This window comes from Pseudaminobacter soli (ex Li et al. 2025) (genome assembly GCF_029892515.1).
In the GTDB taxonomy this organism is placed as follows: Bacteria; Pseudomonadota; Alphaproteobacteria; order Rhizobiales; family Rhizobiaceae; genus Pseudaminobacter; species Pseudaminobacter soli_A.
In genome coordinates, this window is the sequence record NZ_JARXVF010000003.1 from 171,120 (window position 1) to 622,244 (window position 451,125).

The window sequence follows — 451,125 nt, forward strand, 5'->3', positions numbered from 1 at the left end:
TACCTACAAGACCAAGCACGAAGCCGAGGAAAAGCTCGTTGCGGTGCGCAAGATCGAGCAGCAGATCCGCTTCGAAGAGGATTCGATCGACCTGCTCAAGGCCGACTGGAGCCTGCTGACCCAGCCGGCGCGGCTGCAGAAGCTGGCCGAAACCTATCAGAACGAGTTGCAGCTGGCCCCGGTCGAGGCGCGGCAGATCGTCGGCCTCGACGACCTGCCGACAAAGCCCGTCGACGTGCAGGATACGTCCACCAAGCGGCTTGGCGGCGTGGCCGACATCGGCGGCACGGACAAGGTGGTGACGGGGGCAGTCGTAAGATGATGAAGCTTTGGCGCAAGCGCATTTCCAAGGCCGAGGCTTCCACCGCGTCCATCGTGGTTGACGGCGCCCGCAAGGCGACCGGCGGCCGCACGAAGAACCGCGTGGTCATGACCATGGCGGTCTTCTTCGGCATCTATGCCACGATCACCGGCCGTCTCATTTATCTCGGCATGCTTGAGCCCGACGAGAGCGGTGGCCCGGCTTCGCGCATAACCGCCTCGCGCCCGGACATCGTCGACCGCAACGGCGAGGTATTGGCGACCGACATCAAGACCTCGTCGCTCTATGCCGAGCCGCGCCGGATCGTCGACGCCGATGAGGTAATCGAGAAGCTGTCGACGGTCCTGCCGGACATCGATGTCGAGCAGACCTACAAGCGGCTCAAGGGCGGCGCCGGCTTCGTATGGCTGAAGCGCCAGCTGACCCCCAAGCAGCAGGCCGACATCATGCAGCTCGGCCTGCCAGGCATCGGCTTTCGCACTGAAAAGCGGCGCTTTTATCCCGGCGGTCCCACCGCCGCGCACATCCTCGGCCTGACCAATATCGACAATCAGGGCATTGCCGGGATGGAGAAATACATCGACGACCAGGGGCTTGCCGATCTGCAGGCTTCGGGTTTGGCCGATGCCAAGGACCTTAGGCCGGTGCGGCTGTCGATCGATCTCCGCGTCCAGCACATCGTGCGCGACGAGGTGGCCAAGGCGCTGGACAAATATCAGGCGATCGCCGCCGGCGCCGTGGTGCTCAACGTCAAGACCGGCGAAGTGCTGGCGATGGCGTCCGTGCCCGATTTCGACCCGAACAATCCGTATAACGCGCTCGATAAGGATCACCTGAACCGCATGTCGGCGGGCGTCTACGAGATGGGCTCGACCATCAAGAGCTTCACCACGGCGATGGCGCTCGATTCCGGCAAGGTGACGCTCAACAGCACCTTCGACGCCACGCGGCCGATCACCATCGGCCGCCAGACCATCCGCGACTTCCACGGCAAGGGCAGGGTGCTGAGCGTGCCGGAGGTGTTCATCTATTCCTCCAACATCGGCTCCGCTCGCGAGGCGGATGTGGTGGGCATCGAAGGACACCGCGATTTCCTTAAGCGCATCGGTCTGCTCGACCGCCTGCAGACCGAGCTGCCGGAAGTGGCGCGGCCGACCGAGCCCAAGGTTTGGAAGAAGGTGCACTCCATCACCATCTCCTTCGGCCACGGCATGTCGACCACCCCCCTGCAGACGGCGGTGGGCGCGGCCGCGCTGATGAATGGCGGCTATCTGATGAACCCGACCTTCCTGCCGCGTACGGAGGAGGATGCAATGGCCTCCGCCAAGCAGGTCGTCAGGGAAAAAACCAGCCAGGACATGCGCTATCTCTATCTGCTCAACGCCGAAAAGGGCTCGGGCAAGCGCGCCGAGGTGCCTGGCTACCGCGTCGGCGGCAAGACGGGTACGGCCGAGAAGGTGGTCAACGGTCGTTATGCGACGAATGTTCGCTTCAACGCCTTCCTGGCGGCTTTCCCGATGGACGATCCGCAATATGTGGTGCTCAGCATTGTCGACGAACCCAAGCCGGAGAAACCGGGCATGCCAGCCACCGCGGGCCTCAATGCGGCGCCGGTCGTCGCCAATATCATCAGGCGCTCTGCTTCATTTCTTGGCGTGAAGCCAGAATTCGGCCATGAAAGTGAAGCTACGGTGGCCTCTTCCTACGATTGATTCTCAAGGCGCGCTGGTAAAGCGCGCCATTTTGTTTGTGACGAATGGACTTCGATGAAACTTGAAAATCTCGCCGGTATCCTGCCTCTGGACGGGACTGTCCCCGGAAATCTGGAGACGGGCGGAGTGTCTTCGGATTCACGCCGCATCAAGCCGGGCGACATCTTCGTCGCAGTTCACGGCACCAAGGCCGATGGCGCTTCCTATGCCGCCGACGCAGTAGCGCGCGGCGCGGCTGCCATCGTCGCTGCGAAGGGCGCCGCCATCGGCTCCCATGCCGTCCCTGTCATTTCGGTGGATGATCCGCGCCACGCGCTTGCGATGATCGCCGCACAGTTTGCCGGGCGCCAGCCCGAAACCATGGTTGCGGTGACCGGCACCAGCGGCAAGACCTCGGTCGCCGCCTTCACGCGCCAGATCTGGGAGCAAGCCGGCTTTGCCGCCGCTAGCATCGGCACTACCGGCGTGGTTGCGCCCGGCCGCAATGAATATGGCTCGCTGACGACGCCCGATCCGGTCGAACTGCATCGCCTGCTGGCCGAGCTTGCCGACGCGGGCGTGACGCATGCGTCCATGGAGGCGTCCAGCCACGGCCTCGACCAGCGTCGCCTCGACGGCGTGCGTCTTGCCGCCGGTGCCTTCACCAATCTCGGCCGCGACCACATGGATTACCATCCAACGGTCGAGGAATATCACCGCGCGAAGCTGCGGCTCTTCGATACGCTTCTGCCCAACGGCGCTCCTGCGGTCGTCTTTGCCGACGACGAATGGTCGGAGCCGACCGTGAAAGCCGCCCGAGCCGCCGGCCTGAACGCCCTGACGGTCGGCCGTCACGGCGATTTCCTGCAGCTCAAGCGCGTCGAGCATGAGCGTTTCCGGCAGCGCGCCGAAATCGAGGTGGGTGGCGTCATCTACGAGATCGACCTGCCGCTAGCCGGTGATTTCCAGATCTACAATGCGCTGGTTGCTGCCGGCCTTGCCATCGCGACGGGCACGCCCGCCGACAAGGCGCTGCCGGCGCTCGAAAAGCTGAAGGGCGCGCCCGGCCGCCTCGATCTGGTGGGTACCACCCATGAAGGCGCGCCGGTCTATGTCGACTATGCCCACAAGCCCGACGCGCTGGAGAACGTTCTGGCCTCGGTGCGGCCGTTCACGACCGGCCGCGTGATCGTGGTGTTCGGCTGCGGCGGCGATCGAGATCGCGGCAAGCGCCCGATCATGGGCGAGATCGCAACGCGGCTGGCCGATGTCGCCATCGTCACCGACGACAACCCGCGCTCTGAGGTTCCCGAGACGATCCGCGCCGCGATCATGGCCGCCGCACCCGGAGCCATCGAGATTGGCGACCGACGCCAGGCCATTCACGAGGCTGTGGCCATGATGCACGCCGGCGACACGCTGATCGTTGCCGGCAAGGGGCATGAGGAGGGCCAGACGGTCGGCTCCCAAACCCTTCCGTTCTCGGATCACGAGGAGGTACGTCGCGCCTTGAAGGAGCATGCCGGATGAGCTTGCTGTGGACCTCCGAGGCTCTTGTCGATGCCATGGGCGGTCGCCCGCTCGGACAGATGCCGGCGGGCATTACCGGTATTTCCATCGACAGCCGCACGCTGAAGCCCGGTGAGGCCTTCTTCGCCATCAAGGGCGAGGCCATGGACGGCCACGACTTCGCGACCGCGGCAGTGAAGGCCGGCGCCGGCGTGCTGGTGGTTGCCGAAGGCAAGCTGCCCGCTCTCGGCCGACTGACGGCGCCGATGATCGTCGTGCCGGATGTCCTGGCCGCGCTCGAGAAGCTCGGCATCGCCGCCCGCGCGCGCAGCAACGCCAGGATCATCGCGGTCACGGGGTCCGTCGGCAAGACCAGCACCAAGGAGGCGCTGCGCCACAGCCTCTCGGCGGTCGGCAAGGTCCATGCCTCGGCAATGTCCTTCAATAATCACTGGGGCGTGCCGCTGACGCTCGCCCGCATGCCCGCCGATTGCGACTATGCCGTCTTCGAGATCGGCATGAACCATGAGAACGAGATCCGCCCGCTGGTGAAGATGGTTCGCCCGCATGTGGCGATCGTCACCTCGATTGCGCCGGCCCATCTCGGCCATTTCAGCAGCATGGACGACATCGCGCGGGCAAAGGCTGAAATATTCGAAGGCCTGGAGCCGGGCGGCACCGCGCTGCTCAATCGCGACGATCCCCGCTTCGAGCTGCTTGCAAAGCTGGCGCGCGATGTCGGTGTCGAAAACATCGTCGGTTATGGCGAAGACGCACGCGCCGATGTCCGGCTCACCAATTTTGTGCTACACGCCGACCACTCGATCATGACCGCCAATGTCGCGGGCGAGGAAGTCGCCGCCGAGATCGGCGCACCCGGCCGCCACATCGTGCAAAACGTGCTGGCGGTGCTGGGTGCTGCGAAGCTTGTTGGCGCCAACCTTGCCGAGGTGGCACTGGCAATGACCGGCCTTATCCCCGAGCGCGGTCGCGGGCGGCGGCATACGCTGCGCCATCCGAACGGCACCTTCACGCTGATCGACGAAAGCTACAACGCCAATCCCGCCTCGATGCGTGCGGCGATGGCACTGCTGGAAACGACGCCCGTGGCGTCCGGCGGGCGGCGCATCGCGGTGCTGGGCGATATGCTGGAGCTCGGCGAGCATTCGGAACGGCTGCACAAGGAGCTGGCCGGGCTGATTAGCGGCGCGAGCGCAGACCTCGTGTTCCTCGCCGGGGCAGAAATGCGGGCCCTCGCCGAAATTCTGCCAGATGACTTCAATACGGAGCATCGGGCAAATGGCGACGAGCTGAAGCTTGTCCTCATGCACGCTATCCGGCCGGGCGATGTCGTCATGGTCAAGTCGTCCAAGAGCATCGGCTTCTCCAAGCTGGTCGACGCGCTGATAGAACGGTTTCCGGAGGCCTCCGGAAACGCCAAAGAAACCTGACGATGGTCCTGGAACGAATTTAGATGCTCACTCTGCTCGTCAACTTTTCCGACCATCTCACGGTCTTCAACGTCTTCCGCTACATCACCTTCCGCACCGGCGGGGCGTTGATCACTGCTGCACTGATCGTCTTCATCTTTGGGCCGATGATCATCGACTCTCTGCGCCTCCGGCAGGGCAAGGGCCAGCCGATCCGCGCCGACGGGCCGCAGACCCACTTCAAGAAGGCCGGCACACCGACTATGGGCGGCCTGATGATCCTGTGCGGTATCGTCGGCTCGTCGCTGCTGTGGGCGAACATCACCAGCATCTACGTCTGGGTCGTTCTGCTGGTCACGCTCGGCTTCGGCGCCATCGGCTTCTATGACGACTATCTCAAGGTCACCAAGCAGTCGCATCTCGGCTTCTCTGGCAAGGCGCGCCTTGGCCTCGAGTTCCTCATCGCAGCCGTTGCCGGCTGGGCGATCATGCATGCCGGCCAGGCGCCATTCTCGTCGTCGCTGACCTTTCCCTTCATCAAGGACTTCCTGATCAACCTCGGCTGGTTCTTCATTCCTTTCTCCTGCTTCGTTATCGTCGGCGCGGGCAATGCGGTGAACCTGACCGACGGTCTGGATGGCCTTGCCATCGTGCCGATCATGATCGCCGCGGCGTCCTTCGGCGTCATCGCCTACCTGTCGGGTAACGCGGTGTTCGCCGAATACCTGCAAATTCACTTCGTGCCCGGCACGGGCGAACTGGCCGTCATCCTCGGCGCCGTCATTGGCGCCGGTCTCGGCTTCCTTTGGTTCAACGCGCCCCCGGCCGCCATCTTCATGGGCGACACCGGCTCGCTGGCGCTCGGCGGCCTCATCGGCACCGTTGCCGTCGCCACCAAGCACGAGATCGTGCTCGCCATCATCGGTGGCCTGTTCGTCATGGAAGCGCTGTCGGTCATCATCCAGGTCGGCTTCTTCAAGATGACCGGCCGGCGCGTGTTCCTGATGGCGCCGATCCACCATCACTTCGAAAAGCTCGGCTGGACGGAAAGCCAGGTGGTGATCCGCTTCTGGATCATCGCGGTCATCCTGGCGCTCATCGGCCTGTCGACCCTCAAGCTGCGGTAAACCTATATGATACCAGCGCGCTCTTTCGCCGGCCGTCGCGTAGCACTCTTCGGGCTCGGCGGTTCGGGCATCGCGACCGCGCGCGCCCTGATCGAGGGCGGCGCTGAAGTGCTTGCCTGGGACGACAATCCAGAAAGCGTTGCCAAGGCGACTGCCGAAGGCATCGGAACGGGCGACCTGCGACAGGCCGAGTGGGGCGGCTTTGCCTCCTTCGTGCTCTCGCCCGGCGTGCCGCTCACCCATCCGAAGCCGCACTGGTCGGTGGAACTGGCGCGCGGCGCCGGCGTCGAGGTGATCGGCGATATCGAGCTTTTCGCGCGCGAGCGCACGGCGAGCGCGCCCGATGCCCCGTTCATCGCCATCACCGGCACCAACGGCAAGTCGACGACCACGGCGCTGACTGCGCATATCATCAAGGCTTCCGGTCGCGATGCGCAGATGGGCGGCAATATCGGCCGCGCCGTCATGACGCTCGACCAGCCGCGCAGCGACCGCCACTACGTGGTCGAGTGCTCGTCCTACCAGATCGACCTCGCGCCCTCGATCAATCCGACGGCCGGCGTGCTGCTCAACCTGACGCCGGACCATCTCGACCGCCACGGCACCATGCAGCACTACGCATCGATCAAGGAACGCCTGGTAGCCGGCAGTGAAACCGCCATCATCGGCATCGACGACATCTATTGCGCCCAGATCGCCGACCGCCTCGAAAAGGCGGGCAAGGATGTCGTGCGCATTTCCAAGCGCCTGCCGCTTACCGACGGCTACTTCGCCGACGGCACGAACCTGATGGAAGCCGTGCATGGCCGCTACAGCCGCATCGGCTTCCTAGAGGGCATCGGCTCGTTGCGCGGCCAGCACAATGCGCAGAATGCGCTTGCAGCCGTCGTGGCCTGCCTCAAGGTCGGCCTCGATCTCGGCGAGATCCAGTCGGGGCTTGAGAGCTTCCCGGGCCTGGCGCACCGCATGGAGCAGGTCGGGCGCAAGGATCACGTGCTCTTCGTCAACGACTCCAAGGCCACCAATGCCGACGCCTCCGCGCCGGCACTGTCGAGCTTCCCGCGGATCTATTGGATCGCGGGCGGCCTGCCCAAGGAGGGCGGCATCGAGCCGCTGCGCAGCTTCTTCCCCCGTATTGCCAAGGCCTATCTGATCGGCGAAGCTGCGCCTGCCTTTTCGGCGACGCTCGGCGAGGCCGTGCCTTACGAGATTTCGGGCACGCTGGCTGCCGCCGTCGAACATGCCGCGCATGATGCGGCGCTTGATGACGCCGGCGAAGCGGTTGTGTTGCTTTCGCCTGCCTGTGCGAGTTTCGATCAGTTCAAGAATTTCGAGGTTCGCGGCGACGCCTTCCGTACGGCGGTTGCTGCGATCGACAAGGTTAAGCCGATCGGAGGGACACGATAATGGCAAGCCGTCTCGATAGAAGCCCCGTCGCCATCTGGTGGCGGACGATCGACCGTTGGTTTCTGGCCGCCTTCATGACGTTGATGGGGCTGGGCATCGTGCTCTCCTTCGCCGCCAGCCCGGCCGTTGCCGAGCGCATCGGTCTCGACAGCTTCCATTTCGCGACGCGCCAGATCTTCTTCACCCTTCCTGCGCTGGCGGTGATGCTCGCCGTCTCCTTCCTGGAAGCGCGAGAGGTGCGGCGCATGGCGCTGATCATGCTCTGCATCGCGCTGGTGCTGATGGTGGCGGTCCTCTATGTCGGCGTCGAGGTCAAGGGCGCCAGGCGCTGGGTGTCCTTTGCCGGTGTCTCGGTCCAGCCCTCCGAATTCCTCAAGCCGGCTTTCGTCATCGTTTGTGCCTGGCTCTTCGCCGAGCATCAGCGCCAGCCCGATATCCCCGGCAACTTCATGGCCATGGGACTGCTTGGTGTCGTCCTGGCGCTTCTGGTGGCGCAGCCCGACCTTGGCCAGACCATGCTGTCCCTCGGCACCTGGGGCGTGATGTTCTTCATGGCCGGCATGCCCTGGCTGTGGATCATCGTGCTGGGAGGGCTGGGCGTTGGCGGCGCGCTGGCTGCCTATACCGTCTTTCCGCACGTGGCAGGCCGTATCGACCGCTTCCTGACTGGCGAAGGCGATACCTTCCAGGTGGATATGGGTCGCGAAGCCGTCATCAATGGCGGCTGGTTCGGCGTCGGGCCGGGTGAGGGCACCGTCAAGCGCGTCATCCCCGACAGCCACGCCGACTTCGTGTTCGCTGTGGCGGGCGAGGAGTTCGGCATCATCATGTGCTTCCTCATCATGTTCCTGTTCGCCTTCATCGTGCTGCGCGGCCTGAACATCGCGCTGAAGGAACATGACGACTTCACCCGCTATGCGGTGGCGGGGCTGGTCGTGGTCTTCGGCTTGCAGTCGGTCATCAATATGGGCGTCAATCTCCAGCTTCTGCCAGCCAAGGGCATGACGCTGCCCTTCATCTCCTATGGTGGCTCCTCGCAGATCGCGATCGCCATCTCGATGGGCATGGTCCTGGCATTGACGCGCAAGCGGCCTGAACGGCGCAAGTCGCCGGGCTATCCGCTTACCAAGCACGCATTGGCGGCCGAGTGACATGACCAAGGGGACAGTTCTTCTTGCCGCCGGCGGTACCGGCGGCCACCTCTTTCCTGCCGAGGCGCTGGCGCATGAGCTGGCTGATCGCGGCTGGGAGGTTCATCTGGCGACTGACGATCGCGCCGGTCGCTTTGCCGGCAATTTTCCTGCAAAGGCCATCCACCCGATCGCTTCCGCCACATTCGGCTCGCGCAATCCCTTGAAGATGGCCGGCGCCTTCTGGACGATCTGGCAGGGTGTGCGTCAATCGTCCGGACTGATCCGCCAGATCAAGCCCGCCGCTGTGGTTGGCTTCGGCGGTTACCCGACTCTGCCGCCGCTCTACGCGGCGACACGCCGGGGTGTGCCGACGCTCATCCATGAACAGAACGCGGTGATGGGGCGTGCCAACAAAGCGCTTGCCGGACGCGTGACCGCGATCGCCGGCGGCTTTCTGGACGGAAAGTCGAGCTCCTACGGCAGCAAGATCATCGTGACCGGCAACCCGGTGCGGCCGGCGGTTCTGGAAGCCGCACGCATTCCTTATGTCGCATCCGGTCCCGGTGAGCCGTTCCGGCTTCTGGTGTTCGGCGGCAGCCAGGGCGCGCAGTTCTTCTCCGATGCGGTTCCGCCCGCGGTCGCTGCCTTGCCCGAACCCTTGCGCAGGCGGCTGAGCGTCGTGCAGCAGGCGCGCGCCGAGGATATCGATCGCGTGACGGCAGCCTATGCCGAACTCGGCATCGAGGCGCATGTGCAGCCCTTCTTCAAGGACATGGCCGCGCGGATCGCCGCCGCCCATCTCGTCATCGCGCGCTCAGGCGCGTCCACGGTCTCGGAACTCGCCGTGATTGGCAGGCCCGCGCTTTTGGTGCCGTACCCCTATGCGCTCGACCATGACCAGGCGGCCAATGCCATCACCCTTGCCGAATTGGGCGGGGCGGAAGTGCACCCTCAGGGAACGCTGTCTGTCGAGAGCCTGTCGGCGCTGATCGGCAGGTGCCTGATGGATCCCGATCGGCTGGCAACCATGGCCGAAGCCGCCAAGGCGGCGGGAAAGCCCGACGCCGTGCGGTTGCTTGCTGACATGACAGAGGCTATTGCGGCGCGGAAACCTATAAAGACAATGAAGGAAGGGATGCGGCCATGAAGATGCGGCAGACGATCGGCCTTGTGCATTTCATCGGTATTGGCGGCATCGGCATGAGCGGTATCGCCGAAGTCCTGCACAATCTCGGCTACAAGGTGCAGGGTTCTGACCAGGCCGATGGCGCCAATGTGCAGCGCCTGCGCGACAAGGGCATCGAATGCTTCGTCGGCCACCGTGCCGAGAACCTTGGCGATGCCGAAGTCGTCGTGGTGTCGACCGCGATCAAGAAGTCGAACCCCGAACTGATCGCCGCGCGTGAAAAACTGCTGCCGGTCGTGCGGCGCGCCGAAATGCTGGCCGAGCTGATGCGCTTCCGCCAGGCCATCGCCATCGGCGGCACGCATGGCAAGACCACCACGACCTCGATGGTCGCGACGCTGCTGGAGGCCGGCGGGCTCGACCCCACCGTCATCAATGGCGGCATCATTAACGCCTACGGCACCAATGCGCGCATGGGCGAGGGCGAGTGGATGGTGGTGGAGGCCGACGAGAGCGACGGCACCTTCCTGAAGCTGCCGGCCGACATTGCGGTCATCACCAATATCGACCCCGAGCATCTCGACCACTACGGCTCCTTCGATAAGGTGCGCGAGGCGTTCCGCCAGTTCGTCGAGAACGTGCCATTCTATGGTTTTGGCGTGATGTGCACGGATCATCCGGAAGTGCAGACGCTGGTGTCGCGCATCGAGGACCGTCGCGTCATCACCTATGGCGAGAACGCGCAGGCCGACTTCCGCTTCACCCGCCATCGCATGGATGGCGCTGCCTCCCTGTTCGACGTGGTCGTCCGCAACCGCAAGACGGGCGGGCAGACAGTGATTTCCGACTTGCGGCTTCCGATGCCCGGCCGCCACAACGTGTCGAACGCGACTGCGGCCATTGCCGTGGCGCATGAGCTTGGCCTGTCGGCCGACGCCATCAAGAAGGGCCTTTCCTCGTTCGGCGGGGTCAAGCGCCGCTTCACGCCCACCGGAAGCTGGAACGGCGTCAGCGTGTTCGACGACTACGGCCACCACCCCGTCGAGATCAAGGCAGTGCTCAGGGCCGCGCGCGACGCATGCCAGGGGCGTGTGATCGCAATTGCCCAGCCGCACCGTTACACGCGTCTGCACGACCTGTTCGGCGATTTCTCCGCCTGCTTCAACGATGCCGACACGGTGATGATCGCGCCCGTCTATGCGGCGGGCGAGGATCCCATAGACGGCGTCAGCTCCGAGGCGTTGGTGTCGCGCATCCGCGCCGGCGGCCATCGCGATGCGCGCTACATCGAAGGGCCGGCTGCGATCGCCCCGATCGTGCGCGAGCTTGCCAAACCGGGCGATTTTGTCGTCTTCTTGGGTGCGGGCAACATCACGCAGTGGGCCTATGCTTTGCCGAAGGAGCTGGCCGGGGAGGCGGCATGACGAAGGGAGAGGCGCTTATCGCCAAGCTAGGCGACAAGCTTTCCGGGTTGCGGGGTCGCATCACGCCGGATGCCGAGATGGAAAAGATCACCTGGTTCCGCGCCGGCGGCACGGCCGATGCGCTGTTCCAGCCAGCGGATGAGGAGGACCTTGCGGCCTTCCTGCGCGCGGTGCCCGAAGAGATACCGCTGACGATCGTCGGCATCGGCTCGAACCTGCTCGTTCGCGAGGGCGGCCTTCGTGGCTTCGTCATCAGGCTGTCGGCCAAGGGGTTCGGCGAGGCCGAGGTCGTGTCGTCGACCCAGATCAGGGCGGGCGCAGCCACCCCCGACAAGCGCGTCGCGGCCGTGGCGCTGGAAGCCGGCATTGGCGGATTCCACTTCTATCATGGCATTCCGGGCGGCATCGGCGGGGCGCTGCGCATGAATGCGGGCGCCAATGGCGTCGAAACCCGCGACCGGGTCGTCGAGGTGCGCGCGCTGGACCGGCAGGGCAATCTGCATGTCCTTTCGAATGCCGACATGGGCTATTCCTATCGCCATTCCTCGGTGCCAGCAGGCCTCATCTTCACCTCCGCTCTTTTCGAGGGCTATCCGGAGGATCGCGAGAAGATCCGGGCGGAGATGGATGCGGTTCAGCACCATCGAGAGACGGTTCAGCCGATCCGCGAAAAGACCGGCGGCTCCACCTTCAAGAACCCGGACGGCACTTCCGCCTGGAAGGAGATCGACAAGGCCGGATGTCGCGGATTGATGATCGGCGGCGCGCAGATGTCGCCGATGCACTGCAATTTCATGATCAATACCGGCAACGCGACCGGCTACGATCTCGAACATCTCGGCGAGACGGTTCGGGCAAGGGTGCTGGAAAATTCCGGCATCAAGCTGCACTGGGAAATCAAGCGCATCGGCGATTTCAGGCCGGGGCGTGAGGTGCATGAATTTCTGGGCCAGCTGCTCTAGGCTCTAATGCCGTCGTCCGTTTAGCCGGCAACAAAACCATCGATCACAGATTGTTTGTCACCCGTCACTTTTGTGGCGGGTGACTCCGCCGTCCCACGTTTGCCGGGCGGTCGGCGCGATTTCGATAAAATTTGAATCATATTGAATCCTAAGGGCTTGCCACAGAATCAACTCTCTGATTCTTTGGGGAAAAGCGTTTCCTGATTTGAGTCGTTCGAGCGCGGCTGACGCGTTTTCCGTCTGGAGGGGTGCCTGCCGGAAGACTCGGACTCATTTCAGAAATGCCCTGGTTTGAAGCCCGGTCGAAGGGACTGTGGGGATATGACTTTAAAGCATGTGGCCGTGTTGATGGGTGGGTTTTCCTCCGAGCGGCCTGTGTCTCTTTCGTCGGGTAATGCCTGCGCCGATGCACTCGAAGAGGTCGGCTACCGCGTTACGCGCGTCGACGTGAGGCGCGATATTGCCGCTGTCCTTTCCGAGCTCAATCCGGATGTCGCATTTAACGCATTGCATGGTCCGTACGGCGAGGACGGCACCATCCAGGGCATCCTCGAATATCTCCAGATTCCCTACACCCATTCCGGCGTTCTCGCATCGGCTCTGGCGATGAACAAGGAGAAGGCCAAGAAGGTCGTGGAGGCCGTTGGCGTGCCGGTTGCGCAGGCGCGCGTGATGAGTCGCTTCGATGTTGGCAATAAGCACCCGATGAAGCCGCCCTATGTCGTCAAGCCGGTCAATGAGGGTTCGAGCTTCGGCGTGGTGATGGTGAAGGAGGATCAGTCGCATCCGCCCCAGATCATCGGTTCGTCGGAGTGGCGCTATGGCGACGCCGTCATGGTGGAGCGCTACATCCATGGTCGCGAGCTGACCTGCGCGGTCATGGGCGATGTGGCGCTCGGGGTCTGCGAGATCATCCCGACCGGTCACGCCTTCTACGATTACGATTCAAAATACGTTCCGGGCGGATCAAAACACGAATGCCCGGCGAAAGTTTCACCAAATATTTACCAAAAAATACAGACACTGGCGCTCAAGGCTCATCAAGCAATTGGGTGTCGGGGCGTCTCCCGGTCGGACTTCCGCTACGACGATCGCTATTCCGAAAATGGCGAGATCATCTGGCTCGAAGTGAACACCCAGCCGGGTATGACGCCGACGTCTCTGGTGCCGGAAATTGCTGCGCAGGCAGGACATTCCTTTGGTGAACTTTTGAGTTGGATGGTGGAGGACGCTTCGTGCTTGCGTTGAGGTCTGATCGGAGAAGAAGGATGGGAGCGGGCCGGCGCGGTCCGCTCGGCGCATTCTTTTTGGCCGACGGCTTCGTGCTGCCGCGCTCGCTGCGCAAGCCGGTGCGCGTCCTTGCGCGCCTGTTCAAGGGCGACTTCACCGCGCCCCGTTATGCGTCCACGGTCGCCTCGGCGGCTTTCCTTGCTGCGAGCGTGATCTACGGCGCCTATGAAGGTGGCCATATGCCCACCGTCGTGCAGGCCATCACTGCGCGCAGCGGCTTTGCTGTGGATCAGATCAAGGTGGTCGGCCATCGCGAAACCTCCGAGATCGATGTCCTCGACAAGCTGGAACTCGACGGCTGGACCTCGCTGATCGGCTTCGATGCCGAGAAGGCGCGCGAGCGCATCACCGAGCTGCCCTGGGTGCAGGTTGCTTCGGTTCGCAAGGTCTATCCCAATACGCTGGAAGTGAAGATCGAAGAGCGCAAGCCCTTCGCCATCTGGCAGCATGGCAACGACCTGTCCGTTGTCGAGGAGGATGGCCGGGTCATCGCTCCGTTCGTCGGCGGTCGGCAGATCGCGCTGCCGCTGGTCGTCGGCTACGGCGCTGCGCAGGGAGCTTCGGGCTTCCTCGCCAAGGTTCGGCAGTATCCCGAGCTGGCTTCGCGGGTGAAGGGTTACATTCGGGTTTCCGAACGGCGCTGGGATCTCTGGATGGAGAATGGCGTCACCGTCAAACTGCCCGAGGACGGGGTGGAAGCGGCGCTCGCCGATCTGGTCAAGATGGATCACGACATGGGGCTGCTGTCGCGCGATATCGCGGCGGTCGACATGCGTATCAACGACCGCCTTGTCGTTCAGCTGACGCAGGAAGCGGTGCAACGCCGCGAGGCGGCGCTGAAGGACGCCAAGGGCAACAAGAAGAAGCCGGAGACAAGAATATGAGTCTGCTCGGCGGTCGAAAGGATAACTCGTCACGTCGCTCCGGCATCATCACGGTTCTCGATGTCGGCTCGAGCAAGGTTTGCTGCATCGTCGCAAAGCTGAAGCCTGCGGCCGAAAGCCAGCTGCTCAAGGGTCGCACGCACCAGGCCAAGGTGATCGGCATCGGTCATCAGAAGTCCCAGGGCGTGAAGTCCGGCGTGGTCGTCGATCTCGATCGTGCCGAGCACGCCGTTCGGCTTGCGGTCGACGCCGCTGAGCGCATGGCCGGCCTGACCGTGGATTCGCTGATCGTCAACCTGACGGCCGGCCGGCTGAAGAGCCAGGTTTTCTCCGCCACCATCAATCTCGGTGGCCACGAAGCTTCTTCCAGCGATATCCGGCGCGTCCTGGCTGCCGGCGCCAAGCAGGCACTGCGCGCCGAGCGCGAGGTTGTGCATGCGCTGCCCGTTGCCTTCTCGCTGGACGCCGAGCGCGGCGTGCGCGATCCGAGCGGCATGGTTGGCGAGACGCTCGGCGTCGACATGCATGTGCTGACCGGCGATGCCGCGCCGTTGCGCAACCTCGAACTCTGCATCAATCGTTCGCACCTGTCGGTCGAACGGATGGTCGCCACGCCTTACGCTGCCGGCCTCGCGGCGCTGGTCGACGACGAACTCGAAATGGGCGCCGCCTGCATCGATATGGGTGGCGGCACGACGACGATTTCCGTGTTTGCCGACGGCAAGTTCGTCCATGCCGATGCCATTCCGGTCGGCGGCAACCACGTCACCATGGATTTGGCCAAGGGCCTTTCGACCCGGCTGGAAGATGCCGAGCGACTCAAGGTGATGCACGGCTCGGCTCTGCCGGGCAGCTTCGACGATCGCGACCTGGTCACCATCCAGCCGATCGGCGCCGACGAAACGGACGTTCCGCTCCAGGTGCCCCGCTCGGTGATGACGCGGATCATCCGTGCCCGCATCGAGGAGACGCTCGAGATCCTGCGCGATCGCCTGAACAAGTCGGGCTACGGCGCGGCTGTCGGCAAGCGAGTCGTGCTGACGGGCGGCGCAAGCCAGCTTGCCGGTTTGCCGGAAGCGGCGCGGCGCATTCTGGGGCGCAATGTACGTATCGGCCGTCCGCTGGGTGTGGCGGGCTTGCCGGAAGCAGCCAAGGGACCCGCTTTTGCGGCGGCGGTCGGTCTGCTGATTTATCCGCAAGTCGCAAGCTTCGAGATAAGTCCGGCGAATAGTATCGCTGGGATTCGCATGACCGGAACGGGCGGGAGACTGCATCGCATGAGTCAGTGGTTGAGAGACAGTTTCTAAAATTTGACGGGGGCAACCCCATGGATATTGGCGGCCGCAGCGGCGCAGCGGTGGGAAAGGCAAAAGGACGAGGACTATGACGATCAATCTGCAGAAGCCGGACATCACCGAGCTCAAGCCCCGCATCACCGTGTTCGGTGTCGGTGGCGGTGGCGGCAATGCCGTCAACAACATGATCACCGCAGGTCTTCGCGGCGTCGAATTCGTCGTGGCGAACACCGATGCGCAGGCGCTTGCCATGACCAAGGCCAGCCGCCTGATCCAGCTCGGTGCGCACATCACCGAGGGTCTGGGCGCCGGCTCGCAGCCCGAGGTCGGTCGCGCCGCCGCCGAGGAGTGCATCGACGAGATTATGGATCATCTGTCGAACACCCACATGTGCTTCGTCACCGCCGGCATGGGCGGCGGCACGGGCACGGGTGCCGCTCCCGTTGTCGCCCGCGCCGCCCGCGAAAAGGGCATCCTCACGGTTGGCGTCGTCACCAAGCCGTTCCACTTCGAAGGCCAGCGCCGCATGAAGACGGCTGACCTGGGCATCGAAGAGCTGCAGAAGTGCGTCGACACCCTGATCGTCATCCCGAACCAGAATCTCTTCCGCCTTGCCAACGACAAGACCACCTTCGCTGACGCCTTCGCGATGGCCGACCAGGTGCTCTACTCGGGCGTCGCCTGCATCACCGACCTGATGGTCAAGGAAGGCCTGATCAACCTCGACTTCGCCGACGTCCGCTCGGTCATGCGCGAGATGGGCAAGGCCATGATGGGCACGGGCGAAGCTTCGGGCGAGGGCCGCGCCATGGCTGCCGCCGAAGCCGCGATCGCCAACCCGCTGCTCGACGAGACCTCGATGAAGGGCGCCAAGGGCCTGCTGATCTCCATCACCGGCGGTCGCGACCTGACCCTGTTCGAAGTCGACGAAGCGGCTACCCGCATTCGCGAGGAAGTCGATCCGGATGCGAACATCATCCTGGGCGCGACCTTCGATGAGGAACTGGAGGGCGTCATCCGCGTGTCGGTTGTTGCCACCGGCATCGACAAGGCGTCGGCCGACATTTCCACCACGCCGATCGCCATCCGCGCGCCCGTGAAGCCGGCTGCCCGTCCTGCCGGCATCCCGGAAGCCCGTCCGGCCGCCATGGCTCCGGTTCAGGAAGCTCCGCGCATGGAAGCGCGCGCTGCCGATCCGATTGCCGATGCGATCCGCATGGCCGAGGCAAGTGCTGCGGCTCCTGCCATGGCCGCGCCGCGTCCGGCTCCGGTCGCCGAAGACTTCCGCCCGCAGAGCAAGCTTTTCCAGGCTCAGCCCCAGCAGATGCAGCCGCATCCGGTCATGCAGCAGCCGCAGCATCAGCCGGTGATGGCTCCGATGCCCGCACCCGCTCCGCGTGAGATGCCGCAGCCTGTTGCCAGCGCGCCGCGCATGCCGCGCGTCGAGGACTTCCCGCCGATGGTTCAGGCCGAGGTAGAAGCCAAGGCCCGTCCGGCTGCCCAGCAGCACCATGAGGAGCGTGGTCCGATGGGTCTGCTCAAGCGCCTGACCAATGGTCTGACCCGTCGTGAGGAAGAGCCCGCCCGTCTGCAGCCGGCTCAGCCGCGCGAGCCGAAGCTGCGTCAGCAGGCGCCGGAACTGCGCCGTGCAGCCAGCCAGGACCCGTCGCTCTACGCGCCGCGCCGCGGCCAGCTCGACGATCACGGCCGCCTGGCGCCTCAGGCCCGTGCTCAGCACGAGGACGATCAGCTGGAAATCCCGGCGTTCCTGCGCCGCCAGGCAAACTGATCCGTTAACGAGATGTAACGAACCCAAACAGGCGAGCATTCCGATGCTCGCCTGTTTGTTTTTGAAAGTTCAATAAAAACAGCAGGTTGGATAGCAGGTGCAATATTGCGCCGGCGTTACACAGAGTAAGAATCCGTGATTTGGACTCTCCTGTCTGGGCTACTATTTTCCGGCCATCGTGAGGTCGGCGGTCCAGAATCGGTGGGGACGGATTCTTAGCCGGCAATGACAGCAGATGCCGCGCCCGGAGGGGTGGCGGACATGGGCTAACGGGCACATGGGGATTCACTTGTACGACTACCAGACGACGCTGAAGTCGCGCGTAACGCTCTCGGGCGTTGGTGTCCATAGCGGCAAACCGGTTTCCCTGACTTTCCTCCCCGCAGATGCCGACACTGGCATCGTTTTTCATTTGATGGGCGCGGGCGGTCGCGAACTGCGCGCCCTGGCATCCGAAGTCGGTTCCACTGATCTGTGCACGCTTCTCGGCGATCCGGCCGGCGCGCATATCGGTACGATCGAGCACGTCATGGGTGCATTGATCGGAACGGGCGTCGACAACGTGGTCATCGAAGTGGACGGCAATGAAGTGCCGATTCTCGATGGCAGCGCCATCCAGTTCGTCGAAGCCATCGAGCAGGCAGGCATCGAGACGCTTGGCGCCAAGCGCCGCTATATCCGCGTCCTCAAGCCCGTGCGCGTCGAATCAGGCGCATCCTGGGCGGAGTTCCGCCCCCATGGCGGCACCCGTTTCGAGGTCGAGATCGATTTCGCGAGCGCGGCGATCGGGCGTCAGTCCCTGGCCGTCGACCTTACTTCGGAAACGTTCCGCAACGAGATCGCGCGTGCGCGCACCTTCGGCTTCATGAAGGATGTGGAGCCGCTCTGGGCCGCTGGCTATGCGCTTGGTTCCTCGCTCGAGAATTCCGTGGTGATCGGCGATGACGGACGCGTCATCAACATGGAAGGCCTGCGATACCCCAACGAATTCGTGCGTCACAAGATGCTGGATGCCATGGGCGATCTCGCACTTGCCGGCGCCCGCTTCATCGGTTGCTTCCGCTCCTATCGCGGCGGCCATCGTCTCAATGCGACGGCGCTGCGGCGCCTGCTGACGGATCAAACGGCCTTCGAAATCGTCGAGGCGACTCGCCGCGAGCGTGGCCGGTCGGCGGAGATGATTGCCGTCAACGCGCCGGTCTACGCGCCCTGGGTGCTCTGAAGCGACCTGAGGTGTGGCGCGAATGCGTCACCAGGACGTCTTCGCGATGCGCTTCGGAGGTTGAATGCGACCTAGCCGTGGACATGCCACAAAAATGCACGAATAGCGGGCGATAGCGTTGCCGTTCGGGGGCAGTTGTGATCTATGACTGCGCGGGCCATTGAGTATAATTACGCCGAGAGGGCAGAATCTGATCATGGTTTTTGAGCGAGCTGCACAGTCGACCAGGTCGGCGCGCACTGCCTTTTTGGCGCTTTCGGTGCTTTCTGCCCCAATTTTCCTTTCGGCCTGCACGTCTTCCGGGAAGGATCTCGACCTGTCCACCTATGTGGAGCAGACCGAGCCTGCGGATGTGCTTTACAACCAGGCCCTGGCAAACATGAATTCCGGCCGCCTGAAGGAGGCCAGCGCCAAGTTCGACGCCATCGATCGCCAGCATCCCTATTCGGAATTTGCGCGCAAGGCGCTGGTGATGGGCGCCTTCGCCAACTACCGGCAGGGCAACTATGACGACTCAATCAATTCGGCCAAGCGCTACCTGGCGCTCTATCCGTCGACGCCCGATGCGGCCTATGCGCAGTACATCGTCGGCCTTTGCTATTTCCGCCAGATTCGCGATGTGACGCAGGACCAGAAGGAATCGCGCCGCGCCATCGAGGCGATGCAGGAAGTGGTCACCCGCTGGCCCGATTCCGAATATGTCGACGACGCCAAGACGAAGATCCGCATGGCGCGCGACCAGCTCGCCGGCAAGGAAATGCAGGTCGGCCGCTACTATCTCGAGCGGCGCGAATACATCGCCGCCGTCAAGCGCTTCCGCTACGTGGTCGAGAACTATTCCAACACGCGCCACATCGAGGAGGCGCTCGCTCGCCTGACCGAGTCGTACTACGCGATGGGCCTCACCTCCGAGGCGCAGACCGCGGCCGCCGTGCTGGGGCAGAATTACCCCGATAGCCAGTGGTACAAGGACTCCTACAAGCTTCTGCAGTCCGGCGGGTTGGAGCCGCGTGAGAACGCGGGCTCCTGGATATCCAAGGCCGGAAAGTTAATAACCGGCTAACCGAAGCGGGCGTCGATGCTATCGAGGCTGTCGATCCGCGATATCGTTCTCATCGAGAAGCTGGACATCGATTTTGCGTCCGGCCTCTCGGTGCTTACCGGTGAGACCGGTGCGGGCAAGTCCATTCTGCTTGATTCACTTTCGCTTGCGCTGGGCGCGCGAGGCGACGCCTCGCTTGTGCGCCATGGTGCGACGCAAGGGCAGGTGACGGCCGTCTTCGACGTGCCGCGCAACCATCCGGCCCGCCAGATCCTCACGGACAATGCGCTCGACGACGATGGCGACATCATCCTGAGGCGCGTCCAGACGGCTGACGGACGCACGCGCGTCTTCGTCAACGACCAGCCCTCCAGCGTCACGCTGATGCGTGACATCGGCCGTGCCCTGGTCGAAATCCATGGCCAGCATGACGACCGCGCTTTGGTCGATGCCGGCGCTCATCGCGATGTGCTCGATTCCTTCGGCGCCCATCTCGGCGAGGTACGGGCCTGCGCGGAAGCCTGGCGACGCTGGCGCGATAGCGAACAGGAATTGTCGCGCCACCGGGCGCGCGTCGAGGCCGCCGCCCGTGAAGCCGACTACCTGCGCGCCGCCGTGGCTGAGCTTTCGCAGCTCGATCCGCAGCCGGGCGAGGAGGCGGAACTGGCCGAGGTGCGCACCGCAATGATGCGCGCCGAAAAGATCGCTAGCGAGATCCAGGATGCGCAGGACGTGCTTTCCGGGCCCAACTCGCCCTTGCCGCAGCTTTCCAGCCTGCTGAGACGCCTGCAGCGCAAGGCGGCCGAGGTGCCGGGCCTGCTCGACGATGTGGTGACCTCGCTCGACGAGGCGATGCTGTCGCTCGATGCCGCGCAGTCGGGCGTCGATGTGGCGCTGCGCGCTACCGAATACGATCCGAAGCGGCTGGAAAAGGCCGAGGAGCGGCTGTTCGCGCTGCGCGCGGCCTCGCGGAAGCACAATGTACAGGTCGACGACCTCGCGCGTCTGCGTGACACGATGGCTGCCGACCTCACCGATCTCGACGCGGGTGAAGAACGGTTGCAGGTGCTGGTCAAGCAGGCGGCCGCGACGCGCGATGCCTATGACAGCGTTGCGGCGCATCTTTCGGAGCTGCGCAAGGCGACCGCCGTCAGCCTGCGCAATGCGGTGATGGCCGAACTGCCGGCCCTCAAGCTCGAGCGGGCCGAGTTCATCGTCGAGATGGGCACCGAGCCGGACAACCGGCAGCAAGAGGGCATCGACCTCATCGAATTCTGGGTGCGCACCAACCCAGGCACGAAGCCCGGCCCGATGATGAAGATCGCCTCGGGCGGCGAGCTTTCGCGCTTCCTGCTCGCGCTCAAGGTTGCGCTGGCCGATAAGGGCTCCGCGCCGACGCTCGTGTTCGACGAGATCGACACCGGCGTGGGCGGAGCTGTGGCCGACGCCATCGGCCAGAGGCTGTCGCGCCTTTCCAACAAGGTGCAGGTACTGTCGGTGACGCATGCGCCGCAGGTGGCAGCGCGCGCGAGCACGCATTTCCTCATCGCCAAATCCGGCGGGACCGAGCAGGTTTCGACCAGCATCCGCGAGATGGATCGCACCTCGCGCCAGGAAGAAATCGCCCGCATGCTGGCCGGCGCGACCATCACCGAGGAAGCACGCGCGGCGGCCGAGCGCCTGTTGCGCGAGAATGCAGAGGCCGTCGTCTCCTGATCGCGTACTGGGCGCGACTTGTCAGGACGCTTTCGGGTTCCAATCTCTTTTCGCCGAATGCCTGCTGCCCTGACATTGCATGTTGGGGTAGTGTAGCGGCCTTTCAGCCAGCCGGATTCGCGTATTATGTCCGAGATCGTCAGACCCGTCGAAGAATTGACTCAAGCGGAGGCCGCCGCCGAGCTTGCGCGGCTTGCCCTGACAATCGCCGAGAATGACCGGCTTTATCACCTTGAGGATGCGCCGAAGATTTCGGACGCCGAATACGACGCGATGCGCCTGCGCAATGCAGCGATCGAGACGCGCTTTCCGGAGCTGGTTCGCTCGGATTCGCCATCGCTCAAGGTGGGCGCGGCTCCCTCCGCCGCCTTCACCCAGGTCGTCCATTCGGTGCCGATGCTGTCGCTCGACAACGTATTCACCGACGAGGATGTGGTCGATTTCATTGCCAGCGTGCGGCGCTTTCTGGCGTGGCCCGCTGATCGAGAGATCATCTTCACCGCCGAACCCAAGATCGACGGCCTGTCGATGTCGCTGCGATACGAAAACCGGCGGCTGGTGACGGCGGCTACGCGCGGCGACGGCACCACGGGCGAGAATGTCACCGCCAACATCCGCACCATCAAGGAAATTCCGCAGCATCTGCCCAAGGATGCGCCCGATGTGGTTGAGGTGCGCGGCGAGGTCTATATGCGCCGCGACGACTTTTTCGCGCTCAACCAGCGCATGGCCGAGACCGGCCAGGTTTTCGCCAATCCACGCAATTCGGCGGCCGGCAGCCTTCGCCAGAAGGACCCGGAAGTCACCCGTTCGCGCCCGCTGAAATTCTTTGCCTATGCCTGGGGCGAGACGAGCGAGCCGCTGGGCGAGACGCAATATGACGTCGTGCAGCGCTTCGGCGATTGGGGCTTCCAGATCAACAAGCTGATGGATCGCTGCCATTCGGTCGAGGATATTCTGGCGCATTACCGCGCCATTGAGGCGCAACGCTCCGAACTGCCCTACGACATCGACGGCGTCGTCTACAAGGTCGACCGGCTCGACCTGCAAGCGCGGCTTGGCTTCCGCTCGCGCAGCCCGCGCTGGGCGACCGCGCACAAGTTCGCCGCCGAGAAGGCTACCACCGTTCTGACCGGCATCGACATTCAGGTCGGCCGCACGGGTGCGCTGACGCCGGTGGCGCGGCTGCATCCGGTCACCGTGGGCGGGGTGGTGGTGACCAACGCCACGCTCCACAACGAAGATTACATCCGCGGCATCGGCAACAACGGCCAGCCCATCCGCGACGGTCGCGATATCCGCGTCGGCGACACGGTGATCGTCCAGCGCGCAGGCGACGTCATCCCGCAGATCATCGACGTGGTCCTGGAAAAGCGTCCTGCCGATGCCGTGCGTTACGTGTTCCCCGACCGCTGCCCGGCCTGCGGCAGCCACGCCGTGCGCGAGGAAGGGGAGGCGGTGCGCCGCTGCACCGGTGGCCTGATCTGCCCGGCGCAGGCGGTCGAACGGCTGCGCCATTTCGTGTCGCGCAATGCCTTGGACATCGAAGGGCTCGGCGAAAAGCAGATCGAGTTCTTCTTCAACGCCGAGGACCCGGCGCTACGCGTCCGCGCGCCCGCAGACATCTTCACGCTGAAGGCGCGGCAGGAGAAATCACTGACCAAGCTGGAGAATATCGAAGGTTTTGGCGCAGTGTCGGTGCGAAAGCTCTTCGCAGCCATCGACGACCGGCGGCAGGTGGAGTTCTCGCGCTTCCTGTTTGGACTGGGTATCCGGCATATCGGCGAAACCAACGCCAAGCGGCTGGCGCGACATTTCCTGAGTTTTTCAGCCTTGCGCGCGGCTGCCGAAAGCGCCGTCATACCGCAGGGCAAGGGCGATCCCGGCAACGCCGCCTGGCAGGAGATCAACGGCATCAACGGCATCGGTGACGTGGTTGCCGAGGGGGTGGTCGAGTTCTTCGCCGAAGACCACAACCGGGAAGCCGTGGACGCGCTGCTGCAAGAGGTGACGCCGCTAGACGAGCAGCCGGTCGGCGAGGTGTCGTCGCCGGTGGCCGGCAAGACGGTCGTCTTCACCGGCTCGCTCGAAAAGATGTCGCGCGACGAGGCCAAGGCCATGGCCGAGAAGCTCGGTGCTAAGGTGGCCGGCTCGGTGTCGAAGAAGACCGATCTCGTCGTGGCAGGTCCCGGCGCAGGCTCCAAGCTGAAGCAGGCCACCGATCTCGGCATCGAGGTGATCGACGAGGACGCCTGGTTCGTGCGCGTGGGGAAGGTGTGAGCCCGGTTCAGTTTCACTGATGTTTGGCTCAACCATTTTCATATGACAGATCTACCCCGGCTACATAGATAAGGGGCTTCTCGAGGAATGGCCCCTATGTCGATAGAAACAGTTACGCGAAGGCCCGGATCTAGCGCGTTCTGGCGCGGTGCCCGGCTCAGCCTGCCCGTGATCATCGCGTCCGGCCCTTTTTCGATGCTTTTCGGGGCGATTGCGGTCGATAACGGCTTTTCGGTTTTCGACGCGTTTTTCATGAGTGCCACCGTCTATGGCGGCGCGAGCCAGATGGTGGGCATCGAACTGTTCGGCCACCAGGTAGCGCCGTGGCTGATCGTACTGTCGATCTTCGCGGTGAATTTCCGCCACGTGCTCTATTCGGCCGCGGTTGGCCGTCATCTCGCCCATTGGCCGTTGCTGCAGCAGGCGGCGGCCTATTTCCTGCTCACTGATCCGCAATATGCGCTGACCGAAAGCGCGGGGCAGAAGGGCAAGGTGTCCTTCACCTGGTATATGGGCGCTGCGCTGAGCGTCTATGTGTCGTGGGTTATCCTGACGGCGGTCGGGGCGCTATTCGGCAAGCTCATTCCCGATACCAAGGCGCTTGGGATCGACTTCCTGCTGCCGATCTATTTCCTCGGCCTGGTGATGGATTTCCGCAAGCGTCCGCTCTGGCTGCCCATCGTGGCCGTCAGCGCGGTGGCCTCCATCCTCGCCTACAAGTTCGTCGGCTCGCCCTGGCATGTTTCGCTGGGCGCTTTGGCGGGCGTCGCGCTCGCCGTCATCCTGCCGCCGCACCATAGCGGCGTCGTTCCGATCGAAGACGAAACGGAGATCGAGAAGCTGCCATGAGCACCACGTTCTGGATCACCATCGCCGCGGCGATCGCCACCTATCTCACCCGCGTCGGCGGGCACCTGGTGATTTCCCGTTTCGAACGCATTCATCCGCGCGTGGAAGCGGGACTAAACGCCGTGCCGGCTGCGGTGCTGACCACGCTGGTCGCGCCTGCCGTGCTCAGCGCGGGACCGGCGGAATGGGCTGCGCTGGTCGTCGCCGCGCTTGTTGCCTTGCGCGGCGGGCTGCTTTCCATGTTCCTGGCCGGGGCGGCGGTGCTCATCGTCGCCCGGCAGTTCATCGCCTGAGTAAGCCGCTTTAACCGATCGGCGCGGTGGCGTTTTCCAGCCAGCTGAGCGTTTCGCCGTCGACCATCGGGCCGATCTCCGACAGCACCCGCTCGTGATAGGCGTTGAGCCATTCGAGCTCTACGGGCGAAAGCAGGTCGGCATCCACCAGCCGCCGGTCGATAGGCGCTAGCGTCAGCGTTTCGAAGCCATGCACGGGCAGGTCGCCGCCCTCGATGGATTCGGCGGGCGTGACGAGGATCAGGTTCTCGATCCGGATGCCGTAGTGGCCTTCCTTGTAGTAGCCGGGCTCGTTGGACAGGATCATGCCTTCCCGCAGCTTCTCGATGCCGGTCTTGGCGATGCGCTGGGGGCCTTCATGTACTGCCAAGTAAGAGCCGACGCCGTGGCCGGTGCCATGGGCGAAATCCAGTCCGCGCTGCCACAGCGCGATGCGCGCGAAAGCGTCGATGTCGCAGCCGCGCGTGCCGACCGGGAAATGCAGCATGGAAATCGAGATCATTCCCTTGAGGACGAGCGTGAAGCGCTCGCGCATCTCGTCGCTCGGCCGGCCGACGGCGACGGTGCGGGTGATGTCGGTGGTGCCGTCCTGATATTGCGCGCCGGAATCGAGCAGGAACAGCTCGCCCTCGCGCAGCGGCCGGTTGGTGGCGCGCGAGACGCGGTAGTGCATGATGGCGCCGTTGGGGCCTGCACCCGAGATCGTGTCGAAGGAGACATCGCGCAGCGGCATCTGCGTCTCTTCGCCGACGAGCCGGCGGCATTCTTCGAGCTGGGTCACCACCTTGATCTCGTCGAGCGTGCCCGGCTTCTGGGCGTCGAGCCAGCACAGCAGCTTGGCCACGGCCGCGCCGTCGCGGCGATGGGCGGCGCGTGAACCCTGGATTTCGGCCTGGTTCTTCATGGCGCGGGGCAGGCGGGCCGGATCAGGCTCCAGCACGACCGTACCGCCATTCTCCTCGACCAGCGCGCGCAGCCTGTCGGCGGCGAGTGCAGGGTCGAGCGCGATGCGTCCGCCGACGCGGGCAAGCTCGATCAGGTCGGTTTCAAGCGCCGAGGGATCGCGAAGATCGGCCAACTGCGTCAGATAGGCCTCGACCTTGCGGTTGAGCTTGCGCTTGTCGATGAACAGCAGATGCCGGCCATTGGCCGACAGGATCGCAAAGCCGAGCGCCAACGGCGTGTGTGGCACGTCGGCGCCGCGAATGTTGAACGCCCAGGCGATCGACGACGGATCGGTCAGCACGCAATGCGACGCGCCTTCCTTGGTGATGGCGGCGGCAAGGCGAGAGAGCTTGTCCTTGGCGAGCTCGCCTGCAAAGGCGATGGGGTGGATTTCGACCACTGCCGCCGGTGGGGCAGGCTGGTCGGTCCAGATCTCGTCGATTGGGTTGTCCGCGAGCGGTATCAGCGTTGCGCCGCTCTTGTCGGCCGCCTTCTTCAGCGCGTTCACTTCGCTGATCGTGTGCAGCCACGGGTCGAAACCGATGCGGGCACCCTTGCCGAGGTTTTCACGGATCCAGGCGGGCGGCGGATTGTCGATCAGGCTTTCGATGCTGAAGATGCGCAGGTCCACCTGCTCGCGCACCTGCAACTGGTAGCGTCCGTCGACGAAGACGAAGGCGCGGTCCATCAGAATGAGCGCGACGCCGGCCGACCCGCTGAAACCGGTTAGCCAGCGCAGGCGCTCGGAGCCGGGGGCGACATACTCGCCCTGGTGCTCGTCGGAACGTGGAACCAGGAAGCCGTCGAGTTCGCGCGCGGCGAGCCATTCGCGCAGTTTTGCGACGCGCTCCGCGGCGGTGGTCGGATCGCTTGCCGAATCGAATGTCTGGAACATGGAGACGTGCCTTCCGGTTACGGGTGCTTCGGTCGGCAAACTAGAGCATCGGTCCGGAAAGTGGAATCCGCTTTCGCGGCCAATCCGATGCTCCAGCCATGCGGCTCGCAGCCGCTATTTGCCGCCTCAGCGCTTGAGGTGCAGCGTCGCCCAGCCTTCGAGATGGATCGTGCGGACATGGGCAAAACCCTGGGCGACATAGGCCGCCAGCACCGCGTCGGCCTGCCGGTCAAGAATGCCCGAGAGCACCACGGAACCGCCGGACGCCAGGTGTCGCGCAACGTCGGGGGCAAGCTCCATCAGCGGCCCGGCCAGAATGTTGGCGATGATCAGCTCGAACGGGCCACGCGCGGCAAAGACGGGGTGGTCGAAGCCGGTCGCGGTCTCCGTCTCGACATGGTCGGACACGCCGTTGAGGCGCACATTGTCGGCCGCAACCTCGGTGGCGACCGGGTCGATGTCGGTCGCCAGCACAGGAATATGCGCAAGCTTGGCCACCGCGATGGCCAGCACCGCACTGCCGGTGCCGAGATCGAGAGCATTGCGCGGCTGCTTGGTGCGGACGACCTCTTCCAGCATTTCGAGGCAGCCCGAGGTGGTGCCGTGATGGCCGGTGCCGAAGGCCAGTCCGGCTTCTATTTCGATGGCCAGTTCGCCCTCGCGAGCCTCGTCGCGGTCGTGCGAGCCGTGCACGATGAAACCGCCGGCGCGGACGGGTTTCAGGCCTTCGAGCGATTTTGCCACCCAATCGATCTCGGGCAGCTTCTCGCGCCCGATTTCCTTGTCCAGCGAAAGCGCGGCCAGCACGTCGCGCACGCGGCGCTCGGCGTCGTCCACGTCGTCTTCGGCATAGAGCGACACTTCCTGGATGTCGCGCTCCTCGTCCACTTCCAGCACGGCGATCGGAAGGCCGTCCTCCTCGAATTCTGCTTCGAGGGCGTCAAAGATGCGGGTCGCATCGGCGCGGCTGGCCGTCAGGTAAAGGCGTGTCTGGCTCATTTTGCCTCGCGATCGGAAAAAGCTGTTGCCGGCTTTTGAACGTTTCAGCCCTTGGCTGCAAGACGTTTCAGCTTGGCAAGCGCCGTATCTCCGCTTTCGCCATAGGCGATGGTGCCGAAGAAGTCGCCCTTCTTGTCGAGCAGCAGCACCGAGGCGGTGTGGTCCATCGTGTAGTCACCGCCATCGAGTTGCACCTTGCGGGCGTAGATGCCGAAGGATTTGGCCATGGCCGCCACCTTGTCGGGCTCGCCGGTGATGCCGGTGATGCGGTTCGAAACGTTGGTGACGTAGGTGTTCATGGCCTCGGGCGTGTCGCGCTCGGGATCGATCGAGACGAAGTAGGCATTGATGTCCTTGCCTTCGTCGCCAAGCTTCTTCAGCCAGCCGTCAAGCTCGTAGAGGGTGGTCGGGCACACCTCGGGGCAGTGGGTGAAGCCGAAGAACACCGCCGAAGGATGGCCGCGGAAGGCCTGTTCGGTGATCGGCTGGCCCTGCTGGTCGATCAGCGCGAAGGGATTGCCGAAGGGCTCGCCGCTGTGGCGCGACTGATACCAGTCGAGGGTCAGCCAGCCGACGCCGGCGGCCATGAGAACCAGGATGCCGACGAGAATGGAGCGCATCATGATATCGGTTTTCCCTATTGCGGACGCGGTGTTGGCTGATTGTACGCCGCAAACATAGTCGTCGGAATGCGGCTGAAAAAGGGGCCATGTTGCCGCTGTGCGCTGTCCTTGCTTGCAACCTTGCCGCCTAGCGCCCAACTTGTTGCCGACGACATCTCACAACTCTTCAGGAGGTCTTCATGCGTCGGGCGCTTTTGGGTGCGGCTTTGCTGCTCGGTGCGGTTGCACCAGCTGTGGCCGAGGAGGTGGGGCGCGTCGGCGTCGACTGGCTCGGCAACGACATCGTCGTCGAGGCGCTGAAGGACCCGAAAGTCGATGGCGTGACCTGCCATTTCTCCTATTTCGACCGGGGAATCGTCGATCGGCTACAGAAGGGCAACTGGTTCGAGAACCCGTCCAACTCTGCCATTTCCTGCCAGCAGACCGGACCGATCACCATCGGCAAGATCGATATGGGCGAAGGCGGCGAGGAGGTTTTCAAGCAGGGCATCAGCCTGTTCTGGAAGAAGCAGGTCATCAAGCGCATCTACGACAAGAAGAACGATACGCTGATCTATCTGTCCCATTCCCGCCAGGTGCAGAACGGCTCGGCCAAGATGGGCATCAGCACCGTGCCGCTCTACGGCCAGAACATCGTCTGGACCGACGGCAAGCCGAAATAGCGGGGGCGCTTGCGGGGCGGGGCAGGGCAGCGTAAAGCGCGAACATGGACCCCGCACTTCGCTTCAAGGACTCCGAGCCGCGCATTCATCCGACGGCTGAGCTGAAATCCTGCCGCCTCGGCCGCTATGCCATCGTCGGCGAGCGGGTGATCCTGCGCGAGGTGACGGTCGGCGATTTTTCCTATTTCGAACGGCACGCCGAGGCGATCTACACAACCATCGGCAAGTTCTGCTCGATCGCAGCCAATACGCGCATCAACGCACTCGAACATCCGATCGAGCGCCTGACCACGCATAAGCTGACCTATCGCCCCAACGAATATTTCCGCTATCTCGGCGTCAACCAGGAATTCAAGGCTCGTCGCAAGGCCAAGCCCGTCACGATTGGCAACGACGTCTGGATCGGCCATGGCGCGGTGATCATGCCGGGCGTGACCATCGGCAACGGCGCGGTGGTGGGCGCGAATGCGGTGGTGACTCGCGACGTCGCGCCCTATGAGATCGTCGCCGGTGTGCCGGCGCGTAATAAACGGCTGCGCTTTGCGCCCGAAATCATCGTGCGCATCGAGGCGCTGGCCTGGTGGGACTGGCAGCTAGACAGGCTGGCCGACGCCATTCCGGATATGCAGGCCATGCCTATCGAAGCTTTTCTCGACCGCTGGGAAAACCGCGCGGACTGAAGTCCGCCTTTCCTTTCGGGTTCGCCAGGGCAGGGTGCGCTGTCCGATTACGAAAAACCCCCTCCGCCTGCGGGGGAACAAGGCGGAAGGGGTCGTAACCGCTGGGAAGCGGGGGGCAGACTTTCGCCTGCACGAGGAAGTTACTTTAGGAACTTATAAATACTCGTAAAAGTGGTATTCTATTTGTAGCTGCATCGGGTTGTTCGCGGCGGAGGGCGCAGATGGCGCGCCTGTTAGCCTGAATTACGGACCCGCTTCCGCCGCATTTCCCAAAAAGCATGACCGTCTTGCTTGACGCGCGAAACGCGCGGCGCGATTTTCTTGTCGCTAGGAGATGCGATGACCGACTGGCTCGAAATCCTGCGCAAGCAGACGGAAACCTGCTCCGCAATGCGCAAGGAAGTGCCCAAGATGCTCGCCAATCCCGACATCGTCGAGGACCAGGTGAAGGCCCTGTACATGGCGCTGGAGGAGCAGGTCCAGTTCGTCGAGCAGCTGGCGCGCACGCTCGAGGACAACGACTATGATTTCGACGTGGTCAAGGCCGCGGAGGAGCTGGAGGAGTATTACGCCGACCTCGCCGCAGTGGCTGCCGAAAAGCTGAAGCGCCTCATGGGCTGACCCGTTTTCCGGTTGGAATCAGCCCATGTCGTGTCGGTTGGGGCACCTCAGCGGAGAGGCGTTACTTGCGCCCCGCGTCCAGCTCGCGAAAGCGATCAATCTCCGGCCGATCGCCGAAATCCTCCAGTTCGAATATGCGTCGGATTTCGATCTCGCCGTCTCCCACATGCGGATTGGGGAAGCGGCTCGCCCATTCGCGCGCTTCCTCTTCGGACTTCACGTTGATGATGGTGTAGCCGGCGATCAGTTCCTTGGTTTCGGTGAATGGGCCGTCGACCACGGTTTTCCTGCCGTCCGACCATTTTATGCGCCAGCCCTTCGAGCTGGGCTGCAGGCCGCTGGCATCCACCAGAACGCCGGCCTGGGCAAGCTGCTCGTGATAACCCGCCATGGCCGACAACAACTCTTCGCCGGGCATCACGCCGGCTTCCGAATCCTTGCTGGCCTTCACCACGATCATGTAACGCATTCTCATACTCCTTCCGTTCGCGCATCAACCATTCGGCGCGCCATGCCCGCATGACGAACGATAGGGGCTTGAGCCGACATTCGGGAAACGAAACTCTCCCGCACCCTCACGCCGCCGTCACGAAACTATCGATCACCCGCTTTTGTCCGGCCTTGTCGAAATCGATGGTCAGCTTGTTGCCGTCGATGCTCGCCACATTACCGTTGCCAAACTTCTGGTGGAACACACGGTCGCCGACCTTGAAGGGCGAGGGGGTATCGGCCACCGATTTGGCGACGAGTTCGCCCTCTATGGTCCGGCCCTTCACCGAGCCGCGACCGGCGCCGTAGCCGGAATCGGTCTCGCCATAGCCAACGCGCTCGACATGGTGGCCGGAGCGCGAGCCCCAGTTGCGGTCGGTCGCCTCGTTGCGGTTTTGCTGCGCGCGCTGCCAGCCGGGGGTGGCATAGGTGTTGGAGAAGGACTTTTGGTCCGAGCCGATGCTGTCGAAGCGCGAGGCGCCGTAAGGGTTCTGGCGGCCGCCATAGCCACCACCATATCCGCCAAAGCTGTCGCTGGCCTCGGCCACCTCCACATGCGCTTCCGGCAGCTCGTCCAGGAAGCGCGAGGGAATCGTCGACTGCCACAGGCCGTGGATGCGGCGGTTGGAGACGAACCAGATGTGCAGGTTCTTCTTCGCCCGGGTGAGGCCGACATAGGCAAGCCGCCGCTCTTCCTCGAGCCCGGAGCGGCCACCTTCATCCAGTGAGCGCTGGTGCGGGAACAGGCCTTCCTCCCAGCCCGGCAGGAACACGGTCTCGAATTCGAGGCCCTTGGCCGAGTGCAGCGTCATGATGGTGACGGCATCGAGCTCTTCGTTCTGCTCGCTGTCCATGACCAGCGCGACATGCTCCAGGAACGAGCGCAGCGACTCGTAATCCTCCATGGAGCGGATGAGCTCCTTCAGGTTTTCGAGCCGGCCCGGCGCTTCGGCCGAGCGGTCGTTCTTCCACATGTCGGTGTAGCCGCTCTCTTCAAGAATGGTCTCGGCAAGCTCGGTGTGCGACGTGTTGTCGAGCGCCTTTTGCCAGCGCTCGAAATTGGCGGCCACCTCGCGCAGGGCCGCGCGCGGCTTGGGCTTCAGCTCGTCGCTTTCGGCAAGCTTTGCCGCGGCTTCCAGCATGGGAATGCGCAGGGCGCGCGCCGTGTCGTGGATCTGGCGGATGGCTGCTTCGCCAAGCCCCCGCTTGGGCACATTGACGATGCGCTCGAAGGCGAGGTCGTCGGCCGGCTGCGCGACGACGCGGAAATAGGCCATGGCGTCGCGGATTTCCTGGCGCTCGTAGAAGCGCGGGCCGCCGACGACGCGGTAGTTGAGACCGAGCGTGACGAAACGGTCTTCGAACTCGCGCATCTGGAACGAGGCGCGCACGAGGATGGCCATGTCGTTGAGCGCATGGCCCTTGCGCTGCAGCTGCTCGATCTCCTCGCCAACGGCACGGGCTTCCTCTTCCGAATCCCAGGCGGCGTGGACGTTTACCTTGGCGTCGTCCGGATTGGCGATGTCGGTGAACAGCGTCTTGCCGAGCCGGCCTTCATTGTTGGCAATGAGATGCGAGGCGGCGCCGAGGATATGGGCGGTGGAGCGGTAGTTGCGCTCCAGCCGGATGACGACGGCGCCGGGAAAATCCTTGTCGAAGCGGAGGATGTTGTCTACCTCCGCACCGCGCCAGCCATAGATCGACTGGTCGTCGTCGCCCACGCAGCAGACGTTCTTCTGGCCCGGGCCGCCGGTTTCCTGCGCGAGCAGACGCAGCCACATATATTGCGCGGTGTTGGTGTCCTGATACTCGTCGACGAGGATGTATTTGAACCGGCGGTGATATTCCTTCAGCACATCGGGGTGCGCACGGAAGATGCGGATCGGGTGGCAGAGCAGGTCGCCGAAGTCGCAGGCGTTCAGCGTCTGCAGCCGGTCCTGATAGGCCTTGTAGAGCTCGCGGCCCTTGCCGTTGGCGAAGGCGCGGGCGTCGCCCTCCGGGATGTCGGCGGGGCCGAGGCCCTTGTTTTTCCACGCGTCGATCATCATGGCGAACTGGCGCGGCGGCCAGCGCTTGTCGTCCAGCCCCTCGGCCTGGATGAGCTGCTTGATGAGACGGATGACGTCGTCGGTGTCGAGGATCGTGAAGTCCGAACGCAGGCCGGCAAGCTCGGCATGGCGGCGAAGCATCTTGACGCCGATGGAGTGGAAGGTGCCGAGCCAGGGCATGCCCTCGACGGCTTCGCCCACCAGCAGGCCGATGCGCTGCTTCATCTCGCGCGCGGCCTTGTTGGTGAAGGTCACGGCCAGGATCTGGCTCGGGAAAGCGCGGCCGAGGCTAAGGATATGCGCGATGCGGGTGGTCAGCACGCGCGTCTTGCCGGTGCCGGCGCCGGCAAGCACCAAAACTGGGCCTTCGGTGGTTTCGACCGCAAGCCGCTGCTCGTCATTGAGGCCCTTCAGATAGTCGGGCGCGGAGGACTTGCGCGCGGCCATGGCGCGGGCTGCGATGCCGCCGGGCTGAGGCGCGCCTGCAGGGCGCGGAGCGGACGCACCGGGCTCGTCGAAGAAGGGGATGTCGTCGGGAGAATCTGACATTTCCACCGAATGTAGTGATTCGGGGCCGAAAGGCCAGCTATGTTGCCGTTTTGTGCCCATGCTTCGGCCACCCGAGGGCGGTTGCGCCCTTGATTGCCGAAGGGTTGGCTGTAGCGATACAGTCGCAAGATCAGTTTTGCCAGGGGGAGGCACACGGTGCGGACGGTCGACACGATCTTCGGGATTCTGCTGCTGATTGGCGCCATCCTGCACAGCTACGGCACCTTTATCGGCTATGCGCCGGGCTCGGAGATATTTGTCTGGTCGCTCGCGGGCTCGCTGGCGGCTGCGCTCATCGCGGTGCTTAATCTCCTCCGCAGTCGGCGGCCCGCCGATCGGCCGCTCGCCTGGATATGCCTGGTTTCAAGCCTGTGCTGGGTGGGAGTGGCGCTGGCCTTCGGTCGGGCGATCGGCAATATAGCCGACCCCCGCGTGCTGTGGCATGCCGTTGCAGCGCTGGTTCTGGCCGGCTTTAGCCTGCGAACGCTTATGGGACGAGCATAGGCGCCCCCAGCGCAGGGCGCCGGGCGGCGCGGGCAACATTTCACACGCAACTGAAGGCCGCGTCGCTAGTGGTTCAGCCCGAGTTGGCCCTTCAACCCGGGCACGGCGTCCACGATTTCCTTGATCGCGTCCGGGCCGGCGGCGATTTTCGCCTGTTGCAGCAGGGTTTCGGTTGCCTGTTTGATCTGGTCGGGCTCGAGACCGCTGGCGCGAAGCTGTGCGATGCCGTTGACCAGCGCGCTGGCCTTCTCGCCCAGGAGCCCGCCGAGGGCGGAACTGATCGAGCCGAGAAGGCCGCCGCCGCCATTGGCGCCCTGGGCCATCACATCGTAGCTGTGGGCGAGATCTTCCGCCCCCGGTACGCTGTTGAACAACCCCGCGATCCGACTATCACCCGCCTCGTATTCGAGCACGGATAGGATGGTGCCAACTGCCATTTCCGTCTTGGTCGGATCGAGGCCCGTTTTGGCCGAAACCGTGTTTATGATGTCCTGTGCGTTCATGGACATGCCGCTCATTGCGTCTTCTGGGTCTTCAGGCGCACGTCGCAGGCCTTCCAATAATCTCGCCATCCTTGGCCGGACTGGACCTTGCCGGCCGCCTTGTCGGCCTTCCACTCGGCCTTGCATTCATGCACGCGCTGCCGGAAGCCCATTTCACGCGGGTGCTTCATCGGTGCGCCGCCGGGGGTAGCCGTGTTGGTTTCGGCCGCATACTGAAACCGGGCTTCAGGGTAGCCGGTGGCCATGGCCTGCTTCTCGGTCGATTGCGGCGCGGCAGGCGCCGGGGCGGAAGAGGGCGACTTGCTTGGCGCCGGCGCCTTGGACGGTGCGGTGTTGGTGCCCTTCATGGACACGCTGCAGCTGTGAAGGAATTGCGGCCAGGTCTGACCGTGCAAGGTGTTGGCCTTCTTGGCTGCTTCATATTTCGCGCTGCACGCCTTGGTGACTGTCTGCGCGGCGCCCGTGTTGGCGGCAAAGCCGTGGGAGGGGAGGGCCAGGAATGCTGCACCGAGCGAAAGGGCGCTCACTGATATCAAGGTCTTGAAGGTCATGGGATTTACTCCTCCTTCGTTGACGTTGTCTCGTCTTGCGGGCGCAGGCAGTCCGCGCCGGCACGGGACGCGCCTGTGGAGGCATCGGAATGCGCCAGTGGTCGCCGATCGAGCGCGGCAAACTCGCTGCCGGCAAGGCGAAGCCTGCGTCTAAAGGCTGTTCCTGACTTGTGGCGCCATGCGCTGGCGAACAGGCCTTGACGAAAATTTGATGCTCCGAGCGGTTGCATCTCCTGCGTGCAGACGGGGACACTGTTGGCAACTTTCACCCGGGCTGTACTGGACCCTTCCGGCCATGCACTTATCTTGCCCTCTGGGAAAGAGAGGAAGGAGGACGACGATGAACAGACCGCCCGTTACTCAGGCGATGATCGACGCCTATGACGAATACACGCATCTGACGCTCGACCGCCGCGCGTTCATGGAGAAGTTGACCAAACTGGCCGGTTCTGGCGCCGCCGCGGCTGCCATCACGCCGCTTCTGGCGGCCAATTCCGCGCAGGCCGCGATCGTAGCCGAGGACGACCCGCGGGTGAAGGGCGGGGACATCACTTATCCGGGCCCGAAGGGCGAGATGAAGGGGTATCTGGTGCGCCCTGCCGAGGCGAACGGCAAGCTTGGTACGGTCATCGTCGTTCACGAGAACCGCGGCCTCAACCCGCATATCCGCGACGTGGCGCGGCGCATCGCGCTGGAGGGGTTCATCGTGCTGGCGCCGGACTTTCTGTCGCCGCTCGGCGGCACGCCCCACGATGAGGACAAGGCGCGCGAAATGTTCACCCAGCTTTCGTCGGAGCAGACCATCGCCGATGGGCTGGCGACGGTGGCCTATCTCAAGAAGCTCGACGGTGGCAACGGCAAGGTCGGCGTGGTGGGCTTCTGCTGGGGCGGCGGCGTGGTCAACGATCTGGCGGTGAACGCGCCCGACCTCGATGCCGCCGTTGCCTATTACGGGCGCCAGCCGAAAAGCGAGGATGTGGCGAAGATCAAGGCGCCGCTCTTACTGCATTATGCCGGCAAGGACGAGCGTATCGATGCAGGCATTGATGCTTACAAGGCGGCGCTGGAGGCGGGCGGCAAGAGTTTTACCATCTATGTCTATGAAGGCGTCCAGCACGCCTTCAACAATGACACTTCTGCCGCGCGTTACGACAAGGCGGCGGCTGACCTCGCCTGGGGACGCACCATTGCCTTTCTCAAGCAAGACCTAGCGGGCTGAGGCGCTTGCCGCGCCAAACAGCGTTAACGGTCGAGAGTGTTGCTTGGTTAATTCGAGGCAGCTGGGAAAACTGTGATTCCGGCCGCCGGAACATGCTTCTGCGGGTCATTTCGGGCCTGCCGAGGCAGCGCAGGAGTCGTTCTGGTCTCGTGCTCCGGAAAGACAAAGTTCAGTATTAGTCAGAGTGCCGCAAGCTTCTTGCCGATTTTATAATCGCGCGTGCGTAGATCATCCTCATCGGAATGGGAATGCGATGGCGTTCCATGCGGTATAGTTCGTTGTTTATTGTCTTCAGGGCGCGCCAGAAGTCGTAATCGCTTATCGTCTGGTCGGATGCCAGGCGGCTCGACATCTTGGTAACGTCAATCTTCATGCCAGTCCTCCGAACGGCGCCCCCGCCACCGTTCCGGTATTTGAGTCGAATCTAATGGGATTGTGCCCGCCAAGCCGGTGGGATCAATCCGCCCCCATCGCTCTAACTGTGCAAAAACCCTTAAGGTTAACGTTTAGCTGACCGTTACAATTTTAACGATTGGCGCCGATTTACGACGCTATCCCGGTGTAAACGAGATCTTCGGCAGGCGTGCGAATGACGCCTGCCGGTACATGCGTCGCCTAAGAGGCTACGCGGTATTCGCGGTGGAGCTTTTTACCCGTCAGCCGTTCTTGCGCTTGATGCCGATGGAGCGGCCAGCGCGCTCGGGCACCGGCAGGCCGGCATGGGCCGCAGCCATGGCGTCGACCTTGGCCTGGATGTCCTCGGGGAAGGCGGCAACCTTTGGGCCCGACATGTCGATATGCAGCGACAGCGTCTCGGAAGTGGCGGCCAGCCAGCCGTCGACATGGTGGATTTCCTGATAGGCGCGCAGGCGCTTCTCGTCATGGTCGATGAGCTGGAAGCTGACCTTGACCTTGTCGCCCAGGTGCAGTTCGCGAACGTAGCAAAGGTGCAGCTCGGCGGTGTAGATCGTCAGCTTGCGGTCGCGCGCATAGTCGGCGCCCATGCCCAGAAGATCGAACGCCCCATCCGAGCAGCGGTCGAAGATCACGTTGTAATAGGCCATGTTGAGGTGGCCATTATAGTCGATCCAGTCTTTCTCCACCTCCATGACATGGGAGACGAAGGGGGCGGGGATGGTCATTGACAGTTTCCTCTTTTGGGCGCTTGCAAAGGGCTCCCATCCATAGACACTTCTCGCGGACTCACATGGTCCAATAGCGGAGGAAATAATGGCTCTTAGCGACGTCCCGGCGGTTGAACGCAACGAGGAAGGCATTGCCGCGGTGCTCGGCATCCTCAAGCAGCGTTTTGGCGAGCGATTCCAGACCGGAACGTCCATGCGCGAGCAGCATGCGCATACCACGACCTATATCCCGACTCAGGCGCCGGACGGCGTGGCGTTTCCCGAAACCACCGAGGAGGTGCAGGAGATCGTGCGGGTCTGCGCGGCGCATCGCGTGCCGGTTATCGCCTTCGGCACCGGCACCTCGCTCGAGGGCCATGTGAATGCGCCCGGCGGCGGCATCTCGCTCGACACTTCGCGCATGAACCGCATTCTCGCCGTCCATGCCGAGGATCTCGACTGCGTGGTCGAGCCCGGCGTGACGCGTGAGGCGCTGAACACGCATCTGCGCGACACCGGCCTGTTCTTCCCCATCGATCCGGGTGCGAATGCAAGCCTCGGCGGCATGGCCTCGACGCGCGCTTCCGGCACCAATGCGGTGCGCTATGGCACCATGCGCGAGAACGTGCTGGCGCTGACGGCCGTCATGGCCGACGGTAGCGCGATCACCACGGCGAGCCGCGCCAAGAAAAGCTCGGCCGGCTACGACCTGACCCGGCTTCTGGTCGGTTCGGAAGGCACGCTCGGCATCATCACCTCGCTGACCCTGAAGCTTTACGGCATTCCGCAGGCGATCTCGGGTGGCGTCTGCCCGTTCCCGTCGGTCGACGCGGCCTGCAATGCGGTCATCTCGACCATCCAGATGGGCATTCCGGTGGCGCGCATCGAACTGGTCAACGCGCTGCAGATGCGGGCGATGAAGCAGCATTCGCATCTCGACTACCCCGAAAGCCCGTGCCTGTTCGTGGAATTCCACGGCACCGAGTCGGGCGTCGCGGAGCAGGCCGAAAGCTTTGGCGAGATCGCAGCCGAATATGGTGGCGGGCCGTTCCTGTGGACCGGCGTGGCCGAGGAACGCGCCAAACTCTGGAAAGCGCGGCACGAGGCCTATTGGGCGTCACTGACGCTGCGGCCAGGCGCCAAGGGTCTGTCGACCGATGTCTGCGTGCCGATCTCGAGGCTTGCCGAGTGCATCGCCGAGACCGAGGAGGATATTGCCCGTATGGGGCTGATTGCGCCGATCGTCGGCCATGTCGGCGACGGCAATTTCCATACGCTCGTGCTGATGGACATGAACGATCCGAAGGAGGTGGCGCTGGCCGAGGAGTTCGTCGGGCGGCTCAACATGCGTGCGATCGCCATGGGCGGCACCTGCACCGGCGAGCATGGCGTCGGCCAGGGCAAGATGGGCTTCCTGCGCCACGAACTGGGTGGCGCTGTGGACGTGATGCGTTCAATCAAGGCCGCGCTCGATCCGCAGAATATTCTCAACCCAGGGAAAGTCCTGCCGCTCTGAGGCGTCGCCCAAGGGCGCGCTGCGACAAGCTTCGTGCCCCTTACCCCTTGACCCATCCGGCATCGCGCCAAACATTTTCCTGCTCAGCCCCCGAATTCTACAACGCGCCGCGGGCGCAATGGAGAGGAGCAGGCAAGATGGCGATTTCACGCAAGGAAGAGGCGAGGGCGCTCAACGCGGACGAGCGCGAGCTGGTGGAGAAATCCCACCACCCGGCCGTGCAGGAGGTTTCCGACGCGGAGCTGCATGAGCTGGTGAAGCTGATGCGCGACAGGCGCGACAAGGCGCAGACCGATGTGTTTCGCCGCCGCCGCGAAATCCGCGGCAAGGGCGTGCCGAAAGGCGCGAAACCTGTGACCGGCGATGCGGGCTCCCGCACCAAGCTTGCCGTTCTGGCAATGGCGATGCGTCGCCTGAACACCGAGGTCGAACGTCGCCAGCAGCTTGCCGCCAGCATGGAGCAGATCGAGAACGCGCGCCGGGCGCTGGCGATGAAAAAGAAGGCACAGGCGAAGGCGCCCGACTTCAACACACGCCATGCACATAGCGGCATGCGCACTGTCGAAAGCCGCAAACCCAAGAACCTGATCCGGCCGATGGAACTGGGGCGCCAGCGCCAGGCGGCCAAGGTGGCGCAGGCCAAGAAGGACGCGCGCGGCCAGCAGCATCCCTAAGCGACCGGCGAGGCTGATCGCATTCTGGTCGGGGGACATCTGCGCCCTCGGCCAAGATGCCTCTTTATCGACACGCTCATCCGGGTAGAGTGCAGGCTCGATTGAGCGCGATTTCCCGGAGTGACATGCTGGCCCGGATTTTTGTTTTTGTGGGCGGACTGATCGTGCTGGCGCTCACGGCAGCGCTGGTGGCTCCGTACTTCATCGACTGGACGTCCTATCGCGCCGATTTCGAGCGGGAAGCCAGCGTCATCCTCGGCCGCAAGGTCACCGTCGAGGGTTCGGCTACGGCGCGCCTTCTGCCTTTCCCGTCGGTCACGTTTTCCGACGTTTCCGTCGGCGCCTCTGCCGGCGGCGCACCCGCCATGACGGTCGAGAAATTCTCGATGGACGCCGAGCTTGCGCCCTTCGTGCGCGGCGAGCTTCTGATCTTCGATATGCGGTTGGTGCGGCCCAAGGCCGTGATCGATATTGCCGGCGACGGCACGGTGGATTGGGCGGTGCGGCCGTCCTCACCGGTTGATCCCAGGCGCATCGCGCTTGAAAAGCTGACCATCAGCGATGGCCAGATCGTCGTCCGCCATGCCGCCAGCGGACACGAGCATCGCCTTTCGGAAATCAACACGGAAATCTCGGCCAAGTCTCTGGCGGGACCGTGGCGCGCCAATGGCTCGATGCTGGTCGACGGCATGCGCACGGCGATCTCCGCCACGACCGGTTCGCTGGAGGAGAATGGCCAGCTGCGTATCAAGGTGAAGGCCGATCCCGAACTCTATCCGGTCGCCATCGAGGCTGATGGCAATGCCCGCATCGAAAAGGGTGCGGCCCTCTATTCGGGCCAGTTCCGCATCGCTGGCCGCGAGCGCGCACCCGAGAAGCTGCGCGGCGCCAATGGCGAGTTGGTGAAGGCGCCCGGCCTGAAGCCCGAGCCCGGCTTTCGGCTGAACGGCGATTTCGCGCTCGACCACAAGAAGCTCAGCATCGACAGTTTCCGTTTCGAGACCGGACCGCTCGACAATCCCTATACAGCGGATGGCACCGCCTTGATCGATCTCGGCACCCAACCGCGCTTTTCGATCGAGGCCAAGGGCGCGCAGGTGCGCTTCGACGAGGCCGTCGCCGGCAGCGAGGCAGGCGCTGGGCTGACGCTGGCCGAGCGCATTTCGGCGCTTGAGAAGACACTTGCGGATCTGCCCAAGCCGACGATCCCGGGCAGCGTGGAGGTGAACCTTCCCGCCATCGTGGCCGGCGACACCACGGTGCGCGACGTGCGCCTGTCGGCCGAGCCTGCCGAGGGCGGCTGGGCCGTGAAATCGCTGGCCGCGATGCTGCCCGGCCGCACTACGCTGGAGGCCGACGGCTTCCTGCGCACGGGGCACGATTTCGGCTTCAAGGGTTCGCTGCTGCTCGCGGTCAGCCAGCCGTCCGGCTTTGCCGCCTGGGTCGCCTCCGATGTGGACGAGGCCATCCGCCGCCTGCCGGCCGCCGGCTTCAAGTCGAAGGTTGACATGACTGAGCAGCGCCAGAGTTTTGACGATCTCGAACTGGTGCTTGGCAAGGCAAAGTTCCGCGGCAACATCGACAGCCGGCAGCCGGCCGACATGCGGCCTTCCGTGGCGCTCAAGCTTGAGGGCGATGCGCTGGATGTTGACGGGCTTTCGGCCTTCGCCTCGCTGTTCGTCAGCGACAAGGGCGCCAACCGCTTCGCCGACCGCGACCTCGATTTCGACATCAAGGCGGGGCCGGTGTCTGCGGGCAGTCTGACTGCCGACAGGGTCGATACGGCGCTCAGGCTACGAAGCGGTCTTCTGGAGATCGACCGGCTGTCGGTCGAGGGGCTGGCCGGCGCTTCGCTGAGCGCCACCGGCCGGATCAAGGACTTTCCGAAGAGCCCGACCGGAAATCTCGATGCCTCGATCGTTGCGGTCGATCTTGCGCCGCTGATCCGGCTCGCGGCCGAGCACTATCCCGACAATCGCCTGCTTGGCGCACTCGACGCCCGCGCGGGCTCGCATCAGGGTCTGTTCGAGGACGCGCGCATCGATTTCACTGCCAGCGCCGCCGCCAATGACGATGGCAGCACCGGCATGACGGTGAGCCTGCAGGGCAATGCCGGCGGCTCGGCGCTCTCGGCGTCGCTGGACGGCAAGGGCCATCTGGACACGATCTCCGAAGCGCCGCTGTCCCTTTCGGCGTCGGCGAAAAACAGCGATGCCACCGCGCTGCTGGCGCTGACAGGCCTGCCCACGCTTCCGCTGGGACTGACCGGGGCAGGCGAGCTGTCGCTCAACGCCAGAGGCACGCTGGCGGGCGGCCTCGAAACCGCCTTCAGCCTGAGCGGCGAAGGGTTTTCGGCCAAGTTCGACGGCACGACGAGCTTTGCCGACGAACGCATGCGGGCCAAGGGCAAGGCCAGTATCGAAGCCGAGGACATCGAGCCCTGGCTGATCACCACGGGCTTCGGCCTGCCCGGCATGGGCATGGGGACGCAAGCCGCACTCGCCGCCGATGCGGATTATGAGGATGGCCTTCTGGTGCTCGACAATCTCGATGGCGCCGTCAATGAAGGCTCGGTATCGGGCGGGATCAATGTCCAGCTGAAGAACGGCGTGCCGCAGCTTACGGGCGCGCTGGCGCTCGACGAGTTGAACCTCGAGCCCGTGATCGCCACAGTGCTCGGCGCACAGTCTGTCGCGCCGACCGGCAAGAAGTGGTCGTCGGTGCCGTTCCAGTCGAAGCCGCTGGCGCCCTTTGCCGCTAATCTCGACATGACGGTTGGCTCCGTGTCGACCATTGGTGAGGCGACCGCCCGCGATGCCAAGATGACGCTGAAGCTCGACGGCGAGGGCCTGCACCTTTCCGACGTTCGCGCCGGCTTGTTCGGCGGCCAGCTGGACGGCCTGTTCGAGCTCAGGAACGACGGCGGCACCGGCTTGTTTTCCGGCCAGATGAAGCTCGACGGCGCCGATCTTGCGGCGGCGCTGCCAGAGAGCGGGCTTGCCGGCCACGCCGACATCGCTTCCTCGCTGACGGCGAGCGGCAAGTCGGTCGACGGGCTCGTGGCCTCGCTGTCGGGCTCAGGTACGGCCACGCTGAAGGACCTCGTCGTCCCGGCGGTCAATCCGAATGCGCTGCCCGCACTGATCGCCAAGGCCGACGAGATCGGCCGCGACATCAATGCTGCGCGGACCGCGGGTTTTGCACCGGAGATCGTGTCGGCGGGCGGCTTCAAGGCCAACGAGACCGATATTGCCTTTTCGGTGGCAGGTGGCGTGCTGCGCGCGCCCCCGTTCAGCTTCGAGACGCCGGCGGTAAAACTCTCCACCGATCTGCGCGCCGACCTAAATGCCGGAACGATCGCGGCCGACGGCCAGATCGCCTATGCGCCCGGCGACGAGGCGCTTGTGGGCTCCGAGCCGAGTCTGCGCTTCAGCCTGTCGGGCAGGCCGTCCGCGCCTGAGCGCAAGCTGGACAGCGATCCGCTGGCTCAGTTCCTGACGCAGCGCGCCCTCGAGCGCGAACAGGCGCGCGTCGAGGCCATGCAGGCTGCCGTGCTGGAAAAGCAGCGCCTGCGGCGCGAGGCTCGCTACTACACCGTGCTGCAGCAGGAGCGCGAACGCGCGGCCGAAGAGCTGCGGCGCCAGCAGGAGGAGGCGCGTCGGAAAGCCGAAGCCGAGGCCAAGGCGCGCGCCGAAGCGGAAGCCAGCGCCAAGGCAGAGGCGGAAGCAGAGGCTAAAGCCAAGGCGGAGGCGGAAGCCAAGGCTGCCGAAGAAGCGCGCCGCGCAGCCGAACAGGCCGCCGCCGCAAAGCGGGCGGAAGAAGCCCGGCAGAAGGCCGAAGCGGAAGCCAAGGCTCGCGCCGAAGCCGAGGCGGCTGCCAGCGCCAAGGCAGAAAAGGAAAAGGCGGAAGAGGCCGAAAAGAACGCCGAACCGGCCCCGATGATCGAGCGGGCGCCTTTGCCGCCTGCTCGGCCGAATGTACCGCCGACGGGTTCAAAAGCCTTCGATCCGGATTCGATCGAGAATCTTCTGCGCACGCTGGACAATGGCGGCTAGGGCACGCGTGTTCGGCCCCAAAAAAGTTCATTGACGCGATGTCGGGACGCGCGCTCCTTCCGCGTCCTAGGGCCGTCAACCGACCAGCCATGGGAGAATACGAATGACTACTGAAGCCGCCTCGACCGCCGATCGCGAACTGGTTCTGACCCGCATCATCGATGCGCCGCGTGAAAAGCTGTTTCGCGCATGGACCAAGCCGGACCTGCTCGTCCAATGGTTCGCGCCACTGCCCTGGACCACCGCCTCCGCAAAGCTCGATGTACGGCCGGGCGGCGCGAGCGTCATCGTCATGCGCGACCCGGAAGGCAATGAATTTCCGAGCAGCGGCGTCTATCTGGAAGTGGTCGAGAACGAGAAGATCGTCTTCACCGACGCCTACACCGCGGCCTGGGAGCCGTCACAAAAGCCCTTCTTCACCGGCATCCTGACGTTCGAGGATCTTGGTGGCGGCAAGACCAGATACACCGCTCGCGCCCGCCACTGGACAGTGGAAGACCGCGACGCGCACGAGAAGATGGGTTTTCATCAGGGCTGGGGCCGGTGCACGGACCAACTGGCCGCACTGGTGGCGAAGCTGTAGTCCATCGAGACGGGCCGTCAAAACGTTACGGGCGAAGCCAGACGCGCAATCGCCCGATCGTTTCGAAACCGGCTTGCAAGGCCGTCGCCAGCTCAATCCCGCGCTCATAGCCCACGAGCGGAAGTCCGGGAAACTGCGCGGCGGCCTGGTCGATCAGTCCGCCCCACAAGGTCTCTGCGGACATACCGCATGAGAAGACATTTGAAAGGCCCACAACGCCTGCAGCGCGGTTCAGTATGCCGCCTCCGAGGACTTTGTCCCCATCGAGAGCCAGCAGAAATCGGACGTCCGGATTGGAGAGCAGGGCGGGCAGAAACGTGCGGGAGGATTCGTCGGTCTGGTCGTTGCCTGACCAGGAGGCCTCCCATCGCTCCAAATCGTCGCTGCTTTTTGCCAGTTGCCAGAGACTGTCATTGCCACTCGATGATCGGGTAGGGGCGGGCACTGCGATCCAACTGGCATCGAACAGCACTTCAAAGCCGAATCGGGCAAGTTCCAGCGTGTAAAAACTGTCCTTCACGGCGATGCCGTTTGGCCGTTGCCGGCTGAGATCGGTGATGCATCGCTCTTGCTGATTGCTTTGATCGGCAGTCAGAGTCACCGCATCGGGATAGTAGGGCGGCGCGCCGTGGCGCTGGACCCATATGTGGTCCAGAAAATCTCCCGGCTTGTGCCGTGCCGCGCAAACGGCATCGCACCACGCAGCGTTGTTGAATGCTGCTTTCGCCCACAAATCGTCCGACATTGTACCCCGGCTGTTCAACTCGTGATCACCACGGGCGTGGTGACGGTGCGGTTGTCGAAGCCGGCGATCAGCGGCCGGGCCTTGGCGATGGTGGCCTGCACCTGAGGCAGCGTCAGCGAGCCCCTGTGGCTGGCCTCGTCGTCCCAGACCTCGGTGATCCAGATCGCATCGTCGTCGGCCGGATCGAGGGCGATCACGTAGCTGATGCAGCCGGGCATTTTCGCGGTGCCGCCCTGCATGATGGCGATGAGTTCGTTACGCTTGCCGGGCTGCGCAATCATCCTGCCAATCAGTCCGTACATGATTGCCTCCTGCCTTTCGCCGGCGTCAGCTCTGCAGCGCGCCGCGCTTTGCCCATTCCAGCACGTGAAGCCGCAGTGCGGAAGACAGGTTGGCTTCGCGCGGGCGCGTCGAGTCGATTTCGGCCACGAGCGCCGAAAGCGGCACGCCGCGCTCGGCGGCGATGATGACGAGATCGTCGTAGAAGGGTTTTTCGAGCGAATAGCTGGTGCGGTGGCCGCGTATGGTCACCGAGCGTTTTTGCACCAGGCTCACCTGTTGCCGTCTCCGGGCGGTGTTTCGTCCTTGGCACGCTCGCGACGGTGCCCGTCGATGAAGCGGACCGCCTGTTCGGTTGCCAGGCGGTCGCGTTCCTTTTCAGCCTTGCTGCGGCCGTGCAGGGCGCGGTTCTGTTCGGCTGTGCGCTCTTTTTCGGCGCGCGCTTTCTGCTTGCGGTGCTGGCGAAGGTTGACGATGTCCGCCAAAGCCCCTGCCTTTACTTCTTGCGGAAGGCGTCAAGCGAAACGACGTCCGCACCCTTGTTGCCGGACGAATCGTCCGCCTCGACCTCTTCGACCTGCTTGGCCTTCTTGCGGCCTTCGGCCTTTGCCGGCTGGATCTTGGCCGGGGCTTCTTCCGGCTCTTCCTCGACAACGTCCTGGATCACGTCGTCGGCTTTGACGTCGAACTCGAGCTCGAAATTGACCGACGGGTCATAGAAGCCGCGCACGGCGGAGAAGGGGATCTCCAGCTTCTCGGGAATATCCGAGAAGGACAGGCCGATTTCGAAGCCGGTTTCGGAAACCTTGAGGTCCCAGTACTGGAACTGGATGACGATCGTCATCTGCTCCGGGTAACGCTCGCGCAGGCGGCTGGAGATGCGCACGCCCGGCGCCCCGGTCAGGAATGTGATGAAGAAATGATGGTTGCCCGGCAGGCCGGTGCGCGCGACTTCTGCCAGCACCTTGCGCATGACGCCGCGCAGGGCTTCCTGAGCCAGGATATCGTAGCGGATGTGATCTTCGGCCATGTGCGGATGCGTTTCCGGTGAGTCGACTTTCTGCGTAGCTGTAATCAAGCTCGCCTTTATCGTAAACCGCATATAGTGCGTGAGTGCAACATGGATAGAGCGTGTTGCAGCAACGCAAAGTTAGCGCAAGGTTAGCTTTGGTCAGGCTGTAGCAGAGGCCGGTTTCGCCGTCTCGACGCGAGGGCGATATGCGCGCAGGAAGGTGCGCACGGCATTGCGCGCCGAGGTTTCCCTTGCCGCCTCAGTCGGGGTTTCGCCAAGCAAAAGAGCAACTTGCAGGTCGGCGTTGATGAGCGCCAGGAATTGCCGGGCGGCAAGATCGGGGTCGTCGACGTCCAGAAGGCCGGCATGCGCCAGCCGGGCAAAGCGGGCGGCCAGCGCCGACCAGGTCTTCAGCGGTCCTTCGTTGCGCCAGGTTGCGAACAGCTCCGGATAGCGCTCACCCTCGGTCTGGATCAGCTTGCGCAAAAATTTTCCATCGCGATTGCAGATGCAGTTCTGGTTGAGGCGAATGGCGAAGGCGACCAGTTCGGCCTCGAGGTCCTTCGGATGGTCCGGGAAGGTGGCAAGCGTTGCGAACAGGCCGGCATTCGTGCGGTCCGTTATGTCCTTCACCACGGCAAGGAACAGATTGTCCTTGTCGCCATGGTGATTGTAGACGGTCTGGCGCGAGACGCCCGCTTCCGCGGCGATCAGGTCGATATTTGCGCCTCCGAACCCCTCCTGACAGAACACGTGCGCAGCCGCCTCGAGGATCGAGGCGCGCTTGGCGGAATGGCTGCGCGGGGCAGCGAAATGGGGGAACGGGTTTTCCTTCATTTGAAAAAATAAGATAGGTGTGGTTGACGAATTAGACAAGCGTGTCTAATTTTCTGGACATAGATCGTCAATCCAGCCTGGGGAGGGAGGGGGACTGACGGCGTTTTGCATGCAGACATTGCCTGACCTGCCGGATTTCGTTGCCGGCGTCATATTCCCGAAAGCAGCAACATGACACCGAAATTCCTCCGTCTTGCGCTCTTGCTCGGCCTTCTTTCGGCCATCGGCCCCTTCGCCATCGACATGTATCTGCCGGCGCTGCCCTCAATCGGCGCCGACCTTAATGCTGGCACCGGCGCGGTGCAGATGAGCCTTTTGGTCTTCTTCATCGCAACCGGCGTTGGCCAGGTGGTTGTCGGGCCGATCTCGGACATGGTCGGCCGCAAGTCGCCGTTGTTCTTCGGCTTGGTGATCTTCGCGATCGGCGGTGTCGGCGCGGCGCTGGCGCCCGATATCGAATGGCTGGTGTTCTTCCGCTTTGTGCAGGGGATCGGCGCCTGCGCCGGCATGGTGGTGCCGCGCGCCATCGTGCGCGACCTGCATACGGGCACGGAAGCCGCAAAGCTGATGTCTTTGCTGATGCTGGTGTTCAGCGTCTCGCCCATCCTGGCGCCTCTCACCGGCAGCTTCATCATCGAAAGTGCTGGCTGGCGGGCCGTGTTCTGGGTGGTGACGGCGGCGGCGCTGATTGCGCTCGGCATGGTGATGGTGCTGAAGGAAACGCGGCCTGCCGAGCAGCGCGTCGGCAGCAGCCTCGGCAGTGCGTTGCGAGGCTACCGGCAACTTCTGGGCGACCGCCATTTCCTTGGCCTCACCTTCATAGGCGCGTTCGGGATTTCGAGCTTCTTCGTCTATCTGTCGAGCTCGTCCTTCATCCTGATCGAGCACTATGGCTTGTCGCCGTCGCTCTACAGCGTGTTCTTCTCGATCAATGCGGTGGCCTTCATCGGCATGTCGCAGCTCACCGGCTTGCTGTCGCAGCGTTTTGGCCTGCGTCGCGTGGTGCGTACGGCGGTCTGCGGCTATGCGGGCTTCATGGTGCTGCTTCTGGTGGTGACGAGCTTCGGCATCGACCGGCTCGATGTGCTGGCGACGCTTCTCTTCATCGGCTACGGCTTCCTCGGCCTCGTCATTCCCTCGACTGCGGTGTTGGCGCTGGAGGATCACGGCGAGATCGCCGGCACGGCCTCTGCGCTCATGGGCACGCTTCAGCTGGCAACCGGCGCGGTGGCCATGGCGGTGGTGGGGCTGTTCTTCAACGGCACCTCGCTGCCGATGGTGGCGGGCATTGCCGGCTGTGCCGTGATCGCCTTCGCATTTGCGCAGCTGACGCTCGGGCGCCGCCATCAGGCGACGGCGCAAGCCGAAATGCCGGCGGAATGACCACCGCTTGGGGCAACTGAGAAAAGGGCTGGGATTTTCCCGGCCCTTTTCGTTTCAGGCTTGTTTGGCGGCGGAGCTTTCTTGGATCTGCCCTAGAACGAAAGTCAGCCGATCTTCGACGGGCGCGCGCGGCACCTCGACCAGCCGGTAGCCGCAGGCTGTGTGGGTTTCGACCATCGCCTCATAGGTGCGCTCAGCCTCCGCCAGATCCTGCCGGCGCTCGCTGTCCTGCCGGAAGATTTCCGGCCATGGCGGCAGAATGAAAACCGTGCGGTTGTAGCGGAAGCTTTTGGCGGCCTCTTCCGCATGAGGCGGCACGGGCAGGCCGGTCAGCCTGAGATAGCCGATCACGTCGGGCACGCCGCGGTCGAAGAAGACGGGGCCGGTTTCGTCCCGTGCCGCCTCGTGCGAACGCATTTCCCAGACCAGCATCAGTTCGCCGAAGAGAGCCGGGTCCTTCCAGGGCAAGGCAGGGCCGGAGATCGCCATCTGATGGCGGATGATGCCGCGCCCGGCCTCCGGCGCCACGGCGTGGCCGGCGGCGCTGAGTGCTTCGAGAAGCGTCGTCTTGCCGGAGCCGGGACCTCCGGTCAGCACGAAATAGCGGTCTGTCAGGACCTGTGTCATGAGACCTCGCGTGAAAGGATCACTTGTCGAAAGGGGAAAATCGCCAGGTCGATCCCGAGCGCGCGCAAAGACGCGCCGCATAGAGGCTGGCGAAAGAAAAAAGGGAGGGGGAGGAGAGAAGTGGAGGTTTCTGTTGCCAGGTACCTCCGAACCCCGCCTAGAAGTGCGAACCTCTAGGGCTTGATTTGAAGCTATCGCACCGCATTACGCAGCGAGACGTGCTTCCGCATAGTTGTCGTTGGCAACTATAAGTTTAGCCCGATAACGGTGGTACAATGCCGAGCAAAAGTACGATCTTTACGCCTTCGTCGATCCTATTTCGCCCCCATCAAAAGCCGCTCCTCAAAGCGGTTTTTGGTGGAGGCGCCGGGTACCGCCCCCGGGTCCGAACGGTTTATTCCATCGCCCATTTATTGCCATAGTCAGACAAGCTGACACGGCGAATATAGGCAGCCGTGGCGCAAAATGAAAGCCCGCAATCGCAGCTATCCACTTCCTGCTACGCGCTTGACAGGGGCGGGGCCAGAAAGGAAGCTCGCGGGTGGTGAGGCACACGCGGGGAAACGCAAAAGTTGTGGCTCCTCGGGGACTTCATCGAGCAACGTCCTGTTTTCCGACGAGGGAATTTACATGACTGACCATCTTGCAGACGTGAAGAAGTACGATGCCGGCGCCAGCGCCGAAGCGGTCGACAAGATCGTAAAACATCTTGGCATTGCACTGCACAGCCGCGATGCGTCGCTGGTTTCGTGCACCGATCCCAAGGAGCTTGCGCGCGTAAAGGAGAGCTGGATCGGCAAGAAGCTCGGCGTGACGGACGATGCAAAGGCCGAGGCCGTGGTGGAAAAGGTCTGCAAGACGATGGCGGCCGATCACGCTAAGCACCGCGTGACGTTCTACTACCTGGCGGCGAAGGAACTGGGCAAACTCGGCGCCCTCTGACAGGTCATTTGTACCCACCCAGCCGGTCTCCGCCGCGGCTTTGGGCCGTCGCGGCGGCCGGTATTGGGGATGAGCCCCGGTTATGCGTGGCGCGGACCGGGGCTTGCGCTATGATTGGCGGAACTCCCGAATCAAGCGAATCCCATGCGCCAGTATCTCGACCTCCTCAGACATGTGCTCGAAACGGGCGTCGACCGCGGCGACCGCACCGGCACCGGCACGCGCTCGGTGTTCGGCTACCAGATGCGCTTCGACCTTGCCGAAGGTTTCCCGGTGACAACCACCAAGAAGCTGCACCTGAAGTCGATCATCCACGAGCTGCTTTGGTTCCTGAAGGGCGACACCAACATCAAGTACCTGCAGGACCACGGCGTCACCATTTGGGACGAGTGGGCCGACGAGAATGGCGATCTCGGACCCGTCTATGGCGCGCAGTGGCGTTCCTGGCCGGCGCCGGGGGGCGGGCACATCGACCAGATCGCCAATCTGCTCACGCAACTGCGCACCAATCCCAATTCGCGCCGGTTGATCGTCTCGGCCTGGAACCCGGCGGAAGTAGACGAGATGGCGCTGCCGCCCTGCCACTGCCTGTTCCAGTTCTACGTCTCGGAAGGCAGGCTTTCGTGCCAGCTCTACCAGCGTTCGGCTGACATCTTCCTCGGCGTGCCATTCAACATCGCATCCTATGCGCTGCTGACGATGATGGTTGCGCAGGTGGCCGGGCTGAAGCCGGGCGACTTCATCCACACGTTGGGCGACGCACATCTCTATTCGAACCATTTCGAGCAGGCGCGCGAACAGCTTTCGCGCACGCCGAAAGCGCTGCCGACGATGTGGATCAACCCGGAGGTGAAGGACCTCTTCGCCTTCCGCTTCGAGGACTTCCGGCTCGAGAATTACGAGGCCGATCCCTCTATCCGCGCACCGATCGCGGTGTAAACGAAAAAAGCGCTGCCTCGGGCAGCGCTTTTTTTTGGGCGGTGTCAGTCAAGCTGCACGGAGACGCTCAAGCCCTAGCGTCATAACGTTTCTAACGATTTCGACCAACGTATCGGGCGACGAAGGGCGTTCGTCGGGGTCGAATGCGAGCCCGATGACGGCCCCCGAGCCCACGGCCGTTGCGACAGGCCAAAAGTCGAAGCGCGAGGTCACAGCCGGGTAGATTCCGGCGCGCGCGACAGTTTCGGTCGCCAAAGACGACAGCGCCATCTCGAATTCAGCCTCCTGCGGTTCTGCGCTACTGACTGCCTTTTTGACGGAGACCACTTTTCCCTCCGCGACAAGCATCACGACAACAGGAACTTGGAAGAGCGCGGCCAGAGCCTCGGAAGTGAGTGAGACGATCATCTCGGTGTCGTCGGCCGCCACGACATCGCGGCTATAGCATTGCAGCACAGTCCCCTGCCGTCTCAGCAGCGCCACGTCAGTCGCCCTCCGCCTGGAAGTGTAGGCAACGCCGCTTACGATAAGCCCAATGATAAAGAGCAGTGCAACCGCCCAGATGTTTGCCGGGTCCTTGACCATGAGTGAGTAGCGAGGGTCAGTCAGGAAGAAATTGTAGGCGAGAGCGCCAAGTATGGCCGCGCAGAGTGAGGGCCCCAAGCCGAAAGCAACGCCTGCTATGACCACCGGCACGACAAATAAGAGGGAGAGGTTCGGGACATTTGCCTCGATGTCGACACTGACAGCCAAAACCGTCGCGATGGCCGTCATCGCAAAGGCAACAAGATAGCCCACTACGGCCGAGGGACTTGATGGCGCCGCGCTCGAAAGCGGATCGGGAGGCGAGGTCGGTGCGATGTCCTGTCGAAGCTTCGATTTGGCATCGGTCATTGGCTCAACTCCTGCCCAGCAACATGCCGTCGCGGCATAATGCTGAATTGAGTATACACCTCTTCCGATCGTGCGTGACAGTTGCTGGCCGCGGCTCGCCCGGTGGTAGTCGATGCGTGCGCCTCGCCCGTCAGGGAGCGAGGCGCTTAGTCGCGCCGTCGCTTACGCGAAGAGCCGGACCGCCATGTAGCACAGCGCCGAGATGGCGGCTGCGATGGGCAGGGTGATGACCCAGGCGACCACGATATTCCCCGCAATGCCCCAGCGCACGGCCGTGACGCGCCGCGCAGCGCCCACGCCGATGATGGCACCGGTGATGGTGTGGGTGGTGGAGACCGGGATGCCGAGCCAGGTCGCCAGGAACAGGGTCAGCGCGCCGCCGGTCTCGGCGCAAAAGCCCTGCATAGGGTTCAGCCGGGTGATCTTGGAGCCCATCGTGTGGACGATGCGCCAGCCGCCGAACAGCGTGCCCAGCGCCATGGCGCTCTGGCAAGCGATGACCACCCAGAACGGCACGTAGAACTCGCTGCCGAGCTTGCCCTGCGAGAACAAGAGCACGGCGATGATGCCCATGGTCTTCTGCGCGTCGTTGCCGCCATGGCCGAGCGAATACATCGAGGCCGAGACGAACTGCATGATGCGGAAGGTGCGATCCACCGCAAAGGGCGTCTGGCGCACAAACAGCCACGACACGAACAGGACCAGCAATAGGGCAAGCAGGAAGCCGATGAGCGGCGACAGGACGATGGCCGACGTGGTCTTCAAGAGGCCGCCCCAGACCACGGCGCCGCCGCCGGCCTTGGCCACGCCCGCGCCGACCATGCCGCCGATGAGCGCATGCGAGCTGCTCGACGGAATGCCGAAGATCCAGGTGATGATGTTCCAGCTTATCGCGCCCATCAGGGCTGCGAAAATCACCTGTGGGTCGACGATGCTGGCGTCGATGATGCCGGTGCCCAGCGTCTGCGCGACATGCAGCCCGAAGAACAGGAAGGCGATGAAGTTGAAGAACGCCGCCCAGGCAACTGCGTATTGCGGCCGCAGCACGCGGGTCGACACGATGGTCGCGATGGAATTGGCGGCGTCGTGCAGGCCGTTGAGGAAGTCGAAGAACAGCGCGACTGCGATCAGGCCGACCAGCAGCGGAAAGGCGAGCGAGGCGTCCATCAGCGATTACACGTTCTCGATCACGATGCCGCTGATCTCGTCGGCGACGTCCTCGAAGCGATCGACCACCTTCTCGAGCTCGGCATAGATTTCCCGGCCGATGAGATAGGCCATTGGGTCGCTGTTGCCGTGGCGGCGGAAGAGATCCTTCAGGCCCTGGTCGTGCAACTCGTCCGAGCGACCCTCTATGCGGGTGACCTCCGAGGCGATCGCGCTCAGCCGTGTGGCGTTGGGGCCGATCTTGTTGAGAAGGGGAATGGCCTCGTCGATCAGACGGGCCGCCGACACGATGGTCGTGCCCATTTCCCGCATCAGCGGGTCAAAACTCTTCTGCTCGTAGAGGATGACGGTCTTCACCGTCTTGCGCATCATGTCGATGGCGTCGTCCATCGACTGGATCAGGTCCTGGATGTCGCTGCGGTCGAACGGGGTGATGAAGCTCTTGCGCACCGCCAGCATCACCTCGTGGGTGATGGCGTCCGCCTGGTTCTCCAGCTCCATGATCTGCCGGCCATATTTCTCGACATCCTCGCCGCCCGCCAGCAACTTCTCGAGAGTTTCAGCGGCCGTCACCACGATGCGCGAATGCTTGGCAAACAGATCGAAGAAGCGGTCCTCCCGCGGCATCAAAGCCCGAAACCAGCCCAGCATTCCAAAATCCTTCTGTGCAGTCCTGTCGAAACCGGGCGCCGGCGGCAGTGCCGAAAGCGTCCTGGCAGCGGCCGAAGATTAGACGGCCAACTGAATTCCGGTTTCGTCTATTTCACGATGGACCGTCTCGCTAGTGCAGAAATGCCAAGATCAACGACGAAATCGCGTGAAAAAGCGCGTCGTGTGACCGCAGGCGGCCGATTTGGCCGGCCCCGGGCAGCCTGGATAGGCCATTACGTTGGGGAAGTCAGAGCGCCAGCTTGTAACCGATGTGGCCCGCGGTGAAGCCTAGCTGCTCGTAGAAGCGGTGCGCATCCAGACGGTCGCGGTCCGTCGTAAGCTGGACCAGATTGCAGCCGCGCTCGCGGCATTGCGCGATCGCCCATTGAAACATTTGCCGGCCAAGCCCGCTGCCGCGACGGTGGCCTGCGATGCGCACCGCCTCTATCTGGCCGCGCCACGCACCCTTGCGGGAAAGGCCGGGGATGAAGGTAAGCTGGAGCGTGCCGACGACGACTGCGTCTTCCGTGACCACGGCGAGGAACTGGTTGGGGTCGGCGTCGAGCGCGTTGAAGGCGCTTCTATAGCACTCGGCCAGCGGATGGCTCGTGTCCTCGCGCTGCCGGCCCAGCTCGTCGTCGGCAAGCATGGCGACGATTGAGGGGAGGTCCGTCTCGCGGGCCCGGCGGAAGCTGATCTGAGTCATGACGCAAGCTTAGACGGGCAGGCAGGCGAGAGGCAATGCATGGACGGGGGCCGGATTTGCTTTGCTCGCTGTCCCGCAAGCGGGTTACATGCGGCACATGCCTCGCTGACTCGAACCTGACGCCACGACAGCCGACATCCACTGCGAGGGGATGGACGCCGGACCGCTGGGGATTTCACATGCTTCGACGCCTGTTGCTTGCCTTGATGTTCACCGCTGCCGCTGCACCGGCGCTGGCTAACGATTCCATCGCCGAGCTCGGCACCGGCGGGCTGGTCCTGTCGCGCAGCGACGTCGTGGCGATGGAAAAGGAAGACCTTTTCATCTCGCGCGACAAGGTCACGGTCGATTACGTCTTCCGCAACAGCTCCGATCAGGATGTCTCGACCATCGTGGCCTTTCCGATGCCGGACATCGAAGGCAATCCCTACGAGATGCCGTCCATCCCGCGGATGGACGAAGACAATTTCCTCGGCTTCGAGGTGTCGGTCGATGGCCAGCCGGTCAAGCCGGAGCTGGAGCATCGGGCCATTGCCGTCGGCATCGACATTTCCGACGAGCTGAAGGCCAACAATGTGCCGTTCTATCCTTTTGGCGACGGGACGACGAAGGCGCTGGAAGCGCTGCCGCAGCAGGTGGCCGATGACTGGCTGAACCGCGGCATCATGATCATCGACGAATATGATGACGGCTCCGGCATGAAGAAGGTGCGCACGCCCTTCTGGCAGCTCCGCTCGACCTATTGGTGGCGCATGGTCTTTCCGGCCGGCAAGTCGGTGAAGGTCGCGCACAGCTACCAACCGAGTGTCGGCGGCACGGTCGGCCTGACCTTCCTCGACGACGGCAAGTTCCAGGGCGCGACCTATGATGATTACAAGCGGCGCTATTGCATGGATTCGAGCTTCGAGAGCGCGGTGCTGAAGGAGGTCGGGAAGACTGCCGACGGCTCGCCGACATTCTATGAAAACCGCATTGCCTATATTTTGAGGACGGGCGGCAACTGGGCGTCCGGCAATATCGGCGACTTCACGCTAACCATCGACAAGGGCGATCCGGACAGCCTTCTCACCTTCTGCGGCAAGAATGTCGAGAAGATCGGCCCGACCACGTTCCGCATGAAGGCGTCCGACTTCTACCCCGACACCGATCTCGACATTCTGATCCTCACCCGACCGGGTAACGCAACCGAAGGCGGCAATTGATGAAGCTTGGAATCTATGTGGCGATCGCAGAAAACGGCGTCATCGGACGCGAGGGCGATCTGCCGTGGCGGCTTTCCACCGATCTCAAGCGCTTCAAGGCCGATACCATGGGCAAGCCCATCGTGGTCGGGCGCAAGACGTGGGAGAGCTTTCCGCGTCGTCCGCTGCCCGGTCGCCTGAACATCGTGGTGACGCGCGACAAGATGTTCCAGGCGGAAGGCGCCGAAGTGGTCGGCTCGCTCACCGACGCCATCGCGCTTGCCACAGCGCGCGCCCGCTGCATGTCCGGCGTGGACGAAATCTGCGTGGTGGGTGGCGGCGAGATCTATCGCGAAGCGTTGCCGCTGGCCGACCGGCTCCATGTGACCCATGTTCTGGCCGAGGTTGACGGAGATACGCGCTTTCCCGAGATCGATCCCGAAATCTGGCAGGTCGTCAGCTCGCTCGACGTGCCTGCCGGCGAAAAGGACAGCCATGCGACACGCTACACCGTTTACGAAAGGCGTAGGGATGTGCATTGAAATGGCATTTGGGATCGTTTCGTAACCAAAACGGCCGCTTCGAGCCGCGGTTACGTTGAAAGCACGTATTGGCGTCCCTATAGAAGGAAAGCACTGATATCGCGCCCGGCGGGCTGGTGCGAAGAATTTGAACCGAAAGGACATTCATGCCCTGGAACAATCAGAGCGGTGGCGGCGGCGGCGGCCCATGGGGTGGCGGCGGCGGCAATAGTGGGGGACCATGGGGGCAGGGCCCTCGGGGACCCAGCGGTCCGCAAGGAACACCGCCCGATCTGGAAGACATCATCCGGCGCGGCCAGGACAGGCTGAAGAATGTGCTTCCCGGTGGTGGCGGCGGCAGCCCGCTGCTGCTCGGTCTCATCGCGCTCGCGCTCCTCGTGTTCTGGGCGTTCCAGGCCGTCTACACCGTCCAGCCGGACGAGATGGCGGTGGAGCTGCGCTTCGGTAAGCCGAAGAACGAGCTGGCCGGCCCGGGCCTGCACTTCCACTGGTGGCCGATCGAGACGGTCGAGAAGGCCAACACCGCCGAAAAGCTCATCAACATTGGCGGCGGCTCGGACCGCTCCCACTCGGGATTGATGCTTTCCGGCGACCAGAACATCGTGAATGTCCAGTTCTCGGTTGCCTATCAGGTCTCCGATCCCAAGGCCTATCTCTTCAACGTCTCCGATCCCGACGGCATGCTGCGGCAGGTTTCCGAAAGCGCCATGCGCGAGGTGGTGGGCCGTCGTCCCGCACAGGACATCTTCCGTGACGACCGCCAGGGCATCGCCGATGGCGTGCGCAGCATCGTTCAGACCACTCTGGATGGTTACGGCGCAGGTCTCACGGTGAATGCGGTCTCGATCGAGGATGCAGCGCCGCCGCGTGAAGTGGCCGATGCGTTCGACGAGGTGCAGCGCGCCGAACAGGACGAGGACCGCTTCGTCGAGGAAGCCAACCAGTACTCCAACCAGAAGCTCGGCCAGGCACGCGGCCAGGCGGCACAGATCCGCGAAGATGCGGCTGCCTACAAGAACCGCGTGACGCAGGAGGCCGAAGGTGAGGCTCAGCGCTTCATCTCGGTCTACGACGAGTATGTGAAGGCACCGGATGTGACGCGCCAGCGTCTCTATCTCGAAACCATGGAATCGCTGTTGAAGGGCACCAGCAAGGTCATCGTCGACGAGGGTAAGAGCCAGGGCGTGGTTCCCTATCTGCCATTGCCCGAACTGCAGAAACGTACGCCGTCCGCGGCTCCCGCCGAAGGAGGCAAGTGATGTCTAATCGTCTCCCCATCATCGGCATTATCGTCGCGATCCTGCTTGTTCTGCTCTATTCCTCGATCTACGTCGTGAATGCGCGCCAGCAGGCGATCGTTATGCGCTTCGGCCAGATCGTTGATGTGAAGAGCGAGCCCGGTATCTACTTCAAGATGCCGTTCTCCATGTTCGACGCGGACACCGTGCAGTTCGTGGATGACCGTATCCTGCGCTTCGACCTCGACGACATCCGCGTCCAGGTCTCGGGCGGCAAGTTCTACGAAGTCGATGCCTTCGTGGCCTACCGCATCAAGGATCCGCGCGTTTTCCGCCAGGCCGTGTCGGGCAGCATCCCGCTTGCCGAACAGCGCCTGAAGACGCGTCTCGATGCGGCCCTGCGCCGTGTCTACGGCGTGCGCGGCTTCGAGGCGGCACTCTCCGAAGAGCGTGCCTCCATGATGCGTGACGTCCGCGACCAGCTGCGCGCCGACGCCAATTCGCTCGGCCTCGAGATCGAGGACGTGCGTATCCGTCGTACCGACCTGACGGCCGAGGTCTCGCAGCAGACCTACGACCGCATGAAGGCAGAGCGCCTGGCCGAGGCCGAAAGGCTCCGCGCCCGCGGCCGCGAGGCGGCGCAGCGCATCCGCGCCCGTGCCGACCGCGAGGTCGTCGAAACCGTGGCCGAAGCGCAGAAGGAAGGCGAAATCCTGCGCGGTGAGGGCGATGCCACCCGCAGCGCGACCTTCGCCAACGCGTATCAGCGTGATCCGGAGTTCTTCGAGTTCTATCGCTCGTTGAACGCCTATGGCGCGTCGATCAACAACGCCGACACGACCATGGTGCTGTCGCCGGAGTCGGATTTCTTCCGTTACTTCCGCAACCCGTCCGGCAAGACCGATGGAACCCCTCCTGCGGCTCCTGCCAAGCCCGCTGCGCCGACTGCCAATCCTGCGCCGGCGCCGCAACGGCCTACTACCGGCGCCAGCCAGTAAACCGCGCCGGTGTCTGATCTGATTGCCGCCATGGGTCTGGTCCTCGTCATCGAGGGCCTGATCTATGGCGGCTTTCCCAATCTCGCCAAAAGGCTGGCGGCCGAAGTGCTGTCGATGCCAGAGAATGCGCTGAGGGCCGTCGGGCTCGCCTCGATCGCCATCGGAGTCGGCCTGGTCTGGCTGGCGCGCGCATAGCATCCGTGCCGGGCCGGCACGATGGTTGCGCAATAACGACCGGCGCTCGTTAAGCAATCTCGATATATTGACTGGCTAACCTCACAAGCCAGTATGCAAAGTCGCAAACACGCCTTATTTTTTGCGAACATGGTGATGCAGCCCATGGGCTGCACCGCTTTTTCTGTGTCTGACTCCGGAGACATCTTCCACATGACAGCCAAATTCATCCTGCCTCGACTGCGTAACGGCTTCGCCGCCGCGACGGCAGCGCTTCTGGTGGGCGCGATCGCCATGCCGCACGCCGTCGTCGCACCGGCGATGGCCCAGGAGACACAGCAAAAGCCTGCTATTCATCCGCAGGGGCCGGCCTCGGTCGCCGATCTCGCGGAAGGTCTGCTCGGCGCAGTCGTCAACATCTCGACCTCGCAGACCGTGAAGGGCGGCGGCGAGGGACCGGGCGCAGTGCCGATGCCCCAGCTTCCGGAAGGCTCGCCCTTCCAGGACTTCTTCGACGATTTCTTCAAGAACCGCCGCGGCGACAAGGGCGGCGGTGACGAAGGTGAGGGCGGTGGCGATGCCCGGCCGCAGAAAGTGCAGTCGCTCGGCTCGGGCTTCGTGGTGGATGCCGACAAGGGCATAATCGTCACCAACAACCACGTGATCGCCGATGCCGACGAGATCATGGTCAATTTCTCCGACGGCATGAAGCTCAAGGCCACGCTGGTCGGCACCGACACCAAGACCGACATCGCCGTGCTCAAGGTCGATCCCAAGGGCAAGAAGCTGACGGCGGTCAAGTTCGGCGATTCCAACAAGATGCGCATCGGCGACTGGGTGATGGCGGTGGGCAATCCGTTCGGCCTGGGCGGCACCGTTACCGTCGGCATCGTTTCGGCGCGCAACCGCGACATCAATTCCGGCCCGTATGACGACTTCATCCAGACGGATGCGGCGATCAATCGCGGCAATTCGGGTGGCCCGCTGTTCAACATGGAAGGCGAGGTCGTCGGCATCAACACCGCAATCATCTCGCCCTCGGGCGGCTCGATCGGCATCGGCTTCTCGATCCCGTCCGAACTCGCGGCCGGCGTCGTGCAGCAGCTGTCCGAATATGGCGAGACGCGCCGCGGCTGGCTCGGCGTTCGCATCCAGCCCGTTACCGACGAGATCGCCGAAAGCCTCGGCATGAAGGCGGCGCAAGGTGCTCTGGTCGCCGGCGTCATCAAGGGCGGTCCGGTCGACAACGGCAGCATTCAGCCGGGCGACGTAATCACCAAGTTCGACGGCAAGGACGTGCACGAGATGCGCGACCTGCCGCGCGTCGTCGCTGAAAGCCCGGTCGGCAAGGACGTCGACGTCGTGCTCGTGCGCAAGGGCGCAGAGCAGACCGTCAAGGTCAAGCTCGGGCGTCTCGAAGACGGCGAGAAGCTTGCCAAGGGCGAAGAGGCGAAGAAGACGCCGGACAAGGCCCCGGCCACGACCTCCGTGCTCGGCATGACCATCGGCGATCTCGACGACGGTGCGCGCAGCAAGTTCGGCATCGGCGCGGAAGTGGCGGGCGTGGTCATCACCGACGTGTCGCCCAACTCGCCGGCCGCCGACCGCGGCATTGCGCCGGGCGAGGTCATCACCGAGATCGCGCAGGAGTCGGTTTCCTCGCCGAAGGACGTCACTGACAAGATCAAGGCGCTGAAGGACCAGGGCCGCAAGAACGCGCTGCTGATGCTGGCCTCGAAGACCGGCGAGCTGCGCTTCGTGACCGTGCGGATAGACTGAAGCCGGAAACCCGGCGAGTCATCGATCAAAAAGAAAGGGCGGCTAGTTAGCCGCCCTTTTTCTTGCCTCCCAGTCCTCCCGCGTCACGCGATAGAAGACGTGGCGCTTCAGATGCGGCTGCGTGTCCGGTATCTCTGGGTGGTCGAAGTCGAGCAACGGGTCGCGGCGCATTCCGAGCCGCTCCATCACCGCCCTCGAGCGCTTGTTGTTGGTGACGGCAAAGGAGACGACCTCCGGCTTGCCGAGCTTGTCGAAGCCGAAATCCAGCAAGGCAGTTGCCGCTTCGGTCACGTAGCCATGACCCCAGAACTCCGGCGCAAGCCGCCAGCCGATCTCGATGGAACCTGCCGGCGCGACCGGCTCGATCTCCACATCGTGCAGGCCGAAAAAGCCGATGCACTGGCCGGTCGCTGCGATTTCGACCGCCGTCCAGCCGTAGCCCTGCGCGGCGATCTCGGCGCTTATCTGATCCATCTTCGCATCCGCCTGCGCTCTGTCGCGCCGGAAGGGGAAGAACTCCATCACCGCCGGCTCGGAGTTGATGCGATGGAACAGCTCGCGGTCGCGCTCTTCCCAGTTGCGCAGGATGAGGCGTTCGGTGCGAATGACGGTCATGCGGCAAACTCCGTCTGGCTGTAACCCTGAAGATAGAGAAGGGCCGTGAGGTCGGCATGGTCGATGCGGACCTTGGCCTCGGCGGCCACCGCCGGCTTGGCGTGCAGCGCCACGCCCGTGCCGGCGAGCTTGATCATGTCGAGATCGTTCGCGCCGTCGCCCACGGCGATGGCGTCCTCCGGCGAGAGGCCGAGGCGGCCAGAGATGTCGAGCAGCGCTTCGGCCTTTGCGGCGCGGCCCAGAATGGGGTCGGTGACTTCGCCGGTGAGCTGGCCATCGCTCTCGATCAGATGGTTGGCGCGGTTCTCGTCGAAGCCGAGCATGGCGGCGATGCGCGAGGTGAACACGTCGAAACCGCCCGACACCAACGCCGTGTAGGCACCGTTGGCACGCATGGTGGCCACCAGCGCGCGGCCGCCGGATGCCAGCGTAAGGCGGCCGGTGATGATGCGGTCGATGACGGCGGCATCGAGCCCCTTGAGTAGGGCGACGCGTTCGCGCAGCGCCGGTTCGAAGGCGATCTCGCCATTCATCGAGCGCGCGGTGATTGCGGCGACATGTGCCTTGATGCCGACCTCGTCGGCGAGTTCGTCGATGCATTCCTGGTCGATCATGGTCGAGTCCATGTCGGCCAGCAGGATCTTTTTCCGGCGCGTCTCGGCTTCCTGGACCACCACGTCGATGGGCTCGGACGACAGTGCCGCGCGCAGGGCGGCTCGCGTCTCCTCGGCCGAAGTTCCGCCCGGCAAAGACAAGTCTGCGGCGATATCCTCGGCCAACCAGCGAACGGAGCTTGCGCCGACCGCCTGCGAGGCCATATTCGCGAGCGACTGCGAAAGACGGCGCTGGGCCGGATGGGAAATGAGGGTGGCGACGAGCGGCATGGGATATTCCGGCACAGATGAAGGCGGCGAGCGCGTGAAGAACGCAATCCTGATAGCCGGGCCGACCGCCAGCGGCAAGTCGGCGCTGGCGCTGCAGCTTGCCACAAGCAGGGGCGGGGTCATCGTCAATGCCGATTCGATGCAGGTCTATTCGGTACTCGATGTCTTGAGCGCGCGCCCGAGCGCGGACGATCTCAGTCGTGCGCCGCACCATCTCTACGGCCATGTTTCGCCGGCGATCGCCTATTCGTCAGGCGCCTGGCTGCGCGACGTGACGCAGCTGATCGAGCAGGGGACGCTTGCCGGCCGCATCCCGATCTTCGTGGGCGGCACAGGTCTCTACTTCCGCGCACTGACGGAAGGAATATCGAAAATGCCCGATATTCCGGCTTCGGTGCGGGAGCATTGGCGCAGCCGGTCGCTCGAAGAGGGCTCGGAGCAGTTGCATCGCATCCTGGCAGAGCGCGACCCGGAAATGGCGCAACGGCTGAAACCCGGCGATACACAGCGCATCGTGCGGGCGCTCGAAGTGCTGGAGGCGTCCGGCCGTTCGATCCTTGCGTGGCAGGGTGCAAGCGGGAATGCGCTGATCGACCGCGAAAGCGCGAGCTTCTTCGTCCTGGAACCCGAGCGTGCGACGCTGGTGCGCCGGATCGACGAGCGTTTTGACCGCATGCTCGAAGCCGGCGCGCTGGAGGAGGTTCGGGCACTGGCAGCAATGCAGCTCGATCCGGCCCTGCCGGCCATGAAAGCCATCGGCGTGCGCGAATTGCAGGCAGCCGATGCCGGAGAGATTGAATTTCCCGAGGCGATTACGCGCGCAAAAATTGCAACGCGCCAATATGCCAAGCGTCAGACGACATGGTTCCGCAACCAGTTCGGAATGGAGTGGAAACGCCTTAAGAGCACAGAATCAATAAGGTAATTGATGTATCTGGACACTTATGTTCGATACTTTGATTAAAATAAATTCGCGCTTTGGTTGATCGGATTAACGGACCGTAAGGCCTCGCTATGGCATAAGGAAATAGCGGCCGTGATACCCGCTTTCACGGTTCGGGGGGCTCGCCAGCGGAAGGTTCATGCGTTTCCATCAGTCGGAATCGGCACTCTTTGTCCTGATCACTGTCATCCTGCTTGCCGGCATGGTGACCGTGCATGCCTATGTCGTGCTCCATTTCGACGAGATGCCGCACCATTTCGAACACGCCGAGAATGTCGGCTATCTCGCCACGTTGCTTTTCGTGATCGGCGTGCTTCTGGCGACGGCCTTGTTCTTCAGCATCTTCTTCATCTATCCGCAGATCCGGAGCCAGGCGAAGGAGCACGGCCAACTGCAGGAGATGACAGCCACGCTCAGCGCGCGCTCCGAAACGCTGGAGCAGGCGGCGCTGACCGACAGCCTCACTGGCGTGCAGAACCGGCGCTATTTCGATGAGGCGCTGAAGGAATATCTCTCCGAATTCGCCCGCATCGAGAAACCGGTCGGGCTGATGATCCTCGACCTCGACCATTTCAAGCAGGTCAACGACACCTATGGCCACGACATGGGCGACAAGGTGCTCCGCACTGTCGCCGGCTGCCTGCGGGACATGACGCGCTATCACGATATCGTCGCGCGCCTTGGCGGCGAGGAATTTGCGGTGGTGGCGCCGAACATGGACGCGGACACGCTATTCCGATTCGCCGAGCGGATACGCAAGGCCATCTCCAACACGGCGATCTCGTCAGGCAATGCCAGGCTGAAAGTCACCACAAGCGTCGGTCTTGCCGTGTGGGACCACAAGGAAGGTGCCGAGGACTTTTTCCGGCGCGCCGACAAGCAGCTCTATCACGCCAAGCGAGAAGGCCGTAACCGCGTCTGCGCCTGAGAGCCAGGGCGGTTTTCTGGTCTTCAACTCCGGTCGAAGCCGACATGAAAAAGCCGAGGCTTTTGGCCTCGGCTCGAATTCTTTTTGATCATCAGGCAGCTTGGGGGCGACCCCGTCAGTCCGAGCGTGATCGGCCGAAGGTCGTCGGCTTCAGGCCGAAGCTGACGTCGAGATCTTCGGGTATCGGCGCCGCGGGCTCGACCGGGCGGCGATAGCCGGGGTCGCCTGCCTGCCGCTGTCCGTCGGTCACTTCGGCAAAGCCGACCGCCTGCTGCGGACGCGGCACGTTGCGCAGCCGCTCCACGATGCCGGCCAGATCGACGTCGCTACCATCGCCGGATGTTTGCGCGGCCTGGCGCTTGCTTGAACCCGGAATCAGGCTCGTCGGGATCTTTTCGAATTTGAGGCGCATGGTTGTGGCCACGCCCTCGCCGAAGGCGATCGCCTCGCGCTGGCCCATGGATGACAGGAAGGAGAGCGTCGAGGCCGAGGAATCGGCAATCGCCGAGCGGATGATCTTCTGGTCCTGGTCGTTGGCAAGCCGCATGGCAAAGACGGTCGAGCACTGCGACAGGATCGTCGGATCGAGTTCGCCTGGCCGCTGGGTCACCACGCCGAGATAGCAGCCATATTTGCGGCCTTCCTTGGCGATGCGCGACAGTGCGTGGCGCGTCGGCGCAAAACCGAGGCGCGCGTCGGCCGGCATGTAGCGGTGCGCTTCCTCGCAAAGCACCAGCAGCCGCAGCTTGCCCTCGCTCCAGAGAGCAAGGTCGAAGGCGAGGCGCGCCAGCACCGAACAGACGGAGTTCACCACTTCCGATGGCAGGCCCGCCATTTCGAAGCAGGTGATCGGCCGTCCGCCATGGGGGATGCGGAAGATGTTGCCGATGGTCTGATGGATCGTGTCTTCGATCAGCCGCGAATTGAACATGAAGCGGTAGCGCGGATCGGCGATGGCCGATTCGATGCGCGTCTTCAGCGAGCGATAGACGGGCCTGTCATTCTTGCTTTCGAGCAAGCCCATGCGCTCGTCGAGTTGCTTGATCAGGTCGGCCATGCGGTAGGGCACCGGCGTGTCGGCCGTCAGCGAATCCGCACCGCGACGCAGGAAGGTGCCCGAATGCGGATTGCGGTAGAGGTTCTTGGCTTGCGGAATGATGTCGCGCAGCACGTCGATCTCGTCGGGCTCGATCTCGCGCCCGCGGAACAGCACTTCGGCGAACTCCTCCAGCCGGAAAAGCCAGAAGGGCAGGTCGAGCGTGGCTGTGTCGACCTTGACGCTGTGGTCGGGCAGGGCGGCCGAGAATTCGTTGTGCGGGTCGAGGATCAGCACGCGCAGGTCGGGCTGCGCCTCGATGGTCTTGCGCAGGAGAAGCGACACGGCGGTCGACTTGCCGACGCCGGTGGTGCCCACGACTGCAAAGTGCCGCGCCAGCGTGTCTTCGATGGCGATGCAGGCACTGATCGATTCGTCCTGCGAAAGGCTGCCGATGGTCACCGACTGGCGGCCCGCAAGGTCATAGACGGCCTGCAGGTCGCGCGTGCGGATACGGTGGGCAATGGCGCCGATATGCGGATAGACGGTGATGCCGCGATCGAAGACGGGGACCGCCCCGGCTGCGCCGTCGCGCACCTCACCGACTAGCTCGACGCTGACTTCGATCGGGTTGCGCCCGTTTTCGTCCCAAACGCGGTCGGGCCGGCCGATCGCATAAACCAGGCCGACCGTGCGCGTAACGCCGAGATTGATGGAGATCATTCGCCCGACGGTCCAGAGCCCGGCCAACGTGCCTTCGTCGCCGTCGGCAAAGGCCGCGATTGTTGCGCGGGCGCCGTCGCAATGCACGACATGGCCCAGCACGCGCGCATCAGGCTGCGCCTCCTCGCGCCGCTCTTGCGACGTGATCTCTCCGCCGAATTTTTCCCGATCAACAAACATGCTGTGGTTCTGCCCCGCGAAAACAGTGGCATCACCCTAGTCGATCCGGGTTAAGCGGCAATGAGACGGTATGGTGGAGAAGGCCTTAACGAACAGGCTCGATATCGAGGTATCGGCGGAAAGCCGCAAGCAGCCAGAGCCGAACCGTCTCCTCGGCCTGGTCGAGGCTGGTACCTGAGGGCGCAGTCAGATAGTGGCCGGTTCCACTGCGGAGCGCGTAGTCCGACAATGGCAGCAGAGCCCTTTCGCGCAAGGCCGCGTCCGCCAGCGGACGCGAGCCCAGGAGAACGCCCGCCCCATGCACCGCCGCTTCTAGTGCTGTCACGAAGGTGTCGAACTTGTGGGACGCTTCGGCGGGTGGCGTGACGCCTGCGGCGGAAAACCATTCGCCCCACATGCCGCGGGCGCCGAATACCGTCAGCAGAGGCAGGCGCGGCCAGCCCGGATCGCCGGCCAGCCAAGGCGCGGCCATGGGCTGGAGCGCCTCGGACGTCAGTTGATCGGCACGGCGGCCAGCGAAGGCGCCGTTGCCGAAGCGGATGTCGAGCCCGTTCCAGGCGTCGCCATAATCCGCCGGCTTATGGATGGTCTCGATCTGGAGCCGGATGAAAGGATGGCTTTTGGACAGTTGCGGCAGCAACGGGGCCAGCATGAGCGTTGCAAAGGAAATCGGCGATCGAATGGTGACCGTTTGGGTGGCCCGGGGCTCGAAGAGTTCCGTCGTGCTGTTCCCAATCGTGGCAAAGGCCGACTGGATGTGGGGGAGGTACGCCGCGCCTTCCGGAGTAAGGTCTATGCCGCGGGCTCTGCGGATGAACAGGCGCGTCTTGAGATGTTCTTCAAGCGAGCGGATGTGCTGGCTGATTGCAGCCTGCGTAAGTCCGAGTTCGGTGGCCGCGCCTGTAAAGTTCGACAGCCTCGCTGCGGCTTCGAAGCTGCGCAGCCAACCAAGGGGCGGCATGGTCCGCGGGTGGTTTGCTGGCATAAGTAAAATCGGGCCATTGAGCAAAAAATGATAATTTGAGTTATATCGAGCGGCCGATCAATGTGCAACCGCCATGAATGGAGGTGCACCTTGCTCAAGAATGTCTCGGTTACAGATGACGGACGAACAGTGGAACTGGTCTGGAACGATGATCGTCGCGCCAGATTCCACGCGGTTTGGCTGCGCGACAACGCGCTGGACGACAAGACGCGCAGCCCCGGCAACGGCCAGCGCCTGATAACCATCCTGGATATCCCGGCGAACACGACGATAGCTCAGGCGGCTGTCGTGAATGGCAATCTCTCGGTTCGTTTCGCGCCGGAAAACAAAAGCGTCAGCTTCCCGTCTGACTGGCTGCTCGCCAACCTCTATGATCGTGCCCGCACCACTGTACTTGGCTGGGTGGCCGACGGAACGGTAACCTGGGACAGGCAGACGATGCAGAATTCCGTGCCACGGAATTCCTATGCGGCAGCAGCGCACGATCCGGCTGACCTTCAACGATGGCTGGCCGCCGTCAAGGCCTATGGCTTCGCCGTGATGGATGGCCTGCCGACGGATTCGGGCAGCCTATGCAAGATAGTGGATCTCTTCGGCTATGTGCGAGAGACGAACTATGGTCGCTGGTTCGAAGTGAGGGCGGAGGTCAATCCGAACAATCTCGCTTTCACCAATCTCGGGCTGCAGGCTCATACCGACAACCCCTATCGCGATCCGGTGCCGACGCTGCAGATACTTGCCTGCCTGGAGAACACCGTGGAAGGGGGAGAGTCGTCGGTAGTGGATGGATTTGCGGTCGCCAAGGCGCTCCAACAGGAGGACCCGGAAGCGTTTCGCCTGCTCAGGTCCTGGCCGGCGCGTTTTGAATATGCCGGCACGTCCGACGTGCGTTTGCGCTCCAAGCGCCCGATGATCGAGCTGGGGCCGGATGGGCAGATGCTGGCGATCCGCTTCAACAACAGGTCGCTCGCGCCTGCAGTCGACATCCCGTTCGAAGACATGCCCGCTTATTATGCGGCCTATCGGCGATTTGCCGAACTGATCGAGGATCCGCGCTTCGAAGTGACCTTCAAGCTGGAGCCCGGCGAGGCCTTCATAGTCGACAACACGCGTGTAATGCATGCGCGCAAGGAATTCTCCGGCACGGGAAAGCGTTGGCTGCAAGGGTGCTACACCGACAAGGACGGCCTGTTGTCCACGCTTGCCGCAATCGAGGCTACCCGCAAGGAGGCTGCGGAATGAGCGAAAATCGGTTGAACTCAGGCAATATCGTCGAATTCATTGCCGACATATTCGAACGCCGCGGCGCCGAATCTTATCTTGGCGAACAGGTGACGATGTCCGAACACATGCTTCAGGGAGCGTGGCTGGCGGAGCAGGAAGACGCTCCGGAGGCGCTGGTTGCCGCCGCGCTGCTTCATGACATCGGGCACTACACCAGTGAATTTGGCGCTTACTCGCCCGATGATGTGGAAGACAATCATCATGACGAGGCAGGCGGGCGGGTGCTTGAGCCATTCTTCCCGTCGGTGATCGTGGAATGCGTGCGGCTGCATGTGGCCGCCAAGCGCTATCTGTGCGCCACCGACCCTACCTACTTCGGAAAACTGTCTCAGGCTTCCGTTCACACGCTGTCGCTGCAGGGTGGTCCAATGGATGCGGACGAAGTGGCCGAATTTCGCCAAAATCCCTACCATGAAGAGGCAGTCCGGGTTCGGATCTGGGACGAGGGCGGCAAGGTCCCAGCCATGAAAACCAAGACTTTTCGCGACTACGTGCCTCTTCTGGAGCGGGTCGTGAAGCAGTTTGCCGAGACAAGGACGCTTGCCTAGCGATATGGATGCCTGTCGATTGGGGCGGCATCGATTGCCGCCCCTTTGCTTGCTCCGGCGATATCGCCGCGAGACGTGTTCACTCCATGTTTTGTGATGCGCGATTCCCCATTGACGGGTTTTTGCGTGACCACTAAGGTTCGCCCCCATGAAGATCGAACTCATTCTCGTAGGAAGGCGCGTGGGCAAGGCGGTGTGACCGCCGGGCGAAGTCCTCCCATGCGCAAACACACAGGCTCCCTCGGGGGCCTTTTTTATTGGCAAAAATACCGATACGACCAGCAAACGCGAACGCGGAAGAAACGGAAGCAGGACCGATGAGCAACGGACAGAACGAGACCGGACGGCGCGAAATGACAGGTGCCGAAATGGTGGTGCAGGCGCTGAAGGATAACGGCGTCAAGCATCTCTTCGGATATCCGGGCGGCGCGGTACTTCCGATCTATGACGAGATCTTCCAACAGGACGATGTCGAGCACATCCTGGTCCGCCACGAGCAGGGTGCCGGCCATGCGGCCGAAGGCTATGCCCGCTCCACCGGCAAGGCCGGCGTCATGCTGGTGACCTCGGGGCCGGGCGCGACCAACGCGGTGACGCCGCTGCAGGACGCGCTGATGGATTCCATTCCGCTCGTCTGCATCACCGGGCAGGTTCCGACGACGCTCATCGGTTCGGACGCCTTCCAGGAATGCGACACGGTCGGAATCACGCGCCCCTGCACCAAGCACAACTGGCTGGTGAAGGACGTCAACGAGCTCGCCAAGACGCTGCATGAGGCCTTCCATGTCGCCACGACCGGCCGTCCTGGCCCGGTGGTGGTCGACATCCCCAAGGATGTGCAGTTCGCCCGCGGCATCTACACGCCGCCGCAGACCGCGCCGCGCACCAGCTATCACCCGCAGGTTCAGGGCGATCTCGATCGCATCAAGGAAGCAGTGGCGCTCCTGGCCAACGCCAAGCGGCCGATCATCTATTCGGGTGGCGGCGTCATCAATTCCGGGCTGGAAGCCAGCCAGCTGCTGCGCGAACTGGTCGAGCTCAGCGGCTTCCCGATCACTTCGACGCTGATGGGCCTGGGCGCCTATCCGGCTTCGGGCAAGAACTGGCTGGGCATGCTGGGCATGCATGGCACTTACGAAGCCAACATGGCCATGCATGATTGCGACGTGATGCTGTGCATCGGCGCGCGCTTCGACGACCGCATCACCGGCCGCCTCGACGCCTTTTCGCCCGGCTCGAAGAAGATCCACATCGACATCGACCCGTCCTCGATCAACAAGAACGTCCGCGTCGACATTCCCATCATCGGCGATGTCGCCCATGTGCTGGAGGATCTGGTGCGGCTGTGGCGGGCAACCGTCAAGGCCGACAAGAAGGCGCTCTATCCGTGGTGGGAGCAGATCGCCAAGTGGCGCGCCCGCGATTCGCTCGCGTTCAAGACGAACGACGAGGTGATCATGCCGCAATATGCGATCGAGCGGCTCTACGAGCTGACCAAGCATCGCGACCCCTACATCACCACCGAAGTGGGCCAGCACCAGATGTGGGCCGCGCAGCATTTCCACTTTGAAAAGCCCCACCACTGGATGACCTCGGGCGGCCTCGGCACCATGGGCTACGGCCTGCCGGCCGCACTCGGCGTGCAGATCGCGCATCCCGACGCGCTGGTCATCGACATTGCGGGCGATGCCTCGATCCAGATGTGCATCCAGGAGATGTCGGCCGCGGTGCAGTTCGACGCACCGATCAAGATCTTCATCCTGAACAACCAGTACATGGGCATGGTAAGGCAGTGGCAGCAGCTGCTGCACGGCAACCGCCTGTCGCACTCCTACACCGAGGCGATGCCGGACTTCGTCAAGCTCGCCGAGGCCTATGGCGCCCACGGCATCCGCTGCGACAAGCCGGCCGATCTCGACGATGCGATCAACGAGATGATCTCGGTGAAGAAGCCGGTGATCTTCGACTGCCGCGTGGCCACCTTGGCCAACTGCTTCCCGATGATCCCGTCCGGCAAGGCGCATAACGAGATGCTGCTGCCCGACGAGGCCACCGACGAGGCGGTCGCCAACGCCATCGACGCCAAGGGCCGCGAGCTGGTCTGATCTTTTCCGATTGTCGCGCGGCCAATGAGGTCGAGCGAAAACAATGCATTGAGCGACACGCTTGAACACGGGATCCCTATGAACGCACAGCTACAGGCGACCGGCTCCGCCTACTTCATCTCCAAGGAGACGCAACGGCCGGAAATTCACACTCTATCGGTTCTGGTCGACAACGAACCGGGCGTGCTTGCCCGCGTCATCGGCTTGTTCTCCGGCCGCGGCTACAACATCGAAAGCCTGACGGTTTCGGAAACCGAGCACGAAAAGCACCTTTCGCGCATCACCATCGTGACCAGCGGCACGCCGCATGTGCTGGAGCAGATCAAGCATCAGCTCGAGCGCATCGTGCCGGTGCACCGGGTGGTGGATCTGGCCGTGCGCGCGGCCGAACTCGGCCAGGACCGGCCGCTGGAGCGCGAACTGGCGCTGGTGAAGGTGGCAGGCACCGGCGACGCACGCGTCGAGGCGCTGCGGCTGGCAGATGCCTTCCGCGCAAAGGTAATCGACGCCAACACCGAGCACTTCATCTTCGAAATCACCGGCAAGGTGTCGAAGATCGAGCAGTTCATCGCCATCATGAAGCCGCTGGGGCTGGTGGAAATCTGCCGCACTGGCGTGGCGGCGATGAACCGCGGCCCGCAGGGCATGTGATCCAAATGAAAACGCCCACGCGTGACAGGCACGGCGTGGGCGTGGAAAGCGCTGTGTCCGGGCGGAAAACCGCCCGGCGGATCAGAAGCCGACGTTCTCGTTGATGTAGAAGGTGTTGAGCAGCGTTACGCGCGGCTGCTCGATGGGCGTGTGGATCTTCGGGCGACCGTGCCAGCTCATCTTTAACAGCGAGTGATAAGCCTTCAGCACCACGAAGGCATAACCGACATTGGGCAGGAACGGCAGCGTCTTGACCGGCTCCAGCCCATAGGAGTCGACATGCATGAGGCCCTTCAGGGAGGCTTGGTAGAGCGTGGTGCCCAGTTCCCGCTGGCGTTCGTCGGCGGGGCAATAGATTTGCATGGTCACGACCTTCTTGCGGGCGTCGGGATGCGGCTTGATCTGGTATCCATCCTTGTCGCTGTAGAGGACGGGCTTGGCCACCAGCTTCAAGTCGTCGGGACCCGCGACCTTGTCGCCGCGCGCGCGGATTTCCAGCCCCTCGTGAAGCTGGCGCCGAATGGCGTCTTCAACCTCGCGGGAGGTGAACATCGCCGAGACGGCGGCCCACATATCGCGCATGTCGGCATCGACCTTGTTGACGTTGTCGCCGTAGAGCCTGAGCGCCATGCGCGTGCCGTCACCCTTGATCGGATCGTAGCCTTCGGTCGGGATCGACTTGATCATTTCGGCATAAAAGTCTTTCGGGAAGAAATCGCGAAAGAAGATGTGCGGGAAGGGCAAAGAAAACCGGTCAGACGCCCCGATGCTCGCCACGGCGTGGTCAATGAGTTCACGGGTCAGGCTGCTGGTTTCGACTTTGGCAATTGCGGGCATTTTTCACCTGAATTTGTCGGAACTGCTGAAATCAAATTTCATAAGGCACGTCTTCTAGGCAAGTCGTGCACACAGTCGAATGATAAGATGCGCCGAATATATCGGTTTCCGTTCTCCGTTCAATCCTGCGCGCGACGGGCGCGGCCAGTACTCGAGAGGCACACCAGGGCCTTTCGTCTGCGGCCCGGCCGAGTTTCGCCGCATTTCCGACAGGTTCACCCATGACAGCCGATACCTTCTTCGCCCTTCTGGTCTATGCCTTCGTGACCTCGATCACGCCGGGACCGAACAATTTCATGCTGCTGGCATCGGGCGTGAATTTCGGTTTCGTGCGCACAATTCCGCACATGCTGGGCATCGCGGTGGGGTTCCTCTCGCTACTGCTGGGCGTCGGCTTCGGGCTGGGCGCGGTGCTGAAGGCATTTCCGGCGCTGCACACCACGCTCAAGATCGCGGGCGGCGCCTATCTCGTCTATCTCGCCTGGCGCATCGCCATGTCGCGCTCCATGGGCAAGGACGGCGACGCCCAGACGCGGCCGATGACCTTCCTGGAGGCCGCCGCCTTCCAGTGGGTCAACCCGAAGGCCTGGGTGATGGCGCTGACGGCGATGGCCGTCTACACCAGCCCGGAATCGCCGTTCCTCTCGGTGCTGCTGATCTCGTTCGCCTTCGCGCTGGTCAACCTGCCGAGCGTCTCGTCCTGGGCAGGCTTCGGCATGGCGCTGCGCGGCTTCCTGTCCGATCCGGTGCGGCTGAAATGGTTCAACATCTGCATGGGCCTGCTGCTTGCGGCAACGCTCTGGCCGATGCTGCGTTAGAACAAGTGGATCGAGGGCCTCGTCAGCATTAGCCAAAGGATGAGGATGACGCAGAAGAACGCTGGAAAGCCCAAGGCGAACCAGATCCGGTAAAGCCGGAAATATTCGGCAGGCAAGGGCAGGCCGTCGCTGGCGGCTGCTCTCGCAAGGTTGCGCAGACGGATCTGGATTGCGACCACCGGCAGCCAGAACAGGCCGGTGAGCACGTAGAGCGCCAGTGACAGGACGATCCAGCCCTCCGTCAATGGCCAGCCGATTTCGTGGGCCAGCCAGGCACCGGTCAGAGGCTGCAGGATCACGGCGGTTGCTGTGAAAAGCGTGTCGGCGATGACGACCGTTGCCGCGACATGGGCCACGACGCGTGCATCGCGCGTGCTGTGGGCCATGGCCATGAAGAAGGCGATGCCCATGCCCGTCCCGAACAGGACGGTTGCACCGAGGACGTGGGCCAGCCGGAGGAAGTCTACCATCGCTCAGCGCTCGTCGAGTATGGCGAGCGCCACGAGCGCCAGCACGATTGACGGTAGGACCTTGACCAGCGGGCCAAGCGGTTCGGTCCACAGGCATGGTGACAACAGGGTTGCCGCCGCAAGATAGGCAATCGACAGGGCGATCATTCCCTTGAGCGCCGTAGATGCATAATAACGGCTCACGATGACACCGATGCCCAGGGCGATGTCCGCGAGGCTCGTGAGCGTGGTGAGCACCGCGGCGGCGGTGGCGGCAAGCCCTGCATCGACCAGATGGGCCGCCGACGCATCGAAGCGCAGCAGCGCGATAATTCCCGAGAGAAGCCAGAACAGGCTGAGCGTGCCGAAGATGACCGGCTTCAGCAGATACAGCCTGGCAAACCAAAGATCCTGCACGCCTGCCGGCGCATCGCGCAAAGCTTCATCGAGCGTCTTGAGGCTCTGTCCCGACCATTCCAAGGACGCCGGCGCGGTGATGCCGCCGGCAGCGGCGGCCATCGCAGTCGAGCGCAGGGGCGACCGCCAGCCGAGATAGCCGAGCAGGTCGGCCGCGCGCGAGACCAGCACGGCGATGATCTGCGGTACTGCGATCGGCGTGCGCGAGGGAACCCCGAGCCACCGGCGGTGCCGGTCGACAGTCTGCGCGAGCGTCAGCACGTCCGGCGCGGCGATGTCCAGGTCGGTGCCGGCGGGAAGGCGGCCATCGAGAGCGCGGCAAACGCATTCGGCGACATCGCCCAGCGCGACGAACTGCAGCGGTGTGTCGCCATGCAGCAGTGGCGTTGCGAATGGAACAGCGGCGAGGGCACGCAACAGTGCCGAACCGCCATGCGCGTTGCGGCTGATGACGATGGCCGGCCGAAGGATAACGAAGGGCACGCCGGATTCCTTGAGCGCGGCATCGGCGCTGCTCTTGCTGGCAAGGAAGAGCGTGTCGGCGGCGCTGCCGTCCGTGCGCGCCGAGATCTGGACGATGAGCCTGATCTGCGATCCCGAAGCCGCCCGGTAAAGCGCACGCATGGCGACATCCTGCACCGCTGCGACGTCGTCACGAGCGCCGTCCTGCAGGCGCCCGCGCAATTCACCACCGCATCAATTCCTGCGATCAGTGGCAGCCAGTGATCGGGCGTGCGGAGCGTGGCTATGTCCGCCTGGCACCAGGCAAGTCCAGGCATACGCCGGGCAGCAACCGTGCTGTCACGCGCAAGCGCGGTAACTGCATGCCCGCAATCGGCGAGGGTGCACGCGACGCCCGACCCGATGAAACCGTTGCCGCCCAGAATCAAAACCCGCATGGAAAGACCATAGCGGTGCCCGTTCTGCGCGCAAATCGATCCGCAGGTCCAAGAGGCGACGCTTGCGTGCGAGCCTCCCGGGGCATAGCTTTCCCGCATGTCGCACGATCATGACCACGACGACCACCATCACGACAACGAACTCGACCCGATGGCCGCGCGGGTGCGCGCGCTCGAGACGATCCTGACGCAGAAGGGGCTGATAGACCCCGCCGCGATCGACGTCATCGTCGACACCTATGAAACCAAGGTCGGTCCGCGCAACGGCGCGAGTGTGGTGGCCAAGGCCTGGACCGACCCGGAATTCGCCGACTGGCTGAAGCGTGATGCCACTGCGGCAATCGCTTCGCTCGGCTTTACCGGGCGACAGGGCGAGCACATGCAGGCCGTGTTCAACACGACTGACCAGCACAACATGGTCGTCTGCACCCTATGCTCCTGCTACCCGTGGTCGGTGCTCGGCCTGCCGCCGGTCTGGTACAAGTCGCCGCCCTACCGCTCGCGCGCGGTGATCGATCCGCGCGGCGTGCTGGCCGAATTCGGCGTGACGCTGCCGTCCGAGACGAAAATCCGCGTCTGGGATTCGACTGCCGAACTGCGCTATCTCGTCGTGCCGATGCGTCCCGCCGGCACCGAGGGCTGGAGCGAGGAAGACCTTGCCGATCTGGTGACCCGGGATTCCATGATCGGCACCGGCCTTGCAAAGGAAGCCCCATGAACGGCCCGCAGGATCTTGGCGGCCAGATGGGGTTCGGGCCCATCGGGCCCGAAAAGGACGAGCCCTATTTCCACGCCGAGTGGGAAAAGCGCGCGCTGGGCGTGACGCTGTGCGCCGGTGCCATGGGGCACTGGAACATCGACGAAAGCCGCCATGCGCGCGAAAGCCTGCATCCGGCCGACTACTATTCCTCCAGCTATTACGAAATCTGGACCAAGGCGCTTGAGACGCTTCTCAAGCGCCACGGTTTCGTCACGCAGGACGAACTCTTGGTCGGCAAGTCATTGGTCGGCAATACCCGGCCCAAACGCGTGCTGCAGGCGGAGGATGTGCCGGCCGTGCTGGCGCGTGGAGGCTCATGCAACCGCCCGGTCAACACTGCGGCGCGCTTCAAGGCCGGCGACCGCGTGCGCACGAAGAATTTCAACCCCGAAGGCCATACGCGGCTGCCGCGCTATGCGCGCGACAAGATCGGCGTGATCGATGCGGTGCGCGAAGGCTTTGTCTTCCCCGACACAAACGCTCATGGCCGTGGTGAGCATCCCCAGTGGGTCTATACGGTCGTCTTCGACAGTCGCGAGATCTGGGGCGAGGAAGCCGATCCGACGCTCACTGTCAGCATCGACGCCTGGGAGAGCTATCTTGAGCCGGCATGAAAAGGGACGCCCGCTGCCGCCCGGCATCGATGAGCCGGTCTTTTCCGAGCCGTGGCAGGCCGAAGCTTTTGCGCTGACTGTGGCTTTGCACGAGAAGGGGCTGTTTTCCTGGCGCGAGTGGGCCGAAACGCTGTCCGCCGAAGTGAAGGCGCCGGGCGTGGCCGAGGACGGCAGCGATTATTACGATTGCTGGCTGCGCGCGCTGGAAAAGCTGCTGGCCGCCAAGGGCGTCGCGCCGCAACACGACGTCGACCAACTCGCCGCCGCCTGGCAGCGCGCCGCGCATGCCACGCCGCACGGCAAGCCGATCCTGCTGGAAAACGATCCGCAGCGCACCCGCTAGAAGCTGCCGCTGCCCTCTGCCGTCACGCCAGCGGCTTCAACTCGCCCAGTATCGTGGGGATGAGCTCCGACACTGTCGGATGGATGTGCACTGCCCGCTGGATCGTCGTGTAGGGCGCCTTGGCGTACATGACGTCCAGAATGCAATGGATCGCCTCGTCGCCACCGGTGCCGAGGATCGAGGCGCCGAGGATTTCCTTGCTGTCGGCGTCGACCAACGCCTTCATGAACCCTTGCGTCTCGCCTTTTTCGACGGCGCGGCTCACCCGTGTCATCGGCCTTTCGCCGACCAGCACGCGCCGGCCCGACTTGCGGGCATCGGCTTCCGTCATGCCGACCCGGCCGAGCGGCGGGTCGATATAGAGCGCATAGGCGACGATACGGTCGCTCACCTTGCGCGGATCGTTGTCGAGCAGGTTGGCTGCGACGATCTCGAAATCGTTGTATGAGGTGTGAGTGAAGGCGCCGCGGCCGTTGCAGTCGCCAAGCGCCCAGATGCCCGGCACATTGGTGCGCAATTGATCGTCGACGGTGATGTAGCCGCGCTTGTCTGTCGCCACGCCCGCCGCCTCAAGGCCGAGATCGTCGGTGTTGGGGTGCCGGCCGACGGCCAGCAGCACATGCGAGCCGATGATCTCGGGCTCGCCCTCGAGACAGTCGACGCCGACGGCGATGTCCTCGCCGCGCGGCGCAAAGCTGATGCATTCGGCCTTGCAGCGAATGGCGATGCCTTCGTTCTCGAGAATGTCGCGAATGGCGTCGGAAACATCCTCGTCCTCGCGATGGACGAGCCGCTCGCTCATTTCGACCACGGTGACCTCGCTGCCGAAGCGGCGATACATCTGCGCGAATTCCAGCCCGACATAGCTGCCGCCGATGACGACGAGATGGCGGGGCAGGATGTCGAGATCGAGGATCGTGGTGTTGGTGAGATGCTTCACCTGGTTTACGCCGGGCATGTCCGGCACGTTCGCCCTGCCGCCGACATTGATGAAGATGCGATCCGACACCAGCGTCTCGTCGCCCACCCGGACCTCATGTGGCGAAATGAACGTCGCATGGTCTTCGTAGACCGTGCAGCGCTCCATGCCCTTCAGCCAGTTCTCCAGGCCGCGGCGCGCATTTCCCGACACGGCATCCTTGCGCGCCTTGACCGCCTTCATGTCGACCCCGACCGGGTCGCCCAATGTCACGCCATAATCGGCGGCGCGGCGGGCCAGATGGGCGGCATAGGCGCTGGCGACGAGCGTCTTGGTCGGAGTGCATCCGGTGTTGACGCAAGTGCCGCCGATCAGTTTTCGTTCAATGATGGCAACGCTCATGCCCGCCGCGGTGAGACGGCCGGCAAGCGGCGGCCCCGCCTGGCCGGTACCGATGATGATGGCGTCGAAGCGCGTGCTCATAGCGCCGTCCGGACAATCAGATAGGCGCCGACGATGGCGACGGCGTCTTCGAGGATCGCGATCGGCGTGTCATTGCCGCCGATGGCCGCGACAAGCCGCTTCCTCGCCTGATGGCCGCCGAGCGTGCCGATCACCGCGCCGACTGCGCCCGCGATCAGCCCGCCGAGTGGCTTGCCGCCGGCAGTGCCGAGGACCGCCCCGCAAAACGCCCCGCTGACGATCCGTGCGCTGAACTGCTGCGGCACGGTCCGGCTTGGCGTACTGGGCAGCTGGTCGGCGATGAGTTCGATGACCGCGAAGATGCTGAAGATATAGGGCGTGAAGCGATAGCCCATGAAGGCTGCCCAGCTGCCTTGTACGGGCAGCCAACCAAGAAAGGCGGCCCAGCTGACGGCAGCCGGCGCCATCATCGTCCGCAATCCGGCAATGATGCCGATGAAAAGTGCAAAGAGATAAATCGACATGCTGTTTCCCGCTTGAAGGCCTCGATGGGGCGACGGTTTTGAACGGCGGCAGTCGGTTTTCGGTGAGATTTGTAAGCTTCTGCGATAATGACTAGATCGGCGTCTACTCGGCTCCTTGTCAAGTGTAGTGTAGGGCAGCAAAAAGGCCACGATTTCGCGCGGACCGACCTGGGCTGAGCGAGCGTAACGCGCAAATGCCTTGCCCTTCGGGCGCGAATCCTGTCTGTCGAAGCCATGGAATTCTCTCCTCAACAGGATGCCGCCTTGCAGGCGGTGGCGAAATGGCTGAAGGGCGGCCGGCCGCAGGTTTTTCGGCTGTTCGGCTATGCCGGCACGGGCAAGACGACGCTGGCGCGCTATTTCGCCGAGCATGTCGACGGGCAGGTGCAGTTTGCCGCCTTCACCGGCAAGGCAGCTCAGGTGCTGCGCTCCAAGGGCGCCACCAACGCCCGCACCATCCACTCACTGATCTACCGCCCGCGCGGCGAGGAAGCGGTGGAGGACGAGACGACCGGCAAGACCTCGATGTCGCCGACCTTCTCGCTCAATCGCCAGAGCCCGATTGCCAAGGCGGCGCTGGTCGTCATCGACGAATGCTCGATGGTGGACGAGGAATTGGGGCGCGACCTCTTATCCTTCGGCACACCGATCCTGGTGCTGGGCGATCCCGGCCAGCTGCCGCCGATTTCGGGTGGCGGCTTCTTCACCGAGCACGAGCCGGATTTCCTGCTGACCGAAATCCACCGCCAGGCGCGCGACAACCCGATCATCAATCTGGCGCTCGACGTTCGCGAAGGGCGCGAGTTCATGCGCGGCGATTACGGCACCGCGCAGGTCATCGGCAAGGAGCAGGTCACGCAGGATCTGGTGCTGTCGGCTGACCAGGTGCTGGTCGGCACCAATCGGACGCGCAAGCGCTACAATGGGCGCCTGCGCGAACTCAAAGGCTTTACAGCGAGCTACCCGCAGGCCGGCGACAAGCTGGTTTGCCTGCGCAACGATCCGGCCAAGGGCCTGCTCAACGGCTCGCTGTGGAAGGTCATGACGTCGTCGCGAGAGACGGTGAAGCCTGGCATCAATCTGCTGGTTTCGCCCGAAGAAGACGATCCCGACCGCGGCGTTGCCAAGATCAAGCTGCTCAAGGCAGCATTCGAGAGCCCGGACGAAGAGATTCCCTGGCAGCAGAAGAAACGCTACGACGATTTCGACTACGGCTATGCGCTGACCGTGCACAAGGCACAGGGTTCGCAGTGGAACAACGTCGTCCTGTTCGACGAGAGCTTTGCGTTCAAGGACACGCGCCAGCGCTGGCTTTACACGGCAATCACCCGCGCGGCCGAGCGTCTGACGATCGTCCGTTAGCCACGTTGCCGGCTGCTGCGAGGCTAGCCGCCTACCGTCGTCTTACTCGATGATTTCGAAAAGCAGCGCGGTCGCGTCGTCGCTCATCTTGAAGCGCGGATATTTCACGCCGTCGGGATCCTCGACCCGTTCGATCCGACGCAGCTCGTCGAGCAGCGTCGAAAGGCCATTTTCGCGCGCGGCGGCAACGAGTTCCTGCGGGCTGTAGCGCAGATACTGGTCGGCAAGGGCGGCAAAGCCGTCGCTGCACAGAAGACCGGTTGCGGGCAAAGCGGGGTTGAGCATCTCGCTGGCCAGATGGTTGCCGGCCTCGGGCTCGACGCCAAGCGTCCACACACCTGAAGCGGGGCTGTTGTAAGCGGCGCGGCGGCGGCGCAGTTCGTCGCGCACCGTAGGCTCATCGGCCAATGCCTGATAGGCGGAAAAGCCGCCGGCATGGGCAAGCGCCAGCCGCGCGCCCTCGCGTTCGGCCTGTGCTGCGCCCTTGAGCGCGCTGGTTTCGATGACCTTGCCGTCGGCGCCGATGAGAAACAGCCGGCAGTCGCCGAGCCCATGGGTGACGAGCTCTTCGTCCTCGATCCGCACGATCTGGAAACTCGCGACCGGCAGGTTCCACGGCTCGATCGGCAGGGCGTGGGCCGCTTCATGCACGACATTGGCGGCGCAGGCGTTGAACTCCTGCACGATCTCGGCCATTTCCCGGCCGGGCCGCACCATCTGCTCGAAGGAGCTCTGGGCGAACTGGGCCAGCCAGGCGGCGTCCGAGCCGTGCAGGCCGACGATGCTCTTGCCGCCGAGGCCGGTGGCGCCGTCTATGACGAATGCGCAAGTGGCATTGCCGCCCGCAGCGTCCTCATTGGGGCGCGAGGCCGACCCAGCGTCTGAGATCGAATCGATGATGCGTATGTTTGGCATGGTGGATGCGGTGTCGCGTGGGGCCGTGACGGCAATGTGACCGCAGGCCCTGGCGACTGCAATGCTATTCGTCATCCACAGGAAGCGCGTCGATCCACGACCAGGCCTTTTCCTCTTCCTCGGAGGCGAAGTGCCGGATCTCCACCGTGGTGGCGATCACAAGCAGGGCCCTGGCATAGATCGTCCAGTTGGGTTCACCGACGGCGGCGCAGCGGCGCACATGCACCAGCGCATGTTGGCGGCCTTCGCTGCGCGTTTTCCTGGCAACATCCAGCCATTCGGCCCCGTCGTAATCGACGATGCGGATCAGCAGGTCGATCCTGTCGTGAAGCTCGTATGCACCCTCCAGTAGGCCGTAGAGGTTTTCGATGTCGGCCGCCGTGATGCGTCCCGTAAGTTCAAAGGCATAGGCATCAGGGCGGTTCGTCTCGATACGGCGAACGGCTGGGACAAAGTCGGCCATGCCCATCGAAAGCACCTCCTTTTGGATGCGGATGGTCACAAAGCTGGAACACACAAAGCCGCTGTCTGTTCCCGCAGGACGCGCTATAGAAGTCGAGGGCCAGCACCATATTAATAGGTATTGGCTCCAGCCGAAAAACAGGTCGCAGACATGCCCGCAAAACTTTCCGTCAATCTGAATGCCGTCGCCTTGCTCCGTAACCGCCGCGACCTGCCGTGGCCCAGCGTGACGGGGCTGGGACGTGCCGCCCTGACTGCCTGCGCGCACGGATTGACCGTGCATCCGCGCCCCGACGAGCGCCATACGCGCTTTTCAGACCTGCCAGAATTGCGGGCGCTGATCGACGACGAGTTCCCCAAGGCCGAGTTCAACGTCGAGGGCTATCCGACCGAGGACTTCCTGCAGTTGGTGGAAAAGCACCAGCCGGACCAGGTCACGCTGGTGCCTGATGATCCGTCGCAGCCCACGTCCGACCACGGCTGGAACTTCGTCGAACAGCAGGCGTTTTTGACCTCGATTGTCAAAAGATTGAAGAAAAGCGGGTTCCGCGTGTCGCTGTTTTCCGATGCCGACCCGTCCCAGGTTTCCGCTGCCCGCGACACCGGCGCCGATCGCATCGAGCTTTACACGGGGCCCTATGGCGGTTGCCATTCCGATCCCGAAAGGGCTGCCAGGGAATTGGAAAAGGTCGGGAAAACGGCAGATGCGGCAATGGCTGCGGGGCTTGCGGTCAATGCCGGGCACGACCTTGTCGTGGCCAACCTGCCGGCGTTGATCAAGCGCATACCTGACCTGGCCGAAGTTTCGATCGGCCATGGACTCACGGCAGATGCATTGGAATACGGCATGGCCGAGACGACCCGGCGTTTTTTGAGGGCGTGTGGCTGGTAAAGGTGTAAGGATGACATACGGCGCCGCTCGCCCGATCGGGCGAGCAAAGGACGCTGTAACACTTTGAAACTACGCATAATCCTTTCCAGAAATCGATTCCGATTTCGGGGGTTATGCGGTAGCCTGCGGCGAGCTGACGCAACGAGGCAGTTGCTATTCTCGCTCAGCAGGAGTAGAGGACCCGCCGCCTCATCGGAGTGTCATAAATGGCCCATACCAACCTTGGTACTGAGGCGGAACAAATCCAACATACGACGCCTGCGACCCTTGAAGCGCAAAATACCAAGCTGCTTATGCTTGGCGCGCTGGGCGTCGTTTATGGCGATATCGGAACGAGCCCGATTTATGCTTTTCGCGAAGCGCTGGTTGCTTCGTCGGGCGGTGGATCGGTGGCGTCCGAGGAGTCCGTTTACGGCGTCCTTTCGCTCATCATCTGGGCGCTGACCCTCATCGTCACGATCAAATATGTGATCTTCGTGCTCCGGGCCGACAACCATGGAGAGGGTGGTACGCTGTCGTTGATGGCGCTCGCCAGGACGGCTTTGCACAAGCGCTCAACCCTGATCCTGGGCGCCGGTATTGTCGGGGCGGCGCTGTTCTTCGGCGACTCCTTGATCACGCCCGCGATCTCGGTTCTGTCGGCGGTCGAAGGCATGGAAGTCGTGACGCCGACTTTCAAACCCTATGTCGTGCCGCTCACCCTGGTGGTCCTGGCCATTCTGTTCGCCGTCCAGCGCGTTGGCACGGACCGTGTCGCGTCGGTGTTCGGGCCGATTATGCTGCTCTGGTTCCTGTTCATCGGTCTGTCGGGGCTAAGGCACATCGTCGACGCACCGTCGGTCCTGATGGCGCTCAACCCGACCTATATCGTCTATCTCCTGTCGGACTCTCCGGGCGTTGCCTTCGTCACCGTGGGCGCGATCTTCCTGGCGGTGACCGGCGCTGAAGCACTTTACGCCGATCTCGGCCACTTTGGCCGCCGACCCATCGTGCTGGCGTGGCTGGCGATCGTCTTTCCTTGCCTGCTGCTCAACTATTTCGGCCAGGGCGCCTATGTGCTGGCCAATGGCGGCAAGGTCAGTCGTCCTTTCTTCGAGATGAACGAGGGCTGGGCCCTGTTGCCGATGGTGCTCTTTGCGACGGTCGCCACCGTGATCGCGAGCCAGGCGGTCATTTCCGGCGCCTATTCGCTGACCCGCCAGGCGGTGCAGCTCAACCTGTTGCCGCGGCTCGTGATCATGCACACGTCGGAAACGCAGCTCGGGCAGATTTACATGCCGCGCGTCAATTTCCTGTTGGCGGTCGGCGTGATGCTTTTGGTCGTCGGCTTCCAGCAGTCGAGCAACCTGGCCTCGGCCTATGGTATTTCCGTCACCGGCAACATGGTGGTGACCACCGCCTTGATGTTCGTGGTCATGCGGCGCCTGTGGAAGTGGCCGCTGTGGGTGGTGGCTGGCCTGACGCTGCTGTTCGGCGTGGTCGATTTTGGCTTCTTCGCCTCCAACATCGTCAAGGTGCGGGAAGGCGGCTGGGTCTCGCTGGTGGTGGCGGCAATCGTCATTACCGTGATGTGGACCTGGGTGCGCGGCAGCCGGCTGCTGTTCGAAAAAACCCGCAAGAACGAAGTGCCGCTCGACTTCCTGGCCGAGAATCTCGGCAGGAAGCCGCCGCAGGTCGTGCCCGGCACGGCCGTCTTCCTCACCAGCGACCCGTCCAGCGCCCCCACGGCCCTGATGCACAGCCTCAAGCACTATAAGGTGCTGCACGAGAACAATGTGATCCTGTCGGTCGTTACCGCTTCGTCACCCTATGTTCCGCCCAGCGAGCGGGTGAAGATGGAGAAAATAAACGACCTCTTCATGCGCGTGTCACTGACCTTCGGCTATATGGAACACCCGAATATCCCGAAGGCGCTGGCCATATGCCGCAAGCTGGGCTGGAAGTTCGACATCATGGACACGTCGTTCTTCCTGTCGCGGCGCTCGCTGAAACCTTCGCCCAATTCCGGCATGCCTGGCTGGCAGGATCGGCTGTTCATCGGGCTGGCCCGCACCGCATCCGACGCCACGGAATATTTCCAGATTCCGACCGGGCGCGTGGTTGAGATCGGCACCCAGGTCACCGTCTAGGGAGCTTTCCGCCTCGACTGGCTTTTCAGATACGGCCTGGCGCTACCTGCGTCAGGCCGTTCGCGTATATTGGCTCCGTGTATACTGGCGTTTAAGCCCAACAAAGGCGCTTGCCAAAGAGCGGCTGCTTCGTCATAACAAAGCAGAACCGTAACGTACGGTACGGCACATGCCGTATCGATGACCAGTGCCTTTCGACAGGCGAACGAGGCGATGCAATCAGCGCTCGAAATCAGCGGCGATGAAGAGCTGACGGAACGTCAGAAGGACGTTCTGAACGCCGTCCTGCGCCTGCTGGTGGAGGAGGGCGACCGGCTGACCATGACCGCCGTGGCGCGGCGGGCGAGCTGCTCCAAGGAGACGCTCTACAAATGGTTCGGCGACCGTGACGGGCTGTTGACCGCGACTGTGCAGTGGCAAGCCTCCAAGGTGCGCGTCGCTCAGGTCGACCGCTCGCGGCTCGACAAGGTTTCGCTGAGCGCAAGCCTCGAGCGTTATGCTTGGGACTGGCTGCATGTGATTTCCAGCGATACCTCGATTGCGCTGAACCGTGTGGCGATCGCACATGCGGGCGAGGAGAAACGTAATCTCGGTGCTATCGTTCTAGAGAACGGCCGCTTCGCCATGGGGCGGCGACTGAAGCCGGTTCTGCTGGCCGGGCGCGACGCCGGGCTGCTGGAATTCGACGACGCCGAACAGGCGTTCAGGACCTTTTTCGGGCTCGTGGCCCGGGATGTGCAGATCCGGTTGCTGCTCGGCGACCGGCTGAAACCGACTGACGAGGAGATCGGCCAGGACGCGGCCGATGCGACACGGCAGTTTCTCGCTCTTTACGGAGCACGAACCGGGGCGGCGAAGTCCGGCCTCTGAAACACCGCAAGGGAAGGAAGACCAAATGCGCGTTTATTACGATCGTGACGCCGATCTCAATCTGATCAAGGGCAAGAAGGTTGCCATCATCGGCTACGGCAGCCAGGGCCGTGCGCATGCGCTGAACCTGAAGGATTCGGGCGCCAAGGAAATCGCCATCGGTCTCAAGGCCGGTTCGGCGACCGCCAAGAAGGTCGAGGCCGACGGCCTCAAGGTCATGACGGTTGCTGAAGCCGCCAAGTGGGCCGACCTGATGATGATGGCGACCCCGGACGAACTGCAGGCCGACATCTACAAGAGCGAGATCGCCCCGAACATCCGCGACGGCGCTGCCATCGCCTTCGCCCACGGCCTCAACGTGCATTTCGGCCTGATCGAGCCGAAGGCCACCGTTGACGTCATCATGATCGCGCCGAAGGGCCCGGGCCACACCGTGCGCGGCGAATACCAGAAGGGCGGCGGCGTGCCGTGCCTGGTGGCCGTGCATCAGGACGCTTCGGGCAACGCGCTCGACCTCGCGCTCTCCTATGCTTGCGGCGTCGGCGGCGGCCGTTCGGGCATCATCGAGACCAATTTCCGCGAAGAGTGCGAAACCGACCTGTTCGGTGAGCAGGTCGTGCTCTGCGGCGGTCTGGTCGAGCTGATCCGCGCTGGCTTCGAGACGCTGGTGGAAGCCGGCTACGCTCCGGAAATGGCCTATTTCGAGTGCCTGCACGAAGTGAAGCTGATCGTCGACCTGATCTATGAAGGCGGCATCGCCAACATGAACTACTCGATCTCGAACACCGCCGAGTGGGGCGAGTATGTCTCGGGTCCGCGCATCATCACTGCCGAGACCAAGGCCGAGATGAAGCGTGTCCTCAACGACATCCAGACCGGCAAGTTCACCTCCGAGTGGATGCAGGAGTACCGTTCGGGTGCGGCCCGCTTCAAGGCTACCCGTCGCCTCAATGACGAGCATCCGATCGAGCAGGTCGGCGAGAAGCTGCGCGGCATGATGCCGTGGATCTCGAAGAACAAGCTGGTCGACAAGGCCAAGAACTAAGCAGCCTCCCGAGGCTTCCCCCTCGCGCGTTCCGGCCAGACCGGGGTGCGCGGGGCTGTGGAGCGAAAAGGATGTTGCGAGGACTTTTAGTCCTCTGACACGACAAAGCCGGCGCCATTGGTCGCCGGCTTTTTTTTGTTATGTGCGGCTTTGACGTTCAGCCGTAGTGCCAGCTCGGCTTGGGCTTGGTGCCGGTGAACTGCACGCCGATGCGGTCTTCCTTGCGCCAGCGCACCACCGCTTCATAGGCGATGCCGTCGACAGGCACATAAAGCAGGAATTCGGGCGGTATGCGCGAATCGATGGAGACCTTCAGCTCCGCGCCATCCTTGTGCATGTTGCGGATGACGCACTTGATCTCGGAGTTGGTGACGCCGGTAAGGATCGAAGCGCCCTTGAACACGCGTTGGCGATGCAGGCGCCGGCCTTCGGGGGCATCGGATTCCGTCACGCAAAATGCTCCGTCATGCGTTCGACAGGGGGGCGAGGGCCGTTCTACTAACCATGGTTCAATAAAGGTTTAAGACAAAACGGCGCCGCAAGGGCGCCGTTCTCTCAATTGATTTAGCCGTCAGAGCTGAGCTCAAATAGGCGAGATGCACAGCCGACGCGGCCCATAAGCGGGCTGGAACGTATTGTCGGCTGCGCGATACGTCCGATAGTGGGCGAAGCACCAGGCGACATGGGAATCCGTGACCGGCGTCGCATAGTAGTTGTAGTACGGGGAGTAGCTATAGTCGGTAAACAGCGGCAGGCCGAAGCCGAAGAAGGCGCCGTTGTCCCAGTCCCATCCATCGCCGTCGCCCCAGAAGTTGGCGCGCCAGTAGTTGCCACGCCAGCCATTGCCAATGCCGTGCCACCCGCCACGCCAGTAGTTGCCGCCGCGCCAGTAGTTACCGCGCCAGCCATTGCCGCCGATGCCGTGCCATCCGCCGCGCCAGTCGTTGCCACGCCATCCACCTCCACCGACGCCGTGCCAGCCACCGCCATGCCAGCCGCCATTCCAGCCTCCCACGCCACGGAAGCCGCCGCCGCCGAAGCCGTGGAAGCCGCCACCGCCAAAACCGTGGAAGCCGCCGCCACCGTGCGGGAAGAATCCGCCGCCGCCGAAGCCACCACCGTGGCCACCACCGCGGACAAGCTGCAGACCGCTGTCGGCATCACCGGGCTTGCGGAACAAGACAGCCGACTGCAAGCCGTTTTGGCCGCAACTTGCAGCGGTGCATGTAGGGTTTAAGAGGGTGCCATCCGTAGTATCCTGCGCCGGAAGCGTGTGGAACGCCTGGCCGGCCGCGTCGATTGTCGGAGCAATATCAGGAATTGAGGCGGAGTCGGCCATAGCCAACGCTGAAAACCCCGACAGCGTCCCAATGGTCAGCAACCCCGAACATGCGAGTGTCAGATAGCGTCTCATTGTCATCTCCAAAGGAAAAAAGTCCGTAAGGGCGCACTCCGAGAAAACGACCTGCGGAGGTGATATGCGCGGTTAGGACTCGCAGTAACAACGGGTTACGAGTTGGTGGAGTTCCGTGATCGAGGGAAGCCGGTTGTAACGTTCGTGTGACGTACTACCTTGCCTTTCACGGCGCTTAGGAGCAAAGCTCACCGCCATGTCGCTGCGCCTGGCCACCTTCAATGTCGAGAACCTGATGAACAGGTTCGATTTCTCCGGCTATCGCAATCAGCTCAATCAGGACCGGACCCTGTCCCTGTTCGAGATCAAGGACGAGGCCGAGTACAAGCTTTTGGAGCAGGCGCGCGCCGTTGCCCATGCCGACGACATGCGCCAGTTGACGGCTCTCGCCATCGCCGAGACGCGCGCCGACATCATCTGCATGCAGGAGGTCGACAACATCGAGGCGCTGCGCGCCTTCGAATACGGCTATCTGTTCAAGATGGTGGGGCAGGGCTATCGGCAGAAATACACGACCGCGGGCAACGACAGCCGCGGCATCGACGTGGCCGTCATGATGCGCACCGAGACCGCCGATGGCGAGCCGATCGAATTCGTGCGCATGACCAGCCACGCCCACGTCACCTTCGAGGAATTCGGCCTGCACACGCCTGCTCTGGCGGCGCTCGGCATCCAGCCATTCGAACGCATATTCCGGCGCGACTGCCTGGAGATCGACGTCAGGATCGGCGGCCAGCCTTTCACCATCTATTCCGTGCACTTCAAATCGATGACGGGTTATCGCAACGGCCTGACCGGGCGCGAGGCGTCCATGCCGATCCGCGTCGCCGAGGCGAGTGCGGTGCGCCGCATCATCGAGAACCGTTTCGGCAAGGATCACGCCGACTCCAAGCGCTGGGCGATCTGCGGCGACTTCAACGACTATCGACAGCGCGTGCTGATCGGCGGCCAAGCCCATTCGGGCTATGAGTTCCAGGTGGCGAACGAGGCCGATTCCAGCCTCGACGTCTTTCTTGACGATGGGTTTGCGGTGAATGTCGTCGAGCGGCGGCCGGAGCTCGACCGCTGGACGCTCTATCACACGCGCGGGCCCGAAGAACGCCATCTTTGCCAGCTCGACTACATCCTGTTGTCGCCGGTGGTGGCGCGCGAGAACGAGGGGGCCGTGCCCGACATCGTCCGCCGCGGCCAGCCGTGGCGAACCATTTTTCCGCCCGGGCAGGAGGTGGAACGCTATCCGCGCGCCGGCTGGGACCGGCCGAAAGCCTCCGACCACTGCCCGGTCGCGGTGTCGCTCAGCATCAGGTAGATCATGGCCTTCGACATTCCGCGCAACGTCATCCTGCCGGTCGATGGCGTGGATGTGCGCCTCGATCCGGGCCCGCATCCGTTCGAAAGCGGCAATGCGGAGGCGATCGAGCGCAACTGGCTCGCGGAAAAGACCGCAAACCCGGCTCTCTTCGACGGCACCGTGATGTTGCTGTCGCGGCTCGTCTATACCGGCGGCCGGCTGGAAGGGCGCTGCCATGCCATCCGCTTCGCCACCTTCATGCTGTGGCGCAAGAGCCAGCCCGTGCCGTCGGCCGAGCACGCCTTCGCCCATGCCATGCTGGTCTCCCGCGACAATGCGCTGATCGCCATCCGCATGGCGGGGCACACGGTCAATGCCGGCAGCGTCTATTTCGCCGCTGGTTCCTTCGAGCCCTGCGACTTCGTGGACGGCGTTGCCGACGTCGACTTCAACATGATCCGCGAAGTGGGCGAGGAGACGGGCCTCGACCTCAACACCGCCCGGCGCGGGGCACGCTACTACGCGCTTTCGGCCGAACGCGGCACGGTGATCTTCCGCCGCTATTTCCTGGACGCCGACGCCGACCAGATCGCCGCCGGTATCCGCAGCTTCGTCGCGGCCGATCCGGAGCCGGAAATCGAAGGCCCGGTGATTATCCGCAACCGCGCCGACCGCCCCGAAGGCCTCAAGCCGCACATGCCGCCGCTCATCGACTGGCATTTTTCGGGCGCGGAGTAGCGATCTTCACCAGCGTTCAAAGGATGCTGGTCGCGAAGCGGTCGAGCTTTGTGCCTTCTCGATAAGAAAACCGGACGATCATCGCAGCAATGATGCCCGTGAGCGCTCCGCCGACAATGTCCGAGACATAATGCGTGCCCACATAGACGCGCGACAAGCAGACGAAAATCGCCAGAACGAACAAGACGAGTGACCGGCGCGGCAATCGCTGCATGGCGAAGGCTGCCGCGACCGCCATCGAGGCCGTTGCATGATCGGATGGGAACGACCAGTCCCCACTAGGGGAAATCAGCAAATGTGTGAGCCCGGCATCGTAAGGCCGTGCCCGATGAACGAAGAGCAGGACGAGCTGGTTGATCGCTAACCCCAGCAGGAATGACAAGCCGGCGGCCACCGCTGCGTGTCGAACATGGCTGCGGTCACCGTTTCGCGCCCACCAATGCAATGCCACGATGAGAACGATCAGCGGTACGCCGAACTGCGTTACAGCAATCATCACCGAATCCAGCGTGGGGTTACCCGCCGCTGCATTGATCCAGCTCGTCAGTTCAGCATCCATCGCTTCCAGTCCCCTCATGATTCCGCGAGATGGTTAGAGTGACGGGTTGTTGAAACCATGGCGATGGGTTTGGGAATTTTCCACCGTAGAGTGATGCCAGAGGTGACCCATCAACGAGAGGGCAATGGGTCACTCGTGCCGCAGCGCGTCGATCGGGTCGAGGCGGGCGCCACGCAGCGCCGGGAAGAAGCCGAACACCATGCCGATCAGCGCCGAGAAGCCGACCGCAATCAGGATGATCGGGATGCTCGGCGCGAACGGAATGGAGAGCGTCAGCGAGGCAAGGCCTGCCAGTGACAGGCCGAGCGCAATGCCGATAAGCCCGCCCAGCAGTGAAAGCACCGTTGCCTCCACCAGGAACTGGATCAGGATGTGCTTTTCATGCGCGCCGATGGCGAGGCGGATGCCGATCTCGCGCGTGCGCTCGGTGACCGACACCAGCATGATGTTCATGATGCCGATGCCGCCCACCAGCAGGCTGACGGCGGCGACCGCGCCCAGCATGCCGGTCATGGTGGTGGTGGCGCTCGCCATGGCGTCGGCGATCTGGGTCATGTCGCGCACCTCGAAATTATTGTCGGCATCGGGGGCGATGCGCCGCGTGTCGCGAAGGATCGCCTCGATGCTGTCCTGCACGTCGGAGGTGGCGACGCCGTCCTGCGCGGCCACATAAATCGTGTCGATGTTGCGGTTGCCGGAAATGCGGCGCTGGAAGGAGCCAAGCGGCATCATCACCACATTGTCCTGGTCCTGCCCGAAGCCGGACGTACCCTTGCTCTCTAGTACGCCGATGATCTTGCAACTGGTGCGGTTGACGCGGATCGCGATGCCTTCGGGGTCGCCGGCGCCGAAGAACTGCTGGCGCACCGTCTGGCCGACGAGGCAGACATTGGCGCCGCCGCGCACCTCGGATTCGGTGAAGATGCGGCCAGACGAGACATTCCAGTCGCGCGCGGTGAAGAATTCGATATCGGTGCCAGTGACGCTGGCGGCGATGTTCTCGGCGCCGTAGACGACGCGCACTGTGCTTTGCGAGGCTGCGGAGACGGCCTTTGCGCTCGTGAGGCCTTTGCGCAGGCCCAAAAGATCCTTTTCCTCCAACTGGCGCGGCGTAAACGAGGCGAGGCCGCCGCGCTCGGGCCGGGCTGCGCGCACCACCAACAGATTGCTGCCCAGCTTGGAGATATCGCCCTTCACCTTTTCGGTGGTGCCCGAGCCGATGGTGATCATGGCGATGACCGCAGCGACGCCGATGACGATGCCCAGCAGCGTCAGGAAGGAGCGCAGCACGTTGCGGCGGATGGAGCGGAGGGCGAGGCGAACGGTTTCCCAGATCATCAGGCCGCCTCGCGGTTCAGCATGTCGGATGCGATGTGGCCGTCCAGGAAGCCGATGGTGCGCTTGGCATAGCCGGCAATGTCGGACTCATGCGTGACCATGACGATGGTCAGGCCGAAATCGTCGTTCAGCCGGGTCATCAGCTCCATGATCTCGTGGCTGCGGGCGGTGTCGAGATTGCCCGTAGGTTCGTCCGCCACCAAAAGCGTCGGCGTGGTGACGATGGCGCGCGCAATCGCCACGCGCTGCTGCTGGCCGCCCGAAAGCTCGGCCGGCGTATGGTTCTGCCGGCCCGAGAGGCCGACCTGGTCGAGCGCCTCCAGCGCCCGCTTGCGCCGCTCGGCATGCGGCACGCCGCGATAGATCAGCGGCAGCTCGACATTCTCCAGCGCCGTCGTACGCGGCAGCAGATTGTAGCCCTGGAAGACGAAGCCGATGTAGAGATTGCGCAGCACCGCGCGCCGGTTGCGGTCCAGCCGCCCGGCATCGACGCCCATGAAGCCATAGCGGCCTGAGGTCGGCGTATCGAGGCAGCCGATGATGTTCATCGCGGTCGATTTGCCCGAACCCGAAGGGCCCATGATGGCCACGAATTCGCCGCGCCGGATCGAAAGGTCGACGCCGGCCAGCGCATTCACCTGCGCTTCGCCCTCGCCATAGCTCTTGCGCACCTTGTCGAAGGCGATCAGTGGCTTTTCGGCCATCGGCTCAGTTCCGCGCCTGCGAGCCGGTGACGACGAGATCGCCCGCCGCAATACCGGACAGGATTTCCGTGTCCTCGCCATCGGTCGAACCGGTCTTCACCTGCACAGGCTGCGGCGCGCCGTCCTTCAGCACATAGAGCGTGCGCGTGCCGTCCGGCGCCACCTTGCGCTGCCGGTCGCCGCCGGGGCGGCCCATGCGCGGCGGCATGAACAGGTTCTGCAGGCTCCAGCCGCTGCGCGTCTGCGTTGCCGGCGGGCGATAGCGGAAGGCGGCGCTCGGCACCGTGACCACGTTCTTGGCTTCGCGAGTAACCACGGCGACGGTCGCCGTCATGCCGGGGCGAAGCAGCAGTTCGGCATTGTCGACGTCGAAGCGGGCATTGTAGGTGACCACGCCTTCGGTGGTGACGGAGGCATAGGCGATGTCGCGAATCTCAGCATCGAAGCGGCGTTCGGGAAAGGCATCGACTGTGAAGCGGGCTTTTTGGCCGGGCGCGACCTTGCCGATGTCGGCCTCGTCGATAGCTGCCTTCAGCTCCATCTGCCTGAGGTCGGCGGCGATCACGAACAGCACCGGCGCCTGCAGCGAGGAAGCAACGGTCTGGCCCGGATCGACCGAGCGGGTGAGCACAATGCCGTCGATCGGCGCATAGATCGTGCTCTTGTCGAGATCTGCCTGCTGCAGCTTCAGCTCTGCGACGGCGATGGCCAGATTGGCTTCCGCGCTCGCCACCGCGCTGTCGGCGCGGTCGCGGGCGGCCTGTGCGCTTTCCAGCGCCTGTTCGGCCACCATGCCGCGCTGGGCAAGCTGCTTGGATCGGGTCAGCGTCTGTTCGCTCTCCTTCAGCGTCGTCTGGGCGTCGGTCACCTTCGCCTCAGCCGCCTTCACCGAGGCCTCCGCGCGCTCGATCTGGGCGACCAGGCGCATGGTGTCGAGCTCGGCCAGCACGTCGCCCTTATGCACCTGCTGGTTCTCCTGGACGGCGACCGAGCGCACGACGCCGGAAAGCTCGCTGGAAATGTCGACCTGCGTCAGCGGCTGCAGCGTGCCGGTCGCGGAGACCTCGACGGTGAGATTGCCGACCGCGACTGGCACGGTCGTGTAGCTGACCTTGGACGAAGCCGGCGCGGACGAGAAATATGCCGTTGCTGCGCCCACGAGCACGAGGGCGCCAAGCGCATAGAACCAGCGGCGACGGCGCCTGCGGCCGCCGGCCTTGCCGCCGAGCCCCAGCGCGGCTTCGATATTGTCCGGAGTTTCCGTCATCGGCCGATTGACAATCTGGTCCATGGCGGCCCCCTATGAATGATAATGTCCCAGTCGTGACAACTCACGGCTGCGGGCGGAGATTACAAGTTAAATTTCGCTCATGTTCGCGGACGGGCGGAGGAAGAAGGCGATGAAGGGCAGAAAGTATTTCGTCTACGACGTGTTCACTGAGGAGCGGCTGGCCGGCAATCCGCTGGCCGTGGTGCTCGATGCGGAAGGGCTGGACATCGAGGCGATGCAGCGCATCGCCCGCGAGTTCAACTATTCGGAAACCACCTTCGTGACGCCGCCGCAGGACCCCAAGCACAAGGCCAGGGTGCGGATTTTCACGCCCGTATTCGAGATGCCCTTTGCCGGCCACCCGACGGTCGGCACGGCGATCGCGCTGGCGGAACAGGGCGGCCAGGATGGGGTCGACCAGATTCTCGTGCTGGAAGAGAATATCGGGCTGCTGCGTTGCGCGATTTCACGCAGCGGGGAGGGAACCTTCGCCGAATTCGACCTGCCCGAATTGCCGCGCCAACTGGAGCTGCCGGTCGAGCCGGAAATGGTGGGCGCAGCACTAGGGCTCGGGCCGCATGAGATCGGCTTCGAGAATCACCGCGTGGGCCTCTGGACCGCAGGCGTGCCCTACATCACCGTTCCCGTTGCCAATCTCGACGTGATCGGCCGCGCCAAGCTCGACAATCCGGCCTGGATGGACCTGTCGCCGCAGCGCGGCGACGGCAAGAGGGCCAGCGCTTATGTCTATACGCGCGACACGGTGCACCACGACAGCGCCTTCCATGCGCGCATGTTCGTGCCAGGCACGCCATCTTACGAGGATCCGGCGACGGGTTCGGCGGCCGCGGCCTTCTCGGGAGTCATCTCGCGATTCGACGAATTGGCCGAGGGACCGACTCGATTCTGGATCGAACAGGGCATCGAAATGGGTCGGCCGTCCCGAATTCGACTCGAAATCGACGTCGACGGTGGAAAAATGATTGCCGCCCGGATCGGCGGAAATGCCGTGAAAGTGGCGGAAGGCCTGCTTTTCGCGTGAGTGGCCGGTGGATGATCTGAAACTTTTGCAAAAAATCTCGAATTTGAGGGGTGGACAGCCCGGAAAGGCTTGGCTATATCGCCCCCATCACCGGCGGCGCCGGGGATAAGTGGGTGTGTAGCTCAGTTGGTAGAGCAGCTGACTCTTAATCAGCGGGTCCACAGTTCGATCCTGTGCACACCCACCATTATCTTCCTGAATTCATTCGGTTTCCCGCTGCTTGGCCAATGCCAGGAAGGCGAGGCGGCTTGAGCCGCTGGATGGCCGACGAGGCCTTCACTTTCTTCCTCACAGATCGGAAAGCGCGGTTTCAGCTGGGCTGTTAAACGCAACGAACTCCGACACCGGAAGGAGGCGCGGAGGCGAAGGCGGCGTAGCCCGATCACATCGGCGAGAACGCGGTCACGGGACGCAACAACTCTGCAATCGCCACCTTATTTATGCTGAATGACCAACTCATTTGCGTGGGTGCAGCGATGAAGAATGTGGCTATCGTTGGTGCTCTGTTGGCTGCGTTTGCCTTGCCAATATCTCCGGCTGGCGCCGTAGGGTGCATAACAGGCGGCATCGCCGGGGGTGTAGCCGGACACTATGCCGGGCATCATGGATTCCTGGGTGCCATGGGCGGCTGTATTGCCGGTCATGCACTTCACAAGAAGCAGCAGGCGGAGCGCAGGCTAAGACAGCAGCAGGAGGCGTACCCGGCACAACCGTCGCCGGCCGGCCCTGCGCAGCAACCGTAAAGTCCCGAGCGAACACCTGAGGCCCCGGCAAGGGGGCAATCCGCATCTTTTGTCCGATTCGGCCCGCGCGAAATCCTAGAACAGGAATTCGAACGTCTCAGGATTGGGACCGGTGCGACCGTCTGCCGAATCCATTCCACGAATCATTTGCATGTCGTCCGGGTCCAGTTCGAATTCGAAGACATCGATATTGGCCGCGATGCGGTCCTTGTGGACGGATTTGGGAATCACGACCAGATTTTCCTGCAGGTGCCAGCGGATGATCGTCTGCGCGACCGACTTGCCGTGCTTGCGGGCGATTTTCTCCAGCGTGGGGTCCTGAAGCAGCTTGCCGCTGCCGAGCGGGCTCCAGCTTTCGATCTGGATGTCGTGCCGGGCGTGATATTCGCGCTTGTCGCGCTGCTGGAAGCGCGGATGCAAATCGATCTGGTTAACGGCCGGCGTCACGCCGGTTTCCCCTATGATTCTTTCCAGGTGGTCCTGATTGAAGTTTGAAACGCCGATCGATTTGATGCGGCCCTGGTCGCGCAGTTCGATCAGCGTCTTCCACGCCTCGACATATTCGTTCTGCTTGGGCAGCGGCCAGTGGATGAGAAACAGGTCGAGCTGATCCAGGCCGAGGTTCTTCATCGTCTGGTCAAAGGCTTTTAGCGCCTTGTCGCGCTCGTGGGCGGCGTTGCGCAACTTCGAGGTGATGAAGAGCGCGTTTCTCGAAACGCTGGTCTCGCGAAGAGCCTGCCCGACGCCCTGTTCGTTCTGATAGCCTTCCGCGGTATCGATCGAGCGGTAACCGGCTTCGATGCCGTCCAGCACCACCTTGTCAGTTATTCCGGGATCGACCTGCCACACACCGAGCCCGAGTTGCGGAATGCTCGCGCCGCTGTTCAGCTTGATTTGCGGTACCATGCCAAGTCCTTTCGGTTCGATTTGCGAGCCGGGGCTCTCTGTTGCCGGGGGACGCCGAGGCGGGCCTTTTCAGCCAGCCAGCGCCTGCGAAAGATCGGCGATCAGGTCGTCGCTATCCTCGATGCCGGCGGAAATGCGCACCAGCGAATCGGAGATGCCGAGTGCGGCGCGCTGTTCGGCCGGAATGCTGCCATGGGTCATCAGGGCAGGGTGCTCGATCAGGCTTTCGACGCCGCCCAGGCTCTCGGCGAGTGCGAACAGGTGGGTGCGTTCGAGGAAGCGCTTGGTCGAAGCAAGATCGCGGTCGAACTCGACGGTGATCATACCGCCGAAGGCGTGCATCTGCCTTTTGGCGATCTCATGTTGCGGGTGGCTCTCGAGGCCCGGATAGATGACGCGCCGCACATCCGGCCGGTCTTCCAGCCATTCAGCGATCTTGAGCCCGTTCTGCGAGTGCCGTTCGACGCGTAGCGCCAGCGTCTTGAGCCCGCGCAGCGCAAGGAAGCTGTCGAACGGTCCGGAAATGGCGCCGACCGCGTTCTGCAGGAATTTCAGCCGGTCGGAAATCTCCTTGTTGTCGCCAACCACGGCGCAGCCGCCGACCATGTCGGAGTGGCCGTTCAGATATTTGGTCGTGGAGTGGACCACGATGTCGATGCCGAGTTCCAGCGGCCGCTGGATGTAGGGGCTGGCAAAGGTGTTGTCGGCAACCGTGATCAGCCCCCTGCCGCGGGCAAGCGCGGCGACGGCTTCGAGATCGACGATGCGGAGCAGCGGGTTGGTGGGCGTTTCGACCCAGAGCATCTTCGTCTCGGGCCGGATTGCCGCCTCGACGGAGGCGAGGTCGGTGAAATCGGCGAAGCTGATGTCGAGATTGGCGCTGCGCCGCCGCACCCGTTCCAGAAGCCGGAAGGTGCCGCCATAGATGTCGTCGGTGGCGACGATATGCGCGCCCGCATCGAGCAGCTCGAGAACCGTGGCAATCGCCGCCAGCCCCGAAGCGAAGGCAAAGCCCGCGCTGCCGCTTTCGAGGTCGGTTATGGCGCGCTCGAAGGCGAAGCGCGTCGGGTTCTGGCTGCGCGCATATTCAAAACCCTTGTGCACGCCCGGGCTCTGCTGGGCGTAGGTTGAGGTGGCGTAGATCGGCACCATCACCGCGCCGGTGGTCGGGTCGTGGCTCTGCCCGCCATGGATGGAGCGGGTGGCAAAGGCCAGGCGGTTCTTCTGCGGAATTGTCATCTTGCGCGCCTCAGATGGTTGATCAGGTCGATGCGGGTGATGAGGCCGACGAATTCGTCACCGTCGAAGATGATCGCGACCTCGTTGCGGTCGAAGACCGGCAGCAGCGCGTCCAGCGTCTGGTTGGCCTGCAGCGTGTGAAGCTGGGAGGTCATGGCCGAACTGACCGGTGCGTTGAAGCGGTCCCAGCGGCCCTCATAGGGGCCGTCGACCTTGGCCAAAATGTCGCTTTCGTCGATGATGCCGACCAGCTTGCCATTATCGATCACCGGCAGCTGCGAAACATCGGCCCGCCGCATGCGGCCATAGGCGGTCAGCAGCGAGTCGTCCGGGCCGGCGAGCACGGTGCCGCCCTCGCGATGCGAGCGGGCCACGAGGTCGCTGAGGTCGCCATGCTGCTTACGCTCCGACAGCCCCTGTTCGGCCAGCCAGAAATCGTCGAACACCTTGGAGAGATATTTGTTGCCGCTGTCGCAGACGAAGGTCACCACCCGCTTGGGGCTCTTTTGTTCGCGGCAATAGCGCAGCGCGGCCGAAAGCAGGGTGCCCGAGGAGGAGCCGGCAAGGATACCCTCACGCGAAAGCAGATCGCGTACCGCAAGCATGCTCGCCTTGTCGGACACCGAATAGGCTTTCGAGACCAGCGAGAGGTCGGCGTTGGGCGGAACAAAGTCTTCGCCGATGCCTTCCACCGTCCAGCTTCCGGCCTCTTCCATGTGGCCGGTATTGATGAGCGGCGCCAGCACCGAGCCGATCGGGTCGGCCAGAACCATCTCGGTTTTTGGCGAAACCCGCTTGAAGAAGCGCCCGAGCCCGGTCAGCGTGCCACCCGAGCCGACGCCCACGACCACCGCGTCGACATCCTCTTGCAGCTGTTTCCAGATTTCCGGCCCGGTCGTGGCCTCATGCGCCAGCGGGTTGGCCGGATTGGCGAACTGGTTGACGTAGAACGCGCCGGGCGTCTCGGCCGCGATCCTCTCGGCCATGTCCTGATAGTATTCGGGGTGGCCCTTGCCGACATCCGAGCGCGTCAGCCGCACCTCGGCGCCCAGCGCCCGCAGATGCTGCACCTTTTCGCGCGACATCTTGTCGGGCACGACGAGCACGATGCGGTAGCCCTTGGGAATGCCGACCTGCGCAAGGCCGAGCCCGGTATTGCCGGCGGTCGCCTCGATGATGGTGCCGCCAGGCGCCAGCCGGCCGTAGCGCTCGGCGTCCGCAATCATCGACAGCGCGATGCGGTCCTTGATCGAGCCGCCGGGGTTCTGGCTCTCCAGCTTGATGAACAGCCGGCAGTGCCCCGTGTCGAACTTGGTCAGCTCGACCATGGGCGTTTCGCCGATCAGGTCCAGGACCGAAGGATAGGGCGGGCGCAGGCGTGACATTCTCTTCCTCCGCGTTGCGTTCGCGCAGGGGACGCCCGCGCGGCCGTTCCGCCTCTGACAGATGCGGATACGCATACAGATAGAAATCAGACGACAGCGGTGAATGGGTTAGGGCTGTATCTGAAAGCGTATTCTATCTGGTGCCGGATCGACCGGAATGAAAGCCAAGAAGTATCAAGAAATATACGCCATCCGGAATGAGAATCTACAGGCCGGAGGTTCCTCCGGCCTGGCGCATTTCAGGCGGACTATTGGGGATGAATAAGCGGGAGGCGTCTCAAGCCGGCGCGGCCGACCGCACGCGGCGGCTGCCGAGGTTGAGGAGATTGCCGCTCAGGATGAGCATGGCGCCCAGCGCTGTGAAGGCATCGATGCGCTCGGAATAGGCGAGGTAGCCGAGCAGGGCGGTCAGCGGCACGCGCAGGAAATCCATCGGCATCACCGCCGTCGCGTCCGCATGGGACATCGCACGCGCGGTACAGTAGTGCGAGAAGGAGCCGGCGAAGGCCAGAGCCACGATCCACGGCCAGGCGTGGGCAGAGGGCCACTGCCAGCTGTGCAGCGCCGGAATGAGGCCGATGACCGACTGGATGACGAGCATCCAGAAAATGATCTTCACCGCGCTGTCGTCGCGCGTCATGGATTTGACGAGCACGTAGGAGACGGCAAATGTCATTGCCGCGCCCAGAACCACGAACTGGCCAAGTTCGATCCCGTGACCGCTTGGCCGCACGATGACGGCGACGCCAATCAGCCCGAGCAGGATCGCGCCCGTCTTCCAGGCGTTCATGCGCTCGCCCAGAAACGCCATGGCCAGAAGTGCCGTCCATATCGGCGCGGTGAATTCGATGGCGATGACCTGGGCCAGTGGAATGAGGGTAAGCCCATAGAGCCATGCAAACTGCCCGGCATAGTGGGCGATGTTGCGCGTCAGGTGCTGGACCGGGTGCGCCGTCTTCATCGCCCGCAGCCCGCCCGCGCGCCACACGAGCGGCGAGAGCATCAATAGCCCGATGACCGAGCGCATCTCCATGATCTGGAAAAGGCCGAGTTCACGCGTCGTCTCGCGCCCGGCAGCCGTCATCATCAGCGTGCAGGCGAGCGAGCAGCCCATCCAGAAGGCGGCCTTGGGAAGAGATTGGCTGGCGGTCATGGCGCTGATATGCGGCCAGCGCCGGCCGGGGGCAATCGCTCTCCTGGATCATTCGCATGGGCCAGTTCGCGTCAACGCGTCACTCCACTTTGACGCTCATCTCGTATAGGAGGGCTGCTTCGACCACGCATAACCCCAAGGACCGGAATCGATCTTTGGAAAGGATTATGCGTAGATTCAAAGTGTTACAGCGTCCTTTGCTCGCCCGAGCGAGCGGCGCTGTAAGGAGCGAGCGGTTTTGGAAACAGTCGACGTCGTGGTGATCGGGGCAGGTGCTGCCGGCATGATGTGCGCCATCGAGGCGGGCAAGCGCGGCCGCTCGGTGCTGGTCGTCGACCATGCCGCAGCACCCGGCGAGAAGATCCGCATTTCCGGCGGCGGGCGCTGCAACTTCACCAACATCAAAGCCAGCCCCAAGAATTTCCTCTCGCAGAACCCGCATTTCTGCATTTCAGCACTGAGCCGCTACACGCAGCGCGACTTCATCGCGATGGTCGACCGCCATGGCATCGCCTATCACGAAAAGACGCTCGGTCAGCTTTTCTGCGACGGCTCGTCCACGCAGATCATCGCCATGCTCGTGGCCGAGTTGAAGCGCCGTGGCGGCGAGCTTCAGCTTGCCACGTGCTCAGAGCATATCGAGCGGACGGATGACGGCTTTTCGATCAAGCTGAGCACTGGCAGGGTGCGCTGCAAATCCCTGGTAGTGGCCTGCGGCGGCAAGTCGATCCCCAAGATGGGCGCGACGGGCCTCGGCTACGACATTGCGGCCCAATACGGCCTGCGCATCGTCGAGACGCGGCCGGCGCTGGTGCCGCTGACCTTCGACCAGAACACGCTGGCGCGGCTAAAACCGCTGGCGGGCGTGGCGGTGGATGCGGCGGTGGTTTCCTGCGGCAAGACCCGCTTCGAGGAAGCCATGCTGTTCACCCATCGCGGCATCAGCGGCCCGTCGATCCTGCAAATCTCGTCCTATTGGCGCGAAGGCGACGAGATCGGCATTTCCATGCTGCCGCAGGTCGATCTGTTCGAGGCGCTGCGGCAGGCGCGGACGGCCAATGGCCGGCAGGCATTGCAGACGGCGCTTGGCGCGCATCTGCCCAAGGCGCTGGCGCAGTCCATCGCCGAAGAGGCGGGCATGCCCGGCAACATTGCCGACCTTTCCGACAAGCAGTTGCGCCGCGTCGAGGCACTGGTCAATGACTGGCGAATCAAGCCGGCCGGTTCGGAAGGCTATCGCACGGCCGAGGTCACGCTCGGCGGGGTCGACACGCGCGATCTCGATTCCAAGACCATGGCGGCGCGGGGCGTGCCGGGGCTCTATTTCATTGGCGAGGTGGTGGACGTGACGGGTTGGCTCGGCGGCTACAATTTCCAGTGGGCCTGGTCATCAGGCTGGTGCGCGGGGCAGGCGGTTTGAGCCCCCGCGCAGCCCCAAAGAAACGTCGCGTCAACCGCGTCTTAAAACCTTCGCGCCATGGTGGGGCCATGGCTGGATTCGCGCTTCCCAAACTGAGATGGCTGGTCGTGGGCGCCGTTGGCGCCGGCATCTGGGCGATGACCCAGGAGCCGCCTTCGCCGCGCAAGACGCAGGCGCCGTCGCGCCCGGCCGTAACCGCGCAGCACAAGGTCGAACCGCCGGCAACCCCGAAGCCGCAGGCCGCCGTCGCGCCGAGCGCACCCAAGCAAGTTGCCGCCACCCCGCCGAGCGCCCCTGCTGCACCGAAAGAGGTCGTGACGCCCGCCGCGCGTCCCTCGCAGATCATCACCAGTTCCGTGGCAAAGCCCGACCAGCCGCGGCCGGAGGCGGCACCCAGCAACGCGCTCTACACCACCACACGAGTGAACCTGCGCGGCACCGCCAATGCGAGCGCGCCCGTCGTCGCCACGCTGAACATGGGGGAGGCCGTCAAGCCGATCCTCCTTGACGGCAAGTGGCAGCTGGTGTCGGTGCGCGGCCGCAAGGGCTGGGTCCTTGCCAGCTACCTGCATCCGGCAAATCCGAACGCGCCGCGCCCGGCAGGCCTGGTGCAAGGAAGTGCTGGAGCGATCGCTGCGCAAAGGCCGGAACCACAGGCGTCAATCAAGCCGCAGGCCTACACGCCGCAGAAATCCGGATCGAACGGGCTGTTCTCTGCAGCGAGGGCACTCTTCGGTGACAGGAAACCGCTGCGGGCGCCGCAGGCCGGCGACTGCCAGTGCCCCTACGATCTAATGATCAACGGTTCGCAGTGCGGCGAGCGCAGCGCCTATAGCCGCCGCAGCCGCCGGGCCGTGCAGTGCTATCTTTGATCGGGAAGCGGTGCCCTAGCGGCGCATGACGAGACCGAGCAGCAGCCCAACCACCGCCAGGCCAACCATCGCCGTCAGGACCGGGTTGTCTTGTGCGACCTTGCGTGCGTCGCGCGAGCGACTGGCGATCCGCGGCATGGCATCCTGCAAGCGCGAGACCACCTCGCCATAGATATCGGAGGCGTGGCCGCGCGCGTCATCCAAGGCAGCAGCCCTGCGCTTCGACATGGTTTGCTTCAAGGACGAGACTTCACTGCGAAGCGCTGCAATCTGGCCTTCGAGGTCGTCGGCCAGATCGTCGCGAAGCCTGGAAAATTGAGAAGCCATCCGGGAAATCCTCGTTTCTGTGTTGGGAGCAAAACGGCAGCTTTGCCCTTTGGTTCCACCTGAAACGGGAGCCCCGAAAACCTATTTTTCCGAGACGCCGGCCTCGGCGAAGCTTGCCATGCCGGTGTGGCATTCGAGCGCCGAGCGCACGATGTTGACAGCCAGGCAGGCGCCCGATCCTTCGCCAAGCCGCATGCCGAGATCGAACAGCGGCTTGAGTTCCAGCGCATCCAGCAGCGCACGATGTCCGGATTCGGCCGAAACATGGGCGGCAAGCACATGGGCAAGGCCGGTCCCATGCAGCCTGGCCAGCGGGGCCACGGCGGCGGTGCAGACGAAACCGTCGAGCAGCACCGGCACGCCGTGCCGGCGCGCGGCGACCGTGGCGCCGAAGATGGCAGCGAGTTCGCGCCCCCCGAGGGCGGCGGCGACCTTCAGCGGGTCGGAGAGGGCACCGGCGTGGAGCGCGAGGCCCTTGTCGATGGCCACCACCTTGCGCTTGAGGCCCGCGTCGTCCACGCCGGTGCCGCGACCGGTCCATTTTTCCGCGCCGCCACCGAACAGCGCGGCTGCGATGGCTGCCGCCGGGGTGGTGTTGCCGATGCCCATTTCGCCGAAGCAGATCAGGTCGGTGTCCTTGCCGACTGCCTCATAGCCGGCCGAGACGGCGGCGAGGAATTCCTGCTCGTCCATAGCCGGCTCTTGGGTGAAGTCGCCGGTCTGGCGCTCGATCTCGAGCGGAATCACCGCAAGCTCGGCTCCGGCGATCCGGGCCAGCTGGTTGATGGCAGCACCGCCGCCGGCGAAATTCGCCACCATCTGCACGGTCACTTCCGAAGGGAAGGCCGAAACGCCCTGCGCGGTGACGCCATGCGAGCCTGCAAAGACGATCACTTTCACCTTGTCCAGCTTCGGCATGTCGCGGCCCTGCCAGCGCGCCAGCCATGCGGCAATCGTTTCGAGCCGGCCGAGGCTGCCCTGCGGCTTGGTCAGCGTGTCCTGCCGGCGAGCAACCGCTGCGGCAGCCGCGTCGCTGCCCATGGGCAGGCTTTCGCAGGCGGCGCGCAGGTCTTCGAAAGAGGTGAAGGTCATCGTGGGGGCTCCGATAAGGTCAAACGAGGATCGCGCTTGCGGCAAGCAGGACGAGGATTTCCGCGCCCTGCTGCAGCGCGCCGATGGTGTCGCCGGTATGGCCGCCGATCTGATTGAGGCAGAGCCAGCGCAACAAGAGGAACCAGAGCGCAAGCAGCGCGGCGACGGCAATCGCGCCCAGCAAGCCGAGCAGCAGCAGGGCGATTGCGCCCAGCATCGCACCGATCACGGCCACTTCGGCGGAAGGCGCGCCCGCATCGGCGGCAAGACCTTGGGCGCGGGCGGAAGGCAAGAGGTGCATGAAGCCGGGGATCAGCCCGCGAGAGGCGGCATGGGCGGCGATGAGCGCGCTTAAGACGTGCGGGACGCTGGCAAGCTCGGAAAGCGCGGTCCAGCGCATCAGGATCGAAAGCGCCAATGCCGCCACGCCATAGGTGCCGACGCGGCTGTCGCGCATGATTTCCAGCTTGCGCTCGCGCGTGCGGCCGCCACCGAAACCGTCGGCAGTGTCGCCAAGGCCGTCCTCGTGCAGGCAAAATGTGACGAGCATGGTGGCCGTTAGCGCCAGTGCTGCAGCCGGGCCGGCAGCGAGGCCAAGCCATTTTGCGATGGCAAAGACGATACCGCCGATCAGCGCCACCATCACGCCGACGAGCGGTGCCGCCCAGAGTGCCGACGACAGGTTGCGGCCGTTGAAATCGAGATGCGGCAGCGGCAGGCGGGTCAGGAAGACGAGCGCAAGGGCAAAGTCCTTGGCCGCCTTGTCGAAAAGCCCGCCGCCCATCGCTCAGCCCCTCGCGATCGCGTGGAAGAAGGTGCCGCTGACATGGCCGCGCCGGCCACCGGCGGCACCCAGCGGGTTGCCCTGGCCGTCGGCCAGTTCGGCGAGCTTGTCGTCAGTGCCGGGCGAGACCACCTGCGCGTAGTGGAACTCATGCCCGCGCACGAGCGTGCCTTTTTGTCCAAGCGGACAGTCGGCCAGCAGCGTCGCCTGCCGGTAGCCGAGGTTCATCTTGCGTTTGGCGAAACTGGTGGAATGGCCGAGCAGGCCGAGCATTTCGTGCGTCACGCCCTCGGCATCCTCCAGCGTCTCGCCCAGCGTCATGAAGCCGCCGCACTCGCCATGGACCGGCCGCGTCGCCGCGAAGGCACGCATCCCGTCGCGAAAACTCTTCGCGGCGGCCAGTTTGCCGGCATGCAGTTCCGGATAGCCGCCGGGCAGCCAGCAGACGTCGCAGTCCTCGCGCGGCGCTTCGTCGGCCAGCGGCGAAAACGGCACGATCTCCGCGCCGGCCCCGCGCCAATGCGCGGCAACATGCGGATAGACGAAGGTGAATGCGGCGTCCTGCGCCAGCGCGACGCGCTGGCCGGGCGGCGGCAGCGCATCGGAAAAATCCGCGCCCTGAGGCTCGAGCGGCGTCATCAGCGCCATGATGGCCTCGAGGTCGAGCGAGCGTTCGGCCATGTCGGCGAGGCGGTCGAGATGCGCCATCAGGTCGGCATGTTCGCCGGCCTGCACGAGGCCCAGATGCCGCTCCGGCAGGGCCAGCGCGGTGTCGCGCATGACCGCGCCGACGACCGGCAGGCCGAGCGCTTCAATGGCGTCAGCCGCAAGTCGTCTGTGGCGCTCGCTGCCCAGCCGGTTCAGCACCACGCCGGCAATGCGCACTTGCGGATCGTAGGTGGCAAAGCCCTTGGCAATGGCCGCGGCCGTCTGCGACTGGCCCGAGACGTCGAGCACCAGAAGCACCGGCAGGCCGTAGAGCCGCGCAAGGTCGGCGGCCGAACCGGAACGGCCGGGCGCGCTCGGAATGCCGTCGAACAGGCCCATCGCGCTTTCAAGCACGATCATGTCGGCCTGGGAGGCTGCTTGCGTCGCCAGCGCATTGAGCAGCGCCGGCGACATTGCCCAGCTGTCGAGATTGACGCCCGGCCGGCCGGTGGCCGCATGGTGGAAGCCAGGGTCGATATAGTCCGGGCCGGATTTTGCGCCGCCGACGCTCAGGCCCCGCCGCGCCAGCGCGCGCAGGATGCCGATGGTGACGCTGGTCTTTCCCGAGCCCGAGCGGGGCGCGCCGACGATCAGCCCGCGTGCGCTCATTTCGCCCCCATCAGCTCGGCGCGCATCGCGACGATGCCGCCGACGACGATCAGCGCCGGCGAGACGACATTTTCGCGCGCTGCGGTTTCCACCAGCGCCCCGATTGTCGTGGTGACTGTGCGCTCCTGCGGCAGCGATGCGTTCTCGACAAGTGCGGCCGGCGTATCGGCCGGCAGCCCGCCCGCCAGAAGTTCGGCAACCGTCTCCTCCATATGCGTCAGGCCCATATAGATGACGATGGGCTGGCCGGTGCGGGCAAGGGCTGCCCAGTCGGGCCTGTCGTCGGAGACGGCGGCAAAGCCGGTGGCCAGGATGATCGCGCCGTTGACGCCGCGCACCGTGGCCGGAATGCCCGCCGAGGTGAGGCCCCCGAAGGCCGAGGTGACGCCCGAAAGCGCCCGCCAGGGAATGTTTTCGCGGGTCAGCACCAGCGCTTCCTCCGCGCCGCGGCCGAAGACGAAGGGGTGCCCGCCTTTCAGCCGCACCACCTTGCGTCCCTCGCGCGCCAGCTTCACCAGCAGCGCGTTGATGTCGTCTTGCGGGATCGACAACCTGCCGCCGCGCTTGCCGACGAAGAATTTCTCGGCCTGCTCGGCAACAGCGACGATTTCGGGCGCCACAAGCGCGTCGTGCACCAGCGCGTCGGCCTGCGCGAGCGCGGAGAGCACGTCGAGCGTCAGCAGGCCAGGGTCGCCGGGGCCGGCACCTGCCAGCCACACATGGCCGGGTTCGAGCACCTGCGACTCGAAATTCAAACGGGCGATAGCTTTTTCAAGACTCATGAATGCCGCTTTCGACGATGACGCGGAGCGTCGCCAAGCCTATAGATTGCGCCATGACTGCCGAACAGACCGCCTCCGAAGAAGCTCCCCTGCGCCGTGGCTGGACCACGGGCGCCTGCGCCACCGCCGCCACCAAGGCTGCCTGCGCGGCGTTGCTGACTGGCGATTTCCCCGATCCGGTGGAGATCACGCTGCCCGGCGGCAATGTGGTCGGCTTCGCGCTGGCGGTTTCCGAGCAGGGCGATGGATGGGCGATGGCCGGCATCGTCAAGGATGCCGGCGACGACCCGGACGTTACGCATGGTGCGCTGGTGAAAAGCACGGTGCGCCGCGGCGCGCGGGGCAGCGGCATTGTCTTCCGTGCGGGCCCAGGCGTCGGCACGGTGACGCGGCCGGGCCTGCCGATCCCGCCGGGCGAGCCGGCGATCAATCCCGTGCCGCGCAAGATGATCACCGAGGCGGTGCACCAGGTTGCCGGCGAGAACGCCGATTTCGAGGTCGAGATTTCCGTGGTCGGCGGCGAGGAGATGGCGCAGCGCACGCTCAACCCGCGCCTCGGCATCCTCGGAGGCATCTCGATCCTGGGCACCACGGGCGTGGTCATTCCCTATTCCTGCTCGGCCTGGATTCATTCCATCCATCGCGGCGTCGATGTCGCGCGCGCCATGGGGTTCACCCATGTCGCCGGTTCCACCGGCAACGCGTCCGAAATGGCGGTCCAGAAATTCCACGACATGCACGAAGTCCAGCTCATCGACATGGGCGACTTCGTCGGCGGCATGCTGAAGTACATCCGGGCGCACCCCGTACCGCGCGTCACCATTGCTGGCGGCGTCGCCAAGATGACCAAGCTGGCGCAAGGCATGCTCGACGTGCATTCCAACCGGGGCAGGGCCGATCTCGAAGGTCTCGCGGATGTGGCGCGGGAGGCCGGGGCGAGCGAGGTGCTTGCCGCGCGCATCCGCGGCGCCAACACCGTGGCCGAGGCCTTTGCGCTCGCCGTGGCCGAGGGCGTGCCGATCGGCGACGCGATTGCTGCCGGCGCTTGGCGCACTGCTGCGCCCGCGCTCAAGGGCACGGACATCGAGCTCGAAATCCTGGTCTTCAACCGCGAAGGCGAGTTGAGAGGGCATGCGCCCTTCGCGCCAGCTCATAGCGTGTCGCGCCCCCTGAACCGGCGCTGATAGTCGGGATCGTAGAGCGAGCTTTCACGAAAATCCTGCGAGGCCAGCGACGGCCCGACGAAGATCAGCGCAGTGCGCTCAATCGGGTCTTCAGCCAGCTTTGCCGCAATCGTGTCGAGCGTGCCGTGCAGCACGCGCTCGTCCGGCCATGAGGCATGGAAGACGATGGCCACCGGGCAGTCTGCGCCATAGAGCGGCGTCAGTTCCTCCACCACGCGGTCGATGGCGTGGATGGCGAGGTGGATGGCAAGCGTCGCGCCAGTCGCGCCGAAGGCGGCCAGGTTTTCCTTTTCCGGCATCGGCGAGGCGCGGCCCGAAACGCGCGTCAGCACCAGCGATTGCGCCACCGCCGGAATGGTCAGCTCGCGGCCCAGCGCCGAAGCGGCTGCCGCAAAAGAGGGCACGCCGGGCGTCATCGTATAGGGAATGCCGTGGCGTTTCAGGCGGCGGATCTGCTCGGCCACAGCACTCCACACCGAAAGGTCGCCAGAATGCAGGCGCGCGACGTCCTTGCCCTCGTCGTGTGCTGCCAGATACTCGGCCTCGATCTCGTCGAGCGACATGGGCGCCGTGTCGACCAGTTTTGTCCCGGGCGCGCAATAGTCGAGCAGTTCGGGCGCGACGATCGAACCCGCATAGAGGCAGACCGGGCAGCTTGCGAGCAGGTCGCGGCCGCGAACGGTGATGAGGTCTGCCGCACCTGGGCCGGCGCCGATGAAGTGAACCGTCACGCTTTGTCTCCGCTGATGGCTATGGCGCAGGTGACCGAATTACGGGCGACGCGCGGGCCGAGCAGCCGCGAATCCGGGCCTGCCGCCGCAAGTGCGGCCGCTTCCGAAAGCGAGGGCGCGCCGGTTCTTTCCAGCGACAGTGCCGAATAGCTCTCGGCGCGCTTGCCAGCCTCGGCCAGTTCGGCGTCGCCGATGATGATGACCGCGCGGCGCAACTGCCGGCCGGCCTGAAAAATCGCGTCTTCGTGCTGCTTCAGCTTGCCGGTCGCGAGCGCATCGAGGCGCGCGAGGTCGAGATCATACGCGCCGAGCGCGGTGCTGATTGCGCCCAGAACCTGCTCCTTGCTGACGCCCTTGCGGCTGCCGATGCCCGCCACGATCATGGTTTTGCCCACAACCATTGCGTCACCGGCATGGCCGGCCGCCAGCCCTGCATGGTGCCGACCGGAACCGCGCGTGATACCGAAAGACGGATCAACTCGCCGCCATGACGTGCTTGCAGCGACAGCAGCAGCGCTTCCATTTCGAGCGTCACGCCGTTTGCCACCAGCCGTCCGCCGGAAGGCAGTGCGACGATTGCCGCCTCCATGACGCCCGGCTCCGAGCCGCCACCGCCGACGAAGATGGCATCGGGCGTCGGTAGGCCGGCGAGCGCTTCGGGCGCGCGGCCTTCCACGACCGTCAAGCCGGGCACGCCGCAGGCGCTGGCGTTACGGACGATGCGGGCAGCGCGTTCGGAATTGGCCTCGATGGCGATGGCGCGCATGGACGGATCGCGCAGCATCCACTCGATGGAGATGGAGCCCGAGCCGCCGCCGATGTCCCACAAAAGCTCGCCCCGACGTGGCGCGAGCGACGATAGCGTGACAGCGCGGATCTCGCGTTTGGTCAGCTGGCCGTCATTCTCGAATAGCTCGTCAGGCATGCCGGTGGCCAGCGGCAGGATGCGGGCTTCTGAATTCGATTCAACCTCGACCGCCAGCACATTGAGCGGATTGATGTTTTCGAGATCGAAGGTTTCGGCACTCGTCGTCGCCAGGCGCTCGGACGACCCGCCCAGCGCTTCCAGAATTGTCAGTCGCGAGAGGCCGAAGCCGAGTTCGGAGAGAAGCTTCGCCACCGCCGCCGGGCCGTCGCCGTCCGAGGTCAGCGCCAGTATGCGCGTCTTGGGATGCAGCAGCGGCCGTATGAGGTCGATGGGCTTGCCGTGCAGCGATACCGTCTTGATGTCCGGCAGCGCCCAGCCAAGGCGCGAGGCGGCGAGGCTGAAGGCGGAAGGGGCGGGCAGCACGCGCATTTCGGCCACCGGCACATGCCGGGCCAGCGTGGTGCCGACGCCATGACAAAACGGATCGCCCGAAGCGAGCACGCAGACGGGGCGGCCGGATCGCGCCAGCACGGCGCGCATGCCGGCGTCGAACGGCGTCGGCCATGGCTCGGCGGCGCCCGTCACCAGCCCGTCCACCAGCGCCAGATGCCGCTTGCCGCCGAATACGACCTCGGCGGTCGCAATGCAGCGCTTGGCCTCGTCGCCAAGACCCTCTACACCATCCTCGCCGATGCCGACGATGGTCAGCCAGCGGGCAGAGGCGGAATTCTCTTGTTCAGCAGGCATGATGACCCACCGCGTTCTGATACTTGGCGGCACCACGGAAGCCCGGCAGCTTGCCGGCAGGCTGGCCGCCCGCGCCGACCTTTCGCTCACTTTGTCGCTCGCCGGCCGCACGGTCGATCCTGTGGCCCAGCCCGTGCCGGTGCGCAGCGGCGGTTTCGGCGGCGCCGAAGGGCTGGCGCAATATCTGCACGACGAGCGCGTCGACCTGCTGATCGACGCCACGCATCCTTACGCGGCCAATATTTCGCGCAACGCGGCCGAGGCTTCGACGCTTTCCCGCGTGCCGATCCTGGCGCTTCGCCGTCCCGGCTGGGAGGCTGTTGAGGGCGACCGCTGGACGTTGGTCGAGAATGCCGAGGAAGCCGTCGCTACGCTCGGCGAAAAGCCGCGCCGCGTCTTCCTGGCGCTCGGCCGGCAGGAGATCGCCGCCTTCGAGGGCGCGCCGCAGCACGCCTATGTCATCCGCAGCGTCGATCCGGTCGAGCCGCCGCTCACCGTGCCGAATGCCACCTATATCCTTGCCCGCGGCCCCTTTGCGGAAGCCGACGAGCGCGAATTGCTGGCCAGCCGCCGCATCGACGCCATCGTTGCCAAGAACAGCGGCGGGGCCGCCACCTATGGCAAGATCGCGGCCGCACGCGAACTCGGCATCGAGGTCATCCTGTTCCGCAGGCCGGACCTGCCGCAGGTGCCTCATGCCAAAAGCGTCGCTGAGCTGGCCGGCTTGGTCGATCATTGGCTGGCACCTGCCGAAAAGCGCGGCGTGTAGACCAGCGGGCGTTTTGCGCCCCGCTCGATGATGCGGGTTTCGGGCGAGCCGATCATAACGCAGGTGGCCATGTCGGCCTGCTCGGCGCGCGCCTCCGCCAGCGGCGTGATCTCGATGCGCTCGTCTGGCCGGCCGGCGGCGCGGCCGAAGATCACAGGCGTCGTCCCCGGCAAAATGGTGCGCAGCTTGTCCAGCGCTTCGCCGAGCTGCCAGGGGCGCGCCTTGCTGATCGGATTGTAGAGCGCGATCACGAAGCCCGCGCTCGCCGCTGCCTCCAGCCGCCGCAGGATCAGGTCCCAGGGTTTTAGATTGTCCGAAAGCGAGATGGCGCAGAAGTCGTGCCCCAGCGGCGCGCCGATGCGGGCTGCGACTGCCAGCATGGCGGTGACGCCGGGAACGATGGTGAGCTCGATGTCGCGCCATTCGGCTGGACCGGCCTCGATCGCCTCGCAAACCGCTGCCGCCATGGCAAAGACGCCGGGATCGCCGCCCGAAACCACCGCAACGCTCGCGCCGCCGGCAGCCTGCTCAAGTGCTGCATTGGCGCGCGAAATCTCTTCGCGGTTGTCGGAGGCGATGCGGGTCTGGTCGGGACGCAGGTTCAGCCGGTCGACGTAAGGGGCGTAGCCGTAGAAGAACTGCGCCTCGGCTGCGGCTGCGCTTGCCTCCGGCGTGATCTGGCCGGGATTGCCGGGGCCGAGCCCGATGATGAAAAGACGCCCGCTCATGGCCGACCCTCCCAGCCGGGAACCAGCACGATGGCGAAGTAAGGTGCCGTGTCGTCGGCCTTGTCGGCCAGCGGCATGCAAGCGGTGTTGGCCATGGTGGCGCGCTCGACGTAGATGGCGCGCTCCAGCTTGCCGGTGGCGGCCAGCGCGCGGCGGATCTTCGGCAGGTTGCGCCCCACTTTCATGATGACGGCCGCGTCCGTGTCGGCCAGCCGCCGCGAAAGCTCGAACTCGCTCATCGTGCCGGGCAACACGCTCAGCACATCGTCGCCCTGCACGATCGGCACGCCGGTCTGAGACCAGCAGCCGGACATGGCAGTAACGCCCGGGATCACCTCAGTCGGGTAATGCTGCGACAGCCGCACATGCAGATGCATGTAGGAGCCGTAGAGCAGCGGGTCGCCCTCGCTGAGCACGGCCACCGTGCGGCCCGCCTCGAGATGCGCGGCAACCGCGCGGGCCGACTCCTCGTAAAAGCCGGTGATCGCCGCCTTGTAGTCGGCGTGGTCCTTGTCGATCTCGGTGGTCACCGGATAGAGCAGCGGCAGCTCGACGATGCCGGGCTTGAGATGCGCCGAGACGATCGCGCGGGCATTGCCGTTGCTGCCGCGCTTGGCGAAATGCGCCAGCACGTCGGCTTCGCCCAACGCGCGCACGGCTTTCAGGGTCAGAAGCTCGGGGTCGCCGGGGCCGGTGCCGACGCCGATGAGGCGGCCTTTGGGTTCCGCGCTCACAGTCCGGGCCTCGCCAGTGCGTTGAGGGCGGCGGCCGTCATGGCGCTGCCGCCGAGGCGTCCGCGCACGATGGCATAGGGCACGCCATAGGAATTTTCCGCCAGCGCATCCTTGGATTCGGCAGCGCCGACAAACCCTACCGGCATGCCGATGATGGCCGCGGGCTTAGGCGCGCCGTCGCGCAGCAGTTCGAGCAGGTAGAAGAGGGCGGTCGGCGCATTGCCGATGGCCACCACCGAGCCCGCCATCCGGTCGAGCCACAGCTTGATCGCAGCGGCGGAGCGGGTGTTGCCGATTTCTTGCGCAAGCTCCGGAGTGCGCGGATCGCGCAGCGTGCAGATCACCTCGTTGTCGGCGGGCAGGCGGGCGCGGGTGACGCCGCGCGACACCATTTCTGCGTCGCAGAAGATCGGTGCGCCGGCCTTCAGCGCAGCACTTGCGGCTTCCACGAAGCCCGGCCCGAACTCGAATTTCTCGGCCGCCTCGACCAGGCCGCAGGCATGGATCATGCGCACGGCGACATCGGCCTCGGCTTCGGAAAAGCGCGACAGGTCGGCCTCGGCGCGAATGATGGCGAAGGAGCGCTCGTAGATCGCGGTACCGTCGTGAATATAGTCGTATCCGGACATCTCTATCCTTGCTGAAAAGCCTTGGCCAACCGGCTTTCGCCGAGCCGCGCGATGCACTCTGCCGTGGTCTCGCCGGGCCGGCGCTCCTTTGTCAAAAGCGCCGCGACCCCACCGAAACTGCGGGCAAGTTCATAGCCCGGCGTGTACGCGGCCGGAAGGCCCTTCGCCGTCCCGTCAACGACAAGTCCGGCTCCTTTTTCGTCGCCCACCAAAGTGAGTGCCGAGCGGGCCGGATGCGCACAGCCCTTGGCGCAGCCGGAAATGTGGAGCGTGACGGATGGATCGAGTGCTGCCCCGCTTTCGCGGGCGATCTGTTCGGCCACGTCTCGCGCTGCGATTCGGCCCGATGCGCAGGCCGGCGCGCCGGGGCAGGCGGCGATCATGCGGCGCGGGTCGAGCGGATCGATTACGAAGCCGAGTGAGGCTGCCTTGCCCTGCAACTCTGGACATGCCGATTGCGACAGGCCGAGGAGCAGAATGGCGCGCTGCTGAGCGAAGCGGATTTCCGCTGCACCCGCAGCTTCGGCTTCGCGGCACAGTGCAATCATGCGCTCGGCCTGGATGTGGCCGAAGGGCAGGCCGAGACCGAGGACGGACGCGTCTCGAAGTTGGAGAATTCCAACCGGGGACGGACGCTCTACGTTGCCCCCCTCTGTCCTGCCGGACATCTCCCCCACCAGGGGGGAGATCAGCCGGCCGTTTTCGTCTCGCTCATACTGTGGCGTTGACGATTGGCGAAGGTCATGATGACAGCCAATCTCCCCCCTTGTGGGGGAGATGTCCGGTAGGACAGAGGGGGGTGCGAAGGAACTCACCCTCTGCAGGAGTTCCATCAAACCATCTGACGGCAAATCCCGTGCGCGCGCCTCGCGTCCGCGCTCGGCAACTGCGTTCAATATCGCCAGCGCAGCATCACAAGAATCGGCCTCGGCGACCACGCCTACGTGCGTTGCAGTTCGTGCATCGCCTGCGACCGCCAGCAGCCATTGGTCGGGAGCGAGCGCGGTCATCCGCACATCGGCCTGCACGGTGCTCATGTTGAGCCGGCCGCCGCCGTCGACCACCACGGATACTTTTGGCCCGAGCCGCGCGCCGAGGTTTGCTGCGCCAATCGCTTCGCGGATGCGTGCGGCGAGCGAGGAAGGGTCAGAAATTTCCTCCGGGTCCAGTCCCGCGAGCGGCCCCGTCTCCACCGGCACGCCGGTTCGGACGGCAATGCCCAGCGCATCGACTTCCGCCGCCAGCAATGTCGCGCTTTCGGCGGTAAGCCCGCGAATCTGCAGGCTGCCGCGCGCCGTGACCTCGACCACGCCATTGCCGTGCCGCAATGCGGATTCGCAGAGTCCGATCAATGCCTTGGGCGAAACTCCTCCAGCGACGGGATTGAGCCGCACGAGAAGCCCGTCGCCCGTCTGCATGGGGGCCGACAGTGCCGGGCAGGCGCCCCTGCGCGAAAAGCCGGTCATGCCGCCGCTCCCAAAGCTTCGGCCTCGGCGATCAGGCTTGCCAGATCGTCGTCGATCGAATTGCGCAACGGGTGCCACAGCCCGCGCCGCCGGGCCGACGCAAAACGCTCGGCAATCACTTTGGCCGCCGCCGGGTTTTCGCGCAGCAGGAAGGCGCGCACCGCCTCGTCGCCGAGATAGGCGTCGTGCACGGCCTCGATCAGCGTGCCGGGAATGGCGCGGGTGGTTTCGGCAAAGCCCACCAGCCGGTCGACCGTCTCGGCGAATTCGGAAGCGCCGCGCGGCCCGTGCCGCATCTGGCCCTCGATGAAGCGCGGATTGACGGCGCGGGCGCGCACCACGCGCGTCACAGCCTCGGTGACCGAGCGCGGGCGAGGGCGCGCCGGATCGGTGGTGTCGAGCACGATCACGTCGGCATTGTTGCCGAGTGCGGCGAGTGCTGCCGAAAAGCCGCCGATGAAGGCGACGTCGGCCGAGCCCTCGAGGATGTCGCGGCCGGGATCGTCGCCGCTGTGCACCAGAAGGTCAGCTTCTGCGATGCGCTCGGCAAAGGCGCCGGGCGCTGAAACCCCTTCGCCGGAGGCGCCGCCATAGGCGTGGGACGTGGCGTCGAGATAGGCGCGGCCGAGTTCGGCGCGGTCCTGCCACTCGCCGCGCGCCAGCATGTCCTCCAACCCCGCGCCATAGGTGCCGGGCGAGGAGCCGAAGATGCGCGGCGGCGTGCGTCCGCTTGCGCGCGCCTCGGCGGCCAGCGGGTTTTCGGTAACATCCTCGTCGCGCGCGGCGACGGCTGCGGCCGCGGCATCGATCAGCGCGATCTGGGTCGGGAACATGTCGCGGAACAGGCCGGAAATGCGCCAGGTCACGTCCACCCGCGGCCGCCCAACGGTTGCCGGCGGCAGCACCTCGATGCCGGTCACGCGGCCGGTCGCGGCATCCCATTGCGGGCGGCAGCCCATCAGGAACAGGCCCTGCGCGATCTCTTCGCCGCCGGTGCGCAGCGAGGCGCTGCCCCAGAGGTCGATGACAAGCGAGCGTGGCCAGTCGCCATGGTCCTGCAGATAGCGCGTCAGCACCTCCTGCGCTGCCGCACGCCCGAGGTCGAAGGCCGTCGGGGTGGGCATGGTGCGCGGATCGGCGGTGAACAGGTTGCGGCCGGTGGGCAGCACGTCGGTGCGGCCGCGCGCCGGCGCGCCGGAAGGGCCAGCAGTGATGTGGCGGCCGTCAAGCGCGGCAATCAGCGCTGTGCGCTCGCTTTCCTCGCTTTTCAGGCGCATCTCGTCGCTCTCGCCTTCGGCGGCGCGGCCATAGATGTGCAGCCCGTCCTTGACGGCGAAATCCTTGAGGTCGCAGAGCCAGGCATCGATGCGGCGCAGCGCCTCGTCGGGCGCGTCGCTACTGGCGACTCCGGCCTCGGCGGCAAGGCCGGTCTGCGAGGCGGTGTCGACGATCAGTTTTGCCAGCCGGTCGCGGCGGCGGCGGTCGAGACCGTCGGCCTGCGCATACTCGTCCACCAGCCGTTCCAGCGTCTGCTTGTTCTCGTCCAGCCCGGCGTGGGACAGCGGCGGGGGCAGGTGGCCGAGCGTAACGGCACTGATGCGCCGCTTGGCCTGCGCGGCCTCGCCCGGATTGCTGACGATGAAGGGATAGACCACCGGCAGGCCGCCGGTGACGATTTCCGGAAAGCAGTTTTGGCCGAGCGCCACCGTCTTGCCGGGCAGCCATTCCAGCGTGCCATGCGCGCCCACATGCACCAGCGCATGACAGCCGAGGCTTTTGCGCAGCCAGAGCCCGAAGGCGACCAGCGCATGGCGCGGCGGCAGCGTCGGGTCGTGATAATCGGCGCGGCGGTCCGCCGAGCGCCCGCGATCGGGTGCCAACGCGACGGTGATGTTGCCGAAGGTCGCGGCGCGGAAGGGGAAGATGCCGTCGTCTTCCGTTTCGCCCAGTGCATCGCCCCACGCCGCCTCGACCGTCGCGCGCGCCTCGGCCGGCAATTCGACCGAGAGATGCACGTAGTCCTCGAGGCTGATGCCGTGGTCGCGGCGCGCCAGAAGATCGAGCAGCTCTCGCGGCGATTCGGGAATCCCTTCAACGCGATAGCCCTCGGACTTCAGGTCGTGCAGCATGGCGAGCACGCTGGAGGGCACGTCGAGGCCCACGGCATAGCCGGTGCGGCCGGGCGCGCTCGGATAGTCCGGGATCAGGATCGCCACTTTTCGCGACGCGCGCGGCTCGCGCTGCAGGCGCAGGAAGGCGGCAATGCGGCCAGCTACCTGCTCGACCCGGTCGGGTTCGGGGCGGTTGGCGAGGCCCTTGAAGGCAAGGGCGGCGTCCGTCTCCATCTCGGCCTTGAAGGAGATCGCGCCGGCAAGGATGCGCCCGTCGAGCTCGGGCATCACCACATGCATGGCAAGGTCGGCCGGCGCCAGCCCGCGCTGGTTTTCCGCCCAGGCGTCGCGGCGGGTGGTTGCGACGATGACCTGGAACACCGGCGCGCCGGCACGGTCGAACAGCGTTTCCACGCCCGGCTCGGCGCTGCTTGCAAAGGCGGTCGCGGTGATGATTGCCGCGGGGTTCAGGCTCGCCAGCGCGTTCTCCACGAAGGCGAGGGAGCCCGTGTCCTTCAGGCTGGAGACGAAGATGGGAACGGGCGCTATGCCGTGTCCGCGCAACGCTTCGACCAGCGCATCGACAGGCGCGATGTCGGCTGCGAGCAGCATCGAGCGGTAGAAGAGGATCGGAACGATGGGGGTGTCTGCCGCCACATGGGGCGCTTCCACCACGCCCATGCCCGGCTCGTAAAAACCCGCCTTCGGCACCGCGACCGGTTCCGCCGCCGCACCCTGTCCGCCGGCAAGTCCTGCCAGCTGGCGCATCAGTGCGCGCATATTGTCCGGCCCGCCTTCGCGAAAATAGGCGAGCAGCAGGTCGAGCTTTTCGCGCGGCAGGGTCGAGCATTCGATCAGCCGCTGGTCCTCGTCGTGGCTTTCGCCCGGAAGCAGCGCGAGATGAATATTCTTCTCGCGGCAGATGGCGGCCAGCCGGTCGCAGCCATAGCGCCACCAGTCGTAGCCGCCGAGGATGCGCACGAGGATGGTTTTTGCGTGCGCGGCTACGCTGTCGATCCAGAGGTCCACCGACATCGGGTGACGCAGGTCGCGCAGCGCTGCGAGCCGCATGGAGGGCAGGGTGTCCGCCTCCTGCCGCCATGCCGCCGCCAGCCCGGCCAGATCGCTGTCGGTGAAAGACAGCGCCACGACATCCGCCGGCGTCTGCCGCAGGTCGACCGGCTCGATCAGATCGTCGAGCGAGGCGGATGTCGTGGTCAGTATGTGCATGGCCGCGCCTGCCTGGCTCAGTTCGCCAGAATGCGCTCGATAGCCTCGCGGTTCAGGCCCTTCAAGCCGATGACGACGAGACGCGAACGGCGCTCCTCGGCCGGCGTCCAGGCGCGGTCATAATAATGGTTCACGCGCGGGCCCACGGCCTGCACCAGAAGCCGCATCGGCTTGCCGGCGACGTCCACAAACCCCTTCACGCGCAGCACATTCTCCTGCTCGGCGGCTGCCGACACGCGGTTTGCCAAATCCTCGGGGCTAGCGATCGCCGGCAGTTCGACGATGAAGCTGTCAAAATCGTCGTGCTCGTGGTCGAGCATGCCGTCATGCAGCGTCTTGCGGTTTTCGATGTCGTCCTCGACGGCGAGGCCGAGGCCCAGCAGCACCGAAGGATCGACCTTGCCATGCGAGGTCGGCACCACCTTCACGGCGCGCGACAGATGCTCGCCGATGACGGCATTGGCGCGGGCGCTGCCGTCCGCATCGATCAGGTCGCTCTTGGAAAGGATGATGAGGTCGGCGCAGGCCACCTGGTCCTGGAACACTTCCTCGACCGGATCGTCATGGTCCAGCGTCTCGTCATCCTCGCGCTGGGCCTGCAGCGCGTCCATGTCCGAGGCCACCTGGCCGGCGGCGAGGGCTGCGCCGTCCACCACGGCCACGACGCCGTCGACCGTCACGCGGCTTTTCACCGAAGGCCACTGGAAGGCCTGCACCAGCGGCTTCGGCAGGGCCAGGCCCGAGGTCTCGATCAGGATGTGGTCGACCTTGGGCTCGCGCGACAGGATCTCATCCAGCGCCGGCACAAAATCGTCGGCCACGGTGCAGCACAGGCAGCCATTGGCGAGTTCGACGATGTTCTCTTCGGGGCAGGCGTCGATGCCGCAGCTTTTCAGAATCTCGCCGTCCACGCCGACATCACCGAATTCGTTGACGATCAGCGCCAGGCGCTTGCCATTGGCGTTTTCGAGGATGTTGCGGATCAGCGTGGTTTTGCCAGCGCCGAGAAAGCCGGTGACGACGGTGCAGGGAACGCGGGTCGCGGAGGCGGTCATGAAATGTCCTTCACTATGGCAAGAGGGGGAATGCGCGCGACAAGGCCGCGCTTGAGGCTGTCGGGGCGGCCGCGCCACGGCAATATGCCGTCGGTGGCGGTCGCAAAAAGCTTGGCGCCAGTGATCAGGTCCGGGCCGCTTTCGGTTGTCAGGTCGCCGAAGACGTAGCTCCAGCAGCCGTCGCGCAGCAGGGCGGCGCTGAGGCGTCGCTTGCAGTTGCCGAGGCATTCGACCTGGCGGACGCGGATGTTTTCGCTGGCTGCGGCGCGTGCAGTGTCTTGCGCCAGAAACTCGCCGGCGCGGGGGCGGGCGTCGGAGGCGGTTTCGTCCCGGCAGGAAGAGCAGACGATGACGGTGACGTCGGAGACATCCAGATCGCGGATGTCCTCGGCCAGCGCTGTCGGGTCAGCTTCGGTTTTCACTAGAATCATGCTCCTTGCCCGGGAATACCCGCCGGGTGGTCGGATTAAGAATAAGACGGCAGGTCTCCTGGCTCGCGCCTCGTCGCCTCGCGCCGCCTTCCCGGAGAAATTCCAGTGGCTGTCGGCCTTCGGCTCTTCGCTTACAGTTGCGGGTACAGCTGCGGAGTTGAAACCTGAGTTTCGCACCGCATTCCCTCTTGGCCCCTCCCTTTGCGGAGAGGGGACCGTCGCGGCGAATTTAGGCGGGCGCGCGTTATGCTGTCAACGCACGGCTACGACGCGAGAATGTCCGCAAGCGCCGGTGCGAGATCGCCGGCAGGCACCACTTCGATGCGCTCCAGTTCCAGCCATTGCGCCATCAGACGCAGCTCCTCGGCCAGCGCTTCTGCAGTGTGGGCGGGGGCGCCGGGTTCGGCATAGGCGGCCTGAACCCGCAGCACGCCGGCAGGCCGGTCGGCTTTGAGGTCGATGCGCGCGGCGATCGTGTCGCCGAGCAGGAAAGGCAGCACGTAGTAGCCGAACTGCCGCTTGGCAGCCGGCGTGTAGATCTCGATGCGGTAGCGGAAGCCGAACAGGCGTTCGGCGCGCGAGCGTTCCCACACGACCGGATCGAAGGGGGCGAGCAGGGCGCGGGCCTCCACCTTGCGCGGCATGCGGGCGCCGGTGTGCAGAAAAGCCTGCTGGCTCCAACCTTCAACACGCACCGGCAGAAGCTCGCCCGATTCGACCAGTTCTTCCACGCGGCCCTTCACGTCGGCGGGCGAGAGGCGGAAATAGTCGCGCAGGTCGCCGATGGTGGCGATGCCGAGCGCGCGGGCCGAGATGCGCAGAAGCTCGCGATGCGCGTCGGCTGCCTGCGGTATCGCTCCATTATATATGGAGGCCGGCAGCACCCGTTCGGGCAGGTCATAGAGGCGCTCGAAGCCGCGCCGAGAGGCGGTGGTGATGCGGCCGGCCCAGAACAGCCATTCGAAAGCGTGCTTTTCGTCGCTCCAGCCCCACCAGCCGCCGGAGCCTTTGGCGTCGTCGATATCCGAGGCCGCTATGGGGCCGCGTGCAACGACCTCGCCATAGATGTCGTCGATGAGCTGCGTGTTCCGCTGCGCCCATTTGGCGAGGCCGGTGTACATTTCCTCGTGACGCTCGGCGCGCTGCATGCGCCAGCGCATCAGCGGATAGGTGTCGACCGGCAGGAACGAGGCCTCGTGCGCCCAATATTCGAACAGCGAGCGCTTTTTCGAGTTGGCCGCCTTGTCGAGCAGGTCGCGCGGGTAGGGGCCAAGCCGCGAAAACAGCGGCATGTAGTGCGCACGCACCACCACGCTGACGGAATCAATCTGCAACAGGCCGATGCGCGACAGCGTCTTGTTCATCTGCCGCCATGCGATAGGCCCCGACGGGCGCGGATCGGCAAAGCCTTGCGCCGCCAGCGCGATGCGCCGGGCCTGCTTGAGCGAGATCTTTTCCTTCATGTCTTGTCGGTCCGGTGCGGCATGCGGCAACTCTTACGCGCATTTGGGGGAATCGAATGTGCATACGAGCCTAACAGTGTCGCAACGGGAATTGTGTCAGGAGAAAAACTGGAGTAAAAAAGTCTGGAATTTAATTGTGCCTTGAGCGGCGTCAAACGCACAAAAGCGTTTGGCGCAGTCACCGTTTCGCCAAGGTTTGACTTGCTTCCCCGGACTGCCTGCGCTAACCCTCGCCGCGTTGCAGCATGGATTTTCGGCAGCGCCCGCGACGTATGTGTCGCGGTCTCGTGGTTAGATTCGGTGCTATAATCCAGGTCGATCGGCCGCAAACGGAAAGTCGGAGCATGAGCGGGCTCTTAAGTTCATACCTTCCCATCGTCATTTTCATCGGCGTCGCCCTAGTGATCGGCCTCGCACTGATCGCCGCGCCATTCCTGATCGCGTATCGCAATCCAGATCCGGAAAAGCTGTCGGCCTACGAGTGCGGTTTCAATTCCTTTGATGACGCGCGCATGAAGTTCGACATCCGCTTCTATCTGGTGTCGATCCTCTTCATCATCTTCGACCTCGAAGTGGCCTTCCTGTTCCCGTGGGCGGTCTCCTTCAGCAAGATCGGCATGTTCGGTTTCTGGTCGATGATGGTGTTTCTTGCCGTGCTCACCATCGGCTTCATCTATGAATGGAAGAAGGGAGCGCTGGAATGGGATTGAACGAAGCACCCTCCACGCTGATCGCCCCCAAGGCCAAAGGCATCATCGATCCGAACACCGGCAAGCCGGTCGGTTCCGACGATCCGTTCTTCGGCGAGATCAATAACGAGCTGTCCGACAAGGGCTTTCTGATCACCTCGTCCGAGGCGCTGATCACCTGGGCGCGCACCGGTTCGCTGATGTGGATGACCTTCGGTCTGGCCTGCTGCGCCGTTGAGATGATGCACATCTCCATGCCGCGCTACGACGCCGAGCGCTTCGGCATCGCGCCGCGCGCTTCTCCGCGCCAGTCGGACGTGATGATCGTCGCCGGTACGCTGACCAACAAGATGGCGCCTGCGCTCCGCAAGGTCTACGACCAGATGCCGGAGCCGCGCTACGTCATCTCCATGGGCTCCTGCGCCAATGGCGGCGGCTACTACCACTATTCCTATTCGGTGGTGCGCGGTTGCGACCGCGTGGTGCCGGTGGACATCTACGTGCCGGGCTGCCCGCCCACGGCTGAAGCCCTGCTTTACGGCATTCTTCTGTTGCAGAAGAAGATCCGTCGCACCGGCACGATCGAGCGGTGATCCCCAATGAGTGAATCCCTTAAGGACCTCTCAGCCTATCTGGCCGAGAAGCTCGCCGGCAAGATTGTTGAAACGGTTCTCGCCTATGGCGAACTGACGATTAGCGTCGAGCCCGCCAACATCGTCGACGTTGCCAGCTTCCTGCGCAACGACGTGCAGTGCCAGTTCATCTCGATCATCGACGTTTGCGGTGCCGACTATCCGACCCGCGCCAAGCGCTTCGACGTCGTCTACCACATGCTGTCGCCGCGTCAGAACCTGCGCGTCCGCGTCAAGGTGCAGACCGACGAGGAAACGCCGGTGCCGTCGATCACCGGCGTATATCCCGGTGCCGACTGGTTCGAGCGCGAAGCCTACGACATGTACGGCATCCTGTTCTCCGGCCATCCGGATCTGCGTCGCCTGCTGACCGACTACGGTTTCGAAGGCCATCCGCTGCGCAAGGACTTCCCGCTGACCGGCTTCGTCGAGGTTCGCTACGACGACGAGGTCAAGCGCGTGGTCTACGAGCCGGTCTCGCTTCGCCAGGAATTCCGCAATTTCGACTTCCTGTCGCCTTGGGAAGGCACGGACTACGTCCTGCCGGGCGACGAGAAGGCGAAGGCCAACTGAGGTCACGCGGAATGGGCGAAAGCGGAAGATTGACCGGTCGCTGCCTTTGTGGAGCTGTCAGCTTCACGGCTGTGCCGTCCAAGATGGAGATGGACGTCTGTCACTGCGGCATGTGCCGGCGGTGGTCGGGCGGCGCCTTCATGGCGGTCGGCTGCGGCAAGTCGCTCGAGATCGCCAATGAGGCCGATCTGGGCGTCTACCGGTCGTCGGAATGGGGTGAGCGCGCCTTCTGCAAGAAGTGCGGCTCGTCGCTGTTCTGGCGTGGCGTGCAAGACGGCAGCGTGACCGTCTCCATGCAGGCTTTCGCCGAGCCCGAACGTTTCAAATTCGTCGAGGAAATCTTCGTCGACGACAAGCCCGCCAACTATGCTTTCGCCAACGAAACGCGCCGGCTGACCGGTGCGGAGGTTGTGGCGGCCTATGCAGCCAAACAGGAAGCCAACAATGGCTGAAACTTCCGTTCGCAATTTCAACATCAACTTCGGCCCGCAGCATCCGGCCGCGCACGGCGTGTTGCGCCTGGTGCTGGAGCTCGACGGCGAGGTGGTCGAGCGCGTCGATCCGCATATCGGCCTCTTGCACCGCGGCACCGAGAAGCTGATGGAGCACAAGACCTATCTGCAGGCGTTGCCCTATCTCGATCGTCTCGACTATGTCGCGCCGATGAACCAGGAGCACGCTTTCGCGCTCGCGGTCGAGCGTTTGCTCGGCATGGATGTGCCCAAGCGCGGCCAGCTGATCCGCGTGCTCTATTCGGAAATCGGCCGTATCCTCAACCATCTGCTCAACATCACCACGCAGGCGATGGACGTCGGCGCTCTCACCCCGCCGCTGTGGGGCTTCGAAGAGCGCGAAAAGCTGATGGTGTTCTATGAGCGTGCTTCGGGCGCGCGCATGCACTCGGCCTATTTCCGTCCGGGCGGCGTGCATCAGGACCTGCCAGAAAAGCTGGTCGAGGACATCGGCAAGTGGTGCGACCCGTTCCTCAAGACGCTGGACGCGCTGGACGACCTTCTGACCGAAAACCGCATCTTCAAGCAGCGTAACGCCGACATCGGCGTCGTGTCGCTGGAAGACGCCTGGGCCTGGGGTTTCTCGGGCGTCATGGTTCGCGGTTCCGGCGCTGCCTGGGACCTGCGCAAGAGCCAGCCCTACGAGTGCTACTCCGAGATGGAATTCGACATTCCGGTCGGCAAGCACGGCGACTGCTACGACCGCTATCTCATCCGCATGGAAGAGATGCGCCAGTCGGTCCGCATCATGCGCCAGTGCGTCGAGCGCCTGCTCGGCACTGAGAGGGTAGGGCCGGTCTCCAACACGGACGGCAAGGTCGTGCCGCCCAAGCGTGGCGAGATGAAGCGCTCCATGGAAGCGCTCATCCATCACTTCAAGCTCTACACCGAGGGCTATCACGTGCCGGCCGGCGAGGTTTATGCAGCCGTCGAGGCGCCCAAGGGCGAATTCGGCGTCTATCTCGTCTCCGACGGCACCAACAAGCCCTATCGCTGCAAGCTCAGGGCCCCCGGCTTTGCGCATCTGCAGGCGATGGACTTCCTCTGCCGTGGTCACATGCTGGCCGACGTCACCGCTGTCCTCGGCTCAATCGATATCGTGTTTGGTGAGGTAGATAGATAATGTCCGTTCGCCGCCTCGCAGACGAATCCGTCCAGCCCGAGTCCTTTGCGTTCAACCGCGAAATGGCTGCTCAGGCCAAGGTATGGATCAATAAATACCCGAAGGGCCGCGAACAGTCGGCGGTGATCCCGCTGCTGATGCTCGCGCAGGAGCAGGAAGGCTGGGTGACGCGCGCCGCCATCGAGCATGTCTCCCAGATGCTCGACATGCCGCGCATCCGCGTGCTCGAAGTCGCGACCTTCTATACCCAGTTCCAGCTCAAGCCGGTCGGCACCCGCGCCCATGTCCAGGTCTGCGGCACCACGCCGTGCATGCTGCGTGGCTCGGAAGCGCTGATGGATGTCTGCCGCTCCAAGATCCACCATGACCAGTTCCACACCAATGCCGACGGCACGCTGTCGTGGGAAGAGGTGGAGTGCCTGGGCGCCTGCGTGAACGCGCCGATGATCATGATCTTCAAGGACACCTATGAAGACCTGACGCCGGAGCGCCTGGCCGAGATCATCGATGCTTTTGAAGCCGGCAAGGGCGACACCATCAAGCCCGGCCCGCAGGTCGGCCGCATCTATTCGGCGCCGGAAGCCGGCCTGACCTCGCTGACGGACGAGAAGGTGTTCCTGAAGTCCGCGCCGCGCGCAAAGGCCGCGAAGGCAAGCGGCGAAGACAAGAAGACGGTCTGAGGGAAGAAAAATGCTTCAGGATAAAGATCGCATCTTCACCAATATCTACGGTCGCTTCGACCAGTCGCTGAAGGGCGCCATGGCCCGCGGCCATTGGGATGGCACCAAGGGTATCATCGACAAGGGTCGCGACTGGATCATCAACGAGATGAAGGCGTCCGGCCTGCGCGGCCGCGGCGGCGCCGGCTTCCCCACCGGCCTGAAGTGGTCCTTCATGCCCAAGGAAAGCAGCGACGGCCGTCCGCATTACCTCGTCGTCAACGCCGACGAATCCGAGCCGGGCACCTGCAAGGACCGCGACATCCTGCGCCACGATCCGCATACGCTGGTCGAAGGCTGCCTGCTGGCCGGCTTCGCCATGGGCGCACATGCGGCCTACATCTATGTGCGCGGCGAGTTCATTCGCGAGCGCGAAGCGCTGCAGCGCGCCATCGACGAGGCCTATGACGCCGGATTGATCGGCAAGAACAACAAGAACGGCTGGGACTTTGACGTTTTTGTTCACCACGGCGCCGGCGCCTATATCTGCGGCGAGGAAACCGCACTGCTTGAAAGCCTTGAAGGCAAGAAGGGCCAGCCGCGCCTGAAGCCGCCGTTCCCGGCCAATGTGGGCCTCTACGGCTGCCCGACGACGGTCAACAACGTCGAGTCCATCGCCGTCGCCCCGACCATCCTGCGTCGCGGCGCTGCCTGGTTCTCCTCGATCGGCCGTCCGAACAACGTCGGCACCAAGCTGTTCATGCTGGTCGGCCACGTGAACACGCCTTGCACCGTCGAAGAAGAGATGGGCATCACCTTCCGCGAGCTGGTCGAAAAGCATGGCGGAGGCATCCGCGGCGGCTGGGACAACCTGCTCGCCGTGATCCCCGGCGGCGCGTCCTGCCCGGTCGTCAAGGCCGAGGACATCATCGATTGCCCGATGGACTTTGACGGTCTGCGTGAGCGCAAGTCGTCCTTCGGCACGGCTGCCGTGATCGTCATGGACAAGTCGACCGACATCATCAAGGCGATCGCGCGTCTGTCGTACTTCTTCAAGCACGAGAGCTGCGGCCAGTGCACGCCGTGCCGTGAAGGCACCGGCTGGATGTGGCGCGTCATGGAGCGCCTGGTCCGTGGTGAGGCGCAGAAGCGCGAGATCGACATGCTGCTCGACGTGACCAAGCAGGTCGAAGGCCACACGATCTGCGCGCTGGGCGATGCTGCGGCCTGGCCGATCCAGGGCCTGATCCGCAACTTCCGCCCGGAGATCGAGCGCCGCATCGACGAGTTCACCCGCAACGCCCATCGCGTCGAGCCGGCGCTGGTTGCTGCGGAATAACGAGGACGGTTCATGCCCGAAGCCGAGCGCTGGGAAAAGATGAACGAGCAGTTCGCCGCCATGCTCCCCAAGGAGCTCGCCGGCGCCGTCAATATGATGGCGCATCCGGCGGCTGGCGCTGTTGCGTTCTCGGCGATGGGTTTCGGCATGGCCAGCCATGCAATCGGCGTCTGGATGGGGGCCGTGGCGGGCGTGGCGCAAGCCTCGCAGCGCATGATGGTGACGCTGGCCGACGAGGACGCGGGCGAGGTTGATGCCTTTGCCGTGCGTTCCATCTCGCCGACTGCCATGGTGCGCGCGGCGGCAAAGACGCTGATGGCCGACGTTCGTGCCGTGAGGCGTGACGTGGACGAAGTGGCCGACAGCCTCGCTGAGGGCATGACGCGGCCAAGGGCAATCGCTCGGCCGGCCGAGCCCGAGGATCTGAAGAAGATCGCGGGCGTCGGCCTGAAGCTAGAGCTGGCGCTGAACCGCGAAGGCATCTGGAGCCTGGCGCAGGTTGCGGAGTGGGGCGAGGCGGAAATCGCCTGGCTCGACGAGCATCTGGGCCTTAACGGGCGCATCGGGCGAGACGACTGGGTCGGACAGGCGATCCGGTTGGCGACCGAAGAAACGAAGCATTGAATTGGGTCGGTCGGGAGTTCCAAGAGGACAACCGGCCAAGGAATTGCGGAAACACCGCAGGGGTTTGAAGCGATATGGCTAAACTCAAGGTCGACGGTATCGAGATCGAGGTTCCCGATCACTACACGCTTCTGCAGGCAGCGGAAGAAGCGGGCGCGGAAGTGCCGCGCTTCTGCTTCCACGAGCGTCTGTCGATCGCCGGCAACTGCCGCATGTGCCTCGTCGAGGTGAAGGGTGGGCCGCCCAAGCCGGCTGCCTCCTGCGCCATGGGCGTGCGCGACCTGCGCCCCGGTCCGAACGGCGAAGCGCCCGAGATCTTCACCAACACGCCGATGGTCAAGAAGGCCCGCGAAGGCGTGATGGAGTTCCTGCTCATCAACCATCCGCTCGATTGCCCGATCTGCGACCAGGGCGGCGAGTGCGATCTGCAGGACCAGGCGATGGCCTTCGGCGTCGACTCCTCGCGCTACAAGGAAAACAAGCGCGCGGTCGAGGACAAGTATATCGGCCCGCTGGTCAAGACGATCATGACGCGCTGCATCCACTGCACGCGCTGCGTCCGCTTTACCACGGAAGTCGCCGGCATTTCCGAGCTGGGCCTGATCGGCCGTGGCGAGGACGCCGAGATCACCACCTATCTCGAGCAGGCCATGACCTCCGAGCTGCAGGGCAACGTGATCGACCTCTGCCCGGTCGGCGCGCTGACCTCGCGCCCCTACGCCTTCCAGGCTCGTCCGTGGGAGCTGACCAAGACCGAATCCATCGACGTGATGGACGCTGTCGGCTCGGCCATCCGCGTCGACAGCCGCGGCCGCGAAGTGATGCGCATCATGCCGCGCCTCAATGAGCAGGTGAACGAGGAGTGGATCTCCGACAAGACCCGCTTCATCTGGGACGGCCTGCGCACGCAGCGCCTAGACCGTCCTTATGTGCGCCGCAACGGCCGCCTGAGCCAGGCGAGCTGGGCCGAGGCCTTCGCCGCCATCAAGGAAGCCGTTTCCAAGACGTCCGCCGACCGCATCGGCGCGATTGCCGGCGATCTCGCCGCCGTCGAGGAAATGTATGCGCTGAAGCAGCTCATGGCTTCGCTCGGCTCGGCCAACATCGACTGCCGCCAGGATGGCGCCGCACTTGATCCGTCGCTCGGCCGCGCCAGCTACATCTTCAACCCGACCATCGAAGGCATCGAGCAGGCTGACGCCGTGCTGATCGTGGGCTCCAACCCGCGCTTCGAGGCTTCGGTGCTCAATGCCCGCATCCGCAAGCGCTCGCGCCAGGGCGACCTGCCGATCGGCGTGATCGGTGACATGGGCGACCTGCGCTACGACTGCGAGATGCTCGGCGCCGGCCCCGAGACGCTGAAGGAACTCGCCGACGGCAAGGGCAAGTTCTTCACCACGCTCAAGAACGCCAAGCGCCCGCTCATCATCGTGGGGCAGGGGGCTGTTGCCCGTGAGGACGGCTTTGCCGTTCTGGGCCTCGCCGCCAAGCTCGCCAATGCCGTGGGTGCGGTCAGCGACGAGTGGAACGGCTTTGCCGTGCTGCATACCGCTGCCGCGCGCGTCGGCGGTCTCGACATCGGCTTCGTGCCGGGCGCGAGCGGCAAGTCGGCCGGCGAAATGCTCGGTTCGACTGACGTTCTGTTCCTGCTCGGCGCCGACGAGTTCGACATGGCCGCGGCCGGTTCGGCCTTCGTGGTCTATATCGGCACGCATGGCGACACCGGTGCGCACCGCGCCGACGTCATCCTGCCGGCCTCGGCCTATACCGAGAAGTCGGGCACCTATGTGAACACCGAAGGCCGCGTCCAGCAGACCAACCGCGCCGGCTTTGCGCCTGGCGACGCCAAGGAAGACTGGGCGATCCTGCGCGCGCTGTCCGACGTTCTCGGCCACAAGCTGCCGTTCGACTCGCTGTCGCAGCTTCGCGCCAAGCTCCATGCTGAATATCCGCACCTGGCCGAGATCGACGAGATCGCCGCCGGCAATCCGTCCGATGTCGCCAATATCGCCAAGCTCGGCGGTGCGATCGGCAAGGATGCCTTCGTGTCTGCGGTTACCGACTTCTATCTGACCAACCCGATCGCGCGGGCCTCGGCCGTCATGGCCGAATGCTCGGCCCTCGCGAAGGACGGCTTCAAGCAGGCAGCCGAGTAGGACGATCATGGAAACCTTCTTCTCATTTTACGTCCTGCCGGGACTGATAATCCTCCTGAAGTCGGTGGCGATGCTCGTCATCCTGCTGATCTTCGTCGCGTACATTCTGTACGCCGACCGCAAGATCTGGGCGGCGGTGCAGATCCGTCGCGGCCCTAACGTGGTCGGTCCCTGGGGCCTTCTGCAGTCCTTCGCCGACCTTCTGAAATTCGTCGTCAAGGAGCCGGTCATTCCGTCCGGCGCCAACAAGGGCGTCTTCCTGCTCGCTCCGCTGGTTTCGGCGGTTCTGGCGATGGCGGCCTGGGCCGTCATTCCGGTCGATCAGGGCTGGGCCGTTGCCAACATCAATGTCGGCATCCTCTATGTCTTCGCCATCTCCTCGCTCGAGGTCTACGGCGTGATCATGGGTGGCTGGGCTTCGAACTCGAAGTATCCGTTCCTCGGCGCGCTGCGTTCGGCCGCACAGATGGTGTCCTACGAAGTCTCGATCGGCTTCGTCATCGTCACCGTGCTGCTCACCGTCGGCTCGCTCAACCTCAGCGACATCGTTCTGTCGCAGCGCACCGGCGTTGGCACCATGCTCGGCCTGCCGAACACGTTCCTCGACTGGAACTGGCTGGCGCTGTTCCCGATGTTCGTCATCTTCTTCATCTCGGCGCTGGCCGAGACGAACCGCCCGCCCTTCGACCTGGTGGAAGCCGAGTCCGAGTTGGTGGCCGGCCACATGATCGAATATTCGTCGACGCCGTTCCTGCTCTTCTTCCTCGGCGAGTATGTCGCGATCGTCCTGATGTGCGCGCTCACAACCATCCTGTTCCTGGGTGGCTGGCTGCCGCCGCTCGACTTCGCGCCGTTCACCTGGGTGCCGGGCGTCGTCTGGTTCGTGCTCAAGGTGTGCTTCGTCTTCTTCATGTTCGCCATGGTGAAGTCGTTCGTGCCGCGCTATCGCTACGACCAGCTGATGCGTCTGGGCTGGAAGGTGTTCCTGCCGATCTCGCTTGCGATGGTGGTGATCGTGGCCGCCTTCCTGAAGCTGACGGGTCTGGCGTAATGGGTGCGGGCATCATCGGCGCACTGGTTGGACTGGCGATCGCAGTGGCGGACTTTGCGCTGCTGCGGATGCTGGCCGCCCGCGTCGAGCTGCCCGAAACCAAGCGGGTTCTCAACATTACCGGTTTGAGCCAGTTCCGGCTGCTGCCGGCCATCGGCTACTTCGTAGCCCCATACGTAATCGGAGATTGACGATGTCAGCTCTCGCCCAAGCCGCCAAATCGCTCCTGCTCAAGGAGTTCGTGTCGGCTTTCTTCCTGTCGATGCGGATGTTCTTCTCGCCCAAGCCGACGTTGAACTACCCGCACGAGAAGGGGCCGGTCAGCCCGCGCTTCCGTGGCGAACACGCGCTGCGCCGTTATCCGAACGGCGAAGAGCGCTGCATCGCCTGCAAGCTGTGCGAGGCGATCTGCCCGGCGCAGGCCATCACCATCGAGGCCGGCCCGCGCCGCAACGACGGCACCCGCCGCACCGTGCGCTACGACATCGACATGGTGAAGTGCATCTATTGCGGCTTCTGCCAGGAAGCCTGCCCGGTCGACGCCATCGTCGAGGGGCCGAACTTCGAATTCGCGACCGAAACGCGCGAGGAGCTGTACTACGACAAGGACAAGCTGCTCGCCAACGGCGACCGGTGGGAGCGCGAAATCGCGCGCAACATCGCTCTAGATGCGCCGTATCGCTGAGACAGAATCATGGACGAGCCGAAAATGCTCGTCTAAGGAACACGCGGCCTTGACTGCCCGAAAGGGCGGAAAATGGCCAGAAATCTGGTCGGACGGGCAATGCCGCGACCCAAGTAGGATAACTGGGGGAACCCCATGCTCAACGGACTAGAGGCGGCCTTTTTCTACCTCTTTGCCTTTATTGCGGTCGCGTCGGCCTTCATGGTCATCTCGGCCCGCAATCCTGTGCATTCGGTTCTCTTTCTGATCCTCACCTTCTTTAATGCGGCGGGCCTTTTCCTGCTGACCGGGGCTGAGTTCCTGGCGCTGATCCTGCTCGTCGTTTACGTCGGCGCCGTGGCGGTGCTGTTCCTGTTCGTCGTCATGATGCTCGACGTCGACTTCGCGGAAATGAAGTCGGGCGCGCTGCAATATGCGCCGATCGGCGCGCTGGTCGGCCTGATCCTGCTGGCCGAACTGATCGTGGTGACGGGCGGTTACGTTTTCACGCCGAAGCTGGCCGAGACGGTCGCAGCCCCCATGCCGGATCTGGCGACGCGCCAGAATACGGCCGCGCTCGGCGACATCCTTTATACGGACTACGTCCTCTACTTCCAGGTAGCCGGCCTGGTGCTGCTGGTCGCCATGATCGGCGCCATCGTGCTCACGCTGCGCCACAAGCAGGGGATCAAGAGACAGAACATCTCGGCACAGGTCGCCCGCACGGCGTCCTCGATCGAAGTCAAAAAAGTCGAGACTGGCAAGGGAATCTGACGATGGTTGTTGGCATCGCACATTATCTGACCGTTTCGGCGATCCTGTTCACACTAGGCGTGTTCGGCATCTTCCTGAACCGCAAGAACGTGATCGTCATCCTGATGTCGATCGAACTCATCCTGCTCGCGGTGAACCTGAACTTCGTCGCTTTCTCGGCGACGCTCCACGACATGGTGGGGCAGGTCTTCGCGCTTTTCGTGCTGACTGTCGCTGCCGCTGAAGCTGCAATCGGTCTTGCCATTCTCGTCGTCTTCTTCCGCAACCGCGGCTCGATCGCGGTCGAAGACGTGAACATGATGAAGGGCTGACGGGACACAATTATGTATCAGGCAATCGTCTTCCTTCCTCTTCTCGGCTTCCTGATTGCCGGCCTGTTCGGCAACGCCATCGGTGCCAAGGCGTCCGAGTACATCACCTCGGGCTTCCTGGTGATTTGCGCGGTGCTGTCGTGGGTCGCTTTCTTCTCGGTCGGGCTCGGCACGACCGAGGCCTTCACGATCCCGCTGCTGCGCTTCATCGACGTGGGCACGCTGCAGTCCGACTGGGCGCTGCGCGTCGACACGCTGACGGTGGTCATGCTCGTCGTCGTCAACACCGTGTCGGCGCTCGTGCACATCTACTCGATCGGCTACATGCATCACGATCCGAGCCGGCCGCGCTTCTTCGCCTATCTGTCGCTGTTCACCTTCGCCATGCTCATGCTGGTGACGTCGGACAACCTCGTGCAGATGTTCTTCGGCTGGGAAGGCGTGGGTCTGGCCTCGTACCTGCTGATCGGCTTCTGGTACAAGAAGCCTTCGGCCAATGCGGCAGCGATCAAGGCCTTCGTCGTCAACCGCGTCGGCGATTTTGGCTTCATCCTGGGCATCGCGGGCGTGTTCGTGCTGTTCGGCAGCGTGAACTTCGACTCGATCTTCGCGACCGCTGCATCCTACGTGCCGCATGAGGGCGTTGCCGAAAGCACCGCTGCCGTCTTCAACTTCCTCGGCCACGAGCTCGACCGCGCTTCGGCGCTTACGGTCATCTGCCTGCTGCTCTTCATGGGCGCCATGGGCAAGTCGGCGCAGGTTCCGCTGCACACCTGGCTTCCGGACGCCATGGAAGGCCCGACGCCTGTGTCGGCCCTGATCCACGCGGCGACCATGGTCACCGCCGGCGTGTTCATGCTGGCCCGCCTGTCGCCGATCTTCGAGCTGTCGCATACCGCGCTCGTCTGCGTCACTTTCATCGGTGCCATCACCGCCTTCTTCGCGGCCACCGTTGGTCTGGTGCAGAACGACATCAAGCGCGTCATCGCTTACTCGACCTGTTCGCAGCTCGGCTACATGTTCGTCGCGCTCGGCATGGGCTTCTATTCCGCCGCTATCTTCCACCTGTTCACGCACGCCTTCTTCAAGGCGCTGCTGTTCCTGGGTTCGGGCTCGGTCATCCATGCCGTCTCCGACGAGCAGGACATGCGCAAGATGGGCGGCCTCAAGAAGCTGATCCCGGTCACCTACTGGATGATGGTCATCGGCACCCTGGCGCTCACCGGCGTCGGCATCCCGGGCACCATCATCGGCACGGCCGGTTTCTTCTCGAAGGACGCGATCGTGGAAGGCGCCTTCGCCGGCATCGGCCACAACGCGATGGCGGGCTTCGCCTTCACGCTCCTGGTCATCGGCGCCGTGTTCACGAGCTTCTACTCGTGGCGCCTGATCTTCATGACCTTCCATGGCAAGCCGCGCGCTACCGCCGACGTCATGCACCACGTGCATGAATCGCCGCCGGTGATGCTGGTGCCGCTGTTCATTCTCGCCGTTGGCGCGCTCATGGCCGGCGTGGTGTTCCACGACCAGTTCATCGGCGAGGGCTACAGCGAGTTCTGGAAGGCCGCGCTCTATGTCCTGCCGGAAAACCACATCCTGCACGAAGTCCACAACGTGCCGCTGTGGGTGAAGCTGTCGCCGTTCGTCGCCATGATCATCGGCTTCGTCACCGCCTACCAGTTCTACATCCGCTCGCCGGAAACGCCGAAGTACCTGGCGGCTCAGCATCGCGGCCTCTATGCCTTCCTGCTGAACAAGTGGTACTTCGACGAGCTGTACGACTTCCTCTTCGTCCGTACGGCCAAGAAGCTTGGCAGGTTCCTTTGGAAGAAGGGCGACGGCGCCGTCATCGACGGCTTCGGCCCGGATGGTGTGTCGGCCTGGGTGGTCGACGTCACCAACCGCGTGGTCAAGCTGCAAACAGGATATCTCTACCACTATGCATTCGTCATGCTGATCGGCGTCGCAGCCCTCGTCACGTGGATGATGCTCGGGAGCTCGTTTTAGACCATGACCGATTGGCCCATTCTTTCTACGGTCACGTTCCTGCCGCTGGTCGGCGCGTTCCTGATCCTTCTGATCCGGGACGACAGTGAGGCTGCGCGCCGCAACATCCGCGCGGTCGCGCTGCTGACGACCGCCTTCACCTTCATCGTGTCCATCTTCATCTGGACCGGTTTCGACTACAACAACCCCGGCTTCCAGATGGTCGAGCAGGCCAACTGGATCGGCGGCGGCATCTCCTATCACATGGGCGTCGACGGCATTTCGATGCTGTTCGTCATCCTGACGACGTTCCTGATGCCGATCTCCATCCTGGCGAGCTGGGAGTCGATCCAGACCCGGGTGAAGGCGTACATGATCGCCTTCCTCATCCTGGAAACGCTGATGATCGGCGTGTTCTGCGCGCTGGACCTGGTGCTGTTCTACGTCTTCTTCGAAGGCGGCCTGATCCCGATGTTCATCATCATCGGCGTCTGGGGCGGCAAGCGGCGCGTCTACGCCAGCTTCAAGTTCTTCCTCTACACGCTGCTCGGGTCGGTGCTGATGCTGCTCGCCATCATGGCGATGTATTGGGACGCCGGCACCACCGACATTCCGACGCTTTTGGCGCACAAGTTCCCGGCCGGCATGCAGACATGGCTATGGCTTGCCTTCTTCGCCTCCTTTGCGGTGAAGATGCCGATGTGGCCGGTGCACACCTGGCTGCCCGACGCGCACGTTGAAGCACCGACGGCCGGCTCGGTCATCCTGGCAGCGATCCTCTTGAAGATGGGCGGATACGGCTTCCTGCGCTTCTCGCTGCCGATGTTCCCGGACGCCTCGCTCTACTTCCAGCCGCTGGTCTTTGCGCTGTCGGTCATCGCCATCATCTACACCTCGCTGGTGGCGCTGATGCAGGAAGACATGAAGAAGCTGATCGCCTATTCGTCGGTCGCGCACATGGGCTACGTCACCATGGGCATCTTCGCCATGAACGCCCAGGGCATCCAGGGCTCGCTGTTCCAGATGCTGTCGCACGGCCTGGTCTCGGGCGCGCTCTTCCTCTGCGTCGGCGTGGTCTATGACCGCATGCACACCCGCGAAATCGCGGCGTACGGCGGCCTGGTCAACAACATGCCGAAATACGCGGTCGCCTTCCTGATCTTCACCATGGCCAATGTCGGCCTGCCGGGCACCAGCGGCTTCGTCGGCGAGTTCCTGACGCTGATCGGCGCCTTCCGGGCCAACACCTGGGTCGCGCTGTTTGCTGCATCGGGCGTCATCCTGTCGGCGGCCTATGCGCTGTGGCTCTACCGCAAGGTCATCTTCGGCGCGCTGACCAAGGATAGCCTGAAGGGGCTGCTCGACATGTCGCCGCGCGAGAAGGCGATCATCTATCCGCTGGTCGTGCTGACGATCTTCTTCGGCATCTACCCGGCTGCGGTCTTCGACGTGACCGCTGCTTCGGTGCAGTCGCTGATTTCCAACATCACCGCATCGCTCGACGCTGCGCACGCCGTGGCTGCGAACTGAGGTCTTGAACATGACGCCGGAACTTTACTCGAGCCTCTCGCTGATCCTGCCGGAGCTAATCGTCGCCGTCGGCGCGCTGGCGCTGCTGATGATCGGCGTCTATTCGGGCGAGCGTGCCGCCAACACCGTGACCGGTCTTTCGGTCGCGGTGCTGATCGGCGCGGGCGCCTGGCTGGTGCTGTTCGGCGGCAACGGGCAGGCCTTCAACGGCGCCTTCGTTGCCGACCCGTTCGCCAAGCTGATGAAGGTCCTGATGCTGATCGGCTCGGTGGTGACGCTGATCGTCTCGGTAGGCTTCGCCAAGGCCGAGAGGTTCGACAAGTTCGAGTATCCGGTGCTGATCCTTCTGGCCACCGTCGGCATGATGCTGATGATCTCGGCCAACAGCATGATCACGCTCTATCTCGGCCTCGAGCTGCAGTCGCTGGCGCTCTATGTCGTCGCCGCATTCAACCGTGAAAGCGCGCGTTCGACGGAAGCCGGCTTGAAGTATTTCGTGCTCGGCGCTCTGTCCTCGGGCATGCTGCTCTATGGCATCAGCCTCGTCTACGGTTACACCGGCCATGTCGGCTTCCAGCAGATCGCGGCCGCGCTTTCGGGCAGCGAGCGTCAGCTCGGCTTGGTCTTCGGCCTGGTGTTCGTGCTTGCCGGTGTTGCCTTCAAGATCTCGGCCGTGCCGTTCCACATGTGGACGCCGGACGTCTATGAAGGCGCACCGACCCCGGTGACGACCTTCTTTGCCTCGGCGCCGAAGATGGCGGCGATGGCGCTGATGGTTCGCGTGACCATGACCGCCTTCGAGCCGATCTCGACCGACTGGCAGCAGATCGTCGTCTTCATCTCGATCGCCTCGATGCTTCTCGGCTCGTTCGCCGCGATCGGCCAGCGCAACATCAAGCGCCTGATGGCCTATTCGTCGATCGGCCATGTCGGCTTCGCGCTGGTCGGCCTCGCCGCCAACACCCAAGCCGGCGTTCAGGGCGTCATCATCTACATGCTGATCTATCTGGCGATGACGCTCGGCACCTTCGCCTTCATCCTCGCCATGCGCCGCAAGGACGGCAATGTCGAGCAGATCAGCGATCTGTCCGGCCTTGCCACCACCAACCCGGTGATGGCGACGATCCTCACCATCCTGATGTTCTCGCTGGCCGGCATTCCGCCGCTCGCGGGCTTCTGGGCCAAGTGGTACGTTTTCCTCGCCGCCATCAATGCCAACCTCTACGGCCTTGCGGTGATCGGCGTTCTGGCCTCGGTGGTGGGCGCCTACTATTACCTGCGCGTCATCAAGATCATGTGGTTCGACGAGCCGGTCGGCGGATTCGTGCCGATGGCTGGCGAGCTGCGTCTGGTGCTGGGCGTCTCCGGTGCGTTCATCCTGTTCTACGTGCTGATCGCTGGACCGATCGGCCGCGTTGCAGAAGCCGCCGCGAAGTCGTTCTTCTGACGAGATGGGATTTCAGCTCGCTCCGACAGCTGCAGCCGAGGGCTTTCGGCTCGAGGCACATGACAGCGTCGGATCGACCAACGCCATAGCGCTCGAGAGGGCGCGGGAAGGCGACCCGGGCAGGCTCTGGGTCGTCTCCAAGAAGCAGGAAAGCGGGCGCGGCCGCCGTGGCCGTGCCTGGGTGACGCCCGAGGGCAATCTTGCCGCTACGCTTCTGCTGGTCGTCGATCGTGATCTCAAGACCGCAGCCACGCTCGGCTTCGTCGCCGGGCTTGCGCTTTCCGATGCGCTGGAAGCGGTCGTACCCGGACGCATCGCCATCGCCGCCGACGGGGCAAATGACGGGCGCGGCAATCGCTTCGAACTGAAATGGCCTAACGACGTGCTCGCCAAGGGCGCCAAGATGGCGGGCATCCTGCTCGAATCCTCGATGCTGGATGCGAACCGCTTCGCGCTCGCCATCGGCATCGGCGTCAACGTTGTCGCCCATCCCGAAGACGTTCCCTATCCGGCAACCTCGCTCAAGGCGCTGGGGTCGGATTGCGACGCCGAAACGCTGTTCCTGGCGCTGTCCGATGCCTGGAGCGAAAACATGCGCCTCTGGAACGAGGGGCGGGGGCTCGAACTCATTCGCCAGCGCTGGCTGGCGCATGCGGCCGGTCTCGGCGGCCAGGTGGCTGTACGCGTCGAAGGCAATATCGTGCGCGGCGTGTTCGAAACCATCGACGAGGACTGTCGTTTCGTCATTCGTGATGATACCGGCGCGGTGCTTAAGATCGCAGCCGGCGACGTGCATTTCGGAGCCGTAGCTTCGGCTAGTGCTACCTAGACAAGCATCGAACGGACCACAGATCCGCGAAAGTGTCCGATGCGGCAGATCGGGACACCCGGCGAGAGTATGAAAAGGATAAGACATGGCGAAATCCAGGGAAGCTGAACTCGTATTCGTGCCGCTTGGCGGCGTGGGCGAGATCGGCATGAATTTCGCGCTCTATGGCTTCGGGCCTGTCGACAACCGCGAATGGATCATCGTCGATGTCGGCGTCACTTTCCCCGACCCGACCCTGCCGGGCGTCGATCTGGTGCTGCCCGACACGCGCTTCATCGAAAACGAGCTGCACAATCTGCGCGGAATCGTCATCACCCATGCCCATGAAGACCACTACGGCGCGCTGCTGGACCTGTGGCCGCGCCTGAAGGCTCCGGTGTGGATGACGCCGTTCTCCGCGGGCCTTTTGGAGGCCAAGCGCCAGTCCGAAGGCGGCGCGACCAAGGTGCCGGTGACGATCTATCGCGCCGGCGAGACGTTTAACGTCGGGCCGTTCTCCATCGAGGCACTGGCCGTCACGCACTCCATTCCCGAGCCGATGTCGCTGGCGATCACCTCGCCGCTCGGCACGGTGATCCATACGGGTGACTGGAAGATCGATCCGGCCCCGGCCATCGGCCCCAAGACCGACGAGGCGCGCTTCCGCGAGTTGGGCGAGCAGGGCGTTCTGGCGCTGGTTTGCGATTCCACCAATGCACAGCGCGAGGGCGAATCCCCGTCCGAGAAGGAAGTCGGCGAGGGCTTGCGCGGCGTCATCGAAAAAGCGCCGGGCCGCGTTGCCGTCACCACCTTCTCCTCCAATGTCGGGCGCATCCGCTCCATCGCGGAAGCCGCGCGCGACGCCGGCCGCCAGGTTCTGGTGCTCGGCCGCTCGCTGAAGCGGGTCATCGATGTCTCCACCGAACTCGGCTACATGGACGGCCTGCCGGAGTTCATCTCCGAGGACGACTACGGCTATATCCCGCGCGAAAACCTCGTCATCATCTGCACCGGCAGCCAGGGCGAGGCGCGCGCAGCACTTGCTAAGCTGGCCCGCGACGAGATGAAGACGGTGGCGCTTTCGCCGGGCGACCTCGTCGTTTTCTCCTCGCGTACCATTCCCGGCAACGAGAAGGCCATTCTGGAGATCAAGAACCTCCTGGTCGACCAGGGCATAAAGATCATCGAGGACGGCGACGCGCTGGTGCACGTTTCCGGTCACCCGCGCCGCAGCGAACTTCGCCGCATGTATGAGTGGGTGAAGCCGCGCATCGCCGTGCCGGTGCATGGTGAAGCGGCCCATCTGGTCGCGCATGGCTCGCTGGCCGCGGCCTGCGGCGTTCCGGAAGTAGCGCAGATCCGTGACGGCGATATGCTGAAGCTCGCGCCGGGTGCGGCCGAGATCATCGACCAGGTGCCGTTCGGCCGTATCTACAAGGACGGCAAGCTGACCGGCGACGACGAAACGATGGGTATTCGCGATCGCCGCAAGCTCTCCTTCGCTGGCCACGTGGCGGTCAATGTGGTGCTGGACGATCGCTTTGAGCTCTCCGGCGACCCGGATATCGTGGCTATCGGCGTCGCAAGTGTGGACCAGGCTGGCGAAGAACTGGAAGACCTGATGCTGGATGCGGCAATCGGCGCGGTCGACAGCATACCCCGCGCGCGCCGAAAAGATCTCGATCTTGTGCAGGAAGCCGTGCGGCGTGCCGTTCGCGCCGCCGCCAACGAAGCCTGGGGCAAGAAGCCGATCGTGACGGTGTTCGTCACGCGCTGACCGTGGAGCGTAGAATGCTTGGCCGTCTCAACCATGTCGCCATCGCCGTGCCGGATCTCGCAGCCGCGAGCGCCGTCTATCGCGACATGCTGGGTGCCAAGCTGACCGAGCCGCAGGCGCTGCCCGAACATGGGGTGACGGTGGTGTTCATCGACACCGGCAACACCAAGATCGAACTGCTCGAGCCGTTGGGGGAGGGCTCTCCGATTGCCGCTTTCCTGGAAAAGAACCCGGCCGGCGGCATGCATCACCTCTGCTACGAGGTGGAAGACATCATCGCTGCGCGCGATCGGCTGAAGGCCGCAGGCGCGCGCGTGCTGGGCGATGGAAACCCCAAGATCGGTGCGCATGGCAAGCCGGTGCTTTTCCTGCACCCCAAGGACTTCCTCGGCACGCTGGTCGAACTGGAACAGGTGTAGGCTCATGACTGGCTGGATTCCGACTGTCGCCGTCTATTTCGTCATCTGGTGGACGGTCCTCTTCATCGCACTGCCCTTCGGCCTGAAGACGCAGGACGACGACAAGAACGTCACCCTCGGCACCGAAGCGAGCGCGCCTCGCGGGCCGCACATGCTGCGCGCGATCATTATCACCACCATACTGGCCTTCGTGATCTACGGGGCGTTCTACTATCTCACCCGCGTGCTCGGGCTGGGCTTCGACGATTTCCCGAAATTCGTGCCGGACTACCAGTAAGTCGGCTCTAGAAGCGGCTTAGCGGTGTAATTCGTCGGAGGGGCACGTCTCCGCGACCGTCTACGCCTGTTTCGCGCATTTGGCCGAACATTCAATCAACTGGGACGTCGAGGGACCTCTGCGCGCAGCTTGCCGCAGGGGAGCCCTTTCTTTCCAAAAAGCTATATTGCAAATGGCGGCTGAATAGGTAATTTAGTCTAGTGATTTGGTGAAGTATCGAGTCACGAAAGCGCAGTGCATCGATGGGACTGAGGCGGGCCCTGTCATAAAAATGCAAAGTGTTTGGTGCACAAAAAAAATGCAAGGCACGAGGCCTTGCAATTAAACGCGTCCGATCTGCTTTCCGTTTCCGGCGGCTGCGAATTACCGCGCCTAGATCGCATCCTCCCAAGACTTTGACCGCGTAGGAGAACAGATTTTTTCTCTGTCCTCTCGATTATGTGAGCACACTAGACCAAGCTGCGCTGAATTGTCACGAACATTTTTGCGTGGATGGCCCATTAGATGTGCTGCACTGCACAATGGGTTTGCAGCCCCTGCACATGGCTTGGGCACGGACGGGCGGGCCAAAGACGCGCAATCTGTCGCGGTTGGCCCCCAAGTGCCTGTTCCGTAGCGGCTTCGGGTTTCCAAGCCGCCTTGAAATAGCTATGAAGCGCGGGCAGGCAACAACTCTGCGCCGGTACCGATTCCGGTTCCGGTTCCTCTTTCTTCTTTGACGGAATTCCTCATGCGTCTATCGCGCTACTTCCTGCCCATCCTGAAAGAGAATCCGCGCGAGGCCGAAATCGTCTCGCACCGTCTGATGCTGCGCGCTGGCATGATCCGCCAGCAGGCCGCAGGCAGCTTCTCCTGGCTGCCACTGGGCAAGCGCGTTCTGGACAAGGTGTGCCGGATCATTCGCGAGGAGCAGGACCGCGCCGGCGCGCTGGAAATCCTCATGCCGACCATTCAGTCTGCCGACCTGTGGCGCGAGAGCGGCCGCTATGACGACTATGGCGACGAGATGCTGCGCATCAAGGACCGCAACAAGCGCGACATGCTGTTCGGCCCGACCAACGAGGAAATGGTCACGGAGATCTTCCGTTCCTACGTCAAGACCTACAAGGACCTGCCGCTGAACCTTTACCACATCCAGTGGAAGTTCCGCGACGAGCGGCGCCCGCGCTTCGGCGTCATGCGCAGCCGTGAGTTCCTGATGAAGGACGCCTATTCCTTCGACATCGACTACGAAGGCGCCCGGGCGGCCTATAACCGCATGTTCGTCTCCTATCTGCGCACCTTCACGCGCATGGGCCTGCAGGCCATTCCGATGCGCGCCGACACCGGCCCGATCGGCGGCGACCTCAGCCACGAATTCATCATCCTGGCCGAGACCGGCGAAAGCCAGGTCTATTGCGCCCGCGAGTTCCTGGACCTGCCGGTGCCGGGCGAGAACGTCGACTTCACCAATGACGGAGAGATCGCCGGCATCGTCCAGCAGTGGACGACGCCCTATGCGGCCACCGACGAAATGCATGACGAAGCTGCCTGGAACGCCGTTCCCGCCGGCGACCAGCTCTCGGCGCGGGGCATTGAGGTCGGCCACATCTTCCACTTCGGCGAAAAGTATTCCAAGCCGATGGAAGCCAAGGTCGCCGGCCCGGACGGCAAGGATCACTACGTGTCCATGGGCTCCTACGGCATCGGGCCGTCGCGCCTCATCGCTGCGATCATCGAGGCCAGCCACGACGAGAACGGCATTATCTGGCCGGAGGCCGTGGCGCCGTTCCAGGTGGGCGTCATCAACATGAAGACGGGCGACGCCGAGTGCGACCGCGTGTCGGAAGAGCTCTATGACGCGCTCACCGCCGCCGGCAAGGACGTGCTCTACGACGACACCGACCAGCGCTCGGGCGGCAAGTTCGCCACAGCCGACCTGATCGGCCTGCCGTGGCAGATCATCGTCGGCCCGCGCGGCGTGGCCGCAGGCGAGGTCGAGATCAAGAACCGCCGTACCGGCGAGAGGGAGACCCTGTCGATCCCCGCCGCCATTGCTCGCTTCGGTAGGGACTGATGGCTAAGGCGGCGGCCAAGCCGGCTGGCGCCGGACCTTTCTCCGCCTTCGAGCGGATGGTGGCGTGGCGCTACCTGCGCTCGCGGCGCAAGGAAACGGTCATCTCGGTGATCGCCTCGATGTCGTTCATCGGCATCATGCTGGGCGTGGCAACCCTCATCATCGTCATGGCGGTGATGAACGGCTTCCGCGGCGAGCTGCTGAGCCGCATCCTCGGCATCAACGGCCACTTGATCGTCCAGCCGGTCGATACGCCGCTGGAGGATTATGATGCGGTCTCCGGCCGCATCAACGGCGTGGCCGGCGTCAAATACGCCATCCCCCTCATCGACGGCCAGGTTCTGGCGCAGGGCGAGGTGGGTGCCGGCAACGGCGCGCTGGTGCGCGGCATTCGCGGCCAGGACCTCGGCAAGATTTCGCTGGTTGCCAACAACATCAAGCAGGGCTCGCTCGTCGGCTTCGACGACAATCACGAGGCCGTGGCGATCGGCTCGCGCATGGCCGACAATCTCGGCCTGTCGCTCGGCAACACCATCACCCTGATCTCGCCGGAGGGCGACGTCACCCCGATGGGCACGACGCCGCGCATGAAGGGCTACAAGATCGCGGCGATCTTTGAAGTGGGCATGTCGGAATACGATGCCTCCATCATCTACATGCCGCTTTCGGAGGCGCAGCTGTTCTTCAACATGGAAGGACGAGCGCAGACGATCGAGGTCTTCGTCGACAATCCAGACGCGGTCGATTCGTTGAAACCGCGCGTGGAGGAGGCGACCCAGCGTCCGGTCTTCATTTCCGATTGGCGGCAACGAAACCAGACCTTCTTCTCGGCCCTGCAGGTCGAGCGCAACGTCATGTTCATGATCCTGACTCTGATCGTGCTTGTGGCCGCGCTCAACATCATCTCGGGCTTGGTCATGCTGGTGAAGGACAAGGGCAGGGACATCGCGATCCTGCGCACCATGGGCGCCACGCGCGGCGCGGTCATGCGCATCTTCGTGATGACGGGTGCTGCCATCGGCGTCACCGGCACCATAGCCGGCGTCCTCCTCGGCATCGTCGTGTGCCTGAACGTCGAGTCGATCCGTCAGTTCTTCTCCTGGGTTTCGGGTACGGTGCTGTTCAATCCCGAGCTCTATTTCCTGAGCAAACTGCCGGCCAGGATGGATTTCAACGAGACCGTCAGCGTCGTCATCATGGCGCTTACCCTCTCGTTCCTGGCCACGCTGTTTCCTGCCTGGCGGGCCGCCAAGCTCGATCCGGTCGAAGCGTTGCGGTACGAATGATGGCTAACGAAAAAGTTATCGAACTGAAGGGCGTCGAGCGGCACTACGTCCAGGGGCCGCGCAAGCTCACCATCCTCAATGGCGCCGAGTTTTCGTTGCGGCGCGGCGAGATGGTGGCGCTCGTCGCCCCCTCGGGCTCAGGCAAGTCCACGCTGCTGCACACCGCCGGCCTGCTCGAAAAGCCGGATGCCGGTGATGTCATCCTGTCCGGACGCGCCTGCGGACGCCTGTCCGACGACGAGCGTACGTCCATCCGCCGCAACGACATCGGCTTCGTCTACCAGTTCCACCACCTGCTGCCTGAATTCTCGGCCATTGAGAACGTCATGATGCCGCAACTGGTAAAGGGGCTGGCGCCGGCCGAGGCGCGAGCGCGGGCAGGGCAGCTGCTGGAATACATGCAGATCGGCAAGCGCGGCCAACATCGCCCCTCCGAGCTTTCGGGCGGCGAGCAGCAGCGCGTGGCGATCGCACGCGCGGTGGCCAATGCGCCGCTGCTGCTCTTGGCCGACGAGCCGACCGGCAATCTCGATCCCGTCACCGCCTCTTACGTCTTCGACGCGCTCTTTGCGCTGGTGCGTCAGTCGGGGCTTGCGGCGCTGATCGCAACCCACAACCACGAGCTCGCCGCCCGCATGGACCGCCGCGTCACCCTCATGGACGGCAAGGTGGTGCCTCTCTGAGGCACCACGCCGGGTTTTTTTCCCCGGTTTGAGGGGAGGCCGCATCCAAGCGTAGCGGAGGGTGCGGGTGAGGCCACAGCAGTTGTGCGTGGCATGGACCTACCCAGTCGGCCGCTTCGCAAGCCGCCCATCGCTATGTTTCCGGGCGCTCGTCGTTCGAACAGCCAAATCGTTGCCTTTTGGTGGCCTTCGGCCATCACTCCTCACCCTCATGGGGGTAAGGCTATCGCATAAGGCGCGACTTACCCCCACTCCGCCTCGCTTCGCTTGGCACCTCTCCCCCTCAAAAGGGGAGAGGAGGGGTGCCAGGCTTGCGGACGGCGTTTCCTCTCCCCGTCGATCGGGGGGGCCGAAGGACGGGCGAGACCCGCGGCTCGCCCCGGAATGGCGGTTTGCGAAGCAAACCGGAGTGGGGATCGAATTCTACCGTCATCCTCGGGCCGGAGCACGAGCGCAGCGAAGTGCGGAGGACCCGGGGATCCATGCCGGTCGGCCAAAGCTGCCGCAGCGGCGCAGGCACAGCTGAACCAGACAGCCTGTCTGTGGATGAATTCACCGCATTCTCGGCGCTAGCTCATTGAGATCGCAGGCCCCGAGACAAAATCGCCCTCTCTTTCATCCCCCACCTTTCCGCCTCCCGCATAATCCTCGGCATCGCCCTCGCGGGAACACGGGTCATGAACCGGATGAGCGTGGAGGGCGACGGCGTCCGGGCTGGTGGCGTGACGGTAGCGCTGCTGGATGATGAATCCCCAAGTCCGGGCCTTTGCGGCGGCTGGCGGCGCGAATGCCGAGGCGACTGAGCGGGGCAAGAGCGTCGGGTGGGCGCATGGCTAGCGTCAACCAATACCCTTAGAGACGCGATGCCATGCGTCCACGTTCCCATGATCCGACTTCGTTTCGAGGCGCGGTAACGCCCCTTCGCGCCCAAGGGGGCAGGGGCCGACAAGTGCAAGAGATTTGCGGATAAGGCGAGGCCTTAACCTTTGATTAACCGCATCGCCGCCTCAGCGCGTTCGGGGCTGACTCGGGTTTGACAATGGAACAAAAATAGAACAAAGTGAAAACAATTCAGATACAGGAGGAAATGATGACCGATCTGATCCAGGATGTCCTCTCGCTGATTTGCATGAGCGCATTTCTCGTCACGATGGCGATGTGGATCGGCGCGATGTGAGCCAGTCCTCGGTCGTCCGGGCGGGTTTTAGCCCGCCTTGCGATGTGCTTCGGCCGTGGATGCGGCCGGGCCGAACACGGTCTCGAAAGCCGCCTTCAGCGCCACGTCGAGATCGGTCATGGTCACCGGCAGGCCGAGATCGACCAGGCTGGTTACGCCATGCTCGGCTATGCCGCACGGCACGATGCCGCTGAAATGGTCGAGGTTGGGCTCGACGTTGATGGCGATGCCGTGAAAGCTCACCCAGCGGCGCAGGCGGATGCCGATGGCCGCGATCTTGTCCTCGGCGGGGGATCCGTCGGGCATCGGCGGCCGATCCGGCCGCACCACCCAGACGCCGACGCGATCCTCGCGTCGCTCGCCGTGAATGTTGAAGCGGTCGAGGGTCATGATGATCCAGGCTTCCAGCGCGGCCACGAAGGCGCGCACGTCCTCGCGCCGACGCTTCAGGTCGAGCATGACATAGGCCACGCGCTGGCCGGGGCCGTGATAGGTGTATTCGCCGCCGCGCCCGGCATCGAAGACCGGGAACCGGTCGGGGTCGACAAGGTCGCTGGGCTGCGCGCTGGTGCCGGCGGTGTAGAGCGGCGGGTGCTCGACCAGCCACACAAGTTCACCCGCACTGCCGTCGCGAATCGCTGCAGCGCGCGATTCCATGAAGGCGAGGGCGTCTTCATACGGGGTCAGACCCGGCTCGATTCGCCATTCGACGGGCGGCGAATCGGCCGCCGGCAAAAAAGATGTGTCGATCTGGCTGCGCTGATTCATGGCCTGGCCTCGAAAACTCCCCCCTCATATGGCTGCGGGCACGCAAAAGGTCCAGTTTCTCCTCTGCGGCGGTGCGGTTTTCCTCGCTCCAAGCCCGGCATTCCCCTGCGTCGTCACAAAGAATTCGAATATTCGTCACGGCGTACTTGTGCCCCCCAAAACGATTTGCTACATGCCCACCTGCCGGTCGAGACCGGCCCTTTCGTGACGTGCGGTCGTGGCGGAATTGGTAGACGCGCAGCGTTGAGGTCGCTGTGGGGCAACCCGTGGAAGTTCGAGTCTTCTCGACCGCACCAGTCACTCTTAAGAGCCCAGGACTATTGGGCTTTCTCAGGATCTGCGATCCAATCCATTAAGACACTGAGAGCCTTATTCGGCGGCGAGGAAAACCAACCTCGCTGGCAGTTGGCGCGAGTCGGCCACCCGCAGGATACGGCCGCTCAACTTTCCCAATGCAGAGCTTCCTCAGGCAGGGACAGCACCCGGTTTCCACGCTTCTGCGGCGGTTGGGCCAAAATGCGTGTGCTTGAGCCAGTCCGCCAGGCGCAGGGCCATCGAGACGATCATCAATGTCGGATTGGCGTGCGAGGCCGTTGGGAAAACCGAGCTTCCTGCCACATAGACATTTCCCACCTCGTGAAGGCGGCAATTGCGGTCCACGACGCCATGCGCCGGATCGTCGGACATCCTGGTTGTGCCGGTCGGATGGGCAACGTCAGTGAACGACTCAGGCAAGCCTCCTTCTGCGAGCCAGGCGGGAGGAATCGGTGCACCGAGACCGATTCGGGCAAGCTCCTGTGCGAGGATGCTGGCCAGTTCGGCAACCGATCGCTTTTCCAGCTCGGAAATCTTCCAGTTCACGCGCGCAATGGGCTGCCCCTGCTCATCCCTGCGTTCGGAGAGCGTGACGCGGCTTTCAGGATCGGGTTGCTGCTCCACCAAGCAATCGAAGACCAGCCTGTCGACCTTGTGCCGGACGTTGCGTCCCTTCGCGAAGCGTTGGTAAAGCCCCTCCACAAGGTTCATCGGATCGGCGACGGCGCGGCGCATGTCCGTCAGATATCGCGGCGAGCTGCGCGTGTAGAGGCGCTTGAGCGCGTCCCAGGGATCGTCTTCGGACCTGTGCTCGGACAGATAAGCCGCGCAGTTCAGCAGCTGCTTTTGCCGCTGCAGGGCAGGGCTCAGTGCCAGGCCGTGCGAATAAACGTGGGTCCTGTTGCGCTGCCGGAGTTGGAACAGGCCCAGCCTGGCCTGGACCGCGCGCGCCGACTTGGCGCCATAGTGGCCGAGGCTAATGCGTGGGTGGTCCATCAGGAAACGTCCCACCAGATCGTTTTGGTTTCCCACGCCACTTGCGCGGGTGCGCCTGGAGGCGAGCAGAAGCCTGGCGTTCTCCAACCCGCCGCCGGCAAGCACCGCAATCTTTGGAACGATGCGGACAGTGCGGCCAGGAGCCGGCGTGACCTCGAGCGAGGTCAGTCGGCGACCGCTTTCGTCGGTGCACAGTTGCGTGACCGGTGCATGGACATAGGCTTGGATGTTTTCAGCTGTCTGGCTCAGAAAGTGAGGCCCAAAGCGCAGGAACTCCATTGGCTGTTTGGGGTCGCGCGCGAACTGCCAGAAGCAGGGCATCAGCAGATCGGGGGATACGTCCCTCTTTGGTCGAGCCTTTCCGAGAATGTTCCACATCTCGTGGTCGTAGACATTGGGGCCAAGCTGCATCAGTTCGGCCGCCCTGTCCGAGTAGGGAGAGACGTCTTCCCGACCTATCGGCCATCCGGAGAAGCGCACCCATGGGCGACGCTCGAAGTCTATATCGTCAAAGGTTCGGCATTTTCCGCTCCAGCTATGCGAGCTGCCGCCGAACACGCGATTGCGGACCAACCTTGGTTCGCGCACTCGCGGTGCGCCGACACTTTCAAACCCTTCGCTGGCGGCGACCTCTCTGCTCTCTGCCAGGCCGCCGCACTCCAGGAGAATGACGCGCACGCGGCTGCCGAAGAACTCGCGCGCGATCGACAGGCCGGCAGGGCCGGTACCTATAATGGCCAAGTCCGCCTCGAGCGTCGTCCCGGGCGCGACCATGCGCATGTCGCGGACTTGCATGCGTCCCTCCGTGTCATCCCCACGGCCTCGCGTGAGGCCGATCTCCCAGCTTTTCCGTTATCAGCAGGCATCAACGCGGTTGAGAAAGCACTTGTGCGAACGGCGTCGTTCTTTGGTGTGATGCTCGCCAATGCCAACGACCGGGACTTATCAATTTGGCTTAGGTCGGACTTTTCGTCTTCGACGGGGGAGGCCCAGACAGATTCCGGCCTCCGCTTCGGCGGGCGAGGGCTGCAGGACGCGCACCCACTGCTTCGGCTGGATTTTTTCTTCTTGATTGACTTTTACGTAAATGCCGTGCGAAAGTTTTTGTTTAAGTCGCGTCAGCGAAAAAATAATGGGGTGGAAATGCGGGAATATTATTCGATCACAGAGCTGACCCGCGAGTTCGATATCTCGACGCGCACGCTGCGCTTCTATGAGGACGAGGGGCTCATCCAGCCCGTCCGGCGTGGCCGCACCCGGCTGTTTCGCCCGTCCGACAGGCATCTCATCCGGCAGATCATTCGCGGCAGGCGGCTTGGCTTTTCGATCAACGAGATCCGCGAGATCATCCAGATATACAGGGAGCCGCCGGGCGAGGTCGGGCAGCTGAATCTCATGATCAAGCGGATCGAGGAGAAGCGCGAGGATCTGCGCCAGAGGCGGCGCGATCTCGAGGAAACGTTGGCCGAACTCGATCAGGCCGAGGAGTCCTGCGTGGAACGGCTGGCTGAGCTAGGCGTGACCACCTAGACCTTCGCGCCGGCTCCTCCTGCCGGCGCTGGTCACTTGCCGGCAGTCAGATCCAGCGGCGTACCCGCTTGGCATAGTCGCGATAGCGTTTACCGAACCGCGCCTCGAGGTGCTTTTCCTCGCGCTCGACCGCCAGCTTCTGCGTGGCGAAGGCGGCAAGCACCGCAAACAGCAGGAACCAGACGATGCCGGTGACAAGGCCGATGCCGATCATCAGTAGCGCCGCGGCCAGATAGATCGGGTTGCGGGTGATGGCGAAGGCGCCGTCCATCACAAGGTGCTCGGCGGCTTGCGTCGGCATGATCGTCGTCTGCGCTCGCCGCATGACGTGGATGGCCGAGACATACATGGCGATCGCGCCCAGTATGACGAGCCAGCCCGCGGCAAAGAGGATGTCTCCCAAGAGGCCGTGGATCCAAGGCAAGGGCAGCACGATATTGAGGACGACGCTGAGGATAACCGCCGTGAGAAAGACCAGCGGCGGCCAGGGAACCGTGTTGGGCCTCGTGCTCGTGTCGTTCATTGCGTCTCTCCCTGAAGCAACTCGCCGTCGGTCTTGTCCGTGCACATGCCGGCATTTTCCTCTATCCTAGCGCGCAATTCCGGTGATGGAGTGCCGGAAAAAAGTTGGGTGAGCTGATCTTTTTCCAGCGCGTCCAGCATGCAGACGCAGTAGCGGCTGCAGAAATCGGCATCGCGCGTCTGTTCGCATGTCCGCTCGCACGAGGCGCGGAAGCGCACTTCCTCCGACTGCTGCTGCGGCGGCATGACCTGCGAAAACAGCCAGACGCAGGAGATCAGCACCGGCTGGTGGATGAGGTAGAAGGCGAGGCTATGCCTGCCTGCGAAATCGAACGGTATCGACCACTTGCCAAGGCGGATATCCGCCAGCCTGTCGAACAATCCGCTGGACAATCCGAACTTGCCCGCGGCAATGCCCACAAGCACGGCGCCAAACCAGGGGAAAAGCGGCACGTAGTCGTTTGAATGCGGGTTGGTGGACGACAGCCCCACCCACCAGAGTGCGGGATTGTCGAAGAATTCGCTGCGCAGAAAGTTCGGTGCGGCGATCACCAGGGCCGCGATCAGCAGCGTAAGAAGCGGCGGCAAGCGCAAGAAAGCGAGGCCAAGCAGGCTGGCCAATGCGATCTGATGCAATATGCCGAAGAAGATGAACCCTTGCGGCATCGCGATCCAGGTGACGATCGTAATTGCGAGGGCCGCGCCCGCGATCATGGCGAACCGGCGCCAGAACGGCTTCCAGCGTATGCCCTTGGCGTGCGCCAGGACGAGGCTGACACCGACCAGAAACAGGAAGCTCGAGGCAATGCAGCGTGCAAAAAGCTTCCAGCCGCCCACCGCCGTCATGCCCGGGTCGACATAGCCGAAGAATTCCAGGTCCCAGGTGAAGTGGTAGACGGCCATGGCCACGAGCGCCAGCCCGCGCGCCAGATCGAGAACCTCGATGCGCCTGCCCCTGGCCGGAGAGACTTGATTCGTCAGTGTTTCGGCGTACATGGCTGTCTTTGCTGGCGATGTGGTCATCGTGCCATCGTTAGCACGGATGGCAAGGCCGAAGAATGACGCGGAGATATTGATGCACAGTGTGAATGCAAATGGCGCCTCGATACCGGCGCTTGGTCTGGGTACCTGGACCCTGGAGGACGAGGAGTGCTCGCAACTGGTGTCTGACGCGTTGGCGATCGGCTATCGTCATCTCGACACGGCGCGCATGTATCATAATGAAGTGGCCGTCGGTGCTGGCCTGCGCGCATCCGGCGCCGCACGCGATGCCGTTTTCGTGACGACGAAGGTCTGGTGGACCGATATTGCGCCGGGCGATCTGCAGCGCTCGACCGAGGCCAGCCTGAAGGATCTCGGCCTTGATCATGTCGATCTCCTGCTGATCCATTGGCCCAACCCGAATATCCCGCTGGAAGCATCGATCAAGGCGCTCAATGAAGTGAAGCGCGATGGTCTTGCGCGCCACATCGGCGTGGCCAACTTCCCCACGGGCCTGCTTTCCAAGGCGATCGAGCTTTCTGAAGCGCCGCTTGTCGCCAATCAAGTCGAGTACCATCCTTATCTCGACCAGTCGAAGGTGATGGGCCTGTGCCGCGCCAATGAAGTCGCGCTCGTCTCCTATTGCCCGCTGTTCCGTGACGGTGGCCTGTTCGCCGAGCGGGTCATCCAGGACGCGGCGGCCCGGCACGGCAAGACGCCGGGGCAGATCGTGCTGCGCTGGCATGTGCAGCAGGAGGGCGTCGTGGCCATCCCGCGCACGACGAAGTCTGCCCGACTGGCCGAGAACATCGATATTTTCGACTTCGCACTGTCGGCCGAGGAAATGGCGGCCATTTCCGCGATGACCGGGCAGAACAAGCGTATTTGCGACGCCGATTTCGCGCCCGAATGGGATGCGGCTTAGGCCACGGGCAAGGGCCTATAGTCCCACAGCATTTTGCGACGGCTAAAGGTCGGTTTCCTGCTATCGGCCGGAAACCGACAGCTGCAAACCTTCCCGGAGAATGATCCGGGGCAGGAATGGTAACGCAGGTAAGGCATCCCATCTGGCTACCCGCCGTGAAACCGGCGGGTGCCAGCACCTTCGCTACCCTCTACGCGCTTGAGTCCTTCGCGCGAGCGTCCATCACCTCGGTCATCCCGATCCAGGCCTACGAACTCCTCCAGAGCAAGCAAACCGTCTCGCTGCTCTACACGCTAGTGGCGCTGATCGGCCTGTCGGCGACGCTGTTCATGCCGATGCTGATCGGGCGGTTTTCACGCCGCTGGATCTATACCTGCGGGGCCTCGCTTCTGGCCATCGGCGCGTTGTTGTTCATGACGCACACGTTGACCGGCCAGATGCTCGGCATGCTGGCGCGCGTGATGGGCGCCAGCGCGCTATCGATCACGCTCAACCTCTACATCATGGATAACATCCGCAAGACGGAGATCATGCAGGCCGAATCGCTGCGCATGGCTTGGTCGATGATCGCCTGGACCGGTGGTCCGACGCTGGGCGTCTATCTCTACACGCGCTACGGCATCGTGGTCGCCCAGAGTCTGGTGGTCGTGTTCGCGGCAGCCCAGCTTGCCGCATTCTGGTATTTCCGCCTGGGCGACAACGAACTGATCCGGCCCGGCAAGACGCGGCCCGCAAACCCGCTGAAAAACATTGGCCATTTCGTCTCGCAGCCGCGCCTGCGGCTCGCCTGGGTAATCGCCTTCGGGCGCTCCTGCTTCTGGACGACCTTCTTCGTCTATGGACCGCTCCTGATGGTGGTCACGGGTCAGGGCGAGATGGCAGGCGGCCTGCTGGTTTCGGCCGGAAACGTGCTGCTTTTCGCGGCGATCTTCTGGGGCAAGGCGGGACGGCGCTTCGGCGCGCGCAACATCATGACGCTCGCCTTCTTCGCCATGACCGCGGCGCTGTTCGCGGCCGGCTTCACTGGCGAGAAATGGCCGCTGGCGACGGGCGGCTGCTTGCTGCTTGGCGCCCTGTTCACGGTCGCGCTCGATGCGCTTGGGTCGACCGCTTTCATGCGGGCGGTGCGCACCTATGAACGCCCGCAGATGACGGCAGTTTATCGAACCTATCTCGACCTGTCGGAGCTCCTGCCGCCGCTCGTCTACTCGGTGGTGCTGAGCTTCTTCGGGCTAGGTGCGGTGTTCTGCACGCTCGGCATTCTCACCATCACCTGCGGCCTGCTCACCTGGCGTTATCTGCCGAAATCGATGTGACGGCGTGGGCAGTGTGCTGGCCGCGCACCCATTCGTGAAAGCGGTACAGCTCGTATTCTTCCGGCATCAGCACGCCGGTCGAATGGCGCCGTGAATGCAGACCCTTCTGGTTCAGTTCGCAGACGGCGGCATCCTCCTCCAGCACGCGCGTGCCGAAGGAGATGATGTTTTCGAGATCGGCGCCATCCGAAGTGAGCGCCTTGGCGGGAAACAGCCATTCGGCGGTGAGCTCCGTCTGCTCCGACCCAAGCGGCAGGAGCCGCACGGTGCGGACGTAGTCGACATGGCCGACGATGAACATGGAAGGCAGGTGCATCGCATAGGTCTGGCCGGCCGCGCGTTCGGCCTCGCTCAGCGTTTCGAACACCGGGCCATGAACGCGACCGTCTTCCGACCAGGTTTCGGCCCCGGCGCGCAAGCCGCCGGCATATTCAGGCGCGTCATTGTCGGCATGCAGCGCCCATTCGGAATCGTCGTGGCGCGCCATCAGCCCGCGCCCGTAGATCGGGACCAGATGGGAAAGGTGCTTGTGCACGCCGGGGCAGTGCAGGCACTCGTTGAAGTTTTCCCAGAAGATCTTCCAGTTGCAGTTCATCACCTTGCGCAGCACATGGCCGGTGGCGAGCTCTTCCAGCGGCCAGTTGGCGAGGTCGCCAGAGCCGGGATCGAAGCTTTGGGCTGCCGAGCCGGTGGCCTCTTCATCGAGATTGACGAAGACGAAGCCGCGCCACACCGACAACGCCACCCGATAGAGGGGGTAGTCGGCCTTGTCGAAGTCCGGCGGCAGCGTCCTGGAGGGAACACGCACCAGCTCGCCGCTCAATGAGTAGGACCAGGCGTGGTAAGGGCATGTCAGCAGCCGCGCCTTCAGTCGCCCCTCGCTTTCGCGGCAAAGCTGCGATCCGCGATGGCGGCAGGTGTTGTGGAAGGCACGCAACGTGCCGGATTCGTCGCGGAGGACGAGGATTTCCTGCGTGCCCACGGTGAAGACGCGAAAGGCGTGCGGCTGGGCGATGTCGGCTTCGCGGCACAGCATCAGCCAGTTGCGGTACCAGATGGTTTCGAGATCGCGGTGGTATTCCGCCTCATCCCAGTAGGCGCGCGAGGGTAGCGTCGTCTGGGTGGTTCGCAGTCCGTTATAGGGATCGATTACTTCGGTTTCAGCTTGCATGGCGTTCTCCGGATCGACGGGCGGAGCGGACACTGCCGGGCGCCGATTGTCAATCGTTGTCGCCCTGAGCCTTTGGACGACAACGGACTGCTTGCGCGTTTGCGACCTGTGCAGCCCCAAAAAGGGCGGGAATTTGGTTTGCCGGGAGTTCCGATTCTCCGTATAGTTGCCGCCGTCGTCGGTTCCAGACGGGACTAACAGGGAATGCGGTGCGGGCATTTTTGTGCCCAATGCCGCGGCTGCCCCCGCAACTGTGTGCGGAGAGCTCTCCCCAGATGCCACTGAGGGTAACCTCGGGAAGGCGGGGTAGGGCGGTGACCCGCAAGCCAGGAGACCTGCCGGCGACAAAGGCAACTCTAGATGCCCTCGGGTGGAGGGTGAAAGGACTTGGGAATGAACACGGTTACTTCGACGCTCGGCGCTTCTGCAAGCTCTGCTTCGCGCGCTACGCAGCTTGCCCTTTCGGCGCTGCTCGGCCTGTTTGTGGTCGGCTTCGTTGGCTTCTCGCACATGGACGTGGTGCACAACGCCGCCCATGATGTTCGTCACTCGCTGGCATTCCCCTGCCACTAACACGGGATTTCTCCCATGTCCGTTTTTCGCAACGTCGTGTTCATCGCGGCGATCGCCGGGCTTTTGTCCGGACTGGCTCTGGCAGCGATGCAGAGCTTCACGACTGTTCCGCTCATTCTGCAGGCTGAGGTCTACGAAGAGGCCGGTGGCGGTCATGATCATGGCTCGGCACACAACATGCCGGGTATGGAAATGAGTGCACCGGCAACCGGAGAGGTTGCTGCCTCGGGCGAAGCCGCTGCGCCGGCTGAAGAAGCCTGGGAGCCGGCAAACGGCCTGGAGCGCAACAGCTTCACCGTGTTTGCCGACATCGTCACTGGCATCGGCTATGCGCTGGTTCTCGTTGCCGTGTCCGAGTTCGCCGGCGGTGTGTCGAGCTGGCGCAATGGCGTCTTCTGGGGCCTTGCCGGCTTTGCCGTGTTCACGCTGGCGCCTGGCCTCGGCCTGCCGCCGGAACTGCCCGCCATGCCCGCGGCCGATCTTGCAGGCCGCCAAGTGTGGTGGATCGGCACGGCCATTGCCACGGCCGCTGGCCTCGGCCTGATCGCCTTCCGCAGCTCGCTGGGCTTCTCATTGCTCGGCCTGGCGCTGATCGTCGTTCCGCACGTCATCGGTGCGCCGCAGCCCGCCAGCTATGAAACGCCGATTCCGGAAAGCCTGCACCACCAGTTCGTGGTCGCGGTCACCGTCACCAACCTGATCTTCTGGGTGGTGCTCGGCGCACTGGTCGGCATCATTCGCGGCCGTTTCACCGGAATGGCAAAGAACCTGCGCGACAGCTTTGCGTGAGGCCAACACACTGACGCTGCTGCTCGGCGGCGCGCGCTCCGGAAAGAGCGCGCATGCCGAGCAGCTGGCGACCGGCTTTCCGGCGCCCTGGACTTACATCGCCACCGCTCAGGCCTATGACGACGAGATGGTCGAGCGCATTGCGCTGCACCGCGCCCGCCGCGCCGACGGCTGGGAAACGCTTGACGCCCCGCTCGATCTCGTGGGCGCAATAGATAACGTGCCAGATGGCCGCCCGCTGCTCGTCGATTGCCTGACGCTCTGGCTCTCCAATCATCTCCTGGCCGAACACGATCTCGAGCGCGAAAGCGGGCGCCTCGCTGACGTACTTGGCAAGCCGCGCGGGCCGTGGTTCGTCGTGGCCAATGAAGTCGGTCTCGGCATCGTGCCCGACAATGCTCTCGCCAGAAGATTTCGCGATGCCGCCGGCCGGCTCAACCAGAAGATTGCGGCTCGCGCTGACCGTGTCCTGTTCATGGTCGCGGGCCTGCCCATGCAGGTGAAATGAGATGAAAGAAATCGACCACAGCGAAGCCGAACGCCACAAGGCCAAGATGGCCAAGCGCAAGGCGGTGCAGGATGCCGAGGTTGCCGGTAAGACCATCGAGCAAAAGGGTCTTTTGATCGTCAATACCGGCCCGGGCAAGGGCAAGACCACCGCCGCCTTCGGCCTTGCGCTGCGCATGATCGGCTATGGCCGCCGCGTCGGCGTCGTGCAGTTCGTCAAGGGCGCATGGCACAGCGGCGAGAAGGACGCCTTTGCCGCCTTTGGCGACCGGGTGGTCTGGCACACGATGGGCGAGGGCTTTACCTGGGAAACGCAGGACATCAAGCGCGACATCGCCGCCGCCGAGGCTGCCTGGGTCAAGGCGGTGGAGCTCATCAACGATCCGACCATCGATCTCGTCGTGCTTGATGAACTCAACATAGCGCTGCGCTACGACTATCTCGATCTCGACATGGTCGTCTCCACGCTGAAGAACCGGCGCGAGGGGCTGCATGTGGTCGTGACCGGCCGCAACGCCAAGCCTGCGCTGATCGAGGCAGCTGACTTGGTCACCGAAATGGGCTCGGTGAAGCACCATTTTTCCGCTGGCGTGAAGGCGCAGCAGGGGATCGAGTTTTAGGAAAGACAGGGGCATGATTTGTGCCCCGTCGCGATCAGGCGTCGATCGCACTCACACGAGCGCCAACACTCCCGCGATCAACCCAAAGCCCGCGATCATGATCAGGTCTGCGGTCCAGTAGAGTTTTAGCGCACGGCGAATGTCTTCGGCAGTTGCCTCGCGCCTGCCGTTGCCCATTGTGTGGTCCTGCACCAGCACCCCGCCATAGACGCGCGGGCCGGCCAGCGCCAGGCCAAGCGCGCCGGCCATCGCCGATTCCGGCCAGCCGGCGTTGGGCGAACGGTGTTTTTTCGCGTCCCGCAAAACCGTGCGCCAGGCATTTTTCGGGTCGGCGCCGGGCACGAGTGCCGCGGCCGCGACCAGCAGCAGCGCGGTCAGGCGTGAGGCTGGCAGGTTGATGAGATCGTCGAAGCGGGCAGCAGCCCAGCCAAAGGCCTCGTGGCGCGGCGTGCGGTGACCGATCATCGAATCGGCGGTGTTGGCCGCCTTGTAGGCGACGCCGCCGACGAGACCGCCGGCGCCCAGCCAGAAGGCGGGCGCGACGATGCCATCGGAAAAGTTCTCCGACAGGCTTTCGATTGCGGCGCGGCAGACGGCGGCTTCGTCGAGTTGATCCGGGTCGCGACCGACGATCATCGACACTGCTCGCCGGCCGGCGGAGAGCCCACCCTGCTCGAGCGCGTCGGCCACCGCCTTGACGTGGCTGGCGAGGCTGCGCTGCGCAAGCAGGCTGCTGCCGAATATCGCGAGGAGGATGATGCCGAAAGGCAGCGGCGAAAGAAGTTGCGAAAGGACAAAAGCTATCGCTGCCGGTACGCCGACCAGAACGATCAGCGCGACCACGCCCGAAATGCGGCGCTGCATGTCGGAAAGCGTCGCGCGGTTGAGGTGCTTGTCGAGGAAAGAGATCAGGCGGCCGATCCAGACGACGGGATGGCCGATTGCGCGCACCAGCCGATCCGGGTAACCGAAACCCAGTTCGACGAGAAGCGACAGGAAGGCGAGCAGGACGAACATGGCGCTTGTGAACGGGAACTCGGTGGATGCGGTGGCTGATCATGGCGGCAGTTTGGGCCGGGCCAGCGCGCTGTTTCCACATGCACCGCAGCCCTGGATCGACCTGTCGACCGGGATCAATCCGCACTCCTATCCGCTTTTCGATCTGCCTGCCACCGCCTTCTCGCGGCTGCCGGAACCGACCCGCGCACGGGAGCTCGCGGCCGTTGCCGCGGCAGCCTACGGCGCGCCGTCGGCCGCCAATGTGGTACTCGCGCCGGGCACGCAAATCCTGCTGCCGCGCGTGGCTTCGCTGGTGAAGCCAGGCCGGGCGCTGGTGCTGGGACCGACCTATGCCGAGCATGCGCGCGCCTGCGCGATAGCCGGCCATACGGTGGCCGAGGTGCGCGACTTCGATGCGCTGTTCGGCGCCGATATTGCCGTGGTAGTCAATCCGAACAATCCGGATGGCCGGGTGGTCAGCCGCCGCGACCTTCTGGAGCTCGCCGACAAGATGCGCTCCAAGGGCGGGCTTCTGGTGGTCGACGAGGCCTTCATGGATGTCGGTCCGCAGGACGAGCGCGTCGACGGAGACGTCGAGCGTGGCGGGTTGGTCGTGCTGCGCTCATTCGGCAAGTTCTTCGGGCTGGCCGGCGTGCGGCTTGGCATTGCCATCGCGGCCGAGCCGCTTGCCGCATGTCTGGATGGCGAACTCGGACCCTGGGCCGTGTCGGGTCCAACGCTGGAATATGGCATCAAGGCGCTTGCCGACGAGGCGTGGCAGCAGGCCATGCGAAACACACTGCGTGAGGATGCTGCACGGCTGGATGCGCTGTTTGCTGGCGTCGGCGTTCAAATGAGCGGCGGCACCAGCCTGTTCCGCTTCGTTCGCCTGCCCGATGCAGCGGGGCTGTTTGCAGCGCTTGGCGAGCGCGGTATCCTGATCCGCAAATTTAGCTGGGACGAGACTGCCCTGCGCATTGGTCTTCCCGGCAGGGAAGCAGAATGGCAGCGGTTGGAACAGGCGCTGGCGGCTTGGGCAGCAAGCCGGGGCGCAAGCGCGACGGAGGCTTAGTGATGATCTTTGTCTGCCCGTTGTCGAAGGTCGAGGAAACCGTGTCGCGAGCAGGTGCCGAGCGCCTCGTCTCGCTGCTCACAGCCGGCACCGAGATCGTTCGGCCGGCGGTGATCGCGCCGGAGAATCACCTACTGCTGGCGATGAACGATATTGCCGAGGCGCAGGCCGGCATGACGCTGCCGGGCGAGGCGCATGTGCGCCAGCTGCTCGATTTCGCAACAACGTGGGACCGCGCCCGGCCGCTGGTGATCCATTGCTTTGCCGGCATCAGCCGCTCGACCGCCTCGGCCTATATCGTGGCGTCGGCGCTCGCGCCGCAGCGCGACGAGGTGGAACTCGCCAAGGAGCTGCGCTGGCTCTCGCCCTCCGCCACGCCCAATCCGCGGCTCATCGCAGTGGCGGACACGCTGCTCGGCCGAAACGGCCGCATGATCGCGGCGATCAAAGGCATTGGCCGCGGTGCGGATGCATTCGAAGGCACGCCCTTTGCTCTGGAGATTGATGGCTAGCGCTTACGCCAGCCACTCCGACAGTTTCGCCTTGCGCACGTCCTGCAGCAGCCGGACAAAGCCATCCGCCTGATGCTCGGCGGTTAGCCGGCCTTTTTCGGCGGTGGCGATGGCGGCGTTGCCGACCACGCCATGCTTGTTGAGGTCGGCGGCGAGCCAGGCATAGGCATGCGTGCCGGTCTGGCGCAGCAGGTCGAAATGATCGTCCGCCTTGGTGACGTTGGAGACGAAATTCTCGGCCTGGCTCATGTCGACCAGGTCAGGCCGGAAATGCAGCATCAGCGAGGTTTCGACATCGCCGCCATGAATACCGAGCCGGTCTTCCTGCGCCGTGTACATGCCCTCCGGCCGGCCGAAGCGCTGCCAGCTCGTCTTCACCGCCAGCATGTCGAAGCGCACGCGCAACTCGCGCGTGACGATGCCCATGATCTCCTCGTTGCCGCCATGCGAATTGACGATCACCAGCTTGCGTACGCCGGCGCGGGCGATGGAGACACCTAGCTCGGTCCAGGCCTCGATCAGCGTTGGGGCCGGCAAGGTCAGCGTGCCGGGGGAGCGCACATGTTCATTGGACTTGCCGACCGACTGGATGGGCAGGATGCGCACGTCGAGGTCTTGGGGCAGGTGAGGGATCACCGTGTCCAGCATGCCCTGCATTATGCTCGTGTCGGTCGAGACCGGCAGATGCGGTCCGTGCTGCTCGATGGCCGCGACCGGCAGCACGGCAATCGTCGCCTCCGGGTCGATATTGGCATATTCGGTGGTGCGGTAGTCGCCCCACCAGACGCGTCTTCTTGCTTCGGCCACGTTGAACCTCGTTTGCTGTTTGGTGCGGCCTAACGCCGGATCGCGCCTTTGTCGATCATCCGGCGGCTATGACCTCGATCTCGATCTTGAATTCGGGCCTTGCGAAGCCGGCGACGATGAGCAGCGTCGAGGCCGGCGCGGGCTCTGAAAACAGGCGGTCGCGCACTTCCATATAGGGCTTCAGATAGGCGCGGTCGCTGACGAAGGTGTTGATGCGAACGACATTGGCCAGCGTCATGCCGGCCTCGCCCAATACGGCTGCGACGTTGTCGAAGCAGAGCTCGGCCTGCGCGCGCACATCATCCGGCACCGAGTCGTCCGGCCCGATGCCGATCTGGCCCGAGCAGATCACCAGCCGCTTGCCGGCGGGCACCTCGACGCCGTGGCTGTAGCGCCCAAAGGGAGGTCTTATCGATTTCGGCGTCAGGAATTTGAACATCTCATCCTCACCCTCATTTGCCGCCAGCCTATGGCGGAATCGCTGTCGCATTCAAGCGTTTGACGCTGCGTCACGCTTATGGACAGGCGTTCAAAAAATGGGCACGATGCCGGCGCGAATGGCATGACGGCGCCGGTTTCCGACCGGAGGGGTGAAGCGGACAGTCTCCGGCGCCGCGGCACCCATGGCACGCCTCTTGCTTCTTCGAAATCGTGTTTCCACGCCCGGGCGAATGACCGCGGGCACGAAGAGGGGTGCGTGCATGAACAGGAATATCGTCGTTTCCGTCGGCGTGGCTGCGCTTCTTGGCGCAACCACTTCGGCGGCGCTCGCCGCCGAGAAGGTCACCTTCATGACCAACTGGCTGGCCCAGGCAGAGCATGGCGGCTACTACCAGGCCCTGGCCGACGGCACCTATGCCGCCTGTGGCCTCGACGTCACCATCCAGCAGGGCGGCCCGCAGGTGAGCGGCCGGCCGCTGCTGCTTGCCGGCAAGATCGATTTCTACATGGGCGGCAACCTGCTGCAGGCTTTTGATGCCGTGCAGCAGAACATCCCGCTGCGCATCGTGGCCGCCAGCTTCCAGAAGGAGCCGCAGGTGGTGATGTCGCATCCCGGGCAGGGCCTCGACAAATGGGAAGACCTGCCGAAGGCTGAGCAATACATCCTCGGCGACGAGGGCATGCAGAGCTTCTTCCAGTGGATGGTGACCGACTACGGTTTCGATCCGGCCAAGCGCGTGCCCTACACCTTCAATGCAGCACCCTTCATCGCCAATGCAAAGTCGATCCAGCAGGGCTATGTAACCTCCGAACCCTTCGCGGTTGAGAAGGAAGGCGGGTTCAAGCCCAATGTCTTCCTGCTGGCCGACTATGGTTTCAGCACCTATGCCACCACCATCGAGGCCATGCAGAAGACCATCGATGAGCGGCCACAGGTGGTACAGTGCTTCGTCGATGGCTCGGCCAAGGGCTGGTACACCTACCTCTATGGCGACAACAAAGCCGCCAACGAGATGATCAAGAAGGACAATCCCGACATCACCGACGAGCAGATCGCCTTCTCGATCAAGCAGATGAAGGATCACGGCATCGTCGATTCCGGTGAAGCGGAAAAGCTAGGCATCGGCGCCATGACCGACGAGCACGTCGCCGACTTCTACGCCAAGATGGTGAAGGCCAAGGTCGTGCCGGAAGGGCTCGACATCAAGAAGGCCTACACGCTGCAATTTGTGAACAAGGGTGTCGGCCTCGATCTCAAGAAATAACCCGGCATCGGGACCATGGAGCCCATCAAGATAGCAACACCCGCGATTGCCGGGAGCGGTGGGCCGCTTCTGGCGCTTCGTTCGGTCGGCAAGAGTTTTTCCAACGGCGTCACGGCTCTCCGCGACGTCAACCTGACCATCGGGGAGGGTGATTTCGTCAGCCTCCTCGGGCCTTCGGGCTGCGGCAAGTCCACCGCGCTGCGCATCATCGCCGGCCTGACCACGCCCACCACCGGCATGATCGACTGGGCGCGCCGCACCGGCGAACAGGCCTCCGTCGGTTTCGTATTCCAGGAGCCGACGCTGCTGCCCTGGGCGAGCGTGTTCGACAATGTCTGGCTGCCGCTGCGGTTGAGGGGCGTATCACGTAGTGAAGCGGCGCCAGCTGTCGCCAAGATGCTGGAGCGGGTACACCTCACCGGTTTTGAGAAGGCCGTGCCGCGTGAGCTGTCGGGCGGTATGCGTATGCGCGTCTCCATCGCCCGCGCGCTGGTCACGCGCCCGCGCCTGCTTCTGATGGACGAGCCCTTCGCCGCGCTCGACGAGATCACCCGCTTCAAGCTCAACAACGACCTGCTGGAACTCTGGCAGGAGGAGCGCTTCACGGCCGTCTTCGTTACCCACAGCGTGTTCGAAAGCGTGTTTTTGTCGAACCGTATCGTGGTGATGGCGGCGCGGCCGGGGCGCGTGTTCGAAGAGGTCGCGGTGGATGCAGCCTATCCGCGCGACGAGGCGTTTCGCACCTCGCCGGACTATGCCGCGCTCTGCCGGCGGGCGTCCGACGTGCTCGGTGAGGCGATGCGGATCAATTCGAGTGGTGCGGCATGACGGCGATTGAAACCCAAGCACCAGCGATTGACCAGGAAGAGATGCGGCGTGCGCGCAGCCAGCGGCTGGAGCGCATCGGCAGGTGGGTGGTGCCGCTTGTGATCATGGCGCTGGCGATCTGGCTGTGGGACCGCATCTGCGTGTGGAACGAGATTCCGCAATACATCCTGCCGCGCCCCGGCGTGGTGGTGCAGACACTCTATTCCGACGCCGGGCTTCTGTTCGGCTCGCTTCTGGTAACGCTGAAGATCACCTTTCTCAGCCTGCTTCTGGCGGTGATCGGTGGTGTGGGGCTGTCGGTGCTGTTCGCGCAGTCGAAATGGGTGGAGATTTCGTTCTTCCCCTTTGCGGTCGTGCTGCAGGTCACGCCGATCGTGGCGATCTTCCCCCTCATCAACATCTATGTCGACAACCAGACCGCCAAGCTTTTGCTCTGCGCCTGGATCGTGGCCTTCTTCCCGATCCTCTCCAACACGACGCTGGGCCTGAATTCGGTCGATAGGAACCTCCGCGATCTCTTCCGGCTGAACGGCGCGACGCGCTGGCAGGAACTCTGGCACCTGCGGCTGCCGGCGGCGATGCCCTATTTTCTCGGCGGCCTGAAAATCGCCGGTGGGCTTTCACTGATCGGCGCGGTGGTGGCCGAGTTCGTCGCCGGCGCCTCGGGTCAATCGTCGGGACTTGCTTCGCGCATCATCGAGGCCGGCTATCGGCTGAACGCGCCGCGCCTGTTCGCGGCACTAATCCTCATTTCGCTCATCGGCATAGTCATCTTCCTCGCGCTGTCGCTGGTCTCGCATCTGATCTTACGGCGGTGGCACGAAAGCGCGCTGAAGCAGGAGGGGTGATGGCGGCTATCGATCTTCCTAGTTCCGGCTCCTTCAAGCTTGCCAATGCTCGCGTGCATTCCTCGCTGACGCCGGGCCTCGCGTCGCAGTTCGATGGTGACGGTTTTGCTCTGGTGGATATCGATGTGGCAGACGGCAGGATAAAACGCATCGCACCCGCCGCACCCGAAAGGGCGGATGCAACTGCCATCGATCTCAAAGGGCGGATCGTTCTGTCCTGTTTCGTCGATTGCCACACGCATATTGACAAGGGCCACATCTGGCCACGCAGGCCCAATCCGGACGGCTCATTTCCCGGCGCGCTCGATGCAACCGATGCCGACCGCAGGGCGCGCTGGACCGCGGAGGATGTGGCGCGGCGCATGGATTTTTCGCTGCGCTCGGCCTACGCGCACGGCACCAAGGCGCTGCGCACGCATCTCGATAGTGCTGCGCCGCAGGACGCGATCTCCTGGCCGGTCTTCGAGGATATGCGCGAGCGATGGAAGGGCCGTATCGAACTGCAGGCCGTCAGTCTGATTGGTATCGACGGAGTGCGGGAGGCGGATTGGTTCGAACAACTAGCCAAGCGTGTAGCAGCTGCGCGCGGCGTGCTCGGTGCAGTTACCTATATGGTTCCCGACCTCGACGAACTGCTCGACCGCGTGTTCCGCGCGGCGATCGCGCATGGTCTCGACCTCGATTTCCACGCTGACGAGACCGACAGTGTCGATGCGGTTTCGCTGAGAAAAATCGCCGAGGCCGCGTTGCGCCACGGCTTCGAGGGAAAGATCCTCGTCGGCCATTGTTGCTCGCTGGCGCGCCAGCCGGAACACCGTGTGCTCGACACGCTGGACAAGGTTGCGCGCGCGGGGCTGGCCGTCGTCTCGCTGCCAATGTGCAATCTCTACCTTCAGGACCGCCGTCATGACGGCACCACGCCGCGCTGGCGTGGTGTGACGCTACTGCACGAAATGAAGGCGCGGGGCATTCCGGTTTCGGTGGCTTCCGACAATACGCGCGATCCGTTCTATGCCTATGGCGACCTCGACATGTTGGAGGTCTACCGCATGGCCACCCGCATCCTGCATTTCGACCACCCGGTCGCGGACTGGCCGAAGACGGTCGCTGCGACGCCTGCGGAGATGATGCGGCTTGACGGAGCAGGGGTGCTGCAGGCTGGCGGACCGGCCGACTTCATTATCTTCAAGGGGCGAAGCTGGACCGAGCTTCTGTCGCGGCCCGAAACCGACCGCATCGTTGTACGCGACGGAAAACCTATCAAAGCCGAACTGCCCGATTACGCCGAACTCGACGATCTGATGGTGGGTGCATGATGGACATTTCTGCGCTGAAACGCGAGCTCGAAGGGCTGAGAATCGAGGACAACGAAAAGATCGTCCAGCAGAAGAGCCGCGATTTTTATTGGTACAGCCCGGTCTTGAAGCGCCAGCTCGATACCGTCACCGGCGATCTCATCGTCTCGCCCAAGAACGAGGCTGAGGTAATCCGTGTTCTGGCCGCCTGCCACCGGCATGGCGTGCCGGTCACGCCGCGCGGTACCGGCACGGGCAACTACGGCCAGGCCATGCCGCTGTCGGGCGGCGTGGTACTCTCGCTCGCCGACATGAACGACATCAAGTCGATCTCGCCGGGGCGCGTCGTGTGCGGGCCGGGCGCGATCATCGCCGACATCGACAAGGCGACGCGCGCGCATTCGGGGCAGGAGCTTCGCCTGCATCCCTCCACCTACAACACGGCTTCCATCGGTGGGTTCATCGCCGGCGGTTCGGGTGGTGTCGGCTCGATCAATTTCGGTGGCTTGCGCGATTTCGGCAATGTGCTGCGCCTGCGCGTCGTCACCATGGAGGCTGAACCCAGGGTGCTCGATCTCACCGGCGAGGATCTGCACAAGGTGACCCACGCTTATGGCACCAACGGCATCATCACCGAGGTGGAGATGCCGCTGACGGCTTCCTATGACTGGGTGGACGTCATCGTCGGTTTCGACAGTTTTGTGAGCGCGGCGCGCTATGGTAACGTGCTCGGCTGTCAGGACGGGTTGCTGACAAAACTCATCACGCCGATCGCAGCCCCCGTGCCGCAGGACTATTTCAAGCGCCACCAGCGCTTCTTCCGGCCGGGGCAGAGCATCTGCTTGGTGATGGTCGCGCCACATTCGCTGGACGCTTTCCTCGCCTTCACGCGCCGCGAGGGCGGCGAGGTGATCTTCAATCCGGCGGTCATGACGGATGAGGAGAAGAAGGGCCTGCCGCCGGTCTTCGAACTGGCCTGGAACCACACGACGCTAAGAGCGCTGCGAGTCGACCCGTCGATCACCTATCTGCAGTCGCTCTACCCGTTCCCCAACCAGCTGGAACTCGTGGCGAAGATGGACGCCATGTTTCCCGGCGAGGTGCTTTCGCATCTGGAATTCGTGCGGTTTGACGGCAACATCACCTGCTTCGGCCTGCCGCTGGTGAAATTCACCACGGAGGAGCGGCTGGAAGAGATCATCCGGGCTTTCGAGGACAATGGCTGCCCGATCTTCAATCCCCACCGCTACACGCTCGAAGAGGGCGGCATGAAGCAGACCGACGAAGTCCAGCTTGCCTTCAAGCGTGAGGCCGACCCGCAGGGCTTGCTGAATCCAGGCAAGATGATCGCCTGGGAAAACCCCGACTATGATTTTCGTTCCGGCCGGACTTACCTGTTCAGGGGATTGGAAAAGGTGGGATGAAAGCGCCATGAAGGTCCTGGTCGTTTATTGCCATCCGGTGCCGGAGAGCTTTTGCGCGGCAGTGCGTGACACTGCGCTTGAAGCCATCGCGGCGAAGGGGTGCGAGGCGCGGCTGGTCGATCTCTATGCCGAGAATTTCGATCCCGTGATGCGCCACTCCGAGCGGCGCGAATACAATGACCGCGCTCCCAGCGATCCGGCGCTGAAGACCTATATCGATCACCTGAAATGGGCCGAGGCCATCGTTTTCATCTATCCGACCTGGTGGTACGGCCTGCCGGCGATGCTGAAAGGCTGGCTGGACCGGGTCTGGGCGACCGACGTTGCCTTCGTGCTGCCGAAAGGCCCGGGGCCGATCAGGCCGCTGATGACGCACGTCTCCAAGATCGTGGTCATCACCACCTGTGGAGCCCCGCGTTGGTGGTCGCATGTGGTGGGCCATCCCGGCCGCAAAACGATATTGCGGGGCCTGCGTTCGCTCTGCGGCTGGCGTTGCCGCACGCTGTTTCTGGCGCATTACCTGATGGACAGGTCGACGCCAGAAACCCGTACTGCGTTTTTGCGAAAAGTTCGAAGAAAGCTCAGGGCACTTTGAGGGTTTACCCTCCCCGCAAGGGGGAGGGTAAGATTGAGTTACGCCCTTACCCGCTCGGCCTTCGGATCATACATCGGCTTCAGCGAAGCCTCTGCCGCAAAGCGCTCGCCGGCGATCTCGATCTCGTATTTCGAGTTGAGGATGTCGGCCTCGCTCTGGCCCTTGGCGGGCACATAACCCATGCCGATGGCGCCGCCGAGATAGTGGCCGTAATTGCCCGAGGTCACCGTGCCCACGATCTTGCCGTCGCGAACGATCGCCTCATTGTGGAACAGCAGCGGCTCCGGATCGGCGAGGCGGAACTGTACCATGCGGCGATCGAGGCCGGCTTCCTTCTTGGCGAGCACCGCGTCGCGGCCGATGAAGTCGCCCTTGCCGGTCTTCACGGCAAAGCCGAGGCCTGCCTCCAGCACGTGGTCCTCATCGGTGATGTCGTGGCCGAAATGGCGGAACGCCTTTTCGATGCGGCAGGAATCGAGCGTGTGCAGGCCGCACAGCTTCAGGTCGAACTCGCGGCCGGCTTCTTCCAGCGCCTCGAAGACATGCGCCGTCTGGTCGGTCGAGACATAGAGTTCCCAGCCGAGTTCGCCGACATAGGTCACCCGATGGGCGCGGGCGAGACCCATGCCGATCTCGATCTCCTGGAAGGTACCGAAGGGGTTGTTCTCGTTGGAAAAATCGTTCGGGCTGACCTTCTGGATCAGTTCGCGCGAGCGCGGGCCCATCAGGCAGAGCACGGATTCCGACGCCGTCACATCGGTGATGACGACGAACTCGTCGCGCACATGCTTGCGCAGCCAGGCGAGGTCGCGCTGCAGCGTGGCGCCGGGCACAACGGCGAAGAAGGCAGTGTCCGACAGGCGCGAGATGGTGAGGTCGCTTTCGATGCCGCCGCGATTGTTCAGCATCTGCGTGTAGACGATCTTGCCCGGCGCGACGTTGAGATCGTTGGCGCACATGCGCTGCAGGAATGCGAGCGCGTCGCGACCTTCGATCCGGATCTTGCCGAAGGAGGTCATGTCGAACAGGCCGACATTGTTGCGCACCGCCAGATGTTCCTCGCGGCCGTTCTCGAACCAGTTCTGGCGCTTCCAGCTGTAGCGATATTCGCGCTCCTGGCCCTCCTTGGCGAACCAGTTGGCGCGCTCCCAGCCGGCAACTTCGCCGAAGACGGCGCCGCGTGCCTTGAGATGTTCGTGGATGGGCGAGCGGCGCACGCCGCGCGAGGTGACCACCTGGCGATAGGGGAAGTGGTCGGCATAGAGCAGGCCGAGCGTTTCGGAGACGCGCTCCTTGAGATAGGAGCGGTTCTTCTGGAACGGCTGGGCGCGGCGGATGTCGACTTCCCAGAGATCGAAGGGGGCTTCGCCATCATTGATCCACTGCGCCAGCGCCATGCCCGCGCCGCCGGAGGAGACGATGCCGATCGAGTTGTAGCCGGCAGCCACCCAATAGCCGCCGAGCTCCGGCGCTTCGCCGAGATAGTAGCGGTCGTCGGGCGTAAAGCTCTCGGGGCCGTTGAAGAAGGTGTGGATGCCGGCGGTGCCCAGCATCGGCATGCGGTTCACGCCCATTTCGAGGATCGGCTCGAAATGCTCGAAATCCTCGGGCAGCTGGTCGAAGCAGAAATCCTCGCGGATCCCTTCCATGCCCCATGGCTTGGCCCTGGGCTCGAAAGCGCCGAGCATCATCTTGCCGGCGTCTTCCTTGTAGTAGGCGCACTCGTCCGGCACGCGCAGCACCGGCAGGCGGCCAAGCCCTTGGATAGCCTCGGTGACGAGATAGAAGTGCTCGCAGGCGTGCAGCGGCACGGTCACGCCCGACATGGCGCCGAGCTCGCGCGCCCACATGCCGGCGCAGTTGATGACGACGTCGGTTTCGATCGTGCCCTGTTCGTCACCTTGCGCCCAGGAAACGCCCGTGACGCGGCCGTTCTTTTGGTGAACGGCGGTGACCTTCACGCCCTCGACGATCTTGGCGCCGCGCTGGCGTGCGCCCTTGGCAAGGGCCATGGCGATGTTGGCCGGGTCGCACTGTCCGTCGAGCGGCAGGTGCACGGCGCCGGCAACGTCGGAGACGTTGAGATGCGGGTACATCTCCTTGACTTCCTGAGGCGAAATCTCGCGCACGTCGACGTCGAAGGCGCGGGCCAGCGAAGCCTGGCGGTAGATCTCGTGCTTGCGCTCTTCAGTCAGCGCCACCGTGATGGAGCCGACCTGGCGCATGCCGGTGGCAACGCCGGTTTCTTCCTCGAGCTTGACGTAGAGGTCGGCGGAATATTTCGCCAGCCGTGTCATGTTCTGCGAGGCGCGCAGCTGGCCGATCAGGCCAGCCGCGTGCCAGGTGGTGCCGCAAGTAAGCTGCTTGCGTTCCAAAAGTACGATGTCCGTCCAGCCAAGCTTGGCAAGATGATAGGCAACGGAACAACCGGATACGCCGCCGCCGATGATGACGGCGCGGGCCTTTTGCGGCAGAGAGGTCATGCGATTTTGCTTTCCTTGGGTGGGCTGTAGGAGGCCACGAAGCGCCAGAGGCGCTGCGCTGCTTCCTTCAATGTTTCTTCGGGCTGGCAAAGGCTGATGCGGATGTGGCCGGCAGCAGACTCGCCGAAGCTCAGGCCAGGCATGACGGCAACGTTTTCAGCATCGAGGAACCCGAAGGCGAATTTCTCGCAATCGGGTTCGATGGCGCTGATGTCGAGCATGACATACATGCCGCCTTCCGAGCCGCGCACGGTGACGTTGTTGAGGCCGCGCACGGCATCGAGGAACATCGTGCGGCGTGCTGCGTAGCGGCCGGCAATGTCCTGCACGCCATAGCCGTTCTCCAGCGCTTCGGCGGCTGCGCGGGACACGAAGTCGGGCAGGCCGTAGGTGGTGACGAGGCTTAGACTGGCCAGAACCGCGATGAGATCCTGCGGCCCGGTCACCCAGCCGATGCGCCAGCCGGTCATGCCGTGGCTCTTGGACATGGAGTTGATCACCAGCGTGCGCTCGGCCATGCCGGGCAGGGCACGCGGAGACAGGTGCTCGCCGCCGCCGAGCGTCCAATAAACCTCATCCGACAGAAGCCAGAGGTCGTGCCGGCGGCAAACATCTGCGAGGCCTTCGAGGCTTTCGCGGGTGTAGACGGCGCCGGTCGGGTTGTTCGGCGTGTTGATGAGGATGGCGCGTGTGTTGGGCCTCACCGCCCTCTCGATGTCTTCCGCGCGCGGCTGAAAACCGTCTTCCGAGCGGGCTTCGACCACGGTGAATTCGGCACCGACCGCACGGAAGGTCGGCGGGTAGGTGGCGTAGTAGGGCGCCACCACGATGGCGTGATCGCCCGGATCGAGTACGGCCTGTGCGGCAGCGTAGAGCGCAAGCTGGCCGCCTGGTGCGGCAAGAATCTCGTCGGCGGTGGTGGGTACGCCGGTCGATTGCGTCGAAATCCGCGCCATGGCTTCGCGCAGGCGCGGAATGCCGGGCAGCTGCGTGTAGTGGTGATAGCCGCCGCGGACGGCGGTCACGCAGGCTTCTACCGTTTCGGCGGGCGTGTCGAAGTCGTGGTCGCCGACGGAGAGCATGATGATGTCCTCGCCGGCCTCCTTGCGAGTGCTGGCTTCGAAATGCACCTCCCATCCGTCCTTGCCGGAAGGGGTGATGCCGGAGACGCGTGCGGATGGCTTAGGCATCGAAGGCTCCTGCGGTCTCGAAACCTTCGGAGACAAGGCGGTCGCGCAGGGCGGCAATGTGCTCCGGCCCGACCTCGCAGCAGCCGCCGATGATGGAGGCGCCGCGCTTTACCCAGCCGATCGCGAAATCGGCGTAGGCAGCGGGATCGAGGTCGTGGCGGGCATGCAGAACGTCGACCGTGCCGCCATGTTTCAGCGCCTCGATGGCGGTGAAGCCGTTGGCATAGGCGCCGACCTTTCCGCCGAGTGCCAGCAGATCCGCAAAGGCCTCATCGACGGCCTCGGGGCGGCAGCAATTGATGAGCCGCGCGGCGATCGGCATGTCGCCGAGAGCGGCGTTGGCAACCGACAGGCTTTCGCCGCTGCGCAGGCGCGGCTCGCCATGGTCGGCCAGCGTCCAGGAGACCCAGACCGGCTTGCCGCTTTCGGTCGCGGCCGTGACGGCGGCGCGCGCTTCGTCGGCCGAGGCCATGGTCTCGCACAGGAACAGGTCGACATGGTCGGCCTGCTCGGCAACCACGCGGCGATAAATGTCCAGCGTCTCATCATAGGAGATGGTCAGCGCCGGCGCGTAGCTGCCGAACAGGGGCGGCAGGCAGCCGGCGATGGCCGCATCGCCTGCTTCGTCGCGCGCGGCCTTGGCGAGCTCGATGCCGCGCTTCTGCAACGGCTTGAACATTTCCGGTGCGCCCTCGCGCTCCAGCCGTTCGGGCGTGGCCGAATAGGTGTTGAGCGTGATCACCTTGGCGCCTGCGCGGATGAATTCCGCATGCAGGCCGCGCACCAGATCGGGCTCCTCCATCAACACCTTCGCCGACCATAGCGGCGATGGCTCGCTTTTGCTTCGTCGCACGAGTTCCTGACCCATGCCGCCGTCCGTCAGGACAACCTTCGTCATGCACGCAACCTTTCATTCTTCGGGTCCCAAAGCGGCTGGTCTTCCTGCACCACCGCCGGGAAATTCTCGCCGAAGATTTCTACGTGCACCTTGGTGCCCGGCACGGCGAGATCGGCGCGGATCATGCCGAGCGCAATGGATTTGTCCACCCTGTAGCCGAAGCCTCCTGAAGTTGTTTCGCCGACTACCTTGCCGTCGTGCCAGAGCGTCGACATGTAGGGCGCGTCGTGTTCGCCCGCGTCGATCACCAGCGTGACGAAACGCTTCTTCACGCCCTGCTGCTTCTCGTTCTGGAGGGCGACCTTGCCCTTGAACTCGGGCTTGTCCCACTTCACGAAGCGGTCCAGGCCGCCCTGCAGCACGGTGTAATCGGTCGAAAGGTCGCCCTTCCAGGCGCGATAGCCCTTTTCAAGCCGCAGGCTGTCGAGCGCGAACATGCCGAACGGTTTCAGGCCATGCTTTTGGCCCGCTTCCCAGACCGCGTCGAAGATCGCGGCCGTATCCTCGATCTTCGAGTGGATTTCCCAGCCCAGTTCGCCGGCAAAGGAAACGCGAACGAGCTGGCACCAGCGACCGGCAACCTGCACGCTCTGATGCGTGAGCCAGGGCAACGAGAGATCAGCGTCGGAAACTTCCGCGAGAATCGCGCGCGAGTTCGGACCGGACAGGATCTGGCAGGAGAAGTTGTCGGTCACGTCCTGCAGCGTGATCTGGGAACCCTCGGGCAGGTGCTTCTTCAGCCATTCGAAGTCGTGCCACTGGGCGACAGCGGCTGTGATGAGGAAGAAGAAGTCCTCGTCGATCGCCATGATCGACATTTCGGTGACGATGCGGCCGGCGTCGTCGGCGAAGTAGCCGAGGCCGATGCGGCCGGGCTTCGGCACCACGCCGGTGATCAGCGTCGACAGCCAGGCGCGCGCGCCGGGGCCCTGCAGGCGGAAGCGCGAGAAGCCGGGCAGGTCGAGGATGCCGGCGGCGTCACGAACGGCGAGGCATTCCTCGCGGATACGCTTCTCCCACGGGCCGGAGCGCTTGAAGGTCTCGGTCGATTCCTCGGAGGTGTCGTCACCGAGCTGAGCGAACCAGGTGGCACGTTCCCAACCATTGTAGGCGTTGAACTGCGCGCCAAGCTTCTGGATGCGGTCGTGGATCGGCGACAGCTTGCGGTCACGTCCGGCTGGCCAGGCGTGGCGCGGGAAGTGGATGGCGTATTCGTTGCCGTAGATCTCCATGCCCTTGGCGACTGCATAGTCGGGAGCGGCGGCAAACGAGGTGAAGCGGCGCGGGTCGCACGACCACATGTCCCATTCGGTCTGGCCCTGCGTGATCCACTCGGCCAGCACCTTGCCGGCGCCGCCGGCCTGGGCGATGCCGAAGGTAAAGACGCAGGCCTCGAAGGCGTTGGGCACGCCCGGCATCGGGCCGATCAACGGGTTGCCGTCCGGCGCATAGGGGATCGGGCCGTTGATGACCTTGGAAAGGCCGGCGGTGCCGAGGATCGGCACGCGGCGTACAGCGTCGTCCAGATACCACTCCAACCGCTCGAGATCGTCCGGATAGAGCTGGAACGAAAAATCGTCCGGCATTGGATCATTCGGGGTGGCCCAATGGGCGCGGCAGTTGCGCTCATAGGGGCCAAGGTTCATGCCGTTCTTTTCCTGGCGCAGATAGTAGGACGTGTCGACGTCGCGCAGCAGCGGCAGTTTTTGGCCGGCCTCCTTCGACCAGGCGGCCAGTTCGGGGATTTCCTCGAACAGGATGTACTGGTGGCTCATCACCATCATCGGCACTTCGCGGCCGAACATGCGGCCCACTTCCTGCGCGCGGTAGCCGGCGGCGTTGACGACATATTCGCAGCGGATGTCGCCCTGCGCGGTCGAGACCACCCACTCGCCATTCTCGCGGCGCACGCCGATAACGGGGCAGAAGCGGACGATCTTGGCGCCCATGTCGCGCGCGCCCTTAGCCAACGCCTGGGTCAGCTGGGCGGGATCGATGTCGCCGTCGTTCGGATCGTAGAGCGCGCCTTCCAGCTCATGCGTTTCGATGAAGGGGTAGCGCGACTTGATGTCGTCGACGCCCACGATTTCGATGTCCATGCCCTGATAGCGGCCCATGCCCTTGGCGCGCTGGAATTCCTGCATGCGCTCCTTCGAGTGGGCAAGGCGCAGCGAGCCGGTGACATGGTAGTTCATCGGGTAGTCGACCTCGGCCGCCAGCCCGCGATAAAGCTCGGTCGAATAGCGCTGCATGTTCATCAGCGACCAGGAGGAGGAGAATGTCGGCACGTTACCGGCGGCATGCCAGGTGGAGCCGGAGGTCAGCTCGTTCTTTTCGAGCAGCACGCAGTCGGTCCAGCCGGCCTTGGCCAGGTGGTAGAGCGACGAGACGCCGACCGCGCCGCCGCCAATGATGACCACACGAGCCGTCGTCGGAAACTCGGCCATTTTTTCCTCCCTCAATTCGCTTCGAGCATCGGCCTTCTTAGCCGTTGCTCGCAAAAGTCAGTGTTGTCCTAATAGACCGGCGGCGAGATCACCCAGATCACGACCGCTGGTTCTTCTCCTGGGTTCTTCCACCGGAACGGCTTGCCGCCGAACCGGAAACTGTCGCCTTCGGCAAGGTGATGCCACGCGCCATCGATCTCGATGTCGAAGTGGCCGGACACAACATAGCCTGCTTCCTCGGTCGGCCGGTTGGCGGGCGTCTTCAGCTCCGCTCCCGGCGCGAATTCCGAGCGCAGCATCTCGAAGCTGCCGCCAAGGTCTGGCGAGAGAAGCTCTTCGACCAGGCCGGTATCGCTTGTGCCGAGCGAGCGGCGCTGGCCGGCGCGCACGACCACGCCGCGCTCGGCCTCGTCCTGCACGTCATGGCCAAAGAAGAGGCTGAGCGAGACGCCGAACAATTCGGCAAAGGCGCGCAGATCGGTGATCGAGGGCGTGGAAAGCCCGCGCTCGACCTGGCTCAGCCAGCCCACGGAGCGGCCGAGCGACTGCGCCACTTCCGAAAGCGTCAGCCCGCGCGTCTTGCGCAGCGCACGCAGATCCCGCGCCAGAAGCGCGTTTGCGCTGCCTTCTGGTGGGATTTCGGGCGCTGCGTGGCGGGCTTTTTGGGCCGGCATGAAAATTCCTCCGTATTTTTCACCAGATGACAGTTTCGTGAAAAATTCAAGGGGAATTTCACGATATGAAGCTATTGCTTGCGATAGTTGGGAGGCTGGTGCAAATGCTGGTGAAACCGGGGGTGATCGGGGGATGATCCGGTTGCCACGGTATCGAGAAGGGACAGGTCATGCTGGCACGCGGATCCGAGATCAACATGGACGATGTCACGCGCATCGTCGACGAAGCGATCGAGTCGCGCCGCTCGGTGCGTGCCTTCCTGCCTACGCCGGTGGACGACGAGACCGTTCGCGAAATCCTCGAGGTTGCCGCGCGCGCGCCTTCGGGCACCAACATGCAGCCCTGGAAGGTCTACGTCACCAAGGGCGAGACCAAGCAGCGCATTAGCGACGCTATCCTGAATTCCGGCATCCGCGCTGAAAAGGCGGTGTGGGACGAGTACAAATACTACCCCGACCAGTTCTTCGAGCCTTACCTGGCGCGCCGCCGCGCAAACGGTTTTGGCCTCTACACCGCGCTCGGTATCGGCCGGCGCGAAGTGGAGCGCATGCGCGCCCAGCACGACCGCAACTTCATCTTCTTCGACGCGCCGGTGGGGATGATCTTCACCATCGACCGCAGGCTCAACCAGGGCTCGTGGATCGACTACGGCATGTTCTTGCAGAACATCATGATCGCCGCGCGGGCGAGGGGGCTGCACACCTGCCCGCAGGCGGCGTTTGCGCCCTATCACCAGCAGATCAGGCCGGTTCTGGACATTCCGGATGAGGAAATCGTCGTCTGCGGCATGGCGCTTGGCCATGAGGACACGACCAAGCCCGAAAGCACGTTCCGCACCGACCGTGCCCCGCAGGAAGAGTGGGTTACGTTCTGGAAATAGGTCTGCTCAGCGCGGCTTTCCGATATAGGCGCAGCATTCGAGTTCCACCTGCGCGCCGAGCGCCAGGCCGTTCGCGCCGAATGCCGAGCGCGCCGGCAGGCGGTCAGGGTCGAAATAGCTGACATAGACCTTGTTGAACTCGGCCCATTTCGACATGTCGGCCAGCATCACGGTGCATTTGAACACATCGGCGAAGCCGAGGCCGTTTTCCTTCAGCACCGCGCCGATGTTCTCCATCGTCTGGCGCGCTTCCGCTTCCATCCCGCCCGGAGCAAGTTCCAGCGTTCCGGGGCGGCTACCGAGCACGCCCGACAGATAGAGGACGTCGCCAACGCGCACCGCCTGGCTGAACGGCAGCCCGATTGCTTTGGCCTCAGGTGAATTGATGAATTCCATCATTTTCTTCTTTCTCGCGATGGTTGCCGGCGTCAGGGACTACCGCACCTCGTAGCCCACCTCAGCCGATGCGTGGCAGAGCGCCGTCCAGAAACTGCGCGCGAAGGAGCGGAAGACGTAGAGGTCGAACTGCGTCGGGGCCGTGCGCTGGACTTGCGCGAAGATGTCGTGATGCACCGTCGAGCGGCCGGCGCCGACCGGGAAGGCGGCTTGCGAAAAATCGATGGCGAAGAATTTTGCCAGCACCCATTCCGCCTTTGGGCCGGCGATGCGGATCGCCGTGCGGCCGTGCGACAGGTCGGTGACGGTGCCGACGGAAACATCGACTTCCTTGGCAAAAGCTTCGGACAACCCTTCCTTCTCGTCGACGACGAGGAACTTTCCGGGCGCGAAGCCGAAGGCTGTCTTGGCGTCGCCCGGCGCGCCGCCGCCCGCGCCATCCGGCAGCTTCAGGCCCGCCACCTTCTTGATGGCGGCAATGATGGCCTTTTCCTCGCCGGGCCAGGCCGCCAGCTGGACGATGGAGCCGGGCATCGTCTCGGACAGATAGACGCCGACGCCGCCCGAAAAATCGCCGTGCGAGCCGGGTTTCCACACGGGCTTCAGCGGGGATTCCTGCTCAACCATGCATGCGGCTCCCTTCCGGGTCATAGAAATGGTGGCTGACGATCTCGACCGGGCCAAAACGACTGCGCAGAGGATCGGAGACGAAGGCGCGGGTGCCGCGGCGGCTCTTGCCGTCCTTGACCAGCGCCAGCGCGATATATTTGCCGAGCGTCGGCGAATAGCACATTGCCGTGACATGGCCGATCGAGTCGCGCGGGCCGTCTTCGTGCAGCTCTTCTACGATATGCGCGCCGCCGTTCACCGGACGGTTGTCGAGCGGGACGATGCCGACGAGCTGCAGCCGGCCTTCGCCGGCAAGCCCTTCGCGGTCCATCATGGCCGAGCCGACGAAGGGTTTTTTCTTCGACAGCATCCAGTCCAGATGCAGGTCGCGCGCGGTGGTGCGGCCGTCGATCTCCGCGCCGGTGACATGGCCCTTCTCGATGCGCATGGTGCCGAGCGCCTCGAGGCCGTAGGGCACGATGCCGAAGGCCTTGCCAGCCTTCATTAGCGCTTCCCACACATGGATGCCGTGGCCGGCGCCGCAATAAACTTCGTAGGCCATTTCGCCCGAGAAGGAGAGCCGGCAAATCATCACCGGCGCGCTGTCGATCTCGCCATAGACGATGCCCATGAAGGGCAGCGTTTCGTTGTCCACCTTCGTGCCGGTCACGCAGGCCGCCAGCACGTCGCGCGACTTCGGACCGGCGATTGCAGCACCCGCCCACTGGTCGGTCACGGAGGTGAGTTGCACCTTGAGTTCCGGCCACACCACATCGAGCAGATATTCGAGATGCTGCATCACCTTGCCGGCATTGGCCGTGGTGGTGGTCATCAGGAAATCATGCTGGCCCAGCCGCCAGGTCGTGCCGTCGTCGAGGACGAGGCCGTCCTCGCGCAGCATCAGGCCATAGCGGGCCTTCCCGACCGCCAGTGTGGAGAACATGTTGGTGTAGACGCGGTCGAGGAATTCGCCCGCATCCGGACCCTGCACGGCGATCTTGCCGAGCGTGGAGACGTCGACGAGCCCGACGCCCTCGCGCGTGGTTTTCGTCTCGCGCACATAAGCCTGCTCCACCGTCTCGCCCGGCAGAGCGTAGATCATCGGCCGGTGCCAGAGGCCGGCGCCATACATGGTTGCGCCGTTTTCGAGGTGCCAGTCGTGCATGGGCGTCAACCGGTCGGGCCGGATGTCGCCGTAGCGTTCGGCTGCCAGCGAACCCACCGAAACGGGCGCGAAGGGCGGCCGGAAACGCGTGGTCCCGACTTCCGGAATCTGCTTGCCGAGCGCGTCGGCCATGATGGCAAGGCCCGGCACGTTGGAGTTTTTGCCCTGATCGGTCGCCATGCCGAGCGTGGTGTAGCGCTTCAGGTGCTCGACGGAGACAAAACCTTCCTGACGGGCAAGGCGCACGTCGTCGGCCGTCACGTCATGCTGGTGGTCGACGAAGGCCTTGCCCCTGGCCTTGATTTCCAGGACGGGGGCCGGCTTCGGGTCCAGATCGTCGTCATCGACCGCCGGCAGTTCGATATCGGTGGCCGGAGCGCCCGCCGCCTTCAAGCCTGCGGCATGGCCCTCGGCCAAGGTTTTGGCGGTGGCGAAGCTGCCGTTGAAGCTGCCTGCGCCGACCCAGTTCTGCGTCGCCTGCGGCGGCATGAAGGCCTGCAACTCGTCGCTCCAGGCCGGATTGAGGCCAGCCTGACTGGCGAGATGGATCGTCGGCGACCAGCCGCCGGACATCAGCAGTGAATCGGCCGGAATATTGCGCGGATCGTCCGATAGCACGCCGGTCCGGTCATCGAAGCGCTGCACCTTGATGCCGGTAAGCTGCTTGCCGCCTTCGGTGCCGATCACCGCATGACCGGTCAAATGCGCGCCACCGACCTTGCCGGCGATCTCGCGGGCGGCAGGAGAGATCTTTTCGCGCACGTCGACAATCGCCGCGATCTCGCCGCCGGCCTTTTTCAGGGCCAGGGCTGCGCGATAGGCGCTGTCATTGTTGGTGAAGATCGCGACCTTGCGGCCCGGCAGTACGCCATACTGGTTGACGTAGCGCTCGGTGGCACTGGCCAGCATGATGCCCGGCCGATCGTTGCCGGGGAACACAAGCGGCCGCTCCAGCGCGCCGGTGGCCAGCACGACGGCTCCGGTGCGGATCGTCCACTGGCGGTGGCGCGGCTCGCCCTTGGCGGGCGCCAGCTTGTGGTCAGCCACGCGCTCAAGTGCTGCCAGCGTGTTGCTGTCGTAATAGCCCCAGACCGTGGTGCGCGGCAGCACGCGGACATTTTCGCGGCCCTTAAGTTCGCGCACCATTTCCGCGGCCCAGTCAGCGGCAGCCATGCCGTCGATGGTCTCGTCCGACCAGTTGGCCGAGCCGCCCGGATTGGCGTCGAGATCGGCCAGGATGACGCGGACGCCCTTGTCGGCGGCGGCCTTCGCCGCCATCAGCCCGGCGGGGCCTGCGCCCACCACCAGCACGTCGCAGAAGGCGTTCATGCGCTCGTAGCGCGACGGATCGCGCTCGGTGCCGGCGCGGCCGAGGCCGGCGGCGCGGCGAATGAAGTGTTCGCAGAACATCCAGAAGCGAGTACCCTTCAGCGGACCGATCACCGGTCCCATGAAGGTCTTGTAATAGAAGCCCGCGCCCAGCAGCTTGCCGCCCAGCTGGTTGATCGCGCCGACATCATAGTCGAGCGAGGGAAACCGGTTCTGGCTTTCGACGACCAGCCCGTCATAGATCTCCAGCATCGTGGCCGGAATGTTGGGCTCGCGCACGGCGCCGCTCAGTACGGTCACCAGCGCGTTCGGCTCCTCCACGCCCGCCGTCAGCACACCGCGCGGCCGGTGGTATTTGAACGAGCGGCCGAAGAGCGTGACGCCATTGGCCAGCAGCGCCGAGGCCAGTGTGTCGCCGGCGTGGCCGGTGTAGGGCCGACCGTCGAAGGTGAAGCGGATTGTGCGCAGACGGTCGATTCGTCCGCCGGATACGGCGCGGCGCGGGCTCATGCCTGGGCTCCCGTCTTGCGGTGGCCGTCCGACTTGCGATGCCCGGCGTCGCGCGCGAAGCCGACGCTGGAGATTACATGCGTCAGCGTGTTGCGCGTCACCTTGAGATGCGCGCGGCAGCCGCCGGAGTGCTGCCAGAATTCATGATGCTCGCCGCGCGGGTTCAGCCGGTCATAGACATAGGCGTTCCATGCCTCCTGGTCGGTCGAGGCGGGATCGGGGCGCGTGCGGTTGCCGTCGCCCTGATAGGTGTATTCGGAGACGTCGCGCGGGCCGCAATAGGGGCAGGTGATCAGCATCGGTGTATCCGCTCAGTGCAGGCGAGGGGTCGAACCCTGGCCCTTGTCGTCGATGATGGCGCCGCGGTGGAAGCGGTCGAGCGTGAAGGGCGCGTTGATCGGGTGCGGCTCGTCCTTGGCGATGGTGTAGGCAAAGCACCAGCCGGAGGCAGGCGTTGCCTTGAAGCCGCCGTAGCACCAGCCGCAGTTCAGATACATGCCGGGCAGGGGGCCGGTGGTGATGATCGGCGAGCCGTCCATCGACATGTCGCAGAGGCCGCCCCACGAACGCAGCACGCGCACGCGGGCGAGGCTGGGGAAGAGCGCCAGCATCTCGCTGTTCACTTCCTCGACGATGGGCAGGTTGCCGCGCTGGGCGTAGCTGTTATAGCCGTCGAGGTCGCCGCCATAGATCAGGCCGCCCTTGTCGGACTGGCCGACATAGAAGTGGCCCATGCCGAAGGTCACGACCGTATCGAGGAACGGCTTGAGCGACTCCGACACAAAGGCCTGCAGAACGTGGCTTTCGATCGGCAGTCTGTCGATGCCTGCCATGTTCATGACGTGGCCAGTGGAGCCGGCGACGGCAACGGCCACCTTCTTCGCGCGGATTTCGCCACGCGTGGTGGTGACGCCGACCACTTGGTCTCCATCCTTGATGAAGCCGGTAACTTCGCAGTTCTCCAGAATGTCGACGCCGCGCCGGTCGGCGCCCCGCGCATAGCCCCAGGCCACTGCGTCGTGGCGGGCGGTGCCCGCGCGCCATTGCATCAGGCCGCCGATGATCGGGAAGCGGGCCGAGCCCGATGCGTCGATGCCGGGCATCAGCCGCTCGATCTCGGTCGGCGTCATCAGCACGGAGTCGGCGCCCGAATGGATGATGGCGTTGCCACGACGAGCATAGTCGTCGAGCTGGGCAGGGGTGTGCGCGAGGTTCAGCACGCCGCGCTGCGAGAACATGACGTTGTAGTTGAGGTCGTGGGAGAGGTTCTCCCACATCTTCATCGAATGCTCGTAAAGGCGGATGTTTTCCGGCAGGAGATAGTTGGAGCGCACGGCGGTGGTGTTGCGCCCGACATTGCCGGAACCGAGATAGCCCTTCTCCAGCACCGCGACATTGGTGATGCCGTGTTCCTTGGCGAGATAGTAGGCCGTCGAGAGCCCATGCCCGCCGCCGCCGATCACGATCACGTCGTAGGAGGGTTTGGGCTCCGGCTTGCGCCAGGCAGGCTTCCAGTCGCGATTTCCAGAGAACGCGTTCTTTAGAAGCGAGAAGACCGAATATTCCGCCATTATTCCATGTCATCCGGTTTGGTGGATGACGCAACCTATCGCGCAGGCGCCTCGGCCAGCGCGAGGAAAGCGCCATTACCTTTCGTATGGCCGACTTCGTGGGCGATCAAGCAGCTTGCCCCGTTGTCCCGCCGTCTTTATCACTGTGCCTCGTTCGGAAACCGGTAGTTGAAGCCTTTGAATCGCCACGCCAGTCTCGCCTTGCGGCACATCTTCGTCATGCTCTTCCTGCTTGTTCTTGCCGGTGGGGGCGTGTCTGTCGTTGCTCATGCGCAGGAGACTGCCGCGCCGGCAGAGTCGACTGCGCCGGCCACGGAGGCTCAGCCGGCCGCGCCAGACCAATCCGCCGAGCCGCCGGCACAGGCTGCCCCCAAGGCCGCGCCCGTTGCCAGCGTGATGACCGAGCAGCGCGAGAAGATCGAGGGGCTTACCAAGCAGGTCGACGACATCTCGAAGAAGGTCGACCAGGCCAGCAAGGACGATGCCGGGCTCGTGGCGCTTCGCGGGCAGCTGGAAGCCGTGGACAAGTCGCTGCTCGACAGCGGCATCGCATTCCGTCCGCGCCTTGCCGAGATCAATTCGCGCGTTACCCAGCTCGGTAACCCGCCAGCCGACGGCCAGCCGCCGGAACCCGAAATGGTGGCCAACGAGCGGCATGCGCTCAACACCGAAAAGGCTGAGATCAACGTTCTCCTAGGCAAGGCCGAGGATCTTTCGGTGCGCGTCAACGGCATGGTCAACAAGATCACTGTGCTGCGCCGCAGCCTGTTCACCAACATGCTGACCAAGCGCTACGAGCTCGCCAACGCGTTCACCGGCGAGGTCGGGCATGCGGTCAATTACGAGATCTCCCGCCTCTACAATTCGGTTTCGTCCTGGCTGCGCTTCGTCGTCCAGTTCAAGTTCCGCGCCGTGCTTGCGGCGACCTTCTTTGCGCTGCTTGTCGCTGCCGTCATGCAGTTCGGCGGGCGGCGGATTTTCGGGCGCCTGATAAATCGCGATCCGTCGCTGGAGGATCCATCCTATCTCAGCCGCCTGTCGGTGGCCTTCTGGTCGACGCTGCTGCCGACGCTGGCGATGGGCGTGCTCCTCTCCGGCACGGTCACGCTCTACACCTATTTCAACGTGCTGCGCGGTGATATCGGCGTTCTGCTGAGCGGCTTCTTCACGGTGCTGTTCGTCAGCTTCTTCGTCAATTGCCTGAGCCGGGCCGTGCTGTCGCCGGACATGCCGAACTGGCGCCTGATCTCGATCGAGTCGCGTGCCGCGCAGCTGCTGGTCTGGCTGATGACGCTCACCGCCTTCGTGGTCGGTCTCGACGCCTTCATGGGCGTGGTCAGCGACACTTTGAGCTCGCCGCTTTCGGTCACAATCGTGAAGAGCCTCGTGGCCGCGCTGCTGGTGGGCGTGCTCCTGGTGCTGATCGGCTCCGTCAAGCCTTTCGTGGATGAGAAGGGCACTCCGCGCCCCTGGCCGACAACGCTGCGCTATCTCCTCTATCTGATCGGCTTGGTCACGATCGTTTCGGCGCTGCTCGGCTATGTCAGCTTTGCCCAGTTCGTCTCGCAGCAGATCGTCATTACCGGCGCGCTGCTGGCGACCGCCTATATCGGTTTTCTGGCGGCAAGCGCCATTTCGGACGAGGGCGCGTTTGCCGATACCTCGGTCGGCCGCTGGCTGAAGACCAAACATAATCTCGAGGACACGACGCTCGATCAGCTCGGCCTTGTCTCCAATGTGCTGATCCACATCCTGATCGTCATCGTCTTCCTGCCCTTCATCCTGTTCCAGTGGGGGTTCCAGCCGGGCGACCTCCTGGTATGGCTCAACAAGCTGGCGACCGGCTTCAAGATCGGCGCCTTCTCGTTTTCGCCGCTGGCGATCGTCACCGGCGTCGTCGTCTTCGTGCTCGGCTATTTCATCACCCGCTGGTTCCAGGGCTGGCTCGACGGCTCGGTGATGGCGCGCGGCAAGGTTGACGCCGGCGTGCGCAATTCGATCCGGACCGTCATCGGCTATGCCGGCATCGCGCTGGCGGGGCTGATCGGAATCTCCTCGGCAGGCATCGATCTGTCCAACCTTGCGCTGGTTGCTGGTGGTCTCTCGCTCGGTATCGGTTTCGGCTTGCAGAATGTGGTGTCGAATTTCGTCTCCGGCCTGATCCTGTTGGCCGAGCGTCCATTCAAGGCGGGCGACTGGATCGTGGCGGGACAAGTTTCCGGCACGGTGAAGAAGATCAGCGTGCGCGCCACCGAGATCGAGACCTTCCAGCGCCAGACCGTGATCCTGCCCAACTCGGAGCTGATCAACGGCGCTGTCGGCAACTGGACGCACCGCAACAAGCTGGGCCGTGTCGAGATACCGGTGGGCGTCGCCCATGGTTCGGACGTCAAGCGCGTGCACGAGATCCTGCTCGACATCGCCCGCAGCCATCACATGGTCCTCAAGAACCCGGAACCCTTCGTGCTTTTCGCCGCCTTCGGCGAATCCGCACTGAATTTCGAAGTCCGGGTGTTTTTGGCCGACATCGGCAACGGCTCGATCGTGCAGAACGACATCCGTTTCGCCATCGTCGAGGCCTTCGACAAGGAAAACATCGAGATACCGGCGCCGCGGCGCGACATCGTCGTCAAGGCGCCGTCCTCGCCAAAGACATGGTCGATCGACGACGAGAAGGCGGAAGCCGAATATTTCGAGCTTTTGAGCGCACGCGCCAGGGCGGCTCAGCAGCCGGCGCCGCGCCGCCGCAGCAAGAAACCTGATCCAGCGTGACCGAATTGTGGCCTGAACGTGTCATTCAGTTGCCGTTCAGGTTGGAATACCTATAAAGTCACTGCAAGGGTGAAAACATCTTGCGAAACGCAACAGGGGCGGTGGCAACACCGGGATTGCAATGAAGACACTCATTCTGGCCTCCATCGCTTGTCTCGGCGCAGCCGGAGGGGCCTTTGCAGCGAGTGCCGTCAACAAGGATGCGCAGCCCCGCACGTTGATCGTGACCGAAGGCGGCAGCAAGTCGGAGCTGGCGATCGGCCCAGGCGAGACGATCGAATTCTGCTCGAGCGGCTGTTTTGTCACCCTGCCCAATGGCGACCGCGAAGCGCTGACCGGCAACGAAGCCATAGAGATTTCGGGCGGCGCTGCCCGCTTCAGGTAACCGAAAAACCAGAGACTGTTTTGGGGCCGGGCAAATTGTCCGGCCTTTTGCGTTTCCGGTGGAAACCACGCTTTCGGTAGGGACCGGGACCGATTTCCGGCGAGCGTTCTTGTGGCTGGTCGCTCGGCTTTTTTGGAATGTCGCAAACAGGCTGCAATCTGGTGGCCGCATAGCCCTATAGTCCGCCCGCAGTACCACTTTGGAGTCGCGGTCAATGGCAGGGTTTCCGGAAAAAGCGAAGGTCGTCATCATCGGTCTGGGCGGCATTGTCGGCGCGTCCGTCGCGCACCACCTGGTCGAGCGCGGCTGGGACGACATCGTTGGCATCGACAAGTCCGGCATCCCGACCGATATCGGCTCGACGGCGCATGCCTCCGACTTCTGCTACATGACCAGCCATGACTTCCTGTCGTGCTGGACGTCGCTCTACTCCATCGATTTCTACGAGAAGATGGGCCACTACGCCCGCATCGGCGGGCTCGAAGTGGCCCGTACCGGCCACGACACCTGGATGGAGGAGATCAAGCGCAAAGTCTCGTCCGGCAGGGCCTTCGGCACGCGCGCTCACCTCGTCACGCCCGAGGAGATCAAGGAAAAGTTCCCGCTGATCGAGCAGGACAAGGTCATGGGCGGCATGTTCGACCCCGACGCCGGCCTTGTCATTCCGCGCTCGCAGACGGTCGCCGGCAAGCTGGTCGATGCCGCCGAGAAGTCCGGCAAGCTTCAGGCCTTCGCCAATACGCCCGCCCAGTCCCTGATCGTCGAAAACGGCCGCATCAAGGGTGTCGTCACCCATCGCGGCACGATCATGGCTGATCATGTCGTCGTCTGCACCGGCCTGTGGGGCCGTCTGATCGCCGAAATGGTCGGCGAGGACCTGCCCGTGATGCCGGTCGATCACCCGCTGACCTTCTTTGGCCCGTACAATGAGTTCGAAGGCACCGGCAAGGAAATCGGCTTCCCGCTGCTGCGCGACCAGGGCAACTCGGCCTATATGCGCGACACCGGCGACCCGAAGACCACTGAAGGCGGCCAGATCGAGTGGGGCTACTACGAGACCGACAATCCGCGCCTCTGCCATCCTCGCGAGCTGCTCGAGAAGGATCAGGCCCGTCTGTCGCCCTCGCAGCGCGATCTCGACATGGAGCAGATCATCGAGCCGCTGGAGCGCGCGATCGAGCTGACGCCGATCCTGGGCGAACTCGGCTACAACGAAAGCCATTCCTTCAATGGCCTGCTGCAGGTCTCGGCCGGAGGCGGCGCTTCCTGCGGCGAGAGCCAGAAGGTGAGGGGCCTGTGGTACTGTGTCGGCATCTGGGTCAAGGATGGCCCGGGATATGGCAAGCTGATCGCCGACTGGATGACCGACGGCCGCACCGAAATCGATCACAACAGCATCGACTATGCGCGCTTCTATCCGCACCAGCTGAAGGAAGACTTCATCGAGGGCCGCACGCGCGAAGCCGCGCAGAAGATCTACTATCCGGCCGTGCATTCGCGTGAGCCTTACGCGACCGGCCGCAACGTCAAGCGCTCGCCCTTCTATGAGCGCGAGGTAGAGCTTGGCGGCTACTTCATGGAACTGGGCGGCTGGGAGCGCGCTCACGGCTATGCCGCCAACGAGCATCTGCTCGAAAAATACGGCGACCGGGTGCCGGTGCGCCAGAACGAGTGGGACAACCGCCACTTCTGGCGGGTTTCCAATGCCGAGCATCTCGCCATGAGCGAGGATTGCGGCATCGTCAATCTCTCGCACTTCCACATGGTCGATATCGAAGGGCCGGACCATGTCGAGTTGCTCGAGTGGCTTTGCGCGGCCAAGGTCGGCGGTGACGGCAATATCGGCAAGGGCATCTACACCCACTTCCTTGACGACGAGGGCATGGTGCGCGCCGACTTCACGGTCTTCCGCATGGCCGACCGCTGCCGCCTCGTGAACGGCGCCGACGCGGGCCCGCGTGACTTCCACTACATGAAGCGTGTTGCCGAGGACCGCGGCCTCGACGTCACCATCACCGACGTTTCGGAGAAGTTCATCACTGTCGGCATCTGGGGCCCGAACGCACGCGAGACGCTCAAGAAAGTCGTTGCCGACCCGGCAGGGCTCGATCCGGAAAACTTCCCCTTCGCCGCGATCAAGCCGATCGAGATCGCTGGCAAGACGGTCACCGCCTTCCGCATCTCCTATGTCGGCGAGCAGGGCTGGGAACTGCACATGCGCTATGAAGACGGCCTGGCCGTCTGGGACGCGCTGCGCTCCACCGGCGTCATGGCCTTTGGCGTCGAGACCTACGCCAATTCGCGCCGCATGGAAAAGAGCCTGCGTCTGCAGAACGCCGACCTGCTGACGCAGTACAACCTGATCGAAGCCGACCTTGCCCGCCCGAAGGTCAAGGAAGCGGATTTCCGCGGCAAGGCAAAGCATCTGGAGTACAAGGCGCGCGCCCATCAGCCGGCAATGCTCTGCACGCTCGTCCTGACCGACACCACCGACGCCAAGGGTGTCGCCCGCTATCCGGTGGGCTCCATGCCCGTCGTCGATCCCGAGACCGGCGAGGTGCTGGTGGACGAACTCGGCCGTCGCTCATACACGACGTCCGTCGCCTTCGGTCCGACCATCGGCAAGAACATCGCGCTCGCCTATCTCCCCTGGGCCTATGCCCAGGAGGGCCGCAAGCTGAACGTCGAATATTTCACCGAGACCTTCCCGGCAGAGGTCGTGGGCGTCGGCTACAAGCCGCTCTACGACCCGGAGAACCTGAAGCCGCGCAGCTGATCGCCGTCTTCATGCAATGTTTCAAAGTAAAGGCCCGGATTTTCCGGGCCTTTCTTTTTGCCGATGGCTTGGCTAGCCTTCATTCATGTCTCGACTCGCACGTTTCAGGCATGTCCTTTCAGGCGTCGTTGCGACGGCGCTGAGCTTCTTCTTTGTCTCTCAAAGTCATGCCGCCGAAGCGGTCGATGCCCAGCTTGTGCTGGCGGTCGACGTGTCGCTTTCGATGTCTCCGGCCGAACTCCAGAAACAGCGGCTGGGCTACGCTGCGGCGTTTACCGGGGATCGCGTCATCGAGGCGATAGCAGCCGGCAAACATCACAGGATTGCGGTCACCTATTTCGAGTGGTCGGGTGCGACGCTGCAGCGTATCGTCGTGCCCTGGATGGTGGTCTCCACGCGCGCCGATGCCGAATTATTTGCCAGCCAACTAGCGGCTATCCCGCCTGCGGGTGGGGGGCAAACGTCGATCTCCGGCGCGCTGGAATTCGCCTCCGGCCTGTTCCGCAAGAGCCCCTATCGTTCGTCGAGGAAGATCATCGACATTTCCGGCGATGGGCCCAACGATCACGGCGGCCCCGTGAACCATGCGCGTGATGCGGCAGTGCGCCGAGGCATCGTCATCAATGGCCTACCGATGATGATTCGCCCCGGCCGCCCGGTCAATCACCGCTACGAGATGGCGGATCTCGACCAGTACTACGCCCGCTGCGTCATCGGCGGGACGGGATCCTTCATGATGCCGGTCAATTCCTGGTCGCAGTTTCCCACGGTTCTGCAGCGCAAGCTCGTACTCGAACTAACCGAGCGGACGTCTGGAGTGTGGCGCACGGAAGCGGGTAGCAACGGGCTGCCGGTGGTGCCCGCCGCGGGCGCGGTCCGGGCGCCTTTTGACTGCCTGATCGGCGAAAGGCTCTGGCTCGAACGGCCCTGGAAACCCTGGGACCACTTGAACGTCTGGAACCCCTGGGTGTGGGGACCCCACTAAGGCTCCAAAGGCATGCTGCCTCGGCCGATATGCCGAGGCGACAAAGATGCGGCGAGATCTGTCCGATCAGGCGGCGATCAACTGTTTGCGGTCGACGCGTTCTTGTTGCGGCGAGCGGGCATAGAGCTCGCGATAGCATTTCGAGAAATGCGAGGCCGAGACGAAGCCGCAGGCCACCGCCACTTCCACCACCGGCATGGACGACTGGATCAGCAAGTGCCGGGCGCGGTCGAGCCGGATTTCGAGATAGTAGCGCGCTGGCGAGCGGCCCATCTCGGTGCGGAACAGGCGCTCGATCTGGCGGCGCGACAGACCGACATGGTCGGCGATCTCGATCAGTGACAGCGGCTCGGAAAGGTTCGCCTCCATCAGCTCGATGATGGTCAGCACCTTCGAATTCTGCACGCCCAGGCGCGCGCGAAGCGGCAGGCGCTGGCGGTCGGTGGGGCTGCGCACGCGGTCGGTCAGCACCTGCTCGCAGATGCGGTTGACGAGATTGTCGTCGAAATCCTCGCCGATCAGCTTCAGCATCATGTCGAGCGCGGCGGTGCCGCCGGCGCAGGTGTAGATGTTCTGGTCGACTTCGAAGAGGTCGGCAAACACATTGGCCTTGGGGAAGGCTTCCTGGAAGCCGGGCAGGTTTTCCCAATGGATGGCGCAGCGCTTGTTGGACAGCAGGCCGGCGGAGGCCAGCACATAGGCGCCGGTGCACAGGCCGCCGATGGCCACGCCGCGATTATATTCCTCGCGCAGCCAGGCGAAGACCGACTTGTTCTGGTACTTTTCGACATTCATGCCGGTGCACACCACAGCCATCGAGGGACGGTCGGGCCCGGCCATCTTCTTGCGCTCATCCTCGAGCGAGGTGTTGACTGCACATTCCACGCCATTGGAGGCTTTTACCGGCTTGCCGTCGAAGCTCGCCAGCCGCCAGCGATAGGCCTCATAGCCGAGCATGCGATTAGCGATGCGCAACGGATCGAGCGCCGTCGCGAAGGCGACCATGGTGAAATCGGGTACCAGGAAGAAGACAATCGATCTTTTGATCGGATGTTTTACGACGTTCAATGAGGCCTCACGCAAACCCAAAATAACGCGAACAACCATGTCGCGATCAGAAAAGCGTCATCAGGAAAAACTTTTCCTGTCAATGGGGTGGAATGATGGCCAAAAGCTAAATCTGCGACATGCCGCGAAGGCGGTAGCGCGCCTGTCTGTGCCGCTTGCAAGAACGATGGACTGCGCAACGAAAAACCGCGCGGCCCGGTTGGGCTTACGCGGTCTCAACGTTCAGCCCGAATGAGATCGGGCAGGATGCAATCTGCAGTGTTTAGCGGACGAGGAAGCCGAGGCGGGCACCGGCGATCGCACCGGCCTGGCCGGGCATCGTCTTGTTCAGGCGCTGGCGCTCAAGTGCGGTCGTCAGGTTGATCTCGCGGCGTCTGCCTTCGAAAAACCGGGAAAAGAACTTCATGACACATCTCCATGCAGTCGGGTTACACGGGGTGCCTTCGCTTGATGGGTCGGGGCAACTCGTTAGATTGCGTTGGTATAGATGCTTTGTGGCGTAAGTTAAGCGGGGAAAGCGAAGTACTTGGATTGGAATGCGACATGGTCAACAACGCATTTACGACCAAATCGGAATAAATCCGTTTTATTTCAATGCCTTGCCCTCTAATTCGCCTGCCATGTGCCTGGCTCATATGTGTCCTGCGCGCGACGCATGGCTGGACTGCTTTACTTGGGGCGGACCGCAATCCGAAGAAAAAGTCCGCCGGACAACTGGGCAGAAGTCCGGCGGAGATGGTCTTGGGAGTGCATTTTTACTTGTTCTCCGCCTGTGGGCGGAAGTCCTGAACGGCAGGCCAGCCGATATCCTTCTGGATCTCGACGGGCAGTGCGCGCACCGAGCGCTCGGTCAGGTAACGGGTGCGGGCCCTGGAATACTGAGCGGCCATGCGGCCGATCCTCTCAAGGATAAACATGGTGTTCTCCTTTCGGTTGTAGCGGAAAAACCCCCTCGTTCCGGCATCGGTCTGCCGGTGTCAGTAGTTCTCCGTCACTTTCTCTTGACGATGTTGACTATCTGCCTGTTCTCATGTTCAATCAATCGAAATGAACTGATTTCTCAGATCAGAAAAATTGAAAGGCTGTAGCCATGTCGGCCCCCCTCAATCATCCCTTGCCGGTGCTTGATCTCGATGTGCTGCGCACTTTCGTTGCCATCGCCGAAACGGGCAGTTTCACCACGGCCGCGAATGCGGTGTTCCGCACGCCATCGGCAGTGTCGATGCAGATCAAGAAGCTGGAGGACGTGCTCGGCCGCACCGTGTTCTCGCGCGATGCGCGGTCGGTGACGCTGACCACCGATGGCGAGATGCTGCTGGGCTATGCCCGCCGCATGCTGGCCATCAACCGCGAGGCGGTGTCGAAATTCATCGTGCCAGACATCACGGGCGTGGTGCGGCTCGGCTCGCCGGACGATTATGGCGAGCGCATCCTGCCGTATGTGCTGAAGCGCTTTGCGCAGTCGCATCCGTCGATCGCCGTCGACGTCACAATCGACCAGAGCAAGAACCTCTGGCGACGCATGGACGACCGCACACTCGACATCACGCTCGTCACCAATTCCTACAAGATCAGCATGGATGGCGCCGAGACGCTGATGACCGAGCCCATCGTCTGGGCTGGCGCCAAGGGTGGCTGCGCGCATCTGCGCGAGCCCTTGCCTGTGTCGCTGTGGGAAGAGGGCTGCGCCTGGCGCGCCGGGGCGCTCGATGCGCTCGCCCGCGAAGGGCGCAACTACCGCATCGCCTATATGAGCGCGCATACGGCGGGCCAGCGAGCGGCGATCCTCGCCGATCTCGCAGTGGCGCCGCTGCCGCGCTCCTTCATCGGCCCGGAGCTGATCGAACTCGGCGCCAAGGACGGCATGCCCGACATCGGCGTCTACAGCCTGGCTATGGTGGTGACGCCCGAAGCCAACGCGCCGGTGAGGTCGGTCGCCGACCATATCCGTGCGACGTTCGACGTGTTTCGCGAAACGGGTCGGTTTATCTGACGGTCGCTCATCACCCCTGCAGATAAGCCACGATCCGGTCGCGGGCGCGGCGGCCTTCGGGCATGTCAACCAGCGGCCAGACATGGAACATGTCGGGCTCCAGCACCAGGTCGACATCGACACCGACCTCGCGGGCCCTTTCCGCAAAAATGATGTTGTCGGGGGTCAGCATGTCGCGCGTGCCGGTCAGAAGCAGCGTCTTCGGCAACACGCTGAGGTCGCCATAGAGCGGGCTGATCCGCCAGTCGCCGCGATCGAGCCCGGGTGCGTAGAGCCGAATAGCTTCCAGCCCGCCGGGAATATCCAGCCATGGGTCCTGCGCGGCCATCTGCCTGACAACCTCGTTGCGAAGCGTCAGGTCGAGGCCGGGTGAGATGAGTACGTGCCGGGCCGGTGCCGGAATGCCTTCCAGCGCGCCCATCATCGTCATCACCACCGCCATGTTGCCACCGGCGGAATCACCCATGAAAACGATGTTTTCGGCCGCCGATTCACGCAGCATGGCGCGGTAGACGTCCAGCACCATGTCGAACATTGCATGGATGTCGTGTTCGGGCGCAATGGGGTAGATCGGCACGGTCACGCGCATGCCAAGGCGCTCGGCCATCTCGGCTGCCAGAAACCAATGGTAGCTGGTGATCTCGAAGCAGAAGGCGCCGCCGTGCAGGTAAAGGATCCGGCGGGCGCCAGCACTGTGCGGCATCACCTCATAGACGGGAAAGCCGTGCACCATTCCCTGCCTGATCGTCAGGCGACGGGCCAGCTTGAGCGGCGGCTCATGGCTCTGGCTGCGCCGTGAAGAGGCGATCCAGCGCTTCAGGTTCTCCGGACTGGTGAAGGCTCTCTTGCGGCTGTGCTTGATGATGAGGGCGACAAGGCGGCTATGGAGACTGGACATGCAAGGAGCTCCCGGACCTCCGGCTGTTTCGCGTCGCCTCCCTGCCTTGAATTTGTGCGCGTCCCGGCCTTCGTCAAGGCCGGGACCTGGAGCATTTTGCAGCCAAGCGGAATCGCTTGGCGTCGCACAAATGCGGCTAAAACAATGAGATAGAGCGGCGCAAGGGCATCCGTCAGGATGACCGCCGCTCTAGCCCTGATTTGCTAGATCAGCGTCAGCCCCGGCGTCTTGCCGCGCGTTCCTCGCGCGAACGCCGGCGCGGCGCGCCGTCGCCGCCTCCGGCGGCCTCGTCCGAAAGCATTTTGCGCGGCGGCAGCTTCACCTGTTCGGCCAGTTTCGTGAACGGGTCGACCTTGTTGGGCAGCGCCATGGCGTCGATGAACAGCTGCTGGAAATGCGGCTCTAGCGCGGTTTCGATCTTCTCGATGCGGCCGACTTCCTTCTCGATCTCGCGGCGGTGGTCGCGATTGAGCAGCGCCATCAGAGCGCCGGTGCCCGCGGCGTTGCCCACAGCCTTCACCTCGGCGAGGTCGCAGTCGGGGATGAGGCCGAGCACCATGGCGTATTTCGGATCGATGAAGGAGCCGAAGGCGCCGGCGAAACGGATCGTGTCGACCGTTTCAACGCCCTGCTTTTCCATCAGCAGCTTGACGCCCGCATAGAGCGCGGCCTTGGCAAGCTGGATGGCGCGCACGTCGTTCTGCGTCACCGTGATGCGCGGTTCGCCGTCGCGCAGCAGATAGGAGAAGGTGCGGCCGTTCTGGATGATGCGCGGCGAGCGCTCGGCCAGCGAGCCGTCGACCACGCCATCTTCGGAAATCACGCCAGAGAGATACATCTCCGCCACCACCTCGATGATGGCCGAGCCGCAGATCCCGGTAACGCCGGTGGCCTTCGCGTCTTCCTCAAAGCCTTCCTCGTCGGACCATTTGTCGACGCCGATGACGCGGTATTTCGGCTCCAGCGTTTCGGGATCGATGCGCACGCGCTCGATGGCGCCGGGGGCGGCGCGCTGGCCCGACGAGATTTCCGCGCCCTCGAAGGCCGGGCCGGTGGGCGAGGAGGCGGCCACGACACGATCCTTGTTGCCAAGCACGATTTCGGCGTTGGTGCCGACATCGACCAAGAGCATCATCTTGTCCTGGCGATAGGGGCCTTCCGACAGCGTCGCGCCGGCAGCGTCGGCGCCGACATGGCCGGCGATGCAGGGCAGCAGATAGACGCGGCCGCCACGATTGACGTCGATGTCGATCTCATGCGCCCAGTACTGCAGCGCGCCCGAAACTGCGAGCGCGAACGGCGCCTGTCCGAGCTCGGTCGGGTCGATGCCGAGGAACAGATGGTGCATGATCGGGTTGGCGACGAACACCATGTCGAGGATGTCGTGGCGGTCGACACCGCCTTCCTCGCAGACCTTGCCGATCAGCGTATTGACGGCTTCGCGGACGGCCTTGGTCATGGCCTCGCGACCGTCCGGATTCATCATCACGTAGGACACGCGGCTCATCAGATCCTCGCCGAAGCGGATCTGCGGGTTGGACGTGCCCGAGGAGGCGACGATGCGGCCCGACAGCAGCGACACCAGATGCATGGCAATCGTGGTCGAGCCGATGTCGCAGGCGATGCCGTAGGCCTCGTTCTTCAGGTCGGGCCACAGGCCGATGATGAAGGGCCGCGACGAATCCATGTCGCGGTGGATGGCGGCGGTGACGCCCCAATTGCCCTTGCGCAAAATGCCCTGAACTTCGGGGATCAGGTGCGGGACGATCAGCAGGTCCTTCCAGCCCCAGTCCTTTTCCAGAACAGCCTTGAGGCGGTCGAGGTCGCCCAGCGGCTTGTGCATGTCGGGCTGTTCGACTTCGACATAGCAAAGCTGGATCGCCGGGTTGCGCTCGATATGGCGGTCGACGGCAGCCTTGCGAACCACCTGCGCATTGATGACGGTGTCCTGCGGTACGTCTACGACGAGATCACCCAGGATCTGCGCCGAGCAGGAGAGGCGGCGGCCTTCTGGCAGGCCGCGGACGCGCTCATAGCGCTCTTCCTTAGGCCCCTTGGCCGAGATGTGGTCGTTGGACGAGACGATCTTGTGCTTGGCAAAATTGCCTTCCTGCACCTCGATCTGGCAGCGGCCGCAGGTGGCGCGCCCGCCGCACACGCTTTCGACATAGACGCCGAGTTGGCGTGCGGCATCGAGCACCGGCGTGCCCACGGGGAAGCGCCCGCGCTTGCCCGACGGCATGAACAGGACCAACGGATCGGTGATGTTGGCGGGAGAGTTCATCTCAGGCACTCCTTGCGGCCGCGCTCGTTCCTGCCTGGTTCCGGCAGGTTGCCGCATTGGCGGCCGTCGTCATCAGTAGCGCAGCAATTATCTTGCGAAACGGGTCAAGGCCCGCCCAAAGGGCAGGCCAGGATCTATGCGATAGAATGTAAGGCTTTCCGCGGGACTTCTGGAAAATTCCGTCACCAACGCCCCCGGCTGGAAGCCGTTGTCCTGCCGTCCGGCCAAATGCGCCGGACGGAACTGACTGGGCGTTATGCGACACGACAGTCTCCGGTCGAAATTACCCGCGCGCCATGCGTGCTTCGCGGCCACCGCGACGACGACCGCCATTGTTGGCGGCGCCGTCGGCCGGCGAGGTTACCGCGACCGGGGCAGGCGCTGCGTGCTCACCCGGCTTGTAGTCCTTATAGGTCTTGATCCAGGTCGTGCAGTGCTCGTCGGTGCCGTTCAGCACATTGGCGCCGCGAACCGCTTCCATCTCCTGCGGGCGGCAGGGGTTCATGATCGCCGAGGTCATGCCGGCGCCGATCACCATCGGGATGAAGGAAGCATTGATGCCATGGCGGTGCGGCAGGCCGAACGAGATATTCGAGAGGCCGCAAGTGGTGTTGACCTTCAGTTCCTCGCGCAGGCGGCGCAGCAGCGCAAACACCTGGCGGCCAGCGTCGCCCAGCGCGCCGATCGGCATCACCAGCGGGTCGACGACGACGTCATGCGCGGGAATGCCGTGGTCGGCGCAGCGCTCGACGATCTTCTTGGCGACGGCAAAGCGCACGTTGGGGTCCATGGAGATGCCGGTTTCGTCGTTGGAGATGGCGACGACGGGCACGTTGTATTTCTTGACCAGCGGCAGAATGGCTTCGAGCTTCTCTTCCTCGCCGGTCACGGAGTTGACCAGCGGGCGGCCCTTGGCGACCTTGAGCGCGGCTTCGATGGCAGCAGTCACCGAGCTGTCGATCGACAGCGGCAGGTCGACCAGGCCCTGCACGATCTCCAGCGTCTGCACCAGCAGCGCCGGCTCGGTTGCGTTGGGATCGACGGCGGTGACACCGGCATTGACGTCAAGCATCGTGGCGCCGGCGGCAGCCTGCTCGAGCGCGTCCTTGATCACCGTCTCGAAATTGCCGGCCACCATCTCGGCGGCGAGCTTCTTGCGGCCGGTCGGGTTGATGCGCTCGCCGATCACGCAGAAGGGCTGGTCGAAGCCGATAACGATTTCCTTGGTCGCCGAGGCGACGATGGTGCGGGTCATGAAGCTCTCCGTTTGGATATAAAGATTTCTTTATATCGTTGATTGTTCTGTTTCAAATGCGGCGGGCAGGGCGCTTAGTGAGCGGCCTTTTCCACCAGCTGTACCGGTTGCTGCGTCGGCTCGTCGTGCAGGAGGTGGTCGAGACGGTCGGCGACGATCTGGTCGTCGGCCCGGGCCTCGCGCTTCCAGGGCTTGCGGCCCTTGAGCACGCCCGATTCATGCACCATCTCGGCGACGTATTCTTCCTGGCGATAGGCCATCACGTGGATGCCGGAGACGCCTGCGATCTCCTTCACCTCGTTGATGATGTCGATGCAGATCTGCTTGCCTTCCTTCTTCTGGTCCTGCGCGCCTTCCAGCCGCTTGATGATCGCGTCCGGAATGTGGACGCCCGGCACGTTGGAGCGGATCCACTTGGCCGTCTTTGCCGAGGCGAGCGGGCCGACGCCGCACAGGATGAAGACTTTTTCGGTGAAGCCGAGGTCGCGGGCCCGTTCCATGAAGTTGCGGAACATCGGCACGTCGAAGCAGTACTGCGTCTGCACGAACTGCGCGCCGGCGGCGATCTTCTTGCCGAGATGGATCGGGCGGAAGTCGTAGGGCGGCGCAAATGGGTTCACGGCCGCACCGAGGAAGACCTGCGGCGGCGTGGTCAGCTTGCGGCCGGACAGGAACTTTCCGTTGTCGCGCATGATGCGGACGGTTTCGAGCAGCGACATGGAGTCGAGGTCGAACACCGGCTTCGCGCCGGGCTGGTCGCCAGCCTGCACGCCGTCGCCGGTGAGGCAGAGGATGTTGGCCACGCCCATGGCGGCCGCGCCCAGCACGTCGCCCTGGATGGCGATGCGGTTCTTGTCGCGGCAGGCGATCTGCATGATCGGCGCATAGCCCATGCGCGTCAGCAGCGCGCAGATGCCGACCGAGGACATGTGGCAGTTGGCTCCCGAGGCGTCGACCGCATTGATGCCGTCGACCCAGCCGTCAAAGATCGCGGCGCGCTCGTAGACGTCCTGCGGATTGGCGCTGTCGGGCGGGTTCAGCTCGGTGGTGACGGCAAACTCGCCGCGCCGCAGCACGCGCTCGAGGCGTCCGCGCGAGGAGTGGCCGGGCTGCGGGTCCAGCGGCAGGTCGATACCCGCGGGGTTTTCGTCGGGATGGGGAGGACGCGGCGTGGCCATGTTCATGCAGGTTCCTTGTTGGCGGCCTCGCGCGCGGCGGCGGCCTGCGCGGTCACGCGCAGCCAGGCCGAGGTTTCGCGCAGCGACTGGTCGACCGGCTTCTGGACGTTGAGGATGGCATCGCCCTTGGCCATGTTGCGCGAGCCTTCCCAGGCCTTGACCCAGACGCAGGGCATATCGGGCTCGACCTCGCAATTGCCGTTGGCGCGCACGCCGCCGCAGGGGCCGTTGCGCAACTGCTTGGGGCAGTTCATCGGGCAGGACATGCCGGTGGAGGAGAGCACGCACTGGCCGCACATGCGGCAGTCGAACATAAAACCCTTCACCTGCTTCTCGACGAATTTCACCGGCGCCTCGACGCGGGAATAGCCGATGCCCTTCCACAGGGGATGCAGCATCAGGAAGGCGTCGGCAAAGCGGGCGTAAAACCATTCGAGCATGCGCGAATGGCGGATCGACCAGAGGCGAACCGTATATTTGCGCTGCACGCGTCGCTGTGGCGACACGTCGGCCGGCTTGTAGTCGCTCTTTGGCGCAGCCTGTTTGACCAGGGTAGCCTGGGTGACGATCGGTTTTGTCTCAGACATTTTCTTTTCCGCCCGCTTTGACAAGAGCGACCAGCCGCTCGCGGGTGAATTCGCTGTCGAGCGCGGCCGCGGCCTTGTCAGCCTCGGCTTCGAGGTCATCGCTCACCGGCACGGGGTCGGCCTTGCGCCATTCGGCCAGATAGGCGTCGGTGTCGCCGGCGCCCGTGCGCATGGCGCACATGTCGATCGCCTCGGTGAAGCGCAGCGGCAGTTCGCGCTTGGCGTTCTGCCGGCCCTTCTTGACGATGACCTGGGCAGGAATGTCGCGCCAGTAAACGATGATCAGATCGGCCATTTCAATCTCACTCCCAATTGACCGAGCATTGCCGCAACCATTGTCACCCCGCTTGTTATGGGGCGACGCGCGCGCCTTCAAAAGCGACGTAAGGCAATGTCGCAAACAGGAACGGAGATGGAGGTTTCAGGCCAAAGCAAAAACCGCTCGCAAACACCGCGCCTGATGCTGCTCCCGAGGTTGACTCAGAGCGGCGGATGGTATCGTTATCTGGATGTCAGTCGGCCTTGCTCGAAGCTGCCTTGGCCAGCGAAGCGTTGAGGTCGCCATAGCCGGTGAAGCGTCGCTCATAGGCAAGCCCCAGCAGCTTTGCGGCATCCTCTGCCACCTTGTCGAGTTCGGGATCGTCGGTCTGGGCCAGATAGACGACCTTTTGGTAGTGGCCGAAATAGTCGCGGATCAGTTCCGGATGCCTGTCGAGCCCGAGCGGCTTGATGAAGAAGGCCTCGAACTGCCGGCACAGAAAGTCGGTCATGTAGAAGGAGAGCATGTCGCCGTCGGCGATCGCCTCGAAGGCCTGCATTCCCTGGTAGAAGGCAAAGCAGTGCGGGCCGGCCATGCGCTCCACGCCATGCTTTTCGCACACGCTGTCGAGCATGCCGCCGGTGCCGCAATCGGCATAGCCGACAAAGATCCGGTCGTAGCCTTCGGCCTTGGCCTTGAGGATCGCCTTGTCCAGCGCGGGCGGGATCCGGTCGGGATAGTAGTGAAATTCGGCCGGCAGGCAGGTCAGGTCGAGATGGTCGAGCCCCAGCTGTTCCTTCACCGCCAGAACCTCGCGTGCAATCATGCCACAGCCGATGACCAAAAGCCTGTCGGGTTTGCCTGGGGTCGTATTCGGTGCGGTTTCCATGAAACTGTGTGCCTTTCGCCCTTGCACGTATATCCCGTTTATCTAATAGAGGCCCGGGCGATTTGCAGCTAAGAGGGAGATACCGTCCATGAAACTTTCGCGCTTCGCGTCGCTTGCCGCCATCCTGGTCTGCGCACTGTCGATCTCGGCCTGTGCCAATACGATCCGCGGTGTCGGCAAAGACGTCAAGTCGACCGCCAGGGCCGTGGAGCAGGCGGTTACGAATTAGGGACGGGTAAGGGGGCGGGGGCCCTATCCGGCTTTGTTGCCGGAAAGAACAAGGCCGCGCAGAGCGCGGCCTTTTTTGTTGCTTTACGCCGAGGCGCGCACGTTGTGCCGGCGCTTCATGAAGTCCTTGGCGGTTTCGACCGCCACTGCCGCGTCGCGGCAGTAGGCGTCGGCGCCAACGGCCTTGCCGAATTCCTCGTTGAGCGGCGCGCCGCCGACCAGCACGACATAGTCGTCGCGGATGCCCTTTTCCTTCATCGTGTCGATAACGACCTTCATGTAGGGCATGGTCGTGGTCAGAAGCGCGGACATGCCGATGATGTCCGGCTGGTGCTCTTCGATCGCGGCAAGATAGTTCTCGACCGGATTGTTGATGCCGAGGTCGACGACGTCGAAGCCCGCACCTTCCATCATCATGCCGACAAGGTTCTTGCCGATGTCGTGGATGTCGCCCTTGACGGTGCCGATGACCAGCTTGCCCTGCTTCGGCGCGCCGGTAGCGGCCAGAAGCGGGCGCAGGATGGACATGCCGGCCTTCATGGCGTTGGCCGACAGCAGCACTTCCGGCACGAACAGGATGCCGTCGCGGAAATCTTCGCCGACGATGCGCATGCCTTCGACCAGCGCTTCGGTCAGAACCGCATAGGGGACCCAGCCGCGCTCGAGCAGGATGTTGGTGCCTTCCTCGATTTCCTCCTTGAGGCCATCGTAAAGGTCATCGTGCATCTGCTGCACGAGTTCTTCGTCGGAAAGCTCGGACAGGATGATCTCGTCGTCGGACATTTTAATCGGCTCCTCGTGGCCGCCGGCGGCACTTACGCCCGGCGCGCAATTTCGCTACAATAGGTATTACGCAAAGGGCATTTCGCCATAGCTGATTTGCGACCTCCGGCAAAAGGAAAGCGACTGTAAATTTATAGCTTTTGTTGTCGATTTTGAGACAGGTCTTGGCGCTTGCGGGCCGTTTCGGCAAAGGTGCATGACTACGATCCGGACAGGGGGGCGAACACGGCGCCCGATGTCAGGTTTCTAAGGATGACTTCTATGGAAGATAATCTCTCGTCCGAGCAGGATGGCTCCGGCACGCGACGCGGCCGTGGCGCCGGTGGTGGCGCCGCAGCGCGGCGCGCAGCACGTTCTGGCGGCGGCCCCGGCGTGCAGCAGACCTATATCAACCGCAAGATCAAGGTCTACGACGTCCTCGACGAGGAAGGCCTGGCACTGATCGAGAAGAATGCCGAGATCGTGCTGGAAGAAGTCGGCATCGAATTTCGCGACGACGCCGAAGCACTGGCGCTGTGGAAGCAAGCCGGCGCCGACGTGAAGGGCGAGCGCGTGCATTTCCCCAAGGGGCTCTGCCGCTCGCTGCTCAAGACCGCGCCCTCGATCTACACGCAGCACGCGCGCAACGCCGCCCGTTCGGTGCAGATCGGCGGCAACGCCACCGTGTTCGCTCCGGTTTACGGCCCGCCCTTCGTCCGCGACCTCGACGGCAACCGCCGCTACGCGACGATCGCCGATTTCCAGAATTTCGTAAAACTCGCCTATATGGCGCCGTCGATCCATCATTCGGGTGGCACGGTTTGTGAGCCGGTGGACATCCCGGTCAACAAGCGCCATCTCGACATGATCTATGCGCACATCAAATATTCCGACAAGCCGTTCATGGGCTCGGTCACCGCGCCCGAGCGCGCGGAAGACACGATCGCGATGTGCAAGATCCTCTTCGGCGAGAAGTTCGTCGACGAGAACACCGTTCTCACCAGCCTCATCAACGCCAACTCGCCGATGGTCTTCGACGAGACCATGCTTGGCGCGCTGAAGGTCTATGCCCGCAACAACCAGGCCTGCATCGTCACGCCGTTCATTCTCGCCGGCGCCATGAGCCCGGTGACGGTGGCCGGCACGCTGACCCAGGTTCTGGCCGAGGTGCTGGCCGGCGCTTCCTTCACCCAGCTAATCCGCCCCGGCGCTCCGGTGATCTTCGGCACCTTCGCGTCGTCGATCTCGATGCAGTCGGGCGCACCGACCTTCGGCACGCCGGAGCCGTCGCTGGTGTCCTATGGCGCAGCCCAGCTTGCCCGCCGTCTCGGCCTGCCGTTCCGCACCGGCGGCTCGCTCTGCGCCTCCAAGGTTCCGGATGCGCAGGCGGCCTATGAAAGCGCCAACACGCTCAACTCGACGGTTCTGGCCGGCACCAACTTCGTGCTCCACGCCGCCGGCTGGCTCGAAGGCGGTCTCGCCTCCTGCTACGAGAAGTTCATGATGGACATCGACCAGCTCGGCATGCAGCAGAAGTTTGCCGAGGGCGTCGACCTTTCGGAGAACGGCCAGGCCATGGACGCCATCCGCCAGGTGGGGCCGGGCAGCCACTATCTCGGCTGCGACCATACCCAGGCCAACTTCCAGTCGGCCTTCTACCGCTCGTCGATTGCCGACAACAATTCCTACGAGCAGTGGCTGGCCGAAGGGCAGAAGACCGCACCGCAGCGCGCCAACGAGCTCGCCCGCCGCTGGCTGGAAAGCTACGAGGCGCCGCATCTCGACGAAGGCATCGACGAGGCGCTCAAGGACTTCATGGCTCGCAAGAAAGAGTCGATGCCCGACGCCTTCACTTGAAGAGAGCCCGATTCTGGCCGGGCTAAAGTGGCCAGCATTATTCACAAGGAAGTCTGGCGGACGGCGTTTTCCGATCCGGTCCGGAAGGGGTGAGACTTGTCACCCCGCTTCCTTGAAGACATTTCCGCCGCGCTGGCCGAGCATGGTCTCATCCAGCGCGGCGGTTTCAATTTCGGGGACGGAGAGGAAACTCCGCCCGGACCATCGAGCGTGCTGGCCAAATCGGTGCTGCTCGTAGGGCAGGCGGGTGCCGCGCCCTGGCCGCATTTCCGGCGCTGGTGCGGGCAGCAGCCGGCCGAGCTGGAGAATCCGCTCGACACATGGTCGCGCGAGGTGATCGGGCAGGTGGCACAAGAGTTCGGCGCGCGCGCCGTGTCGCCATCGGACAAGCCATGGCTGCCCTTCCAGCAATGGGCGATGCGGGCCGAGGGACTAAAACCGTCGCCGCTCGGCATTCTCATGCATCCGGAATACGGCCTCTGGCACGCCTATCGCGGGGCGCTGCTTTTCGAGATCGAGATTCCGATTCAGGAACCTCGCGAATCGATTCATCTTTGCGATGCATGTGTCGGAAAACCTTGCATGAAATCCTGTCCGGTCGAGGCCTATTCGCCGGATGGGTTTGCCTATGAAGCTTGCCTTGCGCATGTTCGTGGCTCGAATGGCGCGCCTTGCCGAAGCGGTGGCTGCCTCGACCGGAATGCCTGTCCGTACGGCGCGCAGTATCGCTATCCGGCTGAAGTGCAGGCGTTTCATATGGCCAGCTTTGCCCGCCCAAAACGCTGATCGCGTTGGCGTGGCTTGCCGCCCGACATTTCGATCTGGCCGCCTCTCGCGCAATCTTGATCGCCTGCCTCGGTCGGACGGGTTGACGCAAAGCGATCAGCGGAGCTATGTGCTGAGTCATCAGATGACTTGATGTTTTATGCCATGCAGCCCGCAACCAGAACCAACCTTACCGACAGCGCCGCCGCAAGCGTCCGCGCCGAGATCGTCAGCGGACGCTGGTCCGTGGGCGAGCGCATTCCCAACGAAGCGACGCTAAGCGAAATGCTGTCGGTCAGCCGCGGCACGGTGCGCGAGGCGGTGCGTGCGCTGGTTTCGCAGGGGTTGCTGGAAACGCGGCAGGGCTCCGGCACCTATGTGCGCTCGGCGGTCGACCCCAGCGCCGCCCTCGACCGGGTCAAGCGCGCGGGCCTGCGCGACCAGTGGGAGGCACGCACGGCACTCGACGCCGAGGCTGCGCGCCTCGCCGCCATCCGCCACACGCCGGCCGACCTCGGAAAGCTGAACCGGCTGCTTGCCGCGCGCGGCACGACGGCCGATCCCGACCGCGAGGGCTTCGTCCGCCGTGACCTCGCGTTCCACAGGGCGATTGTCGAGGCTTCCGGCAACCGCGCGATGTTGGAACTCTACGACTTCTTCACCGGGGCAATCGCCGAGACGATTGACTCCACCCTTGCAGGCCAGTTGCCCGAACCGGATGCAGCCGCCCACGCGGCCATCGTCGATGGCATCGCATCCGGAAATCCGGACCGGGCCGCCGCCGCTGTCCGCGCCTTCATGGCGCCCGTCCTCCACGAACTCGATCGGCTACTTTCGCAATGAGAATGAACCAGAATTTTTCCGACCCGGACGACCGGCAGGCGCGGCTCGCCGCCATGAACGCGCTGGACGAGCAGCTGATCGATGCCGAGGAAGACAGCCTTCCCAAGCCGCAACCTCCCGTTCTGCGCAGCCCCGGAGCGCGCTTCGTGCTCGGCGCCAGCCTCGTACTGATCGCCTTCAATCTGCGCCCGCTGTTCTCCAGCCTTTCGGTGCTGCTGCCGGAAGTGATGCAGGAGGCCGGGCTTTCGACCATTTGGGCAAGCCTGCTGACGACGCTGCCCGTGCTTTGCCTTGGTATTTTCGCGCCGCTCGCGCCCAAGCTCGCACAGCGCTTCGGAGCCGAACGCACCCTGCTCGGCGCACTGCTTCTCTTGGCGCTCGGCACGGCGCTGCGCGGCCTGGAATCCGTGCCGCTCCTGTTCTTCGCCACCTTCCTCGCCGGCGGGGCGATCGCGATTGGCAACGTGCTGCTGCCGGGTCTCGTGAAGCGCGATTTCCCCGACAGGGTGGCCATGATGACCGGGCTCTATACCATGGCGTTGTGTGGCGGCTCTGCGGGAGCCGCTGGGCTCACCTTGCCGATCGAGCATCTGCTGACCGGCTCGTGGTCGGGCGCCTTGGCCGTGTGGGCCTTGCCGGCCGTCATCGTGGCGCTGATCTGGACGCCGCAGGCGCTTGGCAGCCGCCGGACGGTCAGCCACAGCGGCTTCCGCGTCACCGGCCTGTGGCGTGACCGCCTTGCATGGCAAGTGACCCTGTTCATGGGCTTGCAGTCGGCGCTGGCCTACTGCGTCTTCGGGTGGCTGGCGCCCATCCTGCGCGAACGCGGCTTTGACGCAACCACCGCCGGTGCGCTGGTCTCGCTCTCGGTCATGGCGCAGGTGGTCACCTGCCTTGCGGTGCCGTCCTTTGCCGTGCGCCAGAAGAACCAGCGCGCGGTGAATGTCGGGCTGGTGACCATTGCCGTCATCGCTTTGTTCGGCATCCTGTTCGCGCCCACCTCGACCATCGTTGTCTGGGCAATTCTGCAGGGCATCGGGCAGGGCGGCCTGATCGCGGCGGCCATGACGCTGATCGTGCTGCGTTCGCCGGATTCGCATGTCGCAGCCCACCTGTCGGGCATGGCGCAGGGCGTCGGCTATGTGCTGGCTGCCATCGGCCCGCTGCTGGTAGGCCTCATTCGCGGCTGGACCGGCAGTTTCCAACCGACCGCGATTTTGTTCGTGGCGCTGGGCATCGGTGCCGCCATTGCCGGTCTGGGAGCCGGCCGTGCGCTGCAAGTGAGCGCGCGAGCGGTGCGGATCGACGGCTGACAGGTCTTGGCGACGCCCGCCTGATTCCCGATATCTTTGCAGGGCATGTCGGCCGAAACCTTGCCGACGGCCTTTGCGCGGGTATCTATCGCCCAGGAGACAGCAGGAGAGGGCTCGACAATGGCCAAGAAGGACATCGAGATCAAGACCAAGGACGGCACGGCCCAAGCCGGCCTGTTCGGCGCGGGCGCAAAGGCCGGCGTGATCCTCTACATGGACGCCTTCGGCCCGCGTCCCGCGCTCGACGGCATGGCCGAGCGTCTGGCCGCCGAAGGTTACGCCGTGCTGGTGCCCGATCTCTTCTACCGTAACGCGCCCTATGGTCCGTTCGATGCCGCGACCGCGTTCGAAAATGAAGACAGCAGGAAGGCCTTGATGGCGATCCTGGGCGCCACCACCCAGGAGATGACCAACCGCGACAGCGGCGCATTCATCGATGCGCTGGTGGCCGCAGGCGTCACCGGCCCCATCGGCACGGTGGGCTACTGCCTGGGCGGTGCGCGGGCGCTCAACGCGGCTGCCAGCTACCCCGACCGAATAAAGGCTGCGGCGTCCCTGCATGGCGGCAACCTCGCAAGCGACGCGCCCGACAGCCCGTACCGGCGAGCGGCCGAGATCAAGGCACGGGTCTATGTCGGCACCGCCGGCGTCGACAGCAGCTTTCCGCCAGAACAGTCGGCGCGGCTTGCCGAAGCGCTGCGCGCGGCCGAAATCGATCACATCATCGAAAACTATGTCGGCATGGAGCATGGCTGGTGCGTGCCCGACCACGGCGCCTACAACAAGGTCGGCGCCGAGCGTCACTGGAAGCGTCTGACCGAGTTCTTCTCTGAGGCGCTGCGCTGAGATGACGGACCCGGCGGACCCTTTCGATCTTGTCCGCTTCGTCAGTGCGCAGGATCCTGTTATCGCCGAGGTTTGTGCCGAACTGAAGCATGGCCGCAAGACCAGCCACTGGATGTGGTTCGTCTTCCCCCAGGTCGCGGGCCTCGGCATGAGCGCTATGTCGCAACGCTATGCGATTGGGTCGCTGGGCGAGGCGCGGGCCTATCTGGAGCACCCGGTGCTGGGGCCGCGGCTGCGGCTATGCGTAGGCCTGCTTCTCGAGATCAAGGGGCGTTCGGCACATGAGATTTTCGGCAGTCCGGACGACCGCAAGCTGCGTTCCTCGCTGACGCTCTTCGAGCAGGCTGCCTCCGAGGACCCAATTTTCCGTCAGGCTCTCGACCGCTATTTCGGCGGCATCGCCGATCAGGCCACTCTCGAGCGCCTGAGGACCTGAGCCGCTCCTAAAACTCTAATCAAATGCAAGTGCCGAAAGACACGCTTCGGCAAGATGCGCCTGCTATCGGACAGCACAGCAGATCGGGGGTAGGAATGAACATTCGGGGAGTCGCGAGCTTGGGTCTGGGCCGTGCCGTTGGAACAGAAGCAGCGCAGGGCGCTTCGATGCACGGAGCCGCCGAGACAGCCCGGATTCGGCAGGATGTCGCCGCCGCGCGCGACGTTGCCCGTTCGGCCCTCACCAATGAACGTTTTCGCCTGATGCTCGACCAGATCGTCAGCCCGGCATTGTCGGACGTTCTCATTCAGATGAAGAATGACAGCAGCCAGACAGACCTGCGCACCGCGCAGCAGAGCTACAGCGAAACCAGCTCCGACTGAGGAACTTATTCTGACCGCGTTTCAGCTGGCTAGCGAAACGCCTTCTTACAGACGGCGCCGATGAAACCATCGCGCGCCGTTTTGCTTTTCTCATCCTGACGACGCTTTTTCCGGCCCGGTGCCTGCCCGCTCGATGGGGCGCTGGCTGCCTTTCCTCGACTTCCATCAATTGCCTACAGGCGCCACAATGTTGCTCCCGTCAGCGAGCGCATTTTGCGGTTGGTGAAGCCTGTGCCCGGTCTTCAGAAAGCGATGAACGTAATCCTGATGCCGTCGAGCCTGAAAAATTTCTCCCATGAAAACAGCTGCTTACGATTTTGTCGATACATCTTTGCCGCGATATAACTTGTAAAAGATATATCGTTGCATAGATATATCGCACAGAAACGAAACCCATGAGAGGTACTCGCATGTTCATGCACGCAAAAATGAAGAAGTGCGGCGGCGACTGGTTCATGTCGGGCGCGGAAGGCGGCAGGGGCGGCGGACGCTTCGGCCGCGGTGGCGGGCGCTTTGGCCGTCATCATGGCGGCCCGTTCGGCGGACGCGGCCCCCGCATGTTCGACCCCGGTGCGCTGCGGCTCGTCGTGCTCGGCCTGATCGCCGAGGAGCCGCGCCACGGCTACGACATCATCAAGGCGCTCGAAGCCAAGTTCCAGGGCGCCTATAGCCCCAGCCCCGGCGCGATCTACCCGATGCTGCAGATGCTGGAGGAGGCCGATCTCGTCTCCTCGCAGACGGAAGGCAACAAGCGGCTCTATTCGATCACCGAGGAAGGCAAGGCCTATCTTGCCGATCACGCCGAGGAGTTGGCGCGCCTCATTGCCCAGCTCGACGAGGCTTCGGCCGAGATGGGCGGTGCGGCGCTTGGCGACGAGTTCCGCGCGCTGCGCCGGGCGGTCGTCATGCGACTGCGCGAGGGCTCGCTGACGCCCGAGCAGGCCGAAAAGGCCGTGCAGATCCTGAAGAAGGCGCGCAGCGACTTCGACAAGCTCTGAGCGTCGACGCTCCGGCCCGACACCGGCCTCGGAACGAAAAAGGCACCGTCGCATCGACTGCGACGGTGCCTTTTCTTTGAGGTCGGCTTCCCGCGCCCGCTACGGGACGGGGATAAAATCAGCCGCGGCTGCGCCGGCGCTCGCGACGTCCGCCGCCTTCGCCCTCTGCAGCGCCAGCGCCGCTCTCGGCAGCCGTCTTGTTGCGCAACGGGCCGATGCGCTCCACGATCGCTTCGACCGTCGGGCGGGTGGCCTTGTGATGCGTATCCAGCGCCTCGCGCATGGCGGCGAGGTGGGCAAACGAAGTGCCGCAGCAACCGCCGATGATCCGGGCGCCGCTGTCGACGGCCAGCCGCACATAGTCGGCCATCAGCTCGGGCGTGCCGGAATAGTGGATTTCCGTGCCGCGGAATTCGGGGATGCCGCAATTGCCCTTCACGATCACTGTCGCCTCCGGCTTTGCGGCGGTCATGTCGAGCAGCGAGGCGAGGATATCGGCCGCGCCGACGCCACAATTGGCGCCGACGGCGACCGGCGTTTCGGTGAGTCCATTGGAAACGCCATGGATGTCCTTCGGCGCAAGGCCCATCATCGAGCGGCCGGCGGTGTCGAAGGAGACCGTATAGGTGTAGGGCATGCCAGCATCGATGGCCGCCTGCGCAGCCGCGCGCGCCTCGTCGGGAGCCGACATGGTCTCGATCCAGGCGATCTCGGCGCCGCCATCTTTCAGGCCCCTGATCTGCTCGGCAAAGGCCCCGACGGCTTCCTCATAGGTGAGGGCGCCGAGCGGCACCAGCAGCTCGCCGGTCGGTCCAACCGACCCGGCAACGATGACCTTGCGGCCGGCCTTGTCGGCAACCGAACGGGCGATCTCGGCAGCAAGCTTGTTGAGTTCGTAGACGCGGTCCTGCGCGTGATGCAGCTTCAGGCGATGGCGAGTGCCGCCAAAGGAATTGGTGAGGATGATGTCGGCGCCGGCATCGACGAATTTCTGATGCAGCGTCGCGATCTTCTCGGGCGCGGTCTCGTTCCACAGTTCCGGTGCCTCGCCGGACTCCAATCCCATGGCGAACAGGTTGGTGCCGGTGGCGCCGTCTGCGAGAAGCACGCCCTTCTCCGCCAGGAGTGCGTCGATTGGGTTGGTCATGGAAAGCTGCCTTAGGGAGTGAGATCTGGAGTAAGGATATAAAGAAATCCTTATATCCAGTCAACGGCGCTGGCTATGCCGGCGCAAGCTCCGTTTCGGCCAACCGGCGGGCAAAACCGGCCGCCTCATGGGCGTTGATCTCGGCGCTGCGGATCAGATTGTCGAAATGCCGGGTCAACGTGCGGATCGGCTGGGTGGCGTTCAGCACCATATACATTTCGCCGACATAGATGGCGGCACGATAGGGCCCGAAGATGGTGTAGGGCACCGAGTAGCGCAGCCGCCCGTCGTAGAGGAAGAGCCGGAAAGTCGGGTAGAGATCCTCGAGGAGATCGGCCATGTGGTGCAGCTGTTCGCGCCGCTCGCGCTCGGGAAAGCGATCCCAGATTCCCATGCCGTGCGCGAAAATCTCCAGCGTGTGGCGCGGCATGCACACTTCCATATCGGTTTCCGGCCGCCGGCTGTAGTCGATGCGGTATTGCGTTTCGCCGGCCTGGCTCTGCCGGCTCTTGTTGGAAATGTCTGCCTCGTATTCCACGAGGGCTTCCGTGCGCAAAAGGTCGGGAATGCCGGCCGGCACATAGCGGATCTTGGTGCCCACCGCCTCGGCATGCCATTTGGCCAGCAGCGTGCGGTCAAAGCCACCGGGGGCATCCTCGATCTCCAGGCTTTCCCGGATCTCGCCGGTCAGGCCTTCGTCCTGGCTGAGGCCGAGCAGCCAGTCGAGCGAGACCTTGTGCTCGGCGGCGATCGTCATCAGCGTCTCGGCGCGGGGCAGGCGCGTGGCCTCGTCCGACAGCAGTTGCGACAATGCCGAGCGGTCGATGCCGACCGAAGCGGCGAAGGCCGATTGATTCTGGCCCGAACGCTGCAGCAGCGTCTTCAGCCGCTCGCGAAACACCCCGGAAAGATCACGTTTGTCCACGCTGCGGCTCCCTGCACGCCAAGTTCCGTGTGCTTCACCTTCATGAACGCACACAACATAGCGTTTGTTCCACGGGTTTGTTTACAATTCACAACAATTGCGCATTAAGAAGCGCAAAATCAACATTCTGTTCCCATTGTCGCGTTGAATCTTGATCTGACTACTGACAGCATCCTGTCAGGAGGTGCCGAATTGCCGGCAGTTCCGGGGAAGTGAGTGGGACATGGCATACGATAAGGGCGTAAGGCGGAATTGCGCGCCGGCAATCGAGTGGCCGACAGTTGCGCTGATCGCCGCAACATACGGCTCTTGGGCGGGAGCGTCCTACTTCCTCCGGCCACACTATCCGATACTGACCCTGCTGATCCTTGGCTTCCTGCTTGCGATGCAGTCCTCACTCATCCACGAGGCGCTGCACGGCCACCCGACGCGCAAGGCATGGGTCAACGAACTGTTGGTCGGTCTGCCGATCGGACTGGTCTATCCCTACCGCCGCTTCAAGGCGCTGCATCTGCGCCACCATTGCGACGACAACCTGACCGATCCTTTCGACGATCCGGAAAGCTTCTACCAGTCCGTCTGGAAGCATCATGAGCTTCCGCGCTTCATGAAGATGCTGCTTACGGCCAACAACACCATGGTCGGGCGTTTTGTCCTCAATCCGCCACTGGGCACGGTCGGCTTCCTGCTTGCCGATGCCCGGTCGATCCTTCAGGGGGACCGCGCGGTGCGCAAGGCATGGCTGCTGCACGCGATCGGGCTCGCCATCGTCATACCGCTCGTGGTTTTCGTATTCCAAATCCCGTTCTGGCTTTACGTGCTCGTGCCGGTCTGGCTCGGCCAGTCGCTGATCTCAATGCGAACCTTCGCCGAGCACCAGTGGTCGGAACGGCCGGATGGTCGCACGGTCATCATCGAGCGCTCGCCGCTGTCCTTCCTGTTCCTAAATAACAATCTGCATTTCGTGCATCATCACAGCCCGACGGTCGCCTGGTACAAGTTGCCAAAGCTGTTCCGCGAACGCCGCGAGGAATGGGTCGCGATGAACCGGGGATACCTGTTCCCGAACTATTTTGCGCTGCTTCGGCAATATGCGTTCCGCGCCAAGGAGCCGGTGGTGCATCCGGTGTTGCGCCGCACACCTGAAGCGGGCCGCGCCTTTGCGCCGCGCGTGCGTGCCCGCTCGGTGCATGGGCTGGGAACCGCGCCGGTGCCGGCCGAGCCGCCGAAGGAATAGATTTGCTTGCTCCTGCAGATGCGCGCAGCAAAATAGGGCCATGAGCGAAATGATTGCAGCACTTGCCATGTACGACTGGCCTGAGATGCAGGCCGAAACCGACGCCGAATGGGGGCGTCTGCGCAAGGCCTTTCGCGCTGCGGGCCTCAACGCGCCGGAGGCTCTCGTCCGCCGCAACGCCGACATGCCGTCGGTGCCCGGCGGCATCAGGGACGCCGAGGGCAATGTCGTGGCGCCGGATCCGGCCACGCTGCCGCCCGAGGAGCTTCACCTGCCCTCGCTCTGGCTGCACCCTTCGCTGCTCTTCACCCAGACCTGCTGGGGCCCGATGGAACAGGGGCTCGCGTCGCATGTGCGCGTGGTGAGCCAGCCCGACTACTCGGCTTTCCTCGGTGGACGGGGCGAGTTCTATTCGAGCGCCCTCATGATGCGCGCGGACGGCCAGGCGGATGTTGCTCCGCCAGACGACGGCGCGCCGTGCCTTCCGCTGGAGACCATCAGGGGCAAAAGGCTCGCCTACAACAGCGACGACTCCATGTCCGGCATCATCGCCCTGACACGCGATCTGGAGGCAACTGGCGAGAGCATCGACCTGTTTTCAGAACTGGTCGAGACCGGCGGCCATCGACTGTCCATCGTGGCAGTGGCGGAGGGGCGGGCGGATGTTTGCGCTGTAGATTGTCGGACCCTTGCCCTGGCAAGGCGCTTCGAGCCTGAAGTGGCCAAGCTGCGCATCGTCGGCTGGACGGGGCTGCGCAAGGGGTTGCCCTTCATCGCGCCGGCAAGCACGTCCGACGCGACCTTCGAGAAGCTGCAATCAGCGCTGCAAGCTTCGGCTTAGAGCGACATGACGTCTCTGAGACGCGCTCTAAGAATTTCTTCTTGACGCATGATCTTGTCCGACAAGTCTGCAACTTGTCGGGATCATGCTTCAGCCGGCCATGAGCCTTGCATCCAACGGATAGCGCGACAGCTTTTCGTTTCCGGAGCCGGTGATCAGCACCTGCTCCTCGATCTTCACGCCCTCGTGCCCGCCCAGGCGGCCGATATAGCTTTCCACGCACAGCACCATGCCGGGCTCGAGCTCGCCGTCCGGCGTGTCCGCCGTCCAGTCGGACGCATGCGGCAGGGTCGGGTATTCGTCGGCAAGGCCGACGCCGTGATAGAGCACACCGTAGCGGGCGGGAAAGCAGTCCGGCGGAGGCACTTCCGATGCCTCGACGAGATCGCGGAACGACATGCCCGGCTTCATCAATTCGGTATTGTGGGCGATCTGGTCGGCGGCGATGCGGTATAGGTCGCTCTGCTCGTTGCTCGGTTGGCCGTCGCCACAGAGCCATGTGCGGGACAGGTCGGCGCAGAAGCCATAGGGCCCGATGAGATCGGTGTCGAAGGCGACGAGATCGCCGGCCTCGATGACGCGCGACGAACACTCCTGGAACCAGGGATTGGTGCGCGGACCCGATGCCAACAGCCGCGTTTCGATCCACTCGCCGCCGCGGGCGATGTTACCGCGGTGCAGCTCTGCCCAAAGCTCGTTTTCGGAAATGCCGGGCCTCAACGCGGATTCCATTTCGCTCATGGCCGCCTCGCAGGCCACGATGGAGCGGCGCATGCAGAGGAGTTCGTCGGGCGATTTGATCAGCCGCGCATTTTCCATCACCGCTTCGCCACTGCCGACCGTGACGCCGAGCCGGGCCAGCGCCTCGACCCCTTCATGGTCGAGATGGTCGACGGCGATGCGGTTGTTGCCGCCGCCATGCTCGCGCACCAGGTCGGCAATTCCCGCCGCCCAGCGCCGCACCTTCATGTCGGTCAGATCACCGCTATAGAGATACATCCACGACACCGCCGGCCGGACCTCGTCCACGACGCCCGAATGGTCGGAAAGATGCTCGCAAGAGAAATAGTCGAACAGGACGACCGGACCTTCGGTCGCAACGAAGCAGTGGCGCGTCGGGTTGTGCGCGACCCACAACTGCATGTTGGTGGAGTCGGTCGCGTAGCGGATGTTGACCGGATCGTAGAGCAGGGCACCTGCATAGTCTCGGCGCTTCAGTTCCGCGCGAATGCGCTCGAGCCGGTAGCGCCGCATGGCCGGCAGGTCGGGGGCAGGGATGCCCGCCTCGCACCATTCACGCTCGGCCACTTCGCCATAGCCCAGCACATGCTGGTTGAGCGTAGCGGCCTTGTCGCGCGCGGCGGCGCGCAGATACTCAACGGAAACGGGCGACGAAGCACCTCCGCCGCCCGGATCGAATGGCATGATCTTGCGATGCCGGCCGAAATTTCCAGAGGTCCGGCCGGTCATCGTCGTCATGGCTCAACCCCGCATCTTTTCGCCGGCCGGGTCGAACAGCGGCTGCACGTTGATGCGGGCCGGGCGACGCTTGCCCAGGATCTCGATCTCGAACATGCCTTCGCTTTCGTTCTCGGCAAGGGCGGCGGGCACATAGCCCTGCGCCAGAGACTTTTGGACGTAGTGCGCATAGCCACCCGAGGTGACCCAGCCCACCACGCGCCATTCGCCATCGACGATGCCGCGGATGCTCGAGTCGCCTTCGTCGGCAGCCGAGCCGCGCGCTTCCTTGCCGGTCTCATCGAAGCGCGGCGCGCCGTAGCCATGCGGCTTTTCCACCGTGCCGTAATCGGCCGAGATTTTTGCCCAGATCGGCTCGTCGCCCATCACGTCGGCGTCGAGCGCGTCGACAATGAAGGAGACGCGGCGCAGTTTCGGACCCTTCGCCTGCTCCCTCGCGGCTGCCTCGCGGCCGATGAAGTCGTTCTTCTCCATGCGGATGAAGCGATCCATCGAACCTTCGAACGGGCCGTAGATCGGCCGCAGTTCGCGGAACCAGGTCGGGAAGTTCTTTTCGAGGCGCATGGACAGAAGCGCGCGCATGCCGAAATCGACGATGCCGAATTCCTCGCCCGCTTCCTTGATCGCCTTGTAGACGAGGCGCTGATAGGCCGGTGCCATCCAGATCTCGTAGCCGAGGTCGCCGGTGTAGCTGATGCGGTTGACCATGCAGGGCGCGCCGCCGACCGCCATTTCACGATAGTCCATGAAGCGGAAGGCCTTGGTCGAAACGTCCGCGTCGACCAGCTTGGCAAGCAGGTCCTGCGCGCGCGGGCCGGCAATCGAAAGGCCGACGAGCGTCTGGTCGAAGCGGTGGATGCGCACCGAGCCGTTCTTGGGCAGGTGCTTCTCGAACCAGCGCATATGGTACTTCTGCGCCGCCGACGAGCCCCAGATCATGAAGCGGTCTTCGGCTGCCTTGGCGATGGTGAAGTCGCCGATCAGCTTGCCGAATTCGTTCAGCATCGGGGTCAGCACCAGCCTGCCGGTCTTCGGCATGCGGTTGGTCATCAGACGGTTGAGGAAATCTTCCGAACCGGGGCCGGACACCTCATACTTGGCGAAGTTGGCGATCTCGGTCACGCCGACGCGCTCGCGGGTCGCGCGCACTTCGTTGCCGATGTGCTCAAAGTCGTTGGAGCGGCGGAAGGAAACGATGTCCTTCGGCTCGGTGCCCTTGGGCGCAAACCACAGCGGGGTTTCCAGGCCCCAGCTGTCGCCCATGACGGCGTTGTTGGCGACCATCGTGTCGTAGAGCGGGGTGGTCTGCGCGGGCCGGGCGGCCGGTAGTTCCTCGTTGGGGAAGCGGATCGAGAAGCGGCGCGAATAGTTTTCGCGCACCTTGGCATTGGTGTAGCGCAGCGTGGCCCACTCGCCGTAGCGCGAGACGTCCATGCCCCAGACGTCGAAGCCTGGATCGCCATGCACCATCCAGTTGGACAAAGCGAGGCCGACGCCGCCGCCCTGCGAAAAACCGGCCATGACGGCGCAGGCGGTCCAGTAGTTCGTCAGGCCCTGCACCGGGCCGACCAGCGGATTGCCGTCGGGCGCGAAGGTGAAGGGGCCGTTGATGATCTGCTTGATGCCCGCGTTGGCAATGCCCGGGAAGTGCTTGAAGCCGATTTCCAGAGACGGCGCGATGCGGTCGATGTCGGGCTGCAACAGCTCGTGGCCGAAGTCCCACGGCGTATTGACCGGCGACCAGGGCTTGCAGGCCTTCTCATAGGTGCCGAGCAGGATGCCGTTGCGCTCCTGGCGCGTATAGATCTCGCCCTTGAAGTCGAGCACGCCTACCAGCTCGCGGCCAGTCGACTTGTTGAACTCTTCCACCTCCGGCATCGGCTCGGTGAGCAGATACATGTGCTCCATGGCCAGAACCGGAAGTTCGAGGCCGACCATGCGGCCCACTTCGCGCGCCCAGAGGCCGCCGCAGTTCACCACATGCTCGGCCTTCACCGTGCCCTGCTCGGTGATCACGTTCCAGGTGCCGTCGACCTCCTGCGTCAGTTCCTTGACCGGATTGCGCAGCACGATCTCGGCGCCGAGCTTTTGGGCGGCCTTGGCATAGGCGTGTGTGGTGCCGGACGGATCGAGATGGCCTTCGACCGGATCCCACATGGCGCCGACGAAGTTCTTCTCGTCCATCAGCGGGAACATCGCCTTGGCCTCGGAGGGCGTGATCAGCTCGGTGTCCATGCCGAGATAGCGGCCCTTGGCGTGGGCGAGCCGCAGGAAGTCCATGCGCTCCGGGCTGTCGGCCATCATGATGCCGCCGGTGAGGTGCAGCGAGCACGACTGGCCGGAAACCTCTTCCAGCTCCTTGTAGAGCTGCACCGTATAGGCCTGCAGCTTGGCTACGTTGGGATCGCCATTCAGCGTGTGGAAGCCGCCGGCCGCGTGCCAGGACGAGCCGGAGGTCAGCTCCGACCGCTCGATCAGCATGACGTCCTTCCAGCCGGCGCGGGCGAGGTGATAGAGCACCGAGCAGCCGACGACACCGCCGCCGATGACTACAGCTTTTACGTGGGATTTCATGGTGTTGAGGCTCTCGATCTAATGGAGTGAGTCAAGATGTGGCAGCCCCCTGATTTGGGATCAGGGGGTCGAGTTGATGTCAAAAATCCGTCGGTGCGCCGCCTTCGGCCTTGCGCTTTGCCACGAAGGCGTCGAGTTCCTCGCGGATGGCCGGGTCGATCGCTGGTTCTTCGTAATTCGCCAGGCGCTCCTTCCAGACCCTGTTGGCCTTCTCCACCGCGGTCGGCGAGCCGGCCTCGGTCCAGGTCTCGAAATTGCGCCAGTCGGAGAGGACCGGCGCATAAAAGGCGGTCTTGTAGCGCGACTGGGTGTGCGCGGTGCCGAAGAAGTGGCCGCCGGGGCCGACATCTCGGATGGCGTCGACGGCAAGCGCATCTTCCGACAGGTCGAGCGGGGTCAGGAACTCCGCCACCATCTGCAAGAGGTCGATGTCGAGGATGGTCTTCTCGTAGGAGCAGGTCAGGCCGCCTTCCAGCCAGCCGGCCGCGTGCTTGATGAAGTTGCCGCCACCCTGGATGCAACCCCACAGCGAAAACACGCTTTCATAGGCGGCCTGCGCGTCCACCGCATTGGCGGCGCAGACATTGGAGGTGCGGTAGGGGATCTTGTAGCGCCGGGCGAGCTGGCCGCCGACGAGCTGGGCTTTCATATATTCCGGCGTGCCGAATGCGGGTGCGCCCGACTTCATGTCGACATTGGAGGTGAAGCCGCCATAGCCGACCGGCGCGCCCTTCTTCACCATCTGCGCGAATGCGATGCCGGCCAGCGCCTCGGCGTTCTGCTGCACCAGCGCGCCGGCCACTGTGACGGGCGCCATGGCGCCCGACAGCGTAAACGGCGTGACGATGACCGCCTGCCCGTGCGAGGACATCTGGATGATGCCCTCCATCATCGGAATGTCGAGTTTTAGCGGCGAGTTGGTGTTGATGATGGTGAGCAGGGAAGGTTCTTCCACGAACTGTTCCATCGACACGCCGCGGCCGATCCTGCAGATCTCGATGCCGTCCAGGTTGCGCTCTTTACCCAGCGAGTAGGCATGGAAAGCCTTGTCGGTCAGGAGCACGAAGTCGCGCAGGCATTCCAGGTGCCGGATCGACGGATGCAGATCCACCGGCTCGACCGGATAGCCACCGGTGACGTGTAGAATGTTGTGCATCTGGCCGAGCTTCACCAGATTGCGGAAATCCACCTGGTTGCCCGCCCTGCGGCCTCGGTCGAGATCGGAGCAATTGGGCGCCGATGCCATCTGCGAAAAGACGAGATTGTTGCCGCCCAGGCGCACATTGTGGGCGGGGTTGCGCGCATGCAGCGTGAATTCGGACGGGGCGTGCGAAATCAGCTCCAGGATCATGTCGCTGTCGAAGCGCACGCGCTCGGAGCCGTCGCGAACATCGGCGCCGTGACGCTTCATGATCGCGCGAGCCTCGTCATGCAGCACGTCGACGCCGATCTCCTTCAGCACGCGCAGCGACGCGAGGTGGATCGATTCCAGCTCATCGTCGGAAACTAGACGCGTCGGCTCGAACGGAATGCGCAGGTGCCGGAACGGCGGCTGTTCGAACGCCGCCGAGCCGCCGGCGCGTTTGCCCGCACGGCCGCCGCGGCGGGTGCGGTCGGTCGCAAGAACCGGTTCTGCGGGGTTCAGGGCAGCGGTCATGACAAGCCTCATGGCAGAGCGAAGATGGACGGCATAATGGACTGGCCGGATATCCTTTATTGCGGATGCGACGACCATTAGCGCGAGCAAAGCGACATGGTGGTGGTGGAGTCTGGACCGCGATCCCTTCCGTCGGCTAGATGTGGCGCCCGAACTGGAGGGATGACGCGCAGGCGTCACAGGTTTAGGCGATGCGCATTGCGTGGGGGGGATTCATGAACATCGTTCGCAGCGAGGCCGAACTGTCCGCGGACGTGCCGTGGGTGCCTATCCTTGGCGTCATTGCCACGGTGTCGGTCTTCGCCATCGCGCAGGGTCTCAGCTATCCGCTGTTCACCTTCCTGATGCAGAAGCAGGGCATGCCGCCGGCGCTGATCGGCCTGTCGGCGGCCATGACGCCGCTCGGCCTCATCGCTTCTGCGCCCTTCGTACCGTGGCTGGTGCAGAAGGTCGGGGCGACGCGTATCGTCGTCAGTTGCGCGCTTGCGGCCGGCGCCTTGTTCCTGCTCATTGGCTATCTGCAGAACGGATTTGCCTGGTTCGTTCTGCGTTTCCTCGTCGGCGTCGTCATCGATCCGCTCTACGTGCTGAGCGAGGTCTGGATGCTTTCGCTTGCGCCACCGTCGCGACGCGGCCGGCTGATGGGCATCTACACCGCCATCATAGGCGCCGGGTTTGCGGCGGGTCCCTTCAGTCTCATGCTGGTAGGCACCGCCGGCTGGGCGCCCTTCACCATCGGCATCACCGCCTTCCTGACCTGCGCCGTGTGCCTGTCGATCGTTGCGCCGCGCCTGCCGTCCATGTTCGATGACGATGGTCACACGCCCCTGTCGGGCTTTGTCCGGCATGCGCCGGCGCTGCTTCTGGCAGTCGTCGTTTCCTCCGCCTTCGAGCAGAGCGCCTTCGCGCTGCTGCCGGTCTATGGCGCCAGCTACGCGATTCCCGAGCGCGTCCTGGCGGCGCTGCTCGCCACCATGGTTGCGGGCAACGTCGCGCTGCAGATTCCGCTCGGCCTGCTCGCCGAACGCTTCACCGCCCGTGCGGTGATGATCGGCTGCGCGGTGGCGAGTCTCGCAGGTGCGGCGCTGTTGCCGGTGCTGATCGAGACGCCGGCGATCTGGCCAATGCTGTTCGTGCTCGGCGCCGTTTCCTACGGCATCTACACAATGGCGCTGATCGAACTCGGCAACCGGTTCTCGGGCGCGATGCTGGTGACGGGAAACGCGGCCTTCGGGCTGATGTGGGGGGTGGGTGGCATCGCCGGCCCGCCGGGCGCGGGCAGCGTCATGCAGTTCGTCGGCGTTCAGGGCCTGCCGGTTTTGCTGGGCGCGCTTTGCCTGGTGCTGATCGGTTTTGCAGGGTTCCGCGCCTGGCAGCGCCGAAACGAGGCTTGAACATCGGGCCTCGCTTCGTCTAGATTTGAGCAATGGTACTGCATCGCAAACTCCGCGCGCATCTGGTTGCCGTGACGCCTTCGCCGCGTACACGGCATACCGAGCTTTTGCGCCTGTGTGCCCGCATCGGCTATTCGCCGCCGTCGTCCTTCAGCTGAAACATTACGACCGGCCTTGCCGGAATGATTCAACTGGAATGGACAAACCCATGACTTACCAGAACTTTTCGCTTTCGCAGCTGCAGGCGATCGACTCTGCGCACTATCTTCACCCCTTCACCGACCACAAGGACCTGCGCGCGTCCGGCGCACGCATGATCGTGCGCGCCGACGGCCCGTTCATCTATGATTCCGAGGGCCATGCGCTGCTCGACGGAATGGCCGGCCTGTGGTGCGTCAATGTCGGCTACGGCCGCAACGAGCTGGCCGAAGCCGCCTATGAGCAGATGAAGGAGCTGCCCTACTACAACTCCTTCTTCCGCTGCGCGACGCCGACGCCGGTGCTGCTCTCCAAGAAGCTGGCCGAGATTGCGCCCAACCACATCAACCAGGTGTTTTACGGCTCGTCGGGTTCGGAATCGAACGACACGGCCCTGCGTCTGGTGCGCCATTACTGGGCGCTGGAAGGCAAGCCCGAGAAGAACATCATCATCTCGCGCAACATGGCCTATCACGGCTCGACGGTTGCCGCGACTTCGCTCGGCGGCATGAGCGGCATGCATGAGCAGCTCGGCGGTGCCGTGCCCAACATCAAGCATGTGATGATGCCCTATGCCTACGAACTCGCTCTGCCGGGCGAGAGCGATCATGATTTCGGTCTGCGTGCGGCCAAGGCCGTCGAGGACGCGATCCTCGAAGCCGGTGCGGAAAACGTTGCCGCCTTCATCGGCGAGCCGATCATGGGCGCGGGCGGCGTGAAGATCCCGCCGGCAAGCTACTGGCCGGAAATCCAGCGCATCTGCCGCAAGCACGACGTGCTCTTGATGCTCGACGAGGTCATCACCGGTTACGGCCGGACGGGCGAATGGTTCGCGGCGCAGTCGATGGGCATCGAGCCCGACACCATCACCACCGCCAAGGCGCTCACCTCCGGCTACCAGCCGCTGTCGGCGCTGCTGGTTGGCGACCGCATCTCCAAGACGCTGGTCGAGAAGGGCGGCGAGTTCTACCACGGCTACACCTATTCGGGTCACCCGGTGGCCTGCGCGGTGGCGCTGAAGAACCTCGAGATCATCGAGAACGAAGGTTTGATCGAGCGCGTCAAGAACGACACCGGTCCGTATTTCGCAAAAATGCTGAAGGAGCGCATCTCCGGTCACCCGCTGGTGGGCGAAGTGCGCAGCTTCGGCCTGATGGGCGCGATCGAGATCGTGAAGGACAAGGCAACCCGCGAGCGCTTCCAGCCGGAAGGCAGTGCGGCCGTCGCCGTGCGCGACCACGCCATCGCCCAGGGCATGATGATGCGCGCCACCGGCGACTCGATGATCCTGTCGCCGCCGCTGATCTGGACCCGCGAGACCATCGACATGGCCGGCGACCGTATCGCCAAGGCGCTCGATCTCGCTTTGGCCGACCTCAGCAAGGCCAAGTAAGGTCAAGCAAGGTCTTGAACAACGACGGGCGCGGAACTTTTCCGCGCCCGTTTCGCATTAGGGAATGGCCAGCCGGAACGGAACTTTGTCGCCCGCGTTGCCGAGAGTGATCCGTCACCTCAAGGCCTCCGATGAAAACCCTTGTTTCTCCGGAAGACATGCATCGCGGCGCAGCCATCGCATTCGATTTGATGCTTGCGCCAATGGTGATCGCCATGCGCCTGCCGCTGATGGCCAGAGAAAAACGCGGCGGCAAAGTTGTCGGCGCCGAGGCATGGCGGGCGATCACGGAGAAGAATGTTGCCCTCGCGGATGGCATTCTGGCCGCGCAGCTTTCCCTGATGCGGTCGGCTACCATTTTCTGGTTCGACGCCTTCGCAGGTCGGAAATCCTCGGTCCCCGGCAGAGCCGCAACCCGCTCGGCGCAAGCCGCATTGAAGCCGGCAAGCCGGCGCGTGAAGGCGAATTTCCGGAGGCTTTCGAGAAAATCGTAGCGTGGCAAAAGGCAAAAACCGCGTCTTCCGTTGGGTGGAAGAGCACGGCTTTGCCATAAATACGCATGGCCCTTCGCGACCCCGAAACGCTGCGAAGGTAACAGCTCCGGTACGCAGTACCTGATCCGGAGCGTGCGGCGGCTTGCGATCCCGCCTGCACACCGTTCTACCCAGACATTGTTACCGCGTGGTTAGCGAGAGCTTAATCAAACCTAAATTTGTAACTTTTTCCGGCTGTTCGGCTAAGAATTTCGTATGCGACTTACTTAGCCGCGCCGCGCAGGAAGTTGATGATACCGGAAAAGTCGACGCCGCCCTGGCCCTGTGCGTTGAACAGCGCATAGAGCTGCGCGGCCTCCGCACCAAGCGGCGTGACAGCGCCCGAGCCTTGTGCGGCCTCCTGCGCAAGCTTCAGGTCCTTCAGCATCAGCGATGCCGCAAAGCCGGGCTTGTAGTCGCGGTTCGCGGGCGAGGAGGGCACTGGACCGGGCACCGGGCAATAGGTGGTCAGCGACCAGCACTGGCCGGACGAGGTGGAGGCGACGTCGAACAGCGCCTGGTGCGACAGGCCAAGCTTTTCGGCCAGCACGAAGGCTTCAGCCACGCCGATCATCGAAATGCCGAGGATCATGTTGTTGCAGATCTTGGCCGCCTGGCCGGCGCCGTCACCGCCGCAATGCACGATGCGGCCGGCCATCGGCTGCAGGATCGGCTCGGCCTTGGCGAAGGCTTCATCCGAACCGCCCGCCATGAAGGTGAGGGTGCCTGCCGCCGCCCCGCCGGTGCCGCCCGAAACCGGCGCGTCGATGGAAGGCAAGCCATGCTTTGCCGCAATCGCGTGCGCCTTGCGCGCCGATTCCACGTCGATGGTAGAGCAGTCGATGAAGAGCGCCCCTTTCGCCGCTTTCGGCGCGATATCCTCATAGACGGCCAGCACATGCTTGCCGGCCGGCAGCATGGTGATCACGACCTCCGCATCCTTCACCATCGCATCGGCGTCCGTCATCACGGCCACCCCGTGCTCGCGCGCGGTGTCCAGGTTCTGGGCGATGAGGTCGAAACCCTGCACCTTGTGCCCCGCCTTGACGAGATTGGCGGCCATGGGATTGCCCATATTGCCGAGGCCGATGAAGGCGATGGTGGTCATGTAGGTTCTCCTCCGGATAGTGGGGCAGTAAGTGAGGGCACTGCGGTCTTATCCTAGTGCCCTATTCCCCTAATCCCGCCCGATTAGGGCGCGGGCAATGATTACGCGCATGATCTCGTTGCTGCCTTCAAGGATCTGGTGCACGCGCAGGTCGCGCACCAGCTTCTCGACGCCATAGTCGTGCAGGTAGCCATAGCCGCCATGCAACTGAAGCGCCTCGTTGGCCACCTTGAAGCCGGTGTCCGTGACGAGGCGTTTGGCCATGGCCGACCATTTTCCGGCGTCGGGCGCCTTGCGATCGAGCTTGGAGGCGGCGGTGTAGAGGAAGATCCGCGCTGCCTGCAGCTCGGTTTCCATATCGGCGAGCCGGAATTGCAGCGCCTGGAACTGGTTGATCGCCTGGCCGAAGGCCTTGCGGTCGGCGGTGTAGGCCAGCGCCTTTTCGAGCGCGGATTGCGCCCCGCCCAGCGAGCAGGCGGCGATGTTGAGCCGTCCGCCATCGAGCCCTGACATGGCGATGCGGAAACCGGCGCCTTCGTCGGAGAGCAGGTTTTTAGCTGGGACCTTGCAGTCCTCGAAGATCACCTGCCGGGTGGACTGCATGTGCCAGCCCATCTTGTGTTCCTGCGCACCGAAGGAAAGGCCGGGCGCGTCCTTTGGCACGATCAGCGTCGAGATGCCTTTGGGGCCTTCCTGGCCGGTGCGCACCATGGTGACGTAGATGTCGCTGTCGCCCGCGCCGGAAATGAACTGTTTTGCGCCGTTCAGCACATAGTCGCCGCCGCTTTTCACCGCGCGCGTCTTCAGTGCCGCCGCGTCCGAGCCTGAGCCCGGCTCGGTCAGGCAGTAGCTTGCCAGCCATTCCATGGAGGTGAGTTTTGGCAAAAAGCGCTGGCGCTGCTCCTCATTGCCAAAAGTGTCGATCATCCACGCGCCCATATTGTGGATGGAGATGAAGGACGAAAAGGCCGGGCAGGCCTCGGACAGTGCCTCGAACACCAAGACGGCATCCAGCCGCTTCAGCGCCGAGCCGCCGACATCGTCGCGCACATAGATGCCGCCGAAGCCGAGCTGGCCGGTCTCGCGGATCACGTCGGCGGGAAAATGATGGTTGCGGTCCCATTCCAGCGCATGCGGCGCCACGCGGTCTTGCGCGAAGGCGTCCGCCATTTCCTGGATGGCGCGCTGTTCCTCGTTGAGTTCGAACTGGCCGGCTGTCGGATCGGTGGAGGCGTCCATTTGTCTGCTCCCTAGCATTCCTCCGACGCCGGAACGCCGGCTGGCCTGTGGGCGTCGAAAATGTTCGCTTTGCCGCAGGATCCGCTTCGAAAAGTCTGCGACTTTTGAAGCGGGGTCTAGGCACGCGATTCAATCTAGACCAATGATGCCCCCGCGCAACCCGACCTTGTGCGAAGCGGCTGTGCATTTGTGAAGTTCGAGGCTTTATCCGTGACGACGATTTTCGAAGAGCTGTTGGACAGGTTCCGCGATGCGCAGGCTACCGTCGAGGACGAGCGCCTGCGCGACTTCACCTCGTCGCTCTGCTGGTCGATGCCGCAGCGCTCGCTGGAGCCGAACGTTCTGAAAAGTTCGATTCTTCTCGACCGCACCACCGAACTTTCGTCCCCATCGTTCCGGCCACTCGCGGCCCTAGTCGCCAAACATCGCAATGAACTGCGCTGGGGCCAGACCTACACGCCGGCCGATTTCGGCCAGCACTTCATCGACAATTACGGCTGGCTGGAAGTGTTCGGCACGCGGGGCCATTTCGCCAACGATCAGATGGCCGGCGGGCTTCTGATCCTTGGCCCCAACATCGTCTATCCCGACCATCATCATGTGGCCGAGGAAATCTACATCCCGCTCACCGGCGGCACCGAGTGGCGCAAAGGCGAGAGCGGTTTTGTGCCGCGCGCGGCGGGCGAGGTCATCCACCATCCCTCCAACGTCAATCATGCGATGAGGACCGGGGCCGAACCGCTGCTGGCGCTCTATCTGTGGCGCGGCGGGCCGCTCGCCGCGCGCTCCACCATCACCGGCAAGGCGGAGTAAGCGACATGGCCAAGGCAATCATGCTTCAAGGCACAGGCTCGGATGTCGGCAAGACGGTGCTGGTCGCCGGCCTCTGCCGGGCGGCGAAGAAGCGTGGGCTGAAGGTTCGGCCGTTCAAGCCCCAAAATATGTCCAACAACGCCGCCGTGGCCGACATTCCGGGCGAGACCGGGGGCGGCGAGATCGGCCGCGCGCAATGGCTGCAGGCCATCGCCTGTGGCGTCGCGCCGTCGATCCATATGAACCCGGTGCTCTTGAAGCCGCAAAGCGATGTCGGCTCGCAGGTCGTCGTGCAGGGCAAGGTGTTCGGCCAGGCCAAGGCGCGCGACTATCAGGCCATGAAGGCGCAACTCATGGGCGCCGTGCTCGATTCCTGGCAGAAGCTGGGCGAGGATGCCGACCTCGTCATCGTCGAAGGTGCCGGCTCGCCGGCCGAGATCAATCTGCGCCCGCGCGACATCGCCAATATGGGCTTTGCCACGCGCGCCGACGTGCCGGTCATCCTCGTCGGCGATATCGACCGCGGCGGCGTCATCGCCTCGGTTGCAGGCACGCACCTGATCCTGCCGGAGGAAGACCGGCGCATGATCGTTGGCTACCTCATCAACAAGTTCCGCGGCGACGTGACCCTGTTCGACGACGGGATTGCGGCCATCAACCGCTTCACCGGCTGGCCCTGTTTCGGTGTCGTGCCGTGGCTCAAAGCTGCGGCGCTGCTGCCGTCGGAAGACTCGGTCATCCTCGAACGCCTGACGGCCGGCGAGCAGAGGGCGCTGAAAGTCGCCGTGCCGATGCTCGGTCGCATTGCCAATTTCGACGATCTCGACCCACTGCGCGCCGAGCCGCAGGTGGAGGTAATTTTCGTGCCGCCGGGCCAGCGGCTGCCTGCGGATGCGGGGCTGGTGGTCATCCCGGGGTCGAAATCGACCATCGCCGATCTTCTGGGCTTCCGCGAAAACGGCTGGGACCGCGACCTCGCGGCACATCGCCGGCGTGGCGGCCATGTCGTCGGTATCTGCGGCGGCTACCAGATGCTCGGCCGCATGGTACGCGATCCGCACGGCATCGAAGGTTCGGTGAAGGAAGCCGAAGGGCTCGGCATGCTCGACATCGAGACGGTGATGGAGCCGGAAAAGACGGTGCGCAATTCCACCGCGCGCTCGGTGCATTTCGACACGCCGCTGGAGGGCTATGAAATCCATCTCGGCGCAACCGCCGGGCCAGACTGTCTGCGACCCGTTACCGTCATCAACAATACGGACGACGGCGCCACCTCGGCTGACGGAAAAGTCTTCGGCACCTATCTGCACGGTCTGTTCGGTGCCGATGCCTTCCGGGCCAGGTTCCTTGAAAGCCTCGGCATCAAGGGCGCGGGGATAGACTATCGCGGCGAGGTCGAACGCGCGCTGGACGAGATCGCGGTGCATCTCGAAACGCATCTCGATGTGGACGCGATCTTCGCGGCTGCGCGATAATCAATCCGCCGGTTCGTTCGCCTTCGGCCAATAGGTGCCGAACGACCAGATATTGCCCTCGGGGTCGGCGCAGATGAATTCCTTGCTGCCGTAGCTGCGCTCTACAACGCCCTCGAGGATCTTTGCCTGGGCGGCTTCGGCGCGGGCATGCATCGCCTCGACATCGTCCACGGCGACATAGGTCGCCTTGCCGCCATTCGGCCCTGGCGCGCCGACGAGATTGCCGAAGCCGTCGCCGCTCGCCGTGCCGATCATGATCATAGACGAGCCAAGCGCCAGCTCGGCATGCTGCACCACGCCCTTGTCGTCGTGGTAGCGGGCGCGAACGATGAAGCCAAAAGCGTCCACCAGCCAGTCGATCATGGCGGCGGCATCACGGTAGCGGAAGGTGGGGAAAATGCGCGGCGGCTCGATGGGGCTGACGGTGGTCATGGCTCTCTCCGGTTTTATGCCACGGATAAGCCATGGTGCCGGAAGCTTGTTCCCCGGTCATTCGAAATTTTCGGGCCGGTGCGCGCTTGCCTGTCAGACGCCGACCATCAGCCGCAGCGGATGGGTCGGGTCCATCAGGAGCTTCACTGCCAGCGCGATGCAGGTGACGACCAGCAGCGGCTTGATGAGCTTTGCGCCATTGCGGATTGCCATATGCGCGCCCAGGCGTGCGCCCAGAAATTGCGCCACGCCCATGACAATGCCAACCTTCCACGAAATCACGCCGACAAAGGCAAACGCGATGAAGGCGCCGATATTGGAAGCGAAGTTGAGCAGCTTGGTATGCGCCGTTGCCTTCAGTACGCCGTAGCCGAGCAGGGCAACGAAAGCGAGCATGAAGAACGACCCGGCCCCCGGGCCGAACACGCCGTCATAAAAACCGATGGCCGGCACGATGACGAGGCCGAACAGGAACGGCGACATGCGTTCGTGGCGGTCGACATCGTTCATGTTGGGTTTCAGCGCAAAGTACAGCGCGATGGCGACCAGCACGAAGGGCAGAACCAGGCTCAGCAGTTTCGCCGGCAGCACGGTGGCCAGCAGCGCGCCCGCTATGCTGCCCAAGCACGACATGAACGCCGAGGGCAACTGCCGACGCAGGTCGACATGGCCCTTGGAGGCATAGGTGATGGTGGCCGAGCCGGACCCGAACAGGCCCTGTAGCTTGTTGGTGCCCAGCGCCTCGACCGGCGAAAAGCCGGCGATGAGCAGCGCGGGCACGGTGATCAGTCCGCCGCCTCCGGCAATCGAGTCGACGAAGCCGGCTATGAAGGCGGCAATCGCAAGAAGGGCGATGGTTTGGGTCGCAAGGTCGATCATCGGGGGGCCAGTGCAAGGCAGGCGAGGTCTGCCGGTTCGATCACACCAAGCCGGTTTGCGCAAGCCGGATTTCGCGCTACCAATCCGGGCAAGGCAGGAGCGAGGATTCGATGGCACGGGGCTTGTTGGCGCAGATACGCACTCTTTTCGAAGGCGACCCCGGTGTCCGCAAGGTCGCGGACGATCCGGTGCTGACAGCCGAACTTTTGCTGCTCTTCCGCATGATCCTCGCCGATGGAGAGGTAAGCGAGAGCGAATTGGCGGTGTTCCGCCGCATCTGTGAGGAGTCCTTCGGCATTGCCGGCGACAGCCTCGACGCGGTGGTCGAATACCTCCAGGACTATGGCTATGAGACCACCGGCGCCCAGGCGGTGGCGATGTTCCAGGACCTCGACATCGAGCGGCGCAAAGAGCTTGCCCGCCACATGGCCGAGATCGCCAAGGCCGACGCGCATCTGTCGGAAAACGAGGTGCGCCTGCTGCGCCGCACGATCGACATGCTCGGCGTCAACCCGGCGGATGTGGTGAAGCCGGCGGGGTGAGGCGTTTTCGCCGCATGATCTGCTGCCGTTGACGGAGTTTTCCTGTGAGCTTTGCCGACAGCTATCTTGGACGACTTCGGGCATTGATCGGGGATCGTCTCGTCCTGATGCCGGGCGCGCGGATCGTTATCGAACGAGATGACGGTCGGATATTGCTGCAACAGCGGACCGATTTCGGCTTATGGGGGCTACCCGGTGGCAGTGCAGAGGAAGGCGAAGGCCTGGAAACGGCGGTGCTTCGGGAGACCGCCGAAGAAACCGGGCTGATCGTTAGGGATGTCGAGCCGTTCGGATTCGGCTGTGACCCACAGTACGAAACGTTCGTATTTCCGAATGGCGATCAGGTGCAATTCTTCGCGCTGATGTTCTACACCCGCTCCTTCGAGGGAGAGGCAGCTGTCACCGATGACGAGAGCGGCGCCGTTGGATGGTTCGCTGTCGACGCGTTGCCGGAAATGCTGCCCAATATGGCACGCAGTATCGAAGCCTATCAGCGGTTCAAGAAGACCGGGAAATTCCAGATGATCTAGCGGTCGGCGCTTCGACTACCCCTGTTCCTGCAGCCGTTTGGCGATTGCCCGGCGCAGGTCGGGCGAGGCGGAGACGAGCGCCTTGGCCGCTTCCGATTGGGGGTAGTCCAGAACGTCGGAAGTCTTGCCGCGCTCGACGATTTGGCCATCATGCATCACCATCACATCGTCGGTAATGGCGCGCGCGACAGATAGGTCGTGCGTGATGAACAGGTAGGCCACGCCCAGCCGCTGGTTGAGGTCGGCAAAGAGGTCGAGGATCTGGGCGCGGATCGAAACGTCCAGCGCCGAGACCGGCTCGTCGGCCACCACAAGCTTGGGCCGGGTGATGATGGCGCGCGCGATCGACAGGCGCTGGCGCTGGCCGCCGGAAAATTCGTGCGGATATTTGTCCATGTCGGCCGGCTTCAGGCCTACTTCGTGCAAGGCGCGCGCGACCAGTTCGTGGCGTTCGCCGGCTCCAGGCTGTTTTTCCAGCGTGTGTAGGGGCTCGGCCACCAGCCGCTCGACCTTGTGGCGTGGGTTGAACGAGCCGTAGGGGTCCTGAAAGACCACCTGCATGTTGCGCCGCGCCGGTTTCAGCGTGGCTTCGTCGCGACCGGTCAACTGCTCGCCCATGAAGCTGATGGTGCCGCCGGTCGGCTGATCGAGCGCCAGGATCATACGCGCCAGCGTCGACTTTCCGCATCCGGAGCGCCCGACGAGCGCCGTCGACTGGCCTTCCTTCATCGAGAAGGACACATCGTCCACTGCACGCATCGGCTCGGGCTTGCGAAACAGCGAGGTGCGGTGTCCGGCATAGTCGCGCGTCACGGCCTCGACCTGCAAAAGGTCATGCGTTGGCTGTTCGGTCCCGCGAATTTTTGCCCGCGCCGGCACATGCATGGAGGCCTGGGCGAGCTGGCGCGTATAGGGATGCTCCTGCGCTGAAAGGGTCGGCGCCGTCTCACCAGTCTCCATAACCTCGCCATGGCGCATGACCGTGATGCGGTCCGACATCTCGGTGACGACGGCAAGGTCGTGCGAGATCAAGAGCAGGCCCATGCGGTTCTCGTCCACCAGATCGCGCAGCAGGTCGAGAATCTGCGCCTGCAGCACCACGTCGAGCGCGGTGGTGGGCTCGTCGGCGATCAAGAGCTTTGGCTTCAGCGCGCAGGCAATCGCGATGACGACGCGCTGGCGTTGCCCGCCCGACAGCTCATGCGGATAGCGCGACAGCGGGAATTTTTTGGCCGGCAATCCGACGCGGTCGAGGGTTCTTCGAGCACGATCCTCTGCCTCGGCGCGCGAGGCGCCGGTGTGCCAGCGAACGCCTTCGGCCACCTGCGCGCCGATGGTCTTCACCGGATTAAGCGCGGTCATCGGCTCCTGGAACACCATGCCGATCTCGTTGCCGCGCAGCTTGCACATGGCCGGTTCGGGTGCTGCGAGGATGTCGATGCCGTCGAAATGGACGCGCCCGCTGGCCTTCGCCACGCTCGGCAGGAGTTGCATAACGGTAAGCGCCGTCATCGATTTGCCCGAGCCGGATTCGCCCACCAGCCCCATAACCTCGCCGGCGTTGAGCGACAGGTCCACATCCCTAAGGATCGGGACACGGCCGATGTTCAGCGACAGCTTTTCGATTTCCAGGAGGCTCATCGCTGGCGCCTCAACTTGGGATCGATGACGTCGCTGATGCCGTCGCCGAGCAGGTTGAGGCCAAGCACGGTGATGACGATGGCAAGACCCGGGAACAGCGCCAAAGTGGGCGCCACCATCATGCGCGTCTGCGCGTCGAACAGCATGCGGCCCCAGCTCGGCATCGGCGGCTGCACGCCGAGCCCGACATAGGAGAGGCCGGCCTCGGCCAGCACGCCGAGCGCGAACTGGATCGTTCCCTGCACCAGAAGCTGGTTGGCGATGTTGGGCAAGATATGCTCGACCGTGATGCGCGCCTTGCTCTTGCCGGCGGCGCGGGCGGCGAGGACGAATTCGCGCGGCCAGATGGAAAGTGCGCCGGCGCGCGCCACGCGGGCGAAGACCGGAATGTTGAATATGCCGATGGCGATGATGGCGTTGATCGCGCTCGGCCCGAAGATCGCGGTGATCAGGATCGCCATCACAAGGGCAGGGAAGGCGAACACCACGTCGTTGAAGCGCATCAGCACCTCATCGACGATGCCGCCGCGCGCGGCGGCCCAACAGCCCAGCGGCACGCCGATGCCCATGCCGATCACCACGGCCACCAGCGCAACGGCGATGGAAGCGCGCGCGCCTACCATGATCATCGACAGCACGTCGCGGCCGAACTGGTCGGTGCCGAACCAGTGCGTGGAGGAGGGCGGCAGCATGCGGTCGGCCACCACCAGCTTGGTCACGTCATAGGGCGTCCAGAAGAAGGACAGCAGCGCCATGCCGGCGATGAACAGCGTGAGCAGTGCGCCGACGACGAAGGAGCGGTTGCGCAGCGCAAGCGCAAGGAAGCCGGGCTGCGGCTCGGGGACGGGCTCGTCGGCCATGATCGTCATCGTCTTGTCCTCAGGCGCGGGTCGACGATCGCGTAGGAGAGGTCGACCAGCAGGTTGACGAGCACCACCACCGCCACCAGCAGCATCACCACGCTCTCCACCACGATCAGGTCGCGCTGGGTGATGGCCTGGAAGATCAGTCGGCCGAGGCCGGGGAGATAAAGAACGTTCTCGATGATGATGGTGCCGGCCAAAAGGAAGGCGAATTGCAGGCCAAGGATCGTCAGAACGGGGATCAGCGCGTTGCGCAGCGCGTGGTGCCACAGCACGGCATTGCGCGGCATGCCCTTGGCGCGCGCGGTGCGGATATAGTCTTCGCCGAGCACTTCCAACATTGCCGAGCGGGTCACGCGCGACAGGATCGCGGCCTGCGGAAGGGCGAGCCCGATGGCCGGCAGGATCAGCGATTTCAGCGCCGGCCAGACGCCCGCGCTCCAGCCGGGGAAGCCGCCAGCCGGAACCAAATGCAGCCAGACGGCGAAGACGTAGATGAGCAGCAGCGCGAACCAAAAATTCGGCACGGCGACGCCGATCTGTGCGGCGCCCATTGAGATCGTATCGGCCATGCGCCCGCGCCGCTCGGCGGAAAAGATGCCGACCGGAATGGCGATCAGTGCGGAGAGCGCCAGGGCGATGATGGCCAGGGGAAGGGAGACGACCAACCGCTCCATGACGAGGTCGCGAACCGGCACATTGTAGGTGTAGGACTTGCCGAGATCGAAGGTCAGCAGGTGGCTGACCCATTCGAAATAGCGGACGAGCAGCGGCTGATCGAGGCCCATCTGGTCGCGCAGCGCCTGCACGGCGTCGGCTGTCGCGTTCATGCCCAGCATAAGCCGCGCGGGGTCGCCCGGCACGATCTCGATCATCGAGAACACCACCACCGACGCCACGGCAAGTGTCACAAGGGCTATCAGCAACCGTTTGGTCAGGTAGGCGGTCATGGTGTCAGCCTGCCCAAAAAAAAACTGCCCCGGAAGTCGTTTCCGGCTCCGGGGCAGTGTTTCTCAACAGCTGGTTGATCAATCAGCCCACTTAACCTTGGTCAGGTCGTTGGCCAGGATCGGCGCGTTGTCCCACAGGCCTTCGAGCTTGGCGTCCCACACGCCAATCTTGGGCAGCTCGAACAAGAAGCCCACGGGCACGTCCTTGGCGAGGATCTTCTGCGCCTCGCCGTAGAGCTCCTTGCGCTTGGCCTCGTCGGAGGTGAGGTTCAGCTCGTCGATCACCTTGTTGAAGTCGGCGTTCTGGTAATTGAAGTAGTAGTCCTTGCGCGAATAGATATCGATGTCGTTCGGCTCGGTGTGCGAGACGATCGTCATGTCGTAGTCCTTGTCGGTGAAGACCTGTTTCAGCCAGTCGGCCCATTCGAGAGGCGTGATCTCGGCGTCGATGCCGATCTCGCGCAGCTCGGAAGCGATGATTTGGCCGCCGTCGCGGGCATAGGCGGGGGGCGGCAGCTTCAGCGTGGTCTTGAAGCCGTTTTCGAGGCCGGCTTCCTTGAGCAATTCCTTGGCCTTCTCCACATCGTGCGGATAGGTGCCCGTCAGGTCGATATAGGCCGGGTTGTGCGGGGCGAAATGCGAGCCGATCGGCGTGCCGAGGCCGTTCGATGCGCCGTCGATGATCGCCTGGCGGTCGAGCGCGTGCGAGATCGCCTGGCGCACCTTGAGATTGTCGAAGGGCGGCTTCTTGTTGTTCATGGCAAGGATGGTCTCGCCCTCGGTCGAGCCGATCACCACCTTGAGCCGCGGATCCGACTGCAGCTGGGACAGGCTGTCGCCCACCGGCATGTTCGGGAAGGCCTGCACGTCGCCTGAGAGGATCGCCGGCACCGCAGCCGAAGCGTCGGGGATGATGCGGAACTCGACCTTGTCGAGATAGACCGGATCGCCCCAATAGGTGTCGGACTTCACAAGCTTGATCGAGGAGCCGCGCGCCCAGCTGTCGAACTTGAACGGCCCGGTGCCGATCGGCTTTTCCTTGTTGGTGTCGGCCGACTTCGGCGACACGATCACCGCGTCCCCCCAGCCCATATTGTAGAGGAAGGCGCCCTGCGGATGTTTCAGCGTCACCTTGACGGTGGTGGGATCGACGACCTCGACCGTGTCAATCGCCTCGAACAGGCCCTTCTGGGCGTTGGTCGACTCCGGCGCGCGGGCGCGGTCGAGCGAGAATTTCACGTCCTCGGCGCTGAAATCCGAGCCGTCGTGGAATTTGACGCCGCTGTGCAGCCTGAAGGTGTAGACCTTGCCGTCATCGGAAACGGTCCAGCTTTCGGCCAGGTCAGGCAGAACCTCGCCCTTGGGGCCGACGCGGGTCAGGCCCTCGAAGACATTGGCATAGACCACTTCGCGGATGGCCGCGGCGGCACCCGCGGTCGGGTCGAGATGCGGCGGCTCCAGCACCACGCCGAGCACGAGGTCGGTTCGGGCGGCCATGGCCGCGGTGCTTGTCGCCAGCGCGATCGCGGCTGCCGCAAGGATCGTCTTCCAGGATTTCATCGTTGCCCTTCTCCCATTGCCTTCACGAGCTTGGATAGAAACGTGAATCTTCCGCTGAGTAAATCACGTTTGTATCAATGCAACTCCCCGAAACGGATTCTTTCCCGGCAAAAGGATCGTGGCGGAAAGACCCTTTGCCGGTTCAACGAGCCGCCTTTCCGCACAGCAAAAGGTCGAGCCCGATCGCCATCACCTTGGCCGATTGCACCATGTCCTCGATGCCGACCCACTCGTCCGGCCGGTGGGCGAGATCGAGAATGCCGGGACCGTAGGCGATGCAGTCATAGATGTGGCCGATGCGCGCGACGTGCTTCTGGTCATAGGTGCCGGGCGAAATGACATATTCCGGCTCGCGGTCGAAGATTTCCTGGATGCCGCGCGCCACCGCCTTCACCACCGGCGCGTCGCGCTTGGTCATGATGGGTTGCACCTCCATGATGTCGCGGATTTCGTAGTCGAATTTCGGCCGCTCGCGCTTCAGACGGTCAAGGATCGTGGTGACTTCGCCCTTCACGTCGTCCAGCTTTTCCTCTAGCAGGAAGCGACGGTCGATGGTCACGCGGCACCAGTCCGGCACGTTTGGCGAGGGCAGGCCGGGTCGAAAATCCTCGGTCTGGCCGCCATGGATGGAGTTGATGTTCATGGTCGAGCGTCGCGCGCCTTCCGGCACCACGGGCATGCTCGTGCGCTTTTTGTCGAGAGCCGGAAACAGCTCTTCCTCAAAGGCCGCCAACACGGCGCCCATGTGGCGCACCGCGCAGTCGCCGAGGAAGGGCATGGAGCCGTGCGCGATCTCGCCCTTGGTCTCGATCTCGGCCCACCACACGCCGCGATGGCCGAGGCAGATGCGATCCTTGTTGAGCGGCTCGGGGATGATGACGTGATCGACGCGCGGCTTTGAAAAATAGCCCTTGCCGGCCAGAAAGGCGACGCCGCCGAAGCCGCCCGACTCCTCGTCCACCGTGCCCGAAATCTCGATGGCGCCCGGGAAATCCGGATAGACGTCCATGAAGGCTTCGGCAGCGATGATCGAGGCGGCCAGCCCGCCTTTCATGTCGCAGGTGCCGCGGCCATAGACGCGGCCGTCCTTCACCACGCCGCCGAAGGGATCGACGGTCCAGCCGTCGCCTGCTTCGACCACGTCGATATGCGAATTGAAATGCACGGTCGGGCCGGGGGTGCGGCCGTCGAAGCGGGCCACCACATTGGTTCGCGGGTAGCGGTCGCTGTCGCCGGGCGTGCCTTCGCCACGGATATATTCAACGCCGAAGCCGCGCTTCCTCAGGCGCTCGCCGATATATTCCGCGCAGGGGCGATAGGCCTCGCCGGGCGGGTTGATGGTCGGGAAACGGATCAGATCGGCGGTGAGTTCGACAAGGTCGTCGACCCGGTCTTCGATTGTCTTGAGGAGCTTTTCGTTCATGCGAGCGACGTGCTGCCTTGATCTGTAACGACCAGTTCAATCTACACGTCGTCTGGCCGAAGTCGAGCGAAGCGCTTTGGGCCAGGGTATTGGAAAAATCGCCGCCCCGGGAGGAGGGGCGGCGAAGAGCTGGAAAAGAAATCAGGGACGGACGGCCGTCACTTCGATTTCCACCAGGAAGCCGGGGTTGGCGAGGCCCGCCACCTGGAACACCGAGCGGGTCGGCAGGTTGGGCTGCGCTTCGGTGCCGAAGAACTGCTTGTAGCCTTCCATGAAGCCGCCGAAATCCATCTTGCCGCCCTTTTCCGGATCGCCGACCAGGAAAACCTGCATCTTGACCACGTCGCCCATCTTCAGGTCGAGGGAGGCGAGCGTCTTTTCAATGGACTTGAGAACGGACTCAGTCTGAGCCTTGGTGTCGCCATAGGCGGCCACCGTGGCCTTGTCGGCCTTGTCGTCGACAACGCTCGGCACCGCGCCGCTGACATAGACCGTGGTCTTGCCGGCGGGAATCTCGACAGCCTGGGCGATCGGGAAATCCGAATTCGGGATCTTGTGGCGCACAACGTCCTCGGCCATCGCGCTTCCCGCCATCAAGAGGCTCGCCGCAAGCGCGGTAGCTCCGATCCGCATCTTCTTCATCGCTTATCTCCTTGTTTTCGAAGGGGAGGCGGCCGGCTGCCGCATGAAAGCCGGCCGCCCTGTCTGTGTCAGAGCGGGATGTGGCACCCCGCTCTATCTCATCGTTCTAGCCGCATTCGTGCAAAGTCAGGCGATTTTGCCTGACCGCAAAATGCGTTAGCGCGCGCCGGTCACCTCTTCGACCGTCACTTCGTCCTTGTAGTCGTTGCCGAAGTGGGTGCGCACATAGTTGACCACGGCGGCCACCTGCTCGTCGCTCAGCATCTCGCCCACCGGCGGCATGCCCTTCTGGCCATGCAGCACGATGTAGACGGGATAGCCGGAGGACTCGAGGTTCTCGTTCTTGGCGAGAGCCGGATACTTGCCTGCGCCAACCGCGCCCTGGCCCTCGCTCATGTGACAGGCCTGGCAGAGGTTGGAATAGATCGCTTCGCCGGTCTTCTCGGTGAACTTTTCTCCGTCGCTGAAGGTCGCTCCGGCCGAGTCGGCAAGGGCGCCCGCAGCGGCGAAGGCGGTGAAGAACGCCGTGGCGGCGATGAGGCCGAGCGGCCGCTTTGTCTGGATGGTCATGACGACTTTCCTTCCGAAATTGGATGATGAGGGTTGGGTCGCCATCATGCCTGCAGCACGCGCTTGTGCAGGCGCTCGATCGCGTTCAGCGACGACAGGATCGCACCTTCCTGCCAGGCAGGGATGTACGATGCATGTTCGCCGGCGAGCACGATGCGGCCATCGATCTGGCAGAGATTGTCGTAGTGCTCCTCGCGCGCCGCGTCCGTCCAGTCGCCGGCGCAGCCGAGGGTGAACGGAGAGCGGTGCCAGGCCCAGGAAACGCCCGTCTCGAACTCGTCCTTGTACTGCGGGTGGATCTGCGAGCCGTATTCCACCGCGCGCTTGACGCGCTCTTGAGGCGACATGGCGCTGAACTCGTAGGAGTTCGGGCCATTCCAGGTGTAGCAGCCCAGCAGCACGCCCTTGCCGGTCGTGTTGTAGCTGGTGCTCGGGTAGGAGATCTGCGTGATCGGCAGGTTGGTGTAGCTGACGCCGCCGAAGATCAGTTCGTCCTCTTCCCAGAAGCGGCGCTTGAACTGCAGGCCGACCTTGACCGACGAGGCATAAGGCACCGCATTGATCGCCGTCTTCATCGCCGCGCCGACCTGGATATCGATCTGGCTCAGGATGGTCAGCGGGATGGTGCAGACGCACCAGTCGGCGCTTGCTGTCTGGACGGTGCCGGGGTTGGCCGTGTCCTCATAGGTCACGGTGACGCCGTTCTCGCCCTGCTCGATCTTGGTGACCTTGGCGTTGTAGGTGATGAGGTCGCCGACCTGCTTGGCAAAAGCCTCGCCGATCTTGCCCATGCCGCCAACCGGCTGGAACATGGTGGTCTGGAACTCGTAGAGGCCGAAATTGGCCAGGCTGCCCCACAGGCCCGACTTCAGGATGTCGGAAAGTCCGATCGGCTCGCCCGGGATCGGAGCTCCGCCGAGGCCGCCGCCAGGATCCTTCTCGTAGCCGCGGAATTCGGCCGAGACCGCGCCCTTGGCATAGGCATAGTCCTTGTCCAGCGCACCCCACGACTGCAGGGCCGACAGCAGGATCTCCTGGTCTTCCTTGCTGACGTCGCCTTCGAGCTTGCCCTTCTGGGTCACCTTGCCGAGCAATTCGGCGATATGGCCCTGGAAGTCGGTCTTGATGTCACGCACGCGCTGCGGCTTGCCGCCGAAGGCATTGGTGCTGTGGATGAAGGCGTTGTGGTTGACCTGCTGGAACGGCTCCAGCGCCACGCCCAGCCGCTTGCAGTAATCGAGGAGGCCGTTGTGGTGATAGGGAATGCGCCACGGACCGGGGTTGATGTACAGCCCCTCGTCGAATTCGCACTTCTGCGTGCCGCCGCCGAGTTCGGTGACGGTGTCGCCGCCGCGAATGGTCCAATTGCGACCTCCCGCACGCTTGTTGAATTCGAGGATCTGGACCTTATAGCCGGCCTGGCGCAGTTCCAGCGCAGCCGTCATGCCGGCAAGGCCGGCACCCAGGATTAGCACCGACGCGCCCTTGGGATCGCCTTCGAGCTTGATACGCCCCTTGTAGCCCGACTCAGCTGCGAAGCCGAGGCTGGTCATTGCCTGGTACATGACCGCGCTGCCGGCAGTCACGCCGATCAACGACAACAGATCTCGCCGGCTGATGCCGGTAAGTGATTTATATTGCTGCATCTTTTAACCCTTCCGGCTCATGGCCCATAAGCGGAGCCGTGCCATATCAGACTGGAAATCTGTGCTCATAGGCACCCAGTTGCGGCCCGAACCTATGCCTATCGCCACATGTGTCAACCGGACGCAGGCGGATGGAACAAACTGTCCACCGTTCTGGCGCAATTGCCGCGACGGCATCTCCAGTCGGCAGAATTTTTAATGATGTTGTGTATTGACGGTCCAATTTTGCGCCTAATTTTAATTCGTTAGAGAAATTTGAAGCTTTATTGCCGGGAACTGCCGATATCACAATCAAGTGAAAGCGGTTTGATCGATGCGCAAAGTGATCTTTATGACTGCGGCGCTGTTGGTTTCTGCCGCGCCGCAACAACTCCTCGCGGCTAGTCTTGTCGCCAAGATAAACATTTCAACCCAGACGATGACGGTCACTCAGGATGGGCTCGTCATCCACAAATGGCGGGTTTCGACCGCGCGCAGGGGCTATGTCACCCCACGCGGTACCTGGCGACCGGTGCGAATGAACCGTATGTGGTACTCGCGCAAATACGACATGACGCCGATGCCATATGCCGTGTTCTTCCGCGGCGGCTATGCCATTCACGGCACGAACGCTGTGCGCCATCTGGGGCGTCCGGTGTCGCATGGCTGCGTGCGGCTCGCCACCGGCAATGCCGCGCAGTTCTTTTCGCTGGTCCAGCGATACGGGCCCGGCGACACGCGCATCATCGTCACCAACTGACGCGCCGGTCTTTGGTCTTCGTTTTCGAGGCGGAAGAGTTTTGCTGCCCATGCCAAATCACCAGACAAAACTTTGCCGTGAACTGATTCTTTCTGGCATTTCATTTCGATAGCGCGCTCTGCTAGGAATTGGTCGGAGGAGCAGACCGATGAATTCCGAGCCGCGCGTTGCGTTGTCCAGGCCTGTTGCGGACGAGGTCCGCAAGACGACCTGCTATATGTGCGCCTGCCGCTGCGGCATCAACGTGCACCTCAAGGACGGCAAGATCCGCTACATCGAGGGCAACCGCGATCACCCGGTCAATCGCGGCGTGCTGTGCGCCAAGGGCTCGGCCGGCATCATGCAGCATTATGCGCCGGCTAGGCTTCGCGCGCCGCTGAAGCGGGTCGGCCCGCGCGGCTTCGGCCAGTTCCAGGAGATTTCCTGGGAGGAGGCGCTGTCCACCGCCACCGAATGGCTGGGCCATGTCCGCCACACCGACCCAAAAAAGCTGGCCTTCTTCACCGGGCGCGACCAATCGCAATCGCTGACCGGCTTCTGGGCGCAGCAGTTCGGCACTCCCAACTATGCCGCCCATGGCGGCTTCTGCTCGGTTAACATGGCCGCCGCCGGCATCATGACCTTGGGCGGCGCCTTCTGGGAATTCGGCGCGCCCGATTGGGACCGAACAAAACTGTTCGTCATGTTCGGCGTGGCGGAGGACCACGATTCCAACCCGATCAAGATGGGCATCGGCAAGCTCAAGCAGCGCGGCGCGCGCTTCGTGTCGGTCAATCCGGTGCGCACCGGCTATTCGGCCGTCGCCGACAGCTGGATCGGCATAAGGCCGGGCACCGACGGCTTGCTGATCCTCTCGGTGGTGCACGAGCTGCTCAAGGCGCGCAAGATCGATGTCGACTATCTCGTGCGCTATTCCAACGCCTCCTGGCTGGTGATCGACGCGCCGGGCACGGCCGAGCACGGCCTGTTCGCGCGCGACGGCGAGGGCAGGGTGCAGGTCTACGAGACCGTCACCGAGCGGCCGGTGCCTGTGGGCACGAAAGGCGCGCGAGCAGCGCTGTCCGGCCGCTTCGAGCTGGCCGACGGGCGCTTTGCCGTACCCTCCTTCCAGCTTCTCGCCGAAAAATATCTCGACCCGAAATACGCGCCCGAAGCGGTGACGGAGGAGACCGGCGTCGCCGCCGACGTCATCCGCGGCCTTGCCGCCGAGATCGCGCGCGTTGCTTTCGATGAAACCATCATCGTCGAGCAGCCCTGGACCGACGTCAATGGCGAGCGCCATCCCTACTTTGTCGGGCGGCCAGTGTCGTTCCACGCCATGCGCGGCCTCTCGGCCCATTCCAACGGGTTCCAGACGGCGCGCGCGCTGCACATGCTGCAGGTGCTGATCGGCGCGGTCGACTGCCCCGGCGCCTTCCGCTTCGAGCCGCCTTATCCCAAGCCGATGACCGCGCACCCGACGCCGCACGGCAAGGCCGAGCATTTTGGGTCCGACAAGCCGCTTTCGGGGCCGCATCTCGGCTTCCCGCGCGGCCCGGAAGACCTGCTGGTCGATGCCGAAGGCAAGCCGACCCGCATCGACAAGGCGTTTTCGTGGGATGCGCCGATCGCCGCGCACGGCATGATGCACATGGTCATCGCCAACGCCCATGCCGGCGATCCTTATCCGATCGACGTGCTGTTCATGTACATGGCCAACATGGCCTGGAACTCGTCCATGAACACTGCCGGCACCATGAAGATGCTGACGGACAAGGACCCCGAGACCGGCGAATACCGCATCCCCAAGATCATCTATTCCGACGCCTATTCGTCGGAGATGGTCGCCTATGCCGATCTGGTGTTGCCCGACACGACCTATCTGGAGCGCTACGATTGCATTTCGCTGCTCGACCGGCCGATCTCCGAGCCCGATGCGGTGCAGGATGCCATCCGCTGGCCGGTGCTGGAGCCGGACCGCGACGTGCGCGCCTTCCAAACCGTGCTGCTCGATCTCGGTGCGCGGCTGAAGCTGCCGGGCTTCGCCGACAATCACGGTCATCCGCTCTACAAGGACTATGCCGACTACATCGTGCGCCATGAGCGGCGGCCGGGCATCGGCCCACTGGCTGGTTTCCGGGGCACGAACGGCGACAAGGCAGGGCGCGGTGCCGCCAACCCCGATCAGCTCGAACGCTACATCGAGAACGGCTCGTTCTTCTCCGCGCATATCCCGCTCGAAGCGCAGTTCATGAAGCACGCCAACCAGGCCTATCAGGATTTTGCCGTGCGCATGGGTTTTTTCGACACGCCTCAGCCGGTGACGTTCCAGCTTTATCTGGAGCCGCTCCAAAAGTTCCGCCTGTCGGCTGAAGGGCTGCGCGAGCCGGTGGCGCCCGAAACACATCGCGATCGCATACTGCAAGCGTTCGATCCGCTGCCGCAATGGTATCGGCCGTTTGGCGAGGCGTTGGTCGATCGCGAGGCCTATCCCTATCACGCCATCACGCAACGCCCGGCGGCGATGTACCATTCCTGGGGCTCGATGAACGCCTGGCTGCGGCAGATCCATACGAAGAACCCGCTCTACGTGCCGGGACCGATCTGCGACGAGTTTGGCCTGGTCGACGGCGACTGGGTCTGGGTCACGTCGAGCCATGGCCGCATCAAGGTCGAGATCGCGCGCATGGAGGCGGTCAATTCGCGCACGATGTGGACGTGGAACGCCATCGGCAAGCGCGCCGGCACCTGGGCGCTGGATGCCAACGCGCCGGAAGCGACCAAGGGTTTTCTCATGAACCACCTGATCAACGAGCTGTTGCCGCCGCGTAGCGATGGCATGCGCTGGTCGAACTCTGATCCGATCACCGGGCAGGCGGCGTGGTACGACCTCCGGGTGCGCATCGAAAAGGCCGAGGCCGGCGCGGTCAGCGAGCCGCATTTCCCGACAGTCGCGCAACCAGAGCCCGAGCCGCATCCCTCGGTCCTGCGCTACGGACAGGAGTGGGCGACATGACCACGCTTCCCGCCCTTCCGACGCCGAAAAAACTCGGCCTCGTCATCGACCTCGACACCTGCGTCGGCTGCCATGCCTGCGTGGTCAGCTGCAAGGAATGGAACACCGGCGGCTATGGCTCAGCGCTCTCGGACCAGGATCCATATGGCGCCGATGTCTCCGGCGCCTGGCTCAACCGCGTGCATAGTTTTGAGGTGGTGCCGGAGGGCGGCGAAGTCGTGGGCGAGGCGGGGCAGGCGCGCATCGTGCATTTTCCAAAGTCCTGCCTGCATTGCGAGGATGCGCCCTGCGTCACCGTCTGTCCGACGGGCGCCTCCTACAAGCGCTCCGCTGACGGCATCGTGCTGGTTGATGAGGACAAGTGCATCGGCTGCGGCCTCTGCGCCTGGGCCTGTCCCTATGGCGCGCGCGAAATGGACCTTGCCGCCGGCGTGATGAAGAAATGCACGCTCTGCATCGACCGCATCTACAACGAGACACTGGAAGAGGTGGACCGCGTGCCTTCCTGCGTGCGTACATGCCCGGCCAGTGCCCGCCATTTCGGCGATCTCGGCGATCCGAACTCGGCCGTTTCAAAACTCGTCGCCGAGCGTGGTGGCATGGACCTGATGCCCGAGCAGGGCACCCGGCCCGTGAACAAGTACCTGCCGCCGCGTCCGCGAAAATCCCTGGCCGAAAGCGCGCACACACTGCCGCTCGCAGAAAACACCGAAGGCGCCAGGGGCTTCTTTGCCTGGCTCGACGGAATGCTGGACAGAATCTGACCTCATGCATCCCGCCTTTTCGATCATCATCCTGACCACCCTTTCCGGCCTGGGCTACGGGCTTGCGGCGGTGCTCGGCCTCGGCCTGCTCGATCCAGCAGCAACGGCCACCAAATGCGCACATGTCTTGGCGCTGGCCCTCATCTCGGCAGGGCTCTTGTCCTCGACGGCGCATCTGGGCAATCCGCAACGCGCTTGGCGGGCGCTTTCGCAATGGCGCTCAAGCTGGCTGTCGCGCGAAGGCGTGATGTCCATTGTCACCTTCGTGCCGCTCCTGGTGTCGGCCTGGGCCAGTATCACCGAGGGGGCCTATCTGCCGCTTCCCGGCCTCATAGGCACGGTGCTTTGCGTGGTCACTGTCTACTGCACGTCGATGATCTACGCCTCGCTGAAGTCGGTGCAGGCCTGGTACACGCCGCTGACGCCGGCTTGCTATGCGCTCCTTGCGGCCACCGGCGGTTTTGTGCTTGCCAGCGTCTTCGCCTTTGCAGGCGGCGGAAACACGCGCGCCCTGCCGCTTCTCGCCGTAGGGTTCCTGATTGCTGCCTGGGGGACAAAACTGCGCTGGCGCGAGCGCATGAAAAGCCTCGTGCCGTTATCGACGCCCGAGAGCGCAACTGGCCTTGGCAATATCGGGCGCGTGCGACTGTTCGAGCGGCCGCATGTGACAGAAAATTATTTGACGCGCGAAATGGGGTTCAAGGTCGCACGCAAGCATGCCAAAAAACTCTGGCGCTTGGCCCTTGTTGCGGGTGCCATCGTTCCGGCCGTGCTGCTGCTGGTTCTCGCGGCGCTGGGCGGACAAGGTGTCTTGCCGGTAGCGATTGCTTCGCTCGCAGCGCTGGCGCATTGGCTGGGTGTTTTCGTCGAGCGCTGGCTGTTCTTCGCCGAGGCGCGCCACTCCGTCGTGAATTACTACGGCGGGTAACTGGAGCCTCAATCCTTCGCCAGCCGAACGGGCTTGCGCTTGTCGAGCGCGGCGAGACGTTTGAGCAGCTTGCGGATTGCGATCTTCTGGGCGGTGCGTTCGGTGTGCCCCTGCAGGCCCCAGGGCGTCCACAGCGCAGCGCCGCTCTTGTCCGGTGATTTCGTCCGCTTTGCCATGACATTCCCTCATGCAACGGAGAGGGAACGGCCGGAATTCGGCTTTGTTGCGCCAGCGGCCAATTAAATATCGGCAATGAAGCTGGCTATAGCGGCGGTCATCTACGCCAAGCGATCCGGCTTGGCTGCAAAATGCTCTATGCCTTCTCGATGATCTTGAAACGCGGCTTGCGCTTGCCCTTGCTCAGTTGCCAGCGCTTGTGGAACCACATCCACTGGCCCGGATCCTCGCGCACCCAGCGCTCGACCACGTCGTTGAGAAGCTGGGCCGTTCCCGCAAGGTCGATCGTGCCACCAGCAGTGCGCGGCAGGTCGAGCTTGTCCTCGATCTCCAGCCGGAAGCGATTGTTCGGCAGGCGGATGCAGCGGGCCGGATAAACGTCGCAATCATATTGCCGCGCCAGCTTGGGCAGCAGCGGGCTGGTCTCGCAGGCGCGCCCGAAAAAGGTGCTGGGAATGCCGCGCGTGAATTTTTGGTCCACCAGCATGCCGATGGTGCCCTTGCTCTCGAGGATGCGAGCCAGCGCGAAGGAGGCGCCGGCCTGCGAGGCCAGGAGGTCGCCCATGTTGGCGCTGCGCGTCGAGAGGATGTAGTCGGCGATGTAGGGGTTGTTGGGCGGCCTGAACAGCGCCGTCACCTTCATGCCGTAAGTCGCCCCGGCAATCGGCAGCAGCTCGAAATTGCCGAGATGGCCGGTGAAGATGATGTGCGGCTTGTCTTCCGCCGCGATGCGCTGGAACAGGGGCACGCCGGAGACTTCCACGCGGCCCGGCTCCTTCGCATCGGGATCGTAGTCGAAGAGCTGGTTGAGGAAGATGTATTCGGCCGCCAGCCGGGCCATGTTGCCCCACATGTCGAGGGCGATCGCCTCGATCTCGGCCTCGCTCTTTTCGGGATAGGCATGGCGAAGATTTTCGAGCGCGACCTTGTGGCGGCTGACCAAGGGGCCGAGCCTGCGGGCCGTGCGAACGGCGAAGTTGAGCGCCTTGTCGGTCGGCAGGTGGCGCAGCAGCGATAAAAGCGCCCGGGCGACCTGGGCCGTCAGCCAGTGACGTACCTTCGTCGTCCGGGTTGAGAGGCGGTAAAGGAAATCCTTTGCCGCTACCTTGATCTTCCGCCGCATCTTCTTGCCGTCACCCGACGTGCAGGATGATCTTGCCGAACACGTCGCGGCCTTCCATGCGCTTCAATGCAGCGTCGATGGAGCCGAAATCGACCTCGGTGTCGATCACCGGATGAACCAGCCCGGCCGCCATCTTCTGCATGGCGTTGGCCATGTTTTCCATGCGGCAGCCGAAGGAGCCCAGCAGCTTTAGCTGCTGCTGGAACAGCATCATGAGGTTGACGTCGGTCGAGACGCCGGAGGTCGAGCCGCAGGTGACGAGACGGCCGCCGCGCTTGAGGCTGAACATGGAGCCCGCCCACGTGTCCTTGCCGACATGCTCGAATACCACGTCCACGCCCTTCTTCTTGGTCAGCTTGCGCACGACGCCTTCGAAGCGGTCCTGGCGATAGTTGATGACGTGGTCGGCGCCGAGCGCCTTGGCCTTCTCGATCTTCTCGTCGGAGCCCACGGTGGTGATGACCGTGCAGCCGATCTTCTTGGCAAGCTGGATGGCCGCCGAACCGATGCCCGAGCCGCCGGCATGGACCAGTATCGTCTCGCCGGGCTCCAGCTTGGCATTATCGAACAGCATGTGCTCGACGGTGCCGAAGGTGACGGGCGCGAGTGCTGCGCCAACGGCGTCGACGCCGGGAGGGGCGGGCACCAGAAGGCGCGCCGGCAGGTTCATCTTCTCCTGGGCAAAGCCGTCGAGATGGAAGCCGTGCACGCCCGAGACGTGTTCGCAGAGATTGTCGCGGCCTTCGCGGCAGGGGCGGCAGAGGCCGCAGGTACGCGCGCCGTAGATCGACACGATCTGACCCGGAGCCAGATTGGAGACGCCGGGGCCGACCGTCTCGACCACGCCCGAGGCTTCGGCGCCGACGGTGAGCGGCAGCTTGCGCTTGGCGAACGCCATGCCGCGCCAGCCCCAGACGTCGATATGGTTGAGCGCCACGGCCTTGATGCGCAGCGTGACCTCGCCGAGCGCCGGTGCCGGCGGCTCTGGGATCTCCACCGTCTCGAGCTTGCGATCCTCGATGAGTTGCAGTGCGCGCATCGGGCCTCTTCCTTCGTCAAACATCAGTGCGGAACGCCCGCGGCGTTTCGGGCAAAGTCACGCGACATAACAAAACGGAGCGCGCGGCGGCCGGTTGGGTCGCTGCATCGCACTCCGGAACCATTGGAAGGGTCGATTAGACCGGTTCCCGCGCCATGACAAGGCAGGTGTTCTGCCCGCCGAAGCCGAAGGAATTGGAAAGCACGGTCGAAACCTCAGCCTCGCGCTTCTTGTTCGGCACCACATCCAGCTCGATGGCCGGGTCGGGATTGTCATAATTGATCGTCGGTGGGATCACGCCTTCGCGCATGGTCAGCAGCGAGAAGGCGGCCTCGATGGCGCCCGCGGCCGAAAGCGTATGGCCGATCATCGACTTGTTGGACGAGATCGGCGTGGTGCGCATGCGCTCGCCGAACACGGTCGACAGCGACATATGCTCCATCTTGTCGTTTTCCGGCGTCGAGGTGCCGTGCGCGTTGACATAGTCGATGCCGTCTTCGGCAAGGCCGGCGTCGGCAAGCGCGGCCTTCACCGCGCCGATGGCCGGCGAGCCGTCCGGCTTGGAGCGGGTGCGGTGGAAGTCATCGGCCTTTTCGCCGCAGCCCTGCAGGATGCCGAGCACGGTCGCGCCGCGCGCTACAGCGCTTTCGAGCGATTCCAGCACGAGCGCCGCCGAACCTTCGGCCAGGACAAAACCGTCGCGATCCTTCGAGAAAGGCTTCGATGCCTTCTCGGGCACGTCGTTCTGGGTCGAGAGCGCCGAAAGCAGCGAGAAGCGAATCAGGGCCTCGGCCGTTGCCGAGCCGTCTGCGCCGATCGACAGCGCACGCTCGCATTCGCCGCGGCGGATCGCCTCGACGCCGAGCTGGATTGCGGTGGCGCCAGACGCACAAGCGGTGGACAGCGTGATCGGCAGGCCACGCGTGCCGAATTCGTCGGCGAGGCGGGCTGCGATGGAGCCGAACTGCGAGGTCTCGAAGATGTCGAGCGTGGGCAGGTTGCGGGCAACGGTGAACAGCCGGTCGGCCGCGCTGCCATCCTTGCCGTCGAGGTAGAGGGCAAAGCGGTCATGCCAGTCGAGCTCGACCGGCGGGGAGGCGAGGAACAGCGGCCCGCCGAAATTCTCGGTGTCAAGGCCGGCTTCCGCGATCGCCTCGCGGCCGGAGCGCTCGGCCAGTTCGAAAGTCAGCGCGCTTGCGCCCTTGCTGCTCGACGGCAGGAAATCGACCGTGCCGGCGATGGAGGTGTTGAGGTGCTCGACCGGAAAGCGCGTGATCTTGTGGATGCCCGAGCGCCCCGAGGTGAGGGCCGCCCAGTTGTCGGCCTTGCCGACGCCGAGCGAAGTGACGACGCCAATGCCGGTGACGGCGACGATGGGCCTGCCGAGATGGTCGTTGTACTTAGCCATGTGCGTTCCGGTTCAATCGGGTGCGCCAACCAGCGCCAAGCCCTCGAAATAGTGATAGCCGATAGCGGTCGCCAGTACCGAGCGCGGCGTGCCCTCATAGGCCTTTTCGTTCGCCGTATCGAAGGCCGGGTAGCCGGCCTTGCGGTCGACGGCCAGTGCCGCCAGCGCCACCGCAAATGGGAACTGCGCTTCCTTCATGTGGCCGGTCAGCGTGCCGAATGCGCGCGCGACGAGCTGAGGATTCTGCTCCAGCGCAGCCTTCTCGGCCACGGTCGCGGCATGGGCGCCGGAGGCGCCGGACATCGCCAGCAGCGGGCCGTTGGCAGGCAGGCTCGTCTTGTCGAGCAGGCCGGCAATGGCTTCGCCCAAATCCTGCTTGCTACGGCGGGTGAGGTCGGAAACCACCGGCCCGAGCGTCGCATAGATGCGTGCGCCGCGCGCCACCGCATGCTCGCGCGATTCGAGCACCAGGAAGGCCGCGCCAGAGCCGCTGACCACGCCGCCACCTTCGCCGCCTTCACGCTGCCACACAGGCTTCCAGGGGCCGCGATGCAGATAGCCGCCGAGCTCATAGCCGAGCAGCATGTCGGGATGTTCCGTCTGGAACGCACCGCCCACCAGCACATGCGTCGACTGGCCGGAGCGGATGCGAGCGGCTGCCGTATCGACCGCCGAGACGCCGGCGCCTTCCTCGCCCATGAAGGTGCGCGAGGAGCCGGTGACCTTGTGGACGATGGAGATGTTGCCGGCCAGCAGGTTGGAGAGCTGCGCCAGGAAAAGCGTCGGCCGAAGCTCGGTGGTCAGCTTCTCGTTCAGCAGCACGTCGCGGTCGTTGCGCGTCGCGGAGGCCTCGAGGATCGCGTTGTCCACAGTCCCGTCGCGCTCGCCGCCACCGGCCGCCACCACCATGTCCATGGTGGCGCACAGCGCTTCGTCGGTCTTGATGCCGGCATCATCCAGCGCAAGGCCGGCCGTGTAGGTGCCGAGCCGCTGCCATGTCTCCATCTGCCGCTGGTCGCCGCGCTTGGCAATCTGCAGGCCCCAGTCGATTTCTGGGAGAGGGTGGACGGAATAGGGCGAATAGCGTTCGGCATCCACTATCGGCGCCACGTCGGTGGCGGTCAGCTTCTGCCAATGCGCATCGGTGCCTTCGCCCAGCGACGAGACAAGGCCGATGCCGGTGATGACGACGTCGTGGGCGCTCATGGGTGGCTTTTTTCGGTCAGGCCGCTTGTCCCGTCAAGGGTCAGGCGGCAGCCTTCGCTGCAACCAGACCGTCGATCTTGGCGCAGAGGTTCTTCATCAGGAAGTAGTCGTCGGTCGAGGCCTTGCCGTCGTTGACGTCCTGCGTCCACTTCTCGAGCGGCACCTTGATGCCGAATTCCTTGTCGATCGCAAAGACGATATCGAGGAAATCGAGGCTGTCGATGCCAAGATCGTCGATCGTGTGGCTCTCGGGCGTGATGGTGTCGATGTCGATCTCGCTCGTGTCGGCGATGATCTTGGCAACTTTCTCGAATGTCGTGGACACGGCTTTTCCTTATAAATTGCGGGCGGATTCCTTTCCGCGCAGGTTTGTTCGGCTCTCTAATCCGTTTTTTTAGGCAGGAAAAGACCAAATCGCCCTTTCGCGGCCGGAGGCCGGTGCAGGCGGTCTTTCCGTCCAGTCACGTCATGCGGCGTTCAATGCCCGTCAATTGAACACGATTCGGCCTAGAATATGGAGCCCCTCGCCATCGGGTTTGACGATTACGGCTTCGCCTTCGCGGGCCGTCTGGCCGGTCAGCGCGGCGATGATTTCCTGGTGGGTCACCAGCACCAGATTGCCCGATCCGGCAAAGGCTCGGATCTCCTTCAGGATCGCCTCCTTCTGCTCTGCGGTGACCTCGGTGCCGGACGCCGGCTGGTCCAGCGCGGCGAAAGGCTCGACGATCCTGTCGCCGAAGGCGATGCGGGCGGTTTCCAGCGCATTGCAGTAGCGGCTCGACAGCACCCGTTCCGTAGTCTCGGCGCGTGCGGCGAAGAGGGCGCCCATCTTGCGCGCCTGCTGCTTGCCGCGATCGGAAAGATTACGCTGGGTGGCGCAGTTCTCGATGTCGAAGTTGGCCGGCTCGCCGCCGCCTCCGGGCGTGATCGCATGTCGCAGCAGCACGACATGGCCGCCATTGCGCAGCAGCGCCCAGCCTGCCTCGGTGGCGGCGGCCGGCACCATGGCGGCAAGCAGAAACAACAAGGACATCACTATGCGCATGCAATCTTCCCGGGCGATTTCGCCGCATATAGGGATGGGAAAGCCGGATGAAAGGCAAGCGCGACGCCGACCCGCTGCGCCTGTGGGCTCATATGCATGGGGGTTGCTGGACGATTGCGCGGCCATAGGGGCTCACCTATCACCGCGCGCATGTCCCCGATGCTCGAAACCGTTCTGTTCGTCTTCAGCCTTGTCGCGCTTGGCTATTTTTCCGGGCTTTCGGGCTATCTGAAGGCAGATGTCGGCGATGCGCTGTCCCGTTTCACCGTCGGCGTGGCGCTGCCTGTGCTGCTGTTCCGCACCATGGTCACCGCCGACTTCAAGGGTGCGGCGCCATGGGCCCTGTGGACAACCTATTTCGTGGCGGTGATCGTCGCCTGGACCGCCGGGCATCTCGTCACCACACGGATCTTTGGCCGGGATTCGCAGGCTGGCGTCGTCGGCGGGGTGGCGACGGCGTTCTCCAACCTGCTCCTGCTGGGCATTCCCTTCATGCTCGGCGTCTTCGGCCAGCAGGGCGTCGACATATTGTCGCTGATCATCTCGGTGCATCTGCCGACGATGCTGGCGGGCTCGATCATCCTGTTCGAGGTGTTCGGCGGGCAAAAGAACGGCCACGTCCATCCGCTGCGTATCGCGCATGATTTTCTGCGCCGGCTCTACACCAATTCGCTGATCGTCGGCATTCTTGCCGGGCTTGCCTGGCGTTTCCTCGGCCTGCCGATGCCGGGTCTCCTCGGCCGGCTGGTCGACGCCTTGGCCGGCATCGCGGGGCCGCTCGCGCTGTTTGCCATGGGGCTGGGCCTGCGCAAGTTCGGCATTACGGGCAACGCCAAGCCAGCGATTGCGCTTTCGGCGCTAAAACTGATGCTGATGCCGGCGGTGGCGCTGGCCATGGCCTGGCTGCTCGGCCTTCCGCCGCTGCCGGCCCAGGTGGCCGTTGCGGCGGCGGCACTCCCTTCGGGCGTCAACTCCTATCTCATCGCCGTGCAGTTCGGCACCGGTCAGGCCTTGGCGTCCAACCAGATGACGATTGCCACCGCCTGCGCGGTCGTCACCACCGCATTCTGGCTGACAATTGCGCACATGGTTTTCGGATAGCCCCATAGGGGTACAGACTCTCTCGCTCTGGACCATAAGGTCATGGCACAAGGAGATTGATCCAGTTACTTTACGTGAGTTAAAGAGGTGGCGCGCTTGCGGGGAGGGTCATATATCTATGGCACATCGCGCAACACCGACGGCGGGCTCTCCGCCGCTGCGACGAATTTCCAGAGGACCGGCGCGTCGTGGCGCGCCGCACGAGAGGCGAGACGAATGCTCCAGAAGACCAGCCATTTCATGCGCCAGGCGAATCTCATCAATGGCGAGTGGGTCCAGGCCGATTCCGGCAAGACCGTCGATGTGATCAACCCGGCGACGGGCCTCAAGATCGGCACCGTGCCGTATGCGCGTGGTGCCGAGACGCGCCGCGCCATCGAAGCCGCCAACGAGGCCTTCAAGACCTTCCGCAAGACGTCGGCGCTCGAGCGCTCCAAGCTGCTGCGCAAGCTGCACGACGCCATCATGGACAACCAGGACGCGCTGGCCGAACTGCTCACCATGGAGCAGGGCAAGTCGCTGACCGAGGCCAAGGGCGAAGTCGGCTCGTCGGCCGCCTATGTGCTGTGGTTCGCCGAGGAAGCCCGCCGTGCCTATGGCGACGTCGTTCCGTCCCCGTGGGCCGACCGCCGCATTCTCGTGACCAAGGAGCCGGTCGGCGTCATCGCCGCGATCACGCCGTGGAACTTCCCGTCCTCTATGCTGGCCCGCAAGATCGGCCCGGCAATCGCCGCTGGCTGTACCTCGGTCGTCAAGCCGGCCACGCAGACCCCGTATTCGGGCCTGGCCTGGGGCGCGCTGTGCGAGGAAGTCGGCATTCCGAAGGGCGTCGTCAACGTCGTCACCGGTTCGGCCGCCGAGATCGGCGACGAGCTCTGCACCAACCCGCTGGTCAAGAAGATCACCTTCACCGGCTCGACCGAAGTCGGCAAGATGCTGATCGCCAAGTCGGCCACGACCGTGAAAAAGGTCTCGATGGAACTCGGCGGCAACGCTCCGTTCCTGGTCTTCGACGACGCCGACATCGACCGCGCGGTCGAGGGCGCCATCGCCGCCAAGTTCCGCAATTCGGGCCAGACCTGCGTCTGCACCAACCGCTTCTTCGCCCAGGCCGGCATCTACGACAAGTTCGTTGAGAAGCTGGCCGAAGCTTCGAACAAGCTGAAGGTCGGCCCCGGCCTCGAGGCCGGCGTGCAGCAGGGCCCGCTGATCGACGAGAAGGCTGTCGAGAAGGTTGAGGAATTCATCGCCGACGCCACCGCCAATGGCGGCAAGATCGTTGCCGGCGGCAAGCGCCATGCGCTGGGCGGCTCCTTTTTCGAGCCGACCGTCATCGCCGGCGCCACGCCCGACATGAAGTTCATGAAGGAAGAGATCTTCGGCCCCATCGCTCCGGTCTTCAAGTTCGAGACCGAGGAAGAGGCCGTCGCGCTCGCCAACGACACCGAGTTCGGTCTCGCCTGCTACTTCTACACCGGCGATCTCGGCCGCGCCTTCCGCGTGATGGAAGGGCTGAAGTACGGCATGGTCGGCGTCAACGAAGGCATCATCACCACTCCGGAAGCCCCGTTCGGCGGCGTGAAGGAGTCGGGTCTGGGCCGCGAGGGCGGCCACCAGGGCATCGAGGACTATCTCGACACCAAGTATGTCTGCATCGGCGGCCTCGGCCTCTGATCTATAGGGGTAGGCCCTATCCCTTGACATGATGACGGGCGCGGCCTCAAGGTCGCGTCCGTTTTCATTTTTGGGTCCGGAGCGGGGCATGTCGGGCGGCAAGGTCTTCGGTACGACAGGGGACGGACACTCCGTCCAGCGCTTCGAGATTGCGGGTGGCGGCCTGACGGCCAAGATCATGAATTGGGGCGCGGTGGTGCAGGATCTGCGCCTGAACGGCCATGACGCGCCGCTGGTGCTCGGCTTCGAACGCTTCGCCAACTATCCGCTTTCGTCTCCCTATTTCGGCGCCATCGTCGGGCGCTTTGCCAACCGCATCAGCGGCGGCCGCTTCACGCTGGAAGGCCGACGCTACAGCATCGATCCCGAGCGGCCCGAGAGCAATGGGCTGCATGGCGGCATCAATGGCTTTGGCCACCGGGTTTGGGACGTTCTGGTGCATGGGCCCGACTTCGTCACGTTCGGCCTGCACGATCCGGACGGGGAGATGGGTTTTCCGGGCGCGCTCGACGTGCGCTGCACCTACAGGCTGAAGATTCCCGGCACGCTGGCCATCGAACTGACCGCGACCTGCGACGAGCCCACGCTCTGCAACCTGGCGCACCATTCCTATTTCAACCTCGACGACGGCGGCGCGGGCGATATCCTCGACCATCGCATCATGCTGAATGCGGCCGCCTATCTACCGGTTGACGGGGCCTGCGTGCCCACCGGCGTCGTAAAGCCCGTCGACGACACGCCTTTCGATTTCCGCCATGCCCGCCCGATCCGCATGGAAAGCGAAGGCGAGCAGCTCGGCTACGACAACAATTTCTGCCTCGCAGCCGCGCGCGGGCCGCTCAGGCAGGCTGCCTGGGTGCAGGGGGCGTCCTCGGGCGTCGAGCTAGAGGTCTGGACCACCGAGCCTGGCGTCCAGCTCTATGTCGGGCAGCACCTCAACACCGAAGCGCGCGGGCTCGGCGGCCGGCGCTACAAGCCCTATGCCGGATTCTGCCTCGAGCCGCAGGTCTGGCCGGATGCGCCCAACCGGCCCTATTTCCCGCAGGCCACGCTCTGGCCCGGGGAACTCTATCGCCAGACGACCGAATACCGGTTCAGGCTGGGTTAGGCGACTTCGCTGTAAGTATCTATTATTCTTTTCACTGACTTGTAGATGTTCATGATAAAGACATCGTAGTCTTTTTCGTTGTAGCCATTTTCAATGCACCGCTCCCTGTACATGGAGGCAATGAATGGGAAGCTCCAAACATCTTTGATTATCGTAGATTTTTGTTCTTTTGATATTTTGGCCATTTCCAAATTGTTTAATTTGAACAGGACAATGGCGGAGCGTTCTTTGATAAATCGCCTTTTGCGGGCCTCGTAGAAGAAGCCGCCCGGCTCAAATTCGTCTAGGAAACCTTCTGGTAGAACTTCGCTAACCATTTCGTCTTCCGGCTCGAATTTGGTTGGCTAATCGCTCACAGGTCGAACGCCAGCTGCAGGATGTCGAACGGCGCCAGCGCGCCGCGTATCTGCACCACTGCCGCCGCAACATGATGGGCCCGGCGCGCCGCTTCCCTCGGCGGCAGGCCAAGCAGGCGAGCCGACAAATAGCCGCCGTTGAAGGCATCGCCTGCGCCCGTGGTATCGAGCGGCTCCGCGACATGGCTCGCTGGAACGGAGAACATGTCCTCGTAGTGCGAGATCAGGGCTGCGCCCTCGCCATTCTTGACGACGATCTCCGCCACGCCGATCTCCTCCAGCCGCTGTGCCGTCGCCTCGGGCGAGGCATCGCCGTAAAGCTCCTGCTCGTCGGAAAAAGTCGGCAGGGCGATGTCGGTGATCTTCAGTGCCTCGTCGATGACGGCGCGGGCCGTCGCCGCGTCCGGCCACAGGCGCGGCCTGTAATTGGGGTCGAAGGCGATGTGCGAGCCATGCGTCCGTGCAGCAGCGATGGCCTGCAGCAGGGTGCGCCGACTGGGCGCATCCAGAATTGCCAAGGTGATGCCGGAAAAGTAAACAAGTGTCCGTTGTTCAAGGCTTTTTGCCAGTGCGGCCGGGTTGCTGGCGAGCTGCCGGGCGGCCGCATCGCTGCGCCAATAGGTGAAGGAGCGCTCCGCGCCCTTCAGCGTGATCGCATAGAGGCCGGGGCGGGCGCCGGAAATGATCGGGCTCTTGGCGATGCCGATGTCGTTTTCCTGAAGGAAGGCGATCTGATCTTTCGAGAAGGGATCGTCGCCGAAGGCCGAGACGTAGTCGATATTGTCGCTCTCGCTCAGCGCGCGAATGGTCCAGAGCGTGTTGAACGTGTCGCCGCCAAACCCCATGCGCCAGCTGTGACCGCTCTGCCCGGATAGCTCGAGCATGCACTCGCCGATTGCCACAATGCCTGCCGCCATACGGGCCTCCTCTCCTGATGAGATAGATTTATAGTGGCAGAGGCATGCTGACCATGGCCGGCCACAAAATGGCTTTACGCTTTTCGCAGATGTCGCCAATCGCTAATTTGCGGCAACCAGCGATGGATTCGATCAAGGAGTAGAGAGTGGGGTTCAACTGGCGTTATCTCGTGGCCATCATCGGCATCGCGGCCGTCGCGGCGATGGCGTTGAGCAAGCTCTCTTCCATCCCGCCGCAGCCGGTGAGCGGCCCCAACTTTGCCTTCAGCAAGCCGAGCGACCAGGGTACCTATGTCGTAGCCATGGAGCCGGAGACCACGCCGGTGAAGCAGGGCGAGTTGCATAGCTGGATCGTGACCGTCAAGACGCCGGACGGAAAGCCGGTCGAGAACGCCAAGATCACCGTCACCGGCAGCATGCCGGCCCATGGCCATGGCCTGCCCACCAGCCCCGAGGTAACCGACCACCTGGGAGAGGGGCGTTACCGGGTCGAGGGCGTCAAGTTCAGCATGACCGGGCTCTGGGAGCTCAAATTCGCCATTTCGGCACCGCAGGGCGACGACCAGGCGGTGTTCAGCCTGATGCTATGAGGCGGTGAAGACGCTGTCGAGCTGATCAGCGATCCTTCACCGTTTCCATCGCCACGAAGGTCGAGGTCTGCGCCACATGGGGCAGGGCGGAGATGCGCTCGCCCAGCACGCGCCTATAGGCGGCAATGTCCTTGGTGCGCACCTTCAACAGGTAGTCGAAGCTTGCCGCCATCATGTGGCACTGCTCGATCTCGCGCACGGCCTGCACCGCGCGGTTGAAGGCGTCCAGTGCCGCCGAGCGCGTGTCGGAAAGTTTTACCTGCACGAAGGCGACATGGCCTTCGCCCATGCGCTCATGATCGACCACCGCGGAATAGCCGCGTATAAAGCCTTCCTGCTCCAGGCGCTTCACCCGCGCCTGCACGGGTGTTTTCGACAGCCCCACCTGCGCGGCGAGCTCGGCCATGGAAAGTCGTCCGTCGCGCGACAGAGCGGCTAGTATATTGCGGTCTATGCGGTCCAATTGGTCTTTCATGGGCAGCTTCGCGTTCCGAAATGGCGGAAATGATCATTATCTATAGGTCAATCGGCCTATCTTGCGCAATCCTTTGGGTCGCCCGAAAATGCGGTCTATGATACGCATCAAAGCAATCCAACAACTGCTTACGACGGCATATGTCCATGACTGCTCCGCTACTTGATACTATCCGCAAACAGATCCGCGCCAACTATCTTCCTGATGAAGATCAATCGCTTGCAAGGCTGATCAAGGCCGCCGATCTGAACGACGCCGAGCGCAAGGCGATCTCCGCCCGCGCCGTCGGGCTGGTCAATGCCGTGCGCGGCTCGACCGATCCGCGCCTGATGGAGGTCTTCCTCTCCGCCTATGGCCTGTCGACCAAGGAAGGCGTGGCGCTGATGTGCCTGGCCGAGGCGCTGCTGCGCGTGCCCGACACACAGACCATGGACGACCTGATCCAGGACAAGATCGCCCCGCACGACTGGTCGGCGCATGGTAGCAGCTCGAGCTCCATTTTCGTGAACGCCTCGACCTGGGCGCTGATGCTCACCGGCCGCGTGCTCGACGAGAGCGAGGACGGCATCGCCGGCACGCTACATGCCATGGTGCGCCGTCTGGGCGAGCCGGTCATCCGCAAGGCGGTGGCGGCTGCGATGCGCGAGATGGGCGAGCAGTTCGTGCTCGGCCGCACCATCGAGGAAGCCGTCAAGCGTGGCCGCTCGATGCTCGCCAAGGGCTATCTCTATTCCTACGACATGCTGGGCGAGGCCGCCCGTACCGAGGAGGACGCGCTGCGCTATCTGCGCGCCTATGCCGATGCCATCACGTCGCTTTCCGCCCATTCGAAGGGGCAGGACATCCGCTACAATCCTGGCATCTCGGTAAAGCTGTCCGCCATCCATCCGCGCTACGAAGAAGCGCAGAAGGAAACCATGCTGCCGGTCATGGCCGATCGCCTGCTGTCGCTGGCCATAGCTGCCAAGAAGGCGCGCATGGGCCTCAACATCGACGCCGAGGAAGCCGACCGTCTGGATCTTTCGCTCGACGTCATCGAGCGCGTGCTGGCCGATCCGCAGCTGGAAGGCTGGGACGGCTTTGGCGTCGTCGTGCAGGCCTACGGTCCGCGCTGCGCCTTCGCCATCGACTGGCTCTATGCGCTTGCCCAGAAGCTCGACCGCAAGATCATGGTGCGCCTGGTCAAGGGCGCCTATTGGGACACCGAGGTCAAGCGCGCACAGACGCTCGGCCTCGAGGGCTACCCGGTGTTCACCCGCAAGGCCAACACCGACGTTTCCTATATCTCCTGCGCCAAGAAGCTGCTGTCGATGACCGACCGCATCTATCCGCAGTTCGCCGGCCATAACGCGCATACGGTTTCGGCCATTCTCGCAATGGCTCCCGATCGCACGTCGTTCGAGTTCCAGCGCCTGCACGGCATGGGCGAGGCCCTGCACGAGACCGTGCGCAAGGCCGAAGGCACCCGCTGCCGCATCTATGCGCCGGTCGGCGCGCATTCGGACCTGCTCGCCTATCTGGTCCGCCGCCTGCTCGAAAACGGTGCCAACTCCTCCTTCGTTCATCAACTCACGGACGAAAGCGTCAAGGCTGAGGACATCGCCCGCGATCCGTTCGAGACCGTCGCCACGCAGGGTCCGGCCGCCAACCCGGCCATTCCGCGGCCATTGGCCATCTTCGGCGCCGGCCGCATTAACGCCAAGGGTTTTGACATCACCGATCCGGTGACGCTCGCGGCCATCGACAAGGCGCGGCAGGAATTCGCCGGGCCGGAGCACTGGCATGCCAAGCCGATCACCCGCGCTGTCGGGCATGGTGAGAAGCGGGCGGTCATCAACCCCGCCAAGCCAGCCGACATCGTCGGCACGGTGACGGAGGCCGCAGCCAAGCAGGTGGAAACCGCCGTGCGCATCGCGCTCGACGCACAGCCGGCATGGGCCGCACGTCCTGTTTCCGAGCGCGGCGAGGCCCTGCGCCGCGCTGCCGACCTCTACGAAGCTCATGCCGCCGAGTTCTTTGCGCTCGCCACCCGCGAGGCCGGCAAGACGCTGGGCGATGCGGTTGCCGAGCTGCGCGAAGCAGTCGACTTCCTGCGCTACTACGCCTCCGAAGCCGTCAAGGCCGAGGCTGGTACCGAGGCGCGCGGCGTCATCGTCTGCATCTCGCCGTGGAACTTCCCGCTCGCCATCTTCTCCGGCCAGATCGCGGCAGCCCTCGTCACGGGTAACAGCGTGATTGCCAAGCCGGCCGAACAGACCCCGCTGATCGCCTTCCGCGCCGTCGAATTGCTCCGCAAGGCAGGCATTCCGGAGGACGTGATCCAGCTTCTGCCGGGCGATGGCCCGACCGTCGGCGCGCCGCTGACGGCCGATCCGCGCATTGCCGGCGTCTGCTTCACCGGTTCCACCGAGGTGGCGAAACTGATCGAGAAGCAGCTGGCCGAAACGGCGGCACCCGACGCCATGCTGGTGGCCGAGACCGGCGGCCTCAACGCCATGATCGTCGACTCCACCGCGCTGCCCGAGCAGGCGGTGCGCGACATCGTCGCCTCGTCCTTCCAGAGTGCCGGCCAGCGCTGCTCGGCGCTGCGCGTCCTCTATGTCCAGAAGGACGTCGAGAAGAAGATGCTGCACATGCTGAAGGGCGCGATGGAAGCGCTCAACATCGGCGATCCGTGGCAGTTCTCCACCGACGTCGGCCCGGTCATCGACGAGGAAGCGCAAGTCTCGATCCGCGATTACAACACCAAGATGGAAGGGCAGGGTCGCCTCGTCGCCAAGATCGATGCGCCCAAGGACGGCCGCTTCGTGTCTCCGCACGTGTTCCGCGTCTCCGGCATCGGCGAGATGGAGCGCGAGGTGTTCGGCCCCGTCCTGCACGTCGCCACCTTCGAGGCCGACGAGATCGACAAGGTCATCGCCGACATCAATGCCAAGGGTTTTGGCCTGACTTTCGGCCTGCACACCCGCATCGAAGGCCGTGTGCAGCACTTCGTCGACGGCATCCATGCCGGCAACATCTACGTCAACCGCAACCAGATCGGCGCGGTCGTCGGCTCGCAGCCCTTCGGCGGCGAGGGGCTTTCGGGCACCGGCCCGAAGGCGGGCGGCCCTCACTATCTGCGCCGCTTCCGCCGTGCGGTAGCCGCCGCGAACGCCGAGCCTACGGTTGGCAAGCCGGTGGCGGCCGCCGAGCTCACCTCGCGCTTCCCGCAGCTGGATGCCGAATGGAGCCAGGCGGGCGACCGTATCGCCACCTTGCGCAAGCATCTGCGTGGTAAGGCAGCGGCTGCGATCGCTGCCGCTGCAGCGCTCGACTACGGCCAGGTCGATCTGCCTGGACCGACGGGCGAGGCCAACACGCTGGCGCTGACCCCGCGCGGCCGTGCGCTCTGCCTCGGACCCGATGCCGAAACGCTGCTGGCTCAGGTCGTCCAGGCGCTCGCCGCCGGCAACGCCGTGCTGGCTGTTGCTCCGGGTGCGCCCGCCGCGCTCAATGCGCTGACTGGCAAGGGCCTGCCGCTCGTGGCCATCAATGGCGAGGTGCCGGCCGAGGCGCTGGCCACGCTCGATCTCGGTGTCGTTGCGTTCTCGGGGGATGCCGAACTTGCGAAAAAGATCCGCAAGGCGCTCGCCGCCCGCAAGGGTCCGATCGTGCCGCTGGTCGGCGAGGTGATCTATCCTGCGGCCTATGCACATGAACGTGCAGTCTGCGTCGACACCACCGCCGCCGGCGGCAACGCCAGCCTGCTCGCCAGCGCGGCCTGATATTTTTGACCGGCGCGGCCTTATCGCCGCGCCGGCAATTGTACAAAAATTCCGGCGGGGATGTCGGCAGTCCTCCCTTTGATGCGTCATCGTACAAGCTCGGATCGAAAACTTCCGATCCGCGAGACCATCAAAGGGAGAGACCCATGCAAGCCGCCGTTCAAACCGCTCACGCCAATCCGGAATCAGTCTCTAACAAGGCATATTGGGCCGGCTGGATCATCAGCGGCCTGCTGATCCTGTTCCTGCTCTTCGATGCGGTCATCAAGCTGCTTCCGCTCGATGTCGTCACCGAGACGATGGCCACGCTCGGCTGGCCGACGAGCGATGGCATGGCGCGCACGCTCGGCGTGCTCACCCTCATCTGCACGGTCCTCTACGCAATTCCCCGGACTTCGGTGCTCGGCGCGATCCTTCTGACCGGCTATCTCGGCGGCGCGATGGCGACACATCTGCGCATTGGCAACCCAATGGCAACTCACACGTTGTTCGGCCTCTACCTCGGCGTCATGGCCTGGGGCGGGCTCTATTTGCGTGACGCTCGGCTGCGCGCTTTGATCCCGTTGCGGGCCGGATGATCGATAGTCGTCTCATCGATGCTGCGGTGGAGAGTTCGACCAACGGAGAAGCATTCGATGAAGATGAGCCCATATCTGGCGTTCAGCGGCAACTGCGAAGAGGCATTCAAATATTACGAGAAGGTCCTTGGCGGAAAGATCGTAATGATGGTGCCGCACGCGGGGACACCGGCCGAGGAGCATGTTCCCGCCGAATGGCGCGACAAGATCATGCATGCGCGGCTGGAGTTCGGTGATGGTCAGGTGCTGATGGGAGCAGATGCACCGCCGCAATTTCGCACCACGATGAGCGGCTTTTCGATCTCGCTTCAGTTCACCGACATTGGCGAGGCCGAACGCATTTTCAACGCGCTGGCCGAGAAAGGGCAAGTGAGGATGCCCTTTTCAAAAACCTTCTGGGCCGAGCGCTTCGGCATGCTGATCGACCGGTTCGGCACGCCCTGGATGGTCAATTGCGAAAAGCCGGCATAAGCGAGGGACACCAGCATGTTGGATAGCGTGAATGAGTACGTCGCAGCCCTTTCGGGCTGGCAGGCCGCCGCTGTGACGGAGCTGCGGCGCAGCATCCTCGATACGCGCAATGTCGCCGAAGCATTCAAATGGGGGCATCCGGTCTATGAGGCAGGCGGTCCCGTCTGCCTGGTGAAGGCCCATTCAGGCCACGTCACACTCGGTTTCTGGCGCGGTGCCCTGCTGACCGATCTCGATGCGCGCCTCGTTTCGCATGGCGGCTTCGAGATGGCCTCGATCAAGCTCAAGGGGCCCGGGGAGATCAGCGCAGCGGATATTCGCCGGCTCGTTCTCCAGGCCGTCGCGCTCAATCTCGAACGAGGCAACCCGCTTACGCTCGCAAGAGCTTGAAGCGGAGCCTATGCGGGGTGCTGAACCGCGAGCGTCGCCCGGCGCCTGCGCCCGTCATGCAGCTGCCAGAGCGAATGGGCAATGAGCGTGACGATGAGAATCGCGCCGCCGATCAGGCTGTTGCGGCTGGGGACCTCGGCGAAGATCATCCACACCCAGATCGGCGCCAGCACCGTCTCAAGGAGATAAAACATCGCCACCTCGGGGCTCGACAGATATTTTGGTCCGTTGGCAAGGCAGAAGAACGAGATCGGCATCACCACTGCGCCGTTGAAGATGATCCACCACGGCGCGGAAACGTTGAGGCCGGTCTTGGACACCATGAACGCGGCCAAGGCGAACGGGAACACCACGCCGACCAGCGAGGCAAGTCCCATCTCCCGGCCACTGGCGCGCGAGATGGTAAGTGCGGAGGCGATGCAGAGCGCCGATACCACGCCCATCAGATTGCCGAACATCTGGCCGGTGCCGATCGAATCCCAGACGATGATCAGCACGCCTAGAAGCATGAGCACCATGGCCACGAGCGTCGCCGGTCGCGGCCGCTCCTTCAGGAACAGCCAGGACAGCAGCGCCGCGAACATGGTGTTGAAGGCCAGGATGAAGACCAGATTGGCGGTCGAGGTGTTGTAGACGCCGGTGATGAAGGCGACGGAGCCGAGGCCATAGAGGGCGGCGACCACCAGCCCGGCACGACCGGGGATGAGCTGCGGCGCCTTGTTGCTGAACCTGCGCCAAACCGCCCAGATGATCAGCGCCATGGCGAGCGTGGTGCCCGCGCGCAGGAACAGGATCGTCCAGCTGTCGCCGCCGGCAAGGCGGATCAACGGGATGTCGACGGTCAAGGTCAGGCCGCCAAGCGCGGTCAGCGCAAGCCCTTTGGCGTGGTTGTTCGCAGATGTCGACAAGGAAGGTCCGCTCCGGCGATGAGGTGGTTGGGCTGTAGTACGGGAAGCCGGTCAGACGGCTTCGGGCGCGTAGCGTTCCCAGCCCTTCGATCCCAGGTGCTCCTGCGGCGTGAAGCGCACCTTATAGCTCATCTTGCGCGAGCCATTGACCCAATAGCCCAGATAGACATGGGGCAGGCCGGCAGCGCGGGCGCGGGCAATGTGGTCGAGGATCATGAAGGTACCGAGCGAGCGCTCGTCCAGATCCGGGTCGAAATAGGAATAAACCATCGACAGGCCGTCGGCCATTATGTCCGATAGGGCCACCGCCATCAGTTCGCCCTGGCCCTTGCCGGTGATGAAGCTGTCAGGGCCGCGGCGGCGATATTCGATGATCTTGGTGTTGACGTGGGTGTCCTCCACCATCATCGCATAGTCGAGCACGGTCATGTCCGACATGCCGCCCTTGCGGTGCCGGGCATCGAGATATTTGCGGAACAGCGAATATTGCTCGGTCGAGGGCTCGGCGTCGCGGATGTCGCCGATCAGGTCGGCGTTGTGGCGCAGCACGCGCTTCATGTTGCGCGTGGCCTCGAATTCATTGGCCAGGATGCGCACCGAAACGCAGGCGCGGCAGGATTCGCAGGCGGGGCGGTAGGCGATGTTCTGCGACCGGCGGAAGCCGCCCTGGGTCAAGAGATCGTTCATCTCCGGCGCCTTGTCGCCGACAAGATGGGTGAACACCTTCCGCTCGAACTGGCCGTCAATGTAAGGGCACGGGGAGGGCGCGGTCAGAAAGAACTGCGGGGATTGGGTCGGATGTTGCGTCATCGCTGCCGATCATCGAGTCTCTATCTTGAACCGAGTACTATCCCTAGCTTGGCCGCGGCGGCAAAAAATTCAACTATATATTGGTGGTATGGCGGCCTGCCGGCGAACAATTCCGCGCGATGCCCGGCCGCCATGCCAAAGGCGCATGTCAGCGGTCATCGCGGGTCACCACGGTGCCGAGCAGTAGGTCGTGAAGGGTACGCTTGCGGTCGGTGAAAAGCGTCGCAAGCAGGATCAGCGGCGTCAGCACGACATTGCCGGCCCAGAACAGCACGGTGTGGACGACCGCGAGCAGCCCGTCCACCGGCTTGCCGTCGAGGCGGTCGAGCCGGATGCCCGTCATGCGCATGCCGACAGTCGCCTGGTTGCGGCCGCCCAGCGTGTTCCAGACATAGATCAGCGCCACCATCGGGAACAGGACGCCGAACAGGCCCCAGCCCAGGCCCAGCGTGATGATGCCGAGGAAGAAGACCAGAATGGCGAAGGGGATCATCAGAAGGCCGATGATCAGATAGTCGACGCAGAAGGCGACCACCCGACGCGTCAGCACGCCTTCATAGGCGCGAACGTCGTCGAGCCGCGTCGTGATGATTTCGCCGTCGAGAACTCGCGTGCTCATTTCCAGATTCCTTGTCGAGGCGGGAAAGGCCCCGCCGTGGCTTTACTAGAAATGGTGACGGGCGGCGACGATTCAATGATTTGGCGCCTGCAGATTTTGCTTCGAGGTTGCTCCTCATTCGTCGAGCGTTTCGAGCATTCGCTCGATGCCGGCACGCAGCGGGGGCAGACTGTCGGTTACAACCGCCCAGACGATAGGGTCGGCGATCTTGTGATATTCGTGGCGCAGCACGTTCCCGATCCCCTGCACTTGCTTCTATGGCACGTCCGGGGCAGCTTGTAGGAGTTCATCGGGAATATGGCGAGCGGCCTCCGAAATGATCTCGATGCCGCGCTGGACGCCATGTTTCAGAAGCCAATCCTTCCGAAAGTCTGCGAGCGACTTACCAGCCGTTGCGGCCGCTATGCCATCGAGCGCATCGATCATTTCCGCGAGAATTGGCCGAACCTTGCGCGGCGCCATCAGAAGACGCGGATGGCGTTGCGTTCGATGTCGTCCTTCAACATCGGATGAAGGCTGTCTCGGGTGGTAATATCGACATCGGTGGACATTGTCTCTTCAAGGAACTGCTTGATGCCGACAAGGTCGATGAGAGAAAAGCGCCTGTTGGCGTCATAGTCGATGAACAAGTCCAGATCGCTTGCTGCGGTACCTTCATCGCGGGCCGTTGACCCGAACAGATAGAGTGTTGTCGCCCCCATCTCCCGGATGGTGGCGGCATTATTCTGCAACTGTTCGATTGCCTGCGCTTTGTCCATCGCGACAACCTACAGCAAAACCATGCCGGGATCGACTGTTACCCCTTCAGGATCTGGGCCACTTCCGGCGCGAAATAGGTGAGCACGCCGTCGCAGCCGGCGCGCTTGAAGGCGAGCAGGCTTTCCATCATGGCCTTTTCGCCATCGATCCAGCCATTGGCGGCGGCCGCCTTGATCATCGAATATTCGCCAGACACCTGATAGGCGAAGGTCGGCACCTGGAACTCGTCCTTCAGCCGGCGAATGATGTCGAGATAGGGCAGGCCGGGCTTGACCATCAGCATGTCGGCGCCTTCGGCCAGGTCCTGCTCGGCCTCGCGCACGGCCTCGTCCGAGTTGGCGTGGTCGATATAGTAGGTCTTCTTGTCGCCCTTGAGCAGGCCCTGCGTGCCGATCGCCTCGCGATAGGGGCCGTAGAAGGCCGAGGCGAACTTGGTCGCGTAGGACATGATCGCCACGTCCTGGAAACCGTTGGCGTCGAGCGCGTCGCGGATGGCGCCGATGCGGCCGTCCATCATGTCGGATGGCGCGATGATGTCGGCGCCGGCGGCTGCCTGCATGACAGCGGCGGCGGCTACCTGTTCCACCGTCTCGTCATTGACGATGATGCCGTTGCGAAGGATGCCGTCATGGCCGTGGTCGGTGAAGGGGTCGAGCGCGGCGTCGGTGATGATGCCGATCTCCGGTACGGCCGCCTTGATGGCGCTGGTGGCGCGGTTGATGATGTTCTGCGGATCAAGGATGTGCGAACCGGTCTGGTCGCGCAGGCCCATCTCGACATTGGGGAAGGTGGCGATCGCCGGAATGCCGAGCTTGGCGGCGCGTTCTGCCTCCTTGACGGCGAGATCGACCGAAAGCCGGAACACGCCCGGCATTGCCGGTATCGGCTCGCGGCGGTCCTTGCCGTCGATGACGAAGATCGGCCAGATCAGATCGTCCACCGTCAGATGATTCTCTTGCACCAGCCGTCGCGACCAGTCGGCCTTGCGCATGCGGCGCAGCCGACGGCTGCCGGTGATTTCGTCGACGGAGCGCGCGCCGGCGGGCTTCAAGGGGGGCATTCTATTCATCGGGCAATCTCCAGATGGCGGGCTTTTAGCACGCGGGCCGGCCGATCATCAAATTGAACGGATGAGGCCAGCCCCTTGTTTGCCGCGCGAAAACGAGGAAACATTGACGCACCCTGGCGCAACCCGTAGCACTAGGGTCATGGCCTTCTGTTAGTACGCGTTGTTTGAAGTAGGGATTCTGTCCAATGGATTTTGGCGGCGGCGAGGAAATCCGCTTCGAGCTGCTGGGCAGTGCCGGCGTCGTCACCCTGACACGACCGCAGGCGCTCAACGCTGTCACGCATTCAATGATCAAGGCCCTGTCCAGGGCGCTGGCCGAATGGGAGCACGATCCGGCGGTCTCGCTGGTCATCATCGAGGCTGAAGGCCGGGCGTTTTCCGCCGGCGGCGACATCGTCGACATCTATAATGCAGGGCGCGCCGGCAACCCGCCTGTGGACTTCTTCGTCGACGAGTATCGCCTCAATTCCAAGATCGCGCATTTCCCAAAACCCTATGTCGCGCTGATCGACGGCATCGTCATGGGCGGCGGCGTCGGCATTTCCTGCCACGGCTCGCACCGGGTGATGACAGAGAACGCGCAGTTCGCCATGCCCGAGGTTGGCATCGGCTTCTTCCCCGATGTCGGCGGCAGCCACCTGCTGCCCGATCTCGGCGGCCATTTCGGCATGTATCTGGGCCTGACCGGCAACCGCATCCGCTATGGCGATGCGCTGTGGTCGGGGCTCGCCACGCACACGACCAAGGCTGAGTATCTGGAAGGCCTGGTTGATCGGCTGGCCGAGACCGGTGATGCCGAGCTTGCGCTGCGCGAGGTATTCGTGCCGGCCACGCGTGAGACCGACCAGGCGACGCAGGACGCGATCGACAAGCATTTTTCTCAGCCTTCGCTGTCCGAAGTCCTCGAGAGCCTGGAAGCGGACGCGCCCAACGATGCTTTTGCGGCCAAGACGCTCGCTACGATCCTCAGCCGCTCGCCGACCAGCGTCAATGTCGCCTTCCGCCAGATCACCCAGGGCATGATGCTGACGATGGACGAATGCATGCGCATGGAGTTCCGTATCCTCAATCGGATGCTGCACGGCCATGACTTCTATGAGGGCATCCGTGCCGCCGTTATCGACAAGGACGGCAAGCCCGTCTGGGAGCCGGCCTCGTTCGACGCAGTCGACCCCGAGGCGATCGACGCCTATTTCGCGCCGCTGGCGGATGGAGACCTGGAACTGTGAGCGAACGGACTGTGAATGAGCGGATCGTCCGGTCGGGCGGCATTGTCGGCCCGTCGGTGGCGGAAACCGGGTTCGTGTGGTTCTGGAGAATCATCTCCATCTACTGCCTGATGTTCGGCGTGCTTTACTGGGTGCGGCTGATCGGCGTTTACGATGCGCCGCTGTGGCGCTTCGACCGCATGCCGGTCTATTGGCAGGTCACGGTTTCCATGCTCGCCGTGTTCTATCCCTTCGCGGCCAGCGGCCTCTGGATGCTCGCATCCTGGGCGCCGGTGATCTGGTTCATATGCGCGGTGACCGAGGTCATCATGTATGCGGTTTATCCCGATCTGTTCGGGCAGCGCTTTGCCGTGGTGGCCTCGCATGTCTGCGTAGCGCTCATCTACGTGGCCTTCCGGGTGCGTATCTTCACGCAGAAAAAGGAGGCGGAGCGGCAGGGTTAACAGACCCCATCCGGGTCGTCGTTTGTTAACCCTCCGCGCAAGGTCGCTCCAGGTAAGGCCTTGTTAAGCCTGGTGTTTAAGTCGAATTTTATGGGTCAGGGCTAGTCTCGCGATCAAGGTGAGAAAAACAAAACAATCACCCGGCGACAAACGAGAGGCAAAGACCATGATCAATTCCCGTCCCGTGGCGAAGACCACCAGCGTATCCGACGAACGCCGCGACTCCATCCGCACGCTTTACATGGAATCGCTGCAGCTGGTCGAAAGACTGCACCGCCGTTTGCTTGACGTGATCAAGGACGAATTCGATCGCAACGGCCGCAGCGACATCAACGCCATTCAGGCTCTGCTGCTGTTCAACATCGGCAATGCCGAGCTGACCGCCGGCGAACTGCGGTCGCGTGGCTACTATCTCGGTTCGAACGTCTCCTACAATCTGAAGAAGCTGGTCGAACTCGGCTTCATCAACCACCAGCGCTCGCGCATCGACCGTCGTTCGGTCCGCATCAGCCTGACGGACAAGGGCTCCGAGGTCGCGGAAGTCGTAGGCAAGCTCTACGAGCGCCACATCGGCTCGATCGAGCAGGTCGGCGGCATCAATGCAGATGAGTTCCAGCAGATGAACCGCGCCCTGCAGCGCCTCGACCGCTTCTGGAACGACACCATCGCCTATCGCATGTAATCGGCGCGCTGGCTGTCCTGCGCCGGGAAAGTTTTAGACAAACAAGCCGCGGCAAAGATCGCGGCTGGATAGACCTCCAGTCATTTGCCGGCGCCTCCCTGCGCCGGTTTTCTTTTTTCTGGTGTGTTGCATCGTTGTTCGCTATGGCCACGCTAACGCCATATTCAGATGGATATCGGGATAGGTGATACTGGACCGCCGGCTCGAGGGATTGCTTGCGGGGGAACTCCGAAACGAACAGCGCATCTGCGCATGACGATGTCGGGGTTATGGTTGGCTGATTGTTAAGAGTGGCCACCATACAATGCGGACAAATTTTGTACGTCTGTGCAATGCAGGATAGATGTCTGGAATGCCCATGAAAACTACGCGCCGTTCTTTCCTAACCGCAGCCAGTGCGCTCGCCGTGACCGCAATTGCCGGTAGCGCCAAAGCGCAGGACGTCGTTGACGAGATCTTGCAGTCTTCGCGCCGTGGCAATTGGGACGATACGTTCGATGCCCGCGCCAGCGAGGGCGGCAAGGTGGCCTCCACGCAGCCGATCTTCAGCCCGCGCACGGTTGGCTATGTCCAGCAGTCCATCATGGACTATCAGAATATCGTCGCCCAGGGCGGTTGGCCCGAGGTACCGGCAAACAAGAAGCTGCAGCTCGGCGCCAGCGATCCCGACGTGCAGGCGCTGCGCAAGCGACTGATGGTATCGGGCGACCTTTCGCAGCGGGCCGGCATTTCCGATTCGTTCGACACCTATGTCGATGCGGCGGTGAAGCGCTTCCAGACCCGCCACGGCCTGCCGGGCGACGGCGTCATGGGCCAGTACACCTATGCGGCGATGAACATCAGCGCCCCGGTGCGGCTCGGCCAGCTCGAGACCAACCTGACCCGCCTGCAGACGCAAGCCGGCACGCTGGGTGAGCGCTACGTCAACGTCAACATCCCGGCCGCCCAGATCGAGGCGGTCGAGAACGATCGCGTGGTGCTCCGCCACACGGCTATCGTCGGCAAGATCGACCGCCAGTCGCCGATCGTGAATTCGAAGATCAACGAGATCATCGTCAATCCGTACTGGAACGCGCCGATCTCGATCGTCCGCAAGGACATCATCCCGCTGATGCGGAAGAATCCGAACTACCTGAAGGACAGCCACATCCGGCTGTTCGCCCCCAATGGCGCCGAGGTCGATCCGACGACGGTCGACTGGTCGACCGAGGAGGCTGCGAAGTATCTCTTCCGCCAGGACCCGAGCACCATCAACGCCATGGCTTCGGTGAAGATCAACTTCCCGAGCCCGGACGGCGTCTACATGCACGATACGCCGCAGCAGAGCCTGTTCAACAAGCTGATGCGCTTCGACTCTTCGGGCTGCGTGCGCGTCCAGAACGTGCGCGACCTTGTCACCTGGATCCTGCGCGACACGCCCGGCTGGGACCGCCAGCGCTTCGAGCAGACCATCAAGTCCGGCGTCAACACGCCGGTGCCGGTCACCAACCCCGTGCCGGTCTACTTCACCTATGTCACCGCCTGGTCGACGGGCGACGGCGTGGTCCAGTTCCGCGACGACATCTACAGCAGGGATGGCGCGCAGGAACTCAAGATTTCGTCCGCCCAGTAAGGCGCGGGTAGAGGAATTGGGTGAGGGCCGTCCGTTTGGGCGGCCTTTTTCCTTTCAGGCGTTCCGATTGGCGCAAAGCGACAATCAAATTTCGCGCGGCGAACGTGGCGACCTTGCGGCAAGTGTGCTAATGGCGCCCCGCAGTAGGCACCGCCCTGACCGCATGGCCCCAGACAGCAAGGATTGATCCGACATGGCAAGAGACTCGGCCGACTTCCAGCACTTCGAATCCTTCTTCGGCACGACGCTTGCCGATGCCGATCCCGAGATCTACGGCGCCGTTCGCAACGAGCTTGGCCGCCAGCGTCACGAGATCGAGCTGATCGCCTCGGAAAACATCGTCTCGCGCGCCGTGATGGAAGCGCAGGGAACGGTGCTCACGAACAAATATGCCGAAGGCTATCCGGGCAAGCGCTATTACGGCGGCTGCCAGTACGTGGACGTCGTCGAAGAACTCGCCATCGAGCGCGCCAAGAAGCTGTTCAACTGCAACTTCGCCAACGTCCAGCCGAACTCCGGCAGCCAGATGAACCAGGCGGTGTTCCTGGCCCTGCTGCAGCCGGGCGACGCCTTCATGGGCCTCGACCTCAATTCGGGCGGTCACCTGACCCACGGCTCGCCGGTCAACATGTCCGGCAAGTGGTTCAAGCCGATTTCCTACGGCGTGCGCAAGGACGACCACCTGCTCGACATGAACGAGGTCGCGCGCCTGGCGCATGAGCACAAGCCCAAGCTGATCTTGGCCGGCGGCACCGCCTATTCGCGCATCTGGGACTGGAAGCGCTTCCGCGAGATCGCCGACTCGATCGGCGCCTACCTCATGGTCGACATGGCCCACATCGCCGGTCTCGTCGCCGGTGGCCAGCATCCGTCGCCGCTGCCTCACGCCCACGTCGTCACCACCACCACGCACAAGTCGCTGCGCGGACCTCGCGGCGGCATGATCCTCACCAATGACGAGGAAATCGCAAAGAAGATGAACTCGGCCGTGTTCCCCGGCCTGCAGGGCGGCCCGCTGATGCACGTCATCGCCGCCAAGGCCGTGGCCTTCGGCGAGGCGCTGAAACCCGAGTTCAAGACCTATGCGGCCAATGTCGTCGCCAACGCCAAGGCGCTGTCCGAGAGCTTGAAGTCCACCGGCCTCGACATCGTCTCGGGCGGCACCGACAACCACCTGATGCTGGTCGACCTGCGCCCCAAGAACGCCACCGGCAAGCGCGCCGAGGCCGCCCTTGGCCGCGCCAACATCACCTGCAACAAAAACGGCATTCCCTTCGACCCGGAAAAGCCCTTCGTCACCTCGGGCGTTCGTCTCGGCACGCCGGCCGGCACGACCCGCGGCTTCGGCGAGGCCGAGTTCCGCGAGATCGGCGGCCTGATCGCTGAAGTGCTCGACGGCCTCAAGGTTGCGAATTCCGACGAGGGCAACGCTGCGGTTGAGGCTGCAGTGAAGCAGAAGGTCGTGGCGCTGACGGATCGCTTCCCGCTCTACGCGTATCTCGGGTAAGCCTCTACGCCATTAGGCTCCTTGGAACGGCTGTCGCGTTGAATTCGCGGCAGCCGTTTTGCTTTTTTCTATCTCAGAGCCGGGCATGCCTCGACCCACCCGATACACAAGCTTTTGGGGGTAATTTCCCGGGCGCAGACAAGATACGGACCGTTCACCGGTGCAACAGCGTTGGATTTCCGCCTTCTTGCTTCCTACTTGAGAGGAAAGACACTAGCTTCGGGACCAGGAAGAATCGCGAGCGAGCGGGATATCGATGCGCTGCCCTTACTGTCAGTCGGAAGACACCCAGGTCAAAGACTCCCGCCCCGCCGAAGATGGCGCGGCGATCCGCCGTCGGCGGGTCTGCCCCGATTGCGGCGGCCGCTTCACCACCTTCGAGCGCGTGCAGCTGCGCGATCTGGTGGTGGTGAAGAAGTCAGGCCGCAAGGTGCCGTTCAGCCGCGACAAGCTGCTGCGTTCGGTGGAAATCGCCTGCCGCAAGCGCAATGTCGATCCCGAGCGCATCGATCGCGCCGTGACCGGCATCGTGCGCCAGCTCGAAAGCTCCGGCGAAACCGAAGTCACCACGGGCGAGATCGGCCGGCTGGTCATGGAAGCGCTGAAGGCGCTCGATGATGTCGCCTATGTCCGTTTCGCCTCCGTCTATCGCAATTTCCGCGAGGCCAAGGATTTCCACGATGTCCTGGGCGAGCTGAAGGGCGAGGACGAAGAGGAGCACCATGGCGAGCAGTGACGCGGACCAGGCGGCGACAGACCGCCGCTTCATGGCGGCGGCCTTGCGGTATTCGCGCAAGCATGCCGGGCTCACCGGCACCAACCCGGCCGTCGGCACGCTGATCGTTCGCGACGATGGCAACGGCCCGGTGATCGTCGGCCGTGGCGTGACCGCACTCGGCGGACGTCCGCATGCCGAGGCGGAAGCCTTGGCGGATGCCGGTGAGAAGGCGCGCGGCGCCACCGCTTACGTCACTCTTGAACCCTGCGCCCATCATGGCCGCACGCCCCCTTGCGCCAACGCGCTCGTGGCGGCCGGCGTGGTCCGTGTTGTCGGGGCAGCCAACGATCCCGATCCGCGCGTTGCCGGCAAGGGCTATGCCATCCTGCGCGCCGCCGGCATTGAGGTGGTGGAGCGCGTCATGGCCGATGAAGCCACCGACCAGTTGGCGGGGTATCTCAGCCGCTCGCTCAGGATGCGCCCGCAAGTCACGCTGAAATTTGCGCTTTCGGCCGATGGCATGATCGGCCGCCCGGGCGAGGGGCAGATTGCCATCACCGGGCCGATCTCGCGCCGGCAGGTGCATCTGATGCGTGCCGAGGCCGACGTCATCGTGGTCGGCATCAACACCGCGCTGGCCGACGATCCCGAGTTGACCGTCAGGCTGCCGGGGCTTGAAAGCCGGTCGCCGGTGCGGCTCGTGCTTGACCGCCAGGCAAGACTGTCGCCGCAAGGGCGGCTGGCGCGCTCGGCCGAAGCGGTGGCGGTCTATCTTGCAGTCGGGCCGGAGGCGGACCCCGCCCGCAAGGCGGTGCTTGCGGCGATGGGCGTCAAGATTCTCGCGACCGACACTTTTGAAGGCCGCATCGCCCTGCCCGAACTGCTGGAAGACCTCGCCGCGCAGGGCATGATGAATGTGATGGTCGAGGGAGGGGCCGAGACCGCGCGCAACCTGCTGGCCGACGACATGGTCGACCGCATCGTCATCTTCCAGGGGCCGGATCGGCTCGGAGCGGACGGCATTGCGGCGCCGATCGATAGGGACCATATCCCGGCAGGTTTCCGGCTGGTGCGTGAGGCACGCTTCGGCGACGACACCTATGCCGAATGGACGAGAGGTTTTTGATGTTTACTGGAATTGTCACCGATGTGGGCTCCGTCGCTTCCGTTTCGCCGCTGCGCGAAGGCGTTCGGCTGCGCATCGACACGGCTTACGACCCCAAGACCATCGCCATCGGTGCATCGATTGCCTGCAGTGGCGTCTGCCTGACCGTCGTCGCGTTGCCTGAAACAGAGTCCAACAGCCGCTGGTTCGAGGTCGAGGCCTGGGAAGAGGCGTTGCGCCTCACCACCGCCTTCGGCTGGAAGGCAGGCTCGCGGCTGAACCTCGAGCGGGCGCTGAAGATCGGCGACGAGCTCGGCGGCCACATCGTGTCGGGCCATGTCGACGGCATGGCCGAGATCGTGGCGCGTCAGGACGAGGGCGACGCCGTCCGCTTCACGCTCGAAGCGCCGCGCGAATACGCGAAATTCATTGCGCCCAAGGGTTCGGTGGCGCTCGACGGCACCTCGCTCACGGTCAACAAGGTGGATGGCACGCGCTTTGACGTGCTGCTCATCCACCATTCGCTGCAGGTGACCACCTGGGGCGGGCGCCAGGTTGGCGACAAGGTGAATCTCGAGGTCGACACCATGGCCCGCTACGCCGCGCGGCTGGCGCAGGCGACAGAAGAGGGACTTTGAAATCCGACAAGCCTGGTGTCGACGGGATTACCGGTCGACACCCATTTCGTCAGATATAGCTCTTCCTGAGGACCAGCCTGTCGCCGGGGCCGTGAACCGCCACAAACAGCAGGCCGGCGACGAAGGTGAAGTGATCGACGAAGAAGCCGAATTCGGCCTGATTGCCTTCCCAATGCGATGGCCCGTGAAAAGCGAAGCCAAGGAATAGCACATAGGCCGCCGCCAGCAGGGCGGCTTCCTTGAAGAAAGCGCCCGTGAGTAGCGCAATCGCGAGCCCCGCTTCGAAGAAAGCGGCAATCCATGCCAAGAGCAGCGGGAAGGGAAAGCCTGCGGCAGCGATATAGCCGGCGGTTGAGTCCATCCCTGCAAACTTGAATGCGGCAGCCATGACGAAAACCCCGCCGAAGATCAGTCTTGCCACAAGCGTTGCTGCGGTCTTGCCCATTTTGCTCCCTCCAAAGATCGTGCACGGTAACATGACGTTGCGGGAGCGGTCATGCCGACAGTCGCGCTTCAATTTTCTTCGCCGGTGTCATGCTGGAGTAGTCGACCGATGAGTCTGAATGCGGTGTCGAGACAGCGCAGATATCCAGATCGATCGCAGATCGGGCAATCTTGCGCTTGCGAAGTTTGCCGCATAGGCCTAAGTCACCGCCTTTCCGGAGACTAACATGGCCAGTTCACGACCATCCCATCTGCTCATCATCGAAGCCCGTTTCTATGACGATCTGGCCGACGCATTGCTGGAAGGCGCGAAGACTGCGCTGGACGAGGCTGGCGCCACCTACGAGGTGGTGACGGTTCCGGGTGCGCTTGAAATCCCGGCCGTGATTTCCTTTGCGCTGGACGGTGCGGAAGAGGGCGGTACGGAGTATGATGGCTTCGTCGCTCTTGGCACGGTCATTCGCGGCGAGACTTACCACTTCGACATCGTCGCCAATGAATCCTGCCGGGCACTGATGGATCTGGCGGTCGAAGAGTCGCTTGCCGTCGGCAACGGCATCCTGACCGTCGAAAACGATGAACAGGCCTGGGCGCGCGCGCGTCGCCACGAAGGCGACAAGGGCGGTTTCGCCGCCCGCGCCGCACTGACCATGATCGCGCTCCGTGAGCGTCTGGGAGCCTGATCTTGACCGAGCCTACCGATAACGAACGTCCGCAGCCGCGCCAGGCCAACAAGCGCGGTGCCGCACGCCTTGCCGCTGTGCAGGCCCTTTACCAGATGGACGTCGCAGGCAGCGGCCTGCTTGAAATCACCGCCGAATACGAAGCCTTCCGCCTCGGCAAGGAAGTGGACGGCGATCTCTACCGCGAGGCGGACGCGCAGTGGTTCCGCGCCATCCTCGCCGGCGTGGTCGAAAACCAGAAGACGGTCGATCCGGTCATCCGCCAGGCGCTGACCGACGACTGGCCGCTGTCGCGCCTCGATTCGACGCTGCGCGCCATCCTGCGCGCCGGCGTCTATGAGCTGATGCAGCGCAGCGACGTTCCCGTCGCCGTCATCGTCTCGGAATATGTCGATATCGCCAAGGCCTTTTATGTCGAGGACGAGCCCAAGCTGGTGAACGCCGTGCTCGATCGCGTCTCGCGGCGGGTGCGTGGCGAAGGACGCGGCAAGGGCGCATCATCGTGAGCGCCGGGGCTGACCGCAGCGCCCGGCGCACGGCGATCATCCTCGCCGCCGCGCAGGCTATAGTCGGATCGGCCTCTCCCATCTCCATTTCGTTGGGCGCGCTGGCCGGGCACTATATGCTCGACGTCGACAAGTCGCTGGCCACGGCGCCCGTCACCGGATTCAATGTCGGCACCGCGATTGGCGCGTTGCCGGCTGCAGCGATCATCCGCTGGCTGGGCCACCGCAACGGCTTCATGACCGGGACCGTGGTCACCGGCCTGGGCGGCGCGATTGCGACGGTCGCACTGTTCCAGATGAATTTCTGGCTGTTTGCGTTCGGCCTCATGGCCATCGGCATCGGCAACTCCTTCGTCCAGCAGTTCCGCTTCGCCGCGGCCGACAATGCGCCGCGCGAGTTCCGGGCGCGCGCCATCTCCTTCGTGCTGGCCGGCGGCATCATCACCGCCATCCTCGGGCCGCAGATCGTCATTTTCACGCGCGAGCTTTTTGCCCCGGTGATGTTCGCCGGCTCCTTTGTGGCGGTCGTGGCGCTGGCGGTTGTCGGCTCGATCATCCTTTCCTTCCTACGCGTCAAAAGTGTTTCCCACGGCCATGCCGCCGATGGCGACACCGGCCGGCCGCTTCTGCAGATCGTTTCGCAGCCGCGATTCATCGTGGCGCTTCTGTGCGGCGTCGGCTCCTTCGCGCTCATGACCTTCGTCATGACCGGCGCGCCGCTTGCCATGGTCGGCTGCGGCTTCTCGCCCGATGAGGCGACGCTCGGCATTTCCTGGCACGTCATGGCCATGTTCGGCCCCAGCTTCTTCACCGGCCGTCTGATCCAGCGCTTTGGCGCCAGCGCCATCGTGTCGATCGGCTTCCTGCTGCTGGTCGGCTGTGCACTGGTGGCGCTGTCGGGCATCGAGCTCTGGCATTTCTGGACGGCGCTCATCCTGCTTGGGCTCGGCTGGAATTTCGGCTTCATCGGCGCCACCTCGCTGGTCGCCGAAACCTATGAGCCTGCCGAAAAGGGCAAGGTGCAGGGCTTTCACGACTTCGTCCTGTTCAGCACCGTCGCCTTCGCCTCGCTCATGTCGGGCCGGGTCTACAATGCCCATGGTTGGGAGATGCTGAACTGGATCATCTTCCCGGTCGCGGTCATCTGTCTCGGCGCTCTCGGACTTATGGTCGCGCGCAAGAAGTTCGCCACCGCCACCGCCAGCAGCGGATCTTGAGCGCCTCCTAACGTCCGCCATGCGCTGGATAGTCCAGCGTGACTTCCAGCCGAGTGCTGCCTTCGCCTGCGATCCACCGCCGGCGTAGCAGCACGAATTCGTGGGTCATCCCTTCGATCTCGAAAGAGACGAGGTCGCCCACCTGGCAGGTGGCGGGCAGGGCAGTGGCCAACACCTGATCAAGAACTCCTTGCCGTGCCGCATAGCGCCCGGCCGTGGTGGTCAACACCACCGACATGTCAGCTGAAGTTGCCATCGCGGATCGACTCGGCACTTTATCCGGCGGGTTTCTGGAAGACCCGAACTCAGGAGTTTTTGACATGACCTTCCGCTATTCTAAAATCATTATGTGCCTTTGTCTGGCGGCCTTCGCCTTTCTTGTCGCCTTCGGCAACATAACCGACTACGGCTCGAACTATGCCTTCGTTCAGCATGTGCTGAGCATGGACACGACCTTTCCCGGCAACGCGCTGATGTACAGGTCGATCAGCAATCCGAGCCTCTGGACGGCCGGCTACTGGCTGATCATATGCGGCGAGGCGCTGACCTGCATCCTGTTCCTGATCGCCAGCTGGCAGCTCTGGCAGGCGCGCCGGCTTCCGGGTGCCGCCTTCAACGGCGCCAAGCGATTCGTGGTCGTTGCCGCCACCATGGGCTTTCTGGTCTGGTATTTCGGCTTCATGGTCATCGGCGGCGAATGGTTCGCCATGTGGCAGTCACAGACGTGGAACGGCCAGGAAGCGGCGTTCAAGTTCTACATGACGATTCTGGCGGTGCTGATCTTCGTCAACCAGCCGGACGGCGACCTCGCCTGATACGTGCCGACAAGCTCGGACCGATTCGCCCATGGCGAGTGCGCATTGCGCCCGCCACGGGCATTTGCCGCGCCCAAACAGGCACAAAGCGGCGATTCCCGAACCAAAATACGAACAGGCCTTGACGTGACGTAACCCGTTTCGCACAAATTGTCACAGACCGTGCGGCGTATGGTCGCCGGTCGCAATCGCGCGGCCCGGGGAGGGGTTTTTGCCGGGCCCACAATCAGGGAAGATCGGCATATGACAATGCTATACGTCGTCATTGCCTGCGGCCTGCTCTCTGTCCTCTATGCCATTCTGGCTACACGGTCGGTGCTCGCCTCCGACCAGGGCAACGCACGCATGCAGGAAATATCCGCTGCCATCCGGGAGGGGGCACAGGCATATCTTGCGCGTCAGTACACGACCATCGCCATGGTGGGCGTGGTGGTTTTCCTTCTCGCATGGTGGCTGCTATCGGCTACAGCAGCGATCGGTTTCCTGATCGGCGCCGTGCTCTCCGGCACCGCCGGCTTCATCGGCATGCATGTATCGGTCCGCGCCAACGTGCGCACCGCCCAGGCCGCCTCCAATAGCCTCGCGGCCGGCCTAGACATCGCCTTCAAGTCCGGCGCCATCACCGGCATGCTGGTGGCGGGCCTCGCGCTGCTCGGCGTCTCCGTCTACTACTGGGTCCTCACCGGCCCGATGGGCCTCGCGCCCGACAGCCGCACGGTCATCGACTCACTGGTGTCGCTGGGCTTCGGCGCATCGCTGATCTCGATCTTCGCCCGTCTCGGCGGCGGCATCTTCACCAAGGGTGCTGACGTTGGTGGCGATCTCGTCGGCAAGGTCGAGGCAGGCATCCCCGAGGACGATCCGCGCAACCCCGCGACCATCGCTGACAATGTGGGCGACAATGTCGGCGACTGCGCCGGCATGGCGGCCGACCTGTTCGAGACCTATGCGGTGACTGTCGTCGCCACCATGGTGCTCGGCGCGATCTTCTTCGGCGGCACTGACGTGCTTCAGAGCGTGATGCTCTATCCGCTGGTGATCTGCGCCGCCTGCATCGTCACCTCGATCATCGGCACCTATTTCGTCAAGCTCGGCGCGAACGGCTCGATCATGGGCGCCCTCTATAGGGGGCTGATCGTCACCGGCGCCCTGTCCATCCTCGGCCTTGCGGTCGCAACCTCGCTGACCGTCGGCTGGGGCGAGATCGGCACCGCCGGCGGCAGCACCATCGTGGGCAGCAGCTTGTTCGTCTGCGGCATCATCGGCTTGATCGTTACGGGCCTGATCGTCGTCATCACAGAATACTATACGGGCACGGGCAAGCGCCCGGTGGTGTCGATCGCGCAGGCGTCGGTCACCGGTCACGGCACCAACGTCATCCAGGGCCTTGCGGTCTCGCTGGAAGCGACGGCGCTGCCGGCCATCGTCATCGTCGCCGGCATCATCACCACCTACCAGCTTGCAGGTCTCTACGGCACGGCGATCGCCGTCACCACCATGCTCGGCCTGGCCGGCATGATCGTGGCGCTCGATGCCTTCGGCCCGGTCACCGACAATGCCGGCGGCATTGCCGAAATGGCCGGCCTGCCCAAGGAAGTGCGCCACTCCACCGACGCGCTCGATGCGGTCGGCAACACCACCAAGGCGGTGACCAAGGGCTACGCCATCGGTTCGGCCGGCCTCGGCGCGCTGGTGCTGTTCGCCGCCTATTCGAACGATCTGCGCTACTTTGCGGCCAATGGCGACAAGTTCCCGTACTTCCAGGGCATCGGCGAGATCAACTTCGACCTTTCCAATCCCTATGTCGTCGCCGGCCTGCTGATCGGCGGCCTCATCCCGTATCTGTTCGGCGGCATCGCCATGACGGCTGTGGGACGTGCGGCCGGGTCGATCGTGGAGGAAGTGCGCCGGCAGTTCCGCGAAAACCCGGGCATCATGGCGGGCACCGCCAAGCCGGACTATGCGCGCGCGGTCGACCTGCTGACCCGTGCGGCGATCAAGGAAATGATCGTGCCGTCACTGCTGCCGGTGCTGGCGCCGATCGTTGTCTATTTCGGCGTGCTGCTCATCTCGGGCTCCAAGGCTTCCGCTTTCGCGGCGCTCGGGGCCTCGCTGCTCGGCGTGATCGTCAACGGCCTGTTCGTCGCCATCTCCATGACTTCCGGCGGCGGCGCATGGGACAATGCCAAGAAGTCGTTCGAGGACGGTTTTTCCGACAAGAACGGCGTCAAGCACCTGAAGGGCTCGGAGGCGCACAAGGCCTCGGTCACCGGCGATACGGTGGGCGATCCCTACAAGGACACGGCCGGCCCGGCAGTGAACCCGGCGATCAAGATCACCAACATCGTCGCGCTGCTTCTGCTGGCCGTGTTGGCACACTGACCTGAACGGAAGCCTGAAAACAAAAAACCCGCGGAGCGATCCGCGGGTTTTTCGTATCCGATGTGGAAAAAAAATCTTAGCCGGTGGGGCCGCCGCCGCCGATCGGCAGGGTGGGCTTGGCGCCGCCGGTGATGAGGCGGCCGATGAAGGTCTCGTCCTTGCCGCCGGTCGGCGTGGTGCGCGCGATGAAATCGAATACCTTGCCGTCCTTCAGGCCGTAATTCGCGATCTGGGTGACGCGTCCGTCATGGCCGAAATAGACGGCGAGGATGCGCTGGTCGACCAGGTGCGGATTCATGAAAGCGACAGGGCGCTTGCGGGTCTGCGAGATGTAATAGAACACCTCGTTGTCGAAGGTGGCGGTCGTCGATGGGCTGCCCAGCGACAGCAGGACCTGCTCGCGGCTGGAGCCAACCGGAACCTGCTCGATCTGCTGCTGGTCGATGACATAGCCCTGGGTCAGGGTTTCGCCAGGTGTCAGGCCGTCAAGGGTCTTGGAAGCACTGCAGCCGGAAAGGGTCGCCGCGGCAAGCACCGTGGCCGCCCCGATCAGGGCCGGCGAAGAGATGGTCTTGAATTTCAGCGAGTCCAACAACAACTCCTTCAAATCACTTCTGGCGCCCGCACCTTGCACAGAGCCGCAAAACCGGTAAACCAGCTTGCGCGCCGATGCAACAAGCCCACGCCGTGAAACGGTCCCCCATGGAGGTTGTCCCTCATGTTCCAGCGCCTGTTCGGCCGCGAACGTCACAATAGAACGATCACGGATGCTCTCTATGCCGGAATCGTGGCAGCCGCGCGGCAGCCGCATTTTTATTCCGACTGGGATGCGCCCGATACGCCGCTCGGCCGCTTCGAGATGCTGGGGCTGCACGTGTTCCTGTTCCAGCACCGTCTGCATGACGAGACGGGTGCGGCGCGCGAGATCGCGCAGGTCCTGATCGACGAGTTCTTCGCCGATGTCGAACACTCCCTGCGTGACCTGGGAATCGGCGACATGGGCGTGCCCAAGCGCATGAAGAAGCTGGCGCGCATGTATTACGGCCGCACCGCGGCCTATGCCGACGCGCTGGAGCGTGGCGACCGGGCAGCGCTCGGCGAAGCGCTCAAGCGCAACATCCGTCCCGACAGCGAAGCCTGGCCCCAGGTAGATCTTCTTGCCGGCTATGTTATGGACGCCGACAAGCTGCTTTTGGAGCAGTCTTCGGAGTCCATTCTGGCGGGGACGATCCGGTTTCCGGTCGCTGGCGCCGCCTGACAGCATGATCCCGAAAAGTTGCGGACTTTTCGGATAAGATCATGCGTCAAAAAAAGACATGATCCCGAGAAGTTGCAGTCTTCTCGGGCAAGATCATGTTTCAAAAACAAGATTTTGAGCGAGATCGCGATTCACATCTCGCTCTGGAAGGAGCCCATCATGCATCATGAAGAACAGATCAAAAGCCCGGTTTCCTTCGACGTTCATGTCAACCGAATGCCGCAGAAAGGGCTTCCGGTGGTGATCGAGGCAAACGAGAAGCAGCGCGCGGCACTTGCCGAAGCCCACGGCCTCGATTCCGTCAAGCGCTTCCGCGCCGAACTCATGGTCACTGCCTGGAAACGCAATGGCGTCAAAGTGGCCGGCCAGGTCGAGGCCGACATCGTGCAGACCTGCGTGGTGACGCTCGAGCCGATCGAAAACCACATTTCGGAGGACGTGTCGGGACTGTTCCTGCCCGAGGATTCCAAGCTTGGGCGCGAAGGTTTCGAAACCGCCGGAGAGATCCTGCTCAGCGCCGACGGCCCGGACAGCCCCGAACTTTTTTCCGGCGACACGATCGATGTCGGCGCGCTGGCGGAAGAGTTTTTCGGCCTGGGAATCGATCCCTATCCGCGCAAGACCAGCGCCGCATTGCAGCAGAAGTCCGATGAAGCGCCGGATGAACCGGTCGAGAGCGAATTTCAGCGCAAGCTGAAGTCCCTCATCGATAAATCCTGAACACTCACTGCCGCTTTGCGATAATGTCGGTTGTGCCTTGCCTCAAAACCGCTATTTTCGCCAAGCTTTAGCAAGGCTCGAGCAGCCGTCTTTCGACCAACGAGAGTAAAGACCGAGTGATAAGGATTTCCATCGATGCCATGGGCGGCGACCACGGACCCGCGGTCGTCATTCCTGCGCTTTTGGCGGTCGCCACGCGCCGCAGCGACGTGCGCTTTGTGGTGTTCGGGCGCGAGGACGTCGTTCGTCCCGAGCTGAACAAATATCCCAAGCTCGCCGATATCGTGGAATTCCATCACTGCGACGTGGCAGTGCGCATGGACGACAAGCCGAGCCAGGCGCTGCGCCATGGCCGTCGCATCTCCTCCATGTGGCGCGCCATCGAGGCGGTCAAGAATGGCGAGGCTGACGCCTGCATTTCCGCCGGCAACACCGGCGCGCTGATGGCGATGTCGAAGTTCTGCCTGCGTACCATGGCTACGATCGACCGGCCGGCGATTGCCGCGATCTGGCCCACGATGCGCGGCGAAAGCGTTGTGCTCGATGTCGGCGCCACCATTGGCGCGGATTCGCACCAGCTGGTCGATTTTGCGATTCTCGGCACCGGCATGGCGCGTGCGTTGTTCGGCATGGAGCGGCCCACGGTCGGCCTGCTCAATGTCGGCGTCGAAGAGGTCAAGGGCCAGGAAGAGGTCAAGGACGCCGGACGGCTTCTGCGTGAGGCCGGCAAGATGGCGATGGACTACCGCGGCTTCGTCGAAGGCGACGATATCGGTCGCGGCACGGTCGATGTGGTGGTGACTGAGGGCTTTGCCGGAAACATCGCGCTCAAGACCGCCGAAGGCACCGCCCGCCAGATCGGCGAATATCTGCGCGCTGCGATGAGCCGCACGCTGATGGCCAAGATCGGCTATCTCTTTGCCAAGAGCGCATTCACCCGTCTGCGCGAGAAGATGGATGTGCGCCGGGTCAATGGCGGCGTCTTCCTCGGGCTCAACGGCATCGTGGTGAAGAGCCACGGCGGCGCCGACGCGGAAGGATTCGCCGCGGCGATCGAACTTGGCTACGACATGGTAAGAAACAGGCTGCTGGACCGGATCGAGGCTGACCTCGACCTGTTCCATGCGCGCCGCCCGCAGTCGTCCACTAGGTCGACCGAGTTCGCGGACGACAGTAACGAATAGGAATTTCAATGATCAGATCGATTGTGCGTGGCGTAGGTTCCTCGCTGCCGCGCCGCATCATGAAGAATGCCGATTTCGAGGGCGTGGTCGAAACCTCGGATGAGTGGATCGCGCAGCGCACCGGCATTCGCCAGCGTCACATCGCTTCCGATGACGAAACCACTGCATCGCTCGGCGAAGCGGCGGCCCGCGTGGCCCTTGCCGATGCCGGCCTGACGCCTGCCGACATCGACCTGATCGTTCTGGCGACCTCCACGCCCAACAACACCTTCCCGGCCACGGCCGTCGAGATCCAGAACCGGCTCGGCATGCATCACGGCTTTGCCTTCGACATGCAGGCGGTGTGCTCGGGCTTCGTCTATGCCGTCACCACCGCCGATCTCTACATCCGCAGCGGCATGGCCAAGCGGGTGCTGGTGATCGGTTCGGAAACCTTCTCACGTATTCTCGACTGGAACGATCGCTCGACCTGCGTGCTGTTCGGCGACGGTGCCGGCGCGCTGGTGCTGGAAGCGGGCGAAGGCGAGGGCACGATCGCCGATCGCGGCATTTTGGCGGCTTCGCTGCGTTCCGACGGCGTGCACAAGGACAAGCTCTATGTCGACGGCGGCCCGTCGACCACGGGTACCGTCGGTCATCTGCGCATGGAAGGCCGCGAGGTCTTCAAGCACGCTGTGGGCATGATCACCGACGTCATCGAGGCGACTTTCGCGCAGGCCGGTATCACGGCCGAAGACCTCGACTGGTTCGTGCCGCACCAGGCCAACAAGCGCATCATCGACGCTTCCGCCAAGAAGCTCGGCATCGCCGAGGAGAAGGCGGTGGTCACGGTCAACCTGCACGGCAACACGTCCGCCGCCTCGGTGCCGCTGGCGCTTTCGGTCGCGGTTGCCGACGGCCGCATAAAGAAGGGCGACCTGGTGCTGCTCGAGGCCATGGGCGGCGGCTTCACCTGGGGTGCTGTGCTGCTGCGCTGGTAACAACCCAGGCTAGTGGGGCGCGCCCAATCGCGCGCCCTCTGCCTGACCGCCGCAACAACCCTTTCCGACAAGCCCGCAGCGGCGAAAACGATTCAAAATCAATCGGAAAGACCTAAAGTTGGGTCCTTGACCTCGGCGGGCCAATTTTCTAACGTCATTGATATCGTTTTGAATTTTCATCGCCTCTAGGATGGTTGCTGCACCCATGGCGGCAAAGACAATTACACGCGCCGATCTCGCCGAAGCAGTCTACCGCAAGGTGGGACTTTCCCGCACCGAATCCGCGCAACTGGTTGAACTCGTCCTCGACGAGATCTGCGAGGCGATCGTGCGCGGCGAGACCGTCAAGCTTTCGTCCTTCGCCACCTTCCACGTGCGCGACAAGAACGAGCGCGTTGGCCGCAATCCCAAGACCGGCGAGGAAGTGCCGATCCTGCCGCGCCGGGTCATGACGTTCAAGGCCTCGAACGTGCTCAAGAGCCGTATCCTGCGCGCGCACCAGGGCCCCAAGAACAAGGCCGGCGGCAAATAACCAGCCGCATTCGGGCACGTCGTGCCTGCAGGCATTCCCGCCTCTGGTTGATAACCGAAGGGCCGGCTTGTGCCGGCCTTGAATATTGGCGCACAAATCGCTGAAATATAGTACGAATCGGTTTCCGGGCGTGATCTCCCGCAGCTGGCTCCGTTTGGCTGTCGGGCCGCGCTCGTGGTTACGATCCGGAACTTGGCGACGGGTTTTCGAAAAATCCCGGCCGATCAACAGGTTAGGGCCCGTTCGGCAAGACGGGTTCTTGGAGACGAGGCCGCATCGCGAAGCGTTCGCGATTGTCCGGCCTGCGAGCGAGGGTTGCGCCCATGGAAAAAAGTGCTGACGCCTTCCGCACCATCAGCGAAGTCGCCGAAGATCTCGACCTGCCGCAGCACGTGCTGCGCTTCTGGGAAACGCGCTTCAACCAGATCAAGCCGATGAAGCGCGGCGGCGGCCGCCGCTATTACCGGCCGCAGGATGTCGAGCTGATCAAGGGCATCCGCCACATGCTCTACGAGCAGGGCTACACCATCAAGGGCGTGCAAAAGCTGCTGCGCGAGAACGGCAACCAGTTCCTGGTGGCTGTCGGCAATGGCGATGTCGCGGCGGTGGAGGTGATTGCCCAGCGCAAGCAGGCAGAGACGGCTCCGATGACGTCGGGCGCCCAGCCGCGCCTTGACGAGGAGATGCTGGTCGGCGAGCCGCGCGCCAAGCCAAGCCGCCGTTTCTTCGGGCTCGGCAAGGCCGACGACGAGGGCCCGGTGCAGTCCGGTGCGGGCAAGCTTTCGCGGGACAACCGCGCGCTGCTCCAGGAAGCGCTGTTCGACCTTCTGGAATGCAAGCGCCTGCTAGACCAGGTTCGTTGATTTCAGCGGCCTTCAGCAGGGCGTGACTTGCTGCCACCGCCGAGGACGGCTTCTGGCCGATTGCGCCCAGTGCCGTGCCGGGCGACGCTTCTGCGTGAATGAACCTGCGGAGGCCGAATGACCAGGATCGGAAAAATCGCGTCGCTCTGGCGCTATCCCGTCAGTTCGCTGCGCGGCGAGCAACTGGATGAGGTCCGGCTTGACGGGCAGGGCGTCGTCGGCGACCGGGCCTGGGGCCTTTTCGATGCGACAGGTGCCATTGCATCGCCCGACAATGAAAAGCGCTGGCGTCCCGCGCCGGAACTGCGGTCGCGCTCATATGGCGGTGAAATCGAGATTGCCGCAGGCGACGAGTGGTTCCGCATTGGCACCGAGGAAGCCGCGCGGGCGGCGGAAGCGGTGCTGGGCTTTCCGGTGAAATTCCAGCCCTACGAGGCCGCGGCGGGCGAGGGTCCATCCACAGTGCCTGCGCCGCGTTATGAGCGCGCGAACCTGCATGTTCTGACCACAGCCTCGCTCCGCCGGCTGCAGGAGCTTGTGCCGGAGGGCGTCGAAATCGATGTTCGCCGCTTCCGGCCCAACATCCTCGTCGAGACGGAAGCAGGTCTCGACGGTTTTGTCGAAAAGGAATGGATCGGCCGGACGCTTGCGATTGGCGACGTACGGGTCGCGGTGAGCGAGCCCTGTGCGCGGTGCAGCTTCATTGCCCTGGCGCAGGCCGGGCTCTCTTTTGCGCCGCCGGTGCTGCATGCCATCACCCGCCACGGCGCGGGCGGTTTCGGCATTCTGGCCGCGGTCGAGGCCGCCGGACGGCTTCGCGTCGGCGACGAGATCGCGCTTATCTGATCCGGCATTCGCGAAAGAGCGCGGCGGCTGCCCAACCGGCCTATTTGCGGCCTGACTTCTGCTCGCCTTCGACGTCGACCTGCGGCCGGTCGCTGCCCTGCGACACTTCCTCGTGCCAATGGCCGTCCGCATCCTGGTAGGTAATGCCCTCGGTGCGGCCGGCCAGTTGCTGTTCCGAGGCCGCGGCCTTGGCGGCGTCCATGGCAGCCTGGCGGCTGCCGAAGGTCTCGGAATAGACATCGCCGAGCTTGTAGGCCCAGCCGCCATCGTGTTCCACGATCTGGTAGGTCACCTTCATCATCGTCATGCTCCCGTTTTGAGCCGGCATGCATGACAGGAACGGCAAACGCTACTTCTGAAGCCGCGCCATCAGCGAGCTGGTGTCCCAGCGGTTGCCGCCCATGCCTTGCACGTCCTTGTAGAATTGGTCGACCAGCGCGGTGACGGGCAGCGCCGCTCCGTTGCGGTCGGCCTCCTCGAGGCAGATCTTCAGGTCCTTGCGCATCCAGTCGACGGCAAAGCCGAAGTCATATTTGCCGTCCTTCATGGTCTTGTGGCGGTTTTCCATCTGCCACGAACCGGCAGCGCCCTTGGAGATCACCTCGACCACCTTTTCGATGTCGAGCCCGGCGCGCTGGCCGAAATTGATGCCCTCGGCCAGCCCCTGCACGAGGCCGGCGATGCAGATCTGGTTGATCATCTTGGTGAGCTGGCCTGCGCCTACGGGCCCCATCAGGCCCACCATGCGCGCATAGGCTTCGATCACCGGCCGCGCATGGTCGAACACGGCCTGTTCGCCGCCCACCATCACGGTCAGCACGCCGTTTTCGGCGCCCGCCTGGCCGCCCGAAACCGGCGCGTCTAGGAACGAAAAACCGCGCGCCTTGGCCGCTTCTCCCAGTTCACGCGCCACTTCAGCCGAAGCCGTGGTGTTGTCGATGAAAACGGAACCCTTCTTCATCGACTGGAAGGCGCCGTCCGACCCGATGGTGACGCTGCGCAGGTCGTCGTCATTGCCCACGCAGGCAAAGACGAAATCCTTGCCTTCGGCTGCCTCGCGCGGGGTCCGCGCATAGCTGCCGCCGTGCTCGGCAACCCATTTCTCGGCCTTGGCGGTGGTGCGGTTGTAGACCGTCACGTCATGGCCGCCCCTGTTTTTCAGGTGCGCGGCCATCGGATAGCCCATCACGCCAAGTCCCAGAAATGCAACCGATGCCATTCTCGATCCTCTCATGCCGGTCTGCTTTGTGTTTTCAGGTCTATGGCATGGGGAAGATTCGTCAAGGGAGGGCCTGTTGGTACAGGCGCAGACAACGGCAAAGACTGGCCGCTACGAGCCTAATCCTGATGCCATCCGTCTATCTTCCACCCGCTGACGGCTTCCATCGCCTCGCGCGAAACGTGCCGAACGGTTTGGGAAAATGTCCAGATGTGCCCCTCGGGATCGCGCGCCCTATAGGTTCTGTCGCCGTAGGGCTGATCTGCCGGCTCCTGTAGAATTTCCGCTCCAGCCTGTCGCGCGCATTCGCAATGCTCGTCCAGTCCCTGCTCGAGTTTCAGGTAGACGGATTGAGTGTTCTTGCCGCCCACCGAGGCTGGGCTCGCGATGTCGCTCGACCATTCCGAATCGATGACGAGATAGGCATCGGCAAACCGCATCTCGGAATGCACGAGGTTTCCAGCCGGATCGGTAACGAGGATGCTGCGCTGGAACCCGAAGGCGCGCTCCAACCAGGTCAGAGCGGCCATCGGGTCCTTGTAGAAGACGCCGGCGCCGAGCGTGGCGTGCTTGAATGGATCGTCCACGCTTCCTCGCAACTTGCCAGCTGTGCATGGAAAGGAAGTTCCGAGAGGAATTCCGTCCTTTCGTCAGCGCTTCAAGTGCCGCGTGATGCGCCGCTCGATCCATTCCACGCCATGGCGCAGCGTCTCGACCATCGACAGATAGATCAGTGCTGCCCAGATGTAGGTCTGGAAGTCGAAGGTGCGCGAATAGGCGCGGCGCGTCTCGCCCATCAGGTCGTAGACCGTGATGATGGCGACGATGGCCGAGCCCTTGATCATCAGGATGATCTCGTTGCCGTAGGGGCGTAGCGCCACGATCAGGGCCTGCGGCAGGATGATCTTGCGCAACGTCAGGAATTTCGATAGTCCGAGCGAGGCCGCACTTTCCCACTGGCCCTTTGGCACGCTCTGGATCGCCCCGCGCAGGATTTCGGCCTGGTAAGCGGCGGTGTTGAGCGAGAAGGCGAAGATGGCGCAGTACCAGGCTTCGCGGAAGAAGCTCCAGAGGCCGATGGCTTCCAGCTGCGGCCTGAATGAGCCGAGGCCGTAGTAGACCAGGAAGGTCTGGGCCAGCAGCGGCGTGCCGCGGAAGAAATAGACATAGCCGTAGGACAGCGCCTGAAGCACGGAGTTCCGCGACATGCGCGCAAAGGCGATCGGAAGCGACAGGATCGCGCCCATGACGATGGAAATCGCGACCAGCGACAGCGTCACCCAGATGCCGTGCAGATAGAGCGGGGCATATTTGGCGAAGAGTTCGGGGTCCCAGGCGCGTATCAGGAACAGCAGCAGGCCAAGGCCGAACAGCGCCCAGATGGCGACAAGCGCATATCCGGCCACTCGTTCGCGCGGCCAGCCGCGTGCCTGCGGCGGGGGACGATCGACGATTTCGGAGTTTTGCACGGCGCTGCTCATCGATGCATCTCCGTCTCGCCGACCGCGCGCTCGACGGCGCGGATGCCGAAGGAGGAGATAATGGCCAGGACCAGATAGGCGAGGCAGGCCACGCCGAAGAAGAGGAAGCTTTCCTTGGTTACGCGCGACGCGATGGTCGCCTGGCGCAGGATATCCGACAGGCCGATCACCGACACCAGCGCGGTGTCCTTGAGAAGGATCAGCCAGAGGTTGGAAAGGCCGGGCAGGGCGATGCGGATGAGCTGCGGCAGCACAACCAGCCGCATGGTCTGGCCCTTGGTCAGGCCGATCGAATAGCCGCCCTCATACTGCCCGGCGGGAATGGCGCGGAAGGCCGACAGGAACACTTCGCTGGCATAGGACGAGAACATGACGCCGAGCGCCACCATGCCGGCGACGAAGCTGTTGATCTCGATGGCCGCGTTTGGGTCGAACATGCGCGCGACCTGCTGGATGCCGAGCTGGGCGCCGTAAAACACCAGAAACAGCGTCAAAAGCTCGGGCAAGCCGCGGAAAATGGTGGTGTAGATGTTGCCAGCCAGCCTGAGCGAGGGCTCCGACGACTGCTTGGCGAGCGCAATAAGAAAGCCGATGAACAGCCCGATCGGCAGGGTGGCCAGCGCAAGCGAGACCGTGGTGAAGACGCCATAGGCTATGCTGCGGCTCCACCCCTCAGGGCCCCAGCTGAGAAGCGTCCAGATACTACTCTCCATTTACTACCTTCTCTTGTCGGAAGTTCGATTCCCACCCTGCAAGTACACGAACGGCGGGACAGAATCCCGCCGTTCTTATGGTCAGAGCGACGATTTCATCGTGGCATTAGCCGCCGTAGACGTCGAACTTGAAGTACTTGTCGTTGATTTCCTTGTACTTTCCATTGTCGCGGATCGCCGTGATGGCAGCGTTCAGCTTCTCGCGCAGCTCGTCGTCGCCCTTGCGGACGGCAATGCCGGCGCCTTTGCCGTGGATTTCTTCGACCGGCTTGATGAGGCCGACCAGCTTGCAGCAGGCGCCTTCGGGCGAATCCAGCCACTGCTGGACCACCACGATGTCGTCATTCACCGCGTCGAGGCGGCCGTTGGCGAGGTCGAGCTGATACTCCTGCGCGGTCGGATAGGGCTTGATCGTGCTGTCGGTATAGGTCTGTTCGGAATAGTTGAAGTGAGTGGTCGAGCCCTGCACGCCGATGGTCTTGCCTGCGAGGTCTTCCTTGGTCACGCCCTTGATGTCGCTGTCCTTGGGTGCGGCGATTGCGGGCGGGGTGTTGTAGTATTTGTTGGTGAAGTCGACCTTCTTCATGCGCTCGGGCGTGATCGACATCGAGGCGACGATGGCGTCGAACTTGCCGGCCTGAAGTGCTGGGATGATGCCGTCCCAATCCTGGGTGACGAACTCGCACTTGACCTTCATCTCGTCGCAGAGCGCCTTGGCGATATCGATGTCGAAGCCTTCGAGCTTGCCGTCGGAGGTCAGGTTGTTGAAGGGCGGGTAGGCGCCTTCCGTACCGATCTTGAGTGTCTTTTCCTCAGCATGTGCGGCTCCGATCGCCAACGCTATGGCCGATGCCGCAAGCGCGATACGCATTCCAATTCGCATGATGTTCCTCTCTGTCATTATTCGCCGCGGCTTGGGCGGCATTGTTGGAGGCCGTGCCCGACCTCTACTGTCGAAGATACTCCCACTCTTTCCGACAAAAAAGCAACTGCAAACCGAGGCCTCGGCACCACTTGGCCCCGATCTGTTTGCATTTGGCGGGTTTGCTTGCGAAGCCAGCCTCGATGTTTGGCGGGCTTCCCCAACGTCAGGCTTTTCTTAGCCCCGTCACTTTCTCGATGAAGTCGGCGATAGTCACGACGTCATCGAGATCGAACACCGGAATCGTCTCGCCAGATACCGGGTGGTCGGCGGCGATGGCGACGATCTGCGGATCGTCGGACGAAAGCGGCGCGCCGTTTCGTCCCTCGCGCCGCCGTGCCTCGATCTTCAGGTGATGCTCGCGCTTGTAGCCTTCCACCAGCACGATGTCGCAGGGCGAAAGGCGAGCAAGAATGTCTTCCAGGCGCGGTTCGTCGTCGCCGCGCAGCTCATGCATCAGCGCCCAGCGCGTGCCCGAAACGATGGCCACTTCGCCCGCGCCGGCCTGCCTGTGGCGAAAACTGTCGGTGCCTTCCTTGTCGATGTCGAAGGCGTGGTGCGCGTGCTTGACGGTCGAGACGCGCCAGCCGCGCGCGGTCAGCGTCGCCACCAGCTTCTCGGTCAGCGTGGTCTTGCCGGAATTCTTCCAGCCGGTGATGCCGAATACGCGCTGTGTCACGTCGTTCTTGCCTGCAATTGCTCTACGACAGGAGGGATCGGCGATATTTGCCGCGCCGTCCAGCCGCCGCTCCAGATTTCCACGGAACGGAGTTGCGTTCAAACGCCATCCGAAGCCATGGCCGCAGCCTGCGCGGTGGCCGGTCGCTTCACTACCTGCTCGCGGAACAGCGCGTAGATGCCGGAGCCGACGATGATGACCGCGCCGACGATCATGGGCATGTCGGGCACGTCGCCAAACAGCAGATAACCCAGCGCGATCGCCCACAGCAGCCCCGTGTAGCGGAACGGGGCGATGAAGGAGATGTCGCCGCAGCGCATCGACATGATGATGAACTGGTAGCCGAACAAAAGCACGAGGGCCGCCACCGCAAGCAGTGTGATGCCCTCGGTCGTCATCGGCGTCCAGCCGCCCAGCGGCTGGATCAGCACCGCACCGCAGGCCCCCACCATCGCGGCGGTGATGGTCGAAACCAGCAGCGAGGGAACGTGCGAGGGAAGGTGGCGGGTGGCAAGGTCGCGCAGCGCGCAGAAGGCGACGCTGACCAGCGCCAGCAGCGCATAGGCATTAAAGCCCTCGAAGCCCGGACGCACGATGACCATGACCCCGGCAAAGCCGATCGCGATCGCCAGCCAGCGGCGCCAGCCCACGCCTTCGCCCAGGAACAGAGCGGCGGCCAGCGTCACCATCAGCGGCAGCGCCTGCATCACGGCCGCGACATTGGCGATCGGCAAATGCTGCAGCGCCATCAGGAAGAAGATCGTGCCGCCGAGTTCGCCGATGGCGCGCAGGCCCACCATCGGGTGAAGGATCAGGCGCGGGGCGCTCAACGCGCCCTTGTACCAGGCCAGAACCGCAATCAGCACCGTGGCGAAAATTCCGCGCACCAGCATCACCTGGCCGAGGTTCATCTCCATCGAGGCAAGCTTCACCAGCGCGTCGTTGATGGTGAAGCCGGCCATCGAGACGACCATGAACGTCGCGCCGCGAAGATTTTGCGAAAGTGCCAAGGCGTTCCCGATTCCGTTGGTCTTGATATTTTGCCCATGATTGCGGCAATCGCAGGCAAAACAGCAACGGCAAAGCGCTGGGCCAAGAAAACTCAGGCCAGGTTCTGTCTCGGGAACATGTGGAAATAAGGTTCGGCCTCCTTCAACACGCGCGCAAAGGAAGGCCGTTTCTTGAGCCGCTCGAAATAGGCGGCAACGTGTCTGTGCGTGTCGCCAAAGGGCAGCACTTCGTTGGCATAGAACAACGCCGGCGAGGCCGCGCAGTCGGCCATCGTGTAGCTTTCGCCCGTAGCCCATGTCCGCGTCGCCATCTCGGCCTCGATGATGTCATAGGAGCTTGTCAGCGCCGCACGCTTCTGTTCCACGCCGTAGGGGTCGTGCCGTCCTGCTGGGCGCAGCCGGTCGGCCACGATCCCTTGCACATGGGTATGGACGTAAAAGTCGTAGAAACGGTCGGCGAAGCGCACCTGCAAGGCAAGCTCCGGGTCGGCCGGCAGCAATTCGACAGGGCCGGGATAGTGGCGCGCCAGATATTCGATGATGATGGTCGATTCCGGCACAGTGCGGTCCCGTGCCTCGTCGCGCAGCACCGGCATCTTGCCAAGCGGCCAGAGTTTCCTGAACGCCGTCCGGCACTCCTCGTTGGCGAGGTCCAAATTATTTGCCGTGAAGGGGACGTCATTCTCGTAAAAGGCAATCAGCGTTTTGTGGGAATAAGAGGACAGCGGGTGCAGATGAAGGGTCAGGGACATGCAAATCTCGCCTTTTTGAACAGCGTGCTGCTGCTGCTGCTGCTGCTGCGACAATAGTGATTGCATATTGCAACCGGTTGTACGCTATTATCACTGGTGCGATAATGCAATCGGTTTTCGGAGGTATTTGATGAACGACGCCCACCGCTCCGGCTGCCCCATCAATCTGTCGCTGGAGATCTTTGGCGACAAATGGAGCCTGTTGATCCTGCGTGACATCATTTTCGGCGGGCGCCGGCATTTTCGCGAGCTGCTGCTCCGCTCGGAAGAGGGCATTTCTTCCAACATATTGGCCGACCGGCTGAAAATGCTCCTCGAAGAGGATATGATCACTAAGGCCGACGATCCCAGCCACAAGCAGAAGGCCATCTACAGCCTGACCGAGAAGGCAATCGAGGTCTTGCCGATCATGGCGCATCTGGCCGCCTGGGGGCGCAAGTGGCTGCCGGTCAGCGAGGATCTCAGCATCCGCGCCCAGTTGCTGGAGGAGGGTGGGCCGCCGCTGTGGGAGAAATTCATGGCGGAGCTGCGCGTCGAGCACCTTGGCGCGCCGGCGAATAGCTCCGCCGAACCATCGGTGCGCGAGACGCTGCAGGCGGCCTATGAAGAGGTGGTTGCGCGGCAGGCGGCGGAAAGGGCAGGAGCCTGAGCCGGGCCGGCTAGAGCGCCGCTCGCCCGGTCGGGCGAGAAAAACACGCTGCAGCGCATTAGATCTACGCATGATCCTTCCCAAAAGTCGGATCCGATTTTGGGCTATGCAGCGGGCAACACGATAGGAGGCGGCCATGGGCCGTGTCGTGATGGCATTCAGCATGTCGCTCGACGGCTTTGTTGCCGGCCCTCGCGTCAGCGTCGAGCAGCCGATGGGTGAGGGCGGCGAGCGGCTGCACGAATGGCTGTTCAACGAAAGCCCCGATCGCGGCGTCGACCCGGAAATGGCGCGCGAGCTTTCGGATTCGGTGGGCGCGGTCGTGCTCGGCAGGCGCACCTTCGAAGTCGGCCTCGGCCCGTGGGCGGACACGCCATACCCCGTGCCGTGCTTCGTGCTCACGCATCAAAGCCGCGAAAACCTCTCCATGCCGAGCGGCACCTTCACCTTCGTCAATGACGGCATCGACAGCGCGCTGGGGAGGGCGCAGGCGGCGGCCGGCGAGCGCGACGTCATCCTCATGGGCGCCGACACGGCCCAGCAATTTTTGCGCGCCGGGCTGGTCGATGAAATCTACATCCAGCTGGTGCCGCATCTGCTCGGTTCTGGCACCCGACTGTTTGAGAACCTTGGCACCGAACCCGTCGAGCTGGAAATGACCCGGGCGGTGAAATCGCCCTTCGTCACGCACATGCGCTTTCGCGTGGTGCGCAACCGTCCCGCCTCGCTGCTGCATTGGCCGCGGGAGTGAGGCTGCTGTTTCCGTCAATGTCGGGTTTGCAGCCCCATTCGCTCATTTGCCCCTGACCTTCGCAACGTGGAGAGCCAGTTTCTGCAGCGTCTGCCCTCCATATTCGACAGCGCCAAAGCCGATCGCCCATTCTCGCCGCTCCGTGGACGGATGCATTTGACGGAGCGTGAGGACGGTCTTGCCGTCGCTTTGTTCATCGAAGGTGACGAGCATCCTGAATCTATTGGGGTCGTTTTCCTGATCTGAACCGTGCTCGACCTCAATGAGCGACGGGGCCTCCATTCGGAGAAAGACCATTCGGTTGCTGTAGCGAATGCCTCCGGCAGCGACCATGTCAAATCGCCAGACTCCGCCCGGATTGAGGTCGATCTCCTTGGTTTCGATCGCCATGCCTTCGGGCCCAAACCACATCTGTATTTGTTCCGGGTCCGTCCATGCTGAGTAAACGAGGCTCCGGGGAGCGTCGATTACTCGACCCAGGACGATTTCACGATCGAGAGGCCAGTCTCGCCAAGGGGAAGCGGAGTTTTTGATTGGGTCACTCATTGTCCTAATTCTTCCTCTTCATGCGTTCGATGTGGACTTCCATGCGATCGAGGCGTTTCTCCCAGGCAGAAATATGCTGGTGTATCCACGCTTCGGTCGCATGAAGGACGTCCGGCTCAATCTTGCAGGTTCGAACGCGTCCAATTTTCTCAGAACTGACGAGGCCGCTCTGCTCAAGGACGCGCACATGTTTGAGCAGCGATGGCAGAGCTATTTCGAACGGCTCGGAAAGTTCGGTTACGGATTTCGGTCCATCACACAAACGACTGACGATCGCCCGCCTGGTCGGATCTGCGAGGGCCGAAAAAGCTCTATCCAGATCAGTTGAAAACTTAGCCATTTCGGAAAGTATTGACCGGTGCGCGGCGCCGGTCAAGAAAAACTTTCAGTACTGGCTAAGTTTTGGATCTGGTACGTCTGATATCTACCCGCTGTCCGATGGATGAATTTGAAGCGTTGGCAGCGCTAACTGATTGAAATCATTCGCCTCGAAAGGAAAATCGCTACCTTCTTCATCCCCCACCATTCCACCTCCCGCATAATCCCTCGCATCGGCCTCAGCGGGAACACGGGTCATGAACCGGATGAGCGTGGAGGGCGATGATGTCCGGGCTGGTGGCGCTAACGGTGGCGCTGCTGGGTGATGAACCCCCAAGTCCGGGCCTTTGCGGCGGCTGGCGGCGCGAATGTGGAGGCGACTGAGCGGGGCAAGCTCATCGAACGGGCGGTCGTGGAGACCGCAGATAAATTACTAGATGAGCGCGTTTCCCGACCGCCCGTCTTCCCAACTCTCGAAAGGGAGTGTTCTTTGAAATGGCCAGACGGTGAAAACCGGGCGTGGCAATGAATAGGTGCGTCCTTCGAGACGGCGCTTCGCGCCTCCTCAGGATGAGGGACGTTGGCGCGGCGACAACCTCAACCCAGGAGGTGGGCGCAGGCGGAAGCCCTCATGGTGAGGTGCGAGGTTCGAGCGAAGCGAGAAGCGAGCCTCGAACCATGGGGGCGGGATGAAGCGTGCTGGCGCGGGAATAAATCACCCGCCAGTCACGCTCATGTGGCGCGAGACCGAGGGGCGATTGGTGCGGCGGTCGATGACGAAATCGTGGCCCTTTGGCTTGCGGCCGATGGCCTCGTCAATGGCGTCGGAAACCAGTTCGTTGCCTTCCGAGGCACGCAACGGCGCGCGCAGGTCGGCGGCATCCTCCTGGCCGAGGCACATATAGAGCGTGCCGGTGCAGGTCAGCCGCACGCGGTTGCAGCTCTCGCAGAAATTATGCGTCATCGGCGTGATGAAGCCGAGCCTGCCGCCGGTCTCAGTGACCTCGACATAGCGCGCCGGGCCGCCGGTCTTGTAGGGGATGTCGGTGAGGGTGAACTGCTTTTCGAGGTCGGCCCGCAGCAGCGACAGCGGCAGATACTGGTCGGTGCGGTCCTCGTCGATCTCGCCCATCGGCATGGTTTCGATGACGGTCAGGTCCATGCCGCGACCATGCGCCCAGCGCAGCATGTCGGGCAGTTCCTTGTCGTTGAAATCCTTCAGCGCCACGGCGTTGAGCTTGATCTTCAGCCCGGCTGCCTGCGCGGCGTCGATGCCGGCCATGACCTTGTCGAGATGGCCCCAGCGGGTGATGGCGTGGAATTTTTCAGGGTCGAGCGTGTCGAGCGAGACGTTGATGCGCTTGACGCCGCATTCGGCGAGCTCGGGGGCATAGCGGGCGAGCTGCGAACCATTGGTGGTCAGCGTGATCTCGTCGAGCGCGCCGCTGTCGAGATGGCGCGAAAGTTGGCGCACCAGATGCATGATGTTCTTGCGGACAAGCGGCTCGCCGCCGGTCAGGCGCAGCTTGCGCACGCCCTTTTCGATGAACACCGTGCAGAGCCGGTCGAGTTCCTCGAGCGACAGAAGATCCTTCTTGGGCAGGAAGGTCATGTCCTCGGCCATGCAATAGGTGCAGCGGAAGTCGCAGCGGTCGGTGACCGATACGCGCAGATAGGTGATCGTACGCCCGAATGGATCGATCATGTTCATGCGGCTGCGGTTCCTCAACACATGCTGCCTGCCGGCACCTTGAATGTCGTATAGCGGATTTCGTCATTCAAGGTAGGCTATAACGCTCTAGGTAACATTCTCGGGGCCGACGCGGCAATGTCGGCTTTGGTGAGAGAAGGTAACCGCTTTTCGCGTGCTGCGAACAGGCGTAGGGAAGAAGGCGGATTTGACGAGGTGAGGGCATGACGGCACCGAAGGAATTGAGGGTATCGAAGGACCGCAGGACGCTGACGGTGACCTTCCCGGATCACCGGCCGTTCGAATTGTCGGCCGAACTGCTTCGGGTGCTGTCGCCTTCGGCGGAAGTGCAGGGGCATTCGCCCCAGCAGCGCGTGACGGTGCCGGGCAAGCGCAACGTCGCGATCCTGAAGATCGAGCCCATTGGCAACTATGCGGTGCGCATCATCTTCGACGATCTGCACGACACCGGAATTTTCACCTGGGACTACCTGCACACGCTGGGCCACGAGAAGGAAGAGCGTTGGAACGCCTATCTGGCGGAACTCGCCGAAAAGGGGCTTTCGCGAGGGTGAGCGGTCACCGGCATGTCACGGAAATGAAATAGTCGCGAGGCGAAGTCAAAACCGGAGGTTCGGGGCATGTCCATCATTCGCACGGTCGAAGAACTAGAAGCGCTCTACGGCGTTCCCGGCGAGACCTCGCTGGTCAAGGAACTCGACCGCATCATCCCCGAATATGCCGCCTTCATCGAGGCCTCGCCCTTCGTGGCGCTCGCCACCTGCGGGCCGGAGGGGCTCGATTGCTCCCCGCGCGGCGACCTAGCCGGCTTTGTGCGCATCCATGACGAGCGGACGCTGATGATGCCCGACCGGCGCGGCAACAATCGCGCCGATTCGCTAAAGAACATCATTCGCGACGGTCGGGTAGGGCTGCTGTTCCTCGTACCCGGATCGGGCACGACTTTGCGGGTCAATGGCCGCGCGCACATCACCACCGACGCTGAGCTGTGCGCCTCCTTCACCGTTGACGGCAAGCCGGCTCGCTCGGTGACGGTGATGACGGTCGATGCCGTCTATTTCCAGTGCGCACGCGCCATTGTCCGCTCGGAACTTTGGAACCCGGAAAAGCACGTCGATGCCAAGTCGCTGCCAACGCCGGGACAGATGCTGGCGGTCACGAGCAAGGCGGGAATCGACGGCGAAGCCTACGACCGCGAATGGCCGGAGCGCGCCAAGGCCAGCATGTGGTAGAGGGCTATCCTGTTGTTTTAGCCGCATTTGTGCGACGCCAAGCGAACCCGCTTGGCTGCAAAATGCTCTATTCGACCTTTAGAGCCTCGGCGACCCGGCGCATGTGGTCGCCCAAGAGGTCGCATTCGGCAGGCGTGGATTGCCCCATGACCTTGTCGAGCAGGTCCATATAGACCTTCAGCGCTTCCATCAGCAGCGCCTCGCCGGCAGGCGTCAGCGACAGCCGCAGCACGCGCTTGTCCTTCCCGTCGCTTTCCCGGCGCAGAAGCTCGCGGTTCTCCAGCTGCGGCAGCAGCATGGTGATGTTGGAACGGCCCACCAGCAGCCTACGCGCCAGATCGTGCTGGGACATGCCGGGGTGGCGGTAGAGGTTCATCAGAACGTCGAGCTGTGCCGGCTTCAGGTCCAGCGGCGCGAGCGCGCCAGCCAGGGCGCGTTCGACCGAATGGCAGGCACGTGCCACGGCAACCCAGTTGCGGAAGCGCGGGTTGTCCCAGGGTAGCTCTTGTTTATTGTTCATGATTGAACTATCATGTTCATAATTGAACCATTACTCGGACCGCTAATATGGCATCAATTGCACTGAAGGTCATCCGGGGCGTTTTCGGCGCGGCCGAACTGGTCGCCCCACGACTGGGCGGTCGGATCGGTTTCGAGCTGTTTTGCCGGACGCCCAACCCCAAAGTGCTGACCGCAGGCGAGCGGAGAGCCGTGGAAAGGGCTGTGGATTTCATGGCCGAGGCGCGTCACCACAGGATCAAAGTCGGTTCGAACTGTGTGGCGGTGCATGAATTCAGGCCGGGCGAGGGACGTCCTTTCGCCGGCACGGTGCTGGTGATTCACGGCTGGCGCTCGCGCACCGAATATATGCATGCCCTGATCGAGGGCTGCCGCGACGCCGGTTTCCGCGTCGTGTCGCTCGATCTGCCCGGTCACGGCGCTTCGACCGGCCGCCGTCTCAACATGGCCAGCGGTGTAGCTGCTGCCCGCGCTGGCGGAGAGTGGTTCGGTCCCTTCGCCGCCGTCATCGGTCACTCCTTCGGAGGGGCCGTTGCGGCCAACGCGGTGGCCGGGGCAGTCGACGGGGTCGCGCCGATCGAGACCAGGCGGCTGGTCATGATCGCCGCGCCCAACGCACTTTCGGAAGTGTTCGACGGCTTTCGCAGGTATGTGAACCTCGGCAGGCGTTCGGCCTCCGCACTTGACGACCGCATCAGGCGCCTGTCGGGCCATGGACTGGCGCATTTTACGAGCGCGAAGCAACTCGCGCGGCTAAGCACCCCGACGCTGGTCGTTCATGCGCCGGACGATGCCGAAGTTTCGGCCGAAGACGCACGAAACCTGGCAAGGGCCGGTGACCATGTGCGGCTGGTCTGGGCCGAGGGGCTGGGCCATAGGCGCATCCTGTCCGATCCGGGCATCGTCCAGCAGGTTGTGGGCTTTGTCGCAGCGGCGGATGAGCCGGCGCCTTTGCATTGAAACGGGGGCGGGCTCAGCCCTTCTTTTCAGGCATGGTCACCGGCAGGCCCGCCTGCTTCCATGCGGTGAAGCCGCCAAGGATATGCTTCACCGGCTCCAGCCCCATGTCCTGCGCGGTCTTGGTAGCCAGCGCCGAGCGCCAGCCGCCGGCGCAGAAGAAGACAAAAGCCTTTCCGGAGGAAAAGAACGCCTTGTGATACGGGCTTTCCGGGTCGATCCAGAATTCGAGCATGCCACGCGGGCAATGCTCGGCGCCGGGGATCTGGCCTTCGCGCTGCAGTTCGCGCGGGTCGCGCAGGTCGACGAAGATTGTCTCCGGATCGTCCAGAAGATGGGCAGCCTGCTCCGGCGAGACGACCTCGATCTCGGCATTCGCCTCGTCGAGAAGTTGTTTGTAGCCCTTTTTCATCGCCATCCCCCGAGCGGTGTCTTTTCCGGGGCTGGACAATCGCATGGTGATGGCTTCGCCGCTACCTCAGTTGCGCGGGAAACAATTGTGATCGCGCCGACACTCACGTTGTCGTGAAGCAGCCGGATTGTGGAGCTGCCCTGCAACACATAGCCAAAATAAGCAAAGTCTTAACCAAATCGGTGTGTATCGAACCCCTCGCGTCTTACATCCGCCATGGGTGAACCGGTTTGCTCTGGCGGCGTTAATAGGGGGTAGCTCGGCTTTCCCCACCGGAACGAGTGATCAATGACGTTCTCTGCCAAACAGACCGCAATTCTCCCCGCAGTCCTTTCCATGGTTCTGGCGCTGCCTGTCCCGCAGGCTTCGGCCCAAAACATTCTCGACATGATATTCGGCGGTGGCCGCGTGCAGCGGTACGCGCCCGGCGAGTATGAGCGCTACGGAGAGTTTCCGCCGCCGCCGCACCCGGACAGGAGGGTACGCCCGGAACGGGGATGGTATCCCGTTCAAAAGCATAGCCACAGGCCGGTCGGGTCGGTGGCCCAAAAGCCGGTCGAAAAGATTACAGGGCCGACCTACTACACCTACAAGGCCGACCCGCTCGTCCGCGTCGATTTCACCGCGCTGGAAGCCGGGGCGAAATCGGCATCGCTGGACGCGCCGGTAACGACCGAGTTCCGCGAGGGATTGGCGGGGCTGGACGGGTTTGACCTTTACGCGGAAAAGGACGTGGCCGCGGCCCTGGTCGACTACTACAAGGCCAACCCCGAGTTCATCTGGGTGTCAGACGATGCCCCCAGCAGCCGTGCGCAGGATGCCATGCGTGTTCTGGGGAATGCCCGCAGCTTTGGGCTCGATGAGTCCGACTATGCGGTGGACGTCCCGTCGGAACTCGCTTCCGCCGACAATGCCTCGACGAAACATCGCGACATGATGCGCTTCGAGATGGCGCTTTCCGCCCGTGTGCTGCGCTATGTGCGCGATGCCCAGAGCGGGCGCGTCGATCCGAACCGCATTTCCGGCTATCACGACTTTCCAGCCAAGCCTCTGAACATGCTCGGCGTGCTCAAGATAATGAGCCAGACCAATGATGCGCAGGCGTATATGGAATCGCGCCATCCGCAGAACGCCGAATTCCGTGCATTGCGCGCCGAACTCGAAGCGCTGAATGCCCTTGGCGATGACGATATCGTCGTCGATCCCAAGCTCAAGCTGAAGCCGGGGCAGAGCAGCCCCGAATTTCCGAAACTGCTTCGACTGATCGCGCGCGACCACAGCGATCTGCTGAAGGACGAATACGCCCCGCTGGTTGAACGTCTCGGCCAAAGCGGAGTCTATGAGCAGGACCTCGCTCCGGTCATCAAGGCCGTGCAGAAGAAGTTCGGGCTCAAGGCGGACGGCGTCATTGGTCCGCATACCGTGCTGAAGCTTGCGGGCACGCCGAAAGCCGACCGCCTGCAGAAGGTGATATATGCGCTCGAAGAAATGAGGTGGCTGCCGTCCGACCTCGGCAGCACGCGCGTGTTCATCAACCAGCCGGCCTTCACCGCGACCTATATCGAGAGCGACGAGGAAAAGCTGAAGATGCGCGTCATCATCGGCCGCCCTGAGAATCAGACCAGCTTCTTCTTCAATGAGATCAAGCAGGTCGACTACAACCCTTATTGGGGCGTTCCGCAGTCGATCATCGTCAACGAGATGCTGCCGCGCCTGCGCAACGATCCCGGCTATCTCGACCGTTCCGGCTATGAGGTGACCGACGCCAAGGGCAAGCGCATTCCGTCCTCGGCCATCGATTGGGGCCAGTATGGCGCGAAGATTCCCTTCAACGTCAGGCAGATTCCGAGCGAAGCCAATGCGTTGGGCGAGCTGAAGATCCTGTTCCCCAACAAGCATGCCATCTACATGCACGACACGCCGCAGAAGGCGCTGTTCGATCGCGATTCGCGTGCCTTCAGCCATGGCTGCATCCGACTGAAGGATCCGCGCGGAATGGCTGCCGCAGTGCTGGGCACCGATGTCGCGCACATCGCCAAGAAGCTCAAAGCTGGGCATTCGTCGGAAAAGGTGACGCGCGATATTCCTGTCTACATCGCCTACTTCACGGCTTGGCCCGAGCCTAACGGCAAGGTCGAGTATTTCAACGATGTCTACGATCGCGACGGGCATCTGAAGCTCGCACTCGACAAGGTCGAGACCGCGCGCAAGACCAACATGTGACACGAAAATCGGCCGGTTCTACCGGCCGTTTTTTTGCGCACCGCCATGCCGCCGCCCGATATGCGTCGGCGCGCGGGCGGGGGTTTTCAAGATATTTCAGGAACGGCAAATGGCGCGTCAGGAATCTGGCGCGCTGCAAAAGACAAAATTTGGTCGAGGAGAATGGTGGGCGATATAGGGATTGAACCTATGACCCCACCCGTGTGAAGGGTGTGCTCTCCCGCTGAGCTAATCGCCCGCTCATCGCCCGAAGGCAAAGCGTGGGGCGATATAGGAGACGACCACACACGAAGTCAAGGCACTGATTACACTCTTACAGCAGCAATTAGCGCTTCTGCGAGGCTGATCGTCAATTCGTCATAGTGGGAGATGATTTTCGAGGGCTCGAATTCGCGCACATGGCGGTCTGTATAGCCGAAATCGACCGCGACGACGGGAATGCCGGCTGCCTTGGCGGTGTCGATGTCGGTCCGCGAATCGCCGATCATCACTGACCTGTCACGGTCACCGCCGGCCATTGCGATGGTTTCGACGAGGTGACGCGGGTCGGGCTTGCGGAAGGCGAAGGTGTCCTGGCCGCAGATAGCGGCGAACCGCCGGTCGAGATCCAGGGCTTCCAGAAGCTTGCGTGCGAAGAATTCGGTCTTGTTGGTACAGACCGCCAGCAGGAAGCCTGCGGAGGAGAAGCGGTCGAGCGCCTTGATCACGCCTGGATAAGGCTGGGAGCGGCCGGGCATGTTCTCGCCGTAGTGGTCGAGAAAGAGCGTGTAGAGCCGGTCGTGTTCGTCCGAGGGCAGGGTTTTGCGCTGCGCGGCATAGGCGCGTTCGATCATCACGCGGCCGCCCTGGCCGGCAAGGCTGCGAAACCCGTAGGCGTCGGTGTGCGGAATGCCGCCCGCGGCAAGGCTGTGGTTCAGGCTGTCGAGCAGGTCCGGCGCCGTATCGATCAAGGTTCCGTCGAGGTCGAATACGATGATCGGGCGGCTCATGGGCATGTCCTCGTGTCGCAGTTGCGGGGCTTTGATTCGCGCATAGCCTGCGGGCCCTTGCGGCGCAAGCATCGGCGGTTGGGCCTGGGCGGTAGAAAGCCTTTGCCGCATGGCCTAAAAATGATAGGAGCGCAGCCGAACAACAGGGTGGCCGGGACGACTCCGATGGATGCACGAGCTTTGAAGATTGAAGCCGCCCGCGTGGCGCTCGGCCATGTGGAGGACGGCGCACGGCTGGGGATCGGAACCGGTTCGACGGCCGAGGAATTTGTCCGGCTGCTTGCCGAAAAGGTTGCGGGCGGCCTTAAGATCGTCGGCGTGCCGACGTCCGAGCGGACGGCAGCGCTTTGCCGTGAGCTTGGCGTGCCGCTGTCCACGCTGGACGAAACGCCGGAACTCGACCTGACCATCGACGGTGCCGACGAAGTCGATCCGCAGCTTTCGCTGATCAAGGGCGGTGGCGGCGCGCTGCTGCGCGAGAAGATCGTGGCGGCTGCCTCCAGCAAGATGATTGTCATCGCCGATGAGTCCAAGATGGTGGAAACACTCGGCAAGTTTCCGCTACCCATCGAAGTCAACAAGTTTGGCCTGAAAGCTACCGAAATTGCCATCGCTGCTGTGGCCAAGGAACTTGGCCTGTCCGGTCCACTGACATTGCGGATGACGAACGGCGTTCCGTTTGTTACAGACGGTGGACATTTCATCCTTGATGCATCTTTTGGCCGCATTCCCGATCCAAGAGCGCTATCAAATGGTCTCTTCGCCGTTCCGGGGGTTGTCGAACACGGTCTGTTCCTCGGCTTGGCGCAAGCAGCCATTATTGCGAGCGCCGACGGTGTCAGAACGGTCCATGCGACCCGATAAACAGGAGTCTTATCCATCATGAATTTGGTCCATCGCGTTCGCCGCTTCTCCGCCATGGTGGCGGCGTCGGCTGTTCTTGCAGTCGCAGCTCCGGCATTTGCGCAGGACATCTCCGAGGCGCACCTGAAGGCTGCCCGCGATGCGGTCGCCGCCATCAAGGCAACCGACTTCTACGATGGAATCCTGCCGCAGGCCGCCGCTGCGCTGAAGGCGCAGATGATCGACAAGAACCCGGATCTTCAGGAAGTCATCACCTCGACCGTCGATGACACGACGCTGAAGCTCGCCGGCCGCCGCACCGACCTGGAGAAGGAAACCGCGATGGCCTATGCACGCGTGTTCTCCGAGGAAGATCTCAAGGCGATCGCCGTGTTCTATAATTCGCCGGCCGGCAAGAAGCTGCTGCAGGACGGCCCGATCGTGACGCGCGAAGCGGCCAAGGCCGCCGACATCTGGCAGCGCGGCATTGCCCGCGACCTCGCCGAGCAGGCCGCGACCACGCTCGAGGCGACCCTGAAGGAAAAGGGTCTGGTCCCCAAGCCGGGCACCCTGGATGCCGCCGAGCCCGCCCAGCAGGGCGAGGCCGCACCGGCCAATTGATCGCGAGCACGCGCATCACCATATTGTTCGAAGAGCCCGGGTTGCCCGGGCTTTTCTTTTGGTGAATTGGCTCTTGGTCGAACAGACGGTTCAATCCGGCCGCAAAACGCTCTAACTGTCGTCTGCCCGCCAACGGAGAAGAGGAATCATGACTGCATACGACTACGATCTTTTTGTCATTGGCGGCGGCTCCGGCGGCGTTCGCGCGGCGCGCGTGGCGGCCTCGATGGGTAAGCGGGTGGCGATTGCCGAAGAATTCCGTTTCGGCGGCACCTGTGTGATCCGCGGCTGCGTGCCCAAGAAGCTCTATGTCTATGCGTCCCAGTTTCCCGAGCAGTTCGAGGATGCGGCCGGCTATGGCTGGACCGTTCCGGAAGCGAGCTTCGACTGGCGCAAGCTGGTCAACAACAAGGAACGCGAGATCTCCCGGCTGGAAGGGCTCTACCAGAAGGGCGTTGCCGGCAATGGCGGCGAGATTATTCATACCCGCGCGACGCTCGTGGATCGGCACACGATCAGGCTCGAGGGCGAGAACCGAACCGTCACCGCCGACCAGATCATGATTGCCACCGGCGGGCGGCCCAACCCGCATACCGCGTTGCCCGGCCATGAATATTGCATTTTCTCCGACCAGGCCTTCGATCTGCCGGAACTGCCTAAGTCCATCGTGATTTCGGGCGGCGGCTATATCGCCGTCGAGTTCGCCAACATTTTCCACGGCCTGGGCGTCGAGACGACCCTGATCTATCGCGGCAAGGAGATTCTGAGCCGCTTCGACATGGATCTGCGGCAGATGCTGCATGAGACCATGGAGAAGAAGGGCATCAGGATCATGCTGCACACGGTCTTCGAGAAGATCGAGAAGCGTGCCGACGGACGCCTCGATGCGCATCTCACCGGTGGCGAGGTGCTGACGGCCGATCAGATGATGCTCGCCATCGGCCGTATTCCGAACACGGAAAATCTCGGCCTGGAAGAGGTCGGCGTCGAAATGGGCAAGATGGGCGAGATCATCGTCGACGACTATTCGCGCACCAGCATCGACAACATCTGGGCGATCGGCGACGTCACCAACCGCGTCCAGCTGACCCCAGTGGCCATCCACGAGGCGATGTGTTTCATCGAGACCGCCTACAAGAACAATCCGACCAAGCCTGATCATGATTGCATCGCGACGGCGGTGTTCTCGCAGCCGGAGATCGGCACGGTCGGCCTGTCAGAAGACGAGGCGTCCAAGCGCTTCGCCAATCTCGAGATCTATCGCGCCACCTTCCGGCCAATGCGGCATACGCTGTCGGGTCGGCAAGAGAAGATGCTGATGAAGCTGGTGGTCGATGCCGATACGCGGCGGATGATCGGCGCCCATGTGTTGGGCCCGGATGCCGGCGAAATGGCGCAGCTTCTCGGCATTCCGCTGAAGGCGGGTCTCACCAAGGATGACTTCGACCGCACCATGGCGGTTCATCCGACAGCCGCCGAAGAACTGGTGACGATGTACAAGCCGAGCTACCTGGTGAAAAACGGGCAGCGGGTCGACTAGGAAAACCTTGAACGCGTTCGCTTCCGGCCCAAATCCGGGGTAGAATAGGGGGTCGGCTTCCTGTATAGGGGCCTGTCCCCGAAATTGCGGGTGTTTTGCCGGTCAGTTTTCTGCCGTGACAACAAGTATTGGGTGCAACAATGACGAAATGGTCTCCGAAGTCCTGGCGCAACAAGCCCATCCAGCAGGTTCCGGCTTATCCGGACCAGGCTGCGCTGTTTGAAACCGAGGCCCGTCTTGCATCCTTTCCGCCGCTGGTTTTTGCAGGTGAAGCACGCAAGCTGAAGAAGCAGCTCGCCGCTGTTGCGAACGGCGAAGCGTTCCTGCTCCAGGGTGGCGACTGCGCCGAAAGCTTCGCCGAGCACGGCGCGGACAACATCCGCGACTTCTTCCGCGTCTTCCTGCAGATGTCAGTCGTGCTGACCTTCGCCGGCGCGCAGCCGGTGGTCAAGGTCGGCCGCATCGCCGGCCAGTTCGCCAAGCCGCGTTCCTCGGACATCGAGACTCGCGACGGCGTGAGCCTGCCGAGCTATCGCGGCGACATCATCAATGGCATCGACTTCGACGAGAAGTCGCGCGTGCCGGATCCGGCGCGCCAGGAAATGGCTTATCGCCAGTCGGCCGCCACGCTCAACCTGCTGCGCGCTTTCGCCCAGGGCGGTTATGCCAGCCTAGAGAACGTGCACCGCTGGATGCTCGGCTTCGTGTCCGACAGCCCTCAGGGTGAGCGCTACGAGGCGCTTGCCAACCGCATCACCGAAACCATGAATTTCATGAGCGCGGTCGGCATCACGTCTGAGAACAACTTCGCACTGCGCGAGACCGATTTCTACACCAGCCACGAGGCGCTGCTGCTCGGCTACGAGGAGGCGCTGACCCGCGTCGACTCGACGTCCGGCGACTGGTACGCCACCTCCGGCCACATGATCTGGATCGGCGATCGTACGCGCCAGCCCGATCACGCCCATATCGAGTACTGCCGCGGCATCAAGAACCCGCTCGGCCTGAAGTGCGGTCCGTCGCTGACCCCGGATGGTCTGCTGGAACTGATCGATCTGCTGAACCCGGAGAACGAGCCCGGCCGCCTAACGCTGATCGCTCGCTTCGGTGCCGACAAGGTGGGCGATCACCTGCCCAAGCTGGTGCGTGCGGTGCAGAAGGAAGGTCGCAAGGTTGTCTGGTCCTGCGATCCGATGCACGGCAACACCGTCACGGCCGCAGGGTACAAGACGCGTCCGTTCGACCGCATCCTGAGCGAGGTGCAGGCGTTCTTCGACGTCCACGCCGCGGAAGGCACGCATGCCGGCGGCATCCATGTCGAGATGACCGGCAAGAATGTGACCGAATGCACCGGCGGCGCGCGCGCGATCCGCGACGAGGAGCTGCAGGATCGCTATCACACGCATTGCGACCCGCGCCTCAATGCCGATCAGGCGATCGAGCTGGCTTTCCTGGTGTCGGAGCTGCTGAAGAAGGGCGCCGACCGTAACCAGAAGAAGGTCGCGAACGCCTAACAGAGCGTCGTTCGTCTCTGAAAACAAAAAGGGCGTCGGAAATTCCGGCGCCCTTTTTGTTTGTCCGTAACTTCGGTTTGACCGATTAGTCCTTGCGATAAAGCATCCAATTCTTCCCAGCCCGCGGGGAAATGTCGGAGAAGCGGGTCACGCGATTGCGCCCGTCGATTTTCGAACGGTAGAGGGCGCGATCGGCCTTGGTGTAGAGGTCTTCGGCGCTCTCGGCTTCGGACGCCATGCAGATGCCCATCGATACCGTAACCGGCCCGTAATTCACGCTCGGCTGGCCGCCGCAGAACTGCGTCTGCTCGATGAGAACGCGGATGTGATCGGCAATCTCGAGGGTCGACTGTTCGCTGACGCCGTCCACGACCAGGACGAATTCCTCGCCGCCGGTTCGGGCGACGAACATGTTTTCGCTGACGCTGGTGCGGAAGATGTCGGCGATGATTTTTAGGATCTTGTCGCCGACCGGATGACCATAGCGGTCATTGATCTCCTTGAAGCGATCGATGTCGGCCAGGATCAAGCCCTTGAACATGATGCCGTTGTTGCTGTTGTAGATCGCGGCCAATTCCTTGTCGAAGGCGCGACGATTCCACAGATGCGTGAGCGGGTCGGTGTCGGCCAGCCGCTTGTATTCCTCGAGCTTCGACTTGACGTTTTCCAGTTCGGACGATTTCTCGTCCAGCGTCTGCGCAACCTGCCGACCGTGGTCGATCGTCGAAGTCGTCGCCATCGACATGGCGGTGGCGATCTTCTGCAGGAGCTCCTTGCTGAGCAGGTCGCGGTTGTTCAGGCCGCTCGAGGTCTGGTCGAGGATCTGACCGTATCTTTCGAGATGGGTGCGTTCGTTGCGCAGGAGGCGAGCTACGTCCTCCAACTCCTGGGCAATGACTTCGCGGGCCTTCTCGACGACGGTCTGGTTATGGTTCTGGGCAAAGTACTTCTGGCCGATTTGGTCCAGCCGCTCCTGGGTCGGACGATTGCCAAGTTCGATGACCTCGAGGCTGAGCATCGGATTGGTGCCCGAAAGCGCCTCGTAGAAAATCTCATAGTTGCGCGGCAGCCCCATCACGCCCATCTGGCGCATTGTCGCGACTACGGTACTGGTAAGATCGTTGCCGGATTCACCCGGGGCGACAGCAGGCTGCATTCTTGCTCCACTTTACATTGGAGCCGTGTGAACGGCTCCGCTGCCAATGTCCGATGGCGCGATGATCGAGACATCCATTGATGGGTGGACCCTGCCCGTGGCAAGAGACCGCCCCCACCTTGCGGTCTCTTTGCACATTTAATTTAAATGCGAGGGAGATAAACTTTCCTTAATTTTCAAAGCAAGTGCATTCTTTCGTTCTGTTACGATTTCGAAAAGCTTTTTGCAAAATGAAACAGTTTCATCTGTAACGATGGATAGGCTTAAGCGATGTCGCATTTGCGAAAGCCTGCAAGAAATGCTTGCAATTAGTTTCTTGTCGCGGGTGTGACATGGCGACAGGAAGCTAGGAATGGGCGAACAGAAAACAGGTTCTTGTGGCTGCGGCGCTGTTCGGTTCACGACATCCGGTCCGTTGCGAGGCATCGTCTATTGTCACTGCTCGCAATGCCGCAAGCAAAGCGGCCACTATTTCGCGGCAACGAATGTCGCCGACTCAAATATTGAGATCGAGGGCGCCGAGAACATCACCTGGTACAACGGCTCGGAGGTCGCCCGCCGGGGATTTTGCCGGATCTGCGGCTCGGCGCTGTTCTGGAAACATGGCGAACTGGACACGGTTTCCGTTCTGGCGGGAGCCTTCGACAGGCCCAGCGGGCTTGTCGCTGACAGCCACATCTTCGTGGACCACAAGGGTGACTATTACGAGATTGACGATGGCCTGCCGCAATTTGCGACATCGACGCCGGCGGTGAAAGTCTCCGGCAATTGAACGCCACCTTGATAAGCGTCGCCGTTTGTTGAACGGTTCGTTGCGGCGTGGCGGACTGCCTGAAAGGCGGGATCCTGCGTATATTGTGGTCAAGGAGAACTTCCATGGCCACCATGCCCACATTGTTCATCTCTCACGGCGGACCGAGCATCGTCATCAGCGACACGCCGGCGCGCCACTATCTTGAAAGCGTATCGGGCCTGATGCCTCGGCCGAAGGCGATCGTCGTCGTCTCGGCGCATTTCGAGACGCACGGGGTGACGGTCGTGACCGATCCGAGCCCCGAAATGATTTATGATTTCCGGGGCTTTGCGCCCGAACTCTATGAAATGGTCTATCCCGCTCCCGGCGCGCCTCAACTGGCCGAGAAGGTGATCGGCCTGCTCGACAAGGCGGGGCTTTCGCCGGCGCGGCTTGGCAAGCGCGGCTACGACCATGGCGCCTGGACGCCGATGAAGCTGGCCTTCCCGGATGCGAATATCCCCATCGTGCAGGTCTCGATCGATCCAAATCGCGATGCCGCGTGGCACTATGCGGTGGGCAAGGCGCTTTCGCCGCTGCGCGAGGAAGGCGTTCTGCTGATTGGGTCGGGTCACATCACCCACAATCTGCGTGCCTATTTTTCAGTCATGAGGCAGGGCGCCGCGGTCGATCCCGAACTGGCCGGCAAGGTCACCGCCTTCACCGATTGGTTCGAAGAGAAGCTGAAGGCGAACGATTCGGAAGCGCTGCTCGATTGGAAGCGGCAGGCTCCGTTTCCCATTGAGAACCACCCCACCGACGAGCATCTGATGCCGATCTTCTTTGCCTACGGCGCGGCGGGTGAACATCCGAAAGCGAAACGCGTGCACGACTCGGTCGACAACGGCTTTTTCGCCAACGATTCCTACCTGTTCCAGTGACTGTTGGATTGCGCTACATGATCGTTTCATGACGATTCATGTGGGGATTTTGGCATGGGGCGCCTGATCAGTGCGTTTCGCAATTCTGTCAGGGCGTTCGGCCGGCTTATTCGTAGCGAGAAGGCGTTCCAGCAGGAGGTGATCCTTCTGTTGGTTGCCATTCCGGTTGGCTGGTTCGTTGCCACGAGCTGGAGCGGCTACGCTCTGCTCATCGGCGCGATCCTGATGCTGATGATGGTCGAAGTGCTAAACACCGGCATCGAGGCTGCGTGCAATGCCGTTTCGCGCGAGTTTCATGTCGATATCCAGCTGGCCAAGGACTGCGGGTCTCTCGCGGTCCTGATCTCCATCATCCTGGTCGCCGGCGTCTGGCTGATCGCCCTGATCGAGCGGCTGACCGGCCTTCAAATCTGATCTTCGGCCAGCACGCGAAGCGTATTCCTGTCCGGGTCGGACCTGATACGATGCGACGGGTTTCAGGGGAGATTACCATGCTCGACTTCGAGAAGATTCGCGCCAGGGCTGCCACGCGCAAGGGCGGGCCGCAGGTTCTTGCGTCGTTGCTCGGGCCTGTGCCGCAGAATACAGCGCTCGCCAGGATTCCCGACGACCGCGTCCTTTCGACCATGGCCGAGCGCATTTTTGCAGCCGGCTTCGTCTGGCGGGTGATCGAGCAGAAATGGCCGGGCTTCGAAGAGGCGTTCCTGCATTTCGAGCCCAAGCGCCTCTTGTTCCAGCCCGACGATTTCTGGCACGAACTCACTTCCGACAAGCGCATCGTGCGCAATCCGCAGAAGATCCGCTCGGTTCGCGAGAATGCCGCGTTCGTCGAGCGCGTGTCGAAGGAGCATGGCGGCTTCGGCAAGTTTTTGGCGGAATGGCCGGCCGACGATCAGATCGGGTTGACGGCCTATCTCGCCAAGCATGGCAGCCGGCTGGGTGGTCATACCGGGCAGTATTTCCTGCGATGGCTGGAATGGGACACTTATATCCTGTCGCAGGACATGGTTGCAGCCCTGCGGGACGCCGGGCTTGAGATTTCCGAGAACCCCACCTCGAAGCGAGACCTTGGGCTGATCCAGCAGCAGGTCAACGCCTGGGCGAGCCAGACCGGCCTGCCGCGCAAGCACATTTCGCGCATTCTTTCGATGTCCATCGGCGAAAACCATTCGCCCGAAACCATCCGCGAATACACCGGAGAATAGTGGCACAAGGGAACGGCATTGCCCGGCAGGGGCAGCCGCGCTACACCGCTTGGCATGAACACAAAGCCTGTCGCCCGCGATATACTGCGCATTGCCGTAGCTCAGCTTACCCCGGTCGTCGGCGACATCGCCGGCAATATTGCCAAGGCCAGGGAGGCGAGGGCGGATGCCGCGCGGCAGGGTGCGGACCTTGTCCTGTTCACCGAGCTTTTCATCGCCGGATATCCGCCGGAAGACCTGGTGCTCAAGCCGGCCTTCGTGGCGGCTTGCGAGCGCGCGGCGACCGAGTTCGCAGCCGAGACCGCCGATGGGGGACCCGGCGTCATCATCGGCACGCCGCTGCGGCGCAAGAGCGGGCTGCACAACTCAGTCATCGTGGCCGACGGCGGCAAGGTGATCGCCGAGCGCTACAAGATCGATCTGCCGAACTACGGCGAGTTCGACGAAAAGCGCGTGTTCCAGGCAGGGCCGGACATGCCGGGGCCCGTCAATTATCGAGGTGTCCGGCTAGGCATTCCCGTCTGCGAGGACATCTGGGGCGACCTCGGCGTCTGCGAGACGCTGGCGGAGTCGGGCGCTGAAATCCTTCTGGTGCCGAACGGCTCGCCCTATTGCCGCGGCAAGATCGACGTGCGTCAGCAGGTGGTGATCAAGCAGGTCATCGAAACGGGCCTTCCGGTGCTCTACGCCAACCAACTCGGCGGCCAGGACGAACTGGTCTTCGACGGCGCCTCCTTCGCCATATCGGCCGACAAGCAGCTGGCTTTCCAGATGAGCCAGTTCGAGGAGGTGGTCGTCGTCACCGACTGGAAGCGCAGCGAAAACGGTTGGGAATGCGTCGATGGGCCGGTGTCCAGGATTCCCGATAGCGAAGAAGCCGACTACCGGGCCTGCATGCTTGGCCTGCGCGATTATGTGAACAAGAACGGCTTCAAGAACGTCGTGCTCGGCATGTCGGGCGGCATCGACTCGGCGCTGTGCGCGGCTCTCGCAGTCGACGCGCTCGGCGAAGAGCGGGTGCGCACGATCATGATGCCATACCGCTATACGTCCAGCGATTCGCTCAAGGACGCGGAGGACTGCGCCCGGGCGCTCGGCTGCCGCTATGACATCGTGCCGATCTTCGAGCCTGTCGAAGGTTTCATGCACGCGCTGACGCAGCTCTTCGAGGGCACCAAGGAGGGCATCACCGAAGAGAACCTGCAAAGCCGTGCCCGCGGCACGATCCTGATGGCGATTTCCAACAAGTTCGGCTCGATGGTGGTCACCACCGGCAACAAGTCGGAAATGTCGGTGGGCTACGCCACGCTCTATGGCGACATGAATGGCGGCTTCAACCCGATCAAGGACCTCTACAAGATGCAGGTCTATGCGCTGGCGAGCTGGCGCAATGGCACGGTGCCGCCGGGCGCGTTGGGGCCGTCGGGCGAGGTGATCCCGCAGAACATCATCGACAAGGCTCCGTCGGCGGAGCTGCGTGAAAACCAGACTGACCAGGACTCGCTGCCGCCCTATCCGGTGCTCGACGACATTCTTGAGTGCCTGGTCGAGAACGAGATGGGCGTCGACGAAATCGTCGCGCGCGGCCACGACCGTGATCTGGTCCATCGCATCGAGCATCTGCTCTACATCGCCGAATACAAGCGCCGGCAAGCCGCGCCTGGCGTGAAGATCACCAAGAAGAATTTCGGCCGCGATCGCCGCTATCCGATCACCAACAGATTCAGGGATCGCGGATAAATCCTTGTTTTCAAAGGGAGGTGGCCGTGACTGACTATGAGATCAGTTTCGACAGGGCGCGGATCGATTTCCGCGCCACTTCCGAAATTCTGAAAGCGGCCTATTGGGGCAAGCACCGCACCGATGCGGGCCACGAGCAGGCCTTCGCCAATTCGCTCTGCGCTGCCGCCTACTTGAACGGCCAGCAAGTGGCCTTTGCCCGCGCCGTCACCGACCGCACCTATTTCGGCTATCTCTGCGACATCATGGTCTGGCCCGAGCATCGCGGGCAGGGGCTGGGCCGCAGGCTGGTCAAGGCGTTCCTCGATCATCCCGAACTCGGCTGCATCCTGCACTGGGGCCTGTCGACATCGGATGCGCATGGCGTCTACGAAAAGCTCGGCTTCGTCCGGTCGACGGACGGGCAGTATATGCGCCTGTCGCGCACGCCATCGTCCTGAGCGTCTTACGTCGGTCTAAAGTTCTCTTTGCTAATTTGTTGCAGCTTTACCGCACCGTTTGATCCAAAGCAGCTTTCCTGGGCCTGCGGTCTTGGCGAACACAATTGCCTATTCTATAAGCAACTTCCCGCGTTTCCCCGCTTCGGGAGGGCACGAATGACAGAATTTGACATCGTTATGCGAGGTTCCGAGGCCTAGCTCTCAAGCGCGGCGCCGACGAGGATTGCCCTCATTCGGCCAAGCTTCGGGTTAGGTCTTCTTCAGCCTCGGTCACCGCCGGCGGGTTTCCGGCTGGTTGCCAAATTCGTTTTCGTACCCCGCATCTCCCGGTCGGCTTTGCCGTCCTTTCGCGGTGTTTCCATAGCTGACTTCTTATTGGGATCGGGCGGCTTGTCGCCCCCGAATGACATTATGGCTCGTTTTCGTATCGACTGGCGCGGCGGGGCGTTCCGCAGTGTCTTCGGCTTCACTGCCCAGCATTGGCGCCGCCAGCCTGTCCGGCTGACGGTGATCGGCATTGCAGTGCTTTTGTCGACCATGGCCGACGTTCTCACGCCGCTTTACTCCGGCCGGCTGGTCGATGCCGTCGCCTCCGGCGCGGCAAGCGATGTCGTGGCCTGGAATGCTGCGGTTTCGGCATTCGTCATGCTGCTTGCGTTGGCGCTTGGCGCGATCGTCATGCGGTACGTCACCTTCATGGGCATCGTGAAGCTGACGCTCGACATGATGTCCGACATCGCCTCCGATGCCTTTTTCCGCATCCAGCGTTTCTCGACCGACTGGCACGCGAACGCCTTCGCCGGCTCGACCGTGCGTAAGGTGACGCGTGGCATGTGGGCGCTAGACCTGCTGAACGACACGATCCTGATCGCTCTTCTACCGTCGCTGGTGATGCTGGTCGGCTCGACCATCCTGCTGGCCTGGTATTGGCCGATGATGGGCCTTATCGTGGCGGTCGGCTCGCTGCTCTACATCGTGCTGACGGTGTCGCTCTCGCTCAGCTACGTCGCGCCGGCGGCGAGCCTTGCCAACCGCTGGGACACAAAGCTGGGCGGTGCGCTGGCCGATGCGGTGAGCTGCAACTCCGTCGTCAAGGCTTTCGGCGCCGAGCATCGGGAAGATGCGGTCCTGTCGAAGGTTCTGGGCAAGTGGCAGCACCGCACCGACCGCACCTGGTCGCGCGGCACGATCAACGGCACGGCGCAGGGCGTGACGCTGCTTATCCTGCGCGCTGCGGTGATCGGCTTTGCGCTGCTTCTCTGGGCGAATGGGCAGGCAAGCGCCGGCGACATCGCCTTCGTGCTGACCTCGTTCTTCGTGCTCCAGGGCTATCTACGCGACGTCGGCATGCATGTGCGCAACCTGCAGCGCTCGGTCAACGACATGGAGGAACTCGTCGACATCCACGGCCAGCCCCTGGGCATCGATGACAAGCCGCACGCGAGGTCGATCGAGATCACCGATGGTGAAATCAAGTTCGACAAGGTGACCTTCCACTATGGCAGCCACCATTTGCCGCTCTATCGCGACTTCTCCGTCACGATCAAAGCGGGCGAGCGGGTGGGGCTTGTCGGACATTCGGGCTCCGGCAAGACGACCTTCGTCAAGCTCATCCAGCGGCTCTACGACGTCAGCGGCGGGCGCGTCCTGATCGACGGACAGGACATCTCGCAGGCGCGGCAGTCCTCGCTGCGTTCGCAGATCGCCATCGTGCAGCAGGAGCCGATCCTGTTCCACCGGTCACTGGCCGAGAACATAGCCTATGCTCGGCCCGGCGCCACGCAGGCGGAGATCGAGAAGGCGGCAAAGCTCGCGAGCGCGCACGACTTCATCACCCGCCTGCCGAAGGGCTATGGCACGCTGGTGGGTGAGCGCGGGGTGAAGCTGTCGGGCGGCGAGCGCCAGCGTGTGGCGATAGCCCGGGCCTTCCTGGCCGACGCACGGATCCTGATCCTGGACGAGGCAACCTCGAGCCTGGATTCGGAATCGGAGGTGCTGATCCAGCAGGCGATGGAGCGGCTGATGGTCGGGCGGACCACGCTCGTCATCGCGCACCGGCTTTCCACCGTGCAGGCGCTCGACCGGCTCTTGGTGTTCGATCGCGGCCGCATCGTGGAAGAGGGCGACCACGCTGCCCTCATTCGGCTCAACAACGGCATCTATCGCCGCCTGTTTGAGCGGCAGGCGCTGGAACTGACCAAGGGCCTAGTCTGAAAAGGGTATTGTGGGCCACGCTTTGCCGTGGCCCATGATCCGCATGGCAGCCTTGCCAATGTCCTAAGCATCCGTTAACCGGTGCAAATGACCGTAACCGTTCGCTTCGCTCCGTCGCCGACAGGCCGTATCCACATCGGCAATGCGCGCACCGCGCTGTTCAACTGGCTGTTTGCCCTGAAGAATGGCGGCCGCTTCGTCCAACGCTTCGACGACACCGACATCGCGCGCTCGAAGCAGGAATATGCCGACGCCATTCTCTATGACCTGCACTGGCTGGGCATTTTCCCGGATGCCACCGAGTATCAGTCGCGTCGCTTCGGCCGTTACGACGAAGTCACGGAATGGATGAAGGCAGCCGGGCTGCTCTATGCCTGCTACGAGACGCAGGAAGAGCTCGAACTGCGCCGCAAGATCCGCCTTTCGCGAAAGCTGCCGCCGGTCTATGGCCGCGAGGCGCTGAAGCTTACGCCTGAGGAACGCGAGGCTCTGGAGGCCGAAGGCCGCAAGCCGCACTGGCGCTTCCTGCTGCCCAATTTCAAGCACGACCCGTTCGAAACCGAACGTACCGAGATCCACTGGAACGATCTCGTACGCGGCGAGGAGACCGTGGATCTCGCTTCGCTCTCGGACCCGGTTCTGGTGCGCGAGGACGGGACCTATCTCTACACGCTGCCTTCCGTGGTCGACGATATCGACATGGGCATCACCCATATCATCCGCGGCGACGACCATGTCACCAACACCGGCGTGCAGATCGCGCTGTTCCGCGCGCTGGGCGCCGAGGCGCCGATCTTCGGCCACCACAACATGCTGACAACGAGCGGCGGCGAGGGGCTGTCGAAGCGCACGGGCGCGCTGTCGATTTCGGGCCTGCGCGAATCCGGCATCGAACCTATGGCGGTTGCCTCTCTGGCGGTGCTGATCGGCTCGTCGGAAAACGTTGCCGCCATGCCGAGCATGTCGGAACTGGCCTCCCATTTCGATCCGGCGGCGACGTCCAAGTCGGCTTCGAAATTCGATCCGGACGAGCTCGTCGTCCTCAACCGTACGCTGCTTCACAAGATGCCGTTCGAGCAGGCCCAAGACCGACTCTCGGCCCTCGGCGTATCGGGCGATCAGGCGGAAGCCTTCTGGCTTGCTGTGCGCGGCAATCTCGACAGGCTGGCGGATGCCGCAGGCTGGTGGCGTATCGTCCGTCAGGGACCGGAGCAGCCGGCGGAACTGTCCGAAGGTGATGCCGAGTTCGTGGGGCAGGCGCTCGACCTTCTGCCCGAAGAACCCTGGGATCGCGAAACCTGGAAGTCGTGGACCAATGCGGTGAAGGAAGCGACCGGCCGAAAGGGCAAGGCCTTGTTCATGCCGCTGCGCCTGGCGCTTACTGGCCTGGCTTCCGGCCCGGAGCTCGCAGATCTATTGCCCCTTCTGGGTCGGGAAGGAACACTGGCCCGACGACCCTGACCTTGCGGTTCGGGTCGAGGTCGCGCTCGACCGGCGGCTCGCGTGTCGCGCTGCTGGCCGTCTTAACCTTGGCAGGCGAGGCGGGAGGCTCCGGCTTTACGATGGACGATGAATGGGTCGGATCGGATGCCGTCGCCGGGGCATCGGGCCGCGGGGGATTGCCGGCGATGATCTCGAAGCCGGAGGACTGCTGGCCCGTATCATCGACGGGATCCAGCGTCTGTCGCTCAATAGCCTGATTGTCGTTTAGCGAGGCGGTGTCGCTCTGTTCGCCAGAGGCATATCCGTCGTCTTGATCGCTGACTGCAGCCTCGTCGCTCTGTTCGTTGGGCCCGGCCTCGTTGAGGATCTGGTCGATTGTGCGTCCGTTCCTGGCGTCCGCATCGGTCGTGGAATCCAGAGGATATGAGTCCGCTTCCTGGCGGCAGCCATTGGCATCTAGCGCCGCGATGATTTCTTCAGGCGACCTTGCGGGAGCAACATAAGCGGCCTCGGCGCGCGCGCGTTGCAGGCTGTCGAGATTGCTCTCCATCTTCGCCAGGGTGGCGTTCAGGCTGGTGCAGTTCTCCGCGCCGCGCCCGGTCGAGGAAAAGCCGCAGCCGGTCACTTGCGCACGATTCCGCAGCTTGACGATCTGATCGCGCTGCTTGGCGATCGCGGTGTCGTATTTGGCCGTATTGGGCGCCTGGCGAGGCGCGAGGCCAACCAGCTCGGCTTCGAGCTGGTCGCACAGGCGAGGATTGGCAGGGGCTTGCGCGATAGCGGCGAAGACGCCTGAGGAGGTGCCGGCAAGGATAGCAATTGCCTTGAGGAACCTTTTTGACCCGGCCGTCATCTTCACTCCGATATTCCTTCGCCCCCCGCTGTGGCGCCTAGCACAAGCGGGGTTAACTGCCGATTTACACTTAAAATCCGGTCTCTCGGATTTCGTTCCGTTTCCCTCAGTCCGGCTTGGCCAGCGTCGCCTGGGCCCTGTGCCCGGCTTCAACGACGGCCAGCGCGGTCATGTTGACCACGCCGCGCGACGTCACAGAGGGCGTCAGGATGTGTGCGGGCTGTGCCGTGCCGAGCAGGATCGGGCCGACATGCAGCGCATCCATCATCATCTTGACGGTGTTCAGGGTGATGTTGGCCGCGTCGAGGTTCGGGAAGACGAGAAGATTGGCTTCGCCCTTCAGCGTCGAGTGCGGATAGACCCTCTGCCGCAGGTGCTCTGAAAGCGCCGAATCGGCATGCATTTCACCGTCGCATTGCAGGTCGGGCGCCACTCGCTTCAGGATCTCGGCTGCCTCGCGCATCTTCAGCGCGCTCGGCGCGTCGCGCGAGCCGAAATTCGAGAAGGACAGCAGCGCGGCCTTGGGCTCGATGCCGAAGCGGCGGATTTCCTCGGCCGCCAGGATCGTCATCTCGGCGATCTCTTCCGCGGTCGGGTCGATGGTGACGTAGGTGTCGGTGAGGAAGATGACGCCACGGCTCGTGATCAGCATGGAAAGTGCCGAGAGATCGTGATCCCGCACGCCTTCGCGAGCGCCGACCAGCAGCTTCACGTGGCGCAGGTGGCGGGCGAAGCGACCGTCGAGACCGCAGATCATGGCGTCGGCTTCGCCGCGGCGTACCGCAAGGCCCGCGATCACCGTGCTCTCGGTGCGGACCATGGTGCGCGCCGCTTCCTGGGTGATGCCGCGCCGGCCGCCGAGTTCGATCAGCAGTTCGACATAGTCGCGATAGCGCGGATCGTCTTCCGGATTGATCAGCTCGAAGTCGGTGCCCGGCCGGATGCGCAGGCCATAGCGGCGCAAGCGCACGTCAACGACGTTAGGACGGCCGATGAGGATCGGCTGGGCGATGCCTTCCTCCAGCACCACCTGTGCCGCGCGCAGCACGCGCTCGTCCTCGCCATCGGCATAGATGACGCGCTTTGCGCTGGAAGCCTTGGCAGCGGAGAACACCGGCTTCATCACGAGGCCGGAGCGGAAGACGAAGCGGTTGAGCCGGTCGAGATAGGCCGGGAAATCGGTGATCGGGCGGGTAGCCACGCCGCTTTCGCAAGCTGCCTTGGCCACGGCCGGGGCGATACGCAGGATGAGGCGCGGATCGAACGGCGAGGGGATCAGGAAGTCCGGCCCGAACATCGGCGTCTCGCCCGAATAGGCCTTTGCGGCGACGTCGGAAGGCTCCTCTCGCGCCAGCGAGGCGATCGCGCGGACCGCTGCCAGCTTCATCTCTTCGTTGATGGCGCTCGCTCCGCAATCGAGCGCGCCGCGGAAGATGTAGGGGAAGCAAAGGACGTTGTTGACCTGGTTGGGGAAGTCAGAGCGCCCGGTGCAGATCATGGCGTCGGGGCGGGCGGCGCGCGCCACTTCCGGCATGATTTCAGGCGTCGGGTTGGCCAAGGCAAGGATCAGCGGCTTTTCGGCCATATCCTTCAGCAGTTCCGGCCGCAGGACGCCGGCAGCGGAGAGGCCCAGGAAAACGTCGGTGCCACCGATGACATCGTCCAGCGTCCGCGCGTTGGTGTCCTTGACGTAAGGATCCTTCCAGCGGTCCATTTCCTCGACGCGGCCTTTATAGGCGACGCCGTAGCGGTCCGTGACCCAGATGTTCTCGACCTTGGCGCCGAGCGAGACGAGCAGGTTGAGGCAGGCAAGTGCTGCCGCGCCGGCGCCCGAGGTGACGATCTTGACGTCCTCGATCTTCTTGCCGGCAAGCTCCAGCCCGTTGAGGATGGCAGCGGCGACGATGATGGCGGTGCCGTGCTGGTCGTCATGGAAGACGGGGATCTTCATCCGCGCCTTGAGCTGCTCTTCGACCTCGAAGCATTCAGGCGCCTTGATGTCCTCAAGATTGATGCCGCCGAAGGTTGGTTCCAGCGCGGCGATGGTCTCGACCATGCGATCGATTTCCGGCGCGTCGATCTCGATGTCAAACACGTCGATGCCGGCGAATTTCTTGAAGAGGACTGCCTTGCCTTCCATCACAGGCTTGGAAGCGAGCGGGCCGATATTGCCGAGACCGAGAACGGCGGTGCCGTTGGAGATCACGGCCACGAGGTTGGCGCGGGCGGTGTAGTCGGCTGCCGTCGCGGGCTCGTCGCGGATCGCAAGGCACGGAGCGGCAACGCCGGGCGAATAGGCGAGCGCCAGGTCGCGCTGGTTGCCGAGCGGCTTGGTCGCCTGGATCTCGAGTTTTCCCGCAACGGGATATTTGTGGAAGAACAGCGCCGCCTCGTTGAGGTCGGAGCGTGCCGCGTTGTCTTTTTCGGTATCCATTTCAGCCGCTTTAATCCGCTCGGTCGTCAGGGCCTGACCCTGGACCATGTTTTTAACACGCAACGCCGCGTTTTCGAGATCGTTCACCGACCGAAAACGCGGGCAATCGCCAAGTTTTCGTGATTCCAAATGGTTGGAACCACTAATTCACAAATTGAGACCGATCTGTGATCGGCTCAGAAGGCGCTCACATAGAGCCCGCCATCCACCGGTATGTTCTGGCCGGTAAGATAGCCCGCATGCGCCGAGCAGAGGAAGGCGCAAATCTGGCCAAACTCCTCCGGCGTGCCGAGTCGCTTGGCTGGAATGTCGGCGCTCAGGCGTTCCTTGCGCTCCTTTGCAGCCTCCGACGTCTCGACTTCGCCGTTTCCGTGCGTCGTGCGCAGGCGGTCAGTGTCGAGCTTGCCGGGCAGCATGTTGTTGATGGTGACGTTGCGGCTGATGACGGTGCGCGCCACGCCGGCCAAGAACGAGGTGAGGCCCGCGCGTGCGCCCGACGACAGGTCCAGCCCCGGGATCGGCACGTAGACCGACAGCGACGTAATGTTGACGATGCGGCCGAAGCCGCGTTCGGCCATGCCGTCGATGACGGCCTGAACGAGCTCGATCGGCGTGATCATGTTGTTGGTGACGCCGTCGATCAATTTCTTGCGATCGAGTTCGGCCAGCGGGCGCGGGGGCGGCCCACCATTGTTGTTGACGAGGATGTCGGGAGAGGGCGCCGCGGCCAGCAGGGCCTTCTGCACGGCCGGATCGGCAACATCGCCCACCACCTCAATGACGCTGACACCGAAGCGGTCGCGGATTTCCTGGGCGGTCTTTGCCAGTTTCTCTTCATCGCGACCGTTCACGACCAGATTGCAGCCTGCCTCGGCCAGGGCCATGGCGCATCCGCGCCCAAGCCCCCGGCTCGATGCGCACACGATTGCCGTCTTTCCCCGAATGCCGAGATCCATGATTTGCTTCTCCGATTTGCAGGCCGATAACCTATCCCTTGTCACGGAAACCGCAACCGTCATACGCCTGTTGCATGAATCTGGGCATAGGCAGCGCAACCGTTAACGGAACGAATGCCATGTCCGGTCAAACGCCCCGCACATTCCGCACCCTGTTCATTTCGGATGTCCATCTTGGCTCCAAGCCGGCAAAGGCGGAGTTTCTGATCGACTTCCTGCGCCACCACGAGGCCGAGACGATCTTTCTCGTCGGCGATATTGTGGACGGCTGGAGGCTGCGCCGTTCCTGGCACTGGCCACAAACCCACAATGACGTGGTCCAGAAGCTGCTGCGGCAGGCCCGCAAGGGCACCAAGATCATCTACATCGCCGGGAACCACGACGAATTCCTTCGCATGTTCCAGGGCACGCATTTCGGCGGCATCGAAGTCGCCGACCGCGCGATCCACGAGGCGGCCGACGGCAAGCGCTACCTGGTCATCCATGGCGACCAGTTCGACGCCATCGTCCACAATGCGCGCTGGCTCGCCTATCTGGGTGACAAGGCCTATGACCTTGCCATCGTCGTCAACCGCGTCGTGTCGCGGCTGCGCCGCATGTTCGGCATGCCTTACTGGTCGTTCTCTTCCTGGGCCAAGATCAAGGTCAAGAAGGCGGTGAACTTCATCGGCGCCTTCCAGGACGTTCTGGCCGAAGAGGCGCGGCGCTCGGATGTCGATGGCGTGATCTGCGGCCACATCCACCACGCGACGATCGAGGATTTCGGCGACGTGAGATACGTCAACACCGGCGACTGGGTGGAAAGCTGCACCGCTGTCGTGGAGCATTTCGACGGCACGATGGAAATCCTGTGCTGGCCGCAGGTGCTGGCGACGAACCCGGTTCCGGAGACGGTCTTCGTGCCGACGGTCATCGAAGGGGGCGCCGTCAAGGCGGCGTGATGGGCATTTGCCATGCATTGGGAGCCTGCGAAACAGCGCGCCCGCATCGATAGGGCGACGCATACGGCCTCGGCCGATCCTGCCGCCCTGCAGCCGGCCGCGAGGCACGCGCGAAAGCTTGGCGTGCTCGGTACGGTGGATGCGAAGCTTCCAGCGATTGCGCGTTCCCGAAATGCCATACGGCCTGAGGCATCAGGCGTAAAAATCCAGGCGAGTAGGCCAGCGGGGTTGCCTTGTTTCCCGGCAATCGGGGTCATGTTAATGGAGCCGGTAGCGCGGCCGGGGATTTTCGCATGAGTCGCGCCCGGACCAGCGCTCCCTCATGCCATTACCGTCGACGCTTTCACCTGATCAGCTTGTCAAGCCGCGCCATTTCGAGCTGCGCATATCGCTGATCTTCCTGGCGATATTCATCCCGCTTGGCGTGCATCTGCCCTATTTCCCGCTGTGGCTGGAATCCAAGGGTTTTGCGGCGGAACAGATTGCGCTCATCCTTTCGGCGCCGATGTTCCTGCGCGTGGTCACCACGCCCTTCATCACCGCAATGGCCGACCGGGCGAAGGATCGTGCCAATGTGCTGATCCTGATGGTCGCGGCAGCGCTTTTGCTCTCGGCCGGCTACTTCCTTGAGCCGACTTATGCCGTCGTTCTTGGCGTTTCGCTGGTGCTGGCGGTGTTCTGGACGCCGCAGACGCCACTGACCGATTCGCTGGCGCTTTCGGGCGTGCGGCGCTTCGGCTCGGTCTATGCGCGAATGAGGATCTGGGGCTCGATCTCGTTTCTGGCAGCCAATCTGGTGGGCGGCGCGGTGCTGGCGGTCTACAGCGCAAATGCCGTGCCGGTCATGATTTCCGTGGGGCTCGTCGGCGCGCTGGCGGCTTCGTTCCTTGCGCCACGCCTGGGGCGCCCGAGACGCGCTTCGCCGCTGTCGGCCACGGAACTGCAGGAGGAGGCGCCAAAGCTCCTCAACGCCTATTTCCTGTTCTTCGTCATCGGAGCCGGGGTGATCATTTCCAGCCACGGCTTCCTTTACAGTTTCGTCTCGATCTACTGGAAATCGATCCAGCTCAGCGAAACGCTGGTCGGCCTGCTGTGGGCCTGGGCCGTGGTGGCCGAGGTCGGCATGTTCATGGTTTTCACGCGCGTCTTCAGCCATATGCGCGCGCCGACGCTTCTGCTGATGGCCGGTCTGGCGGCGATCCTGCGCTGGCTCATGTATCCGCTCATCTGGCCGCTCGGGCTGGGCGCATTCGGCTTCTTCGTCGCGCAGACGCTGCACGCTTTCTCCACCGGCCTCATCCTGATCGGCGTCCAGAAGATGATCGGCGAGACCGTGGCCGAGGAGCGGATGGGCGCGGCGCAGGGCATCGCCTTCTTCGCCAACGGCTTTGCCATGGCGAGCGTGACGCTGTTCTCCGGCGCGCTTTACGATCGGCTCGGCGTCGACGGTTTCTTCGTCATGGCAGGCGTGGCGATGCTCGGCCTGCTCTTTATCGGCCTCGCTGCCCGGTCAGCCCCAAAGCGCCTGCTGGGGAGGCGAGACGAGCGAGCCGTTGTAGACGAGGCCGGGTGAGCGGTCGCGCGCCAGAAGCAGCGGCCCGTCGAGATCGACGAACTCGGCGTCCTGCGCGAGCAGCACCGCCGGTGCCATGGCCAGCGACGTGCCGACCATGCAGCCCACCATGATCGAGAAGCCAAGTTCCTGCGCCCGGTCGCGCAGGAGCAGGGCGGCCGTCAGCCCGCCGGTCTTGTCGAGCTTGATGTTGATCGCGTCATAGAGTCCGAGCAACGAGGTGAGATCCTCGACGCCGTGCCCGCTTTCGTCGGCGCAGATCGGCACCGGGTGCGGAATGTCGCGCAAAATGCCGTCCTTGCCAGCGGGCAGGGGCTGTTCGATCAGCGCGATGCCGAGATCGGCCGCCACTGCCATGTTTTCGCGGATGTTTTGGTCCGTCCAGCCTTCGTTGGCGTCGAGAATGATGCGGCTGTTGGGCGCTGCTTCGGCCACCGCGCGGATTCGGGCAATGTCGCCATCTCCGCCGATCTTGACCTTCAGCAAAGGACGGGCCGCATTCTCGCGAGCCTGCGCGGCCATCGCCTCGGGGGTGCCGAGGGAGAGGGTGTAGGCCGTCTCCAGCGGCTTGGGGGGCGAATCGGAAAGGCGCTGCCATGCGGGGGTGCCGGAGATCTTGGCTTCCAGATCCCAGAGAGCACAATCGACGGCGTTGCGGGCGGCGCCGGCCGGCATCGATTCCATCAGGGTTTGCCGGTCGAGGCCGGTGGCAATCTTGGGTGCAATCGATTCGATAGCTTCCTGCACACCCTCCATGGTTTCGCCATAGCGCTTATAGGGAACGCACTCGCCGCGCCCCGTGAAATCGCCGTCCGAAATCGTGCAAGTTATGACTTCTGCTTCGGTTTTCGAGCCGCGCGAGATCGTGAAGGTGCCGGCTATGGGGAAGCGCTCAGCATTGACCGAAAGGACACGCGCCATAATTTTTTCTCCAACTCTTCGCCGCTGCTTGGCCGATAAAGTGACAGACCCGATATGACGGGATATGACAGGCAGCTATGTTGATCAACGCCAACAATCGGCGGCCTAGCACCGCCACCGAGAATCCACCTCTCGTGACAGAGGTGGAGCGGGATGGCGTGCGTGTCTATGCCCTGTCGGGCTCCTGGATAACCCGTACCGTGGCGCAGGTCGATGCCGAGATACGGCGACTCGAGACGCAGCGGAGCGGCGAAGTGCTGACGCTCGATCTGTCGGGAATCGACAAGATCGATACCGCAGGTGCCTGGCTGATCGACAGGCTTCGGACCGTCAACGAAGGTCACGGCTCCCAGGTCACGCTGCTGGCACAGAGCCGAGAGGCGTCGATCCTGCTCGATGCGGTTCGTGAGGCATCGCGCCGAGGCGCCGATACGGAGCGCGCCAGGGGCCCCGGCCTCCTGATCGTGGCGCTCGAAGCCATAGGTCGCACTGTCTACACGATCCGCGACGACTTCCTCGCCTCGATGAACATATTGGGCTCGACGATCCGCGGCGCGCAATTGAAGCTCGGGCGTGGGCACGCCATCAACCTGGCGGCGATCTTCAATCAGATCGACCGCATGGGCGTCGGGGCTGTCCCCGTGGTGGTGCTGATGTCCACCATCGTCGGTGCGATCGTGGCCCAGCAGGGCGCCTACCAGCTCCGCTATTTCGGTGCCGACATCTTCGTCGTGGACCTGGTCGGCATCCTGATTCTGCGCGAGCTGGGCGTGCTGATGACCGCCATCATGGTGGCCGGCCGATCAGGTAGCGCGATAACGGCCGAGATCGGCTCGATGAAGATGCGCGAGGAAGTGGACGCGCTGAAAGTCATCGGCCTCAACCCGGTGGGCGTTCTGGTGTTCCCGCGACTTGTTGCGCTGGTGATCGCTCTGCCTTGCCTGACGGTTGCCGCCAATTTCGCGGCCCTGGGCGGCGCCATCGTGATTTCCTACTACTATTCGAACATCAGCCCGACGGCATTCGTCGACCGGTTGCGCGTCGGCATCGATCTCAGCACCATCTTCTCCGGGCTGATCAAGGCGCCGTTCATGGCCATGATCATCGGCATTCTGGCGTCCGTCGAGGGACTGAAGGTCGGCGGCAGCGCCGAATCACTGGGCCGCCATGTGACCGCCTCGGTGGTCAAATCGATCTTCGTGGTCATTATCCTGGATGGCGCCTTCGCCATCTTCTTCGCATCCATCGGCTTCTAGAGGCGAAAATGACCCAGGAGGCCCTGACGACCCGGATGGCAAGCGACACGGCGGATGATTCCGATGTCGTGCTTGCCGCCCACAACATCACGGTCGGTTTCGAGGACAACATCGTGCTCGAAAACCTCTCGCTGGACATTCGTCGAGGCGAGATCCTCGGTTTCGTTGGCGCTTCCGGCGCCGGCAAGTCGGTGCTGCTCAGGACCGTGCTTGGGCTGACCAAGAAGCGCTCGGGTACGATCAAAATCTTCGGCGTCGACGTCGACAAGGCCAACGAGGTCGAGCGTATGCGGCTCGACATGCGGCTTGGCGTGCTGTTCCAGCACGGAGCGCTGTTTTCGGCGCTGACCGTGCTTGAAAACGTGCAGGTGCCGATGCGCGAGTATCTCGATCTGCCGAAACGGCTGATGGACGAACTTGCGCTGCTCAAGGTCGAGCTGGTCGGCCTGCCGCGCGATGCGGCCCAGAAATTCCCGTCTGAACTGTCGGGCGGCATGATCAAGCGCGCCGCCCTTGCCCGCGCGCTTGCGCTCGACCCGGACATCGTCTTCCTTGACGAGCCGACCTCCGGCCTCGACCCGATCGGTGCGGCCGATTTCGACGAACTGGTCGCGAAGCTGCGCGACACGATGGGTTTGACCGTCTACATGGTGACTCACGATCTAGACAGCCTTTTCGCGGTGTGCGACCGAATTGCAGTTCTCGGCAAGAAAAGGGTACTGATAGAGGGCACAATAGAAGACATGCTTGCCAGCGAAGAGCCGTGGGTGAAATCTTACTTCCGGGGCAAGCGCGCACGGCAGATCGACTTGGCTGCCAGGGGGTAGAACCAAACCGCGAATGGAAACCAGAGCCAACTACGTCATCGTCGGAATTTTCACTCTCCTAGCGATCCTTTCTGCTTTTGCCTTCGTCTACTGGACGGCGGCAATCGGGGAGCGCGGCGAGACAGCGCTGCTGCGTGTGCGTATTCCCGGCTCCGCCGCAGGTCTCGCGCGCGGTAGCGCGGTGCTGTTCAACGGCGTGAAGGTTGGCGATGTGCGTCGCGTTTTCATCGACGTGCAAAATCCGACGGTGGCAATCGCCGATACGGAGATCGACCGCCTGACCCCGATCACCAAGTCGACTCAGGCCGATATCGGCATTGCAGGCCTGACCGGCCAGGCCAATATCGAGCTCAAGGGTGGCAATCCGCAGGAAGTGAACCTGTTCGACGAGGCGGAGGCGAACGGCAAGGTCGCGGAGATCACGGCCAACCCCTCCGCGGTGACCAATCTGCTCCAGACCGCGCAGGCGCTGTTCAAGCGGGCCGACAACGTGCTCTCCCAAGTCGAGGTTTTCGTCGGCGAGGTGCACGAGCCGCTCACGCGCACGGTCAACAACGCCGAAAAGTTCTCGGAAGCGCTCGGCCGCAACGCCGAGGGCGTCGACAAGTTTCTTGCTAATGTGAGCAAGCTGTCGGAAACGCTAGGTGGGGTTTCCGGCAAGATCGAGGGCACGCTTACGGCTGTCGACGACCTATTGAAGTCCGTCAACAAGGACAAGGTGTCGGAAATCGTCACCAATCTCCAGAAGTTCACCAGCAATCTGAACGAGAACACCAAGGATCTCGACAAGATCATTGCCGGTGTCCAGAAGGCGGTCGGCAACATCAACGGCTTTGCCGAGAAGGGCAGCGACACGCTGACCAAGGCCGACGGCATCCTGAGCGCCGTCAATCCCGAGTCCCTGCGCACCACGCTCGGCAACTTCCAGGATGCCAGCCGCGACGCCAAGACTGCTGCGTCCGATGTGGCGAAGGTCACCGAGAAATTCGGCAACCGGTCCCACGACATCGATCGCATGATCAGCGATGCGACCGAGCTTGCCCACCGCCTCAACGCGGCTTCCGTGCGCATCGACGGCATATTGACGAGGGTCGACCAGTTGCTGGGCTCCGGTCAGGCGAATGGCCTGATGTCCGAGGCAACCGGGACGTTGAAGGCGTTCCGCCAGGTTGCGGACACGCTCAATGCTCGCCTCGACACGATTTTGAACGGGATACAGCAGTTCACCGGGCCCGGCCTGCGCGACGTCGAGGCGTTCGTCCGCGATGGCCGCCGGTCGATCAACCGCATCGAACAGGCCATTACAGACCTGGAGCGCAACCCGCAGCGGATCATTACCGGTGGAGAGGGTACCGTTCGGGAGTATGACGGGCGGGCACGACGTTGACATTGCCGGACGCGCATTCGAAGAAAGCGTTGGTACAGATATAGATTTGCCGCCGCACGGCGGAAGAAGCTGTAATCTTGGGGACGGGATTAGCGGTGAAGACATTTCAGGTCATGGCGGGCGTTGCGGCCGTCTCGTTGACGCTTTCGGGTTGCGCGCTGTTCAAAAGCCCCACCCCGCTCGACTCCTATGAGTTGTCGGCGCCCTCTGGCACGGCAAAGCAGATGCGCAAGCGCGTGCAGATCCTGATCGCCGAGCCGCCGGCCCTGAAATCGCTGGACGGCCAGAACATCGTCATCAGGCGCCCGTCCGGCGTCATTGAATTCCTCAAGGGCGCCCAGTGGTCGGACCGCCTGCCGCGCATCGTGCAGGCGCGCCTTGCCGAAACCTTCCAGCGTTCCGGCGCCTTCGCCGGCGTCGGCTTGCCCGGCGAAGGCCTGGCGATCGACTATCAGGTGATCGCGGAACTGCGCACCTTCGAGGTGCATGTCGACGGCGACCGCAACGCCCATATCGAGCTGTTCGTCCGCCTGCTCAACGACCGCAACGGCGAAGTGCGCGCGTCCCACGATTTCACGGCCAGTTCGCCGGTGAGCGGAAGCGGCAATGATGCTTATGCGCAGGCGCTCAACCGGGCATTCGAAAAAGTGGCCGCTGACATCGTCGAGTGGACGGATTCGGTCATCTGACCACGGCTGTTGCAGCCAGTAGTGACGCTGTCGCACTGACCACTCAGCCCGGTTCCGGGATTTGCAGACAAAGAAAAAGGCGGGAGTTTTCTCCCGCCTTTTTTGTTGTTCCTATGTGCTGCTCTGCTTCCGTAGGCGCCCACCAAACGGAAGTCCGAAGGGCCGGGCCGCTTGGGCCGGCCATCGTCTTGGCCGTGCCTCCAGCCCGCTTTGCGATGAGGCCGTCGGCCTTGTCCCAAGCCACCACCGGCAGAATGTTTCCGAATAGGCATGAAAGTCTCTGGCTGTGCGGCTTCTGTGCCGAAAGAGACCTTTCGCACTGACCGCTCAGCCCGGTTCCGATATTTGCAGACAAAGAAAAAGGCGGGAGTTTTCTCCCGCCTTTTTGGTTTTGCCTATGGGCTGCTTTCCTTACCGGAGGCGCCCGCTCGCATGGGCCAGCATGGTGTAGACCTTGCCGGTGTCGGACGAGAGGTAGGTCTGCGTCATGACGTTGTCGTGGTCATTGCGCGAGACGTCCTTCAGCAGCTTTTCGAAGTCGTCGCAGTAGCGGTCCACCGCGGCGCGGAACTCGCCGTCGGCCTGGTACTTGCGGCGGATCTCGTCAAAGGTCTGCTGTCCCTTGAGGGTGTAGAGCCTGCGCGTGAACACGTCGCGCTCGCCACGGCGATAGCGGTTCCACAGCTCGATCGAGGCCTCGTGGTCGATCGCGCGAGCGATGTCGACCGAGAGCGAGTTGAGCGATTCGACGACATGGGCCGGCGAACGGGCGGCGGCTGCCGCGCGGGGCGCGTCGGCGGGCGGCGTCGGCCGTGCAGCTTCGTCGCGCGAGGCGCCGCTCAGCAGGTCACGCACCCAGCCGCCGGGCTGGGGACGGGCATTGCCCTGGGCCCGTGCGGGCGCGGCGGGGCGCTGCTCGACCTCCAGGCTACCACGCAGCGCGAGGTCGCCTGCCGGCGCACGCGGCGCTTGCGGAGCGGGCGCGGGTGCCGGTGCCGGCGCTGCAGTGCGCGGCTCGGGCGCACGGGCGACCGGAGCTTTGTCGGCCACGTCGACCGTGCGGCCGGACTTGGCCACGATCTCGGACAGCTCCTTCAGCGCCTTGATCTGCTCGGTCACGGCGCGGCGCATGGCGGTCGTCGACTGCTTGGCCTCTTCGGGCATGTCGAGCACGCCCTTCTTCAGCTCGGCGCGGGTGTCGTCGAGCTCGCTCTTGATCGAGCTTGCCGTGCGGCGCATGTCCTCGGTCGCGTCGGCAAAGCGCTTGGTCGCCGCTTCCACGACTTCCGTGATCGCGCCGCGGATCTTGTCGGTCGAGGCGAGGGTGCGGCTTTCGGCCTTTTCCAGAGCCTTGCCGACCAGGTCCTCGAACGACTTCATGACGCGCTCGAGGTCTTCCGACTTCTTCACCAGGCCGACCGCGAGGTCTTCCAGCGAGGACTGGCGCTCGAGCGTGTGCTCGAGATTGTTCTGGGCCGAGCTGAGAAGTTCCGACGCGCTCGACAGAAGGCGGCTGTGGTCGTCGAAGCGGGTCGCGATGGATGCCACTTCCTTGAGCGTTGTGGACGACATTTCGGTGAGGCGGGTGGCGTTGGAGTCCACCAGCCGGGCCGAGCTTGCGAACGTCTGGGCAGCCTTCTCGGTCGTTGCGGCAAAGCTCTGGGTGCTGCCGACGAGACGTTCGTCGACATTGGAGAGATTGGCCGCAGCCTTTTCGATCAGGTCGTTGAGCTGTGCGCTCGACAGCGACAGACGGTCGATCAGGCCGCTGACGCCTTCCGCGAGGTTCGAGCGGGCGCCTTCGACTGCCGAAAGCGTTTCGGCGGTGCGGGTGGCAAGCGCGTTGACCAGCGCGGCATTTTCGGTGCGCATGCGCTCGGTGGCGCGCTGGGTGGCCTGCTCAAGGCCGCGCTGCAGGTCGGTGCCGGTTTCGGCGAAGCGGTCGACCAGCGGGCGGGCGTTTTCGTCGAGGATCTTGGTGATCTCGGCGGAACGCTCGGCCAGCATCGCGTTAAGTTCGCGGGTGTTGGCGCCGATGGTGCGCGCAGCCTCGTTCGTGCTCTGGCCGATGTGCTGGCCCACAGCGGTGAAGGTGTCGGCGATCGTGTTGGCACGCGCGACGAGCTGGGTTTCGGCCTGGGCAATGTGCTCGCCGAGCCTCTGGCCGACCGAATCGGCACTGGCGGCGAGGCGGCTTTCGGCCTGGGTCACATGCTCGTTGACGCGAGCCGCTACGGCATCGACGCCTGCTGCGAAGCGCTCGTCGGCACCGGTGAGCGTCTCCTCGATCGCCTTGGCGCGAGCATCCAGCTGCTCTGCCGTCTGCTGGGCGCGGACGATGACCCGCTGCTCGGTCGCAGCGACGGTGTTGGCGATGCCCGAGACATGCGCGCTGATGATCGACGAGCCTTCGGCGACGCGGGCCGCAATGCGCTGGTCCGCCGCTTCGAAGACTTGGCCGATCTCGGCGGCACGACCGGCGAGCGACTCGGCGCTCTCGCTGGTGCGGGCGGCGATACGCTGGTGGGTGTCCTCGAACATCTGGCCGATTTCGGCTGCACGGCCGGAGAGCGCGTCGGCGCTTTCGTTGACGCGCGCGGCGATCCGCTGGTCAGCGGCTTCGAAGACCTGGCCGAATTGGGCTGCACGACCGGAGAGCACCCGGGCGCTTTCGCTGACGCGCGCGGCAATCTGCTGGTCCGCGGCTTCGAAGACCTGGCCGATCTCGGCGGCGCGACCGGAGAGCGCCTCGGCGCTCTCGTTGACGCGGGCCGCGATCCGCTGGTCGGCAGCTTCGAAGACCTGGCCGATCTCGGCGGCGCGACCGGAGAGTGCCTCGGCACTTTCGTTGACACGAGCGGCTATCCGCTGGTCGGCGGCTTCGAAGACGTGGCCGATCTCGGCGGCGCGTCCGGCAAGCGCCTCCGCACTTTCGTTGACGCGAGCCGCAAGGCGTTCGTCGGCAGCCTCGAAGTTGCGGACGATCTCGACGGCACGTGCGCCAAGCGTGGTGGCGCCGTCGGCGATGCGCGAGACGAACTGGCGATCGGCGGCGTCGAAGATGCTGCCGAGCTCAGCGGCGCGGGCGGCAAGGGCCTCGGCGGATTCGCCAATACGCTGGCCGAGCTGCTGGTCGGCGCTCTCGAAGTTGCGCAGGATGTCGCTGGCGCGAACCGCGAGCGAGTTCGCGGTCTCGATCGCGCGGGCAACCAGCTTCTGGTCCGCTTCGTCGAAGGTGCGGACGAGGTCGCCGGCACGGGCTGCGATCGCGTTGGCGGTGTCCTCGGCCTGCGCAATGAGCGTGCCGGAGGTTTCCTGTGCACGGGCAGCGAGCCGGCTGTCGGCTTCCTCGAAGGCGCGCGTGATGTCGTCGGCGCGGGCGAGGAGGGCGGCAGAGGTCTGTTCGGCGCGCGCGGCGATCTGGCGGTCGGCGTCAGTGAAGGCGTTACCGGCTGCCTCGTTGAGGGCAGCGGTGACTTCGAGCACCTTTTCGCGAAGCGAACCGGCCACGACGACGGCACTGCCTTCGAGGGCCATGCGCACATTGTCGACGCCGAGCGTCAGGGCGCGTTCCATCGTGCTGGTGCGCTCTTCGATGACGCCAGTCTGGCGACGGAAGGCTTCCTCGATCTTCTCGACGTCGGTGGCGAGGGCTTCCGAAATGTCGATGCGCTTGTCGGCGATGAGCTGGATGTGCGTCGACACGGCATCGTCGATCTCACGGCGCGTTTCCGCCAGCCGGGTGAGGTCGTCATCGAGGGCGCGGGTCAGCATGTCGCGGCCTTCGGACAGCTTGCCGATATGCGCGGCGATGATCTCGTCGACGCCCGAACGGCTGCCGGCGATCTTCTGCATGTCGGCTTCGAGCGCCTGAGAGAGGACCTCGCGGCCTTCGGCGATCTTGGTGACCTGGTCGGCGACGAGGCCGTCGATCTGCGAGCGCGCGACGGTCAGCTTCTGGAGGTCGGCTTCGAGGGCGCGGCGGAGAATGTCGCGGCCTTCGGCCAACTTCTCGACCTGACCCGCGACGAGGCCGTCGATGCCCGATCGACTGTCGGCCAGCTTGGCGAGATCCTCTTCGAGGGTGCGCGTCAGCATGGCGCGGCCTTCTTCGAGGCGGCGGCTCTGGCTTGCGATCAGGCCTTCGATATTGGCGATGTCGGCTTCAAGCGCTCGGGTCAGCACGCTGCGGTTTTCACCGACCTTCTCGGCCTGGCCGGCCACGAGGCCTTCCATGCTGGCAACGTCGGCTTCGAGCGCCTGCGACAGGAGCTTGCGGCCTTCGATGAGCTTGTCGGCCTGGGCTGCGATCAGCCCTTCGATGTTGGCGATGTCGGCTTCGAGGGCGCGGGTCAGCACGTCGCGGCCATGCGCAAGCCGTTCAACCTGGGTGGTGACGACGCCTTCGATGGCGCCGTGGCTCTCGGCCAGCCTGTTCAGATCGTCTTCCAGCGACCTGGTCAGCGTGCGGCGGCTTTCGTTGAACTTCTCCGCATGGCGGTTGACCATGTCGTCGATGCTGGCGAGGTCCGCTTCGAGGGCGCGGCGCAGGATGTCGCGGCCTTCGGCCAGCTTCTCGACCTGACCGGCAACGAGGCCATCGATGCTCGAGCGGCTTTCGGCCAGCTTGGTAAGGTCGGCCTCGAGGGCGCGCTTGAGAATGTCGCGGCCTTCGGCCAGCTTCTCGACCTGACCGGCGACGAGGCCGTCGATGCTTGAGCGGCTTTCGGCCAACTTGGTGAGATCGTCTTCGAGAGCGCGCTTGAGGATGTCGCGGCCCTGGGCCAGCTTCTCGACCTGACCGGCGACGAGGCCGTCTATGCTGGAGCGGCTGTCGGCGAGCTTGGCGAGATCGTCTTCGAGGGCGCGCTTGAGGATGTCACGACCCTGGGCCAGCTTCTCGACCTGGCCGGCAACGAGGCCGTCGATGCTGGAGCGGCTGTCTGCCAGCTTGGCAAGATCTTCTTCCAGTGCGCGCGTCAGGCGTTCGCGGCCCTGGTCGAGCTTTTCCAGCTGTCCATCGACGAGCTGATCGATGCTCGAACGACCTTCTGCGATCTTGTTGAGATCGGCTTCGAGGGCACGCGAGAGCACGTCGCGGCCTTCGGCCAGCTTCTCGACCTGACCGGCGACGAGGCCATCGATGCTCGAGCGGCTTTCGGCCAGCTTGGCAAGGTCGGCGTCAAGAGCGCGCGTGAGGATGTTGCGGCCTTCTGCGAGCTTGCCGATGTGCCCGGAGACCATTTCGTCAATGCCGGCCTGGGTTTGGGTCAGCTTCTGCGAGTCCTCGGTCAGCGAGCGGGCAAGGTTTGCGCGGCTTTCCGCCAAACGTTCCAGATGTTCACCGAGCGAAGCGTCGAGCGTGGCGCGCGTCTCGTTGATCTTGCGCAGGTCCTCGTCGAGCGCGTGCGAGATCATGGTGCGGCCTTCGGCGAGCTTCAGCACCTGCAGGCTGACGGCTTCGTCGATGCCGGCGCGGCTTTCCTCGAACTTGGCGAGGTCCGCGTGCAGCGAGGAGGCGATGCGGCTGCTGGTTTCCGCGAACTTCGCGGCATGCGAGTCGACCGCCTCGTCGATGCCCTTGCGCGCCTCTGCAAGCTTCTGCAGGTCGGTGTCGAAGGCACCGGAAACAGTGTGCCGTGCTGCTTCGAGACGGTCGGCGAAGTCGCCGGCGCGAGCCTCGAGCATGGAGGAGGTGGACGTGACCATGTCGGCCATCTGGGCGCCGATCCGGGCGCGGCCTTCGTCGATCATGGCCGAAAGGTTCTGATTGCCTTCCGTGAAGGTGGTGGCGATCTCGCGAGCACGCTCGACCAGCGTTTCGTTGATCTGGCGGGCGCGGGCCTCAAGTGCGGCATTCAGCTTTTGCGTGCCGGTATCAAGCGCTTCGGCGCGGATCTGGAACTCGCTGATCAGGGCCTGGCCGCGCTCGGCCAGGGTGCGTTCGATGTCCTTGAGGCTGGTTTCGAAATCTGCGTTGAGCGTACGCGCGGCGCCGCCCAGCAGCGACACCATGCCGGCCGTGCGGTCGTCCAGCAGGTCGGACAGCGACCGCGTCATCTGGTCCGTGCTCTGGGTGAGCTTGGCAATACGCGTGTCGAGCAGGCTGGCAAAGGCCTCGCCCGAGGTCGTGATGCGGTCGCCGATCACGTCGAGGCGCTGGTCGATCGACTCAAAGATGGACGAGCCGCTTTCGTTGATGCGGTCGATCAGCGAGTCACCGGAATTGGTGATCGTCATCGACAGCCGCGTGGACGCGTTGAGGATGTTCTGGCGAATGATATCGCCCGCCGAATCCAGCTCGTCGCGCAGGGTCTCATGCGCACCGGCAATCGAGCTGCGCACGCGCTCGGCATGGGTGACGACGGCTTCGCGTTCGCTGCCAAGTCCGTCAACCAGCGCGCGGATGCGGGTTTCGTTTTCGGAGTAGGAGCGCTCGATCTGGCTCACTTCGGTGTGCACCAGGGTTTCCAGCTCGACGGCGCGGGCGAGCGTGCGCTCGATGCCTTCGCCCATGGCAGCGACTTCGCGGCGCACGGCCTGACCGACGGTCATCACGCGATCCTGGGCGAGGTTCTCCGGCTCCGCGAGGCGGAAGGCGACTTCGGTCATCGACTGGGCGGCGAGGCGCATGTCCTGCGCGCGTCGAATCATCAGGCCAAAGGCCCAGAAGAGAATGATCGGCGTGATCGTGGCGACGCCCAGCAGGATCAGATAGGGCTGGGCCACGATCTCCTGGAACGAGCGGATCTGGAAGAGAGGCGGCGAGAACAGCGTGTTGGCGAGCAGAACGCCGCCGCCGATCCACAACAGCGTCAGAACGGCGACCAGCCAATAGATGCCGCTGGACGAGCGGCGGTTGATGCTGTGCAGCAGGGCGCGATAGTCCTTCTGCTGGTCATCATTGGCGGCAGCAAAGCCATTGCCGCGATTGGCGGCCGCTTCGACGGTTGCCTTCGGCTCCGGCTGGTTCGCTGGCTTGGCGGCTGCGGGCTTGGTGGCCGCGGGCTTTGGAGTGGCATTGCGGGCGGAAGCCTGAGCGGCCTTCTCGGCGCGGCTTTCGCGAGCCAGCTCGTCGGCGGCCTGCGATATCTGCGCCTCCAGGTCCTGCATCGAGGCGGCTATATCGAGATCGTCGGCACCAGCCGCGAGGTCGAAGTCCAGCGCGTCCTCAAGTTCCTTAGCGACGTCAGTGTCGAGATTCTTGGTTGTCGAGCTATTTTTCGCCATGTCGCCGTTACCCTGTACTCGTGCCGCGAGACCGACAAATTCCGGCCCTTATATGTTCGCGAGCGAGGCATTTTATGGACTCGTCGTACCGTACTGGCACAGGCGGGTAAAGGAAACTTGAATCCCGACTAATGCGTAAAACTTTAAATATGTGGTTAACAATGGCGTGAAACCGGCGGAATTGCTGGCGTTTTCGGGGTTTTGACCGTTAACCCGTTATCCACATGATTGAAGCAGTTTCACCGCTCATGAGGGCTCCGCCCGAGAAGGTAAAAATGGCACCGCAGGATACCAGCGCCGTCGGATTTTCCATGCCGGGGGGCGAAAGCAGCGATCAGGCACGATCGCGTCCCATCGATCTCATCCACCTGGGCAAACAGACCATGGGCGACCGCTCCCTCGAAGAAGAGGTGCTTGGCCTGTTCGTGCACCAAGCGCTGCAGGTGCGCGACCAGATTGGCGCCGCCAGCATCGACGAGCGTCTGCGTCTCGCCCACGGGCTGAAAGGCTCGGCGCAGGGGGTCGGCGCATTCGCTATCGCAGACTGTGCCGCAGACATCGAGAAGCAGCCGCACGACGGGCAGGTGCTGCAGCGTCTGGCGGCTCTTGTCGACGAGGTACACGACTTCATCGCGGCGATCAGCCGCTAGCGATTTTCCCAAAGATGCCGATTGCGTCATTTCAGGACGCTTTTGCGCGGTGTTGACATGCGCGCCGGAGTGATTATCTCGGCTGAGTATTCGTTTCAGGGGCAGTAATGACCAAGCTTTCCTTCGTTGCATTTGATGGCACACGTTTCGACGTGGAGGCCGAGAACGGCTCGACCGTCATGGAGAACGCAATCCGCAATGCCGTGCCAGGCATCGAAGCCGAATGCGGCGGCGCTTGCGCTTGTGCCACGTGCCACGTCTACGTCGATGAGGAGTGGATCGGTATCGTAGGCGAGCCGGAGGCCATGGAAGAAGACATGCTCGACTTCGCCTACGACGTGAGGCCGAACTCGCGGCTATCGTGCCAGATCAAGGTGCGCGACGAGCTCGACGGCCTGGTCGTGCGGGTTCCTGAACGACAGGGATAGCCGAACTCCCTTCCATCGACGGGTGCGATCGGCGATCCTCATGCGAGGATGATATCGGCGACGCATCCGGGGCTTTTTGATGGAAAGCGGCAAGGCAGATGTATTGATCGTGGGGGCAGGGCCGGTCGCGCTTTTTGCGGTGTTCGAGCTCGGCCTGCTCGACATGAAATGCCACCTCGTCGACATACTCGACCGCCCGGGCGGTCAGTGTGCCGAGCTCTATCCCGAAAAACCGATCTACGACATTCCGGGCTGGCCGGTGATTTCGGCGCAAGGGCTGGTCGACCAGCTTTTGAAGCAGATCGCTCCCTTCAAGCCGAAATTCAGCTTCAACTCCATGGTCAGCGGGCTCGAAAAGCTCGGCGATGGCGGTTTCCGCGTCACTCTGGACGATGGCGAGACCATCGAGGCCAAAGTCATCGTGATCGCCGCCGGCGGCGGCTCGTTCCAGCCCAAGCGTCCGCCGATCCCGGGCATCGAAGCCTACGAGGGAACCAGCGTCTTCTATTCTGTCAGGCGGATGGAGGCGTTCCGGGATCAGGATCTGGTGATCGTCGGGGGTGGCGATTCTGCGCTCGACTGGACGCTCAACCTTCAGCCCAGCGCGCGGCGCGTCGCGCTCGTGCACCGCAGGCCCGAATTCCGGGCCGCGCCTGACAGCGTCAATAAGATGCTGGCAATGCAAGAGCGGGGCGAGATCGATTTCTGGATCGGCCAGATCGTTCGCCTGACGGGAGATGCGGGCCAGCTTTCTTCCGTGACGGTGAAAGGGCCCGACGGCGAAATAGACGTCGCCTGCACGCGCATGCTGCCCTTCTTCGGCCTGACGATGAAACTGGGGCCCATCGCGGACTGGGGGCTGGAACTGCACGAGAACCAGATTCCCGTCGATACCGAAAAGTTCGAGACCTCGACGCCCGGCATCTTCGCCATCGGCGACATCAGCTGGTATCTGGGGAAACTGAAGCTGATCCTGTCGGGCTTCCATGAATCCGCATTGATGGCGCAGGCGGCCAAGCGGATCGTCAGCCCCGGCGAGCGGGTGGTGTTCCAGTACACCACGTCATCCACGAGCCTGCACAGGAAGCTCGGGGTGCCCGACTAGGGTTGCGGACCAGCGATCAGATGGGCCGATCCATCTTGGCCTTCGGGGAAGACGTGTGGCCGGCCATCTGCTCCAGGCGATGTTGAAGCAGGCGAACGATCCGGCTTTCGAAGTTCTTGCCTTCGACCCGGTCGAATTCGGCCTGCGCCTTTTCGTGTCTTGCCAGGACTGTGTCGGTGATCGTCTTGGCCTTGGCGGAAACCGCATCGCAATTCTTCTGGCGTCCCATAGCCATCAGCGCCTGCTCCAGCTCGCGCCCGTAGTTCTTGGCGATGACGACGTGGCTCTCCTCGTGGCGCTTGATGTCCGACGCGAGCACGTCCCAGACCAGGCGAACGTCGTTGTCCGCCTTGTGCGGGCGACGCCACTTCGGAAGGATGACCTTGACGCTCACGGTCGTCTTTGCGTCGATGATCTGGCAGACGTCCTTTCCGTGAGTGAAGGCGAGCTGGGTGGTGAACTGCATCTGCGTGGCGCCGGGATGTCTGCTGTTCGAAGCGCTCACATGTGGCCCGCGCTTCGAAAGTTCGGCTTCGATCTCCTCCATCGTGCTGCCGCCGATGTAGAAATAGCTATAGCTCTTCGAAAGTGTCGCCGCTCCGGCAGGTGAGCCAATGCACGCAATCGTCGTCGCAATCAGCGTGGCTCGTTTCATCATATTGCCTCTTGAATTAGCTTGAAGTACGGGCGACTTGCGCAACCCTGGTTGCAACCCCGTCGCATCCTCTACGGACGCATAGGTATTTGGGAGCCCGGCTCCATACGTAAAGAGCAGTCGACAATGACGACACGATGGCAACTTGCGCATGGGCGCTTTCTCGATATCGGCGACAAGGCGCTGGTAATGGGAATTCTGAACGTGACACCGGACAGTTTTTCGGACGGCGGACAGTTCGTGGAGGCGGATCGCGCGATCGAGCAGGCGAAGCGGATGATATCCGAAGGCGCCTCGATCATCGACGTCGGCGGCGAATCGACCCGGCCGGGCGCGACGCCGGTTTCGCCCGAAGAAGAGCAGCGGCGCATCCTGCCGGTCATATCCGCGCTGGCCAAGGCCACCGACATACTGATCTCGGTCGACACCTATCGCGAGGAGACGGCCCGTCTGGCGGTCGCCGCGGGCGCGCATATCGTCAACGATGTGTGGGGGCTGCAACGCGAACCGGACATCGCCAAACTGGCGGCGGAAACCGGGGCAGGGCTCGTCATCATGCACACCGGGCGCGAGCGCGAAAAGAACCCGGACGTCATCGCCGACCAGTACGAATTTCTGGGCAAATCCCTGGAGATCGCGCGCAAGGCCGGCGTTGCCGATGCGCAGATCCTGCTCGATCCGGGCTTCGGCTTTGCCAAGGATGCCGAAGAAAACCTGCAACTGATGGCGCGTTTTGCGGAACTGGACGGCTTGGGCTTCCCCTGGCTCGTGGGCACGTCGCGCAAGCGCTTCGTAGGCTACGTCTCGGGCAAGGACTCCGAAGCACGCGACGCGGCGACGGCTGCGACCAGCGTTGCCCTGCGTTTGAAAGGGGCGGCCCTGTTTCGCGTGCACAATGTCGCAATCAATGCAGACGCGCTGGCGGTGGCTGATGCTATTCTCGCCCGCGAAACCGCCAAGCCGGGCATGTGATTGCCGGTTCGGCCAACCAGCCAGATTATTCGAGGTGGCGCTTGTCCAATCCCAGTAAAGAGCGCGTCTATCTGAGCCTCGGCGGCAATCTCGGCGAGCCGCAACAGGCCATGGCCGAGGCATTGCGGATGATCGATGCGGAGCCGGGCACGTCGGTGGTGGCCGTGTCGTCGCTCTATCGCACGCCGCCCTGGGGCAAGCTCGACCAGCCCGATTTTCTCAACGCCGCTGCTGAAATCGCGACCGATCTGTCGCCGCGCCAGCTGCTGGAGCTTTGCCTGGAAGCAGAACGCACGCTCAAGCGCGTACGGATCGAGCGCTGGGGCCCCCGGCTGATCGACATCGACGTCCTGGCTTTCGGCGATCGCGTCATTCATGAGGCCGGGCTGGAGGTGCCGCACCCGCGCATGTTCGAGCGAGCCTTTGTGCTGGTGCCGCTGACCGAGATCGCACCGGATTTCACGCTTGGCGGCGTAAGCGCGTCCGAACGCCTGCCTCATGTCGACCGCGCGGGCATCGAAAAGCTGCCCACCGGCCAGGATTGGTGGAAGAACCCGGCCTAGTTTGGGGCGCCTCTTGTCAAAACCCATATGCCTCGATTTAGTCGGGACGGTTTTGGCAGTGAAGCTCGGGAGCAGGTCGCATGGCCGAGTCCAAAGGGATCCTTGGGTCCAGGCGTGATCTGGCTCGCGTCCGGACGGGCGAGGAGGCCAAGGTCGAGTATGTGGAACTGTTCTTCGACCTAGTATTCGTCTTTGCCGCAACGCAGATATCGCACTCGCTGCTCAGGAACCTGACTGTTCTCGGCGCTTTTCATGCGGCTTTTCTTTTGATGGCCGTCTGGTGGGTGTGGGTCTACACCTCCTGGGTCACCAACTGGATGGACCCCCGCCACAGCGCGGTGAGGCTTCTGCTCTTTATCCTCATGCTGGCTGGCCTGCTGCTCTCCACCTCCATTCCCGAGGCTTTCGACAGTCGCGGCCTGGTCTTTGCGGGCGCCTATGTCTTCATGCAGGTCGGCCGCTCGATTTTCATGCTCTGGGCGCTGCGCCTGCACAACCGGGTGAACTACCTGAATTTCTGCCGCATCACGGCATGGCTGAGCCTGTCCGGCGTCTTCTGGATTGCAGGCGGGTTCGCCGAGGGCGAGACCCGTTTTGCGATTTGGATCGTGGCCTTGCTCATCGAATATGCCGCCCCGGCCGCCGGATTCTGGACGCCGCGGCTCGGTGCCAGCAAAACCGCCGAATGGGACGTCGAAGGTGGTCACATGGCGGAGCGCAGCGCGCTGTTCATCATCATCGCGCTCGGCGAATCGGTGGTGGTGACTGGCGCGACCTTTGCCGGCCTCGAGCTTACGACAGGCGTCATGGTCGCCTTTCTCGCCTCTTTCGGCGCGACGGTCGCCATGTGGTGGATCTATTTCAACATCGGCGCCGAGACCGCCAAGCACCACATCGAAACGTCCAGCGATCCGGGCAGGATAGCCCGCATCGCCTACACCTATTCACCGCTGCTGCTCGTTGCGGGCATCATCGTGACAGCTGTGGGAGACGAGCTAACTCTGGCGCATCCCAGCGGCCATGCCGACATGGCGAGCATTCTGACGATTGTTGGAGGGCCGGCCCTCTATGTCTTCGGCAATCTCGTTTTCAAACGGATCGCCATGAACATCACGCCGCTCTCACACATGATCGGCCTGGCATTGCTGCTTGTGGTCGGGCTGTGCGGACCGCTTCTCAACCCGGTGACGCTGAGCGTTCTTACGACGGTCATTCTGTTCAGCGTCGCCTATTGGGAATACAAGCTGCACACGAGAAGGCTGGCCGCCAGCCACTGACGGCCACCGGGATGGCCGTTTGTTTTTGGCGCATGATCTTGTCCGAAAAGTCTGCAACTTTTCGCTGGCGCGGTCCTTCGGTTCGGGATCATGCCCTAGCCGGCAAAGCCACCTGAATCGAGAAATGCCTGCTCTTCGGGCGTGGTTTCGCGCCCCAGCGTCGGGTTTCGATGCGGGAAGCGACCGAAGCGCTGGATGATGTCCCGGTGCTCGAGGGCGTACTTCATGTAGTCCTCATCCAGATGGCGCGTGAGCTCAACCGAGCGGTATTGATCCGCAAGGTGCTCCGAATGCTCGAACGGCAGATACATGAAGACGCGCAGGTCGGGATCGACCTGTTCGTCGTGCCCGGCCTCGATCGCCTTGGACGCGAAATGCCGGGCGAGCGGATCGGTCGCGTACATATGCGCGCTGCCGCGGAAGCAATTGCGCGGGAACTGGTCGAGCAGGATTATAAGTGCGAGCGATCCCTCGGCATGGTCGGACCAATGGTCGAGCTCGCGACGAGCAGCCGAAAGGTGCAATTCGCGGAAATTGGCGTGGAAGTGGTCGTCGAAAGCTGCGTCCTTCGTGAACCATCTATCCGGGCCTGCCTTGTGCCAGAATTCGACAACTTCGGCAGCATCCCCCTCAACAATTCTCATTTGTCCCTTCCTTCCTCTTCGACGGCCTTGCTCAAAGCAGTTGCCGTTTCCTGATCCATGGCCCGGCCGGGGTGCCTCGGCGTCGTCAGCGGCGCCGGCACTGGTGCGTTGCCCTTCGGAATATTGCCCTTCATGTAGGCGCGGCCGGCCTGCAGGCCTCCGGCGAGCTGGGCATCGAGCCGGGCGGCATCCCGCTCGCGCACGTCTTCGATGACTTCCGCCGCCTCGTCCTGATCCACGCCCAGCGCCTCCAGCGTGGCCTTGCCGAAGACGAGCGCAGATTCGAATGTCTCGCGCAGCTGATATTCGACGCCGACCTGGATCAGGTCCATGGCGATGCCGCGGTCGTAGGCGCGCGCCAGGACGGGCACCAGCGGGAATTCGTTGCGCATGAGCTGAGCGATCCTGACAGCGGTCTCGCCCTTGTCGACGCAGATCAACACGGCGCGTGCGCGACCGGCGCCTGCCGTGTGCAATATGTCGAGTCGCGTGCCGTCGCCGTAGTAGATCTTGAAGCCGAAATTCGCGGCGGCCTGGATCATCTCGACATCGTTATCGATGATGGTGACGTCGATGCCGCGCAGCAGGAGTGGCTGGCTGGCAATCTGCCCGAAGCGTCCGAAGCCGATGATCAGCACGGTGCCGCTCAGGTCCTCGGCGATGTCTACGCCGTCCAGGCTTTGCTCGGGAGCGGGCATGAAGAATCTCAGACATGCGATGGCGAGCGGCGTCAGAATCATCGACAGGATGACGATGGCCGTCAGGATTGCGTTCGCCTTGCCGTCGATGATGCCGACGGCCAATGCCGAGGAATAGAGCACGAAGGCAAATTCGCCGCCCTGGGCCATGATGACGGCCCGCTCCAGGGCGATCTTGTGAGGCGCCCGCATGACGCGCGCGACCAGATAGATGCCGATGCCTTTCACCAGCATGTAGGCGATCACGTAGAAGGCGACCAACCGCCAGTTGGCGGCGACGATCTGCAGGTCTAGCGACATGCCAACAGCAAGGAAGAACAGCCCCAGCAGCACGCCGCGGAAGGGCTCGATGTCTGCCTCGAGCTGGTGGCGAAAAGTCGATTCGGAGAGAAGCACGCCGGCCAGGAATGCGCCCATCGCCATGGACAGGCCGCTGAGCTCCATGGTGAGCGCCGAGCCGAGCACCACCAGCAGCGCGGCGGCCGTCATCACCTCGCGTGCGTGCGAATCCGCGAGGATGCGAAAGAACGGGTTGAGCAGGTAGCGTCCGGCGACCACCAGGCCGAGGATCGCGCCGATACCGATGCCGACCGACAGCAGCCTTTCGGCCCAGCCGATGTCTTCCTGTGCCACTGGAGCCAGAAAAGCCACTAGCGCCAGCAATGGCACGATGGCCAGGTCCTCGAGCAGCAGGATCGAGATCACCCGTTGGCCACCGGGGGTGGTGAGCTCTCCGCGCTCTTCCAGTATCTGCATGACGATTGCCGTGGAGGTCAGCACGAAGCCCGCGCCGGCGATGAAGGCCTGCGTCGCGGGAAAGCCGGTCAAAAGGCCGACGCCGGTGAGGAGCACGGCACAGACGCCGACCTGGGCGACGCCAAGCCCGAAAATCTGCTTGCGCATGCTCCACAGCCGCGTGGGCTGCATTTCGAGGCCGATGATGAACAGGAACATCACCACGCCAAGTTCGGCGACATGGAGGATGGCGGCAGGATCATAAAAGATCCCTAGCCCGAACGGGCCGATGACGACGCCAGCGGAGAGATAGCCGAGGATCGATCCCAGGCCGAGCCGCCTGAATATGGGAACGGCGATAACGCCGGCGGCAAGCAGCGCAACCACCTGAGTGAGATCGCTGCTGGAAGCCTCTACGGCCATGCTTGTTGTCCTGATCTTGTGCGCCTTTTGCGGCGGGATGGCGAATGCGAGAGATGAGATGCAAGATAGGCGCTTGCACCGCGCGCGAAAAGACCGGAATGCCAATTGCCGGTGCTGAGAAGGGCGCGGAAAACCGCATGTTTACATCGGCTTGAGGGGAGAGCCTCAGTACGGGCGTTTCCGTTAAGCCTCAGAAACAAAAAAGCCGGGCTTTGCCCGGCTTTTGTCGCGTGGTTGGCAACCAGCGGCTCACTTGCGGGCGATGGCGCCCACCGCGCTGCCATCGACCCGCTTCAGGTTCATGCCGATGACCGGCACCAGCTGCTCGTCGACGCGGACCGAAACGGTGACCGTCATGGTGTTGTCGTCGGGAATGCGGGCCTGCATCACACCCTTCAGCTGGTTGCGGTTGAGCGAGAAAACGACCTTGTGGGCGTCGACGACATTACCGGCGACGATATCCAGGCCCTTGCCGGCCGCGCCGTCCAGGAACATGCCCCGGTAGCCCTTGTTGCCGCTGTGCTCGACCGTCGCGGACATTTTTTGGGTGAAGACGCCGACCCGGCAGCCGCCATCGAGCGTCATGCCGACCTTGCCGGCGGGCGTGCTGCCGGTGAAGGTGCAGTTGAACTTGGTGCCCTTGTACTTGCCGGCGACGATCTCACCGGGGCCGACCCATTCGCCTTCGACGGTCTCGAAAAACTTCTTGTCGCGCTCGGTGCCGCCACGGATCGCGTCCGCCTTGCTGGCTGTGGTCGATGCGATCGCCATGACAGGCAGCAGGGCAAGCAGGAATGCGCGTTTCATAAGGGGACACCCGGCGACTAACAACAAATGGGGAGACATGTTTACGATGTCTTCGAACCATGAACAAGATTGGTTAATGCTTCGTCACCCCGGAGGCAATTGCAGCGCCAAATGGTGCAGTGCGGCATCAGTCCTGCGGGGTGTCCTTACCATTCTGCTTGCGCGTGGCGAAGGAGCTGAGAGCGGCAAGGAAATCGCCCATGCCGGGCCGGCTCAGCGCGGTAAAGGGCAGCGGCCGCACGGTGTCCATGGCGGCGATGCCAATCCTCGCCGTCATCATGCCGTTGACGACGCCTTCGCCGAGCTTTGCCGACAGGCGCGCGGCCAAACCATGTCCAACGATCTGCTGGACGAAGCTGTCGCCGACAGCGATCGAGCCGGTGACGGCGAGATGCGCCAGGACGCTGCGCGTCAGCCGGAAAAAGCCCAGCGTGCCGGGCCGGCCGCCATAGAGTTCCGACAGCCTGCGGATCAGCCGGCCGGCTTCGAACACCACATAGGCGATATCTACCAGCGCGCGAGGGCTGACTGCCGTTACCAGCGAAACGCGCTTGGCCGCGTCGAGCACCAGCACCTTGGCCCGCGCATCGAGCGGGCCGAGGATTTCCGTCTCCGCGAGCTTCACGAGGTCTCTGCCGTCGATGATGTCGTCGCGCAGGTCGGCCAGCATGCGACGCCCAGCCGCCGTATCGGGTTTGCTGGAAACCAAAGCAGTGAGCTCGTTGACGACGCCGCGCGCGGTGTTGGGATCGTTGCTGGCAATGGCGTCGAGCGCTCGCTTGCGCAGCTTCTCGACCGAGGCAAGGCGGATCAATGCCAACATCTCGCGCAGCAGGATCAGCACCAGCGCGACGACGGCGATCACCGCCACGCCGGCGGCGAGCCAGCCGAGCCATTGGGCGCGTTCGAACAGGTCTCGGATCAGCCGGTCGATCCACAGGCCGACGGCGAGCGAGATCAGGATGCTGAGCGCGCCGAGGAATACCGCGCCAATCTTGGAGCGCCGGCGCGGCGACGTGGCCGGCGGCGGTTCGGCGACAATGATGTCCGGTTCTTCAAAAACGTCGATTTCCGCAGGTGTGACGATTGCCGCGTCCGCCTTTAGCGCGCGGGGCTTTCTCGGCGCTTCCTGTGCCGGTTGCTTTGGCTTGGCGGCCGGCTCATTGCGTTCAGGCTCCGGTTCCAGCCGAAATGCTGCGGGTTTGCGAGGCTCGGTCATACCAGCCGATCTCCGATCAGAAATTGCAGAGCGCGGTCCAGCCTAATATGGGGCAAGGAAAGGGTTACGCCCTCTGCGGTGCGCTCGAGCTTTGGCGGGCGGAAGCGCACGATGCGGATCGCCGGATCGTTCCGGTCCTGTTGATGGTTTGCATTACCGACCTTGAAAACTGAATCTGGTTTTGCCGGTAAGTCACCGGGAAATATGGCGGTTTCGGTTTCGCCGTCAAAGGTTACGCCGCCGATCGTCTCGCCCTTGAGCGGTGTTCCGATGATCACCGGCAGCGTCTCGCGACCCTGCTTGACGGTGCCTTCGCGGGTGGCGCGCACGGCCGCCATGGCCAGAACATCGACCTCGGCGCCCGACAGATTGGCGCGTGCCGCAGCCCTTTCGGTCAGGCGGCGCACGATGGCCTGCAGGCGATCGTGGCTTTCGTGATGCAGGTGGTCGGCCTTGGTGGCCGCTACCAATATGCGGTCGATGCGGCGTGCGAAAAGACCAGTGAGGAGGCTTCCGCGGCCGGGGCGGAAACAGGCCAGGATTTCGGTCACGGATCGTTCCAGATCCGCCATCGCGCCCGGGCCGGAGTTCAGCGCCTGCATGGCATCGATCAGCACGATCTGCCGGTCGAGCTTGGCGATGTGCTCGCGGAAGAAGGGTTTGACCACATGCGTCTTGTAGGCCTCGTAGCGCCGCTCCATCATCGCATGCAGCGAGCCGGGGCGAGGGCGGCTGTCCTCGAGGCCGGGCAGCGGGGCGAAAGTCAGGGCAGGCGATCCGTCGAGGTCGCCTGGCATCAGGAAGCGCCCCGGCGGCAAAGTGGACAGCGCCCGTTCATCGAACTTGCAGGCTTTCAGATAGGCAGTGAAGCTATCGAAAAGCCGCCGCGCGGTCATCTCGTCGGCGTCGGCATAGGGGTCTGCGGTAAGCGCCAGCCTGCGCCATTCCTCGGAAAGATCGACGCGAACCGGCAAGGCCGCCATCTCGAAGGCGTCATGCGAGAAATCTTGATAGGATTTGCCGAGAAGTGGCAGATCGAGCAGCCATTCGCCTGGATAGTCGACGATATCGACCGACAGCCGCCCGGCTGAGAACATGCGGTTCCAGCCGGAGGCGGATTCATAGTCGATCGTCAGCCTGAGCTCGGAAATGGCGCGGGTGGAGTCCGGCCATATGCGGCTATTCACCAGCGCGTCGATGTGGTCCTCGTATTGGAAGCGAGGCACGGCATCGTCGGGCTGTTCCTCCAGGAAGGCGCGCGAGATGCGGCCGGATTTCTGCGCCTCGAAGAGCGGCAGACGCCCGCCATGGATGAGATTGTGCACGAAGGCCGAGATGAAGACCGTCTTACCTGCTCGGGAAAGCCCGGTGACGCCGACCCGAACCGTTGGCGAAAAAAGATCGCTAGCCCGGCTCGAAAGCGTGTCCAGCGCAATGCGCGCCTCGTCGGTCAGATTGGTTAGAGACGCCAATGGCTGCACCCCACTCCATGGATGCTTCCCGATATAGGCAATCGCTTTGCGATTTGAAATGGTTACGCCGGCCGGGCAGGCGACGCCTACAGGCCGGGCGGCATCAGGATGGCCTCAAGATAGCCGGTGCCGGGCACGGCCTCCGACAAATTGCCCGGGAAGCGCAAGACGGCAAGGCCGGAGGTGGGAAAGCCGGCGTGCAGGGTTGCCCGCGCGTCTTCGTCGCCTTGGGGCGCCAGCGCGAGGGCGAGGTCTTCCATCATCGGGTTGTGGCCGATGACCATGAGCGTGCCGACATTGCCGGATTTGCGGATGATCGAGAGATATCCGGAAGCATCCTCGCGATAGAGATCGTCGAAATAGAGCACGCGGCCGGTGTCGGCATTGGCGGCGATGCCTTCCAGCGTCTGGCGGGCGCGGACGGCATTGGAGCAAAGGGTCAGCTCAGGAATGTAGCCATGCGCCTGCATTGAAATGCCGGTCGCCTCGGCGTCGGCAAGCCCCGCCGCGTCGAGCGGCCGGTCGAAGTCGCGCATCCCCGGCATGGCCCATGCGGCCTTTGCGTGCCTGAGAAGAAAAAGCCTGCTCACCGCGCCAACCCTCTCCCTTGGAACGACAAACTGCATTGCCGATCCTGAAAGACGGTTTAGTGGCGGCAAAGACTTCGCGCAACTGAGCTTGCGGGCATCTGGGCGTGCCACAAGCTACAAAATTCGGAAACTTGCATGACTTCGTGAACTGCTGTGCCGCCGGTCGCTGACATTTGCTTGAGCGATGTCGATTGCGCTTGTGTGCTCCACGGCTGGTGAATATATAGGCGCAAAAATTGGAATGACGGGTAATGGGGTGAGTCGAATGAACGATCTCGTTGATGCCGCTTACGTTCCCTCGGAAGATGAGCCGTTCATGAATGAACGGCAGAAAGCATACTTCCGCCAGAAGCTCATTGCGTGGAAGAGTGACATTCTTCGCGAGGCGCGTGAAACCCTCGAAATTCTCCAGCAGGAAAACGCCAACCATCCCGATCTTGCAGACCGGGCTTCATCCGAAACGGACCGGGCCATCGAGCTTCGGGCGCGTGACAGGCAGAGGAAGCTTATTTCCAAGATCGACTCGGCCCTCCAGCGTATCGACGAAGGCACCTATGGCTTCTGCGAGGAAACTGGTGAGCCGATCTCGCTGAAGCGCCTGGACGCAAGGCCGATCGCGACCCTGTCCATCGAGGCTCAGGAGCGGCATGAGCGCCGGGAAAAGGTCTATCGCGACGACTGAATATCGTTGCCATGAATGAACGAAAAAGGCGGCCTCGGCCGCCTTTTTATTGCCTGCATTTGCCTCGCCGTCGCGGATTGATCTTCGGCGATGGCTGCCGGAAATCCGCGCGTCCGGATTTCTGCCTAGCAACAGAGATGCGACGATCCGCTGACTAGCCTAGCGCTTCTGGTTGGAAAGTTCGCCCAGAAGCTTGGTCATCTCATCGTCCAGCGAAACCTCGGGGGCGCTCGGTTCAGGCTGGCTTGGGGTGTCTTCCAGCGAGATTTCGAGTTCGCGCAGGAGCGAGTCGTCGACCTCGCTGTGCTGCGGCGCTGAAATGGCGGGGGCAGGCGCCTGCTGCACCGGCGGCGCCGAGATGACAGGCTCCTGGCGGGCCGGCGCCGGGGCGACCGGGGCTACAGGCATCCTCGGCTCGGGCCGCGGGGCCGGAGCGGGGGCAGGCCTCGGCGCGGCCATAGGGGCGGGCTGCTGGGGCGCGACGGCAGGGATCGGTTGCGCGGCGGGCATCGGCCTTGGCGCCGGCTCAGGAGCACGCGGCTGCGGTGCCGGGCGCGGCGCAGGCTGCGGCTGCGGCTCGAGGGCGCGCGGCCGCGCAGGTGGCTCGTGATTGTTCTCGCCGGCAAGCGAGGGGCGCCGCTGCTGATTCAGCCTGATGTCCTGTTCGACCACCACGTCGGTCGGCCCGCCGATAAGCAGGAGATGCTCGACGTCGTCGCGGCGCACCAGGACGAGCCGCCTGTGGCTGTCGACCGCGGCTGCGTCCATGACGGCAAGGCGCGTCTTTCTATTGCGGCCACCGGACACGAAGGTCCCGAACGTCAGGCTCCGGAACAGTTTTATGATGACAAGGACGATGACGAGCAGGATGAGCGCCGCAACCGTCCAAAGGAGTGCCGCGGTGTATCCCGGTCCTGCAACGCTATCCAACCATTCCATCTTCGAGTTCCCCGGCCCGTTTTTTCTACACTGCGCGCGACACTAAACCTTTGACCGTGATATTCGCAAGTTGCAGTCACGCTTCATGAACGACGGAAATTTGCCAAGCTGTGCCGAGCCCGGTTTTTCTTGGAACATTTTCAGGCTAGGCCTATGCGCGTTTGACATAATGTGATTCAAACGTTTCGGTGTCAGGCCACCGTGGAACCGGGGAATTTAGGCAAAAGACGTATGGCCAAGGAAACGCGCGGCGATTTTTATCCCGTACCGATCGTCGACCAGAGCACGCGCCCGGGCGCGATCACGCGTCTTGTCATTTTTATTGTGGTGCTGACGGTCGCCGCGATCGTGTTCGGCATTTTCCGCGAGCGGTTGGGCGATCCGTTCCTGCTCGGCATGCTCGGCGTGCTGGCGATGATCGGCGTTGGCTATCTTTTCGCCACGGCGGTCGGCTTCGTGCAGATCGCGCCGCGTTCCACCGCCGACGAGCTTTCCAAGGCCTTTGTCGATTCGATGTCGCAGGGGCTGGTCGTGACCGACACCAAAGGCCGGGTGGTCTATGCCAACCGCGCTTATGCCGACATGACAGGCGCAACGACGGTTGCCGACGTCAAGACGGTGGAAGGGCTGCTGTCGGATGTTCCGGAAGCTGCGCCGACGATCTATCGCGTGGCGTCGGGCTTGCGCGATGGGCAGGCCGGCGACGGCGAGTTTCGCCTGTCGCAGGCGGTGCGCCCCGGTGCTGAGCCGGGCGCACGCTGGTATCGGGTGCGCGGCCGCGCCTTCGATGTTCCGGGGCATCGGCAGCCGCTGCTCTCCTGGCAACTGGCGGATATTTCCAAGGAGCGGGCCGAGCAGGAGCGCTTCTTCCTCGACCTGCAGAAGGCCATCGACCATCTCGACCATGCGCCCGCCGGCTTCTTCTCGGCCGATCAGGAAGGGCGCGTCACTTATATCAATGCAACGCTGGCCGAATGGCTGGGCATCGATCTTGCCAGTTTCACCCCAGGCGCGATCACTTTGAGGGAAATCATCGCCGGCGACGGCATGGCGCTGGTTCGCTCGGTCAAAGCCGATCCGGGCACGACGCGCAACGCCATCATCGACCTCGACCTGGCAACGGTGACGGGCGAGGCGCTGCCGGTGCGCTTCATGCACCGCGTGGCGGCCAGCCGCGAGGGCATCAGCGGACCGAGCCGCACCATCGTTCTCAACCGCACGCAGGGCGAGGATGCTTCCGCCGACCTGAGGGCCGCGGAGGTTCGGTTCACACGCTTCTTCAATTCGACACCGATGGCGATTGCCGGTGTGGATCGGGATGGCCGCATCCTGCGCACCAATGCGCCTTTCCTGTCCTTGTTCTCTTCGGTGGTGGATCGTGACGCCGTAGACCGCCGGGTGCGGCTCGAAACCGTCGTCCATGAGCGCGCTCGCCCGGCATTGGCGGCAGCCCTCGAGAAGGCCCGCCAGCGCCAGGTCAATATCGAGCCAATCGAGACGGTATTGCCGAACAACGAGGAGCGGCATCTGCGCGTCTACGTCAATGCCATTGCCGATGGTGCTGGCGGCGAGGGCGCGGAAGAGGCGGCGATCGTCTATGCTGTCGAGACCACCGAGCAGAAGGCGCTCGAAGGCCAGATGGCCCAGAGCCAGAAAATGCAGGCCGTTGGTCAGCTCGCTGGCGGTATCGCGCACGATTTCAACAACGTGCTGACCGCCATCATCATGTCGTCGGACCTGCTGCTGACCAACCATCGGCCGTCGGATCCTTCGTTCCCCGACATCATGAACATCAAGCAGAACGCCAACCGCGCCGCCTCGCTGGTGCGCCAGTTGCTGGCGTTCTCGCGCAAGCAGACGCTGCGGCCGGAAGTGCTGAACCTGACAGATGTCCTGGCAGATCTGCGCATGCTGCTGGCCCGCCTGGTCGGCAACATGATCAAGCTGAAGGTCGACCATGGGCGAGATCTCTGGCCGGTGAGGGCCGATGTGGGCCAGTTCGAACAGGTGATCGTCAACCTTACGGTCAACGCGCGGGACGCCATGCCGGACGGCGGCGAGCTGACCGTCCGCACCAAGAATGTCCGCGCGGACGAAAGTGCGGCCTTTGCCTATCGGGAGCTCGTCCCGGCGGACTATGTGATGGTCGAGGTTGAGGATACGGGCACCGGCATCCCGGCGGACATTATGAAGAAGGTGTTCGAGCCGTTCTTCACCACCAAGGAAGTCGGCAAGGGTACAGGCCTCGGGCTGTCGATGGTCTACGGCATCGTCAAGCAGACGGGCGGTTTCATCTACTGCGATTCCGAGATTGGCAAGGGCACGGTCTTCCGCATTTTCCTGCCGCGTCACATCGCCGAGGTGAAGCCGGTCGTGGAACCGGTGGCGGGGCAGTCCGCTACGGTTGCCGACGCGGCTGCGGCACCTGTTGCGAAAGCCCCTGAAGCCTCGCGCGATCTCTCGGGGTCGGCGACGGTTCTGCTCGTCGAGGACGAGGATGCCGTGCGCATGGGCGGCGTTCGGGCGCTGACGTCCCGCGGCTATACCGTGCACGAGGCCTCGTCCGGCGTGGAAGCGCTGGAGGTCTATCACGAGCTGAACGGCGGGATCGATATCGTCGTGTCCGACGTGGTCATGCCCGAGATGGATGGCCCGACGCTACTTGGCGAGCTCCGCAAGCTGCAGCCCGACATCAAGTTCATCTTCGTGTCCGGCTATGCGGAGGACGCATTCGCCAAGAATCTGCCTGCTGACGCGCAGTTCGGCTTCCTGCCGAAACCGTTCTCGCTCAAGCAGCTTGCCACCGTGGTGAAGGAAGTGCTGGAAAAATAACCGCCGCACGCTACTTCGTCGCGGGTCGGCCGCAAATTTGCCCGGCCTTGCGCAATGGTGAGGCGGCATCCTATCTATCGGATGAACCTAATAATCGCTGATTCTGCCGTTGGGCGCCGGAATCCAATCCTTACAAAGGGACTGTTTATGAAGAACCCCGTGGAAACCGCAATGAACCTCGTGCCGATGGTCGTCGAGCAGACCAATCGCGGCGAGCGCGCCTATGACATTTTCTCGCGGCTTCTCAAAGAGCGCATCATCTTCATCACCGGCCCGGTGGAAGACGGCATGGCTACGCTGGTCTGCGCGCAGCTGTTGTTCCTCGAGGCGGAAAATCCGAAGAAGGAGATTTCGCTCTACATCAATTCGCCGGGTGGCGTCGTCACCTCCGGCATGGCGATCTACGACACGATGCAGTTCATCAAGCCGGCGGTTTCGACGCTCTGCATCGGTCAGGCGGCTTCCATGGGCTCGCTGCTGCTCTGCGCCGGTCACAAGGACATGCGCTTTGCAACGCCGAATGCGCGCATCATGGTGCACCAGCCGTCGGGCGGGTTCCAGGGCCAGGCTTCGGACATCGAGCGCCACGCCCAGGACATCATCAAGCTGAAGCGTCGCCTGAACGAGGTCTACGTCAAGCACACCGGCAAGGACTACGAAACGATCGAGCGCACGCTCGACCGCGACCACTTCATGTCGGCCGACGAAGCCCAGGCATTCGGCCTGATCGACAAGGTCATCTCCTCCCGTGAGGTCATCGAGGCGCCCGAGCCCGTTCTGACGAAGTGACGGTTTTTGTGGCCGGTGCTGTGGGTATGACGCATTTTTGACTCAGCTTGCGGCATTTCGGTCACAATTTACTGTTTCCTCGACGGGTACCTCGACCTACGTTAAACCTATGTTGAGCTTCGGCGGCTTAGCTTCCAGCGGGGCGTCGCGAGTGATTTGCTTTCCCTTCCGTGGCAAGATGCATGGAACGGATGCAAGTCCTGGACGTTGGCAGGCGGTTTCCGCCAAGAATAGCTTTGGGGTTCAGCCAGAATATCGGCCGGGCAGCACTGAAAGGACTTGGATAACATGAGCAAGGTCAGCAACGGCGGCGATTCCAAGAACACGCTCTACTGTTCGTTCTGCGGCAAGAGCCAGCACGAAGTACGCAAGCTGATCGCCGGCCCGACGGTTTTCATCTGCGACGAGTGCGTCGAGCTCTGCATGGACATCATCCGTGAGGAGAACAAGACCTCCATGGTGAAATCGCGCGAAGGCGTGCCGACACCGCAGGAGATCCTCAAGGTTCTGGACGATTACGTGATCGGCCAGCCTTACGCGAAGCGTGTTCTGTCGGTGGCCGTCCATAACCACTACAAGCGCCTGGCGCATGCGTCGAAGAACAACGACGTCGAACTGGCGAAGTCGAACATCCTGCTGATCGGCCCCACCGGCTGCGGCAAGACGCTGCTGGCGCAGACGCTCGCCCGCATCATCGACGTGCCGTTCACCATGGCCGACGCAACCACGCTCACCGAAGCGGGCTATGTCGGTGAGGATGTCGAGAACATCATCCTGAAGCTGCTTCAGGCCGCCGACTACAATGTCGAGCGCGCTCAGCGCGGCATCGTCTACATCGACGAAATCGACAAGATTTCGCGCAAGTCCGACAACCCGTCGATCACGCGCGACGTGTCGGGTGAGGGCGTGCAGCAGGCACTGCTGAAGATCATGGAAGGCACGGTCGCTTCCGTGCCGCCGCAGGGCGGCCGCAAGCATCCGCAGCAGGAGTTCCTGCAGGTGGACACGGCCAACATCCTGTTCATCTGCGGTGGGGCTTTCGCGGGCCTCGACAGGATCATCTCCGACCGTGGCCGCAAGACCTCGATCGGTTTCGGCGCGACCGTGGCTTCGCCTGAGGATCGCCGTACCGGTGAGCTCTTCCGCCAGGTCGAGCCGGAAGATCTGCTGAAGTTCGGTCTGATCCCCGAATTCGTCGGCCGTCTGCCGGTTCTGGCGACGCTGGAGGATCTCGACGAGCCTGCGCTGATCCAGATCCTAACCGAGCCGAAGAACGCTCTGGTCAAGCAGTATCAGCGTCTGTTCGAAATGGAGAATGTGGGGCTGACCTTCCACGAGAACGCGCTCTCGGCGATTGCCAAGCGCGCTATCGAGCGCAAGACAGGCGCTCGCGGCCTGCGTTCGATCATGGAAGCGATTCTGCTCGACACCATGTTCGAGCTGCCGGCACTCGAAGGCGTGCAGGAAGTGGTGATCTCCGAGGAAGTGGTGACCGGCAGTGCCCGGCCGCTCTACATCTATTCGGAGCAAAAGGAAAAGAAGGGCAATGTCAGCGCCTGATCGCTGATTTTGATCCTGAACAGTCGAACGGCGCCGCTAAGGCGCCGTTTTCCTGTAATAAGGCCTTGTATCGACAAGGAAAGATTGTCCCAGACCATTCAAAGATCGTGCACGGTTTCGTGCTTTGCCCTTGATCTTTGTTAGCCGTGCATCCACCTAACAGCACTGAAGGCCGTGTCTGCATTCCGTGCTGAAGCCCCGGTGTGAAACGGTGGTAGGCGGAACGGTGCACGGCCGTTAATATGAGATTCGTGGCAGGCCAATGTGCGGCCGCGAAATGAAAGGTTGGAAAATGGCCAAAACAGCAAGGTCTTCCGGCGACGGAGTGTTCGCAGTTCTCCCGCTGCGCGACATCGTTGTGTTTCCGCACATGATCGTGCCGCTCTTCGTGGGGCGCGAGAAGTCCATCAAGGCGCTGGAAGAGGTTATGGGCGCTGAGAAGCAGATCCTGCTCGCGACCCAGAAGAATGCTGCCGACGACGATCCCGAGCCGGATGCCATCTATGAGATCGGCACGCTCGCGAACGTCTTGCAGCTTCTGAAGCTGCCGGATGGCACGGTGAAAGTTTTGGTCGAAGGTGCAACGCGCGCCCAGATCACCAGCTTCACCGATCGCGCGGAATTCCATGAGGCCAATGCCGCCGTGCTCACTGAGCCGGAGGAAGAGGAGATCGAGATCGAGGCGCTGTCCCGCTCGGTCGTGGCCGACTTCGAAAACTACGTGAAGCTCAACAAGAAGATTTCGCCCGAAGTGGTCGGCGCGGCGAGCCAGATCGACGACTATTCCAAGCTCGCCGATACGGTTGCCTCGCATCTGGCGATCAAGATCCCCGAGAAGCAGGAAATGCTTGGCACCCTTTCGGTGCGTGAGCGGCTTGAAAAGGCCATGGGCTTCATGGAAGCAGAGATTTCCGTTCTGCAGGTGGAGAAGCGCATCCGCAGCCGCGTCAAGCGGCAGATGGAGAAGACGCAGCGCGAGTACTACCTCAACGAGCAGATGAAGGCGATCCAGAAGGAGCTCGGCGAGGGCGAGGATGGCCGCGACGAGGCCGCCGAACTCGAAGCACGCGTCAAGAAGACGAAGCTTTCCAAGGAGGCCCGCGAAAAGGCGGAAGCCGAACTGAAGAAGCTGCGTACGATGTCGCCGATGTCGGCCGAGTCCACGGTTGTCCGCAACTACCTCGACTGGCTGCTGTCGATCCCGTGGGGCAAGAGCTCCAAGGTCAAGCATGACCTGAAGCTCGCCCAGGAGGTGCTGGACCACGACCACTACGGCCTCGACAAGGTCAAGGACCGCATCGTCGAGTATCTGGCCGTCCAGAGCCGGCAGAAGAAGCTGAAGGGGCCGATCCTGTGCCTCGTTGGCCCTCCCGGCGTTGGCAAGACCTCGCTCGGCAAGTCGATCGCCAAGGCGACCGGCCGTGAGTTCGTGCGCATGGCGCTCGGCGGCGTGCGTGACGAGGCCGAGATCCGTGGTCACCGGCGTACCTATATCGGCTCGATGCCCGGCAAGGTCATCCAGTCGATGAAGAAGGCCAAGAAGTCCAACCCGCTCTTCCTGCTCGACGAGATCGACAAGATGGGCCAGGACTTCCGCGGTGATCCTTCGTCGGCGCTGCTGGAGGTGCTCGATCCGGAACAGAACGCGTCCTTCATGGACCACTACCTGGAGGTCGAATACGACCTGTCGAGTGTGATGTTCGTGACGACCGCCAATACGCTGAACATCCCTGCGCCCTTGATGGACCGCATGGAGATCATCCGTATCGCCGGTTACACCGAAGACGAGAAGGTCGAGATCGCCAAGCGTCACCTGATGCCGAAGGTGGTTCGCGATCACGCGCTGCAGCCGAAGGAGTTCTCGGTCAGCGAAGACGCCATCCGCGCGGTCATCCAGACCTACACGCGGGAAGCCGGCGTCCGTAGCCTGGAGCGCGAGCTGATGAAGCTCGGGCGCAAGGCCGTAACCGAGATCATCCGGACCAAGAAGAAGTCGATCAAGATCACTTCGGAAAACCTGGCGGATTATCTCGGCGTGCCGCGGTTCCGCTTTGGCCAGGTCGAGGCTGATGATCAGGTCGGTGTCGTCACTGGTCTGGCTTGGACCGAGGTCGGCGGCGAGTTGCTGACGATCGAAGGCGTCATGATGCCCGGCAAGGGCAGGATGACCGTCACCGGCAACCTGCGTGACGTGATGAAGGAGTCGATCTCTGCGGCTGCCTCCTATGTCCGCAGCCGGGCCATCGATTTCGGCATCGAGCCGCCGCTGTTCGACAAGCGCGACATCCACGTGCACGTGCCGGAAGGTGCGACGCCCAAGGATGGACCGTCTGCCGGCACGGCAATGGCAACGGCAATCGTCTCGGTTCTGACCGGCATTCCGGTACGGGCCGATGTGGCGATGACCGGCGAGATCACGCTGCGCGGCAGGGTTCTGCCGATCGGTGGCCTTAAGGAGAAGCTGCTTGCAGCTCTTCGCGGCGGCATCAAGAAGGTGCTGATCCCGGAAGAAAACGCCAAGGATCTGGCGGAGATTCCGGACAATGTGAAGAGTGGCATGGAGATCATTCCGGTCAGCCGGGTCGGCGAAGTGCTGCGTCATGCGCTGGTGCGGATGCCCGAGCCGATCGAGTGGGTCGAACCCGTGGAAACCCCGGCTTCCAAGGCGGAAGCGGTGGACGAGGCGGGCAAGTCACTCGCTCACTGAGCGCCGCAAGCTCCAATTGTGGCAAGAATGTAGAAAGCCGGGCCAAGCGCCCGGCTTTTTCGTTGAAAAACCGCGGAAAACCAAGGGATTTCCGCGTTTCTGACTTGGTTGAAACGCAGGTTCTTTCTAAAGTCCGAACCCTGCCGGTTGAGTCTATTGTCCCGGTTTTCTCATGGAAGGAAATTTTTATGAACAAGAACGAATTGGTGTCTGCTGTCGCCGAAGCTGCAAAGCTGTCCAAGGCCGACGCGCAGTCCGCCGTTGAAGCGGTGTTCTCCGTCATCACCGGCGAATTGAAGACGGGCGGCGACGTTCGTCTCGTCGGCTTCGGAAATTTCTCCGTGTCCAAACGGGCTGCTTCGACCGGTCGTAACCCGCAGACCGGCGCGGAAGTGCAGATTCCTGCCCGCACGGTGCCGAAGTTCACCGCCGGCAAGGGCCTCAAGGACGCCGTCAACTAAGTTGACGACGACCGACGTTGACCGAAAGGCCGGGCCACGCGCCCGGCTTTTCTTTTTGGTCGTCTCGTCTTTGCGGCGTGAACGGACTGCCGGATCGAAGTTTGACGATCACCAGCCATAGCCGCGCGGGCAATGTGCGACATAGCGGTTGCCGTAGCGGTCACGGAAATAGCAGCGGCCTCGCTCACTTGCACGGCCAATAAGAGCGCCGGCCGTTGCACCGATGGCTCCGCCTACCAGGGCGCCGCCGACGTCGTTCGAAACGGCTCCTCCAATGGCAGCACCCGTTGCGCCACCGATGACAGCTCCGCGCTCCGTCGGGGTGCAGCCGGCCAAAGCTGCCACTGCTGCAACTGCAATCAAACTATTACGCATAACTATGCTCCCTCTGTGCGATCAATTTGCGATCAACAGTTTGGGAGGGGATTTGTTCCCCTTTTGCCTGGCAGGTACTGGGAAGTGTACGTTTAAAGCTTGGGAAATTGGCCGAAAGAACAAGGCTTTCAGCCGATAGGCGCTTCGCCATCACGTATGGCGAAGCCACCGAGGCGAAAGTTGAGGACCGGGATGCTGCTCGTCTCGCCTCAGACCGTGAGGCCGGCGAGGTTCATCACGAAGCGGAAGGCGAGCGCTACCAGCCCCAGGCTCACCACGCTGGCCGCCCAGATCAGGATCAGCCAGCCGACCCGTTTCGGCCAGCTGGGCAGGGGAGACTGCGCGGCCATCAGTGGTAGCCTTCACCGACCTTCACCTTGCCGCGGAAGACGTAATAGGACCACGCGGTGTAGGCGAGGATGATGGGGATGATGAACAGCGCGCCCACCAGCGCAAAACCCATGCTTTGCGGCGGAGCGGCTGCTGCGCGGATCGAGATGTCCGGCGGGATGATGTTCGGCCACAGGCTGATGCCGAGACCGCTATAGCCCAGGAACAGCAGGAACAGCGCCAGCACGAACGGTCCTCCATGCGGCTCGCCCTGTAGGCTGCGCAGGATCAGCCAGGCGCAGACCAGCACCAGCACCGGCACCGGCGAGAACAGGATGATGTTGGGGAAGCTGAACCAGCGCTCGGCGATTGCCGGATGTGCGAAGGGCGTCCACAGGCTGACGATGCCGATGACCACCAGCAACAGCAGCGTGATCGGCTTGGCCAGCGTCACCATCCGCGCATGCAGCGCGCCTTCGGTCTTGATGATCAGCCAGGTGCTGCCGAGCAGCGAGTAGGCGACGAGCAGCCCGAGGCCGGTGAACAGGCTGAATGGCGTGATCCAGTCGAGCGCACCGCCGGCATAGGCGCCGTTCTCGACCGCAAAGCCGTTGAGGAAGGCTCCCAGCGACACGCCCTGGAAGAAGGTGGCGATATAGGAGCCCCAGGTAAAGGCCTGGTCCCAGAACGCCCGGTGGTGCGGGTCGGCCTTGAAGCGGAATTCGAAGGCGACGCCACGCCAGATCAGGCCCAGCAGCATCAGCACCAGAGGCAGGTAGAGGGCACTGAGGATGATCGAATAGGCGAGCGGGAAGGCGGCCATGAGCGCTGCCCCACCCAGCACCAGCCAGGTTTCGTTGCCGTCCCACACGGGCGCCACCGTGTTGACCATCACGTCGCGATCCTCGCGGTTGCGCACGAAGGGGAACAGGATACCGATGCCGAGATCGAAGCCATCCATGACGACATACATCATGAGACCGAAGGCGATGATGACGGCCCAGACTACGGGAAGATCGATGCCCATGGTGTCAGCCTTTCGTGTGGCGGTTGGTCGACGTGAACAGTTCCATCTGGTCCGGAGCGGCCGAAAGCGGGCGTGACGGCCGGCCTGCGACGTGTTCGTCCTCGGTCGGCTCGTGCTCGTGGTCTTCCGGGCCTTTGGCGACCAGCTTCAGCATGTAACGGGTGCCCACACCGAAGACGATGAAATAGACCACGATGAACGCGGCGAGCGTGCTGCTCATGGCGAGCGCCGAATGGTTCGAGACGGCATCCTTGGTGCGCATCACGCCATAGACGACCCAGGGCTGGCGCCCGATCTCGGTCGTGAACCAGCCCGCGAGAAGAGCTATCAGGCCCGTAGGCCCCATCAGCGTGGCAAAGCGCAGGAATGACCTGGACTGGAACAAGTGGCCCTTCCAGCGCAACCACAGAGCCCAGAGGCCGAGCAGCAGCATCAACACGCCGAGGCCCACCATGACGCGGAAGCTCCAGAACACCACGGTCGAGTTCGGCCGGTCTTCAGGCGCGAATTCCTTGAGGCCGGGGAACTGGCCGCCCCATGTGTGGGTCAGGATGATGCTGCCCAGGCGCGGCACCTGCAGCGCATAGAGCGTCTCTTCCTTTTTCATGTCAGGCCAGCCGAACAGGGTGAGCGGCACTGGTTCGCCCGGCTTGTTCTCCCAGTGGCCTTCCACCGCGGCAATCTTGGCGGGCTGGTATTTTAGCGTGTTGAGGCCATGCAGGTCGCCGATGAAGATCTGCACCGGCGCCGAAAACAGCAGCATCCACATGGCCATGGAAAGCATGGTGCGCACGCGGGCGTTGTCGTTGCCGCGCAGGACGTGCCAGGCGCCGGCGGCGCCGACGAAAAGCGCAGTCGCCAGATAGGCCGCAACGGTCATATGGGCGAGGCGGTAGGGGAAGGAGGGGTTGAACACGACCTCCAGCCAGTTCACCGGCACCACCACCCCGTTGACGATGTCGAATCCCTGCGGGGTCTGCATCCAGCTGTTGGAGGCCAGGATCCAGGTGGCCGATATCAGCGTGCCCGCCGCCACCATGATCGTGGAGAAGAAGTGCAGGCCGGGCCCGACCCTGTTCCATCCGAACAGCATCACACCAAGGAAGCCGGCCTCGAGGAAGAAGGCGGTCAGCACCTCATAAGCGAGCAGCGGGCCTGTGATGCTGCCGGCGAAGGAGGAGAAATAACTCCAGTTGGTGCCGAACTGGTAAGCCATGACCAGGCCCGAGACGACACCCATGGCGAAATTGACCGCAAAAATCTTCGACCAGAAATGGTAGAGGTCGCGATAGACGGTATCGCGCTTCCACAGCCAAAGCCCTTCCAGCACGACGAGATAGCTCGCCATGCCGATGGTGATCGCCGGGAAGATGATGTGGAAGGAGACGGTGAAGCCAAACTGAATGCGGGCCAGTTCAAGCGCTGTCAGGCCGAACATCGATTCTCTCCTAAATGCACAGCCGCAGATTGCGGCTTGCCGCCGGGTAACGAACGCAATTCCGCCTTCGGCGATCCCGATCAGCATCAAATATGTGCATCTTGATCCCCGATGCGGGGAAAGTCGACGCGCGCGGCGCTGGACATTTTGACCCACAGATCGGGCTCAGCCGCTGATTCCAAGGCCGGAGAGCCGACCGTGCGGCGGTACGACGCTGGCTTGTGCCTGTGGGCTTCGGGAGGGCGTGCCGCCGGAGAGGCAAATATCAACGGCCGAGAGCGGCCGAAGCTGCTCGACGGAAGGATCTGATCTTTTTTGAGAATCCGGCACTAGGCCTTTGAAAATAATGGCGCGAGTGACGGGGCTCGAACCCGCGACCTCCGGCGTGACAGGCCGGCACTCTAACCGACTGAGCTACACCCGCGCTTCTGACGTGGGGCAGTTCGTCCCGCGTCGATGGGCGTGGAATTACGGTGTTCGGGCGGGAGTGTCAACACGCGCTTCCACAGCCTGAGCCCTAATAAACGCAATTCAGCCTTCTGCGATCCCGATCAGCATCGAATATGTGCATCTCGATCCCCGATACGGAGAAAGTCGACGCGCGCGGCGCCGGATATTGTGACCCACCGATCGTCCCTGGGCCGCTGATTCCAAGGCATGAGATTCGCTCTTGCAGCGGTACGACGCTGGCTTAAACCGATGGGCGCGGGCAGGGACTGAGTTGGGCTTGGGAGAGAAGTTTTGCGTGCCAGCGGAGAGGCAAATATCGATGGCTTAGAGCGGTCGAAGCCGTTCGACGGAAAGATCTGATTTTAAGAGGATCAGGCCTTAAGCCTTTGAAAAGAATGGCGCGAGTGACGGGGCTCGAACCCGCGACCTCCGGCGTGACAGGCCGGCACTCTAACCGACTGAGCTACACCCGCGCTTCTGACGTGGGCCAGTTCGTCCCGCGTCGATGGGCGTGGAATTACGGTGTTCGGGTGGGAGTGTCAACAGCCGATCGCAGCAAAAAAACATTCGCCGAGTGTTTTTTTGTGAGACGGCTATGAGACGGCGGCAATCGGGGAACATCTCGTCATGACGACGAATTTTCCTTGCGGTTCGGAAGCGAACCGCTTAAACGTCCCGCTCGTCTGGGGGCGATTAGCTCAGTTGGTAGAGCGCTTCGTTTACACCGAAGATGTCGGGAGTTCGAGTCTCTCATCGCCCACCATTTTTTCTAAGAATTTCATACACGTGCAAGGTCGCTTCGGCGGCCTTTATTTTTTTGCCACCGCGAAATCCCGCCGCCGAAATGGATGGGTTCCGTAGCGCTCAATCGGCGCGGCGGCAGTTCCTGAAATGAAGGTGCAGGCGAGGGCGCCGTGGCGATTCACACCACGATTGGTTCCACTGCGTCGGGACGAGCGGCGGCTAGATTCGGCGCAATTATTGCTCGCCCCTCACTTGGCTGCTTTGACCGGAAGCATGTCCGGCTCGTTCAGCCGGATCGCATCGGCCAGATCGTTGACCGTCCTGAGATAGTGCTCGCGCAGTAGTTCGACGGCCTTGTCGGCATCGCGGGCAAGCGTCGCCTGGGCCAGCGCACTATGTTCGGCCGGCACGTCGCGCCCGGCCGGTAGCGTGGCAGCCAAAAGAATCGGAATGCGATAGCGCTCGGTCGCGACATAGAGGCGTTCGACGAATTCCAGCGTCCAGGGCGAGTTGCAGGCGGCCAGCAAGGCGCGGTGGAAGGCGTGGTGCCGCGCCTCGAGTTCCCAGATGTCCGCTTCGGGGCCGGTGCGGCCGGCCTGGAGGTTGAGGGCGTAAAGGGCAGAGACGATGCCCGCCTCCCAGGAATCATCGCCAAGCTGGATCGAAGCCCGCAGCGCCTCGGTCTCGATCAGGATGCGCAGCGATGTGGCATCGTGCAGCTCGTCCAGCGAAAGCGGCGCCACGCGGAAGCCACGCAGCGACTCGGCGGTGACCATCCGTTCCGCTTGCAGGCGGTTCAAGGCTTCGCGGAGCGGCGAAAAACCCATGTCGTAGCGTTCGCTGAGATCGGCAAGTCGCAGCGGGCGGCCCGGCGCGAGCTCGCCCCGGATGATGTCGTGACGCAAAGAGTCATAGGCTTTTTCGGCAAGAGTCATGCGGCTTTCCTCTGCTCCTGGAATTATCCCATAGCCCGGCTTGTCGGCAAATCCAAAAATTTTCGAAAATCATTCCCGCTGCGACGGGAGCAGCGGGGCGGGAGGGCCGCATGAGCATTATCGCGAGGATGTCGCCGGGCGCGCCCTTGGAAGCGGAATTATCGAACGAACGATAATATTCGAAAATCCTGATTGACAACGACCCGGAAAGCAGGAAACTTAACTCCCAAGTAAAGAAAATCACTTGCCTCAGGGGAAGTGTCAAGGGAGGAGGGTCGCGATGCTGCAAGAGCGCATCGAAGGGCGGTGGCTTGATTGCTTCCGCCGCGTCTTCAGGCTGAACGGAATCGGCCAGGGCACCAAGGTCGCCATCCTGTCGGAGACGCAATCGCGGCCGGTGCTGGTGCATCTGTCGGACCTGGCGCTGCACGATCTCGGCGCTGAATATTGCATGATCCAGATGCCGACGCCGCGCCAGACCGCGCCCGTGCCGGTGAAGTCGACCGGCACCTCATGGGCTATCCAGCATAACCGCGCCGTGATCGAAGCGCTGAAGCGCGTCGAAGTCATCGTCGACTGCACGGTCGAGGGGCTGATCCACGCGCCCGAATGGCCGGAGATCGAGGAGGCGGGCAATACGCGCCTTCTGGTGGTTTGCAACGAGCATCCGGAAATCCTCGAGCGCACCGAACCGACGGCCGAACTCGGCCCGAAGATTGCGCTCGGCGTCCAGATGCTGCGCGAGGCGAGCGAAATGCGCGTCACCTCCGCTGCCGGCACCGATCTCATCATCGACCTGCGCGGCGCGCCCTGCGGCGGCACGCCCGGTTTTGGCACCCAGCCCGGCGCGGTGGCGCACTGGCCGGGCGGGCTGTGCCTCGCTTTCCCCGGGCAGAACAGCGTGAACGGCCGCATCGTCATGGATGTCGGCGACATGAACCTGACGTTCAAGTCCACGCTCACCAGCCGCATCGACTTCACTGTCGAGAATGATTTCGTCACCGCCATCAAGGGCGACGGCATCGATGCCATCCATTTCCGCGAATACATGGAAGCCTGGGACGACCGCAACACCTACGGCATGAGCCATGTCGGCTGGGGCATGCACCCCCGCGCTCGGTGGGTGTCGGCCGCGATGTACGACAAGCGCGACATGCAGGCGGTCGAGTTCCGCGCGCTGGCGGGCTCCTTCCTGTGGTCCACGGGTGCTAACCAATATGCCGGGCGCTACACGCTCGGCCATTTCGACCTGCCGATGCGCAACTGCACCATCGCGCTGGACAATAAGATCGTCGTCAAGAACGGCGTCCTGCAAGGGGAGCTGGCGCTCTGACGCCTTCGGAGAAATAAGCATGAGCGAAATTGCCGATTACTACGACCTGTCCCGCATCCGCCCGGAGGTCCAGAACGTCCTCAACCGGGTCAACGAACTGGGTCGCGAGCGGTTTGCCGGCCGCGCCAAGGCCGTCGACGACGATGCCTCCTTCCCGGTCGACAACTACAAGGACCTCGCGGACGAGGGCTTCCTGGGCCTCTGCATCCCCGAGGAGTTCGGCGGCTGGGGCTTTTCGATGGGCGAATACGCCATGGTCGGCGCCGAGATCGGCAAATATTGCGGCGCCACCGCGCTGACCTTCAACATGCACAACTCATCCATGGCCTGGTCGCGCTTCATGTTCGACATGCCGAACCTGACGCCGGAGGAGAAGGCCACCTTTGCCCCGCTGCGCGAGCGCCAGTTCCGCCGCGCCGTCGCCAAGAAGGCGATCTTCTCGCAGCCGATATCCGAAGGAGGCCAGAACTGGACCTCCAAGCCCAACCAGACCCAGTGCCGCAAGGTCGAGGGCGGCTGGAAGATCAACGGTTTTAAGAAGTTCGCTTCGCTGGCGGGCTACTGCGACTACTACACCATCGTCTGTACCGAGGTGTTCGAAGGCCAGGAGCCGCGCCACGAGGACACGATGCTGTTTGTCGTCCACAAGGACGCGCCGGGCCTCAGCGTGAAGGGCGAGTGGGATCCGCTCGGCATGCGCGGCACCAACAGCCGCGACCTGATCCTGAAGGATGTTTTCGTCAGCGCCGACGACCTTCTGATGCCGCGCGGCATTTTCAACAAGACGCTGCCCAACTGGCCGCACATGATGATCACACTCTCGCCGACCTATATGGGCGTGGCGCAGGGCGCCTATGACTTCATGGTCGATTACCTCAGGGGCAAGATCCCCGGCCAGCCGCCGATCGACCGCCGCATGTACGCCACCAAGCGCATCGCGGTCGGCAAGATGTATGCGCGTCTCGCCAACATGCGCGCGCTCTGGTGGCAGGCGTTCGGCGAGGCCAAGGGTTTCCCCACCAAGGCAGAGGTGCTGCGCATGTATGCCGCGCAGTACAATGTCATGGAAGGTGCGGCCGAGATGACCTCGATGGCGATCCGCACCTGCGGCGGCCAGTCGATGCTGCGCTCGCTGCCGCTGGAGCGCATGTACCGCGACAGCCGCTGCGGCGCGCTGATGCTGCCCTTCACCTCGGAGATCATGGAGGACTATCTCGGCGTGCTCGCCCTCTACGAGATGGACGAGCTCGACCACGCGCCCGGCGACGAGGGCGGCGCCCGCAACTCGCTGTGGCGGGGCGACACCGGCAGCGGCGCTCGCGCGGTTCGGTAACCTCCATGCCGCGCGACCAAATCCAGGTCATCGGTCATTGCCCGGCCTCTCCCGAGGCGGTCTGGGCAATTGCCGGCGATTTTTGCGGGCACTGGCACCCGGGCATCGCCACCATTCGCGCCGAGCGCGATGCGCGTGGAGCGTTGATCCGCGCCTTCACCACCCATGGTGAAGACACGCTTTACCGCGAGCAGCTCACCTGGTTCAGCGACAGCGACCGGTCGCTTGGCTACACTCATCTAGAAGGGATTGCAGGCGTCGAGAGCTACGACGCCCGAATGACCGTCTCCGCTGCCGAGGACGGTGGCAGCGTCATTGATTGGATTGCCACCGTGGAGGCGCCGGACGCGGTGCGAGCGGCGGCAGTCTGCGCGGGTACAAAACCGATCTTCGAGGCGGGCATCGCGGCGCTTGCGGAGCGTGCGCAACGAGGTATCGCGGCATTCGAGGACAGAATGCCCACGCCGGTGGCGACGGAGGATTTCAGCTTCGGCGAGCTGCCGAGGCTGGCTCTTTCAGTGACGCCGGCGAAGGAAGGCCCGCTCTGCTTGTTCCTGCACGGCATTGGCGGGGCGCGCTGGAACTGGCTGCCGCAAGTAGCTGCCGCCGGCAATGTGATGCGTGCCGCCGCGCTCGACCTGCGAGGATATGGCGACAGCACCCTAGGGCTGCAGCAATCCACAATCGATGACTATTGCGCCGACATATTAAGCATCCGCGAGGAGCTCGGCGCAGACCGGCTGGTTCTGGTGGGCCTGTCTTACGGATCCTGGATCGCCACCTCGTTTGCCATGCGGCATCCCGAGCTGCTGGCGGGGCTGGTGCTGTCCGGCGGCTGCACCGGCATGTCCGAGGCGGGACCAGAAGAGCGCGAAGCCTTCCGCGTCAGCCGCCAGGTGCCGCTCGATGCGGGCCAGACACCGGCAGATTTTGCGCCGGCGGTGGTGAAGGTACTGGCGGGGCCGAATGCCTCGGACGAGGTGAAGGCGCAGCTCTTTGACTCGATGGCCGCGATCCCGGCACAAACCTATCGCGATGCTTTGGTGTGCTTCACCAACCCGCCGGAGAAGTTCGACTTTTCGCGCCTGACCATGCCCGTGCTGATGATGACCGGCGAACATGATCGGCTGGCCTCGCCGGCCGAAATCCGGGGCGTCGCGGGTCGCATTTTGGCCCAGGCGCCGATGGCCGACATTCGCTACGAGACCATCGCGGACGCGGGCCATCTCTGCAATGTCGAGCAGCCCGAAGCCTATAGCCGCGTCCTTCTCGACTTCCTGGGAAAGCTTCCGAAATGACCGCTCTTCCGCGCCGCCAGCAAAACCGAATTGACCGCGAGCGGCGTATTCTGGAGGCTGCGCTGAAGGTCTTTTCCGAGACCGGCTATTCCGGCGCGACGATGGATGCCGTCGCCATCGAGGCGGGCCTGTCGAAGCCGACGCTCTACCAGTATTTCGCCTCCAAGGACGCGCTCTTCTCGGGCATGATGCTGGGCGAGCGCGACCAGATGCTGGAATTCTTCCTGCATCCTTCCGGCAAGGGCATCGTGGCCGACCTCCACGGCTTTGCCTGGGACTATGCCGACACGGTGATGCGCCCCGATCTTTTGTCGCTTGCGCGCCTGATCATCGGCGAGGTGCAACGTTTCCCCGAGATCGGCCGCGCCTATCAGGAGTCCGGTCCCGACCGCCTTCTGCGCGGGATCATGGACTATTTGGAAGGTCGCAGGGCCGCGGTGCAGCTTGCCTTCGAGGACGCGGAGCTTGCCGCGCAGGACCTTTGGGGCCTGATCCTTTCGGCACCGCGAACCCAGGCCCTTTACATGCCTGACCACCTCCCAAGCCGCGCGGAGGTGGCGCGATATCTGAACAACGGTTTGCGGGTTTTCCTAAAGGCCTATTCGACCCGGCCGGCGGAAGACCTCGCCGCATTAGAGGCGCTCATAAACGCCCATTCCCTTCAGCAGGTGGAACATGACGATTGAAGACTTCCTGGCCGACCCGGCCAGCCGATTTGCCACGGTCGCGATGACCGACACCAACGGGCTGCTGCGCGGCCAGATGGTTTCAGCCGGCAGCCTGAAGGGGATCGCGAAAAGCGGCATGGGCATGTCGCCGGTGACGCTGGCGCTCGACCCCACCGACGTGGTGCAGGTGATCCCCGGCGTCTCCGACGGAACCTCGGATTTCCATGACGACCCGCTGGTCATCGACCCTGCCACCGTTCGTCGCCTGCCTTGGTCGAAGCCCGGGCACGACCTCTTGGTGCTTTCCAACTATTCCGGCGGCACGGCCGAACTCTGCCCGCGCTCCATGCTCAAGCGCGTGCTCGACCGCGTGGCCAAGGCTGGATACCTCCCGCGTTACGGCATGGAACTCGAATACACGCTGTTTGACGAGACGCCGGAGAGCGCGCGCGCCAAGGGCTATCGCAACCTCAAGACCGCGACCCAGCACAACAGCCACGACCTGGTGCTCTACCAGGTCGAGCAGACCGAATGGTACGAAGCGGTCGCCGCAATGTGCGTGCCGCTGCGCATCGACCTTGCCAAGATGCATGAGGAGATCGGCGGCGGCTTCCTCGAAGCCTGCATCGCGGCCGGGGAGGGACTGGAGCCTGCCGACCAGCTGGTGCTCCTGAAAAACTTCCTGCGCGCGCTGGCGCAGAGGCAGGGCAAGTGCGTCACCTTCATGCCGCGCTGGACCGAAGCGGCAGACAGCCAGTCGATCCACGTCCATGTCTCGCTGAAGGACCGCGAGGGCAGGTCGGTCTTCCACGATCCGTCGCAGAAGAATGGCGTGTCGCAGACCTTCCGCCACTTCATCGGTGGCCTGCAGACCTATGTCGGCGAACTGACGCTTCTCTTTCAGCCGACGGTCAATTCCTACCGTCGCTTTGCGCCGGGCACTTTTGCGCCTCCCGGCCTGACCTGGGGTTTCGAGAACCGCACGACCTGCTTCCGCATCGTGGGCCATGACGCCGGCTCGCTGCGCGTCGAGAACCGGCTGCCGGGCGCCGACACTAACCCGTATCTGACGGTCGCCGCCACGGTGGCGGCAGGCATTGCCGGCATTCTCGAGCAGATCGAGCCCGAGCCGGAGACCATCGGCAACGGATACACGCAAGAAGCGCCGCGGGATTTCGCACGCTCCATGCCCGAAGCGATCGACCGGCTGCGTCAGTCGGAGTTCGCCAAAGACTGGTTCGGACCGCGCTTCGTCGAGGCCTTCACCTCGACCCGCGAAAGCCAGCACAACGAATTTCGCCGCAAGGTTCCCGACGTGGAACTGGAACGCTTCTTCGATCTGGGGTGAACCATGATGGACGCAGACCTGCGTGCACTCTTTGTGGAGGGCATGAGCCGCGCCGCCACCTTCGTTGCGGTCGCCACGACCGATGGCGAGGGCGGCCGCTACGGGGTGACGATCAGCTCGCTCACCTCGGTTTCGGCCGATGGTGACCAGCCCTCGCTTCTGGCCTGCATCCACCATCTCAGCCCGGCAGCACCGGCCATCCTGAAGAACCGGGCGTTCTGCGCCAACCTTCTGCAGGAGGATCAGCAAGACGTATCGGACCTTTTTGCCGGCCGTATCGGGGCTGGCGAGCACGGAGCCCGTTTCGACCAGGCGGCATGGGTGCCCAGCCCGCTGGGCCAGCCGATGATCGACGGGGCGACGGCGGTGTTCGAGTGCCGCGTGGCCACGTCGCTTTTGTGGGAGACCCATCACATCATCGTCGGATGTGTCACGTCGGTCCGGCTTTCCGAAAGTCCTGCGGCGCTGCTTTACGGCCAGCGCGCCTATCGCCGGGCGGTCCAACTGCCCGCTGGCAACTGAGGAGACCGGATCACAAAGCCTGATCACCGGCAGTCGGCGGCAAGACCGGCGCCAAATATTCAAAGAGAGAGGAACGAAAACTATGACAGATATAGCGGGAGTAGGAGCGGGGGTAGGTACAAACCAGCTCCGCAAGAATTCGCTCGGCCTGATCGCCGTGACATTCATGGTGATCTCGGCCGCAGCGCCACTGACGGGCGTGGCGGGCGCGATGCCGCTGGCCTTCATGCTGGGTAATGGGGCGGGTATTCCGGCCACCTTCATTTTCGTGACCCTCGTCATGCTGGCCTTTGCGGTCGGCTACGTGGCGATGTCGCGGCACGTCACCAATGCGGGCGCGTTCTACGCCTATGCCGCGCGCGGCCTGGGCGGCCGCACGGCCGGCGCGGTGGCCGTGGTGGCGCTGGTCGCCTACAACGCCATGCAGTTCGGCCTGATCGGCCTTTTCGGCGGCATTGCGTCCGGCGTCTTTGCTGATTTTGGCCTGACGCTGCCCTGGTGGGCATGGAGCTTGATGGCCATCGCCCTGGTCGGCTTCCTCGGCTACCGGCAGGTGGACCTATCGGCCAAGGTGCTCGTCTTCGTGGTGGCGCTGGAATATGTGGTCGTGCTGATCGTCGACTTCGCCATTCTCGGCAAGGGCGGGGCCAGCGGCCTGTCGTTCAATCTCTTCGACACGAACGCCATCTTCTCGGGCTCGCTGACGGCGGCAATTCTCTTCTGCCTGGGCTGCTTCATCGGCTTCGAGGCGACGACCATCTATGCCGAAGAGGCGCGTGAGCCGGAAAAGACCATTCCGCGCGCCACCTATCTCTCGGTGCTGATGATCGGCATCTTCTTCGTCTTCACCACCTGGCTGATGATCGTGGGCGTGGGCGCCGACAAGCTGGTGCCGACGATTCAGGGCTTGCCCGACCCGTCGAACTTCTTCTTCGACCTCGCCGGCGAGTATGTCGGCGGCCCGGTGCCGGCGATCGCGGGCATCCTTCTGGTGTCCAGCCTGTTCGCGGCTCTTTCGGCCTTTCACAATTACATCGCGCGCTACAGCTATGTTGCCGGCCGCGAAGGGCTGCTGCCCGCCGCCTTCGGCCGCACGCATGACGCGCACCAAAGCCCGCATATCGGCTCCGTGGTCCAGACCATCGGCGCGCTCATCGTTCTCGCCTTCTTCGCTGGGCTCGGCCTCGATCCGGTGCTGAACATGTTCACCTGGATCAGCCAGGTCGGCACGCTGGGCGTGCTCGGCATGATGACCGTCACCTCGGTTTCGGTGATCGTCTTCTTCCGCCGGAACGGGATTGCGGGTTCCCCGCTGCCGACGCTGATCCTGCCCCTGGTTTCAGGAGTGATCATGGCGGCGCTGTTTGTTTACATCTTCCTGCACTTCGGCGATCTGACCGGCACCACCGGCGGCGCGCTCGGCATCGTCCTGCCCGCATTGATCCCGGCTGCGGCCGTGGTCGGCTATCTGCTGGCACGGCGGCTGGAAAGGACAAACCCGGCGCGCTTCGCTCGCATGGGCCATAACCACATCTGATCTGCTGCACTATTGCCAAAACCCGGCGTGGAATTTTCCGCGCCGGGTTTTTTAGTGCCCGCCGCCTCCACCGGCCGCCGCTTCGGGCGGCTTGCGGATGACCATGGTGAAGAGCGCCAGGGAAGCAAACAGCATGGTCAGCAGATAGAAGACGTCCATGAAAGACATCAGGGCTGCCTGCTGGTGGACCATGCCGGAAAGCTTGGAAAGCGCGGCCCTGGGTGCATCGAGGCCGCCATGCGCCTCGAAATTCAGAGTCATGTTGCGGAGCTTGGCGTTCGCCTCCGCGCTGCCCCACTGCACATGCTCGGCGAGGCGCGCATAGTGAAAATCGTTCCGGTGGGTCAGCACGGTGTTGATGATGGCGAGCCCCACCGCGCCGCCGAGATTGCGCGTCAGGTTGAACAGGCCGGACGCATTCTTCAACCGTTCCGGCGGCAGCGTGCCCAGTGCGATGTTGTTGATCGGCACCATGCAGAGCATCATCGACGTGCCGCGCAGGATTTGCGGCAGGAACAGCTCCCAGAAATCCCAGTCGGCCGTCAGGTGCGTCATCCGCCAGGTGCCGGCGGCAAAACCCAGGAAGCCGATCATCATCATGAGGCGTGGGTCCATCTTGCGCGACAGGATGCCGGAGATGGGTGCGGTGGCGAACATCGCAAGACCCGAGACGAACAGCGCCTCGCCGATCATCATGGAATCGTAGCCGCGGATGCGGCCGAGATAGATCGGATAGAGATAGGTGAGGCCGTAAAGGCCGATGCCGATGACGAAGGAGAACAGCGAGCCGAAAGCGAAGTTGACGTTGCTGAAGGCTTTCAGGTCGACGATCGGCTCCTCCGCGGTGAAAGCGCGCCAGAAGAACGTCACGGCGCCGACCACCATCACGATCGTGAAGATGAATACGGTCTGGTCCTGCAGCCAGTCGTTGGTCGGGCCTTCCTCCAGCACATATTCGAGCGAGCCGAGGAAGGCCGCCATGCCGGCCAGTCCCCACCAGTCGAACTTCTTCATCAGGGAATGATCCGGCTTGTCGAAGTCGATCAGTGCCCAGGCTGCGGTCGCGACCAGAATGCCCGGCACGACATTGATCAGGAACAGCCAGTGCCAAGACATGGCGTGGCTGATGTAGCCGCCGACGGTCGGTCCGATGGTGGGCGCGAGCGTTGCCACCAGGCCGATCATCGGTGACACGACCGCGCGGCGGGAGGGCGGAAAGATGGTGAAGGCAGCGGCGAAGACGCTGGGGATCATGCCGCCTCCGATAAAACCCTGGATCGCCCGGTAGACGATCATCTGGTCGATATTGGTGGCGGTGGCCGCCAAAGCGCTGGCGGCGGTGAAGCCGGCCGCGGCGGCGGTGAACAGGACCCGCGTCGACAGCATGCGCGACAGGAAACCCGACAGCGGGATCATGATGACCTCAGCGATCAGGTAGGAGGTCTGCACCCAGGGAATTTCGTCGGCGCTGGCGCTCAGGCCCGCCTGGATTTCGGTCAGCGAGGCCGAGACGATCTGGATGTCGAGGATGGCCATGAACATACCGAACACCATCGCCAGGAAGGCGATGATGCGCCGCGCCTCAATGTGGTCCGAAGGCATCGCCCCGGCGGATGGAATGGTCGCGTCAGCGCTCGACATGATAACGACCTCCCGGCCCGCTCTAGAGTGCCGGGCCGGTGCGGCTGTCCACGTCCACGATGACGCTCAGGCCGGCGCGCAGCTTGCCGCTCTGGAGCACATCGGCCGGCACGTCGATGCGCACCGGCACGCGCTGGACCACCTTCGTGAAGTTGCCGGTGGCGTTTTCCGGCGGCAGCAGCGAGAACACCGCGCCCGAGGCCGGCGCGAGCGAGGAAACGGTGCCCTCGAACTCCTGCGTGCCCATGGCGTCGACCTTAACTTTTACCTTCTGGCCGGGCAGCAGCCGGGCAAGCTGCGTCTCCTTGAAGTTGGCCACGATGTGAAGCTTGTCCATCGGCACGACCACGGCAAGCTTCTGGCCCGGGTTGACGAGGTCGCCCTGTTCGATGGACCGGTTGCCGACCACGCCGTCATAGGGCGCGCGCAGGACGGTGAAGGAGAGGTCGCGCGCAGCCTTGTCCTTGGCAAGATTCAACGAAGCCAGCGTGCTGGCCGTCTCCGCCTTCTGGGCCTCCAGCACGCCAATATTGGCTTGCGCCGCCGCGATCTGCGCATCGGCGCCGGCAACGGCCGCGTTGGCCTGAACGGCAGCGCTATGGGCATCGTCCAGCTGGGCCTGCGTCGAGACATTGGTCTTGAGCAGCAGGGCGATGCGTTCCTCGGTGCGGGCGGAGTTCGTGGCTGCGGCTTTGGCCGCGCCCTTCTGCGCCTCGGCCTGCAGGAGTGCTGCCCGTGCGGCCGTGGTCTGGGCGTCGATGCGGTCGAGCGTCTTGGCCAAGGTAGCGATCTGTGCCTCAGCCTGGCTAAGCGCGATCCTGTAGTCGCCGTCGTCCACGACGAAGAGCGGGTCCCCCGCCTTTACATGCTGGTTGTCGGCGACCTTCACCTCGGCGAGGTAGCCGGAAATCTTGGGCGAAACGAACGCCATGTCGGCCTGGACATAGGCGTCGTCGGTGGAGATCATGAAACGGCCGTCGGCCCAGTAGTCATAGCCGTACCAGGCACCGGTGCCGAGCAGGGCAGCTGCGATGATCGGCAGCAGGAACGAGCGCAGCGAGCGCTTGCGCTTTGCGGGGGCGGGCGCAACGCCGGGGTCGGCCGGGCGAGGGGCCTCTATCGTCGGCGCCGTCTTGGCATGCGGGAACGGATGCACTTCGGCTTCGGTCGGCGCGGACGAAGAAGACATGGGGTATCTCTTGTGATTAAACTGAACCGTTCGGTTTGGCGTTGACTTAACGTGACGGTGGGCTCATATCAAGAGCCAATCGAACCGATTGGTTCGAAATATTTTGAGGTTGGGAATGACTGAGCTAGCGACCGGATCGGCAGCCAAGCGCGACAAGCGAAGCCGTCCTGCCGCCGGTCATGATCCCGCAAAACGCCAGCAGATCATCGAAGGCGCACGCCGTGTCTTCATGAACATGGGTTTCGACGCCGCCTCCATGAACGACATCACCCGCGAGGCGGGCGTGTCCAAAGGCACGATCTATGTCTACTTCGCCAGCAAGGAAGAGCTCTTCGAGGCGCTGATCGAGCAGGAGCGCTGCGCCATCTTCAAGAATCTCTATGAGACGCTTGGACAAGCCGACGACTTGCGCGCCACGTTGGAAAATTTTGGCATTGGACTGTCGATCAAGATCACGTCGGCGCAGGTTGTTCTGGCGCAGCGCATCGTGATCGGCGCGTCGGAGAGAATTCCCGAGCTGGGCAGACGCTTTTATGAGCGCGGCCCAAAATTCGGGCATGATCGCGTCGTGGCTTTCCTCAACACGGTGATCGAGCGTGGCCTCCTGGAAATCCCGGATATCCACCTTGCCGCCTACCAGTTCACCGACCTTTGCCTGGCCGGGCTTTTCAGGCAGTGCATGTTCGCCTTCCGCACCGAAACCCCGACGCCCGCCGAGATCGAATATATCGTGAAGGCTGGGGTGGACGTATTTTTGAAAGCCTACGGCACCGAGAAGCTGGCGGCGCAGGAACGCGAGCGGGGCAGGGGCGGCTGAGGCCGCGGCGGTTACGGCTGACGTCCTTTGATCAGCGGCAGACCCGAAATAGGGGAAATGCGCTCCGGGACCGTCTAGGCGTCGCCATGCAAACGGCGCTGATGGCAGAAGCTGAGCCAACTGAGCGGGATGGTGGCCAGGTAGGCCACTGTGAATGCGATCAGCACCTGTCGCGGATAGAGGAATATGCCGATCATTGCGGCGCCTGCCATGGCCAGAAGCATGGTTCGTGCCGCCCGGGAGGCTGCGAGCCCGGTCGTCTTTCCCGAAAAGGTAGGGACCGTCGAAACCATCAAAAGGGCAACGAGCAAAGTGTACGCCGTCACCCATTGGATCGAAGCCTCCGACGGGGCAGCGATGGAAACAGGCAGCAGGACGGCAAGGGCGGCGCTCGGTGTCGGAAGTCCGGTGAAATAGGCCTTTCGCCACGGCGCACCGGGATTGCCCGACTCGACATTGAAGCGCGCAAGGCGAGTTGCCGAGGCGATGACGAAGACCGTCAGGCAAATGCTGAGCAGCGCGGACATGTCGTCCTCGGCCCAGAAGAACAGCAGCACGACTGGGGCCACGCCAAAGCTCAGGAAATCGGCAAGGCTGTCGAATTCCGCACCAAAGCGGGAGCTGACTGAGAATTTCCGGGCGATGCGCCCGTCAAGTCCGTCGAGCAGGGCAGAGATGACAATGGCGCTGAGCGCGAGATCGAACTGCTGGTCGACGGAAAAGCGGATGGAAATCAGGCCTGCACAGAGCGCAAGGGCCGTGATCAGATTGGGCAGGAAGCGGATGATGCCCGCTCCGCTCTGCCCAATGTCGCCCACTTTGTTCATCTCGTCCTCCCTTGCGTGGGTGGGGTGCCAACCGGTCAACCTGCCGAGGCCCCGGCTGCTCAACGTATCGTTCAGTCTCCGGCCTTGGTGACTGCAGCGGACGCCGGTAAACCGCTGCCGCGCCGCTGGGTGAAGGGGTCGGTGTCATGCCAGGCGGGCTGGGTACTGAAGAGGCCGAATATGTCGTCCGACGCGAATTGCGGCTTGATCGAGAGGTTGCTCAGAAGCGAGCCGTCATAGATCTGGGCGATATCCGGAGCGGCGTATCCCATCAGTTCCAGCAGGGTGGGTGCGATGGCGAAATGCGATCCATGGCCCGGAAAGCGCCGCGACACGTCGGTGAACCGCCTTTTCAGGCCATCGTCGTCGGTTGCCACCATTAACGGAACGATGCCTTCCTGGGCATCGACATTGGTGAGCGAGCTGCAATGCGTCAGGTGGCCCGGACTGAAATTCTGTCCGTGATCGGATGTGTAGATGACCGTCATGCCGTCCCAGGGTGCTTCCCGGGTCAGTTGCGCCATGGTCCTGTCCGTCGACCATTGCACGGCCTCGGCATAGGACTGCAGGGTCGCCTCATCGTTCGCAACAATGCCGTCATTGACCGGCGTCTGCTCCTTGTTGCCGGGCGCATCATTTACGTAGGGAAAGTGGGAGCCGTTCTTGTTGGCATAAATGAACACGCGATCGCCTCGGGCAAGCTCGTCCAGCGTGATCCGCATGAGTTCGTCGTCGAGTTGGTAGGTCGGGATGCTCGGCTCCAGCTTGTAGAGCTTGTCGATCCAGGCGGTCTCCGCCGGCGTCATGTAGTTTTGCAGCCTGCCGTAGACTTTGATGAATCCTGCCTGCGCGTCGATGAAGACGGTGCGGAAGCCCGCAGCCTTCGCATATTGCCAGACGGTCGGGCTGGTAATGACGCTCCGGACGAGATGGCGCCGCTGCGCCATGAACCGCAGTATGGCGTTCGATATGTGGGAGCAGTTGGCGCCTCGGCCGCCCATTCGGGCGTGTGAGGATTGCCGGGTTCGAGGCTGATGAAATCTGACCGCACGCTTTCGTCGACCATCATCACCAAGGCCCGGACCAGCGGTTTGCCCGGCTTGAGATGAACGTCGTTGCGGCTTTCGAATGAGCCGGCTTCAAGTTTGTAGGCAGCCAATGTGGCCAGCGAAAGCGGCGAGAATTGCTTGGGCATGGCATAGGAACCCTTGCCCTCCCGATAGAGAACCACCAGCGCAATCAACACGATGGGCAGCAGCGGCAAGAAGCCGGAAGCAAGCCGAACGCGTTGGTTCGGACGGTAGGAAATGCCCGACGGCATGACGATTGCGGCGATGCTGACGCAAAAGACAGCTATGGAAGGGGCTATCGCGTTTGAGTAAAACTCGAGAGCTCGCCCCGCTTCGTGGCGTGAGGTCCAAAAATTCAGCACGTCGAAGATGAAGAACTCGGCTCCCTGGACCTGGTAATAGCCGAAGGCCGCAGTTCCAGCCACGCTGAGCGGTATGGCCCACGCCAAGCGTACTGGAAAGGATGGATGGAAGGCTGCAGCGAACACAGCTGCGAGCGCGCACAGCCAGATCGCGCTGAAGACCACCGTCGTCACCACTCGCTGCTCTTCGATAATCAGCTGGAGACGTGCTCCAAAACCCTGGTTCGTGACAATCAGGACAAAAAGCAAAAGCGCGAGCTTCACGGCCAACAACGAAATGCGTTTCATGCCTGCCTCCCCCTGGCGGTGCGCCGAAGCCCTGGGCCGGCGCCGGAAGTCGATCGCAATCCCGATCGAGCTGTGCTGAAAGTCTATCGCCGGCTAAGAAATTTCCCAAAGGAACCGAAAGGTAGGCGTGGCTACAGCAAATGGGGCTATCGCCATGCACCCAAAGGGGAAGATCAGTTCCGTATGGATGCGGAAATGGCATTGGCGGTTTTGAGACCTCTGTGGCCAGCGCGCCTCAAAAAACTGAAAAGGCACCACAGCTGCGGTCGGGCGTTATCCGGTTGAGATCGGATGAGGACCGGAGTTGTGTCATGACTGCGCAAAAGGAAAAATATTGGTCTGCCGAGGTGACAGCGCACAGCAATGCGCTCGACCTCGAGCCAGGCGTTTTCGAACTGGATGACCCGCGGGAGATCGCCCAATCGCTGAAGCGTTCCGCCGAGAGCAGCACCCACCGCAAGGCGGGGCCGTTCCAGTCGGCCATGTCGATGTTGAATTTCTACATCAACCGGGCAGGTCGGAACCTGTCGCCGGAGCGAAAAATGGTGCTCGAAGCGGCCAAGGACGAATTGCGAAAGGTGTTTGGCAAGGAGCCGATGTGACCGCCGTCAGCGGCCTGGATTCCCGAGAACTTCGTCCCTGAGCCAGGATTTCACGGCCGCCACGTCGGCGAGGATGTGCCGCGCCGACGTCTCAGCCTTGGGCCGAACCCTGATCGAGATGCCCTCCAGCCGGTTGACCAGTTCGAAGCCGCTTTCGTCGGACGTGTCGTCGCCGATAAAGATCGGCTGCCTGCCGGAGAACGGCTCCAGCTCGAGGAAACGGCGGATCGCAGCACTTTTCATGGCCTGCAAGGGAATGAGCTCGAGCCCCGCTTCGCCGACGACGACACGATATTCCTCCGACAGGCGCGGCAGGGCCAATTCCGCCGCCTTCTGCACAGCCGAAAGCGCGTCGGGCGCCGCCCTTGTGTGGATCGCCAGAACCGGCCCCTTGCGCTCGAAATAGACACCGGTTGTCGAGCCGAACTCCGCTTCCATCTCGGTTGCCAGCGCCGCGATGTCCGCGGGCTCCCTGGCTTCGACCACGGGGCCGTTCTGGAGTAGACGATGCTCCAGGCCGTAAAGGCCGGCAGCGCACAGCCTGAGCGGTGCAAACAGCTGATCAATCGCGCCGATCGAGCGGCCGCTGACGAAGGCCAGCGCCCCATCGAGACGGACGTCAAGGGCCGCCAGAAGATCCAGCAATTCCGCGTCGACCGATACCAAATCCGGGTGGTCTGCATGCTCCAGAAGCGTGCCGTCTATATCGAGGAAAAGAGCGTGTCTTCCGGGCTTAAGGCGCAGCGACGGGGAGCCTGATCCGGTCACCGCAGCGCTCCCTTTTTCTTCCCCATGAGAGGTACGACATTGCTTGCAGTCTCAGCCCGTGCGGCCGGTTCGGTGGCTTCATAGGCCTCGCTGCGCTTACGCAGACGTGCGGCATCCAGGAGCATGCTGCCGGCCCAGCGGTAGACATTGTTGCTGCGCACCACCTCGCGCATGCGGCGCATGCGATCCCGCTGCTCTTCTGCCGGCATGCTGAGGCCCCGCAGCAGAGCGTCGCTCACCGCGCTCGGATCATAGGGATTGACGATCAGTGCATCGAGAAGTTCTCGCGATGCGCCGGCAAAGGTGCTGAGGATCAGGACGCCTTGCTCGTCGTCGCGCGTCGCCACGAATTCCTTGGCGACGAGGTTCATGCCGTCGTGCAGGCTGCTGACCACGCAGATGTCGGCGGCGCGATAGACCCGGCAGATGTCTTCCTGGTTGTGATATTCGTCGAGCAGGATGATGGGCTTGTACCGGTCGTTGCCATAGCGCCGGTTGAAATCGTCGACGTAGTCGAGGCATTGGCGGTGCAGTTGCTGATAGGCGGCAAGGGTCCCGCGGCTGGGGGCGGCGATCTGTAGGAACACCAGTCGCCCAAGCCAGTCCGGATTCTTCTGGAAGAACTGGTCCAGCGCCATGAAGCGATCAACAATGCCCTTGGTGTAATCCAGTCGCTCGACGCCGGCGCACAACCGCGTGTCCTCGTCAAAACCGTACTTTTCGAATATCTGCCGGCGGCATTCGGATGCATTGGGCTGGTTCTTGAAGCCGACCGGAGGCCATTCGATCGAGATCGGGTAGGGGTGAACCAGTGTCGTGCTGCCGCGATAGGTGATCGAAGGGTCTTCCCGCTCGATGCGGCTCTCGAGAAAACGGTCGACGCTCTCGGTAAAGTTGTTGCAGTGGAACTGGATGTGGAAGCCGATGATCGAGCTGCCAAGCAGGCCGTCCAAAATCTTCTCGCGCCACGGGCAGATGCTGAACACCTCGGAGTTCGGCCAGGGGATGTGCCAGAAGGTGATGATGGTCGCCTCCGGCAGGCGCTGGCGGATCATCCGCGGCAGCAGCGCAAAATGGTAGTCCTGCACCAGCACGATCGGCCGCTCGTTCCGCGCTTCCTCCACCACGATATCGGCGAACTTCTGGTTCACCGCTTCGTACATCTCGAAATCGGAGGCGCGGAAGATCGGCCGCGTGAACGCTATGTGGCAGAGCGGCCATAGCCCGTCATTGGCAAAGCCGTAGTAATAGCCCTGCAGCTCCTCATCTTTCAGCCAGACCCGGCGCAGCATGTAGCTCGGCCGGTCCGGCGGCACCTGGATGCGGTCATTGTCGTCGACGGTCAAACGGTCGGCCGAACCGCCGCCATAGGCGATCCAGGTTCCTGAGCAGGTGCGGGTGACCGGTTCCAGTGCCGAAACCAGGCCGCTGGCCGGAACCAGGAGCTTCACCTTTCCATCCACGAGGTTGTGGATGTAGGGCTCGCGGTTGGAAACGACGATCACCTGCGCGTCAGGCAATTCGCTGGCCAGAAGCTGGCGCAGCGTTTCGGGCGACCAGTTGACGAGGACGTCGTCGGCTGCCCTGCCGTTCTTTTCGAACTCGTACAGCAGCTTGCAGGCCTGGTCGAGATTGGGTGGGTCGTTGGTGACCACGGGGGCTGTCCGGGTCGAGCGCAGCCGCCACCATAGAAACGCGGCCAGAACGACTGCCGAGACAGACATCAGAAGGCTGACGGCCAGGACCGCCAGCACATTGATGTCGAGGCTGAGCAGATTGGATTGGGCGTTCATCTCCTTCGTCCTCCTGGGCGGAAGAGCGTGCCGGCAGGATGATGTTGGCCCACAGGGGCAAGGCCGGCGCAGTCGAAGCGATCGGCCGATCCTCAGGGACCACCCGGAGGCTCGACGAAGCGCTATGTGACGATGGTTCCGAACGCCTCGCAGCCGCTAGGGTTCCGCAATTTTTGCAGGAGAGGGGAAGCTACGAGCGCATGATGACGGGCGCGGGGCTGTGGTCGTGCGTCTGAAGATCGGCGATGACCCGATCGCCGAAGCGCTGGAATGTCAGGTCGTACACCGACTGGCCGACGCGGAGATGGCGAACGGTGAGGCTGTCGATACCGATCGGCAGATATGACTGTTCGACCTGTACTTCGCCGCGCCAGCCATCGACCTGGACGCCCAGGCATGCCTGCAGGAGCATGAACACCGCACCCGAGGACCAGGCTTGCGGCAGGCAGGCTACCGGATAGGCAATCGGCGCCTCGCCGACCGCTCGCGGAAAACCGCAGAACAGCTCCGGCAACCGCATGTCGAAATGCACCGCCGCCTCGAAGGTGTTGCTCAGCAGGCGGACGACGTGATCACGATTGCCGTAGCGCGCCAGCCCGGCCGCGCAGATGGCCGTATCGTGGGGCCAGATCGAGCCGTTGTGGTACGACATCGGGTTGAAGAATATCTCGTCCTCGGCAAGCGTTCGAATGCCCCAGCCCGTATGGAACGGCGCCGACAAGAGCTGTTCGGCGACATGCTGCGCTCGTTCCGGCGAAGGCAGCCCGCAAGACAGCAGATGGCCGACATTCGAGGTCCGCACGCGGCATGGCTCGTTGTCGCCATCGATCGCCAGGGCATAGAACTTCCGGTCCTCCATCCAGAACCGGTTTTCGACCGCTTGCCGCATCTTCTCCGCGCGCGCTTTCCAAGCCTCCGCGCGCAAGACGTCGCCGCGCCTGCAGGCCAGGGACGCCAAGCGGCTATAGGCGGCATAGGCATAGCCCTGCACTTCCACCAGGGCGATCGGTCCCCTGGGAACGCGACCGTCCTCGTGAAAGACGGCGTCATAGCTGTCTTTCCAGCCCTGGTTGGTCAGGCCGGTATCGGCCGCGCGCTGATAGGTGATGAAGCCGTTCGGGTCGCGGTCAATAGCGCGGTCCATCCACCCTGCTGCGGCCTGGATCGACGGCCACAGCTGGTCGATGAAATCCATGTCGCCGGTTCGGTCGGCATAGGCGCAGGCGAGGTACACATAGAGCGGCGTGGTATCCACCCCGCCATAATATCGTCCGAAGGGCAGTTCCTTCAGGATGGTCATCTCGCCCTTGCGGGTCTCATGCATGATCTTGCCGGGCTCGGAGTCGCTGAAGGGCGAGGTTTCCTCAGCCTGATGCTGGGCAAGGAACGCAAGGACACCGCGCGTAAGCCTGGGATCGATCCAAAGCATCTGCAGGGCCGAGATGACGCCGTCACGCCCGAAGGCGGTGGAGAACCACGGAATGCCGGCATAGGGGTAGGGGCCCGTCGCAAGGTCGGTGGTGAGCAGCGCAATGTCGGCGCGGGCACGCGCTATCCAGTCGTTGAACACGCGACCGGAACTGTGGATCGTCGCGCCATGGCGCCGCTTCGAGCGCATCACGAAGCGGGCACGCGCCGCTGCCGCACGAAAACGCATTCGATTTGGGGACGTTGGGCCTCTTCCGACCTCGACGAACAATGTCTCGCGCACCCGCCTCGGCAGGCGGAGCACGAACTCGGCGTGGTTTCCCTTGAGATGCGTCGGAATTTGGGAAAACGAAATCGTCGCTTCCCGAACCACATCATCCAGGCCGTGGTAGCGCATGGTCACGCTGTCACCGTCCGGTTGCGCCTCGAAGGCGAGACCGCGACGGCTGCGCTGGGAGCCTCGCACTTCGAACATGTCGCGGAAGTCCGCTTCGAAGTGCAGCTTCAGCGGCAACACGACTTCGCTTTCGCCGTAGTTCGACAGCGCGATGCGCTCATACATCCGGTCGTTCCAGATCAGTCGCGTGCGCTCGATGTGGATGACACCCTGCCGGGTTCTCCCACCTTCGCCAGTCGGCAGCGGCAAGTTGGTGAGGTTCGTCCGGAACAGGACGTTGTCCTGGCTCAGCGATGCGCCAAGCAGTGACGGTGGCTGGTCGCCGATCGTGAGGCGGTAAAGCGAGAGTATCCTTGTGTCGTCAAGGAACAGGCCGTCGCCGCCGCCATGTATGTCGCCATAGGAGTCCGCGACGACGAAACAATCGCCGTGCTTGAGCGCATATTGGCGCGCCGGCTCCCTTGGCGCCACATCGTCCAACGACGCCAAGGCTACTGCAGGATCCAGTTGTCTTTCATCAAGCTGTGTCATGGCTACCTCCCCGAGCCTAACGCAGGATGAGGCCAAAATTGGACGCCGGACATGTTCGCGTCAGCTGGCAACCTGGCTTGCGGGGCTGTGGGACATGTCGATCAACCGCTCGTATACCCTCATATAGTCATTGGTCATGCGCGAAACCGAAAAGCGCCGTTCGAAGACGACGCGAACTCGGCCGCGGTCGAGTTCTTCTAGCTTCGCCACTGCCAGGACCGCGGCATCCACCGAGCTGACGATGAAGCCGGTCACGCCCTGGTCTACGACTTCGGGCAGGGCACCATTGTTCCAGGCGATGACGGGCGTGCCGCAAGCCATGGCCTCGATGGCGACCAGGCCGAAGGGTTCGGGCCAGTCGATGGGGAGGATCAGGGCCGCGGCATTGCCCAGGAATGCCTGCTTCTCGGCCTCGCCGATCTCGCCGAGATATTCGATCTGCTGGCCGTCTATCAGCGGTTCGACCGCCTCGTGGAAATAAGCGCGGTCATCATCGCCGATCTTGGCGGCTATCTTCAACCTCATGCCAGTGCGACGGGCGATTTCGATGGCGCGGTCCGGTCGCTTGTCGCGCGACAGCCGGCCGAGGAAGGCGAGGTAGCCTGCGTCGGCGCTCATCCTGTCCAGCGGACGGTAGAGATCGAGCGGCATGCCGTGGTGGATCGTGCCCACCCAGTTGGCCTCCTCGAGCGGCCGCCGTTGGCTGTGCGAGATCGAGATCATGGGAAAGCGCGGCCAGCGGCGATAGGCGGCCCGCAAATCCTTGTAGTCGAGGCGCCCGTGCGGCGTCGTGACGGTTCGCTCCGGCATGTGCTCGAAGAACGGGAAATGCAGGAAATGGCTGAGATGGAAATGCAGGATGTCGAACTCGGCCGAGCGGCGGCGGACTTCATCCAGCATGGAATAATGGGCGGCGGTGGCCGACTTCAGCGGGTAAGGGTCAAGCCGCAGGGCTTGATCGCGTACCGCGGCCAGGCGCGCGCTCGTTCTCGAGTCGGCGCTGGAGAACAGGGTGATGTCGTGCCCCATCCGCACCAGCTCATCGACGAGATAGCAGATGATGCGCTCGGTTCCGCCATAGAATTTCGGGGGCACGGATTCGTAGAGCGGAGCGATGTGGGCAATCCTCATGAATGCATTCCGGTAAACATCAACAGGCGTGCAACGCTCCAGCCAAGCGCTTGTTGCATCGGAAATTTTTCAACGCGCCAGATTTTCAGTCCCCGCGCCGAAGGCGGCGTGATGGGGAAATCCCCGTCAGGACTATGCCGCTTCGCTGCGATGAAATACCTGACACCCTCGACGTCAAATCCTGATCAGTTCTTGTAGTATTTAATTGATGGCTGTCGGGTTAATTGGTGTTCTGTTTCAAATAAAAATATAATGCGATGGAATTATACCCATCAAGCAATGGCGTTTATCCTGATTTGTTATTGCGCCGTCCGTTGTTAAAAATACTGATGCGATACTTTGAATGAAATTTGAGTTTCGCGGAAACCGAGAAATATTTTTCGACGGGTCACTTCAGTGAAAGGAACGGGATATGAAGAAGCTTCTTTCGACAGCCATCGTGCTGTTTGCAACGACGGCGCTTGCCATCGCAGGGGGCAATATGGGTGGTGGCGGCAGCGGCAATGGCAACGGAAACGGCAATGGCAATTCCGGGAGCAACAACGGCAACGGCAACGGTAATCATAATACCGGGTCGAACAACGGAAACGGCAACGGCAACAACAACTCCGGAAACAACAACGGTGGCGGCAACGGAAACAACAACTCCGGAAACGGCAACGGAAACAACAACGGAAACGGCAATTCCGGATCCAACAACGGAAATGGGAACGGCAACAACAACTCGGGCAACAACAACGGAAATGGCAATGGCAACGGCAACATTGCCCACCACCATCACCATCATCACAAGAACCATAAGTCCGACGACTGATGCCGATTTGTGAATAGGCGGGTCGCCGGCGCTCGGTGGCGTCGGCCCGCGTTAATGATTTTTTGACTGAGGGCTACCATAGTCCGGCGTCTACGGTTGTGTAATGAGTACCGTGGCGGTCAACCGCCCAGGCAATAGCCCGCCATCCCCCAAGGGATTGGCGGGCTTCTGGTTTTTTGGGGCGCAATTGACGCGCGCCGTGGTAGGCCGCTGCCCTGCTTAAGCCCCGAACGTTTCCTGAAATATCGCGACTAGCGAAGGCTTCGTTCCATCGAAGCGCCCGTTGCACTAGTTTCGGGCTTTCGCGGCAGAAACGAGCGATTCGATGGAACGGACAGTTTATGTGAACGGCGATTACGTCCCCGAGCGTGAAGCTAAGATATCGGTTTTCGACAGGGGCTTTCTGTTCGCCGACGGCGTCTATGAGGTCACCTCGGTGCTGAACGGCAAGCTGGTCGATTTCGCCGGCCATATTCGCCGGCTGCGCCGCTCACTGGACGAGCTTCAAATGCGCATGCCGTGCTCCGAGGAGGAGCTGCTGCAAATCCACCGCAGGCTGGTGGAATTGAACGCAGTCACTGAAGGCATGGTCTATATGCAGATCACGCGCGGCGCTGCCGATCGCGATTTCGCCTATCCGGAATCGGCCACGCCGACGTTGGTTCTGTTCACGCAGGCCCGCCCCGTCATCGCAAACCCGGTGGCTGCGCGGGGCGCGCGCGTCGTGACCGTCGAGGATCTGCGCTGGGGCAGACGCGACATCAAGACGGTGCAGCTCCTCTATCCGTCCATGGCCAAGATGATCGCCAAGGGGCAGGGCGTCGACGATGCCTGGCTGGTGCAGGACGGCAAGATCACCGAGGGCACTTCCAACAACGCCTATATCGTCACCCAGGACGGCACGATCGTGACGCGTGAGTTGTCGCACGACATCCTTCCCGGCATCACGCGTGCGGCGGTGCTGAACTGCGTGCGCGAGCTGCAGATGAAGGTTGAGGAGCGAGCCTTCTCAGTCGAGGAAGCGCTCGCCGCACGCGAGGCCTTCACGACCTCGGCGACCGGCTTTGTCTGCCCGGTGGTGGAGATCGATGGAACTGTGTTGGGCGATGGCAAACCGGGCCCCGTGGCGCAGCGACTGCGCCAGATCTACATCGAGGAAAGCCTCAAAAGCGCGATTTGAAGGCTATGCCTCCGGTATCGGGAAAATAATCCGCGGCGCTATCGATTTTCACAGATAGCGCCCGAGCTCCTTGCCAAGTTTCAGGAAGCGCAGCGGGTTCACGGCTTCGCCGTTTTGGCGAACCTCGTAGTGAAGATGCGGCCCGGTCGAGCGCCCTGTGGTGCCTACTTCGCCGACGACTTCGCCAAGCGAGACTTTTTGGCCTTCCTTGACGTCAATCCGGCTGAGATGGGCATAGCGCGTGGAAAAGCCAAAACCGTGGTCGATCTCGACCATGCGCCCATAGCCTCCATTCCATCCAGCCTTCACGACTGTCCCGGGCGCGGTTGCGCGTGCGGCGGAACCCGAGGGAGCGCGAAAGTCCATGCCTGAGTGCAGGGCAGGCGTGCCGAGAATAGGGTCCGGGCGCACGCCGAAAGTGCTGGAAACCGGACGTCCAGGAGCGGGGTTGGCGATCGGTAGGCGCCGCGCCGTCTCCTTCATCTTGTCCAGCCGATCCAGGCTCTCGTCGAGTTCCTGGACCCTGGCGTCGAACATGTTCGGATTTTCGATGGCAATCAGCGGGCCGCCGACATCGCTCTTGCCGTAGTCTGAATCGACCTGCACGCCTGAGGACTCTAACGCTTCGGAAATGGCGTCGGCCGTCTGGTAGGCATTTTCGGTCAACGAGTTTATGCGTGCCAGCTGCTCGCTTTCGATCGCCTTCAGCGATTGTTTTATCGAGGCGAAGAGCTTGTCGGCGTGATCGGCCGCCGTCTCGCTTGCCTGCGGGCTTTTGAGCAAAGACCAGAAGGCGCTGGATTTCGCAGGAGCTGGGGCAGCGAAGGCGGATGCCATGCTTGGCGCTGTCGTGCCGTCGTCGCTCAGGCTTGCACGGATTTCCGGTTTGACGTCGGTCGACGATGCCGCGCTTGGTTGTGGCGTTTCGGCTGCGGCGGCACGATCGAGCAGCGGGGCAAGGCGACCATGACGACTGCTGAGCTGCAATTGTTGCTGAAGCAGTTCGCCGACCTTGGTCTCGACGAGCTGTTGATCGAGCAACTGCCGGCTGGTGATGCGATCGACCTGCGCGCGCAAAGCGGAGATGCGGTCTTCATAGGCCTGCTGCAAGCGCGCCTGGCGCGCTGCCATCGCGCCAATGAGATCGTCGCGCAGGACCAGATAGGACGTCGCAAGCAGATAGCCGATGACGATAGTCGCCAGCGCCGAGCCCAGAAATGCCAATATCCAGGGGCGCACGGTGAAGTGCCTGATATCATCGCCGCGGGCGATGATGACGGTGTGTGGTTCCTTGCGCCTGCCGAAAACAGTCGTCTGACCAGAGTGTTTCACGGAATCGAACTTTCACAGCGAAGCAACGACCCGATTACACATTGTTAGGGTTAACAAAGCTTTGCCTTGCCGGCGGTTGCCCTGTGACATTCGAAGGGAGAGAGAAGCGGCACAAACAAAATGCCCGCCAAACACAGTGGCGGGCATGCCGTGAAGGGAGCAAAGATGCGCCGGGCCAGGCTACAGCGCGCGGGCGGCATCCAGAACTTGCTGGGCGTGGCCGGGGACCTTCACCTTGCGCCAGATCCGGGCGATCCGGCCATCGGATCCGATCAGGAAGGTGCTGCGCTCGACGCCCATATATTTGCGGCCGTACATGCTCTTTTCGACCCAGACGCCATAGTCTTCGTGCGTCTTTCGCTCTTCATCAGCAACCAGATCCACATCCAAGTCATGTTTGGCCTTGAATTTGTCATGGCTCTTTATACTGTCGGGGGAAATACCGACCACGACTGTATCGGCCTTCTCGAACTCTGCCTTTAGTGCAGAAAAATCAATCGCTTCAGCCGTGCATCCGCTTGTGTCGTCCTTGGGGTAGAAGTACAGCGCGACCTTGCGTCCGTTAAGGCTGGAAAGCGACAACGCGCCGCCCCCGTCGCGCGGAAGATCGAAATCTGGAGCCTTCTGTCCGGTCTCGAGTTCGGTCATATGAATGCCCTTGTTTAAGGTTACGCGCGAAGCGCCAGAGATATAATGTTGTTCGCGGATTCGTCCACGGCTGAATGATGCAACCGGAGTCCGTGTGGGCCACGAACTACCCAAACACGAGAAGATACGTTTTCGACGTGACGAGATCGCAGATCTTGGCGCCTGTCCATCGGCAATAAAGCATCATTTCACCAGCCGGCATAAGCGCTTGGGGCGACGTGCCGGAAAGATGGCGCTTTGGACGTTGATCGCCTCGGCGACGGTGATAGGGCTGGTTGCCGTGCTGCTCTATGTGGTCGGCCTTTCCGGGATCGGCACTGGTCCTTTGCGCGGTGAAGCCGAACGGGCGATTTCCGCATTTGCCGGCGTCGATGTTGCTGCCTCCCTGGGGCCTGCCAGCCTGTCGATCGACGGCTCGCGGCTTGTCGCGCTCGGCGTGAACGATGTCAGCATCAAGACCAAGCAGGGAATGCCCATCGTGGAAGCGGGCAACGTCCGCTTCGGCCTTCGCTTCCTGCCGCTCCTGAGCGGCAATGTGCGGCTTGGCAGCGTGAAGATTTCGGATGCCCGGATCAATGCCGGCGCAATGCCTTTGGCCGCACAAGGCGACTGGACGACCATTCTCCGCAACGATCGCGGCCTGATCGATCCGGACCGGATGACGAAGGCAATCTTTGCCGAGGTCCACCGCGCCTTCGATGCATTGCAGATCGGCTCCACCCGGCAGATCGAACTGGAAAAGGTGGAGTTCGTCCTTCCCGAGGGCGGACATGTGCGCGTCGTGCGTATCGACTACGCGCAGTTCAAGGCTGTCGGGCGGGACGAGCTGATCTTCTCTGCGGACCTCGATATCGATGGCCGCCAACTGCAGCTTGCGGGGACTTCGTCGCGCGATGAGGTCTCCAAGCGCATCAGCGCCCTCCAGATCACGGCCAATAGCGCAAGCGAGGAGGCCTCGTGGCCGGCGACGAGGGTGCCGCAGCAAGGCGCAAATTCGCTGGGCGATCTTGATCTGGAGATTGCCGGACAGGAAGGGATTGGCACGGACGCCGACACGCTGACTGCGTCGCTCGCCCTTGGCAATTCCACGATCGACCTGGGCAAGGAGGGAACATTCGAAGGCGGCCTCGATCTCCATGCCACATTGCTGGCCGGTTCCGACAAGCTCGAGATCGACCGGCTGCGCGTGAAGAGCGGCCGGAGCAATCTCGAATTCAACGGTGCGGTCGGCCCGCGCCCAGCGAGCGGAGAGCCCGGCGACAAGCCAGTCTATCGCTATGAACTCGTCAGCAGCCGCACCACGGCCGCGCCAGTCGATTCACCCGAGCCGGCGCTCGATTTCCTTGCGCGGATCAACGGCACTTTTGACGGCGACAGCAAGCTGTTGGCCGCCAATGAGATCGCGATCAACAGCGGCGCGGGCGAAGCAGCCGGAGAGGCGTCGCTCGATCTGAGCGGTGGCACGCCGGGCATATCCCTGGCGCTCAACGTGCACGACATGCCGGTTTCGCACGTCAAACAGCTCTGGCCCTGGTTTGCCGCCAAAGGCGCGCGGCACTGGGTGATGGACCACGTGTTCGGCGGACGGGTTGTCGACGGCAGGATCGACTTCAATGTCCCGCCCGACAGGCTCGGCAACGGCATCTCGCTGACGGCCGACGAAGTGTCGGGGCGCTTTCAGGTGGAGGGCGCACGCTTCGACACGACGGGCGTCATTCCGCCTGTTCGCGATGCTATCGGCAACGTCGAGTTCCGTGGCAACGACGTCGACATCTCCCTGTCCTCGGGAACCGTCTTCCTGACCAGCGGTCGCAGCGTTGAAGCCAGCAACGGAAAGCTGCGGATTGAGCACGCCAACCGGCCCCCGCTGATCGGCATGCTGGACATGAATGTTGCGGGAGATGCCGACGCCATCACCGAACTGGCAACCTACGAGCCGATCAACGCGATGCGCTTCGTGGGCATGAAGCCTGAGGAATTCAGGGGCAAGGTTACCGGCAACGTCAAGGCCGACATTCCCCTGCAAAAGGGCATAGACACCGGTCGTCTCGACTGGCGTGTCGTGCTCGACTACGAGGGGTTGTCGCTGGCCAGGCCGTTCGACAACCAGAAAATCACCGATGCCAATGGCAGCATCACGATCGAGCCGAATAAGGCGGTGATCGACGCTGCGGCCAAGCTCAACGGCGTGCCGGCCGAAATCGCGATGGTCGAGCCGCTGGGCAAGGACGGTCCGGCGCGCCAGCGCAAGATCCAGCTTTCGCTCGACGAGAAGGCGCGCGCGACACTCGCACCGGGGCTGTCGTCGCTGATTTCGGGCACGATGAAGGTCAATCTCGACGCCGGTGGTGCGGACGGCAAGCAGAAGGTGAGCGCCGACCTGACCAACGTTCAGCTCGACGTGCCGTGGGCAGGCTGGACGAAGGGGCCGGGCATTCCGGCAAATCTCAGCTTCTCGCTGGAGAAGTCGAAGGATGTTTCCACCCTTTCGGATTTCAAGCTCGAAGGCAAATCCTTCACCATTGGTGGCACGGTGACACTGGCCAACGGCAACCTGTCGTCTGCGCGTTTCGACACCGTCCAGCTCAATCGTGACGACGACGTCGCGGTCGCGATCAAGCGGATGGGGAAGGGCTATCAGGTGGACATCATCGGCAACGCGCTCGATGCGCGTCCGCTGATCAAGCAATTCACCTCAGGTGTCGGCGAGGGCGACAAGCCCAACAGCAGCAGCACCCCCGTTTCCGTCAATTTGGACGTCAAGTCGCTTGCCGGATTCGGCGGCGAGCAGCTTTCCAACGTTCTGCTCAGCTATAGCGGCGCAAGCTCCAAGATCGAGGGGCTGCGTATCACCGCGACCACGGGGGGCGGCGGCGCAGTATCGGTGACCAATTCATCCGATGGCGGTCAGCACAGCCTGCAGATGCAGTCGTCCGACGCCGGCTCGCTGCTCCGCTTCCTCAACATCTACGACCATATGCAGGGCGGCGCCATCAAGCTGGCCCTGTCCGACAATGGCGGTGGGCCGATGCGCGGCAAGGTCGATGCCAGTGATTTCTGGGTCGCCAACGAGCCCAAGCTGGCCTCCATCGTTTCGACCACACCGCCCGGCGACAAGCGTAGCCTGAATGAGGCCGTCAAGAGCGAGATCGACACCTCGCGTGTCCAGTTCGAGCGTGGCTCGGCGCAGATCGAGAAGGGGCCCGGCTATCTGAAGATCGGCAATGGCGTGTTGCGCGGCCCGCTGATCGGCACGACCTTCCAGGGCACGCTCTATGACGAGTACGGCAACATGTCGATGACGGGCACCTTCATGCCGGCCTATGGCCTGAACCGGATTTTCGGCGAAATCCCGATCGTCGGCGCCATTCTCGGCAATGGCCGCGATCGCGGCTTGATCGGCGTGACCTACAAGCTCAACGGCAATGCGAAGACGCCGAATTTGCAGATCAACCCGCTGTCTGTGATCGCGCCGGGCATTTTCCGCTCGATCTTCGAGTTCCAGTAGGTCGGCGAACCGCCCGATCCGGCAGCAAAACCTAAGAATAGAAAAGCCCGCCGATGCGATGCGCCGGCGGGCTTTTTATGTGTCTGGCTATCCGGTTGGGCGTCAGGCAGGTCGGATTAGAATGTGCTTCTTCTTGCCGAGCGAGAGCTTGACCACGCCATCGGCGGTCAGGTCGGCGGTCGTCACCAGGCGACGCTCATCCGAGGTCTGTTCGTCGTTGAGGCGCACGGCACCGCCCTGTACGTGGCGGCGGGCTTCGCCGTTGGAGGCGGCAAGGCCGGCGGTGACGAAGAGCGACAGCAGGCCGATGCCGGCCTGGAGTTCGTCCTTGCCGATCTCGACGGTCGGCAGCGTGTCGGCGAATGCGCCTTCCTCGAACGTCTTGCGCGCGGTTTCGGCCGCCTGCTCGGCGGCCTCGCGGCCGTGCAGCATCGCCGCCACCTCGGTGGCAAGCACCTTCTTGGCGTCGTTGATCTCCGAGCCGCCGAGCTTGCCTAGCCGCGCGATCTCGTCCATCGGCAGGGTGGTGTAGAGCTTCAGGAAGCGCTCGACGTCGGCGTCTTCCGTGTTGCGCCAGTACTGCCAGAAGTCATAGGCCGAGAGCATGTCGGCGTTCAGCCAAACGGCGCCGTTCAGCGACTTGCCCATCTTCGCGCCCGACGAGGTCGTCAGCAGCGGCGAGGTCAGCGCGTAGAGCTGCGGCGTGCCCATGCGATGGCCGAGGTCGATGCCGTTGACGATGTTGCCCCACTGGTCGGAGCCGCCCATCTGCAACCGCACGCCGTAGCGCTTGTTGAGCTCCACGAAGTCGTAGGCCTGCAGGATCATGTAGTTGAATTCGAGGAACGACAGCGAGTGCTCGCGGTCGAGGCGCAGCTTGACCGAATCGAAGCTCAGCATGCGATTGACCGAAAAATACTGGCCGACATCGCGCAGGAATTCGAGATAGTTCAGCGGGCGCAGCCAGTCGGCATTGTTGACCATCAGCGCGTCGCGCGAGCCCTCGCCGAAGGTCAGGTAGTTCGAGAAGACCTTCTTGATGCTGTCGATGTTCGACTGGATCGTATCGACCGTCATCAGCTTGCGGGCCTCGTCCTTGAAGGACGGGTCGCCCACCATGCCGGTGCCGCCGCCCATCAGAGCGACGGGCTGGTGCCCGGTCTGCTGCATCCAATAGAGCATCATGATCTGGATCAGGCCGCCTGCATGCAGGCTCGGCGCCGTCGGGTCGAAGCCGATATAGGCCGAAACCGTTTCCGTCGCGAAAAGCTTGTCGAGGCCGGTGTCATCAGAGGTCTGATGGACGAAACCGCGCTCGGAAAGGATGCGCAGGAAGTCGGATTTGAAGGCGGACATATCTTTCTTTTCCCGAGACAGAAGCCACGCATTTCGAGAAGGCGCGGCAAGACAGCTGCCGTTTAGCACCCGGCAGCTGAGAATCACAAGAACAGGCAGCCAAAAGAGGGCTTATTGCCGTGCTTATAGGTCGATGAATTAAGCGATGGGCGAGAAATTTCGGGGGTTACCCGTTTTCGAGCCCGCCATAGGAGCGAACCAGCTTCGCCATCTCCTCAGCCTCGGCCGAGTCCTCGGCATCGAGCCCTTCAGCCACACCGGCACGATCGGCGATGGGGCGATTCTGGCTGACCTTCCACTTGCCGGAAATTTCTGCGATTTCGATTTCGAAGCCGATGATGCCTTTGAGCTGCGACTGGACGTAACTCTCGGGCGCGTCGGTCACCGCCCATGGCACCGCGCGCTCAGCTTCGTGGGTGGCCGTCAGTTCCGACACTTGGCCCGCGAGCCAGGTGGCATCGTCGATCACGCGCGCCCGGCCGCGCACCTGAACCATCGCGTAGTTCCAGGTCGGCACGACTTTGCCGGTCTCGCGCTTGGTCTCGTACCAGGAGGGCGTCACATAGGTGTCGACGCCCTGGAAGACGACCAGAACCTGCGCGTCCGGGTTTTCGGCGATCTGGCGCCATTGCCCGTTGGCCTTGGCCATATGCGCCCGCAGCCTGCCGTTGGGCGCAATCTCCGCATCCAGCAAAAACGGCACGGCGTTGGCCGTGATGCCAGCTTCCGCGCCGTTGGAGATGAGCAGACCGAGCGGATGCGCGCGGATGAGGGCGTGCAGCACGTCCAGCCGCGTCTCGATGAAATGAGGGGGCTGGTACATGGCTGCTGTTCCTCTTGAGTGTTACCGGAGACGCTTCGGGCGCGGATCGGCCAGCTCGCCCGCCAGACGGCGGTCGAGATAGTCGGCGCATTCCTCGATCAGCAGCTCGCTGTGATTGGCGAAGAAGTGGTTGGCGCCCGAAAGGGTCCTCTGGGTGATGGTAATGCCCTTCTGCGTGTGCAGCTTGTCGACCAGGCCTTGCACATCCTTCGGCGGGGCCACCTTGTCGGCGTCGCCATGGATGATGAGGCCGGACGACGGGCAGGGCGCCAGGAACGAGAAGTCATAGGTGTTGGGCTGCGGCGCGACCGAGATGAAACCCTCGATCTCCGGGCGGCGCATCAGAAGCTGCATGCCGATCCAGGCGCCGAAGGAATAGCCCGCGACCCAGCACGACTTGGAATCAGGATGCAGGGCCTGGATCCAGTCGAGCGCGGCGGCCGCATCCGAGAGCTCGCCCGTGCCGTGGTCGAACTCGCCCTGGCTGCGGCCGATGCCGCGGAAATTGAAGCGCAGGGTGGTGAAATTCCGCTTCTGGAACATATAGAAGAGGTCGTAGACGATCTTGTTGTTCATCGTGCCGCCGAACTGGGGGTGCGGGTGCAGGATGATGGCGATCGGCGCATTCTTCTCTGTCGACGGCTGATAGCGGCCTTCCAGACGACCCGCCGGACCGGCGAAAATGACCTCAGGCATTTATAACTCCACTTGACTCGCGCAAAACTTGACTGCCATTCGAAACAATTCTCGTTGCTAGCCTTGACGCGCGGTAGGCGCCTTCCTACAAGCTAGTTTAGAACTGTTCAAAACTCGTTGGCACGCCACGAGTTTGGCAAAGCGGCTAAATAGGACGTCTGGCCTTGTAATTTCAAGGAAATAACGTTTAAGCCGCCCGAATATGAGCTAAGAGGACAAATCGAGCCCAAATGGCCGCCTCCCGCGCCTATCTCGATTATAACGCAAGCGCTCCGTTGCTGCCTTCAGCGCGCGAGGCGATGCTTGCCGCGCTGGATTCCTCGGCCAACGCTTCCTCCGTTCACAGCGAGGGCCGCGCAGCGCGCCGCCTCATTGAAACCGCCCGCCGGGACGTGGCCGCATTGGTCAATGGCAAGGCGGAGCATGTGGTCTTAACCTCGGGCGCGACCGAAGCCGCGACGACGCTGCTCACTGCCGACTGGCAGATGGGGCGATCGCCGCTCCGCATGGGCAAAGTCTATGTCAGTGCCGCCGATCATCCCTGCGTGCTGAATGGCGGCCGCTTCGGAGCAGGGAGCACGGTGCAGATCGGCGTGAACGCCGATGGCGTCGTCGATCTCGACGCTCTCGCTGCAGCCTTGGCTGCGCACGACAAGGCCGATGGCCTGCCGCTGGTGGCGATCCATGCCGCCAACAACGAAACCGGCGTCGTCCAGCCGCTCGAGGAGATCGGCCGGGTCGTGAAAGCGGCAGGCGGCGTCTTCGTGGCAGATGCGGTGCAGGCGGCAGGGCGCATTCCGCTCGATATTTCAGCCGGTTATGTCGACTATCTGATCCTGTCGTCGCACAAGATCGGCGGCCCACAGGGCGCTGGCGCCTTCGTGGCCTGTTCGGACCTGATGATGCCCAAGCCGCTCATCATCGGCGGCGGCCAGGAAAAGGGTTTTAGGGCCGGCACGGAAAATCTCGCCGCGATCGCCGGGTTCGGCGCTGCGGCGGCACAGGCACTGGCGGCACTTGGGCGCATGGATGAGGTTCGGGCATTGCGCGACGAGATCGAGACTTCGATCCAGACGCTGGCGCCGGATGCGGAAATCTTTGGGCGAAGGGTCGAGCGCCTTGCCAATACGATTTTCTTCGCTATTCCCGGCATCAAGTCGGAAACGGCGCAGATCGCGTTCGACCTCGCTGGCGTTGCCCTTTCGGCGGGTTCGGCCTGCTCGTCGGGCAAGGTCGGTCCCAGCCATGTGCTGAAGGCGATGGGGCATGACAGGCCGGAGGGAGCGCTGCGCGTGTCCATCGGTCCGGCCACCACGGGAGCCGAGATCGCGCAATTTACAGCGGCGCTGTCGGGCCTTCTGGCCCGGCGTGCCGAAAAGCCGCAAGCCGCGTAAGTGGCTTGCAAACCGGTCCTTGGACCAAGAAGTCGGTGTGCCTTGGGGGCGCCTGCGGCGCTTTCGGCGGGTGAATTCCCGGCCAAGGTACACTATATGGAACTTACGCCGCACCGCGGTGCCATAGTTTGAAAACTGCCGGACCTTGACTCCGGCGTGGATGGAGAACGCTGATGCCTGCTGTGCAGGAGACCATCGAGCAGGTCCGCAAGATCGATGTGGACCAGTACAAGTACGGATTCGAGACCGAAATTGAGACGGACAAGGCCCCCAAGGGCCTGGACGAAGACATCATCCGTTTCATTTCCGCCAAGAAGAACGAACCGGAATGGATGCTCGAATGGCGTCTTGGCGCCTTCCGCCGCTGGCTGACGCTCGAAGAGCCCAACTGGGCGCGCGTCGAATATCCCAAGATCGACTTCCAGGACATCCACTACTACGCAGCCCCGAAGAACCAGTCGGGCCCCAAGTCGCTGGACGAGGTCGATCCGGAACTGCTCAAGGTCTATGAGAAGCTCGGCATCCCGCTGAAGGAGCAGGAGATTCTCGCAGGCGTGCAGAAGGAGCAGCCAGGCGAGTTCGAGGAAGCGGGCGACAATGTCTACAAGTCGGGCCGCGTCGCGGTCGACGCCGTCTTCGACTCCGTCTCGGTTGTCACCACCTTCAAGGAAGAGCTGGCCAAGGCCGGCGTCATCTTCTGCTCGATCTCCGAAGCCATCCGCGAGCATCCGGAGCTGGTGAAGAAGTATCTCGGCACGGTCGTGCCGACGACGGATAATTTCTACGCCACGCTGAATTCGGCGGTGTTCACCGACGGCTCGTTCGTGTTCGTGCCGAAGGGCGTTCGCTGCCCGATGGAGCTTTCCACGTACTTCCGCATCAACGAGAAGAACACCGGCCAGTTCGAGCGCACGCTGATCATCGCCGAGGAAGGAGCCTACGTCTCCTATCTCGAGGGTTGCACCGCGCCGCAGCGCGACGAGAACCAGCTTCATGCCGCCGTGGTCGAGCTGATCGCGCTGGACGACGCCGAGATCAAGTATTCCACTGTACAGAACTGGTACCCGGGCGACGCCCAGGGCAAGGGCGGCATCTACAACTTCGTCACCAAGCGCGGCGACTGCCGTGGCGCGCGTTCGAAAATCTCCTGGACGCAGGTGGAGACGGGTTCCGCGATCACCTGGAAATATCCGAGCTGCATTCTGCGCGGCGATGATAGCCAGGGCGAATTCTATTCGATCGCGGTTTCGAACGGCTACCAGCAGGTCGATTCCGGCACCAAGATGATCCATCTCGGCAAGAACACCAAAAGCCGGATCATCTCCAAGGGCATCGCTGCCGGCTTCTCGCAGAATACCTATCGCGGCCAGGTCTCGGCACACCGCAAGGCCACCAATGCGCGCAACTTCACCAACTGCGACTCGCTGCTGATCGGCGACCAGTGCGGCGCACACACGGTGCCGTACATGGAGGCCAAGAACTCGACGGCCAAGTTCGAGCACGAGGCGACCACGTCCAAGATTTCGGATGACCAGAAGTTTTATGTCATGCAGCGCGGCATTCCTGAGGAAGAGGCGATCGCGCTGATCGTCAACGGCTTCGTCAAGGAAGTCATCCAGGAGCTGCCGATGGAGTTCGCCGTCGAGGCGCAGAAGCTCATCGGCATTAGCCTCGAGGGATCGGTCGGCTGACCGGATTTGGAATTCAGGAAAAGAAAAAATGCTTGAAATCAAGAACCTGCATGCCCGCGTTGCCGAAACCGGCGTCGAGATCATCCGTGGGCTGAACCTCACCGTTAAGGACGGTGAGGTTGCCGCCATCATGGGCCCGAACGGTTCGGGCAAGTCGACCCTTTCCTATGTGCTCGCGGGCCGCGAGGACTATGAGGTGACCGAGGGCGAGATCCTTTATAACGGCCAGTCGATCCTCGAGATGGATCCGGCCGAACGCGCTGCTTCGGGCATCTTCCTCGCCTTCCAGTATCCGATGGAGATACCGGGCGTGGCGACCATGGAATTCCTGAAGGTGGCGATGAATGCCCAGCGCAAGGCGCGTGGCGAAGACCCGCTTTCGATCCCCGAGCTCATGAAGCGCGTGAAGCACGCTGCCGGTGAGCTCAGCATGGACCTTGCCATGCTGAAGCGCCCGCTCAATGTCGGCTTCTCCGGCGGCGAGAAGAAGCGCGCCGAAATCCTCCAGATGAAGCTTCTGGAGCCAAAGCTCTGCGTGCTCGACGAGACCGATTCCGGCCTCGACATCGATGCGCTGAAGATCGTGGCCGATGGCGTGAACCAGCTGCGTTCGCCGGACCGCTCGATCGTGGTCATCACCCACTACCAGCGCCTGCTCGACTACATCGTGCCGGACGCGGTGCATGTGCTCTACAAGGGCCAGGTCATCAAGTCGGGCGACAAGTCGCTGGCCTATGAGCTGGAAGAAAACGGCTATGCCGGGATCATCGAAGAGGCCGCGTGAGGGGAGCCATGAACGTCCAGATACAACCTCCGCGGACACCGGCCGAGGCGGCGCTGATCGATGCCTTCGGCGAGCGGCTGTCGCTCTTGCCGGGCAACGGCGAGGTGACGCTGAAGCGTGACGCCGCCATCGAGGCCATCAAGGCCGGCCTGCCGACGCGCCGCATCGAAGCCTGGCATTACACGGACCTGCGCCGTCTGCTGACCGCAGTTCCGGCTTTCGACGCTACAGCGAAGGCCACGCCGGTCGCTCCGCTCATCGAGGGATCCTCGATATTGGCGCTGCTCAACGGCGCTGCCGGCAAGGCGCCCGCAATCGAGGGCGTCACGATCTCGGCTGTCTCCGAAAAGCTCGGTGACGGCACCTACGCGTCGGCACTTGGTGCGCAGGATGCGGACGATGCCATTGGTGCGCTGAACAGCGCCTTCGTGGCCGACGGCTGGCTGCTGGATATCGCAGACGGCACGGTGCTGGAGAAGCCGATCGAGCTGCAGAACGTGCAGGCCGGTGGGCAGGTCCATGCGCGTCTCGCCGTGAAGGTGGGCGCGGGCGTGACCGCTACCATCGTCGAGCGTCAGACCGGCACGGGCGCCGCGCTCGTCTCGTCGGTCGACAATGTGGTGGTCGGCGAGGGCTCCAACATCACCTGGCTGATCGTGCAGGAGCAGCCGGATACGGCAACCCATCTCGGACAGTTCAACGCCTGGATCGGCAAGGACGCCAAGCTGACGCTGTTCGTCATGAACACCGGCGGTAAGCTTGTGCGTCAGGAGATCCGCGTCGTCACCAAGGGCCAGGGCTCGGACTTCCAGCTGCGCGGCGTCAACCTTCTGGCAGGCGACACGCACACCGACGTCACCATGGTGCTCGACCACGCCGTGCCGCATACCGGATCGCGCGAGATCGTGCGCAACGTCGTCACCGGCAGGGCGAACGGCGTGTTCCAGGGCCGCATCAACGTGCACCAGGTGGCGCAGAAGACCGACGCGCGCATGGCGTGCAACACGCTGCTGCTTTCGGACGAGGGCGAGTTCTCGACCAAGCCGGAACTCGAGATCTTCGCCGACGACGTGCAATGCGGCCACGGCGCTACCGTCACCGAAATCGACCGCAACCATCTGTTCTACCTGATGGCGCGCGGCATCGACGAGAAGACGGCGCGCGGCCTTCTGGTCAAGGCGTTCGTTGCCGAGGTGATCGAGGAACTGGAAGACGAGCCGGTGGTCGATGCGCTGGAAGCGCTTCTCGACAACTGGTTCCAGGCGCACGGGTGAACCATGAATGCACCGGCGAATATCGTTGGGAGCTTTGACGTCGAGGCCGTACGCCGCGACTTCCCCATCCTGTCGCGTGAGGTCTATGGCAAGCCGCTCGTCTATCTGGACAGCGGCGCCTCGGCGCAGAAGCCGCAGGCCATGCTGGACGCGGTAAACCATGCCTATGCCAACGAATACGCCAATGTGCATCGCGGCCTGCATTTCCTGTCCAACGCCGCGACCGACGCTTACGAGAAGTCGCGGGAAACGGTTCGCCGCTTCCTGAATGCCGGGAGCGTGGACGAGATCATCTTCACCAAGTCGACCACGGAAGCGATCAACCTGGTCGCCTACGGTTTTGGCATGCCGAATATCGGCGAGGGCGACGAGATCGTCCTGTCGATCATGGAGCACCACTCCAACATCGTGCCGTGGCATTTCATCCGCGAGCGGCAGGGGGCCAAGCTGGTCTGGGTGCCGGTGGACGACCAGGGTGCGTTCCATATCGAGGAATTCGAAAAGCGCCTTACCGACCGCACCAAGCTGGTTGCGATCACCCAAATGTCCAACGTGCTGGGCACGGTCACGCCGATCAAGGAGATCGTGCGGATCGCCCATGAGCGGGGCATTCCGGTCCTCGTCGACGGCAGCCAGGCGGCGGTTCACATGCCGGTGGATGTCCGCGATCTCGATGCCGACTTCTACGTCTTCACCGGCCACAAGGTCTATGGCCCGAGCGGCATCGGCGCGCTCTACGGCAAGCGCGAGCTGCTTGAGCGCATGCGCCCCTTCCAGGGCGGCGGCGAGATGATCCTCGAAGTGACTGAGGACAACATCACCTACAACGAGCCGCCGCACCGCTTCGAGGCGGGCACGCCGCCCATCGTGCAGGCGATCGGGCTTGGCGCGTCGCTCGATTACATGGAGAAGATCGGCCGCGAGGCGATTGCCGGGCATGAGGCGGACCTGAAGCAATACGCGCATGAGCGCCTGCGCGCCATCAACTCGCTACGCATCTTTGGCGACGCGCCGGGCAAGGGCGCCATCGTGTCCTTCGAGCTTCAGGGCATCCACGCCCATGACGTGTCGATGGTCATCGACCGCCAGGGCGTTGCGGTCCGTGCCGGCACCCATTGCGCCCAGCCGCTGTTGAAACGGTTCGGCGTAACCTCCACATGCAGGGCATCTTTCGGCATGTACAACACCAGGGCCGAGATCGACGTTTTGGCCGAAGCGCTTGAAAAGGCACGGAAATTCTTCGGATGACGATGGACGATATGAGCGCTGCAGTCGAGAACCCTGCCGGAGAGCAGGCCACAGGGTCGGTTTCGACCATTCCCGCCGAGGAACTGGCGCGTCTGACCGACGACATCATTTCGGCGCTGAAGACGGTCTACGATCCGGAGATTCCGGCCGACATCTACGAGCTTGGCCTCGTCTACAAGATCGACATCGAGGACGACCGCTCGGTGAAGATCGACATGACTTTGACCGCCCCCGGTTGCCCGGTGGCGGGCGAAATGCCGGGCTGGGTGCAGAATGCCGTGGGCGCTGTCGAAGGCGTTTCGGGCGTCGAGGTCAAGATGACCTTCGATCCGCCATGGACGCCGGACCGCATGTCGGAAGAGGCTCAGGTGGCCGTCGGCTGGTATTGATCACGGCTTGCATGAGGCTCAAGACTCTACCATCTTGAGGGCATCCGGCAGGCCTTTAACCTGCCTGGCATGGAGACAGAAGAATGGGACGCTTTGCCGTCATCAGCATGACCGAACGGGCCGCAGCCCGGGTCAACGAGATCGTTGAAGCCCGCGAGAACGCCAAGGGCATTCGCCTGGGCATCAAGAAGGGCGGCTGCGCGGGCATGGAATATACGGTCGACCTGGTGACCGAACCGAACCCCAAGGACGACCACATCGAGCGCGAAGGCGCCCATGTCTATGTCGCGCCGGAGGCGGCGCTGTTCCTGCTCGGCACGGAGATGGATTTCGAGGTGACGACGCTGCGCACCGGCTTCACCTTCCGCAACCCGAACCAGAGTTCGGCCTGCGGCTGCGGTGAGTCTGTCGAGCTGAAGCCTGCCGATCTGAAGGCGCTTGCCGAGGCGCGTTCCGCCGGCGCTGCCTGATCTCCCCGGTGAGCGCCGAGGCATATCGCTGGCGCTGTGCCTGTTGCGGCGACGAACGGGTCGGCCTGCCGATGGATATGGCCTTCGCCGCACCGCTCGATTGGGAGACGCTTGACCAAGCGACTGCCAGCGCTTCGTATTTGGATGACGATTTCTGCGAAGTGCGTCACGCCAACGGTGTGGTCGACCGCTTCATACGTTGCCTGCTGCCCCTGCCGGTTCCGCGTATCGGGGACGAATTTCGCTTCGGCGTCTGGATGTCGGTTTCGGAGAACAGCTGGAACGTCTACCAGGCAGCGTTCGACAGCGGTGTTTATCGCGAAGCCGGCTGCTTCGGCTACCTCATGCATGATATCCCGGAATATACGGGCTCGTACCTGCTGCACGCCGACGTGAGATTCCGCCCTGATCGACTGCGTCCCGTTGTTTTTCTGCACGAGGCCGATCATCCATTGGTTGCCGCACAGAGCGACGGCATCGACGTGACGCAGATAGAGCGCTGGGCCGCGATGATGCACGGACGGTAAGCACGCCTGCCGGTCATTCCACCCAAACACCCTGACGTTTGTGCCACCCGACGATGGATTCGCGCGGGTAGAGCTCGAATGTGAGGTCGCCGGGCCGGATATCCGGCTCCACCCACGACGCCTTGTATTTCAGCATCAGATGCACGCGCTGCGGCGGGCTTGGCAGTTCGCTGTCGATTGCCGAGGCGAAGGGGTGCACCAGTTCCGGCCATGTCGGATCGTAGAGCCATAGCGCCGATCCGCACTCGCGGCAGAAGCGGCGCTCGCCGGACGAGACTTCGGGCGTCGGTCGCTCCTCGTCGCAAATGGTCGCGCGATAGAGGCCGAGATGCTTTTCACCCTTCACCTTCAGCGTGTCCGATATGGCCGCCAGATTGATCGTGTAGCCTCCGCCGCCCTCCTGCTTGCGGCAGATTGAGCAGTAGCAATATTGATAGGGCACGGGCGTGTGGCTCTGAACCTCGAAGCTGACAGCCCCGCAAGTGCATGAACCCTTGAGCAGCATCGGCATCGGTGCTTTCCTCCTCAAATCGATGGCCCGCAGAGAATCTAGGGGAATTACACGATGACGGAAGCCGATATTGCCGACCTCTTTGCCGGTCTCGGCCAGGTCAGTGTGCGCAGGATGTTCGGCGGCAAGGGCATCTATTTCAATGGCGTCATCTTCGCCCTTGAGTTACGCGGCGAGCTGATGCTCAAGGCCGATGCCGAAAGCGCCCCCGATTTCGAGGCGGCCGGATGCACGCAGTGGACCTATACCGGCTCGCCGCACGGCAAAACCGTTGCGATGCCCTATTGGTCCGTTCCGGACGGCGCCATCGACGATCCGGAGGAAATGGCGATCTGGGCCCGCAAAGCCTATGAGGCTGGCCTGCGCGCCGAGAAATAGGCATCCGACCGAGCTCCGGCGTCTCCCTGCATAATGCTGGCCCGAACCTGCAGGCTGGTGTATCTTTAAATTCTAATATGTCTGCCCGAACGGGCAGGCTGTGCGACCGACCGGCGACAGGCGAGCCGGTTTTTGTGCGTGCATAGGCTTTTGGACGCCAAAAAATCCTCGCCATCCGTTTCGCCGCGCCGGTTGCCGGAGATGCGAAAGGAGACGGATATGGGCATTGCGCTGACGATGCAGGAATATCTGGAAGACAACCATGTCGCCTACGACGTGGCGCGGCATGGCAAGACCGGCTCGTCGGCGATGACCGCCCAGGCGAGCCATGTACCAGGCAACTCACTTGCCAAGGGCGTGGTGCTTAGATGGGACAGCAGCTATCTGCTGGCCGTGGTACCGGCCTCGACGCATGTCGACCTCGAAAGCGTTCGCAAGCTGGTGGGTGAGCAGGTGCAGCTTGCCTCCGAGGCGGAAGCAAGCACGCTGTTCCCCGATTGCGAAATGGGTGCGGTGCCGATCTTCGGTGCGCCGTACCGCCTCGCTAGCGTGGTCGACGAGCAATTGGAGGCCCACGGTGACATCTACTTCGAGGGCGGCGACCATCGCACGCTGGTGCATGTGACGGGCGACGGTTTCCAACGGCTGATGTACGGCATGCCACACGGCAGAATCAGCTCGTAGAAATGTCCCCGTACCCACGATGTGAAAGGGGCCGGCGATCTGCCGGCCCCTTTGTTTTGTGGATTCGATACATCAAAACCACACATGGCCGATGCCGTGGTTAACGGATTGAGGATCGACGCACTTGCGGGCTGGCCCGCGCTCTGATTCCTTGAGATTGTCCGCCAAATGAACTGATTCTCTCGTCCTGCCGCGTTTTCGCTCGGCGATGGGCCGGCAGGGGCAGGATCGAAGGCCATAGCCCAAGGAACAAGACCGACAAATGACCACGCCCAAGAAGCCCGAAATCTCCGAAATGAGGCCGCGCCTGACCGTCATCGGCGTCGGCGGTGGCGGCGGCAATGCTGTCAACAACATGATCGCTGAAGGCTTGCAGGGCACCGAATTCATCGTCGCCAACACGGATGCTCAGGCGCTGACCATGTCCAAGGCGCCGCGGTTGATCCAGCTTGGCACGCATGTCACCGAAGGCCTAGGCGCGGGCTCCATGCCGGAAATCGGCTGCGCGGCCGCCGAAGAGTCGATCGACGAGATCATGGATCACCTGTCGGGCACCCATATGTGCTTCGTCACCGCTGGCATGGGCGGCGGCACCGGCACCGGCGCGGCCCCCGTGGTGGCACGCGCGGCGCGCGAGGCGGGCATGCTGACGGTTGCCGTCGTGACCAAGCCGTTCGATTTCGAAGGCCGCCGGCGCTTGCAGGTTGCCGAGCGCGGCATCGAGCTTCTGCGCCAGTGCGCGGACACCGTCATCGTCATTCCGAACCAGAACCTGTTCCGCGTGGCGAGCGCCAAGACGACGCTGGCGGATGCATTCGTCACCGCCGACCGCGTGCTCTATTCCGGCGTTTCCTGCATCACCGACCTCATCGTCAAGGAAGGCCTGATCAATCTCGACTTCGCCGACGTGAAGACGGTGATGAAGGACATGGGCCGCGCCATGATGGGCACCGGCGAGGCTTCGGGCGAGGGGCGCGCCAAGGCTGCCGCCGAAGCGGCAATCGCCAACCCGCTGCTCGATGAGGAATCGATGCGCGGCGCCAAGGGCGTGCTGGTCTCGATCTCGGGCGGCATGGACATGACGCTGTTCGAGGTGGACGAGGCGGCGACCCGCATCCGCGAGGAGGTCGACGACGACGCCAACATCATCGTCGGCTCGATCTTCGACCGCAATCTCGAAGGCAAGTTCAAGGTCTCGGTCGTTGCCACCGGCCTGGAAGGCCAGGCCAGCCGGCAGCCCTTCTGACGAAAGCGCGCCCGCTCAACCCGTGATGTGGAAGCGGGCGGGCACCGCGTCGGGCTCGACCTCGCCGAATTCGACGGTGACGACGGTCGCTCCGGCCGGCCCGATCCAGAGGCGCTCGAGCATGTCGGCTATGGCGCTTTCGGAGCCGACCAGAAGCGCCACGACCGAGCCGTCGGGCTCATTGCGCACCCAGCCGGTCAGGCCGAGCCTTTCGGCCTCGCGCAACGTCCACATGCGAAAGCTGACGCCTTGCACGCGGCCGGTCACTTGCGCCATTACCGCCTTGCGGTGCTTTTCCAACGGTGCCTCCAGCGGCTTTCTGTGAAATCTGGAGCGCGACGTAGCAAGGGCAACCGGATTTGCCAATCGGGCGGAGCTTGGGCGACGGAAGTGACCGGGACATTGAAAAGCATCCTGCGCACATCGCGTCCGTAGCTTCGATACAGGAAGGCGCGCCAATGGATGAACTCGCCGCCCTCGCGGGCCTGTTTGCGATCGCTTTCGTCGCGGCAACGATCCTGCCCGCGCAATCGGAGGCAGCACTTGCCGGCCTGGTCGTCCTCGGCACGTCTTCGCCCGTTACGCTGGTTCTCGTGGCGAGTGCGGGCAACGTGCTGGGCTCGTTGGTGAACTGGCTGATCGGCCGGCGCGTGGACGCCTTTCGCGACAAGCGCTGGTTTCCGGCAAGCCCCAAGATGCTCGACCGCGCGAGTGGCTGGTACCGGCGCTATGGGCGCTGGTCGCTGCTGCTCAGCTGGATGCCCATCATTGGCGATCCGCTTACGCTCGTGGCAGGCGTTCTGCGCGAACCTCTCTGGAGTTTTGTCCTGCTCGTGGCATTGGCCAAGACGGCCAGATATGTGGCCGTGGTGGCCGCAGTGATGGCGGCGCAAGCATAGTTTTTGCGCGAAGCCCGGCTTGTCTGCAGCAACCTTCCGTCGAAAATGGCGCCCCAGTGGGCCTTAGGCGTAGCCAGAAGCCCAAACTAAGGGTGTGTTCACAGTGCAACAGTAGCGCGGTGCGTGACAAAAGTGTTCACGAAACACAATGGACAAAATTATTTTCGCGATGAAGACTAGAGGCAGGCCAATATTGGAGATGCCTGCATGTCGTACCTCGATTTGCCTGCTCTTGAAGCTACTCCAGTAAGCACCGACCCCTATCCTCATGTGGTCGTGCCCAAATTCGTTCAGGCCAAAAGACTTCCGGAGGTGATTGCGGACTTTCCGAAAGTTCCCGGCCCGGGCTCTCATCCCCCCAGCGAGCTTACGATCAAGGGTGGTTTCAAGTCTGTCGTCGATGAGTTGCTGGGCGACGGGTTTCGCAACGCGGTCGAACGCAAGTTCGGCGTCGACCTTGCGGGCAAGCCGACCATGTACACAGTGCGCGGCTACACCCGTCAGAAGGACGGCGGCATCCACACCGACAGCAAGACCAAGATCGTCACCGTGCTGCTCTATCTCAACGAGGCGTGGGACCCGGATGGCGGCCGGCTGCGGTTGCTGCGGAACGGCACCGACCTCGAGAATTACGCACGCGAAATCCCGCCCATCGAAGGCAACATGCTGATCTTCCTGCGGTCGGATTCATCTTGGCACGGCCACAAGCCCTTCGCGGGCCGCCGCCGCGCCATCCAGCTCAACTGGGTGACCACGCAGGAAGTGGCCGACAAGGAACAAGCCCGCCACCGTTTTTCCACGCGGATCAAGAAGCTGACTTCGCTGGTGACCGGGCGAGGGGCGTGAGGCAGAGGCGATCCATGGCGGCGATCTCCTGACAGCGCAATCAAGGCGGGCCTGCAAGAACCCGCTCCCATTCGCGCGAGCAGATGAGAGCGGGAAGTGACATGCAATAGGAACTCCCGATGTGGAAGAGTTCCCATTGCTTTGACTCATTTCTTCCTTTTTGCCTTGTCGGCAGCCTGAGTAAGTGCCGATGCCGCGACGGACTTAACCGCCTTCGGGGTCTTGGGATTGCTCAGAAGTTTGGAGGCCTTGGAGGCAACCGATTTCGAGGTGGTCTCATTTCTTGTCATATGATCTCCGATCAGTTGGGCATCAGGCGCCGCAGCTACCTCGACTCTGAAACCCGACTCCCTCATATGGTGACCTTGCTACAGGAGGAGGCCGTCAGGTCTCTTCGCCCCGCGTGGGCTTAGGCTTATTCGCGGTATCCAAAGCCGATCCGAGAGGGTCGGCTTTGGCATTTTCTAGACCGATGCGATTTCGGGATGATTGTTCCCGCTTTGTCCCCTTTGCAATTTCGGCCCGGTCTTGCGACCGGGCCGAACTAACTCGTTAAGTCAGATTTTCCTCAGCTGCACCCGCTCGTGCTGCCACACGTGTCACACTTCTCGCAGGTGCCGTTGCGGACCATAGTGAAGTTTTGGCACTCCGAGCACATGTTGCCGGTGTAGCCCTGCATGATCGCGCGGCTGCGGCGTTCGGCGGCCTTGGCCTTGGCGTCGGCCACTTCCTGGGCCGCGGCCTCGGTGAACAGCGCCGAGGTGGTGTCCTCGCGGATCTCCTCGGCCAGCTCCTTCGCCCGCTCCTCATAGTCGCGCTTGAAGGCGGTTGCCTCTTCGGCGAGCTCCGAAGTCACGGGCTTGAGTGCGGTCACCGTGCCCGACGAGATCGAACGCACATTCGAGCCCGAATAGGCGGTCGGCGCGGTCTTGGTCGGCTGGCCGGCGGGAGCGCCGCCAAAACCCTTAGGCTCGGAGCCGGCGACGCCGGACACCACCTTCAGCGGCGCGCCGCGGGTCAGGCCCTTGGACACCGGGGTCTTGCCCTCGGAAATGCCGCGACCGACCGAGGTGTTCGAGAAGTCGCTGATGTCGACATGGGCCAGATCGTTGCGGCCGATATAGGAGATGGCCAGTTCGCGGAACACATAGTCGATGATCGACGTGGCGTTCTTGATCGCGTCGTTGCCGATGACCATGCCGGCCGGCTCGAACTTGGTGAAGGTGAAGGCGTCGACATATTCATCGAGCGGCACGCCGTACTGCAGGCCGATGGAGATCGCGATGGCAAAGTTATTCATCATCGCGCGGAAGGCCGCACCTTCCTTGTGCATGTCGATGAAGATCTCGCCCAGGCGCCCGTCGTCGAACTCGCCGGTGCGCAGGTACACCTTGTGACCGCCGATGACGGCCTTCTGCGTGTAGCCCTTGCGGCGGTTCGGCAGCTTCTCGCGCTCGCGCACCACCTTCTCGATGACGCGCTCAATGATCTTTTCGGTGACGGCAACGGCCTGTGCGGCAGCCGGGGCGGCAACCAGAGCCTCGACGGCGTCCTCGGCATCCTCTTCGTCGTCCTGGATCAGCGAGGCATTCAGCGGCTGGCTGAGCTTCGAGCCATCGCGGTAGAGCGCGTTGGCCTTCAGCGCCAGCTTCCAGGAGAGCATGTAGGCGTTCTTGCAGTCCTCGACCGTCGCCTCGTTGGGCATGTTGATGGTCTTGGAGATGGCGCCCGAGATGAAGGGCTGGGCAGCCGCCATCATGCGGATGTGGCTTTCAACCGAGAGATAGCGCTTGCCGATCTTGCCGCACGGATTGGCGCAGTCGAACACCGGATAATGCTCGGCCTTGAGGAAGGGCGCGCCTTCCAGCGTCATCGCACCGCAGACATGGATGTTGGCGGCTTCGATGTCCTTCTTGGAGAAGCCGAGAGCCGGCAGCATCTCGAAGGAGAAGTCGTTGAGCTGCTCGTCGGTGAGGCCGAGCGACTGCTTGCAGAAGTCTTCGCCTAGCGTCCACTTGTTGAACACGAACTTGATGTCGAACGCGCTCTTGAGGGCCGAATTCAGCGTCTCGATCTTCTCGTCGGTGAAGCCCTTGGCCTTCAGCGTCGAGGGGTTGACGCCCGGCGCCTGGTTCAGGTTGCCATGGCCGACCGCATAGGCTTCGATCTCGGCGATCTGGCTTTCCGAGTAGCCCAGCGTGCGCAGGGCTTCCGGCACGGCGCGGTTGATGATCTTGAAGTAGCCGCCGCCGGCGAGCTTCTTGAACTTCACCAGGGCGAAGTCGGGCTCGATGCCGGTGGTGTCGCAGTCCATGACCAGGCCGATCGTGCCGGTCGGCGCGATAACGGTGGCCTGCGCGTTGCGATAGCCGTGCTTTTCACCGAGCTCGATGGCGCGGTCCCAGGCAGCCTGGGCGTGGAGGACCAGCTCGGCCTGCGGGCAATCCTCGGCAATCAGGCCCACCGGGTTGACCGACAGCTTCTCATAGCCGTCCTTGTCGCCATAGGCGGCGCGGCGGTGGTTGCGCATGACGCGCAGCATGTTTTCGGCGTTGCGCTCGTAGTCGGCGAAGGCGCCGAGCTCACCGGCCATCTCGGCCGAGGTGGCGTAGGCAACGCCGGTCATGATCGCGGACAGCGCGCCGCAGATGGCGCGGCCTTCCTTTGAGTCATAGGGAATGCCCGCGGTCATCAGCAGGCCGCCGATATTGGCATAGCCGAGGCCGAGCGTGCGGTACTCGTAGGAGAGCTTGGCGATTTCCTTGGACGGGAACTGCGCCATCATCACCGAGATTTCGAGCACCATGGTCCATAGGCGCACGGTGTGCTCGTAGGCCGCGATGTCGATGTCGCCATTGGCCTGCCGGTAGGGCAGGAGGTTGATCGAGGCGAGGTTGCAGGCCGTGTCGTCGAGGAACATGTATTCCGAGCACGGGTTCGAGCCACGGATCGGGCCGGCCGCCGGCGAAGTGTGCCAGTCGTTCATCGTGGAGTTGAAGTGCAGGCCCGGATCAGCCGACGCCCAGGCGGCGTAGCCGATCTTCTCCCACAGGTCGCGGGCCTTCAGCGTCTTCAGCACCTTGCCGTCCTTGCGGGCGGTCAGCTTCCAGTCGCCGTCATTTTCCACGGCGCGCAGGAAGTCGTCCTTCAAGGAAATCGAGTTGTTCGAGTTCTGGCCGGAAACGGTCAGATAGGCTTCCGAATCCCAATCCGTGTCGTAGGTCTGGAAGTCGAGCGAGTTGTAGCCCTGGCGCGCGAACTGGATGACGCGCTGGATGTAGTTTTCCGGCACCGAGTTCTTCTTGGCGGCGCGGATCTCGCGCTTCAGCGCGGTGTTGATCGCGGGGTCGAAGCAGTCGTCGTCCTGCCCTTCGCAGTTCACGCAGGCAGCCATGATCTTGGTCAGGTGCTGCTTGACGATCTTGGAGCCGGTGACGAGGGCTGCCACCTTCTGCTCTTCCTTGACCTTCCAGTCGATGAAGGCCTCGATATCCGGATGGTCGGCGTCGACGATGACCATCTTGGCGGCGCGGCGGGTGGTGCCGCCCGACTTGATCGCGCCTGCGGCGCGGTCGCCGATCTTGAGGAAGCTCATCAGGCCCGACGACTTGCCGCCGCCCGAAAGCTTTTCGCCTTCGCCGCGCAGCATGGAGAAGTTGGAGCCGGTGCCCGAGCCATACTTGAACAGGCGCGCCTCGCGCACCCACAGGTCCATGATGCCGCCCTCGTTGACGAGGTCGTCACCGACCGACTGGATGAAGCAGGCATGCGGCTGCGGGTGCTCATAGGCCGACTTGGACTTGGTCAGCTTGCCGGTGAAGGGGTCGACGTAATAGTGGCCCTGGCCGGGGCCGTCGATGCCATAGGCCCAGTGCAGGCCGGTGTTGAACCACTGCGGCGAGTTCGGTGCCACGCGCTGGGTGGCGAGCATGTAGGACTGCTCGTCCTTGAAGGCGAGGGCGTCGGCTTCGGAGTCGAAGTAGCCGCCCTTCCAGCCCCAATAGGCCCAGGTGCCGGCGAGACGGTCGAAGACCTGGCGGGCGTCGCGCTCGGAGCCGTAGCGCTCGTTTTCGGGCAGTTCGGCCAGCGCCTCTTCATCGGCCACAGAACGCCACAGGAAAGAGGGAACGTCGTTCTCCTCGACCTTCTTCAGGCGAGCGGGCACACCGGCCTTGCGGAAATACTTTTGGGCGAGGATGTCGGCCGCGACCTGGCTGAACTGCGCGGGCACGTCGATGTCTTCGAGCCGGAAGACGATCGAACCGTCCGGGTTCTTGATTTCGCTCACCGCTTTGCGGAATTCGATTTCCGCGTAAGCCGATTGTCCGTCCTTGGTGAAACGACGCTCGATGCGCATGGGTTCGTCCTCAAGTCCCTATATGTAGCGCCTATCCATTGGAAACCGTCGCAGTTCCCATATGTAGGCGCGTGCCCTTTAAAATCCCACCCGGACCTCTTCGGTCCGGCCCCGATTCTCGCGCCAGCCAGGAGTGCCGTTCCGTCGTTGCCGTGACGGTTTGGCGACCCTTGAGCGACTGGCCCGAAGGTCCTTTTCCAACAGCTTGGTTGTGAGTCCCCTTTGCGGAGGTGGTCACATTACCTGGTGCTGCATGGTGGCCGCAAACACTAAATATAGTGCTAACAACTTATTTTTCCAGCTTCATGCCGGACGTTACAGGCAAAAAAATCCCGAAAAAAATCCATGCGTTTGCCTGCCGCCGAAACGGGCAAAACCGCCAGAACGCGTGGATATTCGGGATTGAAAGACCGGCTTCAGAAAACCGCCGGCCGCGCCCTGAACAAGGGCACGTGGCCCATATGAGACGACTCGTGATTCATCGTCAAGAGTTCGTTTCTGTAACTTTTATGACCCCAATATCTTGTGTGTCAGATGTGTGGATAACGGGGACAGGAGCGGTTCGGAAGCTCTTGGCTGTGAATGATTTTGTCCGGCCGGTTGATCGCCGATTTCCGGTGTGTGCAGCCGATCGCGGCTAACGATCCTCGGGGAGGGCGCGGGCGAAGGGCCGAGGGTCAGGAAAAGCTGCCGAGCACCAAGAAGACCAGCGCGCCCAGAAGGGCCGACGCGGGCACGGTGGTGGCCCAGGCCGTGATGATCGTGGTCAGATGGGCGCGCCGCACCAGCTTTCGCCGATTGAGTTCTTCGACCGAGGGCAGCTTGCGCGGATCTTCATCGGAGTCGTCCTCGTCGGCGAAGTCGTCCTCGGTCAATCCGCGCTTGCTGCGCTTGCGCTCCAGCTTGCGCTGCAAATAGGCCCGGCGGTGCGCGGAGTGGGCGATGTACCACTCGCGAAACACGCCGACGCCGAACACCGCGCCGACGGCGATGTGGGTCGAACTGACCGGCAAGCCGAACCAGGATGCGGCGATGACGATGATCGCCACTGCCAGCGCCACCGAATAGGCGCGCATGGGGTTGAGCTTGGTGATCTCGCCGCCAACGATGCGGACGAGTTTTGGCCCATAGAGCAGCAGGCCGCAGGAGATGCCGAGCGCGCCGATCAGCATCACCCACAGCGGAATATCGACGATATCGGTCACCTGGCCGATCTTGGCTGCATGCACGATCGCTGCCAGCGGCCCCACCGCATTGGCGACATCGTTGGCGCCATGTGCGAAGGAGAGCAGGGCGGCCGAGCCGATCAGCGGCAGCCGGAAGAGGGCCCGCAGCGAACGGTTGCGGTTCGGCATGCCTTGCGACTGCCGCAGCACGGAGCGGTTGGAGATCGCCCAGGCCGCGATGAAGGTGCCGACGCCGATCAGAGCCGTCATCGGCAAGCCAAGGTGTAGGCCGAGCCTGGTCACCAGATAGGTCGCGAAGGAGCCGACCATCAGCGCGGTCAGCACCGGAACCCAGCGCCGCGCGGCAGCGATCTTGTCGTCCTGATAGATGATGGCCGTCTTGATGCAGGCCTGGAAGACGATGGCAGCCCCGGCGCCGAGGGCAGGGGTTACGATCCAGGAGGTTGCGATCGTCGCCATCGACAGCCAGTTGATGGCGTCGAGACCTGCGGCGGCCGCGGCCGCGCCCACCACACCGCCCACGATGGCGTGGGTGGTCGAGATCGGCGCACCGACCCAGGTGGAAAAGTTGATCCACAGCGCCGAGGACACCAGTGCCGCAAGCATCAGCCTGATCATCAACGAGGGATCGACAAAGACCTCGGGCCGGACGATCTCGGAGGAAATGGTGGCGACCACCGTGTCGCCGGCAACAAGGGCGCCCATGACCTCGAAGATGGCCGCCAGCACCAGCGCGCTGACCATGGATATTGCCTTGGCCCCGACAGCCGCGCCGACATTGTTGGCGACGTCGTTGGCACCGATGTTCATGGCCATGTAGGCCGCAAGGGCAGCGGCGACGATGACGACCAGAGCGCGCGGCTCGCCAAACGCATAGATCGAGGCGGCGGCTGCAGCCAAAAGCAGGAAGACCAGCGCCAGGCCCGGTGCCGTCAAACCACGCAGGACAAAGCCGGTTGCCTCCTCGATATCAGCGAGGCGGCCAAGGTCCTTGTCGAGTGTGTGCTTGCCGCGCGAGGTACGGTTCATCGGCGTGCCCGTACTTGCTGCAGCCCGTCGAAGGCAAGGGTGAAAGCGCTGCCTGCTGGCTTGTACATGGTCCGCAGGCTAGGCTCAGGCGGCGGCTTTATGCGAGCGCTGGCCAAAGCGCTTGATGAGTTCGCCGAGATCCGGTTCGCGGACCAGACCGGCAGCCCGCGCGGCGGGGAACCATTCGCGACGGCGCTGACCCTTTTCCCGCCACTTCGGCCTTATCTCGGTTACTTCCATGGGGAACACCAGCACCTCGCAGCGCCGTGGCAGGCCGGAGGGCTGCACCTTGCCATAGAAATAACGGCCTATGTCAATTTGAGACATCATGCCGGTGATGCCGGCCTCCTCGGCCGCCTCGCGTGCCGCGGATTCGAAGAGCTGTTCGCTGCCTTCCGGCCATCCCTTGGGCAGAACCCAGCGGCCGGTATCGCGGCTGGTAATCAGCATGATCTCCACTTCGCCTTCATGGAGGCGCCAGGGCAGGGCTGCCACTTGCACACGACTGGGCATTCCTCCGAAGAGGCGCCGGATCCGCTCAGCGATGCGGTTGCGTGTGGTGTGGCTGATAAACATTGCTGCGATCTTCCTACGATCTCCGATTCGTTTGCCGTCTCACGAATATTAGGGTTAATTGCGTGTAATAAAAGTCAAAAACCTGCGCAACCTGATCAATTTCAGGTGCCTCGCAAGGCTAGTGACTGTCGGGAGCTTTCGGCTGATTGCTCCCGATCATATGGGATTTGGCTGTCCGGAAAATCAACCGGGTCTGCAAGCAGGAAGACTTGCGGCCATCAGCCGGCGTGATCTTCCGCGATGGGCTTCTGATAGGTGAATCCCATATCCCACGGGAAGTATATCCACGTATCCTGTGACACTTCCGTGACGAAAGTGTCTACCAGCGGGCGTCCCTTGGGTTTTGCGTAGACTGTGGCGAAATGCGCCTTGGGCATCATGGCCCGCACGATCGCCGCCGTCTTGCCGGTGTCGGTGAGGTCGTCGATGATCAGGGTGCCTTCGCCGTCGTCCTCGAGCAGGGCCGGGTTGATGTCCTTGAGGACCTTCAGCTGCCCCTGCGAGGAGTAGTCGTGGTAGGAAGCGACGCAGACGGTCTCGATGACGCGGATGCCGAGTTCGCGCGAAATGATCGCCGCCGGCACGAGGCCGCCGCGGGTGATGCAGACGATCGCCTTCCACTGGCCGTTCACACCGGAAAGCCGCCAGGCAAGCGCGCGGGCGTCACGGTGGAACTGATCCCAGGATACGGGAAATGCTTTTTCGGGAAGGGACATGTGGCTCGGCACTCCGATGGCGCGCTCGACGCGCGCTAAGATTGGGGAATGCGGGCGCAATTAGCCGGAAAGACCGCCATTTGGCAAGCCTTTCCGGCATTTCAGTCTGTGCTTAACGACAAAAGGTTAGCGGCGAGCTTGGAGGCCCGCGGAATCCGCGTTGTGGCCGGGTCTCACGCTGCCTTTACGGTCAGCGCGACATGAAGGTCGCCACGGGCATGGATTGAAGGACGGTGCGGGTGATGCCGCCGAACAGCAGCTGGCGCAGCCAGGAATGGCTGTAGGCACCGAGAACCAGAAGGTCGGCGTCGGTGCCAGCGATGCGCGCCTGCAGGATATGGTCGACCGAGCGCCCGCGCGAGGCTTCGGCAACGACGCTTACATTCACCCCGTGCCTGGAAAGCGCGGTGGCGATTTCGGCCCCTGAAGCCTCTGCATCCTGTTCGACATCGTCAGGCGGATCGATGACGAAGACCTCCGTGTGCTCCGCCTCCATCATCAGCGGAAGCGCGTCGAAGGCGGCCCGCGCTGCTTCGCGGCTGCCGTTCCATGCCAGCAGCACGCGCTGGAAGCTGCCGTCATGCGCAGGGCCGGCATGCGGCACGATCAGTACCGGCCGGCCGGATTCGAACAGCAGCGCATCGACATCGGCGGTGGCGGAGGACTCGGAATGCGGGTTGCGCTGTGCGGCAATAACGAGATCGGCACAGCGCGCGCTCGAAATTCCGGAGTGCGCGCTGTCGCCGGAAAAGCTCTCCAGGCTGCGCCATTCGAAGGAGAGCCCCGCGCCGCGCAGGCGGCCGCGGAACATCGCCTGCAAGGCGTCGGCGCGTTCCTTGTTGATCTCTGCCGTGGTTTGCAGGAATTCCGTGTCGGGAAAGCCGACCGCCGATGTGTAGGCCACCGGCAGCGCCTCGGCATGGACGCCGATCAGATGGCTCTGGTAACGCGCTGCGAGCGGGATGGCGCAATCGAGCACGCGCTCGGCGTCGTCCTTGCTTTGGATGATGGCGACGATCGTCTTGAACGACATTGGCGGCCTCCGTGGTGGCGCTGGCAGGATCCCTGCACGGCGCACTTTATCACCAACCGGAGGGTTCCGCACGAAGCGTCGCGTGACGCTTTAGTCGGGCTTTGCGCTGGCCTCGACGATGCCGGCGACCATGCTTGCGACCTCGGCGCGGGCAGCTTCCAGCGCCTCGGGCGAACGGGCGCGCACCACCAGTTCGGTCCAGAACGAGCCGTCGAGATATTTCGGGTAGGAACCGATGATCGTGTCGGGGTGACGCTGCTGGATCTCGGCCAGCGGGCCGCCGATCGTGCCTTCGCCGAAGGGGCATTCGACCGTCACCGACAACAGCTTGGTGCCGGTCTGGAGCGTGGGCACCACATTGTCGAGCATGGCCTGGAAGATCGCCGGCACACCGGCCATCACATAGACGTTGCCGATATGGAAGCCGGGCGCCATGGAAACGGGATTGTCGATGTGCTCGGCACCGTGCGGCATGCGGGCCATCCGCTTGCGCGCCTCGGTGAACTCCATGCCGCGGCTGGCGTAGTTGGTTTCCATCATCGCATAGGCCTTGGCGTCGTATTCGCAAGGCACGCCGAAGGCCTTGGAGACTGAGTCGGCGGTGATGTCGTCATGGGTGGGGCCGATGCCGCCAGTGGTGAACACATAGGTGTAGCGCGCCCTCAGCGCATTCACAGCCGCGACGATCTCGTCCTCCTCGTCGGGAACGATCCGCACTTCCTTCAGGTCGATGCCGATCGCCGTCATGATGTCGGCGAGGTGGCCGATATTGCGGTCCTTGGTGCGGCCCGACAGGATTTCGTCGCCGATGATGACCATTGCTGCGGTGACGATGTCGACCATGTCGCTGCTCCCGAAATTGACTGAATTCGTGAGATAGCCCGGCGCGCCGCGGCGGGCAATGGTGCGCAAACAGTGAACGAACTGTCGGCAACTTGAGAATTTCCAATGAACGATCGAGGCACTACATCGGTGACCGAAAGGCGGGACACGATCCGCCTCCGATCTTTCCCGACTGAAGGAGTTTTACGATGGCAAAGGTTCTGGTGCTCTACTATTCGAGCTGGGGTCACATGGAGCAGATGGCGATAGCCGCTGCGGAAGGCGCACGCGAAGCCGGCGCGCAGGTCACCATCAAGCGCGTTCCCGAACTGGTGCCCGAAGCCGTTGCCAAGGCCGCCTACTATAAGCTCGACCAGGTGGCGCCGATCGCCGACCCGCTCGAACTCGAGAACTATGACGCCATCATCATCGGCACCGCCACCCGCTACGGCACGATGGCCGCGCAGATGAAGAACTTCCTCGACCAGACCGGTCCGCTCTGGGCGCGCGGCGCGCTGCTCAACAAGGTCGGCTCGGTGATGGTTTCGACCGCCACCCAGCACGGCGGTGCGGAACTGGCGCTGATCAACGCCCAGATCCACCTGCAGCACCACGGCATGGTCATCGTGCCGCTGTCCTATGCCCATCAGGGCCAGATGGGCAATGACGTCGTCCGCGGCGGCGCGCCCTACGGCATGACCACGACCTCGGATGGCGACGGTTCGCGCCAGCCTTCGGCCCAGGAACTGGAAGGCGCGCACTTCCAGGGCAAGCGCGTGGCCGAGATCGCTGCACGCCTGCACGGCTAATCTTTTCGCCTCCAGCGAAAGCAAGAACGGGCGGTTCCTCGCGGAGCCGCCCGTTTCATTTTCAGTCTCGATTTCAGAAAGTCGAATTGAATCAGTCGCTATCAGGCCTTTTGAGTCCAGTGCCGCATGAACGGCTCACCGCGCTGCAGCTGCGGGGCGGGGTGGAATTCGTGGCCAAGCGTGGCGGCGGCGCGCCATGGCCAGCGCGGATCGGCGATCAGCGCGCGGGCGATGGCCACCATATCGGCCTTGTCCTCGCGGATGATGCTGTCGGCCTGACGGGGATCGTCGATCATGCCGACGGCGCGCGTGGCAATGCCTGCACCCTCGCGCACGGCGGTTGCCAGATGTACCTGGTAACCCGGTCCGGTCGGAATATTCTGGAGCGGTGAATTTCCGCCGCTGGAGCAGCAGATATAGGACAGGCCCGCTTCCTTGTAGGCGCGCGCGACCTCGACCGCTTCCTCGACCGTGAAGCCGCCATCGACCCAGTCGGTGACCGACATGCGCGCGCCGATCATGAGCTCAGGCGCAGCCTCCCGGACGGCGTGGGCCACGGCCAAGGGGAAGCGCATGCGGTTCTCCAGCGAGCCGCCCCATTTGTCGGTGCGCTTGTTGGAGAGCGGCGACAGGAACTGGTGCAGCAGATAGCCATGCGCCGAATGCAGTTCGATGAAGTCGAAGCCGACCCGGATGGCGCGGCGCGCGGATTCGGCAAACAGCGAAACGAGGCGCTGCATGCCGGCCTCGTCCAGTTGATGCGGCACCTGCCAGCCTTCGGCAAACGCGATCGGCGAGGCCGAAACGATCGGCCATGTGTCTTCCGGGCCGAGCGCATTGCCGCCTTCCCAGGGCCGGCGATTCGCCGCCTTGCGGCCGGCATGGGCGAGTTGCACGCCGAATTTCGCGCCCGGATGGGCAACGCGGCGGGCGGCATCCAGCGTGCGCTTGGCCGCCGCCTCGTTGTCGTCCGAATAGAGGCCGAGGCAGCCATGCGTGATGCGGCCGCGCCGTTCCACGTCGGTCATCTCGACCGTCACCATGCCCGCGCCGGACATGGCGAGATTCATCCAATGCTGGAGATGCCAGTCGGTGGCCGAGCCGTCCTCGGCCGAATACTGGCACATCGGCGCAACGGCGATGCGGTTGGGGAACTCGAGATTGCCCAACGTGATGGGGGTGAAAAGGTCCGTGCTCATGCCAACTCCGAAAACTGGCGGGCAACGGGGCCGCTGCCCGCTTTGAGGAAATGGTGCGGACGGCGGGACTTGAACCCGCAAGACCAGAGGTCGGCAGATTTTAAGTCTGCTGCGTATACCAGTTTCGCCACGTCCGCCTCGGCGACACTGGTAACCATGCCGGACGAGATTGCAAGCCCCAGCATGAGACGAGACACAACGAGAAAGTGCGCTGCCCGTTCCGGCGGCGCCGTCGCAATTGCCCGGCTATTTGCCGTCGATGAAATCGAGCACCGATTTGCTGTAGCCGTCGGGGTTCTGCAGCATGGCGAAATGGCTGACATCTGGCAGGATGATCAGCTTCGCGCCCGGAATCACGGAGGCGATATATTCGGTATGCGCGCGCTTGATCGCCTCGTCGTGGTCGCCGGCGACGATTGCCGTCGGCACCGTGATCTTCTGCAACTGCTCCTTGGTCCAGGCCGGCTGGCTTTCCCACATATGGCTGATCTGTCCGACGAAGGCATCGTATTCGCCGGGGGTCTTGGACAGGCGGGCATAATCCCTGCCTGAACGCAAGATATAGGCGGCGAAGGTCTTGTTGGTGAGCACGCCCGGATCGACGCCGTCGGTGGTGACGTTGGCGGCCTGCGCATAGAGCTTGGTCAGGCGCTCCGGATGGTTCATGGCGATGTCGAGGCCGATGATGCCGCCATCGCTCCAGCCTACGAGAGCCGTCTTGTCGATCTTGAGATGGTCGAGGAGCGCCAGATAATCCGACGCCATGAGGTCGTAGCCGAAGGGCTGGTCGTTGCGCGTCGAACGGCCATGGCCGCGGCTGTCGGCGACGATCACCTTATGCGTCTTCGACAGTGTCGCCACCTGGCTTGCCCAGATATCCGCATGGCCAAGCCCGCCATGGATCAGCAGGATCGGATCGCCGGACCCATAGACCGCATAATACATGTCGATGCCATTGACTTTGGCATAGCCGCTTTCGACGGCAGGCGGCATGGGGGCGGGTTCAGGCAAGGTCTCCCAGCGTTCCAGCGCCTGGGAGGCGCTCACCGGGAACAGGATCAAGAACGCAAACGCCAATGCAGTCCACAAAGCACGCATATCGGTCTCCGCGAGGTTTGAGCGGCAAGATCGCCGCAGTCGTTCCGATGGTAACCTGCCGCAAGGGAAGTTCGCATGCAAGAAAGGCAAGTTGCCTAGGCTGCCCCAATGCGGATCAGACTCCCGTACAACGTCCGTAGAGCGCAGAACTTTTTCAAATGAAGTTATCCGCTTAGGGAGTTATCTTGAAGTCAGGCGATCGGAAGGTGCGCTCTCTGGCGCGATGCTTTCGTGGAACTGACCAACTGGCCAAACCAGCCAAGGCTTGGCACAGTCGGCAAAAGGGAGTTTTGACGACATGACCCAGAAGCAGGTTTTTGGTCCACCCAAGCCTTGGGCCGAGATGGCGCCGGCGCTCGTCGATGTCGCTATGGGGCGCAAGCCTGCGGATCTGGTGGTGCGCAACGGGCGCTGGGTCAATGTCCATTCGGGCGAGGTGATCCCCGGCACCGATCTTGCGATCGTCGGTGGCCGTTTCGCCTATTGCGGGCCGGATGCCGGCCACGCCATCGGGCCGGACACCAGGGTGGTGGATGCCGGCGGCCGCTACCTCGTGCCGGGCCTGTGCGACGCGCATATGCATGTCGAGAGCGGCATGGTGACGGTGACCGAGTTTTCGCGCGCGGTCATTCCGCATGGCACGACCTCGATGTTCATCGACCCGCACGAGATCGCCAATGTGCTGGGGCTCGAAGGCGTGCGACTGATGCACGATGAAGCGATGGCCATGCCCATCAATGTCGGCGTCCAGATGCCGTCCTGCGTGCCTTCCGCGCCGGGTCTGGAAAACGCAGGTGCCACCCTCACACCGAAGGACGTGGCAGAGGCGATGACCTGGCCGAATATCATCGGGCTTGGCGAGGTGATGAATTTTCCGGGCGTCGCGGCCAACGATCCAACCATGGTGGGCGGCGTCGCGGCGACGATGAAGGCGGGCAAGACCGTTGGCGGGCACTATGCATCGCCCGATCTTGGCCTGCCGTTCCACGGCTATGTTGCCGGCGGACCGGAGGACGACCATGAGGGCACACGCGCCGACGACGCCATCGCCCGCGTGCGCCAGGGCATGAAGGCGATGCTGCGCCTCGGCTCGGCCTGGTATGACGTGGCATCGCAGATAAAAGCGGTGACCGAACAAGGACTTGACCCACGAAACTTCATCCTTTGCACCGACGACAGCCATTCCGGCACCCTGGTGCATGAGGGGCATATGGACCGCGTCGTCCGCCATGCTATTTCGCAGGGATTGAAGCCGGTGACGGCGATCCAGATGGCGACGATCAACACGGCCCAGCATTTCCGCATGGAGCGCGAGATCGGCTCGATCGCGCCGGGCCGGCGCGCCGATTTCCTGATCGTCTCCGATCTCGCCGATATGAAGATCGACGAGGTCTATGGCCGTGGCGTGCGGCTGGCGAAGGGTGGCAAGCTCGAAATCGACATCCCGGCCTACGACTATCCGGTAAGCGCCAAGAACACGGTAAAACTCGGCAAGAAGCTCGCGGCGGCGGATTTCGACATCAAGGCACCGGAGGGCGCCAATGAGGTGCGCGTGCGCGTCATCGGCGTGATCGAGAACCAGGCCCCGACGCGAGCCCTGGAGGCCGACCTGCCGGTCGAGAACGGGCTGGTGGCGATGGATCGCCGCAACGACGTCTGCCAGATCGCGCTGGTGGAGCGGCATCGCGGCACCGGCAGCGTGACCAACGGTTTTGTCTCCGGCTTCGGCTATCTGGAAGACTGCGCGCTGGCTTCGACCGTGGCGCATGACAGCCACCACATGATTGTTGTGGGAACCAGCAAGGATGACATGGCCAAGGCTGCCAACCGTCTGGGCGAGGTCGGCGGCGGTGTAGTGCTGTTCTCCAAGGGCAAGGAGCTGGCGCTGGTCGAAATGCCGATCGCCGGCCTGATGTCCGACGAGCGCGCCGAGATCGTGGCCGAAAAGGCCGAGAAGCTTGTCGAGGCGATGCGGGCCATGGGCTGCAACCTCAACAACGCTTACATGCAGCATTCGCTGCTGGCGCTGGTGGTGATCCCGGAACTGCGCATCTCGGATGTCGGCATCATAGATGTCACCAGGTTCGAGAAGGTGGGTTTGTTCGTGTAGGTCGTGCGTGTTGCATCGGCTTTGTGTGGATGAATTCGGCGAGTGATTTGCGCCAAGTCATTGAAACGACTGGCGGCAAAAGAAAGTCACCACCTCTTTCATCCCCCATCTGTCCGCTCCCCGCATAATTGCGTGCATCGGCCCCACCGGGAACACGGGTCATGAACCGGATGAGCGTGGAGGGCGACGATGTCCGAGCTGGTGGCGCTAACGGTGGCGCTGCTGGGTGATGAACCCCTAAGTCCGGGCCTTTGCGGCGGCTGGCGGCGCGAATGCCGAGGCGACTGAGCGGGGCAAGAACATCGAACGGGCGGTCGAAGGGCCGCAAGATTTACCTAAACGAGCGTGTCCGACGACCGCCCGTCTTCCCAACTCTCGAAAGGGAGCGTTCTTTGAAATAGCCAGACGCGAAAGCGGGCGTGGCAATGAATAAGCACGCCCGTTCCTGAGCACTTACGCCGTCTATTTCGCGCCGCCGACCACCACGTTCAGCACCTCGAACGGCGTGGTGATGACGATTTCGGCGGCGGAGCTGATCGTCTGGGTGATGCCTCCGGCGAGGTTGCCGATGCGGCTGCCTTCCCGACCGAGTTCGGCGGTGCCGAACGTGCTATCTTGCAGCAGCTTTTCGCCCAGCAGCTTCACCAGAACCGGGTTGTCCGCGAATTTGGTATGATTGAGCTGATCGCCGGCCGAGGCGTTGCTGAGATCGACGACGACCACGCCGAGTTCCGCAAGATCGGCCGCATTTTCGTAGCCGCCCACGCGCGGCTTGTTGCCGGCGATGATGCGCGACAGATCGAGCGCCCGGTCGTCCTTGGAAAGGAACAGGAAGAACGGCTTGTCCGGCTTGCCATAACGGCTCATCTGGCTCTTGAAGACGTCCACGTCGATATCGGGCGAGGCGAGAACCACGTCGCCCAGCCGGCCGCCAAGGGTGCGGTCGCCGGTCACGGCGAGCTGGCGCAGGGCTTCCATGGTCACCCAGTTGCCCATCGAATGGGCGATGATGTCGATGCGCTTGGCGCCCGACTTGGCGACTAGCCTCAGCGTCTCTTCCAGCGCGTCGCGAGCGGCGGTGGCGCTGTTGTTGTCGTAGACATAGTCGACGACGCGCCCGCCCGACGCCCAGGAAAACAGCACCGGCGTGCCGGTATAGCCCGCATCGTGGGCGATCTGGGTCAGGCGGTAGACTGCGCTGTCGAAGGCCGTGTTGTAGCCGTGTACGAAAACCACCGCCCGGCCGCCGCGCTCCTTTATGTCCGCGCCGAGGGATTTGGAAAAGCCGCCGATACTGTCGAAGGTGGCGACGCTTTTGGCCGTGAAATATTTCGCCGGATCCGACGGCTGGCCATTCAGGCGACGCTCGATCTCGCCCGTCTTATGGATGGAAGGAACCGTCATGTCGACGCGCGCGAAGCTGATGGCTGGGGAGCGGTCGCCCGAGAACACCTGCTTTGCGTCGGCAGCCTTGGCACGTGTGGTGGCAACGAAGATCTCGTGCTCGCCGGCAATCGCGCTGGCCGGCGCCTGCACGATGCGGGTGCTGAGCAGCTCGCCCGCGTTCTGCCCGGCGCAGCCGGCCACAAGCAATGCCAGCGAGAAAATACCAAACCACCTGGCTGGCGTATTTTGAAACATCATCCGCTCCGGCCCGTCCCACCGCCCCCTGATAGCCAGCGACTGCCGCATGGTCCAGAAGGTCTGGTCATTTTCACCAGTGAGCTAACGCAACCGGTAAACGAACCCTTCAACGGCCCCAGAAGGTGGGCGTGAAGATGACGAACACGGCCAGAATTTCGAGGCGTCCGAGCAGCATCGCCGCAGAGAGGATCCATTTGGCGGTGTCCGGCAGCGTGGCGAAGTTGCCGACCGGGCCGATGATCTCGCCCATTCCGGGGCCGACATTGGTCATCGCGGTGAGCGAGCCGGTCATCGAGGTGATGAGGTCGAGGCCGGTCGCGGACAAAAGGATGGTGGTGATGGCCCAAAGCACGAAGAAGGCGGCGATGAACAGCACCACGCTGCGCTGCATGTCCTCGTTGATGGTGCGGTCGCCATAGCGCACCGGCTGCACCGTGTTCGGATAGATGAGGCGGCGCAGGCCGTTGCCCATCAGCTCGAACAGCACCAGGAAGCGATACGCCTTGATGCCGCCCGTCGTGGAGCCCGAACAGCCGCCGAGGAACGTCGCCACGAACAGGCAGGCGACCGCGAAAGGCCCCCACAGCGTATAATCGTCGCTGGCAAAGCCTGTCGTGGTGATGATCGAGACGAAATTGAAGGTCGAATGGGTGAGAGCGTCGAAGAACGGCATGCCGAGATTGACGCGCAGATAGATCGCCACCAGCACCGAGAACACGACGCAATAGCCGGCGAAGACGCGGATCTGCGGATCGCGCAGCGCGTCCGTGCGGCCGCGCACGATGAACAGGATCATGATCGAGAATGGCAGGCCGCCGATGAACATGAAAAGCGAGGCGATCCAAAGGATGGCCGGTGTTTGGGCATAGCGCGCAAACGAAGTGTCGTGGGTGGACATGCCGCCGGTCGCCAGCGTCGACATGGCGTGGTTGACGGCGTCGAAGCCGCCCATGCCGGCGGCGGCGTAGCAGACCGCGCAAAGGAACACCAACACCGTGTAGATGCCGATCATGCTGACCGCGAAGGTCTGGAAACGCTCGAAGGGTCGGTCCTCGATGTCGGACGATTCGATCTTGAAATAGGAAACGCCGCCGATGTTGAGGAACGGCAGAAAGAACAGGCCGAGCGCGATGACGCCGAGGCCGCCCATGAAATTCAGCAGCGAGCGCCAAAGCAGCAGCCCCGGCGGCGCGCGGTCGAGCCCGTTGATGACGGTGGAGCCGGTGGTGGTGATGCCGGAGACCGATTCGAAGAAGGAATCGGCGACGCTCATGCCGAGCGACGACGCCATGAACGGCACGGCGCCTGCGATCGCCAGGGTCAGCCAGAGCAGGTTGACCAGAAGGAACCCGAAGCGCGTGGTGGCCTGGGGCGGGCGTCCCCGTGTGGCCAGCGCGACGGCCATTGCCAGGCCGCCCATGAACAGCGACGAAAAAGCGAATACGTGCCAGTCCTTGCTGCCATAGTAGAGGTCGACGGCTGCGGGAATCAGCATTGCGGCGGACAGATAGATGGCAAAGACCGCGGCAACGTGGATCGCGGCGCGAATGGCAGTTCTGTTCACGGAAAGTCTGACCCCACTTGTCGTAACACCGGCGCATGACCGCGCCGGCACGGCGGCAAGGCCGGGACAGTGGCTTCATACGGCCGAATATGCAATAGCCGGAATTGGCCGGCGACCATTGTCTTGCCGTCGCGGCCGTCGCGATTTTCCTGCTGCGGTGGGCATGCAGATTAGCATGATCAAAACCGCCAGCGATCGAAGGCAAGCGGCCCAACGGCCGGCCTGTCCGAACCGGAGCGATTGACGATGACGAATTTTGTCGAACGGGTCGATGCTGCGACCGTGGCCGTACGCGAGCTGTTTCCCGAAACCCCGCTTCAGGAAAACGCCTATCTGTCGCGCAAGACCGGGGCGCATATTTTCCTCAAGCGCGAAGACCTGTCGCCGGTGCGCTCCTACAAGATACGCGGGGCCTTCAACTTCTTCCGCAAGGCGCTCGCCGCCGGCAACGCAGCGGAACTATTTGTCTGCGCCTCGGCCGGCAATCACGCGCAGGGCTTTGCCTATGTGTGCCGCCATTTCGGCAAGAAGGGCGTCGTCTTCATGCCGGTGACCACGCCGCAGCAGAAGATCGACAAGACGCGCCTGTTCGGCGGCGAGTTCGTCGAGATACGTCTCGTCGGCGACTTCTTCGACGACTGCTACCGCGCGGCCATCGAGTTCACCGAAGAGGTTGGAGCGCATCTGGTGCCGCCCTTCGACCACAAGGACATCATCGACGGACAGGCGACCATTGCAGCGGAAATCGCCGCCCAAATGCCTGACGGCCGCACCCCGGACATGGTGTTCTTGCCGATCGGCGGTGGCGGGCTGGCTGCCGGCGTCACGCACTATCTGCGCGAGAGGGGGACCGCGACGCGCTTCGTTTTCTGCGAGCCGCTCGGCGCGCCGAGCCTCAAGGAAGCGTTGAAAGCCGGAAAACGGTTCAAGCTCGACAAGGTCGACAACTTCGTCGATGGCGCGGCAGTGGCCGAGATCGGGCGCGAGCCGTTCCGCTATCTGAAGGAGTTCGACGAAGCCGCAGTGAAGCTGGTGCCGGAGAACCGGGTCTGCGCGACGATGATCGAGATGCTCAACATCGAGGGCGTGGTGCTGGAGCCGGCGGGAGCCCTTTCCATCGATGCGCTCAAGGATTTTCCCAAGAAGGAGCTCAAGGGCAAGAACATCGTCCTCGTTATTTCCGGCGGCAATTTCGACTTCGAGCGCCTGCCGGACGTGAAAGAGAGGGCACTGCGTTTCGAGGGGCTGAAGAAATACCTCGTTTTCCGGTTTCCCCAGCGGCCGGGTGCGCTGCGCGACTTCCTGCAGCTGCTGGGGCCGGACGACGACATTACCCGCTTCGAGTATCTGAAAAAATCGGCGCGCAATTTCGGTTCGGTGCTGATCGGCATCGAGACCAAGGACGCGCGCAATTTCGGCGTCTTGGCAAAGCGCTTCCACGAAGCCGGCTGGGCCTATGAGGACATCACCGACAACGAAACGCTGGCAGGGCTGATCATATAAGCGAGACGGCTGCGCAGGTCGGCGAGGATGCTGAGCCCATGCAACAACTTGGACAATTGAAGTTGCGCCGCCTTGACGTCTCCAACCGGGCGCACAAGATCGGACATGGTTCACGACAATCTCTCCGGAGGGATCCATGCTGACGCGTCGTCTTTTCTGCCGTTGCCTGCCGCTTGCGGCCGTCGCGACATTTGCCGCAACCGAAAGCCAAGCACAGACATCCGACTGTGCGGTGTTCACGCCGGAGCGACAGAAGGAAATCACTCCGGACCAGGCTATCGCGCTGCTCAAGGCCGGCAATCAGCGCTTCGTGGACGGCAAGACCATCAATTGCGACCTGATGGCCCAGGTCAAGCAAACGGCTGGCGGACAAGCGCCATTTGCCGCGATCGTGGGGTGCATGGATTCCCGGGTGCCTCCCGAGCTCGTCTTCGATCAGCGCATTGGCGACATTTTCAGCGTCCGCGTCGCCGGCAACGTGATCAATGACGACATCGTCGGCAGCCTCGAATATGCCACGCAGGTTGTCGGTTCCCGTGCGATCGTCGTGCTGGGTCACAGCGAATGCGGCGCTGTGAAGGGCGCAATCGACGATGTTCACCTCGGAAAGCTGACCGGCCTCCTGGAGCGTATCGAACCTGCGGTGAAGGCCGCGGCGGATGGCCAAAAGCACAGTTCCAAGGACAAGCGGCTCGTCCAGACCGTCGCGGAAACGAACGCCCGGATGGGAATCGAGGACCTCTTGTCGCAAAGCTCGATCCTCAAGGAACTCACCGACAAGGGCGAGTTGCGCATCGTTGCGGCCATGCATGATGTGGCGACGGGGCAGGTGAATTTCCTCACTCCCTCATAGCAGCAGCAATCGGAGTTTTGGTGAGAACATTCATCGCGCTGTTTCGCGGCATCAATGTCGGCGGCATCAACATCATCAAGATGGCCGAGCTGAAGGCGCTCTTCGGCGAACTCGGCTTTACCAGTTCGCAAACCTACGTGCAGAGCGGCAATGTCGTGTTTCGTGCCCCCGAAGCGGGCAATGACAGTCTGGCGATGACAATCGGCGAGGCCGTGAAGGCCCGTTTTGGTTTCGCGCCACACATTATCGTTCGCGACACGGCCGAATGGAGCGAGATCATCGTTGCCAACCCGTTTCCCGATTTCAACCTCCCAAAGAACCTTCACGCCTACATTCTCGACACCGAGCCCGGCGCCGCGAGCATCGACGAGTTGGCTGGCAAGGAGCGGGTAGCAGGCGAATATGCGATCAAGGGGAGGGTGCTGTATCTCTACACGCCCGAGGGGTTGCTTAAATCGAACCTGCCGGCGCTGTTAGAGCGAACGCTGCGCGTGCCCATGACAGCCCGCAACTGGAACACTGTCCTGGCGCTCCAGTCCCTGGCTGCGGCGGCAGCGGAAAATTAGTCCAGAAGCGTCGGGCGGCACACAATCTTCACGTATTGGGGGTAGTTGGCCCTCGTTGGGATCTCCGGGGGCAATTCAAGTGCGTGTGAATTCGCTTATGCGAAGATTGGAAGCGATCTCGCTTATGCGCAAGTTCGAGGCGATGTCGGTGTTCAGACAGGCTTCGGTGATCGTGTTCCTTGCGCTTGTTGGCGCCGACCTTCTGACGACGATTTTCTACGGCATTTTCTTTTCCGACCGCTATCTGCTCGACATCGTTTTGACGAGCATCATCGTGATCATTGTCGGCTATCCGCTTGCCTATTTCTTCCTCGGTCAGAACGTAAGATTGCGTCAGATGGCAGTGGAACTCGATCGCGTGGCGCGGATAGACGATTTGACCGGCCTCTATAACCGCCGCACCTTCTTCAGCGAGTGCGAGACTGCCATCAAGGGACTGGGAGAGGGTGCTTTCCTTTATGTCGACGTCGACCACTTCAAGAAACTGAACGACCGCTTCGGCCACGCCGCCGGCGATTCAGTGCTGCGGGAGTTCGGCGACGTTATTTCCGTCTGCGTTCGCGGCGGCGACGTGGCCGCGCGGCTCGGCGGTGAGGAGTTCGGGATTTACCTGGCGCATGCCGATCTCGCGAATGCCCTCAAGGTGGCCGAGCGGATCCGCAAGCGATCCCTCCGTATAGGGCCGGCCGTCGGTCTTGATGACGTGTTGGTTACGGTCAGCATCGGCATTGCCATGCGCGACCAGGGCCAGACGCTCGACGAACTGATGCAACTGGCCGACGAGAACCTCTACGTCGCCAAGGAGCAGGGGCGCGATCGCGTCGTTTCGGGCATTTCTGGCAAGCGGGCAGCCTGACGTTCGACCATTGCCGGCGGCGTCCATTTTGCGCTGCAACATTAATTTGGTTGCTTTTCTAGGCCAGATCGGCCATATGCGGCCCCATAAGGCGCTTGGGCCGGCCTTCCGGCTTTCCCCTTCGATGGGACAGGTTGCGTCTGATTTCTCCCTCTTGATCGATTGGTCAATGGAGAAAAGCCCTGTGGACATGGAGTCTGCAGGCACGACAGCGCAACCGTGCGAGCTTTGTTTCAGCTCGCCGCCTTGTCGTTTCCATAAGATCATTTCGCCGGCAGGTAGCGCCTTGCCGCGATCATTGCTTGCGGCCAAGGCCGCGTGAAAGAGAACAAATTGACGATTGAAAACACTGCGGAGCTGACCGGCTTCGCCAAACTTGGAATTATCGGCCCGCTGCTCAAGACCACCGCTGCGGCGGGCTTTGATCAGCCGAAGCCTATCCAGGCCGAGGCCATCCCTTCGCTTCTCGACGGGCTAGACGTGCTGGCCATCGCCCAGACGGGCTCGGGCAAGACGGCTGCGTTCAGCCTGCCGATCCTGACCAAGATCATCGGCCTTGGCACGAAGCGCCTGCCGAAGACGGCGCGCGCGCTGATCCTTGCGCCGACGCGCGAGCTTGCCGTGCAGATCGAAGACACGATCCGGGTGCTGACCAAGGGATTGCATGTCTCCACCGCACTGGTGCTTGGCGGCGTGTCGCGCTTCAGCCAGGTCAAGAAGATGGCGCCCGGCGTCGACGTTCTGATCGCCACGCCCGGCCGTCTCACCGACCTCGTGCGCGAGGGTGAGGTGAACCTCTCCGATACGCGCTTCCTGGTGCTCGACGAAGCCGACCGCATGCTGGACATGGGCTTCATCCATGACGTGAAGCGGCTGGCTAAGGCCACCCACAAGGACCGCCAGACGGCGCTGTTCTCGGCGACCATGCCCGAGGAAATCGCCGCACTCGCCGAAGGCGTGATGAAGAAGCCTGTCCGCATCGAAGTTGCGCCGCAGGGCACGACCGCTGCCGAGATCAAGCAGAGCGTGGTGCTGGCCCGCACCAAGCAGAAGCGCAAAATCCTCTCCACCATGCTGGCCGATGAAGCGATGCGGCAGGTGATGGTTTTTGCGCGCACGAAGCATGGTGCTGATCGCGTGACCCGCGACCTCGAGCGCGACGGCTTCGAAGCTGCGGTTATCCACGGCAACAAGTCGCAGAATGCCCGTCAGAAGGCTCTGAACGGTTTTCGCGATGGCTCGGTGCGCATCCTGGTTGCCACGGACATCGCCGCGCGCGGCATCGACGTTCCGGGCATCAGCCATGTGATCAATTTCGACCTGCCTGACGAGGCGGAAAGCTATGTGCACCGCATCGGCCGCACCGGCCGCAATGGCGCCGACGGCACCGCGATCACGCTCTGCGACCCGGCCGAGAACGCCAAGCTGCGCCAGGTCGAAAAGATCATCCGCATGAAGCTGCCGGTCGCGGCCGACCATCTCGGCGAGCCCGATCCGCAGTCCGCGCCGCGCGCGCCCGGCGCGCGTGCGCCGATGGAAGCAGCCAATGATCGCGCTGCTCCGCGTGGTGAAAAGCAGCAGCGCCCGCAGGGCCAGAAGCCGTCGCGCAATGGTTTTGGCAAGAAGCAGGCCGCGGGCGAAAATGGCGGCGACAAGCCCATGAGCCGCAAGCCGTTTCGCGGCAAGCGCAAAGGGTTTGGCGGCCGCAAGCCGGCGACGCGCGCTGCCTGACGGCTCGCCCGATAAGCGTTGAGAAGAAGAACGGCCGGGGCGATGCCCCGGCCGTTCTTTTTTAGTCGACCATAGCCTTGATCCAGACTTCGATCCGCTGGGCAAGGAACTGCGTGGTGGAGGGCGACATCGCGTCGCCCGCAATGACGTGATTGTCTGGGTCGCCGGTGGCCTCGACCGGAACCAGCTCATGATAGGCGCCCCAGCGCGCGGCGATTTCGCGCGTCAGGTCCTGCCGGGTAACGCGGTCCGAATCCGAGAAGATGAAGAGCGTCGGTATCTTGACGTTCTCCACCGGCGCCTTGCGGGCGAGGTCGGTCAAGGCTGCCATGGGCAGCAAGGCGCTGGTCGGATAGCTCGTCGTCCAGAGTTTTTCGTGCAGCGCGTTGCGCGGCGTAAAACTGCGTTCCTTGCCGGCAATCAACTGGGCAATCTGTTTGCCCCAGGGCATCGTCAGTATTTCCGAGCCGGCGGCTCGGACACCGAAATTCGGCGAGATCAAAGCCATTGCAGCGACGCCTTCGGATGCGCCGGATCTTGAGGCTGCCTCGACGGCCAGTGCCGCGCCGGTCGAAGTGGCGATGACCACGACTTTCTCGCCGATCTCGCGGCCAATGGCGATGGCTTCGGCATAGTCATTGATCCAGTCGTTGACGCTGGCGGTGGCCATCGCCGCGCCGTCCTGCCCGTGGCCTTTCAGGCGCGTGTAGAAAAGGTTGGCATCGAGCGCGTTGGCGACTTCGTCGGGCAAGGGGCGAACCTCACCCTTGGAGGCGGAAAATCCGTGGATGTAGACGATCGAGATCGGGGTCTTGGCATGGATCATCGGATCGGCCCAGATGATCTCCTTCTCCAGCCCGTCGCGGATGCCGGGTACTTTGCCTTCAGTTCTTTCGAGATAGGCTTGAGGATCGTCCCCGATCACGCTCGGGTCGAAAGTCACGCTCGTATCGGCGGGCACGCGCGGGCCCAGGATGAACAGCAGGACAAGCGCGACAAGCAGAATAAGGATTGCGATCACGATGCGACGCCCCAAGGCGGAAACCTCCAGAATGAAGTGCCAGCGCCGGCCTGGTGGGGCGATATGAGGCAGCGGACGCGGCCGAATCAACCCCCTTCAACTACAGATTTCCAGAATCGGCGCCAAGCGTATTTCTGGCGGCGAGGTGAGATGGCTTGGTCCCGCGGCTTACGGCGCAGCATGTTTTTTATCCTGCCGGGGCTTTGGCGAGCCATTCATTTGCGCGTTGCCGCGGCAACCGGGAACGTAGCGGGCTCATTGTTCATTGAACGCGCAAATTCATGCCTTGAAAGCATGCCCGGCGGTTTTTACTGTCTTGGGATAAAGACAAGGAATTTCCCATGTTTCGTTCGGTGATCGACGCAATCGGCAATACACCGCTGATCCGGCTGAGGCGCGCCTCGGAAGAGACCGGTTGCGAAATCCTCGGCAAGGCCGAGTTCATGAATCCGGGCCAGTCGGTGAAGGACCGCGCCGGCCTGTTCATCATCCAGGATGCCGAGAAGAAGGGCCTGCTGAAGCCCGGCGGAGTGATCGTCGAAGGCACGGCTGGCAATACCGGCATCGGGCTCACCGTCGTCGCCAAGGCGCTGGGCTATCGCACCGTCATCGTCATTCCCGACACGCAGAGCCAGGAAAAGAAGGACGCGCTGCGGCTGCTTGGCGCCGAGCTGATCGAGGTTCCGGCCGTGCCGTACAAGAACCCGAACAACTATGTGAAAGTGTCGGGGCGCCTTGCCGAACAACTGGCAAAGTCCGACCCCAACGGCGCGATCTGGGCCAACCAGTTCGACAACATCGCAAACCGCGACGGCCATATCCGTACGACCGCGCAGGAGATCTGGGCGCAGACCGACGGCAAGGTCGACGGCTTCGTCTCGGCCGTAGGCACCGGCGGCACGCTGGCCGGCGTGGGAATCGGCCTCAAGGAAAAGAACCGAAACGTGAAGATCGCGCTCGGCGACCCGCTGGGCGCAGCACTCTTCAGCTACTACACCACCGGTGAACTCAAGGCCGAGGGCAGCTCCATCACCGAAGGCATCGGGCAGGGGCGCATCACGGCCAATCTCGAAGGGTTCACGCCTGATTTCTCCTATCAGATCCCCGATGCCGAGGCGCTGCCGGTCATCTTCGATCTGGTGCAGGAAGAGGGGCTTTGCCTCGGCGGTTCGACCGGCATCAACATTGCCGGAGCCATTCGCCTCGCCCGCGAGCTCGGCCCTGGCCACACCATCGTGACGATCCTGTGCGACTATGGTACGCGCTATCAGTCCAAACTCTTCAATCCGGATTTCCTGCGGACGAAGGACCTGCCGATTCCCGAATGGATGGATCGACAGCCCGATATTTCAGTGCCTTTCGAGGAGGTCGCCTAGTGGCCCATACGACGAATACAGTTTTCCGCGACGATGCGTATCTCGCGGAGACGGATGCGGTCGTGGTCGCGATCAACGACCGCGGCGGCATCATCCTCGACCGCACGAATTTCTACGCAACCTCCGGCGGTCAGCCCGGCGATACCGGTTTTCTGATCCGGACCGATGGCAGCCGTATCGCGATTGCCGCAACGATTACGGGCGAGACCAAGAATGAGATCATCCACGTGCCGGCGGCCGGCGAAGCGTTGCCGGAGCCGGGCGAAAAGCTGGGACTATCGATCGACTGGCCGCGCCGGCATCTTCTGATGCGCATGCACACGGCCTGCCATCTGCTGACCGTGGTGTGCCCGTTCCCGATCACCGGCGCTTCGGTCGCCGAGGACGATTCACGCGTCGATTTCGATATCCCGGAAACTGGCTTCAACAAGGAAGAAGTCACCGCCCGCCTCATGGAACTGGTCAAGGCTGACCATCCGGTGTTCACCCGGTTGATCACCGATGACGAGCTTGTCGCCAATCCGGGGCTGGTAAAATCCAAGAATGTCCGCCCGCCGGTGGGCACCGGGCAGATTAGGCTCGTCTGCATCGGCGACAATGGCGTCATCGACAGCCAGCCCTGCGGCGGCACGCATGTGCGCAGCACGGGCGAGGTCGGCGAAATTCACATCGGCAAGATCGAGAAGAAGGGACGCGAAAACCGCCGCTTTCGCATCCGCTTCGGTCCGCCGCCGGCGCAGTAGACGCGCCGCTGGGGGAGTTTGCGCTCAGGTCTGAGGGAGCGCCTGGCGCATTTCGTAGAAGGTGGCGCGTTCGTCCCAGCGGATCAGAAGCTCCTGGGCGGCGCGGGGCACCGAAACTGTGTCGTCGGCCTCGGCTTTCTGCGGAGACGGCCGCTTAGGGCCGTCGAAAGTCATCACCCAGATGAATTCGACCTCCTCGTCCGAAACGCGACGCAGAAGCTCCATGTTCTGATACCCGGGGAGCCGAAGCCCCTCGACGGCAGGAAATATCAAGCTCTCGACAAGCCGCTCATAAGCGTCGGCATTGTCAGGGGTGGTATAGCTTCGCCAAATCCGTCTGATCACACTTATTTGCCTTCTTCGTACCGCATCTTCACCCCAAGCAGGCCCGAAGTGGGATGTTTTGCACGTAGGTGCAAGATGCAGCTGATCAAAAAATGACAGAATTGTGTAAGCCTGAGCCTCTGCGGACACAGCCCGCCTTGTGCTCGAACAAGACCTCGCCGGCCTTCTTGGTATAGTCTGAACCTGTTGCGGATTCGCCAGCTGCTACCTATTCATTCAAGTGGTAGGCCGAGAACAGGGGAGTGAGAGATGCCCGAGACCAGCCCGTTCGTAGTCGATGCCGATTGGCTGCAATCGAGACTGGGGGCGCCAGGGCTCTCGATCGTCGATGCATCCTGGTATCTTCCGGCCCAAAAGCGCGATGCGCGCGCCGAATATGATGCGGCGCATATTCCGGGCGCCATCTTCTTCGACCTCGACCGGGTGGTCGACCCGGACTCGAACCTGCCTCATATGCTGCCGCGCCCCGGAATATTCGCCCAGCATGTAGGCCCCATGGGCATTTCCGCCGACGACACGATCGTGGTCTATGACGGGCCGGGCTTCTTCTCCGCGCCGCGCGTCTGGTGGATGTTCCGAACCATGGGCGTCTATCAGGTCTATGTGCTGGACGGCGGCTTCGATCGCTGGAGAGCCGATGGCCGGTTGGTGACGGCGGAGCCGACGAAGACCGCCCCCAACGTCTTCTATCCCAATTTCGACGCCTCTGGCGTGGCTTCCCTCGAAGACATGCGCAGCATCGTCGAGACGGCTTCCAGTCAGATCGCTGACGCGCGCTCGCCCGGGCGTTTTGCCGGAACCGATCCGGAGCCGCGCCCCGGCATTCGCGCCGGCCACATGCCGGGCGCCAGGAACGTGCCTTATTCGGCTTTGTCGCAGAATGGCGAATTGCTGCCACTCGAGCGTCTTAAGGAAGTGCTGGAGGGCGCCGGCATCGACCTCAGCAAACCGGTGGTGACGTCCTGCGGTTCGGGCGTTACGGCGGCGGTGATCACGCTTGCGCTTGAAAGCCTGGGCCACACCAACAACCGGCTCTATGACGGTTCGTGGACCGAATGGGGCGCGCAGGCCGACACGCCGGTGGCCAAAGACTAGGCCAGAGACTAGGAATGAAAATGATCGACGAAGACGAGGCCAAGACCATCCCGGTCACTGTGACTTTTCTCGAAATGCATGTGCCGCCGGCCTATTATCCGCCGCTTCCGGTCAACAAGCAGATCGCGCTTCTGCGGGCGCGATCGGTCCCGCTGCATTTCTATCGCTACCTGATCGATCGCGTCGGTCGGAAATGGCAGTGGGTCAATGCGCTGCGGCTGGACGACGAGGAGCTTGCGGCGGGATTGCACCGGGAGGACCGCGATGTGCGCGTGCTCTATCTCGACGGCGCGCCGGCCGGCTTTTTCGACATCAAGCCGCATCTGCCCGATGAGGTGGAACTCGCCTATTTCGGCATGATGGAGCATGCGCTCGGGCAGGGCATTGGCCGCTGGTTCCTGGGCGCGGCAATCGAGGCCGCCTGGTCGTACAAGCCCAAACACGTGTCCGTGCAGACCTGCACCATGGACCATCCGGCCGCACTGCCGCTCTATCAAAAACTCGGCTTTTCGCCGGTCGGGCAGAAGCAGGAATTGGTGCGGACCATGACCTTTGCCGAGCGCTCGGCCAGCGTCATGCGGCCGTGAAACTTTCCGGCCACCGATAGGTGCGCCGCATCTTGAAAGTGCGGCGGGCCGATGTGCCGATCGGGACGAAAACGGCGAAATTTTGTGCCGTTGCCGGCTTCGTCCACAAATGTCTTCTCCCTGTCATCTGACCGAGATTTTAGCGTCATCCAGCCTCTCTAGAGGAAGCCTCAGCGGGCGTCGTGCTCGCGAGATATTCTTTTGGAGATAACGATGAAAAGATTGGCTCTTCTCGCGATTGCTGCCACGGCTTTCGCGACCGGCGCTTCGGCTGCCGAACGCACGAAGTTCGAGTTCTGGTACGGTCTGACGGGCGACCTCGGTGAGGTCGTGGCCAACCACTGCAAGCTTTTCAACGAGTCGCAGGACAAGTACGAGGCGGTCTGCGTTGGGCAGGGCGGCTACGACAAGGCCGAGCAGAACACCATCGCCGCCTTCCGCGCCAAGCAGCATCCGACCATCGTCCAGATCTATGACGCCGGCACCGTGAACTTCATGCTGTCGGGCGCGATCTACCCGGCCAACAAGTTCGCCAAGGACTACGGCTTCGACGTCGACTGGAGCAAGTATTTCCCGGGCATCGCCAACTACTACGCCACCTCCAAGGGCGAGATGTGGTCGTTCCCCTACAACTCCTCGACCGCCGTTCTCTATTGGAACAAGGACGCCTGGGCCAAGATCGGCAAGGACAAGGCGCCGGCCACCTGGGCCGAGTTCGGTGAAGACCTCAAGGCGCTCAAGGCTGCCGGCGTTGACTGCGGCTTTGCCTTCGACTTCGACAGCTGGATGAACCTCGAGCAGTTCTCCGCCATCAACGGTATCCCGCTCGCCACGCTCGACAACGGCTACGGCGGCCTCGGCGCCGAAGCTGCCTTCAACAAGACCGCCTTCGTCGGCCACATGAAGGATTTCAAGGCCTGGATGGACGCCGGCTATGCCCGCATCCAGACCAATCAGACCGGCAAGAACCTGATCCAGTCCTTCGCCGACGGCACCTGCGCTTCGACCACCTCGTCGATCGCCAACCACGGCACCGTCCACAACACGCAGGTCGCCGGCCTGAACTGGGACGTCGCCAAGCTGCCGGTCATTGACGCTTCCAAGCGCACCAACTCCATCGTCGGCGGCGCTTCGCTGTGGGTGATGGAAGGCAAGTCGAAGGAAGAGTACGAGGCTGCCGCCGCCTTCCTGAAGTATGTGACCGCTCCGGACACCGGCGAAAAGTACATCGCCGAAAACACCGGCTACATCCCGGTCACCACCGCCGGCTTCGAACTGCTGAAGTCCGAAGGCTTCTACAACGACCCGAAGCGTCGTGGCCGCGAAGTCGCCATCGAGTCGCTCACCGCTTCGGACGTCACCCCGCTGAGCCGCGGTATCCGTCTCGGCAACTTCACCTCGATCCGCGCCGAAACCCGCTCCGAGCTGGAAGCTGCTTTCGCCGGTCAGAAGACCGTCGAGGAAGCCATCGACGCCGCAGCCGACCGCAGCAACCAGATCCTGCGTCGCTACGAGCAGACCTTCAAGGGCAAGACCCTGCCTTGAGCCGGAACTGACATCCGGTTCTTCGGAAATAATGGCGCCGCCTGAAAGGGCGGCGCCGCATTTGAGGCTGCAGGTATCGGAGGCTTTTGCCCGTGGAAAAACGCGCCACCTTTTCAAATCTCTGGCTGGCGGCCGCATTCATCGCGCCGCAGATGTTGCTGATTTTCACTTTCTTCTATTGGCCTGCCGGCGAGGCGCTCTATTGGGCGGTCACGCTCGAGCCCCCCTTCGGCGGAACCAATGAATGGGTCGGCTGGCTCAACTTCCAGACGGTCTTTGCCGATCCGAAATATTGGGATTCCGTACGCGTTTCGTTGTTGTTTGGCCTGTCTTCCACAGCGCTGTCGCTGGGTATTGCGGTATTGCTGGCGCTGTTCGTGGACCGCAGGCTGGCGGGGCATCAGGTCTACAAGTTCACCTTCTTCCTGCCCTATGCGCTGGCAGCACCTGCTGTCGGTCTTGCCTTCCGATTCATCTTCTCGCCCGACGCTGGCTTCGTCTCGGTCGTCAATCGCATCTGGCCCGGCCTCTGGAACCCGGCATTCAACGGCAATGACGCCTTCATCATGATCGTGCTGGCACAGGCATGGATGATGGTCGGCTACAACTTCATCTTCTTCCTCGCCGCGCTGCAGTCGATCCCGCGCACGGTCTCGGAAGCAGGAGCCATGGATGGAGCGGGCGTTCTGCGCCGCATGTGGGACATTCAGCTGCCGCTGATCACGCCGACGCTGTTCTTCCTCATCGTCATCAATATCACCGACAGCTTCGTCAATTCCTTCGGCATCGTCGATATCACCACCGCCGGCGGCCCCGCCCGGGCAACGGAGGTGATGGTCTACAAGATCTATTTCGACGGATTCCGGGGCAAGGACTACTCGCTCGCTGCCGCCCAATCCATCGTGCTGATGCTGCTGATCATCGCGCTGACCTTCATCCAGTTCCGCTTCATCGAGCGGCGCGTGCACTATTCGTGAGGAGGCGCTGCCATGGTTGAACGCAACCCCATTCTCGACACCTTCACGCATGTCCTGCTGATCGTCAGCCTCATTGCACTGCTGATACCGTTCTGGATCGTTTTCGTCGCTGCCTCGCATGACTTTCACACGGTCAACCAGGTGCCGATGCCGCTTTTGCCGGGTTCCCACTTCTTCGAGAACATTTCGACGGCCTGGGTGCAGGGCAATTTCAGCCGCGTCATGCTGAACTCGATGATCGTCGCCGTCGGGGTCACCGGCGGCAAGATCCTGATCGCATCGCTTTCCGCCTTCTCGATCGTCTACTTCAACTATCGGCTGCGGACGCTGATGTTCTGGCTGATCTTCATCACGCTGATGCTGCCGCTGGAGGTCCGCATCGTGCCGACCTACGCGGTCGCCGCCGACGTGCTGAGGCCCTACCGCGAAATCCTCAACCTGTTCGGCCTGTCGATCGGCCTGCCGGAATGGAACATGCTCAATTCCTATTCGGGCCTGATCCTGCCGCTCATCGCAACCGCGACCGGCACCTTCCTCTACCGGCAGTTCTTCCTGACCGTTCCGGATGAATTGACGGAAGCAGCCAAGATGGACGGCTCCGGCCCGATCCGCTTCTTCCTGGAAGTGCTGATGCCGCTTTCCAAGACCAACATGGCCGCGCTGGCGACCATCATGTTCGTCTGGTCGTGGAACCAGTATCTGTGGCCGCTGCTCGTCATCACCGACCAGGCCAACTACGCCACGGCGACCATGCAGCTTCAGAAGGTCGTGCCCGGTCCGGTTTTCGGCGACCCGCCGATCTGGAACATCGCGATGGCGTCAAACCTCATCGTGCTGACGCCGCCGGTACTCGTCACCATTCTGCTGCAGCGCTGGTTCGTGCGCGGCCTCATCTCAACTGACAAATAGGAGCGACAACGATGGCTGAAATCGTGTTGCGAGATGTTCGCAAATCCTATGGCAAGAACGAAGTCGTCCACGGCGTGAACCTCGACATCGCCACCGGCGAGTTCATCGTCATCCTCGGCCCTTCGGGCTGCGGCAAGTCGACCCTGCTGCGCATGGTTGCTGGCCTGGAAACCATCACCGCCGGCGAAATCGAGATCGGTGGCAAGGTGGTGAACCAGCTCGAGCCGCGCGAGCGCGGCTGCGCTATGGTGTTCCAGAACTACGCCCTATATCCGCACATGACGGTGGCCGAGAACATCGGCTATTCCTTGAAGATCGCTGGCGTTTCCAAGGCAAAGCGCCGCGCCCGCGTCGAAGAGGTCGCCGGCCCGCTCGGCCTTTCGGAATTCCTGGACCGCAAGCCGGGCCAGCTTTCGGGCGGCCAGCACCAGCGCGTTGCCATGGGTCGCGCGATGATCCGCGAGCCGCGCGTCTTCCTCTATGACGAGCCGCTCTCCAACCTCGATGCGCGGCTGCGCGTTGCGATGCGCGTCGAAATCCGCAAGTTGCACCAGCGGCTGGGCACGACCACGCTGTTCGTCACCCACGACCAGGTCGAGGCGATGACGCTGGCTGATCGTATCGTGGTGATGAACAAGGGCGTCGTCGAGCAGGTCGGCGCGCCGAGCGAGATCTACAATCGCCCGCAGTCCACTTATGTGGCGGGCTTCATCGGCTCGCCCGGCCTCAATATGGTGTCGGGCACCGTCGATCCGGCCGCCGGCGTCGTGCGCCTGCCGGATGGCCAGGAGTTTGCCTATGACCGCGAGCGCTGGCCGGTTGTAACGCCGGGACCGATCACGGCCGGTTTCCGGGCCGAGAATGTCGAGCTTGCGAATGCCGGCCTGAAAGGCGCGTTCGACTTCGCCGAAGAGCTCGGCTCGGCGCGGCTCGTACATGGCACTGTCGGCGACCAGACGGTCGTCGCCCATGTCGAGGGCGAGTTCCATTTCGAGCCCGGCGATCCTGTGCAGTTCAAGACCGAGCCGTCGGAGGTCCATTTGTTCGATGCCGCTACGGGACGCCGGCTTGCCGGTGAACGCAGCCCGATGCCCGCTCGCAACGGTGCCGCGCGTGGCCTGGTAAAGGCTTGAACTATCGATGAGGGCAGGGGCGCTGCGGCGTCCTTGCGCGCTCTTGCCCTCGCTCCACTTGTCAGCAAAGCTTCATACGCATGTCGACAGGCTGACACGAGAATCAAACATTGTCCCGGCAATCGGCCGCCGTTATGCGGCCACCAGTTGAAGGATATGTTCATGCTCCCCAACGGCGTCTTCGGCACCGGCATTTCGGCCCACAAGAGACAGGCAGACCTTTCCGACTTCGCCGATGAACTCGACATGATCGAGCGGCTTGGCGTCGAGTCAATCGAGTTGCCGACCTTTTGCATGGATGTGGTCGTCGGGGGACGTATTCGCCGTCCGCAACTGGAGGCCTTGAAACGCGCCTGTGCCGGCCGCGACGTCGGCTATTCGGTTCACGGGCCGCTGGGAATCAACTTCATGGACGAGCCCTACCGTCTGCCGCGTCACATGGACGTGCTGGAGGCCTCGCTGGAAGTGGCCGCCGAGGTGGGCGCAGAGCACTATGTGATCCATTCGGGTCTGGCGCCGGTGCAGCAGGCCGACGGTCTCGAGGCTGCCTACGGCCGGCAGCGCGAATATCTTGCCAAGGCAGGCGACGTTGCCAGGCAGCTCAATCTCGTGCTCTGCGTCGAGACGCTATTCGGCGGTCATGATGGAAAGATCCATGCGTCGTGGCCGTCGCGGCTTGCGGCCGAACTCGAGACGATCGGCCATCCCAACGTCATGGCGACGCTCGATTTCAGCCATTCCTACCTGCAGCTCGATTTCGACGGCGGACGTGATCGCTTCGTCGAAGAGATCAAGGCTCTGGCACCCTATGCCCGTCACCTGCACATCCATGACAGTTTTGGCCGCCAGGACGACATCTGGATGTATGACGAAGGCGAGCGTCTCGCCTACGGTCATGGCGACCTGCATCTGCCGGTTGGCTGGGGCGACATCCCCTGGGACACGCTAATGGCCGAATGCCGATTCCCCGAGGGCGTGCTGTTCAACATCGAGTTGAAGGACCGCTACTGGTACGCGGCCCAGGAAACGGTCGACGCCACCAAATCGCTTGCCGCCAAGGCGCAGGTGATCCGGACGGACGCCGCAGCCTGAGCTTTCCGTCTCCCCAGTTTCGGCAACCCTGGCTGAAGGACTTGTTCATCAAGTCTTCAGCTTGCGGAGGGCATGTACGCGGCCATCAAGATGGCTTCGTGCCAATGCTGAAGGAGACCACTTAATGCTCAATCGCCGCCACTTCGCTGCCGCCATGGTCGCGCTGATCGCCTTTCCGGCGGTCGCATCGGCGCAGAATGCCATGCCGTCGGCCTCGCAGATCGAGCGCAGGCTGGAAGCTGCACCGCAGCGCCAGCTGCGTCGCGACCAGCGTGTGACGGTGCGCGAGTTCAAGCGGCGGCCGGAGCTGCGCCGCATGGCGCCGTCGATCGACATCCAGGCGATCAACTTCGAGTTCGGCTCGGCAGAGGTTCCCTATTCGCAATATGGCAAGGTCGAGCAGATCGCCAACGCTGTCGAGCGGCTGCTTCGTCGGCGGCCGCATACGCGAATCCTGATCGAGGGGCACACCGATGCCGTCGGCTCGGCCCAGTCCAACCAGATACTCTCGGAGCGTCGTGCAGAGTCCATGAAGCGCGTGTTGGCGCGTGAATTCCGCATCCCGCCATATGTGCTGGAAACGGTCGGCTACGGCGAAGAATATCTGCTTATACAGACGCAAGAAGAGAACTGGCAGAACCGTCGCGTAACCTTGCGGCGCATAGACGATTTCTTGCGCTGACAGTCGCCTGATTTACTGCCTCCAGAAAGGCCCGCCGATGATCTCCATCGGCGGGCCTTTTCGTTTTCAGCTCAGAAGAGCGATATTTTTCAGTTGTTTACGATTTACACGCGCCCGTGATGGCGGCTTGTGACAGCGTCGCACTCTTGTGATTGGTACGTGTTTGGGAAGCCGACTATCTAAGTAGTGTCGGATGAAATGCTCCTTACGAAAGCAAGTTTTTTGACAATAGCGGTCACATGCAAAAGTCAAAAGATGGCGGATGAAAGAGTTTATTAGATTTTGAGTGCCGCCAAGCGTTTCTACGAAGTCTTCGTCTTGGGTGACGAGAGATATTATTATTGAGGAGACGGAAAATGAGAAAGTTGCTTTTTGCTTTTGCGGCAGTGCTCGTTGGATCTGGCGCAGCCCTGGCTGACTCGGCCCCGACTTCGGTCATTGTCAATCCGCACAACGTTGTTCACGAGACCTATGCGCAGGCGCAGGCTCTCACCACGGGTGACACGGCGCCTGAGGTCAAGATCGTCAAGCCGCAGTCGCGCGTCGACTTCACGAGCACCGCGGGCATCCAGGCTCAGCACTATGGCACCCAGTTCAACTCTCGTGACGGCGACGCGGCGCCGCCGATGAATTGAGCCGGCGGGTTACTCCAACGAGCCCTTGTGGGTACGGGCTCGGGTCCCAAGGGTGGCGAATCTAGTTCGCCGCCCTTTTTCATTCCAGGTTCCTTCCGCAAAAAAATCGCCGGACGAAGCCGGCGATTTTGCTTTGTGGGCGATAGCTTGAATTCTCAGGCCGCAAGTACCGCCTTCGGCTCCGCCATCTCGTAGCCGAGCGCTTCGGCAACCGCGCGGTTGGTGATCCGGCCCTTGTGCACATTGAGGCCGTTGCGCAGATGCGGCTCATCGATCAGCGCCTTCAGGCCCCGGTCAGCCAGCAACAGGCCGTAGTGCAGCGTTGCGTTGTTCAGCGCATGCGCCGAGGTGACCGGCACTGCACCCGGCATATTGGCCACGCAATAGTGGATGATGCCGTCGACCTCATAGGTCGGGTTTGCGTGGGTGGTCGGATGCGAGGTCTCGAAGCAGCCGCCCTGGTCGATTGCCACGTCGACCAGAACCGAACCCTTCTTCATGCCCGACAGCATTTCGCGCGAGACCAGCTTGGGCGCGGCAGCGCCCGGGATGAGCACGGCGCCGACTACGACATCGGCCGAAAAACACTCTTCTTCGAGCGCTTCGACGGTCGAGTAGCGGGTACGCACGCGGCCGTTGAAGATGTCATCGAGCTGACGCAGGCGCGGAATGGAGCGGTCGAGGATGGTGACTTCCGCACCGATGCCGACCGCCATCTTGGCCGCGTTGAGGCCGACGACCCCGCCGCCGATGACGGCAACCTTGCCGGCCGGCACGCCGGGGACGCCGCCAAGCAGCACGCCGCGTCCGCCATTGGCCTTCTGCAGCGCGGTCGCGCCAGCCTGGATGGCCAGGCGGCCGGCGACTTCCGACATCGGCGCCAGCAACGGCAGGCCGCCGCGATCGTCGGTCACCGTTTCGTAAGCCACGGCGGTGACGCCGGAGGCCAGCAAGCCCTTGGTCTGTTCCGGATCCGGCGCCAGATGCAGATAGGTGTAGAGAATCTGGCCTTCGCGCAGCTGCACCCATTCGTTGGGTTGCGGCTCCTTCACCTTGACGATCATGTCGGACCGGGCGAAGACCTCCTCGGCCGTCTTGGCGATGGTTGCGCCGGCAATGCGATAGGCGTTGTCGTCGGCGCCGATACCGGCGCCGGCACCCGTCTCGACCAGAACTTCGTGGCCGTGGGCGGCATATTCGCGTACTGCGCCTGGGGTCAGGCCGACGCGGTATTCATGGTTCTTGATTTCCTTGGGGCATCCGACGCGCATTTGGGTCCTCCGCTGTTTTTTCCCTTTACGCTAGGGTAACGTCAATGAAATCACAGAATCGGTCGTGCATCCTTGCGAAATGGGTTGCTGTGTGCCCTTAAAATAGGTACTTTTTGCACGAAAAGTACATTTCTTCGCAGGAAAGACGAAAAATGTCCCTGGACAGGATTGATATCGCTATTCTCGATGCTTTGCAGAAGGATGGACGCATTCCAAATGCCGCGTTGGCCGAGAAGGTCGGACTGTCACAATCGGCATGCTCGCGTCGTCTGGACAATCTCGAAAAGAGCGGCGTCATCCGCGGCTACCATGCGCGACTGTCCAATACCGCACTGGGTCACCAGATGACGGCAATCGTGCATATTTCGCTGTCGGGACAGTTCGAGAAGACGCTGTCCGACTTCGAAGCGGCGATCAAGCGATGCCCCAACGTGTTGTCCTGCCACCTGATGTCGGGGGAATATGACTATATCCTGCGCATCGCCGCCAAGGACCTCGCCGATTACGAGCGCATCCACAAGGAATGGCTGTCGGCGATGCCGCATGTGACCAAGATCAACTCTTCCTTTGCGCTGCGCGAGATTATCGACCGCACGGCCTTGGGCATGAAGCCCGAGCTCGCTTGAGCTGATCGCTCTCCGCCAGGTCCGGCAGGTGTTCGCAGGTTGCGCAACGCACTGCCTGACTTGATCTGTGCGGAACCGATCTCCTGACGCGCGCTGGCCGGCCTTCGTCATTCCCCTGTCATCGGCACCTGCTGGACTTGCGAAAAATTCGGCGCGAAACTCCCGGTTTCGACGTCGATTTTTTGAACCCTATTCCGCAGGAGAGAAAACTCATGTCGCAGGTGCTTCAATCGATCACCCGTCGGTCATTTCTGGCTGGCTCTGCCGCAGTCGGCGCCCTGGTAATGCTGCATCCCTTTTCGGCGCGCGCGCAGGCCAACCAGGCCCATCTCCGGATCATGGAGACCACCGACATCCATGTGAACGTGCTGCCCTACGACTACTACGCCGACAAGCCGAACGACACGATGGGCCTTTCCCGCACCGCCTCGCTGATTGATGCCGTGCGCAAGGAAGCCACCAACAGCATGCTGATCGACAATGGCGACCTTCTGCAGGGCAGCCCGATGGGCGATTACGTCGCCTACGAAAGGGGCCTCAAGGAGGGTGACGTTCACCCGATCATGAAGGGCATGAACCTGCTCGGCTACGAGTGCTCGACGCTCGGCAACCACGAGTTCAACTACGGCCTGTCCTTCCTCGACAAGGTGCTCGCCTCGGCGAACTTCCCCTTCGTCTGCGCCAACCTCATTCGCGGCACGCAGCTCGCCTCCAATCCGCGCGACGACAAGCTCTATCTCAAGCCCTATGTGATCCTCGACAGGAAGATCAAGGATGGTGCGGGCGAGGAACATCCGATCCGCATCGGCGTCATCGGCTTCGTGCCGCCGCAGATCATGATCTGGGACGCCAAGAACCTGACCGGCAACGTGATGACGCGCGACATCGTCGAGGCAGCCAAGGCCTGGGTGCCGCAGATGAAGGAGGAGGGCGCGGACATCGTGATTGCGCTCTCGCACTCCGGCATCGACACCAAGCAGAGCGACCTGATGGAGAACGCCTCGTTCTTCCTGGCCGGCGTCGAAGGCATCGACGCAGTCTTCACCGGCCACCAGCATCTGGTGTTTCCGGGCAAGAAGGATTTCCAGGGGCTCGAGGGTGTGGACACCGAAAAGGGCACGCTGCAGGGTAAGCCCGCCGTCATGGGCGGCTTCTGGGGCTCGCATATGGGCCTGGTCGACCTTCTGCTGGAGCGCGACGGCAACAAGTGGCGCGTGACATCGGCAACCTCCGAGGCGCGGCCGATCTATGAACGCGTCTACAACAAGAACAAGGCGCTCGTCGAGGACGACAGCCGCCTCGTCGATGTGCTCAAGGAAGATCACGAGGCGACGCTCGCCTATGTGCGCCGCCCGGTCGGCAAGACCTCTGCGCCGCTCTATTCCTACTTCGCGCTGGTTGCCGATGATCCGTCGGTGCAGATCGTCAGCCAGGCGCAGACCTGGTACATCAAGGATCTGCTGAAGGAACCGAAGTGGAAAGACCTGCCGGTGCTTTCGGCCGCAGCACCCTTCAAGGCCGGTGGACGCGGCGGTGCCGACTACTACACAGACGTGCCGGCAGGCGACATCGCCATCAAGAACGTTGCGGACCTCTATCTCTACCCGAACACAGTTCGGGCGGTTGAGGTCACTGGCGCGCAGGTCAAGGAATGGCTGGAAATGTCGGCCGGCATCTTCAACCACATCGAACCCGGCAAGGCCGACCAGGTGCTCATCAACAAGGACTTCCCGTCCTACAATTACGATGTCATCGACGGCGTGACTTATAAGATCGACCTGTCCGAAGCGCCGAAATACGACGCCAAGGGCGGGGTCGCCAACGCCTCGTCGAACCGCATCAAGGATCTCATGTTCGATGGGAAACCCATTGATCCGGAAGCGAAATTCGTGGTCGCCACGAACAACTACCGCGCCGGTGGCGGCGGCAATTTCCCGGACATCAACGCGTCCAAGATCATCTTCGAGGCCCCGGACACCAACCGCGACGTGATTGTCCGCTACATCGTCGAGCAGAAGACCATCAATCCGTCGGCCGACGGCAACTGGTCGTTCGCGCCGATGCCGGGCACGACGGTGATCTTCGAAACCGGCCCGAAGGCCAAGCAGTTCCTCGATCAGGTCCAGGGCGTGAAGATCGAAGCGGCCGGCGATGGCGCTGACGGGTTCGCGAAATTCCGTATTATTCTTTGAGTGGTACCGAGTTTTCACACCGCTCCGGCCCACCGGGGCGCGTTTGGAAAAGAGCATAAGAGAAGGGCGGCAGAATGATCTGCCGCCCTTTTCATCTGGGAGATGACAGAAAGGTAGCCTGGAGCGAGATGACTTCGCGTTAAATCGCTATCTCGCTCCAAACGTTTGTTCCTGAAGCATGATCTTGTCCGAAAAGTCGGCAATTTATCCGGATCATGCTTCAGCGGCTGATTTGCACACTCTGCGGGTTCACGATGATCGAGGACGGTGCTGCGTCGCCACCGCGCATATTGCGCGTGGTGGTGGCGAAGCCGCCGAAGCCGACACCGCCGCCCATGCCAGCGCCGATGCCATAAGCGCCCATGCCATAGTACATGGGCGGCCCATAGGCGCCTATGCCATAGTACCGAGGCCCGGCGCCAAAGCCATAGTAACGCGGCCCATGGCGAACGACCCTGCCAAAGCCATAGTATCGATGATACGGCGCATGGATGCCGTAGTGACCGACCCTGTGCACGACATGGGTTCGATGCGGCCCATAAGCGCGGATGCCATAGTACCGAGGCGCTGCGCCAAAGCCAGCGACGCCGCCATAGTTTACCGGCGGGCGTACTACATTTACGGGCGGTGCTGCATCGCCGAAACGCGGGTTATATTCCTGAGCCATAGCCAGAGAGGCGCTCGACGCCACAAGAACTGCAGCGAGGGGGATGATGAGCTTTTTCATGGATATTCTCCGTTTTCTTAGTCGCTCGAAGTCGTGGCCTTAACCAGGCGTCGAGCCGACACAGAATTACGAAGATAAGTCTGGGAGATTTTTCCTATCTTCGTTCTCTAATAAGATAGGCTTTGTGCCATCCAGCCACAAATCAATCCGTCGCGACGCTCGGATCACAGAGCGTCACGTGTCCGTGTGTCCAAGGGGTCGAAGTGGAGCAGGCGGGTCGGGGAAGGGAGGAGACGGCCTGGGAGGAGTAGCCGTCTCCGCAAGCGCCAGGCATCCGAACGATGCACGCGAAGGGCGCTCTAGTGTCATGATCTTACGGGATTTTCCGCATCAATGACCGGTTTTTTCATCCAGCGGGATTCCGGCTGGATCAAAGCCGCTGCGGTTAGTGATTGTTGCCGCGCTGCTCGATGATCTTCGCGCGTTCCTGCTGGTTGGTCGCACCGACCGGCGCGGTTACCGGAGCGCTCGAAGAGTAGTCCGCGTTGAGCGAACGGTTGACGACAACGGACGCAGGAGCGGCGTCGCGCATCGTGTTCGGCTGCGCCTGGGCGAAAGCTGCCCCAGCAGTCATGACGACAGCGGTCAGGGCGATAATGGTCTTTTTCATTGTTAGTCTCCAATGTTATGCATGATTGCGAGCGCGCCGAGAGGTTAGGTGAAGTGCAGTCATGTAACTGCGCCTCACCTGCAAAATATGGGCGTGCTCATTATGAAACGTGCCCGGAGGAATACTTGGGGAGGACCCTCTCGGCTCTCACAACCAATGGTGCCCATATGGGGGAAGCCGGCGCGAAAATTAAGCCGGCTGAGCTTCAACACGGTGCGAGGCGACTCAGGGCAGCGATCACACGAATGTGTACGCCGTTTAACAAAGCCTTGTGGCGTACGGGCTGGCCTCGCTTGCGGCGCCAAAGACATGCCCAACCACATGCTCGAGGGGTGCGAAAATTCTTGCGAGACGGTCCTTGAAGGCGCGGATTTGTCCCTTGCGCGGCCACCGACCGGCCTCCCGGGCCTCGGTGGTCGGGCTTGTCGAGACGTATCGGGCGGACAATTCGATCTGATGCTACGTGACGCAGCCAACCTGGCCGCGTACCCGCTCGATTTGCATTGACGCGCCCGCTGCGGCGACCCAAAAGACGCCTCGCAGATAAAGGAGGCGGCATTGATCCGGCACATCGTATTCTTCAGCACCAAGGAAGGGCAGGACGTGCAGGCCGTTCGTTCCGGTCTGCTCGCGCTCGGCACCATTCCGCATTCGAGCCACTTCGAGGTGACGGTCAACACAAAGGTTGATCCGCTCTGCGATGCGATCGATCTGGTCGTCTATGCCGAATTTGCCGATGCAGCAGCACTCGCGGCCTACAAGGCTCATCCGGTCTATGCCGAGACTACGCGCAAGGTCAGGCCGATGCGGGAGCTGCGCTTTTCGGCTGACGTGGTGGCCGAGGCGGGCTGACGCCTGTGCCAAATGCCATGCCAACCAGTTGGCATGGCATACTTTTCACGCCCAACACCTGTGCCAGTCTGTGGCATCTGTCCCAAAACGATCCAGGCAGGTTGGCACGGCTGTGACCCGATACGGTGCGGGTCGGCGAAATCCCCGCGGCAAACCGCGCATTTTCGGCAATTGCGGCATCAAATTCGAATTGGCACGGCGATTGCATTGTTAGGAGCGCAAGGCAGGGGTTCTTGAATCCAAGACAGGGGGCTTTGCATGAGGCAGTTATGCTGCCTTCGGAGGGGAAGGGGTTCGGCCCGAGCGTGACATGAAGTCTGCCGGTCGAGCACCTTCCCCGACGAAGTTTTGGGCCCTGGCGCTGGGCAATGGACAACATCCCGCAATACGCTAATCATGCAACCGGGGCACGGTGCCCCTTGCAGGCCGGTCCATGCTCATTTCTCGGAAAATTCCGATCAACGAAATCTACGTGCCCGCCGCACGTCGCAAGACGCTCCATCCGGAGACTGTACGGCTGATCGCCGAGAGCATCGTCGAAAACGGCCAGCAAACGCCAATCCAGGTGCGGCACGACGGCAAGCGTTACGTGCTGATCGAAGGCCTGCACCGGCTCGAAGCCCTGAAATGGCTCGGCGAGACCACCGTCGACGGATATCTGGTCCACGCCCGGCGACACTAAGCTCCTTCAACCATGGCCGCCCCTGGCGGCTTCCTGCGTCAGCGTCGCGATGAAGCGTTTTGTGCGCTGGTGCTCGGGATTGGTGAAGACCTGCCGTGCCGGACCCTTTTCCACCACCACGCCACCATCGAGAAACACAACTTCCCTGGCGATGGTCGAGGCGAGGCGCAGGTCATGCGTCGCCATCACCATGGTCGTGCCTTCCTTGGCAAGCTCCGCCAGGACATCGACGACCTCCTGCGCCAGTTCCGGATCGAGCGCGGAGGTCGGCTCGTCGCACAACAGAACCTTGGGCGAGGGCGCGAGCGCGCGCGCAATGGCGACGCGCTGCTGCTGGCCGCCCGAAAGCGTTGCCGGCCATGCATCGGCCTTGTGAGCCATGCCGACCTTTTCCAGAAGCGCCATCGCTCGCGCGCGCGCCTTGTCGGTCGGCCATTTGAGCACCGTGACCAGCCCTTCCATCACGTTTTCGATCGCTGTCCGGTGCGGGAAGAGCTGAAAACTCTGGAAAACCATTCCGGTCTGGCGACGGATGCGCTGGATCGCATCGCGCGGCACGCGCTGGCCGGGATGAAAGACCAGCTGTTCATCGCCGAGCCGCAAGGTTCCCGAGGTCGGGATTTCAAGCAGGTTTATGCAGCGCAGCAGGGTGCTTTTGCCGCCGCCTGACGGCCCTACGAGGGCTGTGACGCTGCCTTCCTCGATCGATACCGTCACGCCTCTCAGCACGACCACGTCGCCGAAGCGCTTTTCGATGTTTTCCAGGCCGATCATGCGCGCGCCTCGATAAAGCCGCCATAGCGCCCGAGGCGGCGCTCAAGCCTGACCTGCAGGGCCGACAGGATGGAACTCAGGCCCAGATAGATTATCGCCGCCTGGATATAGAGGATCAGCGGTTCGTAGGTGGTGGCAACGATGCGCTGCGCCGCCTGAAAAAGCTCCGGCACGGTGATCGCGGCGGCAAGCGAAGTGTCCTTGACCAGCGAGATGAAGGTGTTGGATAGCGGCGGCACGGCCACGCGCGCGGCCTGCGGCAGGATCGTGCGGCGCATGGCCTGCGACCAGCTCATGCCGATGGAGTAGGCTGCCTCCCACTGGCCCTTGGGCACGGAGCCGATCGCCGCGCGGACAATCTCCGAGCTGTAGGCGCCGACATTCAACGTGAAGCCGATGAGCGCGGCAGGAAATGCGTCGAGCACGATGCCGACATTCGGCAGGCCGTAGAAAATCAGGAACAGCTGCACCAGAAGCGGCGTGCCGCGAATGATCCAGACATAGAAGCGCGCGATGGCAGCCAGCGGCGCGGGGCCGAACAGCCTGACAAGCGCGGTGATCAACCCGACAGTCAGGCCGAACACGAAGGAAAGCAGCGTGAGCGGGGCTGTAAACGCCACGGCCGCCCATAAGAGCGGGCCGAATGAATCCAGCATCAACTGAAGCCAGTGCGGCAAGGAAGTGTCCTCCGGTTGTCCGGAAAGTTTGCAGGTTTTGGCGTAAAGATCATGTGCAAAATTAAGGGGCTGACCGATCCTGACGATCGATCAGCCCCGTTTGCGCGGCAGGCGACTTATTTCGAGACGTCCTGCCCGAAATATTTGTCCGCAATCTTCTGATAGGTGCCGTCAGCCTGGATTTCTTTCAGTGCTGCATTGATGGCGGCGAGCAGTTCGGGTTCACCCTTGCGGATGATGATGCCCGAATAGTCGGCCTTGTCCTCGGTGGCGGCGATTTTCACATTGGCATCGGGCTTGTGCTTCTTGAAATCGAGGAAGGACAGGCTGTCATTGATGGTGGCGTCCGCCCGGCCGTTGAGAACGAGCTGGATCGACTGGTCAAAGCCGTCCGTGCCGACCAGCTGCGCGCCGGAGGCCTCGGCCAGCTTGGCGAAGTTGCTGGTGAGCGACTGGGCCGACTTCTTGTCCTTGAGGTCGGCGAAGCTCTTGATGGCCTCATTGTCGCCGCGCACGATCAGTGCGGCCTTCGAGGCGATGTAGGGCTCGGAGAAATCGTATTTCTTCTTGCGCTCTTCGGTGATGCCGACCTGGTTGATGACCGCGTCGTAGCGGTTGGCATCCAGGCCTGCGATCAGGCCGTCCCAGCGGCCTTCCAGGAACTGGGCCTTCACGCCGAGGCGTTTTGCAACCTCTTCGCCGATCTCGACATCGAAGCCGACCAGCTTGCCCGAGGCATCATGATAGGTGAACGGCGCATAGGTTCCCTCGGTACCGATGCGGAAGGTGCCCGAAGATTTGATTTCATCAAGGTTTGAGCCCGCATGGCCGGGAGCAAGCGCCAGAAGCTGCAGCGCGCCGGCGACGAGCAACGTGTTCAACCATTTCATGTTGGTGCCATCCTGGGTTTGTCCGGCGCATCTGCCGAACGGTTGCGACTGGCCTCAAACTGTCAGAATGATCGCACGAAAGGAACGCGATTGGTTCTTGTGTATTTTGTCCTGTGAGAAAATAATTCCCAAACTTCAGTTGTTATGCCGAGTTCATTCTAGGCAGGCTTGAGAATTCACAGGATCGCGCAAAGTCAAACCGTTGTCGAGGCGGATGCTTCCACCCCAGCAAAGCGTTCCAGGCCGTAGGGGCTAAGAAGCGGCTCTCGACGACCGCCCAGCATCTCCTCAGCGAGGAAACGTCCGACGGCGGGCGCAAGCGTCATGCCGGAATGCATCACGGCGACGTAGAGGCCTTCGACGCCAGAGGCGGCGCCGACCGCCGGAAACCCGTCGCCGGGAACCGGCCGGTGGCCGAGCAGATGTCGCTCAAGGGACAGTTCTTCGCCGGCGCGCAGCATGCGCTGCATGGCCGAAAACAGCGTTGCCGCTGCAGCGGCGATGTTCTTGCTCGGAACATTTCCCTCGAAATCGCCGCCCGCGACGAGCCGCCCATCCGCGGTCTGGCGCATGTGCAATTCCGGCGCCATGACCAAACCGTCAAGCAGGCGCCGGTGTGGGCGAGAGACGACCAGCATGCCGGGCGGCGTGGACAGCGGAAGTTTTACGCCCGCCGTCGCGAGCATTGAAGGCGTTTCGACGCCAGCCGCAACCGCGACCATGTCGGCCTCGATCGGGCCTGCGTCGGTCTCAACGCCCGACACGCCATGTGTGCCGATCCTGATGGAGGTCACGCTGCGGCCTTCCAGAAGCTTCGCGCCCGCAGCCACTGCTGCAGCCATCAAAGCACGGGAGGTTGCCAATGGCTCGGCAACGCCTTCTTCCGCCACATGCAGCACGAATTCCGGAGCATCGGCGAGCTGAGGCTCGAGCCGCGCCGCTTCCTTGCGATCCACGCTGCGGATGCCGTAGCCCCATGCGGCGTGCTCTCGCGCAAAGTCTGCCAGTTTGTCCGGCGGCAGGTCCCAGATCAGCCCGCCGCTCCACGAGACTGGCAGGCCCGGGACCTCGCGTTCCAGCCTGCGCCACTCGGTCATCGAACGTATACGCAGGCGAAAATAGGGCTCAGGATTGCCCCAGCTGGCATTCAGCCACCCGAAGGAGTTTGACGTCGCGACACCGCCCGCGGCACCCGCTTCGACAATCGTGACGCGCGCGCCGGCGCGGACCAGATGCCAAGCTAGCGACGCGCCGATTATGCCGGCGCCGACGACCACTACGTGGGAATTTCCGGGCATCTGTTTCCCCTCGAAAGAACTGTGCCGCTTCAATTCAGACTGGCAGCGGGGCGGATGAGAACCATAGGTCGCCATAGATCGCGACGGCTGTTTCGTCCGGCTCTCGCTCGCTCGTCGGCCAGAGTGAGGCGACCATATGAGCCTCCCGGCGATCCGGTGTCTTGCTGCAGCTTTCCGTGCTCGATGCGCCACTGCATGGAATGAACCAGGCGCCCATCAGTGGCCGCGCCGAGAAGCCATTGGGAAAGCGCCGCACCAGCAG

The 451,125-nt window shown here is 63.2% G+C and carries 427 protein-coding genes, 7 tRNA genes, 1 other RNA gene, 3 pseudogenes and 2 riboswitches (2 of these 440 running past the window's edge); of the genes and pseudogenes, 240 read left to right on the top strand and 198 right to left on the bottom strand.

The window, feature by feature from the left end:
* The 20 genes from ftsL to M2281_RS15305 all read left to right on the top strand — a co-directional run.
* Positions 1-322: the 3' portion of a cell division protein FtsL gene (ftsL, locus tag M2281_RS15210; RefSeq protein ID WP_280822015.1), read on the top strand. 56 nt of this gene lie to the left of the window's left edge; the window shows 322 of its 378 coding nt (coding positions 57-378); the start codon falls outside the window, past its left edge; it ends in the stop codon at positions 320-322.
* The gene (locus M2281_RS15215) at positions 319-2,034 is read left to right on the top strand and encodes a peptidoglycan D,D-transpeptidase FtsI family protein (protein ID WP_280822016.1); all 1,716 of its coding nucleotides are present in this window, start codon (positions 319-321) and stop codon (positions 2,032-2,034) included. Before ftsL ends, M2281_RS15215 begins: the two co-directional genes overlap by 4 nt.
* A gap of 54 nt (positions 2,035-2,088) precedes the next feature.
* Complete coding sequence (locus tag M2281_RS15220; protein WP_280822017.1) at positions 2,089-3,543, top strand: UDP-N-acetylmuramoyl-L-alanyl-D-glutamate--2,6-diaminopimelate ligase; 1,455 nt, start codon at positions 2,089-2,091, stop codon at positions 3,541-3,543.
* Entirely contained in the window at positions 3,540-4,973 is a 1,434-nt protein-coding gene (locus M2281_RS15225; RefSeq protein ID WP_280822018.1) for a UDP-N-acetylmuramoylalanyl-D-glutamyl-2,6-diaminopimelate--D-alanyl-D-alanine ligase, read from the top strand. Before M2281_RS15220 ends, M2281_RS15225 begins: the two co-directional genes overlap by 4 nt.
* A 23-nt stretch (positions 4,974-4,996) precedes the next feature.
* Positions 4,997-6,079, top strand: a complete 1,083-nt coding sequence (gene mraY / locus M2281_RS15230) for a phospho-N-acetylmuramoyl-pentapeptide-transferase (protein ID WP_280822019.1) — start codon at positions 4,997-4,999, stop codon at positions 6,077-6,079.
* Between the two features lie 6 nt (positions 6,080-6,085).
* A complete protein-coding gene (murD, locus tag M2281_RS15235) occupies positions 6,086-7,486 on the top strand; it encodes a UDP-N-acetylmuramoyl-L-alanine--D-glutamate ligase (protein WP_280822020.1) in 1,401 nt (466 codons plus the stop codon).
* Positions 7,486-8,637, top strand: coding sequence for a putative lipid II flippase FtsW (ftsW, locus tag M2281_RS15240; RefSeq protein WP_280822021.1), 1,152 nt, complete (start codon positions 7,486-7,488; stop codon positions 8,635-8,637). Before murD ends, ftsW begins: the two co-directional genes overlap by 1 nt.
* A gap of 1 nt (position 8,638) precedes the next feature.
* Positions 8,639-9,766: an undecaprenyldiphospho-muramoylpentapeptide beta-N-acetylglucosaminyltransferase gene (gene murG, locus M2281_RS15245; RefSeq protein ID WP_280822022.1), complete on the top strand. Its 1,128-nt coding sequence runs from the start codon at positions 8,639-8,641 to the stop codon at positions 9,764-9,766.
* A complete protein-coding gene (gene murC, locus M2281_RS15250; protein WP_280822023.1) occupies positions 9,763-11,169 on the top strand; it encodes a UDP-N-acetylmuramate--L-alanine ligase in 1,407 nt (468 codons plus the stop codon). The genes murG and murC overlap by 4 nt, the downstream gene beginning before the upstream one ends.
* Complete coding sequence (gene murB, locus M2281_RS15255) at positions 11,166-12,131, top strand: UDP-N-acetylmuramate dehydrogenase (RefSeq protein ID WP_280822024.1); 966 nt, start codon at positions 11,166-11,168, stop codon at positions 12,129-12,131. Before murC ends, murB begins: the two co-directional genes overlap by 4 nt.
* A gap of 321 nt (positions 12,132-12,452) precedes the next feature.
* Positions 12,453-13,379: a D-alanine--D-alanine ligase gene (locus M2281_RS15260; RefSeq protein WP_280822494.1), complete on the top strand. Its 927-nt coding sequence runs from the start codon at positions 12,453-12,455 to the stop codon at positions 13,377-13,379.
* Positions 13,367-14,305 carry a cell division protein FtsQ/DivIB gene (locus M2281_RS15265; protein WP_425537737.1) on the top strand — a complete coding sequence of 313 codons (939 nt, stop codon included), beginning with the start codon at positions 13,367-13,369 and terminating at the stop codon, positions 14,303-14,305. Before M2281_RS15260 ends, M2281_RS15265 begins: the two co-directional genes overlap by 13 nt.
* A complete protein-coding gene (gene ftsA, locus M2281_RS15270; RefSeq protein WP_280822026.1) occupies positions 14,302-15,612 on the top strand; it encodes a cell division protein FtsA in 1,311 nt (436 codons plus the stop codon). The genes M2281_RS15265 and ftsA overlap by 4 nt, the downstream gene beginning before the upstream one ends.
* Before the next feature lie 76 nt (positions 15,613-15,688).
* The gene (gene ftsZ / locus M2281_RS15275) at positions 15,689-17,389 is read left to right on the top strand and encodes a cell division protein FtsZ (RefSeq protein WP_280822027.1); all 1,701 of its coding nucleotides are present in this window, start codon (positions 15,689-15,691) and stop codon (positions 17,387-17,389) included.
* 277 nt (positions 17,390-17,666) lie between these two features.
* Entirely contained in the window at positions 17,667-18,611 is a 945-nt protein-coding gene (gene lpxC / locus M2281_RS15280) for a UDP-3-O-acyl-N-acetylglucosamine deacetylase (protein WP_280822028.1), read from the top strand.
* Between the two features lie 196 nt (positions 18,612-18,807).
* Positions 18,808-19,674 carry an outer membrane protein assembly factor BamD gene (locus M2281_RS15285; RefSeq protein ID WP_280822029.1) on the top strand — a complete coding sequence of 289 codons (867 nt, stop codon included), beginning with the start codon at positions 18,808-18,810 and terminating at the stop codon, positions 19,672-19,674.
* Between the two features lie 15 nt (positions 19,675-19,689).
* Positions 19,690-21,369: a DNA repair protein RecN gene (gene recN / locus M2281_RS15290; protein WP_280822030.1), complete on the top strand. Its 1,680-nt coding sequence runs from the start codon at positions 19,690-19,692 to the stop codon at positions 21,367-21,369.
* A 126-nt stretch (positions 21,370-21,495) separates the two neighbouring features.
* On the top strand, positions 21,496-23,649 hold the full coding sequence (ligA, locus tag M2281_RS15295) for an NAD-dependent DNA ligase LigA (protein ID WP_280822031.1): 2,154 nt from the start codon (positions 21,496-21,498) through the stop codon (positions 23,647-23,649).
* 96 nt (positions 23,650-23,745) lie between these two features.
* Positions 23,746-24,498 carry an AzlC family ABC transporter permease gene (locus M2281_RS15300; RefSeq protein ID WP_280822032.1) on the top strand — a complete coding sequence of 251 codons (753 nt, stop codon included), beginning with the start codon at positions 23,746-23,748 and terminating at the stop codon, positions 24,496-24,498.
* A complete protein-coding gene (locus M2281_RS15305; protein ID WP_280822033.1) occupies positions 24,495-24,791 on the top strand; it encodes an AzlD family protein in 297 nt (98 codons plus the stop codon). Before M2281_RS15300 ends, M2281_RS15305 begins: the two co-directional genes overlap by 4 nt.
* A 10-nt stretch (positions 24,792-24,801) precedes the next feature.
* Here M2281_RS15305 and M2281_RS15310 read toward each other — a convergent pair whose 3' ends face one another.
* The 3 genes from M2281_RS15310 to M2281_RS15320 all read right to left on the bottom strand — a co-directional run bounded on the left by M2281_RS15310 (position 24,802) and on the right by M2281_RS15320 (position 28,253).
* A complete protein-coding gene (locus tag M2281_RS15310) occupies positions 24,802-26,631 on the bottom strand; it encodes an aminopeptidase P family protein (protein WP_280822034.1) in 1,830 nt (609 codons plus the stop codon).
* 126 nt (positions 26,632-26,757) lie between these two features.
* Positions 26,758-27,630: a 50S ribosomal protein L11 methyltransferase gene (locus M2281_RS15315; RefSeq protein WP_280822035.1), complete on the bottom strand. Its 873-nt coding sequence runs from the start codon at positions 27,628-27,630 to the stop codon at positions 26,758-26,760.
* A 44-nt stretch (positions 27,631-27,674) separates the two neighbouring features.
* Positions 27,675-28,253, bottom strand: a complete 579-nt coding sequence (locus M2281_RS15320) for an SCO family protein (RefSeq protein WP_280822036.1) — start codon at positions 28,251-28,253, stop codon at positions 27,675-27,677.
* 179 nt (positions 28,254-28,432) lie between these two features.
* Here M2281_RS15320 and M2281_RS15325 point away from each other — a divergent pair, with 179 nt between their 5' ends.
* The 3 genes from M2281_RS15325 to M2281_RS15335 all read left to right on the top strand — a co-directional run bounded on the left by M2281_RS15325 (position 28,433) and on the right by M2281_RS15335 (position 30,216).
* Complete coding sequence (locus M2281_RS15325) at positions 28,433-28,915, top strand: CreA family protein (protein WP_280822037.1); 483 nt, start codon at positions 28,433-28,435, stop codon at positions 28,913-28,915.
* A 44-nt stretch (positions 28,916-28,959) separates the two neighbouring features.
* Positions 28,960-29,595, top strand: a complete 636-nt coding sequence (locus M2281_RS15330) for a DapH/DapD/GlmU-related protein (RefSeq protein ID WP_280822038.1) — start codon at positions 28,960-28,962, stop codon at positions 29,593-29,595.
* Between the two features lie 339 nt (positions 29,596-29,934).
* Complete coding sequence (locus tag M2281_RS15335; protein WP_280822039.1) at positions 29,935-30,216, top strand: hypothetical protein; 282 nt, start codon at positions 29,935-29,937, stop codon at positions 30,214-30,216.
* Positions 30,217-30,277: 61 nt separating this feature from the next.
* Here M2281_RS15335 and M2281_RS15340 read toward each other — a convergent pair whose 3' ends face one another.
* Together M2281_RS15340 and M2281_RS15345 are read right to left on the bottom strand one after the other, a co-directional pair.
* Positions 30,278-30,685: a YciI family protein gene (locus M2281_RS15340; RefSeq protein WP_280822040.1), complete on the bottom strand. Its 408-nt coding sequence runs from the start codon at positions 30,683-30,685 to the stop codon at positions 30,278-30,280.
* Between the two features lie 106 nt (positions 30,686-30,791).
* Positions 30,792-33,302 (bottom strand): ATP-dependent helicase, encoded by a 2,511-nt coding sequence (locus M2281_RS15345; protein ID WP_280822041.1) that lies wholly within the window; start codon positions 33,300-33,302, stop codon positions 30,792-30,794.
* Positions 33,303-33,458: 156 nt separating this feature from the next.
* On the opposite strand from M2281_RS15345, the gene M2281_RS15350 reads away from it, so the two are divergent.
* Entirely contained in the window at positions 33,459-33,806 is a 348-nt protein-coding gene (locus tag M2281_RS15350; protein WP_280822042.1) for a hypothetical protein, read from the top strand.
* A gap of 65 nt (positions 33,807-33,871) precedes the next feature.
* On the opposite strand, the gene M2281_RS15355 is transcribed toward M2281_RS15350, so the two are convergent.
* Entirely contained in the window at positions 33,872-34,324 is a 453-nt protein-coding gene (locus M2281_RS15355) for a hypothetical protein (protein WP_280822043.1), read from the bottom strand.
* The gene (locus tag M2281_RS15360) at positions 34,321-34,860 is read right to left on the bottom strand and encodes a hypothetical protein (protein WP_280822044.1); all 540 of its coding nucleotides are present in this window, start codon (positions 34,858-34,860) and stop codon (positions 34,321-34,323) included. The genes M2281_RS15355 and M2281_RS15360 overlap by 4 nt, the downstream gene beginning before the upstream one ends.
* Positions 34,861-35,200: 340 nt before the next feature.
* On the opposite strand from M2281_RS15360, the gene M2281_RS15365 reads away from it, so the two are divergent.
* On the top strand, positions 35,201-36,079 hold the full coding sequence (locus M2281_RS15365) for a dienelactone hydrolase family protein (RefSeq protein WP_280822045.1): 879 nt from the start codon (positions 35,201-35,203) through the stop codon (positions 36,077-36,079).
* Between the two features lie 175 nt (positions 36,080-36,254).
* On the opposite strand, the gene M2281_RS15370 is transcribed toward M2281_RS15365, so the two are convergent.
* Together M2281_RS15370 and M2281_RS15375 are read right to left on the bottom strand one after the other, a co-directional pair.
* Positions 36,255-36,452, bottom strand: coding sequence for a hypothetical protein (locus tag M2281_RS15370; protein ID WP_280822046.1), 198 nt, complete (start codon positions 36,450-36,452; stop codon positions 36,255-36,257).
* Between the two features lie 283 nt (positions 36,453-36,735).
* Entirely contained in the window at positions 36,736-37,221 is a 486-nt protein-coding gene (locus M2281_RS15375) for a thioesterase family protein (protein WP_280822047.1), read from the bottom strand.
* Between the two features lie 88 nt (positions 37,222-37,309).
* Between M2281_RS15375 and M2281_RS15380 the strand changes: the two genes are divergently transcribed.
* The 4 genes from M2281_RS15380 (at position 37,310) to M2281_RS15395 (ending at position 44,031) form a co-directional block, all read left to right on the top strand.
* Positions 37,310-38,719: an FAD-binding oxidoreductase gene (locus tag M2281_RS15380; RefSeq protein WP_280822048.1), complete on the top strand. Its 1,410-nt coding sequence runs from the start codon at positions 37,310-37,312 to the stop codon at positions 38,717-38,719.
* A gap of 137 nt (positions 38,720-38,856) precedes the next feature.
* Positions 38,857-39,393, top strand: coding sequence for a hypothetical protein (locus tag M2281_RS15385; protein ID WP_280822049.1), 537 nt, complete (start codon positions 38,857-38,859; stop codon positions 39,391-39,393).
* A 125-nt stretch (positions 39,394-39,518) separates the two neighbouring features.
* Positions 39,519-43,448 carry an AsmA-like C-terminal region-containing protein gene (locus tag M2281_RS15390; protein ID WP_280822050.1) on the top strand — a complete coding sequence of 1,310 codons (3,930 nt, stop codon included), beginning with the start codon at positions 39,519-39,521 and terminating at the stop codon, positions 43,446-43,448.
* A 103-nt stretch (positions 43,449-43,551) separates the two neighbouring features.
* Positions 43,552-44,031, top strand: coding sequence for an SRPBCC family protein (locus M2281_RS15395; protein ID WP_280822051.1), 480 nt, complete (start codon positions 43,552-43,554; stop codon positions 44,029-44,031).
* Between the two features lie 25 nt (positions 44,032-44,056).
* Here M2281_RS15395 and M2281_RS15400 read toward each other — a convergent pair whose 3' ends face one another.
* The 6 genes from M2281_RS15400 to M2281_RS15425 form a co-directional block, all read right to left on the bottom strand.
* Positions 44,057-44,776: a hypothetical protein gene (locus M2281_RS15400; protein WP_280822052.1), complete on the bottom strand. Its 720-nt coding sequence runs from the start codon at positions 44,774-44,776 to the stop codon at positions 44,057-44,059.
* 14 nt (positions 44,777-44,790) lie between these two features.
* Positions 44,791-45,078, bottom strand: a complete 288-nt coding sequence (locus tag M2281_RS15405) for a putative quinol monooxygenase (RefSeq protein ID WP_280822053.1) — start codon at positions 45,076-45,078, stop codon at positions 44,791-44,793.
* A gap of 25 nt (positions 45,079-45,103) precedes the next feature.
* Positions 45,104-45,331, bottom strand: a complete 228-nt coding sequence (locus tag M2281_RS15410; RefSeq protein WP_280822054.1) for a ribbon-helix-helix domain-containing protein — start codon at positions 45,329-45,331, stop codon at positions 45,104-45,106.
* The gene (locus M2281_RS15415) at positions 45,328-45,540 is read right to left on the bottom strand and encodes a DUF4169 family protein (RefSeq protein WP_280822055.1); all 213 of its coding nucleotides are present in this window, start codon (positions 45,538-45,540) and stop codon (positions 45,328-45,330) included. The genes M2281_RS15410 and M2281_RS15415 overlap by 4 nt, the downstream gene beginning before the upstream one ends.
* Positions 45,541-45,551: 11 nt before the next feature.
* Positions 45,552-46,085, bottom strand: coding sequence for an SspB family protein (locus M2281_RS15420; protein WP_280822056.1), 534 nt, complete (start codon positions 46,083-46,085; stop codon positions 45,552-45,554).
* A gap of 141 nt (positions 46,086-46,226) precedes the next feature.
* The gene (locus tag M2281_RS15425; RefSeq protein ID WP_280822057.1) at positions 46,227-46,904 is read right to left on the bottom strand and encodes a TetR/AcrR family transcriptional regulator; all 678 of its coding nucleotides are present in this window, start codon (positions 46,902-46,904) and stop codon (positions 46,227-46,229) included.
* A gap of 171 nt (positions 46,905-47,075) precedes the next feature.
* On the opposite strand from M2281_RS15425, the gene M2281_RS15430 reads away from it, so the two are divergent.
* Positions 47,076-48,287 carry a multidrug effflux MFS transporter gene (locus M2281_RS15430; protein ID WP_280822058.1) on the top strand — a complete coding sequence of 404 codons (1,212 nt, stop codon included), beginning with the start codon at positions 47,076-47,078 and terminating at the stop codon, positions 48,285-48,287.
* Positions 48,288-48,341: 54 nt separating this feature from the next.
* Here M2281_RS15430 and M2281_RS15435 read toward each other — a convergent pair whose 3' ends face one another.
* Together M2281_RS15435 and ssrA are read right to left on the bottom strand one after the other, a co-directional pair.
* Positions 48,342-48,914, bottom strand: coding sequence for an AAA family ATPase (locus M2281_RS15435; protein WP_280822059.1), 573 nt, complete (start codon positions 48,912-48,914; stop codon positions 48,342-48,344).
* Between the two features lie 119 nt (positions 48,915-49,033).
* Positions 49,034-49,389, bottom strand: a transfer-messenger RNA (tmRNA) gene (gene ssrA / locus M2281_RS15440).
* A gap of 155 nt (positions 49,390-49,544) precedes the next feature.
* Here ssrA and M2281_RS15445 point away from each other — a divergent pair.
* The gene (locus M2281_RS15445; RefSeq protein ID WP_280822060.1) at positions 49,545-49,856 is read left to right on the top strand and encodes a DUF2853 family protein; all 312 of its coding nucleotides are present in this window, start codon (positions 49,545-49,547) and stop codon (positions 49,854-49,856) included.
* Between the two features lie 144 nt (positions 49,857-50,000).
* Complete coding sequence (locus M2281_RS15450) at positions 50,001-50,795, top strand: thymidylate synthase (RefSeq protein WP_280822061.1); 795 nt, start codon at positions 50,001-50,003, stop codon at positions 50,793-50,795.
* Between the two features lie 48 nt (positions 50,796-50,843).
* Here M2281_RS15450 and M2281_RS15455 read toward each other — a convergent pair whose 3' ends face one another.
* The 4 genes from M2281_RS15455 to M2281_RS15470 all read right to left on the bottom strand — a co-directional run bounded on the left by M2281_RS15455 (position 50,844) and on the right by M2281_RS15470 (position 54,213).
* Complete coding sequence (locus M2281_RS15455; RefSeq protein ID WP_280822062.1) at positions 50,844-51,689, bottom strand: DUF4118 domain-containing protein; 846 nt, start codon at positions 51,687-51,689, stop codon at positions 50,844-50,846.
* A 162-nt stretch (positions 51,690-51,851) separates the two neighbouring features.
* Positions 51,852-52,856, bottom strand: a complete 1,005-nt coding sequence (locus M2281_RS15460; protein ID WP_280822063.1) for an inorganic phosphate transporter — start codon at positions 52,854-52,856, stop codon at positions 51,852-51,854.
* A gap of 6 nt (positions 52,857-52,862) precedes the next feature.
* On the bottom strand, positions 52,863-53,507 hold the full coding sequence (locus M2281_RS15465) for a DUF47 domain-containing protein (protein ID WP_280822064.1): 645 nt from the start codon (positions 53,505-53,507) through the stop codon (positions 52,863-52,865).
* Positions 53,508-53,754: 247 nt separating this feature from the next.
* A complete protein-coding gene (locus M2281_RS15470; RefSeq protein WP_280822065.1) occupies positions 53,755-54,213 on the bottom strand; it encodes a GNAT family N-acetyltransferase in 459 nt (152 codons plus the stop codon).
* Between the two features lie 179 nt (positions 54,214-54,392).
* Between M2281_RS15470 and M2281_RS15475 the strand changes: the two genes are divergently transcribed.
* The 6 genes from M2281_RS15475 (at position 54,393) to M2281_RS15500 (ending at position 60,125) form a co-directional block, all read left to right on the top strand.
* Entirely contained in the window at positions 54,393-55,415 is a 1,023-nt protein-coding gene (locus M2281_RS15475; RefSeq protein WP_280822066.1) for a DUF4424 domain-containing protein, read from the top strand.
* Positions 55,415-55,936, top strand: a complete 522-nt coding sequence (locus M2281_RS15480) for a dihydrofolate reductase (protein ID WP_280822067.1) — start codon at positions 55,415-55,417, stop codon at positions 55,934-55,936. The genes M2281_RS15475 and M2281_RS15480 overlap by 1 nt, the downstream gene beginning before the upstream one ends.
* Before the next feature lie 146 nt (positions 55,937-56,082).
* Positions 56,083-57,195 (top strand): FtsH protease activity modulator HflK, encoded by a 1,113-nt coding sequence (gene hflK, locus M2281_RS15485; protein ID WP_280822068.1) that lies wholly within the window; start codon positions 56,083-56,085, stop codon positions 57,193-57,195.
* The gene (gene hflC / locus M2281_RS15490; protein ID WP_280822069.1) at positions 57,195-58,172 is read left to right on the top strand and encodes a protease modulator HflC; all 978 of its coding nucleotides are present in this window, start codon (positions 57,195-57,197) and stop codon (positions 58,170-58,172) included. Before hflK ends, hflC begins: the two co-directional genes overlap by 1 nt.
* Positions 58,173-58,181: 9 nt before the next feature.
* Positions 58,182-58,367, top strand: a complete 186-nt coding sequence (locus M2281_RS15495) for a DUF2065 domain-containing protein (RefSeq protein WP_280822070.1) — start codon at positions 58,182-58,184, stop codon at positions 58,365-58,367.
* A 192-nt stretch (positions 58,368-58,559) separates the two neighbouring features.
* Positions 58,560-60,125 (top strand): DegQ family serine endoprotease, encoded by a 1,566-nt coding sequence (locus M2281_RS15500; protein ID WP_280822071.1) that lies wholly within the window; start codon positions 58,560-58,562, stop codon positions 60,123-60,125.
* 42 nt (positions 60,126-60,167) lie between these two features.
* Here M2281_RS15500 and M2281_RS15505 read toward each other — a convergent pair whose 3' ends face one another.
* Positions 60,168-60,740, bottom strand: coding sequence for a GNAT family N-acetyltransferase (locus tag M2281_RS15505; RefSeq protein WP_280822072.1), 573 nt, complete (start codon positions 60,738-60,740; stop codon positions 60,168-60,170).
* Positions 60,737-61,624, bottom strand: a complete 888-nt coding sequence (serB, locus tag M2281_RS15510) for a phosphoserine phosphatase SerB (protein ID WP_280822073.1) — start codon at positions 61,622-61,624, stop codon at positions 60,737-60,739. The genes M2281_RS15505 and serB overlap by 4 nt, the downstream gene beginning before the upstream one ends.
* Between serB and miaA the strand changes: the two genes are divergently transcribed.
* Both miaA and M2281_RS15520 read left to right on the top strand, forming a co-directional pair.
* Positions 61,602-62,549, top strand: a complete 948-nt coding sequence (miaA, locus tag M2281_RS15515; RefSeq protein ID WP_280822074.1) for a tRNA (adenosine(37)-N6)-dimethylallyltransferase MiaA — start codon at positions 61,602-61,604, stop codon at positions 62,547-62,549. The genes serB and miaA overlap by 23 nt on opposite strands.
* Before the next feature lie 157 nt (positions 62,550-62,706).
* Entirely contained in the window at positions 62,707-63,495 is a 789-nt protein-coding gene (locus M2281_RS15520) for a GGDEF domain-containing protein (protein WP_280822075.1), read from the top strand.
* Between the two features lie 115 nt (positions 63,496-63,610).
* Here the strand turns inward: M2281_RS15520 and M2281_RS15525 are convergent, their stop codons facing one another.
* Both M2281_RS15525 and M2281_RS15530 read right to left on the bottom strand, forming a co-directional pair.
* A complete protein-coding gene (locus M2281_RS15525) occupies positions 63,611-65,434 on the bottom strand; it encodes an ATP-binding protein (protein WP_280822076.1) in 1,824 nt (607 codons plus the stop codon).
* Between the two features lie 85 nt (positions 65,435-65,519).
* On the bottom strand, positions 65,520-66,395 hold the full coding sequence (locus tag M2281_RS15530) for a LysR family transcriptional regulator (protein WP_280822077.1): 876 nt from the start codon (positions 66,393-66,395) through the stop codon (positions 65,520-65,522).
* Positions 66,396-66,509: 114 nt separating this feature from the next.
* Here M2281_RS15530 and tmpA point away from each other — a divergent pair, with 114 nt between their 5' ends.
* From tmpA to ilvN, 4 genes are all read left to right on the top strand, one after another.
* The gene (tmpA, locus tag M2281_RS15535; RefSeq protein ID WP_280822078.1) at positions 66,510-67,661 is read left to right on the top strand and encodes a 2-trimethylaminoethylphosphonate dioxygenase; all 1,152 of its coding nucleotides are present in this window, start codon (positions 66,510-66,512) and stop codon (positions 67,659-67,661) included.
* Positions 67,658-68,251 (top strand): (R)-1-hydroxy-2-trimethylaminoethylphosphonate oxygenase, encoded by a 594-nt coding sequence (tmpB, locus tag M2281_RS15540; RefSeq protein WP_280822079.1) that lies wholly within the window; start codon positions 67,658-67,660, stop codon positions 68,249-68,251. Before tmpA ends, tmpB begins: the two co-directional genes overlap by 4 nt.
* A 317-nt stretch (positions 68,252-68,568) precedes the next feature.
* Entirely contained in the window at positions 68,569-70,356 is a 1,788-nt protein-coding gene (locus M2281_RS15545) for an acetolactate synthase 3 large subunit (protein WP_280822080.1), read from the top strand.
* A 78-nt stretch (positions 70,357-70,434) separates the two neighbouring features.
* Positions 70,435-71,007, top strand: coding sequence for an acetolactate synthase small subunit (ilvN, locus tag M2281_RS15550; protein WP_280822081.1), 573 nt, complete (start codon positions 70,435-70,437; stop codon positions 71,005-71,007).
* 81 nt (positions 71,008-71,088) lie between these two features.
* On the opposite strand, the gene M2281_RS15555 is transcribed toward ilvN, so the two are convergent.
* Positions 71,089-71,844 carry a hypothetical protein gene (locus M2281_RS15555; protein WP_280822082.1) on the bottom strand — a complete coding sequence of 252 codons (756 nt, stop codon included), beginning with the start codon at positions 71,842-71,844 and terminating at the stop codon, positions 71,089-71,091.
* A 221-nt stretch (positions 71,845-72,065) separates the two neighbouring features.
* Here M2281_RS15555 and M2281_RS15560 point away from each other — a divergent pair, with 221 nt between their 5' ends.
* The gene (locus tag M2281_RS15560; protein ID WP_280822083.1) at positions 72,066-72,662 is read left to right on the top strand and encodes a LysE family translocator; all 597 of its coding nucleotides are present in this window, start codon (positions 72,066-72,068) and stop codon (positions 72,660-72,662) included.
* Here the strand turns inward: M2281_RS15560 and M2281_RS15565 are convergent.
* Positions 72,659-73,132, bottom strand: a complete 474-nt coding sequence (locus M2281_RS15565) for a DUF2269 family protein (protein ID WP_280822084.1) — start codon at positions 73,130-73,132, stop codon at positions 72,659-72,661. The genes M2281_RS15560 and M2281_RS15565 overlap by 4 nt on opposite strands.
* A 3-nt stretch (positions 73,133-73,135) precedes the next feature.
* A pseudogene (locus tag M2281_RS15570) lies at positions 73,136-74,427 on the bottom strand (SDR family oxidoreductase).
* 97 nt (positions 74,428-74,524) lie between these two features.
* On the opposite strand from M2281_RS15570, the gene nthA reads away from it, so the two are divergent.
* The 3 genes from nthA to M2281_RS15585 are packed head-to-tail and all read left to right on the top strand — an operon-like array spanning position 74,525 to position 76,144.
* Complete coding sequence (gene nthA / locus M2281_RS15575) at positions 74,525-75,145, top strand: nitrile hydratase subunit alpha (protein WP_280822085.1); 621 nt, start codon at positions 74,525-74,527, stop codon at positions 75,143-75,145.
* On the top strand, positions 75,142-75,801 hold the full coding sequence (nthB, locus tag M2281_RS15580) for a nitrile hydratase subunit beta (protein WP_280822086.1): 660 nt from the start codon (positions 75,142-75,144) through the stop codon (positions 75,799-75,801). The genes nthA and nthB overlap by 4 nt, the downstream gene beginning before the upstream one ends.
* On the top strand, positions 75,788-76,144 hold the full coding sequence (locus tag M2281_RS15585) for a nitrile hydratase accessory protein (protein WP_280822087.1): 357 nt from the start codon (positions 75,788-75,790) through the stop codon (positions 76,142-76,144). The genes nthB and M2281_RS15585 overlap by 14 nt, the downstream gene beginning before the upstream one ends.
* Positions 76,145-76,166: 22 nt before the next feature.
* Here M2281_RS15585 and M2281_RS15590 read toward each other — a convergent pair whose 3' ends face one another.
* Positions 76,167-77,546, bottom strand: a complete 1,380-nt coding sequence (locus tag M2281_RS15590) for an FAD-containing oxidoreductase (RefSeq protein ID WP_280822088.1) — start codon at positions 77,544-77,546, stop codon at positions 76,167-76,169.
* Positions 77,543-78,010: a DUF4126 domain-containing protein gene (locus M2281_RS15595; RefSeq protein WP_280822089.1), complete on the bottom strand. Its 468-nt coding sequence runs from the start codon at positions 78,008-78,010 to the stop codon at positions 77,543-77,545. Before M2281_RS15595 ends, M2281_RS15590 begins: the two co-directional genes overlap by 4 nt.
* A gap of 234 nt (positions 78,011-78,244) precedes the next feature.
* Between M2281_RS15595 and M2281_RS15600 the strand changes: the two genes are divergently transcribed.
* The gene (locus M2281_RS15600; RefSeq protein WP_280822090.1) at positions 78,245-79,372 is read left to right on the top strand and encodes an ATP-dependent DNA helicase; all 1,128 of its coding nucleotides are present in this window, start codon (positions 78,245-78,247) and stop codon (positions 79,370-79,372) included.
* Between the two features lie 42 nt (positions 79,373-79,414).
* On the opposite strand, the gene M2281_RS15605 is transcribed toward M2281_RS15600, so the two are convergent.
* Both M2281_RS15605 and M2281_RS15610 read right to left on the bottom strand, forming a co-directional pair.
* The gene (locus tag M2281_RS15605) at positions 79,415-80,362 is read right to left on the bottom strand and encodes a hypothetical protein (RefSeq protein ID WP_280822091.1); all 948 of its coding nucleotides are present in this window, start codon (positions 80,360-80,362) and stop codon (positions 79,415-79,417) included.
* The gene (locus M2281_RS15610; protein WP_280822092.1) at positions 80,352-80,756 is read right to left on the bottom strand and encodes an STAS/SEC14 domain-containing protein; all 405 of its coding nucleotides are present in this window, start codon (positions 80,754-80,756) and stop codon (positions 80,352-80,354) included. Before M2281_RS15610 ends, M2281_RS15605 begins: the two co-directional genes overlap by 11 nt.
* 144 nt (positions 80,757-80,900) lie before the next feature.
* On the opposite strand from M2281_RS15610, the gene M2281_RS15615 reads away from it, so the two are divergent.
* The 4 genes from M2281_RS15615 (at position 80,901) to ilvC (ending at position 85,685) form a co-directional block, all read left to right on the top strand.
* Positions 80,901-81,641: a pyridoxine 5'-phosphate synthase gene (locus M2281_RS15615; protein ID WP_280822093.1), complete on the top strand. Its 741-nt coding sequence runs from the start codon at positions 80,901-80,903 to the stop codon at positions 81,639-81,641.
* Between the two features lie 293 nt (positions 81,642-81,934).
* A complete protein-coding gene (locus tag M2281_RS15620) occupies positions 81,935-83,770 on the top strand; it encodes a potassium transporter Kup (RefSeq protein ID WP_425537745.1) in 1,836 nt (611 codons plus the stop codon).
* A 213-nt stretch (positions 83,771-83,983) separates the two neighbouring features.
* Positions 83,984-84,640 (top strand): TetR/AcrR family transcriptional regulator C-terminal domain-containing protein, encoded by a 657-nt coding sequence (locus M2281_RS15625; RefSeq protein ID WP_280822095.1) that lies wholly within the window; start codon positions 83,984-83,986, stop codon positions 84,638-84,640.
* A 25-nt stretch (positions 84,641-84,665) separates the two neighbouring features.
* On the top strand, positions 84,666-85,685 hold the full coding sequence (gene ilvC / locus M2281_RS15630; protein ID WP_280822096.1) for a ketol-acid reductoisomerase: 1,020 nt from the start codon (positions 84,666-84,668) through the stop codon (positions 85,683-85,685).
* A gap of 157 nt (positions 85,686-85,842) precedes the next feature.
* Here the strand turns inward: ilvC and M2281_RS15635 are convergent, their stop codons facing one another.
* Together M2281_RS15635 and M2281_RS15640 are read right to left on the bottom strand one after the other, a co-directional pair.
* Positions 85,843-86,136 carry a PilZ domain-containing protein gene (locus M2281_RS15635; RefSeq protein WP_280822097.1) on the bottom strand — a complete coding sequence of 98 codons (294 nt, stop codon included), beginning with the start codon at positions 86,134-86,136 and terminating at the stop codon, positions 85,843-85,845.
* Between the two features lie 132 nt (positions 86,137-86,268).
* Complete coding sequence (locus M2281_RS15640; protein WP_280822098.1) at positions 86,269-86,880, bottom strand: BA14K family protein; 612 nt, start codon at positions 86,878-86,880, stop codon at positions 86,269-86,271.
* A 415-nt stretch (positions 86,881-87,295) separates the two neighbouring features.
* Between M2281_RS15640 and M2281_RS15645 the strand changes: the two genes are divergently transcribed.
* Positions 87,296-88,408 (top strand): endonuclease/exonuclease/phosphatase family protein, encoded by a 1,113-nt coding sequence (locus M2281_RS15645; RefSeq protein WP_280822099.1) that lies wholly within the window; start codon positions 87,296-87,298, stop codon positions 88,406-88,408.
* A gap of 3 nt (positions 88,409-88,411) precedes the next feature.
* Positions 88,412-89,128, top strand: coding sequence for a hypothetical protein (locus M2281_RS15650; RefSeq protein WP_280822100.1), 717 nt, complete (start codon positions 88,412-88,414; stop codon positions 89,126-89,128).
* Between the two features lie 16 nt (positions 89,129-89,144).
* Here the strand turns inward: M2281_RS15650 and M2281_RS15655 are convergent, their stop codons facing one another.
* From M2281_RS15655 to M2281_RS15670, 4 genes are all read right to left on the bottom strand, one after another.
* Complete coding sequence (locus tag M2281_RS15655) at positions 89,145-89,687, bottom strand: phosphatase PAP2 family protein (RefSeq protein ID WP_280822101.1); 543 nt, start codon at positions 89,685-89,687, stop codon at positions 89,145-89,147.
* 129 nt (positions 89,688-89,816) lie between these two features.
* A complete protein-coding gene (locus M2281_RS15660) occupies positions 89,817-91,025 on the bottom strand; it encodes an ABC transporter permease (RefSeq protein ID WP_280822102.1) in 1,209 nt (402 codons plus the stop codon).
* Positions 91,025-91,729, bottom strand: a complete 705-nt coding sequence (locus tag M2281_RS15665) for an ABC transporter ATP-binding protein (RefSeq protein ID WP_280822103.1) — start codon at positions 91,727-91,729, stop codon at positions 91,025-91,027. Before M2281_RS15665 ends, M2281_RS15660 begins: the two co-directional genes overlap by 1 nt.
* A 4-nt stretch (positions 91,730-91,733) precedes the next feature.
* On the bottom strand, positions 91,734-93,020 hold the full coding sequence (locus M2281_RS15670; RefSeq protein ID WP_280822104.1) for an efflux RND transporter periplasmic adaptor subunit: 1,287 nt from the start codon (positions 93,018-93,020) through the stop codon (positions 91,734-91,736).
* A 109-nt stretch (positions 93,021-93,129) separates the two neighbouring features.
* Here M2281_RS15670 and M2281_RS15675 point away from each other — a divergent pair, with 109 nt between their 5' ends.
* Positions 93,130-94,041, top strand: a complete 912-nt coding sequence (locus tag M2281_RS15675) for a PhzF family phenazine biosynthesis protein (protein ID WP_280822105.1) — start codon at positions 93,130-93,132, stop codon at positions 94,039-94,041.
* Between the two features lie 111 nt (positions 94,042-94,152).
* A tRNA-Lys gene (locus M2281_RS15680) sits at positions 94,153-94,228 on the top strand.
* 247 nt (positions 94,229-94,475) lie between these two features.
* Here the strand turns inward: M2281_RS15680 and M2281_RS29225 are convergent.
* The 5 genes from M2281_RS29225 to M2281_RS15705 all read right to left on the bottom strand — a co-directional run bounded on the left by M2281_RS29225 (position 94,476) and on the right by M2281_RS15705 (position 99,467).
* Positions 94,476-94,685 carry a hypothetical protein gene (locus tag M2281_RS29225; RefSeq protein WP_425537738.1) on the bottom strand — a complete coding sequence of 70 codons (210 nt, stop codon included), beginning with the start codon at positions 94,683-94,685 and terminating at the stop codon, positions 94,476-94,478.
* Between the two features lie 174 nt (positions 94,686-94,859).
* Positions 94,860-95,690 carry an aldo/keto reductase gene (locus M2281_RS15690; RefSeq protein ID WP_280822107.1) on the bottom strand — a complete coding sequence of 277 codons (831 nt, stop codon included), beginning with the start codon at positions 95,688-95,690 and terminating at the stop codon, positions 94,860-94,862.
* A 69-nt stretch (positions 95,691-95,759) separates the two neighbouring features.
* Positions 95,760-96,929 carry a cystathionine gamma-synthase gene (locus M2281_RS15695; RefSeq protein ID WP_280822108.1) on the bottom strand — a complete coding sequence of 390 codons (1,170 nt, stop codon included), beginning with the start codon at positions 96,927-96,929 and terminating at the stop codon, positions 95,760-95,762.
* Positions 96,926-98,314, bottom strand: a complete 1,389-nt coding sequence (locus tag M2281_RS15700; RefSeq protein WP_280822109.1) for a pyridoxal-phosphate dependent enzyme — start codon at positions 98,312-98,314, stop codon at positions 96,926-96,928. The genes M2281_RS15695 and M2281_RS15700 overlap by 4 nt, the downstream gene beginning before the upstream one ends.
* 277 nt (positions 98,315-98,591) lie before the next feature.
* On the bottom strand, positions 98,592-99,467 hold the full coding sequence (locus M2281_RS15705; protein ID WP_280822110.1) for a DMT family transporter: 876 nt from the start codon (positions 99,465-99,467) through the stop codon (positions 98,592-98,594).
* A 238-nt stretch (positions 99,468-99,705) separates the two neighbouring features.
* On the opposite strand from M2281_RS15705, the gene M2281_RS15710 reads away from it, so the two are divergent.
* Together M2281_RS15710 and M2281_RS15715 are read left to right on the top strand one after the other, a co-directional pair.
* Positions 99,706-100,887 (top strand): NAD(P)/FAD-dependent oxidoreductase, encoded by a 1,182-nt coding sequence (locus M2281_RS15710; protein ID WP_280822111.1) that lies wholly within the window; start codon positions 99,706-99,708, stop codon positions 100,885-100,887.
* 68 nt (positions 100,888-100,955) lie between these two features.
* Complete coding sequence (locus tag M2281_RS15715; RefSeq protein ID WP_280822112.1) at positions 100,956-101,759, top strand: SH3 domain-containing protein; 804 nt, start codon at positions 100,956-100,958, stop codon at positions 101,757-101,759.
* Positions 101,760-101,774: 15 nt separating this feature from the next.
* Here the strand turns inward: M2281_RS15715 and M2281_RS15720 are convergent, their stop codons facing one another.
* From M2281_RS15720 to cobA, 5 genes are all read right to left on the bottom strand, one after another.
* On the bottom strand, positions 101,775-102,086 hold the full coding sequence (locus M2281_RS15720; RefSeq protein WP_280822113.1) for a hypothetical protein: 312 nt from the start codon (positions 102,084-102,086) through the stop codon (positions 101,775-101,777).
* Between the two features lie 81 nt (positions 102,087-102,167).
* Positions 102,168-103,178 carry a nicotinate-nucleotide--dimethylbenzimidazole phosphoribosyltransferase gene (gene cobT / locus M2281_RS15725; RefSeq protein ID WP_280822114.1) on the bottom strand — a complete coding sequence of 337 codons (1,011 nt, stop codon included), beginning with the start codon at positions 103,176-103,178 and terminating at the stop codon, positions 102,168-102,170.
* 19 nt (positions 103,179-103,197) lie between these two features.
* The gene (gene cobS / locus M2281_RS15730; RefSeq protein WP_280822115.1) at positions 103,198-103,962 is read right to left on the bottom strand and encodes an adenosylcobinamide-GDP ribazoletransferase; all 765 of its coding nucleotides are present in this window, start codon (positions 103,960-103,962) and stop codon (positions 103,198-103,200) included.
* Positions 103,963-103,965: 3 nt separating this feature from the next.
* Positions 103,966-105,279, bottom strand: a complete 1,314-nt coding sequence (locus tag M2281_RS15735) for a cobyrinate a,c-diamide synthase (RefSeq protein WP_280822116.1) — start codon at positions 105,277-105,279, stop codon at positions 103,966-103,968.
* Entirely contained in the window at positions 105,276-106,061 is a 786-nt protein-coding gene (gene cobA, locus M2281_RS15740) for a uroporphyrinogen-III C-methyltransferase (protein WP_280822117.1), read from the bottom strand. Before cobA ends, M2281_RS15735 begins: the two co-directional genes overlap by 4 nt.
* Before the next feature lie 53 nt (positions 106,062-106,114).
* Between cobA and M2281_RS15745 the strand changes: the two genes are divergently transcribed.
* Positions 106,115-107,245: a cobalt-precorrin-5B (C(1))-methyltransferase gene (locus M2281_RS15745; RefSeq protein ID WP_280822118.1), complete on the top strand. Its 1,131-nt coding sequence runs from the start codon at positions 106,115-106,117 to the stop codon at positions 107,243-107,245.
* Here M2281_RS15745 and cobM read toward each other — a convergent pair.
* Genes cobM through cbiE form a run of 3 tightly spaced genes read right to left on the bottom strand, consistent with a single transcriptional unit; the run spans position 107,212 to position 109,591 of the window.
* Complete coding sequence (gene cobM / locus M2281_RS15750; RefSeq protein ID WP_280822119.1) at positions 107,212-107,976, bottom strand: precorrin-4 C(11)-methyltransferase; 765 nt, start codon at positions 107,974-107,976, stop codon at positions 107,212-107,214. The genes M2281_RS15745 and cobM overlap by 34 nt on opposite strands.
* Positions 107,973-108,377, bottom strand: coding sequence for a cobalamin biosynthesis protein (locus tag M2281_RS15755; RefSeq protein ID WP_280822120.1), 405 nt, complete (start codon positions 108,375-108,377; stop codon positions 107,973-107,975). Before M2281_RS15755 ends, cobM begins: the two co-directional genes overlap by 4 nt.
* Positions 108,356-109,591 carry a precorrin-6y C5,15-methyltransferase (decarboxylating) subunit CbiE gene (gene cbiE / locus M2281_RS15760; protein WP_280822121.1) on the bottom strand — a complete coding sequence of 412 codons (1,236 nt, stop codon included), beginning with the start codon at positions 109,589-109,591 and terminating at the stop codon, positions 108,356-108,358. Before cbiE ends, M2281_RS15755 begins: the two co-directional genes overlap by 22 nt.
* A gap of 1 nt (position 109,592) precedes the next feature.
* On the opposite strand from cbiE, the gene M2281_RS15765 reads away from it, so the two are divergent.
* Positions 109,593-110,360, top strand: a complete 768-nt coding sequence (locus M2281_RS15765; RefSeq protein WP_280822122.1) for a cobalt-precorrin-6A reductase — start codon at positions 109,593-109,595, stop codon at positions 110,358-110,360.
* On the opposite strand, the gene M2281_RS15770 is transcribed toward M2281_RS15765, so the two are convergent.
* The 8 genes from M2281_RS15770 to M2281_RS15805 all read right to left on the bottom strand — a co-directional run bounded on the left by M2281_RS15770 (position 110,324) and on the right by M2281_RS15805 (position 120,207).
* Complete coding sequence (locus M2281_RS15770; protein ID WP_280822123.1) at positions 110,324-111,088, bottom strand: precorrin-3B C(17)-methyltransferase; 765 nt, start codon at positions 111,086-111,088, stop codon at positions 110,324-110,326. The two genes, M2281_RS15765 and M2281_RS15770, sit on opposite strands and share 37 nt — an antisense overlap.
* On the bottom strand, positions 111,085-111,822 hold the full coding sequence (locus M2281_RS15775) for a precorrin-2 C(20)-methyltransferase (RefSeq protein ID WP_280822124.1): 738 nt from the start codon (positions 111,820-111,822) through the stop codon (positions 111,085-111,087). Before M2281_RS15775 ends, M2281_RS15770 begins: the two co-directional genes overlap by 4 nt.
* Positions 111,819-112,451 carry a precorrin-8X methylmutase gene (locus M2281_RS15780; RefSeq protein ID WP_280822125.1) on the bottom strand — a complete coding sequence of 211 codons (633 nt, stop codon included), beginning with the start codon at positions 112,449-112,451 and terminating at the stop codon, positions 111,819-111,821. Before M2281_RS15780 ends, M2281_RS15775 begins: the two co-directional genes overlap by 4 nt.
* 2 nt (positions 112,452-112,453) lie before the next feature.
* Complete coding sequence (gene cobG / locus M2281_RS15785; RefSeq protein ID WP_280822126.1) at positions 112,454-113,917, bottom strand: precorrin-3B synthase; 1,464 nt, start codon at positions 113,915-113,917, stop codon at positions 112,454-112,456.
* A complete protein-coding gene (gene cobN, locus M2281_RS15790) occupies positions 113,914-117,258 on the bottom strand; it encodes a cobaltochelatase subunit CobN (protein WP_280822127.1) in 3,345 nt (1,114 codons plus the stop codon). The genes cobG and cobN overlap by 4 nt, the downstream gene beginning before the upstream one ends.
* A 17-nt stretch (positions 117,259-117,275) precedes the next feature.
* Positions 117,276-118,313 carry a cobalamin biosynthesis protein CobW gene (gene cobW / locus M2281_RS15795; protein ID WP_280822128.1) on the bottom strand — a complete coding sequence of 346 codons (1,038 nt, stop codon included), beginning with the start codon at positions 118,311-118,313 and terminating at the stop codon, positions 117,276-117,278.
* Entirely contained in the window at positions 118,310-118,735 is a 426-nt protein-coding gene (locus tag M2281_RS15800) for a DUF1636 family protein (RefSeq protein WP_280822129.1), read from the bottom strand. Before M2281_RS15800 ends, cobW begins: the two co-directional genes overlap by 4 nt.
* Before the next feature lie 40 nt (positions 118,736-118,775).
* Positions 118,776-118,979: riboswitch (cobalamin riboswitch) on the bottom strand.
* A gap of 28 nt (positions 118,980-119,007) precedes the next feature.
* A complete protein-coding gene (locus tag M2281_RS15805; protein WP_280822130.1) occupies positions 119,008-120,207 on the bottom strand; it encodes a winged helix-turn-helix domain-containing protein in 1,200 nt (399 codons plus the stop codon).
* A 344-nt stretch (positions 120,208-120,551) separates the two neighbouring features.
* On the opposite strand from M2281_RS15805, the gene M2281_RS15810 reads away from it, so the two are divergent.
* From M2281_RS15810 to M2281_RS15925, 24 genes and pseudogenes are all read left to right on the top strand, one after another.
* Complete coding sequence (locus M2281_RS15810) at positions 120,552-120,917, top strand: NADH-quinone oxidoreductase subunit A (protein WP_280822131.1); 366 nt, start codon at positions 120,552-120,554, stop codon at positions 120,915-120,917.
* Positions 120,908-121,489 carry a NuoB/complex I 20 kDa subunit family protein gene (locus M2281_RS15815; RefSeq protein ID WP_280822132.1) on the top strand — a complete coding sequence of 194 codons (582 nt, stop codon included), beginning with the start codon at positions 120,908-120,910 and terminating at the stop codon, positions 121,487-121,489. The genes M2281_RS15810 and M2281_RS15815 overlap by 10 nt, the downstream gene beginning before the upstream one ends.
* Positions 121,490-121,495: 6 nt before the next feature.
* Entirely contained in the window at positions 121,496-122,101 is a 606-nt protein-coding gene (locus M2281_RS15820; RefSeq protein WP_280822133.1) for an NADH-quinone oxidoreductase subunit C, read from the top strand.
* Positions 122,102-122,112: 11 nt separating this feature from the next.
* Positions 122,113-122,553, top strand: coding sequence for a GFA family protein (locus M2281_RS15825; protein WP_425537739.1), 441 nt, complete (start codon positions 122,113-122,115; stop codon positions 122,551-122,553).
* A complete protein-coding gene (locus M2281_RS15830; RefSeq protein WP_280822135.1) occupies positions 122,546-123,736 on the top strand; it encodes an NADH-quinone oxidoreductase subunit D in 1,191 nt (396 codons plus the stop codon). The genes M2281_RS15825 and M2281_RS15830 overlap by 8 nt, the downstream gene beginning before the upstream one ends.
* A pseudogene (gene nuoE / locus M2281_RS15835) lies at positions 123,736-124,392 on the top strand (NADH-quinone oxidoreductase subunit NuoE); the annotation flags it as partial. The gene M2281_RS15830 and the pseudogene nuoE, both read left to right, overlap by 1 nt.
* Before the next feature lie 34 nt (positions 124,393-124,426).
* Positions 124,427-125,734: an NADH-quinone oxidoreductase subunit NuoF gene (gene nuoF, locus M2281_RS15840; protein ID WP_280822136.1), complete on the top strand. Its 1,308-nt coding sequence runs from the start codon at positions 124,427-124,429 to the stop codon at positions 125,732-125,734.
* 12 nt (positions 125,735-125,746) lie between these two features.
* Positions 125,747-126,358 carry an NADH-ubiquinone dehydrogenase gene (locus tag M2281_RS15845; RefSeq protein WP_280822137.1) on the top strand — a complete coding sequence of 204 codons (612 nt, stop codon included), beginning with the start codon at positions 125,747-125,749 and terminating at the stop codon, positions 126,356-126,358.
* Positions 126,359-126,432: 74 nt separating this feature from the next.
* Positions 126,433-128,514 carry an NADH-quinone oxidoreductase subunit NuoG gene (gene nuoG, locus M2281_RS15850; protein WP_280822138.1) on the top strand — a complete coding sequence of 694 codons (2,082 nt, stop codon included), beginning with the start codon at positions 126,433-126,435 and terminating at the stop codon, positions 128,512-128,514.
* 7 nt (positions 128,515-128,521) lie between these two features.
* The gene (nuoH, locus tag M2281_RS15855) at positions 128,522-129,565 is read left to right on the top strand and encodes an NADH-quinone oxidoreductase subunit NuoH (RefSeq protein ID WP_280822139.1); all 1,044 of its coding nucleotides are present in this window, start codon (positions 128,522-128,524) and stop codon (positions 129,563-129,565) included.
* Complete coding sequence (locus M2281_RS15860) at positions 129,565-129,756, top strand: hypothetical protein (RefSeq protein ID WP_280822140.1); 192 nt, start codon at positions 129,565-129,567, stop codon at positions 129,754-129,756. The genes nuoH and M2281_RS15860 overlap by 1 nt, the downstream gene beginning before the upstream one ends.
* A gap of 2 nt (positions 129,757-129,758) precedes the next feature.
* On the top strand, positions 129,759-130,250 hold the full coding sequence (nuoI, locus tag M2281_RS15865) for an NADH-quinone oxidoreductase subunit NuoI (protein ID WP_280822141.1): 492 nt from the start codon (positions 129,759-129,761) through the stop codon (positions 130,248-130,250).
* Between the two features lie 135 nt (positions 130,251-130,385).
* Positions 130,386-131,003, top strand: a complete 618-nt coding sequence (locus M2281_RS15870) for an NADH-quinone oxidoreductase subunit J (protein WP_280822142.1) — start codon at positions 130,386-130,388, stop codon at positions 131,001-131,003.
* Positions 131,004-131,005: 2 nt separating this feature from the next.
* On the top strand, positions 131,006-131,314 hold the full coding sequence (gene nuoK, locus M2281_RS15875; RefSeq protein WP_106722139.1) for an NADH-quinone oxidoreductase subunit NuoK: 309 nt from the start codon (positions 131,006-131,008) through the stop codon (positions 131,312-131,314).
* Positions 131,315-131,326: 12 nt separating this feature from the next.
* Positions 131,327-133,321 (top strand): NADH-quinone oxidoreductase subunit L, encoded by a 1,995-nt coding sequence (gene nuoL, locus M2281_RS15880; RefSeq protein ID WP_280822143.1) that lies wholly within the window; start codon positions 131,327-131,329, stop codon positions 133,319-133,321.
* A 3-nt stretch (positions 133,322-133,324) separates the two neighbouring features.
* Positions 133,325-134,830, top strand: coding sequence for an NADH-quinone oxidoreductase subunit M (locus M2281_RS15885; protein ID WP_280822144.1), 1,506 nt, complete (start codon positions 133,325-133,327; stop codon positions 134,828-134,830).
* A gap of 10 nt (positions 134,831-134,840) precedes the next feature.
* The gene (gene nuoN, locus M2281_RS15890; protein ID WP_280822145.1) at positions 134,841-136,277 is read left to right on the top strand and encodes an NADH-quinone oxidoreductase subunit NuoN; all 1,437 of its coding nucleotides are present in this window, start codon (positions 134,841-134,843) and stop codon (positions 136,275-136,277) included.
* A 4-nt stretch (positions 136,278-136,281) separates the two neighbouring features.
* Positions 136,282-137,106 (top strand): biotin--[acetyl-CoA-carboxylase] ligase, encoded by an 825-nt coding sequence (locus tag M2281_RS15895; protein WP_280822146.1) that lies wholly within the window; start codon positions 136,282-136,284, stop codon positions 137,104-137,106.
* A gap of 85 nt (positions 137,107-137,191) precedes the next feature.
* Positions 137,192-138,862 (top strand): ribonuclease J, encoded by a 1,671-nt coding sequence (locus M2281_RS15900; protein WP_280822147.1) that lies wholly within the window; start codon positions 137,192-137,194, stop codon positions 138,860-138,862.
* 14 nt (positions 138,863-138,876) lie between these two features.
* Positions 138,877-139,281 (top strand): methylmalonyl-CoA epimerase, encoded by a 405-nt coding sequence (gene mce, locus M2281_RS15905; RefSeq protein ID WP_280822148.1) that lies wholly within the window; start codon positions 138,877-138,879, stop codon positions 139,279-139,281.
* 4 nt (positions 139,282-139,285) lie between these two features.
* Positions 139,286-139,558, top strand: a complete 273-nt coding sequence (locus M2281_RS15910; RefSeq protein ID WP_280822149.1) for a DUF1467 family protein — start codon at positions 139,286-139,288, stop codon at positions 139,556-139,558.
* 730 nt (positions 139,559-140,288) lie between these two features.
* Positions 140,289-141,614 (top strand): proline--tRNA ligase, encoded by a 1,326-nt coding sequence (gene proS / locus M2281_RS15915; protein ID WP_280822150.1) that lies wholly within the window; start codon positions 140,289-140,291, stop codon positions 141,612-141,614.
* The gene (locus M2281_RS15920; RefSeq protein WP_280822151.1) at positions 141,614-142,900 is read left to right on the top strand and encodes a lipoprotein-releasing ABC transporter permease subunit; all 1,287 of its coding nucleotides are present in this window, start codon (positions 141,614-141,616) and stop codon (positions 142,898-142,900) included. The genes proS and M2281_RS15920 overlap by 1 nt, the downstream gene beginning before the upstream one ends.
* Complete coding sequence (locus M2281_RS15925) at positions 142,900-143,583, top strand: ABC transporter ATP-binding protein (RefSeq protein WP_280822152.1); 684 nt, start codon at positions 142,900-142,902, stop codon at positions 143,581-143,583. Before M2281_RS15920 ends, M2281_RS15925 begins: the two co-directional genes overlap by 1 nt.
* A gap of 1,204 nt (positions 143,584-144,787) precedes the next feature.
* Here M2281_RS15925 and lipB read toward each other — a convergent pair.
* Positions 144,788-145,528, bottom strand: coding sequence for a lipoyl(octanoyl) transferase LipB (gene lipB / locus M2281_RS15930; protein WP_280822153.1), 741 nt, complete (start codon positions 145,526-145,528; stop codon positions 144,788-144,790).
* Between the two features lie 211 nt (positions 145,529-145,739).
* On the opposite strand from lipB, the gene M2281_RS15935 reads away from it, so the two are divergent.
* Positions 145,740-145,824 (top strand) — tRNA-Leu (locus M2281_RS15935).
* Positions 145,825-145,993: 169 nt separating this feature from the next.
* Here M2281_RS15935 and M2281_RS15940 read toward each other — a convergent pair.
* The gene (locus M2281_RS15940) at positions 145,994-147,619 is read right to left on the bottom strand and encodes a GMC family oxidoreductase (protein WP_280822154.1); all 1,626 of its coding nucleotides are present in this window, start codon (positions 147,617-147,619) and stop codon (positions 145,994-145,996) included.
* Positions 147,620-147,982: 363 nt separating this feature from the next.
* Here M2281_RS15940 and M2281_RS15945 point away from each other — a divergent pair, with 363 nt between their 5' ends.
* Positions 147,983-148,369, top strand: a complete 387-nt coding sequence (locus M2281_RS15945; protein ID WP_280822155.1) for a MerR family transcriptional regulator — start codon at positions 147,983-147,985, stop codon at positions 148,367-148,369.
* A gap of 46 nt (positions 148,370-148,415) precedes the next feature.
* Here M2281_RS15945 and M2281_RS15950 read toward each other — a convergent pair whose 3' ends face one another.
* Together M2281_RS15950 and M2281_RS15955 are read right to left on the bottom strand one after the other, a co-directional pair.
* Entirely contained in the window at positions 148,416-148,892 is a 477-nt protein-coding gene (locus M2281_RS15950; protein ID WP_280822156.1) for a methyltransferase family protein, read from the bottom strand.
* Positions 148,889-149,887, bottom strand: a complete 999-nt coding sequence (locus M2281_RS15955) for a heparan-alpha-glucosaminide N-acetyltransferase (RefSeq protein ID WP_280822495.1) — start codon at positions 149,885-149,887, stop codon at positions 148,889-148,891. The genes M2281_RS15950 and M2281_RS15955 overlap by 4 nt, the downstream gene beginning before the upstream one ends.
* Before the next feature lie 79 nt (positions 149,888-149,966).
* On the opposite strand from M2281_RS15955, the gene M2281_RS15960 reads away from it, so the two are divergent.
* Positions 149,967-150,797 (top strand): aldo/keto reductase, encoded by an 831-nt coding sequence (locus M2281_RS15960; protein WP_280822157.1) that lies wholly within the window; start codon positions 149,967-149,969, stop codon positions 150,795-150,797.
* Between the two features lie 116 nt (positions 150,798-150,913).
* Positions 150,914-152,113, top strand: a complete 1,200-nt coding sequence (locus M2281_RS15965; protein WP_342394261.1) for an MFS transporter — start codon at positions 150,914-150,916, stop codon at positions 152,111-152,113.
* Here M2281_RS15965 and M2281_RS15970 read toward each other — a convergent pair.
* Positions 152,082-153,284, bottom strand: a complete 1,203-nt coding sequence (locus M2281_RS15970) for an aromatic ring-hydroxylating oxygenase subunit alpha (RefSeq protein ID WP_280822159.1) — start codon at positions 153,282-153,284, stop codon at positions 152,082-152,084. The two genes, M2281_RS15965 and M2281_RS15970, sit on opposite strands and share 32 nt — an antisense overlap.
* Before the next feature lie 162 nt (positions 153,285-153,446).
* Positions 153,447-153,641, top strand: a riboswitch (cobalamin riboswitch).
* Positions 153,642-153,677: 36 nt separating this feature from the next.
* Between M2281_RS15970 and M2281_RS15975 the strand changes: the two genes are divergently transcribed.
* The 4 genes from M2281_RS15975 to cobO are packed head-to-tail and all read left to right on the top strand — an operon-like array spanning position 153,678 to position 155,773.
* On the top strand, positions 153,678-153,857 hold the full coding sequence (locus M2281_RS15975) for a CbtB domain-containing protein (protein WP_280822160.1): 180 nt from the start codon (positions 153,678-153,680) through the stop codon (positions 153,855-153,857).
* A 15-nt stretch (positions 153,858-153,872) separates the two neighbouring features.
* Positions 153,873-154,646 carry a CbtA family protein gene (locus M2281_RS15980; protein WP_280822161.1) on the top strand — a complete coding sequence of 258 codons (774 nt, stop codon included), beginning with the start codon at positions 153,873-153,875 and terminating at the stop codon, positions 154,644-154,646.
* Positions 154,639-155,154: a bifunctional adenosylcobinamide kinase/adenosylcobinamide-phosphate guanylyltransferase gene (cobU, locus tag M2281_RS15985; protein ID WP_280822162.1), complete on the top strand. Its 516-nt coding sequence runs from the start codon at positions 154,639-154,641 to the stop codon at positions 155,152-155,154. Before M2281_RS15980 ends, cobU begins: the two co-directional genes overlap by 8 nt.
* Position 155,155: 1 nt before the next feature.
* Positions 155,156-155,773, top strand: coding sequence for a cob(I)yrinic acid a,c-diamide adenosyltransferase (cobO, locus tag M2281_RS15990; protein WP_280822163.1), 618 nt, complete (start codon positions 155,156-155,158; stop codon positions 155,771-155,773).
* Between the two features lie 51 nt (positions 155,774-155,824).
* Here cobO and cbiB read toward each other — a convergent pair whose 3' ends face one another.
* Positions 155,825-156,790, bottom strand: a complete 966-nt coding sequence (gene cbiB, locus M2281_RS15995; RefSeq protein WP_280822164.1) for an adenosylcobinamide-phosphate synthase CbiB — start codon at positions 156,788-156,790, stop codon at positions 155,825-155,827.
* Here cbiB and cobD point away from each other — a divergent pair.
* Together cobD and M2281_RS16005 are read left to right on the top strand one after the other, a co-directional pair.
* A complete protein-coding gene (cobD, locus tag M2281_RS16000; RefSeq protein WP_280822165.1) occupies positions 156,789-157,844 on the top strand; it encodes a threonine-phosphate decarboxylase CobD in 1,056 nt (351 codons plus the stop codon). The two genes, cbiB and cobD, sit on opposite strands and share 2 nt — an antisense overlap.
* A gap of 2 nt (positions 157,845-157,846) precedes the next feature.
* Entirely contained in the window at positions 157,847-158,356 is a 510-nt protein-coding gene (locus M2281_RS16005) for a tyrosine phosphatase family protein (RefSeq protein WP_280822166.1), read from the top strand.
* 3 nt (positions 158,357-158,359) lie between these two features.
* Here M2281_RS16005 and M2281_RS16010 read toward each other — a convergent pair whose 3' ends face one another.
* Positions 158,360-159,163 carry a creatininase family protein gene (locus tag M2281_RS16010; RefSeq protein WP_280822167.1) on the bottom strand — a complete coding sequence of 268 codons (804 nt, stop codon included), beginning with the start codon at positions 159,161-159,163 and terminating at the stop codon, positions 158,360-158,362.
* A gap of 55 nt (positions 159,164-159,218) precedes the next feature.
* Positions 159,219-159,602 carry a RidA family protein gene (locus M2281_RS16015; RefSeq protein WP_280822168.1) on the bottom strand — a complete coding sequence of 128 codons (384 nt, stop codon included), beginning with the start codon at positions 159,600-159,602 and terminating at the stop codon, positions 159,219-159,221.
* Between the two features lie 262 nt (positions 159,603-159,864).
* Here M2281_RS16015 and M2281_RS16020 point away from each other — a divergent pair, with 262 nt between their 5' ends.
* The 6 genes from M2281_RS16020 to M2281_RS16045 are packed head-to-tail and all read left to right on the top strand — an operon-like array spanning position 159,865 to position 165,859.
* Positions 159,865-160,869, top strand: a complete 1,005-nt coding sequence (locus tag M2281_RS16020) for an ABC transporter substrate-binding protein (protein WP_280822169.1) — start codon at positions 159,865-159,867, stop codon at positions 160,867-160,869.
* Positions 160,870-160,884: 15 nt separating this feature from the next.
* Positions 160,885-161,697, top strand: a complete 813-nt coding sequence (locus M2281_RS16025) for an ABC transporter ATP-binding protein (RefSeq protein ID WP_280822170.1) — start codon at positions 160,885-160,887, stop codon at positions 161,695-161,697.
* A complete protein-coding gene (locus M2281_RS16030; RefSeq protein ID WP_280822171.1) occupies positions 161,694-162,545 on the top strand; it encodes an ABC transporter permease in 852 nt (283 codons plus the stop codon). Before M2281_RS16025 ends, M2281_RS16030 begins: the two co-directional genes overlap by 4 nt.
* Positions 162,545-163,861 carry a cytosine deaminase gene (locus M2281_RS16035; protein ID WP_280822172.1) on the top strand — a complete coding sequence of 439 codons (1,317 nt, stop codon included), beginning with the start codon at positions 162,545-162,547 and terminating at the stop codon, positions 163,859-163,861. The genes M2281_RS16030 and M2281_RS16035 overlap by 1 nt, the downstream gene beginning before the upstream one ends.
* Complete coding sequence (locus M2281_RS16040; protein ID WP_280822496.1) at positions 163,861-165,264, top strand: FAD-binding oxidoreductase; 1,404 nt, start codon at positions 163,861-163,863, stop codon at positions 165,262-165,264. Before M2281_RS16035 ends, M2281_RS16040 begins: the two co-directional genes overlap by 1 nt.
* A 7-nt stretch (positions 165,265-165,271) precedes the next feature.
* The gene (locus tag M2281_RS16045; RefSeq protein ID WP_280822173.1) at positions 165,272-165,859 is read left to right on the top strand and encodes an NAD(P)H-dependent oxidoreductase; all 588 of its coding nucleotides are present in this window, start codon (positions 165,272-165,274) and stop codon (positions 165,857-165,859) included.
* 38 nt (positions 165,860-165,897) lie between these two features.
* Here the strand turns inward: M2281_RS16045 and M2281_RS16050 are convergent, their stop codons facing one another.
* The 5 genes from M2281_RS16050 to M2281_RS16070 form a co-directional block, all read right to left on the bottom strand.
* Positions 165,898-168,342, bottom strand: a complete 2,445-nt coding sequence (locus M2281_RS16050) for a GcvT family protein (RefSeq protein ID WP_280822174.1) — start codon at positions 168,340-168,342, stop codon at positions 165,898-165,900.
* Complete coding sequence (locus tag M2281_RS16055) at positions 168,339-169,532, bottom strand: pyridoxal phosphate-dependent aminotransferase (protein WP_280822175.1); 1,194 nt, start codon at positions 169,530-169,532, stop codon at positions 168,339-168,341. The genes M2281_RS16050 and M2281_RS16055 overlap by 4 nt, the downstream gene beginning before the upstream one ends.
* Positions 169,525-170,430, bottom strand: a complete 906-nt coding sequence (locus M2281_RS16060; RefSeq protein ID WP_280822176.1) for a homocysteine S-methyltransferase family protein — start codon at positions 170,428-170,430, stop codon at positions 169,525-169,527. Before M2281_RS16060 ends, M2281_RS16055 begins: the two co-directional genes overlap by 8 nt.
* The gene (locus M2281_RS16065) at positions 170,427-172,877 is read right to left on the bottom strand and encodes a GcvT family protein (protein ID WP_280822177.1); all 2,451 of its coding nucleotides are present in this window, start codon (positions 172,875-172,877) and stop codon (positions 170,427-170,429) included. The genes M2281_RS16060 and M2281_RS16065 overlap by 4 nt, the downstream gene beginning before the upstream one ends.
* Positions 172,878-172,945: 68 nt before the next feature.
* Positions 172,946-173,551 carry a helix-turn-helix domain-containing protein gene (locus M2281_RS16070; RefSeq protein ID WP_280822178.1) on the bottom strand — a complete coding sequence of 202 codons (606 nt, stop codon included), beginning with the start codon at positions 173,549-173,551 and terminating at the stop codon, positions 172,946-172,948.
* 170 nt (positions 173,552-173,721) lie between these two features.
* On the opposite strand from M2281_RS16070, the gene M2281_RS16075 reads away from it, so the two are divergent.
* Complete coding sequence (locus tag M2281_RS16075) at positions 173,722-174,432, top strand: nitroreductase (protein ID WP_280822179.1); 711 nt, start codon at positions 173,722-173,724, stop codon at positions 174,430-174,432.
* 6 nt (positions 174,433-174,438) lie between these two features.
* On the opposite strand, the gene M2281_RS16080 is transcribed toward M2281_RS16075, so the two are convergent.
* From M2281_RS16080 to M2281_RS16100, 5 genes are read right to left on the bottom strand one after another with little or no spacing between them, the layout of a single operon-like run.
* Positions 174,439-174,831 carry a RidA family protein gene (locus M2281_RS16080; RefSeq protein ID WP_280822180.1) on the bottom strand — a complete coding sequence of 131 codons (393 nt, stop codon included), beginning with the start codon at positions 174,829-174,831 and terminating at the stop codon, positions 174,439-174,441.
* A gap of 36 nt (positions 174,832-174,867) precedes the next feature.
* Positions 174,868-175,455 (bottom strand): sarcosine oxidase subunit gamma, encoded by a 588-nt coding sequence (locus M2281_RS16085; RefSeq protein WP_280822182.1) that lies wholly within the window; start codon positions 175,453-175,455, stop codon positions 174,868-174,870.
* Entirely contained in the window at positions 175,448-178,441 is a 2,994-nt protein-coding gene (locus M2281_RS16090; protein ID WP_280822183.1) for a sarcosine oxidase subunit alpha family protein, read from the bottom strand. Before M2281_RS16090 ends, M2281_RS16085 begins: the two co-directional genes overlap by 8 nt.
* Positions 178,438-178,740 carry a sarcosine oxidase subunit delta family protein gene (locus tag M2281_RS16095; protein WP_280822184.1) on the bottom strand — a complete coding sequence of 101 codons (303 nt, stop codon included), beginning with the start codon at positions 178,738-178,740 and terminating at the stop codon, positions 178,438-178,440. Before M2281_RS16095 ends, M2281_RS16090 begins: the two co-directional genes overlap by 4 nt.
* A gap of 12 nt (positions 178,741-178,752) precedes the next feature.
* Positions 178,753-180,012: a sarcosine oxidase subunit beta family protein gene (locus tag M2281_RS16100; RefSeq protein WP_280822185.1), complete on the bottom strand. Its 1,260-nt coding sequence runs from the start codon at positions 180,010-180,012 to the stop codon at positions 178,753-178,755.
* Between the two features lie 168 nt (positions 180,013-180,180).
* Here M2281_RS16100 and M2281_RS16105 point away from each other — a divergent pair, with 168 nt between their 5' ends.
* The 4 genes from M2281_RS16105 (at position 180,181) to M2281_RS16120 (ending at position 186,930) form a co-directional block, all read left to right on the top strand.
* On the top strand, positions 180,181-182,784 hold the full coding sequence (locus M2281_RS16105) for a mechanosensitive ion channel domain-containing protein (protein WP_425537740.1): 2,604 nt from the start codon (positions 180,181-180,183) through the stop codon (positions 182,782-182,784).
* A 121-nt stretch (positions 182,785-182,905) separates the two neighbouring features.
* Positions 182,906-183,169: a hypothetical protein gene (locus tag M2281_RS16110; RefSeq protein WP_280822186.1), complete on the top strand. Its 264-nt coding sequence runs from the start codon at positions 182,906-182,908 to the stop codon at positions 183,167-183,169.
* Between the two features lie 214 nt (positions 183,170-183,383).
* Positions 183,384-185,945, top strand: coding sequence for a GcvT family protein (locus M2281_RS16115; RefSeq protein WP_280822187.1), 2,562 nt, complete (start codon positions 183,384-183,386; stop codon positions 185,943-185,945).
* 85 nt (positions 185,946-186,030) lie between these two features.
* Entirely contained in the window at positions 186,031-186,930 is a 900-nt protein-coding gene (locus M2281_RS16120; protein WP_280822188.1) for a DUF1194 domain-containing protein, read from the top strand.
* A gap of 66 nt (positions 186,931-186,996) precedes the next feature.
* On the opposite strand, the gene M2281_RS16125 is transcribed toward M2281_RS16120, so the two are convergent.
* From M2281_RS16125 to M2281_RS16135, 3 genes are all read right to left on the bottom strand, one after another.
* A complete protein-coding gene (locus M2281_RS16125; protein ID WP_425537746.1) occupies positions 186,997-187,935 on the bottom strand; it encodes a GlxA family transcriptional regulator in 939 nt (312 codons plus the stop codon).
* Positions 187,936-188,260: 325 nt separating this feature from the next.
* On the bottom strand, positions 188,261-188,404 hold the full coding sequence (locus M2281_RS16130; RefSeq protein ID WP_280822190.1) for a hypothetical protein: 144 nt from the start codon (positions 188,402-188,404) through the stop codon (positions 188,261-188,263).
* Positions 188,405-188,753: 349 nt separating this feature from the next.
* Positions 188,754-188,915: a hypothetical protein gene (locus M2281_RS16135; protein WP_280822191.1), complete on the bottom strand. Its 162-nt coding sequence runs from the start codon at positions 188,913-188,915 to the stop codon at positions 188,754-188,756.
* A gap of 173 nt (positions 188,916-189,088) precedes the next feature.
* Between M2281_RS16135 and M2281_RS16140 the strand changes: the two genes are divergently transcribed.
* Positions 189,089-189,991 carry a LysR substrate-binding domain-containing protein gene (locus M2281_RS16140; protein ID WP_280822192.1) on the top strand — a complete coding sequence of 301 codons (903 nt, stop codon included), beginning with the start codon at positions 189,089-189,091 and terminating at the stop codon, positions 189,989-189,991.
* Positions 189,992-190,001: 10 nt separating this feature from the next.
* Here the strand turns inward: M2281_RS16140 and M2281_RS16145 are convergent, their stop codons facing one another.
* The 7 genes from M2281_RS16145 to M2281_RS16175 form a co-directional block, all read right to left on the bottom strand.
* Positions 190,002-190,889, bottom strand: coding sequence for an alpha/beta hydrolase (locus M2281_RS16145; RefSeq protein WP_280822193.1), 888 nt, complete (start codon positions 190,887-190,889; stop codon positions 190,002-190,004).
* A 214-nt stretch (positions 190,890-191,103) separates the two neighbouring features.
* A complete protein-coding gene (locus tag M2281_RS16150) occupies positions 191,104-193,173 on the bottom strand; it encodes an ASKHA domain-containing protein (protein WP_280822194.1) in 2,070 nt (689 codons plus the stop codon).
* 283 nt (positions 193,174-193,456) lie between these two features.
* Positions 193,457-194,428 carry a methyltetrahydrofolate cobalamin methyltransferase gene (locus M2281_RS16155; protein WP_280822195.1) on the bottom strand — a complete coding sequence of 324 codons (972 nt, stop codon included), beginning with the start codon at positions 194,426-194,428 and terminating at the stop codon, positions 193,457-193,459.
* A gap of 74 nt (positions 194,429-194,502) precedes the next feature.
* On the bottom strand, positions 194,503-195,612 hold the full coding sequence (locus tag M2281_RS16160; protein WP_280822196.1) for a methylenetetrahydrofolate reductase: 1,110 nt from the start codon (positions 195,610-195,612) through the stop codon (positions 194,503-194,505).
* Positions 195,609-196,193: a methylenetetrahydrofolate reductase C-terminal domain-containing protein gene (locus M2281_RS16165; RefSeq protein WP_280822197.1), complete on the bottom strand. Its 585-nt coding sequence runs from the start codon at positions 196,191-196,193 to the stop codon at positions 195,609-195,611. Before M2281_RS16165 ends, M2281_RS16160 begins: the two co-directional genes overlap by 4 nt.
* On the bottom strand, positions 196,186-196,488 hold the full coding sequence (locus tag M2281_RS16170; protein ID WP_280822198.1) for a virulence factor: 303 nt from the start codon (positions 196,486-196,488) through the stop codon (positions 196,186-196,188). Before M2281_RS16170 ends, M2281_RS16165 begins: the two co-directional genes overlap by 8 nt.
* A gap of 217 nt (positions 196,489-196,705) precedes the next feature.
* Positions 196,706-197,341, bottom strand: a complete 636-nt coding sequence (locus M2281_RS16175) for a DUF1638 domain-containing protein (RefSeq protein ID WP_280822199.1) — start codon at positions 197,339-197,341, stop codon at positions 196,706-196,708.
* 88 nt (positions 197,342-197,429) lie between these two features.
* Here M2281_RS16175 and M2281_RS16180 point away from each other — a divergent pair, with 88 nt between their 5' ends.
* Positions 197,430-197,570, top strand: coding sequence for an EncA/B family entericidin (locus M2281_RS16180; RefSeq protein WP_280822200.1), 141 nt, complete (start codon positions 197,430-197,432; stop codon positions 197,568-197,570).
* A gap of 83 nt (positions 197,571-197,653) precedes the next feature.
* Here the strand turns inward: M2281_RS16180 and M2281_RS16185 are convergent, their stop codons facing one another.
* On the bottom strand, positions 197,654-198,352 hold the full coding sequence (locus tag M2281_RS16185) for a corrinoid protein (RefSeq protein ID WP_280822201.1): 699 nt from the start codon (positions 198,350-198,352) through the stop codon (positions 197,654-197,656).
* Positions 198,353-198,613: 261 nt separating this feature from the next.
* On the opposite strand from M2281_RS16185, the gene M2281_RS16190 reads away from it, so the two are divergent.
* From M2281_RS16190 to M2281_RS16225, 8 genes are all read left to right on the top strand, one after another.
* Complete coding sequence (locus M2281_RS16190; RefSeq protein WP_280822202.1) at positions 198,614-200,188, top strand: trimethylamine methyltransferase family protein; 1,575 nt, start codon at positions 198,614-198,616, stop codon at positions 200,186-200,188.
* A 96-nt stretch (positions 200,189-200,284) separates the two neighbouring features.
* Positions 200,285-200,974 carry a hypothetical protein gene (locus M2281_RS16195; protein WP_280822203.1) on the top strand — a complete coding sequence of 230 codons (690 nt, stop codon included), beginning with the start codon at positions 200,285-200,287 and terminating at the stop codon, positions 200,972-200,974.
* A gap of 144 nt (positions 200,975-201,118) precedes the next feature.
* The gene (locus tag M2281_RS16200; protein WP_280822204.1) at positions 201,119-201,796 is read left to right on the top strand and encodes a FadR/GntR family transcriptional regulator; all 678 of its coding nucleotides are present in this window, start codon (positions 201,119-201,121) and stop codon (positions 201,794-201,796) included.
* A 2-nt stretch (positions 201,797-201,798) separates the two neighbouring features.
* Positions 201,799-203,109 (top strand): CynX/NimT family MFS transporter, encoded by a 1,311-nt coding sequence (locus M2281_RS16205; RefSeq protein WP_280822205.1) that lies wholly within the window; start codon positions 201,799-201,801, stop codon positions 203,107-203,109.
* A 120-nt stretch (positions 203,110-203,229) separates the two neighbouring features.
* Positions 203,230-203,955, top strand: a complete 726-nt coding sequence (locus M2281_RS16210) for a dienelactone hydrolase family protein (RefSeq protein ID WP_280822206.1) — start codon at positions 203,230-203,232, stop codon at positions 203,953-203,955.
* 1 nt (position 203,956) lies between these two features.
* On the top strand, positions 203,957-204,391 hold the full coding sequence (locus M2281_RS16215; protein WP_280822207.1) for a DUF1810 domain-containing protein: 435 nt from the start codon (positions 203,957-203,959) through the stop codon (positions 204,389-204,391).
* Positions 204,392-204,510: 119 nt separating this feature from the next.
* Positions 204,511-204,774 carry a hypothetical protein gene (locus tag M2281_RS16220; RefSeq protein WP_280822208.1) on the top strand — a complete coding sequence of 88 codons (264 nt, stop codon included), beginning with the start codon at positions 204,511-204,513 and terminating at the stop codon, positions 204,772-204,774.
* A gap of 410 nt (positions 204,775-205,184) precedes the next feature.
* Positions 205,185-205,772, top strand: a complete 588-nt coding sequence (locus M2281_RS16225) for a PadR family transcriptional regulator (protein WP_280822209.1) — start codon at positions 205,185-205,187, stop codon at positions 205,770-205,772.
* A 118-nt stretch (positions 205,773-205,890) separates the two neighbouring features.
* Here the strand turns inward: M2281_RS16225 and bmt are convergent, their stop codons facing one another.
* Positions 205,891-206,919, bottom strand: coding sequence for a betaine--homocysteine S-methyltransferase (bmt, locus tag M2281_RS16230; RefSeq protein WP_280822210.1), 1,029 nt, complete (start codon positions 206,917-206,919; stop codon positions 205,891-205,893).
* Positions 206,920-206,992: 73 nt separating this feature from the next.
* Positions 206,993-207,844: a helix-turn-helix domain-containing protein gene (locus tag M2281_RS16235; protein WP_280822211.1), complete on the bottom strand. Its 852-nt coding sequence runs from the start codon at positions 207,842-207,844 to the stop codon at positions 206,993-206,995.
* Positions 207,845-208,067: 223 nt separating this feature from the next.
* Here M2281_RS16235 and M2281_RS16240 point away from each other — a divergent pair, with 223 nt between their 5' ends.
* Positions 208,068-209,081, top strand: a complete 1,014-nt coding sequence (locus tag M2281_RS16240) for a fatty acid desaturase (RefSeq protein WP_280822212.1) — start codon at positions 208,068-208,070, stop codon at positions 209,079-209,081.
* Between the two features lie 40 nt (positions 209,082-209,121).
* Positions 209,122-209,922, top strand: coding sequence for a phosphate/phosphite/phosphonate ABC transporter substrate-binding protein (locus M2281_RS16245; RefSeq protein WP_280822213.1), 801 nt, complete (start codon positions 209,122-209,124; stop codon positions 209,920-209,922).
* Between the two features lie 90 nt (positions 209,923-210,012).
* Here M2281_RS16245 and M2281_RS16250 read toward each other — a convergent pair whose 3' ends face one another.
* From M2281_RS16250 to M2281_RS16260, 3 genes are all read right to left on the bottom strand, one after another.
* Complete coding sequence (locus tag M2281_RS16250) at positions 210,013-211,392, bottom strand: M24 family metallopeptidase (protein WP_280822498.1); 1,380 nt, start codon at positions 211,390-211,392, stop codon at positions 210,013-210,015.
* A gap of 12 nt (positions 211,393-211,404) precedes the next feature.
* The gene (locus tag M2281_RS16255) at positions 211,405-213,975 is read right to left on the bottom strand and encodes a GcvT family protein (protein ID WP_280822214.1); all 2,571 of its coding nucleotides are present in this window, start codon (positions 213,973-213,975) and stop codon (positions 211,405-211,407) included.
* Positions 213,976-214,054: 79 nt separating this feature from the next.
* Positions 214,055-215,632 carry a trimethylamine methyltransferase family protein gene (locus M2281_RS16260; RefSeq protein ID WP_280822215.1) on the bottom strand — a complete coding sequence of 526 codons (1,578 nt, stop codon included), beginning with the start codon at positions 215,630-215,632 and terminating at the stop codon, positions 214,055-214,057.
* Positions 215,633-215,847: 215 nt separating this feature from the next.
* Between M2281_RS16260 and M2281_RS16265 the strand changes: the two genes are divergently transcribed.
* From M2281_RS16265 to M2281_RS16275, 3 genes are all read left to right on the top strand, one after another.
* A complete protein-coding gene (locus tag M2281_RS16265) occupies positions 215,848-217,026 on the top strand; it encodes an MFS transporter (RefSeq protein WP_280822216.1) in 1,179 nt (392 codons plus the stop codon).
* A 208-nt stretch (positions 217,027-217,234) separates the two neighbouring features.
* A complete protein-coding gene (locus M2281_RS16270) occupies positions 217,235-218,617 on the top strand; it encodes an aspartate aminotransferase family protein (RefSeq protein WP_280822217.1) in 1,383 nt (460 codons plus the stop codon).
* A 215-nt stretch (positions 218,618-218,832) separates the two neighbouring features.
* Positions 218,833-219,111 carry a hypothetical protein gene (locus tag M2281_RS16275; RefSeq protein ID WP_280822219.1) on the top strand — a complete coding sequence of 93 codons (279 nt, stop codon included), beginning with the start codon at positions 218,833-218,835 and terminating at the stop codon, positions 219,109-219,111.
* Positions 219,112-219,373: 262 nt separating this feature from the next.
* Here the strand turns inward: M2281_RS16275 and mmsB are convergent, their stop codons facing one another.
* Positions 219,374-220,258 (bottom strand): 3-hydroxyisobutyrate dehydrogenase, encoded by an 885-nt coding sequence (mmsB, locus tag M2281_RS16280; RefSeq protein WP_280822220.1) that lies wholly within the window; start codon positions 220,256-220,258, stop codon positions 219,374-219,376.
* Between the two features lie 69 nt (positions 220,259-220,327).
* On the bottom strand, positions 220,328-221,497 hold the full coding sequence (locus M2281_RS16285) for an isobutyryl-CoA dehydrogenase (RefSeq protein WP_280822221.1): 1,170 nt from the start codon (positions 221,495-221,497) through the stop codon (positions 220,328-220,330).
* A gap of 210 nt (positions 221,498-221,707) precedes the next feature.
* Between M2281_RS16285 and M2281_RS16290 the strand changes: the two genes are divergently transcribed.
* Both M2281_RS16290 and M2281_RS16295 read left to right on the top strand, forming a co-directional pair.
* Complete coding sequence (locus tag M2281_RS16290; RefSeq protein ID WP_280822222.1) at positions 221,708-222,310, top strand: dimethylsulfonioproprionate lyase family protein; 603 nt, start codon at positions 221,708-221,710, stop codon at positions 222,308-222,310.
* Positions 222,311-222,315: 5 nt separating this feature from the next.
* Positions 222,316-223,785: a cobyric acid synthase gene (locus M2281_RS16295; protein WP_280822223.1), complete on the top strand. Its 1,470-nt coding sequence runs from the start codon at positions 222,316-222,318 to the stop codon at positions 223,783-223,785.
* On the opposite strand, the gene M2281_RS16300 is transcribed toward M2281_RS16295, so the two are convergent.
* Together M2281_RS16300 and M2281_RS16305 are read right to left on the bottom strand one after the other, a co-directional pair.
* Entirely contained in the window at positions 223,786-224,217 is a 432-nt protein-coding gene (locus M2281_RS16300; protein WP_280822224.1) for a VOC family protein, read from the bottom strand.
* 93 nt (positions 224,218-224,310) lie between these two features.
* Positions 224,311-225,096, bottom strand: a complete 786-nt coding sequence (locus M2281_RS16305) for a TSUP family transporter (RefSeq protein WP_280822225.1) — start codon at positions 225,094-225,096, stop codon at positions 224,311-224,313.
* Positions 225,097-225,206: 110 nt separating this feature from the next.
* On the opposite strand from M2281_RS16305, the gene M2281_RS16310 reads away from it, so the two are divergent.
* A complete protein-coding gene (locus tag M2281_RS16310) occupies positions 225,207-225,638 on the top strand; it encodes a TerB family tellurite resistance protein (RefSeq protein WP_280822226.1) in 432 nt (143 codons plus the stop codon).
* 44 nt (positions 225,639-225,682) lie between these two features.
* Complete coding sequence (locus tag M2281_RS16315) at positions 225,683-226,168, top strand: NUDIX domain-containing protein (protein ID WP_280822227.1); 486 nt, start codon at positions 225,683-225,685, stop codon at positions 226,166-226,168.
* Positions 226,169-226,183: 15 nt separating this feature from the next.
* Here M2281_RS16315 and M2281_RS16320 read toward each other — a convergent pair whose 3' ends face one another.
* The 8 genes from M2281_RS16320 to M2281_RS16355 form a co-directional block, all read right to left on the bottom strand.
* Positions 226,184-227,809, bottom strand: coding sequence for an ABC transporter ATP-binding protein (locus M2281_RS16320; protein ID WP_280822228.1), 1,626 nt, complete (start codon positions 227,807-227,809; stop codon positions 226,184-226,186).
* Positions 227,806-228,669: an ABC transporter permease gene (locus M2281_RS16325; RefSeq protein ID WP_280822499.1), complete on the bottom strand. Its 864-nt coding sequence runs from the start codon at positions 228,667-228,669 to the stop codon at positions 227,806-227,808. Before M2281_RS16325 ends, M2281_RS16320 begins: the two co-directional genes overlap by 4 nt.
* A gap of 5 nt (positions 228,670-228,674) precedes the next feature.
* Positions 228,675-229,622, bottom strand: a complete 948-nt coding sequence (locus M2281_RS16330) for an ABC transporter permease (RefSeq protein ID WP_280822229.1) — start codon at positions 229,620-229,622, stop codon at positions 228,675-228,677.
* Positions 229,623-229,700: 78 nt separating this feature from the next.
* Positions 229,701-231,182 (bottom strand): ABC transporter substrate-binding protein, encoded by a 1,482-nt coding sequence (locus tag M2281_RS16335; RefSeq protein WP_280822230.1) that lies wholly within the window; start codon positions 231,180-231,182, stop codon positions 229,701-229,703.
* Positions 231,183-231,324: 142 nt separating this feature from the next.
* Positions 231,325-232,605, bottom strand: a complete 1,281-nt coding sequence (locus M2281_RS16340; protein WP_280822231.1) for an acetylornithine deacetylase/succinyl-diaminopimelate desuccinylase family protein — start codon at positions 232,603-232,605, stop codon at positions 231,325-231,327.
* A 141-nt stretch (positions 232,606-232,746) separates the two neighbouring features.
* Positions 232,747-233,247, bottom strand: coding sequence for a RidA family protein (locus M2281_RS16345; RefSeq protein WP_280822232.1), 501 nt, complete (start codon positions 233,245-233,247; stop codon positions 232,747-232,749).
* 156 nt (positions 233,248-233,403) lie between these two features.
* Complete coding sequence (locus M2281_RS16350) at positions 233,404-233,817, bottom strand: c-type cytochrome (RefSeq protein ID WP_280822233.1); 414 nt, start codon at positions 233,815-233,817, stop codon at positions 233,404-233,406.
* Between the two features lie 44 nt (positions 233,818-233,861).
* Positions 233,862-235,463 carry a flavin monoamine oxidase family protein gene (locus M2281_RS16355; protein ID WP_280822234.1) on the bottom strand — a complete coding sequence of 534 codons (1,602 nt, stop codon included), beginning with the start codon at positions 235,461-235,463 and terminating at the stop codon, positions 233,862-233,864.
* A 313-nt stretch (positions 235,464-235,776) separates the two neighbouring features.
* Here M2281_RS16355 and M2281_RS16360 point away from each other — a divergent pair, with 313 nt between their 5' ends.
* The 4 genes from M2281_RS16360 (at position 235,777) to M2281_RS16375 (ending at position 240,889) form a co-directional block, all read left to right on the top strand.
* Positions 235,777-236,202 (top strand): L,D-transpeptidase, encoded by a 426-nt coding sequence (locus tag M2281_RS16360; protein WP_280822235.1) that lies wholly within the window; start codon positions 235,777-235,779, stop codon positions 236,200-236,202.
* A gap of 148 nt (positions 236,203-236,350) precedes the next feature.
* Complete coding sequence (locus M2281_RS16365) at positions 236,351-239,197, top strand: molybdopterin oxidoreductase family protein (protein WP_280822236.1); 2,847 nt, start codon at positions 236,351-236,353, stop codon at positions 239,195-239,197.
* The gene (locus M2281_RS16370; protein WP_280822237.1) at positions 239,194-239,961 is read left to right on the top strand and encodes a 4Fe-4S dicluster domain-containing protein; all 768 of its coding nucleotides are present in this window, start codon (positions 239,194-239,196) and stop codon (positions 239,959-239,961) included. The genes M2281_RS16365 and M2281_RS16370 overlap by 4 nt, the downstream gene beginning before the upstream one ends.
* Positions 239,962-239,965: 4 nt before the next feature.
* Positions 239,966-240,889 carry a dimethyl sulfoxide reductase anchor subunit family protein gene (locus M2281_RS16375; RefSeq protein ID WP_280822238.1) on the top strand — a complete coding sequence of 308 codons (924 nt, stop codon included), beginning with the start codon at positions 239,966-239,968 and terminating at the stop codon, positions 240,887-240,889.
* A gap of 8 nt (positions 240,890-240,897) precedes the next feature.
* Here M2281_RS16375 and M2281_RS16380 read toward each other — a convergent pair whose 3' ends face one another.
* The 7 genes from M2281_RS16380 to M2281_RS16410 all read right to left on the bottom strand — a co-directional run bounded on the left by M2281_RS16380 (position 240,898) and on the right by M2281_RS16410 (position 246,887).
* Positions 240,898-241,065: a hypothetical protein gene (locus M2281_RS16380; protein ID WP_280822239.1), complete on the bottom strand. Its 168-nt coding sequence runs from the start codon at positions 241,063-241,065 to the stop codon at positions 240,898-240,900.
* Positions 241,066-241,202: 137 nt separating this feature from the next.
* Positions 241,203-242,189: a lipid A biosynthesis lauroyl acyltransferase gene (locus M2281_RS16385; protein ID WP_280822240.1), complete on the bottom strand. Its 987-nt coding sequence runs from the start codon at positions 242,187-242,189 to the stop codon at positions 241,203-241,205.
* A gap of 10 nt (positions 242,190-242,199) precedes the next feature.
* Entirely contained in the window at positions 242,200-243,228 is a 1,029-nt protein-coding gene (locus M2281_RS16390; protein ID WP_280822241.1) for a zinc-binding dehydrogenase, read from the bottom strand.
* A gap of 136 nt (positions 243,229-243,364) precedes the next feature.
* The gene (locus M2281_RS16395; protein WP_280822242.1) at positions 243,365-244,636 is read right to left on the bottom strand and encodes a beta-ketoacyl-ACP synthase; all 1,272 of its coding nucleotides are present in this window, start codon (positions 244,634-244,636) and stop codon (positions 243,365-243,367) included.
* Between the two features lie 12 nt (positions 244,637-244,648).
* Entirely contained in the window at positions 244,649-245,842 is a 1,194-nt protein-coding gene (locus M2281_RS16400) for a beta-ketoacyl-ACP synthase (protein WP_280822243.1), read from the bottom strand.
* A gap of 40 nt (positions 245,843-245,882) precedes the next feature.
* A complete protein-coding gene (locus M2281_RS16405; RefSeq protein ID WP_280822244.1) occupies positions 245,883-246,167 on the bottom strand; it encodes an acyl carrier protein in 285 nt (94 codons plus the stop codon).
* A 162-nt stretch (positions 246,168-246,329) separates the two neighbouring features.
* Positions 246,330-246,887, bottom strand: coding sequence for a histidine phosphatase family protein (locus M2281_RS16410; RefSeq protein ID WP_280822245.1), 558 nt, complete (start codon positions 246,885-246,887; stop codon positions 246,330-246,332).
* Positions 246,888-247,037: 150 nt separating this feature from the next.
* Between M2281_RS16410 and M2281_RS16415 the strand changes: the two genes are divergently transcribed.
* The 3 genes from M2281_RS16415 to M2281_RS16425 all read left to right on the top strand — a co-directional run bounded on the left by M2281_RS16415 (position 247,038) and on the right by M2281_RS16425 (position 250,770).
* The gene (locus tag M2281_RS16415; RefSeq protein ID WP_280822246.1) at positions 247,038-247,988 is read left to right on the top strand and encodes an AEC family transporter; all 951 of its coding nucleotides are present in this window, start codon (positions 247,038-247,040) and stop codon (positions 247,986-247,988) included.
* Positions 247,989-248,204: 216 nt separating this feature from the next.
* Entirely contained in the window at positions 248,205-249,662 is a 1,458-nt protein-coding gene (locus tag M2281_RS16420) for an NAD-dependent succinate-semialdehyde dehydrogenase (protein WP_280822247.1), read from the top strand.
* An 88-nt stretch (positions 249,663-249,750) separates the two neighbouring features.
* Positions 249,751-250,770, top strand: coding sequence for an aldose epimerase family protein (locus M2281_RS16425; protein ID WP_280822248.1), 1,020 nt, complete (start codon positions 249,751-249,753; stop codon positions 250,768-250,770).
* Here M2281_RS16425 and M2281_RS16430 read toward each other — a convergent pair.
* Positions 250,767-251,087, bottom strand: a complete 321-nt coding sequence (locus tag M2281_RS16430) for a hypothetical protein (protein ID WP_280822249.1) — start codon at positions 251,085-251,087, stop codon at positions 250,767-250,769. The genes M2281_RS16425 and M2281_RS16430 overlap by 4 nt on opposite strands.
* Positions 251,088-251,122: 35 nt before the next feature.
* Positions 251,123-252,043 carry a sugar kinase gene (locus tag M2281_RS16435; protein ID WP_280822250.1) on the bottom strand — a complete coding sequence of 307 codons (921 nt, stop codon included), beginning with the start codon at positions 252,041-252,043 and terminating at the stop codon, positions 251,123-251,125.
* Between the two features lie 146 nt (positions 252,044-252,189).
* Here M2281_RS16435 and M2281_RS16440 point away from each other — a divergent pair, with 146 nt between their 5' ends.
* Positions 252,190-252,633 (top strand): FixH family protein, encoded by a 444-nt coding sequence (locus M2281_RS16440; RefSeq protein WP_280822251.1) that lies wholly within the window; start codon positions 252,190-252,192, stop codon positions 252,631-252,633.
* Between the two features lie 25 nt (positions 252,634-252,658).
* Here M2281_RS16440 and M2281_RS16445 read toward each other — a convergent pair whose 3' ends face one another.
* Positions 252,659-253,108 (bottom strand): Lrp/AsnC family transcriptional regulator, encoded by a 450-nt coding sequence (locus M2281_RS16445; protein WP_280822252.1) that lies wholly within the window; start codon positions 253,106-253,108, stop codon positions 252,659-252,661.
* Between the two features lie 140 nt (positions 253,109-253,248).
* On the opposite strand from M2281_RS16445, the gene putA reads away from it, so the two are divergent.
* The 4 genes from putA to M2281_RS16465 all read left to right on the top strand — a co-directional run bounded on the left by putA (position 253,249) and on the right by M2281_RS16465 (position 258,314).
* The gene (gene putA, locus M2281_RS16450; RefSeq protein ID WP_280822253.1) at positions 253,249-256,875 is read left to right on the top strand and encodes a bifunctional proline dehydrogenase/L-glutamate gamma-semialdehyde dehydrogenase PutA; all 3,627 of its coding nucleotides are present in this window, start codon (positions 253,249-253,251) and stop codon (positions 256,873-256,875) included.
* 146 nt (positions 256,876-257,021) lie between these two features.
* A complete protein-coding gene (locus M2281_RS16455; protein ID WP_280822254.1) occupies positions 257,022-257,453 on the top strand; it encodes a DoxX family protein in 432 nt (143 codons plus the stop codon).
* Positions 257,454-257,510: 57 nt separating this feature from the next.
* Positions 257,511-257,924 (top strand): VOC family protein, encoded by a 414-nt coding sequence (locus M2281_RS16460; RefSeq protein WP_280822255.1) that lies wholly within the window; start codon positions 257,511-257,513, stop codon positions 257,922-257,924.
* 15 nt (positions 257,925-257,939) lie between these two features.
* Positions 257,940-258,314: a DUF1801 domain-containing protein gene (locus M2281_RS16465; protein ID WP_280822256.1), complete on the top strand. Its 375-nt coding sequence runs from the start codon at positions 257,940-257,942 to the stop codon at positions 258,312-258,314.
* 8 nt (positions 258,315-258,322) lie between these two features.
* On the opposite strand, the gene M2281_RS16470 is transcribed toward M2281_RS16465, so the two are convergent.
* The 6 genes and pseudogenes from M2281_RS16470 to hemB all read right to left on the bottom strand — a co-directional run bounded on the left by M2281_RS16470 (position 258,323) and on the right by hemB (position 262,479).
* Complete coding sequence (locus M2281_RS16470) at positions 258,323-259,222, bottom strand: DMT family transporter (RefSeq protein ID WP_280822257.1); 900 nt, start codon at positions 259,220-259,222, stop codon at positions 258,323-258,325.
* Positions 259,223-259,273: 51 nt separating this feature from the next.
* Complete coding sequence (locus M2281_RS16475) at positions 259,274-260,032, bottom strand: arginyltransferase (protein WP_280822258.1); 759 nt, start codon at positions 260,030-260,032, stop codon at positions 259,274-259,276.
* Positions 260,033-260,180: 148 nt separating this feature from the next.
* On the bottom strand, positions 260,181-260,651 hold the full coding sequence (locus M2281_RS16480) for an RDD family protein (protein ID WP_280822259.1): 471 nt from the start codon (positions 260,649-260,651) through the stop codon (positions 260,181-260,183).
* A gap of 114 nt (positions 260,652-260,765) precedes the next feature.
* Positions 260,766-261,113 (bottom strand): annotated as a pseudogene (locus tag M2281_RS16485) (HepT-like ribonuclease domain-containing protein).
* Positions 261,113-261,409 (bottom strand): nucleotidyltransferase family protein, encoded by a 297-nt coding sequence (locus M2281_RS16490; protein ID WP_280822260.1) that lies wholly within the window; start codon positions 261,407-261,409, stop codon positions 261,113-261,115. The pseudogene M2281_RS16485 and the gene M2281_RS16490 overlap by 1 nt, the downstream one beginning before the upstream one ends.
* A gap of 38 nt (positions 261,410-261,447) precedes the next feature.
* Positions 261,448-262,479: a porphobilinogen synthase gene (hemB, locus tag M2281_RS16495; protein ID WP_280822261.1), complete on the bottom strand. Its 1,032-nt coding sequence runs from the start codon at positions 262,477-262,479 to the stop codon at positions 261,448-261,450.
* 185 nt (positions 262,480-262,664) lie between these two features.
* On the opposite strand from hemB, the gene M2281_RS16500 reads away from it, so the two are divergent.
* From M2281_RS16500 to M2281_RS16535, 8 genes are all read left to right on the top strand, one after another.
* Positions 262,665-263,708 (top strand): enoyl-CoA hydratase/isomerase family protein, encoded by a 1,044-nt coding sequence (locus M2281_RS16500; RefSeq protein WP_280822262.1) that lies wholly within the window; start codon positions 262,665-262,667, stop codon positions 263,706-263,708.
* Entirely contained in the window at positions 263,705-264,151 is a 447-nt protein-coding gene (locus M2281_RS16505; protein WP_425537741.1) for a DUF6163 family protein, read from the top strand. The genes M2281_RS16500 and M2281_RS16505 overlap by 4 nt, the downstream gene beginning before the upstream one ends.
* A 166-nt stretch (positions 264,152-264,317) precedes the next feature.
* Complete coding sequence (ldtR, locus tag M2281_RS16510) at positions 264,318-264,833, top strand: transcriptional regulator LdtR (RefSeq protein WP_280822263.1); 516 nt, start codon at positions 264,318-264,320, stop codon at positions 264,831-264,833.
* 358 nt (positions 264,834-265,191) lie between these two features.
* The gene (locus M2281_RS16515; protein ID WP_280822264.1) at positions 265,192-266,445 is read left to right on the top strand and encodes a L,D-transpeptidase family protein; all 1,254 of its coding nucleotides are present in this window, start codon (positions 265,192-265,194) and stop codon (positions 266,443-266,445) included.
* A gap of 193 nt (positions 266,446-266,638) precedes the next feature.
* Positions 266,639-267,952, top strand: coding sequence for a serine hydroxymethyltransferase (glyA, locus tag M2281_RS16520; RefSeq protein ID WP_280822265.1), 1,314 nt, complete (start codon positions 266,639-266,641; stop codon positions 267,950-267,952).
* Positions 267,953-268,208: 256 nt separating this feature from the next.
* Entirely contained in the window at positions 268,209-268,688 is a 480-nt protein-coding gene (gene nrdR / locus M2281_RS16525) for a transcriptional regulator NrdR (RefSeq protein WP_280822266.1), read from the top strand.
* Positions 268,675-269,796 carry a bifunctional diaminohydroxyphosphoribosylaminopyrimidine deaminase/5-amino-6-(5-phosphoribosylamino)uracil reductase RibD gene (gene ribD, locus M2281_RS16530; RefSeq protein WP_280822267.1) on the top strand — a complete coding sequence of 374 codons (1,122 nt, stop codon included), beginning with the start codon at positions 268,675-268,677 and terminating at the stop codon, positions 269,794-269,796. The genes nrdR and ribD overlap by 14 nt, the downstream gene beginning before the upstream one ends.
* Positions 269,796-270,413, top strand: coding sequence for a riboflavin synthase (locus M2281_RS16535; RefSeq protein WP_280822268.1), 618 nt, complete (start codon positions 269,796-269,798; stop codon positions 270,411-270,413). Before ribD ends, M2281_RS16535 begins: the two co-directional genes overlap by 1 nt.
* A 49-nt stretch (positions 270,414-270,462) precedes the next feature.
* On the opposite strand, the gene M2281_RS16540 is transcribed toward M2281_RS16535, so the two are convergent.
* Positions 270,463-270,858: a DoxX family protein gene (locus M2281_RS16540; RefSeq protein ID WP_280822269.1), complete on the bottom strand. Its 396-nt coding sequence runs from the start codon at positions 270,856-270,858 to the stop codon at positions 270,463-270,465.
* A 226-nt stretch (positions 270,859-271,084) separates the two neighbouring features.
* Here M2281_RS16540 and ribH point away from each other — a divergent pair, with 226 nt between their 5' ends.
* From ribH to M2281_RS16555, 3 genes are read left to right on the top strand one after another with little or no spacing between them, the layout of a single operon-like run.
* Positions 271,085-271,540, top strand: a complete 456-nt coding sequence (gene ribH, locus M2281_RS16545; protein WP_280822270.1) for a 6,7-dimethyl-8-ribityllumazine synthase — start codon at positions 271,085-271,087, stop codon at positions 271,538-271,540.
* Between the two features lie 2 nt (positions 271,541-271,542).
* Complete coding sequence (gene nusB / locus M2281_RS16550; protein ID WP_280822271.1) at positions 271,543-272,046, top strand: transcription antitermination factor NusB; 504 nt, start codon at positions 271,543-271,545, stop codon at positions 272,044-272,046.
* Positions 272,043-273,263 carry an MFS transporter gene (locus M2281_RS16555; protein ID WP_280822272.1) on the top strand — a complete coding sequence of 407 codons (1,221 nt, stop codon included), beginning with the start codon at positions 272,043-272,045 and terminating at the stop codon, positions 273,261-273,263. Before nusB ends, M2281_RS16555 begins: the two co-directional genes overlap by 4 nt.
* Before the next feature lie 7 nt (positions 273,264-273,270).
* Here the strand turns inward: M2281_RS16555 and M2281_RS16560 are convergent, their stop codons facing one another.
* Positions 273,271-273,519, bottom strand: coding sequence for a hypothetical protein (locus M2281_RS16560; protein ID WP_280822273.1), 249 nt, complete (start codon positions 273,517-273,519; stop codon positions 273,271-273,273).
* A gap of 64 nt (positions 273,520-273,583) precedes the next feature.
* On the opposite strand from M2281_RS16560, the gene M2281_RS16565 reads away from it, so the two are divergent.
* Both M2281_RS16565 and M2281_RS16570 read left to right on the top strand, forming a co-directional pair.
* Positions 273,584-274,078 carry a DUF2165 family protein gene (locus tag M2281_RS16565; RefSeq protein ID WP_280822274.1) on the top strand — a complete coding sequence of 165 codons (495 nt, stop codon included), beginning with the start codon at positions 273,584-273,586 and terminating at the stop codon, positions 274,076-274,078.
* Positions 274,079-274,321: 243 nt separating this feature from the next.
* The gene (locus M2281_RS16570; protein WP_280822275.1) at positions 274,322-276,460 is read left to right on the top strand and encodes a sodium-translocating pyrophosphatase; all 2,139 of its coding nucleotides are present in this window, start codon (positions 274,322-274,324) and stop codon (positions 276,458-276,460) included.
* 76 nt (positions 276,461-276,536) lie between these two features.
* Here M2281_RS16570 and M2281_RS16575 read toward each other — a convergent pair whose 3' ends face one another.
* The gene (locus M2281_RS16575; protein WP_280822276.1) at positions 276,537-277,052 is read right to left on the bottom strand and encodes an outer membrane protein assembly factor BamE; all 516 of its coding nucleotides are present in this window, start codon (positions 277,050-277,052) and stop codon (positions 276,537-276,539) included.
* 126 nt (positions 277,053-277,178) lie between these two features.
* Between M2281_RS16575 and M2281_RS16580 the strand changes: the two genes are divergently transcribed.
* The 7 genes from M2281_RS16580 (at position 277,179) to M2281_RS16610 (ending at position 282,843) form a co-directional block, all read left to right on the top strand.
* A complete protein-coding gene (locus M2281_RS16580; protein WP_280822277.1) occupies positions 277,179-277,718 on the top strand; it encodes a ubiquinol-cytochrome C chaperone family protein in 540 nt (179 codons plus the stop codon).
* A 159-nt stretch (positions 277,719-277,877) separates the two neighbouring features.
* Positions 277,878-278,438, top strand: coding sequence for a YceD family protein (locus M2281_RS16585; protein ID WP_280822278.1), 561 nt, complete (start codon positions 277,878-277,880; stop codon positions 278,436-278,438).
* Positions 278,439-278,554: 116 nt separating this feature from the next.
* Positions 278,555-279,622, top strand: a complete 1,068-nt coding sequence (gene plsX, locus M2281_RS16590; RefSeq protein ID WP_280822279.1) for a phosphate acyltransferase PlsX — start codon at positions 278,555-278,557, stop codon at positions 279,620-279,622.
* An 8-nt stretch (positions 279,623-279,630) separates the two neighbouring features.
* Positions 279,631-280,602: a beta-ketoacyl-ACP synthase III gene (locus tag M2281_RS16595; RefSeq protein WP_280822280.1), complete on the top strand. Its 972-nt coding sequence runs from the start codon at positions 279,631-279,633 to the stop codon at positions 280,600-280,602.
* 205 nt (positions 280,603-280,807) lie between these two features.
* Complete coding sequence (locus M2281_RS16600; protein ID WP_280822281.1) at positions 280,808-281,134, top strand: integration host factor subunit alpha; 327 nt, start codon at positions 280,808-280,810, stop codon at positions 281,132-281,134.
* Positions 281,135-281,457: 323 nt separating this feature from the next.
* Complete coding sequence (locus M2281_RS16605) at positions 281,458-281,997, top strand: MerR family transcriptional regulator (RefSeq protein WP_280822282.1); 540 nt, start codon at positions 281,458-281,460, stop codon at positions 281,995-281,997.
* Between the two features lie 117 nt (positions 281,998-282,114).
* The gene (locus M2281_RS16610; RefSeq protein WP_280822283.1) at positions 282,115-282,843 is read left to right on the top strand and encodes an MOSC domain-containing protein; all 729 of its coding nucleotides are present in this window, start codon (positions 282,115-282,117) and stop codon (positions 282,841-282,843) included.
* Positions 282,844-282,883: 40 nt separating this feature from the next.
* Here the strand turns inward: M2281_RS16610 and M2281_RS16615 are convergent, their stop codons facing one another.
* From M2281_RS16615 to M2281_RS16655, 9 genes are all read right to left on the bottom strand, one after another.
* Positions 282,884-283,144: a DUF2188 domain-containing protein gene (locus M2281_RS16615; protein WP_280822284.1), complete on the bottom strand. Its 261-nt coding sequence runs from the start codon at positions 283,142-283,144 to the stop codon at positions 282,884-282,886.
* A gap of 48 nt (positions 283,145-283,192) precedes the next feature.
* Positions 283,193-284,062, bottom strand: a complete 870-nt coding sequence (locus tag M2281_RS16620) for an NAD(P)-dependent oxidoreductase (RefSeq protein ID WP_280822285.1) — start codon at positions 284,060-284,062, stop codon at positions 283,193-283,195.
* 119 nt (positions 284,063-284,181) lie between these two features.
* Positions 284,182-284,649 (bottom strand): VOC family protein, encoded by a 468-nt coding sequence (locus M2281_RS16625; protein ID WP_280822286.1) that lies wholly within the window; start codon positions 284,647-284,649, stop codon positions 284,182-284,184.
* Positions 284,650-284,712: 63 nt separating this feature from the next.
* Positions 284,713-285,543, bottom strand: coding sequence for an ABC transporter permease (locus M2281_RS16630; RefSeq protein WP_280822287.1), 831 nt, complete (start codon positions 285,541-285,543; stop codon positions 284,713-284,715).
* A complete protein-coding gene (locus M2281_RS16635; RefSeq protein WP_280822288.1) occupies positions 285,540-286,256 on the bottom strand; it encodes an ABC transporter permease in 717 nt (238 codons plus the stop codon). Before M2281_RS16635 ends, M2281_RS16630 begins: the two co-directional genes overlap by 4 nt.
* Before the next feature lie 106 nt (positions 286,257-286,362).
* Positions 286,363-287,139: an ABC transporter substrate-binding protein gene (locus M2281_RS16640; RefSeq protein ID WP_280822289.1), complete on the bottom strand. Its 777-nt coding sequence runs from the start codon at positions 287,137-287,139 to the stop codon at positions 286,363-286,365.
* Positions 287,140-287,344: 205 nt separating this feature from the next.
* On the bottom strand, positions 287,345-287,857 hold the full coding sequence (mobB, locus tag M2281_RS16645) for a molybdopterin-guanine dinucleotide biosynthesis protein B (protein ID WP_280822290.1): 513 nt from the start codon (positions 287,855-287,857) through the stop codon (positions 287,345-287,347).
* A gap of 98 nt (positions 287,858-287,955) precedes the next feature.
* Positions 287,956-288,867, bottom strand: coding sequence for a DMT family transporter (locus M2281_RS16650; protein WP_280822291.1), 912 nt, complete (start codon positions 288,865-288,867; stop codon positions 287,956-287,958).
* 92 nt (positions 288,868-288,959) lie between these two features.
* On the bottom strand, positions 288,960-289,619 hold the full coding sequence (locus tag M2281_RS16655) for a glutathione S-transferase family protein (protein ID WP_280822501.1): 660 nt from the start codon (positions 289,617-289,619) through the stop codon (positions 288,960-288,962).
* Between the two features lie 130 nt (positions 289,620-289,749).
* On the opposite strand from M2281_RS16655, the gene M2281_RS16660 reads away from it, so the two are divergent.
* On the top strand, positions 289,750-290,268 hold the full coding sequence (locus M2281_RS16660) for a winged helix-turn-helix transcriptional regulator (protein ID WP_280822292.1): 519 nt from the start codon (positions 289,750-289,752) through the stop codon (positions 290,266-290,268).
* A 136-nt stretch (positions 290,269-290,404) separates the two neighbouring features.
* Complete coding sequence (locus tag M2281_RS16665) at positions 290,405-291,019, top strand: dihydrofolate reductase family protein (protein WP_280822293.1); 615 nt, start codon at positions 290,405-290,407, stop codon at positions 291,017-291,019.
* Between the two features lie 42 nt (positions 291,020-291,061).
* On the opposite strand, the gene M2281_RS16670 is transcribed toward M2281_RS16665, so the two are convergent.
* The 3 genes from M2281_RS16670 to moaA form a co-directional block, all read right to left on the bottom strand.
* Positions 291,062-291,553, bottom strand: coding sequence for an SRPBCC family protein (locus M2281_RS16670; RefSeq protein ID WP_280822502.1), 492 nt, complete (start codon positions 291,551-291,553; stop codon positions 291,062-291,064).
* A 16-nt stretch (positions 291,554-291,569) separates the two neighbouring features.
* The gene (locus tag M2281_RS16675) at positions 291,570-291,941 is read right to left on the bottom strand and encodes an ArsR/SmtB family transcription factor (RefSeq protein ID WP_280822294.1); all 372 of its coding nucleotides are present in this window, start codon (positions 291,939-291,941) and stop codon (positions 291,570-291,572) included.
* 657 nt (positions 291,942-292,598) lie between these two features.
* On the bottom strand, positions 292,599-293,594 hold the full coding sequence (gene moaA / locus M2281_RS16680) for a GTP 3',8-cyclase MoaA (RefSeq protein WP_280822295.1): 996 nt from the start codon (positions 293,592-293,594) through the stop codon (positions 292,599-292,601).
* A 203-nt stretch (positions 293,595-293,797) separates the two neighbouring features.
* On the opposite strand from moaA, the gene M2281_RS16685 reads away from it, so the two are divergent.
* Entirely contained in the window at positions 293,798-294,148 is a 351-nt protein-coding gene (locus M2281_RS16685) for a DUF971 domain-containing protein (protein ID WP_280822296.1), read from the top strand.
* 66 nt (positions 294,149-294,214) lie between these two features.
* Complete coding sequence (locus M2281_RS16690; protein WP_280822297.1) at positions 294,215-294,826, top strand: pyridoxamine 5'-phosphate oxidase family protein; 612 nt, start codon at positions 294,215-294,217, stop codon at positions 294,824-294,826.
* A gap of 67 nt (positions 294,827-294,893) precedes the next feature.
* Here the strand turns inward: M2281_RS16690 and M2281_RS16695 are convergent, their stop codons facing one another.
* On the bottom strand, positions 294,894-295,346 hold the full coding sequence (locus M2281_RS16695) for a MarR family winged helix-turn-helix transcriptional regulator (protein WP_280822298.1): 453 nt from the start codon (positions 295,344-295,346) through the stop codon (positions 294,894-294,896).
* A 47-nt stretch (positions 295,347-295,393) separates the two neighbouring features.
* On the opposite strand from M2281_RS16695, the gene M2281_RS16700 reads away from it, so the two are divergent.
* Complete coding sequence (locus tag M2281_RS16700; RefSeq protein WP_280822299.1) at positions 295,394-296,305, top strand: alpha/beta hydrolase; 912 nt, start codon at positions 295,394-295,396, stop codon at positions 296,303-296,305.
* Positions 296,306-296,318: 13 nt separating this feature from the next.
* Here M2281_RS16700 and M2281_RS16705 read toward each other — a convergent pair whose 3' ends face one another.
* Entirely contained in the window at positions 296,319-296,714 is a 396-nt protein-coding gene (locus M2281_RS16705) for a rhodanese-like domain-containing protein (RefSeq protein ID WP_280822300.1), read from the bottom strand.
* A 288-nt stretch (positions 296,715-297,002) separates the two neighbouring features.
* Between M2281_RS16705 and M2281_RS16710 the strand changes: the two genes are divergently transcribed.
* Positions 297,003-298,937, top strand: coding sequence for a L,D-transpeptidase family protein (locus M2281_RS16710; RefSeq protein WP_280822301.1), 1,935 nt, complete (start codon positions 297,003-297,005; stop codon positions 298,935-298,937).
* Between the two features lie 163 nt (positions 298,938-299,100).
* Here M2281_RS16710 and M2281_RS16715 read toward each other — a convergent pair.
* Positions 299,101-299,175, bottom strand: a tRNA-Val gene (locus M2281_RS16715).
* Between the two features lie 67 nt (positions 299,176-299,242).
* On the bottom strand, positions 299,243-299,926 hold the full coding sequence (locus M2281_RS16720; RefSeq protein ID WP_280822302.1) for an HAD family hydrolase: 684 nt from the start codon (positions 299,924-299,926) through the stop codon (positions 299,243-299,245).
* 165 nt (positions 299,927-300,091) lie between these two features.
* Here M2281_RS16720 and rpiA point away from each other — a divergent pair, with 165 nt between their 5' ends.
* The 4 genes from rpiA to M2281_RS16740 all read left to right on the top strand — a co-directional run bounded on the left by rpiA (position 300,092) and on the right by M2281_RS16740 (position 304,444).
* Positions 300,092-300,790 (top strand): ribose-5-phosphate isomerase RpiA, encoded by a 699-nt coding sequence (gene rpiA / locus M2281_RS16725; RefSeq protein WP_280822303.1) that lies wholly within the window; start codon positions 300,092-300,094, stop codon positions 300,788-300,790.
* Positions 300,791-300,808: 18 nt separating this feature from the next.
* Complete coding sequence (locus M2281_RS16730) at positions 300,809-301,390, top strand: DUF2059 domain-containing protein (protein WP_280822304.1); 582 nt, start codon at positions 300,809-300,811, stop codon at positions 301,388-301,390.
* A 148-nt stretch (positions 301,391-301,538) separates the two neighbouring features.
* The gene (gene gor / locus M2281_RS16735) at positions 301,539-302,930 is read left to right on the top strand and encodes a glutathione-disulfide reductase (protein ID WP_280822305.1); all 1,392 of its coding nucleotides are present in this window, start codon (positions 301,539-301,541) and stop codon (positions 302,928-302,930) included.
* A 140-nt stretch (positions 302,931-303,070) separates the two neighbouring features.
* Positions 303,071-304,444: a class II 3-deoxy-7-phosphoheptulonate synthase gene (locus tag M2281_RS16740; protein WP_280822306.1), complete on the top strand. Its 1,374-nt coding sequence runs from the start codon at positions 303,071-303,073 to the stop codon at positions 304,442-304,444.
* 85 nt (positions 304,445-304,529) lie between these two features.
* Here M2281_RS16740 and M2281_RS16745 read toward each other — a convergent pair whose 3' ends face one another.
* A complete protein-coding gene (locus M2281_RS16745) occupies positions 304,530-305,600 on the bottom strand; it encodes a GGDEF domain-containing protein (protein ID WP_280822307.1) in 1,071 nt (356 codons plus the stop codon).
* A 352-nt stretch (positions 305,601-305,952) separates the two neighbouring features.
* Here M2281_RS16745 and M2281_RS16750 point away from each other — a divergent pair, with 352 nt between their 5' ends.
* The 8 genes from M2281_RS16750 to gltX all read left to right on the top strand — a co-directional run bounded on the left by M2281_RS16750 (position 305,953) and on the right by gltX (position 314,334).
* On the top strand, positions 305,953-306,372 hold the full coding sequence (locus tag M2281_RS16750) for a GFA family protein (protein WP_280822308.1): 420 nt from the start codon (positions 305,953-305,955) through the stop codon (positions 306,370-306,372).
* A 104-nt stretch (positions 306,373-306,476) separates the two neighbouring features.
* On the top strand, positions 306,477-307,274 hold the full coding sequence (locus M2281_RS16755; protein ID WP_280822309.1) for a DODA-type extradiol aromatic ring-opening family dioxygenase: 798 nt from the start codon (positions 306,477-306,479) through the stop codon (positions 307,272-307,274).
* A gap of 54 nt (positions 307,275-307,328) precedes the next feature.
* Positions 307,329-307,688, top strand: a complete 360-nt coding sequence (locus M2281_RS16760) for a diacylglycerol kinase (RefSeq protein WP_280822310.1) — start codon at positions 307,329-307,331, stop codon at positions 307,686-307,688.
* A 77-nt stretch (positions 307,689-307,765) separates the two neighbouring features.
* Positions 307,766-308,479 carry a DNA-3-methyladenine glycosylase I gene (locus tag M2281_RS16765; protein WP_280822311.1) on the top strand — a complete coding sequence of 238 codons (714 nt, stop codon included), beginning with the start codon at positions 307,766-307,768 and terminating at the stop codon, positions 308,477-308,479.
* Positions 308,480-308,533: 54 nt separating this feature from the next.
* Positions 308,534-310,219: an NAD+ synthase gene (locus M2281_RS16770; protein WP_280822312.1), complete on the top strand. Its 1,686-nt coding sequence runs from the start codon at positions 308,534-308,536 to the stop codon at positions 310,217-310,219.
* A gap of 26 nt (positions 310,220-310,245) precedes the next feature.
* On the top strand, positions 310,246-310,659 hold the full coding sequence (locus M2281_RS16775; protein ID WP_280822313.1) for a GNAT family N-acetyltransferase: 414 nt from the start codon (positions 310,246-310,248) through the stop codon (positions 310,657-310,659).
* Between the two features lie 411 nt (positions 310,660-311,070).
* Positions 311,071-312,873, top strand: coding sequence for an ABC transporter ATP-binding protein (locus M2281_RS16780; RefSeq protein WP_280822314.1), 1,803 nt, complete (start codon positions 311,071-311,073; stop codon positions 312,871-312,873).
* 87 nt (positions 312,874-312,960) lie between these two features.
* Entirely contained in the window at positions 312,961-314,334 is a 1,374-nt protein-coding gene (gene gltX, locus M2281_RS16785; protein WP_280822315.1) for a glutamate--tRNA ligase, read from the top strand.
* On the opposite strand, the gene M2281_RS16790 is transcribed toward gltX, so the two are convergent.
* The 3 genes from M2281_RS16790 to M2281_RS16800 form a co-directional block, all read right to left on the bottom strand.
* Complete coding sequence (locus tag M2281_RS16790) at positions 314,252-315,169, bottom strand: hypothetical protein (protein WP_280822316.1); 918 nt, start codon at positions 315,167-315,169, stop codon at positions 314,252-314,254. The two genes, gltX and M2281_RS16790, sit on opposite strands and share 83 nt — an antisense overlap.
* Before the next feature lie 106 nt (positions 315,170-315,275).
* The gene (locus tag M2281_RS16795) at positions 315,276-317,603 is read right to left on the bottom strand and encodes an NADP-dependent malic enzyme (protein ID WP_280822317.1); all 2,328 of its coding nucleotides are present in this window, start codon (positions 317,601-317,603) and stop codon (positions 315,276-315,278) included.
* A 176-nt stretch (positions 317,604-317,779) separates the two neighbouring features.
* Entirely contained in the window at positions 317,780-318,559 is a 780-nt protein-coding gene (locus tag M2281_RS16800) for an SDR family oxidoreductase (RefSeq protein WP_280822318.1), read from the bottom strand.
* Positions 318,560-318,678: 119 nt separating this feature from the next.
* On the opposite strand from M2281_RS16800, the gene M2281_RS16805 reads away from it, so the two are divergent.
* Together M2281_RS16805 and M2281_RS16810 are read left to right on the top strand one after the other, a co-directional pair.
* Positions 318,679-319,500 carry a UDP-2,3-diacylglucosamine diphosphatase gene (locus tag M2281_RS16805; RefSeq protein WP_280822319.1) on the top strand — a complete coding sequence of 274 codons (822 nt, stop codon included), beginning with the start codon at positions 318,679-318,681 and terminating at the stop codon, positions 319,498-319,500.
* Between the two features lie 322 nt (positions 319,501-319,822).
* The gene (locus M2281_RS16810) at positions 319,823-321,073 is read left to right on the top strand and encodes an MFS transporter (RefSeq protein WP_280822320.1); all 1,251 of its coding nucleotides are present in this window, start codon (positions 319,823-319,825) and stop codon (positions 321,071-321,073) included.
* Here M2281_RS16810 and dgcA read toward each other — a convergent pair.
* Complete coding sequence (gene dgcA / locus M2281_RS16815) at positions 321,011-321,994, bottom strand: N-acetyl-D-Glu racemase DgcA (RefSeq protein ID WP_280822321.1); 984 nt, start codon at positions 321,992-321,994, stop codon at positions 321,011-321,013. The two genes, M2281_RS16810 and dgcA, sit on opposite strands and share 63 nt — an antisense overlap.
* Before the next feature lie 77 nt (positions 321,995-322,071).
* Here dgcA and M2281_RS16820 point away from each other — a divergent pair, with 77 nt between their 5' ends.
* The 4 genes from M2281_RS16820 to M2281_RS16835 all read left to right on the top strand — a co-directional run bounded on the left by M2281_RS16820 (position 322,072) and on the right by M2281_RS16835 (position 326,153).
* The gene (locus tag M2281_RS16820) at positions 322,072-323,250 is read left to right on the top strand and encodes an ABC transporter permease (RefSeq protein ID WP_280822322.1); all 1,179 of its coding nucleotides are present in this window, start codon (positions 322,072-322,074) and stop codon (positions 323,248-323,250) included.
* 8 nt (positions 323,251-323,258) lie between these two features.
* Complete coding sequence (locus tag M2281_RS16825) at positions 323,259-324,077, top strand: ABC transporter ATP-binding protein (protein ID WP_280822323.1); 819 nt, start codon at positions 323,259-323,261, stop codon at positions 324,075-324,077.
* Between the two features lie 13 nt (positions 324,078-324,090).
* Positions 324,091-325,464, top strand: a complete 1,374-nt coding sequence (locus M2281_RS16830; protein WP_280822324.1) for an MlaD family protein — start codon at positions 324,091-324,093, stop codon at positions 325,462-325,464.
* Between the two features lie 95 nt (positions 325,465-325,559).
* Positions 325,560-326,153, top strand: coding sequence for an ABC-type transport auxiliary lipoprotein family protein (locus tag M2281_RS16835; RefSeq protein ID WP_425537742.1), 594 nt, complete (start codon positions 325,560-325,562; stop codon positions 326,151-326,153).
* A 411-nt stretch (positions 326,154-326,564) separates the two neighbouring features.
* On the opposite strand, the gene M2281_RS16840 is transcribed toward M2281_RS16835, so the two are convergent.
* Positions 326,565-333,383 carry a kinesin gene (locus tag M2281_RS16840; RefSeq protein WP_280822325.1) on the bottom strand — a complete coding sequence of 2,273 codons (6,819 nt, stop codon included), beginning with the start codon at positions 333,381-333,383 and terminating at the stop codon, positions 326,565-326,567.
* Positions 333,384-333,658: 275 nt separating this feature from the next.
* On the opposite strand from M2281_RS16840, the gene M2281_RS16845 reads away from it, so the two are divergent.
* From M2281_RS16845 to M2281_RS16855, 3 genes are all read left to right on the top strand, one after another.
* On the top strand, positions 333,659-334,033 hold the full coding sequence (locus tag M2281_RS16845) for an Hpt domain-containing protein (protein ID WP_280822326.1): 375 nt from the start codon (positions 333,659-333,661) through the stop codon (positions 334,031-334,033).
* 107 nt (positions 334,034-334,140) lie between these two features.
* Positions 334,141-334,461 carry a 2Fe-2S iron-sulfur cluster-binding protein gene (locus M2281_RS16850; protein ID WP_280822327.1) on the top strand — a complete coding sequence of 107 codons (321 nt, stop codon included), beginning with the start codon at positions 334,141-334,143 and terminating at the stop codon, positions 334,459-334,461.
* A 79-nt stretch (positions 334,462-334,540) separates the two neighbouring features.
* On the top strand, positions 334,541-335,566 hold the full coding sequence (locus M2281_RS16855) for an NAD(P)/FAD-dependent oxidoreductase (RefSeq protein ID WP_280822328.1): 1,026 nt from the start codon (positions 334,541-334,543) through the stop codon (positions 335,564-335,566).
* Positions 335,567-335,582: 16 nt separating this feature from the next.
* Here M2281_RS16855 and M2281_RS16860 read toward each other — a convergent pair whose 3' ends face one another.
* Positions 335,583-336,224, bottom strand: a complete 642-nt coding sequence (locus tag M2281_RS16860) for a DUF922 domain-containing Zn-dependent protease (RefSeq protein ID WP_280822329.1) — start codon at positions 336,222-336,224, stop codon at positions 335,583-335,585.
* Between the two features lie 123 nt (positions 336,225-336,347).
* On the opposite strand from M2281_RS16860, the gene folP reads away from it, so the two are divergent.
* The 3 genes from folP (at position 336,348) to M2281_RS16875 (ending at position 339,033) form a co-directional block, all read left to right on the top strand.
* Entirely contained in the window at positions 336,348-337,193 is an 846-nt protein-coding gene (folP, locus tag M2281_RS16865) for a dihydropteroate synthase (protein ID WP_280822330.1), read from the top strand.
* Positions 337,194-337,234: 41 nt separating this feature from the next.
* A complete protein-coding gene (gene folK, locus M2281_RS16870) occupies positions 337,235-337,756 on the top strand; it encodes a 2-amino-4-hydroxy-6-hydroxymethyldihydropteridine diphosphokinase (RefSeq protein WP_280822331.1) in 522 nt (173 codons plus the stop codon).
* An 80-nt stretch (positions 337,757-337,836) separates the two neighbouring features.
* The gene (locus tag M2281_RS16875) at positions 337,837-339,033 is read left to right on the top strand and encodes a low temperature requirement protein A (RefSeq protein WP_280822332.1); all 1,197 of its coding nucleotides are present in this window, start codon (positions 337,837-337,839) and stop codon (positions 339,031-339,033) included.
* A 95-nt stretch (positions 339,034-339,128) separates the two neighbouring features.
* Here the strand turns inward: M2281_RS16875 and M2281_RS16880 are convergent, their stop codons facing one another.
* From M2281_RS16880 to M2281_RS16905, 6 genes are all read right to left on the bottom strand, one after another.
* Positions 339,129-339,677 (bottom strand): DUF924 family protein, encoded by a 549-nt coding sequence (locus M2281_RS16880; protein ID WP_280822333.1) that lies wholly within the window; start codon positions 339,675-339,677, stop codon positions 339,129-339,131.
* Entirely contained in the window at positions 339,674-341,533 is a 1,860-nt protein-coding gene (locus M2281_RS16885; RefSeq protein ID WP_280822334.1) for a monovalent cation:proton antiporter-2 (CPA2) family protein, read from the bottom strand. The genes M2281_RS16880 and M2281_RS16885 overlap by 4 nt, the downstream gene beginning before the upstream one ends.
* A 249-nt stretch (positions 341,534-341,782) precedes the next feature.
* Positions 341,783-342,340 carry a hypothetical protein gene (locus tag M2281_RS16890; RefSeq protein WP_280822335.1) on the bottom strand — a complete coding sequence of 186 codons (558 nt, stop codon included), beginning with the start codon at positions 342,338-342,340 and terminating at the stop codon, positions 341,783-341,785.
* 127 nt (positions 342,341-342,467) lie between these two features.
* Positions 342,468-343,559: a YcjF family protein gene (locus tag M2281_RS16895; protein WP_280822336.1), complete on the bottom strand. Its 1,092-nt coding sequence runs from the start codon at positions 343,557-343,559 to the stop codon at positions 342,468-342,470.
* Entirely contained in the window at positions 343,556-345,031 is a 1,476-nt protein-coding gene (locus M2281_RS16900; protein WP_280822337.1) for a YcjX family protein, read from the bottom strand. Before M2281_RS16900 ends, M2281_RS16895 begins: the two co-directional genes overlap by 4 nt.
* An 86-nt stretch (positions 345,032-345,117) precedes the next feature.
* Entirely contained in the window at positions 345,118-345,621 is a 504-nt protein-coding gene (locus M2281_RS16905; RefSeq protein ID WP_280822338.1) for a SixA phosphatase family protein, read from the bottom strand.
* Between the two features lie 265 nt (positions 345,622-345,886).
* Between M2281_RS16905 and dksA the strand changes: the two genes are divergently transcribed.
* A complete protein-coding gene (dksA, locus tag M2281_RS16910; RefSeq protein WP_280822504.1) occupies positions 345,887-346,303 on the top strand; it encodes an RNA polymerase-binding protein DksA in 417 nt (138 codons plus the stop codon).
* A 159-nt stretch (positions 346,304-346,462) separates the two neighbouring features.
* Here dksA and M2281_RS16915 read toward each other — a convergent pair whose 3' ends face one another.
* Positions 346,463-347,242: a flagellar biosynthetic protein FliO gene (locus M2281_RS16915; RefSeq protein ID WP_280822339.1), complete on the bottom strand. Its 780-nt coding sequence runs from the start codon at positions 347,240-347,242 to the stop codon at positions 346,463-346,465.
* Between the two features lie 231 nt (positions 347,243-347,473).
* Between M2281_RS16915 and cckA the strand changes: the two genes are divergently transcribed.
* The 5 genes from cckA (at position 347,474) to hupB (ending at position 355,591) form a co-directional block, all read left to right on the top strand.
* Entirely contained in the window at positions 347,474-350,074 is a 2,601-nt protein-coding gene (gene cckA, locus M2281_RS16920) for a cell cycle histidine kinase CckA (RefSeq protein ID WP_280822340.1), read from the top strand.
* 147 nt (positions 350,075-350,221) lie between these two features.
* The gene (gene clpP, locus M2281_RS16925) at positions 350,222-350,863 is read left to right on the top strand and encodes an ATP-dependent Clp endopeptidase proteolytic subunit ClpP (protein ID WP_280822341.1); all 642 of its coding nucleotides are present in this window, start codon (positions 350,222-350,224) and stop codon (positions 350,861-350,863) included.
* Positions 350,864-351,151: 288 nt separating this feature from the next.
* Positions 351,152-352,423, top strand: coding sequence for an ATP-dependent Clp protease ATP-binding subunit ClpX (clpX, locus tag M2281_RS16930; RefSeq protein ID WP_280822342.1), 1,272 nt, complete (start codon positions 351,152-351,154; stop codon positions 352,421-352,423).
* Between the two features lie 292 nt (positions 352,424-352,715).
* A complete protein-coding gene (gene lon / locus M2281_RS16935; protein ID WP_280822343.1) occupies positions 352,716-355,130 on the top strand; it encodes an endopeptidase La in 2,415 nt (804 codons plus the stop codon).
* Between the two features lie 188 nt (positions 355,131-355,318).
* Positions 355,319-355,591, top strand: coding sequence for a DNA-binding protein HupB (gene hupB, locus M2281_RS16940; RefSeq protein ID WP_280822344.1), 273 nt, complete (start codon positions 355,319-355,321; stop codon positions 355,589-355,591).
* Between the two features lie 108 nt (positions 355,592-355,699).
* On the opposite strand, the gene M2281_RS16945 is transcribed toward hupB, so the two are convergent.
* The 6 genes from M2281_RS16945 to M2281_RS16970 form a co-directional block, all read right to left on the bottom strand.
* Positions 355,700-355,966, bottom strand: a complete 267-nt coding sequence (locus M2281_RS16945) for a glycine zipper domain-containing protein (protein ID WP_280822345.1) — start codon at positions 355,964-355,966, stop codon at positions 355,700-355,702.
* A 209-nt stretch (positions 355,967-356,175) separates the two neighbouring features.
* Positions 356,176-356,316 carry a DUF2474 domain-containing protein gene (locus tag M2281_RS16950; RefSeq protein ID WP_280822346.1) on the bottom strand — a complete coding sequence of 47 codons (141 nt, stop codon included), beginning with the start codon at positions 356,314-356,316 and terminating at the stop codon, positions 356,176-356,178.
* A complete protein-coding gene (gene cydB / locus M2281_RS16955; protein ID WP_280822347.1) occupies positions 356,316-357,323 on the bottom strand; it encodes a cytochrome d ubiquinol oxidase subunit II in 1,008 nt (335 codons plus the stop codon). The genes M2281_RS16950 and cydB overlap by 1 nt, the downstream gene beginning before the upstream one ends.
* A 4-nt stretch (positions 357,324-357,327) precedes the next feature.
* Positions 357,328-358,761, bottom strand: coding sequence for a cytochrome ubiquinol oxidase subunit I (locus tag M2281_RS16960; protein ID WP_280822348.1), 1,434 nt, complete (start codon positions 358,759-358,761; stop codon positions 357,328-357,330).
* Positions 358,762-359,108: 347 nt separating this feature from the next.
* A tRNA-Asp gene (locus M2281_RS16965) sits at positions 359,109-359,185 on the bottom strand.
* Between the two features lie 422 nt (positions 359,186-359,607).
* Positions 359,608-359,684, bottom strand: a tRNA-Asp gene (locus M2281_RS16970).
* A 214-nt stretch (positions 359,685-359,898) separates the two neighbouring features.
* On the opposite strand from M2281_RS16970, the gene M2281_RS16975 reads away from it, so the two are divergent.
* A tRNA-Val gene (locus tag M2281_RS16975) sits at positions 359,899-359,974 on the top strand.
* Between the two features lie 229 nt (positions 359,975-360,203).
* Here the strand turns inward: M2281_RS16975 and M2281_RS16980 are convergent.
* The gene (locus M2281_RS16980; RefSeq protein ID WP_280822349.1) at positions 360,204-360,890 is read right to left on the bottom strand and encodes an FCD domain-containing protein; all 687 of its coding nucleotides are present in this window, start codon (positions 360,888-360,890) and stop codon (positions 360,204-360,206) included.
* Between the two features lie 280 nt (positions 360,891-361,170).
* Between M2281_RS16980 and M2281_RS16985 the strand changes: the two genes are divergently transcribed.
* From M2281_RS16985 to M2281_RS17015, 7 genes are all read left to right on the top strand, one after another.
* Positions 361,171-362,223, top strand: a complete 1,053-nt coding sequence (locus tag M2281_RS16985; protein WP_280822350.1) for a peptidase M29 — start codon at positions 361,171-361,173, stop codon at positions 362,221-362,223.
* Between the two features lie 19 nt (positions 362,224-362,242).
* Complete coding sequence (locus M2281_RS16990) at positions 362,243-363,556, top strand: acyl-CoA dehydrogenase family protein (RefSeq protein WP_280822351.1); 1,314 nt, start codon at positions 362,243-362,245, stop codon at positions 363,554-363,556.
* Between the two features lie 5 nt (positions 363,557-363,561).
* On the top strand, positions 363,562-364,854 hold the full coding sequence (locus M2281_RS16995) for an alpha/beta fold hydrolase (protein ID WP_280822352.1): 1,293 nt from the start codon (positions 363,562-363,564) through the stop codon (positions 364,852-364,854).
* Complete coding sequence (locus tag M2281_RS17000) at positions 364,851-365,540, top strand: TetR/AcrR family transcriptional regulator (RefSeq protein WP_280822353.1); 690 nt, start codon at positions 364,851-364,853, stop codon at positions 365,538-365,540. Before M2281_RS16995 ends, M2281_RS17000 begins: the two co-directional genes overlap by 4 nt.
* Positions 365,530-366,870, top strand: a complete 1,341-nt coding sequence (locus M2281_RS17005) for a glutamine synthetase family protein (RefSeq protein ID WP_280822354.1) — start codon at positions 365,530-365,532, stop codon at positions 366,868-366,870. Before M2281_RS17000 ends, M2281_RS17005 begins: the two co-directional genes overlap by 11 nt.
* A gap of 3 nt (positions 366,871-366,873) precedes the next feature.
* Entirely contained in the window at positions 366,874-367,392 is a 519-nt protein-coding gene (locus M2281_RS17010) for a flavin reductase family protein (protein ID WP_280822355.1), read from the top strand.
* A gap of 82 nt (positions 367,393-367,474) precedes the next feature.
* Entirely contained in the window at positions 367,475-368,929 is a 1,455-nt protein-coding gene (locus tag M2281_RS17015) for an APC family permease (RefSeq protein ID WP_280822356.1), read from the top strand.
* 51 nt (positions 368,930-368,980) lie between these two features.
* Here the strand turns inward: M2281_RS17015 and M2281_RS17020 are convergent, their stop codons facing one another.
* Positions 368,981-370,570, bottom strand: coding sequence for a DHA2 family efflux MFS transporter permease subunit (locus M2281_RS17020; RefSeq protein ID WP_280822357.1), 1,590 nt, complete (start codon positions 370,568-370,570; stop codon positions 368,981-368,983).
* A 22-nt stretch (positions 370,571-370,592) separates the two neighbouring features.
* Positions 370,593-371,759: an HlyD family secretion protein gene (locus M2281_RS17025; protein WP_280822358.1), complete on the bottom strand. Its 1,167-nt coding sequence runs from the start codon at positions 371,757-371,759 to the stop codon at positions 370,593-370,595.
* A 115-nt stretch (positions 371,760-371,874) separates the two neighbouring features.
* Between M2281_RS17025 and M2281_RS17030 the strand changes: the two genes are divergently transcribed.
* Positions 371,875-372,576 (top strand): TetR/AcrR family transcriptional regulator, encoded by a 702-nt coding sequence (locus M2281_RS17030; protein WP_280822359.1) that lies wholly within the window; start codon positions 371,875-371,877, stop codon positions 372,574-372,576.
* A 74-nt stretch (positions 372,577-372,650) separates the two neighbouring features.
* Here the strand turns inward: M2281_RS17030 and pssA are convergent, their stop codons facing one another.
* The gene (gene pssA, locus M2281_RS17035; protein WP_280822360.1) at positions 372,651-373,403 is read right to left on the bottom strand and encodes a CDP-diacylglycerol--serine O-phosphatidyltransferase; all 753 of its coding nucleotides are present in this window, start codon (positions 373,401-373,403) and stop codon (positions 372,651-372,653) included.
* 71 nt (positions 373,404-373,474) lie between these two features.
* Entirely contained in the window at positions 373,475-374,404 is a 930-nt protein-coding gene (locus M2281_RS17040; RefSeq protein WP_342394262.1) for a sulfatase-like hydrolase/transferase, read from the bottom strand.
* 1,030 nt (positions 374,405-375,434) lie between these two features.
* On the opposite strand from M2281_RS17040, the gene M2281_RS17045 reads away from it, so the two are divergent.
* On the top strand, positions 375,435-375,725 hold the full coding sequence (locus M2281_RS17045; RefSeq protein ID WP_280822361.1) for a DUF3175 domain-containing protein: 291 nt from the start codon (positions 375,435-375,437) through the stop codon (positions 375,723-375,725).
* Between the two features lie 6 nt (positions 375,726-375,731).
* On the opposite strand, the gene otsB is transcribed toward M2281_RS17045, so the two are convergent.
* The 5 genes from otsB to M2281_RS17070 form a co-directional block, all read right to left on the bottom strand.
* Positions 375,732-376,493, bottom strand: coding sequence for a trehalose-phosphatase (gene otsB / locus M2281_RS17050; protein WP_280822362.1), 762 nt, complete (start codon positions 376,491-376,493; stop codon positions 375,732-375,734).
* The gene (locus tag M2281_RS17055; protein ID WP_280822363.1) at positions 376,490-378,286 is read right to left on the bottom strand and encodes an alpha,alpha-trehalose-phosphate synthase (UDP-forming); all 1,797 of its coding nucleotides are present in this window, start codon (positions 378,284-378,286) and stop codon (positions 376,490-376,492) included. Before M2281_RS17055 ends, otsB begins: the two co-directional genes overlap by 4 nt.
* A 190-nt stretch (positions 378,287-378,476) precedes the next feature.
* A complete protein-coding gene (locus tag M2281_RS17060) occupies positions 378,477-380,642 on the bottom strand; it encodes an amylo-alpha-1,6-glucosidase (protein WP_280822364.1) in 2,166 nt (721 codons plus the stop codon).
* A 60-nt stretch (positions 380,643-380,702) separates the two neighbouring features.
* Positions 380,703-381,773, bottom strand: coding sequence for a glycosyltransferase family 4 protein (locus tag M2281_RS17065; RefSeq protein WP_280822365.1), 1,071 nt, complete (start codon positions 381,771-381,773; stop codon positions 380,703-380,705).
* A gap of 388 nt (positions 381,774-382,161) precedes the next feature.
* Positions 382,162-382,560, bottom strand: a complete 399-nt coding sequence (locus M2281_RS17070) for a hypothetical protein (RefSeq protein WP_280822366.1) — start codon at positions 382,558-382,560, stop codon at positions 382,162-382,164.
* A 352-nt stretch (positions 382,561-382,912) separates the two neighbouring features.
* On the opposite strand from M2281_RS17070, the gene M2281_RS17075 reads away from it, so the two are divergent.
* A complete protein-coding gene (locus M2281_RS17075) occupies positions 382,913-383,767 on the top strand; it encodes a D-amino-acid transaminase (protein WP_280822367.1) in 855 nt (284 codons plus the stop codon).
* 48 nt (positions 383,768-383,815) lie between these two features.
* On the opposite strand, the gene M2281_RS17080 is transcribed toward M2281_RS17075, so the two are convergent.
* Both M2281_RS17080 and M2281_RS17085 read right to left on the bottom strand, forming a co-directional pair.
* Complete coding sequence (locus M2281_RS17080) at positions 383,816-385,099, bottom strand: M23 family metallopeptidase (RefSeq protein WP_280822368.1); 1,284 nt, start codon at positions 385,097-385,099, stop codon at positions 383,816-383,818.
* Positions 385,100-385,279: 180 nt separating this feature from the next.
* Positions 385,280-385,747: a peroxiredoxin gene (locus tag M2281_RS17085; protein WP_280822369.1), complete on the bottom strand. Its 468-nt coding sequence runs from the start codon at positions 385,745-385,747 to the stop codon at positions 385,280-385,282.
* A 229-nt stretch (positions 385,748-385,976) separates the two neighbouring features.
* Between M2281_RS17085 and M2281_RS17090 the strand changes: the two genes are divergently transcribed.
* Positions 385,977-389,255, top strand: a complete 3,279-nt coding sequence (locus M2281_RS17090) for a DUF3971 domain-containing protein (RefSeq protein WP_342394263.1) — start codon at positions 385,977-385,979, stop codon at positions 389,253-389,255.
* Between the two features lie 102 nt (positions 389,256-389,357).
* On the opposite strand, the gene tyrS is transcribed toward M2281_RS17090, so the two are convergent.
* The 3 genes from tyrS to M2281_RS17105 form a co-directional block, all read right to left on the bottom strand.
* Positions 389,358-390,611: a tyrosine--tRNA ligase gene (tyrS, locus tag M2281_RS17095; RefSeq protein WP_280822371.1), complete on the bottom strand. Its 1,254-nt coding sequence runs from the start codon at positions 390,609-390,611 to the stop codon at positions 389,358-389,360.
* Positions 390,612-390,777: 166 nt separating this feature from the next.
* The gene (locus tag M2281_RS17100; RefSeq protein ID WP_280822372.1) at positions 390,778-391,434 is read right to left on the bottom strand and encodes an FMN-binding negative transcriptional regulator; all 657 of its coding nucleotides are present in this window, start codon (positions 391,432-391,434) and stop codon (positions 390,778-390,780) included.
* Between the two features lie 21 nt (positions 391,435-391,455).
* Positions 391,456-392,130: an alpha/beta hydrolase gene (locus M2281_RS17105; RefSeq protein WP_280822373.1), complete on the bottom strand. Its 675-nt coding sequence runs from the start codon at positions 392,128-392,130 to the stop codon at positions 391,456-391,458.
* Positions 392,131-392,360: 230 nt separating this feature from the next.
* Here M2281_RS17105 and M2281_RS17110 point away from each other — a divergent pair, with 230 nt between their 5' ends.
* The 8 genes from M2281_RS17110 to M2281_RS17145 all read left to right on the top strand — a co-directional run bounded on the left by M2281_RS17110 (position 392,361) and on the right by M2281_RS17145 (position 399,907).
* Entirely contained in the window at positions 392,361-393,524 is a 1,164-nt protein-coding gene (locus tag M2281_RS17110) for a cysteine desulfurase family protein (protein ID WP_280822374.1), read from the top strand.
* 173 nt (positions 393,525-393,697) lie between these two features.
* The gene (gene sufB, locus M2281_RS17115) at positions 393,698-395,215 is read left to right on the top strand and encodes a Fe-S cluster assembly protein SufB (protein ID WP_280822375.1); all 1,518 of its coding nucleotides are present in this window, start codon (positions 393,698-393,700) and stop codon (positions 395,213-395,215) included.
* Positions 395,216-395,243: 28 nt separating this feature from the next.
* Positions 395,244-395,999 (top strand): Fe-S cluster assembly ATPase SufC, encoded by a 756-nt coding sequence (gene sufC, locus M2281_RS17120; protein WP_280822376.1) that lies wholly within the window; start codon positions 395,244-395,246, stop codon positions 395,997-395,999.
* Between the two features lie 8 nt (positions 396,000-396,007).
* On the top strand, positions 396,008-397,273 hold the full coding sequence (gene sufD / locus M2281_RS17125; RefSeq protein ID WP_280822377.1) for a Fe-S cluster assembly protein SufD: 1,266 nt from the start codon (positions 396,008-396,010) through the stop codon (positions 397,271-397,273).
* A gap of 3 nt (positions 397,274-397,276) precedes the next feature.
* The gene (locus M2281_RS17130; protein WP_280822378.1) at positions 397,277-398,521 is read left to right on the top strand and encodes a cysteine desulfurase; all 1,245 of its coding nucleotides are present in this window, start codon (positions 397,277-397,279) and stop codon (positions 398,519-398,521) included.
* A 2-nt stretch (positions 398,522-398,523) separates the two neighbouring features.
* Positions 398,524-398,910 (top strand): SUF system Fe-S cluster assembly protein, encoded by a 387-nt coding sequence (locus tag M2281_RS17135; protein WP_425537747.1) that lies wholly within the window; start codon positions 398,524-398,526, stop codon positions 398,908-398,910.
* A gap of 83 nt (positions 398,911-398,993) precedes the next feature.
* A complete protein-coding gene (sufA, locus tag M2281_RS17140; RefSeq protein ID WP_280822379.1) occupies positions 398,994-399,380 on the top strand; it encodes a Fe-S cluster assembly scaffold SufA in 387 nt (128 codons plus the stop codon).
* A gap of 8 nt (positions 399,381-399,388) precedes the next feature.
* Positions 399,389-399,907 (top strand): DUF2199 domain-containing protein, encoded by a 519-nt coding sequence (locus M2281_RS17145; RefSeq protein WP_280822380.1) that lies wholly within the window; start codon positions 399,389-399,391, stop codon positions 399,905-399,907.
* Positions 399,908-399,920: 13 nt separating this feature from the next.
* Here M2281_RS17145 and M2281_RS17150 read toward each other — a convergent pair whose 3' ends face one another.
* Positions 399,921-400,418, bottom strand: a complete 498-nt coding sequence (locus M2281_RS17150; protein ID WP_280822381.1) for a GFA family protein — start codon at positions 400,416-400,418, stop codon at positions 399,921-399,923.
* A 54-nt stretch (positions 400,419-400,472) separates the two neighbouring features.
* Here M2281_RS17150 and M2281_RS17155 point away from each other — a divergent pair, with 54 nt between their 5' ends.
* From M2281_RS17155 to ftsZ (M2281_RS17165), 3 genes are all read left to right on the top strand, one after another.
* On the top strand, positions 400,473-400,796 hold the full coding sequence (locus M2281_RS17155) for a TfoX/Sxy family protein (RefSeq protein ID WP_280822382.1): 324 nt from the start codon (positions 400,473-400,475) through the stop codon (positions 400,794-400,796).
* 219 nt (positions 400,797-401,015) lie between these two features.
* On the top strand, positions 401,016-401,480 hold the full coding sequence (locus M2281_RS17160) for an aminoacyl-tRNA deacylase (RefSeq protein ID WP_280822383.1): 465 nt from the start codon (positions 401,016-401,018) through the stop codon (positions 401,478-401,480).
* 262 nt (positions 401,481-401,742) lie between these two features.
* Entirely contained in the window at positions 401,743-402,726 is a 984-nt protein-coding gene (gene ftsZ / locus M2281_RS17165) for a cell division protein FtsZ (RefSeq protein WP_280822384.1), read from the top strand.
* A 15-nt stretch (positions 402,727-402,741) separates the two neighbouring features.
* Here the strand turns inward: ftsZ (M2281_RS17165) and M2281_RS17170 are convergent, their stop codons facing one another.
* A complete protein-coding gene (locus tag M2281_RS17170; RefSeq protein WP_280822385.1) occupies positions 402,742-403,026 on the bottom strand; it encodes an acylphosphatase in 285 nt (94 codons plus the stop codon).
* Between the two features lie 158 nt (positions 403,027-403,184).
* Here M2281_RS17170 and M2281_RS17175 point away from each other — a divergent pair, with 158 nt between their 5' ends.
* Positions 403,185-403,625 (top strand): YqaA family protein, encoded by a 441-nt coding sequence (locus M2281_RS17175; protein ID WP_280822386.1) that lies wholly within the window; start codon positions 403,185-403,187, stop codon positions 403,623-403,625.
* A gap of 207 nt (positions 403,626-403,832) precedes the next feature.
* Positions 403,833-404,471: a 2OG-Fe(II) oxygenase gene (locus tag M2281_RS17180; protein ID WP_280822387.1), complete on the top strand. Its 639-nt coding sequence runs from the start codon at positions 403,833-403,835 to the stop codon at positions 404,469-404,471.
* A gap of 568 nt (positions 404,472-405,039) precedes the next feature.
* Here M2281_RS17180 and M2281_RS17185 read toward each other — a convergent pair.
* The 6 genes from M2281_RS17185 to M2281_RS17210 all read right to left on the bottom strand — a co-directional run bounded on the left by M2281_RS17185 (position 405,040) and on the right by M2281_RS17210 (position 414,212).
* Positions 405,040-408,828, bottom strand: coding sequence for a vitamin B12-dependent ribonucleotide reductase (locus tag M2281_RS17185; RefSeq protein ID WP_280822388.1), 3,789 nt, complete (start codon positions 408,826-408,828; stop codon positions 405,040-405,042).
* 677 nt (positions 408,829-409,505) lie between these two features.
* Complete coding sequence (locus M2281_RS17190; RefSeq protein ID WP_280822389.1) at positions 409,506-411,044, bottom strand: inorganic phosphate transporter; 1,539 nt, start codon at positions 411,042-411,044, stop codon at positions 409,506-409,508.
* A gap of 84 nt (positions 411,045-411,128) precedes the next feature.
* Entirely contained in the window at positions 411,129-411,620 is a 492-nt protein-coding gene (locus M2281_RS17195; protein WP_280822390.1) for an NUDIX hydrolase, read from the bottom strand.
* Between the two features lie 218 nt (positions 411,621-411,838).
* Complete coding sequence (gene gpt, locus M2281_RS17200; RefSeq protein ID WP_280822391.1) at positions 411,839-412,336, bottom strand: xanthine phosphoribosyltransferase; 498 nt, start codon at positions 412,334-412,336, stop codon at positions 411,839-411,841.
* Positions 412,337-412,526: 190 nt separating this feature from the next.
* Positions 412,527-413,369, bottom strand: coding sequence for a universal stress protein (locus tag M2281_RS17205; RefSeq protein WP_280822392.1), 843 nt, complete (start codon positions 413,367-413,369; stop codon positions 412,527-412,529).
* 90 nt (positions 413,370-413,459) lie between these two features.
* On the bottom strand, positions 413,460-414,212 hold the full coding sequence (locus M2281_RS17210) for a competence/damage-inducible protein A (RefSeq protein ID WP_280822393.1): 753 nt from the start codon (positions 414,210-414,212) through the stop codon (positions 413,460-413,462).
* A 188-nt stretch (positions 414,213-414,400) separates the two neighbouring features.
* On the opposite strand from M2281_RS17210, the gene wrbA reads away from it, so the two are divergent.
* Positions 414,401-415,000 carry an NAD(P)H:quinone oxidoreductase type IV gene (gene wrbA, locus M2281_RS17215; protein ID WP_280822394.1) on the top strand — a complete coding sequence of 200 codons (600 nt, stop codon included), beginning with the start codon at positions 414,401-414,403 and terminating at the stop codon, positions 414,998-415,000.
* A gap of 101 nt (positions 415,001-415,101) precedes the next feature.
* Here the strand turns inward: wrbA and M2281_RS17220 are convergent, their stop codons facing one another.
* From M2281_RS17220 to M2281_RS17230, 3 genes are all read right to left on the bottom strand, one after another.
* Positions 415,102-416,199 carry an NADH:flavin oxidoreductase/NADH oxidase gene (locus M2281_RS17220; RefSeq protein ID WP_280822395.1) on the bottom strand — a complete coding sequence of 366 codons (1,098 nt, stop codon included), beginning with the start codon at positions 416,197-416,199 and terminating at the stop codon, positions 415,102-415,104.
* Between the two features lie 51 nt (positions 416,200-416,250).
* Positions 416,251-416,336, bottom strand: a tRNA-Leu gene (locus M2281_RS17225).
* 109 nt (positions 416,337-416,445) lie between these two features.
* On the bottom strand, positions 416,446-417,297 hold the full coding sequence (locus M2281_RS17230; RefSeq protein WP_280822396.1) for an alpha/beta fold hydrolase: 852 nt from the start codon (positions 417,295-417,297) through the stop codon (positions 416,446-416,448).
* A gap of 298 nt (positions 417,298-417,595) precedes the next feature.
* Here M2281_RS17230 and ade point away from each other — a divergent pair, with 298 nt between their 5' ends.
* Positions 417,596-419,407 (top strand): adenine deaminase, encoded by a 1,812-nt coding sequence (ade, locus tag M2281_RS17235; protein WP_280822397.1) that lies wholly within the window; start codon positions 417,596-417,598, stop codon positions 419,405-419,407.
* Between the two features lie 462 nt (positions 419,408-419,869).
* Here ade and M2281_RS17240 read toward each other — a convergent pair whose 3' ends face one another.
* Together M2281_RS17240 and M2281_RS17245 are read right to left on the bottom strand one after the other, a co-directional pair.
* The gene (locus M2281_RS17240) at positions 419,870-421,051 is read right to left on the bottom strand and encodes an alpha/beta hydrolase (RefSeq protein ID WP_280822398.1); all 1,182 of its coding nucleotides are present in this window, start codon (positions 421,049-421,051) and stop codon (positions 419,870-419,872) included.
* A gap of 106 nt (positions 421,052-421,157) precedes the next feature.
* Positions 421,158-422,615, bottom strand: coding sequence for a TrkH family potassium uptake protein (locus M2281_RS17245; RefSeq protein ID WP_280822399.1), 1,458 nt, complete (start codon positions 422,613-422,615; stop codon positions 421,158-421,160).
* A 246-nt stretch (positions 422,616-422,861) separates the two neighbouring features.
* On the opposite strand from M2281_RS17245, the gene ilvA reads away from it, so the two are divergent.
* The 5 genes from ilvA to M2281_RS17270 all read left to right on the top strand — a co-directional run bounded on the left by ilvA (position 422,862) and on the right by M2281_RS17270 (position 428,124).
* Entirely contained in the window at positions 422,862-424,118 is a 1,257-nt protein-coding gene (gene ilvA / locus M2281_RS17250; protein ID WP_280822400.1) for a threonine ammonia-lyase IlvA, read from the top strand.
* Between the two features lie 136 nt (positions 424,119-424,254).
* Positions 424,255-424,971: a carbonic anhydrase family protein gene (locus M2281_RS17255; protein WP_280822401.1), complete on the top strand. Its 717-nt coding sequence runs from the start codon at positions 424,255-424,257 to the stop codon at positions 424,969-424,971.
* A gap of 20 nt (positions 424,972-424,991) precedes the next feature.
* Complete coding sequence (locus M2281_RS17260; RefSeq protein WP_280822402.1) at positions 424,992-425,537, top strand: DUF1697 domain-containing protein; 546 nt, start codon at positions 424,992-424,994, stop codon at positions 425,535-425,537.
* Positions 425,538-425,634: 97 nt separating this feature from the next.
* On the top strand, positions 425,635-426,393 hold the full coding sequence (locus M2281_RS17265; RefSeq protein WP_280822403.1) for a GGDEF domain-containing protein: 759 nt from the start codon (positions 425,635-425,637) through the stop codon (positions 426,391-426,393).
* 333 nt (positions 426,394-426,726) lie between these two features.
* Positions 426,727-428,124 (top strand): DEAD/DEAH box helicase, encoded by a 1,398-nt coding sequence (locus tag M2281_RS17270; RefSeq protein ID WP_280822404.1) that lies wholly within the window; start codon positions 426,727-426,729, stop codon positions 428,122-428,124.
* Between the two features lie 61 nt (positions 428,125-428,185).
* Here the strand turns inward: M2281_RS17270 and M2281_RS17275 are convergent, their stop codons facing one another.
* Entirely contained in the window at positions 428,186-429,160 is a 975-nt protein-coding gene (locus tag M2281_RS17275; protein ID WP_280822405.1) for an alpha/beta hydrolase, read from the bottom strand.
* A gap of 326 nt (positions 429,161-429,486) precedes the next feature.
* On the opposite strand from M2281_RS17275, the gene M2281_RS17280 reads away from it, so the two are divergent.
* Positions 429,487-430,521 carry a cysteine synthase A gene (locus M2281_RS17280; RefSeq protein ID WP_280822406.1) on the top strand — a complete coding sequence of 345 codons (1,035 nt, stop codon included), beginning with the start codon at positions 429,487-429,489 and terminating at the stop codon, positions 430,519-430,521.
* A complete protein-coding gene (locus tag M2281_RS17285; RefSeq protein ID WP_280822407.1) occupies positions 430,521-431,264 on the top strand; it encodes an alanyl-tRNA editing protein in 744 nt (247 codons plus the stop codon). The genes M2281_RS17280 and M2281_RS17285 overlap by 1 nt, the downstream gene beginning before the upstream one ends.
* Positions 431,265-431,288: 24 nt before the next feature.
* Here M2281_RS17285 and M2281_RS17290 read toward each other — a convergent pair whose 3' ends face one another.
* Positions 431,289-431,609 (bottom strand): antibiotic biosynthesis monooxygenase, encoded by a 321-nt coding sequence (locus tag M2281_RS17290; RefSeq protein ID WP_280822408.1) that lies wholly within the window; start codon positions 431,607-431,609, stop codon positions 431,289-431,291.
* A 249-nt stretch (positions 431,610-431,858) separates the two neighbouring features.
* On the opposite strand from M2281_RS17290, the gene sseA reads away from it, so the two are divergent.
* The 9 genes from sseA (at position 431,859) to M2281_RS17335 (ending at position 440,264) form a co-directional block, all read left to right on the top strand.
* Positions 431,859-432,704, top strand: coding sequence for a 3-mercaptopyruvate sulfurtransferase (gene sseA / locus M2281_RS17295; protein ID WP_280822409.1), 846 nt, complete (start codon positions 431,859-431,861; stop codon positions 432,702-432,704).
* A gap of 20 nt (positions 432,705-432,724) precedes the next feature.
* Positions 432,725-433,291: a GNAT family N-acetyltransferase gene (locus tag M2281_RS17300; protein ID WP_280822410.1), complete on the top strand. Its 567-nt coding sequence runs from the start codon at positions 432,725-432,727 to the stop codon at positions 433,289-433,291.
* A 213-nt stretch (positions 433,292-433,504) separates the two neighbouring features.
* Positions 433,505-434,836, top strand: a complete 1,332-nt coding sequence (locus M2281_RS17305) for an extracellular solute-binding protein (RefSeq protein ID WP_280822411.1) — start codon at positions 433,505-433,507, stop codon at positions 434,834-434,836.
* A 92-nt stretch (positions 434,837-434,928) separates the two neighbouring features.
* On the top strand, positions 434,929-435,813 hold the full coding sequence (locus tag M2281_RS17310) for a carbohydrate ABC transporter permease (protein ID WP_280822412.1): 885 nt from the start codon (positions 434,929-434,931) through the stop codon (positions 435,811-435,813).
* A 12-nt stretch (positions 435,814-435,825) separates the two neighbouring features.
* Positions 435,826-436,722 carry an ABC transporter permease subunit gene (locus M2281_RS17315; protein ID WP_280822413.1) on the top strand — a complete coding sequence of 299 codons (897 nt, stop codon included), beginning with the start codon at positions 435,826-435,828 and terminating at the stop codon, positions 436,720-436,722.
* A gap of 11 nt (positions 436,723-436,733) precedes the next feature.
* Positions 436,734-437,855 (top strand): ABC transporter ATP-binding protein, encoded by a 1,122-nt coding sequence (locus M2281_RS17320; RefSeq protein ID WP_280822414.1) that lies wholly within the window; start codon positions 436,734-436,736, stop codon positions 437,853-437,855.
* Positions 437,856-438,017: 162 nt separating this feature from the next.
* Complete coding sequence (locus M2281_RS17325; RefSeq protein ID WP_280822415.1) at positions 438,018-438,947, top strand: sugar phosphate isomerase/epimerase family protein; 930 nt, start codon at positions 438,018-438,020, stop codon at positions 438,945-438,947.
* A gap of 124 nt (positions 438,948-439,071) precedes the next feature.
* Positions 439,072-439,629: an OmpA family protein gene (locus tag M2281_RS17330; protein WP_280822416.1), complete on the top strand. Its 558-nt coding sequence runs from the start codon at positions 439,072-439,074 to the stop codon at positions 439,627-439,629.
* Positions 439,630-439,985: 356 nt separating this feature from the next.
* Complete coding sequence (locus M2281_RS17335; protein WP_280822417.1) at positions 439,986-440,264, top strand: hypothetical protein; 279 nt, start codon at positions 439,986-439,988, stop codon at positions 440,262-440,264.
* Between the two features lie 155 nt (positions 440,265-440,419).
* Here the strand turns inward: M2281_RS17335 and ald are convergent, their stop codons facing one another.
* Positions 440,420-441,535: an alanine dehydrogenase gene (ald, locus tag M2281_RS17340; RefSeq protein ID WP_280822418.1), complete on the bottom strand. Its 1,116-nt coding sequence runs from the start codon at positions 441,533-441,535 to the stop codon at positions 440,420-440,422.
* A gap of 152 nt (positions 441,536-441,687) precedes the next feature.
* Between ald and M2281_RS17345 the strand changes: the two genes are divergently transcribed.
* Both M2281_RS17345 and M2281_RS17350 read left to right on the top strand, forming a co-directional pair.
* Positions 441,688-442,161: an Lrp/AsnC family transcriptional regulator gene (locus M2281_RS17345; protein ID WP_106722402.1), complete on the top strand. Its 474-nt coding sequence runs from the start codon at positions 441,688-441,690 to the stop codon at positions 442,159-442,161.
* A gap of 212 nt (positions 442,162-442,373) precedes the next feature.
* Positions 442,374-444,353, top strand: coding sequence for a bifunctional 2',3'-cyclic-nucleotide 2'-phosphodiesterase/3'-nucleotidase (locus M2281_RS17350; protein ID WP_280822419.1), 1,980 nt, complete (start codon positions 442,374-442,376; stop codon positions 444,351-444,353).
* A gap of 220 nt (positions 444,354-444,573) precedes the next feature.
* On the opposite strand, the gene M2281_RS17355 is transcribed toward M2281_RS17350, so the two are convergent.
* Both M2281_RS17355 and M2281_RS17360 read right to left on the bottom strand, forming a co-directional pair.
* Positions 444,574-445,080 (bottom strand): hypothetical protein, encoded by a 507-nt coding sequence (locus M2281_RS17355; protein WP_280822420.1) that lies wholly within the window; start codon positions 445,078-445,080, stop codon positions 444,574-444,576.
* A gap of 385 nt (positions 445,081-445,465) precedes the next feature.
* On the bottom strand, positions 445,466-445,690 hold the full coding sequence (locus M2281_RS17360; protein WP_280822421.1) for a hypothetical protein: 225 nt from the start codon (positions 445,688-445,690) through the stop codon (positions 445,466-445,468).
* 558 nt (positions 445,691-446,248) lie between these two features.
* Here M2281_RS17360 and M2281_RS17365 point away from each other — a divergent pair.
* Positions 446,249-446,542, top strand: a complete 294-nt coding sequence (locus tag M2281_RS17365; RefSeq protein WP_280822422.1) for a Dabb family protein — start codon at positions 446,249-446,251, stop codon at positions 446,540-446,542.
* Positions 446,543-446,975: 433 nt separating this feature from the next.
* Positions 446,976-447,224, top strand: a complete 249-nt coding sequence (locus tag M2281_RS17370) for a ParB N-terminal domain-containing protein (RefSeq protein WP_280822423.1) — start codon at positions 446,976-446,978, stop codon at positions 447,222-447,224.
* Between the two features lie 6 nt (positions 447,225-447,230).
* On the opposite strand, the gene M2281_RS17375 is transcribed toward M2281_RS17370, so the two are convergent.
* The 5 genes from M2281_RS17375 to M2281_RS17395 all read right to left on the bottom strand — a co-directional run.
* A complete protein-coding gene (locus M2281_RS17375) occupies positions 447,231-447,998 on the bottom strand; it encodes an amino acid ABC transporter ATP-binding protein (RefSeq protein ID WP_280822424.1) in 768 nt (255 codons plus the stop codon).
* Entirely contained in the window at positions 447,995-448,675 is a 681-nt protein-coding gene (locus M2281_RS17380) for an amino acid ABC transporter permease (RefSeq protein ID WP_280822425.1), read from the bottom strand. The genes M2281_RS17375 and M2281_RS17380 overlap by 4 nt, the downstream gene beginning before the upstream one ends.
* 116 nt (positions 448,676-448,791) lie before the next feature.
* Positions 448,792-449,565 (bottom strand): amino acid ABC transporter substrate-binding protein, encoded by a 774-nt coding sequence (locus M2281_RS17385; RefSeq protein ID WP_280822426.1) that lies wholly within the window; start codon positions 449,563-449,565, stop codon positions 448,792-448,794.
* A gap of 194 nt (positions 449,566-449,759) precedes the next feature.
* The gene (locus M2281_RS17390; RefSeq protein WP_280822427.1) at positions 449,760-450,938 is read right to left on the bottom strand and encodes an NAD(P)/FAD-dependent oxidoreductase; all 1,179 of its coding nucleotides are present in this window, start codon (positions 450,936-450,938) and stop codon (positions 449,760-449,762) included.
* Positions 450,898-451,125, bottom strand: partial view of a protein-L-isoaspartate O-methyltransferase family protein gene (locus M2281_RS17395; RefSeq protein ID WP_280822428.1) — the end only. 606 nt of this gene lie beyond the right edge of the window; the window shows 228 of its 834 coding nt (coding positions 607-834); the start codon falls outside the window, past its right edge; the stop codon is at positions 450,898-450,900. Before M2281_RS17395 ends, M2281_RS17390 begins: the two co-directional genes overlap by 41 nt.

Excerpts from the sequence above, each read along its gene's own strand:
- M2281_RS15215 (WP_280822016.1), top strand. The coding sequence starts at position 319 with ATGATGAAGCTTTGGCGCAAGCGCATTTCCAAGGCCGAGGCTTCCACC.
- M2281_RS15220 (WP_280822017.1), top strand. The coding sequence starts at position 2,089 with ATGAAACTTGAAAATCTCGCCGGTATCCTGCCTCTGGACGGGACTGTC.
- M2281_RS15225 (WP_280822018.1), top strand. The coding sequence starts at position 3,540 with ATGAGCTTGCTGTGGACCTCCGAGGCTCTTGTCGATGCCATGGGCGGT.
- mraY (WP_280822019.1), top strand. The coding sequence starts at position 4,997 with ATGCTCACTCTGCTCGTCAACTTTTCCGACCATCTCACGGTCTTCAAC.
- murD (WP_280822020.1), top strand. The coding sequence starts at position 6,086 with ATGATACCAGCGCGCTCTTTCGCCGGCCGTCGCGTAGCACTCTTCGGG.
- ftsW (WP_280822021.1), top strand. The coding sequence starts at position 7,486 with ATGGCAAGCCGTCTCGATAGAAGCCCCGTCGCCATCTGGTGGCGGACG.
- murG (WP_280822022.1), top strand. The coding sequence starts at position 8,639 with ATGACCAAGGGGACAGTTCTTCTTGCCGCCGGCGGTACCGGCGGCCAC.
- murC (WP_280822023.1), top strand. The coding sequence starts at position 9,763 with ATGAAGATGCGGCAGACGATCGGCCTTGTGCATTTCATCGGTATTGGC.
- murB (WP_280822024.1), top strand. The coding sequence starts at position 11,166 with ATGACGAAGGGAGAGGCGCTTATCGCCAAGCTAGGCGACAAGCTTTCC.
- M2281_RS15260 (WP_280822494.1), top strand. The coding sequence starts at position 12,453 with ATGACTTTAAAGCATGTGGCCGTGTTGATGGGTGGGTTTTCCTCCGAG.
- ftsA (WP_280822026.1), top strand. The coding sequence starts at position 14,302 with ATGAGTCTGCTCGGCGGTCGAAAGGATAACTCGTCACGTCGCTCCGGC.
- ftsZ (WP_280822027.1), top strand. The coding sequence starts at position 15,689 with ATGACGATCAATCTGCAGAAGCCGGACATCACCGAGCTCAAGCCCCGC.
- lpxC (WP_280822028.1), top strand. The coding sequence starts at position 17,667 with ATGGGGATTCACTTGTACGACTACCAGACGACGCTGAAGTCGCGCGTA.
- M2281_RS15285 (WP_280822029.1), top strand. The coding sequence starts at position 18,808 with ATGGTTTTTGAGCGAGCTGCACAGTCGACCAGGTCGGCGCGCACTGCC.
- recN (WP_280822030.1), top strand. The coding sequence starts at position 19,690 with ATGCTATCGAGGCTGTCGATCCGCGATATCGTTCTCATCGAGAAGCTG.
- ligA (WP_280822031.1), top strand. The coding sequence starts at position 21,496 with ATGTCCGAGATCGTCAGACCCGTCGAAGAATTGACTCAAGCGGAGGCC.
- M2281_RS15300 (WP_280822032.1), top strand. The coding sequence starts at position 23,746 with ATGTCGATAGAAACAGTTACGCGAAGGCCCGGATCTAGCGCGTTCTGG.
- M2281_RS15305 (WP_280822033.1), top strand. The coding sequence starts at position 24,495 with ATGAGCACCACGTTCTGGATCACCATCGCCGCGGCGATCGCCACCTAT.
- M2281_RS15310 (WP_280822034.1), bottom strand. The coding sequence starts at position 26,631 with ATGTTCCAGACATTCGATTCGGCAAGCGATCCGACCACCGCCGCGGAG.
- M2281_RS15315 (WP_280822035.1), bottom strand. The coding sequence starts at position 27,630 with ATGAGCCAGACACGCCTTTACCTGACGGCCAGCCGCGCCGATGCGACC.
- M2281_RS15320 (WP_280822036.1), bottom strand. The coding sequence starts at position 28,253 with ATGATGCGCTCCATTCTCGTCGGCATCCTGGTTCTCATGGCCGCCGGC.
- M2281_RS15325 (WP_280822037.1), top strand. The coding sequence starts at position 28,433 with ATGCGTCGGGCGCTTTTGGGTGCGGCTTTGCTGCTCGGTGCGGTTGCA.
- M2281_RS15330 (WP_280822038.1), top strand. The coding sequence starts at position 28,960 with ATGGACCCCGCACTTCGCTTCAAGGACTCCGAGCCGCGCATTCATCCG.
- M2281_RS15335 (WP_280822039.1), top strand. The coding sequence starts at position 29,935 with ATGACCGACTGGCTCGAAATCCTGCGCAAGCAGACGGAAACCTGCTCC.
- M2281_RS15340 (WP_280822040.1), bottom strand. The coding sequence starts at position 30,685 with ATGCGTTACATGATCGTGGTGAAGGCCAGCAAGGATTCGGAAGCCGGC.
- M2281_RS15345 (WP_280822041.1), bottom strand. The coding sequence starts at position 33,302 with ATGTCAGATTCTCCCGACGACATCCCCTTCTTCGACGAGCCCGGTGCG.
- M2281_RS15355 (WP_280822043.1), bottom strand. The coding sequence starts at position 34,324 with ATGAGCGGCATGTCCATGAACGCACAGGACATCATAAACACGGTTTCG.
- M2281_RS15360 (WP_280822044.1), bottom strand. The coding sequence starts at position 34,860 with ATGACCTTCAAGACCTTGATATCAGTGAGCGCCCTTTCGCTCGGTGCA.
- M2281_RS15365 (WP_280822045.1), top strand. The coding sequence starts at position 35,201 with ATGAACAGACCGCCCGTTACTCAGGCGATGATCGACGCCTATGACGAA.
- M2281_RS15370 (WP_280822046.1), bottom strand. The coding sequence starts at position 36,452 with ATGAAGATTGACGTTACCAAGATGTCGAGCCGCCTGGCATCCGACCAG.
- M2281_RS15375 (WP_280822047.1), bottom strand. The coding sequence starts at position 37,221 with ATGACCATCCCCGCCCCCTTCGTCTCCCATGTCATGGAGGTGGAGAAA.
- M2281_RS15380 (WP_280822048.1), top strand. The coding sequence starts at position 37,310 with ATGGCTCTTAGCGACGTCCCGGCGGTTGAACGCAACGAGGAAGGCATT.
- M2281_RS15385 (WP_280822049.1), top strand. The coding sequence starts at position 38,857 with ATGGCGATTTCACGCAAGGAAGAGGCGAGGGCGCTCAACGCGGACGAG.
- M2281_RS15390 (WP_280822050.1), top strand. The coding sequence starts at position 39,519 with ATGCTGGCCCGGATTTTTGTTTTTGTGGGCGGACTGATCGTGCTGGCG.
- M2281_RS15395 (WP_280822051.1), top strand. The coding sequence starts at position 43,552 with ATGACTACTGAAGCCGCCTCGACCGCCGATCGCGAACTGGTTCTGACC.
- M2281_RS15400 (WP_280822052.1), bottom strand. The coding sequence starts at position 44,776 with ATGTCGGACGATTTGTGGGCGAAAGCAGCATTCAACAACGCTGCGTGG.
- M2281_RS15405 (WP_280822053.1), bottom strand. The coding sequence starts at position 45,078 with ATGTACGGACTGATTGGCAGGATGATTGCGCAGCCCGGCAAGCGTAAC.
- M2281_RS15420 (WP_280822056.1), bottom strand. The coding sequence starts at position 46,085 with ATGGCCGAAGATCACATCCGCTACGATATCCTGGCTCAGGAAGCCCTG.
- M2281_RS15425 (WP_280822057.1), bottom strand. The coding sequence starts at position 46,904 with ATGAAGGAAAACCCGTTCCCCCATTTCGCTGCCCCGCGCAGCCATTCC.
- M2281_RS15430 (WP_280822058.1), top strand. The coding sequence starts at position 47,076 with ATGACACCGAAATTCCTCCGTCTTGCGCTCTTGCTCGGCCTTCTTTCG.
- M2281_RS15435 (WP_280822059.1), bottom strand. The coding sequence starts at position 48,914 with ATGACACAGGTCCTGACAGACCGCTATTTCGTGCTGACCGGAGGTCCC.
- M2281_RS15445 (WP_280822060.1), top strand. The coding sequence starts at position 49,545 with ATGACTGACCATCTTGCAGACGTGAAGAAGTACGATGCCGGCGCCAGC.
- M2281_RS15450 (WP_280822061.1), top strand. The coding sequence starts at position 50,001 with ATGCGCCAGTATCTCGACCTCCTCAGACATGTGCTCGAAACGGGCGTC.
- M2281_RS15455 (WP_280822062.1), bottom strand. The coding sequence starts at position 51,689 with ATGACCGATGCCAAATCGAAGCTTCGACAGGACATCGCACCGACCTCG.
- M2281_RS15460 (WP_280822063.1), bottom strand. The coding sequence starts at position 52,856 with ATGGACGCCTCGCTCGCCTTTCCGCTGCTGGTCGGCCTGATCGCAGTC.
- M2281_RS15465 (WP_280822064.1), bottom strand. The coding sequence starts at position 53,507 with ATGCTGGGCTGGTTTCGGGCTTTGATGCCGCGGGAGGACCGCTTCTTC.
- M2281_RS15470 (WP_280822065.1), bottom strand. The coding sequence starts at position 54,213 with ATGACTCAGATCAGCTTCCGCCGGGCCCGCGAGACGGACCTCCCCTCA.
- M2281_RS15475 (WP_280822066.1), top strand. The coding sequence starts at position 54,393 with ATGCTTCGACGCCTGTTGCTTGCCTTGATGTTCACCGCTGCCGCTGCA.
- M2281_RS15480 (WP_280822067.1), top strand. The coding sequence starts at position 55,415 with ATGAAGCTTGGAATCTATGTGGCGATCGCAGAAAACGGCGTCATCGGA.
- hflK (WP_280822068.1), top strand. The coding sequence starts at position 56,083 with ATGCCCTGGAACAATCAGAGCGGTGGCGGCGGCGGCGGCCCATGGGGT.
- hflC (WP_280822069.1), top strand. The coding sequence starts at position 57,195 with ATGTCTAATCGTCTCCCCATCATCGGCATTATCGTCGCGATCCTGCTT.
- M2281_RS15500 (WP_280822071.1), top strand. The coding sequence starts at position 58,560 with ATGACAGCCAAATTCATCCTGCCTCGACTGCGTAACGGCTTCGCCGCC.
- M2281_RS15505 (WP_280822072.1), bottom strand. The coding sequence starts at position 60,740 with ATGACCGTCATTCGCACCGAACGCCTCATCCTGCGCAACTGGGAAGAG.
- miaA (WP_280822074.1), top strand. The coding sequence starts at position 61,602 with ATGAGGGTGGCGACGAGCGGCATGGGATATTCCGGCACAGATGAAGGC.
- serB (WP_280822073.1), bottom strand. The coding sequence starts at position 61,624 with ATGCCGCTCGTCGCCACCCTCATTTCCCATCCGGCCCAGCGCCGTCTT.
- M2281_RS15520 (WP_280822075.1), top strand. The coding sequence starts at position 62,707 with ATGCGTTTCCATCAGTCGGAATCGGCACTCTTTGTCCTGATCACTGTC.
- M2281_RS15525 (WP_280822076.1), bottom strand. The coding sequence starts at position 65,434 with ATGTTTGTTGATCGGGAAAAATTCGGCGGAGAGATCACGTCGCAAGAG.
- M2281_RS15530 (WP_280822077.1), bottom strand. The coding sequence starts at position 66,395 with ATGCCGCCCCTTGGTTGGCTGCGCAGCTTCGAAGCCGCAGCGAGGCTG.
- tmpB (WP_280822079.1), top strand. The coding sequence starts at position 67,658 with ATGAGCGAAAATCGGTTGAACTCAGGCAATATCGTCGAATTCATTGCC.
- M2281_RS15545 (WP_280822080.1), top strand. The coding sequence starts at position 68,569 with ATGAGCAACGGACAGAACGAGACCGGACGGCGCGAAATGACAGGTGCC.
- ilvN (WP_280822081.1), top strand. The coding sequence starts at position 70,435 with ATGAACGCACAGCTACAGGCGACCGGCTCCGCCTACTTCATCTCCAAG.
- M2281_RS15555 (WP_280822082.1), bottom strand. The coding sequence starts at position 71,844 with ATGCCCGCAATTGCCAAAGTCGAAACCAGCAGCCTGACCCGTGAACTC.
- M2281_RS15560 (WP_280822083.1), top strand. The coding sequence starts at position 72,066 with ATGACAGCCGATACCTTCTTCGCCCTTCTGGTCTATGCCTTCGTGACC.
- M2281_RS15565 (WP_280822084.1), bottom strand. The coding sequence starts at position 73,132 with ATGGTAGACTTCCTCCGGCTGGCCCACGTCCTCGGTGCAACCGTCCTG.
- nthA (WP_280822085.1), top strand. The coding sequence starts at position 74,525 with ATGTCGCACGATCATGACCACGACGACCACCATCACGACAACGAACTC.
- nthB (WP_280822086.1), top strand. The coding sequence starts at position 75,142 with ATGAACGGCCCGCAGGATCTTGGCGGCCAGATGGGGTTCGGGCCCATC.
- M2281_RS15590 (WP_280822088.1), bottom strand. The coding sequence starts at position 77,546 with ATGAGCACGCGCTTCGACGCCATCATCATCGGTACCGGCCAGGCGGGG.
- M2281_RS15595 (WP_280822089.1), bottom strand. The coding sequence starts at position 78,010 with ATGTCGATTTATCTCTTTGCACTTTTCATCGGCATCATTGCCGGATTG.
- M2281_RS15600 (WP_280822090.1), top strand. The coding sequence starts at position 78,245 with ATGGAATTCTCTCCTCAACAGGATGCCGCCTTGCAGGCGGTGGCGAAA.
- M2281_RS15605 (WP_280822091.1), bottom strand. The coding sequence starts at position 80,362 with ATGACGAATAGCATTGCAGTCGCCAGGGCCTGCGGTCACATTGCCGTC.
- M2281_RS15610 (WP_280822092.1), bottom strand. The coding sequence starts at position 80,756 with ATGGGCATGGCCGACTTTGTCCCAGCCGTTCGCCGTATCGAGACGAAC.
- M2281_RS15615 (WP_280822093.1), top strand. The coding sequence starts at position 80,901 with ATGCCCGCAAAACTTTCCGTCAATCTGAATGCCGTCGCCTTGCTCCGT.
- M2281_RS15620 (WP_425537745.1), top strand. The coding sequence starts at position 81,935 with ATGCTTGGCGCGCTGGGCGTCGTTTATGGCGATATCGGAACGAGCCCG.
- M2281_RS15625 (WP_280822095.1), top strand. The coding sequence starts at position 83,984 with ATGCAATCAGCGCTCGAAATCAGCGGCGATGAAGAGCTGACGGAACGT.
- ilvC (WP_280822096.1), top strand. The coding sequence starts at position 84,666 with ATGCGCGTTTATTACGATCGTGACGCCGATCTCAATCTGATCAAGGGC.
- M2281_RS15645 (WP_280822099.1), top strand. The coding sequence starts at position 87,296 with ATGTCGCTGCGCCTGGCCACCTTCAATGTCGAGAACCTGATGAACAGG.
- M2281_RS15650 (WP_280822100.1), top strand. The coding sequence starts at position 88,412 with ATGGCCTTCGACATTCCGCGCAACGTCATCCTGCCGGTCGATGGCGTG.
- M2281_RS15655 (WP_280822101.1), bottom strand. The coding sequence starts at position 89,687 with ATGGATGCTGAACTGACGAGCTGGATCAATGCAGCGGCGGGTAACCCC.
- M2281_RS15660 (WP_280822102.1), bottom strand. The coding sequence starts at position 91,025 with ATGATCTGGGAAACCGTTCGCCTCGCCCTCCGCTCCATCCGCCGCAAC.
- M2281_RS15665 (WP_280822103.1), bottom strand. The coding sequence starts at position 91,729 with ATGGCCGAAAAGCCACTGATCGCCTTCGACAAGGTGCGCAAGAGCTAT.
- M2281_RS15670 (WP_280822104.1), bottom strand. The coding sequence starts at position 93,020 with ATGGACCAGATTGTCAATCGGCCGATGACGGAAACTCCGGACAATATC.
- M2281_RS15675 (WP_280822105.1), top strand. The coding sequence starts at position 93,130 with ATGAAGGGCAGAAAGTATTTCGTCTACGACGTGTTCACTGAGGAGCGG.
- M2281_RS29225 (WP_425537738.1), bottom strand. The coding sequence starts at position 94,685 with ATGACCGGCAATACAGCCGCCCATGGCACCCAGGAATCCATGATGCCC.
- M2281_RS15690 (WP_280822107.1), bottom strand. The coding sequence starts at position 95,690 with ATGGTACCGCAAATCAAGCTGAACAGCGGCGCGAGCATTCCGCAACTC.
- M2281_RS15695 (WP_280822108.1), bottom strand. The coding sequence starts at position 96,929 with ATGACAATTCCGCAGAAGAACCGCCTGGCCTTTGCCACCCGCTCCATC.
- M2281_RS15700 (WP_280822109.1), bottom strand. The coding sequence starts at position 98,314 with ATGTCACGCCTGCGCCCGCCCTATCCTTCGGTCCTGGACCTGATCGGC.
- M2281_RS15705 (WP_280822110.1), bottom strand. The coding sequence starts at position 99,467 with ATGACCGCCAGCCAATCTCTTCCCAAGGCCGCCTTCTGGATGGGCTGC.
- M2281_RS15715 (WP_280822112.1), top strand. The coding sequence starts at position 100,956 with ATGGCTGGATTCGCGCTTCCCAAACTGAGATGGCTGGTCGTGGGCGCC.
- M2281_RS15720 (WP_280822113.1), bottom strand. The coding sequence starts at position 102,086 with ATGGCTTCTCAATTTTCCAGGCTTCGCGACGATCTGGCCGACGACCTC.
- cobT (WP_280822114.1), bottom strand. The coding sequence starts at position 103,178 with ATGACCTTCACCTCTTTCGAAGACCTGCGCGCCGCCTGCGAAAGCCTG.
- cobS (WP_280822115.1), bottom strand. The coding sequence starts at position 103,962 with ATGGGCGGCGGGCTTTTCGACAAGGCGGCCAAGGACTTTGCCCTTGCG.
- M2281_RS15735 (WP_280822116.1), bottom strand. The coding sequence starts at position 105,279 with ATGAGCGCACGCGGGCTGATCGTCGGCGCGCCCCGCTCGGGCTCGGGA.
- cobA (WP_280822117.1), bottom strand. The coding sequence starts at position 106,061 with ATGAGTCTTGAAAAAGCTATCGCCCGTTTGAATTTCGAGTCGCAGGTG.
- M2281_RS15745 (WP_280822118.1), top strand. The coding sequence starts at position 106,115 with ATGACTGCCGAACAGACCGCCTCCGAAGAAGCTCCCCTGCGCCGTGGC.
- M2281_RS15755 (WP_280822120.1), bottom strand. The coding sequence starts at position 108,377 with ATGGTTGTGGGCAAAACCATGATCGTGGCGGGCATCGGCAGCCGCAAG.
- cbiE (WP_280822121.1), bottom strand. The coding sequence starts at position 109,591 with ATGCCTGCTGAACAAGAGAATTCCGCCTCTGCCCGCTGGCTGACCATC.
- M2281_RS15765 (WP_280822122.1), top strand. The coding sequence starts at position 109,593 with ATGACCCACCGCGTTCTGATACTTGGCGGCACCACGGAAGCCCGGCAG.
- M2281_RS15770 (WP_280822123.1), bottom strand. The coding sequence starts at position 111,088 with ATGAGCGGGCGTCTTTTCATCATCGGGCTCGGCCCCGGCAATCCCGGC.
- M2281_RS15780 (WP_280822125.1), bottom strand. The coding sequence starts at position 112,451 with ATGTCCGGATACGACTATATTCACGACGGTACCGCGATCTACGAGCGC.
- cobG (WP_280822126.1), bottom strand. The coding sequence starts at position 113,917 with ATGACCGGCTTTTCGCGCAGGGGCGCCTGCCCGGCACTGTCGGCCCCC.
- cobN (WP_280822127.1), bottom strand. The coding sequence starts at position 117,258 with ATGCACATACTGACCACGACATCCGCCTCGCTCGACGATCTGATCGAG.
- cobW (WP_280822128.1), bottom strand. The coding sequence starts at position 118,313 with ATGACCGCCTCCGCGACCCGCGTTCCCTGCACCGTCGTCACCGGCTTT.
- M2281_RS15805 (WP_280822130.1), bottom strand. The coding sequence starts at position 120,207 with ATGAAGGAAAAGATCTCGCTCAAGCAGGCCCGGCGCATCGCGCTGGCG.
- M2281_RS15810 (WP_280822131.1), top strand. The coding sequence starts at position 120,552 with ATGAGCGGGCTCTTAAGTTCATACCTTCCCATCGTCATTTTCATCGGC.
- M2281_RS15815 (WP_280822132.1), top strand. The coding sequence starts at position 120,908 with ATGGGATTGAACGAAGCACCCTCCACGCTGATCGCCCCCAAGGCCAAA.
- M2281_RS15820 (WP_280822133.1), top strand. The coding sequence starts at position 121,496 with ATGAGTGAATCCCTTAAGGACCTCTCAGCCTATCTGGCCGAGAAGCTC.
- M2281_RS15825 (WP_425537739.1), top strand. The coding sequence starts at position 122,113 with ATGGGCGAAAGCGGAAGATTGACCGGTCGCTGCCTTTGTGGAGCTGTC.
- M2281_RS15830 (WP_280822135.1), top strand. The coding sequence starts at position 122,546 with ATGGCTGAAACTTCCGTTCGCAATTTCAACATCAACTTCGGCCCGCAG.
- nuoF (WP_280822136.1), top strand. The coding sequence starts at position 124,427 with ATGCTTCAGGATAAAGATCGCATCTTCACCAATATCTACGGTCGCTTC.
- M2281_RS15845 (WP_280822137.1), top strand. The coding sequence starts at position 125,747 with ATGCCCGAAGCCGAGCGCTGGGAAAAGATGAACGAGCAGTTCGCCGCC.
- nuoG (WP_280822138.1), top strand. The coding sequence starts at position 126,433 with ATGGCTAAACTCAAGGTCGACGGTATCGAGATCGAGGTTCCCGATCAC.
- nuoH (WP_280822139.1), top strand. The coding sequence starts at position 128,522 with ATGGAAACCTTCTTCTCATTTTACGTCCTGCCGGGACTGATAATCCTC.
- M2281_RS15860 (WP_280822140.1), top strand. The coding sequence starts at position 129,565 with ATGGGTGCGGGCATCATCGGCGCACTGGTTGGACTGGCGATCGCAGTG.
- nuoI (WP_280822141.1), top strand. The coding sequence starts at position 129,759 with ATGTCAGCTCTCGCCCAAGCCGCCAAATCGCTCCTGCTCAAGGAGTTC.
- M2281_RS15870 (WP_280822142.1), top strand. The coding sequence starts at position 130,386 with ATGCTCAACGGACTAGAGGCGGCCTTTTTCTACCTCTTTGCCTTTATT.
- nuoK (WP_106722139.1), top strand. The coding sequence starts at position 131,006 with ATGGTTGTTGGCATCGCACATTATCTGACCGTTTCGGCGATCCTGTTC.
- nuoL (WP_280822143.1), top strand. The coding sequence starts at position 131,327 with ATGTATCAGGCAATCGTCTTCCTTCCTCTTCTCGGCTTCCTGATTGCC.
- M2281_RS15885 (WP_280822144.1), top strand. The coding sequence starts at position 133,325 with ATGACCGATTGGCCCATTCTTTCTACGGTCACGTTCCTGCCGCTGGTC.
- nuoN (WP_280822145.1), top strand. The coding sequence starts at position 134,841 with ATGACGCCGGAACTTTACTCGAGCCTCTCGCTGATCCTGCCGGAGCTA.
- M2281_RS15895 (WP_280822146.1), top strand. The coding sequence starts at position 136,282 with ATGGGATTTCAGCTCGCTCCGACAGCTGCAGCCGAGGGCTTTCGGCTC.
- M2281_RS15900 (WP_280822147.1), top strand. The coding sequence starts at position 137,192 with ATGGCGAAATCCAGGGAAGCTGAACTCGTATTCGTGCCGCTTGGCGGC.
- mce (WP_280822148.1), top strand. The coding sequence starts at position 138,877 with ATGCTTGGCCGTCTCAACCATGTCGCCATCGCCGTGCCGGATCTCGCA.
- M2281_RS15910 (WP_280822149.1), top strand. The coding sequence starts at position 139,286 with ATGACTGGCTGGATTCCGACTGTCGCCGTCTATTTCGTCATCTGGTGG.
- proS (WP_280822150.1), top strand. The coding sequence starts at position 140,289 with ATGCGTCTATCGCGCTACTTCCTGCCCATCCTGAAAGAGAATCCGCGC.
- M2281_RS15920 (WP_280822151.1), top strand. The coding sequence starts at position 141,614 with ATGGCTAAGGCGGCGGCCAAGCCGGCTGGCGCCGGACCTTTCTCCGCC.
- M2281_RS15925 (WP_280822152.1), top strand. The coding sequence starts at position 142,900 with ATGGCTAACGAAAAAGTTATCGAACTGAAGGGCGTCGAGCGGCACTAC.
- lipB (WP_280822153.1), bottom strand. The coding sequence starts at position 145,528 with ATGAATCAGCGCAGCCAGATCGACACATCTTTTTTGCCGGCGGCCGAT.
- M2281_RS15940 (WP_280822154.1), bottom strand. The coding sequence starts at position 147,619 with ATGCGCATGGTCGCGCCCGGGACGACGCTCGAGGCGGACTTGGCCATT.
- M2281_RS15945 (WP_280822155.1), top strand. The coding sequence starts at position 147,983 with ATGCGGGAATATTATTCGATCACAGAGCTGACCCGCGAGTTCGATATC.
- M2281_RS15950 (WP_280822156.1), bottom strand. The coding sequence starts at position 148,892 with ATGAACGACACGAGCACGAGGCCCAACACGGTTCCCTGGCCGCCGCTG.
- M2281_RS15955 (WP_280822495.1), bottom strand. The coding sequence starts at position 149,887 with ATGTACGCCGAAACACTGACGAATCAAGTCTCTCCGGCCAGGGGCAGG.
- M2281_RS15960 (WP_280822157.1), top strand. The coding sequence starts at position 149,967 with ATGCACAGTGTGAATGCAAATGGCGCCTCGATACCGGCGCTTGGTCTG.
- M2281_RS15965 (WP_342394261.1), top strand. The coding sequence starts at position 150,914 with ATGGTAACGCAGGTAAGGCATCCCATCTGGCTACCCGCCGTGAAACCG.
- M2281_RS15970 (WP_280822159.1), bottom strand. The coding sequence starts at position 153,284 with ATGCAAGCTGAAACCGAAGTAATCGATCCCTATAACGGACTGCGAACC.
- M2281_RS15975 (WP_280822160.1), top strand. The coding sequence starts at position 153,678 with ATGAACACGGTTACTTCGACGCTCGGCGCTTCTGCAAGCTCTGCTTCG.
- M2281_RS15980 (WP_280822161.1), top strand. The coding sequence starts at position 153,873 with ATGTCCGTTTTTCGCAACGTCGTGTTCATCGCGGCGATCGCCGGGCTT.
- cobO (WP_280822163.1), top strand. The coding sequence starts at position 155,156 with ATGAAAGAAATCGACCACAGCGAAGCCGAACGCCACAAGGCCAAGATG.
- cobD (WP_280822165.1), top strand. The coding sequence starts at position 156,789 with ATGGCGCTTGTGAACGGGAACTCGGTGGATGCGGTGGCTGATCATGGC.
- cbiB (WP_280822164.1), bottom strand. The coding sequence starts at position 156,790 with ATGTTCGTCCTGCTCGCCTTCCTGTCGCTTCTCGTCGAACTGGGTTTC.
- M2281_RS16005 (WP_280822166.1), top strand. The coding sequence starts at position 157,847 with ATGATCTTTGTCTGCCCGTTGTCGAAGGTCGAGGAAACCGTGTCGCGA.
- M2281_RS16015 (WP_280822168.1), bottom strand. The coding sequence starts at position 159,602 with ATGTTCAAATTCCTGACGCCGAAATCGATAAGACCTCCCTTTGGGCGC.
- M2281_RS16020 (WP_280822169.1), top strand. The coding sequence starts at position 159,865 with ATGAACAGGAATATCGTCGTTTCCGTCGGCGTGGCTGCGCTTCTTGGC.
- M2281_RS16025 (WP_280822170.1), top strand. The coding sequence starts at position 160,885 with ATGGAGCCCATCAAGATAGCAACACCCGCGATTGCCGGGAGCGGTGGG.
- M2281_RS16030 (WP_280822171.1), top strand. The coding sequence starts at position 161,694 with ATGACGGCGATTGAAACCCAAGCACCAGCGATTGACCAGGAAGAGATG.
- M2281_RS16035 (WP_280822172.1), top strand. The coding sequence starts at position 162,545 with ATGGCGGCTATCGATCTTCCTAGTTCCGGCTCCTTCAAGCTTGCCAAT.
- M2281_RS16040 (WP_280822496.1), top strand. The coding sequence starts at position 163,861 with ATGGACATTTCTGCGCTGAAACGCGAGCTCGAAGGGCTGAGAATCGAG.
- M2281_RS16045 (WP_280822173.1), top strand. The coding sequence starts at position 165,272 with ATGAAGGTCCTGGTCGTTTATTGCCATCCGGTGCCGGAGAGCTTTTGC.
- M2281_RS16050 (WP_280822174.1), bottom strand. The coding sequence starts at position 168,342 with ATGACCTCTCTGCCGCAAAAGGCCCGCGCCGTCATCATCGGCGGCGGC.
- M2281_RS16055 (WP_280822175.1), bottom strand. The coding sequence starts at position 169,532 with ATGCCTAAGCCATCCGCACGCGTCTCCGGCATCACCCCTTCCGGCAAG.
- M2281_RS16060 (WP_280822176.1), bottom strand. The coding sequence starts at position 170,430 with ATGACGAAGGTTGTCCTGACGGACGGCGGCATGGGTCAGGAACTCGTG.
- M2281_RS16065 (WP_280822177.1), bottom strand. The coding sequence starts at position 172,877 with ATGGCCGAGTTTCCGACGACGGCTCGTGTGGTCATCATTGGCGGCGGC.
- M2281_RS16070 (WP_280822178.1), bottom strand. The coding sequence starts at position 173,551 with ATGCCGGCCCAAAAAGCCCGCCACGCAGCGCCCGAAATCCCACCAGAA.
- M2281_RS16075 (WP_280822179.1), top strand. The coding sequence starts at position 173,722 with ATGCTGGCACGCGGATCCGAGATCAACATGGACGATGTCACGCGCATC.
- M2281_RS16080 (WP_280822180.1), bottom strand. The coding sequence starts at position 174,831 with ATGATGGAATTCATCAATTCACCTGAGGCCAAAGCAATCGGGCTGCCG.
- M2281_RS16085 (WP_280822182.1), bottom strand. The coding sequence starts at position 175,455 with ATGGTTGAGCAGGAATCCCCGCTGAAGCCCGTGTGGAAACCCGGCTCG.
- M2281_RS16090 (WP_280822183.1), bottom strand. The coding sequence starts at position 178,441 with ATGAGCCCGCGCCGCGCCGTATCCGGCGGACGAATCGACCGTCTGCGC.
- M2281_RS16095 (WP_280822184.1), bottom strand. The coding sequence starts at position 178,740 with ATGCTGATCACCTGCCCCTATTGCGGCCCGCGCGACGTCTCCGAATAC.
- M2281_RS16100 (WP_280822185.1), bottom strand. The coding sequence starts at position 180,012 with ATGGCGGAATATTCGGTCTTCTCGCTTCTAAAGAACGCGTTCTCTGGA.
- M2281_RS16110 (WP_280822186.1), top strand. The coding sequence starts at position 182,906 with ATGAAGACACTCATTCTGGCCTCCATCGCTTGTCTCGGCGCAGCCGGA.
- M2281_RS16115 (WP_280822187.1), top strand. The coding sequence starts at position 183,384 with ATGGCAGGGTTTCCGGAAAAAGCGAAGGTCGTCATCATCGGTCTGGGC.
- M2281_RS16120 (WP_280822188.1), top strand. The coding sequence starts at position 186,031 with ATGTCTCGACTCGCACGTTTCAGGCATGTCCTTTCAGGCGTCGTTGCG.
- M2281_RS16125 (WP_425537746.1), bottom strand. The coding sequence starts at position 187,935 with ATGGTCGCCTTCGCGACGGCGCTCGATCCGTTGCGCATCGCTAATCGC.
- M2281_RS16130 (WP_280822190.1), bottom strand. The coding sequence starts at position 188,404 with ATGAAGTTCTTTTCCCGGTTTTTCGAAGGCAGACGCCGCGAGATCAAC.
- M2281_RS16135 (WP_280822191.1), bottom strand. The coding sequence starts at position 188,915 with ATGTTTATCCTTGAGAGGATCGGCCGCATGGCCGCTCAGTATTCCAGG.
- M2281_RS16140 (WP_280822192.1), top strand. The coding sequence starts at position 189,089 with ATGTCGGCCCCCCTCAATCATCCCTTGCCGGTGCTTGATCTCGATGTG.
- M2281_RS16145 (WP_280822193.1), bottom strand. The coding sequence starts at position 190,889 with ATGTCCAGTCTCCATAGCCGCCTTGTCGCCCTCATCATCAAGCACAGC.
- M2281_RS16150 (WP_280822194.1), bottom strand. The coding sequence starts at position 193,173 with ATGAACTCTCCCGCCAACATCACCGATCCGTTGGTCCTGTTCATGCCG.
- M2281_RS16155 (WP_280822195.1), bottom strand. The coding sequence starts at position 194,428 with ATGACCCGCACCATCGTCGCCTCGGCGACCAAGGAAATCGTTATCGGC.
- M2281_RS16160 (WP_280822196.1), bottom strand. The coding sequence starts at position 195,612 with ATGAACATGGCCACGCCGCGTCCTCCCCATCCCGACGAAAACCCCGCG.
- M2281_RS16165 (WP_280822197.1), bottom strand. The coding sequence starts at position 196,193 with ATGTCTGAGACAAAACCGATCGTCACCCAGGCTACCCTGGTCAAACAG.
- M2281_RS16170 (WP_280822198.1), bottom strand. The coding sequence starts at position 196,488 with ATGGCCGATCTGATCATCGTTTACTGGCGCGACATTCCTGCCCAGGTC.
- M2281_RS16175 (WP_280822199.1), bottom strand. The coding sequence starts at position 197,341 with ATGGAAACCGCACCGAATACGACCCCAGGCAAACCCGACAGGCTTTTG.
- M2281_RS16180 (WP_280822200.1), top strand. The coding sequence starts at position 197,430 with ATGAAACTTTCGCGCTTCGCGTCGCTTGCCGCCATCCTGGTCTGCGCA.
- M2281_RS16185 (WP_280822201.1), bottom strand. The coding sequence starts at position 198,352 with ATGTCCGACGACGAGATCATCCTGTCCGAGCTTTCCGACGAAGAACTC.
- M2281_RS16190 (WP_280822202.1), top strand. The coding sequence starts at position 198,614 with ATGGAAGATAATCTCTCGTCCGAGCAGGATGGCTCCGGCACGCGACGC.
- M2281_RS16200 (WP_280822204.1), top strand. The coding sequence starts at position 201,119 with ATGCAGCCCGCAACCAGAACCAACCTTACCGACAGCGCCGCCGCAAGC.
- M2281_RS16205 (WP_280822205.1), top strand. The coding sequence starts at position 201,799 with ATGAACCAGAATTTTTCCGACCCGGACGACCGGCAGGCGCGGCTCGCC.
- M2281_RS16210 (WP_280822206.1), top strand. The coding sequence starts at position 203,230 with ATGGCCAAGAAGGACATCGAGATCAAGACCAAGGACGGCACGGCCCAA.
- M2281_RS16215 (WP_280822207.1), top strand. The coding sequence starts at position 203,957 with ATGACGGACCCGGCGGACCCTTTCGATCTTGTCCGCTTCGTCAGTGCG.
- M2281_RS16225 (WP_280822209.1), top strand. The coding sequence starts at position 205,185 with ATGTTCATGCACGCAAAAATGAAGAAGTGCGGCGGCGACTGGTTCATG.
- bmt (WP_280822210.1), bottom strand. The coding sequence starts at position 206,919 with ATGACCAACCCAATCGACGCACTCCTGGCGGAGAAGGGCGTGCTTCTC.
- M2281_RS16240 (WP_280822212.1), top strand. The coding sequence starts at position 208,068 with ATGGCATACGATAAGGGCGTAAGGCGGAATTGCGCGCCGGCAATCGAG.
- M2281_RS16245 (WP_280822213.1), top strand. The coding sequence starts at position 209,122 with ATGAGCGAAATGATTGCAGCACTTGCCATGTACGACTGGCCTGAGATG.
- M2281_RS16250 (WP_280822498.1), bottom strand. The coding sequence starts at position 211,392 with ATGACCGGCCGGACCTCTGGAAATTTCGGCCGGCATCGCAAGATCATG.
- M2281_RS16255 (WP_280822214.1), bottom strand. The coding sequence starts at position 213,975 with ATGAAATCCCACGTAAAAGCTGTAGTCATCGGCGGCGGTGTCGTCGGC.
- M2281_RS16260 (WP_280822215.1), bottom strand. The coding sequence starts at position 215,632 with ATGACCGCTGCCCTGAACCCCGCAGAACCGGTTCTTGCGACCGACCGC.
- M2281_RS16265 (WP_280822216.1), top strand. The coding sequence starts at position 215,848 with ATGAACATCGTTCGCAGCGAGGCCGAACTGTCCGCGGACGTGCCGTGG.
- M2281_RS16270 (WP_280822217.1), top strand. The coding sequence starts at position 217,235 with ATGACTTACCAGAACTTTTCGCTTTCGCAGCTGCAGGCGATCGACTCT.
- M2281_RS16275 (WP_280822219.1), top strand. The coding sequence starts at position 218,833 with ATGCGCCTGCCGCTGATGGCCAGAGAAAAACGCGGCGGCAAAGTTGTC.
- mmsB (WP_280822220.1), bottom strand. The coding sequence starts at position 220,258 with ATGACCACCATCGCCTTCATCGGCCTCGGCAATATGGGCAATCCCATG.
- M2281_RS16285 (WP_280822221.1), bottom strand. The coding sequence starts at position 221,497 with ATGGACGCCTCCACCGATCCGACAGCCGGCCAGTTCGAACTCAACGAG.
- M2281_RS16295 (WP_280822223.1), top strand. The coding sequence starts at position 222,316 with ATGGCCAAGGCAATCATGCTTCAAGGCACAGGCTCGGATGTCGGCAAG.
- M2281_RS16300 (WP_280822224.1), bottom strand. The coding sequence starts at position 224,217 with ATGACCACCGTCAGCCCCATCGAGCCGCCGCGCATTTTCCCCACCTTC.
- M2281_RS16305 (WP_280822225.1), bottom strand. The coding sequence starts at position 225,096 with ATGATCGACCTTGCGACCCAAACCATCGCCCTTCTTGCGATTGCCGCC.
- M2281_RS16310 (WP_280822226.1), top strand. The coding sequence starts at position 225,207 with ATGGCACGGGGCTTGTTGGCGCAGATACGCACTCTTTTCGAAGGCGAC.
- M2281_RS16320 (WP_280822228.1), bottom strand. The coding sequence starts at position 227,809 with ATGAGCCTCCTGGAAATCGAAAAGCTGTCGCTGAACATCGGCCGTGTC.
- M2281_RS16325 (WP_280822499.1), bottom strand. The coding sequence starts at position 228,669 with ATGGCCGACGAGCCCGTCCCCGAGCCGCAGCCCGGCTTCCTTGCGCTT.
- M2281_RS16330 (WP_280822229.1), bottom strand. The coding sequence starts at position 229,622 with ATGACCGCCTACCTGACCAAACGGTTGCTGATAGCCCTTGTGACACTT.
- M2281_RS16335 (WP_280822230.1), bottom strand. The coding sequence starts at position 231,182 with ATGAAATCCTGGAAGACGATCCTTGCGGCAGCCGCGATCGCGCTGGCG.
- M2281_RS16340 (WP_280822231.1), bottom strand. The coding sequence starts at position 232,605 with ATGAACGAAAAGCTCCTCAAGACAATCGAAGACCGGGTCGACGACCTT.
- M2281_RS16345 (WP_280822232.1), bottom strand. The coding sequence starts at position 233,247 with ATGAAGAAGATGCGGATCGGAGCTACCGCGCTTGCGGCGAGCCTCTTG.
- M2281_RS16350 (WP_280822233.1), bottom strand. The coding sequence starts at position 233,817 with ATGACCATCCAGACAAAGCGGCCGCTCGGCCTCATCGCCGCCACGGCG.
- M2281_RS16355 (WP_280822234.1), bottom strand. The coding sequence starts at position 235,463 with ATGCAGCAATATAAATCACTTACCGGCATCAGCCGGCGAGATCTGTTG.
- M2281_RS16360 (WP_280822235.1), top strand. The coding sequence starts at position 235,777 with ATGCGCAAAGTGATCTTTATGACTGCGGCGCTGTTGGTTTCTGCCGCG.
- M2281_RS16365 (WP_280822236.1), top strand. The coding sequence starts at position 236,351 with ATGAATTCCGAGCCGCGCGTTGCGTTGTCCAGGCCTGTTGCGGACGAG.
- M2281_RS16370 (WP_280822237.1), top strand. The coding sequence starts at position 239,194 with ATGACCACGCTTCCCGCCCTTCCGACGCCGAAAAAACTCGGCCTCGTC.
- M2281_RS16375 (WP_280822238.1), top strand. The coding sequence starts at position 239,966 with ATGCATCCCGCCTTTTCGATCATCATCCTGACCACCCTTTCCGGCCTG.
- M2281_RS16380 (WP_280822239.1), bottom strand. The coding sequence starts at position 241,065 with ATGGCAAAGCGGACGAAATCACCGGACAAGAGCGGCGCTGCGCTGTGG.
- M2281_RS16385 (WP_280822240.1), bottom strand. The coding sequence starts at position 242,189 with ATGCGGCGGAAGATCAAGGTAGCGGCAAAGGATTTCCTTTACCGCCTC.
- M2281_RS16390 (WP_280822241.1), bottom strand. The coding sequence starts at position 243,228 with ATGCGCGCACTGCAACTCATCGAGGATCGCAAGCTCGAGACGGTGGAG.
- M2281_RS16395 (WP_280822242.1), bottom strand. The coding sequence starts at position 244,636 with ATGGCTAAGTACAACGACCATCTCGGCAGGCCCATCGTCGCCGTCACC.
- M2281_RS16400 (WP_280822243.1), bottom strand. The coding sequence starts at position 245,842 with ATGAGCGCCCACGACGTCGTCATCACCGGCATCGGCCTTGTCTCGTCG.
- M2281_RS16410 (WP_280822245.1), bottom strand. The coding sequence starts at position 246,887 with ATGCGCATAGTGATGTCCTTGTTGTTTCTGCTTGCCGCCATGGTGCCG.
- M2281_RS16415 (WP_280822246.1), top strand. The coding sequence starts at position 247,038 with ATGTCCCCGATGCTCGAAACCGTTCTGTTCGTCTTCAGCCTTGTCGCG.
- M2281_RS16420 (WP_280822247.1), top strand. The coding sequence starts at position 248,205 with ATGCTCCAGAAGACCAGCCATTTCATGCGCCAGGCGAATCTCATCAAT.
- M2281_RS16425 (WP_280822248.1), top strand. The coding sequence starts at position 249,751 with ATGTCGGGCGGCAAGGTCTTCGGTACGACAGGGGACGGACACTCCGTC.
- M2281_RS16430 (WP_280822249.1), bottom strand. The coding sequence starts at position 251,087 with ATGGTTAGCGAAGTTCTACCAGAAGGTTTCCTAGACGAATTTGAGCCG.
- M2281_RS16435 (WP_280822250.1), bottom strand. The coding sequence starts at position 252,043 with ATGGCGGCAGGCATTGTGGCAATCGGCGAGTGCATGCTCGAGCTATCC.
- M2281_RS16445 (WP_280822252.1), bottom strand. The coding sequence starts at position 253,108 with ATGAAAGACCAATTGGACCGCATAGACCGCAATATACTAGCCGCTCTG.
- putA (WP_280822253.1), top strand. The coding sequence starts at position 253,249 with ATGTCCATGACTGCTCCGCTACTTGATACTATCCGCAAACAGATCCGC.
- M2281_RS16455 (WP_280822254.1), top strand. The coding sequence starts at position 257,022 with ATGCAAGCCGCCGTTCAAACCGCTCACGCCAATCCGGAATCAGTCTCT.
- M2281_RS16460 (WP_280822255.1), top strand. The coding sequence starts at position 257,511 with ATGAAGATGAGCCCATATCTGGCGTTCAGCGGCAACTGCGAAGAGGCA.
- M2281_RS16465 (WP_280822256.1), top strand. The coding sequence starts at position 257,940 with ATGTTGGATAGCGTGAATGAGTACGTCGCAGCCCTTTCGGGCTGGCAG.
- M2281_RS16475 (WP_280822258.1), bottom strand. The coding sequence starts at position 260,032 with ATGACGCAACATCCGACCCAATCCCCGCAGTTCTTTCTGACCGCGCCC.
- M2281_RS16480 (WP_280822259.1), bottom strand. The coding sequence starts at position 260,651 with ATGAGCACGCGAGTTCTCGACGGCGAAATCATCACGACGCGGCTCGAC.
- M2281_RS16490 (WP_280822260.1), bottom strand. The coding sequence starts at position 261,409 with ATGGACAAAGCGCAGGCAATCGAACAGTTGCAGAATAATGCCGCCACC.
- hemB (WP_280822261.1), bottom strand. The coding sequence starts at position 262,479 with ATGAATAGAATGCCCCCCTTGAAGCCCGCCGGCGCGCGCTCCGTCGAC.
- M2281_RS16500 (WP_280822262.1), top strand. The coding sequence starts at position 262,665 with ATGGATTTTGGCGGCGGCGAGGAAATCCGCTTCGAGCTGCTGGGCAGT.
- ldtR (WP_280822263.1), top strand. The coding sequence starts at position 264,318 with ATGATCAATTCCCGTCCCGTGGCGAAGACCACCAGCGTATCCGACGAA.
- M2281_RS16515 (WP_280822264.1), top strand. The coding sequence starts at position 265,192 with ATGAAAACTACGCGCCGTTCTTTCCTAACCGCAGCCAGTGCGCTCGCC.
- glyA (WP_280822265.1), top strand. The coding sequence starts at position 266,639 with ATGGCAAGAGACTCGGCCGACTTCCAGCACTTCGAATCCTTCTTCGGC.
- nrdR (WP_280822266.1), top strand. The coding sequence starts at position 268,209 with ATGCGCTGCCCTTACTGTCAGTCGGAAGACACCCAGGTCAAAGACTCC.
- ribD (WP_280822267.1), top strand. The coding sequence starts at position 268,675 with ATGGCGAGCAGTGACGCGGACCAGGCGGCGACAGACCGCCGCTTCATG.
- M2281_RS16535 (WP_280822268.1), top strand. The coding sequence starts at position 269,796 with ATGTTTACTGGAATTGTCACCGATGTGGGCTCCGTCGCTTCCGTTTCG.
- M2281_RS16540 (WP_280822269.1), bottom strand. The coding sequence starts at position 270,858 with ATGGGCAAGACCGCAGCAACGCTTGTGGCAAGACTGATCTTCGGCGGG.
- ribH (WP_280822270.1), top strand. The coding sequence starts at position 271,085 with ATGGCCAGTTCACGACCATCCCATCTGCTCATCATCGAAGCCCGTTTC.
- M2281_RS16560 (WP_280822273.1), bottom strand. The coding sequence starts at position 273,519 with ATGGCAACTTCAGCTGACATGTCGGTGGTGTTGACCACCACGGCCGGG.
- M2281_RS16565 (WP_280822274.1), top strand. The coding sequence starts at position 273,584 with ATGACCTTCCGCTATTCTAAAATCATTATGTGCCTTTGTCTGGCGGCC.
- M2281_RS16570 (WP_280822275.1), top strand. The coding sequence starts at position 274,322 with ATGACAATGCTATACGTCGTCATTGCCTGCGGCCTGCTCTCTGTCCTC.
- M2281_RS16580 (WP_280822277.1), top strand. The coding sequence starts at position 277,179 with ATGTTCCAGCGCCTGTTCGGCCGCGAACGTCACAATAGAACGATCACG.
- M2281_RS16585 (WP_280822278.1), top strand. The coding sequence starts at position 277,878 with ATGCATCATGAAGAACAGATCAAAAGCCCGGTTTCCTTCGACGTTCAT.
- M2281_RS16595 (WP_280822280.1), top strand. The coding sequence starts at position 279,631 with ATGATCAGATCGATTGTGCGTGGCGTAGGTTCCTCGCTGCCGCGCCGC.
- M2281_RS16600 (WP_280822281.1), top strand. The coding sequence starts at position 280,808 with ATGGCGGCAAAGACAATTACACGCGCCGATCTCGCCGAAGCAGTCTAC.
- M2281_RS16605 (WP_280822282.1), top strand. The coding sequence starts at position 281,458 with ATGGAAAAAAGTGCTGACGCCTTCCGCACCATCAGCGAAGTCGCCGAA.
- M2281_RS16610 (WP_280822283.1), top strand. The coding sequence starts at position 282,115 with ATGACCAGGATCGGAAAAATCGCGTCGCTCTGGCGCTATCCCGTCAGT.
- M2281_RS16615 (WP_280822284.1), bottom strand. The coding sequence starts at position 283,144 with ATGATGAAGGTGACCTACCAGATCGTGGAACACGATGGCGGCTGGGCC.
- M2281_RS16620 (WP_280822285.1), bottom strand. The coding sequence starts at position 284,062 with ATGGCATCGGTTGCATTTCTGGGACTTGGCGTGATGGGCTATCCGATG.
- M2281_RS16630 (WP_280822287.1), bottom strand. The coding sequence starts at position 285,543 with ATGAGCAGCGCCGTGCAAAACTCCGAAATCGTCGATCGTCCCCCGCCG.
- M2281_RS16635 (WP_280822288.1), bottom strand. The coding sequence starts at position 286,256 with ATGGAGAGTAGTATCTGGACGCTTCTCAGCTGGGGCCCTGAGGGGTGG.
- M2281_RS16640 (WP_280822289.1), bottom strand. The coding sequence starts at position 287,139 with ATGCGAATTGGAATGCGTATCGCGCTTGCGGCATCGGCCATAGCGTTG.
- M2281_RS16655 (WP_280822501.1), bottom strand. The coding sequence starts at position 289,619 with ATGTCCCTGACCCTTCATCTGCACCCGCTGTCCTCTTATTCCCACAAA.
- M2281_RS16660 (WP_280822292.1), top strand. The coding sequence starts at position 289,750 with ATGAACGACGCCCACCGCTCCGGCTGCCCCATCAATCTGTCGCTGGAG.
- M2281_RS16665 (WP_280822293.1), top strand. The coding sequence starts at position 290,405 with ATGGGCCGTGTCGTGATGGCATTCAGCATGTCGCTCGACGGCTTTGTT.
- moaA (WP_280822295.1), bottom strand. The coding sequence starts at position 293,594 with ATGAACATGATCGATCCATTCGGGCGTACGATCACCTATCTGCGCGTA.
- M2281_RS16685 (WP_280822296.1), top strand. The coding sequence starts at position 293,798 with ATGACGGCACCGAAGGAATTGAGGGTATCGAAGGACCGCAGGACGCTG.
- M2281_RS16690 (WP_280822297.1), top strand. The coding sequence starts at position 294,215 with ATGTCCATCATTCGCACGGTCGAAGAACTAGAAGCGCTCTACGGCGTT.
- M2281_RS16695 (WP_280822298.1), bottom strand. The coding sequence starts at position 295,346 with ATGAACAATAAACAAGAGCTACCCTGGGACAACCCGCGCTTCCGCAAC.
- M2281_RS16700 (WP_280822299.1), top strand. The coding sequence starts at position 295,394 with ATGGCATCAATTGCACTGAAGGTCATCCGGGGCGTTTTCGGCGCGGCC.
- M2281_RS16705 (WP_280822300.1), bottom strand. The coding sequence starts at position 296,714 with ATGAAAAAGGGCTACAAACAACTTCTCGACGAGGCGAATGCCGAGATC.
- M2281_RS16710 (WP_280822301.1), top strand. The coding sequence starts at position 297,003 with ATGACGTTCTCTGCCAAACAGACCGCAATTCTCCCCGCAGTCCTTTCC.
- M2281_RS16720 (WP_280822302.1), bottom strand. The coding sequence starts at position 299,926 with ATGAGCCGCCCGATCATCGTATTCGACCTCGACGGAACCTTGATCGAT.
- rpiA (WP_280822303.1), top strand. The coding sequence starts at position 300,092 with ATGGATGCACGAGCTTTGAAGATTGAAGCCGCCCGCGTGGCGCTCGGC.
- M2281_RS16730 (WP_280822304.1), top strand. The coding sequence starts at position 300,809 with ATGAATTTGGTCCATCGCGTTCGCCGCTTCTCCGCCATGGTGGCGGCG.
- gor (WP_280822305.1), top strand. The coding sequence starts at position 301,539 with ATGACTGCATACGACTACGATCTTTTTGTCATTGGCGGCGGCTCCGGC.
- M2281_RS16740 (WP_280822306.1), top strand. The coding sequence starts at position 303,071 with ATGACGAAATGGTCTCCGAAGTCCTGGCGCAACAAGCCCATCCAGCAG.
- M2281_RS16745 (WP_280822307.1), bottom strand. The coding sequence starts at position 305,600 with ATGCAGCCTGCTGTCGCCCCGGGTGAATCCGGCAACGATCTTACCAGT.
- M2281_RS16750 (WP_280822308.1), top strand. The coding sequence starts at position 305,953 with ATGGGCGAACAGAAAACAGGTTCTTGTGGCTGCGGCGCTGTTCGGTTC.
- M2281_RS16755 (WP_280822309.1), top strand. The coding sequence starts at position 306,477 with ATGGCCACCATGCCCACATTGTTCATCTCTCACGGCGGACCGAGCATC.
- M2281_RS16760 (WP_280822310.1), top strand. The coding sequence starts at position 307,329 with ATGGGGCGCCTGATCAGTGCGTTTCGCAATTCTGTCAGGGCGTTCGGC.
- M2281_RS16765 (WP_280822311.1), top strand. The coding sequence starts at position 307,766 with ATGCTCGACTTCGAGAAGATTCGCGCCAGGGCTGCCACGCGCAAGGGC.
- M2281_RS16770 (WP_280822312.1), top strand. The coding sequence starts at position 308,534 with ATGAACACAAAGCCTGTCGCCCGCGATATACTGCGCATTGCCGTAGCT.
- M2281_RS16780 (WP_280822314.1), top strand. The coding sequence starts at position 311,071 with ATGGCTCGTTTTCGTATCGACTGGCGCGGCGGGGCGTTCCGCAGTGTC.
- gltX (WP_280822315.1), top strand. The coding sequence starts at position 312,961 with ATGACCGTAACCGTTCGCTTCGCTCCGTCGCCGACAGGCCGTATCCAC.
- M2281_RS16790 (WP_280822316.1), bottom strand. The coding sequence starts at position 315,169 with ATGACGGCCGGGTCAAAAAGGTTCCTCAAGGCAATTGCTATCCTTGCC.
- M2281_RS16795 (WP_280822317.1), bottom strand. The coding sequence starts at position 317,603 with ATGGATACCGAAAAAGACAACGCGGCACGCTCCGACCTCAACGAGGCG.
- M2281_RS16800 (WP_280822318.1), bottom strand. The coding sequence starts at position 318,559 with ATGGATCTCGGCATTCGGGGAAAGACGGCAATCGTGTGCGCATCGAGC.
- M2281_RS16805 (WP_280822319.1), top strand. The coding sequence starts at position 318,679 with ATGTCCGGTCAAACGCCCCGCACATTCCGCACCCTGTTCATTTCGGAT.
- M2281_RS16810 (WP_280822320.1), top strand. The coding sequence starts at position 319,823 with ATGCCATTACCGTCGACGCTTTCACCTGATCAGCTTGTCAAGCCGCGC.
- dgcA (WP_280822321.1), bottom strand. The coding sequence starts at position 321,994 with ATGGCGCGTGTCCTTTCGGTCAATGCTGAGCGCTTCCCCATAGCCGGC.
- M2281_RS16820 (WP_280822322.1), top strand. The coding sequence starts at position 322,072 with ATGTTGATCAACGCCAACAATCGGCGGCCTAGCACCGCCACCGAGAAT.
- M2281_RS16825 (WP_280822323.1), top strand. The coding sequence starts at position 323,259 with ATGACCCAGGAGGCCCTGACGACCCGGATGGCAAGCGACACGGCGGAT.
- M2281_RS16830 (WP_280822324.1), top strand. The coding sequence starts at position 324,091 with ATGGAAACCAGAGCCAACTACGTCATCGTCGGAATTTTCACTCTCCTA.
- M2281_RS16840 (WP_280822325.1), bottom strand. The coding sequence starts at position 333,383 with ATGGCGAAAAATAGCTCGACAACCAAGAATCTCGACACTGACGTCGCT.
- M2281_RS16845 (WP_280822326.1), top strand. The coding sequence starts at position 333,659 with ATGGCACCGCAGGATACCAGCGCCGTCGGATTTTCCATGCCGGGGGGC.
- M2281_RS16850 (WP_280822327.1), top strand. The coding sequence starts at position 334,141 with ATGACCAAGCTTTCCTTCGTTGCATTTGATGGCACACGTTTCGACGTG.
- M2281_RS16855 (WP_280822328.1), top strand. The coding sequence starts at position 334,541 with ATGGAAAGCGGCAAGGCAGATGTATTGATCGTGGGGGCAGGGCCGGTC.
- M2281_RS16860 (WP_280822329.1), bottom strand. The coding sequence starts at position 336,224 with ATGATGAAACGAGCCACGCTGATTGCGACGACGATTGCGTGCATTGGC.
- folP (WP_280822330.1), top strand. The coding sequence starts at position 336,348 with ATGACGACACGATGGCAACTTGCGCATGGGCGCTTTCTCGATATCGGC.
- M2281_RS16875 (WP_280822332.1), top strand. The coding sequence starts at position 337,837 with ATGGCCGAGTCCAAAGGGATCCTTGGGTCCAGGCGTGATCTGGCTCGC.
- M2281_RS16880 (WP_280822333.1), bottom strand. The coding sequence starts at position 339,677 with ATGAGAATTGTTGAGGGGGATGCTGCCGAAGTTGTCGAATTCTGGCAC.
- M2281_RS16885 (WP_280822334.1), bottom strand. The coding sequence starts at position 341,533 with ATGGCCGTAGAGGCTTCCAGCAGCGATCTCACTCAGGTGGTTGCGCTG.
- M2281_RS16890 (WP_280822335.1), bottom strand. The coding sequence starts at position 342,340 with ATGAAACGCGCATTCCTGCTTGCCCTGCTGCCTGTCATGGCGATCGCA.
- M2281_RS16895 (WP_280822336.1), bottom strand. The coding sequence starts at position 343,559 with ATGACCGAGCCTCGCAAACCCGCAGCATTTCGGCTGGAACCGGAGCCT.
- dksA (WP_280822504.1), top strand. The coding sequence starts at position 345,887 with ATGAACGATCTCGTTGATGCCGCTTACGTTCCCTCGGAAGATGAGCCG.
- M2281_RS16915 (WP_280822339.1), bottom strand. The coding sequence starts at position 347,242 with ATGGAATGGTTGGATAGCGTTGCAGGACCGGGATACACCGCGGCACTC.
- cckA (WP_280822340.1), top strand. The coding sequence starts at position 347,474 with ATGGCCAAGGAAACGCGCGGCGATTTTTATCCCGTACCGATCGTCGAC.
- clpP (WP_280822341.1), top strand. The coding sequence starts at position 350,222 with ATGAAGAACCCCGTGGAAACCGCAATGAACCTCGTGCCGATGGTCGTC.
- clpX (WP_280822342.1), top strand. The coding sequence starts at position 351,152 with ATGAGCAAGGTCAGCAACGGCGGCGATTCCAAGAACACGCTCTACTGT.
- lon (WP_280822343.1), top strand. The coding sequence starts at position 352,716 with ATGGCCAAAACAGCAAGGTCTTCCGGCGACGGAGTGTTCGCAGTTCTC.
- hupB (WP_280822344.1), top strand. The coding sequence starts at position 355,319 with ATGAACAAGAACGAATTGGTGTCTGCTGTCGCCGAAGCTGCAAAGCTG.
- M2281_RS16945 (WP_280822345.1), bottom strand. The coding sequence starts at position 355,966 with ATGCGTAATAGTTTGATTGCAGTTGCAGCAGTGGCAGCTTTGGCCGGC.
- M2281_RS16950 (WP_280822346.1), bottom strand. The coding sequence starts at position 356,316 with ATGGCCGCGCAGTCTCCCCTGCCCAGCTGGCCGAAACGGGTCGGCTGG.
- cydB (WP_280822347.1), bottom strand. The coding sequence starts at position 357,323 with ATGGGCATCGATCTTCCCGTAGTCTGGGCCGTCATCATCGCCTTCGGT.
- M2281_RS16960 (WP_280822348.1), bottom strand. The coding sequence starts at position 358,761 with ATGTTCGGCCTGACAGCGCTTGAACTGGCCCGCATTCAGTTTGGCTTC.
- M2281_RS16980 (WP_280822349.1), bottom strand. The coding sequence starts at position 360,890 with ATGACTCTTGCCGAAAAAGCCTATGACTCTTTGCGTCACGACATCATC.
- M2281_RS16985 (WP_280822350.1), top strand. The coding sequence starts at position 361,171 with ATGCTGCAAGAGCGCATCGAAGGGCGGTGGCTTGATTGCTTCCGCCGC.
- M2281_RS16990 (WP_280822351.1), top strand. The coding sequence starts at position 362,243 with ATGAGCGAAATTGCCGATTACTACGACCTGTCCCGCATCCGCCCGGAG.
- M2281_RS16995 (WP_280822352.1), top strand. The coding sequence starts at position 363,562 with ATGCCGCGCGACCAAATCCAGGTCATCGGTCATTGCCCGGCCTCTCCC.
- M2281_RS17000 (WP_280822353.1), top strand. The coding sequence starts at position 364,851 with ATGACCGCTCTTCCGCGCCGCCAGCAAAACCGAATTGACCGCGAGCGG.
- M2281_RS17005 (WP_280822354.1), top strand. The coding sequence starts at position 365,530 with ATGACGATTGAAGACTTCCTGGCCGACCCGGCCAGCCGATTTGCCACG.
- M2281_RS17010 (WP_280822355.1), top strand. The coding sequence starts at position 366,874 with ATGATGGACGCAGACCTGCGTGCACTCTTTGTGGAGGGCATGAGCCGC.
- M2281_RS17015 (WP_280822356.1), top strand. The coding sequence starts at position 367,475 with ATGACAGATATAGCGGGAGTAGGAGCGGGGGTAGGTACAAACCAGCTC.
- M2281_RS17020 (WP_280822357.1), bottom strand. The coding sequence starts at position 370,570 with ATGTCGAGCGCTGACGCGACCATTCCATCCGCCGGGGCGATGCCTTCG.
- M2281_RS17025 (WP_280822358.1), bottom strand. The coding sequence starts at position 371,759 with ATGTCTTCTTCGTCCGCGCCGACCGAAGCCGAAGTGCATCCGTTCCCG.
- M2281_RS17030 (WP_280822359.1), top strand. The coding sequence starts at position 371,875 with ATGACTGAGCTAGCGACCGGATCGGCAGCCAAGCGCGACAAGCGAAGC.
- pssA (WP_280822360.1), bottom strand. The coding sequence starts at position 373,403 with ATGAACAAAGTGGGCGACATTGGGCAGAGCGGAGCGGGCATCATCCGC.
- M2281_RS17040 (WP_342394262.1), bottom strand. The coding sequence starts at position 374,404 with ATGGGCGGCCGAGGCGCCAACTGCTCCCACATATCGAACGCCATACTG.
- M2281_RS17045 (WP_280822361.1), top strand. The coding sequence starts at position 375,435 with ATGACTGCGCAAAAGGAAAAATATTGGTCTGCCGAGGTGACAGCGCAC.
- M2281_RS17055 (WP_280822363.1), bottom strand. The coding sequence starts at position 378,286 with ATGAACGCCCAATCCAATCTGCTCAGCCTCGACATCAATGTGCTGGCG.
- M2281_RS17060 (WP_280822364.1), bottom strand. The coding sequence starts at position 380,642 with ATGACACAGCTTGATGAAAGACAACTGGATCCTGCAGTAGCCTTGGCG.
- M2281_RS17065 (WP_280822365.1), bottom strand. The coding sequence starts at position 381,773 with ATGAGGATTGCCCACATCGCTCCGCTCTACGAATCCGTGCCCCCGAAA.
- M2281_RS17070 (WP_280822366.1), bottom strand. The coding sequence starts at position 382,560 with ATGATGGTGATGGTGGTGGGCAATGTTGCCGTTGCCATTGCCATTTCC.
- M2281_RS17075 (WP_280822367.1), top strand. The coding sequence starts at position 382,913 with ATGGAACGGACAGTTTATGTGAACGGCGATTACGTCCCCGAGCGTGAA.
- M2281_RS17085 (WP_280822369.1), bottom strand. The coding sequence starts at position 385,747 with ATGACCGAACTCGAGACCGGACAGAAGGCTCCAGATTTCGATCTTCCG.
- M2281_RS17090 (WP_342394263.1), top strand. The coding sequence starts at position 385,977 with ATGGCGCTTTGGACGTTGATCGCCTCGGCGACGGTGATAGGGCTGGTT.
- tyrS (WP_280822371.1), bottom strand. The coding sequence starts at position 390,611 with ATGTCCGCCTTCAAATCCGACTTCCTGCGCATCCTTTCCGAGCGCGGT.
- M2281_RS17100 (WP_280822372.1), bottom strand. The coding sequence starts at position 391,434 with ATGTACCAGCCCCCTCATTTCATCGAGACGCGGCTGGACGTGCTGCAC.
- M2281_RS17105 (WP_280822373.1), bottom strand. The coding sequence starts at position 392,130 with ATGCCTGAGGTCATTTTCGCCGGTCCGGCGGGTCGTCTGGAAGGCCGC.
- M2281_RS17110 (WP_280822374.1), top strand. The coding sequence starts at position 392,361 with ATGGCCGCCTCCCGCGCCTATCTCGATTATAACGCAAGCGCTCCGTTG.
- sufB (WP_280822375.1), top strand. The coding sequence starts at position 393,698 with ATGCCTGCTGTGCAGGAGACCATCGAGCAGGTCCGCAAGATCGATGTG.
- sufC (WP_280822376.1), top strand. The coding sequence starts at position 395,244 with ATGCTTGAAATCAAGAACCTGCATGCCCGCGTTGCCGAAACCGGCGTC.
- sufD (WP_280822377.1), top strand. The coding sequence starts at position 396,008 with ATGAACGTCCAGATACAACCTCCGCGGACACCGGCCGAGGCGGCGCTG.
- M2281_RS17130 (WP_280822378.1), top strand. The coding sequence starts at position 397,277 with ATGAATGCACCGGCGAATATCGTTGGGAGCTTTGACGTCGAGGCCGTA.
- M2281_RS17135 (WP_425537747.1), top strand. The coding sequence starts at position 398,524 with ATGGACGATATGAGCGCTGCAGTCGAGAACCCTGCCGGAGAGCAGGCC.
- sufA (WP_280822379.1), top strand. The coding sequence starts at position 398,994 with ATGGGACGCTTTGCCGTCATCAGCATGACCGAACGGGCCGCAGCCCGG.
- M2281_RS17150 (WP_280822381.1), bottom strand. The coding sequence starts at position 400,418 with ATGCCGATGCTGCTCAAGGGTTCATGCACTTGCGGGGCTGTCAGCTTC.
- M2281_RS17155 (WP_280822382.1), top strand. The coding sequence starts at position 400,473 with ATGACGGAAGCCGATATTGCCGACCTCTTTGCCGGTCTCGGCCAGGTC.
- M2281_RS17160 (WP_280822383.1), top strand. The coding sequence starts at position 401,016 with ATGGGCATTGCGCTGACGATGCAGGAATATCTGGAAGACAACCATGTC.
- ftsZ (WP_280822384.1), top strand. The coding sequence starts at position 401,743 with ATGACCACGCCCAAGAAGCCCGAAATCTCCGAAATGAGGCCGCGCCTG.
- M2281_RS17175 (WP_280822386.1), top strand. The coding sequence starts at position 403,185 with ATGGATGAACTCGCCGCCCTCGCGGGCCTGTTTGCGATCGCTTTCGTC.
- M2281_RS17180 (WP_280822387.1), top strand. The coding sequence starts at position 403,833 with ATGTCGTACCTCGATTTGCCTGCTCTTGAAGCTACTCCAGTAAGCACC.
- M2281_RS17185 (WP_280822388.1), bottom strand. The coding sequence starts at position 408,828 with ATGCGCATCGAGCGTCGTTTCACCAAGGACGGACAATCGGCTTACGCG.
- M2281_RS17190 (WP_280822389.1), bottom strand. The coding sequence starts at position 411,044 with ATGAACCGTACCTCGCGCGGCAAGCACACACTCGACAAGGACCTTGGC.
- M2281_RS17195 (WP_280822390.1), bottom strand. The coding sequence starts at position 411,620 with ATGTTTATCAGCCACACCACACGCAACCGCATCGCTGAGCGGATCCGG.
- gpt (WP_280822391.1), bottom strand. The coding sequence starts at position 412,336 with ATGTCCCTTCCCGAAAAAGCATTTCCCGTATCCTGGGATCAGTTCCAC.
- M2281_RS17205 (WP_280822392.1), bottom strand. The coding sequence starts at position 413,369 with ATGTCGTTCAAGACGATCGTCGCCATCATCCAAAGCAAGGACGACGCC.
- M2281_RS17210 (WP_280822393.1), bottom strand. The coding sequence starts at position 414,212 with ATGGTCGACATCGTCACCGCAGCAATGGTCATCATCGGCGACGAAATC.
- wrbA (WP_280822394.1), top strand. The coding sequence starts at position 414,401 with ATGGCAAAGGTTCTGGTGCTCTACTATTCGAGCTGGGGTCACATGGAG.
- M2281_RS17220 (WP_280822395.1), bottom strand. The coding sequence starts at position 416,199 with ATGAGCACGGACCTTTTCACCCCCATCACGTTGGGCAATCTCGAGTTC.
- M2281_RS17230 (WP_280822396.1), bottom strand. The coding sequence starts at position 417,297 with ATGCGTGCTTTGTGGACTGCATTGGCGTTTGCGTTCTTGATCCTGTTC.
- ade (WP_280822397.1), top strand. The coding sequence starts at position 417,596 with ATGACCCAGAAGCAGGTTTTTGGTCCACCCAAGCCTTGGGCCGAGATG.
- M2281_RS17240 (WP_280822398.1), bottom strand. The coding sequence starts at position 421,051 with ATGATGTTTCAAAATACGCCAGCCAGGTGGTTTGGTATTTTCTCGCTG.
- ilvA (WP_280822400.1), top strand. The coding sequence starts at position 422,862 with ATGACGAATTTTGTCGAACGGGTCGATGCTGCGACCGTGGCCGTACGC.
- M2281_RS17255 (WP_280822401.1), top strand. The coding sequence starts at position 424,255 with ATGCTGACGCGTCGTCTTTTCTGCCGTTGCCTGCCGCTTGCGGCCGTC.
- M2281_RS17265 (WP_280822403.1), top strand. The coding sequence starts at position 425,635 with ATGCGAAGATTGGAAGCGATCTCGCTTATGCGCAAGTTCGAGGCGATG.
- M2281_RS17280 (WP_280822406.1), top strand. The coding sequence starts at position 429,487 with ATGTTTCGTTCGGTGATCGACGCAATCGGCAATACACCGCTGATCCGG.
- sseA (WP_280822409.1), top strand. The coding sequence starts at position 431,859 with ATGCCCGAGACCAGCCCGTTCGTAGTCGATGCCGATTGGCTGCAATCG.
- M2281_RS17300 (WP_280822410.1), top strand. The coding sequence starts at position 432,725 with ATGATCGACGAAGACGAGGCCAAGACCATCCCGGTCACTGTGACTTTT.
- M2281_RS17305 (WP_280822411.1), top strand. The coding sequence starts at position 433,505 with ATGAAAAGATTGGCTCTTCTCGCGATTGCTGCCACGGCTTTCGCGACC.
- M2281_RS17315 (WP_280822413.1), top strand. The coding sequence starts at position 435,826 with ATGGTTGAACGCAACCCCATTCTCGACACCTTCACGCATGTCCTGCTG.
- M2281_RS17320 (WP_280822414.1), top strand. The coding sequence starts at position 436,734 with ATGGCTGAAATCGTGTTGCGAGATGTTCGCAAATCCTATGGCAAGAAC.
- M2281_RS17325 (WP_280822415.1), top strand. The coding sequence starts at position 438,018 with ATGCTCCCCAACGGCGTCTTCGGCACCGGCATTTCGGCCCACAAGAGA.
- M2281_RS17330 (WP_280822416.1), top strand. The coding sequence starts at position 439,072 with ATGCTCAATCGCCGCCACTTCGCTGCCGCCATGGTCGCGCTGATCGCC.
- M2281_RS17335 (WP_280822417.1), top strand. The coding sequence starts at position 439,986 with ATGAGAAAGTTGCTTTTTGCTTTTGCGGCAGTGCTCGTTGGATCTGGC.
- ald (WP_280822418.1), bottom strand. The coding sequence starts at position 441,535 with ATGCGCGTCGGATGCCCCAAGGAAATCAAGAACCATGAATACCGCGTC.
- M2281_RS17345 (WP_106722402.1), top strand. The coding sequence starts at position 441,688 with ATGTCCCTGGACAGGATTGATATCGCTATTCTCGATGCTTTGCAGAAG.
- M2281_RS17350 (WP_280822419.1), top strand. The coding sequence starts at position 442,374 with ATGTCGCAGGTGCTTCAATCGATCACCCGTCGGTCATTTCTGGCTGGC.
- M2281_RS17355 (WP_280822420.1), bottom strand. The coding sequence starts at position 445,080 with ATGAAAAAGCTCATCATCCCCCTCGCTGCAGTTCTTGTGGCGTCGAGC.
- M2281_RS17360 (WP_280822421.1), bottom strand. The coding sequence starts at position 445,690 with ATGAAAAAGACCATTATCGCCCTGACCGCTGTCGTCATGACTGCTGGG.
- M2281_RS17370 (WP_280822423.1), top strand. The coding sequence starts at position 446,976 with ATGCTCATTTCTCGGAAAATTCCGATCAACGAAATCTACGTGCCCGCC.
- M2281_RS17375 (WP_280822424.1), bottom strand. The coding sequence starts at position 447,998 with ATGATCGGCCTGGAAAACATCGAAAAGCGCTTCGGCGACGTGGTCGTG.
- M2281_RS17385 (WP_280822426.1), bottom strand. The coding sequence starts at position 449,565 with ATGAAATGGTTGAACACGTTGCTCGTCGCCGGCGCGCTGCAGCTTCTG.
- M2281_RS17390 (WP_280822427.1), bottom strand. The coding sequence starts at position 450,938 with ATGGCGACCTATGGTTCTCATCCGCCCCGCTGCCAGTCTGAATTGAAG.